Source organism: Xenorhabdus budapestensis, from assembly GCF_017743015.1.
Taxonomy (GTDB): domain Bacteria; phylum Pseudomonadota; class Gammaproteobacteria; order Enterobacterales; family Enterobacteriaceae; genus Xenorhabdus; species Xenorhabdus budapestensis.
In genome coordinates, this window is sequence record NZ_CP072455.1 from 1,009,916 (window position 1) to 1,471,288 (window position 461,373).

The 461,373-nt window shown below is 43.0% G+C and carries 463 protein-coding genes, 2 tRNA genes, 1 other RNA gene and 37 pseudogenes (2 of these 503 only partly in view); 293 read left to right on the forward strand and 210 right to left on the reverse strand.

The annotated features are described in order from the left end of the window. The 5 genes and pseudogenes from HGO23_RS04575 to HGO23_RS04595 form a co-directional block, all read left to right on the forward strand. Positions 1–873 (forward strand): annotated as a pseudogene (locus HGO23_RS04575) (type VI secretion system Vgr family protein) (it extends 1,127 nt beyond the left edge of the window). Further along, entirely contained in the window at positions 870–1,700 is an 831-nt protein-coding gene (locus HGO23_RS04580; RefSeq protein ID WP_209028122.1) for a DUF4123 domain-containing protein, read from the forward strand. The pseudogene HGO23_RS04575 and the gene HGO23_RS04580 overlap by 4 nt, the downstream one beginning before the upstream one ends. Before the next feature lie 20 nt (positions 1,701–1,720). Beyond that, the gene (locus HGO23_RS04585) at positions 1,721–1,990 is read left to right on the forward strand and encodes a type VI secretion system PAAR protein (RefSeq protein WP_209028123.1); all 270 of its coding nucleotides are present in this window, start codon (positions 1,721–1,723) and stop codon (positions 1,988–1,990) included. Positions 1,991–2,001: 11 nt separating this feature from the next. Beyond that, positions 2,002–3,615 carry a hypothetical protein gene (locus tag HGO23_RS19595; RefSeq protein ID WP_244967888.1) on the forward strand — a complete coding sequence of 538 codons (1,614 nt, stop codon included), beginning with the start codon at positions 2,002–2,004 and terminating at the stop codon, positions 3,613–3,615. Between the two features lie 55 nt (positions 3,616–3,670). Then, positions 3,671–4,522 carry a hypothetical protein gene (locus HGO23_RS04595; RefSeq protein WP_209028124.1) on the forward strand — a complete coding sequence of 284 codons (852 nt, stop codon included), beginning with the start codon at positions 3,671–3,673 and terminating at the stop codon, positions 4,520–4,522. 871 nt (positions 4,523–5,393) lie between these two features. Here the strand turns inward: HGO23_RS04595 and HGO23_RS04600 are convergent. Then, a pseudogene (locus tag HGO23_RS04600) lies at positions 5,394–6,565 on the reverse strand (IS3 family transposase). A 190-nt stretch (positions 6,566–6,755) separates the two neighbouring features. On the opposite strand from HGO23_RS04600, the gene HGO23_RS04605 reads away from it, so the two are divergent. Beyond that, a complete protein-coding gene (locus tag HGO23_RS04605; RefSeq protein ID WP_244967889.1) occupies positions 6,756–7,205 on the forward strand; it encodes a tail fiber assembly protein in 450 nt (149 codons plus the stop codon). 265 nt (positions 7,206–7,470) lie between these two features. Here HGO23_RS04605 and HGO23_RS04610 read toward each other — a convergent pair whose 3' ends face one another. From HGO23_RS04610 to HGO23_RS04625, 4 genes are all read right to left on the reverse strand, one after another. Then, positions 7,471–7,833, reverse strand: coding sequence for a protein-export chaperone SecB (locus tag HGO23_RS04610; protein ID WP_209028126.1), 363 nt, complete (start codon positions 7,831–7,833; stop codon positions 7,471–7,473). 13 nt (positions 7,834–7,846) lie between these two features. Further along, positions 7,847–8,056 (reverse strand): hypothetical protein, encoded by a 210-nt coding sequence (locus HGO23_RS04615; RefSeq protein WP_209028127.1) that lies wholly within the window; start codon positions 8,054–8,056, stop codon positions 7,847–7,849. Then, the gene (locus HGO23_RS04620) at positions 8,053–8,613 is read right to left on the reverse strand and encodes a hypothetical protein (RefSeq protein WP_209028128.1); all 561 of its coding nucleotides are present in this window, start codon (positions 8,611–8,613) and stop codon (positions 8,053–8,055) included. Before HGO23_RS04620 ends, HGO23_RS04615 begins: the two co-directional genes overlap by 4 nt. A 768-nt stretch (positions 8,614–9,381) precedes the next feature. Beyond that, positions 9,382–10,473, reverse strand: coding sequence for a tyrosine-type recombinase/integrase (locus HGO23_RS04625; protein WP_209028129.1), 1,092 nt, complete (start codon positions 10,471–10,473; stop codon positions 9,382–9,384). Positions 10,474–10,560: 87 nt separating this feature from the next. On the opposite strand from HGO23_RS04625, the gene dusA reads away from it, so the two are divergent. Further along, complete coding sequence (gene dusA / locus HGO23_RS04630) at positions 10,561–11,598, forward strand: tRNA dihydrouridine(20/20a) synthase DusA (protein WP_209028130.1); 1,038 nt, start codon at positions 10,561–10,563, stop codon at positions 11,596–11,598. A 30-nt stretch (positions 11,599–11,628) separates the two neighbouring features. On the opposite strand, the gene HGO23_RS04635 is transcribed toward dusA, so the two are convergent. Next, positions 11,629–12,612 (reverse strand): quinone oxidoreductase, encoded by a 984-nt coding sequence (locus HGO23_RS04635; RefSeq protein WP_209028131.1) that lies wholly within the window; start codon positions 12,610–12,612, stop codon positions 11,629–11,631. 267 nt (positions 12,613–12,879) lie between these two features. Between HGO23_RS04635 and HGO23_RS04640 the strand changes: the two genes are divergently transcribed. Beyond that, positions 12,880–14,097, forward strand: a complete 1,218-nt coding sequence (locus tag HGO23_RS04640) for a tyrosine-type recombinase/integrase (RefSeq protein WP_209028132.1) — start codon at positions 12,880–12,882, stop codon at positions 14,095–14,097. A gap of 133 nt (positions 14,098–14,230) precedes the next feature. Continuing rightward, entirely contained in the window at positions 14,231–14,509 is a 279-nt protein-coding gene (locus HGO23_RS04645) for a helix-turn-helix transcriptional regulator (RefSeq protein WP_209028133.1), read from the forward strand. 177 nt (positions 14,510–14,686) lie between these two features. On the opposite strand, the gene HGO23_RS04650 is transcribed toward HGO23_RS04645, so the two are convergent. Beyond that, positions 14,687–14,866: a YlcI/YnfO family protein gene (locus HGO23_RS04650; RefSeq protein WP_209028134.1), complete on the reverse strand. Its 180-nt coding sequence runs from the start codon at positions 14,864–14,866 to the stop codon at positions 14,687–14,689. A 193-nt stretch (positions 14,867–15,059) separates the two neighbouring features. On the opposite strand from HGO23_RS04650, the gene HGO23_RS19900 reads away from it, so the two are divergent. From HGO23_RS19900 to HGO23_RS04750, 21 genes are all read left to right on the forward strand, one after another. Beyond that, positions 15,060–15,185 (forward strand): hypothetical protein, encoded by a 126-nt coding sequence (locus tag HGO23_RS19900; RefSeq protein ID WP_280176118.1) that lies wholly within the window; start codon positions 15,060–15,062, stop codon positions 15,183–15,185. After that, entirely contained in the window at positions 15,178–15,537 is a 360-nt protein-coding gene (locus tag HGO23_RS04655; RefSeq protein WP_099137147.1) for a hypothetical protein, read from the forward strand. Before HGO23_RS19900 ends, HGO23_RS04655 begins: the two co-directional genes overlap by 8 nt. 4 nt (positions 15,538–15,541) lie before the next feature. Beyond that, complete coding sequence (locus HGO23_RS04660; RefSeq protein WP_209028135.1) at positions 15,542–17,962, forward strand: primase-like DNA-binding domain-containing protein; 2,421 nt, start codon at positions 15,542–15,544, stop codon at positions 17,960–17,962. Between the two features lie 337 nt (positions 17,963–18,299). Beyond that, the gene (locus HGO23_RS04665; protein ID WP_209028136.1) at positions 18,300–19,223 is read left to right on the forward strand and encodes a hypothetical protein; all 924 of its coding nucleotides are present in this window, start codon (positions 18,300–18,302) and stop codon (positions 19,221–19,223) included. After that, positions 19,220–19,615: a DUF1240 domain-containing protein gene (locus HGO23_RS04670; RefSeq protein ID WP_209028137.1), complete on the forward strand. Its 396-nt coding sequence runs from the start codon at positions 19,220–19,222 to the stop codon at positions 19,613–19,615. The genes HGO23_RS04665 and HGO23_RS04670 overlap by 4 nt, the downstream gene beginning before the upstream one ends. A gap of 125 nt (positions 19,616–19,740) precedes the next feature. Then, entirely contained in the window at positions 19,741–20,895 is a 1,155-nt protein-coding gene (locus HGO23_RS04675; protein WP_209028138.1) for a phage major capsid protein, read from the forward strand. 38 nt (positions 20,896–20,933) lie between these two features. Beyond that, positions 20,934–21,482, forward strand: a complete 549-nt coding sequence (locus HGO23_RS04680; RefSeq protein ID WP_209028139.1) for an HK97 family phage prohead protease — start codon at positions 20,934–20,936, stop codon at positions 21,480–21,482. A 2-nt stretch (positions 21,483–21,484) separates the two neighbouring features. After that, a complete protein-coding gene (locus HGO23_RS04685; RefSeq protein WP_209028140.1) occupies positions 21,485–22,702 on the forward strand; it encodes a phage portal protein in 1,218 nt (405 codons plus the stop codon). Beyond that, on the forward strand, positions 22,699–23,031 hold the full coding sequence (locus HGO23_RS04690) for a phage head closure protein (RefSeq protein ID WP_209028141.1): 333 nt from the start codon (positions 22,699–22,701) through the stop codon (positions 23,029–23,031). The genes HGO23_RS04685 and HGO23_RS04690 overlap by 4 nt, the downstream gene beginning before the upstream one ends. Beyond that, positions 23,031–23,327, forward strand: a complete 297-nt coding sequence (locus tag HGO23_RS04695) for a head-tail connector protein (protein ID WP_209028142.1) — start codon at positions 23,031–23,033, stop codon at positions 23,325–23,327. Before HGO23_RS04690 ends, HGO23_RS04695 begins: the two co-directional genes overlap by 1 nt. Then, entirely contained in the window at positions 23,328–23,762 is a 435-nt protein-coding gene (locus tag HGO23_RS04700; protein WP_209028143.1) for an HNH endonuclease, read from the forward strand. A gap of 129 nt (positions 23,763–23,891) precedes the next feature. Next, the gene (locus HGO23_RS04705) at positions 23,892–24,245 is read left to right on the forward strand and encodes a phage terminase small subunit P27 family (protein WP_209028144.1); all 354 of its coding nucleotides are present in this window, start codon (positions 23,892–23,894) and stop codon (positions 24,243–24,245) included. Then, the gene (locus HGO23_RS04710) at positions 24,242–25,909 is read left to right on the forward strand and encodes a terminase large subunit (RefSeq protein WP_209028145.1); all 1,668 of its coding nucleotides are present in this window, start codon (positions 24,242–24,244) and stop codon (positions 25,907–25,909) included. Before HGO23_RS04705 ends, HGO23_RS04710 begins: the two co-directional genes overlap by 4 nt. 277 nt (positions 25,910–26,186) lie before the next feature. Further along, complete coding sequence (locus HGO23_RS04715; RefSeq protein WP_209028146.1) at positions 26,187–26,450, forward strand: helix-turn-helix domain-containing protein; 264 nt, start codon at positions 26,187–26,189, stop codon at positions 26,448–26,450. Between the two features lie 188 nt (positions 26,451–26,638). Then, positions 26,639–27,793: a hypothetical protein gene (locus tag HGO23_RS04720; RefSeq protein ID WP_209028147.1), complete on the forward strand. Its 1,155-nt coding sequence runs from the start codon at positions 26,639–26,641 to the stop codon at positions 27,791–27,793. Positions 27,794–27,805: 12 nt separating this feature from the next. Beyond that, the gene (locus HGO23_RS04725; RefSeq protein ID WP_244967890.1) at positions 27,806–28,027 is read left to right on the forward strand and encodes a helix-turn-helix domain-containing protein; all 222 of its coding nucleotides are present in this window, start codon (positions 27,806–27,808) and stop codon (positions 28,025–28,027) included. Between the two features lie 419 nt (positions 28,028–28,446). After that, on the forward strand, positions 28,447–29,856 hold the full coding sequence (gene dnaB / locus HGO23_RS04730) for a replicative DNA helicase (RefSeq protein WP_099137172.1): 1,410 nt from the start codon (positions 28,447–28,449) through the stop codon (positions 29,854–29,856). A 62-nt stretch (positions 29,857–29,918) separates the two neighbouring features. Further along, on the forward strand, positions 29,919–30,998 hold the full coding sequence (gene alr / locus HGO23_RS04735; protein WP_209028148.1) for an alanine racemase: 1,080 nt from the start codon (positions 29,919–29,921) through the stop codon (positions 30,996–30,998). 94 nt (positions 30,999–31,092) lie between these two features. Further along, positions 31,093–32,286, forward strand: coding sequence for an amino acid aminotransferase (locus HGO23_RS04740; protein WP_099137176.1), 1,194 nt, complete (start codon positions 31,093–31,095; stop codon positions 32,284–32,286). A 429-nt stretch (positions 32,287–32,715) separates the two neighbouring features. Then, positions 32,716–33,426 carry an RNA ligase family protein gene (locus tag HGO23_RS04745; protein ID WP_209028149.1) on the forward strand — a complete coding sequence of 237 codons (711 nt, stop codon included), beginning with the start codon at positions 32,716–32,718 and terminating at the stop codon, positions 33,424–33,426. Continuing rightward, entirely contained in the window at positions 33,423–34,553 is a 1,131-nt protein-coding gene (locus tag HGO23_RS04750; protein WP_209028150.1) for an AAA family ATPase, read from the forward strand. Before HGO23_RS04745 ends, HGO23_RS04750 begins: the two co-directional genes overlap by 4 nt. A 102-nt stretch (positions 34,554–34,655) precedes the next feature. Here HGO23_RS04750 and HGO23_RS04755 read toward each other — a convergent pair whose 3' ends face one another. The 3 genes from HGO23_RS04755 to uvrA all read right to left on the reverse strand — a co-directional run bounded on the left by HGO23_RS04755 (position 34,656) and on the right by uvrA (position 38,482). Continuing rightward, positions 34,656–35,219, reverse strand: coding sequence for a disulfide bond formation protein B (locus HGO23_RS04755; protein ID WP_209028151.1), 564 nt, complete (start codon positions 35,217–35,219; stop codon positions 34,656–34,658). A gap of 12 nt (positions 35,220–35,231) precedes the next feature. Next, positions 35,232–35,390, reverse strand: a complete 159-nt coding sequence (locus tag HGO23_RS04760) for a DUF5993 family protein (RefSeq protein ID WP_169923096.1) — start codon at positions 35,388–35,390, stop codon at positions 35,232–35,234. A gap of 260 nt (positions 35,391–35,650) precedes the next feature. Beyond that, on the reverse strand, positions 35,651–38,482 hold the full coding sequence (uvrA, locus tag HGO23_RS04765) for an excinuclease ABC subunit UvrA (RefSeq protein ID WP_209028152.1): 2,832 nt from the start codon (positions 38,480–38,482) through the stop codon (positions 35,651–35,653). A 313-nt stretch (positions 38,483–38,795) separates the two neighbouring features. On the opposite strand from uvrA, the gene HGO23_RS04770 reads away from it, so the two are divergent. Beyond that, positions 38,796–39,314 carry a single-stranded DNA-binding protein gene (locus HGO23_RS04770; RefSeq protein WP_099137186.1) on the forward strand — a complete coding sequence of 173 codons (519 nt, stop codon included), beginning with the start codon at positions 38,796–38,798 and terminating at the stop codon, positions 39,312–39,314. Between the two features lie 321 nt (positions 39,315–39,635). Continuing rightward, positions 39,636–40,348 (forward strand): IS1 family transposase gene (locus tag HGO23_RS04775; protein ID WP_209028153.1). Its coding sequence is split into 2 segments (ribosomal slippage): positions 39,636–39,882 and positions 39,882–40,348, totalling 714 coding nucleotides; the frame shifts between segments, so codons are not numbered across the junction. A 416-nt stretch (positions 40,349–40,764) separates the two neighbouring features. Here the strand turns inward: HGO23_RS04775 and HGO23_RS04780 are convergent. Beyond that, positions 40,765–41,478: a GNAT family N-acetyltransferase gene (locus HGO23_RS04780; RefSeq protein ID WP_209028154.1), complete on the reverse strand. Its 714-nt coding sequence runs from the start codon at positions 41,476–41,478 to the stop codon at positions 40,765–40,767. 111 nt (positions 41,479–41,589) lie between these two features. Between HGO23_RS04780 and HGO23_RS04785 the strand changes: the two genes are divergently transcribed. Beyond that, positions 41,590–42,474 carry an IS982 family transposase gene (locus HGO23_RS04785; protein ID WP_209028155.1) on the forward strand — a complete coding sequence of 295 codons (885 nt, stop codon included), beginning with the start codon at positions 41,590–41,592 and terminating at the stop codon, positions 42,472–42,474. Positions 42,475–42,535: 61 nt separating this feature from the next. On the opposite strand, the gene HGO23_RS04790 is transcribed toward HGO23_RS04785, so the two are convergent. Continuing rightward, positions 42,536–44,146 carry a cyclic peptide export ABC transporter gene (locus HGO23_RS04790; RefSeq protein ID WP_209028156.1) on the reverse strand — a complete coding sequence of 537 codons (1,611 nt, stop codon included), beginning with the start codon at positions 44,144–44,146 and terminating at the stop codon, positions 42,536–42,538. 547 nt (positions 44,147–44,693) lie between these two features. On the opposite strand from HGO23_RS04790, the gene budA reads away from it, so the two are divergent. Beyond that, positions 44,694–45,392: an acetolactate decarboxylase gene (budA, locus tag HGO23_RS04795; RefSeq protein ID WP_209028157.1), complete on the forward strand. Its 699-nt coding sequence runs from the start codon at positions 44,694–44,696 to the stop codon at positions 45,390–45,392. Positions 45,393–45,470: 78 nt separating this feature from the next. Here budA and HGO23_RS04800 read toward each other — a convergent pair whose 3' ends face one another. Together HGO23_RS04800 and HGO23_RS04805 are read right to left on the reverse strand one after the other, a co-directional pair. Continuing rightward, complete coding sequence (locus tag HGO23_RS04800) at positions 45,471–45,725, reverse strand: MBL fold metallo-hydrolase (RefSeq protein ID WP_099136120.1); 255 nt, start codon at positions 45,723–45,725, stop codon at positions 45,471–45,473. Positions 45,726–45,745: 20 nt separating this feature from the next. Beyond that, a complete protein-coding gene (locus HGO23_RS04805) occupies positions 45,746–46,174 on the reverse strand; it encodes an MBL fold metallo-hydrolase (protein ID WP_099136119.1) in 429 nt (142 codons plus the stop codon). Positions 46,175–46,556: 382 nt separating this feature from the next. Between HGO23_RS04805 and HGO23_RS04810 the strand changes: the two are divergent. The 3 genes and pseudogenes from HGO23_RS04810 to HGO23_RS04820 all read left to right on the forward strand — a co-directional run. Then, positions 46,557–47,252, forward strand: a pseudogene (locus HGO23_RS04810) (LLM class flavin-dependent oxidoreductase); the annotation flags it as partial. A gap of 96 nt (positions 47,253–47,348) precedes the next feature. After that, a complete protein-coding gene (sfnG, locus tag HGO23_RS04815) occupies positions 47,349–48,449 on the forward strand; it encodes a dimethylsulfone monooxygenase SfnG (RefSeq protein WP_209028158.1) in 1,101 nt (366 codons plus the stop codon). 50 nt (positions 48,450–48,499) lie between these two features. Continuing rightward, positions 48,500–48,685 (forward strand): annotated as a pseudogene (locus tag HGO23_RS04820) (hypothetical protein); the annotation flags it as partial. Positions 48,686–48,830: 145 nt separating this feature from the next. Here HGO23_RS04820 and panC read toward each other — a convergent pair. The 7 genes from panC to sfsA form a co-directional block, all read right to left on the reverse strand. Continuing rightward, on the reverse strand, positions 48,831–49,688 hold the full coding sequence (gene panC / locus HGO23_RS04825) for a pantoate--beta-alanine ligase (protein ID WP_099136116.1): 858 nt from the start codon (positions 49,686–49,688) through the stop codon (positions 48,831–48,833). Between the two features lie 74 nt (positions 49,689–49,762). Further along, positions 49,763–50,554 carry a 3-methyl-2-oxobutanoate hydroxymethyltransferase gene (gene panB / locus HGO23_RS04830; RefSeq protein ID WP_209028159.1) on the reverse strand — a complete coding sequence of 264 codons (792 nt, stop codon included), beginning with the start codon at positions 50,552–50,554 and terminating at the stop codon, positions 49,763–49,765. A 162-nt stretch (positions 50,555–50,716) separates the two neighbouring features. After that, on the reverse strand, positions 50,717–51,199 hold the full coding sequence (gene folK, locus HGO23_RS04835) for a 2-amino-4-hydroxy-6-hydroxymethyldihydropteridine diphosphokinase (protein ID WP_099136126.1): 483 nt from the start codon (positions 51,197–51,199) through the stop codon (positions 50,717–50,719). 20 nt (positions 51,200–51,219) lie between these two features. Then, positions 51,220–52,578, reverse strand: a complete 1,359-nt coding sequence (gene pcnB / locus HGO23_RS04840; protein WP_209028160.1) for a polynucleotide adenylyltransferase PcnB — start codon at positions 52,576–52,578, stop codon at positions 51,220–51,222. Positions 52,579–52,870: 292 nt separating this feature from the next. Beyond that, on the reverse strand, positions 52,871–53,791 hold the full coding sequence (gluQRS, locus tag HGO23_RS04845; RefSeq protein ID WP_099136113.1) for a tRNA glutamyl-Q(34) synthetase GluQRS: 921 nt from the start codon (positions 53,789–53,791) through the stop codon (positions 52,871–52,873). 57 nt (positions 53,792–53,848) lie between these two features. Continuing rightward, complete coding sequence (gene dksA / locus HGO23_RS04850; protein ID WP_099136112.1) at positions 53,849–54,304, reverse strand: RNA polymerase-binding protein DksA; 456 nt, start codon at positions 54,302–54,304, stop codon at positions 53,849–53,851. A gap of 193 nt (positions 54,305–54,497) precedes the next feature. Beyond that, positions 54,498–55,208 (reverse strand): DNA/RNA nuclease SfsA, encoded by a 711-nt coding sequence (gene sfsA, locus HGO23_RS04855; RefSeq protein WP_099136111.1) that lies wholly within the window; start codon positions 55,206–55,208, stop codon positions 54,498–54,500. Positions 55,209–55,347: 139 nt separating this feature from the next. Between sfsA and hrpB the strand changes: the two genes are divergently transcribed. Together hrpB and mrcB are read left to right on the forward strand one after the other, a co-directional pair. After that, complete coding sequence (gene hrpB / locus HGO23_RS04860) at positions 55,348–57,876, forward strand: ATP-dependent helicase HrpB (RefSeq protein ID WP_244967892.1); 2,529 nt, start codon at positions 55,348–55,350, stop codon at positions 57,874–57,876. 53 nt (positions 57,877–57,929) lie between these two features. Next, a complete protein-coding gene (gene mrcB, locus HGO23_RS04865) occupies positions 57,930–60,395 on the forward strand; it encodes a bifunctional glycosyl transferase/transpeptidase (protein WP_209028161.1) in 2,466 nt (821 codons plus the stop codon). A gap of 156 nt (positions 60,396–60,551) precedes the next feature. On the opposite strand, the gene hemL is transcribed toward mrcB, so the two are convergent. Continuing rightward, positions 60,552–61,835 carry a glutamate-1-semialdehyde 2,1-aminomutase gene (gene hemL, locus HGO23_RS04870; RefSeq protein WP_099136109.1) on the reverse strand — a complete coding sequence of 428 codons (1,284 nt, stop codon included), beginning with the start codon at positions 61,833–61,835 and terminating at the stop codon, positions 60,552–60,554. A gap of 280 nt (positions 61,836–62,115) precedes the next feature. Between hemL and erpA the strand changes: the two genes are divergently transcribed. Then, positions 62,116–62,460 (forward strand): iron-sulfur cluster insertion protein ErpA, encoded by a 345-nt coding sequence (gene erpA / locus HGO23_RS04875; RefSeq protein WP_047681311.1) that lies wholly within the window; start codon positions 62,116–62,118, stop codon positions 62,458–62,460. 93 nt (positions 62,461–62,553) lie between these two features. On the opposite strand, the gene btuF is transcribed toward erpA, so the two are convergent. The 4 genes from btuF to mtnN all read right to left on the reverse strand — a co-directional run bounded on the left by btuF (position 62,554) and on the right by mtnN (position 65,743). Further along, entirely contained in the window at positions 62,554–63,405 is an 852-nt protein-coding gene (btuF, locus tag HGO23_RS04880; RefSeq protein ID WP_209028162.1) for a vitamin B12 ABC transporter substrate-binding protein BtuF, read from the reverse strand. 332 nt (positions 63,406–63,737) lie between these two features. Then, positions 63,738–64,046 (reverse strand): hypothetical protein, encoded by a 309-nt coding sequence (locus tag HGO23_RS04885; protein WP_209028163.1) that lies wholly within the window; start codon positions 64,044–64,046, stop codon positions 63,738–63,740. A gap of 85 nt (positions 64,047–64,131) precedes the next feature. Further along, complete coding sequence (locus tag HGO23_RS04890; RefSeq protein WP_209028164.1) at positions 64,132–64,440, reverse strand: hypothetical protein; 309 nt, start codon at positions 64,438–64,440, stop codon at positions 64,132–64,134. A 604-nt stretch (positions 64,441–65,044) separates the two neighbouring features. Further along, positions 65,045–65,743 (reverse strand): 5'-methylthioadenosine/S-adenosylhomocysteine nucleosidase, encoded by a 699-nt coding sequence (gene mtnN, locus HGO23_RS04895; RefSeq protein WP_099136105.1) that lies wholly within the window; start codon positions 65,741–65,743, stop codon positions 65,045–65,047. A 137-nt stretch (positions 65,744–65,880) separates the two neighbouring features. Here mtnN and dgt point away from each other — a divergent pair, with 137 nt between their 5' ends. Continuing rightward, on the forward strand, positions 65,881–67,416 hold the full coding sequence (dgt, locus tag HGO23_RS04900) for a dGTPase (protein ID WP_209028165.1): 1,536 nt from the start codon (positions 65,881–65,883) through the stop codon (positions 67,414–67,416). Here the strand turns inward: dgt and HGO23_RS04905 are convergent. Further along, positions 67,409–69,757: an ATP-binding protein gene (locus tag HGO23_RS04905; RefSeq protein WP_209028166.1), complete on the reverse strand. Its 2,349-nt coding sequence runs from the start codon at positions 69,755–69,757 to the stop codon at positions 67,409–67,411. The two genes, dgt and HGO23_RS04905, sit on opposite strands and share 8 nt — an antisense overlap. 53 nt (positions 69,758–69,810) lie before the next feature. Between HGO23_RS04905 and rlmD the strand changes: the two genes are divergently transcribed. The 10 genes and pseudogenes from rlmD to HGO23_RS04955 all read left to right on the forward strand — a co-directional run bounded on the left by rlmD (position 69,811) and on the right by HGO23_RS04955 (position 82,854). After that, a complete protein-coding gene (gene rlmD, locus HGO23_RS04910) occupies positions 69,811–71,187 on the forward strand; it encodes a 23S rRNA (uracil(1939)-C(5))-methyltransferase RlmD (RefSeq protein ID WP_209028167.1) in 1,377 nt (458 codons plus the stop codon). Between the two features lie 23 nt (positions 71,188–71,210). After that, positions 71,211–73,448: a GTP diphosphokinase gene (gene relA / locus HGO23_RS04915; protein ID WP_099136101.1), complete on the forward strand. Its 2,238-nt coding sequence runs from the start codon at positions 71,211–71,213 to the stop codon at positions 73,446–73,448. 6 nt (positions 73,449–73,454) lie between these two features. Next, positions 73,455–74,255 (forward strand): nucleoside triphosphate pyrophosphohydrolase, encoded by an 801-nt coding sequence (gene mazG, locus HGO23_RS04920; RefSeq protein WP_209028168.1) that lies wholly within the window; start codon positions 73,455–73,457, stop codon positions 74,253–74,255. Between the two features lie 355 nt (positions 74,256–74,610). Beyond that, positions 74,611–75,552: a homoserine O-acetyltransferase MetA gene (gene metA, locus HGO23_RS04925; RefSeq protein WP_209028169.1), complete on the forward strand. Its 942-nt coding sequence runs from the start codon at positions 74,611–74,613 to the stop codon at positions 75,550–75,552. Positions 75,553–76,256: 704 nt separating this feature from the next. Next, a complete protein-coding gene (locus tag HGO23_RS04930) occupies positions 76,257–76,622 on the forward strand; it encodes a LecA/PA-IL family lectin (RefSeq protein WP_099136098.1) in 366 nt (121 codons plus the stop codon). Positions 76,623–76,837: 215 nt separating this feature from the next. After that, a pseudogene (locus HGO23_RS04935) lies at positions 76,838–76,954 on the forward strand (IS1 family transposase); the annotation flags it as partial. Positions 76,955–77,273: 319 nt separating this feature from the next. After that, a complete protein-coding gene (gene aceB / locus HGO23_RS04940) occupies positions 77,274–78,872 on the forward strand; it encodes a malate synthase A (protein WP_209028171.1) in 1,599 nt (532 codons plus the stop codon). A 64-nt stretch (positions 78,873–78,936) separates the two neighbouring features. Beyond that, positions 78,937–80,244 carry an isocitrate lyase gene (gene aceA, locus HGO23_RS04945; RefSeq protein WP_209028172.1) on the forward strand — a complete coding sequence of 436 codons (1,308 nt, stop codon included), beginning with the start codon at positions 78,937–78,939 and terminating at the stop codon, positions 80,242–80,244. A gap of 78 nt (positions 80,245–80,322) precedes the next feature. Next, complete coding sequence (aceK, locus tag HGO23_RS04950) at positions 80,323–82,056, forward strand: bifunctional isocitrate dehydrogenase kinase/phosphatase (protein ID WP_209028173.1); 1,734 nt, start codon at positions 80,323–80,325, stop codon at positions 82,054–82,056. A gap of 237 nt (positions 82,057–82,293) precedes the next feature. Beyond that, complete coding sequence (locus HGO23_RS04955) at positions 82,294–82,854, forward strand: hypothetical protein (protein WP_099136093.1); 561 nt, start codon at positions 82,294–82,296, stop codon at positions 82,852–82,854. A gap of 207 nt (positions 82,855–83,061) precedes the next feature. On the opposite strand, the gene HGO23_RS04960 is transcribed toward HGO23_RS04955, so the two are convergent. Continuing rightward, a complete protein-coding gene (locus tag HGO23_RS04960) occupies positions 83,062–83,703 on the reverse strand; it encodes a bifunctional 4-hydroxy-2-oxoglutarate aldolase/2-dehydro-3-deoxy-phosphogluconate aldolase (RefSeq protein ID WP_099136091.1) in 642 nt (213 codons plus the stop codon). A gap of 212 nt (positions 83,704–83,915) precedes the next feature. Then, a complete protein-coding gene (gene iclR / locus HGO23_RS04965) occupies positions 83,916–84,746 on the reverse strand; it encodes a glyoxylate bypass operon transcriptional repressor IclR (RefSeq protein WP_099136090.1) in 831 nt (276 codons plus the stop codon). A 327-nt stretch (positions 84,747–85,073) separates the two neighbouring features. Here iclR and HGO23_RS04970 point away from each other — a divergent pair, with 327 nt between their 5' ends. Both HGO23_RS04970 and HGO23_RS04975 read left to right on the forward strand, forming a co-directional pair. After that, a complete protein-coding gene (locus HGO23_RS04970) occupies positions 85,074–85,280 on the forward strand; it encodes a reverse transcriptase domain-containing protein (RefSeq protein WP_209028174.1) in 207 nt (68 codons plus the stop codon). A 108-nt stretch (positions 85,281–85,388) separates the two neighbouring features. Continuing rightward, a complete protein-coding gene (locus HGO23_RS04975; RefSeq protein WP_209027134.1) occupies positions 85,389–86,429 on the forward strand; it encodes an IS481 family transposase in 1,041 nt (346 codons plus the stop codon). Positions 86,430–86,496: 67 nt separating this feature from the next. On the opposite strand, the gene HGO23_RS04980 is transcribed toward HGO23_RS04975, so the two are convergent. Then, positions 86,497–87,194, reverse strand: a protein-coding gene (locus tag HGO23_RS04980; RefSeq protein ID WP_209028708.1) for an IS1 family transposase whose coding sequence is annotated in 2 segments (ribosomal slippage) — positions 86,497–86,945 and positions 86,945–87,194 — 699 coding nt in all. Because the reading frame shifts where the segments join, the coding sequence is not laid out codon by codon here. 55 nt (positions 87,195–87,249) lie between these two features. Here HGO23_RS04980 and HGO23_RS04985 point away from each other — a divergent pair. Together HGO23_RS04985 and HGO23_RS04990 are read left to right on the forward strand one after the other, a co-directional pair. Next, positions 87,250–87,486 (forward strand): hypothetical protein, encoded by a 237-nt coding sequence (locus HGO23_RS04985; protein WP_209028175.1) that lies wholly within the window; start codon positions 87,250–87,252, stop codon positions 87,484–87,486. A 96-nt stretch (positions 87,487–87,582) separates the two neighbouring features. Beyond that, positions 87,583–88,254, forward strand: coding sequence for an HAD family hydrolase (locus HGO23_RS04990; protein WP_209028176.1), 672 nt, complete (start codon positions 87,583–87,585; stop codon positions 88,252–88,254). 58 nt (positions 88,255–88,312) lie between these two features. On the opposite strand, the gene HGO23_RS04995 is transcribed toward HGO23_RS04990, so the two are convergent. Beyond that, positions 88,313–89,281: an IS30 family transposase gene (locus HGO23_RS04995; protein WP_209027116.1), complete on the reverse strand. Its 969-nt coding sequence runs from the start codon at positions 89,279–89,281 to the stop codon at positions 88,313–88,315. A 240-nt stretch (positions 89,282–89,521) separates the two neighbouring features. On the opposite strand from HGO23_RS04995, the gene HGO23_RS05000 reads away from it, so the two are divergent. The 3 genes and pseudogenes from HGO23_RS05000 (at position 89,522) to HGO23_RS05010 (ending at position 92,623) form a co-directional block, all read left to right on the forward strand. Further along, on the forward strand, positions 89,522–90,781 hold the full coding sequence (locus HGO23_RS05000) for an adenylosuccinate synthetase (RefSeq protein ID WP_209028177.1): 1,260 nt from the start codon (positions 89,522–89,524) through the stop codon (positions 90,779–90,781). A 16-nt stretch (positions 90,782–90,797) separates the two neighbouring features. Beyond that, complete coding sequence (locus HGO23_RS05005) at positions 90,798–91,232, forward strand: NUDIX domain-containing protein (RefSeq protein ID WP_209028178.1); 435 nt, start codon at positions 90,798–90,800, stop codon at positions 91,230–91,232. Positions 91,233–91,450: 218 nt separating this feature from the next. Further along, a pseudogene (locus HGO23_RS05010) lies at positions 91,451–92,623 on the forward strand (IS256 family transposase). Here HGO23_RS05010 and HGO23_RS05015 read toward each other — a convergent pair. From HGO23_RS05015 to HGO23_RS05025, 3 pseudogenes are all read right to left on the reverse strand, one after another. Further along, a pseudogene (locus HGO23_RS05015) lies at positions 92,589–93,515 on the reverse strand (integrase domain-containing protein); the annotation flags it as partial. The pseudogenes HGO23_RS05010 and HGO23_RS05015 overlap by 35 nt on opposite strands. A 337-nt stretch (positions 93,516–93,852) precedes the next feature. Continuing rightward, positions 93,853–94,260, reverse strand: a pseudogene (locus HGO23_RS05020) (site-specific integrase); the annotation flags it as partial. Positions 94,261–94,286: 26 nt separating this feature from the next. Further along, a pseudogene (locus HGO23_RS05025) lies at positions 94,287–95,686 on the reverse strand (IS3 family transposase). Positions 95,687–96,001: 315 nt separating this feature from the next. Between HGO23_RS05025 and HGO23_RS05030 the strand changes: the two are divergent. The 3 genes from HGO23_RS05030 to HGO23_RS05040 all read left to right on the forward strand — a co-directional run bounded on the left by HGO23_RS05030 (position 96,002) and on the right by HGO23_RS05040 (position 98,983). Continuing rightward, positions 96,002–96,667 (forward strand): BstA C-terminal domain-containing protein, encoded by a 666-nt coding sequence (locus HGO23_RS05030; RefSeq protein ID WP_244967893.1) that lies wholly within the window; start codon positions 96,002–96,004, stop codon positions 96,665–96,667. Positions 96,668–97,420: 753 nt separating this feature from the next. Beyond that, on the forward strand, positions 97,421–98,443 hold the full coding sequence (locus HGO23_RS05035) for an IS110 family RNA-guided transposase (RefSeq protein WP_209028180.1): 1,023 nt from the start codon (positions 97,421–97,423) through the stop codon (positions 98,441–98,443). Positions 98,444–98,662: 219 nt separating this feature from the next. After that, positions 98,663–98,983, forward strand: a complete 321-nt coding sequence (locus HGO23_RS05040; protein ID WP_209028709.1) for an IS630 transposase-related protein — start codon at positions 98,663–98,665, stop codon at positions 98,981–98,983. A gap of 354 nt (positions 98,984–99,337) precedes the next feature. Here HGO23_RS05040 and HGO23_RS05045 read toward each other — a convergent pair whose 3' ends face one another. After that, positions 99,338–102,940, reverse strand: a complete 3,603-nt coding sequence (locus HGO23_RS05045) for an AAA domain-containing protein (RefSeq protein ID WP_209028181.1) — start codon at positions 102,938–102,940, stop codon at positions 99,338–99,340. Positions 102,941–103,235: 295 nt separating this feature from the next. Here HGO23_RS05045 and HGO23_RS05050 point away from each other — a divergent pair, with 295 nt between their 5' ends. From HGO23_RS05050 to HGO23_RS05075, 6 genes and pseudogenes are all read left to right on the forward strand, one after another. After that, positions 103,236–103,565: an integrative conjugative element protein, RAQPRD family gene (locus tag HGO23_RS05050; RefSeq protein WP_038258125.1), complete on the forward strand. Its 330-nt coding sequence runs from the start codon at positions 103,236–103,238 to the stop codon at positions 103,563–103,565. Continuing rightward, entirely contained in the window at positions 103,562–103,798 is a 237-nt protein-coding gene (locus HGO23_RS05055) for a TIGR03758 family integrating conjugative element protein (protein WP_010849051.1), read from the forward strand. Before HGO23_RS05050 ends, HGO23_RS05055 begins: the two co-directional genes overlap by 4 nt. Before the next feature lie 35 nt (positions 103,799–103,833). Further along, a complete protein-coding gene (locus HGO23_RS05060) occupies positions 103,834–104,211 on the forward strand; it encodes a TIGR03745 family integrating conjugative element membrane protein (RefSeq protein ID WP_038194290.1) in 378 nt (125 codons plus the stop codon). A 10-nt stretch (positions 104,212–104,221) separates the two neighbouring features. Next, positions 104,222–104,578, forward strand: coding sequence for a TIGR03750 family conjugal transfer protein (locus tag HGO23_RS05065; RefSeq protein WP_010846386.1), 357 nt, complete (start codon positions 104,222–104,224; stop codon positions 104,576–104,578). Next, positions 104,575–105,159: pseudogene (locus HGO23_RS05070) on the forward strand (PFL_4703 family integrating conjugative element protein); the annotation flags it as partial. The gene HGO23_RS05065 and the pseudogene HGO23_RS05070, both read left to right, overlap by 4 nt. A 50-nt stretch (positions 105,160–105,209) precedes the next feature. Then, positions 105,210–105,542 (forward strand): annotated as a pseudogene (locus HGO23_RS05075) (TIGR03749 family integrating conjugative element protein); the annotation flags it as partial. Positions 105,543–105,571: 29 nt separating this feature from the next. Here the strand turns inward: HGO23_RS05075 and HGO23_RS05080 are convergent. Further along, complete coding sequence (locus HGO23_RS05080; protein ID WP_209028183.1) at positions 105,572–106,540, reverse strand: IS110 family RNA-guided transposase; 969 nt, start codon at positions 106,538–106,540, stop codon at positions 105,572–105,574. Between the two features lie 195 nt (positions 106,541–106,735). Here HGO23_RS05080 and HGO23_RS05085 point away from each other — a divergent pair. The 3 genes and pseudogenes from HGO23_RS05085 to HGO23_RS20035 all read left to right on the forward strand — a co-directional run. Next, positions 106,736–108,334: pseudogene (locus tag HGO23_RS05085) on the forward strand (conjugative transfer ATPase); the annotation flags it as partial. A 58-nt stretch (positions 108,335–108,392) separates the two neighbouring features. Continuing rightward, positions 108,393–109,090 (forward strand): IS1 family transposase gene (locus HGO23_RS05090; RefSeq protein ID WP_209028708.1). Its coding sequence is split into 2 segments (ribosomal slippage): positions 108,393–108,642 and positions 108,642–109,090, totalling 699 coding nucleotides; the frame shifts between segments, so codons are not numbered across the junction. Between the two features lie 33 nt (positions 109,091–109,123). Continuing rightward, the gene (locus HGO23_RS20035) at positions 109,124–109,249 is read left to right on the forward strand and encodes an AraC family transcriptional regulator (RefSeq protein WP_209028184.1); all 126 of its coding nucleotides are present in this window, start codon (positions 109,124–109,126) and stop codon (positions 109,247–109,249) included. A gap of 32 nt (positions 109,250–109,281) precedes the next feature. Here the strand turns inward: HGO23_RS20035 and HGO23_RS05100 are convergent, their stop codons facing one another. Both HGO23_RS05100 and HGO23_RS05105 read right to left on the reverse strand, forming a co-directional pair. Then, positions 109,282–110,550 carry a DUF1479 domain-containing protein gene (locus tag HGO23_RS05100; RefSeq protein WP_209028185.1) on the reverse strand — a complete coding sequence of 423 codons (1,269 nt, stop codon included), beginning with the start codon at positions 110,548–110,550 and terminating at the stop codon, positions 109,282–109,284. 234 nt (positions 110,551–110,784) lie between these two features. Further along, positions 110,785–112,356 (reverse strand): AbgT family transporter, encoded by a 1,572-nt coding sequence (locus HGO23_RS05105; RefSeq protein WP_209028186.1) that lies wholly within the window; start codon positions 112,354–112,356, stop codon positions 110,785–110,787. A 318-nt stretch (positions 112,357–112,674) separates the two neighbouring features. On the opposite strand from HGO23_RS05105, the pseudogene HGO23_RS05110 reads away from it, so the two are divergent. The 7 genes and pseudogenes from HGO23_RS05110 to HGO23_RS05140 all read left to right on the forward strand — a co-directional run. Next, positions 112,675–113,381: pseudogene (locus HGO23_RS05110) on the forward strand (IS30 family transposase); the annotation flags it as partial. A 461-nt stretch (positions 113,382–113,842) separates the two neighbouring features. Continuing rightward, entirely contained in the window at positions 113,843–113,998 is a 156-nt protein-coding gene (locus tag HGO23_RS05115; protein ID WP_169923091.1) for a hypothetical protein, read from the forward strand. 75 nt (positions 113,999–114,073) lie between these two features. After that, positions 114,074–115,333, forward strand: coding sequence for a cupin domain-containing protein (locus tag HGO23_RS05120; protein WP_145956654.1), 1,260 nt, complete (start codon positions 114,074–114,076; stop codon positions 115,331–115,333). 20 nt (positions 115,334–115,353) lie between these two features. Next, positions 115,354–116,205: a DUF3865 domain-containing protein gene (locus tag HGO23_RS05125; RefSeq protein WP_099136980.1), complete on the forward strand. Its 852-nt coding sequence runs from the start codon at positions 115,354–115,356 to the stop codon at positions 116,203–116,205. A gap of 18 nt (positions 116,206–116,223) precedes the next feature. Continuing rightward, complete coding sequence (locus HGO23_RS05130) at positions 116,224–116,610, forward strand: GFA family protein (RefSeq protein ID WP_099136981.1); 387 nt, start codon at positions 116,224–116,226, stop codon at positions 116,608–116,610. 17 nt (positions 116,611–116,627) lie between these two features. After that, complete coding sequence (locus tag HGO23_RS05135; RefSeq protein ID WP_099136982.1) at positions 116,628–117,515, forward strand: amino acid--tRNA ligase-related protein; 888 nt, start codon at positions 116,628–116,630, stop codon at positions 117,513–117,515. A gap of 34 nt (positions 117,516–117,549) precedes the next feature. Then, positions 117,550–119,151 carry an extracellular solute-binding protein gene (locus HGO23_RS05140; protein WP_099136983.1) on the forward strand — a complete coding sequence of 534 codons (1,602 nt, stop codon included), beginning with the start codon at positions 117,550–117,552 and terminating at the stop codon, positions 119,149–119,151. Between the two features lie 11 nt (positions 119,152–119,162). On the opposite strand, the pseudogene speD reads toward HGO23_RS05140, so the two are convergent. The 3 genes and pseudogenes from speD to HGO23_RS05155 form a co-directional block, all read right to left on the reverse strand. Then, positions 119,163–119,962, reverse strand: a pseudogene (speD, locus tag HGO23_RS05145) (adenosylmethionine decarboxylase). A gap of 26 nt (positions 119,963–119,988) precedes the next feature. Next, positions 119,989–120,843, reverse strand: a pseudogene (speE, locus tag HGO23_RS05150) (polyamine aminopropyltransferase). Positions 120,844–120,920: 77 nt separating this feature from the next. Beyond that, entirely contained in the window at positions 120,921–121,268 is a 348-nt protein-coding gene (locus HGO23_RS05155; RefSeq protein WP_209028187.1) for a YacC family pilotin-like protein, read from the reverse strand. Between the two features lie 474 nt (positions 121,269–121,742). Here HGO23_RS05155 and HGO23_RS05160 point away from each other — a divergent pair, with 474 nt between their 5' ends. The 4 genes from HGO23_RS05160 (at position 121,743) to HGO23_RS05175 (ending at position 125,361) form a co-directional block, all read left to right on the forward strand. Further along, the gene (locus tag HGO23_RS05160; protein WP_099136985.1) at positions 121,743–122,960 is read left to right on the forward strand and encodes a tyrosine-type recombinase/integrase; all 1,218 of its coding nucleotides are present in this window, start codon (positions 121,743–121,745) and stop codon (positions 122,958–122,960) included. A gap of 12 nt (positions 122,961–122,972) precedes the next feature. Further along, positions 122,973–123,956: a hypothetical protein gene (locus tag HGO23_RS05165; RefSeq protein WP_099136986.1), complete on the forward strand. Its 984-nt coding sequence runs from the start codon at positions 122,973–122,975 to the stop codon at positions 123,954–123,956. Between the two features lie 144 nt (positions 123,957–124,100). After that, on the forward strand, positions 124,101–124,382 hold the full coding sequence (locus tag HGO23_RS05170; RefSeq protein ID WP_099136987.1) for a helix-turn-helix transcriptional regulator: 282 nt from the start codon (positions 124,101–124,103) through the stop codon (positions 124,380–124,382). A gap of 154 nt (positions 124,383–124,536) precedes the next feature. Next, a complete protein-coding gene (locus HGO23_RS05175; RefSeq protein WP_099136988.1) occupies positions 124,537–125,361 on the forward strand; it encodes an antA/AntB antirepressor family protein in 825 nt (274 codons plus the stop codon). Between the two features lie 131 nt (positions 125,362–125,492). Here HGO23_RS05175 and HGO23_RS05180 read toward each other — a convergent pair whose 3' ends face one another. Beyond that, positions 125,493–125,675, reverse strand: a complete 183-nt coding sequence (locus HGO23_RS05180; protein ID WP_099136989.1) for a YlcI/YnfO family protein — start codon at positions 125,673–125,675, stop codon at positions 125,493–125,495. A 239-nt stretch (positions 125,676–125,914) separates the two neighbouring features. Here HGO23_RS05180 and HGO23_RS05185 point away from each other — a divergent pair, with 239 nt between their 5' ends. The 5 genes from HGO23_RS05185 to HGO23_RS05205 all read left to right on the forward strand — a co-directional run bounded on the left by HGO23_RS05185 (position 125,915) and on the right by HGO23_RS05205 (position 132,034). Beyond that, complete coding sequence (locus HGO23_RS05185) at positions 125,915–126,109, forward strand: hypothetical protein (RefSeq protein WP_099136991.1); 195 nt, start codon at positions 125,915–125,917, stop codon at positions 126,107–126,109. Continuing rightward, positions 126,106–128,517, forward strand: a complete 2,412-nt coding sequence (locus HGO23_RS05190; protein WP_244967894.1) for a DUF5906 domain-containing protein — start codon at positions 126,106–126,108, stop codon at positions 128,515–128,517. Before HGO23_RS05185 ends, HGO23_RS05190 begins: the two co-directional genes overlap by 4 nt. A gap of 554 nt (positions 128,518–129,071) precedes the next feature. Further along, complete coding sequence (locus HGO23_RS05195) at positions 129,072–129,497, forward strand: DcrB-related protein (protein WP_099136992.1); 426 nt, start codon at positions 129,072–129,074, stop codon at positions 129,495–129,497. 12 nt (positions 129,498–129,509) lie between these two features. Continuing rightward, complete coding sequence (locus HGO23_RS05200) at positions 129,510–130,280, forward strand: PAAR domain-containing protein (protein WP_244967895.1); 771 nt, start codon at positions 129,510–129,512, stop codon at positions 130,278–130,280. Positions 130,281–130,600: 320 nt separating this feature from the next. Next, on the forward strand, positions 130,601–132,034 hold the full coding sequence (locus HGO23_RS05205; protein WP_209028188.1) for an IS1182 family transposase: 1,434 nt from the start codon (positions 130,601–130,603) through the stop codon (positions 132,032–132,034). A gap of 349 nt (positions 132,035–132,383) precedes the next feature. Here the strand turns inward: HGO23_RS05205 and HGO23_RS05210 are convergent, their stop codons facing one another. The 3 genes from HGO23_RS05210 to HGO23_RS05220 form a co-directional block, all read right to left on the reverse strand. Further along, complete coding sequence (locus HGO23_RS05210) at positions 132,384–135,587, reverse strand: Eco57I restriction-modification methylase domain-containing protein (RefSeq protein ID WP_099136993.1); 3,204 nt, start codon at positions 135,585–135,587, stop codon at positions 132,384–132,386. 534 nt (positions 135,588–136,121) lie between these two features. Continuing rightward, positions 136,122–138,050 (reverse strand): ATP-dependent helicase, encoded by a 1,929-nt coding sequence (locus HGO23_RS05215; RefSeq protein WP_209028189.1) that lies wholly within the window; start codon positions 138,048–138,050, stop codon positions 136,122–136,124. A 9-nt stretch (positions 138,051–138,059) separates the two neighbouring features. Further along, the gene (locus tag HGO23_RS05220) at positions 138,060–140,198 is read right to left on the reverse strand and encodes an ATP-dependent nuclease (RefSeq protein WP_209028190.1); all 2,139 of its coding nucleotides are present in this window, start codon (positions 140,196–140,198) and stop codon (positions 138,060–138,062) included. Between the two features lie 1,363 nt (positions 140,199–141,561). On the opposite strand from HGO23_RS05220, the pseudogene HGO23_RS05225 reads away from it, so the two are divergent. The 4 genes and pseudogenes from HGO23_RS05225 (at position 141,562) to hpt (ending at position 144,115) form a co-directional block, all read left to right on the forward strand. Beyond that, positions 141,562–142,443 (forward strand): annotated as a pseudogene (locus HGO23_RS05225) (integrase domain-containing protein). Then, the gene (locus HGO23_RS05230; protein WP_209028191.1) at positions 142,440–142,631 is read left to right on the forward strand and encodes an AlpA family phage regulatory protein; all 192 of its coding nucleotides are present in this window, start codon (positions 142,440–142,442) and stop codon (positions 142,629–142,631) included. The pseudogene HGO23_RS05225 and the gene HGO23_RS05230 overlap by 4 nt, the downstream one beginning before the upstream one ends. A gap of 290 nt (positions 142,632–142,921) precedes the next feature. Then, positions 142,922–143,185, forward strand: a complete 264-nt coding sequence (locus HGO23_RS05235) for a helix-turn-helix domain-containing protein (protein ID WP_209028192.1) — start codon at positions 142,922–142,924, stop codon at positions 143,183–143,185. 384 nt (positions 143,186–143,569) lie between these two features. Further along, the gene (hpt, locus tag HGO23_RS05240) at positions 143,570–144,115 is read left to right on the forward strand and encodes a hypoxanthine phosphoribosyltransferase (protein WP_209028193.1); all 546 of its coding nucleotides are present in this window, start codon (positions 143,570–143,572) and stop codon (positions 144,113–144,115) included. Positions 144,116–144,195: 80 nt separating this feature from the next. Here hpt and can read toward each other — a convergent pair whose 3' ends face one another. Then, the gene (gene can / locus HGO23_RS05245) at positions 144,196–144,849 is read right to left on the reverse strand and encodes a carbonate dehydratase (RefSeq protein WP_099136069.1); all 654 of its coding nucleotides are present in this window, start codon (positions 144,847–144,849) and stop codon (positions 144,196–144,198) included. Between the two features lie 181 nt (positions 144,850–145,030). Between can and HGO23_RS05250 the strand changes: the two genes are divergently transcribed. Both HGO23_RS05250 and HGO23_RS05255 read left to right on the forward strand, forming a co-directional pair. Continuing rightward, entirely contained in the window at positions 145,031–145,957 is a 927-nt protein-coding gene (locus HGO23_RS05250) for an ABC transporter ATP-binding protein (RefSeq protein ID WP_099136068.1), read from the forward strand. Next, entirely contained in the window at positions 145,954–146,724 is a 771-nt protein-coding gene (locus HGO23_RS05255) for an ABC transporter permease (protein WP_099136067.1), read from the forward strand. The genes HGO23_RS05250 and HGO23_RS05255 overlap by 4 nt, the downstream gene beginning before the upstream one ends. 619 nt (positions 146,725–147,343) lie before the next feature. On the opposite strand, the gene HGO23_RS05260 is transcribed toward HGO23_RS05255, so the two are convergent. From HGO23_RS05260 to gloB, 3 genes are all read right to left on the reverse strand, one after another. Beyond that, complete coding sequence (locus tag HGO23_RS05260; protein ID WP_099136066.1) at positions 147,344–147,874, reverse strand: MepB family protein; 531 nt, start codon at positions 147,872–147,874, stop codon at positions 147,344–147,346. 140 nt (positions 147,875–148,014) lie between these two features. Beyond that, positions 148,015–149,346 (reverse strand): murein transglycosylase D, encoded by a 1,332-nt coding sequence (gene mltD / locus HGO23_RS05265; RefSeq protein WP_099136065.1) that lies wholly within the window; start codon positions 149,344–149,346, stop codon positions 148,015–148,017. Positions 149,347–149,418: 72 nt separating this feature from the next. Next, on the reverse strand, positions 149,419–150,174 hold the full coding sequence (gloB, locus tag HGO23_RS05270; RefSeq protein WP_209028194.1) for a hydroxyacylglutathione hydrolase: 756 nt from the start codon (positions 150,172–150,174) through the stop codon (positions 149,419–149,421). 48 nt (positions 150,175–150,222) lie between these two features. On the opposite strand from gloB, the gene HGO23_RS05275 reads away from it, so the two are divergent. Continuing rightward, positions 150,223–150,939 carry a class I SAM-dependent methyltransferase gene (locus HGO23_RS05275; RefSeq protein ID WP_099136063.1) on the forward strand — a complete coding sequence of 239 codons (717 nt, stop codon included), beginning with the start codon at positions 150,223–150,225 and terminating at the stop codon, positions 150,937–150,939. A gap of 11 nt (positions 150,940–150,950) precedes the next feature. Here HGO23_RS05275 and rnhA read toward each other — a convergent pair whose 3' ends face one another. Beyond that, positions 150,951–151,421, reverse strand: coding sequence for a ribonuclease HI (gene rnhA / locus HGO23_RS05280; protein WP_099136062.1), 471 nt, complete (start codon positions 151,419–151,421; stop codon positions 150,951–150,953). Between the two features lie 63 nt (positions 151,422–151,484). On the opposite strand from rnhA, the gene dnaQ reads away from it, so the two are divergent. The 7 genes from dnaQ (at position 151,485) to fbaA (ending at position 158,605) form a co-directional block, all read left to right on the forward strand. Beyond that, positions 151,485–152,234, forward strand: coding sequence for a DNA polymerase III subunit epsilon (gene dnaQ / locus HGO23_RS05285; protein ID WP_099136061.1), 750 nt, complete (start codon positions 151,485–151,487; stop codon positions 152,232–152,234). A gap of 138 nt (positions 152,235–152,372) precedes the next feature. Then, positions 152,373–152,449 (forward strand) — tRNA-Asp (locus HGO23_RS05290). A 106-nt stretch (positions 152,450–152,555) separates the two neighbouring features. Beyond that, the gene (locus HGO23_RS05295; protein ID WP_342355498.1) at positions 152,556–152,807 is read left to right on the forward strand and encodes a macro domain-containing protein; all 252 of its coding nucleotides are present in this window, start codon (positions 152,556–152,558) and stop codon (positions 152,805–152,807) included. A 95-nt stretch (positions 152,808–152,902) separates the two neighbouring features. Next, complete coding sequence (tkt, locus tag HGO23_RS05300; protein ID WP_209028195.1) at positions 152,903–154,897, forward strand: transketolase; 1,995 nt, start codon at positions 152,903–152,905, stop codon at positions 154,895–154,897. Between the two features lie 336 nt (positions 154,898–155,233). Further along, positions 155,234–156,253, forward strand: a complete 1,020-nt coding sequence (gene epd, locus HGO23_RS05305) for an erythrose-4-phosphate dehydrogenase (RefSeq protein ID WP_099136058.1) — start codon at positions 155,234–155,236, stop codon at positions 156,251–156,253. Between the two features lie 51 nt (positions 156,254–156,304). Continuing rightward, positions 156,305–157,471 (forward strand): phosphoglycerate kinase, encoded by a 1,167-nt coding sequence (pgk, locus tag HGO23_RS05310; protein ID WP_099136057.1) that lies wholly within the window; start codon positions 156,305–156,307, stop codon positions 157,469–157,471. A 57-nt stretch (positions 157,472–157,528) separates the two neighbouring features. Next, on the forward strand, positions 157,529–158,605 hold the full coding sequence (fbaA, locus tag HGO23_RS05315) for a class II fructose-bisphosphate aldolase (protein WP_099136056.1): 1,077 nt from the start codon (positions 157,529–157,531) through the stop codon (positions 158,603–158,605). Positions 158,606–158,710: 105 nt separating this feature from the next. On the opposite strand, the gene dtpB is transcribed toward fbaA, so the two are convergent. The 13 genes from dtpB to HGO23_RS05380 all read right to left on the reverse strand — a co-directional run bounded on the left by dtpB (position 158,711) and on the right by HGO23_RS05380 (position 173,208). Further along, complete coding sequence (gene dtpB / locus HGO23_RS05320) at positions 158,711–160,177, reverse strand: dipeptide/tripeptide permease DtpB (protein WP_209028196.1); 1,467 nt, start codon at positions 160,175–160,177, stop codon at positions 158,711–158,713. 649 nt (positions 160,178–160,826) lie between these two features. Next, positions 160,827–161,345 (reverse strand): 4-hydroxyphenylacetate 3-monooxygenase, reductase component, encoded by a 519-nt coding sequence (gene hpaC / locus HGO23_RS05325; protein ID WP_209028197.1) that lies wholly within the window; start codon positions 161,343–161,345, stop codon positions 160,827–160,829. Positions 161,346–161,366: 21 nt separating this feature from the next. Continuing rightward, on the reverse strand, positions 161,367–162,929 hold the full coding sequence (gene hpaB, locus HGO23_RS05330; protein WP_209028198.1) for a 4-hydroxyphenylacetate 3-monooxygenase, oxygenase component: 1,563 nt from the start codon (positions 162,927–162,929) through the stop codon (positions 161,367–161,369). Between the two features lie 261 nt (positions 162,930–163,190). After that, positions 163,191–164,099 (reverse strand): 4-hydroxyphenylacetate catabolism regulatory protein HpaA, encoded by a 909-nt coding sequence (hpaA, locus tag HGO23_RS05335; RefSeq protein WP_209028199.1) that lies wholly within the window; start codon positions 164,097–164,099, stop codon positions 163,191–163,193. A 50-nt stretch (positions 164,100–164,149) separates the two neighbouring features. Then, complete coding sequence (gene hpaX / locus HGO23_RS05340) at positions 164,150–165,511, reverse strand: 4-hydroxyphenylacetate permease (protein WP_209028200.1); 1,362 nt, start codon at positions 165,509–165,511, stop codon at positions 164,150–164,152. A 241-nt stretch (positions 165,512–165,752) separates the two neighbouring features. After that, complete coding sequence (hpaI, locus tag HGO23_RS05345; RefSeq protein ID WP_209028201.1) at positions 165,753–166,559, reverse strand: 4-hydroxy-2-oxoheptanedioate aldolase; 807 nt, start codon at positions 166,557–166,559, stop codon at positions 165,753–165,755. A 17-nt stretch (positions 166,560–166,576) separates the two neighbouring features. Further along, complete coding sequence (gene hpaH, locus HGO23_RS05350; RefSeq protein ID WP_099136049.1) at positions 166,577–167,380, reverse strand: 2-oxo-hept-4-ene-1,7-dioate hydratase; 804 nt, start codon at positions 167,378–167,380, stop codon at positions 166,577–166,579. A 21-nt stretch (positions 167,381–167,401) separates the two neighbouring features. Beyond that, complete coding sequence (locus HGO23_RS05355; RefSeq protein ID WP_209028202.1) at positions 167,402–168,874, reverse strand: NAD-dependent succinate-semialdehyde dehydrogenase; 1,473 nt, start codon at positions 168,872–168,874, stop codon at positions 167,402–167,404. A 69-nt stretch (positions 168,875–168,943) separates the two neighbouring features. Next, positions 168,944–169,342, reverse strand: a complete 399-nt coding sequence (locus HGO23_RS05360) for a 5-carboxymethyl-2-hydroxymuconate Delta-isomerase (protein ID WP_099136047.1) — start codon at positions 169,340–169,342, stop codon at positions 168,944–168,946. Positions 169,343–169,354: 12 nt separating this feature from the next. Next, positions 169,355–170,230, reverse strand: coding sequence for a 3,4-dihydroxyphenylacetate 2,3-dioxygenase (hpaD, locus tag HGO23_RS05365; RefSeq protein ID WP_209028203.1), 876 nt, complete (start codon positions 170,228–170,230; stop codon positions 169,355–169,357). Between the two features lie 106 nt (positions 170,231–170,336). After that, a complete protein-coding gene (gene hpaE / locus HGO23_RS05370) occupies positions 170,337–171,803 on the reverse strand; it encodes a 5-carboxymethyl-2-hydroxymuconate semialdehyde dehydrogenase (RefSeq protein WP_209028204.1) in 1,467 nt (488 codons plus the stop codon). Further along, on the reverse strand, positions 171,800–172,564 hold the full coding sequence (locus HGO23_RS05375; protein WP_209028205.1) for a fumarylacetoacetate hydrolase family protein: 765 nt from the start codon (positions 172,562–172,564) through the stop codon (positions 171,800–171,802). The genes hpaE and HGO23_RS05375 overlap by 4 nt, the downstream gene beginning before the upstream one ends. Then, positions 172,561–173,208: a fumarylacetoacetate hydrolase family protein gene (locus tag HGO23_RS05380; protein WP_209028206.1), complete on the reverse strand. Its 648-nt coding sequence runs from the start codon at positions 173,206–173,208 to the stop codon at positions 172,561–172,563. The genes HGO23_RS05375 and HGO23_RS05380 overlap by 4 nt, the downstream gene beginning before the upstream one ends. A 394-nt stretch (positions 173,209–173,602) precedes the next feature. Here HGO23_RS05380 and hpaR point away from each other — a divergent pair, with 394 nt between their 5' ends. Continuing rightward, positions 173,603–174,052: a homoprotocatechuate degradation operon regulator HpaR gene (gene hpaR / locus HGO23_RS05385; protein ID WP_099136042.1), complete on the forward strand. Its 450-nt coding sequence runs from the start codon at positions 173,603–173,605 to the stop codon at positions 174,050–174,052. A 335-nt stretch (positions 174,053–174,387) separates the two neighbouring features. Here the strand turns inward: hpaR and HGO23_RS05390 are convergent, their stop codons facing one another. Then, positions 174,388–175,563, reverse strand: a complete 1,176-nt coding sequence (locus HGO23_RS05390) for an MFS transporter (RefSeq protein WP_209028207.1) — start codon at positions 175,561–175,563, stop codon at positions 174,388–174,390. A 208-nt stretch (positions 175,564–175,771) separates the two neighbouring features. Continuing rightward, complete coding sequence (locus HGO23_RS05395) at positions 175,772–176,605, reverse strand: MurR/RpiR family transcriptional regulator (protein ID WP_209028208.1); 834 nt, start codon at positions 176,603–176,605, stop codon at positions 175,772–175,774. A gap of 271 nt (positions 176,606–176,876) precedes the next feature. On the opposite strand from HGO23_RS05395, the gene HGO23_RS05400 reads away from it, so the two are divergent. The 8 genes from HGO23_RS05400 (at position 176,877) to iolB (ending at position 188,704) form a co-directional block, all read left to right on the forward strand. Beyond that, complete coding sequence (locus HGO23_RS05400; RefSeq protein WP_099136039.1) at positions 176,877–178,388, forward strand: CoA-acylating methylmalonate-semialdehyde dehydrogenase; 1,512 nt, start codon at positions 176,877–176,879, stop codon at positions 178,386–178,388. Positions 178,389–178,392: 4 nt separating this feature from the next. Continuing rightward, entirely contained in the window at positions 178,393–180,357 is a 1,965-nt protein-coding gene (gene iolD, locus HGO23_RS05405; RefSeq protein WP_209028209.1) for a 3D-(3,5/4)-trihydroxycyclohexane-1,2-dione acylhydrolase (decyclizing), read from the forward strand. 403 nt (positions 180,358–180,760) lie between these two features. Next, complete coding sequence (iolG, locus tag HGO23_RS05410; RefSeq protein ID WP_209028210.1) at positions 180,761–181,747, forward strand: inositol 2-dehydrogenase; 987 nt, start codon at positions 180,761–180,763, stop codon at positions 181,745–181,747. Positions 181,748–181,849: 102 nt separating this feature from the next. Continuing rightward, complete coding sequence (locus tag HGO23_RS05415) at positions 181,850–183,538, forward strand: solute:sodium symporter family transporter (RefSeq protein WP_099136036.1); 1,689 nt, start codon at positions 181,850–181,852, stop codon at positions 183,536–183,538. A 35-nt stretch (positions 183,539–183,573) separates the two neighbouring features. Further along, positions 183,574–184,707: a Gfo/Idh/MocA family protein gene (locus HGO23_RS05420; protein ID WP_099136035.1), complete on the forward strand. Its 1,134-nt coding sequence runs from the start codon at positions 183,574–183,576 to the stop codon at positions 184,705–184,707. Between the two features lie 253 nt (positions 184,708–184,960). Beyond that, positions 184,961–186,919 carry a bifunctional 5-dehydro-2-deoxygluconokinase/5-dehydro-2-deoxyphosphogluconate aldolase gene (locus HGO23_RS05425; protein WP_209028711.1) on the forward strand — a complete coding sequence of 653 codons (1,959 nt, stop codon included), beginning with the start codon at positions 184,961–184,963 and terminating at the stop codon, positions 186,917–186,919. A gap of 28 nt (positions 186,920–186,947) precedes the next feature. After that, on the forward strand, positions 186,948–187,838 hold the full coding sequence (gene iolE, locus HGO23_RS05430; RefSeq protein ID WP_209028211.1) for a myo-inosose-2 dehydratase: 891 nt from the start codon (positions 186,948–186,950) through the stop codon (positions 187,836–187,838). 35 nt (positions 187,839–187,873) lie between these two features. Beyond that, positions 187,874–188,704, forward strand: coding sequence for a 5-deoxy-glucuronate isomerase (iolB, locus tag HGO23_RS05435; RefSeq protein WP_209028212.1), 831 nt, complete (start codon positions 187,874–187,876; stop codon positions 188,702–188,704). Between the two features lie 55 nt (positions 188,705–188,759). Here the strand turns inward: iolB and HGO23_RS05440 are convergent, their stop codons facing one another. Next, complete coding sequence (locus HGO23_RS05440) at positions 188,760–190,043, reverse strand: cytosine permease (RefSeq protein WP_209028213.1); 1,284 nt, start codon at positions 190,041–190,043, stop codon at positions 188,760–188,762. A 20-nt stretch (positions 190,044–190,063) separates the two neighbouring features. Continuing rightward, a complete protein-coding gene (locus tag HGO23_RS05445; protein WP_209028214.1) occupies positions 190,064–190,759 on the reverse strand; it encodes a helix-turn-helix transcriptional regulator in 696 nt (231 codons plus the stop codon). Between the two features lie 410 nt (positions 190,760–191,169). On the opposite strand from HGO23_RS05445, the gene HGO23_RS05450 reads away from it, so the two are divergent. Together HGO23_RS05450 and HGO23_RS05455 are read left to right on the forward strand one after the other, a co-directional pair. After that, the gene (locus HGO23_RS05450; RefSeq protein WP_209028215.1) at positions 191,170–191,784 is read left to right on the forward strand and encodes a helix-turn-helix domain-containing protein; all 615 of its coding nucleotides are present in this window, start codon (positions 191,170–191,172) and stop codon (positions 191,782–191,784) included. A gap of 173 nt (positions 191,785–191,957) precedes the next feature. Beyond that, entirely contained in the window at positions 191,958–192,560 is a 603-nt protein-coding gene (locus HGO23_RS05455) for a queuosine precursor transporter (RefSeq protein ID WP_244967897.1), read from the forward strand. 628 nt (positions 192,561–193,188) lie between these two features. On the opposite strand, the gene HGO23_RS05460 is transcribed toward HGO23_RS05455, so the two are convergent. Next, positions 193,189–193,725 carry a TetR/AcrR family transcriptional regulator gene (locus HGO23_RS05460; protein WP_209028216.1) on the reverse strand — a complete coding sequence of 179 codons (537 nt, stop codon included), beginning with the start codon at positions 193,723–193,725 and terminating at the stop codon, positions 193,189–193,191. A gap of 255 nt (positions 193,726–193,980) precedes the next feature. Here HGO23_RS05460 and HGO23_RS05465 point away from each other — a divergent pair, with 255 nt between their 5' ends. Further along, positions 193,981–194,460 carry a nuclear transport factor 2 family protein gene (locus HGO23_RS05465; RefSeq protein WP_099136026.1) on the forward strand — a complete coding sequence of 160 codons (480 nt, stop codon included), beginning with the start codon at positions 193,981–193,983 and terminating at the stop codon, positions 194,458–194,460. A gap of 186 nt (positions 194,461–194,646) precedes the next feature. Here the strand turns inward: HGO23_RS05465 and HGO23_RS19600 are convergent, their stop codons facing one another. From HGO23_RS19600 to HGO23_RS05505, 9 genes are all read right to left on the reverse strand, one after another. Next, positions 194,647–195,045: an IS1 family transposase gene (locus HGO23_RS19600; protein WP_244967898.1), complete on the reverse strand. Its 399-nt coding sequence runs from the start codon at positions 195,043–195,045 to the stop codon at positions 194,647–194,649. A 113-nt stretch (positions 195,046–195,158) separates the two neighbouring features. Further along, positions 195,159–195,341, reverse strand: a complete 183-nt coding sequence (locus HGO23_RS19605) for an IS1 family transposase (RefSeq protein ID WP_342355497.1) — start codon at positions 195,339–195,341, stop codon at positions 195,159–195,161. Between the two features lie 106 nt (positions 195,342–195,447). Continuing rightward, entirely contained in the window at positions 195,448–196,800 is a 1,353-nt protein-coding gene (yegD, locus tag HGO23_RS05475) for a molecular chaperone (protein WP_209028217.1), read from the reverse strand. 230 nt (positions 196,801–197,030) lie between these two features. Beyond that, complete coding sequence (fghA, locus tag HGO23_RS05480) at positions 197,031–197,882, reverse strand: S-formylglutathione hydrolase (protein ID WP_099136025.1); 852 nt, start codon at positions 197,880–197,882, stop codon at positions 197,031–197,033. A 96-nt stretch (positions 197,883–197,978) separates the two neighbouring features. After that, positions 197,979–199,088 carry an S-(hydroxymethyl)glutathione dehydrogenase/class III alcohol dehydrogenase gene (locus tag HGO23_RS05485; RefSeq protein WP_209028218.1) on the reverse strand — a complete coding sequence of 370 codons (1,110 nt, stop codon included), beginning with the start codon at positions 199,086–199,088 and terminating at the stop codon, positions 197,979–197,981. Between the two features lie 661 nt (positions 199,089–199,749). Continuing rightward, positions 199,750–200,462 (reverse strand): IS1 family transposase gene (locus HGO23_RS05490; protein WP_209027487.1). Its coding sequence is split into 2 segments (ribosomal slippage): positions 199,750–200,216 and positions 200,216–200,462, totalling 714 coding nucleotides; the frame shifts between segments, so codons are not numbered across the junction. A gap of 50 nt (positions 200,463–200,512) precedes the next feature. After that, complete coding sequence (locus tag HGO23_RS05495) at positions 200,513–200,698, reverse strand: hypothetical protein (protein ID WP_209028219.1); 186 nt, start codon at positions 200,696–200,698, stop codon at positions 200,513–200,515. Between the two features lie 503 nt (positions 200,699–201,201). Next, positions 201,202–202,038 (reverse strand): phosphoenolpyruvate hydrolase family protein, encoded by an 837-nt coding sequence (locus HGO23_RS05500; RefSeq protein ID WP_099136017.1) that lies wholly within the window; start codon positions 202,036–202,038, stop codon positions 201,202–201,204. A gap of 16 nt (positions 202,039–202,054) precedes the next feature. Next, positions 202,055–203,266 carry a Tm-1-like ATP-binding domain-containing protein gene (locus HGO23_RS05505; RefSeq protein WP_209028220.1) on the reverse strand — a complete coding sequence of 404 codons (1,212 nt, stop codon included), beginning with the start codon at positions 203,264–203,266 and terminating at the stop codon, positions 202,055–202,057. 167 nt (positions 203,267–203,433) lie between these two features. Here HGO23_RS05505 and HGO23_RS05510 point away from each other — a divergent pair, with 167 nt between their 5' ends. Continuing rightward, positions 203,434–204,060, forward strand: coding sequence for a TetR/AcrR family transcriptional regulator (locus HGO23_RS05510; RefSeq protein WP_209028221.1), 627 nt, complete (start codon positions 203,434–203,436; stop codon positions 204,058–204,060). 516 nt (positions 204,061–204,576) lie between these two features. Here HGO23_RS05510 and HGO23_RS05515 read toward each other — a convergent pair. Then, positions 204,577–205,112: pseudogene (locus HGO23_RS05515) on the reverse strand (conjugative transfer ATPase); the annotation flags it as partial. Between the two features lie 27 nt (positions 205,113–205,139). After that, positions 205,140–205,837, reverse strand: a protein-coding gene (locus HGO23_RS05520) for an IS1 family transposase (RefSeq protein WP_209028708.1) whose coding sequence is annotated in 2 segments (ribosomal slippage) — positions 205,140–205,588 and positions 205,588–205,837 — 699 coding nt in all. Because the reading frame shifts where the segments join, the coding sequence is not laid out codon by codon here. Positions 205,838–205,923: 86 nt separating this feature from the next. Here HGO23_RS05520 and HGO23_RS05525 point away from each other — a divergent pair. Then, a complete protein-coding gene (locus HGO23_RS05525) occupies positions 205,924–206,115 on the forward strand; it encodes a hypothetical protein (protein ID WP_209028222.1) in 192 nt (63 codons plus the stop codon). 57 nt (positions 206,116–206,172) lie between these two features. On the opposite strand, the pseudogene HGO23_RS05530 reads toward HGO23_RS05525, so the two are convergent. Next, positions 206,173–207,573: pseudogene (locus HGO23_RS05530) on the reverse strand (ISKra4 family transposase). Positions 207,574–207,597: 24 nt separating this feature from the next. Beyond that, the gene (locus HGO23_RS05535) at positions 207,598–208,179 is read right to left on the reverse strand and encodes a recombinase family protein (RefSeq protein WP_209028223.1); all 582 of its coding nucleotides are present in this window, start codon (positions 208,177–208,179) and stop codon (positions 207,598–207,600) included. 195 nt (positions 208,180–208,374) lie between these two features. On the opposite strand from HGO23_RS05535, the gene ccdA reads away from it, so the two are divergent. Continuing rightward, complete coding sequence (gene ccdA / locus HGO23_RS05540; protein ID WP_209028224.1) at positions 208,375–208,593, forward strand: type II toxin-antitoxin system antitoxin CcdA; 219 nt, start codon at positions 208,375–208,377, stop codon at positions 208,591–208,593. Then, the gene (gene ccdB, locus HGO23_RS05545; RefSeq protein ID WP_209028225.1) at positions 208,594–208,902 is read left to right on the forward strand and encodes a type II toxin-antitoxin system toxin CcdB; all 309 of its coding nucleotides are present in this window, start codon (positions 208,594–208,596) and stop codon (positions 208,900–208,902) included. A 258-nt stretch (positions 208,903–209,160) separates the two neighbouring features. On the opposite strand, the gene HGO23_RS05550 is transcribed toward ccdB, so the two are convergent. Further along, a complete protein-coding gene (locus HGO23_RS05550; RefSeq protein WP_209028226.1) occupies positions 209,161–210,663 on the reverse strand; it encodes a Tn3 family transposase in 1,503 nt (500 codons plus the stop codon). A gap of 78 nt (positions 210,664–210,741) precedes the next feature. Between HGO23_RS05550 and HGO23_RS05555 the strand changes: the two genes are divergently transcribed. Together HGO23_RS05555 and HGO23_RS20040 are read left to right on the forward strand one after the other, a co-directional pair. Beyond that, positions 210,742–210,993, forward strand: coding sequence for a recombinase family protein (locus HGO23_RS05555; protein ID WP_425330513.1), 252 nt, complete (start codon positions 210,742–210,744; stop codon positions 210,991–210,993). Beyond that, entirely contained in the window at positions 210,968–211,069 is a 102-nt protein-coding gene (locus tag HGO23_RS20040; protein ID WP_425330514.1) for a hypothetical protein, read from the forward strand. Before HGO23_RS05555 ends, HGO23_RS20040 begins: the two co-directional genes overlap by 26 nt. 148 nt (positions 211,070–211,217) lie before the next feature. On the opposite strand, the gene HGO23_RS05560 is transcribed toward HGO23_RS20040, so the two are convergent. Then, a complete protein-coding gene (locus tag HGO23_RS05560) occupies positions 211,218–211,835 on the reverse strand; it encodes a DJ-1/PfpI family protein (RefSeq protein WP_209028227.1) in 618 nt (205 codons plus the stop codon). A gap of 225 nt (positions 211,836–212,060) precedes the next feature. Here HGO23_RS05560 and HGO23_RS05565 point away from each other — a divergent pair, with 225 nt between their 5' ends. Next, positions 212,061–213,806 (forward strand): beta-ketoacyl synthase, encoded by a 1,746-nt coding sequence (locus HGO23_RS05565; RefSeq protein ID WP_209028228.1) that lies wholly within the window; start codon positions 212,061–212,063, stop codon positions 213,804–213,806. A gap of 113 nt (positions 213,807–213,919) precedes the next feature. Here the strand turns inward: HGO23_RS05565 and HGO23_RS05570 are convergent, their stop codons facing one another. The 3 genes from HGO23_RS05570 to HGO23_RS05580 all read right to left on the reverse strand — a co-directional run bounded on the left by HGO23_RS05570 (position 213,920) and on the right by HGO23_RS05580 (position 218,661). Beyond that, the gene (locus HGO23_RS05570) at positions 213,920–215,632 is read right to left on the reverse strand and encodes an ABC-F family ATP-binding cassette domain-containing protein (RefSeq protein ID WP_099136078.1); all 1,713 of its coding nucleotides are present in this window, start codon (positions 215,630–215,632) and stop codon (positions 213,920–213,922) included. Positions 215,633–215,977: 345 nt separating this feature from the next. After that, a complete protein-coding gene (locus HGO23_RS05575) occupies positions 215,978–217,174 on the reverse strand; it encodes an MFS transporter (protein ID WP_099136079.1) in 1,197 nt (398 codons plus the stop codon). A 245-nt stretch (positions 217,175–217,419) separates the two neighbouring features. Then, complete coding sequence (locus HGO23_RS05580; protein WP_099136080.1) at positions 217,420–218,661, reverse strand: L-tyrosine/L-tryptophan isonitrile synthase family protein; 1,242 nt, start codon at positions 218,659–218,661, stop codon at positions 217,420–217,422. 873 nt (positions 218,662–219,534) lie between these two features. Here HGO23_RS05580 and HGO23_RS05585 point away from each other — a divergent pair. Then, positions 219,535–220,695, forward strand: a complete 1,161-nt coding sequence (locus tag HGO23_RS05585) for an NACHT domain-containing protein (RefSeq protein ID WP_209028229.1) — start codon at positions 219,535–219,537, stop codon at positions 220,693–220,695. Here HGO23_RS05585 and HGO23_RS05590 read toward each other — a convergent pair. Next, positions 220,667–221,454: pseudogene (locus HGO23_RS05590) on the reverse strand (IS5 family transposase). The gene HGO23_RS05585 and the pseudogene HGO23_RS05590 overlap by 29 nt on opposite strands. Before the next feature lie 152 nt (positions 221,455–221,606). Here HGO23_RS05590 and HGO23_RS05595 point away from each other — a divergent pair. Beyond that, positions 221,607–221,744 carry a hypothetical protein gene (locus HGO23_RS05595; RefSeq protein WP_169923057.1) on the forward strand — a complete coding sequence of 46 codons (138 nt, stop codon included), beginning with the start codon at positions 221,607–221,609 and terminating at the stop codon, positions 221,742–221,744. 206 nt (positions 221,745–221,950) lie between these two features. Next, entirely contained in the window at positions 221,951–222,415 is a 465-nt protein-coding gene (zur, locus tag HGO23_RS05600) for a zinc uptake transcriptional repressor Zur (RefSeq protein ID WP_099136124.1), read from the forward strand. A 132-nt stretch (positions 222,416–222,547) separates the two neighbouring features. On the opposite strand, the gene lexA is transcribed toward zur, so the two are convergent. Together lexA and HGO23_RS05610 are read right to left on the reverse strand one after the other, a co-directional pair. Next, positions 222,548–223,165: a transcriptional repressor LexA gene (gene lexA, locus HGO23_RS05605; protein WP_099136083.1), complete on the reverse strand. Its 618-nt coding sequence runs from the start codon at positions 223,163–223,165 to the stop codon at positions 222,548–222,550. Positions 223,166–223,283: 118 nt separating this feature from the next. Beyond that, positions 223,284–223,655: a diacylglycerol kinase gene (locus HGO23_RS05610; protein WP_099136084.1), complete on the reverse strand. Its 372-nt coding sequence runs from the start codon at positions 223,653–223,655 to the stop codon at positions 223,284–223,286. Between the two features lie 137 nt (positions 223,656–223,792). Between HGO23_RS05610 and plsB the strand changes: the two genes are divergently transcribed. Next, positions 223,793–226,261, forward strand: a complete 2,469-nt coding sequence (gene plsB / locus HGO23_RS05615; protein WP_099136085.1) for a glycerol-3-phosphate 1-O-acyltransferase PlsB — start codon at positions 223,793–223,795, stop codon at positions 226,259–226,261. A gap of 85 nt (positions 226,262–226,346) precedes the next feature. On the opposite strand, the gene ubiA is transcribed toward plsB, so the two are convergent. The 3 genes from ubiA to pgi all read right to left on the reverse strand — a co-directional run bounded on the left by ubiA (position 226,347) and on the right by pgi (position 229,575). Further along, a complete protein-coding gene (gene ubiA / locus HGO23_RS05620; RefSeq protein WP_169923058.1) occupies positions 226,347–227,204 on the reverse strand; it encodes a 4-hydroxybenzoate octaprenyltransferase in 858 nt (285 codons plus the stop codon). A 13-nt stretch (positions 227,205–227,217) separates the two neighbouring features. Continuing rightward, entirely contained in the window at positions 227,218–227,745 is a 528-nt protein-coding gene (ubiC, locus tag HGO23_RS05625; RefSeq protein ID WP_099136087.1) for a chorismate lyase, read from the reverse strand. 183 nt (positions 227,746–227,928) lie between these two features. After that, the gene (gene pgi, locus HGO23_RS05630; RefSeq protein ID WP_209028230.1) at positions 227,929–229,575 is read right to left on the reverse strand and encodes a glucose-6-phosphate isomerase; all 1,647 of its coding nucleotides are present in this window, start codon (positions 229,573–229,575) and stop codon (positions 227,929–227,931) included. A gap of 314 nt (positions 229,576–229,889) precedes the next feature. Here pgi and lysC point away from each other — a divergent pair, with 314 nt between their 5' ends. Then, on the forward strand, positions 229,890–231,263 hold the full coding sequence (gene lysC / locus HGO23_RS05635; RefSeq protein WP_099136089.1) for a lysine-sensitive aspartokinase 3: 1,374 nt from the start codon (positions 229,890–229,892) through the stop codon (positions 231,261–231,263). 42 nt (positions 231,264–231,305) lie between these two features. On the opposite strand, the pseudogene HGO23_RS05640 reads toward lysC, so the two are convergent. From HGO23_RS05640 to HGO23_RS05650, 3 pseudogenes are all read right to left on the reverse strand, one after another. Further along, positions 231,306–232,190, reverse strand: a pseudogene (locus HGO23_RS05640) (IS982 family transposase). Between the two features lie 156 nt (positions 232,191–232,346). Continuing rightward, positions 232,347–232,733: pseudogene (locus HGO23_RS05645) on the reverse strand (IS110 family transposase); the annotation flags it as partial. A 288-nt stretch (positions 232,734–233,021) separates the two neighbouring features. Further along, a pseudogene (locus tag HGO23_RS05650) lies at positions 233,022–233,287 on the reverse strand (DDE-type integrase/transposase/recombinase); the annotation flags it as partial. A gap of 393 nt (positions 233,288–233,680) precedes the next feature. Here HGO23_RS05650 and HGO23_RS05655 point away from each other — a divergent pair. Beyond that, positions 233,681–234,586, forward strand: coding sequence for an SAM hydrolase/SAM-dependent halogenase family protein (locus HGO23_RS05655; protein ID WP_416778636.1), 906 nt, complete (start codon positions 233,681–233,683; stop codon positions 234,584–234,586). Between the two features lie 464 nt (positions 234,587–235,050). Here HGO23_RS05655 and HGO23_RS05660 read toward each other — a convergent pair whose 3' ends face one another. The 3 genes from HGO23_RS05660 to HGO23_RS05670 form a co-directional block, all read right to left on the reverse strand. Continuing rightward, a complete protein-coding gene (locus HGO23_RS05660) occupies positions 235,051–235,512 on the reverse strand; it encodes a group II intron maturase-specific domain-containing protein (RefSeq protein WP_244967900.1) in 462 nt (153 codons plus the stop codon). Between the two features lie 17 nt (positions 235,513–235,529). Further along, complete coding sequence (locus tag HGO23_RS05665; protein ID WP_209028233.1) at positions 235,530–236,513, reverse strand: reverse transcriptase domain-containing protein; 984 nt, start codon at positions 236,511–236,513, stop codon at positions 235,530–235,532. Positions 236,514–237,601: 1,088 nt separating this feature from the next. Then, positions 237,602–238,795, reverse strand: coding sequence for an MFS transporter (locus HGO23_RS05670; RefSeq protein ID WP_209028234.1), 1,194 nt, complete (start codon positions 238,793–238,795; stop codon positions 237,602–237,604). Between the two features lie 132 nt (positions 238,796–238,927). Here HGO23_RS05670 and HGO23_RS05675 point away from each other — a divergent pair, with 132 nt between their 5' ends. Beyond that, positions 238,928–239,836: a LysR family transcriptional regulator gene (locus HGO23_RS05675; RefSeq protein ID WP_209028235.1), complete on the forward strand. Its 909-nt coding sequence runs from the start codon at positions 238,928–238,930 to the stop codon at positions 239,834–239,836. Positions 239,837–239,947: 111 nt separating this feature from the next. Here HGO23_RS05675 and HGO23_RS05680 read toward each other — a convergent pair whose 3' ends face one another. From HGO23_RS05680 to HGO23_RS05715, 7 genes and pseudogenes are all read right to left on the reverse strand, one after another. Next, entirely contained in the window at positions 239,948–240,664 is a 717-nt protein-coding gene (locus HGO23_RS05680) for an SDR family NAD(P)-dependent oxidoreductase (protein WP_244967901.1), read from the reverse strand. 53 nt (positions 240,665–240,717) lie between these two features. Further along, positions 240,718–241,506, reverse strand: coding sequence for an SDR family NAD(P)-dependent oxidoreductase (locus tag HGO23_RS05685; protein WP_209028236.1), 789 nt, complete (start codon positions 241,504–241,506; stop codon positions 240,718–240,720). Beyond that, positions 241,496–242,773, reverse strand: a complete 1,278-nt coding sequence (locus HGO23_RS05690; RefSeq protein ID WP_209028237.1) for a hypothetical protein — start codon at positions 242,771–242,773, stop codon at positions 241,496–241,498. Before HGO23_RS05690 ends, HGO23_RS05685 begins: the two co-directional genes overlap by 11 nt. 4 nt (positions 242,774–242,777) lie before the next feature. Next, positions 242,778–243,509: a hypothetical protein gene (locus HGO23_RS05695; protein WP_209028238.1), complete on the reverse strand. Its 732-nt coding sequence runs from the start codon at positions 243,507–243,509 to the stop codon at positions 242,778–242,780. Positions 243,510–243,593: 84 nt separating this feature from the next. Then, positions 243,594–244,712: pseudogene (gene wecB / locus HGO23_RS05700) on the reverse strand (non-hydrolyzing UDP-N-acetylglucosamine 2-epimerase). Between the two features lie 528 nt (positions 244,713–245,240). Beyond that, the gene (locus tag HGO23_RS05710) at positions 245,241–245,354 is read right to left on the reverse strand and encodes a group II intron maturase-specific domain-containing protein (protein ID WP_244967902.1); all 114 of its coding nucleotides are present in this window, start codon (positions 245,352–245,354) and stop codon (positions 245,241–245,243) included. 17 nt (positions 245,355–245,371) lie between these two features. Next, positions 245,372–246,364: a reverse transcriptase domain-containing protein gene (locus HGO23_RS05715; RefSeq protein WP_209028241.1), complete on the reverse strand. Its 993-nt coding sequence runs from the start codon at positions 246,362–246,364 to the stop codon at positions 245,372–245,374. 842 nt (positions 246,365–247,206) lie between these two features. On the opposite strand from HGO23_RS05715, the gene HGO23_RS05720 reads away from it, so the two are divergent. The 9 genes and pseudogenes from HGO23_RS05720 to HGO23_RS05760 all read left to right on the forward strand — a co-directional run bounded on the left by HGO23_RS05720 (position 247,207) and on the right by HGO23_RS05760 (position 253,114). Further along, a complete protein-coding gene (locus HGO23_RS05720) occupies positions 247,207–247,413 on the forward strand; it encodes a hypothetical protein (protein ID WP_209028242.1) in 207 nt (68 codons plus the stop codon). Then, on the forward strand, positions 247,364–247,810 hold the full coding sequence (locus tag HGO23_RS05725) for an antirestriction protein (RefSeq protein WP_209028243.1): 447 nt from the start codon (positions 247,364–247,366) through the stop codon (positions 247,808–247,810). Before HGO23_RS05720 ends, HGO23_RS05725 begins: the two co-directional genes overlap by 50 nt. Next, positions 247,800–248,261, forward strand: coding sequence for an antirestriction protein (locus tag HGO23_RS05730; protein ID WP_209028244.1), 462 nt, complete (start codon positions 247,800–247,802; stop codon positions 248,259–248,261). Before HGO23_RS05725 ends, HGO23_RS05730 begins: the two co-directional genes overlap by 11 nt. A gap of 121 nt (positions 248,262–248,382) precedes the next feature. After that, entirely contained in the window at positions 248,383–248,913 is a 531-nt protein-coding gene (locus tag HGO23_RS05735; protein ID WP_209028245.1) for a hypothetical protein, read from the forward strand. A gap of 15 nt (positions 248,914–248,928) precedes the next feature. After that, the gene (locus HGO23_RS05740) at positions 248,929–249,225 is read left to right on the forward strand and encodes a TA system toxin CbtA family protein (protein WP_209028246.1); all 297 of its coding nucleotides are present in this window, start codon (positions 248,929–248,931) and stop codon (positions 249,223–249,225) included. 91 nt (positions 249,226–249,316) lie between these two features. Further along, on the forward strand, positions 249,317–250,240 hold the full coding sequence (locus HGO23_RS05745; RefSeq protein ID WP_209028247.1) for a DUF1281 domain-containing protein: 924 nt from the start codon (positions 249,317–249,319) through the stop codon (positions 250,238–250,240). Positions 250,241–250,342: 102 nt separating this feature from the next. Further along, entirely contained in the window at positions 250,343–251,026 is a 684-nt protein-coding gene (locus HGO23_RS05750; RefSeq protein ID WP_209027864.1) for an N-6 DNA methylase, read from the forward strand. 163 nt (positions 251,027–251,189) lie between these two features. Beyond that, entirely contained in the window at positions 251,190–252,011 is an 822-nt protein-coding gene (locus tag HGO23_RS05755) for a TraI domain-containing protein (RefSeq protein WP_209028248.1), read from the forward strand. A 79-nt stretch (positions 252,012–252,090) separates the two neighbouring features. Then, positions 252,091–253,114, forward strand: a pseudogene (locus tag HGO23_RS05760) (tyrosine-type recombinase/integrase). A gap of 618 nt (positions 253,115–253,732) precedes the next feature. On the opposite strand, the gene HGO23_RS05765 reads toward HGO23_RS05760, so the two are convergent. After that, positions 253,733–254,002, reverse strand: coding sequence for a helix-turn-helix domain-containing protein (locus tag HGO23_RS05765; RefSeq protein ID WP_145956648.1), 270 nt, complete (start codon positions 254,000–254,002; stop codon positions 253,733–253,735). 500 nt (positions 254,003–254,502) lie between these two features. On the opposite strand from HGO23_RS05765, the gene HGO23_RS05770 reads away from it, so the two are divergent. Next, positions 254,503–254,715, forward strand: coding sequence for a hypothetical protein (locus HGO23_RS05770; RefSeq protein WP_209028249.1), 213 nt, complete (start codon positions 254,503–254,505; stop codon positions 254,713–254,715). Positions 254,716–255,254: 539 nt separating this feature from the next. Next, positions 255,255–255,848: an ATP-dependent Clp protease proteolytic subunit gene (locus HGO23_RS05775; protein ID WP_209028250.1), complete on the forward strand. Its 594-nt coding sequence runs from the start codon at positions 255,255–255,257 to the stop codon at positions 255,846–255,848. A gap of 24 nt (positions 255,849–255,872) precedes the next feature. On the opposite strand, the gene HGO23_RS05780 is transcribed toward HGO23_RS05775, so the two are convergent. From HGO23_RS05780 to HGO23_RS05795, 4 genes are read right to left on the reverse strand one after another with little or no spacing between them, the layout of a single operon-like run. Continuing rightward, positions 255,873–256,463, reverse strand: coding sequence for a GNAT family N-acetyltransferase (locus tag HGO23_RS05780; RefSeq protein ID WP_209028251.1), 591 nt, complete (start codon positions 256,461–256,463; stop codon positions 255,873–255,875). 14 nt (positions 256,464–256,477) lie between these two features. Next, the gene (locus tag HGO23_RS05785; RefSeq protein ID WP_209028252.1) at positions 256,478–257,905 is read right to left on the reverse strand and encodes an MFS transporter; all 1,428 of its coding nucleotides are present in this window, start codon (positions 257,903–257,905) and stop codon (positions 256,478–256,480) included. 23 nt (positions 257,906–257,928) lie between these two features. Next, on the reverse strand, positions 257,929–258,846 hold the full coding sequence (locus HGO23_RS05790; protein ID WP_209028253.1) for an FkbM family methyltransferase: 918 nt from the start codon (positions 258,844–258,846) through the stop codon (positions 257,929–257,931). Positions 258,847–258,868: 22 nt separating this feature from the next. After that, positions 258,869–259,864, reverse strand: coding sequence for an aKG-HExxH-type peptide beta-hydroxylase (locus tag HGO23_RS05795; RefSeq protein ID WP_209028254.1), 996 nt, complete (start codon positions 259,862–259,864; stop codon positions 258,869–258,871). A gap of 1,274 nt (positions 259,865–261,138) precedes the next feature. On the opposite strand from HGO23_RS05795, the pseudogene HGO23_RS05800 reads away from it, so the two are divergent. From HGO23_RS05800 to HGO23_RS05810, 3 genes and pseudogenes are all read left to right on the forward strand, one after another. Beyond that, positions 261,139–262,248 (forward strand): annotated as a pseudogene (locus HGO23_RS05800) (STY4528 family pathogenicity island replication protein); the annotation flags it as partial. Positions 262,249–262,440: 192 nt separating this feature from the next. Beyond that, positions 262,441–263,153 (forward strand): IS1 family transposase gene (locus HGO23_RS05805; RefSeq protein ID WP_209027487.1). Its coding sequence is split into 2 segments (ribosomal slippage): positions 262,441–262,687 and positions 262,687–263,153, totalling 714 coding nucleotides; the frame shifts between segments, so codons are not numbered across the junction. Beyond that, positions 263,150–264,220 carry an AIPR family protein gene (locus tag HGO23_RS05810; protein WP_209028256.1) on the forward strand — a complete coding sequence of 357 codons (1,071 nt, stop codon included), beginning with the start codon at positions 263,150–263,152 and terminating at the stop codon, positions 264,218–264,220. The genes HGO23_RS05805 and HGO23_RS05810 overlap by 4 nt, the downstream gene beginning before the upstream one ends. 181 nt (positions 264,221–264,401) lie before the next feature. Here the strand turns inward: HGO23_RS05810 and HGO23_RS05815 are convergent, their stop codons facing one another. Together HGO23_RS05815 and HGO23_RS05820 are read right to left on the reverse strand one after the other, a co-directional pair. Beyond that, positions 264,402–265,055, reverse strand: coding sequence for a DUF4276 family protein (locus HGO23_RS05815; protein WP_209028257.1), 654 nt, complete (start codon positions 265,053–265,055; stop codon positions 264,402–264,404). After that, complete coding sequence (locus tag HGO23_RS05820) at positions 265,052–266,143, reverse strand: AAA family ATPase (RefSeq protein WP_209028258.1); 1,092 nt, start codon at positions 266,141–266,143, stop codon at positions 265,052–265,054. The genes HGO23_RS05815 and HGO23_RS05820 overlap by 4 nt, the downstream gene beginning before the upstream one ends. A gap of 452 nt (positions 266,144–266,595) precedes the next feature. Here HGO23_RS05820 and HGO23_RS05825 point away from each other — a divergent pair, with 452 nt between their 5' ends. From HGO23_RS05825 to HGO23_RS05850, 6 genes and pseudogenes are all read left to right on the forward strand, one after another. Then, complete coding sequence (locus HGO23_RS05825; protein WP_209028259.1) at positions 266,596–266,931, forward strand: helix-turn-helix domain-containing protein; 336 nt, start codon at positions 266,596–266,598, stop codon at positions 266,929–266,931. Positions 266,932–267,105: 174 nt separating this feature from the next. Beyond that, the gene (gene pilL2 / locus HGO23_RS05830) at positions 267,106–267,651 is read left to right on the forward strand and encodes a PFGI-1 class ICE element type IV pilus protein PilL2 (protein ID WP_209028260.1); all 546 of its coding nucleotides are present in this window, start codon (positions 267,106–267,108) and stop codon (positions 267,649–267,651) included. Continuing rightward, positions 267,651–268,352 carry a TIGR03759 family integrating conjugative element protein gene (locus HGO23_RS05835; protein ID WP_209028261.1) on the forward strand — a complete coding sequence of 234 codons (702 nt, stop codon included), beginning with the start codon at positions 267,651–267,653 and terminating at the stop codon, positions 268,350–268,352. The genes pilL2 and HGO23_RS05835 overlap by 1 nt, the downstream gene beginning before the upstream one ends. Beyond that, positions 268,328–268,813: an integrating conjugative element protein gene (locus HGO23_RS05840; protein ID WP_209028262.1), complete on the forward strand. Its 486-nt coding sequence runs from the start codon at positions 268,328–268,330 to the stop codon at positions 268,811–268,813. Before HGO23_RS05835 ends, HGO23_RS05840 begins: the two co-directional genes overlap by 25 nt. A gap of 50 nt (positions 268,814–268,863) precedes the next feature. Beyond that, positions 268,864–270,722: pseudogene (gene traD / locus HGO23_RS05845) on the forward strand (type IV conjugative transfer system coupling protein TraD). Between the two features lie 9 nt (positions 270,723–270,731). Next, on the forward strand, positions 270,732–271,457 hold the full coding sequence (locus HGO23_RS05850; RefSeq protein WP_209028263.1) for a TIGR03747 family integrating conjugative element membrane protein: 726 nt from the start codon (positions 270,732–270,734) through the stop codon (positions 271,455–271,457). A gap of 255 nt (positions 271,458–271,712) precedes the next feature. On the opposite strand, the gene HGO23_RS05855 is transcribed toward HGO23_RS05850, so the two are convergent. Then, positions 271,713–272,426 (reverse strand): hypothetical protein, encoded by a 714-nt coding sequence (locus HGO23_RS05855; RefSeq protein ID WP_209028264.1) that lies wholly within the window; start codon positions 272,424–272,426, stop codon positions 271,713–271,715. Between the two features lie 289 nt (positions 272,427–272,715). Here HGO23_RS05855 and HGO23_RS05860 point away from each other — a divergent pair, with 289 nt between their 5' ends. The 10 genes and pseudogenes from HGO23_RS05860 to HGO23_RS05905 all read left to right on the forward strand — a co-directional run. Continuing rightward, positions 272,716–273,069 carry an integrative conjugative element protein, RAQPRD family gene (locus HGO23_RS05860; protein WP_209028265.1) on the forward strand — a complete coding sequence of 118 codons (354 nt, stop codon included), beginning with the start codon at positions 272,716–272,718 and terminating at the stop codon, positions 273,067–273,069. Then, entirely contained in the window at positions 273,020–273,277 is a 258-nt protein-coding gene (locus HGO23_RS05865) for a TIGR03758 family integrating conjugative element protein (RefSeq protein ID WP_209028713.1), read from the forward strand. Before HGO23_RS05860 ends, HGO23_RS05865 begins: the two co-directional genes overlap by 50 nt. A 35-nt stretch (positions 273,278–273,312) precedes the next feature. Continuing rightward, on the forward strand, positions 273,313–273,690 hold the full coding sequence (locus tag HGO23_RS05870) for a TIGR03745 family integrating conjugative element membrane protein (RefSeq protein ID WP_209028266.1): 378 nt from the start codon (positions 273,313–273,315) through the stop codon (positions 273,688–273,690). Positions 273,691–273,699: 9 nt separating this feature from the next. Next, on the forward strand, positions 273,700–274,053 hold the full coding sequence (locus HGO23_RS05875) for a TIGR03750 family conjugal transfer protein (RefSeq protein WP_209028267.1): 354 nt from the start codon (positions 273,700–273,702) through the stop codon (positions 274,051–274,053). Further along, a pseudogene (locus tag HGO23_RS05880) lies at positions 274,053–274,698 on the forward strand (PFL_4703 family integrating conjugative element protein). Before HGO23_RS05875 ends, HGO23_RS05880 begins: the two are co-directional and overlap by 1 nt. Then, a complete protein-coding gene (locus HGO23_RS05885; RefSeq protein ID WP_209028268.1) occupies positions 274,695–275,528 on the forward strand; it encodes a TIGR03749 family integrating conjugative element protein in 834 nt (277 codons plus the stop codon). Before HGO23_RS05880 ends, HGO23_RS05885 begins: the two are co-directional and overlap by 4 nt. Then, a complete protein-coding gene (locus HGO23_RS05890; RefSeq protein ID WP_209028269.1) occupies positions 275,518–276,894 on the forward strand; it encodes a TIGR03752 family integrating conjugative element protein in 1,377 nt (458 codons plus the stop codon). The genes HGO23_RS05885 and HGO23_RS05890 overlap by 11 nt, the downstream gene beginning before the upstream one ends. Before the next feature lie 36 nt (positions 276,895–276,930). After that, a complete protein-coding gene (locus HGO23_RS05895) occupies positions 276,931–277,287 on the forward strand; it encodes a hypothetical protein (RefSeq protein WP_209028270.1) in 357 nt (118 codons plus the stop codon). Continuing rightward, entirely contained in the window at positions 277,275–277,676 is a 402-nt protein-coding gene (locus tag HGO23_RS05900; RefSeq protein ID WP_209028271.1) for a TIGR03751 family conjugal transfer lipoprotein, read from the forward strand. The genes HGO23_RS05895 and HGO23_RS05900 overlap by 13 nt, the downstream gene beginning before the upstream one ends. Next, positions 277,676–278,005, forward strand: a pseudogene (locus HGO23_RS05905) (TraC family protein); the annotation flags it as partial. The gene HGO23_RS05900 and the pseudogene HGO23_RS05905, both read left to right, overlap by 1 nt. A gap of 8 nt (positions 278,006–278,013) precedes the next feature. On the opposite strand, the gene HGO23_RS05910 reads toward HGO23_RS05905, so the two are convergent. After that, positions 278,014–279,188 (reverse strand): IS3 family transposase gene (locus HGO23_RS05910; RefSeq protein ID WP_209028272.1). Its coding sequence is split into 2 segments (ribosomal slippage): positions 278,014–278,945 and positions 278,945–279,188, totalling 1,176 coding nucleotides; the frame shifts between segments, so codons are not numbered across the junction. A gap of 65 nt (positions 279,189–279,253) precedes the next feature. Here HGO23_RS05910 and HGO23_RS05915 point away from each other — a divergent pair. The 3 genes and pseudogenes from HGO23_RS05915 to HGO23_RS05925 form a co-directional block, all read left to right on the forward strand. After that, positions 279,254–280,297: pseudogene (locus HGO23_RS05915) on the forward strand (hypothetical protein); the annotation flags it as partial. Positions 280,298–280,429: 132 nt separating this feature from the next. Then, a complete protein-coding gene (locus HGO23_RS05920) occupies positions 280,430–280,603 on the forward strand; it encodes a type II toxin-antitoxin system HicA family toxin (RefSeq protein WP_038186411.1) in 174 nt (57 codons plus the stop codon). Positions 280,604–280,657: 54 nt separating this feature from the next. After that, positions 280,658–281,074 (forward strand): type II toxin-antitoxin system HicB family antitoxin, encoded by a 417-nt coding sequence (locus tag HGO23_RS05925; RefSeq protein WP_209028274.1) that lies wholly within the window; start codon positions 280,658–280,660, stop codon positions 281,072–281,074. Positions 281,075–281,728: 654 nt separating this feature from the next. Here HGO23_RS05925 and HGO23_RS05930 read toward each other — a convergent pair. The 3 genes from HGO23_RS05930 to smpB all read right to left on the reverse strand — a co-directional run bounded on the left by HGO23_RS05930 (position 281,729) and on the right by smpB (position 283,288). Beyond that, complete coding sequence (locus tag HGO23_RS05930; protein WP_209028275.1) at positions 281,729–282,235, reverse strand: zinc ribbon domain-containing protein; 507 nt, start codon at positions 282,233–282,235, stop codon at positions 281,729–281,731. A gap of 156 nt (positions 282,236–282,391) precedes the next feature. Next, positions 282,392–282,755, reverse strand: a transfer-messenger RNA (tmRNA) gene (gene ssrA / locus HGO23_RS05935). A 50-nt stretch (positions 282,756–282,805) separates the two neighbouring features. Continuing rightward, positions 282,806–283,288, reverse strand: a complete 483-nt coding sequence (smpB, locus tag HGO23_RS05940) for an SsrA-binding protein SmpB (RefSeq protein ID WP_099137227.1) — start codon at positions 283,286–283,288, stop codon at positions 282,806–282,808. A gap of 156 nt (positions 283,289–283,444) precedes the next feature. Between smpB and HGO23_RS05945 the strand changes: the two genes are divergently transcribed. Both HGO23_RS05945 and HGO23_RS05950 read left to right on the forward strand, forming a co-directional pair. Then, positions 283,445–283,879, forward strand: coding sequence for a type II toxin-antitoxin system RatA family toxin (locus tag HGO23_RS05945; protein WP_099137228.1), 435 nt, complete (start codon positions 283,445–283,447; stop codon positions 283,877–283,879). Further along, positions 283,872–284,165, forward strand: coding sequence for an RnfH family protein (locus HGO23_RS05950; protein ID WP_099137229.1), 294 nt, complete (start codon positions 283,872–283,874; stop codon positions 284,163–284,165). The genes HGO23_RS05945 and HGO23_RS05950 overlap by 8 nt, the downstream gene beginning before the upstream one ends. 60 nt (positions 284,166–284,225) lie before the next feature. On the opposite strand, the gene bamE is transcribed toward HGO23_RS05950, so the two are convergent. From bamE to nadK, 3 genes are all read right to left on the reverse strand, one after another. Further along, on the reverse strand, positions 284,226–284,570 hold the full coding sequence (bamE, locus tag HGO23_RS05955) for an outer membrane protein assembly factor BamE (RefSeq protein WP_209028276.1): 345 nt from the start codon (positions 284,568–284,570) through the stop codon (positions 284,226–284,228). Positions 284,571–284,771: 201 nt separating this feature from the next. Beyond that, on the reverse strand, positions 284,772–286,445 hold the full coding sequence (recN, locus tag HGO23_RS05960) for a DNA repair protein RecN (RefSeq protein ID WP_209028277.1): 1,674 nt from the start codon (positions 286,443–286,445) through the stop codon (positions 284,772–284,774). A gap of 150 nt (positions 286,446–286,595) precedes the next feature. Further along, the gene (gene nadK / locus HGO23_RS05965) at positions 286,596–287,474 is read right to left on the reverse strand and encodes an NAD(+) kinase (RefSeq protein ID WP_209028714.1); all 879 of its coding nucleotides are present in this window, start codon (positions 287,472–287,474) and stop codon (positions 286,596–286,598) included. 124 nt (positions 287,475–287,598) lie between these two features. Here nadK and grpE point away from each other — a divergent pair, with 124 nt between their 5' ends. Next, positions 287,599–288,180: a nucleotide exchange factor GrpE gene (gene grpE / locus HGO23_RS05970; protein ID WP_209028278.1), complete on the forward strand. Its 582-nt coding sequence runs from the start codon at positions 287,599–287,601 to the stop codon at positions 288,178–288,180. Between the two features lie 64 nt (positions 288,181–288,244). Here the strand turns inward: grpE and ung are convergent, their stop codons facing one another. Beyond that, complete coding sequence (gene ung / locus HGO23_RS05975; protein WP_099137234.1) at positions 288,245–288,925, reverse strand: uracil-DNA glycosylase; 681 nt, start codon at positions 288,923–288,925, stop codon at positions 288,245–288,247. A 349-nt stretch (positions 288,926–289,274) separates the two neighbouring features. Between ung and HGO23_RS05980 the strand changes: the two genes are divergently transcribed. Next, positions 289,275–290,477: a Tle-like phospholipase domain-containing protein gene (locus HGO23_RS05980; protein WP_209028279.1), complete on the forward strand. Its 1,203-nt coding sequence runs from the start codon at positions 289,275–289,277 to the stop codon at positions 290,475–290,477. An 81-nt stretch (positions 290,478–290,558) separates the two neighbouring features. Here HGO23_RS05980 and srmB read toward each other — a convergent pair whose 3' ends face one another. Then, complete coding sequence (gene srmB, locus HGO23_RS05985; protein WP_209028715.1) at positions 290,559–291,899, reverse strand: ATP-dependent RNA helicase SrmB; 1,341 nt, start codon at positions 291,897–291,899, stop codon at positions 290,559–290,561. Between the two features lie 231 nt (positions 291,900–292,130). Between srmB and HGO23_RS05990 the strand changes: the two genes are divergently transcribed. Both HGO23_RS05990 and HGO23_RS05995 read left to right on the forward strand, forming a co-directional pair. Further along, positions 292,131–293,225 carry a tyrosine-type recombinase/integrase gene (locus tag HGO23_RS05990; protein ID WP_209028280.1) on the forward strand — a complete coding sequence of 365 codons (1,095 nt, stop codon included), beginning with the start codon at positions 292,131–292,133 and terminating at the stop codon, positions 293,223–293,225. 1,077 nt (positions 293,226–294,302) lie between these two features. Continuing rightward, positions 294,303–295,334 carry a hypothetical protein gene (locus HGO23_RS05995; RefSeq protein WP_209028281.1) on the forward strand — a complete coding sequence of 344 codons (1,032 nt, stop codon included), beginning with the start codon at positions 294,303–294,305 and terminating at the stop codon, positions 295,332–295,334. A gap of 48 nt (positions 295,335–295,382) precedes the next feature. On the opposite strand, the gene HGO23_RS06000 is transcribed toward HGO23_RS05995, so the two are convergent. The 32 genes from HGO23_RS06000 to HGO23_RS06155 form a co-directional block, all read right to left on the reverse strand. Beyond that, positions 295,383–295,832, reverse strand: a complete 450-nt coding sequence (locus HGO23_RS06000; protein ID WP_244967904.1) for a tail fiber assembly protein — start codon at positions 295,830–295,832, stop codon at positions 295,383–295,385. A gap of 2 nt (positions 295,833–295,834) precedes the next feature. Beyond that, on the reverse strand, positions 295,835–297,016 hold the full coding sequence (locus tag HGO23_RS06005) for a gp53-like domain-containing protein (RefSeq protein WP_244967905.1): 1,182 nt from the start codon (positions 297,014–297,016) through the stop codon (positions 295,835–295,837). Positions 297,017–297,023: 7 nt separating this feature from the next. Continuing rightward, positions 297,024–297,674: a DUF2612 domain-containing protein gene (locus HGO23_RS06010; protein WP_209028283.1), complete on the reverse strand. Its 651-nt coding sequence runs from the start codon at positions 297,672–297,674 to the stop codon at positions 297,024–297,026. After that, positions 297,671–298,858 carry a baseplate J/gp47 family protein gene (locus HGO23_RS06015; RefSeq protein ID WP_209028284.1) on the reverse strand — a complete coding sequence of 396 codons (1,188 nt, stop codon included), beginning with the start codon at positions 298,856–298,858 and terminating at the stop codon, positions 297,671–297,673. The genes HGO23_RS06010 and HGO23_RS06015 overlap by 4 nt, the downstream gene beginning before the upstream one ends. Positions 298,859–298,861: 3 nt before the next feature. Further along, complete coding sequence (locus tag HGO23_RS06020; protein WP_209028285.1) at positions 298,862–299,209, reverse strand: contractile injection system sheath initiator; 348 nt, start codon at positions 299,207–299,209, stop codon at positions 298,862–298,864. Further along, positions 299,209–299,964 carry a Gp138 family membrane-puncturing spike protein gene (locus tag HGO23_RS06025; RefSeq protein WP_209028286.1) on the reverse strand — a complete coding sequence of 252 codons (756 nt, stop codon included), beginning with the start codon at positions 299,962–299,964 and terminating at the stop codon, positions 299,209–299,211. The genes HGO23_RS06020 and HGO23_RS06025 overlap by 1 nt, the downstream gene beginning before the upstream one ends. Further along, complete coding sequence (locus tag HGO23_RS06030; protein WP_209028287.1) at positions 299,961–300,911, reverse strand: phage protein; 951 nt, start codon at positions 300,909–300,911, stop codon at positions 299,961–299,963. The genes HGO23_RS06025 and HGO23_RS06030 overlap by 4 nt, the downstream gene beginning before the upstream one ends. Positions 300,912–301,025: 114 nt before the next feature. Further along, positions 301,026–301,469 (reverse strand): hypothetical protein, encoded by a 444-nt coding sequence (locus tag HGO23_RS06035; RefSeq protein WP_209028288.1) that lies wholly within the window; start codon positions 301,467–301,469, stop codon positions 301,026–301,028. A 14-nt stretch (positions 301,470–301,483) separates the two neighbouring features. Beyond that, positions 301,484–301,786, reverse strand: coding sequence for a phage baseplate plug family protein (locus HGO23_RS06040; RefSeq protein ID WP_209028289.1), 303 nt, complete (start codon positions 301,784–301,786; stop codon positions 301,484–301,486). Beyond that, positions 301,783–302,424, reverse strand: coding sequence for a phage baseplate protein (locus HGO23_RS06045; protein WP_209028290.1), 642 nt, complete (start codon positions 302,422–302,424; stop codon positions 301,783–301,785). The genes HGO23_RS06040 and HGO23_RS06045 overlap by 4 nt, the downstream gene beginning before the upstream one ends. After that, positions 302,424–304,640 (reverse strand): lytic transglycosylase catalytic, encoded by a 2,217-nt coding sequence (locus HGO23_RS06050; protein WP_209028291.1) that lies wholly within the window; start codon positions 304,638–304,640, stop codon positions 302,424–302,426. The genes HGO23_RS06045 and HGO23_RS06050 overlap by 1 nt, the downstream gene beginning before the upstream one ends. Then, positions 304,627–304,776, reverse strand: coding sequence for a DUF6889 family protein (locus tag HGO23_RS06055; RefSeq protein ID WP_209028292.1), 150 nt, complete (start codon positions 304,774–304,776; stop codon positions 304,627–304,629). The genes HGO23_RS06050 and HGO23_RS06055 overlap by 14 nt, the downstream gene beginning before the upstream one ends. Positions 304,777–304,805: 29 nt before the next feature. Beyond that, a complete protein-coding gene (locus HGO23_RS06060) occupies positions 304,806–305,255 on the reverse strand; it encodes a phage tail assembly chaperone (protein WP_209028293.1) in 450 nt (149 codons plus the stop codon). Between the two features lie 12 nt (positions 305,256–305,267). Beyond that, on the reverse strand, positions 305,268–305,711 hold the full coding sequence (locus tag HGO23_RS06065; RefSeq protein WP_209028294.1) for a phage structural protein: 444 nt from the start codon (positions 305,709–305,711) through the stop codon (positions 305,268–305,270). 6 nt (positions 305,712–305,717) lie between these two features. Beyond that, on the reverse strand, positions 305,718–307,184 hold the full coding sequence (locus tag HGO23_RS06070; protein ID WP_209028295.1) for a DUF3383 domain-containing protein: 1,467 nt from the start codon (positions 307,182–307,184) through the stop codon (positions 305,718–305,720). 4 nt (positions 307,185–307,188) lie between these two features. Further along, the gene (locus HGO23_RS06075; protein WP_425330515.1) at positions 307,189–307,734 is read right to left on the reverse strand and encodes a phage neck terminator protein; all 546 of its coding nucleotides are present in this window, start codon (positions 307,732–307,734) and stop codon (positions 307,189–307,191) included. Next, positions 307,727–308,113, reverse strand: a complete 387-nt coding sequence (locus tag HGO23_RS06080) for a head-tail adaptor (RefSeq protein WP_209028297.1) — start codon at positions 308,111–308,113, stop codon at positions 307,727–307,729. The genes HGO23_RS06075 and HGO23_RS06080 overlap by 8 nt, the downstream gene beginning before the upstream one ends. After that, positions 308,113–308,625 carry a phage virion morphogenesis protein gene (locus HGO23_RS06085; protein ID WP_209028717.1) on the reverse strand — a complete coding sequence of 171 codons (513 nt, stop codon included), beginning with the start codon at positions 308,623–308,625 and terminating at the stop codon, positions 308,113–308,115. Before HGO23_RS06085 ends, HGO23_RS06080 begins: the two co-directional genes overlap by 1 nt. Further along, the gene (locus HGO23_RS06090; protein ID WP_209028298.1) at positions 308,616–309,026 is read right to left on the reverse strand and encodes a DUF4054 domain-containing protein; all 411 of its coding nucleotides are present in this window, start codon (positions 309,024–309,026) and stop codon (positions 308,616–308,618) included. The genes HGO23_RS06085 and HGO23_RS06090 overlap by 10 nt, the downstream gene beginning before the upstream one ends. Further along, positions 308,995–309,237 (reverse strand): STY1053 family phage-associated protein, encoded by a 243-nt coding sequence (locus HGO23_RS06095; protein ID WP_209028299.1) that lies wholly within the window; start codon positions 309,235–309,237, stop codon positions 308,995–308,997. The genes HGO23_RS06090 and HGO23_RS06095 overlap by 32 nt, the downstream gene beginning before the upstream one ends. A gap of 3 nt (positions 309,238–309,240) precedes the next feature. Beyond that, positions 309,241–310,188, reverse strand: coding sequence for a DUF2184 domain-containing protein (locus HGO23_RS06100; RefSeq protein ID WP_209028300.1), 948 nt, complete (start codon positions 310,186–310,188; stop codon positions 309,241–309,243). 8 nt (positions 310,189–310,196) lie between these two features. Further along, complete coding sequence (locus tag HGO23_RS06105) at positions 310,197–310,697, reverse strand: structural cement protein Gp24 (protein ID WP_209028301.1); 501 nt, start codon at positions 310,695–310,697, stop codon at positions 310,197–310,199. Positions 310,698–310,710: 13 nt separating this feature from the next. Next, positions 310,711–311,961: a DUF2213 domain-containing protein gene (locus tag HGO23_RS06110; RefSeq protein ID WP_209028302.1), complete on the reverse strand. Its 1,251-nt coding sequence runs from the start codon at positions 311,959–311,961 to the stop codon at positions 310,711–310,713. 46 nt (positions 311,962–312,007) lie between these two features. Beyond that, on the reverse strand, positions 312,008–312,211 hold the full coding sequence (locus tag HGO23_RS06115; protein WP_209028303.1) for a hypothetical protein: 204 nt from the start codon (positions 312,209–312,211) through the stop codon (positions 312,008–312,010). Between the two features lie 2 nt (positions 312,212–312,213). After that, entirely contained in the window at positions 312,214–312,747 is a 534-nt protein-coding gene (locus HGO23_RS06120; protein ID WP_209028718.1) for a phage head morphogenesis protein, read from the reverse strand. A 70-nt stretch (positions 312,748–312,817) separates the two neighbouring features. Then, positions 312,818–314,287 (reverse strand): DUF1073 domain-containing protein, encoded by a 1,470-nt coding sequence (locus HGO23_RS06125; RefSeq protein WP_209028304.1) that lies wholly within the window; start codon positions 314,285–314,287, stop codon positions 312,818–312,820. Positions 314,288–314,509: 222 nt separating this feature from the next. After that, on the reverse strand, positions 314,510–316,036 hold the full coding sequence (gene terL, locus HGO23_RS06130; RefSeq protein ID WP_209028305.1) for a phage terminase large subunit: 1,527 nt from the start codon (positions 316,034–316,036) through the stop codon (positions 314,510–314,512). Continuing rightward, complete coding sequence (locus HGO23_RS06135; protein WP_209028306.1) at positions 315,990–316,652, reverse strand: terminase small subunit; 663 nt, start codon at positions 316,650–316,652, stop codon at positions 315,990–315,992. The genes terL and HGO23_RS06135 overlap by 47 nt, the downstream gene beginning before the upstream one ends. 206 nt (positions 316,653–316,858) lie before the next feature. Further along, positions 316,859–317,206: a hypothetical protein gene (locus tag HGO23_RS06140; protein ID WP_209028307.1), complete on the reverse strand. Its 348-nt coding sequence runs from the start codon at positions 317,204–317,206 to the stop codon at positions 316,859–316,861. After that, positions 317,206–317,376 (reverse strand): hypothetical protein, encoded by a 171-nt coding sequence (locus HGO23_RS06145; protein WP_209028308.1) that lies wholly within the window; start codon positions 317,374–317,376, stop codon positions 317,206–317,208. Before HGO23_RS06145 ends, HGO23_RS06140 begins: the two co-directional genes overlap by 1 nt. Positions 317,377–317,621: 245 nt before the next feature. Beyond that, on the reverse strand, positions 317,622–317,999 hold the full coding sequence (locus tag HGO23_RS06150; protein ID WP_209028309.1) for a hypothetical protein: 378 nt from the start codon (positions 317,997–317,999) through the stop codon (positions 317,622–317,624). 40 nt (positions 318,000–318,039) lie between these two features. Then, complete coding sequence (locus HGO23_RS06155) at positions 318,040–318,699, reverse strand: hypothetical protein (RefSeq protein ID WP_209026919.1); 660 nt, start codon at positions 318,697–318,699, stop codon at positions 318,040–318,042. A gap of 82 nt (positions 318,700–318,781) precedes the next feature. Here HGO23_RS06155 and HGO23_RS06160 point away from each other — a divergent pair, with 82 nt between their 5' ends. Next, positions 318,782–319,087, forward strand: coding sequence for a 7(1) septoil knot domain-containing protein (locus HGO23_RS06160; RefSeq protein ID WP_209028310.1), 306 nt, complete (start codon positions 318,782–318,784; stop codon positions 319,085–319,087). A gap of 4 nt (positions 319,088–319,091) precedes the next feature. On the opposite strand, the gene HGO23_RS06165 is transcribed toward HGO23_RS06160, so the two are convergent. From HGO23_RS06165 to HGO23_RS06175, 3 genes are all read right to left on the reverse strand, one after another. Further along, the gene (locus HGO23_RS06165; protein WP_209028311.1) at positions 319,092–319,340 is read right to left on the reverse strand and encodes a hypothetical protein; all 249 of its coding nucleotides are present in this window, start codon (positions 319,338–319,340) and stop codon (positions 319,092–319,094) included. Positions 319,341–319,407: 67 nt separating this feature from the next. Beyond that, entirely contained in the window at positions 319,408–319,623 is a 216-nt protein-coding gene (locus HGO23_RS06170) for a hypothetical protein (RefSeq protein WP_209026916.1), read from the reverse strand. After that, positions 319,620–320,204: a BRO-N domain-containing protein gene (locus tag HGO23_RS06175; protein WP_209028312.1), complete on the reverse strand. Its 585-nt coding sequence runs from the start codon at positions 320,202–320,204 to the stop codon at positions 319,620–319,622. The genes HGO23_RS06170 and HGO23_RS06175 overlap by 4 nt, the downstream gene beginning before the upstream one ends. A 310-nt stretch (positions 320,205–320,514) precedes the next feature. On the opposite strand from HGO23_RS06175, the gene ghoS reads away from it, so the two are divergent. Further along, the gene (gene ghoS / locus HGO23_RS06180) at positions 320,515–320,799 is read left to right on the forward strand and encodes a type V toxin-antitoxin system endoribonuclease antitoxin GhoS (protein WP_209028313.1); all 285 of its coding nucleotides are present in this window, start codon (positions 320,515–320,517) and stop codon (positions 320,797–320,799) included. Here ghoS and HGO23_RS06185 read toward each other — a convergent pair. The 14 genes and pseudogenes from HGO23_RS06185 to HGO23_RS06250 form a co-directional block, all read right to left on the reverse strand. Then, on the reverse strand, positions 320,796–321,005 hold the full coding sequence (locus HGO23_RS06185; RefSeq protein WP_209026913.1) for a thioredoxin domain-containing protein: 210 nt from the start codon (positions 321,003–321,005) through the stop codon (positions 320,796–320,798). The two genes, ghoS and HGO23_RS06185, sit on opposite strands and share 4 nt — an antisense overlap. 52 nt (positions 321,006–321,057) lie before the next feature. Next, entirely contained in the window at positions 321,058–321,387 is a 330-nt protein-coding gene (locus HGO23_RS06190) for a hypothetical protein (RefSeq protein ID WP_209028314.1), read from the reverse strand. Beyond that, positions 321,384–321,845, reverse strand: a complete 462-nt coding sequence (locus HGO23_RS06195) for a lysis protein (protein ID WP_209028315.1) — start codon at positions 321,843–321,845, stop codon at positions 321,384–321,386. The genes HGO23_RS06190 and HGO23_RS06195 overlap by 4 nt, the downstream gene beginning before the upstream one ends. Next, on the reverse strand, positions 321,842–322,252 hold the full coding sequence (locus HGO23_RS06200) for a structural protein (protein ID WP_209028316.1): 411 nt from the start codon (positions 322,250–322,252) through the stop codon (positions 321,842–321,844). The genes HGO23_RS06195 and HGO23_RS06200 overlap by 4 nt, the downstream gene beginning before the upstream one ends. Beyond that, positions 322,249–322,572: a phage holin, lambda family gene (locus HGO23_RS06205; RefSeq protein ID WP_244590026.1), complete on the reverse strand. Its 324-nt coding sequence runs from the start codon at positions 322,570–322,572 to the stop codon at positions 322,249–322,251. Before HGO23_RS06205 ends, HGO23_RS06200 begins: the two co-directional genes overlap by 4 nt. A 44-nt stretch (positions 322,573–322,616) precedes the next feature. Further along, positions 322,617–323,906, reverse strand: a pseudogene (locus HGO23_RS06210) (site-specific DNA-methyltransferase); the annotation flags it as partial. 387 nt (positions 323,907–324,293) lie between these two features. Then, positions 324,294–324,369 (reverse strand) — tRNA-Phe (locus HGO23_RS06215). Between the two features lie 133 nt (positions 324,370–324,502). Then, positions 324,503–324,898 (reverse strand): antiterminator Q family protein, encoded by a 396-nt coding sequence (locus HGO23_RS06220; protein WP_209028318.1) that lies wholly within the window; start codon positions 324,896–324,898, stop codon positions 324,503–324,505. Beyond that, positions 324,898–325,875: a DUF7146 domain-containing protein gene (locus HGO23_RS06225; RefSeq protein ID WP_244967906.1), complete on the reverse strand. Its 978-nt coding sequence runs from the start codon at positions 325,873–325,875 to the stop codon at positions 324,898–324,900. The genes HGO23_RS06220 and HGO23_RS06225 overlap by 1 nt, the downstream gene beginning before the upstream one ends. Beyond that, positions 325,872–327,491 (reverse strand): DEAD/DEAH box helicase, encoded by a 1,620-nt coding sequence (locus HGO23_RS06230; RefSeq protein ID WP_209028319.1) that lies wholly within the window; start codon positions 327,489–327,491, stop codon positions 325,872–325,874. Before HGO23_RS06230 ends, HGO23_RS06225 begins: the two co-directional genes overlap by 4 nt. Further along, positions 327,485–327,649 (reverse strand): hypothetical protein, encoded by a 165-nt coding sequence (locus HGO23_RS06235; RefSeq protein ID WP_209028320.1) that lies wholly within the window; start codon positions 327,647–327,649, stop codon positions 327,485–327,487. The genes HGO23_RS06230 and HGO23_RS06235 overlap by 7 nt, the downstream gene beginning before the upstream one ends. Before the next feature lie 66 nt (positions 327,650–327,715). After that, positions 327,716–328,090, reverse strand: coding sequence for a hypothetical protein (locus HGO23_RS06240; RefSeq protein ID WP_209028321.1), 375 nt, complete (start codon positions 328,088–328,090; stop codon positions 327,716–327,718). Between the two features lie 250 nt (positions 328,091–328,340). Further along, the gene (locus HGO23_RS06245) at positions 328,341–328,625 is read right to left on the reverse strand and encodes a hypothetical protein (RefSeq protein ID WP_209028322.1); all 285 of its coding nucleotides are present in this window, start codon (positions 328,623–328,625) and stop codon (positions 328,341–328,343) included. 8 nt (positions 328,626–328,633) lie between these two features. Continuing rightward, a complete protein-coding gene (locus HGO23_RS06250; RefSeq protein WP_099137276.1) occupies positions 328,634–328,849 on the reverse strand; it encodes a helix-turn-helix transcriptional regulator in 216 nt (71 codons plus the stop codon). 98 nt (positions 328,850–328,947) lie between these two features. Here HGO23_RS06250 and HGO23_RS06255 point away from each other — a divergent pair, with 98 nt between their 5' ends. The 15 genes from HGO23_RS06255 to HGO23_RS06325 all read left to right on the forward strand — a co-directional run bounded on the left by HGO23_RS06255 (position 328,948) and on the right by HGO23_RS06325 (position 334,502). Next, entirely contained in the window at positions 328,948–329,928 is a 981-nt protein-coding gene (locus HGO23_RS06255; RefSeq protein WP_099137277.1) for a LexA family transcriptional regulator, read from the forward strand. Positions 329,929–330,152: 224 nt separating this feature from the next. Next, entirely contained in the window at positions 330,153–330,347 is a 195-nt protein-coding gene (locus HGO23_RS06260; RefSeq protein ID WP_209028323.1) for a hypothetical protein, read from the forward strand. 14 nt (positions 330,348–330,361) lie between these two features. Beyond that, a complete protein-coding gene (locus HGO23_RS06265; protein WP_209028324.1) occupies positions 330,362–330,538 on the forward strand; it encodes a hypothetical protein in 177 nt (58 codons plus the stop codon). Positions 330,539–330,556: 18 nt separating this feature from the next. Continuing rightward, entirely contained in the window at positions 330,557–330,730 is a 174-nt protein-coding gene (locus tag HGO23_RS06270; RefSeq protein WP_209028325.1) for a hypothetical protein, read from the forward strand. A 50-nt stretch (positions 330,731–330,780) separates the two neighbouring features. Continuing rightward, positions 330,781–330,942: a hypothetical protein gene (locus HGO23_RS06275; protein ID WP_209028326.1), complete on the forward strand. Its 162-nt coding sequence runs from the start codon at positions 330,781–330,783 to the stop codon at positions 330,940–330,942. 111 nt (positions 330,943–331,053) lie between these two features. Further along, positions 331,054–331,278, forward strand: coding sequence for a hypothetical protein (locus HGO23_RS06280; protein WP_209028327.1), 225 nt, complete (start codon positions 331,054–331,056; stop codon positions 331,276–331,278). A 17-nt stretch (positions 331,279–331,295) separates the two neighbouring features. After that, positions 331,296–331,496 carry a hypothetical protein gene (locus tag HGO23_RS06285; RefSeq protein ID WP_209028328.1) on the forward strand — a complete coding sequence of 67 codons (201 nt, stop codon included), beginning with the start codon at positions 331,296–331,298 and terminating at the stop codon, positions 331,494–331,496. Further along, positions 331,477–331,653, forward strand: a complete 177-nt coding sequence (locus tag HGO23_RS06290) for a hypothetical protein (RefSeq protein ID WP_209028329.1) — start codon at positions 331,477–331,479, stop codon at positions 331,651–331,653. Before HGO23_RS06285 ends, HGO23_RS06290 begins: the two co-directional genes overlap by 20 nt. 125 nt (positions 331,654–331,778) lie before the next feature. After that, on the forward strand, positions 331,779–332,060 hold the full coding sequence (locus HGO23_RS06295) for a hypothetical protein (protein ID WP_209028330.1): 282 nt from the start codon (positions 331,779–331,781) through the stop codon (positions 332,058–332,060). Next, the gene (locus tag HGO23_RS06300; RefSeq protein WP_244967907.1) at positions 332,044–332,235 is read left to right on the forward strand and encodes a PerC family transcriptional regulator; all 192 of its coding nucleotides are present in this window, start codon (positions 332,044–332,046) and stop codon (positions 332,233–332,235) included. The genes HGO23_RS06295 and HGO23_RS06300 overlap by 17 nt, the downstream gene beginning before the upstream one ends. After that, positions 332,235–332,453 carry a hypothetical protein gene (locus tag HGO23_RS06305; protein WP_209028331.1) on the forward strand — a complete coding sequence of 73 codons (219 nt, stop codon included), beginning with the start codon at positions 332,235–332,237 and terminating at the stop codon, positions 332,451–332,453. Before HGO23_RS06300 ends, HGO23_RS06305 begins: the two co-directional genes overlap by 1 nt. Beyond that, the gene (locus HGO23_RS06310; protein ID WP_209028332.1) at positions 332,453–333,322 is read left to right on the forward strand and encodes an ORF6N domain-containing protein; all 870 of its coding nucleotides are present in this window, start codon (positions 332,453–332,455) and stop codon (positions 333,320–333,322) included. Before HGO23_RS06305 ends, HGO23_RS06310 begins: the two co-directional genes overlap by 1 nt. Further along, positions 333,322–333,924 (forward strand): hypothetical protein, encoded by a 603-nt coding sequence (locus HGO23_RS06315; protein ID WP_209028333.1) that lies wholly within the window; start codon positions 333,322–333,324, stop codon positions 333,922–333,924. The genes HGO23_RS06310 and HGO23_RS06315 overlap by 1 nt, the downstream gene beginning before the upstream one ends. Before the next feature lie 12 nt (positions 333,925–333,936). Beyond that, entirely contained in the window at positions 333,937–334,281 is a 345-nt protein-coding gene (locus HGO23_RS06320; RefSeq protein WP_209028334.1) for a hypothetical protein, read from the forward strand. Beyond that, entirely contained in the window at positions 334,278–334,502 is a 225-nt protein-coding gene (locus HGO23_RS06325; RefSeq protein ID WP_209028335.1) for a hypothetical protein, read from the forward strand. The genes HGO23_RS06320 and HGO23_RS06325 overlap by 4 nt, the downstream gene beginning before the upstream one ends. On the opposite strand, the gene HGO23_RS06330 is transcribed toward HGO23_RS06325, so the two are convergent. Next, entirely contained in the window at positions 334,474–334,641 is a 168-nt protein-coding gene (locus HGO23_RS06330) for a hypothetical protein (RefSeq protein WP_209028845.1), read from the reverse strand. The two genes, HGO23_RS06325 and HGO23_RS06330, sit on opposite strands and share 29 nt — an antisense overlap. Before the next feature lie 80 nt (positions 334,642–334,721). Between HGO23_RS06330 and HGO23_RS06335 the strand changes: the two genes are divergently transcribed. The 15 genes from HGO23_RS06335 (at position 334,722) to acpS (ending at position 346,621) form a co-directional block, all read left to right on the forward strand. Next, entirely contained in the window at positions 334,722–335,354 is a 633-nt protein-coding gene (locus tag HGO23_RS06335) for a KilA-N domain-containing protein (RefSeq protein WP_209028336.1), read from the forward strand. Beyond that, the gene (locus tag HGO23_RS06340; protein ID WP_209028337.1) at positions 335,344–335,664 is read left to right on the forward strand and encodes a hypothetical protein; all 321 of its coding nucleotides are present in this window, start codon (positions 335,344–335,346) and stop codon (positions 335,662–335,664) included. The genes HGO23_RS06335 and HGO23_RS06340 overlap by 11 nt, the downstream gene beginning before the upstream one ends. A gap of 2 nt (positions 335,665–335,666) precedes the next feature. Then, positions 335,667–335,930, forward strand: a complete 264-nt coding sequence (locus HGO23_RS06345; RefSeq protein WP_209028721.1) for a pyocin activator PrtN family protein — start codon at positions 335,667–335,669, stop codon at positions 335,928–335,930. Between the two features lie 239 nt (positions 335,931–336,169). Beyond that, positions 336,170–336,910: a tRNA(1)(Val) (adenine(37)-N(6))-methyltransferase TrmN gene (gene trmN / locus HGO23_RS06350; RefSeq protein WP_099137237.1), complete on the forward strand. Its 741-nt coding sequence runs from the start codon at positions 336,170–336,172 to the stop codon at positions 336,908–336,910. 289 nt (positions 336,911–337,199) lie between these two features. After that, the gene (rpoE, locus tag HGO23_RS06355; protein WP_047684045.1) at positions 337,200–337,775 is read left to right on the forward strand and encodes an RNA polymerase sigma factor RpoE; all 576 of its coding nucleotides are present in this window, start codon (positions 337,200–337,202) and stop codon (positions 337,773–337,775) included. A gap of 42 nt (positions 337,776–337,817) precedes the next feature. Next, on the forward strand, positions 337,818–338,468 hold the full coding sequence (rseA, locus tag HGO23_RS06360; protein WP_209028338.1) for an anti-sigma-E factor RseA: 651 nt from the start codon (positions 337,818–337,820) through the stop codon (positions 338,466–338,468). 5 nt (positions 338,469–338,473) lie between these two features. Beyond that, the gene (gene rseB / locus HGO23_RS06365; protein ID WP_099137240.1) at positions 338,474–339,433 is read left to right on the forward strand and encodes a sigma-E factor regulatory protein RseB; all 960 of its coding nucleotides are present in this window, start codon (positions 338,474–338,476) and stop codon (positions 339,431–339,433) included. Beyond that, a complete protein-coding gene (gene rseC, locus HGO23_RS06370; protein ID WP_099137241.1) occupies positions 339,433–339,897 on the forward strand; it encodes a SoxR-reducing system protein RseC in 465 nt (154 codons plus the stop codon). The genes rseB and rseC overlap by 1 nt, the downstream gene beginning before the upstream one ends. A gap of 227 nt (positions 339,898–340,124) precedes the next feature. Then, positions 340,125–341,918 (forward strand): translation elongation factor 4, encoded by a 1,794-nt coding sequence (gene lepA / locus HGO23_RS06375; RefSeq protein ID WP_099137242.1) that lies wholly within the window; start codon positions 340,125–340,127, stop codon positions 341,916–341,918. Between the two features lie 24 nt (positions 341,919–341,942). Then, entirely contained in the window at positions 341,943–342,911 is a 969-nt protein-coding gene (lepB, locus tag HGO23_RS06380; RefSeq protein ID WP_209028339.1) for a signal peptidase I, read from the forward strand. Positions 342,912–343,117: 206 nt separating this feature from the next. Beyond that, positions 343,118–343,798 carry a ribonuclease III gene (gene rnc / locus HGO23_RS06385; RefSeq protein ID WP_099137244.1) on the forward strand — a complete coding sequence of 227 codons (681 nt, stop codon included), beginning with the start codon at positions 343,118–343,120 and terminating at the stop codon, positions 343,796–343,798. Beyond that, positions 343,795–344,700 (forward strand): GTPase Era, encoded by a 906-nt coding sequence (gene era, locus HGO23_RS06390; RefSeq protein WP_099137245.1) that lies wholly within the window; start codon positions 343,795–343,797, stop codon positions 344,698–344,700. The genes rnc and era overlap by 4 nt, the downstream gene beginning before the upstream one ends. Before the next feature lie 9 nt (positions 344,701–344,709). Further along, the gene (gene recO / locus HGO23_RS06395) at positions 344,710–345,441 is read left to right on the forward strand and encodes a DNA repair protein RecO (RefSeq protein WP_209028340.1); all 732 of its coding nucleotides are present in this window, start codon (positions 344,710–344,712) and stop codon (positions 345,439–345,441) included. A gap of 68 nt (positions 345,442–345,509) precedes the next feature. Next, on the forward strand, positions 345,510–346,241 hold the full coding sequence (gene pdxJ / locus HGO23_RS06400; RefSeq protein ID WP_099137247.1) for a pyridoxine 5'-phosphate synthase: 732 nt from the start codon (positions 345,510–345,512) through the stop codon (positions 346,239–346,241). Then, positions 346,241–346,621 carry a holo-ACP synthase gene (gene acpS, locus HGO23_RS06405; protein ID WP_099137248.1) on the forward strand — a complete coding sequence of 127 codons (381 nt, stop codon included), beginning with the start codon at positions 346,241–346,243 and terminating at the stop codon, positions 346,619–346,621. The genes pdxJ and acpS overlap by 1 nt, the downstream gene beginning before the upstream one ends. 198 nt (positions 346,622–346,819) lie before the next feature. Here the strand turns inward: acpS and HGO23_RS06410 are convergent, their stop codons facing one another. Further along, a complete protein-coding gene (locus HGO23_RS06410) occupies positions 346,820–347,080 on the reverse strand; it encodes a YfhL family 4Fe-4S dicluster ferredoxin (RefSeq protein WP_209028341.1) in 261 nt (86 codons plus the stop codon). Between the two features lie 215 nt (positions 347,081–347,295). On the opposite strand from HGO23_RS06410, the gene HGO23_RS06415 reads away from it, so the two are divergent. Next, a complete protein-coding gene (locus tag HGO23_RS06415; RefSeq protein ID WP_209028342.1) occupies positions 347,296–348,693 on the forward strand; it encodes a tyrosine-type recombinase/integrase in 1,398 nt (465 codons plus the stop codon). A gap of 202 nt (positions 348,694–348,895) precedes the next feature. Here the strand turns inward: HGO23_RS06415 and HGO23_RS06420 are convergent, their stop codons facing one another. The 3 genes and pseudogenes from HGO23_RS06420 to HGO23_RS20045 all read right to left on the reverse strand — a co-directional run. Then, entirely contained in the window at positions 348,896–349,216 is a 321-nt protein-coding gene (locus HGO23_RS06420) for a hypothetical protein (RefSeq protein ID WP_209028343.1), read from the reverse strand. Then, positions 349,213–349,563: a hypothetical protein gene (locus tag HGO23_RS06425; protein ID WP_209028344.1), complete on the reverse strand. Its 351-nt coding sequence runs from the start codon at positions 349,561–349,563 to the stop codon at positions 349,213–349,215. The genes HGO23_RS06420 and HGO23_RS06425 overlap by 4 nt, the downstream gene beginning before the upstream one ends. A 241-nt stretch (positions 349,564–349,804) precedes the next feature. Further along, positions 349,805–350,153, reverse strand: a pseudogene (locus tag HGO23_RS20045) (KilA-N domain-containing protein); the annotation flags it as partial. A 98-nt stretch (positions 350,154–350,251) separates the two neighbouring features. Between HGO23_RS20045 and HGO23_RS06435 the strand changes: the two are divergent. Continuing rightward, positions 350,252–350,401 carry a hypothetical protein gene (locus HGO23_RS06435; RefSeq protein ID WP_209028346.1) on the forward strand — a complete coding sequence of 50 codons (150 nt, stop codon included), beginning with the start codon at positions 350,252–350,254 and terminating at the stop codon, positions 350,399–350,401. On the opposite strand, the gene HGO23_RS06440 is transcribed toward HGO23_RS06435, so the two are convergent. The 16 genes from HGO23_RS06440 to HGO23_RS06515 all read right to left on the reverse strand — a co-directional run bounded on the left by HGO23_RS06440 (position 350,373) and on the right by HGO23_RS06515 (position 356,455). After that, positions 350,373–350,597, reverse strand: coding sequence for a hypothetical protein (locus HGO23_RS06440; RefSeq protein WP_209028335.1), 225 nt, complete (start codon positions 350,595–350,597; stop codon positions 350,373–350,375). The two genes, HGO23_RS06435 and HGO23_RS06440, sit on opposite strands and share 29 nt — an antisense overlap. After that, positions 350,594–350,938: a hypothetical protein gene (locus HGO23_RS06445; RefSeq protein ID WP_209028334.1), complete on the reverse strand. Its 345-nt coding sequence runs from the start codon at positions 350,936–350,938 to the stop codon at positions 350,594–350,596. The genes HGO23_RS06440 and HGO23_RS06445 overlap by 4 nt, the downstream gene beginning before the upstream one ends. A gap of 12 nt (positions 350,939–350,950) precedes the next feature. Beyond that, positions 350,951–351,553 (reverse strand): hypothetical protein, encoded by a 603-nt coding sequence (locus HGO23_RS06450; RefSeq protein WP_209028333.1) that lies wholly within the window; start codon positions 351,551–351,553, stop codon positions 350,951–350,953. Continuing rightward, the gene (locus tag HGO23_RS06455; RefSeq protein ID WP_209028332.1) at positions 351,553–352,422 is read right to left on the reverse strand and encodes an ORF6N domain-containing protein; all 870 of its coding nucleotides are present in this window, start codon (positions 352,420–352,422) and stop codon (positions 351,553–351,555) included. Before HGO23_RS06455 ends, HGO23_RS06450 begins: the two co-directional genes overlap by 1 nt. Then, positions 352,422–352,640 carry a hypothetical protein gene (locus HGO23_RS06460; RefSeq protein ID WP_209028347.1) on the reverse strand — a complete coding sequence of 73 codons (219 nt, stop codon included), beginning with the start codon at positions 352,638–352,640 and terminating at the stop codon, positions 352,422–352,424. The genes HGO23_RS06455 and HGO23_RS06460 overlap by 1 nt, the downstream gene beginning before the upstream one ends. After that, positions 352,640–352,831, reverse strand: coding sequence for a PerC family transcriptional regulator (locus tag HGO23_RS06465; RefSeq protein ID WP_244967908.1), 192 nt, complete (start codon positions 352,829–352,831; stop codon positions 352,640–352,642). The genes HGO23_RS06460 and HGO23_RS06465 overlap by 1 nt, the downstream gene beginning before the upstream one ends. Continuing rightward, a complete protein-coding gene (locus HGO23_RS06470; protein ID WP_209028330.1) occupies positions 352,815–353,096 on the reverse strand; it encodes a hypothetical protein in 282 nt (93 codons plus the stop codon). Before HGO23_RS06470 ends, HGO23_RS06465 begins: the two co-directional genes overlap by 17 nt. 125 nt (positions 353,097–353,221) lie before the next feature. Then, positions 353,222–353,398, reverse strand: a complete 177-nt coding sequence (locus tag HGO23_RS06475) for a hypothetical protein (protein ID WP_209028329.1) — start codon at positions 353,396–353,398, stop codon at positions 353,222–353,224. Then, positions 353,379–353,579: a hypothetical protein gene (locus tag HGO23_RS06480; RefSeq protein WP_209028348.1), complete on the reverse strand. Its 201-nt coding sequence runs from the start codon at positions 353,577–353,579 to the stop codon at positions 353,379–353,381. Before HGO23_RS06480 ends, HGO23_RS06475 begins: the two co-directional genes overlap by 20 nt. A 17-nt stretch (positions 353,580–353,596) precedes the next feature. Beyond that, positions 353,597–353,821, reverse strand: a complete 225-nt coding sequence (locus tag HGO23_RS06485) for a hypothetical protein (protein WP_209028327.1) — start codon at positions 353,819–353,821, stop codon at positions 353,597–353,599. A gap of 116 nt (positions 353,822–353,937) precedes the next feature. Beyond that, positions 353,938–354,150, reverse strand: coding sequence for a hypothetical protein (locus tag HGO23_RS06490; protein WP_209028349.1), 213 nt, complete (start codon positions 354,148–354,150; stop codon positions 353,938–353,940). A 50-nt stretch (positions 354,151–354,200) separates the two neighbouring features. Next, a complete protein-coding gene (locus HGO23_RS06495; protein ID WP_209028350.1) occupies positions 354,201–354,374 on the reverse strand; it encodes a hypothetical protein in 174 nt (57 codons plus the stop codon). Positions 354,375–354,443: 69 nt separating this feature from the next. After that, on the reverse strand, positions 354,444–354,608 hold the full coding sequence (locus HGO23_RS06500) for a hypothetical protein (RefSeq protein ID WP_209028351.1): 165 nt from the start codon (positions 354,606–354,608) through the stop codon (positions 354,444–354,446). A 331-nt stretch (positions 354,609–354,939) separates the two neighbouring features. Continuing rightward, positions 354,940–355,446, reverse strand: coding sequence for a hypothetical protein (locus tag HGO23_RS06505; protein WP_209028352.1), 507 nt, complete (start codon positions 355,444–355,446; stop codon positions 354,940–354,942). Then, positions 355,443–355,874 (reverse strand): hypothetical protein, encoded by a 432-nt coding sequence (locus HGO23_RS06510; protein WP_209028353.1) that lies wholly within the window; start codon positions 355,872–355,874, stop codon positions 355,443–355,445. The genes HGO23_RS06505 and HGO23_RS06510 overlap by 4 nt, the downstream gene beginning before the upstream one ends. Before the next feature lie 188 nt (positions 355,875–356,062). After that, on the reverse strand, positions 356,063–356,455 hold the full coding sequence (locus tag HGO23_RS06515; RefSeq protein ID WP_244967909.1) for a helix-turn-helix domain-containing protein: 393 nt from the start codon (positions 356,453–356,455) through the stop codon (positions 356,063–356,065). A gap of 122 nt (positions 356,456–356,577) precedes the next feature. Here HGO23_RS06515 and HGO23_RS06520 point away from each other — a divergent pair, with 122 nt between their 5' ends. From HGO23_RS06520 to HGO23_RS06565, 10 genes and pseudogenes are all read left to right on the forward strand, one after another. Continuing rightward, on the forward strand, positions 356,578–356,799 hold the full coding sequence (locus tag HGO23_RS06520; protein ID WP_209028354.1) for a helix-turn-helix transcriptional regulator: 222 nt from the start codon (positions 356,578–356,580) through the stop codon (positions 356,797–356,799). Next, complete coding sequence (locus HGO23_RS06525) at positions 356,789–357,073, forward strand: hypothetical protein (RefSeq protein WP_099137275.1); 285 nt, start codon at positions 356,789–356,791, stop codon at positions 357,071–357,073. The genes HGO23_RS06520 and HGO23_RS06525 overlap by 11 nt, the downstream gene beginning before the upstream one ends. A 250-nt stretch (positions 357,074–357,323) precedes the next feature. After that, positions 357,324–357,698 carry a hypothetical protein gene (locus tag HGO23_RS06530; RefSeq protein ID WP_209028355.1) on the forward strand — a complete coding sequence of 125 codons (375 nt, stop codon included), beginning with the start codon at positions 357,324–357,326 and terminating at the stop codon, positions 357,696–357,698. A 66-nt stretch (positions 357,699–357,764) separates the two neighbouring features. After that, complete coding sequence (locus tag HGO23_RS06535) at positions 357,765–357,929, forward strand: hypothetical protein (protein WP_209028356.1); 165 nt, start codon at positions 357,765–357,767, stop codon at positions 357,927–357,929. Then, a pseudogene (locus tag HGO23_RS06540) lies at positions 357,923–358,903 on the forward strand (DEAD/DEAH box helicase); the annotation flags it as partial. The gene HGO23_RS06535 and the pseudogene HGO23_RS06540, both read left to right, overlap by 7 nt. An 88-nt stretch (positions 358,904–358,991) precedes the next feature. After that, a complete protein-coding gene (locus HGO23_RS06545) occupies positions 358,992–359,582 on the forward strand; it encodes an HNH endonuclease signature motif containing protein (RefSeq protein WP_099137273.1) in 591 nt (196 codons plus the stop codon). After that, complete coding sequence (locus HGO23_RS06550) at positions 359,575–360,366, forward strand: eL43 family ribosomal protein (protein WP_209028357.1); 792 nt, start codon at positions 359,575–359,577, stop codon at positions 360,364–360,366. Before HGO23_RS06545 ends, HGO23_RS06550 begins: the two co-directional genes overlap by 8 nt. Then, on the forward strand, positions 360,363–361,340 hold the full coding sequence (locus HGO23_RS06555; protein ID WP_209028358.1) for a DUF7146 domain-containing protein: 978 nt from the start codon (positions 360,363–360,365) through the stop codon (positions 361,338–361,340). Before HGO23_RS06550 ends, HGO23_RS06555 begins: the two co-directional genes overlap by 4 nt. Next, positions 361,340–361,759: an antiterminator Q family protein gene (locus tag HGO23_RS06560; protein WP_209028359.1), complete on the forward strand. Its 420-nt coding sequence runs from the start codon at positions 361,340–361,342 to the stop codon at positions 361,757–361,759. The genes HGO23_RS06555 and HGO23_RS06560 overlap by 1 nt, the downstream gene beginning before the upstream one ends. 411 nt (positions 361,760–362,170) lie before the next feature. Next, the gene (locus tag HGO23_RS06565) at positions 362,171–362,683 is read left to right on the forward strand and encodes an AidA/PixA family protein (protein WP_209028360.1); all 513 of its coding nucleotides are present in this window, start codon (positions 362,171–362,173) and stop codon (positions 362,681–362,683) included. Between the two features lie 186 nt (positions 362,684–362,869). Here the strand turns inward: HGO23_RS06565 and HGO23_RS06570 are convergent, their stop codons facing one another. After that, positions 362,870–363,145 carry a zinc ribbon domain-containing protein gene (locus HGO23_RS06570; RefSeq protein ID WP_209028361.1) on the reverse strand — a complete coding sequence of 92 codons (276 nt, stop codon included), beginning with the start codon at positions 363,143–363,145 and terminating at the stop codon, positions 362,870–362,872. A 390-nt stretch (positions 363,146–363,535) separates the two neighbouring features. Between HGO23_RS06570 and HGO23_RS06575 the strand changes: the two genes are divergently transcribed. The 8 genes from HGO23_RS06575 (at position 363,536) to HGO23_RS06610 (ending at position 368,679) form a co-directional block, all read left to right on the forward strand. After that, positions 363,536–364,669, forward strand: a complete 1,134-nt coding sequence (locus HGO23_RS06575; RefSeq protein WP_209028362.1) for a hypothetical protein — start codon at positions 363,536–363,538, stop codon at positions 364,667–364,669. Between the two features lie 15 nt (positions 364,670–364,684). Next, on the forward strand, positions 364,685–365,194 hold the full coding sequence (locus HGO23_RS06580; RefSeq protein ID WP_209028363.1) for a hypothetical protein: 510 nt from the start codon (positions 364,685–364,687) through the stop codon (positions 365,192–365,194). 161 nt (positions 365,195–365,355) lie between these two features. Then, positions 365,356–365,679, forward strand: coding sequence for a phage holin, lambda family (locus HGO23_RS06585; RefSeq protein ID WP_244590026.1), 324 nt, complete (start codon positions 365,356–365,358; stop codon positions 365,677–365,679). Next, entirely contained in the window at positions 365,676–366,077 is a 402-nt protein-coding gene (locus tag HGO23_RS06590) for a structural protein (protein WP_209028364.1), read from the forward strand. Before HGO23_RS06585 ends, HGO23_RS06590 begins: the two co-directional genes overlap by 4 nt. An 80-nt stretch (positions 366,078–366,157) precedes the next feature. After that, entirely contained in the window at positions 366,158–366,376 is a 219-nt protein-coding gene (locus HGO23_RS06595) for a phage antirepressor N-terminal domain-containing protein (RefSeq protein WP_244590034.1), read from the forward strand. A 1-nt stretch (position 366,377) separates the two neighbouring features. Further along, positions 366,378–366,857, forward strand: a complete 480-nt coding sequence (locus tag HGO23_RS06600; protein WP_209028365.1) for a lysis protein — start codon at positions 366,378–366,380, stop codon at positions 366,855–366,857. Between the two features lie 98 nt (positions 366,858–366,955). Further along, entirely contained in the window at positions 366,956–368,308 is a 1,353-nt protein-coding gene (locus HGO23_RS06605; protein ID WP_209028366.1) for an SIR2 family protein, read from the forward strand. 122 nt (positions 368,309–368,430) lie between these two features. After that, positions 368,431–368,679: a hypothetical protein gene (locus tag HGO23_RS06610; RefSeq protein WP_209028367.1), complete on the forward strand. Its 249-nt coding sequence runs from the start codon at positions 368,431–368,433 to the stop codon at positions 368,677–368,679. A gap of 4 nt (positions 368,680–368,683) precedes the next feature. On the opposite strand, the gene HGO23_RS06615 is transcribed toward HGO23_RS06610, so the two are convergent. Beyond that, a complete protein-coding gene (locus HGO23_RS06615) occupies positions 368,684–368,989 on the reverse strand; it encodes a 7(1) septoil knot domain-containing protein (RefSeq protein WP_209028310.1) in 306 nt (101 codons plus the stop codon). 82 nt (positions 368,990–369,071) lie between these two features. Between HGO23_RS06615 and HGO23_RS06620 the strand changes: the two genes are divergently transcribed. The 30 genes from HGO23_RS06620 (at position 369,072) to HGO23_RS19615 (ending at position 391,829) form a co-directional block, all read left to right on the forward strand. Next, entirely contained in the window at positions 369,072–369,731 is a 660-nt protein-coding gene (locus HGO23_RS06620; RefSeq protein ID WP_209026919.1) for a hypothetical protein, read from the forward strand. A 40-nt stretch (positions 369,732–369,771) separates the two neighbouring features. Next, positions 369,772–370,149, forward strand: a complete 378-nt coding sequence (locus tag HGO23_RS06625; protein WP_209028309.1) for a hypothetical protein — start codon at positions 369,772–369,774, stop codon at positions 370,147–370,149. A gap of 245 nt (positions 370,150–370,394) precedes the next feature. After that, a complete protein-coding gene (locus HGO23_RS06630; protein ID WP_209026921.1) occupies positions 370,395–370,556 on the forward strand; it encodes a hypothetical protein in 162 nt (53 codons plus the stop codon). A 142-nt stretch (positions 370,557–370,698) separates the two neighbouring features. After that, positions 370,699–371,280, forward strand: a complete 582-nt coding sequence (locus tag HGO23_RS06635; RefSeq protein ID WP_209026922.1) for an RNA polymerase subunit sigma-70 — start codon at positions 370,699–370,701, stop codon at positions 371,278–371,280. Further along, positions 371,255–373,231, forward strand: a complete 1,977-nt coding sequence (locus tag HGO23_RS06640; RefSeq protein WP_209028368.1) for a phage terminase large subunit family protein — start codon at positions 371,255–371,257, stop codon at positions 373,229–373,231. The genes HGO23_RS06635 and HGO23_RS06640 overlap by 26 nt, the downstream gene beginning before the upstream one ends. A gap of 9 nt (positions 373,232–373,240) precedes the next feature. Further along, positions 373,241–373,489: a gpW family head-tail joining protein gene (gpW, locus tag HGO23_RS06645; RefSeq protein ID WP_209028369.1), complete on the forward strand. Its 249-nt coding sequence runs from the start codon at positions 373,241–373,243 to the stop codon at positions 373,487–373,489. After that, entirely contained in the window at positions 373,489–375,141 is a 1,653-nt protein-coding gene (locus HGO23_RS06650) for a phage portal protein (RefSeq protein WP_209028370.1), read from the forward strand. Before gpW ends, HGO23_RS06650 begins: the two co-directional genes overlap by 1 nt. Beyond that, positions 375,141–375,971: a S49 family peptidase gene (locus HGO23_RS06655; RefSeq protein WP_209028724.1), complete on the forward strand. Its 831-nt coding sequence runs from the start codon at positions 375,141–375,143 to the stop codon at positions 375,969–375,971. Before HGO23_RS06650 ends, HGO23_RS06655 begins: the two co-directional genes overlap by 1 nt. 25 nt (positions 375,972–375,996) lie before the next feature. Then, the gene (locus tag HGO23_RS06660; protein ID WP_209028371.1) at positions 375,997–376,440 is read left to right on the forward strand and encodes a hypothetical protein; all 444 of its coding nucleotides are present in this window, start codon (positions 375,997–375,999) and stop codon (positions 376,438–376,440) included. Further along, positions 376,440–376,832, forward strand: coding sequence for a head decoration protein (locus HGO23_RS06665; protein WP_099137477.1), 393 nt, complete (start codon positions 376,440–376,442; stop codon positions 376,830–376,832). Before HGO23_RS06660 ends, HGO23_RS06665 begins: the two co-directional genes overlap by 1 nt. A gap of 114 nt (positions 376,833–376,946) precedes the next feature. Continuing rightward, positions 376,947–377,993 carry a major capsid protein gene (locus HGO23_RS06670; RefSeq protein ID WP_209028372.1) on the forward strand — a complete coding sequence of 349 codons (1,047 nt, stop codon included), beginning with the start codon at positions 376,947–376,949 and terminating at the stop codon, positions 377,991–377,993. 1 nt (position 377,994) lies between these two features. After that, entirely contained in the window at positions 377,995–378,324 is a 330-nt protein-coding gene (locus HGO23_RS06675) for a DUF7210 family protein (RefSeq protein ID WP_209028373.1), read from the forward strand. After that, a complete protein-coding gene (locus HGO23_RS06680) occupies positions 378,314–378,643 on the forward strand; it encodes a head-tail joining protein (protein ID WP_099137475.1) in 330 nt (109 codons plus the stop codon). The genes HGO23_RS06675 and HGO23_RS06680 overlap by 11 nt, the downstream gene beginning before the upstream one ends. Then, a complete protein-coding gene (locus tag HGO23_RS06685; RefSeq protein ID WP_099137474.1) occupies positions 378,640–379,179 on the forward strand; it encodes an ATP-binding protein in 540 nt (179 codons plus the stop codon). The genes HGO23_RS06680 and HGO23_RS06685 overlap by 4 nt, the downstream gene beginning before the upstream one ends. Before the next feature lie 4 nt (positions 379,180–379,183). Continuing rightward, on the forward strand, positions 379,184–379,369 hold the full coding sequence (locus HGO23_RS06690; RefSeq protein ID WP_099137473.1) for a DUF2635 domain-containing protein: 186 nt from the start codon (positions 379,184–379,186) through the stop codon (positions 379,367–379,369). Further along, entirely contained in the window at positions 379,369–380,859 is a 1,491-nt protein-coding gene (locus tag HGO23_RS06695) for a phage tail sheath subtilisin-like domain-containing protein (RefSeq protein WP_099137472.1), read from the forward strand. Before HGO23_RS06690 ends, HGO23_RS06695 begins: the two co-directional genes overlap by 1 nt. A 9-nt stretch (positions 380,860–380,868) precedes the next feature. Continuing rightward, entirely contained in the window at positions 380,869–381,237 is a 369-nt protein-coding gene (locus tag HGO23_RS06700) for a phage tail tube protein (RefSeq protein ID WP_209026930.1), read from the forward strand. Positions 381,238–381,246: 9 nt separating this feature from the next. Further along, positions 381,247–381,543: a phage tail assembly protein gene (locus HGO23_RS06705; protein WP_209028374.1), complete on the forward strand. Its 297-nt coding sequence runs from the start codon at positions 381,247–381,249 to the stop codon at positions 381,541–381,543. A 117-nt stretch (positions 381,544–381,660) separates the two neighbouring features. After that, positions 381,661–383,571: a hypothetical protein gene (locus HGO23_RS06710; RefSeq protein ID WP_209028375.1), complete on the forward strand. Its 1,911-nt coding sequence runs from the start codon at positions 381,661–381,663 to the stop codon at positions 383,569–383,571. A gap of 330 nt (positions 383,572–383,901) precedes the next feature. Then, positions 383,902–384,387 (forward strand): hypothetical protein, encoded by a 486-nt coding sequence (locus HGO23_RS06715; protein ID WP_099137483.1) that lies wholly within the window; start codon positions 383,902–383,904, stop codon positions 384,385–384,387. Between the two features lie 140 nt (positions 384,388–384,527). Further along, on the forward strand, positions 384,528–384,791 hold the full coding sequence (locus HGO23_RS06720) for a type II toxin-antitoxin system RelB/DinJ family antitoxin (RefSeq protein WP_099137431.1): 264 nt from the start codon (positions 384,528–384,530) through the stop codon (positions 384,789–384,791). Then, positions 384,778–385,059, forward strand: coding sequence for a type II toxin-antitoxin system YafQ family toxin (locus tag HGO23_RS06725; protein WP_099137432.1), 282 nt, complete (start codon positions 384,778–384,780; stop codon positions 385,057–385,059). Before HGO23_RS06720 ends, HGO23_RS06725 begins: the two co-directional genes overlap by 14 nt. 102 nt (positions 385,060–385,161) lie before the next feature. Next, the gene (locus tag HGO23_RS06730) at positions 385,162–386,571 is read left to right on the forward strand and encodes a DNA circularization protein (RefSeq protein WP_209028376.1); all 1,410 of its coding nucleotides are present in this window, start codon (positions 385,162–385,164) and stop codon (positions 386,569–386,571) included. Continuing rightward, entirely contained in the window at positions 386,568–387,674 is a 1,107-nt protein-coding gene (locus tag HGO23_RS06735; RefSeq protein WP_209026933.1) for a phage baseplate assembly protein, read from the forward strand. The genes HGO23_RS06730 and HGO23_RS06735 overlap by 4 nt, the downstream gene beginning before the upstream one ends. Further along, entirely contained in the window at positions 387,658–388,245 is a 588-nt protein-coding gene (locus HGO23_RS06740) for a phage baseplate assembly protein domain-containing protein (protein ID WP_209026934.1), read from the forward strand. The genes HGO23_RS06735 and HGO23_RS06740 overlap by 17 nt, the downstream gene beginning before the upstream one ends. Then, entirely contained in the window at positions 388,242–388,688 is a 447-nt protein-coding gene (locus HGO23_RS06745; RefSeq protein WP_099137534.1) for a phage GP46 family protein, read from the forward strand. The genes HGO23_RS06740 and HGO23_RS06745 overlap by 4 nt, the downstream gene beginning before the upstream one ends. Next, on the forward strand, positions 388,678–389,817 hold the full coding sequence (locus HGO23_RS06750; protein ID WP_209026935.1) for a baseplate J/gp47 family protein: 1,140 nt from the start codon (positions 388,678–388,680) through the stop codon (positions 389,815–389,817). The genes HGO23_RS06745 and HGO23_RS06750 overlap by 11 nt, the downstream gene beginning before the upstream one ends. Then, positions 389,814–390,410 (forward strand): YmfQ family protein, encoded by a 597-nt coding sequence (locus tag HGO23_RS06755; protein ID WP_209026936.1) that lies wholly within the window; start codon positions 389,814–389,816, stop codon positions 390,408–390,410. The genes HGO23_RS06750 and HGO23_RS06755 overlap by 4 nt, the downstream gene beginning before the upstream one ends. Positions 390,411–390,468: 58 nt before the next feature. Next, on the forward strand, positions 390,469–391,377 hold the full coding sequence (locus HGO23_RS06760) for a gp53-like domain-containing protein (RefSeq protein ID WP_209026937.1): 909 nt from the start codon (positions 390,469–390,471) through the stop codon (positions 391,375–391,377). 2 nt (positions 391,378–391,379) lie between these two features. After that, a complete protein-coding gene (locus HGO23_RS19615; protein WP_280529521.1) occupies positions 391,380–391,829 on the forward strand; it encodes a tail fiber assembly protein in 450 nt (149 codons plus the stop codon). A gap of 176 nt (positions 391,830–392,005) precedes the next feature. Here HGO23_RS19615 and HGO23_RS06770 read toward each other — a convergent pair whose 3' ends face one another. After that, positions 392,006–393,208 (reverse strand): hypothetical protein, encoded by a 1,203-nt coding sequence (locus HGO23_RS06770; RefSeq protein ID WP_209028377.1) that lies wholly within the window; start codon positions 393,206–393,208, stop codon positions 392,006–392,008. Continuing rightward, the gene (locus HGO23_RS06775; RefSeq protein WP_209028725.1) at positions 393,192–393,485 is read right to left on the reverse strand and encodes a nucleoid-associated protein; all 294 of its coding nucleotides are present in this window, start codon (positions 393,483–393,485) and stop codon (positions 393,192–393,194) included. Before HGO23_RS06775 ends, HGO23_RS06770 begins: the two co-directional genes overlap by 17 nt. A 63-nt stretch (positions 393,486–393,548) precedes the next feature. On the opposite strand from HGO23_RS06775, the pseudogene HGO23_RS06780 reads away from it, so the two are divergent. Beyond that, a pseudogene (locus HGO23_RS06780) lies at positions 393,549–394,260 on the forward strand (IS1 family transposase). Here HGO23_RS06780 and HGO23_RS06785 read toward each other — a convergent pair. Both HGO23_RS06785 and HGO23_RS06790 read right to left on the reverse strand, forming a co-directional pair. Beyond that, on the reverse strand, positions 394,255–394,998 hold the full coding sequence (locus HGO23_RS06785) for a nucleoid-associated protein (protein WP_209028378.1): 744 nt from the start codon (positions 394,996–394,998) through the stop codon (positions 394,255–394,257). The pseudogene HGO23_RS06780 and the gene HGO23_RS06785 sit on opposite strands and share 6 nt — an antisense overlap. 310 nt (positions 394,999–395,308) lie before the next feature. Beyond that, the gene (locus tag HGO23_RS06790; protein ID WP_209028379.1) at positions 395,309–395,692 is read right to left on the reverse strand and encodes a LecA/PA-IL family lectin; all 384 of its coding nucleotides are present in this window, start codon (positions 395,690–395,692) and stop codon (positions 395,309–395,311) included. A 935-nt stretch (positions 395,693–396,627) separates the two neighbouring features. Here HGO23_RS06790 and HGO23_RS06795 point away from each other — a divergent pair. Continuing rightward, positions 396,628–397,530, forward strand: coding sequence for a DNA-3-methyladenine glycosylase 2 (locus HGO23_RS06795; protein WP_099137250.1), 903 nt, complete (start codon positions 396,628–396,630; stop codon positions 397,528–397,530). A 1,054-nt stretch (positions 397,531–398,584) separates the two neighbouring features. Beyond that, positions 398,585–399,712: pseudogene (locus HGO23_RS06800) on the forward strand (ISAs1 family transposase). A gap of 212 nt (positions 399,713–399,924) precedes the next feature. On the opposite strand, the gene HGO23_RS06805 reads toward HGO23_RS06800, so the two are convergent. Beyond that, a protein-coding gene (locus tag HGO23_RS06805; protein WP_209027487.1) for an IS1 family transposase occupies positions 399,925–400,637 on the reverse strand; the annotation gives its coding sequence in 2 pieces (ribosomal slippage) (positions 399,925–400,391 and positions 400,391–400,637; 714 coding nt in all). A 728-nt stretch (positions 400,638–401,365) separates the two neighbouring features. Here HGO23_RS06805 and yefM point away from each other — a divergent pair. The 3 genes from yefM to HGO23_RS06820 all read left to right on the forward strand — a co-directional run bounded on the left by yefM (position 401,366) and on the right by HGO23_RS06820 (position 403,000). Beyond that, positions 401,366–401,611: a YoeB-YefM toxin-antitoxin system antitoxin YefM gene (yefM, locus tag HGO23_RS06810; protein ID WP_209028380.1), complete on the forward strand. Its 246-nt coding sequence runs from the start codon at positions 401,366–401,368 to the stop codon at positions 401,609–401,611. Positions 401,612–401,613: 2 nt separating this feature from the next. Then, positions 401,614–401,868, forward strand: a complete 255-nt coding sequence (locus HGO23_RS06815) for a Txe/YoeB family addiction module toxin (protein WP_209028381.1) — start codon at positions 401,614–401,616, stop codon at positions 401,866–401,868. A 109-nt stretch (positions 401,869–401,977) separates the two neighbouring features. Further along, positions 401,978–403,000: an IS110 family RNA-guided transposase gene (locus HGO23_RS06820; protein ID WP_209027922.1), complete on the forward strand. Its 1,023-nt coding sequence runs from the start codon at positions 401,978–401,980 to the stop codon at positions 402,998–403,000. A gap of 227 nt (positions 403,001–403,227) precedes the next feature. Here HGO23_RS06820 and HGO23_RS06825 read toward each other — a convergent pair. From HGO23_RS06825 to HGO23_RS06835, 3 pseudogenes are all read right to left on the reverse strand, one after another. Further along, positions 403,228–404,112 (reverse strand): annotated as a pseudogene (locus HGO23_RS06825) (IS982 family transposase). 443 nt (positions 404,113–404,555) lie between these two features. Then, positions 404,556–404,882, reverse strand: a pseudogene (locus HGO23_RS06830) (ISAs1 family transposase); the annotation flags it as partial. Positions 404,883–404,905: 23 nt separating this feature from the next. Continuing rightward, positions 404,906–405,616, reverse strand: a pseudogene (locus tag HGO23_RS06835) (IS110 family RNA-guided transposase); the annotation flags it as partial. A gap of 245 nt (positions 405,617–405,861) precedes the next feature. Between HGO23_RS06835 and HGO23_RS06840 the strand changes: the two are divergent. The 3 genes from HGO23_RS06840 to tadA all read left to right on the forward strand — a co-directional run bounded on the left by HGO23_RS06840 (position 405,862) and on the right by tadA (position 408,163). Then, positions 405,862–406,821, forward strand: coding sequence for an IS110 family RNA-guided transposase (locus tag HGO23_RS06840; RefSeq protein WP_209028382.1), 960 nt, complete (start codon positions 405,862–405,864; stop codon positions 406,819–406,821). Between the two features lie 145 nt (positions 406,822–406,966). Further along, complete coding sequence (locus HGO23_RS06845) at positions 406,967–407,611, forward strand: HD domain-containing protein (RefSeq protein WP_244967911.1); 645 nt, start codon at positions 406,967–406,969, stop codon at positions 407,609–407,611. Positions 407,612–407,671: 60 nt separating this feature from the next. Next, entirely contained in the window at positions 407,672–408,163 is a 492-nt protein-coding gene (gene tadA / locus HGO23_RS06850) for a tRNA adenosine(34) deaminase TadA (RefSeq protein ID WP_209028384.1), read from the forward strand. 22 nt (positions 408,164–408,185) lie between these two features. On the opposite strand, the gene mltF is transcribed toward tadA, so the two are convergent. Beyond that, positions 408,186–409,646 carry a membrane-bound lytic murein transglycosylase MltF gene (gene mltF / locus HGO23_RS06855; RefSeq protein ID WP_209028385.1) on the reverse strand — a complete coding sequence of 487 codons (1,461 nt, stop codon included), beginning with the start codon at positions 409,644–409,646 and terminating at the stop codon, positions 408,186–408,188. A gap of 265 nt (positions 409,647–409,911) precedes the next feature. Between mltF and purL the strand changes: the two genes are divergently transcribed. The 6 genes from purL to glnB all read left to right on the forward strand — a co-directional run bounded on the left by purL (position 409,912) and on the right by glnB (position 420,474). Next, positions 409,912–413,826 carry a phosphoribosylformylglycinamidine synthase gene (gene purL / locus HGO23_RS06860; protein ID WP_209028726.1) on the forward strand — a complete coding sequence of 1,305 codons (3,915 nt, stop codon included), beginning with the start codon at positions 409,912–409,914 and terminating at the stop codon, positions 413,824–413,826. 854 nt (positions 413,827–414,680) lie between these two features. Beyond that, on the forward strand, positions 414,681–416,120 hold the full coding sequence (locus tag HGO23_RS06865; protein WP_169923065.1) for a sensor histidine kinase: 1,440 nt from the start codon (positions 414,681–414,683) through the stop codon (positions 416,118–416,120). 4 nt (positions 416,121–416,124) lie between these two features. Then, the gene (gene qseG, locus HGO23_RS06870; RefSeq protein WP_244967912.1) at positions 416,125–417,054 is read left to right on the forward strand and encodes a two-component system QseEF-associated lipoprotein QseG; all 930 of its coding nucleotides are present in this window, start codon (positions 416,125–416,127) and stop codon (positions 417,052–417,054) included. Beyond that, positions 417,051–418,388, forward strand: coding sequence for a two-component system response regulator GlrR (gene glrR / locus HGO23_RS06875; RefSeq protein WP_209028386.1), 1,338 nt, complete (start codon positions 417,051–417,053; stop codon positions 418,386–418,388). The genes qseG and glrR overlap by 4 nt, the downstream gene beginning before the upstream one ends. 109 nt (positions 418,389–418,497) lie before the next feature. Next, a complete protein-coding gene (locus tag HGO23_RS06880; protein ID WP_209028387.1) occupies positions 418,498–420,120 on the forward strand; it encodes an NAD+ synthase in 1,623 nt (540 codons plus the stop codon). 15 nt (positions 420,121–420,135) lie between these two features. Continuing rightward, positions 420,136–420,474 carry a nitrogen regulatory protein P-II gene (gene glnB / locus HGO23_RS06885; RefSeq protein WP_038267821.1) on the forward strand — a complete coding sequence of 113 codons (339 nt, stop codon included), beginning with the start codon at positions 420,136–420,138 and terminating at the stop codon, positions 420,472–420,474. 212 nt (positions 420,475–420,686) lie between these two features. Here the strand turns inward: glnB and hmpA are convergent, their stop codons facing one another. Further along, entirely contained in the window at positions 420,687–421,892 is a 1,206-nt protein-coding gene (gene hmpA / locus HGO23_RS06890) for an NO-inducible flavohemoprotein (RefSeq protein WP_280529538.1), read from the reverse strand. A gap of 336 nt (positions 421,893–422,228) precedes the next feature. Between hmpA and glyA the strand changes: the two genes are divergently transcribed. Together glyA and HGO23_RS06900 are read left to right on the forward strand one after the other, a co-directional pair. Beyond that, positions 422,229–423,482, forward strand: a complete 1,254-nt coding sequence (gene glyA, locus HGO23_RS06895) for a serine hydroxymethyltransferase (protein ID WP_209028389.1) — start codon at positions 422,229–422,231, stop codon at positions 423,480–423,482. A 163-nt stretch (positions 423,483–423,645) separates the two neighbouring features. Next, positions 423,646–424,872, forward strand: coding sequence for a 3-phenylpropionate MFS transporter (locus HGO23_RS06900; protein WP_099136297.1), 1,227 nt, complete (start codon positions 423,646–423,648; stop codon positions 424,870–424,872). Positions 424,873–424,996: 124 nt separating this feature from the next. Here HGO23_RS06900 and suhB read toward each other — a convergent pair whose 3' ends face one another. Beyond that, on the reverse strand, positions 424,997–425,800 hold the full coding sequence (gene suhB, locus HGO23_RS06905; RefSeq protein WP_099136296.1) for an inositol-1-monophosphatase: 804 nt from the start codon (positions 425,798–425,800) through the stop codon (positions 424,997–424,999). Positions 425,801–425,925: 125 nt separating this feature from the next. Between suhB and trmJ the strand changes: the two genes are divergently transcribed. The 23 genes from trmJ (at position 425,926) to der (ending at position 453,014) form a co-directional block, all read left to right on the forward strand. Beyond that, a complete protein-coding gene (trmJ, locus tag HGO23_RS06910; protein ID WP_209028390.1) occupies positions 425,926–426,699 on the forward strand; it encodes a tRNA (cytosine(32)/uridine(32)-2'-O)-methyltransferase TrmJ in 774 nt (257 codons plus the stop codon). Positions 426,700–426,838: 139 nt separating this feature from the next. Continuing rightward, positions 426,839–427,333, forward strand: a complete 495-nt coding sequence (gene iscR, locus HGO23_RS06915; RefSeq protein ID WP_099136294.1) for a Fe-S cluster assembly transcriptional regulator IscR — start codon at positions 426,839–426,841, stop codon at positions 427,331–427,333. A gap of 49 nt (positions 427,334–427,382) precedes the next feature. Beyond that, entirely contained in the window at positions 427,383–428,597 is a 1,215-nt protein-coding gene (locus HGO23_RS06920) for an IscS subfamily cysteine desulfurase (protein ID WP_209028391.1), read from the forward strand. Positions 428,598–428,621: 24 nt separating this feature from the next. Continuing rightward, positions 428,622–429,008: a Fe-S cluster assembly scaffold IscU gene (gene iscU, locus HGO23_RS06925; RefSeq protein ID WP_209028392.1), complete on the forward strand. Its 387-nt coding sequence runs from the start codon at positions 428,622–428,624 to the stop codon at positions 429,006–429,008. Between the two features lie 124 nt (positions 429,009–429,132). Further along, complete coding sequence (gene iscA / locus HGO23_RS06930) at positions 429,133–429,456, forward strand: iron-sulfur cluster assembly protein IscA (protein WP_099136291.1); 324 nt, start codon at positions 429,133–429,135, stop codon at positions 429,454–429,456. Positions 429,457–429,488: 32 nt separating this feature from the next. Further along, on the forward strand, positions 429,489–430,010 hold the full coding sequence (gene hscB / locus HGO23_RS06935; RefSeq protein ID WP_209028393.1) for a co-chaperone HscB: 522 nt from the start codon (positions 429,489–429,491) through the stop codon (positions 430,008–430,010). A gap of 122 nt (positions 430,011–430,132) precedes the next feature. Further along, entirely contained in the window at positions 430,133–431,980 is a 1,848-nt protein-coding gene (hscA, locus tag HGO23_RS06940; RefSeq protein ID WP_209028394.1) for a Fe-S protein assembly chaperone HscA, read from the forward strand. Positions 431,981–431,982: 2 nt separating this feature from the next. After that, positions 431,983–432,318: an ISC system 2Fe-2S type ferredoxin gene (gene fdx, locus HGO23_RS06945; RefSeq protein WP_038267871.1), complete on the forward strand. Its 336-nt coding sequence runs from the start codon at positions 431,983–431,985 to the stop codon at positions 432,316–432,318. A gap of 27 nt (positions 432,319–432,345) precedes the next feature. After that, positions 432,346–432,540 carry a Fe-S cluster assembly protein IscX gene (gene iscX, locus HGO23_RS06950; RefSeq protein ID WP_099136288.1) on the forward strand — a complete coding sequence of 65 codons (195 nt, stop codon included), beginning with the start codon at positions 432,346–432,348 and terminating at the stop codon, positions 432,538–432,540. Positions 432,541–432,711: 171 nt separating this feature from the next. Further along, positions 432,712–434,037, forward strand: a complete 1,326-nt coding sequence (gene pepB, locus HGO23_RS06955) for an aminopeptidase PepB (protein WP_209028395.1) — start codon at positions 432,712–432,714, stop codon at positions 434,035–434,037. Between the two features lie 204 nt (positions 434,038–434,241). Continuing rightward, positions 434,242–434,670: an enhanced serine sensitivity protein SseB C-terminal domain-containing protein gene (locus tag HGO23_RS06960; protein ID WP_099136286.1), complete on the forward strand. Its 429-nt coding sequence runs from the start codon at positions 434,242–434,244 to the stop codon at positions 434,668–434,670. Positions 434,671–434,867: 197 nt separating this feature from the next. Continuing rightward, positions 434,868–439,919: an alpha-2-macroglobulin family protein gene (locus HGO23_RS06965; RefSeq protein WP_209028396.1), complete on the forward strand. Its 5,052-nt coding sequence runs from the start codon at positions 434,868–434,870 to the stop codon at positions 439,917–439,919. 134 nt (positions 439,920–440,053) lie between these two features. Next, on the forward strand, positions 440,054–442,375 hold the full coding sequence (gene pbpC, locus HGO23_RS06970) for a peptidoglycan glycosyltransferase PbpC (RefSeq protein ID WP_209028728.1): 2,322 nt from the start codon (positions 440,054–440,056) through the stop codon (positions 442,373–442,375). Positions 442,376–442,562: 187 nt separating this feature from the next. Continuing rightward, positions 442,563–442,841, forward strand: a complete 279-nt coding sequence (locus tag HGO23_RS06975; protein WP_209028846.1) for a hypothetical protein — start codon at positions 442,563–442,565, stop codon at positions 442,839–442,841. A 315-nt stretch (positions 442,842–443,156) separates the two neighbouring features. After that, positions 443,157–443,585, forward strand: coding sequence for a nucleoside-diphosphate kinase (gene ndk / locus HGO23_RS06980; RefSeq protein WP_099136284.1), 429 nt, complete (start codon positions 443,157–443,159; stop codon positions 443,583–443,585). A 395-nt stretch (positions 443,586–443,980) separates the two neighbouring features. Beyond that, on the forward strand, positions 443,981–445,159 hold the full coding sequence (gene rlmN / locus HGO23_RS06985) for a dual-specificity RNA methyltransferase RlmN (RefSeq protein WP_099136283.1): 1,179 nt from the start codon (positions 443,981–443,983) through the stop codon (positions 445,157–445,159). Between the two features lie 71 nt (positions 445,160–445,230). Further along, positions 445,231–445,644, forward strand: a complete 414-nt coding sequence (locus HGO23_RS06990; RefSeq protein ID WP_209028397.1) for a fimbrial assembly protein — start codon at positions 445,231–445,233, stop codon at positions 445,642–445,644. 157 nt (positions 445,645–445,801) lie between these two features. Further along, positions 445,802–446,833: a cytoskeleton protein RodZ gene (gene rodZ, locus HGO23_RS06995; protein WP_209028398.1), complete on the forward strand. Its 1,032-nt coding sequence runs from the start codon at positions 445,802–445,804 to the stop codon at positions 446,831–446,833. Positions 446,834–446,968: 135 nt separating this feature from the next. Next, entirely contained in the window at positions 446,969–448,090 is a 1,122-nt protein-coding gene (gene ispG / locus HGO23_RS07000) for a flavodoxin-dependent (E)-4-hydroxy-3-methylbut-2-enyl-diphosphate synthase (RefSeq protein ID WP_209028399.1), read from the forward strand. 82 nt (positions 448,091–448,172) lie between these two features. After that, positions 448,173–449,450 carry a histidine--tRNA ligase gene (gene hisS / locus HGO23_RS07005; protein WP_209028400.1) on the forward strand — a complete coding sequence of 426 codons (1,278 nt, stop codon included), beginning with the start codon at positions 448,173–448,175 and terminating at the stop codon, positions 449,448–449,450. An 11-nt stretch (positions 449,451–449,461) separates the two neighbouring features. After that, entirely contained in the window at positions 449,462–450,082 is a 621-nt protein-coding gene (locus tag HGO23_RS07010) for a YfgM family protein (RefSeq protein WP_209028401.1), read from the forward strand. A gap of 14 nt (positions 450,083–450,096) precedes the next feature. After that, a complete protein-coding gene (bamB, locus tag HGO23_RS07015) occupies positions 450,097–451,269 on the forward strand; it encodes an outer membrane protein assembly factor BamB (protein WP_209028402.1) in 1,173 nt (390 codons plus the stop codon). A 251-nt stretch (positions 451,270–451,520) separates the two neighbouring features. Then, on the forward strand, positions 451,521–453,014 hold the full coding sequence (der, locus tag HGO23_RS07020; protein WP_099136276.1) for a ribosome biogenesis GTPase Der: 1,494 nt from the start codon (positions 451,521–451,523) through the stop codon (positions 453,012–453,014). Between the two features lie 121 nt (positions 453,015–453,135). On the opposite strand, the gene HGO23_RS19910 is transcribed toward der, so the two are convergent. From HGO23_RS19910 to hemF, 4 genes are all read right to left on the reverse strand, one after another. Beyond that, positions 453,136–453,333 (reverse strand): protealysin propeptide domain-containing protein, encoded by a 198-nt coding sequence (locus HGO23_RS19910; protein ID WP_099136275.1) that lies wholly within the window; start codon positions 453,331–453,333, stop codon positions 453,136–453,138. A 212-nt stretch (positions 453,334–453,545) separates the two neighbouring features. Beyond that, positions 453,546–454,592 carry a M4 family metallopeptidase gene (locus tag HGO23_RS07030; RefSeq protein ID WP_099136274.1) on the reverse strand — a complete coding sequence of 349 codons (1,047 nt, stop codon included), beginning with the start codon at positions 454,590–454,592 and terminating at the stop codon, positions 453,546–453,548. A 223-nt stretch (positions 454,593–454,815) separates the two neighbouring features. Then, entirely contained in the window at positions 454,816–455,889 is a 1,074-nt protein-coding gene (locus tag HGO23_RS07035) for a M4 family metallopeptidase (protein ID WP_209028403.1), read from the reverse strand. 263 nt (positions 455,890–456,152) lie between these two features. Next, positions 456,153–457,061 (reverse strand): oxygen-dependent coproporphyrinogen oxidase, encoded by a 909-nt coding sequence (hemF, locus tag HGO23_RS07040; RefSeq protein ID WP_209028404.1) that lies wholly within the window; start codon positions 457,059–457,061, stop codon positions 456,153–456,155. 140 nt (positions 457,062–457,201) lie between these two features. Between hemF and HGO23_RS07045 the strand changes: the two genes are divergently transcribed. Next, complete coding sequence (locus HGO23_RS07045) at positions 457,202–457,624, forward strand: GNAT family acetyltransferase (RefSeq protein WP_099136272.1); 423 nt, start codon at positions 457,202–457,204, stop codon at positions 457,622–457,624. 32 nt (positions 457,625–457,656) lie between these two features. Here HGO23_RS07045 and HGO23_RS07050 read toward each other — a convergent pair whose 3' ends face one another. Next, the gene (locus HGO23_RS07050) at positions 457,657–458,112 is read right to left on the reverse strand and encodes an LOG family protein (RefSeq protein ID WP_209028405.1); all 456 of its coding nucleotides are present in this window, start codon (positions 458,110–458,112) and stop codon (positions 457,657–457,659) included. A gap of 204 nt (positions 458,113–458,316) precedes the next feature. Between HGO23_RS07050 and HGO23_RS07055 the strand changes: the two genes are divergently transcribed. The 5 genes from HGO23_RS07055 to cysA all read left to right on the forward strand — a co-directional run. Further along, a complete protein-coding gene (locus HGO23_RS07055) occupies positions 458,317–458,895 on the forward strand; it encodes an RpoE-regulated lipoprotein (RefSeq protein WP_244589935.1) in 579 nt (192 codons plus the stop codon). A gap of 229 nt (positions 458,896–459,124) precedes the next feature. Next, positions 459,125–459,313, forward strand: coding sequence for a hypothetical protein (locus HGO23_RS07060; RefSeq protein ID WP_099136269.1), 189 nt, complete (start codon positions 459,125–459,127; stop codon positions 459,311–459,313). Between the two features lie 3 nt (positions 459,314–459,316). Then, the gene (gene cysT, locus HGO23_RS07065) at positions 459,317–460,150 is read left to right on the forward strand and encodes a sulfate/thiosulfate ABC transporter permease CysT (RefSeq protein ID WP_209028406.1); all 834 of its coding nucleotides are present in this window, start codon (positions 459,317–459,319) and stop codon (positions 460,148–460,150) included. Further along, the gene (gene cysW, locus HGO23_RS07070) at positions 460,150–460,989 is read left to right on the forward strand and encodes a sulfate/thiosulfate ABC transporter permease CysW (RefSeq protein ID WP_099136267.1); all 840 of its coding nucleotides are present in this window, start codon (positions 460,150–460,152) and stop codon (positions 460,987–460,989) included. Before cysT ends, cysW begins: the two co-directional genes overlap by 1 nt. 33 nt (positions 460,990–461,022) lie before the next feature. After that, positions 461,023–461,373, forward strand: the 5' end (the start) of a protein-coding gene (gene cysA, locus HGO23_RS07075) for a sulfate/thiosulfate ABC transporter ATP-binding protein CysA (RefSeq protein WP_209028407.1). 738 nt of this gene lie beyond the right edge of the window; only the first 351 of its 1,089 coding nucleotides appear in the window; the start codon lies at positions 461,023–461,025; the stop codon falls past the right edge of the window.

The following is a 461,373-nucleotide window of genomic DNA, read 5'->3' on the forward strand; positions in this document are numbered from 1 at the left end:
GGCCCACATATTGCCACAGTTGTTGGGCCGGAGGGCGAAGAAATCTTCTGTGACGAATACGGGCGAGTCCGTATCCAGTTTGACTGGGACAGATACGGTGAATTTAATGACCGCAGTTCTTGCTGGGTACGAGTCAGTCAGGCGTGGGCAGGGCAATTAATGGGCATGATTGCCATTCCCCGTATTGGTCATGAAGTATTAGTCGATTTTGTCCACGGCGACCCCGATCAACCAATTATTGTCGGGCGGGCTTACCATGCCAATAACATCCCGCCAAACCGCCTGCCGATGGCGAAAACCCAGATGTCTATCCGCTCGAAAACCCATAAAGGTGAAGGGGTTAATGAACTGCGCTTTGAAGATGAGAAAGATCGCGAAGAGGTCTTTATCCACGCTCAGAAAAACCTCGCCATTCAGGTGCGCAATTCACGAGGAGAACGCATTAACTATGACCGCACAACCAGCATTGGTCATGACGATGAACTGGTGATAACCAATAACCGCAAGGTGACCGTCGAAGGTCAGCAGGATCATAAAACCACGGGCAATTATATTGAGCAGATTGACGGTGATCGCTCATTACAGCTCAAAGGCGATCTGGCTGAAAAAATTCAGGGGGTAGTCAGTGTGGATGCACAGGGCGATCTCACTCTGCAAAGTGGCAGCAAAATCACTCTGAGTGTAGGTGGAAATTTTGTTGTGCTTCACGCGGGCGGTATTGATATTAAAGGTGCGGCGATTAACCTGAATTCCGGTGGCAGCCCCGGCGATTTACTGGCACCCGCTAACCCCGCCATCCTGCTGGCCGCAGCAAGCGAAGGCTCAATGTTTGTTGCCCACTGCCCAATGAAAGAGAAGGAGAAGCAGGAATGAGTCGGGAAAAGTTCTACGCCATTATTGATGGTGCGGCGGAATCTGATCTGTTTTTGATGCTGGAGCGCGATGACCCGCCTTCCGCCTGTCTTTATGGTGAACCCCTCCAGCCAGAACTGGTGGAAATTGCCCCTTATCTGGTACAGGTTACTGAAGAGGTCAAAATCTGGCTGGAATGCCGCAAAACCCCGTGGGGAATTTTCGTTCACAGTGCGGCGGACATGAAAACCGTGCGTCAGCATTTACGAAAATACCTGCAAGTATTGCTTCCCCAACAGGAAAAACCGGTCTTTTTCCGTTTTTATGATCCGCGCAATATCTGGAATTTTCTGGGAGTATTGAGTGACTGGGAAGTACATTGTTTTTTGGGGCCAATCACGCGGATCACAACACTTTACCTCGAAGAAGAACGCACAGATAACTTTGTAAAAATCAGAGAACCTTTTCCTGCTGGTGCAACCAGTAAGCGCAAAATGTTAGCTATCACAGAAATTCAGCTAGAGAAAATACAGGCCATTTTCACCGAGCGGTACATTGAAAAATTAGCTCACTTAATCCCTGAATGGCTGGAAAAAGCCCCCTTTGATTTTATTCCCCATATCGACACGGTGGAATGTGCACGGCAATTTTTTGACTGGTTCGGTCAAAACGGTATTACGGACGATCGTAATGTTCGTGGGCTGCTCCAGCTTTTTATCATCCGACATTATCTCACCATCGATGATCTACCAGCGGCTATATATGCCCAATTAACCGAATACAGTCAGCCGGGGTATATGCGAGCAGAAAGTGTATTAATTCAAGAAATGGGTCAGGTGCCTCTTTAACCAAAATAGGGAACAACAAGATGGGTAATGCAGTTAAAGTGGGCGATATTGGTACAAAGCACGGTGATTGTCCTGCAACCCCCGTTATTGCAGGCGCCAGTACCGTTAAAGTTGATGGCGTCTATCTCGCACGGCAAGGTGATGCACTGGCTTCTCATTCGTCACACTCACGGGCGATAGCGGGAGGTTCCGGTTCCGTATTTATTGAGGGAAAACCTGCCGCTAGAACGGGAGATGCTGTTGATTGTGGCGGTGTCGTGATTGGCGGTGGCAGTGTGAATATTGGTTAAGGAAATAAAAAATGACGTCAACAAAGGCAGGTTCAGCAATATGTGGTTGTGACAATCCGGATGATTGTACGCATAAGATTGATGTTACATTGGGGGATAAAACGTTTAGTTATGAACAACTGCTTCCTTTCCCTGCTGTATTGTATTATGTGGTTCCTAAACCCGAAAATGAAACAGATAAGCCTAAACTTCCTATAAAGTTAAGTGCCTTTAGTAAGGGATGTATTTCTCACAATCTAAATTGTCCAATTGGAAATTTATCTGGTGAAAATGGGTTGCCTATAGCACAATTTTCACCTACAAAACCATATACTGGGGAGTTGGTATACTCAAAAAAAATTAATGATTTTTCTCTTGCAGAAAACAGTCCGATCACTATTTTACAACGTTTTTTGAGCAGAGACTTTGACTCACATATAGAAGAACGTTTTTATATTAGAGCAGATGAATGCTCAGGAAAACCATTAATAGATAAAAAATACAAACTGGCGGATAAAATTCTAACCGCCACAATAGGCAATAAAGCTATCCTTGGCTCAAACATTCATCTTGTCCTGAATGAAAGGCAGGAATTTAACGTTGCTATTGGTGCCGCAGAGGAAATTGAAAAATATACCGATGAGCAAAGAAGACAACAACAAAAAGAAACCAACAGAAAAAATGGAATGCGACATAAAGGATCACAAGGGTGGCGCAGAAATACAAAACCTTATGAAGTTCGTAATTCACTAACAATTGAAGGAAAAATTACAGCTGAAAAAGGTACTGAAACACGTAGTTGGTCAAAAGAACTTGAATTCGAGTTCAAGAAAGGGAAAAAGAAATTAGGACCAATCGATACCGCCATCAATAGTATCGGTAAATTCAATGATATTCTTGCATTTGGGCATGATCAAGATAAATTCCGGGTCATAAATTTAGATCTCATCTATCCTTCAATTAATATTAGTGGCGGTTATGAACTTGCACACAGTGATGAATATAACCTTTTCTATAAATATAATGCTGATATTACGGCTACACCTTTAGTCGGTTTAGAATTACGCGCTGATGTTATTCAAATATTTTCTGCCTATTTTAAAGTCAATAAACTTGTGACTAAAATACGTGAAAAGGGAGAAGAACTCGAACAAGAAGTCAAACAAGGTAAAAATGGCGCATTTTATGGTGCACAATTAGATTTAATTCTCAGTGGTGACTTAAGCGTTATGTTTGGCTGGGAGTCTGATGATAAAGGAGAGTGGTCTTTTAAAAAAGACACCGTATTAGAAACTGGATTTGGAATCAGAGCTGAAACGAATATTCGCGGCGGTGTCCGTTATTATGCTGTTAATGGCTATTTTGATGCTTCGGCACAAATTGCAGCTAAAGTATTAGTGGCATTAGAATCTACAGAAAAAAGTATGGAGCTTGTGCTTTATCATGATGGCATAACAGCGTCAGCAAGCGTGGGCTATGGAATGGGGTTGGGAGACGATGTGAAAGGATCTAATGAAGATATCTTAAAAGAAGAATCAAAACAAGGCCAAGAAGAAACAGACATAGAAGGAGTAGAAGAACGTGATTGGATATTTCAAAAACCTCTTAGCAAAGAAGAATCAAAGTACAGAATTTCTTTGGGTTAGTTTTTTATTATGTGTGCTAATGATATTTGCTAATTCAGCATCAGGAAAAACAAGTATGGAATACAAGTATTTATTAACAATGAATACACACCGGAGTGTCTGTGTTATTCGCCTTAATGATATAATGGCAATGCACAATGTGCGTTCACGTAGTGGGACAGAATCTAGTGGTCAGAATATAACTTCTTTTTTAGAAAATAGTAATAATACTCTCTCTGCCTCAATGGGTAAAAAATCTATTGATAAAAGTTTTGAAAAATTTAATCCTGATTCATGGTGCGAAGCAATTATCAGAAAAGCATCCGCACATGATCAAGGCCAAATTATTAGTTATATTAAATTATCTGTAGATAAAAATGGTGATATCGTTACTCATACTTCACCAAATAATATTTCTAATAATTCTTCGGATTTTGATTCTTCAGGTATGTCAAAAGGTCATGGCGAAAAGGGCTTATATCAAGCTAAAAGAACTTTTTCTATTAATGGATTACCTGATTGGATATGGACAAAAGCCCGTCCAGTGTCAGAAAAAGATTTACCAGAAATAAAAGCATTCTATCAAGAAGTGATTAATGATTTTGCACGAAAAGATCTGGATAAAATATGGACTATTACGAAACCTGCTTGGGAAGAATGGGCTATTGCAGATAATAGTAGCTCTAGAGTATTTTTTGACTCAATGGGCTTTAAGGAAAAGTTCGATAGTGGAAATTATGTAACTAGGATAACGCCTGAATGGAAAAATTTCAGATTAGTCAGTTATAAAGGAGGACGAATATTCCGCCTTGAAGAGGGATCTTTCGGTAATTCTCCAATACAACTAGATAATAAAGTAACAGGTAAGACTGCTGTTTATAACCCTTACTTATCTATTATTAATGGCAAAGTTGTCATCTCAAGATAATTAATTTATTAGGCTAATTAGTTATTATTAATACTAGTTAGCCTAATATATAACAATAAAAAGTTTGTCATTCAAAAAATAAATGAATTAGATTAAATTATCAAAGCTGGTTAAATCACAAAGTTAGATTTTGATTAACTCATATATTAGTAGTTGATCCTGTTTACGACAACCGCTAGTATTCTATTTACACCAATGATCCATCGCCTGTCAGGATCGCCTTCGGGTGGCGAAATAAAACTCCCGTAGCCTGCGAGGGAGAGCAAGATTGCGGTACATCTGCGCACTTTTGGAAGCAGATATCGTCAAACATAAACCCCTTGTTTGACGATGAAAGTCCCTTAAACTAAAAAAGACCTCAGAAGGATGTTTTTATCTTGTCACCCAAGTGTATTGAACGTTGAGTCATGCACTTATTTTTCATACCAACATCAGACTCTGCCTCCGTTTGGCTTTGGCCTTGTGAGCGATGTTTCGATCCCATTTCATGTCATAAACACCGCGTGGATTTCACGCATCTGGTTCATATTCTTACTGCCTCCGCTTGAATGATTCAGAGGACAGATTTTCTACACACAAACAATTAACCCATCGCTACCGTTTGACATCGAACTTTGCGGAGTTTTTCAACGCTCGCACGATTTTTGCTGGCTGTTTGCTGAATTTAAGGCGTCACTTTTGGCAGGTTTACCGCTGAAAGTGACGCCGCAACCAAAGGACAACACAACCCTGACAGGCTCACGCCTGCTTCACCATACAGTGAATCTGACACTGCATTTTTAGATTGAAAAAGGAGAACTTGACGATATCGAGGCTGGCTTTTTGCCAGTGGGGATGACCTGTTTATGCAGGCGGCAGTACAGTGTTGTGGTCAAGAAGTTTCGGACACATTTCTAGCCTCTTCCCACAGTCTTTCGTATTCAGCGGGAGAAATTCCCCCATTAAAGCGATGAGGACGAATGTCGTTGTAATACCTGCCAAAATAGTCTGTGATATCCCGCATTGCCTCATGAATGTCCCGATAGCCTTCAGGCGGGCTCCATTCACTTTTTAAACTCCGGAATACCCGTTCCATGGGGGAATTATTGTAACAGTTACCCTTGCGGCTCATGCTTTGAATAATTTTATTTTGCCAAAGTAAGCGACGAAACTTTTTACTCCTGTATTGGCTACCTTGGTCGGAGTGAAAAACCAGCCGTCCTTCAATATGACGTGTTTCCAGTGCGTTATTCAAGGCCCGGCAGACCAGCTCAGCATCCGGCGAAGAAGCGATGGCCATTCCCACTACCCGACGGGAAAATAAATCCGTCACCACGGCCAGATAGCTCCAGCCCGCTTTTATACGAACGGATGTGATATCTCCGCACCACTGGCTATTTGGGCAAGCCGGCGCAAAATGTTGCCGCAAGAGATTAGGGGAAACGAGGGACGCTTCTCCGACCTGATGATAACGGTGCCCTCCAGGTTGACGGCTTTGCAGACCGCATTCCTGCATTAAGCGTCTGGCCTTCCAGCGTCCCACCGGCCAGCCTTCATTGGTCAGCAGGTGGCTCAAGGTACGGCTGCCTATCGCCCCCCGGCTTTAGTTATACAGTTCACGAACCCGGATGCGCAACTGCAGACGTTCCGTGTCAACCGGCCGTTGCCGCCAGTCATAATAGGCACTGCGTGACACCTGGAGCATTTGACATAATTCGGTCACCGGACATCGGGGGCTCAGCCGTGTGATCAACGCATAGCGCCACTGCGCATCTCGCTCATCAACACGGCCGCCTGCTTTAGGATTTCTTTTTCCATTTCCAGGCGTTTCACCTGTTTTTCTAAGGCTTGTATCTGGCGTTGTTCGGGCGTCATCGCCTTACCCACAGGCGTGATCCCCTGAATTTCGGCTTTGTACTGGTGAACCCATTTTCCCAGCGTGCTGTTATTGATCCCCAATGAATGGGCGACATCGACAACTCGTTGTTGATGGAGAACAACCTGTTGAACCGCTTCCAGCTTAAATTCAGCGGAATACTGGCGTTTGGTGAGTTTCAATTTCATGGTCACACCTCATTGTCATGTGAATAACATTAGCAGGCTTTTGAGGTGTCCGAGATCCTTATACCACTACAAATATAGATAACGCATTTGGGTATCCGGTGAATAATCATCAATTTTATGCATCAACAAAAACTGTAGATGGGAATAACAGCGGGCATCCAGTGGCATGGTGGGCAATTGGGAGGTAATAATGGGTATTGAAAAAATAAAACCCGAATTCAACAGAGATTATGATTATTTTTACAGTGCCTCAGCATCGGGCTTTGTTTACCGGCCGTATTCAGAACCCGGTGACTATCCTGATGACCTCAAACCTGTCAGTGATGAGTTGCACAACCAGCTGTTTAAAGGACAGGCAAACGGGAAGCAGATTGTGGCTGATGAGAATGGTTTACCCATGTTGGCAGACCCGCCTCCACCGACACCGGAGGAACTACAGCAACAGGCCGAATCAGAGAAGCGTTATCGTATGTCACAGGCTACCAATGCGATAGCCCCGTTACAGGATGCGGTTGATCTTGATATGGCCACAAGCGAAGAGAAAGCTGCCTTAACCGAATGGCGCAAATACCGTGTGTTGCTCAACCGGGTAGACTGTTCCACCGCCCCCGATATCGCATGGCCGGAACCGCCGAAGTGAGGATGGGGTGACAGGTACAAAAAAGCCCTCGTGGGGAGGGCTAGTTAGTTTTTTAATCGCACATAACTTTCCCTGTTTTTTAATGCCTCATTAAATTGTTTCATTCTCATGTCTCTCGCTTCACTAGAAAGAGCTTTAGCTACTCCTTTGCAATTAGATGCTGACGCTAGCTCATGTCTGCGAGGGAACGTTGTTATATCCTCGCGATTTTTCATAGGATTACCTTATTGATGATTTATCATAAAAGCCCTCGCGGGGAGGGCTGCTAGAATGTCACGATTGGTAGATTGAATGCTTTATAGCCGGAAAGACTTGTTAAATTAGAAATAAATGCTCTAATATATGGATATATTACCGAGTCAACAGTATTCGTGTCTAAAAAGTCGCTTTCTTGCTCTGTGCTGACTTCATTTTCAAATTGAAAGGTGAATAGATAATCAAATTCGATATAGAAGCTGGACTCCGTTATTATTTTTACGGTGGTTGTTAAGGTTGCCCGACTTCTATCGTTCTCATCAAATGAGAGGCTATTTTTCAGGTTAAGGTTATTTTTCTTAGGATTATCAAGATAACCCGTTTCATCCAATTTTATATGAGTCACCCTCATATTCACGATATTAAAATTCATAATCTATCCATACTTAGAATGACAAGCACAATTTATGTTCTTTGCTGGAACGGCTTACAATACTAGTTTTGACATCAGTAAAAGCCATGAATTCAGTAAAGGCAAAGGGAGAAGCCGCTTCGGCAACTCCTGCTTCAACAAGAGCATTCAAAAAATCATCATCACTCATAGCATTGATCTTATCTATAGCTTCTTGCATGATTTGCATTTGAGTCTTTTTCATACAAGCCCCCTAATCACACTCTTTATCTTACCTTTATTTATTGATTTTGTAGGATTTTTCACACTAACAATCCTACAATTTGGAATTCTAGATTGATACTTTATGATTCTCGTAAACTTATCAAGTTTTATGTACTCATTTCTGATGATAGCATCAAAATCAGTCTGAGCCATTATGAGATTGCATATTGTACAATCATTTTCTAACAAACTTTTGCTTTTTTGGATACCTTGCTTTCTCATTCGAGTTAAGATAACAGTTCTAAATATTTCAAACGCTTGCAGACCTTCATTGGTATCTAACTCTAAAGCCTTTTGAACAATAATTTCAACACTAAGTACAACAAACTCACTGTAGTTATTGAGTTTCTTTTTATTATTCCATGCTTGCAAACGAGCCCAATCTTCCGCATTTTTCTGAGGATCGCCGAGTCCCTCAACAAAAAAATAGGCTCCAGTTCCAAGCCACTCATCATCTTTAGCACTTACTCTAAAATTTCCGCCTAATATCGATGCTTCATTATTTGCATCAGTACCGTGAAATCCTATTAATTTCATTTTTAGACCAGTTAGTTATACCATTTGCAAACACAATTAGACATGCAATTGAGGCACTCTGTTATTCTATCTTGCCTATCTATTTAGAGCTCTCACGCCAAAACGTATCTCTCGCTATACTAAATCACCTCCACTAATAATTTGATCAGAAATTGCTTAATCTGTGACATGGGGTGAGAGCTAATTTATAGGGCCGCAACAAAAAGCGCATTCGTTAATTTAATGTTAATAAAATGTTATCATCTGGCGACTCGGAGCCGCTGCTTCCCAATCCCTTGATCCCCTTAATTTCCGGCTCTGTGACATAATCACGTAAAATCAATGCATTACATAAAGGTGAGAATTATCCAATTTTTAACTATTTGATATTATTGGATTTATTTCATTGTCGAGAATTAATAAAAATAAATCACTTAGATAAAGGTGAGAAATCTCACCTTTTGGCCCGCTTCCGTTTCAAGCGGAGGTGTGGGATTAACTACAGGGATTCTTTGAGATCAAGGAGTCCTATTGCCGTGGTCCTCACTTTGGCTGAGTGACCAGCCAAATTTTCGTCCGATGAACCCGCCGAAAGTTGCGGGTTAAAATCTAATCAATATTGCAATGGCTCAAATCTGAGTCATGGTTAATCATATGATTTTATTCATGATTCAAAAACGTGATTATCTCAAAGTGGGATATCACACTTTGGGTATTGTGATTTCCGCAATACCTTTTATTTGTGCAGGTATCCCATAGGTTAAAGGGCAGATTTCTGCCCTATAGTGATTATTCTTCTTTCTGCTGCATTAGCTTGTTGAATTTTTCATGCAGAGATTGTGGGTACAGTTCCGTATACACCTGCCATAATACATTCAGTGAACGATGGCTTGTCACCTGCGCGACTTCTTCAATTGAGAAACCAGCTTCAAACAAACGACTCGCTCCCTCTCTACGCAGGTCGTGATAGCGGAGGTCTTCAATTCCCAGCGCATTACGGACTCGCTGAAAACCAGCAGTTACACTTTTAGAGTTATAAGGGAATATCAAATCGCTCGTTCTTGGTTGACTTTGAACAATACCCCAAGCCTCACCCAACAGTGGCACAGACATATGATTACCAACTTTCTTCCTTGGATCTTTTCTGTCTCTTACAATGACAGATCTTTGCTTTTCATCTATATCATCCCACCTAATTTTGCATACCTCTCCTATACGCATGCAGCTCAAAATTGAGAAATTGAGAATATCTTCATAGGGTATTTTCCCTTCTCTGTGGCTGCTACGTTTACGCAAGCCATCAATAAGTTTATCTATCTCATCTTGCACCGGCCTTCTGCTACGGCGCTGAGACTTCCCTATAAGCCCCATTTGAATTAACAAAGGACGTGCTTCATATGCGGGATTTGAGACATAATCTATGTTATAGATTGGCTTGGCTGATTTTAACACTGACGTTAAGTAGCTAACATCATGATTAATGGTTGAGGGAGTGATGCCAGTAGAGCGCCTTTGCTTGCAATACTCGATAATATGACTAACCGATAATTCAGAAAGTGTTAATTTTGCTAAATCACTATCTAGGAGCATATTTAATACGTATTTTTTAGTTCTTCCTGTTTTCATACCTAGATTTGGGTCATTGATGTATTTGTACAGCAGTTCACCAACTGTCAACTCTTCGGTATCATTCTGCGTGGGGACCCCGTTTTGCTCCAGTTCAGCAACCCGCATAGCACCCCATGTTTTGGCGTGGGACTGCTTTTCAAATGTGCGGTTTTCTCTGTAAATATATTTACCACCAGATTTAACGCCAACGGTGCAACGATAACGGGTGGTGCCGTCTGCGCGTGGGCGCTTTTCTATGCTATAGTAGGCCATCTTTGATACTCTCCTATTCAGGTCCCCATATTAATGGGGTGCTGTATGGGGTGCTAATAATCCAAAAATAGCCTAAAACAATCTGAAATGCACGAAAATATACAGACAAAAAAATCTAGTGAATTCACCGAAATATCAACGGATGCGAGAAAATTCAAACTCTCCCGTTTCTCCGTTGCCCCGATGTTGGACTGGACTGACCGCCATTGCCGTTATTTCCATCGCCTGTTAAGTAAAGAAGCACTGCTTTACACAGAAATGGTCACCACAGGCGCAATTATTCATGGCAAAGGGGACTATTTAGCTTATAACGAGCAAGAACATCCACTGGCATTGCAATTGGGGGGCAGCGAACCCCAAGCATTGGCACACTGTGCCAAGATAGCGCAAAAGCGTGGTTACGATGAAATTAATTTGAATGTCGGTTGTCCGTCTGATCGTGTGCAGAATGGTCGTTTTGGTGCGTGTTTGATGGGAGAGGCTGCGCTGGTAGCCGATTGTGTCAAGGCGATGCAGGATGTGGTAGATATTCCTGTCACAGTTAAAACCCGTATCGGTATTGATGAGCAGGATAGCTATGAGTTTTTGTGTGATTTCATTGATACTGTCGTGAAAAACAGTGAGTGCGATCATTTTGTCATCCATGCACGTAAAGCGTGGTTGTCTGGCCTGAGCCCGAAAGAAAACCGCGAAATTCCACCGTTGGATTATCCACGGGTTTATCAATTGAAGAAAGATTTTCCACAACTGACACTTTCCATTAATGGTGGGATTAAATCATTGGAAGAAGCGAAGCACCATTTGCAGTATGTAGATGGTGTAATGATTGGGCGGGAGGCTTACCAAAATCCATCTATTCTGGCGAAGGCCGACCGTGAACTATTTGACCAAGCCGCTCCCGTGACAGATACCGTTGAGGTAGTTAAGGCGCTTTATCCATATATCGAACAAGAATTGTCAAAAGGCACTTATTTAGGGCACATTACCCGCCATATTTTGGGTGTTTTTCAGGGTATTCCTGGTGCACGTCAATGGCGTCGTCATTTGAGTGAGAATGCGCATAAACCCGGTGCTGACATTATGGTTGTTGAAAAAGCATTGGAAATGGTAACAGAGCGGATGTAATCCGCTCAGGTGCTTTGTTCAAAATGGGAATCATGGTATCAACAAACTGGAACCGTGGGTTGCACGGCTTTCCAGTGTCCGGTGTGCTCTTACCGCTTCGCTTAGTGGAAACTTCTGATTTTCTCGGACATCTACATTGATTTTACCGCTGGCAATAAAATCAAACAGGGTTTTGCTGGCTTCAGCCAACTCTTCATGTGTCGTGATATAACCATTAAGAGAAGGCCGGGTAAGAAATAGTGAACCTTTCTGATTAAGAAGTCCGACATTCACCCCTGTCACTGGTCCTGAAGCGTTACCGAAACTGACCATCAATCCTCTGGGAGCTAAGGAATCAAGTGAGTCCAGCCAAGTAGCCTGACCAACGGAATCATAAACCACATCAACTTTTTTCCCGTCAGTAAGTTCCAAAACGCGTTCCACAATATTTTCACGGTTATAATTGATGGTCTGCCATGCACCCGCAGCTTTGGCAAGGTTGGCTTTTTCGTCTGAACCGACTGTTCCAATCAATTTTGCACCTAATGCCTTTGCCCACTGGCAGGCAATCAAACCGACACCACCGGCTGCGGCATGAAACAGGAAAGTTTCACCTGCTTGAACCTTGTGTGTCTGATAGAACAGATAATAAACCGTTAATCCTTTCAAAAGAGAAGCTGCTGCCTGTTCAAATGAAATTGCATCCGGCAGGATAGCCAATTTGTTGGCCGGAACATTATGTACTTCACTGTATGCGCCCAAACCGGATTGAGCATATGCCACACGCTCTCCAATTTTGATGTATGACACATTTGAGCCAACTTTTGTGACAACTCCAGCGGCTTCCGTCCCTAATCTACTAGGAAGGCCTGCTGGTGGGTAGAGGCCGCTACGTACATAGGTATCAATGTAATTGATTCCGATAGCTTTATTCTCAATCTGTACTTCATCAGGTGCAGGATCAGTCGGTGTAAATTCACAATATCGGAGTACTTCTGGGCCGCCAGTGGCGGAAAATTCGATGTGTTTTGCCATGGTAACTCTCTCATTCTTTAAGAAATATTGGGAACAACCTCGCACGTTTGTAATGGAATCGCTGTAAACGGCGATAATGTCTCCGAAATCATTGCAGACTATATATATTTACTTTGTGTTTTGAAGTTTGTCCATGATTATTATTTTTATATAAATATCAAATAATTAATTAATCATTAAACTGTATGTTGTTACAGTGTTTATTGACGTTTTACCCTTCTTGCAGCACACTGCGTATAAACAATTGTATAAATACCTTTAGCGATCATGGCTGCCGAACTAAACAAGCTCAGTGACAAAAAACTTAGAACCCTGCACGGAAAAGAAAGGGGGAATATTGAATTTTTTGCCGATGGTGCTGGATTGAGCGCCAAAGCATCTAAAGTTGGTGGCATTAGTTGGGTTTTTACCTACCGGCTTGATGGAAAAAAGTTAAACCGCCTTACCATTGGGCGCTATCCTGATGTGAGCCTCAAACAGGCTAGAGAAACGAGGGATAAATGTCGTAGTTGGCTAGCATCTGGTAAAGATCCAAAGCTGCAATTTAACTTAGTGATGCAGGAATCATTAAAACCAGTTACTGCAAAAGACGCTATCGAATATTGGATAGCGCACTACGGCAGAGAAAATCGAGTCAATATTGATACCCTCATTCTGCAATTAGAAAAACATATTTATCCTTATATTGGTGAAATGGCATTATCTGACTGCGAAACAATATATTGGCTACAATGCTTTGATAGAATGAAAAAGAAAGCGCCGGTGGCTGCTGGTTCTGTATTTCAATTGTGCAAACAAGCTCTAAAATTTTGCCGGGTAAGAAGGTATGCAGTCAGCCATGTATTGGATGATTTAACTATTCAGGATGTTGGAAAAAAACAAAATAAAGGCCAGCGATATTTAGAAGATAATGAACTTGGTCAATTATGGGACTCTATAAATACAGGTATTTACCTACCTTATTATAATAATTTATTGAAAATTTTGGTTGTATTTGGTTGTCGGACACGAGAGATCAGGTTATCTAAATGTTCAGAATGGAATTTGAATTCTATGTTATGGACTGTCCCAAAAGAAAATAGCAAGACAGGTGAGAAAATCATTCGTCCAATACCGGAATATATGAAGCCATTTTTAATGAATATTATTCATCAAAACCATAAAAGTGGTTATTTCTTAGGAGAAATTAAAAAACTTGAAGCAGTCGCACAATATGGCAGAAAAATATGGAAAAAATTAGAGCATGACGAAGAATGGTCTTTGCATGATTTAAGGCGAACGTTTGCAACTAAATTAAATGACATAGGCATCGCACCTCATGTCGTTGAGCAACTGTTAGGCCATGCACTGCCGGGCATTATGGCGATATACAACAAGAGCCAATATTTACCAGAGAAGCTGGATGCTTTAAACAAGTGGTGCGAGCGACTGGATGTATTAGCGGGTAATTATGAGAATGTGGTTATATTAAAATCAGCTCAATAATAGGAATTAATGAGTTTGGTGATGAGCATGATAATTGTGATATATACGTAACAAATGTGGCTTTCTTTCGTAATAATTTCTATTAAGTAAAATACCCTCACAAAAACAATTAAACAGTGAGGGTAACATAATCATGCAATACAGTACTCCTACACCGGAAGAACGCCGCTCTATCCTTTCCGAATATGGTGAACCTTATGATCGTCTTATACGTGAAAAAGAACGCCAGCACATCACCTCTATTTCCAGAACGTCAGCATGGAAGCTGGAAAATGAAGGCCGTTTCCCTGCTCGTAAGCCATTAGGCCGCAATTCCTGTGCTTGGTTGCTTAGTGATCTGCTGCATTGGGTACGTAATCCGCCAACAGTAGAAAATGTAAATAACCCGTATAGCCGTAAACCTACTAACTAAAAAATAATGCTATGAAAAATTAACTGTCTTGATTGGCAGTGGTCAAATTCACCCTAAAAGCAGCTTAATTTCGGGAATAGTTAGTGTGATGGCAGATATTCACTATAGAAATTCTTTGATATTAAATAACCATCAATTTGAGAGAGAACCCTCTTTAAGAGGGTTAGTTGATGATTCTTACTCAGATGATGCTTTGGCTTTGCGCTGGCGGCGTTTGATTTCGCCCGACATAGCCGAAATTATGAATTGCGCAGTGCTTTCGCCTTCTTCTTTAAGTTTTTCCATTGAATCAACAAGCTCATGTGGTACACGGGCTTCTAATTTTTTTGACTTTGCGTTTACTGCTTTCGTTGCCATATCTGCATCCATTAGTAGTCGGTGGCTGACAGTATACGCGAAAAAATTTTATAAAAAAGAATTGACGTGGCTGACACTTGAAAATACGATGGTGGCTGACACTAAAAGTTATTCAGGTGATACAAATAGCAACGCCCCGAAGTGCGCTAACACTGTCGAGGCGTTTAACCACAACGTAAAGGAGACTTACGCAATGGCTGGTACACAGCATACCCAAACTCGCCTTAAATTTGTATTCCTAATTGCATCAGGCAATCAACAACTGACAGATATTGATTCAACATCGTTTATCTCCGTTCAGGAGGTAAGCCATGTTTAAACTCATTGTTACTACCACAAATCACCATACTGGCGAGACAAAAAAAGAAACGGTTCGTTACCGATATAAAACGTTACGTGGTGCAGAAAACGCCGCTAATAATATTCGTCGTGCTTCTATACCGGATAGTAAATCCGTTGATGTTGAAATCATCAGAGAGCATGAACATAAGCAGCCTGTTTCACTGGAACAAGCAATGTTTCGGGCAGGTCTGGCAACCTCTTTATTCTACGTCATTCTTGAAAAAGCCAGCACCGAATGCTCTGTCGATTTAAATAATCTGATTGCATTGGCCTGTGATATCAATCAGGAAGTCTATCACTCACTATTGGCTGTTGTTTACAAGGAGTGAACTCATGAGCAAAACACCTTCATATAGAAATAGCGATAAGATCCGCCCGATAAACTTTATCCATAATGTAAAAAAATCTGCCATCAATCACTGGCAAAGCCTGTTGCCTGCTTGTGGTGTGGAGGTTCCGGCAAAAGGTAAACACGGCGCTTGCCCGATATGTGGCGGCACTGACCGCTTTCATTTTATCGATGATAATCATCATGGCGATTGGCATTGTCGCCAGTGTGATGAGCCGAATCACGGTGATGGTCTGGATTTGGTCGCAAGAACCAAAGGGATCACGGTCTTTGCCGCCGCTAAGTTGGTAGCTGATGCGCTGGCACTTCCCTTGCCTGAACCCAAACCCGCTAAAGAGCAGCCCCGAACAGTAAAACCAATTGCTGAACGCATAGCAACAATACTCGCTACAGCTATTACGGGCGAATCTCAATATCTGATGAAAAAGGGGCTGCAATGCCCCAATCAGCGGTTATTGAAAGATGGTGCTTTATTGCTGGTGGTTCAGACGCTGGACGGCACAATCACAGGCGGGCAAATCATCAAGCCGAACGGTGAAAAACGCCTTGTTACTGGTACTCAAAAAAAGGGAGGTTTTATCCCTGTATCCGAGATTACCGGAACGCCCGATACCTTCATTATTACCGAGGGTTACGCCACGGCGTTAACAGTCAGCCAATTGCATGAAAGCGCGGTATTGGCTGCAATTGATGAAAGTAATTTACTCACGGTTGCCGAACAGGTCAGAACCCAGTGGCCAGATGCAAAAATTATTCTTGCTGCTGATAACGATTGGCACGAACCGGAAGAACGGGACAAAAACGGTAGATTAAAAAAGAATGTCGGCAAGATAGCGGCAGAAAAGGCCGCTATAGCGATTAATGGTTGGGTGGCGTTACCGCCTACGGCATTGAAAGCTGACTGGGATGATTATCGTCAATGCCACGGCATTGAAGCAGCAAAGCAGGCATTCAGTAACGGGTTATATCAGGTTGGGGAGAAAATTTCAGTGAAAGCAGAAACGGCGATGATCCACGAAAATAAGAAAAAAAGTGCTAATTTGGCACAAATGGCAGCAAGTCAACGTGGAGTGCTTCTGGCTGAATATTACGGCCAAGTGGTGGTAAATCCTGAAAGCGAAATGACCTATCATTATAACGGTGCAATTTGGGAGACACTGCCTGATAGTGAACTTCGTCGTTCAATGGCTGCAATTTTCAATCAACATGAAACTCCTTATAGCCCTAATGGAATTAACAATGCTATTGATGCCATGAAATTACAAATTCCTGTCATTGGTGAACAACGGCAGGATTTAATCGGGTTCCGTAATGGCGTGTATGATTTATCGGTTCAACAGTTTACCCCGCACCAGTCAGAACACTGGCTAATGAACCATAACGGCATCGAATTCACTCCGCCTGCTATTGGTGAAAATTTGCCGGATCATGCTCCAGATTTTTATCGCTGGCTGTCCCATGCAGCGGGAAGCAATGAAAACAAAATGAACCGTATTAAAGCCGCTTTGTTCATGATCTTGGCAAACCGTTACGACTGGCAGTTATTTATTGAAGTGACAGGTGAAGGCGGTAGCGGTAAAAGTGTGTTTACTTATATTGCGACTTTATTGGCAGGTGAACACAATACCGCCAGTGGCAATATGAAAGCGCTGGACGAAGCCAGAGGACGTTATCAGTTTGTCGGGAAAAGCCTGATTACGTTACCCGATCAGGTTAAATATGTTGGTGAAGGCGCTGGCATTAAGGCAATTACTGGCGGTGACTTAATCGAAGTTGACGGGAAATATGAGAAGCAATTTTCTACGGTCATTAAGGCTGTTGTATTAGCCACCAATAACGAACCGATGAGCTTTACCGAACGTAATGGCGGTATTGCACGGCGGCGGGTGATATTCCCGTTTAACATTCCGGTCAAAGAGTCAGAAAAAGATCCACACTTGCCGGAGAAAATCAGTCGGGAACTGCCCGTTATTATCCGCCATTTATTAAACGAATTTGCCGACCAGAACAAAGCTAAAAAGCTACTACAGGCACAACGCGATTCTAACGAAGCATTAACGGTGAAAAGCAATTCCGATCCGTTGTATCGCTTTTGTGGTTATCTGGTAACCGTCAATGATGCAACTGGGATGAAGATGGGCACTAAGAACATTAGCCCACGAGTGCCGAGGTTGTATCTGTATCATGCTTATCTTTCTTTTATGGAAGCGCACGGCTTTGAACGCCCGCTGACATTGACTAAATTTGGCGAATCTATTCCTAAGATTATGCAGGAGTACCGGAAAGATTATCGAAAGACGAGAACAACGAGAGGGTATTCTTATAATGTTGAGTTGTCGGAAGAAGCAGAAGAATGGCTTCCATCGTTACCTGAGCATAAAGATCCCAACATTATACCATTATAGTTTTTAGGTTTAACTATACACTCTATACATTAACTAGCTTATTTTTCTGATTTTAAATATAAAAATAGGATGTATAGTTATTCTTCTTCTGTACGCTAAGTATACATGTCATACATAATCTAAAAAGGTTTTAGTTAACAGATGAATAGTTAATGAATACCATATTAATGGTCACAAACCCAGATATGACAGGCCTCTTAAAAATCATGCATAGTGTGTACAGTGGATGGCTTCAAAAAGATTTCTAAGGGAGTCACTGGATATAAGTCAGTTATTTTTTATTAGTATTATGGTGACATTTGGAATTATTCAATATGAAATAGTATGGAGAGCTTAAATGACTAGGCGTAAAGATTATAATCCCACTTGGCACGGTTATTTGGGGGATTACTTAAATGGAAAAGTGGGAATTAACCAGTTAATACCTCAGCATGAATTTTTTGATAGTATAGGATTGGAAAAGGAATTAAATAAGAATACTCAATATCACTACGTTCTTACATTAGCTCAAGCCCAGAGCATTATTGAAGATATCAATCCTAGTCGTCCACAAAATCCAAGTCACGGTGAATCACTGGCAAGGGGTATTGAAGAGGACGACCAGACAAAAGGCCCTATGTCACATCTATTTTCTGTCACAGATCCTATTTCTCCTTATGCCGGAAATATCTATGATTCGCGAGGATTTTATGATGTTTGCCGGGAGTTTCAGAGGTTAAATATCACTGCTAGAACACATGTGGCAGAAAATGGCCGCACGTATATTCATGTGTCGGGGCATGCAGGTCTTAGGAGACTTGTCAGGGGAACACGATACGGTGCTAATCATCCTCAAATGATAGGGATGGGGATAGGGCAGCAGGGTCTTAATAACAGCATTGTAAGAGGGGTCAGATTCTGCATCATCTTTTCTATTGGATATCGGGTCGTAGAAAGTATTTTTAAGGATGAGTATACTTTAGCTGATTTTCTCGGAAACATAACAATTGATATGGCTAAAACAGCAATTACTGCGGCTGCGTCTTGGATTGTCGGTACAGTTTTAACTGCAACAGCCATTGTAGGTGGGAGTATTATTGCTGCTGCTGGAATAGTTTTGGTAACGGGTTTTTTGGTTGCTTATGGTTTGGACGTTCTTGATAAACAATATGGAATAAGTGAAAAATTAATAGCATTTTTAAAAGAACAAAGGGACAGAAAACCAAGAGCGCCAGAAGCGGATTTACGACATTTTTTTAATGGATTAGGAAGGATGAGGTGAATAATAAATATGTTAAAGCATTAGGTGTGCTAATACTGTTGTTAGGACTGACATTTATGATGAGCTTAGTTGTTGATTCTGCTATTTCATTAATACTTATGAGAGATGAGATAACATTTTCTAGCGCCGTTATCATATGTTTTATGTCTTTTCCTCTATTGTTTTATTCTTTATCAGGTTCTATTTTTTTCTTTCTATTTGATAGGCTGCCTAAATTTAACAAGGTTATTGTTAAGTACTTAAGTATGCTGATGATTACATCATTCATCGTTAGTTTACCTATATCTTTTTATGTGAGCTATAAGTTAAAAAATGATGGTTATTTAACATGTGATAAAATATCGTGGATGTCGCCAACTACTTACGTCAAAAATTTATCGCTGTGTAAATGAAATTTTTTGTAAATATTCTGTCCTTATGTTTTGTCCTGTTTAGCCTCTAAAATTTAGAGGCTTTTTAATTATTTTAGATAGTATTAAATAGTGTCTTTGAGGAAAATAAATAACCATAAGACACAATGAAAAAACTACTCGAATTACGCCAGCAAAAATCCGATTTAACCCAACAAATGCGTTCTCTGCTTACCAAAGCCGAAGATGAAAAACGCTCACTCAATACGGATGAAGCCAAACAGTTCGACGAGCTGCGCATGCAGTCTGAGGCACTCAATACCGAAATAGCCCGTTATGAGGCTTTATCTAATGAAGAACGCAATCAGGCAAGTAAACCCCAACCGACCCGCGAAAACCTCAGCAATGACGAGTTGCGCCACTATGTTCTGACTGGCGAAACCCGCTCCCTGTCTACGGGAATTTCATCAGACGGGGGCTATACCGTTATCCCTGAGCTGAACAAACAGATCATGCAACAACTGAGTTATGAGTCAGTGATGCGCCGGATCTGTACGGTGAAAACCACACACAGCAACGAATACAAGCAGTTGGTTTCTGCTGGGGGTGCAGCCGTAGCCCACGGGGAAGAAGGCAAGGCACGCGGTGAAACTGCCACACCGAAAATGGAAGAAGTCAGCATCAAGCTATTTCCTATCTACGCTTATCCCAAAACCACCCAAGAAATTATCGATTTTAGCGATGTGGATATTTTGAGTTGGTTGACTTCTGAAATTGCCGACACGTTTGTCGATACCGAAGAAACGGATCTGGTCAGCGGAGACGGCAGTAAAAAAGCGAAAGGCTTTCTGTCTTATCCTCGCGACATCCAAGGCGACAAGGTACGTGATTTTGGCACGCTGCAAAAACTGGAAGCTACCACGCTTGAGGCTGATAGCCTGATTGATCTTAAGTTCCTGCTTAAGAATAAATACCGCAAGAATTCTGTATGGGTGATGAACTCCAATACTGCCGCCAAAGTGCAAAAACTGAAAAATGATAATGGTGATTATATCTGGCGGGAACGCTTACAAGCGGGTGATCCCGATATGTTGCTGGGCTTACCTGTCCATTATCTAGAATTTATGCCCGATGGTGTGATTGGTCTGGGTGACTTCAAACGTGGTTATTTCATTGTTGACCATGAAACAGGCATCCGCACCCGCCCCGACAATATCACCGAGCCAGGATTTTATAAGGTACACACCGATAAATATCTGGGTGGCGGTCTGGTGGACTCCAACGCAATCAAGATCCTTGAAGTTAAAACCGCGTCGAAATAAGCGAAAGGGGCGAAAGTCCCTTGTTGGGAGTCCATAGGATGAATAACGATTTTGAAATTCGCACCGCGTCTCTGTCTGCTGCTGATAAAAAGCTGGTGGGCTATGTGATTAAGTGGAACAGTCGATCCCAAATTCTGTGGGATGAGTTTGTCGAGCAGTTCGCCCCGAATGCCTTTCGTACCAGTTTAACAGCGGGTACAGATGTCAGGGCACTGTATGAACATGACCACATGAACCTGTTAGGCCGTACCACGTCCGGTACGTTACAGCTTGCCGAAGATACTACCGGACTACGCTTCGAACTAACCCCGCCTGATACCCAATTGGGGCGCGATGTGCTGACTCTGGTTGAACGGGGTGATATTTCCGGTATGTCCTTTGGATTCAGGGCGCTAAAAGATCAGTGGGATATTGGTCAAGAGCCGTATCTGAGAACCGTTTTAGAAGCGGAACTGAGGGAAATCACCATCACCAGCTTGCCCGCCTACCCTGAAAGCGGTGTTGAGATTGCCAGACGTTCCCTGAATGCCGCCAAGCCTAATCATGTTGATTTGCGTCATTACTGGCTGCAACTGTCCGAGGTGTAACCATGTGGCCTTTTAAGCGAAAAGACACGGAAACCCGCAGCATGAGCATTGATGAATTTCTTTCTCTGGCGGGCGTGTCTAACACCAAATCGGGCGAGCATGTTTCACCGTCTACAGCGGAAGGTTTACCTGCGGTGATGAATGCTGTCACCGTGATTAGTGAAGCGGTCGCTACCATGCCCTGTTACCTTTATCGGGTTCAGCACCAGAACGGGACAGAATCCCGCGAATGGCTCAGTGATCATCCTGTCGATTATTTGCTGAATGAGTGTCCGAATGACTTCCAGACCCCATTTCAGTTTAAGCGAACCCTGATGCGTCATTGCTTATTAAATGGCAATGCTTATGCGGTGATTGTCTGGGGACGGGACGGTCAGCCACAATCGTTGCACCCTTACTTACCGTCAGCGGTTGTACCACAACGATTATCGGATCACCGGTTCGCGTATACCATCACCGAACCTTATAGCGGCAAGGTAAAAACCTACTTACAGGAAGAAATCCTGCATCTGCGCTATGCCACCGAAGACGGTTTTCTTGGACGCTCGCCTGTCACCATTTGCCGCGAAACCTTGGGCTTGGGACTGGCACAACAACGCCACGGCGCCAGTATCATGAAAGACGGTATGATGGCGGCAGGGGTGATTAAATCCGCTGACTGGCTGGACGGGACAAAGGGGGCTAAAGCACTGGAAGCCCTTGAACGTTACAAGGGCGCTCGCAATGCAGGGAAAACGCCGATCCTTGAAGGTGGCATGGACTACCAGCAATTAGGCATGAGTAACCAAGATGCTGAATGGCTGGCTTCCCGCCGTTTCACGATTGACGATATCGCCCGTATGTTCAACGTCAGCCCGATCTTTCTGCAAGAGTATTCAAACAGCACTTACAGTAACTTTAGCGAAGCGTCCCGCGCTTTTCTGACTATCACCATGCGCCCGTGGCTTGCCAACTTTGAGCAACAAATCAAAGCCGCCTTGCTGATGACATCACCGAAACGCGGCATTCGTTACCAAGTGGAATTTGATACAGCCGATTTGCTTCGTGCCAATCCGAAAGAACGCTTCCAAAGCTACGAGACGGCGATTAAATCCGGTGTCATGTGCCCGAATGAAGCCCGTGAACGTGAGGGACTCTCTCCCCGTGAAGGGGGTGATGAATTCAGTCAGGCATGGAAGCAAACGGTAGAAATCAAGAAACAACCGGAGGGTAAGGAATGAGAGCAGGCAGATTGAGGCATCGGGTGACTATCCAGAAATCCGAGCAGTCACGCGCCCCGTCAGGGCAGGTTATTGACAAGTGGGTGGATGCCGCCACCGTCTGGGCAGAAGTGAGGGCGATTAGCGGGCGTGAGCGTTTGGCATCCGGTGCCGTGTTCTCTGAGGCCACTGTGCGTATCTGGATGCGTCACCGTGATGACGTGACCACCGCCAATATTATTCTCTATGACGGGGCTAACACCAGAGGAACCGCTTTTGACATTGTGGCGGTTATCCCTGATGCGAAACACACCCGCTTAGAGTTGCTTTGTAAAGGCGGTGTTTTCTAATGGCTGAAATCCCTTTAAATGAAATCAAACAGCATTGCCGGCTGGATGAAAGCGACACGCTTGATGATGCCTTGTTAATGGGCTATGCCGAAGCCGCGCTGGAAGTCTGCCAGCAACATATCGGCAAGCGGTTTGATAACGGGTTGGCTTTTACCCCTGCTATTAAGGTGGGCTGTCTGCTTTATATTGGCTTTCTGTATGAAAATCGGGAGATGGTGACAGAAGCAGAACTTAAAGAAGTCCCTTTTACCATCAAGTCATTGTGGTCTGTCTATCGTGATGTGGGAGTGTATTAGATGCCGTGGCAACCTTTAAAGCGCTGTAGTTACCCGAGTTGCCGTGAACGGGTGAAGTCAGGTCGCTGTGAACAACACCAACGGGAAGCCAGACGGCAGCAGGACAAACAACGGGGAACCCGAACCCAACGAGGCTACAGTAACCGATGGGGGCGCTACCGGCTGCAATACCTGAAAGCCAATCCGTTGTGTGTCCACTGCCTACAGCAAGATATCTATGCCTCTGCAACGATTGTGGATCACATTATCCCGATACAGGGTGAAGCTGATGTGTTGTTCTGGCCTGAATCCAATCATCAATCGTTATGCCCGCCCTGCCATAACCGCAAGACCGTACAGACAGACCCTATCACCAAAGCGAAGCGTAAACAGGGTATCTATCAGGAACGGGAAACCGAAGCGGCAAAGCGTCGCGGTTGGTTAGTCGCAGAATAATAACAAATGAAATAGTGGGTGGGGGTATCAAAAATGACAAACGCGTTTCTCAGCGGAACCGACCCCTTCCTGCGATTTTTACGCCCGGCACTTTTTTTGAAAATAAACTCACAAGGAAGACAGAAAATTATGGCAAGAGCACCCAAACCCCCGACTTATCTTAATGACATTGCCGCCAGTCAGTGGAAATCCAAGGCAAAAATCTTAGGCGAACGGGAAGATCTGACCGCCGCTGACTGGAACAACTTAGAACTGTACTGCGTCAACTATGCCATTTACCGAAAAGCGGTGGCAGACCTTGATATTCGGGGCTTTAGCATCGTAAACAGTCAGGGCAGCGAAAGCCGCAATCCGTCACTGAGTGCCAAATCCGATGCAGAAAAAATCATGATAAAAATGTCGTCATTGCTCGGCTTTGATCCGGTGTCACGGCGTAAAAATCCGATAGAAACTGAGGAAGAAGACGAGTTAGACCGCCTATGAATACATGGGAGCAGTATGCTTTTGATATCCAAAACGGTAAGATTTCGGCCTGTAAGCGACTGAAACAGGCCGTGAAACGCTACTATAACGACCTGAATAACCCACGTTATACGTTTGATTCTGAGGTTGTGGTGCGTTTTATTGCCTTCTCCCGTCTCTGTCCGCACGTCAAAGGCCATTTACGCGGTAAACCGATAATCCTTGAGCCGTGGCAGCAATTCGCTTTTGCTAACCTGTTTGGCTTCAAGGTAAAGGCTACTGGCCGCAGAAAGTACCGTAGCGCCTATATTCAGGTGCCACGCAAAAATGCGAAATCCACGGTTGCCGCGATATTGGCTAATTGGTTCTTGGTGATGGAGTCAGGCCAGCAGGATATTTACACCGCCGCCGTGAGCCGCGATCAGGCGCGTATCGTGTTTGATGATGCCCGCCAGATGAGTTTGTTATCAAAGCCGCTGAAAAAGCGGGTATCCATCCAGCAACATAAACTGACCTATTCGAAAACCAATAGCCTGTTAAAGCCACTGGCAGCCAAAGCTTCCACGATTGAGGGCACAAACCCCAGTCTGGCCATTGTCGATGAGTACCATTTGCACCCTGATAACGCGGTGTATTCTGCCCTTGAATTAGGCATGGGCGCACGTCCCGAAGGTGTCCTGTTTGCCATTACCACGGCGGGCAGTAACGTGATATCCGCCTGTAAACAGCACTATGATTATTGCTGTCAGATACTGGATGGCGAAGAACACAACGCATCGCTGTTTGCCCTGATTTACGAGCTGGGCGACGAGAACGAGATTGATGATGAAGCGCTTTGGATCAAGGCCAACCCCAATCTGAATGTCTCGGTAGACAGTGACGCACTGCACGACACGATACAGAAAGCCCGTAATATTCCTTCACAATGGACGGAGATGTTAACCAAACGCTTTAATATCTGGTGTCAGGGGGAAACGCCGTGGATGGGTGAAGGCGCATGGAAAGCTTGTCAGATGGAGTATAACGAGCGCGATCTTAAGGGGCTGGAGTGTTACGCCGGACTGGATTTATCCTCAACAGGCGATATTACCAGTATCTGTTCCACCTTTCCCGTAGATAACGAACTATTATTACTGACCCGCCATTACCTGCCCGAAGCCCAGTTACAGAACCCTGCCAATAAGAATCGGGCTGTGTATCGACAGTGGGTACAAATGGGCTGGATACGTACTACTACTACTACAGGCGATTGCATTGATTATGACCGTATTCGTGATGATATTCTCAAAGACAGTCAGCACTTTGATATCAGGCTGGTGGGCTTTGACACATGGAACGCCACCCACCTAAGAACTCAGTTACAAGGTGCGGGGCTGGATGTTGAGCCATTCCCACAAACCTATATGCGCTTTAGCCCCGTTGCCAAATCCGCCGAGGTGTTCGTTAACCGCAAGGTCATTCGTCACAACGGTGATCCAGTGCTCGCGTGGGCAATGTCCAATGTGGTGATGGAGACTGACGCTAACGCTAATATCAAGCCGAACAAGAAGAAATCAGCGAACAAAATCGATCCCGCTATCGCGTTCCTGATGAGTTTTGGTACATGGCAAGCAGAGCATGAAGAGTTTGCGTTTAACTTAAGTGAAGAACAGCAGCAGCGACTGGATAGTTTTGATGGGATATAACGTAAAAAGGTAAGTACTTTTACTGATTCGCTTATTGAAGCAGATAAACCAATCAGTTAAAGTAGCTCCGCCACTGGCAAAATTCAGTGGTCAAGGATTATCACCCTTGCTAAGAGTAACCCACTGGTAGGAATTTTCTGCCAGTGTGCCTGCATTCGCCCATTCAATGGTGGTTCAGGCAGGGGAGGCTTCGGCCTCGCCGGATGGTTACTCCCGGTTGTGATAACCCTGTCTGAATCGCCACCATCAATGTTAATTAATGGAAGGGGTAGCAGGAATGAATAATGTTAAAAATGATTGGCATCAAGCCGATATTATTGCCGCATTACGTAAACGTGGTACAACCTTAGCGGCTGTTTCTCGTGAAGCAGGACTCAGTTCATCTACACTGGCAAATACTCTCAGCCGCCCGTGGCCTAAAGGCGAATGGATTATTGCTAACTATCTCGAAATACACCCCTCTGAAATCTGGCCTAGCCGTTATTTTAGTATGGCTGGTGAACTTTTTGACCGGAAGGCCAGAAATACACCAGAGCAATAATTGATCTTTTATTGTTTTATATTATCCATAATGTATTCTATACAAAAGTAAAGCGCAAAATTTATATCATTTGCGCTTTTATAGTATTTTATAGAGTTTAAATACTTGATTCTACTTCAAGGCTGAATTTTTGAAAATCAGCCTAAAAATCATGATGATACATGACTTTGATTTTTTTGGGGGGATATATGAATGCGATACTTTCTACTTTCTGGATATTTATCATAGTATGTGTTTTTTTAGGCGCCTTTTTTAGTTTATTAAACGATAAGAAATTAAATCTAGACGAAAAAAGTTTAGATAAACAAGGTGTTTTTTGGTTTGCTGTAATTTCACCAATTGTTCTTTTCTTAGTGTTTGGTACTTTTATTTGGAAGGATTACATTCCACGTTTAGATAGAAAAGGATTAGATACTTTTTTTGAGATCAGCAAATTTCCTTTATCTATTTTAGCTTTGTCTCCTGTGCTAGGAGTTATTGTTTCCAATATCCATAGAACAATACAAACACATGCACAGATTGAAAAAACCGAAATACAGATTAAAAATACTGAAAAACAAATAGAGCTAGCCTTAACTAAAAATAACATGGATGCCTTTTACGCTCATAATAAATACCTTATTGAAGGCTTGGGAGAGATAAAGGAACATAACCATTACAATGCTAATGATACTAGTTTATTAAAAGATATTATCAGTGTCGAAAATGATTTAAATAAATATAACTTTGATGAAACTATAGTGATTTCACATGGAAGAAAATTATTTTCTGAAATTTATTCAAGACATGAAAATTTGAAATATAACTTCAACCCAAAGTTAAGTGATGATTTTTTAAGAGAATTAAATAATAATATAGAAGATATGACTAAAATTCTAAAATCTTTTAATCTATCATTTTCTACAGAAAATAAAAAAATTACACTTGTTAAAAGTAAAGAAAACGATTACAGTAGTCTTTTTATTGAATTGAAGTCTCAGATTAATAAAATAAAGGGCATTCTCCATTTAAATAATTATCTATCTTTAGATTATTTTGATGATTATATTGCAAGTACCGATTTCTATTTTATTTTTTATAAAAAAAATAATGATATTGATACGGTTAACTATGAGCAATCACTAATAAAGTTTATTGTTTTTTGTGAGATGACTTATAAATATCTAACATCTATTTCTAATATAATAGGAAAAATAGTAGATTTGCTCTTTAACGATCCTGTGTACAATGTATATGATGATTTTGAACTATCAAATATATTTTTTGATAATAGTTTTTATTGGCATGATACAAATCTATGCAATATTCCTATAGATTTTTTAGAAGCATTTCTCGAATGTTAGTTATATCAGTAGGTGAATAATTTCACTAGTCCCGCTCCAACAACCTTAGCGGATGTTTCTCGTGAATCTGGCCTCAGTTCATCTACACTGGCAAATACTCTCAGCAGACCGTGGCCGAAAGGCGAATGGATTATTGCTAACTATCTCGAAATACATCCCTCAGAAATCTGGCCTAGTCGCTATTTTGATTCGTATGGTGAATTGATTGAACGCAAGGTTCGGGATAAATCATAAAAATAATCAGTTCCATTTGAAAATCATCGGGAAGATAGCCGTAACGGGGTATCTTCTCACTAGCAGTAACATTCGTAGTTGTTACTTTAATAGTTTTCAACTGAATACACGCAACCCTCATAGCTTGGAACGTTAAACGTACTGACCACGTTTTATTGATCACGCATTCACTCTCATTCTTTCTTTTCTTTTGTATTGTTTTTATCTTATGCTTTGTTTATAGATTTGTTCAGTGTTCTATGTATAAACAATTATATAAATAAACAAGAGCAAACTCGTCAAAAAATGAGGATTATTTATTCAATATCAATCAGTTGTCTTTTAATTACGAGTATAGACTATATATAATTACTCAAGGTTGTTTTCATGGCGTATACTGGTACGCTATTTCGTTTTTGTTTAGTGGATTGATGTGGTACATGGCTGGAAAAAAACCAACTAACAACAGTATGGCTGAACCAAAAGATCGCCAAGTGGAAGGGCTGAAACTTCCACCACACTCTTTGGAAGCAGAGCAATCCGTGTTGGGCGGTTTGATGCTGGATAATGAACGTTGGGATAACGTATCCGAACGTGTCACCAGCAATGATTTTTTCAGTCGTCCACATCGGCGTATTTTTGCTGAAATGCAGCGTTTGCTTGAAATGGGCAAACCTATCGACCTGATTACATTATCAGAATCCTTGGAGCAAAATGGGGAGCTGGATAATGTCGGCGGCTTTGCTTATCTGGCCGAATTGTCCAAAAATACCCCAAGTGCGGCGAACATTAATGCTTATGCGGATATTGTCCGTGAACGTGCTGTTGTTCGCGATATGATCGCCGTTGCTAATGAAATTGCAGATGCGGGGTATGATCCACAAGGCCGCACCAGTGAAGAATTATTAGATCTGGCGGAATCAAGGGTATTCCAAATCGCAGAAAATAGGGCGAATAAAAACGAAGGCCCGAAAGGCATTGAGCAGATCCTGGAAGAAACGGTTGAACGAATTGAACAACTGTATCAACGTCCGCATGACGGTGTGACAGGAGTTTCTACCGGTTATCAAGATTTGGATAAAAAAACCGCTGGCTTACAAAAATCTGACTTAATCATTGTCGCAGCACGTCCTTCAATGGGTAAAACCACTTTTGCGATGAACTTATGTGAAAACGCAGCGATGATGCAGGATAAACCCGTTTTGATTTTTAGTCTGGAGATGCCCGGCAATCAGATCATGATGCGTATGTTGGCGTCTCTTTCCCGTGTAGATCAAACACGTATTCGTACTGGTCAGCTTGATGACGAGGACTGGGCGCGTATTTCCAGCACCATGGGGATTTTGCTGGAAAAACGCAATATGTATATTGATGATTCATCCGGTTTAACCCCTACTGAAGTGCGCTCCCGAGCAAGAAGAGTTTTCCGTGAAAATGGTGGGCTTAGCCTGATCATGATCGACTACCTGCAATTAATGCGGGTGCCTTCCCTATCTGATAACCGTACCTTGGAAATTGCTGAAATATCCCGATCACTCAAGGCATTGGCGAAAGAACTCCAAGTACCCGTTGTTGCATTATCCCAGCTTAACCGTAGTCTGGAGCAGCGAGCTGATAAAAAGCCCGTTAACTCAGACCTGCGTGAATCAGGCTCTATCGAACAGGATGCTGACTTAATCATGTTTATTTATCGTGATGAGGTATATCACGATAATAGTGAACAGAAAGGTGTGGCAGAAATTATCATTGGTAAACAGCGTAATGGCCCTATCGGTACAGTGAGGCTAACGTTTAATGGTCAATGGTCACGGTTTGATAATTATGCAGGGCCAAGCTACAGCGATGAATAAACAATAATGAATAACGTATTATTGAAAACCTACTGACCGGAAAAGAATAAAAAGGGGACAAAATGAAAGCGGCAACTGCTGTTATCAACCGCCGTGCTCTGCGACATAATCTGCAACAGGTCAGGGCGAAAGCTCCGAACAGTAAATTGCTTGCAGTTGTGAAAGCAAACGCCTATGGACATGGTTTATTGGAAACTGCGTATACAATGGAAGACGCTGATTGTTTTGGCGTTGCACGAATAGGGGAAGCATTGGATCTGCGCAGTAACGGGATTATCAAGCCAATCCTGCTTCTGGAGGGTTTTTTAGGGGCGTCAGATCTCCCTGTTTTGGTTGCCAATCATATTGAAACCGTGGTGCACAACATCGAACAACTTGAAGCTCTGGAACAGGCTAATTTACCTCATCCAATTAAGGTGTGGATGAAGTTGGATACGGGGATGCATCGTCTTGGCGTTCGTCTGGATGAAGCAGAAGATTTTTATCAACGCTTGAGTCGTTGCCGTAACGTCGAACAGCCCGTTAATATGATCACCCACTTTAGTCGTGCCGATGAACCACTGATGGATACAACTTCCCTGCAAATTGAACGTTTTATGTCATTTATTGCGAGTAAAGCTGGTGAAAAATCTATTTCAGCATCTGGGGGAGTTTTGTTGTGGCCACAGGCACATCTGGATTGGGTTCGTCCTGGCATCATGATGTATGGTGTATCGCCAATGGCAGATAAAACTGCGGCTGATTTTAACTTAATGCCAGCGATGACATTGAAATCTAGCTTAATTGCTGTACGCAAGCACAACTCGGGTGAAGCGGTAGGTTATGGCGGTACTTGGGTTAGTGAACGTGACACATATTTAGGTGTTGTGGCAATCGGATATGGTGATGGCTATCCCCGCAGTGCACCATCAGGCACACCCATCTTTATTAATGGACGTGAAGTTCCTCTTGTTGGCCGGGTTTCCATGGATATGATTACGGTGGATTTGGGGCCAGATTGTCAGGACAAAGTGGGTGATGAAGTTATTCTCTGGAGTACAGTCTTACCTGCTGAAAGAATTGCGGAATATACGGGGATTAGTGCCTATGAGCTGATCACGAAACTAACCTCACGTGTTGCAATGGAATATCTGGACGAATAATCGGGTTAAGTTATATTGTCTGTTATTGTGTTTTTATATCACTATTTTTATACAACAGTTTTTATGCTAACTAAGTAGCAGGGAGTATAATGTCGTGTTCCAGAATGTTGATGCTTACGCAGGTGATCCTATACTTTCGTTGTTGGAAGTGTTTAAAAAAGACCCCCGTGTAGAAAAAATTAATCTGAGCGTTGGGTTGTATTACGACGAGCAGGGTATAACACCTCAATTGCAGGCTGTTGCAATCGCAGAAGAACAAATGAAAGCTTTGCCACAGTCTGCGTCTCTTTATCTCCCCATGGAAGGTTTGCTTGGTTACCGGCTGGCAATTCAAGAATTATTGTTCGGTGAAGATCATCCGTTGTTGCAGCAAAATCGTATTGCAACGATTCAAACTGTTGGAGGTTCAGGCGCACTAAAAGTTGGTGCTGACTTTTTGCATCGTTATTTCCCTGATTCTGAAGTGTGGTGTAGTGATCCGACATGGGAAAACCATTCTTCAATTTTCTCTGGAGCAGGGCTTAAAGTAAATTATTACCCTTACTTTGATGATAAAACCAAAGGGGTAAGATTTGATGAAATGCTGGCAACTTTCCGGCAATTGCCAGCAAAAAGCATTATTCTGATGCACCCTTGCTGTCATAACCCAACCGGCTCTGATCTCACCAATGAACAATGGGATCAGGTAGCTCAGGTTGCCAAAGAACAGGCGTTGATCCCATTCCTTGATATCGCTTATCAGGGATTTGCTGATGGAATGGAAGAAGATACTTACGCGATTCGGGCAATGGCAAAAGCAGAATTACCTTGTTTGATCAGCAATTCGTTTTCAAAAATCTTCTCCCTGTATGGTGAGCGTGTTGGTGGATTGTCCGTTATTTGCGATGATGCCAAAACAAGTGAATGTGTTCTGGGACAATTGAAAGCCAGTGTACGTCGGATTTATTCCAGCCCACCGAATTTTGGTGCTCAGGTTGTAACAAGAGTCTTAGTTGATCCGTTACTAAAAGCGCAATGGTTGAAAGAAGTCGAGCAGATGCGTTTACGCATTCTGGAAATGCGAACTGTGTTGGTTAGCGCACTGAAACATGTGTTGCCAGAGAAAAACTTTGATCACTTGCTGAAACAACGCGGTATGTTTAGTTATACCGGCTTTAGTCCTGAACAGGTTAATCGCCTGCGTGAAGAATTTGGTGTTTATTTGATTGGTTCTGGCCGGGTTTGTATGGCCGGAGTGAACTATCATAACGTACAGCGTGTTGCAGAAGCATTTGCGGCAGTGAGTTAGTGATTTTTATTCCCTGAATATTTGGGGAATTGGTGAAGATAATTACTACAGCCCTTTGTTCTGGTATTAGGCAAAGGGTTTCTTATATTCTACAGATATCTCTATTTAATATAAAAATAAAAGATTTTTATCGGTTATTTCATGACAGTAAATTGCTCGCTATGTTAATTTATAACCGTTTTCTATGATAGTAAGCACCGATATATATCAAGTCCTGATATGTAAAATCTCGCTTCTCCCACCTTTATATTAAATAGCAAAAATGCTTAAACTAATCTTTTAATTTCAAAAGATTAATCAAATAGGAATAAAAAAATGCAACACCAACTCTTGAATTCTTGAACTCTTTCATCAATTATTGAGGTGAATATTAGTCTGTAAAGGTGTAACACGCTTTTATTGGGATAATTTTAAAAGAGCTAAAGCATTATGGATATGCAATCAAGAAAGTATGGTAGAACTTTTCATTATCCATTCTCACCAGGAACAACCAGTGATGATCGTATTAATCATGTTTGGTGGCAGGATATACAGAACATTAATCAATTTATTCACACAGAAAAATTAGACGGTGAAAATAACTGCCTGAACCAATATGGTGTATTTGCCCGTTCTCATGCTGCACCGACACAATCAGCATGGACGCAGCAGATCCGCCAACGTTGGCAATTAATTAAGGGTGATTTGGGTGATATAGAGATTTTTGGTGAGAATCTGTATGCTATTCACTCCATCGAATATCGTCATCTTGAAGAATATTTCTTTGTCTTTGCTATACGTATTAAAGATATATGGCTTAGTTGGGAAGAGGTAAAGTTTTATGCTGCCTTATTTGATTTTCCTACTACGCCAGAAATTGCCATTCCTGAAACACGAGATGAATCAGCGTTCATTAAAAATATTATTCAAACCGCAAAGCAGGAAAGTTGCTTTTCTTCATGGGATACACAAACAAAACAACGTTGTTCAATGGAAGGTATTGTCAGCCGTGATGCAGGTGAGTATTCAATTATTGATTTCCCACATCATGTTTTTAAGTTTGTGCGCAAAAACCATGTTAAAACGGATATTCATTGGAAGCATCATTGGCAACGAGCGCCTCTTTACTTTGAATACTATTCGGATGGAAAGAGAAAATGAGTTGGATATTCAGTAAAAATAAGTCATGGGATTATTTATCTAAAACGTTTTCTTTCATTGCAGATATGGGGGGAGTTCAGCAAGATCCCATTCACCACGCTGAAGGTGATGTTGCCATTCATACTCAAATGGTACTGGCAGCATTGGAACAGTTGCCTGAGTATCAAACACTGGAGAAAGAAGAACAGGAAATACTCTGGACGTCTGCTTTGTTGCATGACGTGGAAAAGCGAAGTACTACACGGATGGATTTAGATGAACGAATCGTTTCTCCCGGTCATGCCCGTAAAGGTGAGTTGACTGTCAGGCAGATTTTTTTTCAGCAAATTCCTATACCATTTGCGATACGTGAACAAATTGCTGCTCTGGTGCGTTTTCACGGATTACCACTATGGTTGATGGAAAAACCTGAACCACAGAAAACTCTGTTGGCGGCGTCATTACGTGTTGACACCTATCTATTGGCTTTATTAGCGAGAGCCGATGTCTTAGGGCGCAAATGTCATGATGCACAGGAATTACTGGAACGCATCGAATTGTTCGAACTTTATTGCCGTGAACAAAATTGTTGGAGTAATGCACGAAAATTCTCTTCTCCAGAAGCTCGTTTTTATTATTTTTCCACGGAAAGTAAACAGCCGGATTATCAACCTTATGATGATTATGGTAGTCAGGTGATTTTATTATGTGGATTACCTGGCATGGGAAAAGATCATTTTATCCAGCAGTATTATCCAGATTGGTTTGTTATTGGTTTGGATTCGATTCGACGTCGTTACCAGATAAGCCCGGAAGACAAGAATGCCAATGGCTGGGTTGTACAACAGGCAAAACAGCAGGCCAGAGAGAAATTGCGTAACCGACAGGATTTTGTCTGGAATGCTATTAATCTTACCGGTCAAATGCGTCAGCAACTTATTCAGCTATTTGTCAGTTATGACGCTAAAGTTAAGATTATTTATATCGAACAGGACTATAAACGATGGCGACAACAAAACAGTAATCGCGAATATGTTGTACCGGATAAAGTGATGGATCGAATGCTGTCTAAGCTAGAAGTTCCGACGCCTGAAGAAGCACATGAGGTGTGTTATTTCATCAATAATTCAATGAATTATGAATATTGAATTTCCTTCTGAATGGCCTTTCAGGGAAAATGGCCTTGCAGGAAAAGAGAAGGCTGTGGAGTGTATCAGCCTTCTTTCTTCTACCAAGATAACGAAATGTTATTACTGCAATAGCTGATAAAATGTTGGGTTATCATCACACTGCCCACTGCCACACTCCAGCACAGTAGAGACCAGATTAGCGGTGATCAAGATCGCGAACAATCCCATAGCAAGTTTGCCGAGTATGTGTGGTGAATATTTTGCTGGATCATGATTACCTGCTTTCAGGGGCATGATGGCAGCAATAGCAATAATGGTAAGAATAGATAAGATTGCAGCCCACGTATAGAAGTGCAAACCAAAGAAAGTGGAGCCATACCCTGCATCTCCAGGCAGGATATGTAAAGAAACCTGCCGCATAGCAACAAAGCCAGTTACGATACAACCCAGTAAGGAAAAGCTGTAGTGAGCGTTTTTAACACCAAAATAGATATTAAACAGGAAACCAAAGCCAATCATCATGATGCCTGCACGTTGCAACAGACATAGTGGGCAGGGAAGTTCAAAATGTGCCAGTTGATAATAAAATGCCACGATTAGAATGGCACAAATACCAAATAAACCAAGTATATTCAATGTAATGGCAGGATTAAGATTGCGAGATGCTGACATAGAATTATTCATTATGGCCTCCGGTTAGAAAGAAAGATTCAGTGCATCAGTAGCATGATATTTAAACCAAAATACCGTAATGATTAATAAGACAAACCAAAGCGTATAGGTCAGTTTCTTCTTGCCGGTAACAACAGTAGCAATCATAACTAACGCAATTAAAAACGGTAAAAACATATACATATTTAATCTCCAATATAAGTTAACAAAATATATAATATCATTATGAAATAAATTTACCTATAATGTGAACACAGCATCTTTAAAGGTCCAGCAATAATATTAGAACAACAATATCAGACTGATCTAAATAGGATTATTTCGTTGATTATTACAGCCAGAAAGGTGTTTGTTGCATTAAAAAATATTAGAATAATTTAATAAATAAAAAAAGCCTCTCCAGACGGAGAGGCTTTTTGTTGATTATTATTGATGAGATAGTATTAATTTTTATTGAGTATCTGCTTAAGGAAACGTGCTGTATGAGATTTTTCACATTTTGCCACATCTTCTGGCGTTCCTGCCACTAATATATCTCCGCCACCACTACCACCTTCTGGGCCAAGATCGACAATCCAGTCCGCAGTCTTGATAACATCCAGATTGTGTTCAATCACTACAATGGTATTTCCCTGATCCCGTAATTGATGTAGAACTGACAACAGTTGTTGGATATCAGCAAAGTGTAATCCAGTTGTTGGTTCATCAAGAATATAGAGTGTTTGACCTGTACCACGTTTAGATAACTCGCGCGCCAGTTTGACCCGTTGTGCTTCTCCACCGGAGAGTGTGGTGGCAGACTGTCCAAGACGAATATAGGAAAGGCCAACATCCATTAACGTTTGCAATTTACGGGCAAGGGCAGGTACTGCATCAAAAAAGCTACGGGCTTCTTCAATAGTCATATTTAGCACTTCATTGATATTCTTGCCTTTATATTTGATCTCCAACGTTTCACGGTTATAGCGCTTTCCTTTACACTGATCACAGGGAACATAAATATCAGGCAGGAAGTGCATTTCCACCTTAATTACCCCGTCCCCCTGACAGGCTTCACAGCGTCCGCCCTTAACATTGAAACTAAAACGACCTGGTGTATAACCACGTGTTCGGGATTCAGGTACGCCAGCAAACAGTTCTCTCACTGGTGTAAATACACCGGTATAAGTGGCGGGATTTGAGCGAGGAGTTCTGCCGATCGGGCTTTGGTCAATATCAATGACCTTATCAAAATGCTCCAGGCCTTGAATATCCACATAAGGCGCAGGATTAATATTGGTTGCGCCATTTAACTGACGTTGTGCGATTGGGAATAAAGTATCGTTGATTAACGTCGATTTACCGGAGCCTGAAACCCCCGTGATACACGTGAACAAGCCGACAGGTAGTTTTAATGTCACTTTTTTCAGGTTATTGCCCTTCGCACCAATTAACTTCAACATCTTGCTAGGATCAGCAGCGATTCGTTGTCCCGGGATAGTAATCTCACGTTCGCCACTCAGAAATTTCCCTGTGAGAGACGTTTGGCTTGCCATGATGTCATCAATAGTTCCTTCGGCAACGACTTTACCGCCATGAACACCCGCTCCCGGCCCAATATCAATAATATGATCAGCGGCGCGAATAGCATCCTCATCATGTTCAACAACAATAACAGTATTACCTAAATTACGCAGATGCAGTAAGGTTTCCAGCAAACGTTCATTATCACGCTGGTGGAGACCAATGGAAGGTTCATCCAGAACATACATCACGCCAACCAGACCTGCACCAATTTGGCTTGCTAACCGGATACGCTGGGCTTCACCACCGGAAAGGGTTTCTGCTGAACGGGAAAGTGTCAGGTAATTTAAACCAACATTGACCAGAAACTTCAGACGATCACGGATCTCTTTCAGAACTTTTTCAGCAATTTTGGCTCGTTGCCCGTTCAATTTGATGTTTTGGAAAAACTCCATCGCATGACCGATGCTGAAATCAGAAATCTGTGGCAGTGTGGTATTTTCGATAAAAACAAAACGCGCTTCTTTGCGCAGACGGGTTCCTTCACACGAAATACAGGAACGATTACTAATATATTTGGCTAATTCTTCCCGTACAGCGGAAGATTCTGTTTCTTTATAGCGGCGTTCCATATTATGCAGAACACCTTCGAATGGGTGATTACGGACAGTTGCATCCCCACGATCATTGGTATATTTGAATTCGATAGATTCCTTACCTGAGCCATACAAAATTGCTTTTTTAATGGCAGGACTTAATTCATCGAATGGTGTTTCTATATCGAATTTATAATGGTCTGCCAGAGATTTCAGTATCTGGAAGTAATAGAAATTACGGCGATCCCATCCACGAATAGCGCCACCTGCGAGAGAAATACTGCTATTTTGCACCACCCGGTCAGGATCGAAAAACTGTTGAACCCCTAAACCATCACAAGTAGAACAGGCACCTGCCGGGTTGTTGAAGGAAAATAAGCGTGGTTCCAACTCGCTCATACTGTAACCACACATTGGACAAGCGAAATTGGCAGAGAAGATCAACTCTTCAGCCTGAACATCATCCATATTGGCAATGACAGCCGTACCACCGGAAAGCTCTAAAGCGGTTTCGAAAGATTCGGCCAGACGCTGAGCCAGATCCGGGCGTACTTTGAAGCGGTCAATGACAACTTCAATCGTATGTTTTTTCTGCAATTCTAATTTGGGTGGATCGGAAAGATCACACACTTCACCATCAATACGGGCGCGGATATAACCTTGCGTAGCCAGATTTTCCAATAGCTTGGAATGTTCTCCTTTACGCTCCTTGACTACCGGAGCTAATAACATCAAACGTTGCCCTTCCGGTAATGTGAGAACATTATCTACCATCTGACTAATGGTTTGTGCGGCCAGTGGAATATCATGTTCGGAACAACGAGGCTCGCCGACACGGGCAAACAGCAGACGGAGATAATCGTGAATTTCTGTGATTGTACCGACGGTTGAACGCGGGTTATGAGAAGTTGATTTCTGTTCAATGGAAATGGCGGGAGACAGGCCTTCAATATGGTCGACATCCGGTTTTTCCATCAGTGATAAAAACTGGCGGGCATATGCAGAGAGTGACTCTACATAGCGACGCTGGCCTTCTGCGTACAGTGTATCGAAAGCCAGAGAAGACTTACCGGAGCCAGACAACCCCGTAATGACTATCAGTTTGTCACGGGGAATTATCAGGTTGATATTTTTGAGATTATGGGTGCGGGCGCCCCGAACTTCGATGTTATCCATTTACCATTACCCAGATTATTTATCGTGCTCAACTAAAAAACGCATTATTATTGCACAAACTATCCTGAATGGATATACAGTAATAACAGAGATTCATGCTGTAATAGTTACAGTGTATATCAAGCACTTTCAGTTGTTGTGTAGCCGATAAGGGTAGAACAACATGAAAGAGAAAGGATATAAAGTACGATGCGCTTCGCAAAGTATAATATAACGGGTTTTAGTTTAAAGTTAGCCCTCGCATGATAAACTACTTTGCTTATAATTATAGAAGTCCGTTTTTAGCAGAAATCATTTCATCAGGAGTATTCCAATGGCCAGCAGAGGCGTAAACAAAGTTATTTTAGTGGGTAATTTGGGGCAGGATCCGGAAATTCGCTATATGCCGAATGGCGGTGCCGTTGCCAATATTACTCTGGCAACGTCCGATAGCTGGCGTGATAAGCAAACCGGTGAGATGAGAGAGAAAACCGAGTGGCACCGTGTGGTGATTTTCGGCAAATTGGCAGAAGTCGCAGGTGAATATCTGCGCAAAGGCTCTCAGGTTTATATTGAAGGCGCTTTGCAGACCCGTAAATGGCAAGATCAGAATGGGCAAGACCGTTACACCACTGAAGTCGTGGTCAATCCTATCGGTGGAGTAATGCAGATGTTGGGCAGCCGTGGTGCAGCACAGGATGCACCAGCACAAGGCGGCTGGGGACAGCCACAACAGCCACAAGCTTCCCAGCAATTTAGTGGTGGCGGTATGCCATCGTCTCGTCCGGTACAGTCTCCTGCTCCGCAGAGCAATGAGCCACCAATGGATTTTGATGATGATATTCCGTTCTAGGATCTACCTTAGACAATAAGTGTAAAAAATATTACGTAATACCCTTATTTATAAGGGTATTATTGTTTTTATAGTATAAATTTTATGTAAAAAAATAATTGACGTATTCTGGGATATTGTATGCCTTGAAAAAGTGTAAATATTTGGTGTGCGTATGAATATAGATTATAGAATAACAACATTTTTAATGGATAGTGGTGAGCGATACTGTTTGATCATAGATCGCTTAAGTAAGCTCCCGTTATATTACCCAAACTTATTTTGGTCGTGACTCTAAAGCGTTAATTTGATATTCTTGTGTTTTTTTAGTGGAACCCACATGTGACTGTCAAGATAGAAGTTGTTTGCCGATATTGCGGTCAAACCGAACCTGTACGTAAACACGGGACAGGTAAAGCAGGCTTCCCGCGCTATTATTGCAAGGATTGCCGGAAAACCTTTCAACTTAACTATCGTTACAATGGCCATAAACCTGACATGAAAGAGAAAATTGTTGATATGGCAATGAATGGCTCTGGTGTGAGAGACACTGGCTGCGTTTTAGGTGTCGGTATCAATACGGTAATACGCACTTTAAAAAACTCTCGCCAAAACAAGTAACAACGAGACAGGCCGTTTACGAAGATGTGACTCTCATCTGTGAATTAGATGAACAATGGTCTTTTGTGGGCAACAAAAAACAACGCCATTGGCTTTGGTATGCGTTTGATACAAAAAGAAAACAGGTCATAGCCCATGTATTCGGTCCGCGAACCGATGCAACCTGCCGAAAATTGCTCGACTTACTGACCCCTTTTAGCATTCGTTTCATCACGACGGATGACTGGGGGAGTTACACCCGAGAAATTGAGTCTGAAAAGCATTTAGTGGGAAAAATTTTTACTCAACGCATTGAGCGGCATAATCTCAATCTGCGTATTCATATCAAACGATTGGCAAGAAAAACAATTTGTTATTCACGTTCGATAGAAGTCCACGAAAAGCTGATTGGTGCATATATTGAAAAACATCATTACAACGCTTTGGAGTCATGACCCAGATATTAATACACATGAAATAGAAACTTCTGAAATTGATGCGCTTGAAACCCAATTCCTTCGTGATGAAATCATAGTGGGTATCGGAGGAGTAGCGTTTTTTCCATAAGCTCCCCCGCATTCCTGCCATCCGGTTTGGTATCATTCCGCTATTATAGCCGCGTTTATCTCATTCTACGCCTGACACTCAATTCCAGGGCGCAAGCACACTATTTTAGGTGCTTTTCGAGGATTATTATTTCTTAAATATCAACTTTAATAGTGTTTTTATCGAGTGAAATTTAATCATAAAAGCAATTCATTACACTCTTTTAGCAAACAAAAGAGTTAAAAAACAATATTGATATTTTAAGTTCAAATATTAATCAAAGTATGCTCGCGCCCTGCACTCAATTCTGGTAGTGAAGCGTGAATTACTTCTTTTTTGTATCTAACGAGGCAATTTGCTTCCCATCTGGGTAAAAGTTTTCAACTGACAACCAAGCTTCAAAATTAGGTTTAATCTTCATAAACTCATGATCTAACATTGAAAACCATGCAGTATCTCTATTGTGCCCTTTAATTACTGCTGCTTGTCTAAAAACACCTTCAAATGTAAAACCGAATCGTAGTGCACTTCTTTTTGATGCCTCATTTAGATTATTGCACTTCCACTCAACTCGACGATAACCGAGATCTTCAAATGCATATTTAATTAATAAATATACAGACTCTGTAGCCATTCTTGTTTTTTTCAAAAAATTAGAAAATATCACATAGCCAATCTCTATAACGCCGTTATCTTTATCAATCCACATCATCGCAATAGAGCCAACCGCCTTGCCAGAACGGATATCAATGATAGAAAATTGATACGGATCAACACCATTAGATATGTTTCTCAAATAAGAAATAAACTCCATTTTGTCTTTGAAAGGCTTTGCTGGCTGAGGCAAATAAGTCCAGTCGCTAAAGTTAAATGGCTCACAGAAACACTTATAAAGTTCATCCCCATGATTATTTATATCCATTGGTATTAGCTGGCAATACTCACCAGTCAGAGTATTACCATCGGGGAGATCAGCTCCATGCCAATCAGAAACAGGGAAACCTATTAACTGACCAAATTCATTCTTAAATAATTCCATAATTTTCACTCTTCCTATTTAACCCGAATTCTGGATAAAGAATTGACGAGGGGCCTGTTCCAGGAGCAGTGTTTTGGTGTGCGCCGAAACAGCTCCGGGGAGGAACAGGCCATGGATAACTTAGTTGAAGTTTTCTGTAATGTCGATGATTTTTGCCACTTTTTTATCCCACAGTGGACACAATTTTGTCTTGATAATGGATACCGCCTGCGCCGCAGGAAAGGCCATATGTATCCCAGTGAAATCATGACCATTTTGATCCTCTTTCACATGTCGCATTACCGTCACTTTAAAGCCTTCTACTTGGAATTTCTCTGGAAATATCATCACCCTGATTTCCCCACCTTGCTCAGTTATACCCGTTTCGTCAGTGTCGCGCCTTCCGTTTTGGTTCCTCTGTGCAGTTATCTGACTAAATTAAAAGGAAAACCCACAGGCATTGCTTTTATTGATTCCACCAGTTTGAAAGTTTGCCATAACATCCGCATTCCCCGCCATAAGGTCTTTCAGGGGATAGCCCAACGCGGAAAAACTTCAATGGGTTGGTTTTACGGTTTTAAGTTACATTTGGTCGTCAATCATCAGGGGGAAATTCTGGCGCTTAAAGTGACTGCCGGTAATGTGGATGATCGGGAGCCCGTTCGCGAATTAACAACAGAATTAACGGGATCTCTTTACGGTGATAAAGGTTACCTCAGTCAAGAGCTCGCGGACGATTTAGGCAAAACCGGTGTCACTTTCATCACCCAAAAGCGCCGAAACATGAAAGCCCGTCTGCAAGCTGCATGGGATAACATAATGTTATCAAGGCGTTTTATCATTGAAACGATTAATGGACAATTAAAAATAATTTCTCAAATAGAACACTCGCGCCACCGAAGTGTAAACGGATTTTTGCTGACTGTTTTAGGTGGGCTGATTGCTTACTGCCTTAAATGGAAAAAGCCATCACTGAACATTTTCTATTCGGAAAACGATTTTTCAATGACAGCTTAAACAGAATTCGGGTTAATTAAAAAACAATAAAATAATAAGTTTTATCGAATCCTGTAGGGATTTAGATATCCTTTATATATCCATCTTCTATCTTCACTACTCTATCTGCCACTCCAAAATAAGAGTCATCATGAGTAATAACAATAACGGTTTTGCCACGCGCCTTCAATTCAGGTAATAATTCTGTATAAAACACCTTTTTAAAAACCGGGTCTTGATCTGCCGCCCATTCATCAAAGATATAAACAGGACGATCCCCTAAATAAGCAGATACTAAAGCTAATCTTTTACGCTGACCAGTAGATATATTTATGGTAGAGAATTTTCCATCTACTACTTTTACTTTATGATCCATGCCCAATTTCTGAATGTAGTGAGTGGCTTTATCAGTAATATGTGAATCTACAGTGAGTAATTCTTCAAACAAGTGAAAATCAGAAAAAACAGCAGAGAAAAATTGTCGATAATACTCATTGTTAGAAGAGTTCATTGATACACCATTTAATACAACAGAGCCTGAATCACATTGAAACAAACCAACCAACAACATTGCCAAAGTGGTTTTACCGCTGCCATTACCTCCTATGATAAAAACAATCTCTTCATGGTGTATTTTAAGATTTAATGGCCCAAGAGTGAATTGGCTATCGTCCTTATCACTCGAATAGTGATGAACAACATCTTGTAATTCAAGTAATACCTTATTTTCATTTACTTCTAAGAAAGGATTAGGCTTATCAGAATATACAATCTGAGATTCCTGCAAATATTTATCTAGCTGCCTCATTCTTTTCAAGGATACTTCTGCCATACGTAACTCGGGTATAGCTCCCATAACTTCACCAATAGGGCCAACTAAAAAGAGCATAACCAAGACTACCGTGACAAGAACACTTGGTTCAGATGGCCACCAAATGGGTACCACAAAAACCATAAAACCAATTATTACGTAAAACATAGTATCTGCTGAATTTATTAACCATGCCCATCTGGTATGACCCTTTATAAATATTTTTCTTAAATTCTCAGCGCCATGCATAATAACTTGATTAACAAATAATTTACCACGATGAGTATTTAACTGAAGCTCCTTACCTCCACTTATAAAATTCTGAAAATTAAGATAAATACCATCAACCTGCTCTCTGACCTTGTCCAGCATTTGAGAGGGTTTTTTCTCTAAAATGTGAAATCCATACATCAGTGTGCCGAAACACACTGTCAGCACCAAAAATAGCACCCAAGAGACCCAGGCCAAATAACTAAGACAAGCCACAATAAGAATGGTATTACCCAATACTATTGGCGCAGACCTACATGAATCTGAAAACACATCAACATCTTTGGTTAAAACAGCTAACAGACCATGGTGTCCAAGCTCTTGCTGCTTTTTAAATGGTGTTCGCAGTAGTTTATTACTAAGACTGATACGTAGTGATAATATTGCAGATTGGGTCAAATGTAGCAACGCAATCTCTGCAGCAGCTTTACTAAAAAAATAGACTAAACATAATATAAAAAAAACATATGAAATAGAGTAACCAGGAGACTCAATTGCTTTGCTCACCAGACCAACCAGTGAGGCTGCAGCACCTCCAGCGACTAATGCGCTTACCATAGAAAAGCACAGTAATTTCAAAGAGTAAGCACAAAGATACCTAATTAAATTCATAATAATCCATTCTCATTATTAGTGCACTATTAATAGTAATATCAATATAAAGAATCAAGTTTTTCCTAATTAGATTTCATTCCACAGCTGAACACAACTTAAAGTGCAGAATACCAAAACCATTTAATAAACAATGTACATTCCGACGAAATATTATTTTTTTATTTTTCTAAATTTAAATGTTAATTTTTATTAATTATTTAAGTGGCTATTCAAGATGAATAAGATTAAAAATGAGTTGATGTGTCATCAAGAATTATTAGTTAAATTGATAAGATATATCTCCTTTAAAGTAGAATGTGATTTAAATTTCATTAATTAATAAATATAAAGTATGAAGATAAAATACACTTATTTGATATATTAATGATTGGTGTGGGAAGGAATTAAAATTGCTAGTAGAAAATATAATTGTCTTGACAATGACTAATGGCTAGCGATATTAATTCATTATGCAGTAAAAAATCTGAAATATTCATTTGATATATCTAATCTATCCAATAGATTTAAAATTTCAGCATATACAGCAAGTAGTAAGAGAGGGCATATGAATAGCCGAATAATAAATCAGTATTCCACCATACATGCTTTGATGTCGGGCGTTTTTGATGGAATGTTTACAGTATCGGAAATCAGTCAAGGTGGCTCATTTGGTATTGGCTACTTACATGCACTCGCAGGTGAAATGATTGCACTGGATGATACTTTTTTTGAAATTCAGGGGGTGGGTAATGTGCGTCGGTTCTGTGATCACGAGCAGTTGCCATTCGCACAGTTGACATATTTCAATCCTAATGAACAGTTTCCCGTTTCGAATATCAACAAAAAATCTCTTTATTCCGAATTATCCACTCAGGTAAATATTGATAATATTTTTGCTGCGATAAAGATTGAAGGGAATTTTAAAAATATCTGGTTTCGCCGTATGAATTACCAGGAAAAACCCTTTATTGAAGCAGTTACAGAGCAATCCGAAGAGACATTGCATGATATCTGCGGTGTGATGGTTGGGTTTTGGACACCAGATATCTTTCACGGTGTTTCTGTTGCAGGGTTTCATATTCATTTTATTGATGAAACCCGGACAAATGGCGGGCACGTTCTTGATTTTGAGTTACATAATGGTCTTTTAAGTTATGAGTTAAAACAAGATATAAATATCCATCTGCCAGATAATAGTGAATATCTTAATGCTGACCTAAAAATCAATAACCTGGATGATGTTATTAAAAAATCTGAAGGATGATAATGAACTGTAGAAAAATGATATTTTTTATTCTCACTTAAGGCAGGGAAAGAGCAACTTCAATCCCCGCACTGGACATCAGTTACTTGTTTTTAAGAGGCTTGAATATTCCACCGGAACCCAATTATATCCCTGTTCCTCTTTACGAATATGTCCGATACCAGGGAAGGGTAAATGGGCACCGTCAATTACCCATTGATGATGTGAGGCTTTTTCGAAAATAGATTTACGTGCTTCAATGGCTTTATTGTTATCCACATCAAATTCAATAGAAATTTTTGGATGTGCCAGTTGTACCGCATAAAAATGTACGATATCACCCAAAATCAGCATGTGACTTTTGCCTGAATGTATCAAGTATGACCGGGTGTATGACCAAAAGTGGATATTGCTTTGATGCCGGAAATAATCTCTTCTCCACTTTTAAAAATACGAAATGCCTTTGCAGCAATATACGGTGCAACAGCTTTCTGAACCATGTTAGCGAATGACTGATTTTTTTCTGAAATTGAAGCTACAAGCTGAGGGTTCAACCTGAAATTATTTTCTGCCTCAGAAATATATACGGTCGCATTTGGGAATATGGCTTTACCTTCCAGTGAAGTAATGCCACAAGTATGGTCTGGGTGCATATGTGTCAGTAATGTGGCTTTTACTTCTTCTGGTTGATAACCCGCAGCATGGATATTATTAATGATATTTCCCGCGGTGGGACCAAAGCAGTGGACATTGTAGAAGTTGCTATAATACCTGCGAGTGTCAATGTAATAGCAAGATATGATTTCTTAAAAATATTTTTCATTAAATATTCCAGAAAGTTAAGGAAATAAAATAACTATAATTTATCAGTGTTATTAAAAATAAATTAATTGATGAAAAATAGGCCGAACACAGATTTAAATGTTGATAAATTAATAATAGGCTGAATGATATAAGATAAAAAACAGATAACACGATATTATAGTGTCAAAAAATATCTGCCTCCCTTAAAAAGGATTAAATTAATTTTAATAAGTGATTTTCAGAAGCAACCCTGATTTATTTTTTTGTAGTCTCATAAAATGAAATTGCCAGATTAATTTGAATTGGTGTCGAAATAGTGGATTATTCTTATTACAATAAAATCCTCGGTCCTGCTCCTTTTTCTCCTAATATACATTTGGGTTGCGTAGCGGGTACTCTGTCAGTGAAAGGCATCCACATGGTGAAGGACGTTATTTAGGTACAACCAAAGGTGGACGAGCCGTCGATCTTCCCTACCTGCAACAAATTGCACTGGCTGCTGACAGCCTTGGTTATCACGGTGTTTTGATCCCGACGGGAAGAGGCTGTGAAGATCCGTAGCTGGTTGCTTCTGCTTTGGTATCAGTCACCCGTAATTTGCGCTTTCTGGTAGCGGTGCGGCCAGGCTTGCAACCACCGTCACTGGCGGCAAGAATGACAACGACGCTGGACAGACTTTCGGAAAGAAGGTTGCTCATTAACATAGTGACTGGTGGAGATCCGGTGGAAAATAAAGGTGATGGTATTTTTCTCAGCCATGCTGAACGTTATCAGCTTACCAGTGAATTTCTTGATATTTATTCGCGTCTATTGGCGGGTGAAAAAGTGAATTATCAAGGTAAATATTTACAGGTGGAAGGGTCTGAGTTATTGTTTCCATCGGTTCAGAAAAATGGCCCTCCACTCTATTTTGGCGGTTCTTCTGAAGATGCTCTTGATGTGGCTGCTCGTCAGGTAGATACCTATCTGACTTGGGGAGAGCCACCAGCACAAGTTGCCGAAAAACTGCAACAAGTGCGTGAACGTGCCCAACAACAAGGCCGGACGCTGGAATATGGTATTCGCCTGCATATTATGTTCGTGAAACTAAGGCTGAAAGGTTGCTGAGGCAATGGTATTGTTTGTATAAGTGACGGCATTGTTTTGCAAACGGGACGCTTCATAGAACCAATCATGACAACAGCACATTATCCCTCTCCATTACAATTTGCTTATTGGGTGCCCAATGTTTCTGGCGGCTTGGTAGTCAGTAAAATTCCTCAGCGCACTCAGTGGGATGCACTATATAATCGGCGGTTAGCACAGATCGCCGAACACGCCGGATTTGATTATGCTTTGACACAAATTCGTTTTACTGCCGGATATGGCGCCGAAAATCAGCACGAATCCGTGACTTTTTCTCAGGATTTGCTGGCGGCAACTGAAAAGTTGAAAGTCATTGCGGCGTTATTGCCCGGTCCTTGGAATCCTGCACTGGCTGCCAAGCAGATAGCTACTATCAGCCACCTTTCCGATGCACGTATTGCCGTGAACATTGTCAGTGGTTGGTTTCGTGGTGAGTTTAAAGCCATTGGTGAACCCTGGCTCGATCATGAAGAGCGCTATTTACGCTCTGAGGAATTTATTCGCTGTCTGCGGGGGATCTGGCAGAAAGAACAGTTCACTTTTGCCGGAGATTTTTATCGTTTTCGGAATTACAGCTTAAAACCGAAACCTCTTCATCCACAGCCGGAAATTTTTCAGGGAGGTAGCTCACGTGCCGCACGGGACATGGCTGCACGGGTTTCTGACTGGTACTTCACTAACGGTAATAGCGTAGAAGGCGTGAGTCAGCAGATCGAAGATATTCAGGTTAAATCCCGGCAAAATGATCGCTCAGTAAAAATTGGTATGAATGCGTTTGTGATTGCCAGAGACAGTGAGCAACAGGCACAGCAGGTGCTGCAAGAGATCATTGATCACGCTGATGTGGAAGCAGTGAAAGGTTTTCAGCATGAGACACAGAATGCGGGCTTGGCTTCACCAGAAAAAGAAGGGAACTGGGCGAAATCCAGCTTTGATGATTTGGTACAGTACAATGATGGCTTTAAACCGAAGCTGATTGGTACACCGCAACAAATAGCTGAACGGATTATCGACTATAAGAGAGTGGGTGTGGATCTATTGTTGCTGGGATTTCTCCATTGTCAGGAGGAGGTTGAATTCTTTGGACGGGAGATTATCCCTCGTGTCCGGGTACTTGAACAACAGTTAATATCGGAGTTAAGAGCATGAAGTGCAGCTCAGTGATATGGAAGAAGGAGATTTTGATAACTGGTATCGTCAGTAACCCAACGCTGTTGGTGGTTGGCCCTGCTGCACGTGGCCGTTTCGGTGAGTTGATGAGGTTGCCGCAGGTGGCAGAACATGCAGTGACTGTTGTCGGTGAAATACTGCATACTCTGCACCTTTCTGAATTTACCCAATCTTCTGCTTTATCAAGCAGTAAGGCTCTGAGTTACCCTGATTAATTAACATGGATTGAGGAGGTTTTAAGGCGAAGTTGTTGAGGTATTATCAAGAGACCAAGTGGCGCTGCGAACATTTACCTGCACAGGCAATATGTTTTTTCACGGGGATGTGGATCATGTAGTGGTTCACATCCCCAGGATAAAATCACGCAGTTAAGTCAACCTGCTGATTATCAATCAGGCGTGTTTTCCCTAACCATGCCGCCATCAGGATCACAGCCTTTTTGCTCTGTGATGTTAAAGGTTTCAGATTTTCTGCATCACGAATAAATATCTCATCCGGCATAAAACCTTCTTCGCGTAGATGAGTGGATATTATTTCAAGCAACTGTTCAATATCCCGTTCACCATTTCTCAACCTTTCAGCCGCATATTGCATAACTTGGTTTAATCGTGGCGCTAATTTTTTCTCTTCTGGAGACAGGAGATTGTTGCGTGAACTGAGTGCCAGCCCATTTTTATCACGGACGATAGGTACGGAAACCAAAGTGATATCATAAGCCATATCAGCAATCATTTTTCGGATAACCTGCAACTGTTGAAAATCTTTTTCACCGAAATAAACCAGATCAGGCTGGATCAGGTTGAACAGTTTGCTGACAACCGTGGTGACTCCGCGGAAATGCCCCGGCCGACTTGTACCTTCAAGCATATAAGAGAGTTCAGGTACTTCAACAAAAGTCTGTTTGCCGTTTAAGCCGTTCGGGTACATTTCGTTGGCATTAGGAGCAAAAACTATCTCAACATTGTGGCGACTCAGTTTTTCGCAATCTTCCTGTAGAGTTCGCGGGTAGTTGATTAAGTCATCTTCGCGATCAAATTGCATTGGATTGACAAAAATGCTCACAATCACTACGTCAGCCTGAGCTTTGGCGGTATCAACCAGAGCCATATGACCATCATGCAGATTGCCCATCGTAGGCACAAAGGCAATTCGTTTTCCGGCCTGGCGCCAACGACGGAGTTCACGGCGTAAAATGGGGATTGTTTCTGTAATCAGCATTGCTCTACTCCTTTATAATTGGCCGTCATGCTGGGTATACCCGTCGTCTTTCTTGAAATCCATAGGGTATATAATTAGTTGAATGAATGTGCTTGATCGGGGTAAGTGCCGTTTTCCACCTGTTTGATGTACAGGTTGATGGCATCCCTTATGTTGCCAGTCTCTTTGAGAAAATCTTTGGCAAATTTCGGTGGTTTCGCGGTAATGCCTAAAGCATCATGCATGACGAGGATCTGACCATCAGTTTGATTGCCCGCACCAATGCCAATAACCGGGATTTCCAGCGCTTTGGTCACTTTCCGCGCCAGTTCTGTTGGTACACATTCCAGCACCAATAACTGCATTCCCGCTTTTTCTAAGGCAATAGCATCGTTAATTAATTGTTGAGCTGTGGGCTCATCACGTCCCTGTACTTTGTAGCCCCCTAATATGTTAACGGCTTGTGGTGTCAGCCCCAGATGCCCACAAACGGGAACAGAACGGTCAGTCAGCATTTTTACTGTCTCGCACAGCCAGCTTCCACCTTCAATTTTAACCATATTAGCGCCTGAACGCATTAAAACAGCGGCATTATTGCAGGCTTGCTCTGGAGTGGCATAACTCATGAAAGGCATATCGGCGATCAGAAAAGCATGGGGAGCACCAGAGCGGACGCTTCGGGTATGGTAGGCAATATCTTCAACTGTAACCGGTAAGGTAGAATCAAACCCTTGCACGGTCATGCCGAGTGAATCGCCAATAAGCATGACATTGATGCCTTGGGCAGCAAACAGGTGAGCGAAGCTAGCATCGTAAGCCGTAATTGTAGCAAACTTACGTTTCTCTTTTTTTAACTGGCTCAGGTCAGCCAGAGATATTGGTTTCATTAATTATCTCCTGAATAGTTATACCCTTTGTCTTTTTTGGGTATAGAGCTTGGTTCATTCGGGTATCAAAGGCGATACCTGATGAAACAGGCTCAGATTATCCAGAAATCGGCCACGGCTGTATGAGATGTTGTGTTACTTTTCCTTCATAAAACTACTGCGCTACAACCAAAACGTCAGGCCATTTTCTGGAACATGTTTTAATCGTTCTGCCAATGTTTCTTTATCAGGAAACACGAGATCCGGTGCAATTTCTGCAAGCGGATAAAGCATAAATTCGCGTTGTTTTAAACCGTAGTGGGGAATAGTCAGGCGTTCAGTATTAATCACTTGATCACCGAATAACATGATATCCAAATCAAGTGTTCTCGGCCCCCAACGTTCGTCTTTGCGGATACGGCCTTGAGCCAGCTCTATCGCCTGAGTGTGATCAAGTAATGTTTCTGGTGGTAAGTGAGTATCCAATGCAACAGCCAGATTGAGATAATCTGGCTGATCCTGTGGCCCCATCGGTTTAGTTCGATAAAATGAGGAGCGTGCAATAAAAGTCGTGTCAGGGATGGTTTCCAGGGCAGTAAGTGCATTATCAACTTGCTGCAAAGGATCCGCCTGATTACTGCCAATAGCGATATAAACCCGGGTCATGATATTAAACATGATTCCTGTTAATTCCTGTTATAGCGAGGACGATTAATACCACCACGGTGCTGGCGCGTTCTGCGACGAACAGGCTCACTGCCAAGCTCAGAGATCATGCCCCGCTGTTGTGAAGGTGTCGATTGTTGGAATTCTATCCACCAGTGCACCAGTTCTTTCAGTTCATGACGTGGTTCAATGCTGGCGCGTAATTCCAATAAATCAAAAGCAGCACGGAATTTTGGATGCTCCATCAATTTATTTGCTCGTTTCCCCTGACGGCGCGGTAGGCGAAGCTGCAATAGCCAAATATCACGCATAGTTGTGGTATGGCGTTTTGGAATGGCAATTGAACGGCACTGTTCATCAAGAATATCATTCATCGCCAGAGCAAAGGCATCGTAATACTGTAATCCCCCTTCCTGCGTCAGTTTTTCCGCATGTTCAATCAGTGGATACCATAATATTGCCGCAAATAAGAAAGCAGGATTGACCCGTTTGTCATTCTGGAGGCGATAATCGGTATTTTTTAATACCTGCTCCAACAATTTTTCCATTGCTGAGTCACCGCGTTGGGTGAATCCACGTTGGATTAGCGGGAATAATGGTTCAAATAGCTGGTATTCACGCAGTAGCTTATAAGTACTGTGACCGTGTCCTGCCTGTAGTAGTTTCAGAGATTCATCAAATAGACGGGCTGGTGGGATCTCTTTCAACAGAAATGCAAGATGTAGGATAGGTTCGGCAGTGGTCTCTTCGATAGTCATGTTTAGCTTGCTGGCGAAACGGACGGCACGCAGCATCCGTACCGGATCTTCGCGATAGCGGGTTTCCGGATCACCAATCAGGCGAATGATACCTTCTTCCAGATCGGCCATTCCACCGACATAATCCCGCAGTGCGAAATCTTCAATACCGTAATAGAGGCTATTGATAGTGAAATCGCGGCGAGCGGCGTCTTCTTCCACTGAACCAAAGATATTGTCACGCAGTAACATTCCACTTTGCGCTTTGTGTGACTGATTGCGGTCATTGCATTCAGTTTGTTCATGTGACCCACGGAATGTGGCAACTTCAATCACATCTGGCCCAAACATAATGTGGGCAAGGCGAAAACGGCGACCAACAAGGCGGCAGTTACGGAATAACTTACGTACTTGCTCTGGTGTTGCGTTGGTGGCAATATCGAAATCTTTCGGTTTTTTGTGCAGTAATAAGTCACGTACACCGCCGCCTACCAAATAAGCCTCAAAACCAGATTTATTCAGGCGGTATAGAACCTTCAATGCATTTTCACTGATATCTTTGCGTGAAATAGGGTGCTGTTCCCGTGGGATCACGGTGATTAGGGGGGCAGAAGGTTTTGCCTTTCCAGATGTTTTCTTCATTTTGATGTTTTCGGCATTTGATGAAGATATGCGATTCACTCTGCGACGTTTAGGCAGAGTGCTGCTCTCTGTTTGAGCAGAATGGTCAGATACGGTGACTGGCCTTTCACTGGCTGCCTGTGCTTCGCGTTTTATCTTGGTTTCGCGGATCAGTAAATTACGGCAGAAAGTTGCTACTCGGTTAAAAATGGTACACCTCGATAGTGACGAATCAAATTAAAACAAAAAACAGCCGCTAATCATAACTTACTGAACATTCTTTGAGAATGCTTGTCGTGCCAATAGCAACACTTTATTTAAATTGTCTATTGATTATATTTTGGGGCAGAACATGATTTATATTCCAACCAACGATAGCCTGTTTTAATAATTGATCTGTGGTGAGATCTTGCCAGCCTGTGATGGTTGGCTGGTTTAAAAATGATAACGCATCAATAAGCAATGGACGTGGATCATCAAGAGGGATCGGTTTTGCATGATTTTGTTTGGAAAGTTTATTTCCCTCTTTATTTAATACAAGAGGTAAATGTACATAATCTGGCGTTTTAAAATTCAGATACCGATATAAAGATATTTGACGAACTGTAGGTTCGATCAAATCTGCTCCTCTGACAATTTCAGTGATGTCTTGATAGTTATCGTCAATAACAACGACAAGATTATAGGCAAATAGACCATCTTTGCGATAAATAATGAAATCTTCTTCAGCCATTTTTGCAGATACGGTGATATTTCCCTGCAATTTGTCGTAAAAACTATAAACAGGAGACTGTTGTTGCAGGCGAATGGCGGCATTATGGGCTGGCAGGTGCAAATGCTGGCAGTAGCCATCATAAAATCCGCCCAAATGCTGAATGCGCTGGCGGGTACAGGTACAGTAATAACTATTTCCCTGTTGTAGTAGCTGCTCAAGTATCGCTCGGTAAGCTTCGTGGCGTTGGGATTGGTACAATACTTCTCCGTCCCAGTAAAGGCCGTAGTGCTCTAATGCTTGCAATATCCGACTTGCTGAGCCGGGAACTTCCCGTGGAGGATCGATGTCATCAATACGCATCAGCCATTTTCCTTGGTAAGCACGTGCCTGTAAGTAACTGCCCAGTGCTGTCACCAGAGAACCAAAATGGAGATCGCCAGATGGGGATGGCGCAAAACGCCCAATATACAACGGAGAATGTTTATACAATAGAAAATGTTCGGATTCGGATTGAGTCATGTCAGGATCAGTTAAGGGAGCATACGGCGCCTTTCAGCGCCGTACTCAACCCATCGGTTAGCCAGCCATTTGCTTTTCGCGAATTTCAGCTAACGTTTTACAGTCAATACATAAATCAGCTGTAGGGCGAGCTTCTAAACGACGAATGCCGATTTCAACCCCACAGGATTCACAGTAGCCGAAATCATCATCTTCGACTTTCTTCAGCGTTTTCTCGATCTTCTTGATCAACTTACGTTCACGATCCCGATTACGTAATTCAAGACTGAATTCTTCTTCTTGCGCCGCACGGTCAACCGGATCAGGGAAGTTCGCTGCCTCATCTTGCATATGAGATACAGTACGGTCTACTTCATCCCTGAGTTGATTGCGCCATGCTTCCAGAATCAGCTTGAAATGCGTTAACTGGGCATCGTTCATGTATTCTTCGCCTGGCTTTTCCTGGTAAGGTTCTACCCCAGCGATGGCGAGAATGCTCAAGGACGAGGTTTTACGTTTTTGCCCTTTTTGCATAATGCTTCTCCTTACACACGCACTATCAAACGACCCCCAACAGTAGGGGGAAAAAATAGGCCGCTATAAATAGCAGATGACTGCGAGGTTGGCAATTATTCCTACCATTAGTTTTGCAATGGTGTGAAGGCAGCCGTGTTTACTGCCTAAATATGCTGCAAAACTTACCTCATCAGCATGATCTGTTTACAAATTATCCCATTGATACAAAAGGTAATTTGTGACTTAGAACCATCCTGTTTTCTGTCATGCTGGCCCCGTAACAAATTACTTCGACCCCTAAATTGCATGCTTGTTCCAAAAGAAAAGCATAATCGTGGTCAATATGTTTTGCTGCTGTCACTTGACTGATACCGGAATGTAAAACAGCAAAGCACAGGACAGCACGCTGTCCCTGTTGCGTTATCAATGATAGTTCACGTAAATGTTTTTGCCCACGAATTGTCACTGCATCAGGGAAATATCCTATATTGCCTTGTAATAAGGTGACCGATTTTACTTCAATATAGCAATTAACTTTTTGTTTTGACTCTAACAATAAATCTATCCTGCTTTTCTCTTTTCCATATCTCACTTCGCGGCTGATTTTTTCGTAGCCGGATAATTCTGAAATTAGATTTTTTCCAATAGACTGATAAATCAGATCATTAGCCCGCAGTGTATTCACACAAATCCAATGCCCGTTTTGGGTTTGTGTCAGCTCCCAGCTATTGGGATATTTACGCTTGGGATTGTCTGATGTGGAATACCAAACAGTATCTCCGGGTGTTGCGCAGCCTGTCATCGCGCCGGTATTGGCACAGTGTATAGTGAGCGTTTCACCTTCTGGAGTGAGAACATCAGCCAGAAAACGTTTATAGCGACGAATTAATGTAGCAGGCTTCAATGGTGGCGAAAATTCCATAAACTTTCCTTTATAACTAACAGGTTCACTATCATTAAGTCATTTGCATGAAGTAACTTGAGCATGAACTAAAATTAAACATGAAGATGAAATTAAACGTGAACTGAAATTAAAATCGCCAATGCTACAATGACAGCCCTTGAAAGTTAATCGCTATGGTGAACCTTTGTTATTACCTATTTATGACGTTGTAGACTCTGTCATAACTCAGTTGGAAACCTCGAAACAGGTTTTATTACATGCTCCGACAGGCGCAGGAAAATCAACAGGATTACCGCTGGCAATCCTGAATAATACCCGGTTTAGCGGACGTATCATTATGTTGGAACCACGGCGTATTGCTGCACGTAGTGTTGCTGAACGTCTGGCAGAGCAATTGAATGAACCAGTAGGTATGACGGTAGGTTACCGAATGCGTTCGGAGACTAAAGTTAGTGTCTCCACACGCCTTGAAGTGGTGACTGAAGGCATTTTGACCCGGATGCTGCAACAAGATCCTGAATTGAGTGATGTCTCTCTCGTCATTCTTGATGAATTTCACGAACGCAGCTTACAGGCCGATCTTGCGCTGGCTCTGTTGCTGGATGTGCAGGAAGGGTTGCGCGATGATTTGCGTATTTTGGTCATGTCAGCCACGCTGGATAATCAGCGCCTTTCTTCTCTGTTACCTGAAGCACCTGTGGTTGTATCAGAAGGCCGCAGTTATCCAGTGGTGAGAAGTTACCAGCCACTCCCTGCCCATCTGCCTTTTGAACAAGCAGTAGTTTCCGTAGTATTACGTTTATTGCAGCAGGAGACAGGCTCCTTACTGCTATTTTTACCCGGAATGGGTGAAATTCAGCGTGTATTGGCTCAGTTGGAGGGCAAGGTTAATAACGATATATTATTGTGCCCACTATACGGAGCTTTATCACTAGCAGAACAGCGCAAAGCAATAGCGCCCGCTCCGGCAGGAATGCGTAAGGTGGTACTGGCGACTAACATTGCAGAAACCAGTCTGACGATTGAGGGAATTCGTCTGGTGGTGGACAGTGGTCTGGAACGTACCAGCCGATTTGAACCGAAGAGCGGCTTAACCCGTTTGATTACCCAACGCATTAGTCAGGCATCAATGATTCAACGGGCTGGTCGAGCAGGCAGGTTGGAAGCTGGCGTGTGTTGGCATTTATTTAGTCAAGAGCAGGCTGAGCGTGCTACAGAGCACAGTGAACCGGAAATTCTGCACTCAGATTTGAGCAATTTGCTGCTTTCTTTATTGCAGTGGGGGTGTCGTGATAGTAGCCAGTTACATTGGTTAGACAATCCACCACAAGCCGTCCTGACTGTTGCCCAATCTCTACTTACTCGATTGGGAGCACTGGATGACAAGCAACAATTAACTGCCCGTGGTTGGCGAATGACCGAATCCGGTTGCGAGCCTCGTTTGGCCGCTATTTTATGTCTGGCAAGAGAATGGTGTTTAGGTAAAGGATCATGTGCGGAGAAAGAATCGACAGGGGAAGTACTGGCAACAGCAGCAAAACTGGTCGCGATCCTTGAGGAGCCGCCACGATGGGGGCAACCGGATCTCACCCATTGTCTTACTTCCAATCAGTCTCATTGGCAGCAACGGGCAAAACAACTATTTAGAAATCTGGTCAGGAGCCTGGCAGATTATACTGTTGCGGATTCTAACAGTATTAATCTGGAGTATGTGCCTGAGTTATTGGTGCAGGGGTTTCCTGATAGAATTGCGAAAAATCGTGACAACCTTGGGCGTTTTCAACTTGCTACCGGCTTGGGTGCTGTACTGGCGCGGGAAGAGTCGCTTTCAGGTGAAACATGGCTGGTAGCACCGACATTGCAGCAAGGTAGCAAAACACCGGATGCACGCATTCTGCTTGCCTGTCCGTTGAATATTGAACAAATAATCAGGCAATATCCTGCTTTGTTTACAGAACAGACAGCTATTGAATGGGATGATAATAAGGGAACGCTGCGTGCATGGAAACGGCTGAAATGTGGACGTTTGACGGTTAAGGCACAGCCTTTGGCAAAACCTTCTGTGACTGAATTGCAGGAAGCCCTGCTAAATTGGGTCCGGCAGGAGGGACTGGCGGCTCTGACTTGGTCACAGGAAGCATCGCAGTTGCGAATTCGTTTGCAACGGGCAGCAGAATGGCTGCCGGAAATTGAATGGCCTGCTGTTGATGATGATGCTTTACTGGATTCTCTTGACCAGTGGCTGCAATCTGCACTGGAAATGGAACATGTGCAAGATTTGAAGAGATTGCGACAAGTTGAGCTGTCATCAGCTCTTGTGACTCTTCTTGATTGGCAGCAGCGGCAAATACTGGATAATGAATTGCCTACTAATTACACTGTGCCAACTGGAAGCCGGATCAGCGTTGAATATTTCTACGATAAGCCACCCGTATTGTCAGTCAGAATGCAGGAAATGTACGGCGAGCAGCAAAATCCGGTTTTGGCGAAAGGGCGAATTCCTGTCGTTGTTGAGTTGTTGTCTCCGGCTCATCGTCCATTACAGATCACCCAAGATCTCGCGGCATTTTGGCGGGGAGCTTATCGAGAGGTACAAAAAGAGATGAAAGGGCGTTATCCCAAGCATTTATGGCCAGATGATCCTGCTAATGCAGCGCCGACGAGGCGCGTGAAAAAATATATGTAATCATTTGAATAAATTCATATTTATACGTTTCATGAACAATTGGAGAATTCGGTATGTCTGATGATGATCGTCAGCCAATCGGACGTAAGGGTAAAAAATCGGGACATCGTCGTGGGCATCAGGCGAATAAACGTCATCGACGGGATGATTATGACTATGATGATTTTGAAGGCGAAAATGATAACGACGATGAGGATGAAGTCATGACGAAAAAAGGGAACAAATCCTCGCAGGTAAAAAGGCGGGGAAAATGGGTCTGGCTGCTGCTATTGAAAATCTTTATTGTGTTGACAGTACTCATTGTTATATATGGTTTTTATCTGGATAAAAAAATTCGCCATCGCATTGATGGCAAAGTTTGGGATCTTCCTGCTGCGGTATATGGCCGTATGGTAAACCTTGAGCCGGGCATGAATTACAGTAAGGCTGAAATGGTTCGGTTATTGGAAGGTATGCAGTATCGGCAGGTGACTAAAATAACCCGCGCAGGTGAGTTTGTGGTCAGGGGCAATGGTATTGAAATGTTGCGTCGGCCTTTTGATTTTCCTGATGGTAAAGAGGGGCAAATTCAGGCTCGTTTAACTTTCAATGACAATCATTTGGCCAGCATTGAAAACATGGAAAACCACCGTCAGTTTGGTTTCTTCCGCCTAGACCCAAAATTGATCACAATGATGCAATCCGCGAATGGGGAACAAAGGCTGTTTGTCCCACGTTCCGGTTTTCCTGATTTGTTGATTCAGACTCTGTTAGAAACGGAAGACCGCTATTTTTATGAACATGATGGGGTACGGCCACTTTCGATTATCCGTGCAGCATTAGCAAACCTGCTGGCAGGCCGTGCAGTTCAGGGAGGCAGTACTTTAACCCAGCAATTGGTGAAAAACTTATTCCTTTCTAGTGAACGTACCCTGAGCCGTAAAATAAATGAAGCGTACATGGCATTATTGTTGGATGCGCGCTACAGCAAGGATCGCATTCTTGAACTCTATCTGAACGAAGTCTATCTGGGACAAAGTGGTGATGAACAGATCCGTGGCTTCCCATTGGCGAGTCTTTACTATTTTGGGCGACCGATTGATGAACTGAGTCTGGATCAGCAAGCGTTGTTGGTGGGTATGGTCAAAGGGGCTTCTAAGTATAACCCGTGGCGTAATCCTAAAGATGCTCTGGAACGTCGCAACATCGTATTGAAAATCCTCCAGAACCGAAAAGTTATCGATCAGGAACTGTATGATCTGCTGAGTGCTCGTCCACTTGGCGTAAAACCGAAAAGCGGGGTGATAACGCCACAACCGGCATTTATGCAGATGGTGCGTCAGGAATTACAGGAAAAGCTGGGTGATAAAGTTAATGATTTATCCGGTGTAAAAATCTTTACTACGTTAGATCCGGTTGCACAAGATGCTGCGGAGAAAGCAATAGAACAAGGTGTTGCTGATCTACGCAAATCGCGCAAGGTGCCTGATTTAGAAGGTGCTATGGTCGTTGTTGATCGTTTCAGTGGTGAAGTCCGGGCGATGGTTGGTGGTTCGCAGCCACAATATGCGGGTTTTAACCGTGCGATGGATGCTCGTCGCTTAATTGGTTCGCTTGCTAAGCCTGCAACTTACCTGACCGCATTGAGTGAACCTGATAAATATCGTTTGAATACCTGGCTGGCGGATGAACCTATCTCAATACCTCAGGCTGGTGGGAAACCGTGGGAGCCGAGAAACTTTAGCCGCACTTTCAGTGGACGAGCTATGTTAATAGATGCGTTGGCACGTTCAATAAATATCCCGACTATCAATTTGGGGATGGATGTGGGGTTAGATCATATTGCCAATACTTTGGTTTCACTTGGTATTCCGGCTAAAGAGATCCAGAAGGTGCCAGCTATGCTGCTAGGGGCTATCAACTTGACACCAATGGAAATGGCCCAGGAGTTTCAAACCATTGCCAGTGGAGGAAATCGTGCCAAACTTTCTGCATTACGCTCTATCATTGCTGAGGGTGGCACCGTGGTTTACCAAAGCTATCCTCAGGCGGAAAGGGCTGTACCTGCCCAAGCAGCTTATTTAACGTTATATGGTATGCAGCAGGTTATTGCGCGGGGAACGGGCCGTTCACTGATCGGAAAATATGGCAAATATAATCTGGCGGGGAAAACGGGAACGACCAATGATTTGCGTGATACATGGTTTGCCGGAATCGATGGTAAAGAAGTCGCGATTGTCTGGGCTGGTCGTGATAACAACGGCCCGACCAATCTGACAGGAGCAACAGGAGCGCTGAAGATTTACGATCGTTATCTGGCGAATGAGGCTCCCCTGATACTGAATAACCAGCCACCAGAAGGTATTGTGGATATATCAGTCAACGAAGATGGCTCTTTTAATTGTGCCGGAGGTGGCATCAGGATCTTACCAGTTTGGACAGATGATCCACAGGCTTTATGTTTACAATCTGTGCAGCAGCCAATTGAGGAAGGTAAAGAAGAGGCTCCGGGCTGGTTGCGTGAGATGTTTGGGCAGTAACCTGTAAGTAAGCAGTTTTAAAATGCAATTCCCCACTCTTGAGAAGTCCTGCTGGGCGTATTGGCGATAATGTCTGCAATTTAAGCGGTATGGGTTTTGGTGTAAGCAGTAATCCATAACACCACAATATTATTGTAGTGTTATGGAGGAAATAGATTATTTCAATTTAACAAAACAACGAGCTGCTGCATCAACGGTACGCTGAATGTCCTCATCTGAGTGAGCGATGGACATAAAGCCCGCTTCAAATGCGGATGGAGCCAGATAGACGCCTTCATCCAGCATTAAATGGAAGAAGGTCTTAAAGCGTTCAACATCACATTTCATTACATCCTGATAGCAGGTAACGCTTTTTGCGTCAGTAAAGAAAATACCAAACATGCCGCCGACGTGGTTAATAACCAGAGGAATACCCGCGTCTGATGCTGCGTTTTTCAATCCCGTCGCCAATTTGTCAGTCAGTTCACTCAGACGCTGATGAACACCAACCTGGGCAACTTCTTTCAGACATGCCAGACCGGCTGCCATCGCGATAGGATTACCGGAAAGCGTTCCGGCTTGATAAATCGGGCCGGTTGGTGCCAGTTTTTCCATAATTTCCTGACGGCCGCCGAACGCACCTACAGGCATGCCGCCACCGATAATTTTTCCAAGAGAGGTGAGGTCAGGCTCAACACTGTAATATTCTTGTGCTCCACCCAAAGCAACACGGAAACCTGTCATAACTTCATCAATAATCAGTAAAGCACCGAATTCATCACACAGTTTACGTAGTCCCGGTAAAAATTCCGGCTGTGGAGGAATACAGTTCATATTCCCGGCGACAGGTTCGACGATAATACAGGCAATTTCTTCCGGGTATTTTTTGAAGGCTGTGCGTACTGAATTCAGATCATTGTAGATACAGGTCAGAGTATGTTTGGCAAAGTCGGCAGGAACTCCCGGTGAATTTGGTTGCCCGATGGTCAGAGCGCCAGAGCCGGCTTTTACCAGCAAACAGTCTGCGTGACCGTGATAGCAACCTTCGAATTTGATGATCTTATCGCGCTGAGTATAGCCTCGTGCCAGACGAATGGCGCTCATGGTCGCTTCTGTACCTGAGTTCACCATGCGAACCATATCCATGGAGGGAACGAGTTCTGTCACTAGTTTGGCCATTTCTACTTCGGCAGCCGTTGGGGCACCAAAGCTTAGACCACGTTCAGCGGCTTCAATGACAGCATTACGAATGGCTGAGTGGTTATGTCCGAGAACCATCGGCCCCCATGAACCGACATAATCGATATAGGCGTTACCATCGACATCATAAAGATAGGCACCATCGGCACGTTGGATAAAAACAGGTGTACCGCCAACGCCGTTAAAAGCACGTACCGGAGAGTTAACACCACCGGGGATGACATGTTTTGCCTGAGAGTAAAGTGTTTCGGACTGGCTCATTAATAAATGCTCCTGAAAGACGACGGGTATATGAAGCCGCCATTTTAAATGACCCTAATAGGTAAGCCAAATCATAAGACCAACTCATAAGAATAGAGTGGGGGTACATCGTGTATACCCGTCATCTTGAAATCCATAGGGTATATATGGCAAAAACTTGAACGAATCAGTCAGGTATTAGATAATCACCGTTAACTGATCAGAAGGTTTATACCCTTTCTATTGGGTATACAACAACTTTCCGAGAACTTTTACCGGAAAACCGGACTGGAGTAAAAATATGAGCGATGATGCTGCACTACCTTTGCAGTTTACTGATGCCGCAGCCAACAAAGTTAAGGTATTGGTTGCAGATGAAGATAACCCGAACCTGCGTTTGCGGGTCTATATTACAGGTGGTGGTTGTAGCGGTTTCCAGTATGGTTTCACTTTCGATGACCAAATCAACGAAGGTGATTTAACAATTCAGAAACAAGGTGTTGAGCTGGTAGTTGATCCGATGAGCCTGCAATATCTGGTAGGTGGTAGTGTCGATTATACCGAAGGGTTGGAAGGTTCTCGCTTTATTGTCACCAACCCGAATGCAAAAACCACTTGCGGTTGTGGTTCTTCTTTTAGCATCTGATTTCACTATTTATTCATCAAATCCAGAATATGAGGGCAATGAAAATATTGTCCTCATATTTATTGTCATTAGCCTTGTCCCGTTGTTTATCGCTCAACTCCGTTCAACATCGTTTAACTGTTGACACAATTGCTCTGCCGCTAAAATAATCCTCGGCCCGGCGCGGCTGAACCAATCATCGTTAAGAATAATAATTCTGGTGTTTAATTGTGGCTGCCAAAATTCTGCGACTTTCTGCTTTTGTTCTTCAGTTCCACCCATTACAATGACTTCTGGTTTACGGACAAGAACTTGTTCACGATTAACTTGAGGCCACGGAACAGGGCTATCGGCAAATATATTTCTTCCTCCGCATACGGAAACAATTTCACTCTGAATAGTATGGCGTGATGAGGTAAAAATCGGATTCATGCCAAATTGGATAAATACGGATTTAGGATTTGAACTGGTATAAGTTTGCTTTAATCGACTGAATTTCTGTCGAATCTCCGCAGCAGATTTTTGGGCAACGTCAGGATGTGGGCTGTAAGTTGCCAAACGTTCCAACTCCGTTGCAACATCCTCTACTTTTTTCACATCAGAATAAAAAATCGGAATGCCTAAAGCAGCGAGTTGCTCTAATGGCCGTTGGGGGTTACCTCCTCGCCATGCCAGAATTAAATCAGGTTTCAGGGCTATGATCCTTTCAACATTGATGCCTTGCCAGTCTGCGACTTGCTCGAGTTTTTTCGCAGCTTCAGGATAATCGGAGTAAGCACTGACTGCGACAAGCTGGTCGCCCATTCCCGCCGCATATGCAAGCTCAGTTGTGGAAGGAGCAAGGCTGATAACACGGGATGCAGCCGCATAAAGTGGAGTACTGAAAATGCATAAAAAATTATATAGAAGAAATGAAAATGCTATCAAGGTAGAGCGATGAGAGGCATTTTTCCAAAATGATTTCATTATTAATGCTCCATGTTAGTATTACAGCTCTAATTGCTCTGTAAGCAGATTTTCTCGTCGGTGGCAATAGTGACATTGCTGTAATCAATGTTACAAATAAAGAAGATGACTATAGATTTCGTGGTGCAACCACTGAATTTTGAGATTCATAGGATATAGAGGGTTTCATCAGGCATAAATACTATTTTTAATAAGTAATCTAACTATCTAACACAGAACCTATTTTTAGGGTAATTAGGTATTAAATTAAAAAATATATATGATCACCTCCCGTTTACTGGTTTTAAAAATAATCCCCGTGACTCAGAGGATTACTTTAGTAGGTGTTTTTATTAACTTAAATCTCTGATCAACGCTATATGATCTATAAAAATTGTTCCTTCATGAATATGTTTAGTTACCTTCACTATTTTATTATGTACTAATGCTAATTCTAAAACTTTTAATAATTGATCACCAGGACTTGACTCTATTCCATAGGTTAGTAGACCATCCTCAAGTAATATATCGCCATATTCATCAACTATTCTAACAGATATATTACTTGCAACAGGAGATGCAACATGAAGGGCAGCAACATACCCAGTAACTGAACTCTTCTGCTCTTCAAAATTATTAGAATATTTTTCATTTTTATTCATTTTTAATTCCTCTATATATTATATCTTTTAACAAGATTAAAATTTATTTTTTATGTAAAAAAAGCAGTTAGTTAACTCTACTTTATCATTTAAATATAATTACCGATTCTATAAAGAGTCCTCTCTTATCTGCATACCCCATCACTCTCACTTTCTTATCATATACAAAAGCCATTTTTAAAACTGAAAGTAATTTAGATCCAACTACCCCATTTATACCGTCGGTTAATTGAGCATCATGAATAGTTTTTCTTGTATCTAGATTTTCTATAGTAACATATATATTATCTATATTAGGTGCTGCAACATCTAGATAAATAACATTTCCATCTACTGTAAATGGGCCATAATATGGTTCATCAGTGTCATTATAATCCATTGTATCTTTATTCATATTGAACCTCTATCAATATCATATATATTAGAGAAATAAAACGAGTTTTATCATGAAAAAAATGATAGAAACACTAATGTATAGAAACTTCATTCAAATAGCATGAACTTATCACCTTAATATTTATTACATAAGTAATATATCGATACCTCTCTCCCCTATTCAGGCAAACTTAACAGGTAGCAATAAAAGCAATCAGACAGGCTAATATATACAATAGTAACAATATAACAATAGTAATGGATTGAACAGTATTAAATAATGAATATCAAAAATAAAATGCTTTCAGCAAAGGCGTCAGATGCTATAAATTTATTATTGTCGAGTAATGTTAATACGTTGCTCTATCCCTATATAAAGTTAATAAAGAATTCAGTAAATAATATGAAGTTAAGTGCAAATAAGATGGAATAAAATATTTGGAAAGAGAACTGTCAAATATTCATCATAAGTCTAATATTGGGGGGAGTAGATGAATGATAGAAATGATATCAACATCTTATAGTTCTTAATTACTATTAATTCCGATGATAAATCGGGATTTCAGGTGGATAGAAAAAAACAGAGGGAGATATTAGAGCCTATTCCATTAGGCTCTAATCGGTTATTGTTTACTGAGTTCAGTCAGCATTGCATTGATCATCCGGGTGGATTCCTGTGCCGCAACAACTAGAAACTCATCAAAGCTAATGTGAGATTCCTGATCCGCAACGTCAGAGATAGCGCGAACCACAACGAAAGGCACTTTATATTGGTGACAAACGTGACCAATGGCTGCTGCTTCCATTTCAACCGCAGCGACTTTCGGGAAAGTAGCCCGGATACGCGCTAATGGCTCAGAGCCATTGATAAAGGCATCGCCGCTACATACCAGACCACGAACTGCGTTCAGATTAAGGGACTGGATACATTTTTCGGCTAAAGAAATTAATTGATCATCAGCAATAAAAGCGGGAGGGCATTGTGCCATTTGACCCGGCTCATAACCAAAGGCGGTGAGATCCGCATCGTGGTAACGTACTTCTTCAGACACTACGATATCTCCCACTTTCAGTTTAGGATCAAGGCCGCCTGAGGAACCGGTATTAATCACAATATCCGGCTGGCAGTGTTCAATCAACAAGGTGGTTCCCAGTGCGGCAGAGACTTTACCGATACCGGATTTCAGCAAAGCGATGTCAACACCATTCAGCTTACCGGTATAGATCTCACAGCCACCCCGTGACAATGTTTGCAGACCGTCAATTTGGTCACGTAACAAAGTCACTTCTTGTTCCATTGCACCTATTACACCTACTTTCATTGTGTCATACTCACTTTTGTTATTAATGGGTTGCGCCTACCAGAATAGGCCTGATTTAAACCGAAGTGTATCATTGAATAACTGTTTGCCGGATATTCCGGCCATAAATAATCGTATTATTCGGTATGGGGGGATTGATGCCTAAGATTGATTTCAAGCAAAAATTGAATTTCCAGCGTAAATATAGACACTCTTCCATACATTCTGCCGATGAAGATCAGGTAAATCGTCAGTTTGAAAGTGATCGCGGGCGGATCATCAATTCAGCAGCCATTCGGCGCTTGCAGCAGAAAACCCAAGTGTTTCCATTGGAACGTAATGCAGCCGTGCGCAGTCGATTAACCCATTCATTGGAAGTCCAGCAGATTGGCCGTTATATCTCAAAAACTATTATTGCAGAATTGGCAAAACAGAATTTATTGGAAAAATATGGCCTGAATGAGCGTTTAATTGCTTTTGAAAGCCTGATTGAGATGGCCTGTTTGATGCACGATATCGGCAATCCCCCATTTGGTCATTTTGGTGAAGCGGCAATTAAGGATTGGTTTTCCCGTCGGCTCGATCCTGAATATTTGCCTGAGTCCGCTGAACATGCCAATCGACAAGATAAATGTCAGGTCGCAGCGTTACGTTTATGTGGTGAAGAGGAAAAAGATCTGTTCCGTCGCCAATTACGTATGGATCTATGCCAGTTTGAAGGTAATGCCCAGGCTATCCGGCTGGCGCATAGTCTGCTTAAACTGAATCTGACTTATGCCCAAATCGGCTGTATTCTGAAATACACCTGCCCGGCCTACCGCCTTGAAGAATCTCCGGCAGAATTCAGTTATCTGATGAAGAAAAAAGGTTATTACTGGTCAGAAGACAGTTTTATCGGTGAATTAAAAGAAGAGCTGCAATTAGAGGAATTCTGCCGTTTTCCACTGACATATATTATGGAGGCCGCAGATGATATCTCTTATTGTATTGCAGATCTGGATGATGCTGTTGAAAAGGGTATTTTCAATGTTGAGCAATTGGTGGGATATTTGAAACAGGAGTGGGAGGAAAATGGAGGTCACAGAAAAGGTGATCTGTTTGAATTCACAGTTACTCAGGCTTATAAAAAAACAACCAATAATGAAGCCCGCCGTAATATTCATGAACAGTTTTTTATGTATCTGCGTGTGTTTATTACAGGGCGGCTAGTTCCCTATACAGCTCAACGTTTTATTGATCATCTGCCTGAAATTTACGCAGGAACTTTCAATCAGGCTTTGCTGGAAGCTAACGGCGAAGAGCACCGTTTGTTAAGCACATTAAAAAGCGTTACGCGGAAGCGGGTATTTAATCACCCGGAAGTGGAAGAGCTGGAGTTGCAGGGCTACCGAATTATTACTGGCTTGTTGAATGTATATAGCCCATTGCTGGAATTATCACGACAGGATTTTCTGGAGTTACACCGAAATAATTTCCACAAAAAATATTTTATTGAAACGCGCTTGTTGCACAAACTTTCTAACAAACATCGGCTGGCTTATAACGAGGCAGTGGAGGGGATCACCGCCATTGATGAAGCTGAGAAAGATGTGCTCGAATTTTACTATCGTGCTCGTCTTATTCAGGATTACATCAGTGGTATGACAGACCATTATGCTTACGAGGAATATCGTAAGTTTATGGTATCTAAGTAAGTATCTTGGCAGTTCTTAATATATCAGGAGCTGCCGCAATAATGTGGTTGATCTCGTCAATGAACTCCAGCAATTCTGGCTCTAAATCGGCCAGTGGAGTCTCCTGTTTCAACTGCTTTTCAATAAGTTCACAAATCGCTTTTAGCTTGGGGACACCGTTGTAGCAACAGCTACCATGTAATTTATGAACGTGATGAGCAAATTGTTTGCGATGGGATTCACCCTCTGAAGTTAAAACCTGCTCAATCATAGTCTTCATTTCTGGCAGAGATTGCACGAACATCTCCAACATTTCCCTCGCTAATGATTCTTTTCCGGCCGTTTGCTGTAAGGCCAGCCGCCAATCGATAGCTTGTGGCTTTTTTGTCAGGCTGTATTGATTCAGCAGGGCTTTTAAGCGAACTTCATCCAATGGTTTAGACAGACAGTCGGTAAAAGGTGAATGGACTCTGTTGCGAGTTTCATCACAGGGAAAAGCAGTGACAGCAATAATCGGTGTCTGTTTATGCTCAGGTAGTTGATGGATCTGTTCTGAAGTTTGAATGCCATCCATATCTGCCATTTGAATATCCATCAGAATGAGGTCTAATGGGTGTTTCTCCGCCATTTGCAGGGCTTCCATACCACTACTGCATAAAATGGTGTTTTCCACTTGCTCATTTAAGAGTGTGCCAATTAATTTCAAATTGGCCGGGTTATCATCTACTGCCATTACTGTCATGGACAAACGGGGGAGCACAGGAGGCTGAGGCAAACGTTCTGGCAAAAAGCCCGACAGGATATCTTCTTTTTCCAGCCAGATATCAAAATAAAATACCGTCCCTTTAGTTGGCTCGCTGGTAAAATCGATTTCTCCGTTCATTTCATTCACCAGTTTTTTGGTGATACTCAATCCTAACCCAGTACCACCATAATGGCGGGTGATACTCGCATCAGCCTGATTGAACGCCTGAAACAGAATAGGGCGATATTCTGATTTAATACCGATGCCGGTATCGGTCACGGTAAAATCAATGTGTACCATATGGTGTCTCTGCTGACGCAGTTTGATTTCCAGCGTAATACTGCCTTTATCCGTGAATTTTATGGCATTGCCAATTAAGTTAGTGAGTATTTGCTGCAAGCGCATGGGATCACCAATCATCAGATTTGGCAACTTGTCATCAATGTAATGATACAGAGGAAGATTTTTCACATTGGCAGAAGGTGCCAGCAATTCGATAACTTCGTTGACGGTGTCACGCAGCAGAAAAGGAACCTGATCCAATACCAGTTTATTGGACTCCAGACGTGAAAAATCCAGAATGTCATTGATAATTTTCAGCAGATTATTAGCTGAACGTTCAATGACATAAAGATATTCAGCCTGTTGGGATGTTATTGATGTTTTCAACATCTGGCGGGTAAATCCAATAACGCCGTTGAGTGGCGTGCGTAATTCGTGGGACATATTCGCCAGAAATTCTGTTTTGATCCTGACCGCTTCTTGTGCCCGTTTCTTGGCAATAGTCAGCTCAACATTTTGGATTTCCAACTGCTCCATCGTAATTTGCAGGTCAGAAGTGGCTTGATCGATATGCAGCTGCATTTCATCTTTATACTTTAACAGGGATTTTGCCACCGTATTGATCCCGTTCTGGAGTGCAGACAATTCTCCCGGCATGGCACCCGTGATTCGCGTGTCTAACTGCCCCTGACGGATACGGTTAACCGCTTTCACCATACAATCCAGGGGTTCTGTCACCTTACGTACCAAAATGTGGGCAAACAGCGCAGTGCCTCCAAGGCAAAGGATCAGCAGAATGATAGATGTTGCGATTTCTTTGTATTGCTGAAGCTGGGCAGCCCGTAAATCCAGATCAATGGCAATATAACCGATAGGAGTTGCATTGTTGATAGCATTGCGCTCCTCCTGAGAAGAGCTGGTTTCCGAGATAATCGGCATTTTCAGGACAATACTGTTACTATCTTCCTCTTTAGTCAGTGTTGTCGGTATAGGGTCATTTGGCCTGAGGCGCAGCAGATCGACATCATATTTATCATTGGAAATTTCGAATAATTTATGATGTTCATCGAAAATTGCAATAGCCATAACGATTTCGGAATTGCGGTGATGAAGGCTATTTATCAATGATTTTACGCGCTTACTGTTATCCAGATTTATCCCTACCTCACTGGCAATGGATAAAGGTTCAATAATGCTGATCCCACTACGGACTATCAGGCTCTTCAACTCATAATAGCGGTATGAGATAAATGATATACTCACAAGCGTTCCGACCAGTAGAACAGGAACCAAAATCAGGCTCATCATACGGGTGCGTAGGCTATATTTGGTCATAAGCGTCCATTGTGGGAAAATCAAAACTCAATTTTTCAAAGTCAGTCAGAATCATGGTGCAATTTTACTCCCCAAACCGCCGCTCCGTAAACCTAGGTATTATTTCAGTTACCGCAGATAATCTTGATGCTCAAGGGCAGGGTATTGCCCGTCATCATCAAGGAAAAACGATTTTTATCCCGGGGCTATTGCCCGGTGAGCAGGCACAAATCCAATTGACAGAAGAAAAACGCCAGTTTGCTAAAGCTAAGGTAGTAAAACGGTTATCAGACAGCCCATTTCGTGTGGATCCGCGCTGCCCGCATTTCAAGGTGTGTGGAGGTTGTCAACAGCAACATGTTGCTGTTGAATTACAAGCTAAAACTAAAGCCGATGTGCTTGAACATCTGATCCAGCGGGAAACAGGGGTCAGTATCAGTGCTCAGCCCATTATCCACAGCCCGGAATACGGGTATCGGCGTCGGGCAAGGCTCGGTCTGCAATATCAAGTCAAACAACGTAAGTTATTGATGGGCTTTCGTCAGAGCCAGTCCAACGATTTGGTGGATGTTAAACATTGTCCGGTAATGCACTCTGAGCTGGAAAAATTGTTACAGCCATTGTCTCAATGTTTAAACAGCCTGAAAGCAGTTAAGCGACTGGGGCATGTTGAATTAGTTTTGGCGAATAATGGCCCATTAGTTGTTTTGCGTCATCTTGACCTCATAAAGCATGAAGACAGAGACACACTGCGCATTTTTTCTGAGCAGTATAAGGTAGCGATTTATCTGGCTGGCGATGAAAAATCCCTTGAGCGGTTGTTTCTTGGAGCATGGTCTCCAGAATCTCTCTCTCCTGAACATTTAGCGGAAGGACAATCTGAGCCGTGGTATCAGGTGGGTGGTTTGAAGTTGGTTTTCAGTCCGCGGGATTTTATTCAGGTTAATGATGAAGTTAACCAAAAAATGGTGGCTCAGGCTCTGTCATGGCTGGATTTACAGCCAGACGACCGGGTATTAGATCTTTTCTGCGGAATGGGGAACTTTACACTGCCGATAGCTACTAAAGTACAGGCAGTTGTCGGTGTGGAAGGAGTTGCGGCATTAGTTGCAAGTGGGCAGTATAATGCTCGGCTAAATGGACTTAATAACGTCAGTTTTTTCCACGAAAATCTGGAATCAGATATTCACCAGCAGCCTTGGGCTGCGCAGGGGTTCAATAAAGTATTGTTGGATCCTGCCCGCACCGGTGCTGCGGGCGTCATGTCACATATAGTAAAACTGGCCCCTGAAAAAGTGGTTTACGTTTCTTGTAATCCCACAACTTTGGCGCGGGACAGCAAAGTTTTGCTAGAGGCCGGTTATCATCTTGTTAGTGTGCGGATGCTGGATATGTTTCCGCACACTGGTCATCTAGAGTCCATGGCACTGTTCTGCTCTGCCGTGAGCTGATGACCATCGAGTAGGGAGAAATTATGGTTGCGGTAAGAAGTGCTCATATCACACCAGCAGGTGAATTTGCTGTCGATAATTGGATCGCGAGTTTAAACATTGTTAATCCACAATCCAGTGAAAAATTAGCTGAAACATGGCATTACTGTTACGAGAGGGTTCAGGATTATCCCAATGCAGAGCTACTGTTGTGGCGCGGTGTTGAAATGGTAGAAATCCTGTCTACATTGAGTATGGATAATGACAGTATGCGTGCAGCACTGCTTTTTCCCTTTCTTGATGCCAAGATACTCAGCAATGAAATAGTGACAGAAACCTTTGGCAAATCCATCACAGATCTGGTGCATGGTGTGCTGGAAATGGATGCTATTCGCCAGTTAAAAGCCACTCATACGGATTCCACTTGCTCGACACAAGTGGATAATGTACGTCGTATGTTGCTGGCTATGGTGGAAGATTTTCGTTGTGTGGTTATTAAATTGGCAGAGCGGATTGCCTACTTGCGGGAAGTAAAAGATGCCAGTGAAGATGAACGGGTATTGGTCGCAAAAGAGTGTTCCAATATCTATGCACCTCTTGCCAACCGGCTAGGTATTGGTCAGTTAAAATGGGAGCTGGAAGATTTTTGCTTCCGTTACCTGCATCCTGATGAATATAAAAAAATAGCTAATCTTTTACATGAACGCAGAATTGATCGTGAGCAATATATAAAAAAATTTGTCACGACTTTACGCCGGTATATGCTCAAAGAAGGGATCTCCGCAGATATTTACGGGCGTCCTAAACATATTTATAGCATCTGGCGTAAGATGCAGAAAAAATCCCTCTCTTTTGATGAACTGTTTGATGTGCGTGCAGTCCGTATTGTCGTTGAACGGTTGCAGGATTGCTATGCAGCATTGGGGATAGTACATACTCACTATCGTCATCTGCCGGATGAATTTGATGATTATGTTGCTAACCCGAAACCAAACGGTTATCAATCAATCCATACCGTGGTACTGGGGCCAAACGGTAAAACACTTGAAATCCAAATCCGCACCCGTCAGATGCATGATGATTCTGAGCTTGGAGTAGCCGCCCACTGGAAATATAAAGAAGGTACAGCGATTGGTGTTGGTAAATCAGGCAGTTATGAAAGCCGGATTGCATGGTTGCGGAAACTAATCGCATGGCAGGAGGAAATGGCAGATACCGGCGAGATGCTGGATGAAGTCCGCAGTCAGGTATTTGATGATCGTGTTTATGTTTTCACACCAAAAGGGGATGTGATTGATTTACCGACTGGTTCAACCCCGCTGGATTTTGCTTATCATATTCACAGCGATGTCGGTCATCGCTGCATTGGGGCGAAAATTGGCGGGAGGATTGTGCCGTTTAGTTATCAGCTCCAGATGGGGGATCAGATTGAAATCATCACCCAGAAACATCCCAATCCAAGCCGTGACTGGCTGAATCCGAACCTTGGCTATGTCACTACCAGCCGTGGACGGGCGAAGATCCATAACTGGTTCCGTAAGCAAGATCGTGATAAGAACATTATTGCCGGACGCCAGATGTTGGACAATGAACTGACACATTTAGGCGTCACGCTTAAAGAGGCCGAAAAAGAACTTATTGCCCGCTATAACGTGAATTCGTTGGAAGAAGTTCTGGCTAGTATCGGTGTGGGGGATATCCGTATTCACCAATTGGCGAATTTCCTGCAAAGCAAATTCAATAAAACCACGGCAGAAGAAGCAGATCGTGAGGCACTCCGTAGTCTGGAGAACAAAACATACTCTCCGCGCAATATGCAAAAAGACAATGGCCGGGTTGTCGTAGAGGGTGTTGGCAATCTGATGCACCATATTGCCCGTTGCTGCCAGCCGATCCCTGGAGATGATATTGTTGGGTTTATTACACGTGGACGCGGAATTTCCATCCACAGAGCAAGCTGTGATCAATTGGCTGAGCTGGAAATCAGTGCACCAGAACGGGTGGTGGATGCCGTGTGGGGAGAGAGTTACTCCAGTGGTTATTCTCTTGTAGTGCGGGTAATTGCTAATGACCGTAGCGGATTACTACGTGATATCACTACGATACTCGCCAATGAGAAAGTCAATGTGCTCGGTGTCAGTAGCCGCAGCGATGTGAAGCAGCAACTGGCTACGATTGATATGAACATTGAGATTTATAATTTACAGGTGTTGGGGCGAGTGCTGGCAAAACTCAACCAACTGTCTGATGTAATTGAAGCCAGACGCCTGCACGGTGATTAAAAAAATATGGATAAGATAAATTTAACTTCGATTGAACGTCTTAAAGGAATTATGGCGCAACTGCGCCATCCCCAACATGGTTGCCCATGGGATAAGGTACAAACTTCTTCTACTATTGCCCCGTACACGCTGGAAGAAACCTATGAAGTCATTGATGCCATTGAGCGCAATGATACCAATGCTCTGAAAGAAGAGTTGGGTGATTTGTTGTTTCACATTGTCTTTTATGCCCAGATGGGAAAAGAGCAGCAATTGTTTGATTTCGACGATATTTGCGAGGCGGTTTGCGACAAGCTAGAACGCAGGCATCCTCATATCTTCAATCAACAATCAGGTATCAACAGTGAAGAGGCCATTGGTAGCTGGGAACAGCGCAAGACTGCGGAAAGAGCGGAAAAAGATCAACATTCCGTACTGGATGATATTCCTGCCAGTCTGCCCGCATTGATGAAAGCCTATAAAATCCAAAAACGCTGTGCTTCCGTTGGTTTTGATTGGGACACCGTCGGGCCCGTTCTGGATAAAGTTTATGAAGAGATCGACGAGGTTATGGATGAAGTGAAACAGGCTGTTGTGGATAAAGCGCGCGTAGAGGAAGAACTTGGCGATTTATTGTTTGCAGTCGTCAATTTCTCCCGTCATTTAGGGCATAAACCTGAAATGGTGTTACAAAAAGCTTGTCAGAAATTTGACAGCCGTTTTCGCAATGTTGAAAAATTGATTCATGATAAAGGATTGTCATTGGAAACTGCCACATTGGATCAAATGGAAGCGATGTGGCAGAGGGTAAAAAAACAGCAAATTTAGGGATAGATTACATGTTTGTTATAACACTGAAACCGCTTTAAAGGCGGTTTCAGATTATTGACAAAATGTGGTTTTTTTATTCGGCACTTTGATTTAATCAAGTTCTGTTCACCAAACGGCGCTTGCCACCATGTTAAGAATATCCCCTCTCCAGACTTTTCCGCCAGAAACCCTCTCGCTTGACGAACTCGTGAACCGGATGGCTTTTTTGCGTTTGGTTTTTTATTACTATTTCTTATTTCATAGAATGAAATAATTTCAATTTGCGCACAAGAACTCGACATTATCCCCATACTTAGGTTAGATTTGGCTATCTAGAAGGCTGGATATATGTGGAATAATTGAGGTTTAGACAATGCCAATTCGTGTACCAGATGAACTGCCAGCAGTTAATTTTCTTCGCAATGAAAATATCTTTGTCATGACATCAACAAGGGCGAATATTCAAGATATTCGTCCCTTAAAGGTATTGTTGTTGAATCTTATGCCAAAGAAGATAGAAACGGAGAATCAATTTATCAGGCTATTGTCCAATTCACCGTTACAGATTGATATTCAGTTGCTGCGAATAAACAATCACCAATGTAAAAATACGCCAGCAGAACATTTGGATAATTTTTATTGTGATTTTGAATCCATAAAAGACCAAAATTTTGATGGTTTGATCGTAACAGGTGCTCCTTTGGGATTAGTAAAATTTGAAGATGTTACTTATTGGCAAGAAATTGAAAAAATTATCAATTGGGCTAAGTGTCATGTGACTTCAACACTTTTCGTTTGTTGGGCCGTTCAGGCCGCGTTAAACATTCTTTATAACCTCCCTAAATATACACGAACAATTAAACTATCAGGTGTTTATTCTCATACAATTCTGGATCCTTTTGCACTATTGACCAGAGGGTTTGATGAATCATTTTGGGCTCCTCATTCACGTTTTGCTGATTTTCCGGAGTCAGCTATTCGTGAGCATACAGATCTAGATATTTTGGCTAGTTCAGAGGAAGCTGGTGTTTATTTGTTTGCTAGTAAAGATAAAAGGTTGGTATTTGTCACGGGGCATCCAGAATATGATGTTGGAACATTAGCAGCAGAATATCAGCGTGATCAAATTGCTGGGTTAGCACCTGTGTTACCGGCCAATTATTTTCCGAATAATGATCCAGAAAATAAGCCTGTTGCAACATGGCGTAGTCACGGACATTTATTATTTTCAAATTGGCTTAATTACTATGTATACCAGATCACACCGTATGATCTAAGCATAAAGGATTTAATTTTAATGAATTCAGATAATTAAATTTTATGTTTATTTAATTTTTCTTTGGTATTTATATAATTATTTATACACAGATAGTTGCATAACTATATAAACACAGCACAAGATGAGAACATCAACAGAGTGCTGCTAACGAGTATTGTCGGTAGTGAGCTGGTCAGTACGCCAAACGTTCCGACCTTGTGAAGAGGTTGCGACGCTATTCGTCGGAACCTATTAAGCGATTGAGGTAGCAGCCAACTGGTAGCCCTGCCAGTAAGAAGATTTTCCCGTAACCGTGATCTCCTGATCTTTTCGCAATAACATCACCGACAGTGCCATCTCATCAAACCAACGACACGCAGCGGGTAATCACTGCGCTTCTCACTGTTTTAGATCATCTTGTTTTTAAAGAGCTTTTTAATTCTAACGATTTGCTATAATTAAGTTTAATCAAAGATTTATAGTGTTTCCTAAAAGTTACGCGAAAGTTTTCACTCGTCTTACTTAATTCTGTCAGAGAGACGGAAGTTAATTAAATCAAAGGGTTAAAAGACGAAGAGGAAGCATCTTTGCCAAATTTTATCACCAATGGGAATGGATTTTATTGATGTCCTCTCAGCCATTCTGTGCCACCCTAACCCAAGAAACATTCTCCAGTATTGATGAACCAGTTTATTGATGTTCACAGGCGGAGAAGTATCCCGCCTTCATGAAGTTATAAAAACATAATTGGAGGTAATACTATGTATGATTGGTCTGGAACTGTTCCCGGCAAACTAGCGCAAGGTCAACCGACAGGGCTTGTACTCCAAAAAGGAGATGTAATATCTATCATTGCTTCAGGATGGGTGAAAATTGCCAATGACAACCGTCCGAATCTGTGGTCTGCTCCTCAAGGGCGTCCTCCTAATCTTTCAGGTGGTGCTTTAGTTGCAAAAATTGGTGATAAGACCTATGAAATTGGCAATGGTGTACTCCACAAGACAGTTCCCATAGATGGCGAATTAACTCTTTTATTTTTAGATACTCATCATAAAGATAATTCCGGTGACTTTTATGTTAACGTTAAAATAGAGTCACGTTATTCTCCTCTTGAAGAAAGAAAATAAATAATCTCAATATTTAACCCGCAGCTTTCTGCGGGTTTATCATATAACTCACCCATCAATAACATTCCGTTAATATCATATTAACCCGAATATTCTTTTTTGTTGCGTCCTGTGTGAATTAGATACGGCTGTTATTTAAAACGTTAGATAATACCTGTTCAGAATATCGAAAAAAGTAATGCAGTGGAGTGAAAACTTTCATAATGTATTGTTTTTTAATTCTCCGTCAGCATTTGGCAGGACTGGCTCGCAAAACTCTGTTTTTTTCAAAATCCATAGAAATGTATGACAGAATCATTGGATATTATCTGAATATTCCTCATTATCAATAAATTGGAATCATTACCAATCAGTTTAAAACTGTGAGAAATGAGAACTGACTGAAGCGAGTCATTTCTCATTTTTTTAATTTTCTGTTTTTCTGCCAGCAGATCCCCATTTTTTCCATTTCTTATATATAACAAAAGCTTAACAATGTCATGTGGATTATTTTGGAATTCAATTCCCTGTTTTTGTTTTCTTTTATTTTATATAAGATAATGATTTTAATATTATTTTTTTATTTATTTAAAATAATGGAAATGGTTTTTGATTTATTTTTTATATTGATTACTCTTATATGGATGAGTATTTTAAAGCGAGGAACCGGGGATGGCACAGCAAGTGTTAGCAACTGAATTAACTTTTATAAAACCTTTCTCTGAAGCTGAAAAACAGGTACTAACAACTGAATCTGTTCAATTTTTAGAGGATCTGGTTGTCAAATTTTCTGACAGACGTAGAGAATTACTAGAAGATCGTGTGAATTGGCAGAAGAGAATAGATGATGGCGAGCTTCCGAATTTTATTTCGGAAACTATTTCCATTAGAAATGGCGACTGGAAGATTCAGGGTATTCCTGACGATCTTAAAGATCGCCGAGTGGAGATCACAGGTCCTGTAGAACGAAAAATGGTCATCAATGCATTAAATGCCAATGTTAAGGTGTTTATGGCAGATTTTGAAGATTCTCTGGCACCAACATGGGATAAGGTCATTGATGGGCAAATTAACTTACGGGATGCGGTTAATGGGACAATCTCATATGCTAATGAACAGGGTAAACGTTATGAACTGAAATCTGATCCCGCTGTTTTAATTGCTCGTGTCCGGGGATTACATCTGTCAGAAAAACACGTCATTTATAAGAATGAGTCAGTCTCTGGCGGATTATTTGATTTTGCACTTTATTTTTACTTGAATCATAAGCAGTTGCTGGCAAAAGGGAGTGGCCCTTATTTCTATTTGCCTAAAATTCAGAGCTACCATGAAGCGCAGTGGTGGAGTGATATTTTCAGTTTTACGGAAGAGCGTTTCAATCTGCCAAAAGGGACGATAAAAGCTACCGTCTTAATTGAGACACTGCCAGCCGTTTTCCAAATGGACGAAATTCTCTATCACTTACGTCACCACATTGTTGGTCTGAACTGTGGACGGTGGGATTATATTTTCAGTTATATCAAGACATTAAAGAATCATGCTGATCGCGTTTTACCTGATCGTCAGTCTGTCACCATGACACAGCCTTTCTTGAGTGCTTATTCCCGTTTATTAATTAAAACTTGTCATAAGCGCGGCGCATTCGCTATGGGGGGAATGTCGGCATTTATACCGAGTAAAGATCCTGAGCAGAATCAGAAAGTATTAGACAAAGTCAGGGCTGATAAAGATCTGGAGGCTAATAATGGTCATGATGGTACATGGATCGCACACCCCGGCCTCGCTGATGTTGCTATGGATGTATTCAATTCCAAACTAGGTGATAGATCAAATCAACTGATGGTTTTCCGTGAAGAAGATGAAACGATTACTGTGGAACAACTGCTTGCACCGAGCTTGGGAGAGAGAACAGAAGAAGGGATGCGGGCAAATATTCGGGTTGCCGTCCAGTACATAGAGGCATGGATTTCAGGTAATGGTTGTGTACCGATATACGGTTTGATGGAAGATGCAGCTACTGCGGAAATTTCTCGTACCTCTATTTGGCAATGGATCCACCATGAAAAGTCACTTGCCAACGGTAAAAAGGTAACAAAAGAATTGTTCAGCCAGATGCTGAAAGAAGAATTGGTAGTCATTAAACAAGAAGTTGGGGAGGAGCGTTTTAACCAAGGGAGATTTATGGAGGCTTCAGACCTGATGGAACGGATCACCACACAAGATGATTTAGTCGATTTTCTAACCCTACCGGGCTATCAATTACTTGATTAATGCAAAAACAATATCCGATGAATAAATTAATATCTAATTAATTAAGAATAGGAAATAAAACATCATGACCGTTTATCGAGCACAACAAGTCACTCAATTAGAACAAGAATGGAAAAAACCACGCTGGAAAGGTATTAACCGTCCATATAAAGCTGAAGATGTCATTAAATTACGCGGCTCAGTCAACCCTGAACATACTTTGGCGCAAATGGGAGCGAACAAGTTATGGGAACTGCTGCATGGAAAATCAAAAAAAGGTTATGTAAACGCACTCGGAGCACTGACAGGTGGTCAGGCGCTTCAGCAGGCTAAAGCTGGCCTTGAGGCGGTTTATCTTTCTGGCTGGCAGGTTGCTGCTGATGCTAATACAGCCGCCAGTATGTATCCCGATCAATCACTCTATCCGGTTGATTCTGTCCCGAATGTCATTAAGCGTATCAATAACAGCTTTCGCCGTGCCGATCAGATCCAATGGGCAAATGAAATTGGCCCTGAGAGCATGGAATACATTGATTATTTTCTGCCGATTGTGGCGGATGCAGAAGCTGGATTTGGTGGTGTCCTGAATGCGTTTGAATTAATGAAATCAATGATTGAAGCTGGTGCTGCCGCAGTTCATTTCGAAGATCAGTTGGCTGCTGTGAAGAAATGCGGGCATATGGGCGGCAAGGTATTGGTGCCGACTCAAGAAGCCATTCAGAAATTAGTAGCCGCTCGTTTAGCGGCCGATGTATTAGGCGTTCCAACTCTTCTTATTGCCCGTACTGATGCTGATGCTGCTGACTTACTGACATCTGACTGTGATCCTTATGACCGTGAATTCATCACTGGCGAACGGACTTGCGAAGGCTTCTTCTGTACCCGCGCTGGCATTGATCAGGCTATCAGTCGTGGATTGGCCTATGCACCGTACGCAGATGTTGTTTGGTGTGAAACTTCTACCCCGGATATTGAGGCTGCCCGTCGTTTCGCAGAAGCGATTCATACAGAATATCCGGAGAAATTACTGGCATATAACTGTTCCCCATCTTTTAACTGGAAAAAGAACCTAGACGATAAAACTATTGCCAGTTTCCAGGAACAACTTTCTGAGATGGGATATAAATTTCAGTTTATTACTTTGGCTGGTATTCATAGCATGTGGTTCAACATGTTTGATTTGGCATATGACTATGCTCGCGGCGAAGGAATGAAACACTATGTTGAGAAAGTTCAAGAGCGGGAGTTTGCAGCACTTGATCGAGGCTATACTTTCTCTTCGCATCAACAGGAAGTGGGTACAGGGTATTTTGATAAAGTAACCACGATTATTCAGGGAGGAGCATCTTCTGTTACAGCTCTGACTGGATCAACAGAAGAACAGCAATTCTAAGTTTACATATCTATTGATATCACTTTTGGGGGATTCCGTAAGGAATTCCCCTTTACGCGTCGGATTAAGGTGGTAAATATGGAAACAGATTTCGCACACTTAGTTGCACAAACTATTTTACAGGGATTTGATGCGCAATATGGCCGATTTCTGGAAGTCACTTCTGGCGCACAACAGCGTTTTGAACAGGCAGATTGGCATGCAGTACAGCAGGCAATGAAGAAACGTATCAACCTGTATGACCACCATGTTGGTTTAGTGGTTGAACAATTGAAATGTATCAGTGGTTCATTGCAATTGCAGTATGACGAAGAATACATTGCTAGAGTCAAAGCTGTTTATACCCGTTTACTGCCGGATTATCCCCGTTTTGAGATTGCAGAAAGTTTTTTTAACTCAGTTTATTGCCGCTTGTTTCAGCACAGAAATTTGCAGCAAGAAAATTTATTTATCTTCTCTTCCCAACCACTGCGGCGTTTTCGTCATATTTCGCGGCCATTATCACGGGATTTTTTTCCTGATGGCAACTTAGAATCCATGTTGCAAACAATCTTAAATGACTTACCGTTGCGTCTGAAATGGGAAAATTTAGAGCGGGATATTGGTTACATCACGCAGTACTTACTGAATACATTTTCTCGACACGACTTATTGCAGGCAACATTTCAGATTGCTAACGAACTATTTTATCGTAATAAGGCTGCCTGGTTGGTAGGAAAAATCAGACTGGATGCAATGACTTATCCATTTTTATTACCTATTCACCATGATGAATCAGGCAGAATTTTTATTGATACTTGTTTGACTCATCATGATGATGCCAGCATTGTTTTTGGTTTTGCCCGCTCTTACTTTATGGTTTATGCCCCTTTGCCGGCAGCAATGGTGGAGTGGTTGCGTGAAATTTTACCAACCAAATCAACGGCTGAACTCTATATGGCTATTGGTTGCCAAAAACACGGTAAAACAGAATATTATCGTGAATATCTGACGTTTATTAACTCATCTCAAGAGCAATTTACCATTGCCCCGGGGGTGAAAGGTATGGTTATGCTGGTCTTCACTTCTCCTTCCTTTGACCGTGTATTTAAGGTTATAAAGGATAAATTTGCTCCACAGAAAGAGGTATCTCAGGAGCGGGTTCAGGAGTGTTATCGGCTGGTAAAAGAGCATGATCGCGTCGGAAGAATGGCAGATACACAGGAGTTTGAGAATTTTATCATCGATAAACGCCATATCAGCCCGGAATTAATGGAGGAACTGCAAAAAGAGATCCCTGCAAAACTTGAAGATCTGGGTGACAAAATCTTGATAAAACACCTTTATATGGAACGGAAAATGATCCCACTGAACATATACATGGAACAAGTGGATGAAATTCATATGAAAGATGTCGTAGAGGAATATGGGAATGCGATTAAGCAGTTGGCAGCGGCGAATATTTTTCCGGGTGACATGTTATTTAAGAATTTTGGTGTTACACGTCATGGACGGGTAATTTTCTACGATTATGACGAAATCTGCTATATGACCGAAGTGAATTTTAGAGATATACCTCCGTCGCGTTATCCAGAAGATGAACTTGCTAGCGAACCGTGGTACAGCGTTGCTCCCAACGATGTTTTTCCTGAGGAGTTCCGGTATTTTTTATGTAGTGACAAGCGTATTCGTAAGTATTTTGAGGAAAGCCACAGTGACCTATTTAAAGCAGATTACTGGCGGGCATTGCAGGAGCGTATTAAAAGAGGACATGTAGAGGATGTTTTTGCTTATCGTAGTAGACAAAGGTTTTGCCAGCGTAATGAAAACTGAGAAAAAAATATAGCGTAAGACGGTATTTACCATAAATAAAATAATTTCTTCTATATATGATATAGAGTAAGTATTAAAGAGTATTTTAAAATAGATATCTATTCACTTATTAATTTTCAATGATATGATTCTGTCAATGGTCATTAAATTTTTAATAAAAATAGTTTTGTAATTTAATCATAATAACCATTAATAAAATAGTCCTATCAATTTTAAATAGTATTTAGGGAGAAAATAATGGCAGATATTATTTTATACGGTGATATTCTTCATATTAAAAACAGATATGCTAATGGCAGCTATCTTGATACTAATGGATATGCAACGTCATTGGGAGAAAAATATAATGTTTTAACATCAGCTTTACCAAACCGGGATACAGGCTCTGGTTCATGGCAAATATTATCAGCAGAAGGTAAGAGTTTGGGAACGGAAGTTTATAGTGGTGATACTGTTTTTCTAGTGAACTTTTACCGCAATGATGGAGGATATCTGAGAGTAAGTGGCAATGCACCATATCCAGAGCTCTACAATGTATACACGGCGGATAGACCGGTGCATTCTCTCGATACAGCGGTCTGGTATATTTTTGCCGATAGTACGAATGTGTTTGATGGAAAAATCCGTACAGGAGATATTATTCGCTTACTTAATGGTTTTAATAACACACATGGCGGATTTCTTGATACTGCTTGGTTAGCAGAACAACCTGATGCTGTGTATAAAGTATATACTTCACTATTGTCCAATAGAGATAGTGGTTCGGGTATGTGGGCTCTATTAAAAGCAATTAGTTGATAGTGATATTGGGAATAGATTTTATCATTTCATTCATAAATAGTGATGGAGCTCTCAGTTTAAAAAAACAATATCTAAGAATAAAAGTAATTTTTTTAAAAAACACTTGGCTAAGAAACTATACTAGATTTTGTAATGCGGGAATTCTAATAAGTAAAAATATTGAAATAATAGAATTTCCGCATTTGGTAAAATTAATCTTCTAAATTATGCTTTAGCTCCCGCAATTGCACTACGCGCTAATTCCGTAATATGAGCATAATCACCTTTTTTCAACGCATCATTTGGTACTAACCATGAACCGCCTATGCACAGGACACTATTCAGTGCCAGATAATCGCAGTAATTATCTGGAGAAATGCCACCTGTCGGGCAGAAGCGTACCTGTGGGAATGGGCCAGTGATGGCTTTCAGGGCTTTTACACCACCATTTGCTTCTGCTGGGAAGAATTTGAAGCAGTTTAAACCATAGCTCATACCTAGCATTAATTCAGAGACTGTAGAGATCCCCGGAATAAGAGGAATTGAACCAGTAGCCGCTGCTTTTAACAACTCATCAGTCAACCCCGGACTAATGGCAAACTGAGCCCCAGCCTCAGTGACGGCTGCCAGTTGTTCTGGATTAATGACCGTTCCAGCACCGATAATCGCTTCAGGAACTTCCTTGGCGATAAGGCGAATGGCTTCCAGTGCGCATTCAGTTCTCAGGGTGATTTCCAACACGCGTATTCCACCGGCAACCAGCGCTTTTGCTAATGGTACAGCATGTTCAATTTCATTGATTACAATGACAGGGACGACAGGGCCATCAGTCAGGATGTTTTCTGCGGTTGTTTTCCAGTTATTCATTAGCAGTTTCTCTCGTCAAATCAGACATGCGGGATTTAAAATCCCTGATTATAAAAATGTCATTGAGCCATGGCTCTTGATTCAAGGCATTATGTAATAGCATATTGGGATGGACAAAAGAAGAATCCGGTGAATACAACCCCATGATTTCAATGACCATCTCATCTGGTTGATATTAGCTGTGCCGTAAAAAAGTGAAATTAACCGGAATTTCACTTAATTCCTCCATATTCCCGACTAACCTCTTTTGCCGCCCGCATAACAAGGGCACCAAGTTCAGTTACCCGATCATCAGAGATACGCGATATTGGGCCGGAGATAGAAATAGCGGCAAAAGCCTCGTGATGCTCATCATAAATGCAGGCAGCGATACAGCGTAACCCAAGGGCGTGTTCTTCATCATCGAGTGAAAAACCTTGCTTACGGATTTGTTCAAGATTTTCTTTCAACGCGGCTGCGGTGGTATGAGTATGTTGTGTATAGGCGTGTAATCCTTTTTTATGCAGTAATTGTAGGCACTTTTGTTCGGACAACGTGGAAAGGAGCGCTTTACCTGCGCCGGAAGCGTGCATCGGCAATTGGCCGCCAATTGGAGCGGACATCCGCATCAGTGCATTACATTGCACCTGATCGACAATGACTGCTTCATACTCATCAATATTGAAAATAGCAAGATTGACGGTTTCACCGGAATCTTCCATTAGCTGGCGTAGAATCGGGTGAACCAATACCATCAGATTGCGGCTTTGCAGAAAGCTGCTGCCGACAACAAAAGCATGTGATGCAATTACCCACAAACCCAGATCGCCAATCTGACGAACAAACCCATGCTGCTGCAATGTGGTCAAAAGACGGTGGGTGGTGGAATTGGGAAGGCCAGCCTGAATAGCAAGGTCAGTCAATGCGACTCCACTTTGTGAATCAGAAATATATTCCAAAAGGGATAAGCCTCGGCTTAAGGACTGAACCTGACCGCTTGCAGCGGCACTACCGGCTGTCATTTTAGTTTTCTTGGTACGTTTGCTGGCAATGGCGGAGCTCATAAGATTCCCTCTAAATTATCCTCTACTTATAGTATGACTGCGGTAGAGAAAAAATGGAATTTGTTTTCGTTTTCTTATTATGGATGATAAAGAGGGAAAAAACACATCCGATGAGTAGAGGTAAAAATTGCTTTTAGTGAGAAGAAATATGAGATTACATCACGTCACATCACATAGTTAACCCGAATTCTTTATCCAGAATTCGGGTTATTTAAGGAGAAACGCAAATGATGGCTTCTACAGAAGTGAGTGCCTCTCCTAACGGCACACAGTGGCAATCCATTGACTGGAAAGCGATTGAGTCGCATGTGTTAAAGCTTCAAATGCTTGTGTCAAAAACGTTCTGCCCGATGGGTTTTGGAAGGGGATATCAAAGCCTGCTTCGATAAGATTGGACATCAATGGCTAATTGAAAATATTCAAATAGACAAACGGATGCTGAAGCAGTGGCTTGGATCGGGTTTTATTGATAATGGATTGTTTTATCGAACAGCGGAAGGAACACCGCAAGGCGGTCATGAACCCAATAGTTAGATGTATTAGTTCAGACTAGATCTGACACTTCGATTTGAAAAGAAGAGAGTTACCCGCTTTGATTAAAGGTGCTGAATCTTAAATCAAAGAAACTAAGAGGTAACTCTCATGCTACATACTAGCAATCCAATTATTAAACACAAAGCGGGTCTTCTCAATCTTGCAGAGGAACTTGGCAATGTATCCAGAGCCTGCAAAGTGATGGGCGTATCACGAGACACTTTTTATCGTTATCAAGAACTCGTTGAAACTGGTGGCATTGATGCGCTTATCAACCAAAGCAGAAGGGCACCCAATCTCAAAAACAGGGTTGATTCTGAAACGGAACAAACGGTTGTCAAATACGCCATTGATTATCCGGCATACGGACAAGTGAGAACCAGTAACGAGCTGCGTAAATTAGGTGTATTTGTCTCACCGAGTGGAGTGCGTTCTATTTGGCTAAGGCATGACCTTGAAAACTTTAAAAAGCGCTTACTGGCGCTCGAAAAACACGTTGCTGAGAATGGAATCATCCTGACGGAAGCACAAGTTGTCGCACTTGAGAGAAAAAAACAGGATGATGAGGCCTGGGGTGAAATCGAAACCGCTCACCCCGGTTATCTAGGTTCACAAGATACGTTCTATGTGGGCAACTTGAAAGGTGTTGGTCGGATTTACCAGCAGACTTTTGTCGATACCTACAGCAAGGTGGCGTTTGCCAAACTCTATACCACCAAGACACCGATTACCGCGGCTGATATTCTTAATGACAAAGTGCTCCCTTTCTTTGAGTCGCATAAATTACCGATACTGAGGATTTTAACAGACCGGGGGACAGAATATTGTGGTCGTGTCGAACACCACGATTATCAGCTTTATTTAGCGATAAATGATATAGACCACACGAAAACGAAAGCGATGTCGCCCCAAACAAATGGTATCTGTGAACGCTTTCATAAGACTATGTTGAACGAGTTTTACCAAGTCACATTCAGAAAGAAATTGTATAGCTCACTCAATGAACTGCAAAAGGATCTGGATGAATGGATAGATGACTACAACCATCATCGTACTCATCAAGGAAAAATGTGTTGTGGTCGTACGCCAATAGAAACCTTATTGGAAGGCAAATTAATCTGGGCTGAAAAAAATCTCACCCAGATTTAATCTGACAGGCACTGCATCAAAGTGGGTGACTGTCAGATCAGGTTTGAACTACTACAAGTTAGATCACTCAAAAAAAGTAGTACTCCCTTTCAATGAACGCTCCTATTACTTTATCGTGCATCTCTTCGGATTTAGAATACCCTATCGTTTTTCGATTGAGTCTTTTTATGCGGATACGCAAAGTGAGATTGGTTCTCTCGATACGCTGGGTAAATTTCTTTCCTGTAAGGTGTTTTTCTTCAGGAAGGCAATCGTAAACAGCATAATTATCCGTACAGTAGAATTGGATATTGAAAGGAGATAGAAGCGCAAGCAGTTTTTCCAACGTTTTCCTGCTGCGATCACCAAATACATGCGCTACTATCCGCTTCATATTCGGCTCCCAGGCATACCAGAGCCAGCGCTGATTTTTCTTGTTACCGACAAATGACCATTGTTCGTCTATTTCACAGATAATCTGGACGGCACTTCCTGACAGAGGCAGTGTAGTTACCTGTCTTGGCGTGAGTTTTTTAACGTACGGATGACGGTATTAATGCCAACCTTCAAGACACGTGCTGTGTCTCTGACACCGGCGTTATTCAGCGACATATCAACGAGTTGTTCTTTCATACCGGGCTTACAGGCTTGATAGGTGTAGTTCAGTTGAAAGGTTTTACGGCAGGCATAGCAATGATAATGAGGATGCCCACTACTTCCTTTTCCATGCCCTTTAACCTCTTTTGTTTTGTGACAATAACGACAAACCACATCAACTTTAGCCATATCTGACCAATAATAAAAAGCAAGGAGTTTATCACGATATCTAATTATTGGGAGCATGACCTTGACACTTTGGTGTTTCAGACATCATAAGGTACTGAATCAATTAGCTAATCAGTACTTAAGTAATGGTAAATATGCTCATACAACTATTGCGGATTGGGTTAGCTATTCATACAGTTTACTGTCTGTTCTGCATGACACCTTAACAGATTCAACATGGGCACCAGAATTATTGGGTTTTTTTATCGAGTCTCATGCCACAAAAAATGGTGAATTGTGGGCAACCTATTGACGCATTTAAAGATATAGCACATCAATGTCCTGAATGTTCAGATCATGCCAGTTAGTTTTGGAATAAGTCAGTTTGGAATATGGGAGTTAATTAATTATGGCGACAGCACATATTATTTGGGACTGGAATGGCACATTACTGAATGATGTCAGTGTTTCAGTGAAAGCAACAAATTTAGCACTTGCAGAGATTGGTATTGAGCCGCTGACTTTGGAACAATATCGTGAATATTATTGTGTTCCGGTGCAGGTTTTCTATAAGCAAGTAATTGGGCGTGAACCATCATCTTCTGAATGGTCAATAATAGGAAAAACGTTTAATGCCCATTATCGTCCTGGTATTCAAAAAGCAGATTTAGCAGAAGGGGTAAGTGAGTTATTGGCTATCCGTTATCAATCCGGTGCAACACAATCATTATGCTCACTCATGCAGCATGAAGAATTAGTGCCTATGATTGATAACCACGGTATTGCAAAATTCTTTACCCATATAGATGGCAGAAATACACCGTTATTGACAACCGGAAAATCGGAACAATTAGCGAACCATATTAAAAAACTCCATATCTCTCCTGAAAAAAGCGTGGTAATCGGTGATGCAACTGATGATGCTATTGCAGCATTAGCAGCGGGTACTCATGCCATTCTTTATACAGGTGGAACTCATAGCCGTGTAAGCCTTGAAACAGTAGGTGTTCCTGTTGTTGATACCTTAAGTAAGGCTTTATCAATGGCAGATTATTTAGTGAGTGAATTATTTAGTGAGTAAATAACAAAAAACACTTCACCAAAATAAATCTTGCATTCACATAATAAGTGCAACATCGTTACAAACGAAGTAAATGAGTGGGTATTCCTTTAAATAACTCATTTGGTGTTTTGTAATCTCGTGTTTTACGAGGGCGATTATTTAATCGGTTTGCCACAAGGTTAACCTCTCGCTCTGATACCTTATTAAAATCGGTTCCTTTGGGAAAGTAATTTCTGATTAATCCATTCGTATTCTCATTTATCCCTCTTTCCCAAGGGGAATACGGGTGAGCAAAATAAATTTTTGTCTCTAAATTTTTACTGATAAATTCGTGTTCGGCAAATTCGAGGCCGTTATCAAAAGTAATTGTTTTAACTTTATGTTTTATCAATGATAAGTATCTTGTTACCGCTTTTGCGACACCTTCTGCTGTTTTATCTTCAAGTTTAATGATGATAGTAAATAACGATTTTCGTTCAACTAAGGTCAATAATGCACTTTTATGATCTTTGCCAACGAGAGTATCTCCTTCCCAATCACCAATACGCTGCTTTTTATCAACCCATTTTGGGCGCTTTTCAATGCTGACTCTGTTTTTGATTTTTCCTCTTCGTTCATAACTTCCATAGCGTTTACGATACGGTTTTTTAGCAATCCTGAAATGCTGCCATAAATCACCACCATTAAGCTTATCCTTATAAATCAATCTATAAACTGTTTCATGATGCAAAGATATTATATTTTCCCTTTTGAGATAACCGACTGTTTGTTCAGGGCTTAAATCTTGCCAAATTAGCTGTTTAATCAACTTTGTGATCTCTGGTGTAACTTTGACTGCTTTTACAGCAGCATAGCGGCGCTCTGAGGCTTTAAGCTGAGCCTGTTTAGGACAGTATTTCTGTGCTTCCCGGTTTCGTCTCAATTCCCGGCTAATCGTTGATGGGGCTCGATTGAGCGACGTGGCAATAAAGCGTTGTGTAAAACCGGCTTCTTTTAAACTGAAAATCTGATATCTTTCTATTTCGGTCAGTTGTGTATAGGCCATAGTGCATTTTCCTTTGGCGAGAAAGATGCCTACTATAGCAACTGACCGCCTTTCTCAGAAATTGCACTTATTAGTCGAATCCAAGATCCTTTTAAAAGGCATATTCTTATTATGACTTTAAAAGGAGGGGGTTATATTGTGAAATACATGGGTGTTTAATATGATAATTAAATCACTCAAGTAATTATTTAAAAATAAAATATCATTTTAAATGAATTCGTAATTAGAAGAGATTTATCTATGCTAATATCCGTAGTTGGACTTCAATTTGGAGATGAAGGAAAGGGTAAATTTGTTGACTATTTATCTGGTAATGTAAATAACATTGCTCGATTTAATGGAGGGGCAAATGCAGGTCATTGTGTGCAACATGGCAATGTAAGAGGCTCATTCTCACAATTACCTGCATCACTTAGTAAAAATAATCTTTATATCTGTCAGGGAGCCTTGATTAGTCTTCCTGTACTTGTTAAAGAGATTGATTTTATAAAAAGAGAAAATATTCACTCTACTATTTCTATTGATCCACGTTGCCATATTGTATTACCATTACATGCTGAGCTAAATAAAGCATCGGAGAAATATAAAGGTAAAAATAAGATAGGATCGGTAGGAGTGGGTGTAGGTGCTTGTGTTGAAGATAAATCTAACCGGCATGGCATCAGGCTTATTGATACTCTGGATAAAGAAAATCTGAGGAGTAAATTAGAATTTCTTTGGAATATTAGAGAAAAACAAATTAACCATGTTTTTAATGAAAGTGCTGCATTAGATTTTGAAGAAATGCTGGAACTGATTCATCAATATGGAAAAGAAATCGAGCCTTATTTCACATTTACTAATGAAGCAATCGGTGACTTACTCAATATTGGAGAAGATGTTTTACTTGAAACCTCACAAGCAACTTTCTTAGATAACAGCTTTGGTACTTATCCTTATACCGTAGCGTATCAAACATTAGTTCAAACCTGTTTTGCTATGATAGGCATACCAGCGCAGAAAATGCACATTGTTGGTGTAATGAAAGCCTATATGATCCATGTAGGCAACGGCCCATTCCCGACTGAACTGCTGACAGAACAGTCTGATTACATTCGTGAGCGTGGAAATGAATATGGTACTGTTTCCAAAAGGCCGAGGTGGTGTGGTTGGTTGGATTTGTGTTTAATTAAACATGCAGTAAAACTTAACGGGGTAACAGAACTGGCAATAACCAATGTTGATGTTTTAGCTGGTTTGCATGAAATAAAAGTTGCTATTGCATATGAAATTGGGGGTAAACCTGTTTGTTGTGATGAAGCATTATTACAGCTCGATAAAGTGAAACCGATTTATAAGACATTTAAATGTTGGGGAGAACTTAACTCATCATATACACACTTAACAGAGCTGCCTGCTGAATTGATTGATTTTCTCACATTTATCCGGAATTATGCTGGTGTTCCGATTAAATATATTTCACATGGGCCAGACAGAGATCAAACTTTAATAGTTCAGTAATGAAATGAGGAAGATAATGATTCATTATGTAACCGGATTTATGTTTTCTAAAGATAAGAAACACGTTGCCCTTATCTCAAAGTTACAACCCAGTTGGCAAGCAGGGAAACTTAATGGAATTGGTGGGAAAGTAGAAACAGGCGAAACTCCTCAACAGGCGATGGCAAGAGAATTTGCTGAAGAAGCAGGAATTGAGACAAACCCTGATGAGTGGAAGTTATTTACTATTTTAACTCGTCCTGATGTTTATCAGGTTAATTTTCTCTATACGCATGATGACAGAATTTATTCTGCCAAATCTATTGAAAAAGAAGTTGTTGATATATATGAAACAGATGCATTACCGGGTAGTGTTATCTACAATTTACGTTGGTTAATCCCGCTGGCGCTTGATGAACATTTACGGTTTGACAAGCAAATAGAAATTAGAGAAATCAGGGAAGGTTTCTAATCTATTTTGGGTTACGGTGGGCCTTGTGGCCCGCTCTTTTAATGAACCTAATGCCACCTGACCTTTTTATTATGAATTTCATCTTGTATCGCCATATCTGCTAATTTCCTCTGATACTTATTTTCTCTGAAAGTGACGTTGTTCTAGACCCTGTTTCTAAATTTGTGTAATTGCCTGTTTTTGGTATGTTTAATTTATCAACTAAAACAGGTGACAAGATGGACGAGAAACAGTTACACGCCTTGGCTACTGAGCTGACTAAAAACCTCAAAACCCCGGAAGATTTAAGCCAGCTCTCCCGTTTCCTCAAAAAACTGACCGTTGAAACCGCGCTTAACGCTGAGTTGGTCGCTCATCTGGGCCATGAAAAGCACCCGCCAAAATTGGGCTCCAATACCCGTAATGGCTATTCCTCTAAAACGTTGCTGACTGAAGAAGGTGAGCTACCTCTGCAAATTCCCCGTGATCGTGAAAGCATCTTTGAACCTCAAATTGTCAGAAAAAATCAAACGCGGATTACCGGTATGGACAGCCAGATACTGGCCTTGTACGCCAGAGGGATGACCACCCGAGATATCGCGGGTGCTTTCAAAGAACTCTATGATGCAGATGTTTCACCGTCACTGATAGCCAAGGTCACTGATGCAGTCAAAGAGCAGGTCATTGAGTGGCAGAATCGCCCCTTAGATAGCCTGTATCCGATTGTTTATCTGGACTGCTTGGTGGTCAAAGTACGTCAGGATAACCGAATTATCAATAAATCGGTCTTCATCGCGTTAGGCATTAATACCGAAGGTCACAAGGAATTGCTGGGCTTATGGCTGGCCGAGAATGAAGGAGCGAAGTTCTGGCTTGGCGTGCTGACAAACCTTCACAACCGGGGACTGAAAGATATTTTTATCGCGTGTGTGGATGGACTGAAAGGGTTTCCTGAGGCGGTTAATACGGTTTATCCGCAAACTCGGGTTCAGTTGTGTATTGTCCCTATGATACGCAATAACCTGCGCTATGTATCCTGGAAAGACGCCAAAGCGGTCGTCAAAGATCTCAAATAGATTTATCAGGCCCCGACAGAAGAAATGGCTCTGCAAGCCTTGGAAGCCTTTGCTGAACAGTGGGACGAGCGCTATCCCCAAATCAGCCGTAGCTGGCGAGAAAACTGGGGCAATCTGTCCACGTTCTTTGCCTATCCGGCTGAAATCCGGAAAGTGATTTATACGACGAATACCATCTAATCGCTAAACAGTGTCATTCGGCATGCCATCAAAAAACGTAAAATATTTCCCTCGGATGATTCAGTGAAAAAAGTGATTTGGCTGGCGATTCAGGCGGCCTCTAAAAAATTGTTGTGGCGGATCTATGAGGAAAGACCAATTCTCTATGCCTGCTGATAGGCTTCATGATTTCAAGAATGTCTAAAGCCAGTTGGCATAAAGGTATTGTGTGAGGGCGATCCATCTTCATCGTTTCCGCAGGCACATTCCAGAGCCTGTTATCCAAGTCTATTTCAGACCAACGGGCTTTTACCGCTTCCCTAGGGCGCATAGCGGTTAATAGCTGCCACTCAATAACTAAGCGGGTCTGCCGTTCTACTCTTGCAACGGAGAGGGCTTGTATTAATCCGTGGAGTTCTTCGGGTCGAATGGTAGGGTTATGTTTTTTCTTTGGCTTAGGAAATGCCTTGCTCGCGGTAGTAAAGGGGTTGGCATCAATAACGCTTAAATTCATGGCGTAGTCGATGATCTCTACTGTTCTTTGAGTAAGACGTTTAATCGTTTCCAGATTACCCCGTGCTTCAATAGGATTGAGTACTTCCACCAGCATGGGGGCTTTCAGATTTGTTATTGGTGTTGCGCCGAGTTTGGGGAAAATATCCTTTTCCAGTGAGCGCCAGATATCTTTAGCATAATCCTCACTGACAGTGGTTTTCTTCACATTCCACCAACGTTCGGCTACGAGTTTGAAAATATTAGTTTTTGCTTCAAGAGTGCTTCGTAGTTGCTCTTGCTGATGCTCCTGCGGATCGATTTGCTTCGCCAGAAGGGCACGTGACTCGGCCCGATAATTCCGGACATCAGCAAGAGTGACCGAGGGGTAAGAACCAATACTTTTTTTCGCACGCTTTTTAGTGACAGGGAGAATGTAGCGAAACTGCCAAATTTTACTCCCGCTGGATTTGATTAGTAGCTCAAGGCCGTCGCCATCATAGAGAACGTAGTCCGCTTCCTTGGGTTTGGCGGACTCGATTTCCTTAACGGAAAGAGGTTTTGTTTGTCTTGCCATTGCCGGGTTTCCATAGTCTTAGGCACTTCCAAAACAATAATGTTTTAGGAGGTGCCTAACAAGGTGCCTAAAAGGTTTGGATTTAATTAGGAGAGCTCAGACTTCGCAGGACAAATTGAAGATACAAAAAAGCCCGCAGGGCTTGCGCCATGCGGGCTCTTAGGACTTCATCGGATGACTCTGGTAATCACCGATGGAGAATTTTGGTGGAGCTGGAGGGAGTTGAACCCGCGATATTGATATTTTAACTATTTGTTTTTAATATATATTTGTTTTTATTTTGGTGATTGCGTGCATTTTAAGTGCATTTTGAAGTCTTTGTACTGTCATGCTGAATTCAGTTTAAATTTTGGGAACTGAATTGGCGTTCGGTATTTCCGTTATAGGCTTCTAAATATGAACCGTAATGCCGGAATAACATCTCAGGCCCCTTATGCCCCATTTGCGCAGCCAGCCAAAACAAATTCACTCCTTGACTAATGTGTTTGGTAGCGAATGTATGTCTTGTCTGATACGGATTACGGTAACGTATACCAGCCTTTGTCAGTGTTGGTACCCAGGCTTTTTTACGAATGGCATCAGCGCCAGCCCACGGCTCACCCGTTTTGGGATCTTCAAATACTTCTCTACCCTTAAGAAAAGTGAAAGTCTTTTGGTTGGATAAGGCAATCATGGCTTGATCGTTCAGTTCAACTTTACGTTTTCCTGCTTTGGTTTTTGTTCCTTTGATGACCCCGGTAATTGTCAACATAGTTGGCACCATTAATGAATTTAAGCAGCCCGTTTTTCTCGCTCGGGATTCAACGTCACTGTTTCTACCCACTGCCAGTTTCTTGTGCTGCGCGACCAGCGTTCCGGGTGTGTGAGCTTAGCTTGACGATAAACGGCATCCCGCTGTTTTAAAATCACTTTGTCTTCACCTCTGTGCCGTTGACCCGGTGTCACATAATTTATCCCGCTATGATGGTGCTCTTTGTTATACCAGTCGGTAAAATATCCCCCCAGACACGCGCTTGTGTCAAAGCATTGAAGCCGCTCTCCGGCCACGCCGGCACATATTTCAGCGTCCGGAACAGCGATTCTGCATAGGCATTATCATTACTGACCCGTGGGCGGCTGTGTGATGGCGTAATAGCCAGTTCCTGAAGTTTGACCTGCAGTGTTTGTGATTTCATCACGGCACCATTGTCAGCATGCAGTATCAGTGGTTCACGCCAGCATTTCTCCTGCACAGACTGTGCGCTGCACCAGCTCCGCCGCTAACTCACCACTCTCGGCTTCATGGACTTCATAACCGACAATTTTCCGGCTGAAAATATCGAGTATCTTATACAGATAAAACCAGCGGCCTTTTACCGTTGACGGGATCCAGGTAATATCCCACGCCCAGAGCTGATTTGGCGTGGTCGGTTTCCCTCTTTTGTGTGCCGTGCGCTTCCGCCCACGCTGGTGAACCTCACTATGACGTCGTAATACTCGATAAAAAGTGGATTCACTCGCCAGATAGATGCCGTTATCGGCTAATCGTGGCACGATTTGGGACGGCGGTAAGTTGGCATATTCCGGCTGGTGACAAACAGCCAATATCTGTTGCTCTTCTTCTGGGGTTAATCGGTTTGCCGACTTAGGCCGGACAGCCAACGGCCGCCTTGCTCACCGCATCCCTAATCACCTGGCGATCCGCAACACCGGTCAGTCTTCCTCGTTGTCCGTCCAGAAGTGTGCCTGCAACGTCTTTCGCAAAACCCGTATCGCTGCCGCCTCCGCTAGGGCTTTTTCCTTACGGGCCAGTTCACGTTTCAGTTGTTTTCTTTCTGGCTCTGTTTTAATGCCGCCTTATCGTCACGGGCAGGCACTTGTAAGAACGCCTGTTTCCACTGCTGAATTTGCTCAGGATAAAGCCCTTTTTTACGGCAATATTCGGCTAATTCAGTGGCACTGAGTGTGGCAGTTTCAATAATGACCGCCAGCCGGGCTTCTGCGGGCCATTGTTCTGGAGTTTTGTCTGCGCCGGGCACGGGTTTTCCTTCTGCTTTTGCCTGATTACGCCAATTATACAGGGTGGCTTCCGATATGCCTTTCATCTGTGCAACTGCGGCGACAGTCATGTTGTACGGCGGTAACAATTTAGCCAGCGCGGCAGATTTACGCTCGGGTGAAATACGTGTCATTTTTTTCTCTATCAGCGTTGTTAATGGGGTGACAACTATGCTGACAGAAAGGGGCACCACAAAAGCAGCAGCTCCAAGTCTCCAGATGATAACAGTTAATTAACATTAAATTAACGAATGCACTTTTTGTTGCGGCCCTATAAATTAGCTCTCACCCCATGTCACAGATTAAGCCATTTCTGATAAGCATATTAGCGGGGGTGATTTAGTGTGCCATTATTTACTATATAATTGTCTATACGAAAGAGTAATGCAGTATCAATCCCATCCCTCTTAATAGTACTTGAGCAGCACCAATAATCATATTATTATCAAATGGATAAATCGTTTTTACCCACCTATGGGCAGCAGCAGGAATTGGAACTTTTCCCTGTAAAAGAAATAGAAGTCGATGGTATCCAAATGGGGGTTTTAAATAACGGAACTCCTTACCTAACTGTGCGAGAATTGTCTAGATTGTGTGGAGTTGATTCAGGTGTTTTAGTAAGACTTACCACTAATTGGTTGGAAGAAAGAAATAAACCTCGTGGTAAAAAAATTGACTCCATATTCCAGTCCAAAGGATTAAGCTTTACCAAGCTATACACTACGATCACGAATCAAAGAATTGAAACTCATGCTTATCCTGACAATGTATGCATGGCAATACTTGAATATTATGCCTTTGAAGCACATAAAACTGGCTCATTCGATAACACAAAAGCCCTTAATAATTATCGTGCTTTAGCGGAGCATATTCTTCGTAGATTTATTTATTTAAGTGTTGGGATTAACCCTGAAAACCCCCAACGGGGGGCTTGGCAGTGTTTCCATGAGCGGCTTCAATTAAATTCACAAATGCCATTTGGTTATTTTTCTGTATTCAGTGAAATGGCCGATTTGACTCTGAGAATGATTAATACAGGGTTTAATTTTGGCCCCGCATCAATCCCTGATATCAGCGTCGGTGTAACTTGGGGGGAAACATTGGATCAGCAATAATCTTGATGACAAATATGGAAAAAGAACAAGGCACCCCCACGTTTATCCAGAATGGTTTCCTCAGCATAAAGCAGGCCTATAGATGCTTGGGTTTATCCCGATGATGCTCTGGGTGAATTTCGCAGATGGATATAAAAATCCTATCTTCCAACTAAATTTCCAGCATATATAGAAAGTAAAGTTAGAGAGGGTACTATACCTGTAGTTAATGTGGCTAAGCTATTAACTCGGGTCAAAAAAACAGAATTACCAAATAAGCACTAACCATTTTACAGCCCTCCCTCACGAGGGCTTTTACTTATCACACCAACCATCAGTCCATCAGTCCATCACCCCATCCTCACTTCGGCGGTTCCGGCCATGCGATATCGGGGGCGGTTGAGCAATCTATACATATTCTCAGTATCCTATTGCAATCCAAAAAACATACACAGAAGCGTCAGAGCCTTTTTCCAGATCCATTGTTACCCATGCCCCTCTTTATTTGGATCACCAAAATAAGCGGACATATTGCCACCTATACGATTATTCGCGACCGGTGTTGCCAAGCCGCCGAAACATTCCGTTGGAAACTTTATCGGAAATTGAACCCATTCGCGCACCTCATATATAGTAGAATCATATTAATATGGCATAATATCTGGATTCAAATAGCAAGGGATAAAGTAAGATGGGCTAATGAAATGGACACCTCCCCAAATCGGCTTCAGTGAGCCATGCTGAATACATCAGCAAAATACGAAGAGGTGTCCCATGGAACAAATTATCGGAATTGACCTGGCAAAGCGAGTTTTTCAGTTAAATATCGTGTCTTCCTCCGGGAAACCCATTCAGAACAAAATGGTATCTCGTGAAAAACTGACGGCTTTCATTGCCCAACAGCCCCCATCAAGGATAGTGATGGAAGCCTCTGGCAGTGCCAATTATTGGAGCCGACAATTCAGACAGTTTGGCCATGAAGTTAAACAAATTAGCCCTCAATACGTCGCACCTTTCAGAATGGGCAGTAAGAATGATAAAAATGACGCGATTGCTATTGTGGAGGCTGACAGCCGGCCGGGTATGCGGTATGTGCCGGAAAAAACGATAGAACAACAAGATATTCAATGCTTGCATAGGGTTCGTCAGCGTCTAATGAAAAACCGAACTGCGCTGATTAACCAGATACGCGGATTAGGGCTGGAATATGGCATTGCCCTGCCTGAAAGTGCTCACAAGGTAGAACAATGTTTACCTGAACATCTGGAAAATGCTGAAAATGAATTGACCGTATTGAGCCGTCAGTTGTTTCAGGAATTGTTGTTTGAGCTGAAAGGCCTTCAGCAACGTCTGAACGAACTGGATAAGCGTCTTGCCCATCTGAATACCCAGCATGAAGATACCCGCAGACTGTTAACATTACCGGGCGTTGGGCCATTGGGGGCTTCAGCCCTGATGATAACACTGGGTGACGGTAAGGATTTTAAAAATGGCCGCCACTTTGCCAGCTACTTGGGGCTGGTTCCCAAAGAACATAGCAGTGGGGGAAAAGTCAGGCAACTCGGTATCAGTAAACGGGGAGATGCCTACTTGCGAGGAATACTGATACATGGAGCCCGTTCTATTGTGTATCGAGTCAGCAAGCGGCCCGATGAACAATGCGATGAATTACAGCGCTGGATAAAAGGGCTCATAGAGCGTAATGGAGTGAATAAAGCGGTGGTTGCATTAGCGAATAAAAATGCCCGGGTTGCTTGGGCATTAGTTAATCAGCAGTCTGTTTATATTCCTCGATGAAAAGTGAATAGTGTGATCGAAAAAGTCTATAAGTTGATGTCACTGACAGGTAGTACCGACTCTCTGTGAACCTGATAAACTGTTTGGTCTGCCACGACTGTTGGGCTAATGAGGGCAGAGAGTGCGGATTTTCATCAGGGCTCCTGGAAGCCGAATATATGCTTGCGACTACTTTTGTCAGAAAATTGATTTACTTGCTTGAATTAAATCGGTGTCCATATATACAGTTTGGATTTTCGAAAGAGAGTACTGGCGTACAAAGACAAGCATTCGTTGACTTTCGAACAAACGAGGGCCCATTTTGACATTTCTATGCGTACCTTATTTCGCTGGAGTCATAAAATAGCGCCTGGTATGACTCGTGATAAACCGCCCACAAAGATCAGTGATGAGGCACTTATCGCGGATGTTCAACATTTCCCTGATGACTATCAATGGGAAAGAGCAAAACGCTTAGGTGTCTCACAGTCTGCTATTCATGACGCGTTGAAACGGCTTAAGATCACCTTCAAAAAAAACACTCAACCATCCCAAAGATGACCCTCGGGTTCGTGAGGCATTTATTGAGCGTATCAACGGCTATGAGCAGGCGGGCAAACAGATTGTTTATCTGGATGAAAGTGGTTTTGCCCCGTCTGCACGGGTATTCAAAGAAAGGGTTACGGTGTTTCGGAACACACGATTGGCACGCGAAAGGCCGTCTTAATGTCATTGGCGCGATCATAAAAAATATATATGAGCACGACGCTGCACGATAGCATGCAAAACGGTTTTTTGTTTTGTATGCCATCGTCAGCAGACAAGCCGCATAGCGGCGCGCCAGTGATTGTTATCCGTCTTTGAGGCTTCTTTTTGTCAGTTTAGATGCTGAACACAATATGGAGTATGTGATAGTTATTCCAGTCCCAGACGATCCCTCATTTCCTTAATCAACGAAGTATCATCAAGCTCAGCACTTATTTCATGACGAATAGCATGACTTAACTTCTCGCTACGCTGGCAGCTATAGTGGTAGCCATGAGATAGCCAATTCCAGCTACCTAGAACTATATAGCGACCATCAATCATGACTACTTTTTCATGGGTACCTTCTATCAGGCGTATAACATTTTCTTTTCCAAGCTTGTCACGATACTCGGCAACCAAAGACGCATCATTATCATCAGCTTGCTCGAAACGTTGATGGTAATAACCATAATAAACTTTTACTTTAACACCACGTTGCTGTGTTGCCACAAGCTGTGCCAATTCAGGTCTCTGATATTCTTTACCGCTTCGTCTTATCCACGGTGTGATCACAATCATTTCCTTTTCACTCCGTGAAGCCAGCGCACTGAATGCAGCAATATGTTCACAATCGCGATAATAACGCTGTAGACATGGTGTTTTGCTCACGCTTGTAAATTGAGGAGGCTGGCTCCCTTGCTCTAGAAGGAAATCTTCCGCAACGCTATCGGCAAGCACCTTGAGATATCCACCCGCTTTCCGCAGACGGTGATAGTTGCCTACAACGATAAATTGTTGTTTGGCACGTGAGACTGCCACGTTGAGCATATTGGGGGCATCATTTTGAAAACTCGCGGTGTCAAGAGGATGAAAAATCACCGGACTGTAAATAATAACCTCAAATCCGACACCCTGGAACTGATGCACAGTACCGATACAGTTCTTCTGTTCGTGATTCATACGCTGAGCGAGGCGCTTAATCAACAATGTCTTTTGGTTGGTATAAGGAGTGACAATACCTATATCCGCAGTCAGATCATAACCCGCCTCTTCCAGCTTATCCAATAACTCTTCAATAGCGTTAACTTCATCAATGTTAGTATTAACGAGATCTCCTTTCTGGCCTTCTATGCTATAGAACATCAAATGGTGACCGCCTGATTTTTCAAAGGCACTATTGATACGTTCTGTGGGGAGGGCAGTTTCCACCGTGACACCACGGTAACCCGCCAGCCGGATAAAGAGGTCGGCAATAGGCTTCTGGCATCGACGATGCTCATCAAGGATAATACCGCGGCCAATATCTTCCACCCGACCTGAAAGAGAGCCAGCAGCTCGATGCCAGCCTGTGACGGTTGCAGGCGAAACCTGCTCATACAGCGTGTTATTCTCTGTAAAGTGACGTTCACGCAGTTGTGTCTTCAAACTTTCAGAGAGATTACGAATCGGTTCAATCTGCAACGGATCGCCGACGATCATTGCTTTCTCACTGCGGCTTAGTAGTGGCACCAGCGATTCAACTGAAACCATGCCTGCTTCATCGCAAAGTGCCAAATGCCAAGGTTTATGGCCCTTTAAGTTGTCAAGCTTACGATATCCAGCCATCTTCCAAGCGGATGTCAGTGTCGTCGCCATGACCGGATATACTAGCGACAATGCACAGTAGAATTCATCCAACTTATCCAACCAGTGATAAAAGCCTGGGTGGGTGTATCTACTGATCATAGCCTGCCAGAGTGTTAGCACCTCTTCCAGCTCGGTTTTTCGCTTCAATTGTTCCTGCCAAAGATAGCCAATAGCCGCTTCAAACATTTCCCGATGCTGACGGATAAAGCGCTTGCGCAGGATGTCATTCCAGTTACCTTCAGGATAATGCTGCTGATACTGAGTCATCATTTGTTGCGCACATACGACTTTATTCCATTGAGTCTGGAGATCTGCCACTTCGACACTCAGGCTTAGCAAATCCTCTTCTTGCTGCACATCTGGCTCAGGTTGCAGGAGCAGTTTCAAAAGCTGGAGATTTTCCATCTGTTGAGACAGAGATTCGCTCGCATCTGCCAATGCGGCTAACTGTTGGTGGGAAAGCTCAGTAAGATTGAAATATTGAAAATCCTCCGGCGCAGCAGTGTACATTTGTTGTAATCGTGACCGATATTTTCCTTTAAACAGACGAGCCAAATGCCGCCAGATACCTCTGCGTGGATAGTCACGGTAATGTAGCTCAAGCGCTGGGCGTAGTGGTGAGTCCATCCAGCGGAGAATTTGTTTTACATTATAGGGTTGAGGCCAAGTCGCTTGTAGGATTTGATAAATTTTTCCTGCCTGCTGATACAATGTCTTTTTCTGTCGTAATACCTGAAGACGTTGAACCAGCTGACAGGAAAAATCGTTAAGATCATCAGGGTGACTAAACGAAACATCAATGCCCTGATGTTGTGCATGGGCAGCAAATGCAGTGAGTTTTTCCGAGAAACGTAGAGGAAGCTCCTGTACGTTTGTTGTATTCAGCTTACAGTCGATAACAGATTGTAGAGCGGCGGCTTTATCGTTCAAGTATTCTCGATAGCAGATATTCAGCTCATCGCAATGTCGATGCAAAATAGCTAAATAGTCACGCTGAATGTGTTCCTCGTAACGTTCCTGCCGCCAGCGGCTAATAAGTTTCTCTAACCGAGCAAGCTCATTTTGTATCTGCTCCTTAGAGCCACCGTGAAACCAGAGCCAGTCAAGCTGTTGAGTCAGCGGGTCACTGCGAAGATCATCAATAATATTTTCTACCGCTTTTATTGCGATAGATGTCACCAGCATACCTAAATTGCGGTCATTTCCATCAGCAATGAGTAATGCTCGGGCTACCAGTTGCTGGGCAATCAGCGATTTAAACAGCGTGGTTTTGCCTGTTCCAGGGGCACCCTGTACGGCAATCAGGCGCTCATCTTGATTAATCGCTTGTATCGCTGCCATCTGCCCATGTCCAAGCGGATAGTGTGTTTCAAACAATCCTCCGGTTACTCGCTCATATATCTCTGGAGGTTCATCCTCACTGTGAGCATGATTGAGGTACTGTTCCAGCAGAGGAAACTCATCTTTGGCATTATCACATAACCAACTGAAATCTTCTGTATCACGTTTCAGGTTGTAATCTTCATTATGTAGCGGAGCAATGAGGGCGTTGAATGCGGTTTCTAGTCCTCTATTTTTACCGTTAGACTGCGTGGTGACCCAGCACTGAAGCGCCTCAAACGCCTCAAGGAAAGTGTTATATTTGCAACCAGTCAGAGCACTGACCATACTCATCATATGGCGATTTTCACCCAACTCAGTCAGTTGAATGCCAAATGTGTCACGGAAAGCGGATGGTAACGCGCTTACCTGCTGTCCGTCTTTAACAGGTAGTAATAGATAATGGTTATTTTGTTCAAACAACGATTTTGGCAAAGGAAAAGAGAATAGTGGCAGATACTTAACGTTAGTTTTGCCACGCTCATACTCGATACAGCGCAACACTGGAAACAGTAGATTGACCGGCTCAATATGGGTAATCTCACCCTTGTTGCCATATTTAACAAAATGCCTGCGCCAGTTTTCATACATTTCAGGTGTTATATGGAGGAGCACACCGTTTGGAGTTTCCTCACAATTGTCTTTATTTAATACGAATTGGTGATCTTCATGCACTAAACTGGCGGATATTTTACTCTTCTCTGCGCCACTGCATTTTAGATAATCTTGCCATGCTGTAAGGATAACTTTCGAAGAATTTTTCATTATTCCGGATATGCCTTGTCAATCCATTTATCGTTAAATTTATGTAAATAGAATAACATAGAAGGGATAAGGCTGGTCTGTGATTCTTGTCAACTTAACCAAAGCGTATAGATGAAACGTTCAAATCAATCCGCAGCATGTCTATTCCTTCATTATTCATTATGAAATCATTAATCCAATAAATTAGTCAGACTATTTAGCTAATTTTCACCAAAGCATAAAGAGTTTATTGCTGATCAGCAGTAAAAAACACCGCATCCTCGGCATCCTGAAATCCGTAACGAGGTGAGTATTTATGCGCGGTTGCTTTTCGATATCCGGTTATGCCTGTCTGCTGGGGCTGATTGTATTGTGTATGCCACTGGCTCATGCGGCTGAGAAAGATGAGCTGGCCAGTGTCAGGCGTTTAATTGATCAGGTACAGATGGCACTGGAACGCGCAAACATCGCCGAAAAGCAATCTGACACCTCAACACTGTCTCGTTATGACTTTGATTACTCCCGTATCAGGGCTGATCTCAACACCATCAAAGCGGGTATCGATCACTACCTGATGCCTTCCCGCGATCAACCCCGTGATCCCGTACCCATCTCCGGCGATTACCGTCAGGAGCACCCGCAATGACCCCGGCACAACGTAATGCCTTTGAAGTGGCATCAGGGCATTTTGATATCACTTTTTTGTATCTGGTGTGTGTCGGCTTTTTTTTGTCCACGCTATTTCTGTGGGCCGCCTGGGCGGCGGTGGATGTCTGGAACGGCTGGGCGAATGAAAAAATACGCAATCAGACGATAAGTCAGTTTGCCATTCGCATGGCGGTATTACTGGTTGTGGCTGTCTGGATGTTTGCCAGTTAATGCAACGAACACAATAAAAAAGGAATGGATTGAACATGAAGCAAATTTTTACAGACTGCCGTCGTATCAGTACAAACCTGATAACCAGAATAAGTGTCTTTCTGTTGCTGTCCGGTCTTTCCTGTCAGTCTGCCCGGGCGGACTTGCCCGCTATCGAACCACCCAAAAGTGGCGGCGGCGGGGGATTACTGGGACAGGTGAAAGGCTATGCGCAGGATGGCATTGTGATTGGCGGATTGATCCTCTCGGCGGTGGCGTTCTTTAAAGTGGCTTCGGCAGCAGTGGAAACTTTCTCCGAAGTGCGCGATGGCAAAGCCACGTGGACCCAGTTTGGCTCCATCATTGTTGTCGGCATTGTGCTGTTGGTTGCGGTGATCTGGCTGTTGGCGAAATCGGCCAGCATTATCTTTTAAGGTAGCGAATATGCAAACGATCCCTTTTTTACCCGATCGCTTAAACGCCGAACCCGTCGTCTTTCGGGGATTCACCACACCGGAAATGGGACTGGCGGCAATCGCGGGGGTAGCACTTGGGCTGATTGTTAGCCTTCCTCTGATCCCGTTAGTCGGTTGGGTGATGCTGCCGACAGGGATGCTAATGATGCCCTTATTGCTGGTTAGTTTTGGCGGGCGCTGGCTCGTCCAACTTAAGAGGGGTAAGCCGGAAAATTATCTCTGGCTGAAACTGGCCGAGAAAAAACGCCGGCTGTGCATCGGTGATCCGGCGTTGATTATTACGGCTCAGGGCTGGTCGTTACGCCGTAGTAGGAGAACGCGATGAGTCGCTTTCGTCATGCAGTAAAAAACCGGGATCAGCATATTCTGACACTTAGGATCGCCTGTGGCATTCTGGTGTTGGTTCTGCTGATGAGCCTGATGGGCTGGATGGATTCTCCGCGTAACCTTACCATTCATAACCCGCCGGATTTACGCAGCGGCAGCACTCGCCCGTGGTGGGAAGTACCCGCACCGAGTGTCTACAGTTTTGCTTTCTATATCTTCCAGCAACTGAATGCCTGGCCGAAAAACGGAGCACAGGATTACCCGGCCAAAATTTATGCTTTATCCCCTTATCTGACGCCTGCCTGTCAGGATTTTCTGCGTGAAGATGCTAAAAGCCGTGCCGATAGTGGTGAGCTGCTCGACCGGGTGAGGGTGGTGTATGAAATTCCCGGCCGGGGTTATGAGACGAGCAGTGTGACGGTGCGTAACCGTGATAATTGGGTGGTACGACTGGATTTGGTGGCAGATGAATATTATCACGCCGAACCGGTTAAACGGGCACTGGGTTGTTACGACGGGGTGCCACAGCGTCTGGAAGCAATACCGCTACCATCGGAAGAGAAAAAGGGTGTATTTCAATGTGAGGATATCCATCTTTCCTGTGTTGTGTCTGGCTGGGGCTGGTCAGTATGTTGCTGTTCAGCGTGGGCGCAAAGGCTGATGAGCTGCTGAAATGGGAGCGTATTCCGTTATCGATTACGCTTAAGGTTGGTCAAGAGCGGATTATTTTTACTGACCGGAATGTGCGTGTTGGTCTGCCCCCGGCACTGAGTGAGAAATTGCGGGTACAGAGCACAGGCGGGGCGGTTTACTTGAAAGCTAGCAGCGCGTTCTCATCAACCCGGCTGCAATTGCAGGACAGCGAAAACGGTGAAATTATCTTACTGGATATCACTGCCGCCAAAACCGGGCCAACAGAGCCGGTGCGTATTATTTACCCGAATGAAAAATCAACCGATTCAACTAAAGCAACTGTCTTCAACCGTATTTTTTAAGAAGTCAACTGATGGTAAGACTCATCCCATATCTGGCTATTTCTAACCATTGCGTTAATGATGGTCAGAAGCTTACGCATACAGGCAACCAGAGCCACTTTTTTGGGCTTACCTGCTGCTACCAGACGGGTGTAAAAATGCCTGATAACCGCGTTAAACCGAGTTGCCACAAGTGTGGCCATATACAGCGTTGCACGAACGCTGGCTCTTCCACCAAAGATTGTGCGTCGTCCGCGCATTTTCCCCGAGTCGCGATTAATCGGGGCGACACCAATAAGCGCGCTGATTTCGCGACGCGAAAGTTTACCCAGTTCAGGAACCTCAGCCAGCAAAGTCGCAATGGTAGCCGCGCCAATCCCCTTTACACTGCTGAACAAATCAGACAACGCCTTGAAATGTTCTCTGACGTGTTTATCCATATTCCGGTCAATAAGAGCCAGTTCTTTTTCCAGCGCATCAATGATTGCCTTAATGCTCTTACGACTCTGTGGATGAGAAGGATACAATCGGTTACGTTCTGCAACCAGCATAGAAATCAACTGGCGTCTGCGCACAACCATTGCCGCGAGAACTTGCCGTTCAATGTCAGGCAGGGGGCGAATAAATCGTTCTCTGTCTGGATGGCGATTAATAACTTCGCCCATCTGGGCCAGCATTCTGGCGTCAATGCTGTCTGTCTTAGCCAGATAACCCATAGACCGGGCAAAATCACGAGCCTGCCTGGGATTAATGACGGCGATGTCAAAACCTTCAGACTGGAGAAAGCACGCTACAGCACTCTCCAACCCTCCGGTCGCCTCCATAAGGATCAGGGAGATAGTTTGTTGTTCCCGGAGTTTTGCCAGGATGACATCAAAACCGTCAGTATCGTTACTGACCGTAAACGATGTTACTGTTCCAGCAGAAACATCCAGAGAAGATTTAGATACATCAATACCAACACACAGCGGATCCAGCAAACTCATATTGACCCACCCTTGCATATACGAAATGTTATCAGGCAACTGTTCGGGTTTCAGATGAGCAGCTCAGTTCATGCGTCATTTGCTCCAGTGCGGGCTTCAAAGCCCAGGGATCCATCGGACTACATGAACCTTGCTAAACCCAGTCATTATTTATTCTATACGGGTTTCAAGATACAAGGAACCTTACCAGATTGCATTGAACCCATCTCCACCGAAGGACGCCCTGCTGAGCAGTTGCTTGAAATCCGGGATCAACTGGAAGATGCCATTCAGGACAGTCTGGACGAGGACGATATTTCACCGTGGGTGGTGCAGTTTTTTTGTCAGGATGAGGATGACCCTTCCGGTTATCTCAATACCTTGCGGGATTATGTGAAACCGTGGGCACAGGGCACGGCCTTTACTGATGCCTTTTTGGCAGAATCGGAACGTCATCTGAACAGCATCGCCCGGCCTGACGGGATATTTCAGGATTCTCTTATTACTGGGCAGCCGTGGCGGGGGCAGCAGCGCCAGACCCGCATGGTAGTCTACCGATGGCAACCCTCCAACAACAAATCCCGTACTGACAATCTTTTACTGTCATCTGTCGCAGCGCTCAATCAGATCTGTGAACGACTGGTCTCCTCACTGGCATCGGCCGGTATTGTGGCGACCCGGCAAGATGGCGAACAAATTCACCGCTGGTTACTGCGCCATTTTAATCCGGCACCGGACTGGGGCATGGCAAAAGCCGATTTTTACCGGGCGGTGCGTTATGAATCCCCGACACAGTCCGATCTCCCGGTGAATAATGATTTTGCCGAAAGCCTGTGGTTTACTCCGCCGGTGTCGGATCCCGATAAGGGTGTCTGGTGGATTGACGGTCTGCCGCATAAAGCGGTTCCAGTTGAGCGTCTGCGCCGCCCACTTGAACCGGGCACCCTGACAGGGGACGTGAAATGGAGGGATAATATCAACGCGCTAATGGATATGATGTCGGAAGGCACCGTGGTAACGCTGACCATCGTGGCGCAGGACCGGCTTGAAGAGAGTTTTACCCGGTTGGCGAGAAACGCCGTGGGAGAAAATACCGAATCAGTACGTGTCCGGTAGAATGTGCAGGAAGTAAAGGAATTACTGGGGCGACGCCATAAACTGTATCGCAGTGCACTGACCTTTCTGGTGCGCGGTAAGGGTTTGGACAATCTGAATCATCGGGTACATCAGTTATCCTCAACGTTACTGGTGGCAGGATTACAGTCTGTGCTGAATGCCTATTTGCGTGCCCTGCCGATGGGCTTTAACCCGCAGAAGGACAAAAAACACTGGCTTACCCGTCTGAGCTGGGTGCAACATCTGGCGGGACTCTTGCCGGTGACCAGCCGTTCGACAGGCACCGGGCAGCCGGGGTCCAGCTTTTTTTACCGGGGCGGGGCGCCGCTGACCTTTGATCCGATGAACAAACAGGATCGTACCCAGAATGCCCATTTATTGCTGTTTGGCCCGACTGGAGCAGGCAAATCCGCCACCCTGTGTGCTTCCTTCGTGCAACTGATGGCCATCCACCGCCCGCGCCTGTTTATTGTGGAAGCGGGAAACAGTTTTGGTTTACTGGCCGATTATTACGCCAGCCTGGGGCTGACAGTTAATAAAATCGGCATCAAACCGGGCTGCGGCGTCAGTCTGGCACTGTTTGCGGATGCGTATCAACTGCTGCAACTCAGCCCGAAACAACTGCGCATTAATGAAGCTGATATTCCGGATACCGATGAATCGCAGGATGAAGGGGATGAACAGAGTAATATTCTGGGTCATGCTCCCAATAATTAGATATCGTGATAAACTCCTTGCTTTTTATTATTGGTCAGATATGGCTAAAGTTGATGTGGTTTGTCGTTATTGTCACAAAACAAAAGAGGTTAAAGGGCATGGAAAAGGAAGTAGTGGGCATCCTCATTATCATTGCTATGCCTGCCGTAAAACCTTTCAACTGAACTACACCTATCAAGCCTGTAAGCCCGGTATGAAAGAACAACTCGTTGATATGTCGCTGAATAACGCCGGTGTCAGAGACACAGCACGTGTCTTGAAGGTTGGCATTAATACCGTCATCCGTACGTTAAAAAACTCACGCCAAGACAGGTAACTACACTGCCTCTGTCAGGAAGTGCCGTCCAGATTATCTGTGAAATAGACGAACAATGGTCATTTGTCGGTAACAAGAAAAATCAGCGCTGGCTCTGGTATGCCTGGGAGCCGAATATGAAGCGGATAGTAGCGCATGTATTTGGTGATCGCAGCAGGAAAACGTTGGAAAAACTGCTTGCGCTTCTATCTCCTTTCAATATCCAATTCTACTGTACGGATAATTATGCTGTTTACGATTGCCTTCCTGAAGAAAAACACCTTACAGGAAAGAAATTTACCCAGCGTATCGAGAGAACCAATCTCACTTTGCGTATCCGCATAAAAAGACTCAATCGAAAAACGATAGGGTATTCTAAATCCGAAGAGATGCACGATAAAGTAATAGGAGCGTTCATTGAAAGGGAGTACTACTTTTTTTGAGTGATCTAACTATTGGGTTCATGACCTAATTTATTGCATATCGCACAATTAGTGGGATTTAAGGATCCTCACTATTTTAGTAAGGTGTTTGAACAACATTTTGAGCTGACTCCAATAGCCTACCGTAATCTGGTAAAAGCAAAGGCGTTCCATGCCTGATAATCCCATGTTTGATAATTTAAATCTATGTCTCAATATTCCCGATTTTCTAACCCAAGTCCCCGTAAGCCAATTGCATTTAACTCAGCAACGGTGAAACGGTTTTTCCAATTCTTTTCATAATGTTCCTGAGCGAAGTCTGGTGGAGATGTGCCATGTTCAAGGGCTTCAGTCACTTGACGGGCATAGGCCAGATTTCTGTTACACAATGGCGCGGCAGGAATATACATGACATTTCCCCAGCCTTGTTGATTTTCTACAGGGGCAACTGAGTGGATTAGATCACAGTGCCACCAGACAGAATCTCCAGCCTGTAATGCCGGGATACTGCTTAACCCACGAATAAGATGAGGATGCCATCGTTCTGAGATAGGAAGTGCTTTGCCGGGAGCCACACCACATAGTTCATCTTCGGGCACATCATTCAGTAGTGGGCGTAGCAGAATATAGGCCATTGCTTCAGGAACGGGCACAACATGCAGAAGTCCCTGACCGATCAACATATCCGACAGCGCAGTCCAGCCTTGAAATGTTCTAAATACAGAACACCTTGTTGTGTTATTGAATTCATGTACATTGGGGCGATAGGCAGCATCCCAGGGATCGTATTCTGCAAACTGGTTGGTGAATATTTTTCTGAACACGTTTTGATAGTCTGGTTGTAACCAGCGTTCCAAAGCTCCTGAATCGGTGTGAGCTCCCAGACCCTTGGATGTCGTACCCGGTGGTCTGCGACGAATACGATCGGGATAAATCATACTGACATCAGGATCAAACCATCTCACTCCATCCGATTCAAATTTCCATAAGTGATTCAGAAAAGACTGTACCAGCGCAATTTCTTCACTTTGTCTGGCTTGCATCTGTGCATGGGACCAGTAAATGGGATAAATTTTTGGCCGGGATGCTTTAAGACTACCGAAATAATTATTCTTTGGTCCCTGATAGAAGTGTTCAAACTCATTGGTATTGAGGTAATCAAGCATAGACTGATCCCATGCGATTGCCTGATCCTGTGGGAAGTTTTGCCTGACGACCAAACAGCCACGGCGCTTAATCTTTTGTATGATTTCCTCTGTTATTCTACCTTCTGCCATATCACGCCAATGTATTTCAGGCCAGGCGCTACCCATATTTTTTTCATCTTCTTTGGCTGCGGTTAATTCTTTTTCTATTTTGTCACATACCTGGGAGAAGAGCGTTTCAACGTCACCGATTTGCTCACGCAGAATTTGTTTCATCTGGCGAATTCTTTTACAGTAATCATCAGGAAAGTCGGTGGTGGTAAAAGATGTATCCATAGTAATCTCTGTTTATGAATGGGTTTTATATTTGGACAAAAGTTAATCTACCTCCGATTCATAATATATCAACAATGTTTTAGTCAATTTGCGGCAAAACATTTTGAAATGACAAACAAAAATTGTTTTTAATTGATATTAATGGAGTAGTATTTTGATATTGAGAATGATAACCAGAAGAAAATGCTTGCTCTGTCAATATATAGGGCAAGCATTAACCTAACTTACAGAATATTAACTAGCAGGATTATAGTAAATTGGTGAACCAGGACCGACGGGTAAACCAAGGACAAAGACCCAGACATAGAAGAATAGTGACCAACCCACCATAAATACCAGGGAGTAAGGTAACATCATAGAGATCATAGTACCGATACCGGCATCCTTTTTGTATTTCACCGTTATCGCCATAATCAGCCCGAAGTAGGTCATCATCGGAGTGATGATATTGGTTACAGAATCACCGATACGATAAGCTGCTTGAATAGTCTCCGGGGCGTAGCCTGCCAGCATCAGCATGGGGACAAATATTGGTGCAGTAACCGCCCATTGTGCAGACGCTGATCCAATCATCAAATTGATAAAAGCACAAATCAGAATAAAGCCTATAAATAACAGACCGCCGTGCAGATTAATTTCATTCAGGAAGTTAGCGCCTTTTACAGCAATAATTTGACCGATATTAGTCCAGCCAAAGAAAGCGACAAATTGAGAGGCAAAGAAAATAATAACCAGATATAAGCCCAGGTTGCTCATTGCCTGTGCCATAGCATCGACCACATCTTTATTGGATTTCATCGACTTGGCGACGTAACCATAGACAATGCCCGGTATAGAAAAAAAGAGAAAAATGAAGACTACTATGGATTTCAGGAATGGCGAATTGCTGATTAATCCGGTTTCCTGATTACGCAACATACTATTTTCTGGTATAACGCCCAGTGCCAAAATTACCCCGAGTGCAGTGAAAGTCACTGATGCTGCTATCAGCGCTTTCTTTTCCAGTCTGGTGAGTTTCGCAGAGTTTTTTAGCGTATTTTCATCTTCATCCAGTGTAGTATTTGTATATGGCCCTAATTGAGGTTCAACAATTTTTTCAGTCACAAAGTAGCCGAGAATGGAAATCAGGAAGGTACTGGCAAACATGAAATACCAATTAGCTTCAGCACCGACAATATAGGATGGGTCAATGATTTGTGCTGCCTGTTGAGTGATCCCCGAAAGCAGAGGGTCGATAGTACCCAATAATAAATTGGCTGAATAACCACCAGATACCCCGGCAAATGCTGCCGCCAGTCCTGCAAGTGGATGACGACCGAGAGAATGGAAGATAATGGCGGCCAATGGAATAAGTACTACATAGCCTAATTCTGCGGCAGTATTTGACATAATACCGGCAAACACAATTGCCAATGTAGTTAATTTTCTGGGAGCCCTCATTACTACCAGACGCATTAACGCAGATAGCAACCCTGAACGTTCTGCAATGCCGACACCAAGCAGAGCAACCAGAACTGTTCCTAATGGTGCAAAACTGGTAAAGTTTGTCACTAAATGAGAGAGAATTTTACGAATTCCATCTGCATCAAGCAGACTGACGATATGGATCACTCCATCTTCAGCCCGGCTTTTTGCTCCTTCTGGGCGGGGATCAATAACTGTAATGTCAAAATATTGTCCGATTGCTGAAGAGACCAACAAAACAGCAATCAGGATCATAAAAAGAATAACAGGATGGGGTAAAGCGTTTCCCAGCCATTCAATTGTTCGCAGAAAGCGATTTCCGTTTTGTTTTCTAGTTAACATAGTTTCTCCTTCTGATACAGAGCAACGGAAGTTACATAATGTTTTGAGTTTTTACCATATCGTAAATAATGAAGTAATAAATGGATTATGAGACAGTTTTTTATTCTGTTTTTTTTATGTTTTTCTTTTTCCATCAATTAATTGATGTTATTGATTTTTATTTCTCTACGGGAAAATCATTAGAGGTAAGAGTAATAATATATTTTAAAAATGTGTGCTATGTGGCATTTGTTATGAAAAGTGATCAACTTGGATTCGCATGATAAGTGTAATTTCTGAAAAAGGTGGTCAGTTGCTATAGTAGGCATCTTAATTTAGCAAGATTTAAGTCCTGAACAAACCGTCGGTTATCTCAAGAGAGAAGAGATAATATCTTTACACCATGAAACGGTTTATCGATTGATTTATAAAGATAAAAATAATGGTGGTGATTTATGGCAACATTTTAGGATTGCGAGAAAGCCCTATCGCAAACGGTATGGAAGTTATGAGCGTAGAGGAAAAATAAAAAACAGAATCAGTATTGATAAGCGCCCCAAAATTGTTGATAGCAAGCAACGTATTGGTGATTGGGAAGGCGATACTATCGTTGGAAAAGATCATAAAAGCGCATTATTAACATTGGTTGAACGAAAATCGCTATTCACTATCATAATTAAACTGGAAGATAAAACAGCGGAAGGTGTTGCAAAAGCGGCGATAAGGAATTTATCAAATATAAAAAAAAGATTAAAACCATTACTTTTGATAACGGATTGGAATTTGCCGAACACGAATTTATCAGTAAAAATTTAGAGACAAAGATTTACTCCCCCCCTTATTCACCTTGGGAAAGAGGAATAAATGAGAGTACCAATGGATTAATCAGAGATTACTTCCCAAAAGGGACCGATTTTAATAAGGTATCAGAGCGGGAGATAAACCTCGTAGTAAATAGATTAAATAAACGCCCTCGTAAGACACGAGATTACAAAACACCGAATGAGTTATTCAAAGGAATACCCACTCGTTTACTTCGTGCATAACGATGTTGCACTTATTATGTTAATGCAAGAAGAATATTTAACTTAAGAAAAAAATAAAATAAAACCACTAGCCTTAACTTAGATCCAATATCTTTTATATAAATCAATATCTGAGTATAAAAAAAATTTTATAAAAAAAACACACATAAAATTTTGAAGTTGTAGCGTATGATAATTTTTATCAACAAAAAATATTTTTCCTTTATCAAAAGTTTTTTCAGATAAACTTCGTTCAGAAAAAATTAAATTCTAATGTTATTCAACCTTTTAAAAACAAAGCCATTAAATTAATTTAAAATCATCACGTAAATACTTATTACTTTATGTGTAATTTTCAAATTGGAATATAAATGTTGCTAAATTGACATGTTTTTAATGAATGTGTAAAAAAGTTTTCGCGAACATGTTATCGCTGAATAGACAACATTTATTTTAAATAATATAGATATTATGGAGATTATATGAGTAATTATATCAAATCTGGTGTTCGTCCTGATGCAATGAAATCCGGTGTTCGTCCCGATGCAATGAAGACGGGTGTTCGTCCCGATGCAATGAAGGCTGGTGCTCGTCCTGATGCAATGAAGACGGGTGTTCGTCCTGATTCAAATATTTAAAATAGCAGTAGTGTAAGCCAGCAATTATGCTGGCTTATTCTGAAATCTTAATCTTAATAATAAAAAGGTAAAACAATGAAAAATAATTTTCACAAAAAAATGTGGGAAGGATTTGACGAAAAAACAAATTATGGAAAATCTCCTTTTCTCTTTAAATCAATACTACCTTTAAATGAAGGATTTTCTAATCATGAAACTGTTCAACAAGCATTTTATAATTTACGTATAAAATCAAATTTACAAAAAACTGATTGTCGTTTACGTATTTATGATGGTGAAAAACGTCGTGATGATCTTGTGGAGAAATTATTTTCCGAGGGAGTATTGCCAAATGAAACAATTGTGAATTTTATGCAACGTTTAACAGGAAAAGAACGTTTCAGTTTAGTTATTAACAATCTTGAACAATCTAATTCAAAGTTAGCTGCCGATTTCGGATTATTTGCACAATCTTTTTTTGCATATAAGGGTTTTCCTATTGGAGGAATTGAACAGGCAGCATTTTGTGGTAATTATTCAGGGACAGCTTTTGGGATACATGAAGGTTTTGAACATGCCTTTTTGTGTCATTTAGGACCAGGTGTTAAGTATTTTTACTGTTGGCCAAGAGAGCTATATTTAGAAATAACAAATTCACGTGAACCAACATTCTCCGACTCAGAAATTTATGATAAATTAATGGAAAAAGGTACTCTTTATATCCTTGAGCCAGGAGATGCCCTATATCTACCTGCATCTGTCTATCATGTTGGTCGTCAAGATGAATATTCTGTATCTATTGCGTTACCATTCTATACTTATCCATTATCTCGCTTTATGGCTATAAAAATTCTTCCAACTCTTATAGAAAAATCATTATCGTTTGATCAAGAAGGAATGTCAGAATTAATTTCATGTAATAATAATCAATTTATAGCTAAACCATTTGTTAATCTTTTAACAGAAACAATGATTAAATGGACTCAGCAAGATTTACCTAAATATGTGAATTATTATTGGCACAGACTGCGTAGTAATGGTGGTTGGGAGTTACCTTCCAATATAAACGCTAATCCATTACAAGAACCTGAGCAAAAAAATAAATTAACTATTCCTGTTAATTCTCAAATTTTACTACAACCGCCATTTGTTATTAGCTATGAGTATGGATTAGATTGTGAATGCAATGACATTCGCGTATTTATTGCAACAAGAAGTTTAGTATTGCCTGCAAATAAAGAAATTTTAGATATTTTATCAAATCTTAATAATTATCATGCTGTTACAGCAAGTCCAGGGTTAATTCATAATATACTTGAAAAATTATCTTGTACTGGTGGATTAACTTTATATTAAAATTTTTAGGAGTAATAAATATGTATAGGAATTTTCCAGCATTGGTAGATGACTACCTAACAAAAAATACATCTACTGGAAAGCTACTTAACTGCATTATTAGCGAAGGAAAAGAAAAGATTGATGGAAATGAACTCATCGATAAACATTTTGATCCTATGATTATAACTCTTTACAATCAAATTAAGGCGCTAATAAATCCTTCAAACCTTGATGAGAATGAAGCGAAATTATATATAGGCGAACTTTCTATTTTTGCTCGCTACAATTCCACAATGCTTTTAAGAGCAGCTGATAATGTTCGTGGTTTTTGCCCCGAACTAGCACAAGAATTGACACGTAACTTTTTAGAAGAAGGTGGCGAACGAGGAAAACTACCAGCACACTACGTTGTTTTTAGTGGGGCATTACTGGCAGATTTAGATTTTCGAATCAATGGTTGGATGCCACGAGTTTCTTCAACACGCACTCTTATCTCTTTAATTGACATACTCACTTGGTCCCATTGCCCTTCAACATTGCTGGGAATGTATTATGCAACTGAAGCTGTTGCAATTTCAGAAACTTTACTTTTACAGGATATCACCAATCGCCTGGGACAAATTACGGGTCGAGGAACAGGAGACTTATTAACAAAACTTGACTTTTATTATCGTATGCACTTGGATGAAACACATAATGCAGCAACTAACAATGTAGCTGTAGAACGTGGGCATCAAGATGGAATTGCCAAGTTTATCAGGGATGCGAATTTATTCCACTTTCAGCAACCTCAGATTGTGGATGGCTTTCTTCAGATGCTCACCCCTTTCGTTGATCAATGGGTTGAAATTCATCATTTGATTTTAAAAAATCGTTTTAACAATCAGTAACTTTACTAGGTGAATGTAATGAAAAAAAATGAATACTCTGGTGGTTGTCTTTGCGGACATATTCGATTTGTAGCAGCAGGTGAAGCTGGTAATCCACACACTTGTTCCTGTACTATGTGCCAACAACATTCTGGTTCATTGACTCTATGCTGGGTTGAATTTCCTAAAGATGCTGTGCAGTGGGGTGGACCTGGAGGAGTACCCTCATTATTTCGCTCCTCTGACTATTCTAGCCGTGCATTTTGTCCACAATGTGGAAGCTCTCTAGGGGCCATAGACGATGGTCCTACTATCGGCTTATTGCTTGGTAATTTTGATAGCAAAAGCAAGAAAAATCTTCGTCCTACTGCTCATTCATTTAAATCATCTCGCCCGCGTTGGTGGTCTATAACCATCGAACATTAATAGAGAGAATCAGTCAAATGTTGAATTCACCCATTTTGTATAAAGCGGCGTTAGTTCGCCGCATACGTACGTTCCTTGATTCCCAAAATTTTATTGAAATTATGACGCCGGTCATGCGTCGTTACGCTGGTGATGATTCTCGCCCACGACTCTCTCTTCACAATGGAAGCTGGTTAAGAGAATCCTCTGCGTATGCTCTTCGTTTTAATATTCAATTCCATGACAGCATCTACGAGATAGGTCCTAGCTTTAGACCCGACGTAGTAGATAATACACATTTGCCAGAATTCACAATGCTTGACTTATATAAAAAAGACTCAACCCTTGATGAAATGCTTCAGCTTGCTAAATTAATAATAGAAATGTTTTATAAAGGTAAAATTAGTGTATTTTCATTTGCAGATCACCTTAATCAAAAACTTTCTGTTGATTTTTTTGAAGACCCTAAAGCTTCTTTAAAACTCATTAATTGTTTAAGGGAAATATACTGTGATACAGCCAGTCCACCTTTAACTTTAGTTGACCGTTATATTGTTGAGAATATTGAACCATTATCTCAGCGATGTTGCATGATAGTAACAGATTTTCCTTTACTTACTGAAATACGCGCAAAAAAAAGAACAGAAACAACAGGAATTGTGGAGCGCTTTGAAATTCTGATAGATGGAATAGAAATTGTTCATGGTTATACCGACGAAGATAATGTAGGACTTTTTGAAAGTCAGGCTAGAGAACTTAATATGTTTGGAGCTGAAGATTCAATAATATGCTCGATGATAAAAGATAATAAATTATCTTCTTTTAGTTCTGGATTTGCAATTGGCATAGAAAGGTTATGTCAAGTAGCACAAGGGGAAAAACAAATATCTATATATTCACCCTCTCGTCCGTTTTCTCCTTTTTAAATTATAATTAACGAAACGCTTATCGGACAAAATTATGGTCACGCTCAATGAATGGTTAATTATGGCCTTTTATATCGCTTTGGTTTTAATTACTCCTGGGCCAACAAATACATTGTTATTGTCAGCCGGAATGCAAAGAGGATTAAATAAATCATTCCATTTTATTTTTGCAGAAGCAATAGGATATACAATAGCTATTTCAATATGGGGTTTTTTCTTATTATCTCTGGCGAAAACATTCCCTTCTATATATCAGATTGCTAAATTATTATCTTCTATCTATGTATTTTGGTTAGCTTTTAAATTATGGATGCTAAGTTTAACAATGGGTTACTTAACTTCCAATGGCTCTAACTTAGTAAAGACACCTTCGGGGGAATACACAAACTTCGTTGATGTGACAATAGCAACATTGTTAAATCCTAAAGCGATATTATTCGTAAGCACCATTATTCCGATAAGCGCATTTAACTCTGTAAATGTTTTTTTATCTTCAATTATTATTTTTTTGATAGTTTTAATACCAATAGGGGCATTATGGGTATTTTTAGGGAATATGATTCATTCTAATAAACACTTGCGTAAGTATATTGGGGGTTTTCTCCGAATAGCATCGACTATACTCATTTTATTTTCTTTTTTGCTAGTTTATTCAGGGGTGGCAAAAGCCAAAAATTCATTAATTTTATACAATTGGCAGAGTTATACTAGCCCAGAGTTGCTTAAAAAATTTAAAAAAGAATATAATATAGATATTCTATTACTGGAGTATAAATCAAATGAGGAGGCGTTAGACAACATTCAAAAAGGGAAAATTGATGCAGATATTGTCGTTATTTCTGATAATTTCTTACCTCATTGGATAACAGCCGGGCTATTAAATCCTATTAATGTACATACATTAAGAAACTTTAATAATATTTCCTCCTCCTGGCAAAAATCTCCCTCTGATATTAAAAGAAATTATGGTATTCCTTGGTCTTGGGGTATTGTTGGTATTGCCGTACATACTGATACTTATGATGGTGATGCTAATACATGGAAAATTATATTAGAGCCACCAAAAGAACTATCTGGAACTATTAACGTAGGTTCAGATATGAATGAACTAATTTATGCAGCCATTCGTTATCATGGTGGTAAAATATGTGATTCAAACCCTGAATTACTAGAAAAAGTTAGAAACACTTTATTTGAAGCAAAAAAACATTGGGCAGCAATGGATTATGGCAGTGTGTATATGATGGCTTCAGGGAAGTTTAAAGCGAGTATAGACTGGAATGGTGCAGCAATGCGACAACGTACAATTAATCCTCATATTCAGTTTAGTTTTCCTCGTGAGGGAACATTGATCTTTCGTGATAATCTAGTTGTTCTCAAAAAATCAAAAAATTATGAAAATGCCAAATTATTTATGGATTTCATCATGCAACCTGAGAATGCAGCTCTAAACTCTGCTTTTCATGGATATGATAGTGCAATAGAAGGAGCTAATACTTATTTACCTTCATGGATGCAAAATGCTCCCGAGTTTAACATTCCTGAGCAGGTCTTAAAAAATTCAGATTATTCAATAGATTGTCCTTTTTTTGCTCGTGAAAAATATACTGATATTTGGCAACAACTTTTAAAATAAAAGAATAGTCTTTAGATATTCGGTAAGTTGCGACCGTAATAAATTTCCTGAATCTCTTTTTTAAGCAAACGGATAATTTCGTTTTTTTCTGTTTCGCTTAATTCTTCGGCTGTGGTATTAAATAAATATTCATTCAGAGTAAATTCTTTTAGCATCATTTTGGTATGGAAAAGATTTTCCTGAAAAATATTCACATCCATCATATGGTATTGAGATTGGATTTCTTCGGTCACATAATTTTGAATGGAATTAATCTCGTGATCGATATACAGCTTTACTCCGTTTATATCCTGGGTAAAACCACGAACACGGTAGTCCATCGTTACAATGTCAGATTCCAATTCATAGATCAGATAATTGAGGGCTTTAAGTGGTGAAATGACGCCACAAGTGGAAACTTCAATATCTGCCCTGAATGTACATATACCGCCATCAGGGTAGCTTTCTGGATAGGTATGTAACAGAATGGCTTTTATCCAAATGGGCGACGACAGAGTCAGGCAGAGGGCCTGGATTTTCCGTATTATCCACAAGTCTGGGATCTATGGATTCTTCACTAATCAGCATGGTTACACTTGCCCCTTGAGGATCATAATTTTGGCGGGCAATATTAAGAATGTTTGCACCAATGATTGAACAGGTTTCACTGAGAATTTCAGTTAAGCGATTTGCATTATACTGTTCATCAATGTACGCGGTACGCGATATAACTGTCGCGATCGGCGTTCGTTTTTGCATAACAAATGTCGTAGATACAAAAACTCAAGCTTTTTGTGAGATTGTTAAAGCCGTGCAATTTCAGTTTACGCAATTTATTTCACCTCCTGGTATGGGTGACTATGGGTTTCCAGATAGAGAATCCAGCAAGTATTGTGGAAGAGCAAAACTGCCTGCATGTACTGCTGGGGTGTAGTAACGGCAGGTTATAGCCGCATTGTCGAAACGTTGTTGCAGAGTTTTTAGAGATACTTGGCGCAAAGTAAGATTTTGGGTTGCCTATGCAAATGTCATGATCCCGCCGTAATAAGTAGGAATAGCAGCCTGATAAAAACCGCTGTCAGCAAAACAATGAGTTAATTTTTTATGGCTGGTGATGGCTTCATCCTGTTGCAAAAAACAAACGCCATTTTGGGCGACAAAAATGCCACCGTCATTCAGGCAGCGAGCATAGCCTTCATAAAATTCAGATGTGAATAAACTTTCTCCGGGCCCTTCTGGGTCAGTACAATCAGAGATAATGACATCAAATTTGTCAGAAGTTGTATTAACGAAGCTGACACCATCGTCAATGACGAGTTTGAAACGGGGATCGTCATAAGCCCCTGCATTATGGTTTGGTAAATATTGGCGGCAGAATTCAACAACTCCTGCATCAATTTCTACCATAGTGATATTGTCGAGATAATTATGACGGCAAACTTCACGCAACATTCCGCCATCACCCCCACCAATAATCAAAACGTTTTTGGCCTGCCCATGGGCAAATAGTGGAACATGCGCCATCATTTCATGATAAATAAATTCATCCCGCTCAGTAATTTGTACTACACCATCAAGAGCCATAATGCGACCCATCTCTGCATTTTCGAAGATAATAAGATCTTGATGTTCGGTTTTATTGTGATAGAGCACGTTTTCAACTGTGAAATACTGACCAAAATTGGCATGTATGGCATTCCTCCATTGTGGCACTCATGATTATGAGGCGCACATAATAGCCAACTCAAAAATTAGTTGCACTGTGATAGTTACCTGAGAGTGATTAAAAGTTATTTGACATAAGCAAGTAGGCTGAGGGAGTGTCGGGCAAGAGAATGACATTTTACCTCATGAGGCAGGTTGATTCCCTTCAGATCGTTATAGCCCAACTGATTTAGTTTCTCCATTAACTGACCATTATAGTTACTAAGGTCCCATTTATTACGTTGGGCAAAATAAACAATTGTACGTCTGATTTCTCTTTCCGGGATCTGACTATAACCGCAATCATATTTTAGGTAGATGTAGACTGCGGTGAGATCAGCAAGATCTTCAGCTTCATTTTCAGACAAAGCCCTTGCAGGTTGTGTGAAACCAAATAGAACCAGAATGTAAGTCAATAAGGCAAATTTTTGCATAGTTCCTATTATATTGATTTTTTACTATTTTGCTAAGTTAACATATTAATATCTTTATTAGCCAAACTTTATTTACCTGAATTTGGAAAAATTACCATTTTTAATTACCAGTAAAAAATTAACCGTGTGTTAATGAATGGGGTTTGTTCTGATATCAGAGAGTGTTATTTTATGCGCTCGATGAGCTTATGGTGTTGATCGGTGTGTAAATAATCACGCTTATTATTGATGGTTATTGTGGTTATTTAAAATAAAATCAACTGGTTATATTTATAATGAAACATATTGTAGAAGCATAAAATATTGTGTTTTTATGCTATTAGATGCTTTCAATTTTCTCCTTTTTTATCCTGTTATATCAAAAAGATAGCCTCATTTTGTGTTTTAGTGTTAATGTCTCTTTTTTGATTGTTACAATGAATGGTGTATCACTCGGTGTATCACTCAGACAGAGACACTATGTTGAGGTAACGAATGGCAGGGACAAACAAACTCAGTGACAAAAAACTAAAAGCATTGTTGGGAGTTAAAAGGGATTCTCCGGCTATGATTGCTGATGGTGAAGGATTGAGCATTAAGGCTTTCAAAAGTGGACGGTTAAGTTGGGTGTTTGTATATCGCCGAGGTGGGCGTGGTAGTCGCTTAGAGCGTCTCACTCTAGGCCGTTACCCTGATATGTCACTAAAAGTGGCAAGAGAAAAACGTGAACAGTGCAGAAGGTGGCTAGCTGAAGGTTTTGATCCAAGGATGGAGTTGGAATTGAGTATAGAAGAAACATTAAAACCTGTGACTGTTAAAGATGCTCTGGAATATTGGTTAGTGCACTATGCGCGCGCAAAAAGAACAGACGAAGAACTCGCAAGAGCGCAGCTAAGAAAACATATTTATCCCCGATTGGGTCATTATCCTCTCACACGGTGTGAAACCCGCCACTGGGTAGCCTGTTTTGATGAAATAAATAAAACACAACCCATAACAGCCGGGCGGATGTTTCAGGTTTCAAAGCAAGCACTCAGATTTTGTAAGGTACGTCGTTATGCCACCAGTGATGCTTTAGCTATTCTTACTATTCAGGATGTGGGACAGCCAGCAGGACAACGCGACCGCGTTTTGTCTGATTCTGAATTAGCGGATGTTTGGCGCTGTACCTATAGCAATGATCAACAGCCTTATTATTCAAGGTTATTAAAAATATTGGTTTTGTTTGGTGCTCGCACGATTGAAGCGAGACTTTCTCGCTGGTCTGAATGGGATTTTGCATCATGGGTATGGACAGTACCTAAAGAACACAGCAAAACCCGTGAAAAAATAGTGCGCTCAATTCCTGAAGGAATTCGTTCTTGGTTGATTGAGTTAAAAAAAGAAACGGGTAAATCAGGATTGTTGTTGGGAGAAGATCGAACTCGTGCGTCAGTATCATTAAAAGGGCGCAGGCTGTACAAAGATTTTAATCACTCAAAACCTTGGACATTGCACGATTTGCGTCGAACATTTTCGACGGGGCTAAATAACATTGGTATAGCGCCTCACATTGTTGAGTTACTATTGGGGCACGCCTTGCCGGGAGTAATGGCTATTTACAATAAAAGCCAATACCTACCAGAGAAGTTAGACGCTTTGAATAAATGGTACGATCGATTGGATGTATTGACGGGTAATTATGAGAATGTGGTTATATTAAAAGCAAAATAATAAAGGTATCTTATGGCTGAGATAAAAATACCATTTAAATATTGCAGGATTGAACGGGCGGCTAAATTCCTGAACTGCGAAGTATCAGATCTTATTAACGGTGGTGTTAATGGCAAATTATCTCTTTGTCTTAAATTGAATAATGTACAGGGTATGTTATTAGCATCATCTCCATATGAAAGTATGAATAAGTGGGTTGATTCATTACCTTATGGTGGAGCAATTGCCAATAGTCTTGTAAAAAACTTAACACCTTACTCTTTTTATAAATTTGATAATATTGATATCCAAGATAATGGTGAAACTGTTGTTTATCCGTACTTTAGTGGTGATGAAGGTAACAATAATGAAATAAAAAACTACTCATGTGCAATAGGACGGGCTTTTGGTTTATGGAGAATAAACAGATCATTAGAGGATATTGAGAATAATGGCATTGCTTATATTGATGGCACTGAATTCACACCTTGCTCACCTACGAAAGATATGTCTAATATGCAATTCATCATAGATGAAAGTTTCTCTACAAAGGTTTATACATTAGAATATGACAATGATTATCATAGAGTTATAGATCGTGATTCTTTTGAAAATATCGCAATTACTCATGAAGATTTGTGGATTACTGATATTGATATAAAACGTATTGTGGAAAATGAATATGATTTTAATTCTCTCGATATAGTACAACATTATGATGTGCTCATTGATAAAAAAGAAAATAATAAAATTAAAGAACCACATCCAACAGCAGAAAGACATGCTAAAAATAGAGAACAAGTATTAATGGCTGCAATGCGATTTAGGGAAGAATTTCCAACTGTATTTGATGAAGAATGCCGAAAAGCCGATCGCTCAATAAATTTTTCTGCGTGGGCGAGAGAAATTATCAGCCGACCTTTTTTATTTCCCAATCATGAATTGACAATTAAAACTGAAGATAAAATTGCGGAAATACTGAGTAACGCACATAAAGCGCCTAATGACAGGAAGTAACCTGCTGTAACTCATACAAAGGGTTGTGTAACCATACAACCCCCTTTCTGTATTAACTCATCCCGCTTTAAGCCTTACAACGGGATGAATGTATCTGATTGAAACTCTAGAATACTTCTGACAACACAAGAAAGGAGAGTCTGGATGTCAAATCAATATCATACACCTACACCAGAAGAACGCCGTACCATCTTGATGGAATATGGGGAACAATACGATCGCCTTGTTCGGGAAAAAGAACGTCAACATATTACATCTATCTCTCGAACTACTGCATGGTGTTTGGAAAAAGAAGGGCGTTTTCCTGCCCGTAAACCTTTGGGACGTAATTCTTGTGCCTGGCTTTTGAGTGATTTGTTGTATTGGGTTCGTAATCTGCCAGCAGTCGATAATGTAAATAATCCATATAGCAGGAAATCGATTTAACATGATTAATCTGCAAATACACGCAAATTATCTTGTTTTGTAAATAGAATTTCGGTGAATTCAGTTTTGCGTGTGTTTGCGTGAAATGTTTTGCAGACTAATAACGCTGTCGCGACGGCTTACCATTAAATTTAAATAAACAGGAAAAAGAATAATGAAATCAAACATGGTTAATAACCGTGGCAGGCATTCTTACGTCAAAAATCAGGAAATTAAACAATTCTCAGAAATGCTTCCGGTATCGATTAATAATATTGGTGGCAAGGAAATCCAAGCGATTAGTGCAAAAAAACTATATGAATACTTGAAAGTGAGACGAGATTTTACAACGTGGCTTAAAGATAGAATTAAGAAATATGGCTTTGTAGAAAACAGTGATTATATCGTTCTTGAAGGATTGAACACACCAAAACAAGGAAGTGTAAATAATACACAGTTTTCCCCGAAACAGGGGAAAACCTCCAAAGGTGGTCGCCCTGGCTCAGATTATATTATCAGCTTGAATATGGCTAAAGAGCTGTCGATGGTTGAGCGCAATGAACAGGGTAAAGCTGCGCGGCTCTATTTTATTGAGTGCGAAGAAGCCTTACAGCGTATCGCTCCCAAAGTAACGCAACAACTTAGGAACAAATTACAAGCACGTATCAAGGCAGCCAATTATCACAAACCAATGTGTGCCGCATTAGAGCTGGCAAGGGCTGAACAGGGAAAGAAAACAGATAACCACCATTACAGCACAGAAAGCAATATGTTGAATCGTATGGTGTTAGGAGGGTTGACGGCTAAGCAGTGGGCTAAGGTAAATCATATTGCTGGTCAACCGCGTGACAGCATGAATCAGTTGCAACTTGAACATCTTTCCTATTTGGAACAATCAAATATCACTTTGATTGAGTTAGGGCTTGGTTATCACGAACGGAAAGCCAAATTAACGGGGTTCTCTCAACGTTGGTTGGCTAAACGTATGGACGCTAAGTAACGGTTTGAACAATGCGAATTGCTGATGGGGGCAATTCGCTTTCTGACATAAAGTAGGTAGTACAAAGATACTGCCTTTTGTGATGACTCATATCTTATTTTTATTATGAATCAAACAATTAATGGAATAACTCAACCTTTTGGCTCAATACCTAACTTACGCAATCTTTCTCGGCAGGCATCTTTAACCCAAGCACTGAAATTACCACTGCCAGCAATAGATTCGATTTGTACAAGTAGCTCATCTTCAAAACGAATGTTCTTTTTTGTGCTGCCTGATCTCTCGAATGGTTTTTTAGTCTTATTGTCTTGCATTGGTATGTACCAGTGTGTTAGGGTGAATTATATCGGTACGTACCAATATAAAGTAATTAAGTGCGTATATCTACAAAAAGCAACGCCCCGAAGTGCGGCAAACACTGTCGAGGCGTCTAACCAACGACCGTTAATAGAGGTAACGATAATGGCTGACATACAGCATACCCCAGCTTGCCCTAAATTTACATGCCTTGATGTACTTGCTACCCCTGAGATTATCTTTCAGGAGGTACATCATGCGTAAACAGCCTATTTCACTGGCTCAAGCTATGCATCAAGCTGGTCTGGCAACCTCTTTGTTTTATGTCATTCTCGAAAAGGCCAAAGACGAGTGTTCAATTGACTTAAATAACCTGATTGCACTGGCATGTGATATCAATCAGGAAGTTTATCATGCGCTTCAGGCAGCGGTTTATGGGGATGAATCATGAGTCATACATCTTCATATGGACATCATGTCTACCAAAAACCGCTCGACCTTATCCAGACCGTGAAAAAATCTGCGATGTATTATTGGGAAAGTCTGCTGCCTGCTTGTGGCATTGCTATTCCGGCAAAGGGGAAACATGGTGCCTGCCCTATCTGCGGAGGTACTGACCGTTTCCACTTTATTGATGATCATCATAATGGCAATTGGCATTGTCGCCAGTGTGACGAGCCAAAATATGGTGATGGGCTGGATTTAGTGGCAAGAACCAAAGGGATCTCCATCACTGAGGCGGCAAAAGTCGTTACTGATGCGCTGTCGTTGCCTTTGCCAGAACCCAAGCCAGCCAGTGAAACCACTTATACAACACAGCCGATTGCCGAAAAAATAGCGGCACTGATGGCAAAATCAATTAGCGGACATTCCCAATATCTGACTACAAAGGGGCTGCAATGCCCCAATCAGCGATTGCTTGAAGATGGCTCTTTATTGCTGGTACTACAAGCACTGGATGGAACAGTAACAGGAGTGCAGCTCATCAAGCCGGATGGTGAGAAAAAATTACTGTTTGGTAGCAAAAAGAAAGGTTCGTTTATCTCCCTGTCAGGACTGAAAGAACAACCTGACACCGTACTCATTACGGAAGGTTATGCCACGGCACTGACTGTCAGTCAGTTATATAAAGGTATGGTTCTGGCCGCATTGGATGAGGGTAATTTATTTTCTGTTGCAAAGACCGTTCGGGAACGCTGGCCGGACACGAAAATCATTATGGCAGCGGATAATGACTGGCACTCTTCCGATGAACTGGATAAGAACGGTAAACCGAAAGTTAATATTGGCAAGCTCTCGGCAGAAAAGGCAGCTCTTGCGTTTAAAGGATGGGTCACGTTGCCGCCTGATGATGTTAAAGCGGATTGGGATGATTACCGCCAAAAAAATGGTATAGAAATGGCAAAACAGGCTTTTTATCAGGGACTTTATCAGCCGGAAGTAGTGAAAGAAAAACCTGCAAATAAACCGCAAAATGAAAAGTCAGTTAAACCGACATTATGCCAGATGGGAGCCAGTCAACGCGGGGAGATCTTACTGGAGCGTTATGATGGTGAGTTAGCGCTGGATGGCGCTTCGGAGATTGTTCATCGCTATGACGGTATCATCTGGCGTCCAATCAGTGACCGCGATTTAATGCGGGAAATGGTGTCTGCTTTCCTTGAAGTAAAAGCACCATATTCACCTAATGGAATTCGTTCGGCTGTGGATGCCCTGAAATTACAGCTTCCTATGATGCTGCCGCCAGAACGCCATTTAATCGGGTTCAGTAATGGCGTGTTTGACCTGAAAACGTGCCAATTCCGGCCTCATAATAAAAACGACTGGTTGCTGCTTGCCAGTGATGTAGAGTTTAAAACCTCTGTTTCGGGGGGAAACATGGAAGACCATGCTCCGCATTTTTGGCATTGGCTCAATCGGGCAACGGCTAATTGTGATAACAAATCTGATCGGATACTGGCGGCACTGTTTATGGTATTGGCGAACCGTTACGATTGGCAGCTTTTTCTGGAAGTCACCGGAGCCGGAGGTAGTGGTAAAAGCATTTTTGCTGAAATCTGTTCTATGCTGGCAGGTAAAAGGAATGCCGTTTCAGCAAGTATGGCCGCACTGGAAAACCCAAGGGAGAGAGCGCTGATTGTGGGGTATTCGTTGATTGTCCTGCCAGACCAGACTCGTTATGTGGGCGATGGCTCAGGCATCAAGGCCATTACAGGCGGGGATGAGGTTTCCATTGACCCGAAACATAAGCAGCCCTATTCAACCCGCATTCCTGCTGTCGTGCTGGCGGTGAACAATAACGCCATGAGTTTCAGTGATCGCAGTGGTGGTGTGTCACGGCGTCGGGTGATTTTCAATTTTTCCGAAGTTGTACCGGAAAATGAACGTGATCCATTTCTTCGGGACAAAATAGCTGCTGAATTGCCTGTGATTATTCAGCACTTACTTCATCGATTTGCTGATCCGAAAGAAGCAAGGCGTTTACTGGCAGAGCAACAGAAATCTGAAGAGGCATTAGATATCAAACGTGGTACAGATTCACTGGTGGATTTCTGCGGTTATCTGATTGCTTCCAATGAAGCCGATGGCATGCTAATCGGTAATGCGGAAATTATGCCATTCAATCCCTGTAAGTATCTCTATCACGCCTATCTTGCCTATATGAAAGGCAACAATTTGAATAAACCCGTTTCTGTTACCCGCTTTGGTATGGATATGCCGGGCGCACTGGCAGAGTATGGTTTGCATTACCTGCGCAAGAAAAGCAAATACGGCATTCGCAGCAATATGAGTCTGAATATTGAAACGGCCAATGAATGGATGCCAAAACTGACAAGGAATGACCAGCCAGAAGAATAATTCTTCTACATTTTCTCTTATTTAAATAAAGCTGAAAAAGTATTCATAACTGTTCATCCTTTGATTGAAGCTAGATATATCAAGACTTCTCTGGGTGAATAGTTATTTTTTTAGTGTTCATAACTCTTCATTCTATTCACCTTTTTACGATTTTGGATGGAGGCTTGCGTGAAAAGTGATGATGAGTTTGATTTGAAGTTATAACAATATAATTTGTTGAATTTAAATAGAAATAAACAATAGTGAATAGGGTGAACAGTTTTATTCCTAATTCTTTAATAGGGTAGACTGTGAAAATAGCTTTTCTGGCTGGCATAGTATTTTCAGGTTCTCTGGTTTGTCTGGTTAATGTATTAGCCAGACAAACCAGAGAAGACAAGCGCAGCGCGTCAGTGCAGTTTTAATTGGTTGTACTATGTGAAATTTAAATAAGGTAATTATCTAATTTAATATAAGAAGAGAGATTTATCACAATTTCCCTCATGTGCTTTTATTCATCCTGGAATACATAAGCGGTGACGTTATATTCTGCTTCATTAATGAGGCAAAGAAATATGGATACACGCCCGCGTTGTCAGTTCACTGAAGGCAGCATCACCATACCGGAAGGTTATCAGGAACAGACTGTTAACATTATCATCGCGCCAAATGTTCCCGCATTGAATATTGGTCGGGATCAATTGCATGAAGGAGAAGATTTAGCCGATTACTTAACCCGTCAAAAAGTCTTGCTGAAAAAGAGTCTGCGTGATTGGCAGCTCATTGAAGAGCAAACCGTCCTATTAGGAGACAACCTGCTACAAGGCAGCTTACTCCTTTCCCGCTACCGACCTAAAAAAGGGCAACAACTTTATCAGTATCAGGCTGTTTTTCTGAGGGATGAGAAAAAGGTGCTGATTTTTACAATGTCATCACAGCAGGCTTTTACTGAATCACAGCGGCAGTGGTTGGATGATTGCCTGAAAAGTTTCCAGTTCTAGGGAGAGAACATCATGCCAGAAGCGGCAAGGCTTGGGGATACAATAGGCTATTCCAGTGCAATGGCCGGGTTAGTTGCAGGTATGATCATTGGTTCATTGATTTCGGCCGCAGGGGGTATCCTTGCGGGTGCACTCTTTGTGGCAGGTGTGGCCGCTTCCTGTGTCGGGGTCGGTGTTTTGTTGATTGGTGCTTCTATTGCGGTAGGTATGGCGGCGGGGGCATTGGGCGATATGGCGCGGGATGCCTGCGTCTCGGCAGGTGCCTCATCACGAAGTCCCAGTGGAACCATCGAAAGTGGTTCCGCGAATGTTTTTATCAATAATAAAAAAGCAGCGATTGCAAAACGCAGTACCGTGGTATGCAGTAAAGAAGACGGTATCCGCCAGATGGCGCAAGGCTCCGATTCTGTCTTTATCAATGGATTACCTGCCTCACGGGTAGGGGATAAAACAACCTGTGATGCGGCCGTGATGACAGGTTCTTCAAATGTCCTGATTGGCGGCGGGACGAAGACAGAAGTCCCTATTACGCCGGAAATCCCCAAATGGGCGTATATCGTTTCCGATTTGACCATGTTTGCAGCGGGATTGATTAGCTTTGGCGGTGCGGCATCCAGAGGCCCCGGGGCATTACAAAAGTTGTTCAGCAAGATACCGGGGGCCGATAAAATCCGTAAGGTTGCCTGCCGTTTGGGTTGGCTTGGGGTGGCGCTGCCAGTGGTGGGTATTTTGACCCGTCCTGTTGAGGTCATTGCCGGGCAGAAATTGATGTTTTTGAAATAATAGTTTGAAAGAAATGAGTGAATGGTATCTCACTCAGTACTTATAAAAAGAAAATTGGAAGATTAAACAGATGGTTGAGAACAGTTTTGTTCTGTAATCACCAATGAGTTGTACCAACTAAGACTCGATCTGACACTATTGATGACCTGAGCGGAACCTAATCAGACTGTCGGCTTTGCGCCCAGACTGTGTAAAAACCCTTGATCACCTTTTGGTCTAAGTACGATGTACTTATGATCAATGGGTCTTAGCTACCGATCCAATTTCAAAGCCAAGTCCAGTATCATCAGATTGGTAAGCATAATCATGGAGATTCTGGCATGTCTCACCATATTACTGGTCAATCAAGGCATCAATCCACGCTCTTTCCAGAACTCATGGACGACTTTGTTAGCGAAGATAACCCAGTGCGAGTTATTGATGTCTTTGTTGAACATCTCGATTTACTCGACTTAGGTTTTGAAAGCGTGAATCCCAAGTCAACTGGCCGTCCTGGATATCACCCTGCCACGATGCTCAAGCTCTACATTTACGGTTATTTAAATCGAATTCAATCATCGCGACGGCTGGAGAAGGAATGCAACCGCAATGTCGAGTTAATGTGGCTGCTTGAACGTTTATCTCCCGACTTCAAAACGATTGCAAACTTCAGAAAGGATAATGGTAAGGGAATTAAAAACGTTTGCCGTCAATTCGTCGAGTTATGCCGACAACTCAACATGTTTGAAGATGCCGTGTTCGCTATTGATGGTAGTAAATTCAAAGCCGTCAATAATAAATCCAAAAATTACACCCCCAGTAAAGTGCAGTTTCATATCGAGCGAGTTGAAAAAAGTATCGAGAAATATTTAAGCCAGATGGATGCCAAAGATGAGAACGAAAAAGAGTCTGATCTGATTGTCGCAGCATCGAAATTAGCATGGCTAAAGCAGCGCTTAGTTGAGCTAAAAGCACTCGAAAAACAAGTTAATGAGCATCCGGACAAACAGATATCACAGACGGATCCTGATGCCCGCTTGATGAAAACACACCACATGGAAAGACAAGTCTGCTACAACGTGCAAACGGCGGTCGATACAAAGCACCATCTCATCGTTTGCCACGACATCGTCATGACAACAGACCGAGGTCAACTGACATTAGTTGCCGGGCAAGTCCGAAAGGTTTTGGGGAAGGAATCGATTACCGTGTTAGCCGACAAAGGCTACTTCAGTCGAAATGATATCAAAGACGCGCATGATCAAGGCATCACGGCGAATGTGCCACAAATTGACACGTCAGGTTCGGAGAGCAAAGGCATTTTTAACAAGTCTCTCTTCAAGTACGACAACGACAGTGATGTATACATTTGTCCGGCGGGTCAAAGTTTACAAAAGCGAATGAGAGTAGTGGAGAAAGGTGTAGAACTGGATATTTACTTTAACAATTTAGCGTGCAATAAATGTCCAATCCGATCTCAATGCACAAAATCAAAGAAAGAGCCCCGTCGCATAAGACGATGGATACATGAATCGATTATTGATGACATGCAAAAACGGTTGGACGAGCATCCGGAATTCCCGGTGATAAGGAAACAGAGTGTTGAGCATCCGTTTGGCACGATAAAAATGTGGATGGGAGCGACTCACTTTTTGACTAAACGCCTCAAAAATGTGAGCACTGAAATCAGCCTCAGTGTTCTTGCTTACAACCTGAAACGTATGATGACCATACTGGGAACTGTCGGTTTGATGGCAGCCATCAGTCTGAGCTGAGTGATAAAGTCAGCTTAGTTTCACCAAAAATCTGCCCCAAACGCTCAAGGCACACTGCTTTTAAATGACTTCATATTACAAGCCACCAATCTGCATCAGAACATTGTGAATGTGATAAGCGCTAATCGGATGCTTAAATGCAACCCAACTCGATGTTTGTTGGATGAAATCACGGTTTTTACACAGTCTGCGCCAGGAGCAGACATTACTAATATCACGTTGAGTTAATCAACTAGGTACATGCTGCGTTAGCGTAACTTATAAACCGCCTGTGGGAGGTGGAAGGCGGTTTATATGGGGTGGCTCCTAGTGATTAAGATTCCACTAGCGCCAGACGCTTGTAGCTGATTTAACTAAGAAGCTGTTCACTCCATTTAGTGAGAACCTTTTCGGCCAGTATTTTTATTTCATCCACTATAATCTGGCGCTCATCTCGGTCATGTTCCACGTGAGCAGCCATTACCCTTTTGGCCAGAAGAGTATGATGTATGTCCTTCTTATTGAATTCAGGCAAGTCTAAGTGTTTGAAAACGTCTGCAACCTGTATGGAAACATTGTGTGCATCAATCCACTCCTGAACGGTTTTTGAGTTAAGAAGTCCACATAAATAATAGGCAGTTTCTTTATCATCAAAGGCTGAAAAATAGACTTTATGATCAGGAACGTAAGGGCGTGAGCCGACAAGCGGAACGTTTGCACTTCCAGCTACTGCTGCATAGAACGATGAAGACATCTCAGGCCAGATTACTTTCCATGGTTTAAACGTATAGTCTCCTACGTTATAAACGGCATGGAAAGGTGCACCTTTCATTTGCCGACGGTAAGTCGATCGAGCCTGAAGAACAGATTCAAACGATTCGAACCAGGCAGCAGTTTTTCTCAGCTCATGCTTTTCAAGCCGTTCTTCTGCTTCAGCATAATCCGCATTTGAGATCCCCGTATTCGGAACAAATGTAAAAAGACGTTCTTCGTTGTTGACTTCTGGCGCACTAATTTTAAGATAGCATTCTTCAAAATTACTTGCTCCTTTAATCAAAGGGTACAAATCCTCTGGTTCTACCCATGCCTGTTTCATCGGGCCTATGTCTTTTTTACCCGCTTCAGGTCGACTCCGGATCTGGACATGTTTTTCATTCACCTTAAGGATAGGAACGAAGTAAACTCCATTGAGGTCAGTCGTGATCCCCTTACGCCCTTTGGTCCATGAGCACTGACGAGATAAGTATTTAATGGTTTCAAATCGGCCTGGCTCCAATATGGCCCAAGGTGAACCCGCTTCGCTAACCGGAAAGGCCTCTTTTTCTTTGTACTGGATGGTATCGGAGACAGCTTTAAGCGTCTGAGACGATTTAACGGCTCGTTTTTCACCGATATTAGGCCCCCATACGCGATATGAAACCGGGTACTCTGGTTCTTTTTCTGATTTTCTGAATACGGCTATCGTCGTATGGTTACTCGCATCCTCAAAAGGTTTAAGACCTTTCATATCATCCACTGATACCGGCTGAAGGTACAATGAGTCCTCTTGCGAAGGTTCGAGTTTAAATGTTCTGAAGCCCGCTGATGAAGGGTTTTTGAACAGAGTGCCCGTGATGACAAATGCCAGATGGCCACCAACATTAAGCCATTTATCAGCGACGGTATATGTGATCATTGCTGAAATATCGAGTTCGTTGCCACCATGCATGCGGGTCTTAGAAAAAATCCCATAGTGTTCGCAGGTGGGTTTTACACGCTCACGATACAGAGCAGGTAATTTTGACCATCTAACCCATGGGGGATTGCCAATGACAAGGTCGAATTGCCCTGCAGTAGCAGACCAGAAAAAATTTCTGACAATCCTGAACCATATACCATTCCAGTTTTGGCGATGTAGATTCAGAATTTGGTTATATGTGTAACGCAGAGGTGTGTCCCATTCCCCAAGTAGCTGTTCAGTGAAGTAATTTCCTTTTCGAACTTTATCCATGGACTCATCAAAATCGAGCCCCATTTCGACATCTTTACCCATGCGATTAAACATTACATCAAGGCTGACACGATCGAGCGCCAGCGCTACTGGCAAATGAATATCGAGCTTTGCAAACTGACTGCCAATACGATACTGAATTATGGGTTCAGAAGTCTCAGGTGAAGCCGCAGGAGAGTAAATTGCATCAGCCATTAGTACAGGAACTTCAAACTCGTGGCCTGGGCATTGTGCCAGTAAATCTGCGACTTCTATAATGAAATTCACCCTGGCTGTTTGTACAGCCAGAGGATTAAGATCAAAGCCCCATACGCTGTCGCACAGAAGATTCAGAGTTTCCTGAGCACTGAGGTTCTGAAACTTTGCTAATTGACGTTTCTTTCGAATTATAGCAAGTAAAAATGCTCCGGAACCGCAAGTCGGATCAAGTACTCTCTGGTTGAGAATCTCAGGGGTACTCACTTTATTTAGTGTGAAATCAACTAGCCAGTCAGGTGTGTAGAATTCACCCAAGCTCTGACGCAATTTACCCGGCACCAGTCCTTGATAAAGGTCACGAAGTACATCACGTGTTTGGGATAGCTGGTCAAGGCGGTAGAGAGATAGAACCGACAGCAAGCGTCTTAATGTTGGAAGCAACTTAGGCACAGTATTCAGACTGGCAACATCGAGATACCAGCTAAAAATTGCTTCCTCAACAAAGCCGTTTATTCCCGCCCCCTGAAAAATAGCAGAGCGTTCGATAGCTGAGTCGAGAAATTCCAGCATCTGAGCATCGTTCTTTAATGCAGCCATGCTCTGAGCTGGCTGTGCTGTTGATGTAAGCCCATGCGCTGAAACTATTTCAGCAGCTAAGAGCTTAATGAGCATTGAATTATAAGTATGAAGGACGAATAGCCGTGCAGAAATAGAGTCTGATGTAGGTCCGGACCAAGTAAAGTGCAGTTCTTTTGCGATAGCTTCAGCTTGCAGAATGGAAAGGTCGGCAACTTGGCCGTACAAAGTTCGCCATTCTTCAAAGAGCATTTTTATTTTGTTATTACCACTAATGGCAAGCTGTTGAGAAAGTCCATCAGAAAGTTGTTGCATGAACGCTTGCGCATTTGCAGAACCATGCCCAAAATCAGCAAGTAAGTTTTCTGTTGTGAGTCCTTTACGTGTATCTGAACGAAGAGCATCAACTACCATCTCTACGGATTCAGGAGAAAATGGCATCAAGTGTTGGGTGTTAATATCACCATCAATTACCTGTGCAAAACAAATATGTTCCCCATCTATGGCTATACCGATGAAATCTGATTCTGGTATCTTTGTTTCAGCGGCTTTTTTAACTATATATGGTAATAGTCGTTTTTTGGTAGCGTTTTGGAAAGCAGAACTGTCTTTCCTGCCTTTAAAATATCCTGGTGCCTTGTATTCAATGATGACGTGATTGTAACTAGCATCATTGCGATCGCGTTCAGCAAAAAGATGTAACCCTGTAGCGTCTTCTAAGGCTTTGTTCCAAGCAAACCGGACTTCTTCTTCACCCTTCCAAGGCTGAAGACGTTTTTCTTGTATTGAGGCGTAAGCGGATTGCTTCATGTAGTAAGACCTAGTCTCTGGTGGAAAGTAAGCAACCGAACATTATGAATGCCATCCTTCCTTAATTCAAGACAGATCGATCAAGGAGATTTCTATGGGGACATTTAGAATGCATACGTAACCATTCAAATTCATATGGAGGTAGAGAAAGCTTTGAAAAATGTACAGGACTGATGGCCCCGAACTGACATACCAATGAAACGTACTTGTGACCAAAGATTTCATAGCTCAGTGGCTGCTGAACCGAGAGTGGCAAAGTCACTTATGACCGTATCTCTCTCATAGCCGACCGTCAGATTTAATTGTACCCTATCGTAGGATAGCGTCAGATCAAGTCGTAGCTAATACAAATGAGTTTGTATACCCTGCTAGGCAGGATTCAACCTATTCCGACAGACTGTTATGAGCGAAGCGAACATTAAGGCTAACTAATATTTGGATAAAAGTGAGCTAGATTTATCTTGCTAGCTAGCCAAGTTAGGATTTGTAAAAGTAAGTCGAAACATCAGAAGCAAAACGTAAGACTTAATTCCATTACTTGTACAACTCAATAATTTCACCTTCTCGCGCAAATTTTTTTTCAATAAGATTTTCCTTTACCTTAGCCACATTGGATGTATAAATCACATGGGCGAGGCTATTTTTCGCCCGTGTGGATGTGACATAGAACAATCGCCTAGTTCGCTCCAAACCAGTCTCTTCACCTGCATCCTGTTTTTTTTTGCTTGCACTCGAAAGTTCCTTCACTCCAAAATAGTTCTCGTAAGAAAATAAGAATCCGCCTGCTTCATCATCCATGACAACCATAACACGCTCGAATTCGTTGCCTTTCACGCCTTGATGGGTTCGATAAAATGAGTTCCCATTGATGTAGTCATTATAATTTCGAATTTGAAAGAAATTAGTTTCCAAAGCTTCAGTCCAAGCAGTTATCTCGCTATCATCCCGTTCTTCAGCTTCTGATTCAATCTCCAATATAGCTCCCATTTGTTTTGGCTCTGTTCCAGCTTCACTCTCTTTGGAAGCCACTACAAGCGCCTGTAATTTCGCTGGAATTCTCAGCAGATTATGCTCAGCCAAAACTTCCAGGACTGCACGAAAACTGACCTTTTCATTTGAAATCACATCCCTAAACGCATGTTCAGCATTTCGAGCAAGTACTAGCGGATCATTCTTGTTAGCGTCAAGCACACTGGCTTCCAAAAGCGGCGAATTCCTTTCTCTCAGGATAGACATCAATTCAGCTCGTCTTTCATCACGACTCGCCTCAGCCATAGGAAAAACAATTTCAGAGAAAAAATTTAGTTCGGAATTTTCACCTTTAGAAATCCGATCTTTAATTTTGTCTGATTTTTCAAGTTTGTTCCAAAGATCACTAAAGCCAAGACGACGTCCAGCCATTTTATGTTCCAAAAGCAAGATAGCTGTATCTTTGGATTGAATATCTGTCCAGTTCGTGTCACCTGTAACTTCTGCCATAACCTCACGAATTCTGGCTTCAATTTCATTTTTGTTTGAAACATTGTTCGATAATAAGAAATATCGAACGTAACCGTCTGCAGCTCCATCTCGGGCAAACTGTTTTCGTTTATCATCTTCACTACGGATTTGATTACCCAAAGCAACAATGCGCCGCGCTGAGCGATGGTTCATTTCTTTGTTGAAGGTAGTCCAATCACTTGGCTTGGTGTTACCCAGCTCAGATTCGCCCCCACCGAAGATACGTTGCATCGTATCTCCAAACAAGCCGATGACAACTTTATTTGATTTAGCATGTTGCAGCTCAAAGAATGCTCGGACTACATCTTTGTTGGTATCCTGACTTTCGTCGATAAATATGAAAGGGAACTTGTTTACAATGACTTCTGCCATTATCGACTTAGTAGTCAAAAAACTTGAGAAAAGCTTTAAAACATCCGCATGGGACAACGCATTCTTTGCAGAGTTGACGCCATTTGGGTCGTAAATGAATGAGCAAGGTTCAGCTAGCCAATCCATTTTTTCCTTTAGCCGGGTAATTGTTCTCTTTCGAGCTTCTGATGCTTTACCTTCGCGACCACGACTTTCCAAATTTTCTATTTCGGCAAGCTTCGCAGGAATTTTCTCCAGATACCACTTGCGAATGTCTTCATTTAAACCAGCAATAGCAGACCAACAAAAGCTATGAATCGTTGAAACCGCAAAGATGGGATTTTGCTCAATCCGATCCACGATTTCATCGGCTGCGTTATTTGTAAAGGTTACAACAGCAATTTGCTTACCCTGACGAATAAAATTACCAGAATGCTCTTTTTTCAGAAAATCTAGAGCTTCTTTTAGAGAATAAGTTTTACCCGATCCTGCTCCCGCAAAGGTGATAAAACTTTTCCCTGAACCTATACGAAGGCACTCTAGGATCCCTTTATCAATTCCATTGTCATGATCAATAGATTTGGTTTCCGCCAAGTAAAATTCTTCTGGCATAATCTCCTCCTACATTTTGTATTGAAGCTTATCTTGTAGCCATTCAAGACCTTCACTCATATATTCTGGGGGATTGAAACAATCTTCTTTCTTATTTGCGATATGGAAAAGGCAATCGAAAGCAAAGTCTCCTTTCTTTAAAGCTTGCACATAGCAGTAGAGTGACTCTGATAGGGAGTTACTATCATTTTTAAAGGCGTCTTTAATTTTCTGAAAATATTTATTTTCAAAATTCGCCAAAATCAATGCATCTTCAAAAGTACGGGATAAAACTTCCTTCCCAGTAATCTGAGTTGTCTTTTGGTAGGCAACGTAAAGTGGTGCACCTTGATTATTTGTAGCATGTTCCTCTTTTGGTAAGGTCACCAAGTCATCCAAAACTTCTTTTTTTGGATGCCATTCCTTCAAGGTAACATTACTAGTTTTTTGATCTGAATTCTTTTGCGGGAAGCATGATTTCCCTTCGTTATCAACTGAATCAAGATCTGTCAGCACCAGAGTCGCAACCCCAAGTTTTTCGACTAAATCTCTGTATTTGTGAGTGTGTGCACCGCTTACCTCCAGTATAGAGATGTATCGTTTCGATAAGCCCGGAAAGCTATTGGAAATGAACTCAGGCACCAGAAGACGTTCGGCTTGCCCTTCAACGAATATAACCCCATCGGCAAAGAAAATGTCACAGTGAGTGAGCTTTAAGTGTTTTCTGACAAACTGAAGTTCATCTTTTGGGTTCACGAATAACTCTGACATATTTGCAATTGACGTATGATCCATTGCAATTGAAGTGTCAGTATTATTTCTCCGGAAGTACCGTAACTCTTTGAAGTCAATATCGTTGATAATATGGCTAGAGTGTGTACTAATCACAAGCTGTGTTTGGTATTCAGATTCCTCTTGTTTGCTACACAAGTCGGAATGATTCCGTAAAGTATCATAAGCTTTCGATACGAATACTCGTTGGACTTGAGCATGCAGATTGACTTCCGGTTCTTCGAGTAAAACTAAATGGATTGGTTCTATCTGATCCTCCATTTTATCCTCAAAGGCAGATGACTTTCCAACGCGCATCCATTTGTCGCGAAATTCCAGAAGTCTGAAGGTCAAATATATAAGATTTTGGTAACCAAGCCCCAGGTAACTTTCTGGAACAAACTCTTCTTCCTCTTTGTCAAAACGGTATCGGATCGATGACGATTTTTGCAAGGCATCCATACCACTAATTTTTGCGGCAATTTCAACAGTCGGGTTGCCACCGATACCGGGATACCCCATATTCTTCAGCTCATTAAAGGGGGCATTAAACTGCTTATTCAATCTGTCGGTAAACTCTTTTTCTAGCGCTTGCTGTTGCCCCAAAACTTCAAGGTCTTGTATCTCAGGAAAATCTTCTGGGTTCAAAATATGATCGTAATATTCTCGAAGTAACTTATTGAGACGTTGCTTTTCTGAATATGGCCCCTTTTGATCTGTGTTATCTTCGGCACCTAAGCCGCGTTGTTCGGATATAGTGTCTACTCGAATTAACTTTTTCAAAGCTTCAGATTTAAGAGGCTGCAAAACTTCGCTCAGCGTAGAAGACTTTTCCTCTTTGCTTAAAATGTAGTGCTTTTGTTTTATGAACTTACTGAAGGTCCGGCCTTTCTCCAGAAAATCACATAAATCTTTGGGCCACAGGCTTACCTTACCTTTGTGTTCGGACACTACACTTCTCTTATCAACAAACTCACGACATAATTTAGAAATATCGATTGGTTCATAAGTTATGCGAACGAATAGGGCACCACCACACCATTCCAAGTCCGGGAGGATGTCACGAACCTTGTATGCCTCACTTGTTTTCGCGGTGATCTCGATGTCTAAACTCGGTAACAAACTGGTTAAATCATCCGATAGATCCTGCATTTTCTCGCTAGTGGGAAATTTTTGTTCGACTTGTTCGCCCAACTTTTTTATTTTCTTCCAATTTTTCTTGGATATATCTCGAATTTTTAGATTATCCGGACTTTTCAGGAAGGTGTGTAGCGCACTAATACAGGATGTTTTTCCACTATTATTAGCGCCAACAAGAACAGTTGTTTTATCATCAAGTACCAGGGTTACGTTGACTAGTCGTCGATAGTTTTTCAAAGCGAACGAGGAAATTTTCATTTAATAACACCTTAAAAAAACGGAATCGGATATTTCAAAAAAAGAGTTCTATTATTCTGATCGAACACACTTCTAGCACTGTGATACTTTATTCAATGTTGATCTGTATTCTTTTCTATTGCTCAATCTTCTATCTATCTTGTTCACTTTTAATAAGCAACTCAATGAATATCATCAAGTTGTGTGACTTTCCTACGTTTATCAAGGATGAAGAAGGGGCAAAAACAAGCCGGTCACCACTCAAACCAACCCGTCAAATTTGGCTACACACTACAATTGATTATGTACCTTTATAAGGAAAGGAACTTCCTTTGATTAAAATAATAGGATAATTGTGTGGATCGCAGAGATAAAAGATTTATTCGTGCGCCTATAAAAACACCCCTCTCACTTGCCACTATTAAAAAGATTCGTTAATCTAAACTCGTTCAATCACCATCTCCGATGGTCACCAATGCTTCCATAGTCTGAGAGGAAGCGCTTTCGAGCGACTAAAAAACTCCCGTAGCCTGAAAGGGAGAGCAAGAATTGTGGTACATCTGCGCACCTTTGGAAGCAGATATCGTCAATATGAACAATCCTAGCTAGTTCGGCGGTGAAGGTTTTTTTAACTAATAGAGTACAACGGTACTTAGGCGCGTTAGGTTATGGTTTCCATTTCCTTTCGTAGCTGACGTTGAGGTGGGGAAGATCCACTTCGGTTTTATCTTAACTTCAAGTGAGCTGAAACACGTGCTCGCTTACTTTTCACATTAGCGTTAGGTGATAGCCTTTCGCCCAATGGGATTGAGCTACGTCTTGATCTCATTTCACTTCAATGAGCAGGATTGCTTTCACGCATCCAGTTCATGTCTAGCTGTGTTTGCTTGAAATATTCAGCGGACAGCTTTTCTACACCTAAACAATTAGCTCATTGCTACCGTTTGACACTTAACTTTGCGGCGTTTTGCTGTGCCTATTGGCATTTCAACGACCGCACGACTTTTGCTGACCGTTTGCGGGGTTTAAGGCGTCACTTTTTGCAGATTTACCGCTGAAAGTGACGCCGCAGCAAAAGGACAACATGACGATTACAGGCTCGTGCCTGCTTAACAGCGCAGTGAATCTGACACTGCATTTTATAGATCGAAAAAGCATCAAAAGGAGAACTTGACGATATCGAGGCTGGCTTTTTGCCAGTGGGGATGACCTGTTTATGCAGGCGGCAGTACAGCGTACTTAACCGATACCCCGCAATACCTCAACCCGCGTTCACTCTGGCGCACAGATATCCGTCAAGGACAAAGCAGGCATTTCCTGTTTTGTCAGCATTGTCGCGCGCCAGAGATTGCATGTTGTCAGGTATAAGTAGGGAGATAAGCTAATGAGCCGATTGATTAAAGAATTGAAGTTTTTTGCCCGGCAGGGTGGTGGCAGCCATAAGACCTGTCATGACCGTACTCGGATTGCAGGGCGTTTGGGCGCGTTGTTATTGAGCCTGAATATTCAGGTTAAAAGTCTCAGCCATTTGAAAGCCAAACATGTAGAACATTACGTTGGTGTCCGTTTATCTCAGGGGATTGCAAAACGAACAGTGCAAAATGAAATGTCTGCGCTACGCAATATTTTCCGTATGGCAGGCAGGGAGAAACTGGAAATCTCGCCTCGTTTGAGCAATCAGGCATTGGGATTAAGTGGAACTAGCCGTGCCGGAACGAAGCAGGCGATCCCTGATGCCACATTTCAGGATGTTTATCAGAAGGCGCTTGAACGTGATGCCGGATTTGCCGTCACACTGAAACTTGCTCGTTTGATGGGGTTACGTTCTCAGGAAGCGGTGTAATGCAGTGCTTCATTGAAAAGCTGGCGGAAACAATTAGAGCAGCCAGAGCCAAAACTTCATGTTGTTTTCGGCACAAAAGGCGGCAGACCAAGACAAACCTGCGTATTGAATGTTGTTGCTGTAAAAGAGGCTGTCGAGCAGGCTATCGTCATTGCAGGACAACGGGGCGGTAGGCTGATTGATAAACCAGATCTTAAACAAGCTATGAACTACTGGCGGACACATACTACAAGAATTGGTTTAAAGGGGTGCCATTCACCCCACAGTTTGCGGTATGCCTGGGCGCAGGATGCACTGAGTTTTTACCAGCAGAATGGTTTTAGTCGTCAGGAAGCAAGGGCACTGGTTTCAATGGATTTGGGGCATGGTGATGGTCGCGGGCGTTACGTCGAAAGAGTTTATAGTCAGGGAGGTTTGGAATGATGGAAACTCTGACTTTTATTCGTCTGGACTATGTAATGCAGAAGACCGGACTAGAAAAATCACAAATCGACCATTTGATTAGGCTGGGAAATTTCCCCAAACCGCGCAGATTGGGTATCCGTTCTATGTTATGGATAGCAAAAGAAGTTGATGAATGGACAGTTAATAAAGCCAGAAAATCCACTTAATTTTTTGAATTGGCGCTGAATTAATGGTTGGTGTTAGTTATTCAGTTATTGAGTCAGATAAACCAATCAGTTAAAGTAACAGCGCCATTGGCAAAATCCAATGGTCAGGGATTTGCAACCCTGTAGAGCTATCCACTGGTAGGATGTTTCTACCAGTGTGCCTGCGTTCGCCTTTTCTATGGCGGTTCAGGCGGGGGAGGCTTCGGCCTCGCCGGACGATAGCTCCCGGTATTGCAAACCCTGTCTGAATCGCCACCATCAATGATTAATTAATGGAAGGGGTAGCAGGAATGAATAATGTTAGAAATGACTGGCATCAAGCTGATATTATTGCTGCATTACGCAAACGTGGTACAACATTAGCAGCGGTATCCCGTGAAGCAGGACTGAGTTCTTCCACATTAGCCAACACGCTGTCACGTCCTTGGCCTAAAGGCGAATGGATTATTGCTAATTATCTCGACATTCACCCGTCTGAAATCTGGCCGAGCCGTTATTTTGATATGAACGGTAATCTTATCGAACGCAAAATTCGCGATAAATCATCAAAATAATTACCCTAATACCGGAAAATATCAGGGAAATAGTCACCTCATCTAATTACCTACTGTGTTATTTGCTTCGATGAGGTGGCACAATTGGTTAGCCGTCACCGCAATTTTTAATACCTTCCGACGAAATGCATTGTAACCTCCTATCACAAGGTCAGAACGTTTAGTGTACTGTTCTACTCACTGGCAACGATATTTGTAGGTAGTCATAGATTCAACCCTCCTTTTACTGTAGGCGGTGAATTCTGATATGCTTTGCAAAATATTTTGTTCTCATGTTTTTTTGTGTGTGCGTCTTTGTGTGGTGAACGGTATATCAATCGGTGTATCACTTTTCGTAAAAAGACACATGATTTTATTTTAATTTTTGTTTAAAAATATATAGTTATGAGTAAACCAAAACATATTGTAGAAATAATGATCTCCGAGCAGGAGGTTAAGCAACGTATTGCTGAACTGGGGCAACAGATCACAGAGCATTACCGCAATAGCGATCGTGAACTGGTATTGGTTGGTCTGTTAAGAGGATCGTTTATTTTCATGGCGGATTTGTGCCGTGAAATTCAGGTTCCTCACGAAGTGGATTTTATGACAGCGTCCAGCTATGGTAATGGAATGAACTCTACCCGCGATGTGAAAATTCTGAAGGATCTGGATGAAGATATTCGTGATAAAGATGTATTGATCGTTGAAGATATTATCGATTCAGGCAATACACTAAATAAAATTCGGGAAATCCTGGCTCTGCGTGAACCAAACTCGCTGGCAATTTGTACATTGTTGAACAAGCCATCCCGTCGTGAAGTTGATGTGCCAGTAGAATGGATTGGTTACTCGATTGAAGATAAATTCGTGGTTGGCTATGGCATTGACTATGCTCAACGTTATCGTCATCTGCCTTATATTGGCCATGTTACTCTGCTGGAAGAGTAAATTCTTGCGCTAGTGTACAAGGGCATTGGTGCAGTAAATAAATGGCAGTTTTAGCTGCCATTTATTTTTACAGAAATTTGTTACTTTTTATTAGCCAGCTTAGAGATAGTCTGGCGGTAATTTAGTTCCAATTTTTCCCGGCTGTCTGCGGTAATATCCAGATCATGTAGTTCACCATCCTTCAAACCGTATACCCAACCGTGGATCATTACTTTTTGCCCACGTTTCCATGCTGATTGCATAATGGTTGAATGACCAAGGTTATAAACTTGTTCAATAACATTCAGTTCGCATAAACGATTCAGTCGATCATTAGGCGGCAACTCGCCAAGCATTGAGCTGTGTTTGTACCACAAATCACGAATGTGAAGCAGCCAGTTATTGATTAAGCCTAATTCAGTGCCGTCTACTGCCGCTTCAATACCACCGCATCCGTAGTGACCACAGATGATAATATGCTCAACCTGTAAAACATCGACAGCATATTGTACAACGGATAAACAATTTAAATCGGTATGTATAACAAGGTTCGCAACATTCCGGTGGACGAAAAGATCACCCGGTGCGGCATCGATAAGCTTTTCAGCAGGTACACGGCTATCAGAACAGCCTATCCATAGAAAGTGGGGCTTTTGTGCTTTTGATAATTCATTGAAGAAATGCGGGTTTTCTTCATTTACGGATTTAGACCACTGTTTGTTCCTGGCAAACAGCTCTTCAATTTTTCTCATCATGACTAATAGCCTGGCAACATTTTTGAGATAGAATCATATACAACATTAATTGAGAATTTAATATTTAATTGAGTAATGTTTTTGATTTGATCTCTATCATTGAAAAGAAGCATAGGGAAAATAATGGCATAATCTCTATCTTGCACTCAAAAATAGCAAATAATAAAGGTGTTGTTTACTTATGGCTTATGCATTGGAGTTAACACAGCTCACGAAGACCTATAAAGGTGGAGTAAAAGCATTGCGTGGGATTGATCTACGTGTAGAAGCTGGCGATTTCTACGCGCTTTTGGGGCCAAATGGTGCAGGAAAATCGACCACCATCGGCATCATCAGTTCTTTGGTTAATAAAAGTAGCGGTAAGGTCAACGTATTTGGTTACGATATTGATACGGACCTGGTCAATGCTAAACGTCAGTTGGGTTTAGTGCCGCAGGAATTTAATTTCAATCCATTTGAAACAGTGATTCAGATTGTATTAAATCAGGCGGGATATTACGGCGTACCACGCGATGTGGCGCAAAGCAGAGCGGAAACCTATCTGTCACAACTGGACCTATGGGGCAAACGCAATGAACGGGCAATCCGTTTGTCAGGAGGCATGAAACGCCGTCTAATGATTGCCCGTGCTTTGATACACGAACCCAATTTATTAATTTTAGATGAACCTACTGCTGGGGTGGATATTGAACTGCGTCGCTCCATGTGGGAGTTTTTGAAAACTTTGAATGCACAGGGAACGACTATCATCCTGACAACTCACTATCTGGAAGAGGCTGAAATGCTGTGCCGTAATATTGGTATTATTCAGAATGGTGAGTTGGTGGAAAATACCAGCATGAAGGATTTACTCAGCCAACTGGAACTGGAAACGTTTTTATTCGATTTAGCACCGAAAGGAAATATGCCGATTCTGCAAGGTTATAGCTATCGTTTGGTAGACACCATCATATTAGAAGTGGATGTGAAACGCGGGCAGGGATTAAATGATATTTTTTCCCAATTGAGTATGCAGGGCATCCAAATTAACAGTATGCGCAACAAAGCGAATCGCCTGGAAGAGCTGTTTGTTGGGTTGACAAATAATAACCAAGGAGCCCGTCAATGATCCAACTATACTGGGTGGCATTAAAAACTATCTGGATTAAAGAAGTTACTCGTTTTGGCCGTATTTGGGTACAGACTTTGCTACCGCCTGTGATTACTATGTCTCTCTATTTTGTCATTTTTGGCAATCTAGTGGGTTCCCGCATTGGGGAAATGGGGGGCGTAGCATATATGCAGTTTATTGTTCCCGGCCTGATTATGATGTCTGTGATCACTAACTCATATTCGAACGTCTCCTCTTCCTTCTTTGGTGCTAAGTTCCAGCGTAGTATTGAAGAAGTACTGGTTGCACCTGTGCCAACACATGTCATCATTGCCGGGTTTGTCGGCGGTGGAGTGGCTCGTGGTGTATGTGTGGGCATTTTAGTTACACTGGTTTCTTTGCTTTTTGTGCCATTACAGCTCCACTCATGGGGAATGGTTGTAATAACCCTACTGGCAACATCGATCTTATTTTCATTAGCTGGCTTATTGAATGCCATTTTTGCGAAAACTTTCGATGATATCAGCATCATTCCGACTTTTGTGCTGACGCCATTAACCTATTTAGGCGGTGTGTTTTATTCCCTGACTTTACTGCCTGAATTTTGGCAGATAGTATCGAAGCTGAATCCAATCGTTTATATGGTCAGTGGATTTCGCTATGGCTTCCTCGGTATTGCTGATGTGTCTCTGGTAATGACATTAGGTATGCTGAGTATGTTTATTCTCGGTTTTTACTTACTAGCTTGGTATTTGATCGAGTCGGGCAGAGGGCTGAGAACTTAAGCAGGATTGTCTGAACATAAACATCTGTAAATATGCGGTTCTGCTATGTTGTTCGGCAGAGCCGCATATTTTGGTTAAAAAATTCCTCAATTTTAGAGGTGGTGGAACTTTTGCTACTGAACACGATTGGAGGTTAAAGCGATGTGAACCACACAATAAATGCGCATAACCTTGCCGAATGAGAGATGGTGGAGATTGTGAAATCCCGCGTTCGAAAACTGGTTGCATAATCAAGTTGGCCCTGCCTATGACGCCCTAAAATCTGACCCATTACGAGCCGTTAGCATTGATCAGGTTTGTTTTCATCTGGCGGAACGGCACGATCAGTCGAAATGAATCATACCGTTATATTTTCACTCGAGACTGAAACGCATATAGTCGAATTATACGATTATATTGCGTTCATATAGTAGAATCGGAATCTGTGTCTATTCTTGGTGTATTCAATGGTGGGCAGGATTATAAAACGTTGTTGCATGGCGACGATAATCATTGAATAAAGTGGAACTATGGTTCCACAGTATCTTGTTTTAGATCATTTATAAAATCAAGTTGAAATGATATTTAAAGTTATTTTATTAAGATTATATTTTTTTAATAGCATTGGAATATTACTATTTTAGTTAGAAAATATTTTATTAAACATTTCAATGGAAAATAATTGATTCTCTAAATTTATAAAATATGAAGACTGCCATTTTTGTGTTTTAATTGATTGTTTTGAATCAGGAAATACCCAAGAGGGATATACTCGGATAGCTCTTTTTCCCTCTTTATTTCCAGTGGAAAATATGCCTTGCGTGGTCAGAATATCTGAATCAAACAGGAAGAAACCTTTCTGATTCTCTGAATAGGTTACTACCATGCAAAAATCAATATTATCTTTTTGTTCAAATGGCATTATTTCTGTATCAGGGAAAGGCCTTTTCCACAATGTGACAAAGTGACCTATTTTGCGTGGAGTAATTTTGGCTTGGCGAAAAAGGATTGATTTATTATTAAGCCCGAATCGTATTGCTTCATACTCATGGCTTTCATTTTCCCGATAGGGAATAACACTAAAGTGATATCCGGCAGGAAGTAGCAGGTATTTATATATTTCATTGAAGCTGTCAGGGAAATTATCTGTATCACTGGCAAATGATGACAAAGTGAGATTCCTTTATTGAACTTGAAATATATTGAGTATATTCGAATTACTATATGTTGTGTACAAGGTTATAAGATCTGGCACAGCAAAAACTCCCTGCCTGAAAGGCAGGAAGTTATATGCTGGTGGAATAAAATAAATTAGTTAATATAAAGCGTCAGAGCGATACCGGGTTTAATGTCTTTGAGCTTGATGTTTTTATTCCAATTCATCAGATCATTAAGATTTACGCCATGCCGTTTGGCGATGCTGGCAAAGGAATCACCTTTGCGAACCTGATACATAACAGGATCATTAGTATTAACTTTCAAAACCTGTCCAACCCTGAGTCTATCAACCGTCTTCAAGCTATTTAGCCTTTGTAGCTGCTGGTGAGATGTCTTAAAACGTTTTGCAATCGCTGATAACGTATCACCAGAACGAACAGTGTAATGACTCTGTTGCTGTAGCTGACGAATATTTCTGGCGACAGCCAGACGGATATTTTTCAAAACATTTTCATCTGTCAGCGAGTGTTTAAGCTGGCTGGCATTCTCTTTCGGCAACATAATGTAATGTGGCCCATAGGGAGATGTCATACCTTGCTTATAGCCAGGGTTATAGGTTTTGATGGAAGTCAGTGATAACCCAGATAACTCAGCAGCTTGTGACAATGTGATTTGTTGCCCTACTTCAACTTTGGCGAGAGCCTGTTGATTGTTGGGTTTTGGCAATTTAAGGTCAAATTTCTCGTTGTGACGAATGACATTACTGAGCGCCAGTACTTTGGGGACGTAATGCATGGTTTCATGAGGTAATGCTAATGACCAAAAATCTGTCGGTTTTCCCCGCGACTGATTTTCTTTAATTGCACGTACAATCCGGCCTTCGCCACTGTTGTAAGCTGCGATAGTTAATAACCAATCCCCATTAAAGCGCACATTCAAACGCTCAAGAATATCTAAAGCTGCGGTAGTAGATGCAGCGACATCACGACGAGCATCGTACCATTTATCCTGTGTCAGACCATAATGGCGGCCTGTACTAGGGATAATCTGCCACAAACCTGCTGCTTTGGCGTAAGACGTAGCATGGGGATTAAAAGCACTCTCCACTATGGGAAGTAAGACTACTTCCATGGGCATATTTTGCTGATCAATCTGCTCAACGATCCAATATATATATGGTTCTGCTCGCAACGCCACATTTTGGAGATGGCTCTTGTGTTTCAGATAATAGTTTTGTTGTTCACGCACCCTGTTATTGTCAGGAATTTCCATCTTCAACTCATCACGGATATGTCCCCACAAATCTTGTTGGGCTGTCGGACTCACCTTCCAGTTTGCAGTATCGTTTGGCTCTGCAATACCTGCTACTTTTTGATTAGTCGAAGACATTTTCTGTACATGCTGCTGGGAGGGAGACTTTGGTTGAAGACCCGACTGACACCCGGCAAGCAAGACAGACGCGAACAAGATCGCTTTTGTCTTCATATTTTCTTTTGATGTATGCCTAAAAGGTGAGCAATCATACTGACCTATTACGCAGAAGACAACCCAACAAAATCAAAATCGATCTTTATAAGCCCTTAATTGCTGAAAAACAGAAGAAAGTGGCATTGAATTAGGTTTGATACCGATATTTTTTTGTAAATCAAGATCGTGACAATTTAGGAAGACGTTAATTTTTCTCTCTGTTTGTAAAGTAGTGGGCACTGTTGCTTGATGTTTTTCGCGTAACTCAATAATTTTTTTATAATAATCGTTAATTGTTTGATTTTCAGGTAATACTGCCTGTGCAAATCTCAAATTTGTGGCTGTATATTCATGAGCACAGCAAATTAATGTGTCATCGGGTAGCGATGCGATTTTTCTAAGAGAAGAAAACATTTGTTCAGCAGTACCCTCGAATAGTCTGCCACAACCTCCTGAAAATAGGGTATCTCCACAAAACAGGTAAGGTGCCTGATAGAAAGCGATGTGGCCAAGTGTATGACCCGGTAATGCTATAATCTGGAAAGAGAAATGATCAATATCAATGACATTATGTTCATGGATAATATGGGTTGCCCCTTTACTTCGGGTCTCTTCTGGACCATACACAGGTAATTCAGGGTATTGTTTGCACAAGCCAGCGACACCACCAACATGGTCGTAGTGATGGTGTGTTAGCAGGATAGCAGCGGGAATAAGTTGGTTAGCTGCTAAAATTTCCATGACGGGGCGTGATTCAGCAGGATCGATAACAACACAACGTTTGTCTTCATCACAAAGTAACCAAATATAGTTATCTGAAAGGGCGGGGAGCCTGATAAGCTTCATTATATGCCTCATTTTAACAATAGCTTTGTAGGTTGGAAGGAAAATGACATGCAATCAGTACATGCAATCAAACAAATAACTCCTCCTGAATCTTGGGCTGAGTTACCTTGGGGAGAATATTACCGTGTCGCTTTGGAACGTCAATTGGAACCGTGGTGGCCAAAAATTTTTGGCTTTCATTTAGCTAAAGTCGGTAATTTAAGTGTAGAGATTGATAGTCGCTCTTGTCTAATCAGTCACCAGGTCAACGTAGGATTGGCAGGTGAAGGTATGGATGTAATTGCTGATCCTCATTATCTTCCTTTCGAGGCAAAATCCGTTGATGCCTGTTTATTGGCTCATATGCTGACTTATAGCGTTGATCCTCATTGGCTGCTTCGGGAAGTGGATCGGATTATGATTGATGATGGCTGGTTGATCATTTCTGGTTTTAATCCAATAAGTTTATTAGGGCTGAGAAAAGTGATTTCACCTGTATGTTTCAGACGATCTTACCGTGCCCAAATGTTTTCCAGATTGCGTCAATTGGACTGGCTTCGCTTGCTTAACTATGAAGTTCTTTACCATGCTAATTTTCATGTCTTACCGTGGAAGAGTGGAAATAGTTTCTATGAGCATACGACATCAATGCTTGGTTGTCTGAATGTGATTATTGCCCGCAAGCGGACAATACCTTTAACTCTCAATCCTATGCGGGCCAGATTGTTGAAACCTAAATTCAGTAATGCGTTAGGGATAGTGAAAAATTTTCACCAACGTAATTAATTTCGTGTAGGTTAGTTTGCATTTTCGATATAGCCACCATCATCTTGGGTCGGGGAGTTGGCTGCTGTGCGAGCCAATTCATCACATAATTCATTTTCCCGATGGCCTGTATGCCCTTTAACCCAACGCCAGTCAATATCATGGGGTGAAATGGCTTTATCCAGTCGTTGCCATAAATCAACATTGATCACGGGAGATTTATCTGCTTTTTTCCAGCCACGTTTTTTCCAGTTGTGGATCCATTGAGTAATACCCTGGCGAACATATTGACTGTCGGTGGTCAGAATCACTTTGCAGGATTCTTTGAGCGCCTCTAGCCCGATAATGGCGGCCATAAGTTCCATACGGTTGTTGGTCGTGCGGAAGTAGCCTTTACTTAGGGTTTTTTCCTTTTGTTTATAACGAAGTAAAACACCATATCCACCGGGACCGGGATTACCGAGACAAGAACCATCGGTGAAAATTTCTACCTGTTTGCTCATATTTGGTAGACTCTTCCTATATCATCTTCAATCAAAACTCTAAGTCTGACACAAAAAAACACTATGAGCACTGCAATTACCCGTCAAATCGTCCTCGATACCGAAACAACTGGTATGAATAAACTGGGAATTCACTACGAGGGGCATAACATCATTGAAATCGGAGCGGTGGAAGTCATCAACCGTCGCCTGACAGGGCGTCATTTCCACATTTATATTAAACCTGAACGCTTGGTTGATCCGGAAGCGTTTGAGGTTCATGGTATCAGTGATGAGTTTTTGCTGGATAAACCCAAATTTGCTGATATTGCTGAGGAATTTATTGAATTTATCCGTGGGGCTGAGCTGATCATCCATAACGCGACGTTCGATATCGGCTTTATGGATTATGAATTCAGCAAGCTTAATCGTGATATTCCGCCAACCGCAGAATTCTGTACGATTACGGATAGTTTGATACTGGCAAGGCAACTTTTCCCCGGTAAACGTAATAACCTTGATGCGTTGTGCGATCGTTACCATATTGATAACTCGAAGCGTACTCTCCACGGGGCATTACTCGATGCCGAAATTCTGGCTGATGTCTATCTGGCAATGACTGGCGGTCAGACATCACTGGCTTTTTCGATGGAAGGAGAAGTATCCAACAATGCTCAGGTTGCAGAAATTCAAAAAATAACTCGCCCTCAAGCGGGGCTGAAAGTTATTTATGCTTCTGATGAGGAATTGATTCAGCATGAGTCCCGTTTGGATCTGGTGCAAAAGAAAGGGGGAAGTTGCCTGTGGCGAACAGAACCTGAACAATTACATTGATTGAGATTGCGATAAGTGGGGATTAATTTGCCATTAAGGTGAAAAACTGTGCAAGCGCACTATTTTATTATAAAATGCGATTGACGGATTGTGCGGAGGCCCGTATCATCCACTGCGTTCTCAACCAGAACACCATGCGGTGCGGTAGTTCAGTTGGTTAGAATACCGGCCTGTCACGCCGGGGGTCGCGGGTTCGAGTCCCGTCCGCACCGCCAGAATTTATAAGCCCTGAGTTTTTAACTCGGGGCTTTTTTATTTGATTACCAAAGATTTCAAATCAATTTATATCTGAACTGTTTTGAGATTATTAAATAATACAATATTGCGACTGTCTCTTTTCCCAATATCAGCACAGGCATTTACCGTTTCCCGCAGAAAATGGCAGCAAAAATCGCTTTGGAAACAATTCATTCAAGCCTTTCTATCAATCAAAATATATTACAAGTGAATCTTGTTTATTTTGATGATGAAAATTACGACATTTATCGTTCTTTAACTCAGCCTCCTCTTTTGAATCAGGCTGTTAACAGCGGGGTAAATCAAAGAATTGATGCCGAGCGGAAATTAAGATAGTTTTCGTTTATTGGCATTAATGATTGCGGTTTGTATGCTGCGCTGCGAAAATTAGTTCTAGTTCACTAACGCTTTTATCCGACTTGGAGTAAAGAATGACCACTCGTAAAACCCTTGCGAATGCTATCCGCTTCTTGAGCATGGATGCTGTGCAGAAAGCAAAATCAGGGCATCCTGGTGCACCGATGGGAATGGCTGACATTGCTGAAGTGCTGTGGTGCGACTATTTGAACCATAACCCTGTCAATCCTGACTGGGCTGATCGTGACCGCTTCGTATTATCCAATGGTCACGGCTCTATGCTGATTTATAGCTTGTTGCACCTGACTGGTTACGATGTTTCTATCGACGATCTGAAAAATTTCCGTCAACTGCATTCTAAAACCCCTGGTCATCCAGAATATGGTTATACTCCGGGCGTAGAAACGACAACCGGTCCATTGGGACAAGGTATTGCCAACGCAGTTGGTTTTGCTATTGCGGAACGCACATTGGCAGCGCAGTTTAACCGTCCGGGCCACGATATTGTCGATCACTACACTTATGTATTCATGGGTGATGGTTGCATGATGGAAGGGATCTCCCATGAAGTTTGTTCTCTGGCGGGTACACTGAAGCTAGGTAAACTGATCGCTTTCTATGATGACAACGGCATCTCCATTGATGGTGAAGTTGAAGGTTGGTTCACTGATGACACCGCTGCACGTTTTGAATCCTATGGCTGGCATGTTATCCGTGGCGTAGATGGCCATGACTCTGCTGCAATTCAGGCTGCTATCGAAGAAGCTCGTAAAGAAACCGGCAAACCATCTCTATTAATGTGCAAAACTATTATTGGTTTTGGTTCGCCAAACAAAGCAGGTAAAGAAGAGTGTCACGGTGCTCCACTGGGTGACGCTGAAATTGAAGCGACCCGTAAGGCTCTTGGTTGGGAGTATCCTGCTTTTGAAATTCCTCAGGATATTTATGCAGAATGGGATGCAAAAGAAGCCGGTAAAGCTAAAGAAAGCGCTTGGGATGCAAAATTCACCGTTTATGCTGAAGTTTATCCAGAACTAGCTACAGAATTCCGCCGCCGTACCAGTGGTGAATTACCTGCAAACTGGGAAACTGAATCCAAAGCATTTATTGAAAATCTGCAACAGAATCCCGCTTCTATTGCCAGCCGTAAAGCATCACAAAATGCTCTGGAAGCATTTGGTAAAATTCTGCCTGAATTCATGGGCGGCTCTGCTGATCTGGCACCAAGTAACCTGACGATGTGGTCTGGCTCCAAGCCTCTGAACGAAGTTCAGGATGGTAACTACATTCATTACGGTGTACGTGAGTTTGGTATGTCTGCCATCATGAATGGTATTGCTCTGCATGGTGGTTTTGTGCCTTATGGTGCGACATTCCTGATGTTTGTTGAATACGCCCGTAACGCAGTACGCATGGCTGCACTGATGAAGATCCGTAACATCTTCGTTTATACCCACGATTCTATCGGCTTGGGTGAAGATGGCCCGACTCATCAGCCAGTTGAGCAAATTGCCAGCCTGCGTGTAACACCGAATATGAGCACCTGGCGCCCATGTGATCAAGTAGAGTCTGCGGTAGCGTGGAAATATGCTATAGAGCGTAAAAATGGCCCAACTTCTCTGATCTTCTCCCGTCAGAATCTGGCACAGCAGGAGCGTATTGCTGAGCAACTGGCGAATATCGAGAAAGGCGCTTATATCCTGAAAGATTGCGCAGGTCAGCCTGAATTAATCCTGATTGCGACGGGTTCTGAAGTTGAGCTGGCAGTGAAAGCTGCTGAGCAACTGAGTGCAAAGGGCCGTAAAGTTCGCGTAGTTTCTATGCCATCTACTGATGTATTTGACAAACAAGATGCGGCATACCGTGAAGCGGTTCTCCCTGCTGCGGTTTCTGCCCGTGTTGCGATTGAAGCAGGTATTTCTGATTACTGGTTTAAATACGTTGGTATTAATGGTGCTATCGTGGGAATGGATACATTTGGTGAATCTGCTCCTGCTGATGCGCTGTTCAAAGAATTTGGCTTCACTGTTGAAAATGTCGTTGCCAAAGCAACCGCACTACTGAAATAACAAGCAAACTATACCCTGAATAGGTTTTAGAAAGCAGCAAATAAAAACTGCTTGCTGAAAGATGAAAGGGGAAGAAGCGCATTAGCATCAAACTTTGTTGGGCTAATGCGCTCTTTTTTTCATCAAAATTTTTTCATTATGCTATTAATGATCCTTGCCATTGCTCTCTTTTTCTCGTAGTCTTCCCTTATAAATAGCTGAACCGTTTCAGTTATCGCAGGCAAAATGTCTTGTCTGTCACAATCTGATTAATTTTATGATGAATCATCCGTACAATTTGCAGTTGCTCAGTTATTCTAAGCCGTTGCGTGACCATAGAAAAATTCAGGGAGTAACATGACAATCAGGGTAGCGATTAACGGTTTTGGGAGAATAGGGCGCAGTGTTCTGCGTGCTCTCTACGAAACCGGGCGTCGGGCTGAAATTGCGGTTATTGCTATCAATGAGCTGGCTGATGCAGAAGGTATCGCTCACTTATTGAAATATGATTCCAGTCATGGGCGTTTTGCATGGGATATACGCCTGAACAATAAAGTATTGCACGTAGGAGATGACAGTATACGGCTGTTTCATCAACCAGATATCTCGGATTTGCCGTGGAAAGAACTGGGTATTGATATTGTACTCGATTGTACGGGGAAGTATGGTGAACGAGTGGATGGAGAAGCTCATCTCACTAGTGGCGCCAAAAAGGTTCTGTTTTCCCATCCGGGAGGCAATGATCTGGATGCAACGGTGGTATATGGTGTAAATCATGATTTATTGGTTGCCGAAGATCGCATTGTTTCTAATGCATCTTGTACAACAAATTGTATTATCCCGATCATTAAAGTGCTGGATGATGCGTTTAACATTGAATCGGGCACGGTGACAACAATTCACGCATCCATGAATGATCAACCAGTAATTGATGCTTATCACTGTGATTTACGTCGAACCCGTGCGGCCAGCCAGTCGATCATTCCAGTCGACACAAAACTAGCTGTGGGGATCACACGTATCTTTCCCAAATTCAGTGATCGGTTTGAAGCTATTTCTGTACGAGTACCTACCATCAATGTAACAGCGATTGATTTAAGTGTGACAGTCAGTGCTGCCGTTAATGTCAGTGAGGTAAACCAGCTACTGCAAAAATCAGCGGTAAATTCGTTTCGTGGTATAGTGGATTTCACTGATCTACCGTTGGTCTCAACGGATTTTAACCATGATCCTCACAGTGCTATTGTGGATGGTACACAAACCAGAGTGAGTGGAAATCATCTGATCAAAACGCTTGTGTGGTGTGATAATGAGTGGGGCTTTGCCAATCGTATGCTCGATACAACGCTGGTAATGGCTTCTAAAGGTTTCATGTAATCACAACAGAAGATTGAGTAATTTTATAGAGAATCAATGAGAGGATTCACCATGTCTGTAATTAAGATGACTGATTTAGATCTAGCGGGTAAACGTGTTCTGATCCGTGCTGATCTGAATGTGCCTGTAAAAGATGGCAAAGTTACTTCTGATGCACGTATCCGTGCGTCTTTGCCGACGATTGAGGCTGCGTTGAATCAGGGAGCCAAAGTCATGGTTACTTCTCACCTGGGACGCCCGACTGAGGGAGAATACAACGAAGAGTTCTCACTGCAACCCGTCGTTGATTACCTGAAAGGTGCACTTTCTTCTCCTGTTCGTCTGGAAAAAAATTATCTGAATGGCGTTGAAGTGGCGGAAGGTGAATTGGTTGTTCTGGAAAACGTTCGCTTCAACAAAGGTGAGAAAAAAGACGACGAAACGTTATCGAAACAGTATGCAGCGTTGTGTGATGTATATGTAATGGATGCCTTTGGTACAGCACATCGTGCTCAGGCGTCAACTCACGGTGTCGCTAAATTTGCGCCGATTGCCTGTGCTGGTCCATTATTGTCTGGTGAACTGGAAGCCCTGGGAAAAGCACTGCACAGCCCAGCTCGTCCAATGGTGGCGATTGTCGGTGGCTCTAAAGTTTCAACTAAACTGACTGTTCTTGATTCACTGTCCAAAATTGCTGATCAGCTTATCGTTGGTGGTGGAATTGCTAATACCTTTGTTGCCGCAGAAGGCCACAATGTAGGTCGCTCTCTGTATGAAGATGATTTGATCCCTGAAGCGAAAAAACTGCTGGAAAGCTGTGATATTCCAGTACCTACTGATGTTCGTGTTGCGACAGAATTCTCTGAAACTGCCGAAGCCATGCTGAAATCCACCAGTGAAATTAAAGATGACGAGCAAATCCTTGATTTGGGCGACGCATCTGCTGAGCGTCTGGCTGAAATCCTGAAAAACGCTAAGACTATTCTGTGGAATGGCCCGGTTGGTGTTTTTGAGTTCCCTAATTTCCGTAAAGGAACCGAAATTGTTGCCCGTGCAATTGCAGAGAGCGATGCTTTCTCGATTGCAGGTGGTGGTGATACTTTGGCAGCAATAGATCTGTTTGAAATTGCTGATAAAATATCTTACATCTCTACAGGTGGTGGTGCTTTCCTTGAGTTTGTTGAAGGCAAAAAACTACCAGCCGTTGTGATGCTGGAAGAACGTGCTAATAGTAAATAAGTTGTGATAACAGGCAGTGAATACTGCCTGTTCAATGTCAATACAGGACCACGTAACATGTCTAAAATTTTTGATTTCGTAAAACCGGGTGTCATCACTGGTGATGATGTTCAAAAAGTCTTTGCCATCGCAAAAGAACATAACTTTGCTCTGCCGGCAGTTAACTGTGTCGGTACTGACTCTATCAACGCAGTGCTGGAAACAGCGGCAAAAGTACGTGCTCCGGTAATCATCCAGTTTTCCAATGGTGGTGCATCATTTGTAGCGGGTAAGAGCTTGAAGCTTGAAGGGCAGCAAGCAGCAATTCTGGGGGCAATTTCTGGTGCTCACCATGTACATCAGATGGCAGAGCATTATGATGTGCCAGTGATCCTGCATACCGACCACTGCGCGCGTAAATTACTGCCGTGGATTGATGGTCTGTTGGACGCTGGTGAAAAGCACTATGCTCAGACTGGCAAACCATTATTTTCTTCTCACATGATTGATCTGTCAGAAGAATCTCTGGAAGAAAATATCGAAATTTGTAGCCAATATCTGGCACGCATGGCGAAAATCGACATGACGCTGGAAATTGAACTGGGTTGTACTGGTGGTGAAGAAGATGGCGTTGATAACACTCATCTGGACAGCTCTTCTCTATATACTCAACCAGAAGATGTGGCTTACGCTTATGAGAAACTGAGTGCTATCAGCCCACGTTTTACCATCGCGGCATCTTTCGGTAACGTTCACGGTGTATATAAACCAGGTAACGTTAAACTGACACCAAAAATCCTGCACAATTCTCAAGACTACGTTTCTGAGAAATTCAACCTGCCACACAACAGCCTGGATTTCGTCTTCCATGGTGGTTCCGGCTCTACCGCAGAAGAGATTCAGGAAGCCGTCAGCTATGGTGTGGTGAAAATGAATATTGATACCGATACTCAATGGGCTACCTGGGAAGGTATTCTGAACTATTACAAGAAGAATGAAGGTTATCTGCAAGGCCAACTGGGTAACCCGGAAGGTGCGGATAAACCGAATAAGAAATTCTATGATCCACGCGTCTGGCTGCGTGCTGGTCAGGTTTCTATGACAGTTCGTCTGGAGCAGGCTTTCAAAGAATTGAACGCGGTTGACGTGCTATAATTTCCATACTGATTGGCATGGATTAAAGTAGTTTTTTTAGTTCCCGCTCGTTATTTTAATTATCAACGAGCGGGAATTTTGTTTAATTAAATCGAATCAGATTGGTTATGCTTTCGCTCCATCCTTCATAATGCGGTTCAGCCACGGCACCATGAAAGCCATAATCACGGCAACAATAAGAGTGGCAATGCCTATTTTTCCAAATACACCTGTATAAAGTGGCAGAGTTTGCAGAGGGTCGGTCACGCCTTCTGGTGCAGCGGTGAATGTTGCAACATAACTTCCTAATACTGATGCTGCTGCCTGAGATAAGAACCACATGCCCAGAATAAACCCTGTCAGGTAGCTAGGAACAAACGTTGCTACCATTGCCAGCCCCAGTGCACTGATCATCAATTCCCCGACGCTCTGGAACAGGTAAACCAGCACAATAAACCATGGGGAAGTCATGCCTTGTTCATCGGCAAATAAACCCGAAGCGGCTGCTGTCATGAAGCCGAGAGAACATAGGAACATGCCGAAGGTAAACTTTGTTGGCATGGAAAAGTCTTTTCCCTTCGCACCCAAGCGGGTGTAAACCACAGCCAGGATAGGACTGACCACAATGATCCAGAATGGATTCAGTGCCTGGAAACTGATGGGGTTAACATTAAAGCCGAGGATCTGGGGGTGGACGTTGTTGATAGCGAAGAAATTGAGGGAAGTCGGCATCTGGTTATACAGGATGTAGAACACAATCGCCTGAAGCATCAAAATAAATGCCACTAACATCTTATTGCGGCCGATCCTGTCCTGTTTGAATGCCTGCCAGAAGAAAATCATTACAACAACAGCTGAAATCGCCATGAGGGCAATATTGGCAATGTCGATATTGTGCAATAACCATGCACAGACCCCAATCATAGCCACTGTACCAAGCAAAACGAAAAACAGAGTTACATAGTTCAGAGGGGTATGATCTGGTTCAGAGCCGATGTTATCTACCATGCGGCGGCAGGCGACATAAACCAGCAAGGCGATAATCAGGCCAATACCACAGATATTATAAGTGACGGCGTAGCCATATTTGTCGGCAATGACAGGGGCAAGAGCAAGAGAAAATAGAGAGCCAAGATTGATAGACATATAGAATAACGTAAATGCACCATCCAGGCGTGGATCTTGGGGCTGGTAACATTTTGCCAGCAAGCTGGCGGGGTTGGCTTTGAAAAGGCCATTACCAACAGCCACGGTTCCCAGAGCATAAAAAATCAGCTCAGGTTCCATGATGGAAAGACCAATCATGAAATAGCCTATTGCCAGTACAATGGCACCCAGAACGATAGTTCGCTTTGTTCCCAATAAATGGTCACCAACATAACCGCCGATGGAAATCAGGCCGTAAACCAGTGCAGTAAACGCACCGAAGGTGATAAATGATTGTGCTTCTGAAAAGCCAAGTTGTTTAACAAAGTAAACAGCAAGAATGCTTTGAACGCCGTAGTAGCCAAATCTTTCCCATAATTCCACAAAAAAGATCATGAAAAAGGGTTTCGGTTGATCCCATAAACCGATTGGAACGGTTTTATTCATAGTAACTGCCTCTGTTAGTTGTCATACCGGTGGACAATACATCCAGAGTTCATACTGCTGTTAACATATGGATAACATAATGTATTGCACGGGTTGTGATTTTGTTTATTTATTCAGAGTGACCGGAAGCGCAGGAGGTTAATATACTAGTACAATATCTTCTCAGTAGTTGATCACACTAATGTAAAAATTAATACCAGATTTGGCAAAATATTCACTAAATTAATAACAAGAATCGTGCATGAATGGTTTAAATGTTCGCAAATGAATCAATTTGATGACTGTTTAATCTTTTTTGTTTGTTTTTTATCGAAGAATGACTACCTAAAAATTGGTATTAATAAATGAGATCATAAATATCAATATATTAAATTTTTGTTATGTGATTAATATTTTTACAGGGATGAAATCTACATAAAGATCATATAATTTTATATAATCTTTCATATTTATTAAATAATAAATCAAGTTACCGGCTGATTTTCAATATTGGAATAAGATGGTTTTTTAATCAATGCAGCGGAGGCTTAACTAGCGGGATATTATTTCAAAATTAAATTCGAGATAAATAACTGTATCCTAATGGATTTCAAGTTACAGCCAACAAAGCTGCAACTTGAAGTATGACAAGGAGTATAAGCTGATATTCTTAAACAGCGGTAGCCAAAGTCTTATTCATCACCTGATGAAAACTACGCTTAAAATAAATTAATCCATGTCCCTCTTCACGAACAATAATCTGTTTTATTTCCACCAGATAAACATTATGAGTACCAATTTCCTGTACTTGTTCAATACTTCCTTCCAGATTGGCGAGTGTTCCTCTCAACATGGGTTGCTCCAGTATCCCTGTTTGCCAGATATCCCAACTAAAGCGCTCTTCCATACTGGATTCGGTCATGCCAGCAAAATGGCGGGCCATTAATTCTTGTTCATGATTCAGGATATTGACACACAGCCGGCCGTTTCCCTGAAATACCGGGTTCATGGTGCTGTTGCGATTCATACACACCATCAGAGTCGGAGGCGTATCTGTCACAGAGCAGACCGCCGTTGCTGTTATACCGCAGCGCCCTGCTGGGCCATCCGTAGTGATGATATTCACCGCAGCGGAAAGGCTTGCCATCGCATCCCTGAAACGCAAGCGATGCTCATTTTTTAAAGACATAATAAGCCTCCTGCTACTGATTTATTTCAGCAGCTTATCTAATAAATTAATATCGTGGTTATTATGTAAATGGGGTTTTGTCCAGCCATTCACATCGTAGTCAGAGAGACAGCGATCCACCAACTCCGTCATTTTCTTCATATTGCCGGAACCATACGCATGGCGCAGACATTGCAGGCGAATTTCATCCTGACTGCCGGCATAATTGATTTCGTACAATTCATGACGTCCGCCGAATTCACTACCGATAGCATCCCACATTAATTTCAAAATCTTAATTCGCTCCACATGATCAATACCATTGGAGCCACGTACATATTTTTCCAGGTACTTATTGATTTCAGGATTGTTCATATCCCGCACGCTGGATGGTAAATAAATTAATCCGCTAGTGACATTACTTTCAATGATGTTCTTAATTTTCGTATAAGCCATCGGTGCCATAATACGGTAAGTTTGTATTGCTTGTGTATCCGGCAGGTAGGCATTACCTTCCCACGGTTTGGCTTCTGCCCACATTGCATCGGTCAGAGACCAGAACAGATTGCGCCATGCCACGACTTCACCAAGATCTGCCTGAACACCACGAAAATCCACCACTCCAGTACATTCAAGACTCTTTTGCAGCAATCCGGTGATAAAGTCCAGTTTTACCGCCAGTCGTACACAAGCCTGTATTGGAAACAGGCGGGCAAATCCACTCTGGACAGCCCAATTACGAGCACGATCAAAATCGCGATAAATTAACACGTTTTCCCATGGAATTAATACTTTATCCATTATCAGAATGGCGTCATTTTCATCAAACCGGCTGGAAAGGGGATAATCGAAAGGTGAACCTGTGGCTCCCGCCACTAATTCATAGGAAGCCCGGGAAATTAATTTAACGCCTTCAGAATCCATCGGAGCGACGAACATCAAGGCAAAATCAGGGTTATCGCCGATGACTTGTGCTGAGCCAAAACCGATAAAATTATAGTGAGTCAATGCCGAATTAGTTGCGACTACTTTGGCACCACTGACAATAATGCCTGCATCTGTCTCTTTTTCTATTTGGATAAAAACATCTTTAACCTGATCAGCAGGTTTGTGACGATCAATCGGGGGATTAACTATCGCATGGTTGAAATAGAGCGCGTTTTCCTGAATGCGCTTATACCATATACGGGCGTTATCGGCGAATTGTCCGTAAAATTCAGGATAAGCACCTAACGCACAGCAAAATGCCGCTTTATAGTCAGGAGTACGGCCCATCCAGCCATAACTCTGGCGTGACCATTCAGCAATGGCATCGCGTTGTTGGCGGATATCATCGGGGCTGGTCGCGAAACGGAAGAACTTATGGGTATAACCGCCACTGCCAGTATCCGTATCCCAACAGAGTACATCATGGGTTTCTGGGGCATGCAGGGCATCATACAGTTGACCGATAGAGGTTGCCGCATTGCGAAAAGCGGGATGTGTAGTGACATCCTTAACTCGTTCACCATAGATATAAATTTCCCGTCCATCCTGAAGGGAATTCAGGTACTCTTTGCTGGTTAATGGGCGTTTATGATCGGCTCGCAAATCTTCTGGTCTCATGGCTACCTCATCATTCCGAAACCTCCTGTTTTGATTTGTTATCCTAATAGGAGGTTAAGTGTTAATTTTATGTTTCTTTATAGGGTTGATTGAAGCGATTGAGAGGAAAAACTTGAAGAGACTTTCAGAAGATCCGCTGGTACTTTTCGGTAAAATCGGATAATTTGTTGCGTAAATGTGATCGACTTTATGTTTTGATAATAATTTTTTGCACAGTTGCCAACGTGATATTCTGTTGCATGAGCACTGAGGATGGGGCAATTATTGAGGTGGCTGTACATTCTTTTCCCGCCAAACGCTCGGAGAGCATCCCACCAACCGATTAAAAAATCGGGCAAAATAAGCCGGGTCTTTGAAACCGAGTTGATATGTCACGTCAAATACAGGACTGTCACTGAACAACAATAACCGTTTAGCTTCCCGTAATAGCCGGTCAAATATTAATCTTTTTGGTGGTCGGTTGGCAAACCGACGACACATATCTTTCAGACGTGACTCAGTGACGCCCAGTTTTTGGGCGTATTCCGGTACAGTAAGATGTTCACGGTAATGTTGATCAATCAATTGGTTAAAACGCTGGAATAGTTTTAATTCTCCTCTGACTCCACCGGAATGGTGATCATCAAGGGGGATGCTGCGTAACAGGAAGGTAAACAGTGATTGCGCTAAAAAGGCCAATGATTGCTCGCGGCCAGCAAATTGGTTGGCAGACTCACGCCCGATCAGTGCCCAATAGTGGTTGAATGTCTCCAATTCATCAGGTTTATCCACGATAGAAAGGCAAATAGCGGGAATATCGATAAACTCCCGATGGAGAGGGTAGAGAGAATTAAGCAGGGGTGTAATCAACTCCTGGCGTACTGTCAGGACATAACCGTCGGTATCTTCTTGCGTAAAAAATGCGTGAGGAACGGAAGGAGGAGTCAGGATAAACAGAGGAGCCTGTACGGAGTAGCGAAGATCATCTAATTGTAATTCTATCCGGCCTGTTACCAGATAATGAAGCTGAAAAAAACCGTCATGGCGATGCGCCTGCATATCACGACCAAAAAAAGCGGCCATGCGTCCAAAAGTTTGATAGTGCACATCATCTGATCCCTGTGTTTCATCATAATCTTTGCTGATATCAATATTAGCAATGGTGGTTTTGCTCATATGAGTGTCTGACATCAATTTCTTCCCTTATTGAGATTTGTAATTAGGAGTATGGTTGATCGGGGCTATGATATTGCCTGTAGTTTTGACTTTTTCATTGGGATCAGCAAGACCATCAGTGCGCCGATAATGAGTAACCCAGCTACAAAATAGAGACCAAGGTCAAAACTACCCGTCTGATCTTTCAGCCATCCGATCAACAATGGACTAACAGCAGAACCTACATTTCCGGTGGCATTGATCACGGCAATCCCGATAGCACGTGCACGCAGGCTGATGGATTGATCAGGGGTTGTCCAGAATACCGCCATGGCAGTAAAGGAGCCGGTTGATGCCATGATGATCCCCAAAAGCTGCACCAGACTGTTGTTTGTCAGTGAAGTCAGGAGCCAACCGAAGGCGGCAAACAGATAGGGAAGTACCGTGTGCATTTTACGTTCTTGCAGGCGATCGGAACGGCGACTCCAATAAATCATACCCAAAATGGTACAGAACTGCGGAATAGCCGTTAGCAGGCCAATAACAACATGGCTGCTTTCCTGATTAAAACTCTGCATAATTTGTGGCGTCCAGATATTAATGGCGCTCAGGGTATTGGTCAGGCAGAAATAAGCGAAGGTGTACATCAGGACAATCGGGGTAAAAACTTCACGCCACAGGCTGGTTTTTGTTTGTGGGTTGTCAGCCTGAGCCCAAAAAATTCTATCGTTCTCTATCATCTCCTGAAGGCATTTTTTATCCTCGTTTGTCAGCCAGTTGGCCTTTTCCGGTGAATCATCCAGATAAAACCAGACAACAATGCCGAGTAAAACAGAGGGAAATCCTTCCAGAAAAAATAGCCACTGCCAGCCACGCAGATCCCAAATTCCATCCATTTCCAGAATATAACCGGAAGCCAGTGATCCAAACGCCATAGTGACAGGCATTGCGATCATAAACAGGGCATTAGCGCGGGCACGATAATAGGCTGGGAACCAATAGGTCAGATAGACCAGTATACCCGGCAGGAAGCCAGCTTCCGCAATACCTACCAGCATACGCAGGATATACAAACTGGTGGAGCCGGTGGCAAACATCGTAGCAGTAGAGGCAATACCCCACAGAACCATAATTGTGGCAATCCAGCGTCTGGCTCCTACAATACTCAGTATGATATTGCTGGGAATACCGAAAGCCACGTAAGTAACGTAAAACAGTGTAGCAGCCAGCCCGAACATGGTAGATGTGAGGCCAAGATCTTTTCCCATCGTTAAACCGGCAAAGCCAATATTAATGCGATCCAGAAAGGAAAATATAAACAGGACAAATAAAAACAGGATCAGGCGGCGAAACAATTTATTGATAACGTTTTGTTGTTGGGCAGTGAGTTGTTTATGTGGGTAAGCCGGATTATCGGATTTTTGTATGGCTTGAGGTGAACTGCTCATTGTTGTTACCTTTTTTATAATTAGTTATTTTTATGAATCGAGCTTTATTATGGATATTTAACTTGTTATGAACACTCTGTTTTTCTAGAAATAGAAGGAACGACAACTGCGATGGCAGATGCTGCGATTGGCATCTGCCCGATATACCCTGCATATTGAAATTTATTGAGTATAGAAAACATTTGGGTATAGCAAACACAATTCTGGCTCGGCAGAAGTACCCAGAATTCAATACCAGAATTTAATAAATACTGTTTGCAGGTGGGGTGATATTTTCCTGTTTCTTGCCAAAGCGGGCCGCTAATGAACTGACTGCTCCTGTCAGCAGTGTGATATCGACACCGACAGCAATAAACTGCACCCCAAGCTTCAGATAATGCTCCGCAGCTTCAATATTGGTCATCAGAATTCCCGCAGCTTTGCCTGTGGCTGTGATTTGGGTAATAGTCTGTTCAATCGCTGCCTTAACGTCAGGATGTTGAGGATTGCCAGGATATCCCATATCTGCACTGAGATCGGCCGGGCCGATAAATACGCCATCGACACCATCGACTGCCAGGATCTCTGCTAAATTATTCAAAGCTTCACGAGTTTCCACCTGAACCAAGACACACATTTCTTCATTGGCACGAGCCAGATAATTGGGAATGCGATTCCAGCGTGAAGCTCTTGCCAGCGCACTGCCTACACCACGAATGCCTTCAGGAGGATAGCGGGTTGCCCGTACTGCTTCGCGTGCTTGCTCAGCATCCTGAATCATTGGCACCAGCAATGTTTGAGTACCGATATCCAGTAATTGTTTGATAATGACGGGATCGTTCCACGGTGGACGGACAATGGGCTGGCTTGGATAAGGAGCTATTGCTTGTAGCTGGCTCAGAATTGAAGGAATATCATTAGGGGCGTGTTCTCCATCAATCAGTAACCAATCAAAACCTGCATTCGCCAGAATTTCGGCGCTGTATGAACTGCAAAGCCCAAGCCATAAACCAATTTGTGGTTGCCCCGATTGCAGGGCTTGTTTAAATCTATTTGTTAGCTGATCCATAAGTACACCCTAAATTCTTAAACAAAGTGGCAGCTGACTGAACCCAATACGCCGTAATCTACATGAAATGTATCGCCCTTACGGGCAGGGACGGGACGGGTGAAAGAGCCGCTAAGAATGATCTGACCAGCTTCAAGTTGAACACCATGCGAAGCTAATTTATTAGCCAGCCATGCGACTCCATTGGCAGGATGATCAAGAACCGCCGCAGCAACACCTGATTCCTCAACGATACCATTACGATAGAGTAGGGCGCTGACCCATCGCAAATCTAATTCATTGGGTTTGATGGGGCGCCCACCCATAATGACACCACCATTGGCTGCATTATCAGAAATCGTATCCAGCACTTTGCGCGGACGCTGGGTTTCAGGATCAATGTTATGACAGCGTGCATCGATCAGTTCTAATGTCGGAATAACGTAATCTGTCGCATTGTAAACATCAAACAACGTACAGTTTGGGCCGTACAGCGGTTTTGCCAGCACAAATGCCAGTTCGACCTCAATACGCGGCACAATAAAACGTTCGCAGGGAATATCGCTGCTTGCCTGAAAAAACATATCATCCAGCAATGAGCCATAATCCGGTTCATCAATTTGAGAACTAGCCTGCATGGCTTTGGAAGTCAGACCGATTTTATGCCCCTTCAACACCCGACCTTCTGCGATTTTCATACCGACCCATTCACGTTGAATGGCATACGCATCTTCAATGGTTATTTCCGGATAATCCAATGAGATTTGGCGGATCTGTTTACGGTCTTTTTCTGCCTGGTGTAAACGGCGCGCAACCTGTGATACGACTTCTTGTTGTAGCATAGTATGTTAAGCTCCTTTGGTTTATAACCCTCCGAAACAGAGGTATTTCACTTCCAGATAGTCTTCTATACCGTAACGTGAACCTTCACGTCCCAAGCCAGACTGTTTTATGCCTCCGAATGGCACAACTTCGTTAGAAATAAAACCTTCGTTAATACCGACCATGCCGCTTTCCAGAGCTTCAGCCACCCGGTAAATCCTGCCAAGATCGCGGGAGTAAAAGTAAGCGGCCAGGCCAAATTCCGTATTATTGGCAAGGCGGATAGCTTCTTCTTCATTACGGAATTTGAATAGGGCGGCCAAAGGGCCGAATGTTTCTTCATGAGTGATTAGCATTGTTTCGTCAACATCAGCCAGCACGGTTGGTTCGAAGAACAGTCCACCCAGTTTGTGTGATTCACCACCAGTAAGGAGCCGTGCACCACGGGAAACTGCATCACTAACATGAGCTTGTACTTTATCTACCGCCGCCTGATTAATCAGAGGCCCTTGTTGTGATGTGCTGTCATTAGCTGGCCCGACCCGTAGTTGTTTAACCGCCTGAGTCAGACGTTCAGCAAATGCCTCATAAATATTTTCCTGCACTAAAATCCGGTTGGCACAGATACAGGTCTGCCCGCTATTACGGAATTTTGTAGTCATGGCACCTTCTACCGCAGCATCCAAATCGGCATCATCAAAGACGATGAAAGGTGCATTGCCACCTAATTCAAGAGAGAGTTTTTTCACCGTATCGGCACTTTGCGCCATCAGTAACTTACCTACGCGAGTTGAGCCAGTGAAAGAGAGTTTGCGCACGATAGGGCTAGAAGTCAGAACTTCGCCAATGGCTTTGGCATCCATCCCCGTGACAATGTTAAAAACACCAGCCGGAACTCCCGCTTGCTCTGCCAATGCAGCCAGTGCCAGTGCAGAAAGTGGAGTTTCTGCGGCAGGTTTCAATACAATAGTACAACCTGCTGCCAGTGCCGGGCCGGCTTTACGGGTGATCATGGCATTAGGGAAATTCCACGGCGTGATAGCCGCGACGACCCCGATAGGTTGTTTGATGGTAGAAAGACGACGTCCTGGCATCGGGGAGGGGATAGTCTCCCCATAAATCCGCTTACCTTCTTCTGCAAACCATTCGATAAAACTGGCTCCATAGGCTATTTCTCCCATCGCTTCTGCATGAGTTTTTCCTTGCTCCATACTCAACAACTCGGCCAGAATTTTCTGGTTATCCATAATCAGATTGAACCACTGCCTGAGTATCTGACTACGCTGTTTAGCTGTTAAAGCTCGCCATGCAGGAAGCGCATTTTTAGCCGCCTTAATAGCGCGATGAGTTTCTGTTGCTCCCATGTCACTGACATTGGCGATGATGTCACCATTGGCAGGGTTGGTAACTGTAAAGGTTGCCTGATTATCCGCATCAACCCATTGCCCGTTAATATAAGCCTGCTGGCGCAGTAATAAGGTATCAAGTATTAAAGTATCGAAATGGTTTGTCATGGTTCTCTCTCCATTTAACAAAAAGGTGAACTTGGTTTTTCTGAATTAAATAACCTTAAATTACGCTGTTCATAATGTCTGATCGCTTGCCTTAAACAACTTATGAACGTTATTGGATTTATAATTCAGTATCGGATCAAGTTCTTCTATTGTGAAAGAGAGGCCAAGATAACGCTGTGCCATTAAATCAGCAAAATGGATTTTGATGAGCGAAAAAAGCATCTCCCCGACTTTCTGGCGATCTTCAAAGCTGCGTCCTGCACCGATTTTCAGTGTCATGTGAACAAAGGCATAGTCCTGTTTGCCATCCGCCATCTGCCATGTATCCAACCAAATCGCCCGGCTGCGGATACCACCCAGAGGGAAAATGCCTGAATCTGCAAGCGCCTGATTCACTTTGGCAAACAGTTCCGGTAAGTTGGCTTCTTTGCGAATATTTTCGGTACATTCAGCGTAAAAATGTGGCATGGTTAACTCCTGTCAGACGGTAGTTGTCTGATGAACAGAATCTGGTAACGGGAAAACGGCATTCACTTGTCCTGTCCCTGAGCTGGCAAATAATTCGGTAAGAAACTCGACGTTACCGTCGTATTTATCCCAACCAAGCAGCCCAAGTAACATTACGGTATCATGCATATTGCCTTCACCGTGGCAGTAGTGGGCATATTCAGGCAGCATTTTGCAGAATTCTTTGAACTTGCCTTCCTTCCAGAGTTCCACGACCCGGCGATCCATTTGTTCATCAAACTCACGGGTATAACTGTTCATTCCTTCTTCAGCACGTTGATCATCAATGAAACTGTGAGACAGCGAGCCACTTGCCAAAACTGCAACTGTACCATCATATTTTTCAATCGCTCGTAAAATAGCCGCTCCTAATTTACGGCTGTCTGCAAAAGCATGAACGGTGCAAAAGGCAGAAATCGAAATCACTTTGAAATGGCGGTCACTATTCATATAGCGCATTGGAACTAATGTGCCATATTCCAGTTTCAGACTTGGGATTTCATGTGATTGCGCGCGAACACCCATCTTACAGGCTTCTTCTGCAATAATTCGTCCCAGTTCGGGATTGCCGTCATACTCGTAACTCATATCACGAATAAAATGCGGCAATTCGTTACTGGTATAAATACCGGAGAAATGCTCTGCACAGTTAATATGATAGGCGCTGTTTACCAGCCAATGGGTATCGAACACAATGATGGTATCAACATCTAACTCTCGGCAACGTCGGCTGATCTCTTTATGCCCGTCAATGGCACTCTGTCTGCAACCGTGATGTTTGCCCGGTAATTCGGACAAGTACATAGAAGGTACATGTGTAATTTTTGCTGCTAACGCTAACTTGCCCATAAATCCTCACTTAATATCAGGATGGTGAAACGTGGTTAACGCTGGAATTGATTACACTTTTCCCGTGTCAAAAACCTCAGTCCGGGTTAAAGCTTCCAATTCTGAATCAAAGCCCCCAGCGAGGAATCGAATGATTTCCCATTGAAATACAAACATTTTTTACTTCAGCAAAAACTTCAAAACTGTATTCGCCACCTTCGCGTCCTACACCTGAGGCTTTCACGCCACCAAATGGCTGGCGCAGATCGCGTACGTTCTGACAATTGACGAATACCATGCCAGCTTCAATACCATGGGCCAATCGCAGGACTTTGCTCACATCCTGTGTCCAGATATAAGATGCCAAACCGTATTCCACGTCATTGGCCATGCGCAGCCCGTCTTCTTCGCTCTTGAATGGCAGCAAGCAAGCAACAGGACCGAAGATCTCTTCTTGCGCTATACGCATCCGGTTATCTACATCTGCTAATACAGTCGGACGCAGGAAATGACCATTTTTCAGGTGTTCAGGCAGATCGGTGGGTTTATCCGGGCCGCCTGCCAGCAGGGTTGCCCCTTCTTCAATGCCAAGGCGGATATAACCGGAAACCTTTTCCCAATGTTGTTGACTAATCAGGCTGCCGACTTGTGTATTCAGATCCTGCGGATCACCGATACGCAGCCGATTGGCGCGTTCAGCAAAGCGCTTAACAAATTCAGGATAGATACTTTCCTGAATAAAAATACGGGAACCTGCGGTGCAACGTTCACCATTAAGCGAAAAAATCGTGAATAGAGCAGCATCTAATGCACGTTCAATATCGGCATCTTCAAAGATCAGCACCGGAGATTTTCCGCCCAGCTCCATCGAATATTTTTTCAGCCCTGAATTTTGCATAATCAGGCGGCCAGTCGCTGTTCCGCCAGTAAAAGAGACAGCACGAACATCATGATGTTTTACCAGAGCATCCCCTGCCGTATTACCGTAGCCCTGTACCACATTCAGCACTCCTGCTGGAATACCCGCTTCCAGAGCCAGTTCGCCTAATCGGTCGGCTGTGAGTGGCGAAAGTTCGGACATTTTCAAAACTGCGGTGTTTCCCAGCGCCAGACAAGGAGCAACTTTCCATGTAGCGGTCATAAAAGGCACATTCCACGGGGAAATCAGTGCACAAACGCCCACAGGTTGGAGCAATGTATAATTGAGCATCTTGTCATCAACGGGATAAGTTCGCCCGTTCATCTGCTGACAGATTTCAGCAAAGAAATCAAAATTATGGGAAGCGCGTGGGATAAGTACATTTTGTGTTTGGTGGATTGGCAGACCAGTATCCTTGGTTTCCATTGCGGCAATATCAGGAACATTCTGATCGATTAACTCACCTAAACGGCGCATCAGGCGTGCGCGTTCTTTCATTGGAGTATTTGCCCATTTGGGAAAGGCTTCTTTGGCGGCGGCAACTGCCTGATCAATCTCCTCTTTTCCTCCTGAAGCAACTTCTGCCAACACCTCTCCGGTTGCAGGATTTGTCGTTTCAAAATAAGTTTTGCTGCTAATGTTCTTGCCGTTGATCCAGTGGTTAATGGTGGTCATGACAAACTTTCCTCATATTCTTGCTGGCTGACAATATGATTTACCAAACGTCCGATGCCTTCGATTTCCACAATGACTTCATCACCGGGAACGACATCGGATAGCCCTTTAGGGGTGCCTGTAGCAATCATGTCCCCTGGTTGTAACGTCATAAAGTCACTTAAGTAGGCGAGCAGGAAGGGAATATCGAAGATCAAATCTGCGGTTGTTCCACGCTGGCGTAGCTCACCATTGACCCAAGTGCTCAAGGTTAGGTTATGAGGATCGGCGATCTCATTTTTGTCAACAATCCACGGGCCGATTGGCGTTAATGTATCGCGACTTTTTACGCGCAGATTAGGGCGATAATAATTTTCCAGATAATCCCGGATAGCGTAATCGTTACAGAGGGTATAGCCTGCAACGTAATCCATCGCATCTGCTCTGGAAACCTGATGAGCAGGTTTACCAATCACGACAACTAACTCTGCCTCATAATGCATATATTCCACATTGTCAGGGCGGACAGAAACCTGACGATGGCCTGTGAAGCTATTGGCTGCCTTGATAAATACCAGAGGCTCTTCTGGCGGTTTAAATTCCAGCTCGGTTGCATGATCGGCGTAATTTAGACCTAATGCGAATAGTGTTCCATTGGCGGGGGGAAGCCACAAAACATCAAGTTTGCTGACTTTGCTACCATCGGGGAGCAACACATTTTCCTGTTCATCAACAGTGACATGAAGATCCTGGCCTTGATAATGAACTCTGGCGTGTCTCATGCTTGACCTCCTGCCAATACAACTGAGTTTTGTAAAGCTGGGAAGCCATCAGCGTTGATCGTGACGGTATCATTGGGATGGAGAGTAACGCGCTGGTGTGGGGTTCCCAGCAGAATGACATCACCTTCTTTTAAGGTGGCAAAATCACTTAATGCGGACAAAAGTTCTGACGAAGAGCGTACCAGATCTTTTGTTGACCAACGGTCAACTTCCTGACCGTTGATTTCGGTTGTGATCTCAAGTGAATCCACGTTTCTTGTACTGATCATCTGGCCGATTGGGCAAAAGCCATCCCGGCATTTAGCTTTTATGGCGGGACGATAAAATGACGTTTCTGGCAAGCTGACTTCATTTGCCAGTGCATAACCGGCAATGTATTGCTCAGCGTCTTTAACGGAAACTCTGCGGGCGGGTTTGCCTGCCTTGTCTGTGCCGATAAACAGCGCCAACGTTGCGCCACTTTGTACAGTTTCTCCAATAGGATGAGGAATGATATCACCGGAAGCAATAACGGTATTGTGCGGTTTGATAAACCAAATTGGAGTTTGAGGTGGTGTGTTATAAGGTGCTTCGTGAAATGCCTTGCGCCAAAAATCAAGCTGGCTATTGTGGTTGAGAGCGACGGCAAAAACGGTGCCTTTCATTAACAACTCCTTAAAAGCTGAGCGACGTAAAGACGTGTCGCAAGAACAGTTATTAATGTATTAATAAATCAAGTTCTGATGATGTTCAATATGTTAAGCTAATTGTTAATTTTAATTGTGATCTCTGTAACAACATCCTGTCTATGATTGTTTTTAACACATAAAGATCAAGCCATTATATTATCTACCAGGTCATTTGGTATTTCATTTAACTCTTTGTTAACTTTCTATGGCAAAATAATTTTATTTATTTGTTAATATTGAATTCTTTTCCCTTTGTGGATAGTTATGAGCATGTTAGTCTCTTTGCCGTTAATGTTGTCTATAATCGGTAGCGTGCGCGTTCAACTTATAGAGAATTACCCGTGGTTAACTTTAAGAGTCACCTTTAATTATGCATGAATCCTTGACAATAGCATTGCTTCAAGCTCGGGAAACCGCGATGAGTTTTTTCCGTCCGATATTGAAGAGTTATAATCTAACTGAGCAGCAATGGCGCATTATTCGTGTACTTGCGAGTAGTCGTTCGATTGATTTTCATGATTTGGCCAATCTCACCTGTATCTTACGTCCTAGCTTGACGGGTATTCTGACTCGCATGGAGCGTGATGGTCTGATCTTTCGTTTAAAACCTATGAATGATCAACGAAAATTATACGTTTCTCTGACTCCGGCGGGTCAGGAACTGTATGAAGAAGCAAAAGGAAAAGTTGATGAAGGTTATGAGGCAATTGAAGCTGCTTTCTCTCCAGAAAAATTAGCTCAACTTTTAGGATTATTGGATGAGTTTATTTCTATCGGAAATCGTTCTCAGGACGATATAGATGAAAATGAAGAACAGTAGCGATAGATGTGTATTAATATATTAATTAATTGATACTTTAATGATAAGAGAAAGAGCACCGGAATAAACTGGCCGTGATTTTCTGAGCAGTTTATTCCGGTGGTTTCTCTGTTATTTGGTAAATTGAACTAATTGTTAGAACTTATTGATTTTATTTATGGTTCATAAAATATATTTATGCCAAAGCTTTCCTATCTATATGCTATACGGAATAACTCATATTCAATATTGGAGTTGAATATGTCGGAGCAAAAATAATACACGAGTGATATTCCAAACTTTTTTATTTATGATATTTATTTTAATTTAAACATTTTTTATCACATATTGTGAAATTATTTTCTCAATATCCTTGTGTACGTTTTCTTATGGGCGAGGAAACCTGAAATGACGGCCAGTAACAATGCCATAGAAGCTAGTAAACCACCAGTCAAATTGAGGATAGAATAACTATAATTAGCTGCGATAATGACCCCGCCTAACCATGCTCCTATGGCATTACCCAAATTAAAAAATCCAATATTGACAGAAGAAACGAGATTAGGTGCACCGGCTTCCTGGGCTTTATCCATCACCAGGCGCTGAATTGGTGATACTGTGGCAAAACCAAGTGCGGCCATAAGGAATATACTCAAACAGGCAATAAATGGATTGTCACCGGAGATCCAGAACATAAACAAAACTAAAGCTTGTGACCCCAGAGTCCAATATAGCAATGGCATCATGGCTTTATCTGCCAGTTTTCCACCAACAATATTGCCAAAAAAGAATCCCAGCCCTAGTATTACAAGGACCCATGTGATTGCACTTTCAGGTAATCCTGCAACATTGGTCATTAATGGTGCAATATAAGTAATAGAAGTAAAGAAAGCAGCAGGCCCCAGAACAGTGATCCCCATAGCCAGCAGGACGTGAACATTGGAAAAAGCTAACAACTCCTTTTTGATACTGGCAGGGGCTTGTTGATTGAATTTAGGCAGTAATTTTAAGATTCCAAGTAATGCGATAACGCCGATAACTGTAATGATGGCAAACGTGACCCGCCAGGAAACCACTTTTCCTATCCATGTGCCAAGAGGTATCCCAACCAAATTAGCAAGCGTCATGCCACTGAACATAAATGCAATAGCGGTTGTCTTTTTATCTTTCGGCACCAGTTCTGCCGCAATAATCGCCCCTATCCCCATAAAAGCGCCGTGAGTCAGCGAGGCAACAATACGACCAATAATAGCCAGATAAAATGTAGGGGATAAAGTCGTCAGCATATTTCCGATAATGAATAATACCATTAACATAGCGAGCATCTTTTTTCTCTCTATGCGCCCACCCAGAATAATCAAAACGGGTGCCCCAATAAATACACCGAGTGCATAACTGGTGACCATATATCCTGCTGTGGGTATTGATATACTAAAGTCAATGGCAATTTCCGGAAGCAAACCAGCGATAATAAATTCAGTTGTGGCGATTCCAAATGTTGCTAAAGCTAGAACCCAAATAGCTGCTGGCATAGAGTGCTCCTGATCAGAGAATGAATAATAGGGGTGTAATAAAACCTGTTATTATTATCACAGAGTGTGTTTATTTCTGAATGCGAAGAATGATATATCAATATATTCATATAGCATTCAATTTGGAAGTAGCTGAAAAATTTTCTGTTCCATCAATCACTATATTTCAAGTTGCCACCAATTAAAGTGGCAACTTGAAAGAAATCACTTATCCTGCATTTTCTTTCCTGTAAGCCAAAGCAACAGCCAATGATTGCGTCAGACATAACGTGGCTGATTGAGAACGGAATGCATCAACTTTTGCCTCCTTCACCACAAAGCAAATGTCACTGAAACTTGCCAGTGGGCTGATCTGGCTGTCAGTAATCACAATCTGCTTTGCTCCGGCCTGTGCTGCTCTTTCACTGACCATTACCGTTTCTTCGGCATACGGTGTAAAACTGATAGATACCACAACATCATCAGCGCCAATCATATTCATCTGTTCGCGAAACATTCCGCCCAAGCCATCCACCAGCAAGGGACGGCACTCCAGATGGCTCAGAGCATAAGCAAAGTATGACGCGATGCTGAAAGATCGGCGTAGCCCGATAATGTAAATATTGTGAGCATTTGCCAATAAATCTACGGCCTTATTTAAATCCTCCACAGGGATGCGGGCGGCAAGTTGCTGAATGGCCTGTGCATTAGAATAGGCAAACTCCTGCAAAATATATTGTGGATCTTCCGGTTTCTGTTTATCGCCGTCCAACGCCTTGAACAGGCGGGCTCTATCTGTATAACTGGCTGTTTCTTCTACCAGATTCATACGAAATAGTTGTTTCATTTCATTGAATCCGCTGAAATCAAAAGCATTGGCAAAGCGAATAAGCGTGGAAGGTGGAACATTGGCCTTTTTTGCGATAACCGCAACAGTATCAAATGCTACGCTATTGGTATTATCCAAAACATATCTTGCAACTTGTTGTAACCGTTTACTTAACTCATCATAACGCGAGCGAACTTGTTCTTGCAGTTCATGCAGATTCGACGCAGCAGACATAATGCCTCCCTAAGAAATTGTAATGAAATTGATAAGTTATTCATCGTCAGGCAAGCCTGTTAAATGCAGGCGAAGATGTTCGCAAGTTGCCACTGTCTAATGAATGTAATTGCACAAAAATAGCGTGTTGATCACATTAATAAAATGGTATTTCAATTCTTATTGAAAATGAAATATATATTTCATATATCTGTAGCATCGTGATTCAATTCATAATGATTCAACTCATCTTAAATGGTTAACCTTATAATTGTATTGAGAGAGGCTCAGAATGGAACAGATTAAAAATTTTATTGGCGGGCAACTCATTGGTAGTCAAAGTGATCGTATTTCATTCGTGTCTAACCCGGCGACAGGACAGTCAATTCGTCAAGTTGCCATGAGTACAGTCCATGAGACTAAATCAGCTATTAGATCTGCTCATCAGGCCTTTAAAGAGTGGTCTAAAACCCCTCCATTGAAAAGAGCCAGGATCATGTTCAAATTTAAGTCACTACTCGAAGAAAATCAGGATCGGCTGGCTTGTCTGATTTCCGAAGAACATGGAAAAATCTATTCTGATGCTACGGGGGAATTGACTCGTGGCCTTGAAGTTGTCGAATTTGCCTGTGGTATTCCCCACTTACAGAAAGGAGAACATTCTGCCAATGTGGGTACAGGAGTTGATAGTCATTCCCTGATGCAGCCACTGGGCGTTTGTGCAGGGATTACTCCATTTAATTTTCCGGCAATGGTCTCTATGTGGATGTTCCCGATTGCGTTAGCGACGGGAAATACTTTTGTCCTGAAACCTTCTGAAAAAGATCCTTCTCTCTCAATCGAACTGGCTAAATTATTGCAGCAGGCCGGTTTGCCGGATGGGGTATTTAATGTTGTACAAGGAGATAAGGAAGCCGTAGATGTATTGCTGACCGATCCTCATGTTGAGGCGGTGAGTTTTGTTGGTTCTACACCGATTGCAGAATATGTTTATACCACGGCATCCGCACATGGTAAGCGTTGTCAGGCATTGGGTGGAGCGAAAAATCACAGCATTCTTATGCCGGATGCCGATATGGATATGGCTGCAAATGCCATTATCGGGGCAGCCTTTGGCGCAGCAGGAGAGCGTTGTATGGCATTGTCTGTTGTTTTGGCGATCGGGGATGAAATTGCAGATGAATTAGTAGCAAAACTCCGAAATCAAATTGACAAAATGGCAGTCGGTGCTGGGATCACTGAAGGCAGGGAAAACGACATGGGGCCAGTCATCTCTGAGCAACACAAAGCTAAAATCTGTAATTACATTAACAGTGGTATAGCTCAGGGAGCGAAATTGCTGGTGGACGGGCGTGAATATCAGGTTCCTGGTTATGAAAACGGCTATTTCGTTGGGCCGACCCTGTTTGATTATGTCACGCCAGATATGGAAATCTATCAGGAAGAGATATTCGGGCCAGTATTATCCATTGTTCGCGTACCGGATTATGCAACAGCCTTGAAACTGATTAATCAGCATGAATACGGTAATGGGGCTGCTATCTTTACCCGTGATGGGGAAACTGCTCGTCAATTCAGTGAAGATGTATTGGCTGGCATGGTTGGCGTCAATATTCCTATTCCTGTGCCAATGGCATTCCATAGTTTCGGGGGGTGGAAGCGTTCCATTTTTGGCCCGTTGAATGTACATGGCAATGATGGTGTACGTTTCTATACCAGAATGAAAACAGTAACCAGTCGCTGGCCAGCCAGTGTGCGTCTGGAGCACCATGACGGCAACTTCAACATGCCAACGATGGAGTAATCCTATGAATACATCAATAACGCATGTGCAGGCAACGAATACACAAAAGATGACAATGGCTCAGGCTCTGGTCAAATTTCTCAATCAGCAATACATCAACGTTGACGGGGAGGAGTTCCCCTTTATTTGCGGCATCTTCACCATATTTGGCCACGGTAATGTGGTGGGATTGGGGCAGGCGTTAGAACAAGAATCGGGGCACCTCAGAATTTATCAGGGGTGTAATGAACAAGGCATGGCGCATATTGCCACCGGTTTTGCCAAGCAGAAAAAACGCCGACAGGTTTTTGCTGTAACCTCTTCTGTCGGACCGGGGGCAGCCAATATGGTTACAGCCGCTGCTACAGCAACTGCGAACCGTATCCCGTTACTATTATTACCGGGAGATACTTTTGCATGTCGTCAGCCCGATCCGGTTTTACAGCAGGTTGAACAGTATAATGACGGCACCATCAGCACTAACGATTGTTTTCGCCCTGTGTCACGTTATTGGGATCGTATTGCCAGACCTGAACAATTGATGAGTGCAATGATCCACGCCATGCGAGTATTAACTGATCCGGCAGATACTGGCGCAGTTACCATCTGCTTACCGCAGGATGTGCAGGGGGAAGTATGGAATTACCCTGATTACTTTTTCCAGAAACGAGTGCATCGTCTTGAACGCCGGCCTGCTTCTTTGCCCCGTATTCAGGATGCCGTAGAGCTCATCCAGCGTAAGAAAAAACCGTTGCTGGTTTGCGGGGGCGGAGTCCGTTATTCCGATGCTCATGCAGTTTTCCGTCAATTCGCTGAAACTTTCAATATCCCATTTGCTGAAACACAGGCAGGCAAAAGTGCTATTGTCGCAGCACATCCCTTGAATTGTGGCGGGCTCGGTACAACGGGTTGCCTGGCGGCAAATTTGCTGGCTAAAGAAGCTGATCTAATCATAGGTGTTGGTACACGTTTTACTGACTTTACTACTGCATCAAAATCTTTGTTCCAAAATCCGGAAGCTGAATTTATTACGATTAATGTAGCGGAATTTGATGCCTGCAAGCTGGATGCCGTCGCAGTTATTGCTGATGCCAGGGAAGGACTGAATGCGATTACTCAGGCACTGATGAAAACAGCATGGCGTTCTGACTGGCAGCAGGAGATTATTCAGGCGAAAGCAACCTGGCAACAAGAACTGTCACGACTGTTTTCCATACAGTATCAGGTCGGGGACAAACCGGAAATTGCGGGGCATCTGGATGATAAATTAAATGAATACAGTGAAACATTACAGACCAACCTGACTCAGACACGGGTACTAGGCCTGATGGATCATCACCTAGAACCTAATGCCATTATTGTTGGTGCAGCAGGTTCCTTGCCGGGAGATTTACAGCGATTGTGGCAGCCTAAAGAGCCTGATACTTATCACCTTGAATACGGTTATTCCTGCATGGGATATGAAATAGCAGCAGCACTGGGGGCAAAACTTGCCTGTCCGAACCAACCTGTTTATGCAATGGTTGGGGATGGATCTTATATGATGTTACACAGTGAATTACAAACGGCGATTCAGGAAAACATCAAGATTACCGTGTTGTTATTTGATAATGCTGGTTTTGGTTGCATTAATAACTTGCAGATGAGTCAGGGTATGGGGAGTTTTGCGACAGAAAATCGCTATCGTAATCAACAAAGTGGTCAATTAGATGGTGCACTTGTACAGGTAGATTTTGCTAAGAACGCAGAAAGTTATGGCTGCAAAAGTTACCAGGTACATAACGAACAGCAACTGATTGCTGCTTTACAGGATGCCAGAACACAACCCCGCGCAACTCTAATCGATATTAAAGTGCTGCCAAAAACCATGACCCATGATTATGAATCATGGTGGAGAACAGGAACAGCACAGGTTGCAGACAACCCTGCTGTTACAACGGTGGCTGAAAACATCAGGCAATATGTGGAGAAATACACTCGTCAATATTAATCTTCTTGCGATGTAGCCCCTGCAATATGGTTTGATGCTGCCTGCCTAGTGGTGAAACGAACCATTCTATGTTGGATATGGAAATTTTATTTCATATCCAATCATGTCGCTGTCATTGTTTGTTGATCACGGTTTATTGATCACATTGTATTCTTTTAACCATGCCTTAGTGGAATGATTATTTTATATTATTCTATGATTTTAAATAAAATTTATATTGAATATCCAATGAAATAACGCTTTTTTCGTGATAGATATAACACTAATTGCAGCTTTTTCATCACAAAATGCTAACCACTTCTAAAAAACAAAATTTTCAAATTTATGCAAATTGAAATAAATATTTTACTTGATATATTTTTATCCACCCCAAAAGCAGATACAGAGGTATCAAGGAGAATTTATGTTCAATATTGTATTATTTGGCGCAGGTAGGATTGGGCGGGTTCATGCAGCTAATATTGCCAACCATAAAGAAACTTGCCTTTACTCCGTGATTGACCCTGATCAGGCAAATGCAGAAATACTGGCACAGAAATATCAGGCTAAAATACAAACGACTGAAGAAGTGATGGCTGATCCCAATGTGCACGGTGTTCTTATTGCATCAGCAACAGATACACATGCTGATTTGATCGAACTGGCGGCTCGGCACAATAAAATGATTTTCTGCGAAAAACCGGTTCACCTTGACCTTGAACGGGTTCGACAGTGCCTTGCTATAGTCAAGCAGTTTCAGGTTCCTCTGTTTGTCGGTTTCAACCGTCGTTATGATCCTCAGTTTCGTCGGCTGAAAAATTTATTCCATTCCGGCAAAATTGGTAAAGCAGAATCTCTGCTTATCACATCCCGTGACCCTTCTCCTCCACCTGCTGAATATATCCGGGTTTCTGGTGGTATGTTCAGGGACATGACTATCCATGATTTTGACATGGCTCGTTTTATTATCGGTGAAGAACCCTGTGCTATTTATACACAAGGCAGTAATTTGGTCGATCCTGCCATTGGCTTGGCTGGTGATATTGATACTGCGTTTATTGTTATGAAGTTTCCTTCAGGAGCTATGGTAACCATCTCCAACAGCCGTCGTTCAGGGTATGGCTATGACCAACGCCTTGAACTACATGGTGAAAAAGGCTTACTGACGGCGGGTAATATTAAGGAAAACAGCGTGGAATTTTGGGGAGAAGATGGATGCCTTTCTGCCAAACCTGAACACTTTTTCCTGCAACGTTACCATGAGGCGTATATCGCGGAATGGAGCCATTTTGTCGATGTTATGGCAGGCAGGGCCACTCCCGAAACCACGGGTTTTGATGGTGTACAAGCATTGTACCTTGCTGATAAGGCACTTGAATCCTTACTGACTGGTAAGGAAATTAAATTATAAGCAACAAAATATTATAAAAATAAGAAAGATCATTTTTTCAGGAAAACCATTTTCTTGTCGGCCTGTTGCTGCCTTTGGGCAGAAAATCAGGGGGAGGAATATATGTCAGCTTTTCTTTCTTTTATTGGTTTTACCCTGCTGGTTGCTGGGATTGCTTATTATAAAACAAGGAACAAACATTTAATTGATTCCACCGAAGGGTATTTTCTAGGTGGACGCTCTCTGACCGGAATTTATATCGGCAGTTCCATGTTATTAATGAACCTATCCACAGAACATCTGGTTGGTTTGAATGGATTGGCATTCAGAACAGGGTTTATTGTTATGGCATGGGAAGTTATAGCAGCGTTAACTATTGTGCTGTTTGCCATTTATTTTTTGCCAAAATATTTAAAATTGGGTATCTCAACAATTCCTGAATATCTGGAGCGGCGATTTGATAAAAACACATTGCTGATTACCTCAATTTTATTTCTGGCAATGTACGTTATTTCGTTACTGCCTATTGTTTTATATACCGGCGCTATTGCACTGGAAAGTTTATTTCAGGTTTCTCAGATATTTCAGGTCGATAAAACCACTGCATTATGGATTATGGTCTGGGGTGTTGGTGGGCTTGGCGCTATTTACGCTATTTTCGGCGGAATTAAAGCAATTGCAGTTGCTGATACTCTTAATGGTATCGGATTAATTGTCGGTGGCGGGATTGTTACTATTTTCGCTTTATTGTATGTAGGCGATGGTAGTGCATGGAAAGGCCTGACCGACGTTTATCAGGCACACCCTGATAAATTTAACTCCATTGGCAGTGAAGATTCACTTGTCCCATTTTCAACTTTGTTCACAGGATTGATCATTTCTAACATGTTTTTCTGGTGTACCAACCAATCCATCGTACAAAAATCACTGGGAGCAAAGAATCTGGCAGAAGGGCAAAAAGGAGTGATGTTATGTGCCGTGTTGAAGCTTATTATCCCGTCTATCATTATTTTACCCGGCGTTATCGCATTTCATATCTTCAATGGGCAAATAGATAATCCGGATAATGCCTATCCTGCATTAGTGCAATTAGTTTTGCCTAAAATACTGGTTGGCTTTTTTGCCGCGGTTGTTGTCGGGGCTGTATTCTCAACATTCAGTGGTGGACTGAACTCTTCCGTTACTCTGTTTACTGTCAATATTTACAAACAACGAATTAATCCAAATGCCAGCGAAGCACGGACAGTCGCAGTGGGTAAATATCTGGGCATTGGACTGGCATTGCTAACCATGTTTATTGCACCACTTGTTGCTAATGCACCGGATGGTTTGTTTTACCTTATTCAGCAATTACAAGGTATTTTCAATGCTCCAATTCTCAGTGTAGTACTTGTCGGGTTAATGACAAAACGTGTTCCCCCGATTGCCGCAAAACTGGGGCTGTTGTTTGGTATGTCGGCTTATATCATCTCTAACTTTATCCTGCACATCAATATCCATTTCTTCCATTTGGTCGGTATCCTGTTTGTACTGAACGTTATTTTCATGCTGACGATTGGTTATTTCTTCCCTGCTGAAACTTATCAAGAAGTGTATACAAAACAAGTGGATATTACGCCGTGGGCAATGGTGAAACCAATGGGATGGCTGATTACTCTAGTGGCAATATCAATGTATGTTTTTCTGGCACAGAACGTGCCGCTATATGTAATAACACTCTACTATGTGTTTGCTGCCGGGATCTTGGGTTATGTCTTTTATCAAATCAGTAAAGCACTGTTTAAACGCTCTATTCACAGGAAAAGTGCATAGAAAAAACCAGACAGATGAACCGGAGAATAAATGACATGAAAGAGATTCGGATTGGGTTAATTGGCGCGGGTTATATCGGACGTTCCCATGCTATTGCTTATGCACAAGCTCCTACGGTATTTCCACTAAAAGGGAAACTGATACGTGAAATGATTGCAGGAATAACCCCTGAACTTGCCCAGATCCATGCAAAAGAACTTGGTTTTCTGCGTTCAACCGGAGATTGGCGGGAACTGGTTGCTGATCCAAACATTGATGTGGTTGATATATGCACGCCTAATTTCTTGCATAAAGAAATGGTATTAGAAGCTATCAAACATGGCAAACATATCTATTGTGAAAAACCACTGGCCCTGAACTCCCAGGATGCTAAAGAAATGATGGCAGCAGCGACAGATGCGGGAGTGAAAACGTTGGTAGGTTTTAACTATATGAAAAACCCTACAGCGCAGTTAGCAAAAGAAATTATCTCGAAGGGTGAAATTGGTGAGGTTGTGCACTTTTACGGTACACATAATGAGGATTATATGGCAGATCTTCTGAGTCCGATTCATTGGCACTGCCTTAAAGATAAAGCAGGTTTGGGAGCACTTGGTGATCTCGCCGCTCATATTATCAATATGGCGCAATATCTGGTGGGAGACATTATGACTGTTTGCGGTGATCTGGAAACAGTAGTGAAAGCACGCCCTAAAAAATCCGGTTCTCCAGTGTTAGTTCCCGTTGAAAATGAAGATCAGGCACATGCGATGGTACGTTTTGATACAGGAGCAATGGGCGTGATTGAAACTTCCCGTATTGCCTGTGGCCGCAAAATGGGACTGAGTTATATCGTGACAGGTACTAAAGGAACTCTGAGCTTTACTCAGGAACGAATGGCTGAGTTGAAACTATATCGACATAATGAACCGGCAAATCGTCAGGGTTTCAAAACCATTCTGCTTGGGCCGGAACATCCGGATTACGCCCCTTTCTGTAATGGTGCCGGGCATGGCATTGGTTTCAATGACCAGAAGACGGTGGAAGTCAGGGATTTGATTGATGGTATCGCTCAGGATAAGGCTATTTGGCCTGATTTTACTGAAGGCTGGAAAGTCTCCCGTATTTTAGATGCGATTGTACGCTCTCATGATCAAAAACGCTGGGTTAATGTTTCTGAAATTAATTAAATCTCGCGGTTATATCCTATGGATTTTAAGATGCAGCGCGACGGCAAGGGAGCGACAAATTCGTTCCTGACGAATTTGCCCAGCCAAAGGCTGGCCTCCGGTGAGAAGCAGGAGCCTCTCATTAATTCCCAGGAGCATAGATAACTATGTGACTGGGGGGAGTGAGCGCCGCCAACAAAGCTGCAACTTGGAAGATGACGGCTATCGCAAAATTGGTTAGCAAAATGCGTATTTGTTAAGAGGCTGAGTAGTGATGGAGCAACATAAAGAGTTTGATGTTATCTGCATGGGGCGTATTGCAGTTGATTTATATGGTCAGCAAATAGGCGCCCGTCTGGAAGACATGAGCAGTTTCTCTAAATACCTTGGTGGTTCTTCCGGGAATGTAGCCTACGGCACTGCGCTTCAGGGATTGAGATCATCCATGTTGGCCAGAGTTGGTGATGAACATATGGGGCGTTTTTTACGTGAAGAACTGGAGAGAGTGGGATGTGATACCAGCCATTTAATCACAGATAAAGAGAGGCTCACGGCTTTAGTGTTACTCGGTATTAAAGATAATGAAACTTTCCCGCTGATTTTCTACCGTGATAACTGTGCTGACATGGCTATTACCCGCGATGATTTCAGTGAAGACTATATTGCATCCGCCCGTTGTTTGGCAATTACGGGAACACATCTTTCCCATCCGCAAACCCGGGATGCAGTATTGACAGCATTACAATATGCCCGTCGCAGTGGGGTAAAAACGGTACTTGATATTGACTACCGCCCTGTATTATGGGGGTTGACGTCACTTGGTGACGGCGAAATCCGTTATATCGCTTCAGAGCAGGTCACAGCACAATTACAGAAAGTGCTTTCTCAATTTGATCTGATTGTAGGAACTGAAGAGGAATTTCATATCGCGGGCGGCTCTAAAAATACTGTTGACGCTTTGCGTTGTGTAAGGGAGTTAAGTAAAGCAACACTAGTCTGCAAACGTGGGTCATTAGGCTGTTCCGTGTTTACCGAAAATATTCCTGATATCCTTGAAGAAGGTATTACAGTACAGGGAGTTAAAGTAGACATACTGAACGTCTTAGGGGCTGGTGATGCCTTTATGTCTGGCTTGCTACGGGGATACCTTAATAACGAAAGTTGGGAGCAGAGCTGTACTTATGCGAATGCTTGTGGTGCATTAGTGGTTTCCCGCCATGGTTGCGCGCCAGCGATGCCAGATAAAACTGAATTGGATAATTACCTTGTACGATCTGCGGAAGTTCATCGTCCTGATTTAGACATTCATCTAAACCATCTCCATCGTATTAATAGTCGTCATAAAATTAGTGGTCGTAATAAACAGTGGCAAGAGTTGTGTGTCATGGCGTTTGATCACCGTATCCAGTTTGTTGAAATGGCACGTAAGGTTAATGCTAATCCTGATCGCATTCCACAACTGAAAAAACTGTTATTCCGCGCCAGTCAGGAAGTGAGTACAGAAGCCTGTCTGGAAGGTCATTCCGGAATATTGTGTGACAGCACTTTCGGGCAGGATATTCTTAATGCAGCGACTGGAAAAGGGCTATGGATTGGGCGTCCGATTGAATTGCCGGGTTCCCGTCCACTGCGCTTAGAGCATGGTGATATTGGTTCCCAGCTTATCAGTTGGCCGCGGGAACATATCGTGAAATGCCTGCTATTTTTCCATCCTGAAGATGTTCATTCTTTGCGTTTGGAGCAGGAAAGAACAGTTCAGGAAATTTATGCAGCCTGTTGCCAGTCTGGTCATGAACTATTATTGGAAGTGATCTTACCATCGGGTATGACGCATTCTGATGAGCTTTACCTGCGTGCACTCCAACGTTTTTACAATCTCGGCATTAAGCCGGATTGGTGGAAATTACCCCCTATGCAGCCCACGACCTGGGATCAAATTGAAGAATTAATTACTCAGCGAGACCCTCATTGTCATGGCGTCGTGCTCCTTGGTCTGAATGCTTCCGAAGAGATATTAAAGGCAGGTTTTAACGCTGCGGCGGGTAAATCCATTGTCAAAGGTTTTGCTGTTGGGCGCACGCTGTTTGCTAGACCATCCCTGAAATGGCTGGCTGATGAAATTGATGATCAAACACTCATCCTGCAAGTAAAAACGAATTACAACAACCTGATTAGCTACTGGCGTCAACGTGGTAGTGAAGAAAAAAGCTGGAGCATAACTTACTCTCACTGATTTACTCTCACCTTACAGGAGAACCATCATGACTGTTCAACTTGGCATCAATCCTCTGACATGGACCAATGATGATCTGCCTTCTCTGGGCGCAGAAACCCCGTTGGAAACTTGTTTGGCAGAAGGGCGTCAGGCAGGATTTGCGGGTTTTGAACTCGGTAATAAATTTCCCCGTCAGTCACATATACTAGGGCCAATTCTGGCTTCCCATGATTTGCAATTGGTGTCTGGCTGGTATTCAGGGAATTTATTGACGCGCAGTGTTACAGAAGAAATTATGGCTGTTCAGCCACATTTAACCTTGTTACGTGAACTGGGTGCAAAGGTGATGGTCTTTGCAGAAGTGACCAATTGTATACATGGCGAACAGGATAAACCGGTGCATTTAAGGCCTCTTTTCCCGGCAGAATGCTGGCAGGAGTATGGCGAAAAGTTGACAGAATTTGCCCATTATTCTCAATCTCAAGGTGTTCAGATTGCCTATCACCATCATATGGGCACAGTGATTGAAAGTGCAGAGGACATTGATAATTTGATGAAAAACACAGGTGAAGAAGTGGGACTATTACTGGATACCGGGCATTTAACCTTTGCCGGAGATGACCCACTAGCCGTAGCAAAACGTTGGAGTAAACGAATCAATCACGTACATTGCAAAGATATACGCCTGGATGTGCTGAAAGATGTCAAAAATCGTAAAACGAATTTCCTCAATGCAGTATTAAGTGGCGTCTTTACTGTACCTGGTGATGGTTGTGTGAATTACCCGGACATTTTTAATGTATTAAAAGTTAATGACTATCATGGTTGGCTGGTTGTTGAAGCAGAACAGGATCCTGCTGTTGCTCATCCACTGACTTACGCCACACTGGGGTATAACAATTTGTCACGCTTCGCCAGAGAAGCCGGGTTGATTTAAGACGCTGACATTAAAAATGACCTTGAGGTAATCACATGTCTAATTTGCTATCAAAGTATCATAAGCCTGATCAGCACAAGCGGACGCAACATATCACGCCGGAAATAGCGAACTGGGGTTATGTTCATTTTGATGTTTATGAATTGAATACGGGAGAGTCAATATCATTAGCGGCTTCGGAAAATGAAACTTGTTTAGTATTGGTTGTAGGAAAAGCGACTGTGGTTACTGCCCAACAAAGATTCGAGCAGATTGGTGATCGTATGAGTCCATTTGAGCGTAAAAAACCTTATGCTGTTTATGTTGCGCCGCATGAAACAATGGAAATTGTCGCCCAAACTCATCTTGAACTGGCTGTTTGTCAGGCAAAAAGTAAAGGGAATTATTCCACCCGATTGATTACACCACAGGATATCGGTGCTGAACAACGTGGTAACGGTAACAACCGTCGTTATGTTCATAACATCCTACCGGATAATCAGCCTGCTGATAGTTTATTGGTGGTTGAAGTTTATACTGATGAAGGCTGTACTAGCTCTTACCCTAGCCATAAACATGATACTGATAATGAACCACAGGAAACCTATTTAGAAGAAACTTATTATCATCGATTAAATCCACCACAAGGTTTTTGTTTACAGCGTGTCTATACTAATGATCGTTCACTAGATGAAACGATGGCGGTATATGACAAAGATGTTGTTATGGTGCCGGAAGGGTATCACCCGGTAGCGACTATTGCTGGGTATGACAGCTACTATCTGAATGTGATGGCAGGGCCAACTCGTAAATGGTTATTTACTTGGGAAACAGACCATCAGTGGGTTAATGATGAAGCTTATGCCGAAAAGCATGCCAGACGTTAGGGGCTGTGCTCCAATTATTGCTCCCAAACGGGGAGCAATACATCAAGGATTATCATTATGAGAGGCGTTTAAAGGCACATTTAATTAACCAATAAACCACACTTGCCATCAGTAATGAATTAATTGTTGGTACTCCCCATTCAATAGTTAATCCAATAACACTACCTACAACACTGGCGATTATTGCTGCCCAGCCGATAGTCGGAGTTTCGTCTGGAAGATTACCTTTTTGTTTACTTTCATCTAATACTTTGCGATAAGAGCGCAAGATATAATAATCAACTAACATTACGCCCAATATTGGTGGGAAAACAACACCAAGTACAGTAAGAAAATCTACAAATCGGTCTAAAATGCCGAGAATGGAAAACAAAGTTCCTAATATTCCAATTATGATTGTTGTAGGAGGATAGCGTAATTTTTTACCGGTGATACCTTCGACAGCATTAATAATTCCCAATGATGAAGAGTATAAGTTCAGATCATTAACTCTTAATGTTGAGCATACGACAACGAACAAACCTGCACCACCTGCGACTTGTGACATAATAGTAACGACATCAGCAGTATTTAATGCTTTCGCGATTAAAATTGCCAGACCATTGATGACAAATTCACCAGCAATAATTGTCAGCAAAGTGATCCCAAAAACATGTTTTCCTGATTTGGTATAGCGTGTCAGATCCGGGGTCATCAGACTGGCAACAATCGCACCCCCAACAACTATCGTAATACCTGCACTGATGGACAGAGTTTCATCTGAATGAGGCAGATTTAAAATCTCATACCAATATTGACCTGAACCGCCTGATAATACGATGGTAGAGATATAAACAACCAGAAGAATAAACATGGGGACAGTAATTCTGGCAGTAAACCGTAATGCCTTAAAACCAAAAGCGACTAATGTCGTCAATAAAGTACCGGATATTGCCGCAGCTAAACCAAATCCGAGTTTATTCCCGGAGGCAAAGTTAAAAGATTTAGCAAAAATAGCATTTTGGATGCCAAACCAGCCTAATAAGCTGACAGCAATAACAAGGCCAATTAACACCGAACCGATTCGACCAAAACCACACCACCGTGCCAGTAAACTGCCAGATAACCCCTCTCGCATACCTGCAAAGCCAAGCCCAAAAGTTACAATACTAAAGATCAGGCTGCCAATAAAAATAACAATAAACGCATTTGTCAGTGTCATGGAGCTGCCGAGGACAGCTCCAAGCATAAACTGATCTAATGCTGTTAACATGCCCATATGAACGATAGCCACGCTCAGCAGAGATAAGCGCTGTTGTTGTGGCATTCGGTCTAATGGACAGTGTTCAATTTTGAGCACTATCATCGTTCCTTGATTTTTTAGAGAAAGAGGACACCTTTTTCAATTAGACGTTCGGGAATATAGCTGTCTAATTGCAAATTCCTGCAAAATTCTTCAAATTGCTGGAGTGAGTGAACATTGGCTTTTTGATAGACGTTGTATATCCGATTTTCTATTGTTTTAGGACTGACATCATAAATTTGAGCTATTTCCTTATTTGAACGTCTTTGCAGCATTAAAAAGATAATATCCAGTTCTCCTTTAGTGAACAGATCTGTTTCAGTATCGGTTGTCAGAACACTGGGTTTTTGTCGATTAATATACTTGAGAGGAGAGAGGCCACTTAGTGGTTTGGCATTCCAAACAATCCCGATACACTCTTTTTCATCGTTATACACAGGAAACTTTTCGCTGATAAAAGGAGCAAGGTTATTCTTTCCATACCAATAATGTGTTTCGATAATGGAAACTCTGTCTTTTGACTCTTCAGTCCTCCGGTCATGCTCTTTCAGATCTTGGGAGAATTGATCTTCAGACCAATGAGCAGGAAACTCGCAATCAAGCTTACCCTCTACGTCAAAACTTTTAGGTGTATTGGTGTATAGATAAGCTGCTTTGTTCATATAAATATGGCGGGACTCCAGATCCTTAATGCCCCAAGGATCGCTCAGATGCTCCATCATGGCGATCAACCCCTTTAGATAAGGTTCATTATTTTTATAGGTTGAACTCATTTCTATCCCATATAGTTTACACATGGTAAATGTAATAAAGTAAATAGTAACTTATGCATCTATATGTTATTCCTTGTTAACCTTTAAGTAGGAATAATAATTTTGGGTAAAATTTAGGTGATTTAAGCTAAAAAATATCAACATAAGTCATATTTCCTCTATTTTATATTATTTCATATTTTTATTTTTTGTTTATTAATGATGTAAATCAAAATATAACCTATTGAATTAATATTTTCTATAAAAAACAATTTAGTTGTATGATTAAATAATCAGGTTGAAAATTAAATTGCTATCATCTTTTCTGTTTTATGGCAAGGGTGTTTTTCACTCTTTTTAAGTTTGATAAAACATGTTTATTCTGAAAGCCCATAAAAATTAGATGGTTACATATTTTTTTAGGCATTGCTATGTATAAAAAACAAAAAATGGAATACCTGAGAAAAAATCTACAATATTTACTTGATTCCAGAGGGGAAAGCAGAGTATCACTTTGTGATCGGACCGGGCTTAATCGTACAACTATCTACAATATCTTAGATGGTCGAGTACAAAGTGTTCACTCTTCAACTATCCAGAAAGTATCCAACTTTTTTGGTGTTTCGTATAGTGAAATAGAGACAACTGATATAGCAGAAAAAGAACGTATTGATGCGATTGTTTCTTATGAAGGTAATATGAATCCCAGCGCTGTGCCGTTGTTTAGGCAATCTGAATGTGTCACTGTCGAATTCTTTGAAAGTAAAATTGGTTCCCTGATCGTTGGAAGAGAGCTGACTTATTATTTTGGTTTTGGCCCTAATATCGTCGCCATTTTACTTGAGAATGATTTTTCAGGTAAATATAATGCTGGTGATTTATTAATAGTTAGGAGAGGTAATTATCAAAGCGATAATCCTAAGTTATGTTTCGAACCAAAACAGAAAAAGTTTCATATCAGCGAGTTTTATATTGAAAATGCAGATGATTTGATAGTGATTGGGGATATAATGGAAGAGAGGTTTGGGTATGGGAAAAAAATATAAATTACTAGGATTCAATAGTCAGAATAATACAGCGAATGTATTGATTTCATCAACCGTAAAAGTTTTAAGGATTAATATAAAGGAGCTAGACCAGCTTTCCAAATTCTCCCTCAATATATGAAATTGAAGAACGAAATGAAAAGTTTTGGGTTGTTTATTCACTTCTCGCCTTATTGCTGGCAATTTTCTATACTTTCAGTAATATAGCAGCAGCCAAGCCTGTTTATATCGAATATTTTGATATCATCGTTACTCCGGGTACTTTCATTTATCCTTTTTCTTTTTTAGTCATTGATTTACCCAGTGAACTTTATGGGTTCAGATTAGCAAGAAAAGCAATATATATGTCGCTGGCTTCTAACCTGATCATAGTCTCATTATTGAGTTTATCGACGAGCTTACCAGCTATTCCAAATTGGAGTTTGAATGATCAATACAATGATTTGATGAACCATATCCTATCAGCGATTTTTGCTTCCTCGTTGTCATTTTTAGTATCTGAACTAGTCAATTCATATGTCTTGTGTAAGTTAAAAGCCATGACAAATTCCCGATTCTTAGCACTAAGAGTATTTTTCAGTACTTTCATCGCGTCGATTCTTGATAGTTTTGTTTTCTGTTTTGTTGCGTTATACAGAAAACTTCCATTAAATCAAATTATTGCAATGATGATTATTCAGATATTAATTAAAATTTTCTTTGCACTATTTAATGTCTTCCCCGCTTACGGTTCGCGTTATTTATTCAATCGTTGGGTTGTTAACACCACACATTAATGAGCAGCATGGAGAGTTTTTCTCCATGCTATTTCCTCGATTGAATCCTATTTTATGTTGTATAACATCTTGCGATGCGAATGAAGCTAGTTGCTGGCTGGTACGTTTTTGAAACCAGATCGTGACTAGAAGGCTGCTACAATTTCCGTACAGTTATACAGTAGTTCTTTTCATATTCACATCATCTATGTAAGAAATTTTATCAGATGCGTTTGTTTTTTTATATTTAATAGTTAGTGCAACGAATTTTTATTTTATTTATTAAAATCAATTGAATATGAGATTTTGTGCTATGTTTTATTTTTTATGTATCAAATAATGACGCCGAGATTGAGTATAAAAATCAACATTTGAACTTTTATTTGTTGATTTTATCGTGCGTCTGGTGTATTAATTTGTCTGTAAAAATATAAGTTATAATTAAGGTTTTGTCTGAGTATCAGGTAGTGCATCTTCACTGCCTTTTATGTAGACAAATATTTTCATTATTTTGAATAGTTAGTTTTGACTCGCCCAACACCAGGGTAATCTTAGAACACTTTTTGTTCTTATATGGTAATCAGTCTCTTAGTCAGCTCTGCTGGTTAAGAGACTGAATAACCTTAATTTTATGAACAAGTTTCACATCTTAAATCAAGCGGTAAGCCATCGTGCGATAGCATTCTTCATGACCGACAACTTCCCCGAACTCAGCTCTAACTATCATTCCCTCAATAAATGTTATCAACGCTTCTGCTTTGGATTCCGTATCTTTTGAGACTGTTAAGAAAACTGATAATAGCAGTGACTTTAACCATGTTTTGTGTTGTTGAGCTTGTTTAACGATAGCTTCATCGTGTCCTTTGAATTCAGCCAAAGCATGCATAAACAGGCACCCTTGAAAATCTTTTGTAGAAAACCATGAAAAATGCCAATCCAGAATAGCATTGAGTTTGTTTTCGATTCCTTCTGTTGAAGACACAGCAATAGTGAGTTCTTTTTTAAACCTCTGATGGCGTCTGAATAGCATTCCTTCGATCAGCTTATTTTTGGAACCAAAGTAACGGTACATGGAGGTTTTTGATACATTCGCCTGATCTCTTATCAAATCGACGCCAACAACGTTGTAGCCAAATTTATTAAATAGTGACTCGGCAATATCTAGGATGTGTTCTTTTTTACTCATAATATTTTCTTGTTAGTTATTCGATCTAGTTCTATAAAAGATAGCTTTTAGGGTAAATCTAAGGTTGTTTTTGTGTGTACAGATCTGTACATTTATCTGGGTGTACAAGTTTGTACACATGGTATCATACCTATTGGACTTTATTGCAGATTGTTAATCTGAAAGTGAAATAATCTATTTACTGCGGATGACGTAAGAGAGATTGGTGAAGTTATCAATTTCTTTCCATAACATGTTAAATATTTTGGAGAAAGTATGTCTGAATCCTTTGAAAAAAGAATCCCTATCCCTCCATTTACTTATGAAACTGCAATGCAGAAAGTCCGTATTGCTGAAGATAGTTGGAATACTCGTGATACAGCTAAAGTTGCTCTGGCATATAGCAAAGATACCAAATGGCGAAATAGAACAGAGTTCGTAAATGGCCGGAATGAAGCAAAAGATTTACTAATCCGAAAATGGAGAAAAGAGCAGGATTATCGTTTGATTAAAGAGCTATGGGCAGTGGAGGGAAACAGAATTGCTGTAAGATATGCTTATGAATGGCATGATGATTCAGGAAATTGGTTTCGTTCATATGGTAACGAGAATTGGGAATTTGATGAAAACGGCATGATGGTCAACCGTTTTGCAAGTATCAATGATATGCCTATTAATGAGGATGAACGTAAATTCCATTGGCCTTTGGGACGTCGTCCAGATAATCACCCTGGACTCAGTGAATTAGGTCTATAAATTGCAGTCGCATAATTGCCAAAGGAAACTGGTGGGCAAGTTTGGAAGAATGCAAGCCAAAATTTATTGCTACTGTAAGTAGTTATGACGAATAAGCGTGACAAATCTCGCCCTTTTAGGGCGAGGTAAAATAGCACAAGCGGGAATTAGCAGATTTGGGTCATGCATTCAACGTGTCGATTGGTTCTAAATATAATATTCTCTTTCGATAAAAGTGCCGATGACTTTGTCGTGCATTTCCGGCGATTTTGAATAACCGAGTGTTTTTCGATTCAATTGTTTAATTCTATTCCGTAGGGTAAGATTTTCGCGTTCGATACGTTGCGTAAAGGTTTTTCCAACCAGATGTTTATTCGTCGGTAATATGTTGTAAGCTTTTAAATTGTCTGTACACCAGAAGGCGACATTGAATCGAGAGAGCTTTTTCAAGCGTTTCTTGAGTGTTTGCTTGCTTCGTTTGCCGAAAGTATGTGCAATGATACGCTTTAGTCGAGGGTTCCCAAGCATACCATAGCCAACGTTGTTGCTTTTTATTTTCAACAAAAGACCACATTCGTCAACTTCGCAAGTAAGCTGAATTTCCATATTATCCAGAGGGCGTGTTGTTACACATCGCGGGCAGAGTTTTTTAAAGTGTGAACAACCGCATTAATGCTGATATGTAATGCCCGTGCGGGTATCACGAATACCTGCATTATTCATCGCGAGATCAACGACTTTTTTTTAATTCCGGCTTCGCAGGCACGATAGGAATAGTCAAGTTGGAAAGTGCGATTACAAGACAAACAACGATAACGTTGATGACCACCTCTACCCGTACCATGCTTTTTGACATCTTTTGTCTGATCGCAAAAGCGACACTTCACTTCAACCGTTGCCACAAAAATTCTCCCTCATCAAAAAATGGCTATTATATCTAAAGAACAACACGTTGAATTCGTGACCAAAATTCCTTGTCAGATTAACTCTGAACTGCACACATCAAATTCAAGAAAAACAAATTTTCGCCCAGCGTGCTAAACCCGTTGTGACAGAACCAAAGTGGTTACCACTGACCAATGGAACATTTGGCAACACTTGTTCAACTGCCCGTTGCAGAATAGGAGAGCTTGCTGAACCTCCGGTCATAAAAATAACGTCCGGTTTAACTCCTCCCTGAACTACGGCCTCACTAACAAGTCTGGTCATTTTCGTTTTGGTGGATTCGATAGCTGCAATCATCTGTTCACGTTGAATCCCAACTTCAATTACCTCTGATAATAAGTTTAATTTAACGCGATATTCACTGTCTTTTGACAGTGCAATCTTAGCTTCTTCGGCACTGCGTACCAGACTATACCCCAGTGTCTCATGATAAACTTTCAATAACCGCGCTAATTTTTCTGGCTCTTGCGCATCTTTATGCAGAGATTTTAACGTGGTTAAGTTCTGCGGAGAGTAGAATTCTTTTTGTGCCTGTACGTCATTGATAGCAATTGGATTCCAAAACTGGATGAGTGGCATCTCAATACCCGATGTAAATTTGCTGCCTAACCCGAAAGGGTGCATCAATTGCTTAAACGTCAGGTTAATATCCAGATCATTGCCGCCAACACGTTGACCAGTATGTGCCAATAGGCTGTCGTTGCGTTCAGATTTTCCACTCCAGTCTGGCCCCATTTGAATAAGAGAACAGTCTGTTGTTCCGCCACCAATATCAACAACCAGAACAATTTTATTCTCTGTCAGTGTGGCTTCATATTCCAATCCTGCTGCCACAGGCTCAAATTGAAATTCTATGCTACGGAATCCCGCCCGTTTTGCTGCTTGCAGTAGAATTAATTCAGCTTGTTGGTTCGACTTTTCACCACCACGCCCGTGGAAATTGATTGGCCGCCCAATGACTACCTCTTCAACACATTGTTGTGTCTTGGTTTCTACCTGTTGTTTAATGTTTGCCATCATGGCGCAAACCAGATCTTCAAAAGAACTGATTTGCGCCTCTCTCAGTCCCATAGCACCAAGGAAGGATTTCGGTGATTTCACATAGTAAATATCTTGAGGATCTTCTAAATATCGAGTCAATGCAGCTTGCCCGAATACAATATCTTCAGGCAGAAGCTCTATACCTTCCTCACGATTTGTATTAATTGAACTACGGAGCAATTGTTCTCCGGCTGGAGAACTCGGGCTGATTTTTCTGTGACGAAATAGGTGCTCAGAAACTGATTCTCGGGTTGGTGCTGCCAGAGCAGAAGGCATATAGAAGTTGTCATTTTCGATAGCAATCAATTGTGGCGTATTTCCGATCATTTCCGCTACTGCGCAATTTGATGTGCCATAGTCAAAACCGATGAACATATGTTGCCTCGTCTTCAATCGTGGAAAAATCGTCAAAAAGGCGCAGATGCTATCGCAAATCAGATTTAAACGCGAGCAACTTTCAATAACATAATCCGGGGTATTTCTTATATGATTGGTCTCCAGTTCATTGAACAATAAATTAAGAATAATGCTCTGGAAACCAATTCATAATTAGCAAAAAAGTAATTTACAGTTTTTGCTAGTGACATAGGATATTAGTTTAAAAATTACTGCTTTTTAGCATATTCTTGCATTGCTTTTGCATGATAAGCGATATGCTCACCGATAAAACTAGCAATAAAATAGTAGCTATGATCATAATCAGGACGAAAATTTATTGTCACAGGGTAATTTGTTTCATCACAAATATTCTGTAATAAATAGGTACATAATTGGTTATTCAGAAACTCATCATCAGTTCCTTGATCAATAAAAATTGGAAGCTGTTCTGTCGCTTTTGCATTTTTGATCAATTCTACTGTGTCATACTGTTTCCATAGCGACCTGTCTTCTCCCAGATAGGCGGAAAATGCCTTTTCCCCCCAAGGAACCTGACTTGGTGCCACAATAGGAGAAAACGCTGATACACTGCAATAACATTGCGGGTTTCTCAGCGCAATGACTATCGCACCATGTCCACCCATAGAGTGCCCACTGATTGCCCGCACACCAGTGACAGCAAAGTATGCCTCAACCAATTCAGGCAGCTCTGAAACCACATAATCGTACATGCGGTAATGTGGCTCCCAGGGTTGTTTTAATGCATTGAGATAAAACCCTGCCCCTTTTCCAATATTATAAGAAGGGGCATCAGCGATATCATGCCCTCTAGGGCTGGTATCCGGAGCGACAATGACAACACCATGTTCAGTTGCGTAGCGTTGAGCTCCGGCTTTTGTAATGAAATTCTGCTCAGTACAGGTTAAGCCAGAGAGCCAGTACAATACAGGTAATTTCTTTTCTTTAATCTGAGGTGGCAGAAAAATTGAAAATTTCATCTGACAATTCAGGGAATTGGATTCATGTTGATAGATATCCTGCCATCCGCCAAAACAGGCACGATGTTCAATTCTTTCCATGGCTTTTCTCTCTAAGATTGTAGGTTCAGGTTCTTCAACTATATGGTTTATATCTTTTATGGTTTATATCTGGTTGTTCCTGTAACAGTTATTCAATTAATAATGAATAACTGTCCGAATAGATTTACTTTCGTGCATCAGATCAAAGGCTTCATTAATGCTTTCCAATGGCATTTTATGGGTTACGAAAGGTTCAAGTTCAATTTTCCCTTTCATTACATCTTCCACCATTCCCGGTAATTGACTACGGCCTTTAACTCCGCCGAAAGCCGTTCCTTTCCATGTTCGCCCGGTAACAAGCTGGAATGGACGAGTAGAAATTTCTTGTCCGGCGCCAGCAACACCGATAATGACTGATTGTCCCCAACCACGATGGGCACTTTCGAGAGCTGCGCGCATCACATTGACGTTACCAATACATTCGAAAGAGTGGTCAACTCCCCACTTTGTCATATCCAGAATAACCTGTTGAATCGGTTTGTCGTGATCATTGGGATTAATGCAGTCAGTGGCACCGAATTGCTTGGCTAGCTCGAACTTAGCTGGATTGGTATCAATAGCAATAATACGTCCGGCCTTAGCCTGACGAGCTCCTTGGATCACGGCAAGCCCAATTCCACCCAGACCGAAAACTGCTACAGAGTCTCCCGGTTGAACTTTGGCAGTATTATGCACAGCTCCGATCCCCGTCGTGACGCCACAACCTAACAGGCAAACATGTTCATGATTGGCTTCTGGATTGATTTTTGCCAGTGAGACTTCAGCAACTACCGTGTATTCACTGAATGTAGAACATCCCATGTAGTGATAAACAGGTTGTCCATTGTAAGAAAAACGCGTTGTACCATCGGGCATCAGGCCTTTTCCTTGTGTGTCGCGAACGGCAATACAAAGGTTAGTTTTACTGGATTGGCAAAATTCACATTTGCCACATTCAGCCGTATATAACGGGATGACATGATCACCGGGTTTTACGCTGGTTACACCTTCACCGACCTCAATCACTACACCAGCTCCTTCATGCCCGAGAACAACAGGGAATATCCCTTCAGGGTCATCACCTGAAAGAGTGAAAGCATCAGTATGGCAAACACCTGTGTGGCTGATTTTTATCATTACTTCACCGGCCTTCGGTGGTGCTACGTCAATTTCAACAAGTTCGAGAGGTCTGTTTGGGCCAAAAGCAACGGCAGCACGCGATTTCATAGAATTCCTCTTTTTTCTGACATAAAAGTGAATTTGAATTGTCCGGCATATGGCGAACATGGAAAGAATACGCATTCACGTATTATAGTTGTATCGTAAATTTGATCATCAATTGATTGTACTTAATGGTAACGGTGATCGGTATAATTTAGTCCAGAAGATAACAGGTGAAGATACAGGCTATAATCAGAGGCAGTGATTATATTGTCACGAATATCCAGATAATAAATAAGATAGGTAATATGTATATAAAAAATAATTGAATTATATTTTTTGTTACCCTCGCTTTTAACTTGATAATATTTTCTTGAAGAAGAAGGTTACTGTTTGTGAAGAGATGTTTTGCATAAATAACATGTTTGATAATTATCTAATTTTAATTAAATAAAAAGTTATTATCACTATGATGATAAATTTGTTTGGTTACTATAAAAATATAGACATGTAACAAAATAACTTTGCTAAAAAGTAATTTCATTTAGTTATTATGGATTTGAGAAACGGTTAACTGAAATCATTAAAATAAACTAATGAAACCATGTTTAGTGAATCAAAATAACTCTCTATTTATTAAGTGATCAGTGATAGTGTTAACCATACTTTCTATCAATTAAAAATATAGAACTGTAATTAATTAGGTGTGTAAATGATAAATACGGGGTCATGACTCCAAAGCGTTGTAATGATGTTTTTCAATATATGCACCAATCAGCTTTTCGTGGACTTCTATCGAACGTGAATAACAAATTGTTTTTCTTGCCAATCGTTTGATATGAATACGCAGATTGAGATTATGCCGCTCAATGCGTTGAGTAAAAATTTTTCCCACTAAATGCTTTTCAGACTCAATTTCTCGGGTGTAACTCCCCCAGTCATCCGTCGTGATGAAACGAATGCTAAAAGGGGTCAGTAAGTCGAGCAATTTGCGGCAGGTTGCATCGGTTCGCGGACCGAATACATGGGCTATGACCTGTTTTCTTTTTGTATCAAACGCATACCAAAGCCAGTGGCGTTGTTTTTTGTTGCCCACAAAAGACCATTGTTCATCTAATTCACAGATGAGAGTCACATCTTCGTAAACGGCCTGTCTCGTTGTTACTTGTTTTGGCGAGAGTTTTTTAAAGTGCGTATTACCGTATTGATACCGACACCTAAAACGCGGCCAGTGTCTCTCACACCAGAGCCATTCATTGCCATATCAACAATTTTCTCTTTCATGTCAGGTTTATGGCCATTGTAACGATAGTTAAGTTGAAAGGTTTTCCGGCAATCCTTGCAATAATAGCGCGGGAAGCCTGCTTTACCTGTCCCGTGTTTACGTACAGGTTCGGTTTGACCGCAATATCGGCAAACAACTTCTATCTTGACAGTCACATGTGGGTTCCACTAAAAAAACACAAGAATATCAAATTAACGCTTTAGAGTCACGACCCCTTTACTTTTACGGAGGACTCAGTAAAACCAACTTTTTCGAGAGCTTCCACAACACGATCGGTAATCCAGCTTTCTAATAACTCACTGGTTATTTTATTAGGTGATACGTCAATTGTTAACCCTTTTAACTCAAGTTTAAGTGCTTCGTCTCTTTTTATTTTGATTGATGTATCCATTATTTCACCTTTTAAACTTTATGGTATAAATGCAAAAATGCCATAGATAACTTTACGTGAGTTGCTCTTGCAAATACTTCTATTAATAAACTAATTTATTTTCTATTCTTATTGCTTGAATATTTTAAGCTTAACAAGCTAGCCAAGCAGTTGTTAATGCTTTTAAATATCTATTTATAAAATTTCGTGAAATTTATTAAATAACCTGATTGAAATTTATTATTAACTCCACACAAGAAATAATTAACCACCGCAATCATTACATTGCGGAAATTAATAACCTTTAAAAATTAGAACAAAAATAAAACATTATCTATGTTATAGAAACAAAAAGCCATATCTACAATGTCGTGACTGTTAAATTTTAGTAGGAAAATCATACAGACTTAAAAACCCCCATATTACATGAGTTTTATTTAATAATGATGTTCTTCATAAACATCATTATTATTTTCGCTACAAAATAGTTAACACTAACATCAATACAATTAATTATATTGACACTAAATTTTATTATTCTTGCTTAACCCTTTTAAAGTTTGAACCGTGTTTTTGATGGCTGTTTCTGTTGGTAACCGTTCTATAGAGCTGGCACCGAAAAAACCGTGACAATCAGGGCAAGAAGCTATAACATAAGCGACATCTTCAGGTTCTGCAATCGGCCCACCGTGGCACAGAATAATGATATCATCACGGACCGTCTTAGCCGCCAAAACGCATTCATTAATCAGCGATACACAAGAATCCAAATCATGTGATGTATGAGCACCAACATCACCGCCAGTAGTTAACCCCATATGCACAACGATAATATCAGCTCCAGCTTCTGCCATCGCCACCGCCTCTTCTGTGTTAAAAACATAAGGCGTGGTCAGCATTCCCTTTTTATGTGCCAGACGGATCAATTCGACTTCCAGTTCATAACCCATACCGGTTTCTTCCAGATTTTGTCTGAACTTTCCATCAATAAGCCCGACTGTTGGAAAATTTTGAACTCCAGCAAATCCCTGAGCTTTCAGTTCATCCAGAAAAAGGGAAATATTACAGAACGGATCAGTGCCACAAACTCCTGCCAATACCGGGGTTTTTTTAACTATCGGCAGTACTTCATTTCCCATTTCTCTGACGATTTGGTTTGCATTACCATATGGCATTAATCCGGCTAATGATCCTCTACCAGCCATTCTGTAACGACCTGAGTTATATACAATAATGAGGTCTACCCCTCCCATTTCTTCACAACGGGCTGAGAGTCCAGTGCCTGCACCTGCGCCAATAATGGGTTCGTTACGCTCAACTTTTTGTTTAATTATTCTAATTATCTGATCATATTGCTTCATAAAAAATTCCCTGGTGTTACATAATTTCTTCAAGCTGTTGTTTAGCAAGAGAACAAAACTGAGGTGAATTAATATGGAAAGGTGTTTTTATAATTTTCCTTTGTTCTGTCTGAACCATCGTTTTTTCCAGTCCATCACAAAAAGCCTGCGTTGCCGTCGGTAAGTAGAAAGGTTTTCCTGGGCAGTCCAGTGCAGAAAACCCACCTTCAGGAATAATGAAACGAATGGAACCGTGACACTTGTTCAGCTTGTTTCCTATCCAAACACCAAGCTGATAGTTTTCTTCAGGTGTGGTTCTCATTAACGTGACCTGAGCATTGTGTTCGACAAATAATCTATCTCTATAGCGTTCAGGGATCGTCTCTTTTGAACCAAAATTAACCATGTCTAAAGCACCAGCACTACCCACCCAAGGAATGTTCTTTTCAGCAATAACATCCAGACGAGTACCAGGGCAGCTCAGCACGCCTCCAAATAACAGATCAGCAATTTCTGTTAATGTAATGTCAAGAAAACCTGATAGTTCTCCATTATTAGCTAATTTTTCCATGCTTGCTCCACCGTTACCGGTTGCATGAAAAGTCAAACAGTCATATTGGGTATCTAATTTAGCTATGAGCTGGTTAACGCAAGGCGTTGTGACACCAAACATGGTCAACCCTAAAGCCGGTTTATTTGTTCTGACTTGTGGCACTGTATAACTGACAGAACCTGCCATCATATTTGCAGCATTCGTTAATATTGAGCGGGAAACGCGGTTCAATCCACAGAGATCGGTGACGGTATAGAGCATAGCAATATCACTGGCACCCACGTAACCTGAAACGTTTCCTGATGCCATCGTTGATACCATTATTTTAGGTAATCCGATTGATAGATCCTGCATAGCGGGGGTGATCAGTGCTGTACCACCTGAACCACCAATACCAATTATGCCTGCTATATCATCAATTGAATTACGTAGAAAATTCGTAAGCGCAATAGACATTGCAGTGATCGCTTTGCCCCTCTCACCACAGAAAACAAAATCAACACCTTCTGGGTGATATTCTGCGACTTGTAACGGAGATATATCTATCTCCTCGTTCTGTTTATTTTCTACAGCTAGTGATGTCGATACATCAATAATCGTTGAATCAACGCCTGCGTGATGTAAACAAGATTTCAGCCAGACAAGCTCTTCTAATTTTGTATCTGCTGTTCCTATTATCCCTACAAACCGATTCATATCGCTGACTCCGTGGACATGAAAAAAGATTTTATAAAAACTGAATATAAAGTTATGCTAATATTTTATACCATGCAAGATATTTTTTATCTCATGTGATATTTTTAATCGCTAAAAATATTTGTTAATTTTGGACCATCACCAGCTAACCCTTTTAAGGTATTTGAATGATATTATTTGATGAAAAGAATCTATCACCAATCCGACGCCGTACTCTTGAGAGGATGACTAAAGCCGCCCTAAAGTTATATGATAAAAAAACGTTTCCGTCTCCCAAAGAAATTGCTGAAGAGGCCGAATATGCCAAAATAACTTTACGTAGTTACTTTCAAACTCATAATGAATTTGTGGAGTATGTTGTTAAGCAGGTTATTGGGTCTTTTGTAGCGCCCAAAACGGGATCTGATGCAGAAGAGAATGTCGAAAGGTTATTCAAATGGGGTTATGGTCAAATAGAAAAAAATGAAGCATTAATGAGAGATGCTCTGCGTATTTCTCAATTGCGTTGGCAAGAAGCAGTATCCGATGAAAAGAATGGTGGTCAGTCTTCTATTTTAAAGAAAAGTAACCGTAGGGAATCACTTACACTTGCCTTAGAGCCGCTCAAAAATCAGCTTAACGATGATACAATACACAAAATTATTATGTTACTTTCAGTATTATACGGTACAGAAGCCATGGTTGTGCTGAAAGATAGTTTTTGCTTAGAAAATGATGAAATTGTCAATTTAATGACCTGGTCGGCAAAATTAATTATTAGACAAGCAATTATTGAAAATTTAGATAATGAGTAATCTATTTGGGTAAACTTACTTCATTCAGTTCTGAGTTAATCTATTTCATCAGTAACAGCAGGTCTAGGAAATGCCAACCTAGCAGAAGTTAAGTTGGCATTTTTGGTGATTTAAATATCCAAATGTAGTTCTAGATAAATATATGGTATGTGCGGTTACCTTTTTGAGTGCCCACTTCAACTTCCGATAACACTCAACAATGAAATGTATTAATAAATTAAAGAACTCAATATTGCTATTCCTGCCGTTTTATTTTGTGATTATTATCACGGTTATTATGATTTTTTTCTCTTTGTATTATTTCAATATAATACTTTGGAGTTATCCAGCATAAAATATTGAATAACGATCAATACAGCCAGCAGACACCTATTTTTTTACTTAATATAAACATGTAATTCAATAATATACATGAGATAAGTACAATTTATATTGGTGTGGGGAGAGAATAGAATCGTAAAAACATTTTTTGAATCCTTACTCGTACTATGGCTTATGGTCAGGAGACTGGGTGCTTTAATCGCAACTTTCGGTGAAAAAACCCCGTGCAACGTCCATCCTTCTTGCCACCCAAACAGCCGCCTCCAGTTCACTGCACTTGTGCTCCCGCATTAACGTCCATCGCTCATCCTTTTCTTCTTTTTCCGTCATACCCAGTGCCAGATAGAAGCTTGACGGCACGACCCGAAACAAGGCTTCGATTTTTTTTACCAACACCACGCCTTCGGTATAACAACGAGGGAGTTTACTGGCAAAGAGCAATACGGCTTTCTGCTCTTCGGTCAGTTTTTTGAACCGGGCAATTTGCTCCACTTCATCCGGTGGCATCGTGAGACACAGCCACCATTCCGCCATATTCAGCATCTTTCAGCCGTATCCGGGTAGTCGGAGAGGTTTTGGGTTGCGAGCCACAACCAAGCCCCCAGTTTACGCCACATCTTGACGACTTTGGTCATATAGGGAGAGAGCAGCGGGTTGGTGGTGGTGATATGTCCTTCGTCTATCACCAATTGCAGTTCTCTGTCCTGATATTGGTCACGTTCCGCCAAATTAGGTCATGAACCCAATAGTTAGATCACTCAAAAAAAGTAGTACTCCCTTTCAATGAACGCTCCTATTACTTTATCGTGCATCTCTTCGGATTTAGAATACCCTATCGTTTTTCGATTGAGTCTTTTTATGCGGATACGCAAAGTGAGATTGGTTCTCTCGATACGCTGGGTAAATTTCTTTCCTGTAAGGTGTTTTTCTTCAGGAAGGCAATCGTAAACAGCATAATTATCCGTACAGTAGAATTGGATATTGAAAGGAGATAGAAGCGCAAGCAGTTTTTCCAACGTTTTCCTGCTGCGATCACCAAATACATGCGCTACTATCCGCTTCATATTCGGCTCCCAGGCATACCAGAGCCAGCGCTGATTTTTCTTGTTACCGACAAATGACCATTGTTCGTCTATTTCACAGATAATCTGGACGGCACTTCCTGACAGAGGCAGTGTAGTTACCTGTCTTGGCGTGAGTTTTTTAACGTACGGATGACGGTATTAATGCCAACCTTCAAGACACGTGCTGTGTCTCTGACACCGGCGTTATTCAGCGACATATCAACGAGTTGTTCTTTCATACCGGGCTTACAGGCTTGATAGGTGTAGTTCAGTTGAAAGGTTTTACGGCAGGCATAGCAATGATAATGAGGATGCCCACTACTTCCTTTTCCATGCCCTTTAACCTCTTTTGTTTTGTGACAATAACGACAAACCACATCAACTTTAGCCATATCTGACCAATAATAAAAAGCAAGGAGTTTATCACGATATCTAATTATTGGGAGCATGACCAGATCATTTACCCAATTCCAATTTGATGTTCACTCCTGATCTACTTTCATACTTACATCCCCGCGCCATAATTATGCATCCTCTTCCGCGAGGCTATGAGCTTCCTTATGAGTTAGATAATTCAGTACATTGTGCTTATTTTTCTCAGGCTGAGAACGGAGTTTTTGTTAGAATGGCAATTCTCCAAGGTTACTTCAACGTTATTGGCGGACGGTAAGGATCCGTGTGTAAACAGGAAGGGGTTTGGGGGAGAGCATAAAAATCTGTGGGGCATTCATGCAGCAACTGTTTCTATTAAATAGTGCTCCGTTTCGTCACCTAATTTTATGCCCGGATACCAATGCTCAAATTGGGTTTTCAAATCATCATTCAATACGGCTGTGCGTGTCTGGATTAAATAATGCGCACCTTGTTGACTCTATTGCATCTGCTGCTTTTTCACCATCCGTTTAGCGATGACTTCATTGATCGTCGATTCAACAAATACAGAGGAAATGGGTTCACCATATCGGTACATTTCACCGTAATTCGGGATCATCATGTGGTTATTTTCAATATAGGTGTACATTTCATCGATATGTTTTGACAATGATTTCTTATTTTCATAATGCGATATGTCCTCATCACACATCGCCGCACAATCACCCAGGTGTTCTAATGCCTTAATCACATTTCCATGCCAGAGATACCATTTTGTACGGGTTAAAGCGTTCAATAATTCTGCACCGAGTTCAGGAACGTTTTTCGATACCCCTTTGGCATATTGTTTTAGTACTGTCAGACGCATTGTGATATGAAACCAATCCAGTACGTGCTGCGATTCGGGGTACAAGTTAAATTGTAGCTCCCTGAGGTTATCGGCACCATCCGATAAGAACGTAATTTGTTGATTTTCCTGCATTCCCTGTGAAGATAACTGGGCAATGAGTTTTCTTCTGGGATGATTCTCCAGACATTGCACAAAACCAAAACATTTGGTCGGAACATTAGCCGCGAATGATTTTCCGGCGATGACTTCGAAATGATGTTTTCTGTCGTCCCGATTTCTGACGTAGCCTCCATCAATGCCAACCGTCATCGGTTTTCCCGGTTTGGGTAATTTTTCCCATTCTCTGGGATCGTCGGGGAGAAAATCCGGCAATCCGTCTAATCCAGCCTCTTGTCTTTGGGCGATCTGACAGAGATGATTTCTGACTGTGGTGGCATTACAGCGTTCCCCCATAGGCAGAATATCTTTGAGCAGATTGGCGGTCAATCCATAAGACATCAGTGACGCCCATCGGGTTTCTATGTACCTGAGTTCCGGGTGAGTATGCGAATCACACCAATTATTAAGCAAGCTAACGGTTTGGTTTGAATGTTTCTCACACGCACACCGGTAAACCCGAAATCCCTCTACCGGGATAATGCCAAACAAGGTTTGATACTGGATTGTCTGTTTGCCTTTTATTCGCCGGTTTCGCTGACAGTAAGGACAAGTGCGATGTTTATCCAAATATTCAGCTGCCTGTTTCTGGATCACTGATTGCTGGATAGCGTTCAAAAGTAATTTAGATTCAGACAGGGAAAGTCCAATGTCATTGGGGGCGTCGGACTGTTTTTCTATCGTGAATAACTTCTCAGTATGGCGATGCCCCGATTTATCGACCATCGCGATTTGGATTGTGAATTGCATGATGCTGTCCTCCCGGGGTTGTGGCTACTGTATTCCCCCGTTTTTTAGCTGGTGACGCAATTTATAATACGTAGAAACACCTAATCCTACGTTATCGCAGGCCAGCTTTAACTTGATACCTTTTGCTCTTAACGCGTCTATTTGGGGTAATTTACTGATATCCGCAGGCGGCCTGCCCGTTCGTTCCCCGCGCTGTTTTTTTACTGCGATCCCTTCGGTTTGCCTCTCTCGAATGAGTGCCCGTTCAAACTGACTGAAGGCCGACATCATATGCAGTTGCAGCTCTTGCATGGGCGTGCACTCATTAGCATTAAAAGAAAGCTGTTCCTTCAGGAATATCAGTGTAATACCTTGCTGGCGTAAACGCAGGGTCAGGCTACACATATCCATCATATTGCGGCATAACCGATCGATGGAGTGAACAACAATCGTGTCGCCGGTTCTGACCTGTTGAAGCATATCCTGAAGTTGTGGCCGGTTGATATTTTTCGCACTGGCCTGTTCGACATACATTTTGTCAATTTCAATACCGGACGCAAACAGCGCCTCTTTCTGGCGCTCAACATGTTGGTCAACCGAACTGACCCGAATGTAGGCATAATGCATGTCACCCTCAGGGCGAAGTGCGCCTAGTGAATAAGGTTTTTGGTCTTTGAGCCCCTTTTTGAAGGATAAAGCTCAACTTAGTATCCTATTTGCAACAGAGCCCGATTAAACGTGTTGATAAGAATTAAGTTGTCTTTTGTACTTATCAGATACATACTTTAAGTGTGTATTTTAAGTATGTATCTGAGGTGTGCTATGAAACATAGAGTTAATGTAACCGTTGATAAAGCAAACTATCTGACTTTGAGTGCCGCAGGTGTCAACATTTCAGGTTTTATTAATGAAGTTATGACTAAAGAAGTTCAACGGATCAAAGCTGAAAACTGGAAAGAAGAGAATCGAAAAGGAATGGAAGAAGTGGCTCAATTTATCGCGCAGTATGGCTCATTTGCTGATGAAAATAGGAACTGGTAAATGCAATTTTTTGTTTATCAATACAAACGGAGTGGCAGCAAATACAGCATGTTTGTCGATGTGCAAAGCGATATCATTGAGACATTAGGCAGGCGAATGGTTATTCCTTTGGTTGAAGCGCACCACTTCTCAAACAAGGTAAGTAATCATCTATTCCCTATTGTGCAAATCAAAGATGGCAATTACCGACTTTTAACGACAGAACTTTCAAGTGTACCAGAAAGCGTAATTGGTGAAGAAATTACTGATCTAAGCCAATGGTCATCGGATATCAAGGATGCGATTAATCTATTGTTTTGGGGGATTTAAATATATTTTGAGCTAAATAGCTATATGGACACCGACCTAACTCAAGTCGATGAAAATATTTTTCTGACAAAAGTAGTCGCAAACATATATTCGGCTTCAAAGAGCCCTGATGAAAATCCGCACTCTCTGCCCTCATTATCTCAACAGTCTTGACAGACTGAGCTATTTGTCAGGTTCACAGAGAGTCGGTACTACCTGTCAGTACATCTACTTGGGGTTTTCCGACCATAGCCCCCATTTGTTCCCTCGCTCCCCTTGCTACGACAGGTTTTCAAGGTAAATATCGTTTTCTGCACTCATCAATAGTAATTCAATAACTTTTTGAATATTAATGCTTTTGTCTTTGTTGCAAAATTCATATTTTCCTAAGAAGCTTAAATGCCGCCAAGCAACGGGGGACATTTGAGCTATCGCTTTCGCTTTTTGTTGATCTTTCTTAAAAAAATACTCATAGAGTCGACATAGCAACTGTGCATTGTAAAAAATAACTATTGTTGCAATAAGGCGAATGGATTCTGCATTGATACCCAAGTCTATTTCATCTTTTCCATTTAACACTTTACCGCCACTAATCTTTGCTATTGCTGATGTTAATTGATGGTAAGATTCACCACGACAAAGGCTGGACTGCACAATTTCACGTATTTCTTTCGAATCTATGTAGTCTAATATATAATCACTCATGATGATCCGATCAAATTCTATCAGTGCTTTCAATGTAGGATTCTTTTTATAAACCGATAACTTACGAACAACTTGGCTTTGTGTTGTTTGTTTTAATGCTAAGGAGGCTAAGATCCTTAAAACATTATCCCATTCATTAATAATCAACCCAATATCTGCTTTATCACTCGGTTTTATCACATATCTAGCATATTTTTTGGGTTCCTGAAATCCCACTAAGTTATTATTAGCTTTATTGTTTAGCTGTTTAAATCTCGGCATAAAACGGTATCCAAATAAATGGAGTAATGCAAAGTTCACCCGATTAATGCTGTGCATATCACCGGAAATGGAAGCTATTTCAACGTCGGACTGATTACTTTCAATGATATCTAAAAGATAATGTGATTCATGTTCATTAGCTCCAATCACTTTAAGATAGAGAGGCAGATGATTTGCATTAAGCGAATATAAAACGACTCCTTTCAATAATCTGAAATACTTTTTTGAATACCGAGATTTTATTGTACTGTATTTTGTACCGAATTTTTGTCCATCAACACTGGCATGAACTCCATAGTCTGCAAGATTATATTCACTGAAAATAGGGAGTTTTTTCATTTCATTAATAATCAGATCACTTGCGTGGCTGAGTGTTTGCTTTCGGATAAAATTGTTCTGCATATTTTCGAAATTGTTAGCTTCAACATCGCTGATTTCTTGCATTTTAGCCGGTTCTATACCTGTAGCACTTGCAACTATGACCGCATGAAGCGCCTCTTGGTTTGGTTCTGTTTTTGCGTGACGAGGCTGAATATGAGTAAAAGATTTGATATAACGTGTTTCTTCGGCAACAAAACGCATAAGATCACCAATGCTTGATACGGGTAACTTCTTAAACAAGCGGTTATGTACATCATTATCTGTCTTAATATAAGGGATATTCCACTTAATTAATTCTCCATTCTTTTTGTATTTGGCTTTAAAGCCAGTATTTTCACCTTTAAGGATACGGGTATTAACGACATGGTATTTATTTTCTAAGGATATTTCTAATATTTCCAATAAATTAGAGATATCGTGTTTTAACAATGGCATATTTAACTGTGAAAGAATTTTTTCTTTATCTCTTTTCCATACAAAGCTTCCGGGGCAAAAGATGATCGTCCTGGGTTAATTAAAGCCCTCGATTTTGTTCAGCCTGGCGATATTTTGATTGTTTGGAAACTCGACCGACTTGGTCGCTCTTTACCCCATTTGCTAAGCATTATAAATCAACTGCAAAGTCAAAATGTCCAGTTCCGGTCTTTGACGGAAGCGATGGACACAACCATTCCATCCGGTGAATTATTGTTTCATGTGTTTGGTGCTCTGGCACAATCTTACCGCATTGGAAGACGGTATGTCCAAAGCTGCTATTTGCCGTAATTTTGGTGTAAAAAGAACAACCCTCATTGACACATTGAATCGTATAGGTCAAGACAGAAAGAATAAACAGGAATGATGCCAAAGGTAGCCAAACGGATTACATGAATTTTTTAAAAAAATAAAAAACCTATATTCAACAGGTTATCACGTTTTATCAAGTGCTATTCAAAATCGATTTTTCCGTTGAAAGCCAGACGTAGCAAGGGAACAAATCGGGGCTATGGTCAGAAAACCTCTGATTGGAAGTCGGACACTTCATGCATGAAATGTTTCTCAATAATTTTAGCTATAGGTGGCCCAAAAAACTGGGAGATAAGGTAAACCAATAGCTCCGTTTGGGAATTAATACTTCTTACACAGTAAATATTGTCATTATAGGTAATACTTGCCTTACGGTTTATATTCACAGTTGGAAATTGACGTGCAAATTTGTCATAAAAAGCCCAATGGGTTGTTACTGTATTTTTATCAAGTAAACCCGCTTGCGCTAACCAAAATACCCCTGTTCCGGTTGCAACAATGACAGCATTATTTTCTTTTTGTCTGCGCAGCCATGAAAGGATATCTTTCCTGCCAACCATCGCAGGATATGGATTTCCCCACATCGGGGGCAAAAACACTAAATCAAAATCGACAAACTCTGAAAATGTATGGTGAGTATGCAGCATAATTTGCGGTATCTGTTGGTCGTTTTTCTTCATATTCCCTACAACAGACATGACAAGCGGCTGTTCTCTCTGCTCTATATGGTTTCTTAAACTGCTGGCGCTGTTTAACATATCCGATGCTAACGTAATCCCACTTTGTAACGCTTTATCATATAAGACAAACGCTATATTCATACTCAGTCTCCAGACATCATGTACGCTTCTTACCTATATTCTATGGAATTTCAGGATATTGCCAACAAGCTGTAACCTGAAAAACAACGGGTATATAACATTTGATATTTCAGTTTCGATAGAAATAGATCAGATGACAACATTCTCAGTTTTAATGACCAATATATCAGAGTATTAAATTACACCAATTGCTAAACTTCAGAAAAAGCCTTTTTGGAGTTCATAATGAGTAAATTACCCGTAATTGTTGGTTTAGGTGGTATCAATACGGCTGGAAGAAGTTCTGGATTCCACGGATATAAACGCATCGTATCAAATAGTCTTAATGACAAAATAATGAAAGATACATGGAGCGATTTATGTCATCGAATGAATATTATTAATGGAACAGAATCTGTAACAGATACCAAAATTGAACAAGCAAAAAATGGCACACTAATTAGAAAAATAACTCTTTTCGATACACAGAAAGTGCCAGTTAATAAAATTATAACCGATTCTGACAAAGACACAGTTCAACTATTACAATCGACTTATATTCCACTTTCTATGTCCAGCGCAGGACAATTACCGGAAGGGTTTGAAATAGGAAATTTATATAATGCCCATCACCATCCTCGCGGTTTACGTCTTGCAGTATATGGTGCCTCAGATTTACTCAACTCAATCGGAATTTCATGGTCAGATATATCTGCATTAGTAGAGCCTGATCAGGTTTCTGTTTACGCCAGCAGTGCATTAGGCCAGGTAGATCAGTTTTCACTATCAGGATTGATCGGTAATCCACTGAATGGCTTGCGCATTAGCTCCAAAATGTTGCCACTCTCCTTACCGGATATGCCAGCAGATTTTATTAATAGTTATATTATCAATAACATAGGAAGTACGTCTGCCAATATCGGTGCCTGTGCCAGCTTTCTATACAATCTTAAACAAGGCGTTAATGACATAAGGCAAGGTAAGGCAAAAGTCTGTTTAGTAGGATGTGCCGAAGCACCTATTACTCCTGAAATTATTGAAGGATTCCGTGCCATGGGAGCTCTCGCAGAAGACCACCTATTATGTAAATTGGACGGAACCAACACTGTCGACCATCGCCGTGCCTGCCGCCCATTTTCAACGAATGTCGGGATCACTCTTTCCGAATCATCACAGTTTGTGCTGCTTATGAGTGACGACCTCGCCCTGCAATGTGGTGCTAATATTCTTGGATCGGTGCCTGATGTTTTCGTGAATGCCGATGCGAACAAAAAATCTATCTCTTCCCCCGGAATCGGTAACTATATCACGATGATGAAAGCCGCTTCCCTTACAGACAGCCTTCTGGATGGAAAATTACAGCATTCTTACGTTCAGGCACACGGTACAGGGACACCACAAAATAGGGTTACAGAAAGCCACATTATTAATGAAATCGCGAAAGTCTTTGGCCTCAGCCGCTGGAATGTTACCGCCATTAAGGCATATGTCGGGCACTCTTTTTCTGCCTCTGCCGGTGATCAGTTAGCCAACACGCTAGGCGTTTGGCAATATGGATGGATACCCGGCATTAAGACAATTGATCACATTGCTGAAGATGTACATTCTTCCAATCTGAACATTTTAATGCAGGATAAGTTTACTGGTGAACAGGGTAAAGATATGCGTGCCACAATCATTAACTCAAAAGGATTTGGTGGCAATAATGCGAGCGCTGTTATTTTATCTCCACAGCAAACAATGCGAATGCTGACTAAAAAACATGGTAATACGGCCATTAGTAACTATCATAAATGTAATCAGATAGTTAAAGACAAAAGTGAAAAACAGGATCAAGCTATTTGCCGTGGCGAGGAATCTATTATTTACGATTTCGGCAGCTCTGTGATGCAACCCTCAGATATCGAACTTTCACGTCAGGAAGTGAAATTAGCAGGATTCAAACATACTATAAAACTGCCGAATGCAGATGAATTCAGCGAATTTCTGTGAATTTCCAATATAATACATCCAGATAATCCGAAAATTACTTAAAATAATCTGACCGCCATTAAAACAAAACCAATGGCGGTCAGATACAGTTAACACAACTTACAGATTACGCGTTAAAGCTGTCTGCTTATAATTTCAATCTCCTGTCGCCATTCCTCTTGCAAGGCGGGCTTTTGATGTTTTGGTCTTCTGCTCAAATCCTCCTGCAACAGCTTCTCCAACTCTATCAGACGTTGCAGTAAAACCTCTTCATCCCACACCATTGCCGATTCTTGTTTATTGCAATCAGTAAGATGCTGCCGATTTGGTTTCTCTAAATTATCACCCTGTTCGAGCAAAGAATAGATTTCTTCAACATTATGATATTCAGTTAACTTACCTTTATTGATCAACCAAAAGCGGTTACAGCTTTGCTCAATAAGACTTCGATCATGGCTGACAATCAAGGCTCCACCTTTATATTCCTTCAGAGTATCAAAGAGCTCTTCCTTACCCTCCAGATCAAGGTGGTTAGTGGGTTCATCAAGAAACAGCAAATGGTAACGCGCTAATGTTAACCCTATGAACAATAAACGCGCCCGTTCACCGCCACTCAGTGATGCCACTTTCTGCTGATGCCTTTGATATTCAAAACCTGCGCTGATAAGCGCCCGTTTACGCTGATCATCACTGGTTGGTGCAAAACGAATTAACGCATCACTCAGTGATTCATCACCCTGAATTTGCTCCAGCGATTGATCGTAGTAACCGAGCTGACATTGAGGATGATAATCCACATTCTGCAATGTCTTTTCCAGATATTCTTTATACAACACTTTCAACAAAGTAGACTTACCACAACCGTTGTTACCCAGAACAGCGACTCTATCGCCACTCTTGATCTGTTTCGACAGCACATTGAACAAAAGCACATTAGTACCCAAAGGCATAACAGCCATATGTTCAATATCCAGCAATCGGTTAGCTGGTAATGCATCCCCCTGAAGAGTCAGCTTCCATGGAGTGCCTTGAGTGAGTTTAGTTTGTTGCTCAGCCAGACGCTGTTTACGTGCCAGCATCGTCTTCGCTTTACGAGAAAGATCAGGGCTGTCATAAACCTTACCCCATGTTGCTAACCGTTCAGCACTCTGCTCTAGCCTGTCTATCTCTTTTTGCTCACTGGCATGACGTTGTAGATCCGTCTGATCACGTTCGAGCAATGCCTGCCTTGCCTGAGAGCAAGCCATACCGAAGTGATATAAGGTTTTATCCCGCATAATCCAGGTAATATTAGTCACCCTATCCAATAAAGTCTGATCATGCGATACCAATACAAACGAGCCTTTCCACTGAGACAAAAAAGATTCCAACCATAGCAGAGAAGTCAGATCCAGATGGTTACTCGGCTCATCCAATAAAAGTAAATCAGGTTGCTGGATCACCGCACGACCAAGTAACAGGCGCATATGTTGCCCACCACTAAGATTCCCGATAGGTGTTTGCCAATCCTGTTCGGGGAATCCCAGTTCAGACAACAGAAGCTCGGCTCGCCAAATTTCGTCAACTTTAACTTTCTCGCTAATAGCCTCTATTAACGTGGCATCATGCAGAGATAAGGGTAAATGCTGTTCGACATACGCCAGAACACAATGATTCGCAATTGTGATCTTACCGCTGTAATCTTCCAAATTACCGCTAAGTAATTTCATCAGGGTGCTTTTACCACAGCCGTTATGACCGATAAGTCCAATTTTGTCGCCTTTGTTCAGGGTAAATGTTATATCCTCAAACAAAGGAGCCGAAGAGAAAGCAATAGAAAGTGATTGTGCAGATAAATAAGTGCTCATAGATAACTCAAGAATTTTGGGTGCAAAACACCGTTGTCAGATGCTGACAATAATTCTTCGAGCTTGAGTGAAGAGAATTCTAATTTGTGAAGTTACTACTTTATGTTAGTAACTAAATATTTTTTCGCTCAAGCTAAGATTATCGCAGCGTATGCCACAAACCCTTGAGCGAGCTTCTAATACCAAAGAAGCGAGCGAATAAACGCTGCATAGACATATAGGACCTCCTTTTTTATCTGGAAAAGTAATGATACTTTCTGGTTATTCGGTGGACTAATCATATAGAAAGTCTGCCAGAAAAAGCAAATAAATCAGATGAATTATTTGAAAAATGCGTTCTGTTTCTCATCTATTTTTCGCAGGAGATTCATTCCGATTTATCAAAAGCGCACGAATAAAAAATAACGTTATAGTTAGTAACGTCATTATTGTTACAGCCCAAATCAGCCCTTTCCAACCAAGTGCCTCGTAAATTCCCCCAGATGCAAGTGCGAATATCGTTGACACAGTAGCCAGAAGAGTTTCACTCACACCCTGAACACGGACTTTACTGATTCCATCAGGCATGCTGTTGATAATATGAGTTCCCCCTAAGAACATCAGGTTCCATCCTAATCCGGCAAAAATCAGCGGAACTCCGAGAATAACAATTTCTCTTTCATTGGTAAGCCCTATCAGAAAACCGACAAGGTTAAAGAGAGCACCCAACAGAATAATACGATTTGCCCCCATTCTTGATATCAGCATACCCGTGATAACACCGGGAGCGAACATAGCTACAAGATGAGCACCAATTAATATGCCCGTTTCTGAATTTCCCAAACCATAACCGACAGAAGCAATTGAGGCGGCTGACATAACTATCATCATAATTGCATGGCCTAACACCATTGACACAACTCCAAAAAACAAATAGTGGCTTGTGACAATAGATGAGAACCCAGTTGCCTGACTAACATCAGCTTCTGCTCGATTAACCGAATATCCGATTTCACGATTAAGTGGAACAAAGGCAAGCACAGCACATCCTCCAATAACGGACACCAGCGTGTATACCCCAATAAATGGAAGATCGAACCCCAGACTATCTCCTTTTCCATAGAGTTTGCTGCCAATAATGACCCCAATTATTCCAGAGGCCAGCAATAAAGAGCTTGCTGTTGCTGCCCGGTGCTTTGGAACGCTTTCAGCAGCAGCATACCGTAAAAAATTAATACCGATCATGGCGATACCAATTAAAAAATGCCCACCGAGTAAAAGCATGAAACTGTCTAAATAAATAGCTGCCGCTGAAGCAAATCCACCAAATATCATCGCCATACTGGCCAGAATAAATCCTGTTCTCCGATCGTAACGTGCCATTAAATTCGACAATGGAATTGAGCAAACACTTCCAGCAACCATTTGTATCGCTATTGGCAATGTTGCAAGCCAGGCCAATGGGGCAAGATACAGGCCGGCCAAACCTCCAACGGTAAAAAGTAACGGTACCGCACTTTCTAATGCGATATTCCCTAAGATAATTAAAATAAAGTTACGCATCTATTCTCCTCTGATAAGAGATATGTACGAATATTTATACTGTTAGTTTATTAAATTTTAAACTACCGATAACTTTATTTTTTGACACTATTACCAATAAAAATTTTATTGCCACTAACGCTTTGTTTAATATACCCAATAAGTTTAAAGTTGTAATGAATCTGCAACTTGAAAAATAAAGGGTATAAATCAATTCTGAGATATTACTCAGTATTAACTAAAACTCTTAGATATTTATTATCAAGTTATAAGGAAAAAATATTATTCTGACTACCATTAAAATTCGATTTACTTAACAAATCCTCCATATCTTCCAGAGTATCAGTATCTACATAAAAATCACTGACTCCCCGACTATTAATAATTCTTAATCTCTTACCATGTTGTTGAATTTCTTGTTCAATACTCATTCTCCAGACATTATTTCTGTGTTCAATAACAGCAATACCATGGTAGGGAAGATGCGGTGAATAATTCTTGTAACCAGGATATATCCTGATACCAATTACAGGTATTGTCTTATGATGAATAGTTGCCCGGATTGCATTAGGAAATAGCCTCTTTTCCCATTGGATACTCGCCATTGCTTCTTTCATAGCTCTGTACTGAATAAAGGCAGAGTGAACTCTATTCATGATCTCATGCTTTATCGCCAGATCAGGAAAAATAGAGTCACAGAATATCGATTTTTTTTGATTATATGTCAGAGAGAGATCTGAAATGTTAACTGTGCTCCCGACACTGGCATTGAAACGAATAGCTTCCTCATGACTAATTCCAAAAGATGGATCCAGTGTGAAAGTTTTCAGATGCTTTGATAAAGCACGGTCATAATCACCCTGAAATAATGCAACTATCTCAGATATATCAAGGATATTCACTATTTCATCGATTTTTCTTACATGAGTGAAGTCTTTCAGATCTTCTATATATTGTTCTGCCGCATCCATGGGATCACCAAAAATACCAGCATAAAATGTAGCGTCTGACAGAATATTGAAACGTATTCTGACTCCTGTATTTTTCTCAAGATATATTGAAATATTCGCGAGATGCAACAAAGATACCTCTTCTGCCATCGTCAGAGACGTAATATCATGTCTTTTCTGCCAATTGCTAATAACACAGAAAACAGGAAGTAGTATATCAATTTTCCCCTTTTCATTTATATTAGACTTAATTTTTTCTAACGTCTCTAAGCAGGATAAAAAAATACTCCTGGAATTAAACTGGATAGAGGGATGATTGAGATAATCTCTAACTAAAAGATGCAGAGGCGAGTTTTTTTTCCATTTCTCTTTCCACCACTGTTCAGATGGCAATGTTTTAGAAATGGAACATTTCTCAAGTAATACTTCTCTTAAGGCTGATGAAATTAAATTACCGTTGAATGTCATATCAGGTTCATATTCTGGCCATCCAAATTGACCAAATAAAATAGAATCTTCAATGATTGAACCGTTTGTGCTAACAGATATATTTTTCAATTTATCCTCCTAAATAAACATAGGCACATCCCGTAATTGAAATGTATGGATTTTTGAATAACTCTGTATTTAGCTTCTGGCTCTTTTTTATCATCTGAAAAAGAGTTTTACTCTCAATACGGATTGAGTCAGTTGCTGGCTACATATTCAAATATACTTATAAAATATCTCCTTTAGTTTTTTCTTTTCTTAAAAGTATTGGCAATTTTAAAGTCGCATATTGCCATAAAGGAGAATAGCTAATAATAATCAAAGGAAGCTATATCATTATCCGACAAGCAATGGTTATTATTTGTACATATTTTTTATCTCTTATAACATTATAAAAATGCTTTCTTCTTGGATACGTACTTCCTTATGATTTGAATCATCGTCAGCTTTTCCTTCATTGGTATAACAATGGATTGACACCAAATGAATCAGAAAGACTATTTTGGAAGAACGTTAAGGTAGTAACCAATTTTTATCGGCCATATCAATTGATGCAGGCAGGCTGGATGGCCGCCCTTATCCTAATCTATACGTCGCAATCACAAATCAAGAACATGGCATCATTATATTATCCGCTGAATCCAATATGACACCGGAAGATTTCTCCGTTAGTCCCGGTTACGGATCATGCCTAACCATTCCTGTGCAACAGCCTCTAGGTTCTGAAGAAAAGTTCGTTTGAACGAGAAACGTGGCATCGTATTACGGTTGGTAATAATAACTTAGCCCGAGCTTCTTCCCTTAAGAGTGCTTGAAGCATCAGCACAAAGCCAGATTTGCCTGAAGAACTATAATAAAAGATAGAAGGAATTGCCATCTAGAGATTTTTAGACTAATACTACATATTCAATCCTATAATAGGATAAAAGTTAAGTTTCGTTTATGAACCCAGAGTTTTATCTTCCACGCACATTATACAGCGACAACATTTTTTACAATGAGTCAGAACTTCTTGCTTCTTCTAATTTTATTGTTGTTTTAGCTGAACCTAGTGGAGGTAAAACACGACTACTTAATAGCCTAGCAATCCAACTGCAAACGGGGAATATTTCTGCGAATAAATTCTTTCATATAGGCTCTAGCAGTTTTAACAAACACATCGTTATTGATGCTTTTGATGAATTGGCAAAGATTGACTCATCAGGCATTTACCGGCTATTAGGTAAAGTAAGCGACTTACAACCGTCTGTCGTATTTCTATCTAGTCGATCTAGTGAATGGGATGACGCCTGTACAAAGAGCTTTACAGATTTTTTTGGCTGTAAGCCTCTAGTTGTACGTATGGAGCCATTTAACAGTATTGAGCAACAGCAACTTTTCAAAAACTACGTCCCTAAAAAGGATTTCAAAACCTTTCAAGATGAAGTTGCCCGCTTTGATTTAGAACCACTGTTGCCAAACCCCCAGTTTTTGCAATTATTTGCTGTTGCATATATTGCAAGTGAGGGAAAATTCACTAATAAGCATTCTATTTTTGAGCATACAATTGAATACTTAGCAAAAGAATACAATCCAAATATATCTCCAAAGGGAGAACTCCCCTTTGAGGGCAAAATTAAATTCGCTGAGGATGTTTTCGCAAAATTATTATTATCTGGCTCTGAAGGAGTTAGCTTAAGTGATATAAACTCTGAACGCTTATATCCTCGGCTAGACTCCCTTATTTTTGGTGAAAGTCAAATTGAAAACATATTGTCGACTCGGCTTTTTAAACCCGGTGACAAAGCAGACCAGCACCAACCTGTGCATAAGATCATTTCAGAGTATTGTGCTGCTAAATATCTAACAAAACGATTAACCTCAGATAATAACCGATTATCACTTTCACAGTGCTTATCCATAATCGCCCCTAATTCGACAGTCAGAGACGAACTTAGAGGCCTTCTTAGTTGGATGGCAGCTCTTGGAAGCAAACCAATACAAGAAGCAGTTATTGATCTAGATCCTTATGCAGTACTTGCTAACGGTGACCCGTCTCAATTGCCAGGGCGTGTTAACGTTTTGTATTCATCATTTATTCGCCCCACATGGGTAGCCAGATAATGACAAATGACAAATGACAAATGACAAATGACAAATGCCAGTGCCAATGTGCTGGCGTAATTTCGTGCCAATTTATCGTATCTTGTTGCGATTGCACGAAAATGTTTGATTCTGGCAAACGCATTTTCGACTAAATGACGATAACGAGATAAACCCTTATCCCTCTTTTTATCCGAGTTTCGGTTATTTTTTCGGTAGGGAATAACCGCCGTTGCCCCTTGTTCTTCGATATCATTTCTGAATGCCTGACTATCATACCCCTTGTCAGCGATGACAAAGTCCGGGGGCGGTGATTGCACCACCAAACTTTTTGCATGCACAATGTCGTGAGTTTACCCCTCGGATAATTCAAAATGAACAGGCAAACCATAACTGTCTACGGCCAAATGGATTTTAGTCGAGTCCTCCCCGGCTTTTCCCAATCGCTTCATTCTCCTTTGAAACCGCGCCTGAACTGTGCTGATGAGCACGGAAAATACTGCCATCAATGAACAACCATTCAGTATCAGAATCTTTAGCTAATTCCTTGAATAATGAATCAAAAACACCTTTGTTTGACCCCGCATTAAAACGCTTAAAAACGGTATTCCATTTCCCATATTCAACAGGCAGTTCCCGCCAAGGGCTCCCGGTTCTCATTTGAAAAAGGATACCTGCCAGCATTAGGCGATGCGTTTTTTTATGGTAGACAAGCCGATTTTGTTGCATGAATACAAATAGCTTATCCCACACAGGGTCTGATAACATGGGTCTTGGCATGATAGTTCTGGTTACGAGTTTTTTGGCAAAAATAAAGATACCAAATTATCATGCCATTCAAATCCCCTCGTTCAAACGTCAACACGCCCTAATCTAATTATTTATTAATTTCAGGAGTTATTTCATTGGATTTAGCTACACAGGGGTTAAATATGATTAACCAAAGCACCATTTATAGAGTATTGCCAGAAGCAAGAAACAGGCTGATCGCAGCTTATATGACAAGATGTTATTCGGGGAGTGCAATAGGCTCTGTTGTTGCTATTTATGCTTATAAGATCAATGGCTAGATTGGTGTTGTTATTGCTGGCTTAGCTATTTGGTAAATAACCCAATTTAACAGTCATAGTATCTACCGCAAAAGATAAGAAAACTAATTTATTAATTGATAATAAAGAAGAATGATAGGGTCATGACCATTAAGTAGATTTCAGCTACGAATTGAAAAACATGATAACATTACAACCATTGGCATATGCTGGGTGTGAAAGATGTAATGAAAACTATCAACCAAAAAAAGTTACTGACACAGGCTGAGGCAATCTGCCTGTCACGAGGGGTTCGTTTAACACCTCAACGCCTTGAAATTCTGCGTTTAATTTCAGCCCAACCAGGTGCAATAAGTGCCTATGATTTGCTGGATCTGCTCCGTGAAGTTGAGCCACAGGCAAAGCCACCAACGGTCTATCGTGGGTTGGAGTTTTTACTGGAACAAGGCTTTGTCCACAAAATAGAATCTACGAATAGCTATGTGATTTGTCACCACTTTGAAGAACCTTGCCATACATCAGCTATGTTTCTTTGTGATAGTTGTGGTTCTGTTACCGAACGGGATGCTAAAAATATTGAATCAGCTATACAAAATTTAGCGCAATATGCAGGATTTCATCTGCGGCACAGTGTGATAGAAGTTCACGGCTTGTGCTCTTCCTGCCATGAAATGAATTCTTGTACGGAATAAGTTTTAAACTCCGTTTTATTAGGCGGTCATCACTGATAAGTTTATTAATTTCCAAGTTCCCATATAAACGTTTGATTCGCGGGAACAATGACAAATGACCGCCCAAAATGACAAAGTGTAACGCTTTTACAATCAGAACCAATCCCCATTACGAATAACGCCAACTGCCAATCCTTCAATGGTAAAATTCTGTTCGCGTAAATCCACAACGATAGGCTCAAATTCAGGATTCTCAGCAATCAGTTCAATTCTGTTTCCTGTTTGTTTAAAGCGTTTTACTGTGACTTCATCTTCAATCCGTGCCACGATAACCTGCCCGTTAAGAACATCCTGAGTTTTATGCACAGCAAGCAAATCACCATCCATAATACCAATATCTTTCATAGACATACCGCGAACACGCAATAGAAAATCAGCATTTGGTTTAAATAATTCCGGATCCACCTTGTAATGACTTTCGATGTGTTCCTGAGCCAATAGTGGTTCACCAGCAGCAACACGACCGATTAGTGGTAATCCCGTACCTTCATCTTCCTCTTCAAGCAGCAAACGGATACCTCTGGAAGCACCAGCGACAATTTTTATCACCCCTTTACGCGCCAGTGCCTTTAAATGCTCTTCTGCTGCGTTAGGTGAACGAAAACCAAGGCGTGCTGCAATTTCAGCACGTGTCGGTGGCATACCCGTTTGCGAAATATGATCACGCACCAAGTCATAAACCTGTTGCTGCCTGGCAGTTAATGCTTTCATTTCGCCCCCTGTTTGTTTATACAGTCTGACTGTGAGTATATACAGCTAAAATTGAATTGGGAACCTGTCAGAATGTAAAAGCTGCTAAATAACGAATTTTGACGAAAAATAAATCACCTTAGCGTATAAAATGCGACCCTATGATTGTTACCCAGATGAACAGTGCCAAAATAACAGCTAAAAATACGGCAGCAGAACCCATATCTTTTGCTCGCCCCGACAATTCGTGATATTCATTGCCGATTCGATCAACCACAGCCTCAATTGCACTGTTTAGCACTTCAACAATAACCACCAATATGACAGAGCTAATGAGAAAAAGTCTCTCAAGCATGCCAAAATCAAAGGAAAATGCCACAATAATCGCTAAGACAGCTAAAATTACCTCTTGTCGAAATGCAGCCTCATTCTGCCACGCAGCTTTAATCCCTTTTGCTGAATATCCCGCCGCTTTAATAATACGGTTCAAGCCTGTTGATTGATTCGCCATAAAAATTTTCTTCAATAATCATAATAGTTTTAAGATCATATAACTTTTAGCTCTTATTATTATCTTATTTCCACAGATCTCAAAATTTGTTTCTGGTATGCTTGCGACGCATTGCTAATAAGAGGCTTAAAGCAGTTATGTCAGCTTGGCGTAAAATATATTATAAATTATTGAATTTTCCGATAAAACTTTTAGTAAAAAGTAAACTTATTCCAACGGCTCCCATTCAAGAGTTGAGTCTTGATACGACCCGGCCTATTTTGTATGTGCTTCCGTATCATTCAAAAGCCGACTTATTGACTTTACGTCAACAATGTCTGGCTCAAGATCTACCAGATCCGTTAAACCCTTTAGATATTGATGATGCACAGCTTCCAAGTTGTGTTTTTATTGATGACGGCCCACGAGTGTTCCGCTGCTATGCGCCTAAGCATGAATCCGTAAAGATTTTTCATTCTTATCTGGACTTACATCGCAATAACCCTAATCTGGATATTCAGATGGTGCCCGTTTCCGTGATGTTTGGACGTTCCCCGGGGCGTGAAGGACAAGAAACAAATACAGCACCACAATTGCGCCTTCTTAATGGGATCCAGAAGTTTTTTGCAATCCTGTGGCTCGGTCGGGATAGCTTTGTACGTTTCTCCACGCCTGTTTCATTACGCAGTATAGCCGATGACCATGGTACGGATACGATTATTGCCAATAAACTTGCCCGTGTTGCACGTATCCACTATTCCCGTCAACGTCTGGCAGCAGTCGGGCCACGTTTACCTGCCCGACAGGATCTGTTCAGAAAGTTACTGGCATCCAAGGCCATTGAAAAAGCCATTGCCGATGAAGCCCGTAGTAAGAAAATCTCGCCAGAGAAAGCAAAACAGAACGCTATCAATATGCTGGAAGAGATTGCAGCGGATTTCTCCTATGAAACTGTACGCATAACAGACCGTGTTTTAAGCTGGACGTGGAACCGGCTCTATCAGGGCATCAATGTCCATAATGCCGAACGGATCCGCCAATTGGCTCAAGATGGTCATGAGCTGGTCTATGTTCCATGCCATCGCAGCCATATGGATTATCTGCTGCTCTCTTACGTGCTTTATCATCAGGGGCTAGTTCCACCACATATTGCAGCCGGTATTAATCTGAATTTCTGGCCAGCAGGGCCGATATTCCGCCGCCTTGGTGCGTTCTTTATCCGCCGCACTTTTAAAGGCAACAAACTTTATTCGACAATTTTCCGCGAATATCTGGGAGAACTGTTTTCCCGTGGTTATTCTGTTGAATATTTTGTTGAAGGAGGACGCTCCCGGACAGGCCGCCTGCTCGATCCGAAAACCGGTACACTTTCGATGACATTACAGACAATGCTGCGCGGAGAATCACGCCCTATTACCATTGTGCCAATCTATATCGGTTATGAACATGTGATGGAGGTTACGACTTATGCCAAAGAGCTACGGGGCGCAACCAAAGAAAAAGAAGGGTTTTTCCAGATGGTTCGTGGGTTACGTAAACTACGTAATCTGGGGCAAGGCTATGTGAACTTTGGTGAACCAATCCCATTAGTACAATATCTGAACCAACATGTTCCAGAATGGCGTGATTCTATCGATCCAATAGAAGCGCAGCGCCCGGCATGGTTGACACCAACAGTCAGTAAGCTGGCTGGTAATATTATGGTTAACATCAATAACGCCGCAGCCGCAAACGCAATTAATTTATGTAGCACAGCCTTATTGTCATCACGTCAGCGAGCACTTACTCGCGAACAGCTGATTGAACAATTAGATTGCTATATACAATTGTTGCGTAATACTTCTTACGCGAATGATGTCACAGTACCGAAAAAAACAGCAGAAGAACTGTTGGATCATGCTTTACGGATGAATAAGTTTGAGGTCGAAAAAGATGGTCTTGGGGATATTATTATCCTGCCTCGCGAAAACGCGGTACTGATGACCTACTATCGCAACAATATCCAACATCTGTTGATTCTGCCATCTTTGATTTCCAGCATTGTGATGCATCACCGTCGTATCAGCCGCAGTGAGTTGCTTAGGCAGGTACAACTGATTTATCCTCTGCTTAAGCAAGAACTTTTCATGCGTTATAGCAAGAAAGAGTTGCCTGATGTGGTTAATACATTGATTGATGAACTGGCACGTCAATACCTGATTTGTAATAAAGAGCAGGAAATACTGGTACTCAATCCTGCGCGTATTCGTCCATTGCAATTGCTGGCAGCAGGTATCCGGGAAACGTTACAACGCTATGCCATCACGCTTTCTCTATTGAATGCAACTCCCGATATCAGCCGAGGTACATTGGAGAAAGAGAGCCGGATGCTGGCACAACGTTTATCAGTGCTACATGGAATCAATGCGCCGGAATTCTTTGATAAAGCGGTTTTCGCTTGCTCAGTGAATACATTGCGTGAAGAAGGTTATATCCACGATAACGGTAACATGGTTACCATAAGTGCCCATGCACTTTATCAGGTATTGAGTAAGTTAATGTCTCCAGAGATCCGTCTGACCATCGAGAGTGTCAGCATGCCTCCTGAGCATAATGACCAAAAACCAGCAGATGAAAATCAGGAATAACACATTGATATTCTGAAAAGAATTATTCTTAAGCTGATCGTGCTGAAAAAGAAAAGATTAACGGGCGGTGCTACCGCCCGTTCCCTTAAAAAACATAACTGAAAAGAATACCGAGGAACAAAATAAAACCAACGTAGTTATTGTTCATAAATGCCTGAAAACAAGACTCCCGCTGACGGTCAGAAATCAGTTTTTGTTGATAGATGAAGAGCGCTCCTGCCAATAATACTGTCCAGTAATACATTCCACCTAAATTCACTATACAACCAACCGATACGAGAATTGCCAGCATAACGAATTGTAAAGTACCAATAATTAACTTATCAAAGTGCCCGAACAGCACTGCCGTTGATTTCACACCGATTTTCAGATCATCATCACGATCCACCATTGCATACTGAGTATCATAGATTACAGACCAGATTATGTTCGCCAAAAATAATAACCAACACTGTAATGGTAAGGACTCACTTACTGCTGCGAAAGCCATAGGAATTGACCAGCCATAAGCTGCACCCAACACAACTTGTGGCAAGTTACTGATCCGTTTAACGAAAGGATAAAACCATGCCAACCCTAACGCGACAAAGGATAAAGCAATCGTCATTTTATTCAGTGTCAATACAAGCGCAAAAGAGATCAACACAAGTGTAGCAAACAAAATTTTGCATGCTTTTTCGCTGATATCACCACTGGGAAGCGGACGAAATTTTGTCCGTTCAACGTGCCCGTCAAATTTCCTATCAGCGAAATCATTAATACAACATCCTGCCGCCCGCATGAAAAAGACGCCCAGAGTGAAAACCAGCAAGATATGTAAGTTCGGCATACCTTTTGCTGCTATCCATAATGCCCAATAGGTTGGCCATAATAACAATAATACGCCAATGGGTTTATCGATACGCATTAAACGGCAATAGGCGCGCCATTTATTTTGCGTCATACTGACCTCCAATCTATTTCTCCTTTTTCATATTATTTATTTTATATACAGGTGATCCCGGCAAAAAAACTTCTGTAAGTAGTAAAGGCTTCTCTGATAACCGCAGCAAAGAGCGCCGCGCCCAACGCTGTCCTTGTTGACCTATTTGAATATAATCCCGCGTCAGATTATTGCCACTAAACAGGTAACGCCCAAGTGGAACGGTTCCCACATCCACCAGCTTTTTGTCTGGTCCTGTTAATGTTTCCTCAGGGATTACTGTACGCCCCAATAGCCACGGAATACTATCCCCATATAAGACAATTTCACGTAACCAATATTTTTCACTTATAGGTAAGTGCTCACTTTCATCGCCAATATCTGCTGCTGTAATGAAACATTCCCGAAATGGTGCAACTGTTACATGATGGCAATGTTGTTCAAAACGATGTGTCATTGAACCGACTTCCATCAGCCAATCTAAAATATTTTTCGGAGTATTAACCTCACCAGCCGAAAGCCAGTGAATAGGTGTAGAAGTTAATATTGTGTCATTTGCCATATCATTTTCCAATTGCGGAGAACATCAATTTCTCCGACAGCACAACGAATGGAATCTGAGGATATCATGTTGCAGGCCAATAAAATAAAAAGTTGATAACAAGTTATGGAAATTACAAAAAATATCCCCCCAACAAATGGTGTTATTGGGGGGATATAAAATTAAATAAAATAGAAAATCAGATTAACGCCACTCTTTAAAGCGGTTAATGAGGCTATTTGTAGAACTGTCATGGCTATTCACGGCTTCTACCCCCTGCAATTCAGGCAGAATACGGTTCGCCAATTGTTTGCCCAGTTCCACTCCCCATTGATCGAATGAGAATATATTCAGTATTGCTCCCTGAACAAAGATCTTATGTTCATACATGGCAATTAATGCGCCTAGACTGAATGGTGTAATTTCGCGCAACAGAATTGAGTTGGTTGGGCGGTTACCTTCAAACACTTTAAATGGCACAACATTTGCCACATCCTGTGCATTTTTTCCGGCGGCAGCAAATTCAGCTTCCACCTGCACCTGAGTTTTACCAAAGGCCAGCGCTTCAGTTTGTGCGAAAAAGTTAGATAGTAGTTTGCTGTGATGATCAGCAGCCGGGTTATGACTAATTGCAGGTGCTATAAAATCACATGGAATCAGTTTCGTTCCCTGATGGATAAGCTGGTAGAAGGCATGTTGACCATTTGTACCCGGCTCACCCCAGATAATCGGCCCGGTCTGATAATTTACCGGATTGCCATTACGGTCAATATATTTACCGTTTGATTCCATATTTCCCTGCTGGAAGTATGCAGCAAAACGGTGCATATATTGATCATAAGGCAGAATCGCTTCAGTTTCTGCACCAAAGAAATTGTTATACCAGATGCCAATCAGCGCTAACAGAACAGGAATGTTTTGTTCAGGTGCGGTTTGCTCAAAGTGTTTATCCATAGCATGAGCACCACTCAGCAACTGCTCGAAGTTATTATAACCAATGGAAAGTGCAATGGATAAGCCTATCGCAGACCAGAGGGAATAACGACCACCGACCCAATCCCAGAATTCAAACATATTTTGTGGATCAATGCCGAATTTGCTGACTTCCTTCTCATTAGTTGAAAGCGCAGCAAAATGTTTAGCGACATATGCTTCATCACCTGCACTTTGTAGGAACCAGTGACGGGCAGAATGAGCATTAGTCATCGTTTCCTGTGTGGTAAAGGTCTTGGACGCAATCAGGAATAGTGTGGTTTCTGGATCCAGAAATTTCAATGTCTCCACAATATGGGTTCCATCTACATTGGAAACAAAGTGCATATTGAGGTGGTTTTTATAGGCTTTCAGCGCCTCAGTCACCATATATGGGCCGAGATCAGAGCCACCAATACCAATGTTTACCACATCAGTAATAGCCTTACCGGTATAGCCTTTCCACTCTCCACCAATGATACGCTCACTGAACGATTTCATTTTTGCCAGCACCGTATTCACTTGCGGCATAACATCTTCCCCATCTACGTGAATTGGAGAATTACTGCGGTTACGCAGAGCAATGTGCAACACAGCACGATCTTCAGTACGGTTAATCTTTTCACCGGAAAACATACTATGGATAGCACCGGATAAATCCGTTTCTTTCGCTAATGCTTGTAATTTTTTCAATGTTTCCGCGGTAATACGGTTTTTGGAGTAATCAACCAGAATCTGATCGTCAAACGTTGCAGAGAATGCTGCAAAACGCGCCTTATCCTGTTCAAACAGATCTCGTAAGTGAACATTCTTCATCTGTTCAAAATGTTGTTGCAATACTTTCCAAGCTTCGGTCTGGCTAGGGTTGATGTTTTTCATGAATGATGCTCTCTGTCAACTGTAGATAAACAATAGGAATGCACAGAATTGTAACAAGTTAATGCTGTGATGGATCTCTTTTTCCTTTTACTGACTGATATTGGTCAAAATAAGTCATTATTTCCAGCTCTAATTGCTTATATCTTTCAAATTTGGCATCCATTGGATATATAGGAAAAAACGATAATTTCATTCTGATCATGAAAGATATTGATGCTTAATTCTCAAGCATTGACTCAACAAAGCTAACCCGATATTTCTAACTCTCTATTTCTAAACTAACTCTTTACTCCTAAAACAGAAGGCTATCATCCATGAGTGCAGTATCTTCTCCCTACTCGCAGTATGTTGTTGCAAAATTCGGTGGTACCAGTGTGGCGGACTTTGATGCCATGAATAGCTGTGCTGATATTATTTTGGCAAACAGAGATGTTCGCGTAGTTGTTTTATCAGCTTCCGCTGGTGTCACTAATCTATTAGTCACATTAGCATCTGGTTGCGATAAAGATAAACGGGAGAAGTGCCTGAAGCAGATCCGTGATATTCAATATGCAATGATCAAGCGGTTAAATGAAACGGATGTGCTTAAAGAAGAGATTGAGCACTTACTAGATAATATCGCAACGTTGTCAGAAACTGCCTCACTGGCAACATCTGAGGCGTTGACTGACGAGTTAGTCAGCCATGGGGAAGTCATGTCTACACTGCTGTTTGCCGAATTGTTACGTCAGCGCAACACGGATGTCGAATGGTTTGATATCCGCCGGATAATGCGCACCAATGATCAATTTGGGCAAGCAGAGCCTGACACAAACCAGCTCAATATATTAGTGGCAGAGCATCTCCAACCTCGTCTGAATAACACGATTGTCATCACACAAGGTTTTATCGGCAGAGAAGAAAAAGGCCGCACAACAACATTAGGACGTGGCGGCAGTGATTATACCGCCGCCCTGCTTGGCGAAGCACTGAGCTTGCGGCGTGTCGATATTTGGACGGATGTCCCGGGGATCTACACAACCGATCCCAGGGTTGCCCCAACCGCCAAACGTATTGATAAGATTGCTTTTGATGAAGCGGCCGAGATGGCAACATTTGGTGCCAAAATTCTCCATCCAGCTACCCTACTGCCAGCCGTCCGCAGCGGTATTCCTGTTTTCGTTGGTTCGAGTAAAGAGCCGCAGGCTAGCGGTACACTGGTTTGCAACAGAACAGAAAATCCACCTCGTTTTCGGGCATTAGCATTGCGGCGTAAACAGACTTTATTAACTCTGCATAGCCTGAAAATGTTGCATGCAAGAGGCTTTCTGGCAGAAGTTTTTACCCTGCTTTCACGTCATAATATTTCGGTGGATTTGATTACTACTTCAGAAGTAAGTGTTGCTTTGACACTGGATACCACAGGCTCCACCAGCACGAACGGCAGTTTGCTGACCAATGCCCTGCTGACTGAACTTTCAACATTGTGTCGTGTGGAAGTTGAAGAAGATTTGGCACTGGTGGCAATTATCGGCAATAAACTTTCACAGGCCAAAGGATTAGGAAAAGAGATTTTTGGTCCCCTAGAATCCTTTAATATCCGTATGATCAGCTATGGAGCAAGTAGCCATAATGTTTGTTTACTCGTGCCAGGCAGAGATGCAGAACAGATAGTTCAGGCACTTCATCGTAATCTGTTTGAAAACTGACGTTCAAAAGCTAATCAACATATTAACTAACCCGAATTCTGTTTAAGCTGTCATTGAAAAATCGTTTTCCGAATAGAAAATGTTCAGTGATGGCTTTTTCCATTTAAGGCAGTAAGCAATCAGCCCACCTAAAACAGTCAGCAAAAATCCGTTTACACTTCGGTGGCGCGAGTGTTCTATTTGAGAAATTATTTTTCATTGTCCATTAATCGTTTCAATGATAAAACGCCTTGATAACATTATGTTATCCCATGCAGCTTGCAGACGGGCTTTCATGTTTCGGCGCTTTTGGGTGATGAAAGTGACACCGGTTTTGCCTAAATCGTCCGCGAGCTCTTGACTGAGGTAACCTTTATCACCGTAAAGAGATCCCGTTAATTCTGTTGTTAATTCGCGAACGGGCTCCCGAGCATCCACATTACCGGCAGTCACTTTAAGCGCCAGAATTTCCCCCTGATGATTGACGACCAAATGTAACTTAAAACCGTAAAACCAACCCATTGAAGTTTTTCCGCGTTGGGCTATCCCCTGAAAGACCTTATGGCGGGGAATGCGGATGTTATGGCAAACTTTCAAACTGGTGGAATCAATAAAAGCAATGCCCGTGGGTTTTCCGTTTAATTTAGTCAGATAACTGCACAGAGGAACCAAAACGGAAGGCGCGACACTGATGAAACGGGTATAACTGAGCAAGGTGGGGAAATCAGGGTGATGATATTTCCAGAGAAATTCCAAGTAGAAGGCTTTAAAGTGACGGTAATGCGACATGTGAAAGAGGATCAAAATGGTCATGATTTCACTGGGATACATATGGCCTTTCCTACGGCGCAGGCGGTATCCATTATCAAGACAAAATTGTGTCCACTGTGGGATAAAAAAGTGGCAAAAATCATCGACATTACAGAAAACTTCAACTAAGTTATCCATGGCCTGTTCCTCCCCGGAGCTGTTTCGGCGCACACCAAAACACTGCTCCTGGAACAGGCCCCTCGTCAATTCTTTATCCAGAATTCGGGTTATTTAACAAGCGGAGCTATTAGTAAAACCTTCATTGTGATCTGGCAGTAGGATGCCGGTATCCGCATTGTCGGGTTCAATAGCTTTTATCTTTTGGGGATAGCGTAGCATTAGCTCTAACGCTAACTCGGCATCCTGCGGGTCATCCTTAGCGCCACTGGGCCAAAAGGCCTGCCGATAGCGGGCCAGTGACAAAGTGTGTACTGGAAAAACGGTGATAAATGGGTATTTCTGAAGAGCATACACTACTGGACCTTTTTTCAGTTCAAGGGCGATCGCTATCTTGCCTTTCACCTGTTTATGTAACTCTTTAACCCAGGTATCAAGTGTTTCTGGTGTATGTTCAATCACATGGAATACGCGTTCACCGTTTTTAAATTGAACACAGGCATCATGCTTTTTATCTGCCCAATCCAGACCAATATGAGCAGCAAACTGATTTATCGTCGTCATCACCATCTCCTTTTCATCGGGGGATTGGTATGCATTCCACGCTCTTCGAAAGAAATATAGTCAGCAGTTTGTTGCATGCCCTGAGTATTCGTTAGCGAGCCTGTAAGCGCTCCATGCTCATATGATTCATGGCGATATACTACCTTCTGTAGCTCATTAAAAGCCGGTTGAAGTTATTCAATCAACAGTTCAATGCTCAATTTTTCGCAACCCCTAATAAGTGCTTCTGAACGAAGTTCTACCACAACAGCAAAATGGTAAGTGGCTAAGTGGTGCCGTTCTATCTCAGCGGCTTTCATTACCTAAATCCACTGCCGTTTTATTGACACCACTTTTATCCATCGTCACCATGTCAGGTTGACCATGCTGACGCATCGCTTTTTTGAAGAAACGTAAGGCCGTCGCTTTGTCTCGGGGAGCAGTCAACAGAAAATCAACTGTATTGCCGTCTGAATCGACAGTCCGATAGAGATATCTCTATTGCCCTTTGATTGTTATGTTGTTTTATCCATTCGGCACCGATTTCTGACCACGGGCTTGTTCCGGCGGTAACGTGTTTTAATTGATTAGTTAAACATAATCGAAACAGGCAATTACACAAATTTATGGAAAGGGTTAAATATGTTAGTGTGGTATGAAGGGGTTTGCGGGGCAACGGATCCATAAGAACAGTTAATAGGTCAAATAAAGTAGCCAATATCATTAAAAACAGAGTGTTATAATCTTGATTATGATTTCGCCGCAAGCTTGGCCAAAATGAGTATAGGTAATTTGGCTATCGTAGATGAGCCGACTAAAAATGACAATTCACGATGTAAGTTGGCTACCTGATTTTTAGCTATTTAAATTGAACGCTTAAAGGTGTTTACTGTTTCATTGCTCCCGAAATCCCTATGAACTGTATATTTCGTCTCCTGCTATTAAATGAAAAGGATTCAGTTATGGATATTCGAACTACTCTCCGGGCTGCGAGTCTTTCTCTCGCTCTTGTAAGTACGGTTACTGTTGCCAATGAAGCCCTGGTGTTTCAGACAGATTTCGGCCTAAAAGATGGGGCAGTATCGGCTATGAAAGGGATATCTTTCAAGGTGAATCCTAGCCAGCCTATTTATGATCTAACACATGAAATTCCACCTTATAATATTTGGGAAGCTTCATATCGCCTTTACCAGACTCTACCATACTGGCCCAAAGGGACTGTCTTTGTAAGCGTGGTGGATCCGGGAGTGGGCACTGACAGGCGCTCAGTGGTTCTCAAGACACAGAGTGGTCATTACATAGTCTCACCGGATAACGGAACATTGACCTTGGTAGCTGAACACTTTGGTATTGAATCTGTACGTCAGATTGACGAGAAGTTCAACCGTGTACCTGGCTCTGAAAAATCATATACTTTTCATGGACGTGATGTATACGCATATACCGGGGCACGACTTGCCTCAGGTATTATTAGCTATGAACAGGTGGGGCCGCTGTTACCAAATAAAGTAGTAAAGATCCCTTATCAGACTGGTGTAGCTGAAAGGGATGGAACTCTTAAAGGTACTATTCCAGTTCTAGATGTACGGTTTGGTAACGTCTGGAGTAATATCAATGACAGCCAGGTCAGTAAGGTGGGTATCCACAAAGGGGATAAGGTCTGCATTAAAATAAGTGAAGGGGATAAGATTCGGTATGAAGGCAAAGCCCCATATGTCAGCAGTTTTGGTGAAGTTCCCGAAGGTCAACCTTTGGTGTATCTCAACAGCCTGCTACAGGTATCGGTAGCACTCAATATGGATAACTTCGCTGCCAGACACCAAGTGCAGTCTGGTGATAACTGGCGCATCAGCCTAAAAAAGTGCTCAGATTAAAGGGAACTGGCAACTACACAAAATGCTAAATAAGGTCTGGGTTTTCCACTATATTTACATGCACCTTTGATTACTTAACCCATTACTGGTCTGGCGCAGCAGGTATTCCCGTGGCGAACGGTCAGTGCACTGTGCAGATGCTGCCCGCTCAAAGAATCTCGGGCAGTTTTGAGCGAATAGCCGACTTAACTTAACGCATTACTATGGTGCAAACTTACGTTGTGTTTCGGTTATGCACCATAAAGCCAATTAGTTGAGTCTTTCTTATTAACTCTTTTAATTAGTCATTAGATTTTCTAGGTGACCCCATCCAGTTTAACTTTTTTAACAGGAGTAGTGTGCAACACATTTTGGTCGGATAGACGACACCTGTTACCAAGTGCCGTCCTCCTAAGAACCGTACGTGCAACTTTCACTGCATACGGCTCAAGCCTCCACTAAGGCGTATTACGTTATCCAGCAACCTACATTGCAGTCAGAGCAGGATCGTGCCAAGAGTGACGACTTTCCTTTTTCGATTTCCTCTTAGCCAAATAGGTTTGGTATTGAGGATCGAATGGCGTAGCTACACTCCTAATCTTCACATGCCTTTTTATCGGCGTTTGAGCTATTTGAACCAGATTAAAATGGCAGTCCATATTGGCTATTTTCTGCCAGCCATGAAATTGCCATTCTCCTTGACGGTTCATGTAGTATTTTCGACGTACCCAATCTTTGGATTTAGTTGGATGACGTCTGACCGCCCACCGCCATAACAACCAGAAGAGTTGATGACCTAGGTAGCCGAAGGTTCGCTTTGCCACGCAATGGCGATAGTAATTCGCCCATCCTCTCAGTTTGGGATTCAACATGTTGATGAGATCGTTTACTGGCGTCGTTGCGTGTCTCTTAATGAGTTCGCGCAGGTGACTCAAAAATGATAGCACATTACTTTTACTCGGTTTTATGAGTAGCTTGCCTCTGTACTTTCTAAGATTAAACCCAAGAAAATCAAAGCTATCATTGATATGCGTTTCTCTTCGGAGAGTGTCAAACTTCTTTCTCTGAGAAAATCAATGAGCTGTGGCTTGACTTCATTCAACAAGACATCTTCTGATGTCCCTGTAATCACGAAGTCATCAGCATATCCGATGAAGTTTATTCTATCACTAGTTTTACGTGCCACTTCTTTAACAAGTTTTTCCAAGCCAGCCAACGTCAGTAGCATGAGCGTCGGAGAGATAATACCGCCTTGCGGTGTTCCTTCCGCTGTTCGATAAAACAATCCATTATCAATAAAACCCGATCCAAGCCACTGCTTCAGCATCCGTTTGTCTATTTGAATATTTTCAATTAGCCATTGATGCCCGATCTTATTGAAGCAGGCTTTGATATCCCCTTCCAAAACCCATCGGGCAGAACGTTTTTGACACAAACATTTGAAGCATTGTGCAATCGCGTCTGCCGTGCTGCGGTTAGGTCGAAAACCTTCACTGTTCGGATCAGCTATCGTCTCAGAGATGGGCTCCAAAGCAAGAAGATGCAACGCTTGCTGCGCTCTATCTATCATGCAAGGGATGCCTAAGGGCCTGAGTTTGCCGTTTTTCTTGGGGATATAGATACGCCTGAGTGGTTTAGCTTGATAGCCTTTCCGACTCAATTGATTTGCCGCAGCCATGCGACGAGCATCGGTGTTCCAAATGATGCCGTCAACTCCTGGTGTGTGACTGCCTTTGTTTTGAGACACTCGCTTAACAGCAAGAAGTTTTGCTGATCTTGAGTGCGTGAGTATCCACTGCAACGTTTTCGCCTTGCCGTGTTTACCCTCTCGGGTTGCTTTTGCCATGTGCATTTGAAGCTTTAACACATGCGACTCAATCGCTTTCCAGTCAATGGATTGCCACTGTGTGCCGTTAGGAGAGGCACTCACTTCTGTAGAAGTCATCATTTGCGTTTCTCCTTAAATAAAGTTCTTCAAATCATCTTGCAATGGGAGACCAGCCAGAAGTCGGCTCGCTTTCGCGCCAGATATCAATCTGTATCCGCCTCATTACAAAGCGGCCTTTGCTTTTTCTAGCCTCCTTTACCTGCACACCTATCGGCTCTCTTCACAGACAACTTTCCCAACGGGAGATATACAGGCTTGCCCTGTTCCGTATGTCGCGCAAAATATCAGGTTAGATGCCCACTCTAGTACGGAGAGCTTATCGATCACGAAAGAGTACTACCCAACTTCTTTCCAACTCTCGTTGCCATTTTGGTCACAGCGTATTAACCACTTCCGCTGTTTCTCATATAACGTACCTTACATGGATTCACATATGTTCATCATACTGACACCCTGGCACTTACCCGATCTGTGGTTATCAGGAAGAATCTCCTCTCACGATTCGATTCCCATTCAGCCTTGTGGCCGAATTTCGTTACATTGTCGGATCCGCTGCTTTATTCAGAATCCCAGGGTCACCTGGTGATACAGGTGGTTCACTCTTCTCGTGGTGAACAACGCTTCATACGACTTCAGGTCGCACGGGCATAAATGATTTAGACCAAACGGCCAGAACGGATCACCTCGTGAAATGAGAATTGACAGGCTGACTCCTGACTCACCCAGAGGTGTCCGGATTCAATATACTCCTACATTTTGCGGTCAACCAACTGATTGTAGACACACCCGCCCGCGCCCTGCGCTCTCGGACAGAACAGGAATTGGATCAGCACCCGCGAATATCAGGATTTGGTAACACGCTGCAAAGATACATTACGACAGTTTGAGCCGTTGGCAGAGATAGAACTGGAGCGCAAACGGATGGTATTTAGTGATGATTTTGTACCGAAAAATCAGTTGTGAAACCGATCATACTGCTCGCAGGCTGCCAGTATTATTCAAATTCGCGTTCGTTTGGCAGAACGGCACGGCCATTTGAAATAGGCCATACCGTAATATTTTCGTCTGAGGCAGGAATGCAGAGAATCGAACTATACGATTACATCACAGTCCATACCTCTTCAGATATCGCAGTATGATACACTGAATTATAGTGAGTTAGAGGTTGCGCGTTGCTCACGCATGGATGGAATAACCATTTGCCATACAAGGGATACTATAGCCAGCACACCAATGCCTACACTAACCCATGTTAGTGTATCTAATCCCCACTCTCGTACTGTAGTACCACCAATCACTGATCCCAAAACAACCCCAGCATTAAAAGCGGCAATATTCATGCCAGAAGCTATATCCATTGCGTATGGTGTGTGCCGTTCCGCTAGCATGAGTATCCTTGATTGCAACGGTGGAATCGCTCCATAAGTTGTCAACCCCAGTAAAGCCGTTAAACCAGTCATCAGTACAGAATTGGTAAGACTGAAACTCATCGCAGCCAGCGCAATCACAATACCAACGAGAAAAATAAGTGAGGCAAGATCCATTCCTTGTCGATCTGTTAGTTTCCCTCCCCAAATTGTGCCAATAGCAGCCCCAATACCGTAAGCAAGCAATACTCCGCTGGCTGTTTCAACACTTACTCCTGTAATCGTCAATAGTATAGGGGTAATGAAAGTGTACAGGGTAAATGAAGCAGTATAAGAGAGCATTGGAACGCTTGCTCCTGCCAATAAACGTCGATCAAAAAGGATAATAAGATGGTGCCAGCCAGTAGTTGCCTTCATAGATTGCTTGCCAGAATTTTTTGGCATTTTGAACCCGATACCAATCGTTCCAACTAACCCACAAACAGCGATAATTAAAAATATGACACGCCAATTTAGTATACTGCCTAGCCAAGTTCCCACGGGAACGCCTAAGGACATGGCAATAGTAACACCACCGAATACCCAAGCAAGGGCAGCTCCGGCACGTTCAGTTGGAACCAGCCGAGTTGCAACGCCAGAAGCTACAGCAAAAAAAACGCCATGTGCTAGGCCAGATAATAAACGAGCCATTAAAAGAAGGGTCAGGTTTGCTGATGCAGCGGCTATCAAGTTTCCTAGCGTAAATACCAACATTGCAGTAAAAAGTAAGCGTTTTCTCGACCAACTAGATGCCAGTGCTGTCAAAATGGGTGCTCCAATTACAACACCTAAAGCATAAGCTGTAACAGTTAACCCAATACTGGTTACATCTACGCCAAGATCTACAGACATCACGGATATCAGCCCAATAGTAATGAACTCTGTAAACCCTATCGCAAATGCACAAAGCGAGAATATATATATCACTAATGGCATTGAAGATTCTCCTTATACTTATACGCAAAAAAATTGCATCAATCTGATTTCGGAATGAGTAATAAGTATCATGCTTCCATTTAGTTCAATAAATATCCATAATGGAGAAAAACTTATGATAGAGGGTCACTAATGGTTTTGCGTAACCTTGAAGATTTAAGCGTGTTTATCAGAATCATTGACACAGGTAGCTTTACCGCTGCTGCTCGAACTTTGGGATTATCACCGACCACTGTCAGTAAACAAATTGCACGCTTGGAGAAAAACCTTGGAATCGTTCTTTTTGTACGAAGTACCCGCTCATTACGCATCACACCTGAAGGCAAATTAATCGCTGAAAAAGTAAGGGCTGCATTAACACTAGTGGAAGAAGTGGCAGAAATTGCCAAAGATGGAAATGAATCTCTCACAGGTTTGATTAGACTTACCGCGCCAGTACCGCTTGGTCGGACTTATTTAACAGAATCAATTGCAAAGTTTAGAAAGAAGTATCCATCTGTAGGATTCATCTTACATTTGACAGACAACATTGTTGATCTTTATAAGGCTGAAATGGATTTAGCTATCAGAGTGGCAAATTTAACTGATTCACGTTTAATTGCCAGACGATTAGCAGAAAACAAACGAATTTTAGTAGCTTCACCTAATTACCTAAAACTACATGGTGAACCTCAGGCTCCAGAAGAGCTGGTTAACCATAATTGCCTGCTTTTTTCCGCTTCTGGAAATAAGAGTACAATATGGTCACTTCACAACAGAAAAAACACGAAAGTCATTTCACTCTCAAGTGATTTAATCGCCAATAATGGTGATGTCTTACGAGCGTGGTGTACATCTGGTCTAGGTATAGCACTGCGAGAAACTTGGGATATAGCAAGTTTAATTCGCTCAAACAAGCTCATTCAAATATTGCCGGAATGGCAGGAAGAAACATCCCCAATCAATGTAGTGAGGGCAGGGAAACGACCAGTTCCACAACGTATCAAAAGTTTTATTGAGTTCCTCACTGAAGAATGGAGAATTCCTCCTTGGGAGCGTTAACTGAACAAGCCAGTAAAATTATCATCAACCCGATTTGTTCCCCCTCATCTTACAAAATACTTTGAATTACTCCACCATCAACACGTAAAGCAGTACCAGTTATTGCAGAAGCTAATGGAAAAAGAGAACAGCATTAGCAACTTCTCCAGCAGTTGCTAACCGCCCCAGTAACGATGCAGGACGTGCTGTCTCAATAAAACGTTTTCCCGCCTCCTCAATTGAAAGTGTAGGGTCTGTGATAAGCTCTCTAACAAATCGTTCAACCCCTTCACTCTCGGTTGGTCCAGGTAAAACACTATTGACGGTGACTCCTGTTCCGGTAGCAGCCTGTGCGAACCCTCTTGCTGCCGCGACTTGGGCTGTCTTGGTTAGGCCATAATGTGGCATTTCTACCGGAATCTGTAAGGCTGATTCACTGGAAATAAATACCACACGGCCCCATTTTTTTTCTATCATGAGTGGAATATATGAACGAGCCAGACGAATTCCACTTAGAACATTGATATTAAAGTAGTTAAGCCATTCCTCATCCCTGATTTCAAAAATTGGCTTAGGAGAAAAAATTCCAGCGTTATTAATAAGAATATCAATATCCGGAAATTTCTTATTAATTAATTCGCATCCTTCTCTGGTTCCAACATCAGCGGCTATAGTAAAAACGCGATCCGAACCATTAAATTGATTAACTGCCTGAATTAAACGCTCGTCACCTCTTCCATTCAAAATGACGGAGGCGCCAGCTTTATACAGACTGTGCGCAATAGCCAATCCAATTCCTGCTGTAGACCCTGTGACTAATGCCATTTTCCCTTCTAAATTGATATTCATAAAAACCTCTATTCACCTTCATTAGACAAAATGAGTTTTAAACTATTTTATAATTAGATAAAAGGAGTCACTCCTCCATCTACTAAATAATTTGCTCCAGTGATAAATGCAGCAGATTCTGAGGCCAAAAATGCGAGTAAAACCGCCACTTCTTCAGGGCGCCCTAGCCTACCAACAGCAATATCAACTTCTTTGATGTAACGTTGTAATGCCTCTTCGCGTCCAATTTTATATTTCTGTTCAAGCTGGTCTATTAACCCTTTAGGTTTATCGTAGATGGGAGTATGAATAAAAGCAGGAGAGATAACATTGGAGCGAACTCCATATTTTCCAAACTCCCGTGATATCACTTTAGACAGCGTTAGAATTGAAGATTTCAAAATACTGTAATCAGGGAGATTCAAATTTGGCATTAATGCAGCTTCAGAAGCTATATGGAGTAAAACCCCCTTTCTTTGATTACGCATATAAGGTAATACGCTCCGAACCATTCTAATGTAGCCAAGCAGATTGATTTCGATTGTAGAATGCCAATCATCTTCTGTTACATCAAGAAAACTCTTCCTTGGTTCTATTAATGCAGCATTATTAATCAGGATATCTATTCTCCCAAATTTATTGATGACTGTATTGATAAGATTATCAATATCTGAAGGGTTTCTAACATCAAACTGATAAGGAAATAGATATTCTTCTTCCTGCAATTCATAGAGTTGCTTCAGATTAATATCTCCCCCTATAACATATGCCCCCTCCTTTAAAAATTCAGAGGTAGCAGCAAGCCCAATTCCTGAACCTGCTCCAGTGATTATGACTATTTCACCAACTAAATTACTCTTCATCAGTATCTCCAGAAGTAATATCCTGCTTAATCTGGTTGAGATGTACAATGATTCGTGCTTGTTTTGCGACAAAATAATTTGGCACCGAATAAGCAATGGTTGCGAAGTCAAGTTTTCCATTTTGATTGAAGTCTGCTACCGCTATACGGGCAACTGATTCATTGGAAACACGCCAACGTGTAAAAATACCTCTCGATAAATCGATGGCTTTGTAATAAAAAACACCTTGCCAAGGCCATGGGCCTCTTAAGGCAACAAGGAATTCATCATCGCCATCACTATCGAAATCTGCGCAAAGTACTTGATGTCCGGGGCCTTCCCCATTTTCATTTGGATCACCAAAAACATCTAATATGAAACGATTCCAAGTCGCAGCTTCAACAGGAGTACTAGGTGTATCTTTCACATAGACAGCTACTGTATTACCGTGGAATGGCTCAACTGCTGCCACATAAGCGAAAGAGTCTCCGCCTACTTGCCCTACATCAAGATCACCACTACCACGAAAACCCGTACTCTCAAATTGAGTTACTTCACCTACTCCAATCAACACTTTGATCCATTGAGCTTTTTGGTCATCGTAATAGAGCCATGTAACGCCTTCATCTGACGCCAATAATAATGAATCCCTATTTGATCCGGGAATTAACCCACATTTCTTCTCTGTACCGTGAATCAAACGAAAAAATGCGTTATCAATCATCTCCATTGGCCATTCATTAGCTATTTTCACATCATCAGGTTTTGTGAATAAAACCACAGGGAGTAACGAATGAATATTTCCATGAGGAACAATAGGAAGCCCTAAAATCTCAAGGCGATCAGTTTGAGTAAAGAAACCTGCTCGTAAGCGATGCATTCCTGTTGTTCGGCCAACATAATGACGTTGCCAGCGCCCAGATTCGGCAAATTCAGGTCCTGGATTCTCAATCCAATCTATTTTACCTCCGGAGGGATTTGCATCGTAAAGTGTACCTTTAGGACCATATAAATCATAACAGACTATGATGTCCGGATAGCCATTGCCTGATACATCTGCATAATCCCCACCGACAGGCATTCTTATATTATCTACGACAAGATGCCGCTTCCAATCAGGATTGCGATACCAGTATATCTCCCCCAGAGAGAGGCCATATCCAAAAAGATCATATAAACCATCTTTATTTATATCTGGTGCTTCAAGCCAATATCCATCTCGTAATTGATCAGCCACAAGGATTTGCTCAAACATAGGAACTGGTAATTTATAATCGACATTACTCATATTATTATTCTCCAATAATTGGGTGATATTCTACTGCCAGCCAGATACAATCGGTTTCTGCATAATATTGATGCCATGGGTATTCAAATTCTGTTAAACTAGAAATAGAACAAAATGGGTGATTTGTCGTAAATCCAGGATACATCCCAATATCTTCATACAGTGTGTTAAAGCCTTTTTCTCTGAATTTTTGCATATGTCCAAGGCCAAATATTTGAGTGTGAATTTCAATAAAAGGATGTTCTCGATGTATTTGGCAATGTGTGCCAGCGGAAGCAAACCAAAGATTGGTCTTAACAAAAAATCGTGGGTTATGTTCTACTTTATTTAATGTTGATTTTTTTGAAATATAAGGCGATAAAAAATCAACACTTATTTCAGATGTGAAATCTTGTGGTGAGCACCATAAATTTATATCATTATTTTTCTTTGTCTTTTTAAAAAAGTTAGACCATCGTGCTTTTTTACATAATTCTTCTGCTGATACTAATTTTTCTGTATCAAAAAATAACAATAAACCACTACCAAAAACATCAACATTACTTAGCTTTTTTGATGTCATTGGTAGAATATGTTCTTTTTCGAAACCATCAATGAATGCAGTTTTAGGTCCCAAGTTAACAACAATAGCAGAACCATCAAGAGACAAACGATCCTCATCAAAAATAACTATAGATGGTAATAAATCATTTGAAAACTCTAATGTTCTTTGATAATTAGCACCTGTTATTTTCATCTGATTTATCCATCATGTAATATTTGATATTAAAGGCGATATTTTTGTCAAAGAAGGCTGGTTCAATATGTTTATCTCCTTGCTTTATAAGTATTTTTTATTAAAAAATTGCTCAATTGCGTCAAGAATTCTATGTGTCGATTTTCCATCTCCATATGGACAACCACCAGTGGCAAAACGTGCATATACTTCTTTATTCGAAAGTACTTCTTGTACAGCATTAACAATTTCAATTCGCTCATTACCAACTAATTTTGCTGAATTAGAGAAAATTGCTTCTGGGCGTTCTGTAATTTCACGAAGTATCAGCGTAGGTTTACCTAAAGCCGGACCTTCTTCTTCAGCACCGCTACTGTCGGAAAGAATCACATCAGCCCGTAACATTAACCGGACAAACCCCAGATAAGGCAAAGGTTCCAACAATGTTATGTTAGGGTGTTTCTGTAATAGGGGGAGCAAAGTATCTCTGATAATAGGATTCTTATGCAGCGGAACCACCACACGTACATTGGGCAACGATGCCACATCGGTCAAAGCTTCGGCTATTTGAGTTAATTTAGTCCAGCTTTCACGGCGGTGTGTAGAAGCCAAAATAATACGCGATTTATCGCGTTCAATATCGTCAAGAACAGTATTATTAAATTCTCTTGCTTTAGGAAGACTCCAATTCAATGCATCTACCACTGTATTTCCAGTGATAGAAATAGAATTAGCAGGAATTCCCTCTTGCAGAAGATTTAAATAATTTCCTACAGTAGGTGCAAGATGCAATGAACTTATTTGTGCTACCAGACGCCGATTACCTTCTTCAGGAAAAGGAGAATAAAGATTTCTACTACGTAATCCAGCCTAAATATGAATTACAGGAATTCTATTTTGGAAACCAAACAATGCTCCCGCAACAGTAGAAGCAGTATCTCCATGCACAACAATAGCATCAATTTCTTTCATCATTGGAGTTTCTGATAATCCAGCTAATATTCTATGTGTTACACCAGAAATATTTTGTCTTTCACGCATAACTTTTAAATCTATATCTGCTTTTATTCCAAATACAGAAAGAGTAGAATGTAGCATCTCATCATGTTGTCCAGTAGATATAATAATTGGTTCAAATCGCTCATCTCTTCTCATTTCTATAATTGGGATGGCGCATTTAATTGCTTCAGGTCTCGTCCCTATGATGAATCCAAGTTTTAACATTATAATTCCCCTTTGTGATTTTTATATCTTTTAATATTTCCGGTTTATGTAAAAACGATATAGTTATATTTTTCATGTGAGTTTATATGAAAGTATATAAAGTTGATGATTAGGAAACTAATTTATTTTTCATTAAATTTTTTCTCTAAATAAATATGTGAATGTAAAATATGATAATCCCATTGTTATTTAATGACTACAAATTAAATAATTTTACAAGATAGTATCATGCTTTACATTTTTCCTTATAAAAGTAACTGTATCGGTAATATCATCACTCTGTAAAAAACAGCCATAATATTAACTTACCACATAAATTTTAAGAATTAAAAAATAAGAAATTCTATTATGCTTTTTCGTCATAAATGTAAATACACGCTCATGCTGGATTAATTCAATAAATGTAACAGACAGGCAGGGTGCGAGCATACTTTTGAGCTTATCTATTGAATCAGTGTAGGATTCCACTTTATATTTAATTTAATCAAAGAGAAGCTGGCTGTGGAATTCCACTGACCGCGTTGCTCTTCAGTAATTCGCCCATCCTCTCAGTTTGGGATTCAACATTTTGATGAGATCATTTACTGGCGTCGTTGCGTGTCTCTTAATGAGTTCGCGCAGGTGACTCAAAAATGATAGCACATTACTTTTACTCGGTTTTATGAGTAGCTTGCCTCTGTACTTTCTAAGATTAAACCCAAGAAAATCAAAGCTATCATTGATATGAGTGATATGCGTTTCTCTTCGGAGAGTGTCAAACTTCTTTCTCTGAGAAAATCAATGAGCTGTGGCTTGACTTCATTCAACAAGACATCTTCTGATGTCCCTGTAATCACGAAGTCATCAGCATATCCGATGAAGTTTATTCTATCACTAGTTTTACGTGCCACTTCTTTAACAAGTTTTTCCAAGCCAGCCAACGTCAGTAGCATGAGCGTCGGAGAGATAATACCGCCTTGCGGTGTTCCTTCCGCTGTTCGATAAAACAATCCATTATCAATAAAACCCGATCCAAGCCACTGCTTCAGCATCCGTTTGTCTATCTGAATATTTTCAATTAGCCATTGATGTCCAATCTTATCGAAGCAGGCTTTGATATCCCCTTCCAAAACCCATCGGGCAGAACGTTTTTGACACAAGCATTTGAAGCATTGTGCAATCGCGTCTGCCGTGCTGCGGTTAGGTCGAAAACCGTCATTGTTCGGATCAGCTATCGTCTCAGAGATTGGCTCCAAAGCAAGAAGATGCAACGCTTGCTGCGCTCTATCTATCATGCAAGGGATGCCTAAGGGCCTGAGTTTGCCGTTTTTCTTGGGGATATAGATACGCCAGAGTGGTTTAGCTTGATAGCCTTTCCGACTCAATTGATTTGCCGCAGCCATGCGACGAGCATCGGTGTTCCAAATGATGCCATCAACTCCTGGTGTGTGACTGCCTTTGTTTTGAGGCACTCGCTTAACAGCAAGAAGTTTTGCTGATCTTGAGTGCGTGAGTATCCACTGCAACGTTTTCGCCTTGCCGTGTTTACCCTCTCGGGTTGCTTTTGCCATGCGCATTTGAAGCTTTAACACATGCGACTCAATCGCTTTCCAGTCAATGGATTGCCACTGTGTGCCGTTAGGAGAGGCACTCACTTCTGTAGAAGTCATCATTTGCGTTTCTCCTTAAATAAAGTTCTTCAAATCATCTTGCAATGGGAGACCAGCCAGAAGTCGTCTCGCTTTCGCGCCAGATATCAATCTGTATCCGCCTCATTACAAAGCGGCCTTCGCTTTTTCTAGCCTCGTTTACCTGCACACCTATCGGCTCTCTTCACAGACAACTTTCCCAACGGGAGATATACAGGCTTACCCTGTTACGTATGTCGCGCAAAATATCAGGTTAGATGCCCACTTTAGTACGGAGAGTTTATCGATCACGAAAGAGTACTGCCCAACTTCTTTCCAACTCTCGTTGCCATTTTGGCCACAGCGTATTAACCACTTCCGCTGTTTCTCATATAACGTACCTTACATGGATTCACCTATGTTCATCATACTGACACCCTGGCACTTACCCGATCTGTGGTTATCAGGAAGAATCTCCTCTCACGATTCGATTCCCATTCAGCCTTGTGGCCGAATTTCGTTACATTGTCGGATCCGCTGCTTTATTCAGAATCCCAGGGTCACCTGGTGATACAGGTGGTTCACTCTTCTCGTGGTGAACAACGCTTCATACGACTTCAGGTCGCACGGGCATAAATGAGTTATAGACCAAGTGGCCAGAACGGGTCACCTCGTGAAATGAGGATTGACAGCCTGCCCCCCGATTAACCCAAAAGGCCATCGTGTTTCTGACATTATTTTTTGTCCCGGGAAATGAATTACCCATTGACCTTATGATTTCCGTTTATTAGCGTAGTCAGACTTATCGATGATCCGGTCGCTTGTAAGGATCACCTTCGGGCAGCGACAGCAACACTCCTGTAGCCTGTAAGGGAGTACACCACGGTGTGGTACATCTGCGCACCTTTGGAAGCAGATATCGTCAGTCTGATGACGATGAAGGTTTCTTAATCTCATCCATCATGGTCAAAAGGCCAGTCACCCAACGGGGAACACATTTCCCATTGGGTCAGGTGTTCCCCGTTGTTTTATCAGGAGAATACCATGCAACAAAATACAACCCCGGCCACGGTGCACACTGTGTCCTCGGCTGAATTATCCCCTTTTGCTGAAATTTTTCCGCACACCGGTTCACTGGAACTGATGCTGCTGGAGCACACGTTCATTAAAGCCGCCGCCGTGCTTTGTGACGATGACCGGTGTGATCAGTGGCAGTACCGGAAAGTGTCAGACCGCATCGCCTATATCGTGCCGGTACTGTTGGATACGTCGGTGGTCAATGTGAGTACGACGGACTTTAAAGGTGAAGTCTCCGCCGATGCCTTTGGGCTGATGGTGACCCTGAGCGTATTGGGTTATCTGACTGACCTGATGAAGCTGGACGAATATGCTGAGCGGTTTTGCGCCCTGCGTGAATATGTGCGGCAACATCCTCAGGCTCAGTGTATCCGGACGGCTCTGGGCTTAAAGGGAGAACGTGATGCCAGATAATGAACTGATGATGCTGGACAGTCTGGCCCTGTCGGTCGTGTTTCCCGACAAAACCCCGCTGGAACGGTTGTTTCTGGGTTTCCTGCTGGCGAATACCGCCTCACAGTTGTGTGGTGAATATCGTCCTGAGCAGTGGCGCAGCCGGAACGTGTCTGGATCCCTGACGTATATGATACCCACCGCGGCAAAAACCTATTCGGTTTATCTGCCGGAGACGACATTGACGGCCACGCTGTCTGCGGATGCGTTTGGTCTGGCCGTCACCGCGATTGTGTTTGCCCGTATCGCTGAGTTGGATAAACCGAATGCGGATGCGTTCCGGTTCTGCGAACTGCGGGAATACGCGCTGCACCACCCGGAAACCGGGCTGCTACGTGCGGTACTGGCGATGCAGCCCAAAGAAGACATCATCAGTTCGTCACTTATCCATAACAACCATAATCACCACTGACGTTATCAGCCCATGAGGTTGTTAACCCTTTTCTGAAGCGCCTGACCGGGGAGCCGACAACACCTTCCCGTATTGGGTGGGTGTTGTCTTTTATTGACGTCAAATCAAGGAGAGCCACACCATGAACCCGATTTTTTTACCCGTGCCGGATAATACGGAACCGGCCTTACGGGAAGACATTTTTACCTTACAGGTCACCGGCCTGATGCAACACCCGCAAACACCACAAACGCGGCGGGAGAGCACCCTGACCGTGTGCGAAGCCGCTTCCATCACGGAAGCGGTGCAGCGGCTGAAGGTGATCCACCTGTTGGGCGACTGGCCGCTGCCGACACCGTCCACGGACATTTTTTTTCCGCTGACCGTGATGATTTATGACGCGCAGGATAACAACGTGCTCGGCGGCCGGATTGATGATGAGATTATCTGGGCGCAGCCGGTCACCGTGACATCAGAGCGTTTATCACTGGCGCAGAAACAACAGCGCTTGTGTCAGTCGGCCACGTTTGAGCTGAGCTGGCAGAATGCAGAGGCGGCCCGCGCCTTGTGGCATCAGGCGAATTTACTCTCGCTGCATGTGGTTGCGCCGCGTTATCAGCACCATCATGAAGTGCAGGATATTCTCCGGCACAGCACAACCCTCAGCGTTTAAAGGTGAGGTATCACCATGAAACCCTTACGTTTAACCGTCTGGCAGGTGATAGCGGACACGTTGCTGCAACACCATTTTGGCCTGCGCCTGACAGACACCGCGTTGTGTGAACTTGACACGCTGGCGGAATGCATTGCCAACAGCATTCCGCCCTCTGAGGCCATTAATGACCTGATAGACAAATACGACTTAATCCGGCTGGATACGCAGGGGATACCGCGCACAACACCCTATCTGGGTATCCATGATGAACTGAAAGTGATTTTTGACAGCGGTCTGGCTGGCCTGCTTTCTGAGCAAAATAAGCCGTAATCCTTTTTTCAATCTACCCACCGGGGGAACTGTATTCCCTGATGGGGCAGTTCCGCCTTTTTTAACGTTATCAATCAAGAGGAACTGAACTATGGCAGACTGGGTCACTAATCAACTGGACGTTACCGGCAAATCCGTGTGTCTCGATGTGATGCAACAGTGGGTCTGCGGGGAAGAAGCCCCCCGTTACCGTCAGGCGGTATTGCAAAGCCTGCGCCTGTTTCTGGCGGGCTGTGCCGGGATACTGAAAACCCCCAAACCCCAGACCTATACTCCTTACCCGGAACTGGTGCGGGGCACGGCAGCGCTGACGGCGCAGAATCTGGCCTTTGAGCAATGGTTGGTGTTGTTACAGGACAATGTGCCGTTAAACAGCGACAACATTAAACGTATCGATAACCTGTACCGTCAGTCGGGTCTCAGCCTGCTGCGCTGGGAGCATGTCCCGGTGCCGGCACGTGACATCATTGCCCGCCTGCTGACCCGCCAGTATACCGACTGGTTTGGCATGGTGAGCTGGTCTGAGACACCGGATATCAGCGTGTGCTGGGATAAACTGAATACGTACCCGGCAACGGCACAACCCTGCGATATGTTGATGATGATGCCGCCCCGGCTGGCCTGTGAGATTAATGGTCACAGTGGCTTGCTGAAAGGCATCGCCAGTACCGTGCAGTTTTACGGCGAGCAATACGGTCTGGAGTGGCCGTTCGGTCATCATGTCCGCTGGGAACGGCGCCATGTCAGCAGTCTGACGGTGCGGTTTGATACCCCGTGGGCAGCGCCGTCAGCCGAACTGATGGGGGCGCTGTCCTCGGTGTTTGACTGTGAAATCCGCCACTGGTACAGCGAACCGTCAGGCCAGCTTAAAGGCTATGATTGTTATGATCAGGGTGAGCACGTAGACAGTGGCCACGGGCAGTCAGGACGGGAGAACCGTCCGGCCCTGTATCTGGTTGACGGTGACAAAACCGACATGCCACGGGCATTACCGGCGATCGCCGTCGGGCAGTAATCCGTTGTTTAACGCAGCATCAGCTTATTTTGACTTTAACCGAAGGGGAAAGCACGTTCCCCTGTCGGGGCGTGTTTTCCTTTTTTATCAGGAAAACACGCTATGGCTTCTCGCCCTGACTACCAGAAAGAATTTATTTCATTGTTTAAACAAACCGCCCGTTCCCGTAACCGCCATCAGGTTTTCCGGGATTTTTGTAATTGCACGATGGCGGCGATCCACAATAAATACTGTTTCAGTGAGGAGCTGGAGCAGTTCTATCTGAAAACCATCAACAAGTACGAACGGGAGGATGTGAACCGGATCGTGCAGCTTTTTTCGACTACTGTGCTGGCACTGGCAGAAGAGCCCTGCGATTTTCTCGGCAGTGTCTTTATGCAACTGGAGCTGGGTGATAAAGATCTCCAGCAGTTCTTTACGCCTTGGGGCGTGGCCAGAATGATGGCGGAAATACAGTTGCAGGATGTGTCTGAATTGTTGCAGACCCAACCGTTTGTTACCTTCCACGAACCGTGCTGCGGTGCGGCCTGTATGATGCTGGCGGCCGCAGAGGTATTGAGAGAGCAGGGACATGATCCGTTATCCAGTATGTGGGTGTCTGCGATTGATATCGACCCGCTGGCGGCAGTGATGGCCTATATCCAGCTTTCCCTGACCGGTATTCCGGCGGCGGTCACTATCGGTGATGCTCTGTATGATGGTGGCAGCAAACGAACACGCTACACACCGGCCCATTATCTGGGCAACTGGTCACAGCGTTTGCAGGCATATGAACAAGCAGCCTGATTTCTGTTTTCACCCTCTTTGTTTCACTACTGCGCCTTTCGGGGCGCTTTTTTACGTTTAATTGTAAGTCATACAAACAATTTTCATTTTCGCAAAAAGAGTTTCTCCTTGTTTCCGATTGGGATTGACCGACACTGAGCCAAATTTGAAAAGGAGAAAAGTGATGTTTACTCGTTTTAAATCGCATTTTACCCGCTCACTAGCATTACAGAAAAAATCATCAGGGCAAAAAACGAGCGAGGCTTGTGATAACGGGGGCTATTTCCGGCCACAATCAGTGGATGCGTTGCTGGCAACGCCCTTGCGCTGTCAGTGCCTGCAACAATTATGGCAAAACAGTACGCTGCCTGAAGGGTTGTATCAGCGTTTTTATCTCGCCCCGATTAAACAACTGCTGGGCAGTGTTCAGCAGATACCCGCCGCCCCGGAAGGGAAGTGGTCAGGCAGTGGTGGATTTGCTGACCTGACACTGCAATTTACCACCTGTGCCGTGCGGCTGGCCAAAGGGCATTTGTTGCCGCCGGGTGTGGCACCGGAAACGCAGGCAGCACAGGGTGTCTTATGGCAGGCGGTGGTGTTCTGGGCGGCGTTGTTTTACCACCTGCCGTTGTTGCGGCAGCTCGAAGGGGAACTGGAAGACGGGCGTATCTGGCAACCGGGCATCGGTATCCCCGACAAACCGTTTCGTTTCCGTTTTCGCGCACCGGAGAACATACCGTCGGCTCCGCAGGAAGTGTTGCTGGCTGCCTGTCTGTTACCGGAAACGACATTCATGCCTCCTGTCAGTGAAATCACAACCCCACCGCCATCTGTGTCTGACGATACCCTGACATTATTATCATTATTTCAGTCAACTGATGGAGCTTCGCAGCAAAATAAGGGAAAAAATCACCATCACGACCTGAAAATGACCAAACGGCCGGGGCGGGAGAAAGAAAGTATTGCCACTGACAGTCACCGGCATTCATCATTTAAAGATAAATAATTCAAATGGTTATTTGTATTTTATTGCCGCGAATTGTTTTTGGACAGGAAACGGCAGGATGAGCCGAGGAAAAAATAACATGTTGCACACAGTAGACACCCTCAGTTGGGAAGAATTATTAGAAGAGTACTTTTTTTCACATATCCTGCGACCGGATACCGAATGGAGTTATCGCAAGGTCACACGGGGTTTTATCCGGTTTATGGGAGAAGCCGCATCACCGGCACAGGTTATTCACCGGGATGTGCTGCGATGGCGGCGTTCTGGTGGAGAAAAAGCAGTCGAGCCATACCTGGAATAATAAGGTGGCTCATCTGCGGACGATTTTTAATTTCGGTATGGAGCGAGAACTGCTGCCTCACACCGAAAACCCGTTTAACAACGCCGTGGCTAAAAAAGAGAAGAAAAAGAAGAAGATTTTGAGTCAATCGCAGATAAACCACATTAATCTGTTGATGGGCAAGTTTGCTGAGGAAGAAAGAATCGAGATGACTCCACGGGGAGGGCGTTGTGCCCTGTATCCGACCTGGTATTGGTCAACAGTGCTGGCGACATTGCGCTTTACGGGGATGCGTCAGAACCAGTTACTGCACCTGCGGCTGCGGGATATCAATCTGGACAGCAATTATATTGAACTGGGGCTGGAAGGCAGTAAAAACCACAGTGAATGGGAAATACCGATTATTCCGCCGCTTAAACGCCGGCTGGCAAAATTAGTGGAAAGGGCAATCGCTGCCGGTGCGAAAGCCAACGATCCGATTTTCGATCTCAGTCGGTTGAGTGTCCCGCACCCAAGCCGGCTTTCCCGTTACAAATACGATATCGACCGGGAAAAACAACAGCTCCGTTCTTTCTTTCGCCGGCTGTCCAAAGAGTGTGATTTTGCGGTCTCGCCTCACCGTTTTCGTCATACGTTGGCGACGACCCTGATGAAATCTCCGGATCGTAATCTGCCGCTGGTGAAACGATTACTGGGGCACCGTAATGTGGCGACCACGATGGAATACATTGATCTTGATATGGAAGTGACAGGGAAAGCGCTGGAGCGGGAACTGGGGTTGTATACTGATTTTGTTGATGAGCATGCCGATGAGAATGAATAAAATGGCGTAAAAAAAGACAGGGCAGGTCTCAGACAGGATTGAGGTGGAGGTGTGAGTGAACTGCCCTGCATCAATAGGGATGGTATGAAAAAAATGGCTAATTCCGATCCCCTGTCCCGTAAAGTTTTTCCCTTACTTGACATCAGAATCAATTACTGAAATCATTACCTTAAACGAGAAAAGGGTAACTGTTATCTTGTCTTAAATGTTCTTTTAAACTAAACAGTACAAATTGAGCTGATTAGGATTTAACATTTAATTAACGATTGATTCTTTTTTGCGCTTTTGTCAGTAAATTTAACAACCTAGGACAAACTCGCATGGAAACTTGGTGCCGGAGGCGGTAATCGAAAATTATTATAACTTGTTGAATTTATAAAGTCTATTATCTTGCATTCCATTTATGCCCCTTTTAATGCCCCCGGATTTTTTTGCTTACTTTTTCTTTTATATCTGACTGATTTTGCTTATTTATATCATTCATTGTGTGATTTTCAATCATCTTAAGGCAAAAAAGCCGTGAGGGTTAAAAATGGTCAAATTGGGCTGCCATTTTACGCTCAGGGCTTGATATAAAAAATTCTCATTTTTACGACATCGATCACAAATTGAAGCGGGTTATTCCTGTGGTTTATTACGAGCTTTGCGTTCAACTAATCGACCATAACTATCGAAATAACGACTCGGCCAGATTTCAGAAGGATGGATGCCAAGATAATCTGCAATGATCCATTCGCCTTTCGGCCACGGTCTGCTGAAAGCATTTGCCAGTGTCGATGAACTGAGTCCTGCCTCACGAGAAACAGCCGCTAAAGTTGTACCACGTTTGCGTAATGCTGCGATGATATCGGCCTGATGCCAGTCATTTTGAACATTGTTGTTATTCATTCCTGCTACCCCTTCCATTAATTAATATTGATGGTGGCGATTCAGACAGGGTTCGCGGACTGGCACTCATAACCAGCGAGACTTACGTCTCCCCCACCTGAATCACCATTGAAAGGGCAATAACAGGCACGCTGGCAAAATTTCTGCCAGTGTCTATGAGTGACAAGGCCGCGACGCCTTGACCATTGGATTGTGCCAATGGCAGGAATACTTTAACTGATTGTTTTATCTAACTCAATAACCGAATCACTAAGTTTAACGGTTATAAATCCCCTCAAGAGCGCACAAACTCAGGGGAGAATACGGACGGCTAAATCAATCTTTGTTGTTTATTCTCGTTCGTGATTGCTTCGTTGTCCGTATTTCCCCTGTGATTTTCAGACTACTTTTATTCATTTCGAAACATTCTCTGCGTGTCGGTTAGGTTCACCGTTCCGTGGTGCGTCAGATAATGTGTAGCAGAGAGAGCATTGTGTTGAGTTTTTGCAGGAGTTCGCTACGTGCATGCCAGGCACGGCGATGGTTTACTCCCCGTTCAGCGTCTGATATCAGTCAGGATGAACGCCTCATTAATCGTGATGTGGTGTGATTTCTCCTTTATTTACTGCATCAGCCTATTACAAGGCAGTGGGTTGAAAACCAGATCTGATAATCGTTCACAAATCAAACAGAAAGTCAGTCAATGGCCTATTTTGCGAGGTTACACTGAGTAATTCATGGTTAAAATCGGTCGTAAAAGCAGACCGAACGTGCTCTGGACGTTTACCGCCCGGCGGCGCCACTTGGTAATCGCTTCGCTTCAACGCAAGTGACGCCGCGAAGTTTTCGGGACGTTTATCGTGCGTAAATCAAAACATGGGTGAAAACCGTGCAAGATAAAATGGTTATGCTGAACGTGGCAGAGAACTGCCTAACGTGTGTGATAAACCGGTATTTAATTACCCGGATAACTTTCATCGTCAACGGTGGGTTACGTGTCTGACGATATCTGCTTCCAAAAGTGCGCAGATGTACCGCAATCTTGCTCTCCCTTTCAGGCTACGGGAGTTTTTATAACCGTTTTTAGCGGCTATGTACCATCTATAATGGTGAATAAACAGGTTTAGGTTAGCGCTTTTTTCAATCTATAGCAATTGAATACTAATAATTTGAAAATTTTATTGGTGAATTTTTCACATAAGAAATATAGTTCACATTCGGAACATCAAGTTAAATATGCTTTTACTCAATTCAAGTATAAGAGGTCTGTATTATGTTAGAAGAATCATCAAAAGAGTCCCCTGAGATTTCTAAAGAGATCCCCTATGAGCAAAGTAATTTATTAAAGTCTAGATGTATTATTATTTCTGGCGAAATTAATCAAAAACTAGCTGAAAGGGTAACAACACAGCTACTAATTTTACAAGAAATAAGTAACGAGCCAATCAAGATTTTTATTAATAGTCAGGGTGGACATGTTGAAGCTGGTGATACTATTCATGACTTGATTAAATTTATAAAACCAGAAGTATTTATAATAGGAACCGGTTGGGTTGCAAGTGCAGGTATTACTATTTTTCTTGCTGCCAAAAAAGAAAATCGCTACTCACTTCCAAATACTCGTTTTATGATACACCAACCTTTAGGAGGATACGAAGGAAGAGCATCTGATATTGAAATTGAAGCTAGAGAATTCTTGTTGATACGTGGTCGGATAAATCAGCTTATCAGTGATGCCACAGGACAACCGGTAGAGAAGGTAGAAAAAGATACTGATAGAAATTATTGGATGCGTCCTAAACAGGCTACTGAATATGGAATTGTAGGGAAAATAATAACCAAGTGGGAAGATATCAATTATAAATGAATAATAACAAGGGTGGGCAAAAGCTCACCCATTATATCCTGTTTTTTTTAAAAACATAGGCGCTTTCCACTCATCTCTCAGAATTGCATATATATACATATCACTCCATATTCCATTAACACACTCGTTTTGTAATAAATGTGCTTCTTGACGCATTCCTAGCTTTTCAACTAATTTTTTAGAGCCTACATTTAAAACATCTAATCTTGCATAGATTCTGTGATATTTAAAATATTCAAAACTAATATCTATCAATGCACCTAAAGATTCTGTTCCTATAGATTTTTTTTGATATAATGGGTGGAATATACAACCTATTTCTCCTTGTTGCGATTTTTTATTAGTTAATCTTAGCATTATTTCTCCAGCTAACTCATTAGTCTCTCGTGAAATTACAGCAAGTCTTATTTCATCACCATTATCATCAAATGCAGGATTAAGGATTTTATTAAATTGATCCCTGATTTCTCTATCTGTGGGAGTTGGGATATATAAAAATTTATAAACTTCTGGTAATGAATGATAGTTCTTATATTTGATGAAATCTTTTTTTTCAAATTTACGTAGAATTAAATTTGATGTGAAATACAAAAGAGGGAAATTATTTATTAGCATAAAGAACTCCTAGGTTATTTATTTGTTGTATTATTAATACGATCACTTTCTTTTAGAAAGATAAGGCAAAACAATCCAGCCAGCAAACTTAAGATAAATATAATTATGAAAAAGACTTGAAATGTTTCTATGTAGGAATAAGCAATTACCTGATCATTACCGATAATTGAATTGGAATTGATATATTTCGAAGTAAGTATGTTTATCAATGATCCTACAAGTGTGATAGCAATAGCTTCACCTGCTACCCGCATAGTATTAAACAACCCAGATGCTAATCCTGCTTTTTCTTGAGGAACAATACTGACTGATAAAGCATCCATTAACCCCCAAGGTAAGGCATTACCAATTCCTATCAATGCCATAGCAAAAGATATTAACCAAATTTTTTCATATGTGGAATTTATTAGCATATATACTCCAACGGAAGCTATAAAAAAACCAATACCAGAAATATTATTAATTGGGTAATTCTTAGCAAGATAACCAGAGAGAAGCGGAATAACAAGCATCGGCAGGGTTAAAGGCAAAATAATTACTCCTGTTTGAGATGCACTAAAACCCCCCCCAATCATAAGCCATATTGGTAAATACACAAAAAGAGATATATAACTAAAAGCAGTTAATAAAGGTAGTAATTGCACCCCAAAAAACAAAGGAATCTTAAACAAAGATATATCGAGTAATGGATTATTTATACGTTTTTCTACAATATAAAACACAATTATAAGAAGAATTACAAAAGATATTATTGTATATACTCTTATATCACTGAACCCAACTTTCCCACTTAAAATAAGTGCATATGTGAAAAGTATTAAAGCTAAAGTGAAAATAATAATACCAATCCAATCTAGACGTTCGGCATTATTATTTTTTGATTCTTTAATTCTCCACTTTCCTAATGAAAAAATGAGGATGGAAAAAATAGATATGCCCCAATAGAGTGATCGCCAACCCAGATAATCAATCATAAAACCAGCAATAATAGGGCCAAATGCAAGTCCAGCTCCAAAAGATGTACCTAATAATGAAAATGCAATAGTTTTATTTTTCCCATAAAATTCTTGAGCTAATAACGATGTAGCTGAGGTAGATACTAATGCACCACCTATACCTTCAAGCATTCTCATTGTAATAATGATGGATAAATTATGGCTGAAAGCAATACATGTAGATGAAAGGGTAAATAGCATCAAACCAGTTATAAAACATAGTTTTCTTCCGATATAATCTCCTGCAACACCAGCAGCCATAACAAATCCACCGAATGCAATGATATAAGAATTTATTATCCATTCTAGTGAAAATCTATCTCCTCCTATATCATTTTTCACTGCATGAAGGGAAATTGCAGGGCCAGTAAAAACCAAAGGTATCACAAATGCAGCGCAGCAGATAATTATAAGGATATCATGTCTTTTTTTTACAAATTTTGTCATAATATTATATCAACACTCTAATCTTATATCTTATTGAAAATTAACTTAAAATAATCAGTTGAGTCAATTTCGAATTCGTCTTCAAGGTTTTCATTTAGCCATTTCAAAAATCCATCAGAATATTTTGTGTTATTTCTTTTATCTATTATTGATATAGCTTTGTATGCAAAATCATACAGTTCATAGGATTCAGCAAGAATTATAGCAAGAACACAAAGTTTTTCACTAGACATGCTATCCCAATCATTTATACTCCTAATAAACAAGGCGTCACTCCATATCCATTGATTTCCATAAATAAAAGGATTATTATTTATCGTTATTGGTTCCAACGTTCTTGTGCCATACCCCATAAATTTAACAAAATTAAAACGTTGTGAACGTAGCAAAATTTCTATTTCAGAAAATCTAGGTTGCCCTATATATTGTTCTACAAATTCAACTTCACATTCAATTACAAGAGTGCTTTTAAGTTTCTCCAGAGAGTTATATAGGGCAAGATATTCACAGCCTTGAATATCAATTTTATATAAATCTATATATTTTATGTCATCTATATCGTCAAGTCGTTTTGTTTGAACCATTCTTTCATCCACAACCAACATCCATTCAGAAAAGGATTTGTATTTTTTCATTTCTTCTAAGTTAGGTATTAGAAGGGATGAGCATCCAGGAACCTGGCAAATAGACAGTTTATGTGTACCTCCATCTCCAATAGCATATGGAAAATATTTAACCCTTGCATCCCTGTTTGTTTTTAATTTTTCGAATTCATCAGGGTTAGGCTCAAAACCATAAATATTGAATGGATATGATTCAGTTATTCCATTGTAATTATTCTTTGTTGTATCAAAATTGGCTGCACCTATATCTACTATGTTTATATTTCTATTTTCCTTTATGATTTTTTTATATAAATCCATGAGGGGTTTTATAGCCATATTTTATACACCTAATTAAAATTTATTCAAAAGCCATTTCTCTTGTACTATTCATCAATTTTTTTCCTAGTTCAGTTAATTTTGCATTTTCTAAAATTATACTCCAACAATCATTAAATTTCTCTTCAAATGAAGCTGGATTATTGGCATTATTATATGCAGTATCAACTCTCTCTAGAATTGGATCATAATCACGATGAGTAGTTAATTTCTTTAAAATTCGCATTGTTCTAGCAAGAACAAACATTGCGTGATATATCCCACTCAATGGTCTCGCTTCTCGACGTAATGGAGACTTATATGTTCCACTGTCTTCATTTATAATTATTGGATCAATAAAAAAAAGCATGTTTAAATGATTATGTCCAGCCTCATGAGCTAAGTTTTCTAAATACCGAGTCCAAATTTGATTTTCTCTTAATTGGCTCATTCTTATAATTCCAAATGTATTTAATGATGACCCAGCGTTCATAGTAGGAGAGTTAACAATGATAATGTCTGTAATTAAAGAGTTAAGCTCATCAAATAAATCAAAATCAACTTCTTCCATCCTATTCAATGCTTTTTTCATAGAGTGTGTTGAATGCTCTAATTCTTTTTTTGACGGGGTATTTCCATCAAAGTGATAACCATAAGTATTTATCATTCCATAGTCACATGTATCATAATAAAGTTGATGTAATGATTGTGTATACCCACTAGTAAATAGCCCTATAGTGCGTGGTGACTGTTCAATATAATCTAACTCATTAAAACAATTTAATATGTGTTTAATTAAAAAATCATTGTCATCTTCAATAGCTTTCAATAGTCTATTATGTAATACATGTATCATTCCACTAATTTTGCTTTTCTTATTTAAATTGTTTGTTTTTTCTTCTGCTAACTTACAATTAAAATTGGAAGCATTACATTGTTCGAAAATATATGAAAGACTATTAATAATACGTTCATTTATCTGTTCCCGAATTTCAATGTCTCTTTTTGCATCTGGGCGAGCATCATATATATCAAGCATAAATACCCCTATCAATAAAAAGTGTTTTTATATCAACATTGGTATGATGACAATTTGCAATTGACTCTTTCAAAAGAAATACTGCCGCAAAATTTTCGTTTGCGGCAATAACTATAGATTAGTTTACTTGATCCATAATAGGAACCACTCGATTTGCTGAGGCGGAAAAAATCTTCTTGCTATCGAGTTTTACTTTGCTATTTTTCTTATCTTTTTTTTCAGTGCTCATAGTGTATCTCCTAGATTTAATATAGTTGATTTACTAATGAAACTCACCAGATTATACTGATTAATGACACGATCAGATAGATTAGTGTATCTGGTAAAAGAGATGCTACCAGATAAAAATTGAAACTCAATATTTAGGCAATAATATTATGCGTGTTTTTTTGATTATATAATAAAAATGCGTAACATGTTAATTTTTAATTTAACTTTATATCTATTTTGTTATTGGCAATAGTGAATTTCGAATATTACATATTTATTTTATTTTATTTTATTTCTATTGAATTGTTAGTTATATTTTAATTAATTAAATTTAAGATAAAACAACCGTTTAACGTTTTATTTTACACCTATTTTTTGATTTGTTTTTCGTGATAAGCTTCACAAGTTTATTTTATACTTCATCAGTAAGTGAACTCAGATACATCTAAAAAACAGAAACTATTGCTTTGGGGTAAAGAGATCTTCCTTATCAGAATAGACAAAGTAATCCTAAAAGATATAACCTCATGGAAATGATGTCAACTGATACGTTCATATAGAGGCCTACCCAAAATAACGTCTAAAATTGGTGTGGAATAACGGTCTAAAATCGCACTGACGCGCTGCGCTTGTCTTCTCAGGGTTATCGGGGTAATGTATTAGCCCGATAACCCTGAGAGCTGAAAAAACACCTGCCAGAAAAAACTTTTTACTTACCCCCACCGCCTAAAGAATTAGGGATAAAACTGTTCACCCTGTTCACCTTTAAATATTTATATTTAAATTCAATTTGTTAAGTGGTGATAACTTAATATCAAACTCACCACCACTCTTCACCTAACCGTTCACCTCAAATCTGAAAAAGGTGAACAGAGTTGAATAGTTGTGAACAGTTTAAAAATAACTATTCACCCCATAATATATTGATATATATGGTTTAAATTATAGAGCGAACAGTAGTGAACACTTTTTTATATTTCTTTGAAAATTATCATCAATAAAGAAAAAAATTATTCTTCTGGCAGGTTATCCCTTGTCAGTTTTGGCAGCCACTCGATGGCTGTAGTGGTCTGTTGTTTATGGGCAATATTCAGGATGCGTATCCCCGCCGCCTGTTACTGGATGATCGCCTGTCGCCATTGGATAAAACCGGATGGATGATGATCCGTCTGTATGCCCAACAAAATGAAGGCGCGGTTTTTCCCAGTTATGACGAATTGCAGGTCCTGCTGGCATCACCCTATAAAGGCAGGGCATCGCGTGAAACTGTCAGCCGGGTATTACTGATGCTGCGAATAACCGGCTGGCTGAGTTTATGCAAGCGTATCCGAGATAAACACGGGCGGGTACGGGGCAATATCTATGCCCAACACGATGAGCCGCTGACCTGCCGTGATGCCGAAATGCTCGATCCGCACTGGCTGGATACCGTGGCGGAAGCCTGTCGCAGCAAAAACCGCACTATCGGCCAGACGGCCCGGGATGTTCTGACTGACATCAAAGAAGACCCGCTGATGCGCCATCGCCACAGTCATATTCGCTTGCTGGAAGAAAGACTGAATGCGGTGCAAACACCGCAGCAAAGAGTGATGCGCCAGTCGCTTCAACAAGGCAAACATCAAACCGAACTCAGGGAAATTAAGCCGGGTTCGGAAACCGAACTGAGTCTTCCAAAGGGACAGAATGAGCTGAATTCGGATGCCGAACTCAGTCTGAAATCAACGTTTTATCGTGGTTCCACTAAACCGAACTGTTATGTACGTTCTTTCACACAGAGTGTGAATAAAAAAACATACGTCGATCCGCAATCCGCGGTTTTTCTGCCGGAAGGGCTGTGCCGACAACTGGAGCCGGACGATGTGACAATGCTGATCAGTCAGTTGCAGGCGCTGCCCGCTGAACAGGCACAGACCGTACTGAGTTGTCTGGACAAAGCGCTACGGGCAGGAAAAATCGGTAATCCGGTCGGCTGGCTGCTGACGATGATGAAACGGGCACGGGACGGAAAATTATACGGGCAGGCTGAAACTGCGGCTACCACGCCAGCCCCTGCGAAGACATCGGTTGAATTCATCCGAGAAACGGAACGTACTGTAACACCATCCTCACAAGCCCATGTCCGTGATATGGTGAAAGATATTCGTCAACGATTGACGTTAGCGAAGTATCAATAAAATCATAGTTGCTTAAAAAGCGAACTTTGTTGGCAGTGCCAACAAAGTATGAAAAATATACAGTTATGACAATCCCAATACCGTGTGAAAAAGAGCTACCACAGCCAGTGAAATATAAAAACTCTAAATATTTCGGTCGTGACTCTAAAGCGTTAATTTGATATTCTTGTGTTTTTTTAGTGGAACCCACATGTGACTGTCAAGATAGAAGTTGTTTGCCGATATTGCGGTCAAACCGAACCTGTACGTAAACACGGGACAGGTAAAGCAGGCTTCCCGCGCTATTATTGCAAGGATTGCCGGAAAACCTTTCAACTTAACTATCGTTACAATGGCCATAAACCTGACATGAAAGAGAAAATTGTTGATATGGCAATGAATGGCTCTGGTGTGAGAGACACTGGCCGCGTTTTAGGTGTCGGTATCAATACGGTAATACGCACTTTAAAAAACTCTCGCCAAAACAAGTAACAACGAGACAGGCCGTTTACGAAGATGTGACTCTCATCTGTGAATTAGATGAACAATGGTCTTTTGTGGGCAACAAAAAACAACGCCACTGGCTTTGGTATGCGTTTGATACAAAAAGAAAACAGGTCATAGCCCATGTATTCGGTCCGCGAACCGATGCAACCTGCCGCAAATTGCTCGACTTACTGACCCCTTTTAGCATTCGTTTCATCACGACGGATGACTGGGGGAGTTACACCCGAGAAATTGAGTCTGAAAAGCATTTAGTGGGAAAAATTTTTACTCAACGCATTGAGCGGCATAATCTCAATCTGCGTATTCATATCAAACGATTGGCAAGAAAAACAATTTGTTATTCACGTTCGATAGAAGTCCACGAAAAGCTGATTGGTGCATATATTGAAAAACATCATTACAACGCTTTGGAGTCATGACCATTATTGATAATGATGCTTTAATGTCATACTCGGAAAGTACAATTTCAACATCAAAATCATATATAGTACGTTTAAGCGCTGTAGATATCATTCGAATTACATGTAAGGATCCTACGCTTCGCAATGATTATAATTGTGAGCGTATTGAGGTGCTAGCGAAAGAAAAAATAGATTATGGTGTGCTATTTGATAATGTACGAGGATTTGTGCAACGATCAAAGTACAATGAAACCATTGCAAAGTCACTTAAAGATGAGCCTAGTAAATTTTTCATGTACAATAATGGAATGACTATTGTTTCTAAAAATATTCGAGCAAATGAAGTAAACGGTGGTAAAAAAGTCCGTATTTCTATTAGTGATTTCCAAGTCTTGAATGGAGGTCAGACTTTGAGAACATTACATAACTTTAATAGTCAAAATGAAGCAAATATTACAGATTATTTGTCTAAGAGTGAGACCCTTGTTAGGATTTTCAATGCATCAGATAGCGAATCTGCTAACAAAATAGCAGAGTATACAAATAGTCAAAATTCCATTTCAAATATAGATCTGAAATCTTTAAGTACATTACAGATACAGATTGAACAGTTATTGGATGAACATGGTATAATTTATGCCCGTAAGAATGGTGATACTGGTATGGATGATACAAAAGATTACCGTTATAAAGTTAGCATGGAACAGTTTGGTCAAATATTGTTTGCTAGACAAGGAAATCCTGAGAAGTCATCAAACCAGAAACAACATATTTTCGGTAAATATTACGAAGATATTTTTTCAGAGCAAAATTTCAATATTAATGAGGCGCCAGAAATTATAGAGAATTATTTTGAAGTTAAAAAGGAATATAGCAAAACAGGTGATGACATCCAGAAAATAGAACAGAAGGTTTTTTACATATTGTACATGAAAAAAGAGAAGCCAGAGCTTAGTTACCAACAATGTATTAAAGAATTAGAAAACACATTGTTTGATTTTGAACCGAAAAAAAATATAACCGATGCGCGTAAATTAATACAAGTTAGTTTTAAGAACTTCCTAAATAGCCGATTAAATATATAAAAATAATTAAATTGGTATTGTTAATGTAAGGGAGAAGGTGACTTTAATCTCCTTTATATTAAACTTACTATACTAATGTTTTTTAGAAATGGTTGTTATAGAAAATAAATGACCCTGCGATAAACAGGGTGTTCGTGCTTATTTGAAAATGCAAAAATAAAGCTATTTTGATTTTTAGTATTCAATCTCTTATTTTTAGAGAAATTATTTTATTTATCCACTGACTGAAATGTGGGCACTGGGAACGAATGGTATCTAAACCAATATCACCGACGATTAGTGGGCCATGTAAGGTTTTATGATAATTGGGAATAATTGCCAAAATGCGTTTAGATGGCGCTGTCTGTGGGCTGTTGTTGATATCTTCAGGCGTATCAAATTCATCTTTGATAGCCTGTAGTGCGGCAATCGGTGCATTGTCATCAAGCCAGTCAGCAAATTTTTCGGGTTGGCAGAATAGTAAGGCTTCAAATTCATGCAATAACAGATTGGGAATAAAATTAGCCTGCCCTATATCATTTGAAAAAGCCTGCTCCAGCTGTACTACCCGTTCGTTGGCGGCATTATCCCGTTGGATGTTATAGTCAGGGAAATCGGTCGGCAAACCGTAGTAGTCGATAAGTGTGGTGACGAATGCACTAGGATCTTGTCGGCATAAACGGGTAATTTGGTGTTTTACTTTGCCATAACTCGTGATCCCACCTTTCTGGCTGGAACTTGTCTGAGCTAATATGGGGGTCAGATAGATCTGTTGTGCAAAAAAATAAGGGGTCAGCACATCCCGCACGAAAGTTTCTTCCGTCTGTCCTTCTACAAAAACGTTGATACGGATCATCGCTGTGGTCTCCCGCCGAGTAAGTTTTTCTTCCATAATTCACCCAAACTATAGTCTTCAAGCCATTCGGACAGAGTTTCATTATCCAGTCGCTTAAAAGTAGAAGCGCCTTGTTGTTTGTCGACCACAATCAGGTCATCAACATCAAACTGATTGACCAGCTCAACGGACTGAGTAGAAATAATCAGTTGATGTTGATTACTGGCGTTTTTAATCAGCCCGGCCAGTACGTTGATTGCATAAGGATGGAGTCCCAGCTCTGGCTCATCAATAATAATCGAGTCGGGCATGTAATCTTCGGGTTGTAGCAGCACCGTTGTTAATAAAATAAAACGCAACGTGCCGTCAGATAATTCACTGGCTTTAAAAGGAATGTCCTGCTCTTTTTCTGTCCATTCAAGCTGAATATAGTCGGCATTATCCGGCGTGGGCCGTAAGTAAAAATCACCAAAAAAAGGTGCAACCATCTGAATAGTTTTGATAATACGGGTGTAATGTTGCTGGTGATGTTTTTGCAGGCGATACAGAAACGCCGCTAAATTAGCCCCATCTTCCCGCAGATAATCATTGTCATTAATACGGTGGGTTTGTTTAACTTTCGCACTGTCACTCGTGTCATGAAAATGGTACACACGCCAGCGAAGTGTGGTCGGCAAGGTGTAATTTTCAAGGTTCGCATGATGTTGATTAACCTGAGATTCAAAATGTCCGGCACCAATATCATACTCTCTCTCACTGTCGCAAAAGAGTGATTCATGGTGGAACATCATGCGGTTATCATTAGTCGGTTCCAGTTCAAATTTATAACCATTGTGACCAAAAGAAAGTTCAGCACTCATAAACTCGGTTTTTTTACGACCAAAGTGTAATAGGGTGTCGGGGCCCCCCATTTTGCCAACAAGAAATTGTAAACGCTGATCAAGTAGTATGGAGGACAAACGAAAGAAACTGATGAAATTGGATTTTCCGGCGCCATTGGCCCCAATAAGGACATTCAGGCTTCCTATTTGTAAATCACATTCTGCGATAGATTTGTAGCCGGTTATCTTAATTCTGCTTAAGTGGTCATTATTCGTTATTGGTTTCATAATTTTGCCTTTTCAGCATCATGTGACTCAATTGTGCCTTATTATACACTTTTCTGACGGCGGCCTGATGGATATAATCTTGGTCAAGTACACCTGCCACGCTGAGTCTCTTATTTAGAGAATGCGCAAATAGGCAGGTTTTTTTGTTCTCCAAATCTGAACAGAAGGCATCATTCTGTAATTTTACTTACTTGTTAAACTTATATATTCGATTATTGAATTAGATAACTCAATCAGTTAAAGTAAAAATGCTATCGGCAAAATCTGATAGTCAAGGAATCTCACCCTTGCTAAGAGTAACCCACTGGTAGGAATTTTCTGCCAGTGTGCCTGTTATCGCCCTTTCAATGGCGGTTCAGGCAGGGGAGGCTTCGGCCTCGCCGGAAGGTTACTCCCGGTAGTGAGATCCCTGTCTGAACCACCACCAATAATCAACAGAAGGGGAAGCAGGTATGACTCACACTCAACAAGACTGGCACCCAGCCGAAATTATTTGTGCATTACGCAAGCGTGGTACCACACTCGCCGCTTTATCCCGTGAATCGGGACTCAGTTCTTCCACACTGGCAAATACACTATCCCGCCCATGGCCGAAAGGGGAATGGATTATCGCCACCCGTTTGGAAATGGACCCCGCTGAAATCTGGCCCAGCCGTTATTTTGACCCGCGTGGTAATCTGATTGAGCGCAGAGTACGTCAGCCGGTTACAGAATGTCAGTCGGTTGATGAATGCCAACTGTCTGATGAGTGTCAGTCGGTCGATGAAGATCAGCCAGTTGCTGAATAATACTCTGATATAAACCATAAAGTTTAGTGCGATAATATTTTTCAGGGTTTATTCATTATTGTTTGTTTCAGCATTTTTATTTTCAGCAAACACAGTTGAGTTGTTCATTGAATACATCACAGGGTTCCTTGCATAGTCAGGATTATTTTACGACTGAGCAGGAACCTATTTGGCATGAAAATAACTGTGTTAATCGGCTTAATCGCGGTCACACTGGCGGGATGTACCGTTCCAGTAAAGCAACCGCTACCTCAGCCTTCTCAAAATAGCTTTTCTTCCGTTACGCTGACACGAAACATCCAATCGGTTTCACCGGATATTTATCAGCAAATGCCTGAAATCGTTCGCTACGGGCGTTATTTACTGGTGAGTACTGACCCGACAGAGGCCCAGCGTGACCCACTTTCCCAACTGATGGATATTCAGCTTCCCGCTTCCCAGAATCCCTCTGTTGCTGATGCGATGCGTTATGCATTACGTCAGTCCGGCTATGCACTCTGTGCGCCTGATAAGAGGAACGAAATCTTATATCGTCAACCGCTGCCGTCAGTGCAATATCAGTTAGGCCCCGTCAGGTTACGTACTGCGTTGCAGGTGATGGCAGGTCCGGCCTGGCAACTGGAAGTGGATGAGGTGCAGCGTGTCGTTTGTCACCATTTGCGACAGGGCTACCAACTCCCGGCTCTGGCTAAACAATCTCAGCAGGGAGGCGGGCATTGATGAAATCACACCGATCCAGTCTATTGATGTGGTTGCTGCTAAGCAATTCTGTATGGGCTGCAACACCCGCACCGTTAGCTTCGCAGCAGACACAAACGACAGAAAGCCAGCAGCAATCACTGAAAAGTCAGGCTGAACAGTGGAAGTTAAGTGCCGATGAATATCAGCGTTATCAGCACCTGATGAGTGGGCCACGGGGTATCCAGTCGCCAGGGCTTGATCCGTTAACGACATTAGGTATTGAAGCCGAAAACGATACCGAGCGCCGCCGTTATGCTGAACAGTGGGTTAAGTCAGAGTTTGCCCGTACCGAAAAAGAGCTGCGTTTCCAGCGGGAAGTGGATGCCGCCTGGCAGCGGCTGTTTCCTGATGTCTTGCCGGTCAATATGGAAAAATCGCGTGCGACCAATGGTCGGCTGGCATTGTTTGTCAGAGCCAAAGATTGCCAGCAATGTGAAACCCGTTTGGCCGAAATCTTGGCTGCAAAGCAACCCGTTGATATCTATCTGGTAGACAGCCAAAGTAATGATGACACTTTACGGCAATGGGCCAAAAATCATCATATTCCTGTTGAGCGGGTACGTAACCGACAAATTACGCTGAATCATGATGCGGGATACTGGTTCCGGTTTGGTAAAGGATTGATGCCGGTATTATTACGACAGGGGGAACAAGGATGGCAGGTCACGTCATTACAATGAAGCGGGTGAGTGTATTCCCCATTATCGGCCTGTTATGGATGACTACCTGCCATGCCGAACTGAACGTGATTGCCGATTTAGGCGGCAAAGATGCCTCACCCTTTTATGAAAGCATTAATGCCCAGCCGAATTATCGTTCTGCACAGCCACACCATTTCTTGCCAGAAGTGACGGGGGAAGCAGCCATACTGCCGGTTAACACACCGGAACTGACACCGGGAAAAGTGGTAAACCGATCACTGCAACTGTCGGGCATTGGGGCATTGTTTCTGATTGGCGATGATCCTGACTCTCGTCAGTGGCTAAGTCAGCATACAGGCCGCCTTGCACAATTGCACGCGGTGGGACTGGTCGTTAATGTCAGTACAATGATTGGATTACAGTCACTGCGCGCCTTAGCACCGGATATCCTGTTATCACCGGCTTCCGGCACAGAGCTGGCGCGTCGTTTGCAGTTATAGCATTATCCGGTGTTGATCACTGAAAATACACTTACGCAGCAGCCCTCACTATGAGCCATCGTTATGTGGTTGAAGCCTTGCTGCGTCCGGCTGTCGAGCTGAATACCGCTGTGGTTTCAGCGGTTGCCGCATTTATTTGCATTCGGGCACCATGGGCGATTGCACTGGCACCCTCCGTCAGCTATGTGATGGCAGGGGGTTTTACTGTATTAGCGATAATACGCACATGGCAGGGCATTCAGGTTATCCGCTATCGCCGAAATCTGAGTCGTTTACCGCGTTACCAGATGAGCACAAAACACATTTCCGTCAGTCATCAGCGCTTGTTTCTGGGCCGGGGTTTTCGCTGGCAGCAGAAGCATACCCAGCGTTTGCAGGATACGCGGCGACCGGAAGTAGAACGATTTGTGCAGCCCTCTAAGGTTTATCAGCTTGCCCGTTTACTGGAGCATCGAACCGAATACCGTTGGCCGGCATTGTCAACTTTGTTGCGCAAAGATTCCCCGTTAAATCCGGTGCGACCATTGCCTCCGGTTGGGGGCAATCCTATGATCCACGGTATTGAACCGCAGGAAGCCGAAGTGTTTATGGATCTGCGCGAGCGGGTCGGGCATACGCTGGTAATGGGGACGACTCGCGTGGGAAAAACCCGGCTGGCTGAATTGCTGATAACCCAGGATATCCGGCGCGGTGAAGTGGTGATTGTCTTTGATCCCAAAGGTGACGCTGACCTGTTAAGACGCATCTGGGCAGAAGCCCACCGGGCAGGCCGTGGCAGTGAACTTTCCCTCTTTCATCTGGGCTGGCCGGAAATCTCAGCCCGTTATAATGCGGTCGGACGGTTTGGTCGGGTATCGGAAGTCGCTTCCCGTCTGGCGGGGCAATTGAGTGGCGAAGGCAACAGTGCGGCGTTCCGGGAATTTGCCTGGCGGTTTGTCAATATTGTCGCCCGTGCGTTGGTGGCACTGGGGCATCGGCCGGATTACATGCTTATCACGCGTTACGTCAATAATATCAGCGAACTGTATCAGCTCTATGCCACTAAAGTGATGGCAGACAGGCAGCCTGTGCTGCTGGAACAAATCAATCAAACCCTCGGCAAGCTGAAAGAAAAAGATATTCCGCGCAATATGCAGGCGCAGCCGGATGCGCTCAGACTCTGGGCGATGGAAGTCAAGCTAAGTTCAGAAGCGGGTAAGCAGCTCTACGATCCGATTCTGGACGAGTTACGCTCTGCCGTGCGTTATGATCGTACCTATTTTGATAAAATTGTCGCTTCCTTATTGCCGCTATTGGAAAAATTGACCACGGGCAAAATCGCTGAGCTGTTATCACCGGATTATCTCAATATGACGGATCTGCGCCCCATCTTCGACTGGGAACAGGTGATCCGTAAGAACGGCATTGTTTATATCGGGTTGGATGCATTGTCTGACAGTGATGTGGCCTCGGCGGTGGGAAACAGTATGTTTGCCGATTTGGTCAGTGTGGCCGGGCAGATTTATAAATACGGCATGAATGCGGGTTTGCCGGTTCGCCATGACGGCAAGCTGGCGATGAATTTATTCCGCTGATTAATAAAGACGGGGGAGCCGGCATGCAGGTCACCGCCTATACCCAGACCTCCTCGGATATCGCCGATGTCGAACAGGGGCAGGATTTTACTTCTTCCACACAGGACCGGGTAGGTACGGTCAAAACGCCGCTGGTCACGCCTGCTGAGATGATTAATCTACCGAAAGGGCAGGCGTTTGCTTTATTGTAGGGCGGGCAGTTGTGGAAAATTCGTATGCCCTTGCCAATCGGCGATAATGACGATGCCCTGATGCCAGCGAGTTTGCAGAAATTCGCCGAACAGATGCGACGGCATTACCGTACCAGTGAAGCCTGGTGGGAAGAGAGGGTGTAATTTCAGGTCATGGCACAATCAGAAAATCAATCCCGCCAATCTTCCCAACCGCCTCGCCAGCATGGTCTGCTGTATCGTGTGTTATGGGCATGGCCGTGGCAGCTCATTGGGTTTATTGTCATGTCCTGGTTATTTAGCTTGTTACTGGAATATCTTGGTATGACTTTTTTATGGCCAGAACAAGGTGCCTCTCATAGCCAGACTATGATGAAAACCGAGCTGCAATTTTTATCCACGGAATTTATCCAGAGCCTGTTGTTGTCAAATCCCACACAAACAGTCTCTGACTGGCTGTTTGTGGACAGTGGTTTTATGCACTGGATACAGGATCAGCGGCAATATCTACTCAATAGCCGCAATGATTTTATGCGTGAATTCAATGCGGTATCGGGTTATTTGCGGGAATACTGGCTGGCAACGGTGTTTATCACGATGGTGACACTGACCCGGCTGGTCATTCTGGTGCTGTCCGTTCCGCTGTTTGTGATGGTGGTTTTGGTCGCGCTGGTTGACGGACTGGGACGGCGGGATTTACGCCGTTATGGCGCGGGATATGAATCGAGTTTTGTTTACCATCATGCCAAGCGGGGCATTAAACCCGCCTGTACCATTCCCTGTGTGCTGTATTTATCGTGGCCGGATGTGGTGTATCCCACGGTGATATTGCTGCCTGCGGCACTTTTGCTGGGGATGGCGGTAGTGATCACGACATCGATGTTTAAGAAATACATTTAAATTGCTGGACGATGGCATGCAAAACGGTTGTTGGTTTTGTATGCCATCGTCAGCAGACAAGCCGCATGGCGGCGCGTCAGTTTGTGACAAAGGAGCTATTGGCATAAAAGAAAAAAATTTAAATATTATTGGTTATTTTTAATAGAAATATTTCTTTAATATATTCTCTGTCTGTATGTCAAATTAAATAACGCCTATTTATTAATTAAGGTCTGATTGTTGATGAGATAAAACTCAGACTTTACCTTACCGGTGTTAACGGAAATCATTTATATTTCTACTGGATTTTCCATTACAAAAGAAGACTCGACCATTCAATATATCACCTATAAAAACGGGGTCACAGGTTTCATAATTTTTTTGATTCGAATCTCTCGATGATTCAAAACACTTCTTAGCATTAAGTATGATTGCCTGACGTAAATTTTGATCACTTATATCGTTTGTATACTCCTCTATCTGCTGTAAAGGTCTAAATATCATTCCCCATGCTCTACGGGGCTCATAATCAGACGCTAATACCTTTTTAGAACTTGTAGCTTTAACTTTGCCATTGTCTGAATGCTGGTAAATTATGGGGTAATTAGCATTTGGATGTGAACGAACTTTAGCTTTATCATCTCCTGTTAAGTAATCTATTGGAGGCACAGAAATTTTTCCATGATAAGCCTCAACAATCACCCGATCAGAGTTAGGTAACGATTTTGAGAATGTGGCGGCAAAAGAATCCGCGAGCCATCCTTTATCTGCTGAATGGCAAAATAACAAACGTATATGACGGTATATAGATATATCAAAATTTTCACATAAAATAGATATCAGTCTGTCGGGGAGTATTGTGTTGTCAAAAGGACTCATGCCACCAACTTGGCCGTGGGATGATATAGTCAGCCGTAGCTCATGAGGTGGGGCCGCTCGCTTATCTTCAAATACATGAAAACCATCAGGGAAAAATCTACGATATTTCATAAAATACCTCCTCATAAGTTAGATAGGTACTCAGAGCTTCCAACGTGGTATTTGTTGGAAAATACCTTGGCCAGAATCAATAATTTTTTTCAATATTATAATGATGAGATAATTTGGCGCAAAATGACGCCAGTGCATTGGTACTGGTATTTGCCATTATCTCGCTACTCATGTGGGTCGAGTAAATAATATTTAGCTAATTTTCACCAAAGCATAAAGAGTTTATTGCTGACTGGCAGTAAAAAACACCGCATCCTCGCATCCTGAGTCTATGATGAGGCGAGTTTTTATGCGTGGTGGCTTTTCGATATCCGGTTCGGCCTGTTTGCTGGGATTGACCATCTTGTGTATGCCAATAGCGCAGGCGGCGGAGAAAGATGAACTGGCGAGTGCCAAACGTCTGATTGATCAGGTGCAGATGGCACTGGAGCGTGCCAGTCTCGCAGAAAAACAATCAGACCCGTCAGAACATCCTCGTTATCACTTTGATTATTCACGCATCAGGGCGGATCTCAATACCCTCAAAGCCGGTATCGACCACTACCTGAGTCCTTCCCGCGAGCAACCCCGTGTTCCCGCGACCATCTCCGGGGATTACAGTCAGGAACACCCACAAGACCCCTGCCCAGCGCCATGCCTTTGAAGCGGCCTCAGGGCACTTTGATGTCACTTTTTTGTACCTGGTGTGTGTCGGTTTTTTTCTGGCCACGTTGTTTCTGTGGGCAGCCTGGGCGGCGGTGGATGTCTGGAACGGCTGGGCGAATGAAAAAATCCGCAATCAGACATTAAATCAGTTTGCCATTCGTACCGCTATCCTGCTGGTCGTGGCAGTCTGGATGTTTGCCAGTTGAGTCAATGAACACCATAAAAAAGGAGCTGAATCAATATGAAACACATTTTTACAGCCTGCCGTCAGTTCAGCACAAACCTGATAACCCGGGTCAGCACTTTTCTGTTGCTGCTCGGTCTTTCCTGTGAATCGGCCCGGGCTGATTTGCCTGCGATTGAACTCCCTAAAAGTGGCGGCGGCAGTGGTTTAATGGGGCAAGTGAAAGGGTATGCGCAGGATGGCATCGTGATTGGCGGATTGATCCTCTCGGCAGTCGCCTTCTTCAAAGTGGCTTCGGCGGCGGTGGAAACCTTCTCCGAAGTGCGCGACGGCAAAGCCACGTGGACTCAGTTTGGCTCGATTATTGTGGTTGGCATTGTGCTGCTGGTTGCGGTGATCTGGTTGCTGGCAAAATCGGCCAGCATTATTTTTTAAGGTGCGGCTATGCAGACGATCCCCTTTTTACCCGATCGCTTAAACGCCGAATCCATCGTATTCCGCGGCTTCACCACGCCGGAGATGGGGCTGGTAGCCATCGCGGGGGTGGCACTCGGGCTGATGGTCAGCCTTCCCTTCATTCCGTTTGCCGGTTGGGTGATGCTGCCGACCGGGATGCTGGTGATGCCGTTGTTAATGATGAGCGTTGGCGGGCGTTGGCTCGCCACCTTAAAACGTGGCAAACCGGAAAATTATCTCTGGCTGAAACTGGCCGAGAAAAAACGCCGGTTAGGGCTTGGTGACCCAACATTGATTATTGCGGCGCAGGGCTGGTCATTACGCCGCAGCAGGAGAAGATGATGAGTCGTTTTCGTCATGCGGTCAAAAACCGGGATCAACATATTCTGACCCTGCGAGTAGCGTGCGGCATTCTGGTGGGGGTTCTGTTGATGAGTCTGATAGGCTGGATGGCTTCCCCGCGCAATCTCACCATTCATAACCCGCCGGATTTACGCAGTGGCAGCACCCGTGCGTGGTGGGAAGTGCCTGCACCGAGTGTTTACAGCTTTGCCTTTTATATTTTCCAGCAACTGCATGCCTGGCCGAAAAACGGGGCACAGGACTATCCAGCGAAAATTGAAGCCTTATCGCCTTATCTGACTCCGGCCTGTCAGGATTTTCTGCGCGAGGATGCCAGAACCCGGGCTGACAGTGGTGAACTGCTCGACCGGGTGCGGGTGGTGTATGAAATTCCCGGCCGGGGTTATGGGACGCGCAGTGTGACAGTGCATGACAGGGATAACTGGGTAGTCCGGCTGGATTTGGTGGCCGATGAATATTATCACGCCGAACCAGTCGGTGCGTTATCCGCTGAAAGTGGTGCGCTGGGAGGGGGATGCCGAACGTAATCCCTTCGGGCTGGCACTGGACTGTTACGACGGCATGCCACAGCGGCTGGAAGCCATGCCGCAACCTTTGGAACAGAAAAAGGGCGTATTTCAATGAGCAGAGTGCCATTTGGCTGTCGCTGTTTTTGGCTGGGATTGGTCAGCATATTGCTGTTCAGCGTCGGTGCAAAGGCCGATGAACTGATGAAATGGGAACGTATGCCGTTATCCATTGCGCTCAAGGTCGGTCAGGAGCGGATTATTTTTGCTGACCGGAATGTCCGTGTCGGTTTTCCGTCATCGCTTCGCGATACATTGCGGGTACAGAGCGCAGGCGGGGCGATTTACCTGAAAGCCAACAATGCTTTCCCGCCAACCCGCCTGCAATTGCAGGACAGTGAAAATGGCGAAATCATTTTACTGGATATCACCGCCGTCAAAGCGGGGCCAACAGAGCCGGTACGGATTATTTATTCGGATGAAAAACAACCTGATTCAACTAAAGGATCACAATCCCAGCGCAAATCCCAATTATCCGCGCCCGTGCCGGTAATGCTAACCCGTTATGCTGCTCAGCAGCTGTATGCGCCGTTACGTACCGTTGAGCCGGTCACGGGAATTCAGCCGGTGAACCTGCATTTATTGGAGTTTATCACCACTCTCTATCCGTCAGAGCCGATTGAAATTACGCCGCTGGCAGGCTGGAGACTGAATCATCATACGGTGATTGCCCTGAAGCTGCGCAATACGGCCAAACGCACTATCACCCTCGACCCGCGAGGATTACAGGGGCAATTTGTGGCCGCCACGTTCCAGCATCGTTGGCTGGGTGAAACGGGGACGCCGGAGGATACGACGGTATTGTACCTCGTCACAAAAGAACAGCCGGATGATGCCTTTATCCCTGAGCCGGCATCGGTGAAACCGGGAGGCTGCCATGGAGATTAAGTCCAATGCGTTGGTGAAAATACTGGTGCCGACGGTATTGCTGATCGGCGGGTTTATTGGCATTAAAAGTTGCAGTTCAACGGAAAGTGCCGCGCCCGGCACGACGGCGAATAATGTACTGGCCACGCTGTCACCGGAGGAGTTACAGGCGCTGGGTGTCGGGGGCGATACGCCGGAAGATACCCTGCGTACCCTGACAGGCGCCCTCAATAAAGTGCGCGCAGAGCAGAAACGTTTAAGCCAGCAGAATACCGATATCCTGAAAGAAAATGACCAGCTAAAAAATCAGAATCAGGATGTCGCCGGCCAGATAGATGCAGCGGTTGCTGCCATCCGTCAGGAAGATGAACAGCGCCGGCGCGAGTTACAGGATGAGCAGCAGGGATTGCTGGCGCAGATTGATTTGCTGACGGAACGATTAAATTCAGCGCCGTTGCCTGCTCAGAACAACCAGATGCCACTTGGGTTGGGACTGGCAGAGAGTCAGTATGCGGCTAATCCAGTCAGGGGGCAGGACGAATTCATTTGGGTGACGCCTGCCGATGAAAAACCGGTTGATACCCAAAACGTGGCTTACGGCAAACCGGCCGCGAAATTCCCGACCTCTTTTTTAAGTGAGCAACTGGCAACTGAGCAAAATACCCCACCGAATCCCTCGCTTAAGGAAGAAAACGAAACCCCTGTCTATACCCTGCCGGAAAATGCCACGCTGGCAGGCAGTCAGGCGATGACCGCGTTATTAGGCCGTGTGCCTGTCAATGGCACAGTGACTGACCCTTATCCTTTTAAAATTCTTATTGGTAAAGACAACCTGACTGCCAACGGTATCGAACTGCCAGAGGTGGAAGGTGCTGTTGTCTCCGGCTCGGCCAGTGGCGACTGGACCCTCTCTTGCGTGCGCGGGCAGGTCAATTCCATCACCTTTGTTTTTAATGACGGTACGGTGCGTACCCTGTCGGGCAAAGGGCAAAACCCACAGGGTATCGGCTGGCTGTCCGATGAAAACGGCATTCCCTGTATCAGCGGTGAGCGTAAATCCAACGCCAGCACCTATCTGCCAACATTGTTTGCCCTCTCGGCCATGAATTCAGCAGGGGACGCATTGAACGAAAGTCAGCGAACCGCGCAAACCAACGGTGCTGGCGGCATCACGTCAGCCTTAACGGGCAATGCCGGACAGTCTGCATTAGGAAAAGCCATGGCCGGTGGCATGAATGACATAACCGAATGGCTCAAACAACGTTACAGCCAGACTTTCGATGCGGTTTATGTTCCACCCGGTGCCCGGTTAGTGGTGCATATCACACAACCGCTGGCGATTGATTACGAAGCGAAAGGACGTAAGGTGCGTTACGGCTTTGAGTGAGTCAACCCAATATAATCATCAGGATGTATTAGATTAATGGAAAAGCCTGTCTTTCAATGGCTGTTTAGTGCCAGCCAGCCTTATTGCCTGCAAGTGCCCGTTACGTGTCTGTCTGAACCCGCGCGGGTTCAGCTTGACTGGCGTTTTGTCGATAAAGAAGAGTATCGGTTATATCTCTCAGCTGGCAGGGAATACCGGTTGCTTGGTGATGGCGATGTTACCGTCTTTCGTCTGACGGACATGCAATGGCAGGCGATTGTTGAGGGCAACGCAGAGGCTCAGCCTGAGCAGTGGGAACGCCAGCCTTTTACCTTATCCGAGCTGGCAGTGCACCCCGAATTTGCCACGTTTACGGCCATTGGCACCACGGAGTCTGGATCATGCAGAAAATAAAATATGGTTGGGTAGTGTGTCTGGCGGGGTTGTTGGCAGGCTGTTCGACGTCGAAAGAGGCCTTACTCCCTGCCGGCGAACAGACCGTGCTGGCGATGTGGCAGGGGAATAAGGCGGGTCATAGCGCAATATCGGCAAGGCAAACCTTGCGCTGCGTGTTAACTCCTGCCGAACGAAACCGGGCACTGGAAGAACCTTACCATTACAGTCGTTCGGTTGAGCATGAAATCAGCCAGCAGTTTCCCCGCTTACCCAATCCCGATATGGTGATGTATGTCTATCCGCATCTGGTTGCTGGCAAGACACCGATACCAGGCTACAGCACGGTGTTCCCGTTTTATCAGCAGGTGCAGTATGCCCTGCCGGGTGAACGCACGGAGGTACTGTAATGCAAAACATTAAAGCATTGAATCGCCCCAGCCAACTGTGTGAGGCAGATGAGACTGCGGTTTACCGGGCTAACCCTTCCATTATCGATTACCTCCCTTGGGTGGAATATCTGGAAGACGGGCAATGTTTGTTGCTGGACGACGGTATTTCCGTGGGGGCGGTTTACCGCATTGAACCCGTGGCAACGGAAGGTCGTCCCCTTGAACGATTGATTGAGATTCGGGATCAGCTGGAAGATGCGATTCAGGACAGTCTGGAAGAAGACGATATTTCACCGTGGGTGGTGCAGTTTTTTTGTCAGGATGAAGATGAGCCGGCCAGTTATCTCTGTTCTGCTCAAGAAAAATCGGACACTTTTACGAAGGCCATTTCAGATTCCACGGGTGTTAAATCATTATTGGCCGTGTGCAGTCGTGTTAAATTGTAATAATGCAGATAATCCAATACATCTTCTTTCATCTCTGCCTGGTTTTCATGATGGATTTTGAAGAGCCAATCCTGTTTCAAACTGCCAAAGAAACGTTCGACAACAGCGTTATCCCAACACGCCCCGACATCCCCCTGGCTTGCCCTCATGTCATAACTGCTGAGCAAGTCCCGGTATTGCTGGCTTGTATATTGGCTCCCTCTATCACTATGAAAAACACAGCCTTGTGACGGCTGACGTAAGTGATACGCTTTTATTAAGGCCTGGCTGATCAAGGTCGTATCTATTTCCGTTGAGATCTGCCATCCCACTATCCGGCGTGAGGACAAATCCATCACAATAGCCAGATATAACCAACCTTCGGGCGTCTTCAAATAGGTGATATCTCCTGCCCAAACTTCATTCGGCGCCAACGGATTAAAGTTCCGGTTAAGTAGATGACAGGCTGTTGATATCGCTTTACCTTTGCGCGGAGCCCGGTAGCGCTGCCGCTGTCTGACGGATAATCCGAGCTGATTCATGAGCTTTCGGGGCCGATAGTCACTGATGGTAAAGCCTTCTTTGCGTAATTGTTTCGCCAACATCCGATAGCCGAAACTTTCCCGGCTTTCTTTAAAGAGCGTCGTCACTTTTCGCTGTAATGCTTGTTGCTCATCAGAAAGTAACCGAACGGGTTTTGCCTGCCAGGCATAAAACGTGGAACGACTGACTTTCATCACGCGACATAACTGGCAAATGGGAAATGGGAAATGGGAAATGGGAAATGGCTCAGTATGCTCTTTGATGAACCAACATCTTACAGCAGTTCTCTCCCAAAGAAGGCGCTCGCCTTCTTTCAGATCTCCTTCTCCATTTTCAGCTGTTTATTTTCTTTACGAAGCTGCAACAACTCCTGTCGCTCATCAGGGGTTAAAGCACCGGGTTTAGATTGCTCAACATAATGTTTCCGCCACGTATACAGGAGTTTTGCTGGAATACCTAAGGTTTCAGCTGCCTGTGGCACTGTATAGCCCTGTTCAACAACCAGATTGACCGCTTCTCTTTTAAAGTTATCGGTAAATTTTTGGGGTGATTTTCGTTTCATAAAGACACCTTAATTAAAGTCATTCTATTCCTTTACCAAAGTGTCCGAATTTATTAAAGCACAACAAATCCCTGCGCCCCAGCTTTGTGGTCAATCAGCAGCGGCTGACCAAGGTCAACCTGTTGAATGAAAACATGAGTATCACATGGCAACCGAAAAGCCAGACGGCGAACAAAACCCCCGCCCAGTGTCAGATTGATGCTGCCTACCCTGAATTATCCGCTGGGCTGCATCTGCCCAAACTGGCCCGCATTGAAGCCCATACCGAAAACACCGTCAGGGGTGATATTTCCGACCTGTTCCGCCCGCGCTATGCCGTCGATGTGCAATTGCTGGATGATAACGGCAAAGATGCTGCCGCCCCGGTTTACCGTGCCGTGCCGCTGCCTCTGCCGATGGCGGGCAGTGAATCGGGCATGTTCCAGTATCCGCCTGTCGGCACGGTGGTTGAGATTGCTTTCGAGGGTGGGCGACCCGATAAGCCCTTTATCCGCCAGACCTTAAGTCAGGGCAATACCCTGCCGGATATCAAGCCCGGTGAGCAATTGCAGCAGCAGCGGGCGGAAGTCTCACAGCGGGTGACACAGGAGGGGAGCTGGATACGTCAGACTGACCAGACCATTAATGAATCGTCCATGCACCGTGAAGTCAGGGCTGATACGGAAACGTGCATGGTGGTAGCACGGGACACCACGGTACAGGCCACGGATAAAGCGACGGTGTTGGGAACGTCTATACTATTGGCAGGCGCTATTCAGCAGGTGACAGACGGTGACTACAGTCTGGCCTCATCGAACTTTCTCGCCAGTGTGGGGAAAGACGCCAATATTGAAGTCGGCCAAAAGCTGATTGAGAAAATTGGCCTGCTTAGGCAGAGCATCGCGGGAGCCAAGCAAGAGATTATTGCACCCGTGGTTTGGTTAGGCAGCCAGCAAATTAACGTCATGGCATTAATGTTAGAGACGCTGGATGTGGTTAAGGAGCTGGCCGAACTGACCGCCGCCCATACTCATCACAACACAGGTACACCGGAGAACGCCAGCGCGATAAAGAACACGGCTGATAAATCGGATGGACTAAAACAGAAGTATTCGCCTGTGATTGGGTGAATCTTTATTCGATTAATTAACCTCGCGTCGGCGGGGTTTATTTTTATCTGCACTTCCCTTAGTAAACAAAAAAGTTGACTAGGTAAGCATAAATGTTTACTATGTTTGCATGTTCAACAGAATGGAGGAGTGGTGAAGCAAAGCGAGTTTAGACGGTGGCTGGAAGCTCAAGGCGTCGAAGTTTCAAACGGGACAAACCATTTGAAGCTGAAATATCAGGGGAAACGAAGCATTATGCCAAGGCACCCCAGCCAAGAGATCAAAGAACCACTGAGGAAAGCAATCATTAAGCAATTAGGATTGTAATAAAAACCAGCCTCGTAAGGGGCTGGTTCTCGCAATGGGTTCACCATTAAAAATATGCGATATCCAGTCACACTAGAGCCAGTAGAAGAGGGCGGTTATTTTGTCTCGTTCCCAGATATCCCCGAAGCCTTAACGCAAGGGGATACACGGGAAGAAGCGCTAGAGATGGCACTTGATGCGCTAATAACGTCCTTTGAATTTTATTTCGAAGACAATGAGAAAATCCCGCTTCCTAGCTCCGTAGGGCAAGATGATGATTATGTCGATGTGCCCTTAAGCGTGGCCTCTAAGGTACTCATGCTCAATGCGTTTGTTGATTCTAAGTTAACGCAAACTGAGCTAGCCAGCCGTATGGGGGTGAAAAAGCAGGAAGTGACACGCATCTTTGACTTACGGCATTCAACCAAGATTGATACGGTGGGTAAGGTTGCATCGGCTATCGGGCATCAGTTAACTTTGTCCATTGAATAAAAATCACCATTAATTAACAGGCTGCGTTAATACGTGGCCTTGTTGATGTTTTCTGCCGGAAGTATTAGAGTAACTCTGTTAGTTGAAGAGTATCGCGCTACCATTGAGGCGACCAACCTCAAATGTAGTTCAGGCCGTCGGGTTAATTCTCCGATGGCCTTTAATATTTATGGCGCTTGGCTAATCTTCTCGACCTTCAATTTATGCCCCTCTATAAAACGCAGCTAGATGTACACAGCGCTATTATCAATAAAATCGACTCATACCCGTGGTTAATTTGGATCACGTCTCTGTATCGTGCTCACGCTGCACAATCCCCACTAAATAAACGTAAACCCGACGTAAAACGCACTACACCGCACCCGCCTGCACGTTTTGGATCAAAAAATTTTTTCAGTTTTAAAATTCTGCAAGACGAACTGCCGGAGTACGTCAGTACTGGCGGTATGGGAAAAATTGCAAACTGAAAGGATTGAAAAGATTTTCAGGAAATTTCAGTTTTTGGATCAAAAGAGGATCACGGAGAAAATCATAATGCAATGATAATAAAAGGAAAATTATATTTTACGTGGGAAGTAAGATCACGGGGATAAGCCGCGCTAAATCATGGAACTCAGACAGAACGCGGCTTGAGACTAACTATTGATCTGAAATTTATAGTCTTCCTTGCTCAACACTTACATCCAGTACTGTTTGTGTTTTTAAGTTCATTGTACAATGATAAATCATTGGGACTTTCGCATTAAAGCCATTAGTGAATTTAACTTTATCCCCGATGAAGGTCATTTGGTTGTTTTTTGCATCGAGTCGAGCGTGTGAGAACATTGGCGTTAAGATTCCGTCCGCCCATTTATAATCATATTTAGATAGCTTCTGTATTGGAGTTCTGCACTGCATTGCAGCTTCTGGCCAATTTTGATCAAAGAGGCACTGAGTATCAGTTGGTGCGCAAGTTTTAGTAGCTGATACTGTTTTAGTGTCATTGGTTTCATCATCTCCTGAAAAGTAAAACCAAATCCCTCCTATGATAAGAAATAGGACAATAAAGCCACCCAATTTTTCTTTGGCTCCCACTCCGGGATCTTTAACCCCACAGTGTGGACATGTTTTCGCTGATGTAGAAACCTCTTTCCCACACTCTTTACATTTTTTTAGTGCCATAGATTAATCATCCTTAAATATTAAAAAAGCGCGGTAAGGATAACGGATTCAGGTTTAAAGAAAAGTAGTATGGACATTGATTTATTTTGAGTGGACGCAAAATGGACATTGGCCAAACAAAAAGGGTTACACTTGCGTGTAACCCCTTGTTTTATTTGGTGGAGCTGGCGGGAGTTGAACCCGCGTCCGAAATTCCTACATCCTCGGTACTACATGCTTAGTCTAATCTTTACATTCGCTTGCCAGCTGCGGACAGACACGCCACTAACAAACTAGCCTGATTGAGTTTAACGCTTCAACCCCAGGCAAGGCATCCACGCGATCTCTTTTGGGTTTGACCTCTCTTGATCCCCGTCCTAAGAGCGGAGGCTAGGGAGAGAGGGCTCTGCGCAGGTTATTAAGCTGCCAGTGCGTAGTTTTCGTCGTTTGCGACTATTGTTTTGCGGCTTTTTACGAGGCCAACCGCCCCTCGGCATGCACCTTGGGTTTCGCGAATCCCGTCGAATCCAGAATCAGCCCCAAGTATGTTAAGCGCAAGTATATCAGAATATTGGGGAATAATGCTAGTGATTAACGCCCTGCATTCTTCATAATTCGTGCTTTGTCTAATTTCCACTCACGTTCTTTAATGTCTGAACGTTTATCGTGCGCTTTTTTACCTTTTGCAACGCCAATTTTGATTTTGCACCAAGCGTTTTTCCAATAAAGGGAAAGGGCAACGATGGTATAACCTTCACGATTAATTCGGCCATACAAGGAATCAAGTTCGCGTTTGTTAAGTAATAGTCTACGTGACCGTGTAGGATCACAGACCACATGGGAAGAGGCGACATTCAATGGCGTGATCGTGGCTCCAAAAAGATAAGCATCACCATCTTTGAGCAAAACATAACTCTCACTGATGTTTGCTTTACCAGCGCGCAGCGATTTAACTTCCCAACCTTGTAGCGATAAACCGGCTTCGAATTCTTCTTCAATGAAGTATTCGTGGCGGGCTCGCTTATTCATGGCAATAGTTGCCGAACCGGGTTTGTGTGCTTTTTTCTTTGTCATAATGCGTTGTATTATACTGTAAGCGTTAATGAAAGAAATCTATTCTGCATGATATTTAGCGATAAGTGCACATTATTGCTCTAGATGTTGTCAGGTTTTTATTTAACCACATTAAAATGATACTATTCGGCGCTGTTACGTTTTACAGGAAATGATATGCCACAGATTAGTCGCTCTGCGTTAGTTCCTTACAGCGTGGAACAAATGTATAAATTGGTCAATGATGTGAAATCTTATCCGGCTTTTTTGCCGGGATGCGTGGGTAGCCGTGTCATAAGTAGCAGTGATAATGAGATGACGGCTTCTGTCGATGTCTCCAAAGCGGGGATTAGTAAGACGTTTGTGACGCGGAATACGTTATTTGACAATAAAAGTATCAGTATGCAGTTGGTTGATGGCCCCTTTCGCAAATTAATGGGCGGATGGCATTTTACACCACTTAGTGAGGATGCCTGCAAGATTGAGTTACATCTCGATTTTGAATTTACCAATAAGTTGATTGAATTGGCTTTCGGTAAGGTTTTTAAAGAACTAACCGGTAATATGGTTCAGGCTTTTACCCAACGTGCACGAGAGGTTTATAGTGCCTGATATCAATATCGAAGTCGTTTATGCTTTACCCGAACGACAATATCTGCGTAAGGTAAAACTACCTGAAGGAGCAACTGTCGAACAGGCAATTGTGGAATCGGGTCTTTTGGCCTTTCGGAGTGATATCGATTTGGCTAAGAATAAAATCGGTATTTATAGCCGTCCAGCTAAATTAACAGATACGTTGGAAGAAGGGGATCGTGTAGAAATTTATCGTCCCCTTATTGCTGATCCAAAAGAAATGCGTCGTAAACGAGCAGAACGAGCTAAAAATAGTGCTCAGTAAATATCTATTTGATATTTATGCGCCAAATAACTATCTGGCGCATAAATAAAATCTCACATTTTACCCATTTTGAGGCAAAGTTTTTTCATTTTTGATACCAGTTAAAACACCATTGCTATCAAAAATGAGTGTCAGTGTCTCTTGTTTTACTTTCGTGTGGCCGGGCTGCTGACGGAAGACATAGTACCAGGTTTGGTTCCCAAATGGGTCTGTCAGCATTGGTGTTCCCAAAGTGAAAGTAACTTGCTGTTGGGTCATCCCTTTATGAATTTTTGATACCGCAGCCGGTGTCAGATAATTCCCTTGATTAATATCAGGACGATAAACAACTCGCTCAAACATAGAGCAACCCGCAGTTAGCATAACCAACGATACAGTAGCGGCAGTCAACAATTTACAGCGCATAGTAATTACATTCCTTTAGGAGTCAGGCCGTTGATGATAATAAACATTATAGAGTTTGAAAACCTCTATGCCATTTACCTATATCTTTAATTTTAAAATCTGTAAAATATATGACTTCAAGTATACAAAAAAGTTGTATACAGGTTGTCATTCAAGTTGCAGCTTTGTTGACTGTATCTTGAAGTCCATAGAGTATTTAATTTATGCTTCTAATAGTTCTTTTGCATTAGCCAACGTGTTTTTTGTTACTGCACTACCTGCCAAGAGACGGGCAAGTTCTTGAAGCCGGGATTTTTTATCCAATAGCTGCATTCGGGTTTCTGTTTCTTCTCCATCAGTTTGTTTGCTGACGTAAAAGTGTTGATGACCACATCCTGCAACTTGCGGTAAATGTGTAACACACATAACTTGGGTTGATTCGCCTAATTCACGGAGAAGCCTGCCTACAATCATTGCTGTTGGGCCACTGATACCAACATCAACTTCGTCGAAGATTAATGCAGGAGTTTCCGTTTTTTTAGCGGTAATAACCTGAATAGCCAGAGCAATACGAGAAAGTTCACCACCTGAAGCTACTTTGGCCAGTGCTTGATGGGGCTGCCCGGGGTTAGTTGTAACGTTAAACTCCACCTTGCTGGCTCCATCAATATTTAAATGTTCAGGCTCGAACATAACATCAATGGTGAAACGTCCATGAGGCATGGAAAGCTGGTGCATACTGTTGGTGATAAGCTGGCTTAATTCAAGGGCATACTGTTGGCGGACCTGATGCAGTTTTTCTGCAACGTTGAGTGCTTGTTGATAGTGTAAGCTAACAAGTTCACTGAGATGAGCACAATCATCTTCTTGCTGTGAAAGTTGGTGTTGTTCTTCCAGAAGCTGCTGGTGTAGAGTCGGTAGTTCTTCTGGGGAAACATAATGTTTACGCGCGATACTGATTTGTTGCGATATTTTTTGTTCTAATTCAAATAGGCGGTTAGGATCTAATTCCAGTTGATCACTGTAATGACGCAGTTCATCACTGACTTCGCTGATTTGGATAGCAGCTTCTTCCAGCATGTTGAGTAATCCACTGAGTTTGTGATCCATACTGGCAAGATCAGTCAGTTCATTTCGTGCGTAACTGAGAAGACTAACGATATTTTGTTCATCATTGTCACTTAATATCTGGAGAGTATTTTGGCTGGCGGACAAAAACTGACCGCAATTTGCCAGGCGTTTATATTCGCTGTCCTGCTCTTGATATTCACCAGCTTGAGGCGCAAGTTCATTCAGCTCTTTCAGGTGATATTCCAGCAATTGTTGTCGAGAGCGACGCTCAAGTGCTTGTTGTTGGAATTGGGCAAGTGCCTGACAGCTTTGTCTCCATTGCTGATATGCCTGCTTCATTTCATTTTGCAACACAAATTCGCCGGCATAGGTGTCCAGTAAATGTCTTTGGTGACGATTTTCTAAAAGCAACTGATGAGCATGTTGCCCGTGGATTTGAATCAGGTGTGAACCTAATTCACGTAGTTGGGAAAGGGGAACCGCAGTACCATTGATAAAACCACGGGAACGTCCGTCTGCCGTGATAGTACGCCGTAGCAGGCACTCATTATCATCATCAAAACTACCATCGAGTTGATAAGTTTCCAGCCACTTACGGGCAGAAGGAGCATCAGACAGCAAAAAGCGGGCACAAATGTCAGTACGTGGAACACCAGCACGAACCATATTCGCTTCGCCACGATTACCGAGGCATAAACCCAGTGCATCAATTGCAATTGATTTACCTGCCCCGGTTTCTCCTGTGATAGTTGTCATTCCTGAACGAAAATCAATTTCAAGTTCGCGAACAATGGCAAAATTACTGATGGTCAATTGAGACAACATCGTGCTCCTCCTACCTTTTCCTATATTTAAAACCATGTTTCTATGTATAAATTCATGATATAAATCCATGTTCCTGTGTATAAAAACATGTCTGTTTTTTCATACAGTATAAACTGGTTTTTTATACAGTAAAGTAGGAAAACTACGTTTTTAGAACATTTTTTTCGACCAGCCTAATTTAGTGCTTAATGTGTTGAAGTAGTTGTAATCTTTCGGGTGGATTAAATGCAGGTTATATTCGCTGCGTTTAATAATAACTTCTTCACCATCTTGGATTGGTAAGACAATCTGGCTATCGCAACTGACTTCGTAATCACTGCTGTTTTGGGTAAATTTCAGACGAATTCTACTTCCGCTACTGATGACAAGAGGACGAGCAGAAAGTGTGTGTGGAAACATGGGAACCAACACAATAGCATCCAGATTCGGCGTCAGAATTGGCCCACCGGCTGACAGAGAGTAGGCTGTAGAGCCGGTAGGTGTTGCTATGATTAAGCCATCTGAACGTTGAGAAAATGCAAATCGCTCATCAATATAAACTTCGAAATCAATCATATGGGCAACTTTTCCGGGATGCAGGACGACTTCATTTAGTGCTGTACTGTGCCGTGGTTTCTGGCCTTTTTTCGTGACTTGTGCTTCCAGTAGAAAGCGTTTTTCATCCCGATATTCTCCATTGAGGACTTCAGAAAGTTGTTGCAGGGCATTATCAGGATCTAGATCCGTCAGAAAGCCTAAATTACCACGGTTAATACCAATGACTTTTATATCATAACGTGCCAATACTCTGGCCGCTCCCAGCATATTGCCATCACCACCAACAACAATCACCAAATCGGCCATTTTGCCAATTTCGGTCAGTCCTCCGGTTTGAGCGCCTTGTAAGTTAATATCTTTTGCAACTTGCCTGTCCACAATTACACAGTAACCTTTAGATACCAGCCAGTGATACAGTATTTCATGGGTAGCTAGTGCTTCAGGATGACGTGGCCGACCGACAATACCGATGCATTTGAATTCATTATTTATTGCTGTTATTTCCTGCAGCATATGGTTTTGCCCTCACAATATGATGTGTTCCCTTGAATCCCTCGTTTTGATCCCCATAATAAGCGGGAGTAGCGAAAATAATACAAAATACGCGGAGATATTCATGAGTAGTAAAGACCAAAAAGTACCTGACGAGCAAGTCTCAGAAAATACAGAGAATGTATTTGAGCAACAAAAAGATGCAGAAAAGGCAGACGCGACAGAGACTGAAAATGTTGTTGACCCGCGTGTTGCCGAGTTGGAAGAGGAACTGAAACAGGCTCAGTCTCGTGAACGTGATGCGATTTTGCGCGCTCGTGCTGAAGTGGATAATATTCGCCGTCGTGCTGAGCAGGATGTAGAAAAGGCGCATAAATTCGCATTGGAAAGATTTGCCAATGAGCTTCTGCCGGTGATAGATAATCTGGAACGTGCTTTGGAAGTGGCAGATCGTACCAATGAGACTTTGGTACCAATGATTGAAGGTATTGAACTGACACTGAAATCATTTATTGATGCAGTGGGTAAATTTGGCATTGAAGTTGTCAGTGATATTAATGTTCCTTTCAATCCAGAAGTACATCAGGCGATGACTATGATGGAATCTGATCAACATGTACCCAATCAGGTAATGTTGGTAATGCAGAAAGGTTATACCCTGAATGGACGTCTGCTGCGTCCTGCTATGGTTGCCGTTTCTAAGTAAGAGATACGGATTCCATGATTGCAATGCCGCCGACAGAGGCGGCATTTTTGTAGGCATGAGACGGTTATTCAGGCAATACTGGATTCCAATCAATTGAAGTCAATCCTTGAGCTTCAAGCAACTGGTTAGCTTGGGAAAAGTGTTTGCAACCTAAGAAACCACGGTGTGCTGATAAAGGGGAAGGATGTGGTGCTTTCAGGACATGGTGGCATCGGGTATCAATAATACGGCCTTTTTTCTGAGCGTGAGAACCCCAAAGCAGGAAAATAACACCGCTTCGGTGTTCATTGATTGCTGCAATTACCTTATCAGTAAATGTTTCCCAACCCAGATTAGCATGGGAGTGGGCATTGCCTCGTTCAACCGTCAGCACGGTATTAAGCAGTAATACCCCCTGTTTTGCCCAACTAAGCAGGCAGCCATGATTGGGATGGTGAAACCCTGCAATGTCAGATTCCAGTTCTTTGTACATATTGACGAGAGAAGGTGGTGCAGGAATACCCGGCTGTACTGAAAAAGCCAGTCCATGCGCTTGATTCGGGCCATGATAAGGGTCTTGCCCCAAAATCACCACTTTTACATCAGCCAGTTCGGTATAGCGAAATGCATTAAAAACATCCTGCTGTGGTGGATAGATGGTTTTGCCTGCTTTACGTTCATTGGCGACATAAGCCAATGTATCAACGAAATAGGACTGTGTCTTTTCATTGCCGATGACATCGTGCCATGTAAGAGGTGCGGACATAGCGGATCCCGTTTTATATGATTATCAGATGGGCTTAAGCTTACCGATTCCCTTAGCGCAGGGGAACCCTCTGTGGTTAAACTTAAGCGAATTGATAGAAGAAAATGCTGTTTTATGGATTTATTGTAAGCTTACGAGCGAGTAAATTGTAGTTCTTGTCTGTTCAACTTTTTTAGATCTCATTAATCTGGCATTGAATTATTACTTCTGTTTACTAAGTGCCATATAGGGTAATTACTTTATATTGTTAATCAAAGATTAAATTTGATATAAAACTGTTAAAAATTCTGCCGATAAGAAGATTTAGGTCAGTCTGTTATGTCTAACTTAAAATAGGTAGGGGTATCTTATGACTTTGACAATAAATACTAATTTTTTTAGTCAGTTAGGGCTCTCTCCTGTACTGGGAAATCAGGAAACTCTTCAGTCACCATCTTCCGGCAGAAAACTTCCAGACAAAAGTGAACACCTTTCCTTACCAATAACTTCATTTTCAGAAAATACGAAACAAACTGATTCACTTTACCAATCATTGGTCAGTGCTTCTCAAACTAAAGTTATGGCAACGCCTGAATTAAAGGCTAATGATATTGCAGGAAAAGATTCAAAATTTATCGACTATTCGTTGGTGCAGGTTACCCGTGATGCATACCGCAGAAATAGTCTCGGCATTGGTGACTATGTGCGCGTGCCGGATGATGAGCTCATAAAGGCGGGTATTGATCCTGATATTCTGGATGACAGTTCAACGGGATTTCAGGCAGGGATCTATCGTAATAAGGGACTATATATTGTGTCATTTGCAGGCTCGAACGAAATAAAGGATTTTATGGCAAGTATTCGTCAGGGGCTTGGGTACAATGAAGAACAATATAATCAGGCGGCAGAGTTGGCACAGGCAGCATTAAAGGCATTTGGTGAGAATGTAATTTTTACCGGTCATTCAATGGGAGGTGGGCTGGCATCAATGGCTGCTCTGACAACAGGAAAGCCTGCTGTTATCTTTAATTCTGCCGGTGTTTCAGATTGGACTTTGAAACGAATGGGATGGTCACCAGAAGTAGCTCGTGAAATGGCAGAGAAGGGGTTAATCCGGAATTATGTTGTTGAGAATGATTGGTTGCATAATTTACAAAAAAGGTTGCCACTTCCTCAGCCAATGGGAAACCAGATTTTGCTTGAGAATGAATACGAACCAGAAGACAATATAATCGATTCAATTGTGAACTACAGTTATGCGTTACATTCATTCAAAGCTCATTTTTTGGAAGCTATACAGGAATTACTGGTTATTCATAAGCCCTGGCAGGGTAAAGGGGATAGCAAGGAAAGTGTGATGATGGCTGCCAGGAGTGATGATATAAATGATAATGTCGTTCATTATCACGAAAAGTTGTCATTGCAAACATGGGCAGTGGATATGAATGAAAACGAACTCAATGCTTTGTTTGATGAACCTTGTTGTCAATTTGATTCGCAGCAGGAATTAAATGCACAAAAGGTTAAGCAATATTATTCAACTCATACTCATTCAAGTATGTATCTAACATGATATGCTGCCATTTTCTTGTCTGTTATCAATGAAAAAGCGGGCAATTAGCCCGCTTATTACCATGATCAATCGTGAAAACATTTAATCTTGAGTAGATTCTGTCGATTCTGGTCTGGGGTTACCTGAAGGAGCGCGGCGTTTTCCGATGTTTTTGCTGTCACGATGGCGTACTTTCCCCTGTTTTTTCTTCGCTTCTTCTGCTTTTTTCTTTTCTTTACGTTTTTCCAGCACTTTTTTGGATGGCTTATGGCTTTTCTTTTCACTCGGTGCTTTGGTTTGCGGACGAAGTTCATCTACAACCCGCATTTTCAGAGGCTCGTTGAGATAGCGACTGATTTTTCCAAGCAATAAATGATCATGAGACTCAATCAGCGCAATTGCGGTTCCTTTACGACCTGCGCGGGCTGTACGGCCAATCCGGTGCAGGTAAACATCAGCAGTACGCGGCAGGTCAAAGTTAAAAACGTGACTGATGTTTTCAATATCTAATCCACGGGAAGCAACGTCAGTTGCGACCAACACCTTGACTCTGCCATCATTCAGACGTTTTACTGCTTCGGTTCGTTTGGCCTGTACCATTTCACCTTCAAGGAAGCAGGACTGAATACCTGCCTGATGCAGCCAATCCACTAATTCGCGAACACGCTCCCGTTTGCGTACAAAGACAATCGACTTTGTAACATCAGATTGTTTCAGGAGATGACATAATAAGGCTATTTTATGTTCCAGATTATCAGCACGATAATAGAATTGCTGGATTTTCTTACGTTCACGGCGGGAAGGTTCTGCGTCAATTTCGATAGGATCTGTCAGCAGGCGTTTCGCAAAATCACGAATAGCTTCACCTTCAAGTGTTGCGGAGAATAACAGTGTTTGTTTGCGCCAGCGCGTTTCTCCGGCAATAGTTTCAACATCATTGGCAAATCCCATATCCAGCATGCGATCCGCTTCATCAAGAATTAGGGTTTCTACCGCACGGCAGTCAAAGTTCTCTTCTTTGATATATTGCAGCAGGCGTCCAGTGGTTGCGACAACGATGTCCTGATTCTCACTGAACACTTCTGCATGGTTCATATAGGCAACACCACCAGTAATAGTGGCAACATCCAAATTAGTGTGGGCAGCCAGCTCTTTAGCCTGTTCTGCAACCTGCATGGCTAATTCACGGGTTGGTGTTAGGATCAAAATACGTGGTGGCCCTGACTTTTTACGTGGAAAGTCCAGTAAATGTTGTAGAGTTGGCAGCAGATAGGCCGCTGTTTTGCCTGTACCTGTCGGCGCAGAGCCTAGTACATCACGCCCATCCATAGCCGCAGGAATAGCAGCTACCTGAATTGCTGTCGGAATTTCATAGCCTTTATCATTCAACGCATCAAGCAGGCATTCATCAAGTTCGAATTCGGAAAAGTTTGTCGCAGTCATCATATACCTCTGTTTGGGTCGCCGATTATAAATCGGTAAAACGGAAAAAGAAAATACCCAAATAACGCACCAGACTCCCGCCATAGCTCGCTATTATGCTGAATTTCCTGAGTTACTATTTTTGTTGATTTTTGTGCATTTTGGGTTGTTTTAGGCTATTTTTGAATTATCGGCACCCCTCATAGCACCCCTTTAATGTTATGGGAACCTTAACAGGAGAGAGCACCAAAGATGGCCTACTATAGCATAGAAAAGCGCCCTCGCGCAGATGGCACTATCCGTTACCGCTGCACCGTTGGTGTTAAATCTGGCGGTAAATATATTTACAGGGAAAATCGTACATTCGGAAAACAATCCCACGCCAAAACATGGGGTGCTACGCGGGTGGCTGAGCTAGAACAAAAAGGAGTCCCCACACGGAATGATACCGAAGATTTAACAGTCGGTGATCTGCTGTATAAATATATCAATGACCCAAATCTAGGGGGCAAGGCAGGAAGGGATAAGAAAAATGTATTAAATGCATTATTAAATACTAAATTGGCAAAATTAACTCTGATAGAGCTTTCAGTTAGTCACATTATTGAGCACTGTAAGCAACGACATTCTACAGGAACGACTCCTGCTACGATCAATCATGATGTCGTCTATTTGTCATCAGTCCTAAAATCAGCCAAGCCTGTCTATGATATAGACTACACTTTAAACCCCGCACATGAATCCCGTTCAGTCTTAACCCGGATGGGTCTAATCAGCAAAAGCCAACGGCGCAGCAGAAGACCGGATCGCGAGGAGCTAGAGAGAGTAATGGAAGTACTACGCAGAAAAGGGAGTCACTGGACAAGCAATATTCCTTACGAGGATTTATTGAACTTCTCGATACTTTCCTGCATGCGCATTGGGGAGGTGTGCAGAATCAGATGGGATGATATTGATGAAAAGCAGAGGGCAGTGCTTGTGAGGGACAGGAAAGACCCTAGGAAGAAAACAGGTAATCACATGCTTGTCCCTTTACTAGGGGAAGCGTGGGATATTGTTCAAAGACAACCTAAATCTGATAGTGGGCTGATATTTCCCTACAATACAAGAAGTATATCCAAGGCTTTTCATAAGGCATGCGTTGAGCTAGGCATTGAAGACCTCCGCTATCACGACTTACGCAGAGAGGGAGCGAGTCGTTTGTTTGAAGCTGGTTTCTCAATTGAAGAAGTCGCGCAGGTGACAGGCCATCGTTCACTGAATGTATTATGGCAGGTGTATACGGAACTGTACCCACAATCTCTGCATGAAAAATTCAACAAGCTAATGCAGCAGAAAGAAGAATAATCACTATAGGGCAGAAATCTACCCTTTAACCTATGGGATACCTGCACAAATAAAAGGTATTGCGGAAATCACAATACCCTAGATGGGATATCACACCTTGCGGCAACTATAACGATTTCCGTTACAGTTGATTAACCCATTGATTTATCCGAGGCCGTCACTTTGGCTCACAGAGGATATCGATATTCCTTTCAATATTGTCGGTACTCAAACTGAACCTCTTAAAGAGGGGCAGTTCTTGCTCTATGCAACGAGGTAACCAACCGACAATAAGTCTGGTGGTTAAAATACAAGCAGACTGCATATTTGCAGCTTGATTTAATATCAATGAGTTATCGTCAAAGTAGGCATTCCCACTTAAAAGGGCTTTCAAATCCCAATTGGCGTGATCAACCCAAAATTTGTCCGATTGGAACTGAGCGAAAAGTTTCGCTGAGTGACCAGCCAAAGTGAGGACCACGGTATTCTTCGAGGTCACTGAGATAATGACCTCGACAATAGGACTCCTTAAACTGGAGGAATCCCTATAGTTAATTTCCCCAGAATAAAGTTAAACAAGTACACTGCTGCGATTTCAAATGACGGCAGTGAACGGTATCTAATCGCTCCGCTTGAAACAGAAGCGTGCCTGCACCATGCAGAAGTTAAAAGGTGAAAAATCCCACCTTTATCTAAGTGATTTATTTTTATTAATTCTCGACAATGAAATTAATCCAATAATATCAAATAGTTAAAAATGGGATAATTCTCACCTTTATGTAATGCATTGATTTTACGTGATTATGTCACAGAGCCGGAAATTAAGGGGATCAAGGGATTGGGAAGCAGCGGCTCCGAGTCGCCAGATGATAACATTTTATTAACATTAAATTAACGAATGCGCTTTTTGTTGCGGCCCTATAAATTAGCTCTCACCCCATGTCACAGATTAAGCAATTTCTGATCAAATTATTAGCGGAAGTGATGTAGTGTGGTGCGCCACATGGTAACAAATGAACGATATAAACCACGAGAAATAATATATCGATGTTATTAAATTAACACGAAAGTATAGTGAATTTTAAAATCGGAAATTTAATGGAAACAAGCGAGAAAATAATTATTTCATCTGAATCTGACTTCATTTCTTTCGTCAGAAATATGTTATCTGTTGAAAATATAGAATCAGATGAATTTGTATTCCCAGATATCGAATTTATAGGTTGGCCTACATTAAATATTGTTGTTCAAGGCGAGCCTCAACGATACAAATCGTCGCTGACAGCGTCCATGTTATTTGGAATGGCTGATTTAACTGAAGAGATTTATAGAGCCTTTGCAGTATTCAGGTATAGCACATCCAATCTGACAAATTTAACTGAATCTGATAAAAAAGCTCTAGATATAGTTTACTATGTAGCCGAGGGTTCAAGTCGAGCCAGAGGACAAGCAGATCGAATAATCAATGGAGCCATAAGATTCTTAAACAATGCGGTGAAAAAAATGAATGGTATACAAGCTCTTGGCATGGTTGTGGCCTTGACCACTTGTGCCAGCACCGTAGGCTGGCATTGGTTAAGTGAGTATTACGAAACTCAACGACATGATAATACAACAAAAGTAGATTTGGTTAATGCAGCCACTCAATCTGTTGTTAATGGGCAAAAAGTTATCGTTGATGCTCTAATTCATGGACAAACAAAAGAAAGCAAAGAGATCTTACTTCGCGGCGAAGAAGGAAAGGCTAGATTAGTTAAAAAACTATCCGCAGATGACTCCGTTCAACAAGTGGAGCTCGGCTCTCGCATAATCAACAGAGCAGAGTTAAACGCGATGAACATTCGACAAAGGATAGACAGGGTGAGAGATGATAAGACTGCGGCTTTCTTTATAAATGGATTAAACTGGAGTGGTGCCGCTAATCAGGATTTGAGTATATCAGCAATAAATTCATCAACTGGGGAAACATTAACCCTTAAGACAACCGAGGCTACTATTTTACCTAATGAGTTGTTAGCTTTATCTTCATCCCTGACAACGAGAGATGAGGTGAAAATAAGATATCTTGAAGTAAAAGAAAACGGAAAGATAACAGTCAGTCAATTCACGTCTATTGAACTAAGCAATTAAATTTCCAGCCCTCCTCGCGAGGGCTTTTTTGTACCTGTCACTCCCTCCTCACTTCGGCGGTTCCGGCCATGCGATATCGGGGGCAGTGGAACAGTCGACCCGGTTGAGCAGGACGCGGTATTTTTTCCAGGCAAGGAGTGCGCTTTTTTCTTCGTCGGTCGCCATGTCAAGTTCAACAGCGTCCTGTAACGGGGCTATCGCATTGGTAGCCTGTGACATACGATAACGCTTCTCTGATTCGGCCTGTTGCTGTAGTTCCTCCGGTGTCGGTGGAGGCGGGTCTGCCAACATGGGTAAACCATTATCATCAGCCACAATCTGCTTCCCGTTTGCCTGTCCTTTAAACAGATGGTTGTGCAACTCATCACTGACAGGTTTGAGGTCATCAGGATAGTCACCGGGTTCTGAATACGGCCGGTAAACAAAGCCCGATGCTGAGGCGCTGTAAAAATAATCATAATCTCTGTTGAATTCGGGTTTTATTTTTTCAATACCCATTATTACCTCCCAATTGCCCACCATGCCACTGGATGTCCGCTGTCATTCCCATCTACAGATTTTGTTGATGCATAAAATTGATGATTATTCACCGGATACCCAAATGCGTTATCTATACTAGACCCCTGCGAGGTATTATTTGTTACAAATACGTGAAAACATTCAACAGGAAACGCCCGTGGAAAATTAAAATTCCTGCCACTCGGAGCAAGCTTTCCCCATTGAAGAATGATACCTGTTGTAGGGTCCAGCCACCAACCCTGACTGTCCTCCATAAATTTAGCTGACGGTTTTTCGGCAAGCCTGTCATTCAACCAGTGACTCAGCCACCCATTCCCCCACTGGGTTCCACGAATATCTCCCCACGGAGTCAGTGTCGCAGTCCCTGCCAAAAAACCGTCATCAGCACTCATTTTCCCCTTTGCTGAAATATCCTTCTGAACTGAAAGATTTCCCTGAGATGAAATATCACCATTCACTTCTCCTCCGGTACGGCGATCCAGTGAATGATGCGCCCTGTCCACCGTATCCCGCAGCCCAAGATTGTTAATGAACGTATTCTTGTCCGGGATATCCGCGCCATTTGCTTGCTTGGACAAGGCGTTTTGTGCCAGTTCGACGGTTTTCGCTAAACCGAGGTTGTTAATGAACGCTGCTTTATCCTTGATATCCGCCCCGTTCTGCGCTTTGTCGAGGCGGCGGTTGGCGTTGTCGTTGGCATGGGTGGCATTTTGATTTGCTGTGTTTGCATTGGTGAGCGCATTTCCGGCTTCTTTCAGTGCCTGATTTGCAGCAGTAGAGACTTGTTGTACCGCTTTGGGTGTCGCCGCCATATTCTCGGCGTGGCTATCTGTGGCATTACTCAACTTCGTAATGCCGGCTGTGGTGATCGAAGCAGCGGGTACATTGGCGCTGACTGTAGTTCTTAATGCATTGAGCAATCCGGCCTGTAATGTCTGTAAATTGCCATCATCCAATACATCCTTGCCTGTCGTTTCCGCGATAAACTGCGCCACCACGGTAGCGATGACGGCGCTTTGCCGCCAGACCTTATTCAGTTCTTGTGATTTTGCTACACCAGAACTGAATCCGTTAGTACGGGCAGCCAGTTTGCTGTATTCGTCGTTGGTTAAGACGTTTGCCCCGTCTGCAATGCCAAAAGGCAGAAATTCATTTTTTGCCATAATCCCCTCATAGTCTGACCGCCCAGCCACCGGTATCAAAACCGGCAACCACGTCATGTTGAATGTCAAAACCAAACAGCCCGCAATGGGCTGAATTAATGTAATTGTTTACGCGTACCGCTTCCGGCTTGATATTCAGATAACCCTGCCGGATAACGGCTTTAATGACTTCCGGGATAACACCCCCGGTCATAAACACATCCATCGTCATGTTCTGGTTATCCACGAAAAACAGCGTGGTTTTGCTGTCCGGTAATATCCGCTGATAAATCTGTTCCAGTATTTCACTGGAGCCGTCCCAGTGATTGGCTTCAATTTTCACCCGTAGCAAGGTGCGGTAAGTTTCGTCATCCAGTTCAGTAAAACCGCTGTCACTGTCATATTTCCGTTTCCAGCTTCCCTGGTCTAATCCCACGGCCTCGGTATCCAGTGCAAAATACACGCCGACAATCGGGATCTTCACATAGCGCGACAGGCCTATCCATTCCCCGACCGCATCCAGTTGTACACCGATAGCCTTGTCCAGCGAGAACGCTTCATTAAGTTGCAGGGTAGCCTGGGCAACGTCTGACAACAGGCGGGTGATGAGATCAACGTGGGCGACGAATTTAGGCGAATCGCGGTGTTGCGGGGTGATGAGTTTTACGTAATCTCTCATGTGACCACCAGTTTGATACTTTCCGGCTGACAGGTCACGGCCTCATTAAACCGGGTTTTCAGGTTACCAGTGACCGCGCTTTCCGCCGTGCGCCCGATTTTGATGTCCGTAATGTCATAGGTCTTACCTTCTTCATCACCGGGTAAGTTAGCAGGCGTAAACAGCTTGGTCAGATAAACACTGTCCCCTATGTGTATGGCGTTAACGTGATCGGCTACGGCCGTTTTAATCCGGTCACCTACCAGTGTGGTATAACCGTCAAAAGGTGTGAGATGAATTTCAATAAAAATAGCCACATCTACCGGACGGGAAAAGCGTATCGGGTGAGGGATTTGGTGACGGTCAGCCACTTTAATCACCGTGTCCCCGAATGTGCCACCGCCTGGCGTTTTCTTCAAGGCCATAGTCTTAGCAATCGTCGTTGCATCCCCGCCATCCACAATAATAGCGATAGAGTGACCGGGTATGCCGTACTCATTAGTCTGCCCGGTGTCATTTTCAAAGCCCCTTAAGCGGGAAACACCGGGTATCAGGCCAATCGCCCCTAACATGCCATCCAATACTGTACGTGAGGGCAGCGCCACCGATTTACGCTGGCGTATCCGCAGCGCTGTATCCGTCTCAATGGTACGGCCGGGTGTCGCCACGGAATGATTGATCACGCTTTGCCAGCCCCGTGTGGGTGTCCCTATCTCAGCAATGTCCCCAATGGCGGCGGTAATCGATCCCTGCGTTTGGCAGGTCGCGGTGACCGTGACTGTGCCGTGAGTACCCACAGTGACCATATCGGGTAATCGCCATGAATAGCCCTGCACGTCACGCACCATACCATTTTTAATGACCGTACCGACCTGACCGACAAGTTCCACATCACAGGTCGATTGGGTTGAACTGTGCCGCGACATGCCATTAATCGCGACATTGTTTGAGAGTGCCGCGCCTGTCGCTGTTGCGGGACTGAATGAATTATAAATGGCAATAAATGTATTGTTCGCGTCGTGTATCCCCATCGCGTAAATAACAATCTGTTGCCCGTCCTTACTGTCTGGCTCAAGATACGCGTCTTCGCCGTAAATCTGGCGAAAATAGTCTGTCAGACGCGCCAGTATGGTTGGGTAATCGGGCGCAACAACGCCGCTCGCGGTAATTCTGGCCGCAAGCCCTAACGTATCGAAATTAAGCATAAGTTACCGCTCGCTGGTTACTGTGGTTCTGCCGTAACGGGTGTTAAGCGTGGCTGTAATGGTGATTTTCCGGGTAGCGGGGTGACGTATGGCATCCAGGGTAATAATTTCCGTCACGCCCTCAGTGTCCAGAATGCGTTCACGCAGTGCCATCACACTGGTGTAGTTTTTCTCCAGCACGGCTTCCCGGTAAGGTGTACCTTCTTCCATATCTAAAAACCAGTCCCCGCGCCATAAATTCAGCCGGGTCTTAACAGCCTGTGCGACGGCGTCCGGGGAATCAATCAGAAACGTGTTATCGCCCTGCCCGAAGCTGTAATCACCGTCAATATCTTCTCGCCGGTATCGCATTACTGCGGCCCTCCTGTGGAACCCCCGCCTGTCTTAACCCCGCCGTGTGTGTGATTCATCAGGCTGATACCGCCTGCGGTAACATCGTTCCTGACTCTCACCGGGCCGTTCATCGTCGCTTCACCGCCATTTGACCCCATGCCCTGTGACAGATTGCCGTTAATGATCACATGACCATTCAACACAATTGTCGGGGACGTGATCTCCGTGTCTTTATCTGCTGTAGCAGTCAGTTTCCCCGGAGTCTTGACAGTGATGTTATGGTTACCGGGGTTCAGCTCAATAAACGCCGCGCCATCATCGGTACGCAGTTGAGCATTTTGGGTGCTGATACCGCCAATCTTCCGCGCCTGTGACTGCGGGCCAACGATGGCAAAACCATCAGACAGGTGATGCTGACGTGGGTCTACCGGCTCTTGTACGCCGCCGTTCTGCCACCAGTAATCAATGCAGCGGTCAGCAAACACCACCAGACATTCATCCCCCGGCTGAACGGGAAACGTCAGTGTGACTCCGCCACCACGGGGGAATATTACCGGGATATCCACCAGCAACGGTAAAGCCACGGATTCGGTTCTCCCTTCACTGTCGGTCACTTTCCAGCGTATCGCGGGTTGTGCGGTAACGGTCACTGCGTCGGCATTAAACGACTGGATAATACACGGCATGGAAACATAAAGACCTGAACTGATTGACTCCTGCATCATCAGGAACGGTGTTTCAGGCTGGTTAAGACGTTCAAAGTTAGTGATCATTGTCGGGTATCCGTTGCTAGTGCAGCCTGGGACATAAGGGTCTGGTCAGATTTCGCCACGCAAATCAGCTCCATGTAGTACATCTTCTCACGGGTATCACCGAAATAGCTGACGTTAATCACTACGTAATCCCCTTCGGGATCTATCGGTGCGGGCTGTTCTAGCGAACCCTTATAGCTCTCTTGTTGGGCGATAGCGCCGGTCGATAACCCCGTTTCATTAATCGAGCCTTTTTCCAACCGGATTAAAGTGCCGGGGCGGATCTTCGGATTAATCAGGCATTTCACATTGATACCTGCGCCTATCGTCTGTTCCGGCATGCCAATTAATCCGGTACTGGAGGACAAGACCACTGCCTCCGTGAGATAGACTTTCTTCGGGATAATGTGACACTGACCGTCTTCATAACGCCATTCGGCATTATTCTGTTTGGCGAAAATATTCATTTCGTCGCGGTGCATACCGAAAAAGACCTTACCCCGTGGCGCTACGTTCAACTGAAATTCCGGGCGTATCCCAAAAGTTATGCCGTACTTTTCAATATCCCGCATCAGTAGCCTGTCCACATCTTGCTGTGTGTAGCCCGCCGATATCGTGATATTGACCTTGGCATCGTTATACGCCTGGTCACCGTCCCCCGCCTGTATCACCACATAGGTATCAGTCGGGCTGTCGCGCCCCGTGTAGGTGTACTGGATTTGCCCGGAAAATATCTGGCCTGAGTTGTTTTTATACCCGGCTGAGAACTGAATAATCTTGTACTCGTTCTTGCGGATCTTGCTCCGTGTCTCGTCGTTCAGGTTATAGATTTTGAAGATACCGGTTGCCGGGTATGCAAAAGAAGGCCGGGTGATATTGAACTTGATTTTCAGCTCAGAGAGGTTAATGCCTTCCCCTTGCTCATCCGCTACAATCAGCTTGCACTCGCGAAGCCATTGTTTTGACATGTTGACCTCGTATAAAAGAAAAAACCGCACTAGGCGGCATATAAAGAAGATATTTTCATATCACTACAATCTTTTGTTGGTGCGTTGCAAAATAAGCCCGTTATAGGGTTTTTATTAATATTTTCTTACTAAGGTGCAATCTGTAAGTGCTAGGGCACCTTCTGTGACGTCCTGTTCCTCAATGTGAGTAATAGTCCCGTAATCACTAACAATAAAATATGTATATATGCTATTTTTCGACATACCTAGATACATAGTACTAGCAGATCCCTTCTCGAATGCGTATGTTTCAACTCTTGATATCTCCTTGCCGTTGCCTAAGTTTATATATAAAAACTTAGTGTCACCGTTAGTTTCAGTGACAAGCCTTGCTTCACCTATAGGGGAAAAAATATCCGGGTTCCAGCCTGTTAATTTTTTAGGTGCGGGACGAATTTTGCATAAATAAGAACCATCATAGGCAAGAATGTTAAAATTGTCATCTCGATACACTCCGCTAAACTCAGGAATAGCTACGCTGACAAAAGGGATTAATAACAAAGTAATCAGTTTTTTCATAATCCACCACAACTTCAATTTGAGATAAAGTATAGCCTATTATTTTTACCTAACTCTTCCCTGTTTGTCTCACTTTCTGGATCAGAACAATAAAAAACCAACTTTCCGTTAAACCCTAAGTACCGATGCTGCTCCAGAATATCCACGCCGAAAACTAAGGGAATACCTGATACTATCGGTTCGCTATTTGGGTGCATAACATCTAACACCCATCCGGCGCAATCCCGCCACTGTAACCGCATCCGGTAATTGATACTGCCTAGCTGGATATCAAATTGTTGATTTTCAGCGCGTAAAGGTATCTCAACAAGATTCATTTATTCCCTCCCAGCCAGTCGCCCAGTTTTTCGAACTTATCTTTAAACCATTGCCCGCCACCGCCTGTACTTTTATCAAGTTTAACTGCCATGCTCTCTTTCTGTTTCGGTACGACTGGCGTCTTAGTCCCTTTGTCAGCAACAGGGCCTGTAGAAAGCGGGTCTTTCATTCGTTCCGGTGGTACGGTAACCCCGTATTCCTTTTTCGTTTCAACAATAATTACTTCACGCAAGGTCAACGTGACCATCAAGACGTTTTCAGAGGTTTTGTCCGTAGTCACTTCTATTGCGCGGATCAGCATATTCTTATACTGGCGCTTCCCTGTGGTGACATTGAATGGTTGCTTTGAGGCTTTCAGTGCCAGCAACTGTTGATAGACGGCTTTGGGGCTTGACCCTAACGATGCCGCCGACCCCAGATCAAAGATATCAATCAGTGAACCGCCACCAGCAAAGCCTAATTCCATTGTGACCTCTGACGGCTTGTCATACGCATGGTCACTGATAGCCGCCCCACGTTGTACCGGGTGCTCAGTAATTTCAGAAGTATCCTGATGCTTTTCCGATATCACCACATTCGGCACTATCATTCCGATTTTTCTCGTCCCCTGAGAAAATAACATTGATAAAATATCCATCAGCCCACCTTCGTTTGCAGATTGCGTACCAGTATGGCGTTGCTGCGTTGTACCGTTTCGCCAGTTAACGCTGCCGCTTCATACGGTGACTGAACTCCGGTGACATGAATATTGTAAACGGGGGCAATCGTCGTTTGGTTCTGTGCCAGTGATTCTGCTGCTCGCAGATATTCCGGTGTGTAACTGCTGTAACTCAGCATGTTTTGGATATTCGGCATGGCGTTCTCAAACATTCGGGGATCAAGGTTAAAACCACTGTTCTTGGCTAAGGCTTGTGTTGGATCTGGTGCACCGGTGATTGCCGCCATAACCAGTTGTTTAGAATAAGGAAGCGATTTTCCTATCTCTTCTTTGCTCATGGCGTTCATCAGTGTATACATGACATGATGATTTTTTAGATTCAGCCTATCTGAACGACCAACTCCTAATGCTTTAGCAACACGAGTGATATAGCCTTCGGTGTCGTTGCCATCTTCTCTTGGCGCCCACTTCTTCACAATCGCTTCAACAGTCTGGCGTTTAACACCGTCTGTCATCCCGTCAAAATATCGCCGCAATTGCCACGCCGTGCGCTCCAGTCCATTGTATACCGTGTCAAATTTAGCGAACCGGGCACCTTTGCCGCCTTCAAGAGTGGCATTTTTTTGTTTAGCAAAGTTCATATTTAAGGGGTTATTGTTACGTTCGCCCCGCGTGAGGGTTTTTCCGCTTGCCTGTTTGTCCCCACCAGAAAATAAATCTGAAAACCATCCGCCAACATCACCCCACGTTAGAAAAGGCTTTTCATTTGCCTTGCGTTCTTCCATTTTTTGCATGAACAACGTTTTCGGATCGACGCCTTTTTCTGCGGCCTCTTGATTGAGTTTCTTCAGAAACTCATCACGATCTGCGGCTATGTTCAGCCCAAAAAACGAGGCTTTTCCTGCGAGGCTCAATCCATCCATTGCGGATAATGCATTAGATGTGGCAGGCGATGGTAACTTCACTTTACCCGCAGCATCAGAGAACGCACCCAATGCCCCTAAAATCTTCTTCAACCACTTCCCACCAAGAAACAACGCAAATCCCCAGAAGACTTTCTCCCAACCGCCGACCGCATCCTTGATTTGCAGCACCCAGTCTTTGATTTGCTTAATGCCTTCGCCAATTTGCTTTAGTGTGCCTTCCCATTTGCTCCAGTCAATCAGGCTTTTGCCGCCTTCCTGCCAGGTCTTGTAATCGTCATACAACAGGAACAGGGCCGCCAGCAGGGCTGTGATAATACCAATCGGTGAGGTCAGGAATCCCTTGTTAAGCGCCCACCAGGCGACAGCTATTGCCCCGAATGCTTTAATCAGTGTTTTACTTTCATCGTCCAGCCGTTGCCACCAGCCGATTAAGTCCTGTATACCTTGCGCCCCACGATAAACCATTTGCCCCAGAATATCAGACATGGTGAGAATGGCATCCACCACCGACATAATGACTTTTTCAATGGCGGGCCACTTGTCCAGTATGAGTTTGGTGAACTTCTCCACACTCGGTGTCAGTGTCCGGGCAAGTTCACCGCCGATTTTATTCTTACCCATCCCCATGACTGATTTCAGCCGATAAAACTGAGTCATAAAATCGTTGGCATGTTTCGCTGCCGCCGCCGGGTCGAACCCCATCTTGCGCATGATTTGACGGTAATCCGCCACATAGCCGCCCATCCCCCGGCGCATGGCGAGCAGGGTATTCTCATCAATACCCAGCATACTGGCGTATTGATTGGCCCGGTACGACGGCATCCCGGACAGCCGTTCACCGACCAACGCAACCAAAGAGGCGGTGTCCCTGAGCTGTCCGTTAGTGTCACGGGTCTGGATCCCCATATTACGCAGGAAGCCTTCCCCGCCGGGATTGTTCCTTAAAAATCGGGCCACATTCTCCAGTGACGAATTCAGCCCCTCGACACTGCCGCCCGCCTGTGTAACAGCATACCCAAACGCCTTGATTTGTTCAGCCGCACCCCCTGTGCGTTGGGCCTGCCAGTAGAGTTTATCCAGATCACTGGCCACCTGAGCCGTAAAGCCCGCCACCGCCAGTGCCGCGCCTTCCACCACTGCGCCGAATTTTAAAACGTTGGCGGTGACACCGGCGATCACCGCACTGAATTTTTTCTCACCGGCTTTATCTATCTTGAAGCCCAGCGATATCAAAAACTCTTTAATTACTTCTGCGTTAGTGTTGCTCATCTCTCCACCGTGCTATCAGGGCCTCGTTTTCTGCGTCTACATCCAGCGCATCATTCATCAGGGCGATATCGGCCAGATCGATATCCCCGTTCTTTAATGACTGAAAAGTACACATGCCGTGGCGAACCGGACGCATCAGATAATAGCGCCCGTCAGGAAGGGTTTCTAAATCGAGGCTGGGTTGACCGGGGATAACCCGTCGTTCTCTGGCAGGGCGGGAAAAAAATTACCCAGTGCATCCTTAATCACCTGACCGGCGATTTTCAGTAAATCCAGCCCGTTGATATCGTCAAACATCAATTGCCCACTGACATAGACTTCTGACCAGACACCGCTGTTCTCCCGGCTGACCACGGACAGGCAGATATCATTAATTTCATAGCGTGATTCTTTGCCCAATGAGCGTATCGCTTCGGCTAACGGGGTGATCAGGTCTGCCATATCATCCATTGCAAAGACCGGCTTACCGTCTATGCCAACCATGGAAGGTTTCAGGTTTTCCCAGACGCTCTTCAAGGCCGGAACAACAGGGATTAATGCTACCGCTAAGTCCTGTTGCTGAAACGCATTCAGTTTACCTGCGCGGTATTTTTTACCACTGATTTCAAATTCCATTGTGATCCCCCGTTAAAATGTGCCAAGAATGGTATCGATTTTGCCGCAGTCAAATACCCAGCTATGGGTGTTACCGACTTTGGCGTTAGAAATATCCGGGATTTTCTGGAACGCCACAGAGCGTGCCGCGATGGTATCGCCGGAAACTTTGTTACGTATAAGTATCGCGTTATTGCCCCACGTGGCTGACGAGAACTGCTGGGCGTTGTACATCATCATCAGTTTGGCATTCGCCGGTGACGTTTTCAGGAGTGTCACGGTAATCGTACCGCCTTTGCCTGCATGCAAAGAGTGCATGACTTCGCCATCAGCCCCAATAGTCATGGTGTTTTTAGCTTCAATCATCGCCACCACGATCCCTTCTTCCGACGTTGCCGCGCCATTGCCCAGATCGACCGCCCCCCCAACCCCGGTTATCGTGGCGGACACGTCGATAAATGAATAAGTATTCGCCATGTTCAATTACCTGTTTACGTTAATAATGACATCAGCAAAGTGCACCGCACCCGCCAGTTTAATGGCGCACTGAATGACCGGTGCTTTACGTTTCTCGCGTTCGGCCTGCACCTGCTCCACAATCGGCTGCGCGTAGGTGTAATAGCCTTTAGTCAGCATCTCGCCGCGGTTCAGTGCCCCGAAGCTGTCACCGCCCCAAAGCCCCGGTGCAATCAGACCGTTAGTCACCCCCTGTGACAACGATTGTTCGACATTGGCTAACAACTGGGTCACACCCTCATCGGTCTGGGGAATTTTGGTGGTACTGGTATACAGCAGGTTATAAAGGTTGGTCTGCACATAGTTCTGTAACCAGTCCAGCCCGTGGCGCTCATCAATGAAGGTGCCATTAGCCATTACCCCTTCCTGCACAATCGCGGTGTCGTTGTTGTAATGGACAAAGACGTTGCCATTTTTGGTTTTCAGTGCGTTAGCCTGTGTTGCTGTCAGCAATTCAGCCCTGATCGCCGGCTCCTGTTTAAATTTCAGGGTAATAGTCGTGTTATTGCCCTGGAAGTTGACCGTAAACATGCGGCCAAACAGAGACGCAATAGCATAAGGCTGTGCAGAGTATTGCCAGAGAGTACGGCCCAGAAAGGCACCCTTAAGTTGTGAGCCAATATCTGTGTCCACGTCGGCGTCAAGGACATCGGTTTTGGTGACCGTGTGACCGTAAATCCGGGCAACAGAGGCCGATTCAATGTAGCGCGCCACACTCAGGACATCGCGGTCAGACAGGGTATTATCGGCAACCACCAGCCCGTACCATGCCCCTGAGACTTCACCCAATGCTTTGACCGCTTCGGCTATGGTTTCCGGTTCAGTCGGGTCAATGGTTGTTGCGCCAGAATCCGCATCCAATTTCAACAGATCGCCGATATAAGCGCCACTGTCTGCGCGGGTGACATAGCCCAGCTTGCCGGAGGCTTGCAGCGAGACCGTAAAGCGGGAAGAAATACTGTCCCAGCGAACAGAGGCATTTTTCAGTTTTTCGGCCACACGTTCAGCCACGCCATTGAGGTTGGTTTCTTTACTGAAATCGATACCGGTGATGATGGTGTCTTTACCGTCAATGGGCAGTTTAAAAGAGCCATCGGTAATAACGGTAAAGCGACTCACTGCCTGTTCTGCCCGACTCAGGACAGCGCCCCGTAAAGCCGCATAAACCTGAGTTTTCGCCCAACGACCGATATACAAATCAATCGGCTGGGGTGACTGGGAATAATACAGCGCAGCGGCCTGATACTCCGGGGTATCCATGCCAAAATCTGCGCCTACGCCTTCAATGTCGGTGTAGTAACGGAGCCGTTCGTGTGTGTTGATCACATCACTCCCCCCGACAATCAGCAATGAGCCAAAATTCCGACTCGATGCGGCACGGGGGGCCATGTTAATTTTGACATTAACAATACTGGTAATGGGTAAGCCCTGCATAGGGTTAATCTCCAAAGAATTTCACTGGCGCGTCCACCAGCGACTTGATGCCATAGTAGCGTACGATTTTGCGGCGTAACGTCACGGTTACGTCATAACGGCGCTGCCATTGGTTGTTAATCAGTTCAGGGGCAGGCTGTATTCGTCCGCATTGCTGAAAGGTCAGTCCCGCGCGGGACAGTTCATCATTGTTCTGGGTGATGAACAATCCATCGCGAAACTGGGTCGCGGTACGCTGTCCCGAGGGGCCATAAAAGCAACACAGGATATCGAGGGTTTCGTGTGAACCCTGTTCATGAAGCTGATCGCTGAGTTGGGTTGCTGCCGGGTTAGCGTCTTCCCGAATAGCCATGATGCCAAACGCGCCCCAGTTAGTGCCTGCCGGGGGGATTTTCGGCTGCGGGTCTGTCCAGCGCGGAAACACTGTTTTTGGCTCTAATCCCGCGACCGCCCGTATCCAGCGGCTCAATTCCCGCTCCAGCGCCTCATCATAATTCGGTGAGACACTGACAGGGGTTAAGTAGCCGGGTAAGTTACTGACGTTACTCAATCGGCGTCCCTCCATCGAAGTTCATCAACTCACAATGTGCCTGCACAAATCCCGCTCCGTAAGCGGTATAAGGGTCAACAAAGGTCACACGATACTGCCGCCCCTGATAGGTGACGATATCGGCATCCAGTCCGGGTTGGCCCTGAGTCAGTCGAAACTGGGTGACAATCAGGATAGCTCCGCTGATGGTCTGTCCGGCTTCCATGCGTCGCGCCTCTAACGCCCGGTCTACTGTTACGACTCCGGTAAAGGGAATGGACTGCGCGGTATTGGTCGTAAAGCCATCCTCATCAGTGGTCTGGGTATTGCGATGACACACCAGCGAGGTATCGACAAAATCCGGGTCAAGCAGGATATCGCTCATATCAAGGAATGGCATTATTCCCCCTTATTTCTGACTAGATAGGTGATGGATTTCAGTAAGCTGCCCGTGTCATAGAGTGGCTTCTCGCCGGGCATATCTTTTGCCTTTCGACGCTGCAAGGTGGCATCAGAGAGAGGATGCAGCCGATCACCGTCGCTGATAACCTTCTTCGCCCCATTGGAGGCTACCATGCCCGCCCGTTCCAGCTCCCTGTGTGCCGCCTCAAACTTCCCGGCAATGCCATGTTCTGCCGCCGCTTTAAGGTGCTCGGCAGTGACAGGCCGGGTATCCTCAATACCCATGTCCAGAAAGGGCCTCGGCGGTAAGGTCACGGTCTTGCCGCCTAACTTAACTGTGCCACCTGTCGATTGCAGATAACCGATTTCGGCGTTATTCAGTCTTTCGCCCTCTGACCGGTGGGCTTTGCTCGCGGGGATACCTACCAGTACGTCCATCTTGGTCAGACGGTTTAAGGCAGATAGTATCGACGCCGCATTGTCCTGCGTGATTTTGACACTCATAGCAATTGCCTCCCGCCAGCACCGAACATTGACCACCACCAGTAGAACTCACGCCCGTAAGCGGTGTTATTCCAGAATCCGGCATCGGGATTTATCACCCCGGAGGTGTCATAACTGGCGCTGATTTTATCTACCGATTTGGACGACAGCACACCGCCGTTCGCACTGTTAACACTGCCTCTGACAGCGGCGCTTGCTATGGCCTTACCTCTCAGTTCGACGTGATGTGCCGTGAAGAGCTCGGTCAGGTAGACAAACTGATCACCGTGTTTATCCTGATTCAGCAGGGTATCCGCCTGTCCAAGATAGAACTGAATGGTTGCATCAGAGTAACGGGCGGGGTTAGTAAACTCAGGGAAGTCGGTACGGAATTGCTCAACTGTCGGCAGAAGACTGTTTTTTGCCATTGGTTTTTCCCTTCTTATCATCCGGTTGTCCGGTGTCATCCAGCGGAGTGGCATAACAAGAAAAGGCCCAATGCTGAATCACATCATCGTCAAACGTATGAATGCCCGGCGATAACTGCACATCCTGACCACTTGGAAAACTCAGTGTGGCATGTTGTGTCACCATATATCGTTTCATAGGAACCTCAGTAAAGGCGGGTATTCCCGCCATTTATTACGCCACAGGGATATCCAGATATGCGATGGTATTCGCATAAGGCACTTCGACCTGACCCAGCTTGCCGTAGTACGTGGTTAACTGGTGCAGTCCGCGATACTCCAGCGGTGTATTCAGCAACGGCACCATCGGGAAGCGGATATATTTCTCTTCCTGTGTATAGGCCACCATGCGGTTCGCACCACCAGCCCCGCGCTTGGAAGCCCACTTCATGGAAACAATCTCCAAAGGTGTGCCATTTTCCTGAAACGCGATACAGTTGATTTTCACGTATTCCAGTACGGAAATATTACCGGCTTCTGAGATTTTCATGCTTGCCAGCAGCCCAAACAGCTCAGGGGCTAGCCCTACTTTGCTGGGACATAAGGCATAACCCGAAGCGATCCACGCATCTGTCAACAGCACGTTGAAGTCAGCCACGATATCATCGGGTTTGCTGTTCTTTGTCCATGCCGCCGCCGCTGCCCGGGGCTTAACCTGTGCCAGGTTCAATAAACCGGTCATGTCCAAATCAGCATCCCCGATATAAACCTGCTCATCCACGTCCATATGCCACTTGAGTAGCATGGCTTCGTATTTCTGTGAATCAATCGGGCGACCCACCTGTTGTGCGGCTGCCAGCTCTGGTAATGTCCAGCCAAGCTCCATTCCCCACAGGGTGAGAGGCTGCGGGGTTTTCTCGATGTTCAGACTGATACCGGGTATAGCCGTGGAGTTCTTACCAATCCAGTTTTTGCCGTTCGGATTAATCCCCCCGGTCGCGGCAAGGTCAGAGTTTGTGAAGGAGCTGACTTCATCAGCAATAGACACATCGCTGCGCAGTGGCATATCCCGTGACCACTTATAGGATACCAAAGGCAGATTCAGTGTCAGGTCAAGGCGCTCCAGCTCCCCAGCCAGAAAGATACCCGCAGAATCTACGGTAGCTTTATCAATAGTAAACATAGTAATCCTTATATGTTGTAGGCGATTTCAATCGTGCCAGTGGTATCACCCGGCCCCATAATCTGAGCCTGGGGTAATTCGGGAGTGTTGGTTGCGGTGGTATCCGGTGTTAAGACAAATGACCCCAGTGGGCTGTCTTTTTGTTCACCCGCGACTCGGACGTATACCTTACCGCCTTTCTTGGCGCTCTCTGCCGATCCTTTAACGGTAACAGTCATGTAACCACGTTTCAGAATATCCCCTGTAATACCGGCTTTGACGCCTAAATGCGCCATATCGGCCTGTGATTGCACGGGATAAGGGCGCACCAGAATACCTGCTATATGCTCCACGCTGTCACCATCCTCAAGCGGAACGAACTTATCACCGTGGTATTTTCCCACCAGCCCGTACTGAGCAAATACTTTTGCTGTGTCGAGCAAAGCGGGTTCAGTGGTCAGATCGCGCAAACGGGTGATCGCCCCGGGGATGCCCATTGGCATCCGGGTTAAATATGCTGTTGTTGCCATTATTGTTACCTTATCAGTTGCGTTTCCAGAATTCGGCGTACTTTTTATTCAGTTCTGCCGGCGTGCTGTAACGAGCGGCGTTATCACGCGTTGGGGTTGGGGGTTGTATGTGATTCTTTGCCTTATTTAGCGCTACCGCTGCCGTAAAGATGGCATCTACTGTCGCTTTGGGTGCTTTAGCGAAATCACTCACACCAAAGGTTTTCAGGCTGTCGCCCGTACGGATAGCGTGATTCAGTACCTGACGTTTCAGGCCTTTATCGCCCGTCGGTTTGAAGCCCGGACAAATGATTTCCGCATCCGCAATAATGTTGCGACGGTAGGCGGCATCACCAGTGACCTTCCGATCTTCCTCTTCATCTTCATCCCCTGTTTTTTTATCAGGGTCACCAGGATTGTTATCGCCCGTTTTGTTGCTCAGGGCCTCAACCTTAGCGATCAGTACCTTGCCCCACTCTGGGATACCGTCATCGCCAGTGGGATTTTCCTTTTTTAGTGTGTCATCTGTGGTTGTCCGCTCGGCTGTCGGTAATGCGGTTGCCTGTGCGGGGGTATTCATGTTGATGGTCACGCCCGGAATCGACGACATGCCATCAGAGGGTAATTCCGGGGCGTTGTCAGCCAGTTTTGCCAAGGTGTTATCATCCTTAGTTTTCAGGGCATTCGCGACTTGCTTGAGCCAGTCTTTCATACTTGTTTTACCTTTCTTAGTGGTGGGGGCTGCATCCCCGATAGAACAACGGGAACCCGCACGCCCTTTATCAACAATAGCGAGGTGGTTTCCGGTGATTTGATATTGTTTCCCCTTGCCGGGGCTGATTTGTTTGTACTGGGCGTCATAGCCGCAACTGACTTCGGTAATGCCTGCCTTGACCGCATCAATGGCTTCCTGACGTTTAATCAGGGCATCCGCTATCAGCAAATCCGCCTTATCGCCTGTACCGCGCCGGACGTTCTGAATATGGCCGTGAGCCAGTTCTGAGAAGTTGGATGGGTTGACAAAGACAATATTGCCGTCTGCATCTTCGGGATGCCCCAGCGTGACCGCAACACCTTCAAATGACGCCATTGTTGCCGTTGAGAACACCTCGTCTTCCATGCGGTGGACTGTAACTAATCCATCAGAGCCACCCTCAAGGCCGATCTCTTCCGGCAAATAGGTTTGTGTTCCGGTTCGGGCTATCGGCACGTCTTTACAGAGCAGTGAGCCATCCGCCATCTCATAGCGGGTTTCGCCCAGTTGCGTGGTGAAAAAGTATTTCATGGGTTACCTGCCGAATGACGGACAGTGAAACCGCCTAAAGGGCGGCTTATAGTCTGGTGATATGTTTTATTACAACTCGGACAACTTCGTTATTTTTGTCCTTGGCATCTTTGAGTAACCAGTCGACATGCTCGTCAATATTATTTTGATTTGCCGGAACTGACTTAGTAACGAAACCGCTATTGCCATTAAAAATGGCATTGCCATTACAGTCATACCCTTCGTAGTAGGCGTAGTAGGTATAATTCATTTTTATCTCCTCGGCGCTGGCACATGCACTTCCGGCCAGCATTTGCAATTAGGAAGACATCCCGCATGGCCTGTCATTCCATCCAGTGTGGGCGGATCTTCCCATCGCACAAACTTATCGCGCATCTTCTTGTGTGACGGTCGCGTGCCTGCCCCTTCAATACGCCACCAGTACCCTTCGGAACCGATGGATAAGGCCCTTGCTTGTGTTAATGCGCCTGTGGCTCGGCCTATCTCAGTGCGGGCAATCATGCGTGCCCGTCCGGCTGCTACCACGCCAGATTCCATAATCATCTGATAGAGGGCTTCGGGACGCTCACCGTTGATCATGGCCTGAATGGCGCGAGTCTGAATATCCCTGACCCGCTCAGCCGCTTCCAACGGTAACGACTTCATGAGCTGAATCTGACGATAGATAATATCCTGTGCCACCTGTCCGACCGGGGTATTGCCGACTACATCGCGCAACCCCTCAGAAATAGCCTCAGAGACGGAACGCCATTGATGCCACTCTTCGCGCTCGACCTGTGAGAACATCTTGCGCCCGACTAAGTCCGCCCAGTCACTAAGGGCCTGTGAATACTCAATCAGACGCCCGATTATCTGGTCAGCGCTGGCCTGTGAACCATCGTAAGAACCTGTGACCAGATTGTTTATCTGGCTGACTATCGCCAACAGGCTGTTGTGATACTGAATTTCCGATCGCCGGCGCTGGGCCGGTTTCAGATTCAAACTCCGCATACTGCGTTTTTGCTTCCTCAATATCCTCATCGGTGATTGCTCCTCCTATACCGATGGCATCCGCCAGATTGCGTAAATCTGACATGGCGGCATGTATCGGCAGTATTTGCCTGTCTACTAGCGTACTGAGGGCATTAGCAACGTTGTTCGCCATTGTGGATCGGTCGGTGTCGGACATCTCCCACAGCTTGTTAAACTCGAAGGTGAAGTCATCCGGCAGTGTCTCGCCGAACAATGAACGGTGGGAAATGTCCAGCAGCCAGCGAAGAGGGCGCCGCAATCGCCGCTCCTGTAACGTATTCACCCGGCTGTAGTAGTTCTCCAGGTCGCCATCACCGGTACTGAACCCGGACGGGGATTGACCAAACAAACGGACTAACGGAATACCCGTTGCCCCAGAGACCTGTTCCGCAAAGCGCAGAATGACATCCGCAATCCCCGCGAATGAATAGCTGTGCGTCTGGAACGTATCCGATGCATCCATGATGGTCATGCCTTCGATGGTCTGGAACTCACGGATCATGTCCATGTGCCGCATTATCCCGCGCTCCATATCGCCACCCGTTGCCAAGGCTTGACGCAGCCCCAAGATACTGTAAGTTCGCAGATGCGCCTTGTGTATTAGTTGAGAAGTGCCTACCGTGGCAGTGTCAAAGGCTTGTACACGCTCGTAGATACGCTCAACCACTGACATTCCCCAGCCATTCTCGGTTCTGGCTTGCTGCCGGGGTAAGTTTTCCCCCTCCATACGAATGACGCGGGAATAGTGGATTTTCCACTGGGGTAATCCTTGCTGGTCACCGGCCACGGTATAAAACTTGGGCTTACCGAAGTAAGGGCCGTATTCATCAACTAAATCATTGTGTGAGGGCTTAACTATCCAGCGGTCGAGGCACATCACGCCTTTGAACTGGCCTTCTTTGATGGTTTCCGGGTTGAGCGGTGTCGCCATGTCCTGACCGTCAATCATCAGCACCAGCAATGCCCCACCATAAAGGCGAGACCATTTCAGGGTGTTATTGAGTTCATCCCACAGGCCGATATCTTCCCACAGGGTTTCAAGCTGGCCTTTGGCGTCCGGCTTCATGCGGGAACTGATCGTGATGCCTTTGCGGGTCATATCATCTGCCATTGCATCCACCGCAGCCCCCACCAGAAATGAACTGCGATAGGCAAACTCAATTTGTGTGCGGTTGCGGGAAACGTAGCCGGGTAAATAGGTTCCCCCAGTCTGAATGTTGGGGGTATAGCTCCCCAGTTTGGCAGTAAAGTTATTGTACCCGTCAGCAGTCCTAACGGGCTTTTGTGCGCCGTTACGGCGTTTGTTACGGGCCATCTCTTGCCTCACAGATAATTTGTTAAAAATCGGCCTTATTTAACATAATGGTTCTTAGGCGAATCGCGACTTTTCAACTCAATTAAAAAGTCACCCCAGACGGGCAAAAACCTCACTTTTCTGCCTGATTTCAGGGTGATTTTTTGTTACTGAGTTGTTAACAAAATCCCGAAAATCATTTCGAGGGGATTTGGGGTTGAAGGCGGGATTTCTGACACTTTTCTAAAGTTGTCTGCCCAATATTCCCCAGAACCCTAAATCGCCGGCTTTCATATCCGAAATCGCATCCATCATCGGGTCTAACTGGTCATCGTGGGTGTTGAAATCGGGGGTAATGGCTTCCATCTCGGTCAGGAAATCATTTATCCACTCGGCTTCTTCCGGCAGATAGACATAACCGGACTCGATATAACCCTGTATATCCATTAACCGGGTGAACTTATCTTTATCTCGTTGGATGGGTACGATAGGACAAAGGGCCTCTGACTGAATTTCCTGAATCAAGCCTGTGCCGGAAGCCTTATCCTCGACCTTCATGGACACTAACGCGCCGATATCTTTTCTTGCGCGGCATTTCACCCAGAACGCAACAGCCCGGCGTTTGAGTTCCTTTGATTCCCACTTACCGCGGATCAGGTCAATCAGATATACCTTGCCATCTTCACCTAATCCCCATAGTTCAAAGACCGAGAAATCATTGGCCTCTTTAGTTTTTTGCGCCGTATCACCATAGACGGCACTCCAGCGGATAGGAGGCAATACCTTATATTCTTTGAACCATTCGGATTTGATAAGACCACCCCCTTTAGCCGTCGGTCGTTGCTGATACAGGGCATTCCAGACCAATGAACCACGTTGCTTAGCTTTCTCCACGAAATCACGCGGCATACGTTCAGGAAAGAGGATTTCACCGGGCTTTCTCAGGTGATATGTTTTGCCATTCAGTACGTGTATCTCTTCCTTTTCGGCTTCCATTGGAAAACTGACCACGCGCCATTGCTCACCGCCTTCCTCCGTCAGCTTAAGTAACTGTCCGGCTAAATCATTTTGATGCCAGCGCGTCAGAATAATGATAATGCCGTTTATCTTGGGGTCGGCACGGGTAAAGAATGTGGTGTCGTACCAGTCAATCACCGACTCCTGATAAACAGGGGAAGAAGCGGTTTTGTAGTCTTTTGCCGGGTCGTCAATAATGCCGATATTCATTCCTTGACCAGTGATGCCGCCATTCACCCCCGCTGCCCGATAGGAACCACCATGCAATCCCCCTTTGGTGTTTATGGTTTCCCATAACTCGACGGTGCGAATAGCGCCGCCTGCTACTGTCCGGATATTAGTTCCGTTCAGTTTGACATCAGGGAAAACCTCTCCATATCGCTCTGAGTCGATAATGCGCTGAGTATCCCGTGACATTCTGTTAGCTAAATCAGAGGAGTAAGAACATGCAATGACGTTCCAGTTCGGGTGCTTACCCAGCACATATGCCGGGAAGCGTCTTGAGGCTGCCTCACTTTTACCTGAACGTGGCGGGGCGAATATCATCAGCCGGGGCATTAACCCGTTTTCAGCTTCAATAAGGAACTGATCTAGCTCAGCAAACAGTAACTCATTAAACCAACCTGTTTCATAGAGGTGATGGGTATATAACGTGAAATCAAGAAGACTATTGCGCGCCCTTTGGATAGCAAATTGCTTATAGGCCTCAAGTGTCTGTAAGTTTCGTGTCGAGCTGCGATCTATTCCTGCCATGACCTAGCTCCTTTAATCGCTCTTCAAGCTCTTCTTGGGTTAAATCGGCATATTGGATAGGTCCACCATCTTTGCCGGTGACTTCCGTTTTCTTCGCTGACTCCCATCCCATCAGTTCCGCCAGTTGCTTGATGGCGGTTTTCGGGTCATGGAGTTTTAACTTGATGCCATCTTTGCCCGTGGTCAGTTCTGAAATGGCACTGAGTGCAGCGGGGTTCTGTAATGCACTGTCTTTAAATTGCCATGTTGCTTGGAACACAGGCTTACCCTCGTCGTCTTCCCCTACCTGACTGTTACGGAAGTTGGCAATATCGTGAATAGAAACACGTCCCATCGCAGAAAGACGCTCTAAGGCTTCCTGACGGCTCATGACCGCATCGGAAATGGCTTCTTGGTTCATGGCGTCGAGAAAAGTTTTAACGTTAAGATTTGTTAAGATTTCAGATGCAGATGCTCTGGCTGACTCGTCTGTTTTTGCCTTATACCCTGCCTGTTTGTAGGCATCTATCTGACTCAGTCCTTTCAGGATGCCTAATACGAATTTCTGTTGAAGTTTCGTTAAGGCATCAAAGAGAACCTTCTGCTCTTTTGTGAGCGGGATTTTCTTTTGTGCCATTGTCCTGTTCCTTACTCATTAACATGGAATAGCCCTCGGGGTGAGAAGGCTATGCGAGGGAAACAAAAACCACCTTAGTGATTCAGCATAAAAAACTGGTTCGGTTGATATAGCGCCTTATTTTGGCGAGACCACATCAGCCCAAAACTTACACAAACCTCTATCAAGCACCCGTTTCTGGATGCTTTGCAGAATTTTGTAAATTGCTATCCTTGCTCTCTCAATCGTTCTTCTTGCTTGCTTTGGAACTCGGCTTTCGCCATAACCCCTATTGCATAGATAGCACCCAAAACGAACCATCCCTGATACACAACAAAAATGACAAACACCGTATCTGTTAGCAGGTCGTAATACCGGTATGCCGTTGGAACATGCTTGTAATCCTTGGCTAATGAGTCCCTGCCAAATAAGTACGCCAAGAACTTAACCGTGCCAAAGAGCCAGCCAGCGAAGTAACCCACATTCACAAAGCCGTCTATATCTTGCGTGATCCCAATAAATAAAAAGGACGCGATAATTGCGTCCAGAATGATTGAGCATATGTATTTCATCATCAGACTCTCTTGTTCTTTGACTTCTCAGTCGAATACTTGCTCGCCCTTTCTGCTGGCTGACGCTGATCGGCAACTCCTGCTTTAATAAGAGCAGACAAGAAGTCATCATCGCTCATAGCGTTCAGCTTATTGATAGCTTCTTGCATGATTTGCATTTGAGTCTTTTTCATATCACCCCTTTAGGTACTGTAGGTGCTGGTTGTCGCCCATGTCGATTTTTTATCCCGCTAATGGCTGTATATTCTCTTTTTCCATTACATAAACAGGAGTGAATGAATGCCGAGTAAAGAGGTTATCTATAGCCACACAATCGAACTTTGGGAACTATTAGACCAGATTAAAGATTTGCCTCGCGACACCCGTGTTTCATTTGGTGGGCTGGACTTCTACAGGGTAAAACCGCGAGGTGATAATCTTATTCAGATTGAGTTTGCACAGTCGGTTTATCGGACTTCTGAAGATGTCTTGGTGGTTCAAGATCATTCAGAATAGCTGACGCATAAACATTAGCCTTTTGTCTGTTAACGGGTGCATAACCTTCATCAATGCACCCGTTTACTACTCGGCTGAATAAAACATCCTTTTCACCCAGTTGGATAATCCAGGTGACCGGATATTTTTCAGAACCGCGTGCTCGTTTCAGAATTAACTTCTCCATAACGGTGCTAATGTCCTGACCAGCCGAAATTGTATTAGCCTCGATTTTACTGAATTCTGATTTCAATTGATTGATGATATTTCCAACCTCTGCCGATGTAGGCAGTATTACAGTTGGGATTAGTTCATATTTCATGATCTCTCTTCTTGTTCAGGCGGGACCACGGTCCCAGTTTTTATTTAGCTGTCCGTATCGCCTCATCCAGTGCCTGACTGATAGCAGCAGGCATCAGCGATTGAGCCATTTGTTGCGCCCGTTCCTGATAGCCGAGTACAGGCTCAACAGGTAGCGCATCACCGAACCGAATAAGCAATTCTGGGGGGCTTTGTTTCTCTCTCGGTCTGCGTGTTCCATTAGGTGAGCGTTTTAACCGCTGCTTGTTCTTTTTCACCTTCTTGGCTTTCTTACGCTGCCATACGCCATTAACATCACTTCCGTATCGCGTTGAGACTTCACCAATGAAGGTATCGTCTTTGCCTTTCAGCTGTTTCAGCTTGTTGCGGGGTAAGTTGCCATACTTGTTCAGTTTGACGTTCTTGGGGTTGAGTAAAGCAGCGCCATTCAGTTTATGAACACCCCCAACCTCAAACGGTTCCAGATAACTAGCAGCCGTTGGCAATACGAAAACTTTTGCGGTTAGATCGTTCTTACGTGCGCCTTTGCTTCTGACCGCTTTAACCGTGAAAGGGGTCGGGCTTTCCAGCTTGCGTTCGAATGCCACTTTCTGGGCTTTTTCTATCTTACGTGCGACTTCGGTAAGCGCCTGAGCCGTTGCAAAGGGGATTTGCTTTCGTATCTTTGCTAATTGGTTGATAAGATCATTCAGTGTAGCCATTTGTACTCTCCAGCATATCGGATAAACTGAATTAAACAGTCCTATTATCGAAATGATGAATTTGCCAAGCACAGGAGTTCATATGAAAAAATTAGCAGTCCTGTTAGTCGCCGCATTATTACTTCCGTTTGGTGCTTACGCTAAAACCAAAGTTGATGTTGCTAAAATTTACGGAAACATCAAAGTGGTCAATTCCGGTGCAGACTATAAGGTGAAGGTTGTTAACTCATTCCCCGATCTGAAAGTCAAAGTTGTCACCAGCTCCGCGAATTCTCCGGGCAAATGGCGAATGGTGACTGCATCACCTGATTACAAGATTCAGTTCGTCAACGCATTCCCGGACTTTACTATCAAATACGTAGATTCATTCCCCGGATCAACCCAATGATTCCTTACTTCAATAATTCGCAAGCCATTTTCATAACCTGCTCCCATTCTTCATTGTTGAGTCCGTGGTATCGTTTTAGTTTTACAATACCCAGTAGCATCTTGGCTTTTCTTTCTTCCCTTAGTGCTGCACTTAACATTAATCCAGGGGGGCGCTTATGTGGTGGTATCTGGTGCTCAAGCATATTTACCTCTCTATTCAGCATAAAAAACTGGTTCGGTTGATATAGCGCCTTATTTTGGCGAGACCACATCAGCCCAAAACTTACACAAACCTCTATCAAGCACCCGTTTCTGGATGCTTTGCAGAATTTTGTAAAATCATTTCTTTTTGGACTTCTCAGTCGAATACTTGCTCGCCCATGCCTTGGCTAGATTCAAGCAATCATCAAACAGCTTGCCCTTTCTGCTGGCTGATCCAGAACGGCGATAATGTTCAACTGCCCGGTCACTTGCCATCCCTGCGATAGATGAAGAAAAGCCGAGCTTAATTAACTCGGCCTGTACGTTCTTTTCGATAAATTGTTCAGGGTTCATACGGGTTCCCCCTCGTCGGGGAAGTCACCAAGATCAGGAATAGAAAACTGGGTAAGCTCCAAGGCTAATTTTGTGGCATCCTTAATGCGTTTAATATCCCTTTTGCGCTGAGCCATCAAACCGCTACCCTTTTGGCCTCGATGTTGGAAAGAAGCTTTATCAAAAGCAGCTATTAAGTCATGCATCTTTTGTCCAGTAAGCTGATCCATAGCAGTAACATCAAGCGTACCGATATCAATGTTTGATTCTTTCTCTGCAAGATCTAGCAACCAGATACGTAGTTCTTTTGCTACTTTTGTCCGAGAAAACATACCAATTAGATATGCGCCACGAAGAGAGTACAGTCTAATATCAGACATGAGATGCTCGTAACCTATTGATTCTTCCGAGGTCCTCACTTTGGCAATGATACTCATGCTCTCAGTAAATTCATCTTTATGTCTACTATAAAGGTTGGCAACTTTCTTACTATCCTTGTAACCCAGCAATTCAGCCAGGTGTTCTCCGGTAAACCAAATCTTCCCATCGCCATTATCAAAAGGGATCACTTCTTTTTCTTTGAAAGTTAATGCTGTACTCATCGGGTATTTTCCTTATAGAAAATCGAACCTGCTCACACAGAAAAGCCGCCCGCAGAAATACCCATTAACGGTTTTCTCAGGTTCGACTTTCTGTAAGGCTGCGTTTTATTGATGTGCGCGGTGAGTGCGCGTTAGATACAAAAAAGCCCCTGATCACTCAGAGGCTCACTGACACTGTGTTTTGATAGGTTGCTAATACTGAAATCATTGCCTGCTTTTAACCACATCAGGCGAGGTGGTTCCTCACTTACCGTAATTAAGGGAAAGTGATAAGTTGGCTATTCCATAGTCAAAATAAGGAATAAGAAGAATGCCAAATTTTACAGTTCGCGTTGAGTTACATAATGCAAACTCTAAGGATTACGATAAATTACATGAAAAAATGGAAAATGCTGGATTTAAACGAACGATTACCACCGAAGCCGGCAAGATCTATCATTTGCCAGATGCGGAGTATTCAATCAATAGTGATAAATCCACAGAAGAAATTTGTGATTTAGCTCGTGATACAGCAAAAAAAGTAAAAACTAATCCAGCTATTCTTGTCACTAAATCAAATGGAACCAGAAAATGGTATGGTTTGGATGAAGACTAATCTTCAACTTCATCTTCATCATCACCATTTCCTCGTTTTGGGTCTTCTGTTTCAAGAGCAATAAAGCTATCTCTAATATTTCGGGCGATGTATTTCGCCCTGTCGTTGTCAATATAGCCACGAGATTCCATTTCTATACTAATTACATTCAACAGAGCTTCCCGCGCTGCTTGTTGTGATTCTAGTGTTAATTCTTCAAATTTCATGATGACCTCAATCATTTGTGTTGTGTTTTGATATAGTCCCACAACCCCAGTATCATTTGTTCTGGGGTGGTAATGCGTTCCATTGTTCAGCAAGAGAAGCTGGCTCTGGATACTGCTTCTTGTCCTGCCAGTGATTTTCTATCGCTTCACTCATACGGCGCATCCAGTCAGCCAGTTTTAATGCGGCCTCCTTCTCTGAATACAGCTTAGGAAAATCAGCAAACTCCATGCTCGCGATATATTTTCCGAACTCGTCTCTACTAATGATAAGCGTCTGGACAAGAACTGTGTTTAAATTGTTGTGTGATATATAGTATTTACTGAGCTGCGTTCGCTCTTCTCTGTCTTTCTCAAAGTAGACCAGATCAACTTCCGTTCTCATTTCTTCCCCTTATAACATTCAGTATTAACGTAATCCTGCAAATATTTCAGTTTTGCCCGGTCGTTGATGATGCCTTCTCGGATATCGAGAACAGTTGATCCAGTTTCTCCAGTGAGTTCGACGGGGGTTCCATTGACCACGTCGCCGGAGGAAGTGGTTTCAGGCACAGGACAGGTGGCCTTGATGCGCAGCTTGCGACGACCAGCGGCAACATCAGCCCGAAGAGTGTTAATTTCAGTCTTGGCATGGGCGAGTTCCTGAGTGTGAGTCTTGTCCAGTTCGTGGAGTTGTTGGATTCTCTCTTGCTGTGTGGCGTTGATGGTAAGCTGCTCTGATAACTGGGTTTCTAGTTTGAATTTATCTGACGTCAGGTTTGTAATCTCACTAGCCTGATAACGTGTCATGATATAGAGCACCACCAACATTACCGCAGCACCTAAAGCCACTAATCTGCTCATAAAAGTTCAAATGCCCGTGTGAATATATCGTCGGAATACGGCTGTAGGTTGCTGTTCTCCATCTTGATAATCCCCTCTGCCAGAGCAAACAGGACTTTCTTATCCTGAGTTGATATCTTCTCATCAGCAGAAACACCGACCTTTTCAGCTGCAAACTGGATGTAGCTTTCCGTATTGTTCTCAACAGGTGGCGCATAACGATTGATGATTTTTCTAATCGAATGCAATTGATGCCTGAGTTGGTAATTCCGCAGTAATTTGAACAATGCCCGAATGCCATACTCTGGTGACTCGAAACGACAGAACCGCTTTTCAATCTTTTCATCATGAGGCAACTGACCCTGCCACTTATTCGCGGGGTTGTGATCAATATTGCCGGGGTTGTTATTGCGAATACCTCTGCTCACTGTTTATCTCCCAACCGTTTATTGATGGTGCGGATAGCAAACTCGCGTATCTTCTCAACGCCAATAAAGCCCACCAGCCCACCGACAAAAGGGGCGGCATTACTGGGTATACCGAACAGCTCTAAGCCGCTCGAAATCCCCCATGACAACGCCCCGCACAGAATGCCTTCTATCCATTTGTTTTTACGGTCTACGCCGTCATACACCAGACGCCCATAGCAAATGACGATGGCTAAAGCAGAGCCGGATATCTGCGGCCACGAGTTTTTAAGGCCGTTCAGCAGTTCGGCCCACAAATCAGGATTTTCTTTCATCTTCATAATCCACCCCATTGAGCAATGGGCGTCCGTGGGGTGAACGAGGGTTACCCCAGTGAGTTGTAGTGAGTATTTGTCTGGTCTAATTTGAAAAACCTAACACCTTGAGTTTTATCTTCTTCTGCAATGGCTTTTTTTATTCTTTTTAGGGAAATTCTGGAAATCAATTCGGGTATTGACTCCTTGATACAATACGCTGTTGCGCCCGCATTTTTTGAGACAGGCTCAGGCAATTGAACCAATATAAACTTTCTTCTGCCGCCATCTTTCTTGTTTTGTTTTAATACCGCATGGCCTGTAGAACCACTTCCCGCAAAAAAATCAAGAATGATATCTTCGCTATTCGTGACCTTCATTAAGTGTTCAATTAACCCTGTCGGCTTTGGGTAATCAAAAACAGATGAACCGAGAAGGGCTTCAACCTCTTTACTTCCTTGCTTCGTGGTAAAGCCGGTTATTATTGTTTTTGGATGTTCGGTGCCTCGCTTTTTAACATACTGAAGAACACCGTTAGGCTTGAAGAAGAACTCAATAACCTGTTGTCCCTTAGAGTCAAAAGTATCATTTCCTGACAGCCAGTTTTCGATTTGGCTCTTCATTGTCCAACCCGCTTTTAGCGTGACTTCGCGGGCTAAAAATCCGTTCTTACATTCAAATATACCGGCAGTCACTTCAACGACTTCTTTGTTTCCAAAGACAGGGGGAAACGTTTTATTTTCACCCAAGAACTTAATCCCGGCAGGGAAGGTTATTTCTGACGCCGGATTTTTAACGCTAACCCTTTTTATTGCGCGATCAGAAACTGAGTTATCATCTCCCTTATAAACAATATGGGGTAACTGAGATATGTCTTTTGCATAGGCCAAGATATACTCGTGTTCTCGGGTAAAAATTGATGCTGAGGTTCTTCCACTCTTCCAGATAAATCTTTCAACGAAATTATCTTCACCGAATATTTCATTGCACAAATAAGACAAGTTAACCACTTCATGATCATCTATCGATATAAATATAATTCCATCGTCAGACAATAAATCTCTGGCTAATTTCAATCTGGGGTACATCATATTTAGCCAATTGTCATGGAAGCTATCTTTATAAATAAAATCCTTACCTGTGTTATAGGGCGGATCGATATAAATCATCTTCACTTTCTTATGATAGGACTTTTGCAATAACTTAAGCACTTCAAGGTTGTCGCCTTCAATAAAAAGGTTCTCTGTGGTATCCCAATTCACACTGTCTGCTTTACAAGGGCGTAAGGTTCCTGTCGAAGGCGTTTGGGCAATTTGATGTGCACGAGCCTTACCCTGCCATGTGAAGCTGTAGCGCTCTTCAATTGCCATCAGTGGAATTCCTGTAATAAAAAAGGCCACGCCATGCGCAGCCTTGGGATCAATTGTTAGATATTCCCTAACCTATTGAGTTAGTTATGATATCGTATAGTTTTATCTGGATAATATTTCGGAAAAAGATAAGCATTGCTCTGTAGATAATTTAAATGTCACTATTTTATTTCCCATATGTGACACCTGTATTTCCTTACCTTCACTACCGTCAGATATGATATTCAGTTCATAAATCGATGGCTTACAAAGTGTAATTCCATCTTCTTTTAAAATCGTCTTATTCACGAGGTTACTCATGGGAATACTCTCCGAGTTAAATAATCTGTTATTAGTAATCACAAAAAAAAGGCCACCTGAGCGACCTTCGATATAATTTGGTGGAACCTCTCGGAATCGAACCGAGTCCTGATGCTCTTCAGGCATCCGCGCGAACCCTCTACGCCAAAGTTCCAGATATGAAAAAGCCCCGCGAGTGCGAGGCTTTTTTAATTCGATAAGCTGTGTGACATTGCTATCACTCTTATCACAATAGCACCATTTTTACGATCGTAAAGCTGTTTTCAAAAATTACTGCATAATTGGTTTTAGTTGATATCCACTGGCTCCAATTGGACATATTTGTCCATTTCCAATGTGACATCCAGCATCATTAGCATCCCCTCAATGACTCCCTCTGCTTTTTGTAATCTCTTCCCGATATGAGTATCAGAACAGTGATGATCATACGCCAATTGCATAAAGGTCTTACCGAATACGTAATAATCAAACAGTAAATCATGCGCCTCGCTATTTTGCTGGTTCAGCTTTGCCATACAGTTTGAAATAATTATTCCGTCATCCTCACAGCATTGAGGGCGGGATTTGATTCTGTTCGGGATTAGCCCTTTGAAGCCTGCCGCAATAGATGACCAATATACCCCATCGCTATTATCAGCCGCCCACGCCCCCCAGCGTTCCATGACTAATTGAATATCACGCATTATGCTACCTCCCGCTGTTTCTTTATAAATGCTCTTTCTCTGGCTTGACAGCCTTGCTGTAATAGGTCGTTAAAATCACCCAGATCGGGGTATCTGACGCTCACCTTTTCAATATCGTTATTGGCCAGTAAATTTTTATTGGCACATATATATGCAGCCGCTTCCCCGGTGGCGCTCCAGTCGTTATCTGCGAAGATGATTAAATGCTTAACCCCCTTGGGAACCAGAAAGCGCTCCATGAACCCCGCATGCACCACTGACCAGGTATTCACCCCGTAAATCTGTTTGCAGGACAGTGCGGTCTCGATGCCCTCGGCAATCCCCAGTGTCGAATCGACAGGAAAAAGGCGAATGGCCAGTGACTGAGCATGGAGGCGGTAACTGTCCTCCTGTGTCGCATCCAGTTTCTTCTGCGGGGTGATATCCGCCTTCCTGTCCCCGTCAAGGTAGGTACGGTGCAGATAGCACAGCGTCCCTTTCGCATCCGTGACCAATGACCAGAGGGCTTGCAGTTTTCCCTGATAAACAGGCTGGTCAGGGCAATATTTCACGTTGTCGGCAGGCAAAACATGAATGCCCCGGCTGCGCAGATAGGCCTCCCCCTGCGTGCCTTTCAGATGAGATAAATTAGGGTAACAGGCAGTGACTTTGTTTCTGAATTTGGTGATATTGGTCTCTTTTTTCACTACGCTGCGCTTGTCTGACTGGATACCCAGCAACAGATCAATCGCGTCCGCTAATGTCTTGTAGTCTTTCCCCTGCGTCAGGGTGAGTAACTTCCAGCCATCCCCCGCATTGCAGGTACAGATGAATGTTCCGCGCCCGTCACGGTCATCAATGCGGAATTTGCCTTTCTGCCCGCATATCGGGCACTTCCCTTTAAAGTGATTTTTCCCTGTCACAGGCGGCAATTTGTAGTAAGCAAAGATTTCAGGCCAGCGGCCTATCACGGCATCCGCCGTTTTTATTCTGTTCACAGTGCTTCTCCCTGATATAACGGTGTATCTAACTGCTTACGAATTTCACGCACCTTGCCCCGGGCAACTTCAAGGCGCATTTCCTGTTGTTCGTTGCTGGACGGCTGCACCTGTTCGGTTTTCTTACGGGATTTCGCCCAGGCAATTTGTTTGTGCTTGATGAAATTGTTCACTTCGGGTGTCAGTTCCTGCGGGGTGTCATGCAGCCCACGCGGATAGACACCGAACTTGTCTTTAAACGTATTTCCTACCCAGCCATCACTGAGGATCTTCCCTTGTGACGCCCGCTGGTTCTGGTAGTACTTCAACTGCGAGTAGAAACTCTGCTTTTCAGCCTGGGTGTAGATGCGCTCTTTCTTACTGAGCTTTTTGATGGTGCGGCTGGTGTCTACTTCAATATCCTCACCCGCCAGTGGCTTAAATCCACACTTCGGGCAGATGTAAACACCCGCTGGCTTCATGTAATGGCAAGACGGGCACTCTTTCGGTAGCTTCTCCCGCTTCTCCTGTTCCCGGTCACTGTCACGGGTTTTCATGCCGTCGTTTTTACTGGGCAACTCGTCATATTCGATATCATCCGGGTAGCCGAGGCGATGGACAGAACCGGAGTGATCGAAGATAAGGCAGGCTTCTTTACCCGGTGCAGTACGCAAGCCTCTGCCAAGACACTGAGTCCAGCGAATTTCTGATTTTGTCGGCCGGGCGTAGATGATGCACCGCACATCGCTATCAAAACCCGCGATCAAGGTGCCAACATTCACAATGACTTTGGTTGCGCCCTGTTCGAAGCGGTGAATAATAATCTGGCGTTCTTCGGGGGGTGTCTGAGCTGTAATGATCTCGGCGTTGATCCCCGCCCGGTTGAATTCGACAGTGACGAAGTTGGCGTGACTGACAGTGACACAAAAACAGATAGTCGGCTGGTTATTACCATTCGCTAACCAATTGCTGACAATATCGCCCACCAAATCTGCGCCGCACATGATTTCGGCTATCTCATCTTCCTTGTAGTCACTGCCGTATTCAGCACTTTGATTGCTTTTCACACCGCTTAAGTCGGGCTTGGTTGGCGCATAGAATTCATACTTGCTCAGATCCCCGCGTTGAATCAGTTCTTTCATCGTGGTGGGCTTAATCAGTTTTTCGTAGTAAGCCCCAAGGAACGGCGCAAAGGGTGTACCGGATAACCCAATCACCGGAATGTCACTGTCACGGATAATTTCCAGCATCCGCTTACGGCGTAAGTGCGCCTCGTCAATAATCAGCAAATCAATATTGTCCGGGAATTCACGGCGGATAATGGTATCGGCCGACGCAATCTGGATTAGCCGGGTCGGGTCATAGTTTGGATGGTCACGCCAGACGTAACTGATTTCGTGCGCTGGCAGGCCATACTCTGTAAACTTTGCCGCCGTCTGGTCTACGAGGATTGTATAAGGTACACAGAACATGACACGCATATTGCGGGAAACGTAGCCGTCAGTGATGAACGCCGCCAGTCCGGTTTTACCTGATCCCGTTGGGCTGTACACCATGAAAGTACGGTGTTGCTTCCAGCTCTGACGCAACAGACTCAAGCCGCGCTCTTGGGCAAAGTTGAGGGTAATGTTCAGCATTCTTCCGCCCCCTGTTTATTTTTCTGCGTTACCGTGCGATACTTTGTGTCGGTAACCGCATCTGTATTACCGACTGCAAGAACCGAATTAGCTATCCCTGTCAAAGTTTCGCTGTTCGGTTTCTTGCTTCCTCTTACATTCCCATTCTGACTTAACATTGATACCCCCATTTGAATGATGTCCACTGCCAGAGGAAAAGCCCTTTTCTGTCTGGTGCCTGTTTGCTAGTCCCTGAACTGGGTGGCACGGATCACATCGACGCCGTTCACGCTATAGCGCAAAGGTTGCTTACCATTCTTGAGCAGCACAAAACCGGACATTCCCGCAGGTAACTCACTTAATTTCAGCAGCGAACGTTTACGCGGTGATCGGTTGTCAGCCTCGATGGCGCATTTCGCCCCTGCGTGAGTGGTCACCATGTAATCGACGCGACCATTTCGGCCATCGCTTAATCCGGTCACGGTGAAATTCTTTTGCAGGAACCAGCCTTGCTCACGGATCTTTGCGGTGAGTACCGCTTCAAATTTCTGCATGTCGGCGACAGTGAGAAATTGCTCTTCCAGCAAGGTGATTAATTTTTCTTTCAGCTCTGTGCTCATGTTGATTTCCTCAATTGTTATTTTTGTATCACTTGGGTAGTACGGCGATTTTTGATATCCCATTAAGTGCACTTATCTAACTTAGGTATTCCCTACTGAGATCTATTTAAGTCATGTGTTCTTACTTGGCTGTGCTTTACCTTTCTGAACTCTCCAGCTCCCCCTTACCCCCTCGGTTCTCTTCCCTATTGATGTACTAGTAAAGTGATACATGGATAGACCTCCTAACAACTCCAGTTTTAACGCTTAATCAATTGCCCGATACGGCTATCGGCTGTTCTGTGTAACCCTTCATCGATCTGTAATTTTTCTTGAAGAACAACCGGAGCCATGTGTTAGCAGCTCTGGCGCCGGTGTTATCCCGTCGATGCGGCACAGGATCTTCATCCCGCCGAAGTTTGTAGACGTAGGCGTATTTATCCCTCGCGTATTCCCTTGTGGTTGAGTTCATCGCGGCAAGCATCTTTTGAATCCATTCCGCATCGCTCGGGTGATAAACATCGGGCATTGCTACGCGGGTAAAATCAGGAAACATGATCTTTCTCAGGGACCTTGTGTATCATCTGCAAAAAGTTGATCTAAGCTACACTTAACGCCTTGAATGGTTAGTACTTCCACCAGCTTTTTAGATATTGCTATGTCAGGAACTCTAATGCCTGTCTCATAGTGACTGATAGCTGAGGGTGTTAAACCAACCAATGCAGCCAAATCTTTTTGTTTTAGCTTTGCCATTTTTCTGTATTTTTTTATTGAGTTCATGATTATTCCTCCACAACACAGATAATATATTCCTTTTTGTGTATAATCAATACAAATTGTACATTGAAATACTCATTGTTTGAGAAGAGAATTAATACATGAAAGAAATATGGTATGAACTGGTTAAATCCAGAATGAGAGAGCTTGATATTTCTCAAGAAAAATTAGCCGAATCCCTGGGAGTTACACAGGGGGCGGTAGGGCATTGGCTGAACGGGAGAAGGGTTCCTTCTATCGAAATAACTATGGAAATAATGAAAGCCGTAGGACTTAATAATATCAGCTTTGATTCGGAGGGGACGATAAATCATGCAGAAAAAAAGATATCCACACTAAGCACTTATCATAAAACTAACTCCTTAAAAGACCGACTAAAAACCGTCTTAGTTAATGAAAGGATGAAACAAAGACAACTGGCAGATGCGTTGAATGTTAGCGCCCAGACCGTTAATAACTGGCTGAGTAGAAATGCTATAAGCAGAGAAGCCGCACAGAGCATTAGCGAGCAGTTTGGGTATTCACTAGATTGGCTGTTAAATGGGGTGGGCGATCAAAAACTGGAAAATTCGGTAAAACACCACTACGCTAAATCTGATATTCCTCCAGAGAGTGAATGGGTCGGAGCTTCCTCATGGGATAGCCTCACTCCATTAGATGATAACGAAGTGGAAGTACCGTTTTTGAAAGATATTGAATTTGCATGCGGCAATGGCAATGTGATTGATGTTGATTATAATGGATATAAATTGCGATTTTCCAAATCAACATTACGGCGGATAGGAGCTCCGACAGACGGTTCAACAATCATCTGTTTCCCTGCAAAGGGGAATAGCATGGAACCGGTTATACCAGATGGCGCAGCAGTCGCTATTGATATATCCCACAAACATATTACTGATGGTAAAATTTACGCTATAGAACAGGACGGATTAAAACGTATTAAGTGCCTGTATCGCAAGCCAGGTGGAAAGTTACTTATCCGTAGTTACAATCGTGATGAATATGAGGATGAGATTGCCGATGAATCCAGCGTGAAAATTATCGGCAAATTATTCTGGCATTCTGTATTGCACTATTAACCACACCTTATTAGCCCCAACCAAAACCCCGATAAGGGGTTTTTTTATGCCTATATAGTGATATATATCACACTTATAACACATCAAAAAAATAAAATTCATTATTAATCAATGCATTGAAAAATACCTGTATTTTTAATGCAAATTTGTGTTGATAATGCAAAATACGGTATGTATTATTTATACACACAAAGAATATATAACATCAATGCTTGGGGATATTTATGTTTAATGTAATTAGTAATATTGAGAAAAAAGCAGCTCAATCCAGCACCATACTTTCTATGCTATCCAAGCACAGCGAAAAAATGGAGCCATCGGATGTGGCTGTACTAATAGAACTTGCCAGTGAACTTAGTGCCGAAATCTCAAGTTGGTTTTTAGACATAGAGTCTAAAAATACCTCATCCATCAAATAAAGAACATTTTTACCATGAAAACCTTTATCTTCGCAGCCATTGAGCGTTCCAATATGAAACAAACACGCCCTGCATGTGTTAGGACTCAAGCAAGTGACAGGGAAGAAGCAAAAAGGTTATTAGCTCCTGTATATGTCATTTATGGCTGGATGGGACAAATAGTTAATTATAACCAAAATAAACAATATTAATTCTGAAAGGAAATAAAAATGAATAAGCAACAATTCAAAAAGGGTTTTAGTGAATTTCGTAAAGCAACACGTGCAGCCGTTAGAAGTGACAATAAATCTGCATTCTTTGATTTATGCTCTAGCTTTTTTAATCAGTTTAAACCCAGTGATAGACCAGTTTCTATTTCTATCTGGTTATATAAAAGAGGTTAACTAACTCCAGCTCATTATAAATAAACAATATTAATTCTGAGGGTATAAATATGACTACACCAATGAAATTTGCGGTTGAACATAAAGAAAAATTTGAACTTTATCGTCAGTGGGCTATATCCGAAGCGCCGCGTTCTGAAATTCGTCGTCGTTTGGCAAAACTGTGTTGGGTCGAACGTAAGTACTATCGTGAATGGGCGGCGCTCAGTTGACTAACTCCAGCTCATTTCCAAGTGGGCTGTGGTGAGTTAATAAATTAATTTGACTGTATAGTGAAGAAATATATCAACGAATCCAGCAAGAACAGAATAAGGTTGAATAACATGAAAATAAAATTACCGACTAGTGATAAATGTCGCTTAAAGAATGCAATAAATATTAATGCAGAAATGAATGTTTTATTAATATCATCATTGAAAGAATTAGAAGAAGAATTTGAATCTAAACAAGAAGTTGAACCTGATTATTACTATATGTTACGTGCAGTAAAACGATTATCAGTCTGTCAGTTTGAGGATCTTACTAAATTAAACGAAATCTTCGAATAAAAATATCGGGGTGGAATATGATAGATAAATTACAAACAGCCGTCGAAATTGCAGAGGAAGTTGAAGTTCAATTAACTCCATTAATGTTTGAAATTGATTGCGGAAACACAGTAGACGCATATTTAATGTGCAGAGGTATTTATCGTCAATGCAAGGTATTAGCTGAAAAATTAAGGGAAGCTGCTGAGGAATATAATCATGAAAAACAAACATCTTGAATTAGAAAAAGTTCAGGAACTGGCAGAGAAATTGCAAGCACTTCTAGTTCTCTGGATGTACGGTCGATTAAGTGAGAATGATGCTTGTATTTTAAGTATCGCAACTGAAATTAACCATAATGTATTACTAGAAATAGGACGAATTCGCGGAGAGTAAAATATATATAAATAGCATCATCATTTTTTTAGTTTCAATAATAAAAATAATTATATTAATTACAGCGCCATCGCTGGGGAATTGCTCACGCTAAATTCAGACTGATTACAAATAAGGAGTTAGGAATGAAAAATAAAACCTATTTAGATTTTTCTGATGCAGCCATCCAGGAAGAGAAAAAAGAAAGGTACGACCTTGCAGCCAGATATTGGGGAAGAGCCAAATATTTAGCCACTGATCTTAAGCATCGAATATGGGCTCAATATCACCAAGAGAATAACGAAAAAAGACATTCATTGCATCATAGCCATAGTCAAGCATTAAGAACCCCAAAAGACAACCAGCGAATAGCCTCAGAATTGAAAAGGTATATGAATAAACAGGCGGCAAATGATGACAGCATATGAATCAGCAATACAAAGCGCCAAAGAACTTCAAAGCAAAGGTTTATTTCGCCGTGCTGCCAATAAATGGGGTGAAGCACTTTCATTAACTCAGAATAAAAAACAAGAACAGGAATGCACGAAGAATAATCTGCGCTGCGTTCGGAAAGCACAAATAAAAATACAGGAGGGGTGGTAATGGCAAAAAGAAAAAGAAGTAGAACGCAACAAGGTTATATGGGAATGACTCTGGCGCAAGGTATGCGATTAGAAATAGATAAAAAGCAAGATTATTTAAATTCGAAAAAATACCTCTCTAATTTCCCGGCAGAAGATGAAGAAATGAGAATGCCACTTAATAGAGCTATGCGCCGTTTAGCAAACAGAATGAAGATTGAACTTAAGGAAGCAAAATAATGACCAAGAAAAATGAATTAGTTCCAGTGTCAGCCAAAGAATTACAGATTGTTGAATATCGCGGCCAGCGTGTAGTGACTACTGAGCAGTTAGCTGCGGGGTATGGAACTGACAAGGATAACATCCAAAAAAACTATAAACGTAATGAAATCCGCTTTCAGGAAGGAAAACATTACTTCCTCCTTGATGGTGATGAACTCAGAGAATTTAGGTTAATAACCAACCAACCGACAATAAGTCCGGTGGTTAATAAACACACAACAAAGCTTTACCTCTGGACAGAACGCGGTGCAGCCAACCACTCCAAGATGCTGGAAACCGATCAGGCATGGAACTATTTCGATGATTTAACCGAGTTCTACTTCACACGCCGCGACAGCATCACAACAGAAGCTGAGTTGTTAAGCAATCCCGCGAAGTTGCGTTCAATGCTGTCTGTGTATGCCGAGAACGTCGAGCGCCTTGAAGGGGAAAACAAAACCCTGAGTGCAACGGTAGGCAGTCTGGAAAAGCACTTTACCAAAGGTATGACCCTGCCTGCTTTCTGCAAAGGTCTGAACGGGGTGAATACCACCAAAATCATGTGGTGGGCGATGGAGCGGAACTGGCTCTACAACGAACAGAAAGACCCGGAGAAAAAACCGCGCTGGCGTGTCGCTTCCTATGCCCGTGATCGTTATCTCACCGAAGACGAAAACGAGATAAAGCCGCATGGACAGGATCCCTTTATCACCCGCACCGCCGTGTTATTGGAAAAAGGCTGTCATCGCCTCTATGCCCTGTACATGAAAGGTGAGCTTCCCATGAAGAAGAGCTGGAACGGTGAATACCAACATGACAAAGCAGTTTATACCCCGGAGGTCAAATAATGAAAAAACCTCATAACACTGAAACAGGATTTGATTACGGCAAGTATGGCGTAATTGTCATCACTGAGGCGGCCAACACTGAAATCGTAGGTTATGTAGAGGCGCTGAAATCATTGGACGCGGGTCAGTATGACCGCGATTTATTGCTGGGCTTTGAGTTAGTGGCGGCTATTTCTCATGGTTGGAAAGCGGGCTTTTATGCGCCAACCAAGGAACAGTGGTTGATGTTGTGGCGGTGGGTTGTGTCAGCCTCATTTGTGCAAGAGCAAATAGACAGAAACGGCACTCGCGAGGTTGATAACGGCAAGGGCGGTACTGATACCGCGGCTATTTACGTTAATGGTGCATCTGCAATCACGGTATACCCACTAGCAGAGCGCCTAATGTTGGCAACCCATGTTGAGGGGATCGCGTTTGAGCAATGCGGTAGCGAAGAAGGCGCAGATATGGCGGTAAGAATGTATATGGATTTTATCAATATGCAACCAGAGAACGGTAACCGGCTATCTGAGAAAGGGCGTGAGGGGCTTTCTATCCTGCACGATGACTTAATTAAATCGGTCGAGTCTGGTGAGTTTGACTCTATGCCGATCGTTCATTGACAAGAGGCTCAGATGATAACAAAAAACTTTCGCCTCAATGCCCTGGCGAACAGCTATTCAGCCGCTATCTATCACGATGTAAAGACCCGTAACGGCGGCGCTCACTTCACGATGCAAGTCGGCAAAACAGAAATCAATATCGCTATTGTCGAAGGTGCAAAAGGCATTCGTGAACTGGTGGACAGTTACGCACTGGAAGCATTACAGCAGAGTTATCCAGCATGGGAAGTTATCGCCATTGCCCTGATGGAGAAATGTGTCGTCAATGGCTGCCTGACGGACTATGGGCGTGAGATATGGCAGAGCATGATCAATGACATGGGTGACACACTGGCAGCCAAGGGGGCGTTTCAATGAAAATCGACTATCAGGATAAAGGCAGCACGGCACAAATTATCATTGCCAGTTTCATCACTGAACGCCGACTGCATAACCGTTGTGTTGATGCTGTCCTGTTAACTACGCCTGTTCATGTGTCTTCTGCCGGCTTCTTCTTCAGAAGAACCTTTCTCACAGGCAGGGTGAATCACGTGATGCGTGCTTACAAAATCATTTGCATGGAGGCAGACCGTGACTGAGGGACATCACCAGAGGGTGGACATTAACGACGAGCTGGTCAGAACGGTAGTCCACATTGACGACGGCAGGGATTACACCAAGCAGCATATCCACCGCATGAGACAAAACTTTTACATTCACGAGGGCGTCTGCCCTCATCTGCCACCCGCCCCCAAAGTGGCAGGCGTGAAGATAACACCCGTGAAGAATAACAAAAGCGTAAAGTGAGGTAAAAAGTAATGAAAGGCAAACTATTACCTATGGTTGTCGGCGTAGAAATCACTACCGATTCAGAAGGGCGCTTTAACCTGAATGCCTTGCATAAGGCGAGTGGTGAGAACGAGAACAAAGCGCCCAACCAATGGCTGAGAACCAAGTATGCAAAAGAACTTATCGCAGAATTAGAGGCTAAGTTATTGAAAAACAATCAGACGGCATATTTGCAGTCTGGTCAAAAAGCCATCGATGTAAACAATGGAGGTACATCACCGGGCACTTATGCTCATGAACTGATAGCGGTTTCCTATGCAGGGTGGATTCGTCCAGATTTTCAGCTTGACGTGAATCAGGCATTTATCGATTTCAAATCGGGAAAATCAGGTATCAGCATTAATGCCTTGCCATCACTTGATCACATGGTTGGCAAATTTGACGAGTTACGCCACCAGCTCACACGGGATGAAAAGAAAGAAGCTGAACTGCTTTCTGTGTGCAGCCAAATCATGAACGCCCGCAAAAAGACCAAAGGAAAACGCCAGAAAATGATTAGTGCACTGAAAGAAGCAGGTCAGATGTCCGTAGGTTTGATGGGAACAGTGAAGAAGAACAATGATCAAGATAAACACCTGGAGGAAAGCAGTCATGATCAATAACTCATTCCACCTGACACAAATCATCGCCTCGGTCTGGGGCGATCCTGCTGATATCACCCATGCAGTCTGGCAGGCTGGATACCGTAAGCCAGAACGGAAGGAAGAAGAAATTGCTGCACTGGTTATCGACGTAATGAATGGAGTGCCTGATCAGATACCCTACAACGAAAGGCCAAAGAATTTGGAGGATATTCTCACTACAGAGCTGAACAGCATTATTTTTGATGCGACATGGGAAGGAAAAGCAACACCAGCTAAAGTGGCCAAGGTGATTTTGGGGAAAGGGTATCGGAAAGGGGAAGAACGATGAAAATGAATACAGCACTTCTGCTAATGGCAGAATTCGGGACTTCGCAAATTCCCCTGTCAGACATGGCAGAAAGGTATCTCAAGATGAGTCCGGGAACAGCAGAACGCAAGGCAAACGAAGGAAAGCTCGGTATCCCTACATATAAGCTAAACGACAGCCAGAAATCACCGAGAATCGTTCATGTAAATGATCTTGCGGCACATATTGATAAGCAAAGAGAGCAAGCTTCAAAAGAACTGGAGAGGATACAATTCAAAAGAAAATGAACTAACAGCCCCTACCAAAAAGTCACCTCGGGTGCTGAGATAACAGCACCCCAATAGCACTCCTTTATAATTTATAGTATTGATTTATAATTGTATTTTACCGATTATAAACAGGTTAGGCACATTCTTCACCCTATAACATGCGTCAGCAATAAAAGTATCCGGTGTGTAAGTGGCTTTTATCCACGAGTTATAAGATTTATGCTATGACGAACGTTTGATTTCAACAGATATAATTTATGGTGTTAATAGATAAACCTGCTTTTCGTCGTGGTGGTTTCACATTTAAACAGTTCTTCGTTGGGCATGATAAGTGTGCAATGAAAGTTGGAACGGATGGTGTGTTATTGGGAGCATGGGCACCTGTAGATAATAGACAGTATTGTTTGGATATTGGGTGTGGCAGTGGTTTGATCGCATTGATGGTAGCTCAAAGGGGTGGCAATGATACGGTGATTGATGCGGTGGAGTTGGATGCAGATGCAGCAATGCAGGCGACTGAAAATGTTCAGCAATCTCCGTGGACTTCCCGCATTACCGTATATCAGCAGGATATTTATGAATTTGCCCGGCAAAATGGTTGCCGATATGATCTCATTGTGAGCAACCCTCCCTATTTCGAACCTGCAATTGATTGTCGTGATGAAGCTCGTAATCAGGCACGTTATACAAAATCATTGACTCACCAGGGGTTATTGGATTGTGTTGAGCATATGATTACCCACGAAGGGCTTTTTTGTGTTGTACTTCCACATCAGATTGGCGAAATTTTTGAAAAAATGGCCACAGAATGTGGCTGGTTTACCCATTATTGGGTCAATATTCGTGATAGGGTGGATAAACCGTTACATCGTTTGTTGTTGGGATTTTCCCGCCAAGAGAAAGAGATTCAAATCAGTGAACTGACCATCCGCGCGGCTGATGGTACATATTCAAACGAATTCCAGTACATGGTGAAAGATTTTTATCTTTATTATTGATAGGGTTATCGTTAATAAGCCAATTCAATTTCTTTGTAAAATATTAGGATAAATCTTTTTGTTTTTCGTCACTTGAAATCAGATGTTCCTCTGAATAGAGGCTATGATTTGTACTATAAATTAAGAATGCAATACAGAATAACAGGTGATTGTAAGATAAAATTACAATCAAAGTTGAACTTCACGCGTAATTAACACTCAAAGGTGATGCTTGTTCGGGTAGCAAGATATCATAACTGGTGTAATTAAGTATAAATGTGGAGTTTTACCTCAGGAGAGTGAGTCTCGGATGAGCGAGCAGTTAACGGATCAAATGCTGGTCGAGCGAGTACAGAAAGGCGACCAAAAAGCATTTAATTTGCTGGTAGTCAGATACCAGCATAAAGTGGCGAGCTTAATTGCCCGTTACGTACCTCAGGGCGATGTTCCTGATGTTGCTCAAGAGGTATTTATTAAAACTTATCGCGCGCTGTCTTCTTTCCGCGGTGATAGTGCTTTTTACACGTGGTTGTACCGTATTGCCGTTAATACTGCGAAAAATTATTTAGTTGCTCAGGGACGTCGTCCACCATCTAATGATTTGGATGCTAATGATGCAGAAAATTATGATACGTCAAGTTCTTTAAAAGAAATTTCGAACCCTGAGAATTTAATGTTGTCAGAAGAATTAAAGGAAGTGGTATTCCGTACCATTGAATCGCTTCCGGAGGATTTGCGGATAGCAATTACACTTCGGGAGTTGGATGGGCTGAGCTATGAAGAAATAGCCGTCATTATGGATTGTCCTGTAGGCACTGTTCGTTCACGAATATTTCGGGCAAGAGAAGCCATTGATAATAAAGTTCAACCTCTGATCCAACAGTAGTGGAAACAGTGGTGGAACAAAACAATATTGAAGGTACTTGGCATGCAAAGAGAGAAACTTTCCGCATTAATGGATGGAGAAGCTCTTGATAGTGAAATCGTTCGTTTGATCTCTGAAGATGCTTTAATGCAGAAACAGTGGGAAAGATATCACCTCATCCGCGATACATTACGTGGTGATGTCGGTGAGGTATTGCATTTGGATATCGCTAGTCAAGTGGCTCAGGTGCTTGAAAAAGAGCCTGTTCATATTAATCCAGCAGTTGTTCCGGAATCTCAGCCAAAACCTGAAACATGGCAGCAAATGCCGTTCTGGCATAAGCTTCACCCTTGGGTAAGCCAGATGACACAAGTGGGTGTAGCAGCTTGTGTATCTCTGGCCGTGATTATTGGTGTTCAGCAATACAATAGCAGTGGTAATGAGGCTGAAACTGATATTCAATTTGATAACCCAGTCTTCAATACGTTGCCGGTAATGGGTTCCGCTTCGCCTGTTGGTTTATCTGTTCCTGCCGAGAATGATGCTTTTGGTGGTGACTTGAGTATGCAGATACGGGAAAGTAATAAACGCATTGACGCGATGTTGCAGCAGTATGAACTTTCCCGGCGTATCAATGCAGAAAGGGAGCAAGTATTATCGGAAGCTGGGAATACACAACCCGGAGAACAAAGACAGCAAACTCAGAATAAGTAATAAGAATGAAATATATCGGTTCTTTCATTTTATTATTCGGAAGTTTGTTGAGTCCCTCGAAAGCCTCGGCCCAACAAAGCAGTGCCGGGGCTTTGTTGCAGGATATGCGGCACTCTGTACAAACTTTCGCTTATGAACTTGCTTTTATTAATTTGAGCCAGCAATTTTTGATACCGCTGCGATATCGTCATGCCATCATTGACAATCAATCCATTGCGCAAATTATTCAGATGGACAGCACTCGCCGTGAAATTGTTCAGCGTGGTAATCAGATCAGTTATTACGAATCAGGCCTGGATTCATTCAGTTTACGTGGCAACCATATTGTGGATTATCTTCCACCGATTATCTTTGCTGATTTTTTTCGATTACAGAAATTTTATAATCTCATTGATGCGGGTTCTACTCACGTTGGTGACCACCCTGTACACTTTGTACGTATAATACCCAAAGATAGCGACCGTTATAATTATAATTTATTGATAGATAAAAAAAGTTATCTTCCTTTGTTTATTGAGCTATTTGATCAGGAAGAAATGATGGTTGTTGAACAATTCCGGGTGGTATCGTCAAGGGTGAATGACGAGATAAAACAGGAATTGAGAGCCATTGTTGATTTGAAATTACCGCCAATGTTGGTTATTCCAGAGTCCGCAGGGAAAATGAAGTTTGATTGGAAGGTTGGTAAATTACCCGAAGGCTTTAAGGAAATTTCCCGTAACAGGAATTGGCTATCAAAGACAGAATTATTGGAATCCATTATGTATAGTGATGGATTGTTTAGTTTTTCTGTAAATGTAGTAAATACTGGTGCAAAGGTAGCCGATGAACCGCTGTATCGACAAGGCAGGCGAACAGTCTATACTGTGTCCAAAGGGAAAAACAGCATCGCTGTGATCGGCGAATTACCTCTTGCAACAATTAAACAAATTGCCGCCAGCGTTACGTTTGTGGGGAATAACTGATGGTTAAAGAATGGGCAACTGTTGTCCGTTGGCAGCAGGGTCGAGCGTTATTACGTTATGGCTCATCTTCAGGTTGTGGCAGTTGTCAGGCTAAAACGGCTTGTGGTTCTTACTTGTTAGAAAAATTAGGGCCAGAGAGTATCCATCAATTGGAACTGGAAATCGCGCAACCGCTTCAACCGGGGCAAAAAGTAGAAGTCGGCATTCCTGAAAGTAGTTTGTTACGTTCAGCCATGCTGGTTTATCTAACTCCGTTATTAGGTCTGTTTTTAGGTGGTCTGCTTTGCCAATATTGGACTGCTGACCAGTTATGGGTATGTATGGGGGGAATTATCGGTGGTATTGCCGGTTTTGCTCTTGCCCGTAAGATCGCCGCATACTGGGATATTCAACAAGCATACCAACCAATTGTATTACAAATTGGTTTACCTCCCGATACGATTAAGGTTCTGCATCAGGAATAATTTGTTTTACCATACTTATTTTCACGATTTTTTTACGAATGTTTTTACTTTCTGGTCATACTGAATGGGTTAGATTGAAAACCACAGGCATGACTAGGTTTTCACAGGTTTGGCATGTAGAATACGGCTCCTCAGGCCAGTGGCCGAACCTATAAATGTCGCTTTATGTCCATCTGTGTGTCCATAGGCGAATGATCCAGAAATATTAAGGCAAAAAAGATTTAATAATGAAGCAAATAAGAAATTTCTCCATTATCGCCCACATTGACCACGGTAAATCCACGCTATCTGACCGGATTATTCAAATCTGTGGGGGGCTGTCAGACAGAGAAATGGCAGCGCAAGTATTGGATTCAATGGATCTTGAACGTGAGCGTGGTATCACTATCAAGGCGCAAAGCGTCACCCTTGATTACAAGGCAACTGACGGAAACGTTTATCAATTAAACTTTATCGATACTCCGGGGCATGTTGACTTCTCTTATGAAGTTTCCCGCTCTTTGGCTGCCTGCGAAGGCGCATTGCTGGTTGTTGATGCAGGGCAGGGGGTTGAAGCTCAAACGCTGGCTAACTGCTATACAGCCATTGAAATGGATCTGGAAGTTGTCCCGGTTCTGAACAAAATTGACCTGCCAGCCGCAGAGCCAGAACGCGTTGCAGAAGAAATTGAAGACATCGTTGGTATTGATGCAACAGATGCTGTTCGTTGCTCTGCAAAAACCGGCTTGGGTGTACAGGATGTTATTGAACGTCTGGTTAAAGAGATCCCACCACCAGAAGGTGATCCTGAAGCACCATTACAGGCTTTGATTATTGATTCATGGTTTGATAATTACCTCGGCGTTGTTTCACTTGTTCGTATTAAGAACGGTACTTTGCGTAAAGGCGACAAAATCAAGGTAATGAGTACTGGTCAGGTATATAACGCTGACCGTTTGGGTATCTTTACACCGAAACGTGTTGACCGTGATGTACTGCACTGTGGTGAAGTAGGTTGGTTGGTTTGTGCGATTAAAGATATCCTTGGTGCGCCGGTTGGGGACACTTTGACAACAGCACGTCAGCCAGCAGATAAGCCTCTACCGGGCTTCAAAAAAGTGAAACCTCAGGTTTATGCAGGCTTATTCCCAATCAGCTCTGATGACTATGAAGCATTCCGTGATGCTTTGGGTAAATTGAGTCTGAACGATGCGTCCCTGTTCTATGAGCCAGAAAGTTCCACAGCATTGGGCTTTGGTTTCCGTTGTGGTTTCCTGGGTTTACTGCATATGGAGATCATTCAGGAGCGTTTGGAACGTGAATATGACCTTGACTTAATCACCACCGCACCAACCGTTGTTTATCAAGTTGAGACAACCACTGGTGACATCATTTATGTGGATAGTCCATCCAAATTACCGCCATTAAACAATATTAAAGAGCTGCGTGAACCTATTGCAGAATGTCACATGCTGTTGCCGCAGGAATATCTCGGTAATGTCATTACACTCTGTGTAGAGAAACGTGGTGTTCAGACTAATATGGTTTATCACGGTAATCAGGTTGCGCTGACATACCAAATACCAATGGCAGAAGTGGTTCTGGATTTCTTTGACCGTCTGAAATCTACGTCTCGCGGCTATGCATCGCTGGACTATAACTTTGTCCGCTTCCAGCATTCAGACATGGTACGTGTGGATGTCTTGATTAACGGCGAACGAGTTGATGCACTGGCATTGATCACCCATCGTGATAACTCGCAATACCGCGGACGTGAGTTGGTGGAGAAAATGAAAGATCTGATCCCGCGCCAACAATTTGATATTGCAATTCAGGCAGCTATCGGGACTCATATCATCGCACGTTCTACCGTTAAGCAGTTGCGTAAAAACGTATTGGCGAAATGTTATGGTGGTGACGTTAGCCGTAAGAAAAAGCTATTGCAGAAGCAGAAAGAAGGTAAAAAACGCATGAAGCAGGTCGGTAACGTTGAGCTGCCGCAAGAAGCCTTCTTAGCGATTCTGCATGTTGGAAAAGATTAATTAACAAGGTCGTAAGGAGTCTAAATGGCTAACACTTTTGCCTTGATCTTAACGTTAGCAACGTTAATCACCGGTATCATATGGTGTATAGATCGTTTCAAATTCGCCCCTGAGCGCAAGAGAAAACTTACTCAGGTTCAGGAACAGTCAGCAGGTAAGGAATCTCAGGAAGCTGCGATTAAAGAAATAAACAAGCCTACATGGTTTGAGACATTTGCATCTGTTTTTCCGGTGTTAGCCATTGTTTGGATCCTGCGTTCTTTTGTGTATGAACCTTTCCAGATCCCTTCCGGTTCAATGATGCCTACCTTATTGACCGGGGATTTCATTCTGGTGGAAAAGTTCGCCTATGGTTTGAAAGACCCGATCACGCAGACAACTCTGATTAAAACCGGTAAGCCTAAACGTGGGGATGTTGCAGTTTTTAAATACCCACTTAACCCAAGTATAGACTTTGTAAAACGGGTAATTGGTTTACCCGGAGATAAAATTGTTTACGATTACATGAACAAAGAACTTCATGTTTACCCTGGCTGTGGTCGAAATCCAGTCTGTAAAGACATTTTTCCTATCATTTATAAAACCATGTACCCAAGTGAATGGACTATCACAGATCAAGTTAAAAAAGACGGAACGATTGCCAGAGAAGTACATCAAGTTCCTCTTATGGATGTATTAGGGCCATATAGTATTCGTCAAGGGGAGCGAATTGAAACTTTGGGCAAGGTTTCCCATCATATCCTGACACTTCCACGCTGGAATATACCAGAATACACTCAGCCTGGTTTGCCGTTAGGGACTTGGGTTGTGCCTGAAGGTGAATATTTCATGATGGGTGATAATCGTGACAATAGTTCTGATAGTCGTGTTTGGGGATTTGTACCGGAGAAAAATCTGGTAGGACGTGCAACGGCTATCTGGATCAGCTTTGAAAAACAGGAAGGTGAGTGGCCGACAGGCGTACGTCTGAGCCGAATTGGTGGAATTCACTAATATTTATATATTAGCGAAGCATTAATTTATCTCCCAGTGTAGAATATTCTTTCAAACAAGATGACTGGCTTTCTAGATGATGAATATCTTAGGGAGCCAGTGCAAACGCAACAGTTTTGTAGGGCATATTGGATGTGTAATCAGGTAGCCTCACAGGTCTGTTGCGTGTGCTTTTATTTGACGGATTCTAACTGAATTGGTAGCACATGAACCCCATAATAATGAACAGGTTACAGCTTAAGCTGGGATATACCTTTACACAGAATGACTTCTTGCTTCAGGCATTAACTCACCGCAGCGCCAGCAGTAGGCATAATGAACGTTTGGAATTTCTTGGTGACTCAATCCTGAGCTTTGTCATTGCTAATGCGCTTTATCACCGTTTTCCCCGTGTTGATGAAGGGGATATGAGCCGTATGCGTGCCACATTGGTGCGGGGCAATACATTGGCAGAACTTGCCAGAGAATTTGAATTGGGAGAATGTTTACGTTTGGGGCCGGGCGAATTAAAAAGTGGTGGCCACCGTCGTGAATCCATTTTAGCTGATAGTGTTGAAGCCTTAATTGGTGCCATTTTTTTGGATAGCGATATTCAGACAGTCGAAAAGATTATTTTGAATTGGTATGAAAATCGCCTGAATGAAATTAGTCCGGGTGATAAACAAAAAGATCCCAAAACACGTTTACAAGAATATCTGCAAGGGCGCCATCTGCCGTTGCCATTATATCTGGTTGTTCAGGTTCGTGGAGAAGCACACGATCAGGAATTTACAATTCACTGTCAGGTCAGTGGATTTGAACAGCCTGTTAGAGGAGTCGGTTCCAGCCGTCGCAAGGCAGAACAGGCGGCTGCAGAACAAGCATTAAAACAACTGGAGCTTGAATGAGCAAAGAAAAAAACTATTGCGGGCTCGTTGCAATAGTCGGACGGCCCAATGTCGGTAAATCGACTTTATTGAATCAGTTACTGGGCCAAAAAGTATCAATCACTTCCCGTAAACCCCAAACGACAAGACATCGTATCATGGGCATTCATACGGAAGGCGCTTATCAGACGATTTATGTAGATACACCGGGTCTTCATATTGAAGAAAAGCGTGCGATTAACCGCCTGATGAACCGTGCTGCGAGTAGTTCAATCGGAGATGTGGAACTGGTCATTTTTGTTGTGGAAGGTACTCACTGGACACCAGATGACGAGATGGTTGTGAATAAGCTGCGTAACCTGCGTTGTCCGGTCATATTGGCTATCAATAAAGTCGACAATGTCACCGATAAAACCATTCTTCTGCCACATATTGGTTTTCTCAGTAAAAAGATGAACTTCATTGATGTTGTGCCGATCAGTGCAGAAAAAAGCATGAACATTGATACGATTGCCAAAGTTGTGCGTGATCATATTCCAGAAGCAGAACACCATTTCCCTGAAGATTACATTACTGATCGTTCACAGCGCTTCATGGCATCTGAAATTATCCGTGAAAAACTGATGCGTTTTTTGGGTGATGAACTACCCTATTCGGTAACAGTCGAAATTGAGCAATTCGCTGTTAACGAACGTGGTGGTTATACTATTCATGGTCTGATTCTGGTAGAGCGTGAAGGCCAGAAAAAAATGGTTATTGGTAACAAAGGCAGCAAGATCAAAACCATTGGAACAGAAGCTCGTCAGGATATGGAAAAACTGTTCGATGTTAAAGTTCATCTGGAACTATGGGTAAAAGTGAAAGCTGGCTGGGCTGATGATGAACGAGCTCTGCGCAGCCTCGGTTATATTGACGATTTATAAGGTTAATTTGTGGACGGCTGGCAGAGAGCCTTTGTGCTTCATGGGCGCCCTTACAGTGAAACCAGTTTATTGCTGGATTTTTTTACTGAAAATGAAGGTCGGATACGTGTTTTAGCAAAAGGTGTACGTAGTCGCCGTTCTAACCTTAAAGGTTGTCTTCAACCTTTCACCCCGTTGCTGATCCGTTGGAGTGGGCGGGGTGAAATCAAAACATTGAGGGATGCTGAACCTGTCTCTCTGGCTCTGCCTTTAACAGGTAGTGTGTTGTACAGTGGTTTGTATATGAATGAACTCTTATCAAGAGTTCTTGAGCAAGGCACTGCATATCCGGTTCTTTTTTTCGATTACCTCCAATGTTTGCAAATCCTTGCTGCAAGCGAACACACACCTGAACATGCCTTACGTCGTTTTGAATTATCTGTGTTAACTAATATGGGATACGGTGTAGACTACCTTCATTGTGCCGGTAGTGGTGAGCCTGTCACAGATACAATGACTTACCGCTATCGTGAAGAAAAAGGGTTTATTGCCAGTCTGGTTGTTGACCACTACAGCTTTACTGGCAATGAACTAAAAGCGCTGGCAGCGCGTGAATTTCCTGATACAACTACTCTGAAAGCGGCCAAACGTTTTATCCGTATTGCATTGAAGCCTTACTTAGGTGGAAAACCATTAAAAAGCCGTGAATTATTTCGCCAATTCGTGCGCAAAAAGACTGATAATTCTAATCAGAAAAATTAATATGAGATCACTCTTATTAATGGGAAATGTAAACTTTATTTTATCTAATATTATTGCAGGAGCTAAAAATGGCTGAGGTATTGTTAGGAATCAATATTGACCATATTGCAACAGTGCGCAATGCGCGTGGAACGCAATATCCTGATCCTGTGCAAGCTGCATTTGTTGCTGAACAAGCAGGCGCAGATGGGATAACAGTTCACTTACGTGAAGATCGCCGCCATATTACGGACCGAGATGTTCAGTTATTAGCAAAAACCATTCAAACACGCATGAATCTCGAAATGGCGGTTACAGATGAGATGGTAGAAATAGCCTGCCAAATCAAACCTGCTTTTTGTTGTTTAGTCCCTGAAAAGCGCGAGGAAGTCACAACAGAAGGTGGGCTGGACGTATTCGGGCAAAAAGCACATATTGCTGCTGCTGTTAAGCGCTTATCAGAAGAAGGGATACTTGTTTCCCTGTTCATTGATGCGGATCACCAACAAATTGATGCTGCTGTAGAAGTTGGGGCACCATTTATTGAGATCCACACAGGTGCATACGCAGATGCAGAAAATGATGTGCAACAGGAGAAAGAGTTCCAGCGTATTAAAGAAGCAGCGACTTATGCGGCAAGTAAAGGTATTAAAGTTAATGCAGGCCATGGATTAACGTACCACAATGCACAACGCATCGCGGCATTACCGGAGATCCATGAACTGAATATTGGTCATGCCATCATTGGTCGTGCTGTATTCAGTGGCTTGTCTGCTGCTGTTGCTGATATGAAAACATTGTTGCGTGAAGCTCGCCGTTAATGGCTATCGTCGGATTAGGCACAGATATTGTTGAAATTTTCCGTATTGAGGAAATTGTTGGGCGTTCTGGCGAACGTCTGGCAAAACGTGTCCTGAGTGATAACGAGTGGCAACAATATCAGCAACATAATCAGCCGGTTCGTTTTCTGGCAAGACGCTTTGCTGTCAAAGAAGCTGCAGCTAAAGCGCTTGGAACAGGTATCCGTAATGGCTTGGCTTTTAATCAGTTTGAAGTGGTTAATGATATTTTAGGAAAACCGACATTAAAACTTCATGGTGAAGCAGAAGCTCTGGCTGACCAACTGAATGTAAAGTCCATGCATGTCACACTGGCGGATGAACGGCGCTATGCTTGTGCGACAGTGATATTAGAAAACTAGTGAAAAATACCGTAAACCCTCGTCCAGCGTGGGCGGGGGATATAAAGAGAAAAGCCTTGTCCGATAGGATGTGAAGTAGTCACTATTGATGACACTTAAGAAACTATAAGGTCATTAGGATTATTCAGCATTACTATACTATTCAGTGAAAATAATGACCTATTTTATTGGTTTCTTTGTTATCGCCAAAAATTGTTATCAGATTTTATCTGCATAGTGCAAGAGTACAAATTTGTCCCATAGTTGTTCTTCTGTTTCTTTATGATTTGGATCGAGAATAATGGTATTTGTTATCGGACAAACAGACTGGCAGGTTGGTTTTTCGTAATGTCCCACGCATTCGGTACAGCGTTCTGGATTAATCTCATAAATCTTAGCTCCCATCGTGATAGCCTGATTCGGGCATTCAGGTTCACACATATCACAATTGATACAGCGTTTGGTAATTAGTAGTGCCATTTCAGTATTTTATGTATATAGATTTTTTAAAACAAGTGGTTAAGTGAATTCCGTATTCGTTACATTTACACGGTTCTTGTGCTTTTATACAGTATGTTTTACATTTAAAATCGATGTTCCGTAACACAAAACCGCAACACATGACTGTTTTAGGTGTCTAAAATATAGTGATGTGTGAGCTAATATATCAATATCATGATATTACGGAGTTTTTAATGAAAAGCATAGTAACACAAACGACAATCACCCCACAAAATGATGTATATTTAAGCGCCTTAGCTAGCTGGGAGTCGTGTAAGCCCCCATATACTGGCTCACACATGAAAATCTGTGTTACGGCTGCTAAGACCATATTAAAACATTTAGGTAAGCCCCGTCGATCTAAGTATGAAAAGGAAAATTACCTAAGAATAGATTTCAGCAAAGCGGGGAAGGTTACTATTTATGCCGAGTACCCTAAAAGCATGGGGTTAAAAGGCCGGAAATTAGGCGAATGGCCTGAATTGACCTTACCTATAGCCCGTGAGAAAGCTCAAGATCTGGCTAAAGAAGGCCTAACCGCTGAGTCAGTACATCAAATTTTGGATTCATACGAGAATGATTTACGAGCAAAGGTCGAACGTAAAAAACTCGGTGAACATAGTTTTTATACGTACAGTTGCAGGATAAAACAGTTACGTGAATCGTTCGAACCTCGAGAGATATATAGCGATGTTACATATCAACGTTTGATTGACGCTCTGGATGCGTGGATTGAAACAAAATCCAACAATCAGGCATTCGAACTATTTGGGGAGCTGCGCAGATTTTGGAAATTTGCCGCCCCACTGCATTGTGGAGGGAAAAACATAGCTGCCAGTATTCCCGATGATTACATTTCGTCTCGCGTGCAGCGACCTACCCCTACCCGTCGCTTTACAGATATAGAGTCTATTGCTCAATTATGGATTAATGTCGCAGCGTGCACGTCCGTTCATCAAAAAAATGCAATGCGCTACATGATATTAACTGGTGTTAGACCAATCAACGTATCAAATTTGCGTTGGGAGTATGTGAATGCTGCTGCGGGGGAAATTGTTTATCCTGCGGGGCTAATGGGTATGCGTGGGGCAATGAAAACGCAGAAAGAGTTTAGGTTACCAATCACGCCGATGTTGAAGATCATCCTTGATGAACAAAAATCGTGGAGTGATTCTGTAGATGGATGTAATCGGGACTATGTGTTTTTACAGCCCAAGAACATACAAAATCCTTTTTCTAAACGTTCTCTGGATAAAATAATTAAAACCTATAGTCCTGAAAATGCTCTGAAAGGGGTTGTCCATGAAGGAACTATCAAAGGGAAATCGAGCGCATTTAATACAATGTGTAGAAAATTCCTAAAAAGTAACATCATTGCCCAAATGCGCGCACGGGGATATTCTCGTTCGGATACCCGAGAAATTAGCCAATTATGCATGCACCATTCTGATAATCGTCCTGATCCTATGGGTGAGCATTACGATTTCTCCGACGAGATATTACAAGAAGAAATCGCGTTAAAACGTCAGGCGTTCGAAGCGCATGAAAATAGCATAATGACCCAAGTAGCGCTACTACGGCGAAAGAGTTAATACACGCTACGGCATTTTTCCTTAAATGCCATAACGTTTTTATATTCGTAGCGAACAAGTTTGGACGTAAATCTTATAGGCGCCAATGTTTTTTTATGCCTATGGTTGTTATTCCAATAGGCTAGTGTTTTTTGTGTAATGCCACCTAACAATTTACACACCTGTTCGGGGGTTAGTAAATCATCGTCTCTATATTGTGTGTTCATTTCCCTTCCCCTTTCCGATACCCTTTCCCCAAAATCACCTTGGCCACTTTCGCCGGTGTTGCTTTTCCTTCCCATGTCGCATCAAAAATAATGCTGTTCAGCTCTGTAGTGAGAATATCCTCCAAATTCTTTGGTCTTTCGTTGTAGGGTATCTGATCAGGCACTCCATTCATTACGTCGATAACCAGTGCAGCAATTTCTTCTTCCTTCCGTTCTGGCTTACGGTATCCAGCCTGCCAGACTGCATGGGTGATATCAGCAGGATCGCCCCAGACCGAGGCGATGATTTGTGTCAGGTGGAATGAGTTATTGATCATGACTGCTTTCCTCCTGTTACTGGAGCAGGGATATCATCCATATAGCACCAGTGGGTTATTTCAGAATTATCATGTTCCATCCATTCATCTTTGTCAGAATCCCACCAGTCATAGCCTATGCCAGTTATGGGTTGACCATATCCTCCGGTGTAGGTGTAATAAACAAGGCATAGGGGGCTAAAGCCGTCATCATCAACGGGCATTCCGTTTTGAACACTTACCCAAGGAATTACTTGAGTTTTCTTGCTTTCATCTGCCTTCTTCAATAACCACTCTGTCCACTCACGCCCATCATCAATGTGACCGGTCAACCCAATTTCATTCTGTGCGTTATCGATGCTGATCATTGTTGTTCTCCGCTATTTTCATCATCAAAGATAGCCATTTGGCCTGCTTCTTTCAGTGCGCTAATCATTTTCTGGCGTTTTCCTTTGGTCTTTTTGCGGGCGTTCATGATCTGGCTGCACACAGAAAGCAACTCAGCTTCGTTCTTCTCATCCTTTGCTAGCTGGTGGCGTAGTTCATCAAATCTTCCAACCATGTGATCGAGAGACGGTAGAGCATTAATCCCGATACATGAATTTCCCGATTTGAAATCGATAAATGCCTGGTTCACATCAAGCTGAAAATCCGGTCGAATCCATCCCGCATAAGAAACTGCAATTAATTCATGTGCGAATGTGCCGGGTGACATTCCCCCATTGATAACATTGATTACTTTCTGAGCAGACCCCGAATTCGGGGTCTGGAACGTTTTCAATAACTTAGCTTCGAGTTGCCTAATAAGTTCTTTGGCTTGCTTGGTTTCCAACCATTTGTTAGGCGTTTTGCTCTTACCTTCGCCACTGGCCTTGTGCAATGTGTTCAGGTTGTAGCGCCCGAGTTCATCCAGTGGAATTTCAACGCCGACAACCACGGGTAATAGTTTGCCTTTCATTACTTTTTACCTCGCTTTACGCTTTTGTTATTCTTTATTGGTGTTATCTTCACGTCTGCCACTTTGGGTGCGGGTGGCAGATGAGGGCAGACGCCCTCGTGAATGTAAAAGTTTTGTCTCATGCGGTGGATATGCTGCTTGGTGTAATCCCTGCCGTCGTCAATGTGGACTACCGTTCTGACCAGCTCGTCGTTAATGTCCACCCTCTGGTGATGTCCCTCAGTCACGGTCTGCCTCCATGCAAATGATTTTGTAAGCACGCATCACGTGATTCACCCTGCCTGTGAGAAAGGTTCTTCTGAAGAAGAAGCCGGCAGAAGACACATGAACAGGCGTAGTTAACAGGACAGCATCAACACAACGGTTATGCAGTCGGCGTTCAGTGATGAAACTGGCAATGATAATTTGTGCCGTGCTGCCTTTATCCTGATAGTCGATTTTCATTGAAACGCCCCCTTGGCTGCCAGTGTGTCACCCATGTCATTGATCATGCTCTGCCATATCTCACGCCCATAGTCCGTCAGGCAGCCATTGACGACACATTTCTCCATCAGGGCAATGGCGATAACTTCCCATGCTGGATAACTCTGCTGTAATGCTTCCAGTGCGTAACTGTCCACCAGTTCACGAATGCCTTTTGCACCTTCGACAATAGCGATATTGATTTCTGTTTTGCCGACTTGCATCGTGAAGTGAGCGCCGCCGTTACGGGTCTTTACATCGTGATAGATAGCGGCTGAATAGCTGTTCGCCAGGGCATTGAGGCGAAAGTTTTTTGTTATCATCTGAGCCTCTTGTCAATGAACGATCGGCATAGAGTCAAACTCACCAGACTCGACCGATTTAATTAAGTCATCGTGCAGGATAGAAAGCCCCTCACGCCCTTTCTCAGATAGCCGGTTACCGTTCTCTGGTTGCATATTGATAAAATCCATATACATTCTTACCGCCATATCTGCGCCTTCTTCGCTACCGCATTGCTCAAACGCGATCCCCTCAACATGGGTTGCCAACATTAGGCGCTCTGCTAGTGGGTATACCGTGATTGCAGATGCACCATTAACGTAAATAGCCGCGGTATCAGTACCGCCCTTGCCGTTATCAACCTCGCGAGTGCCGTTTCTGTCTATTTGCTCTTGCACAAATGAGGCTGACACAACCCACCGCCACAACATCAACCACTGTTCCTTGGTTGGCGCATAAAAGCCCGCTTTCCAACCATGAGAAATAGCCGCCACTAACTCAAAGCCCAGCAATAAATCGCGGTCATACTGACCCGCGTCCAATGATTTCAGCGCCTCTACATAACCTACGATTTCAGTGTTGGCCGCCTCAGTGATGACAATGACGCCATACTTGCCGTAATCAAATCCTGTTTCAGTGTTATGAGGTTTTTTCATTATTTGACCTCCGGGGTATAAACTGCTTTGTCATGTTGGTATTCACCGTTCCAGCTCTTCTTCATGGGAAGCTCACCTTTCATGTACAGGGCATAGAGGCGATGACAGCCTTTTTCCAATAACACGGCGGTGCGGGTGATAAAGGGATCCTGTCCATGCGGCTTTATCTCGTTTTCGTCTTCGGTGAGATAACGATCACGGGCATAGGAAGCGACACGCCAGCGCGGTTTTTTCTCCGGGTCTTTCTGTTCGTTGTAGAGCCAGTTCCGCTCCATCGCCCACCACATGATTTTGGTGGTATTCACCCCGTTCAGACCTTTGCAGAAAGCAGGCAGGGTCATACCTTTGGTAAAGTGCTTTTCCAGACTGCCTACCGTTGCACTCAGGGTTTTGTTTTCCCCTTCAAGGCGCTCGACGTTCTCGGCATACACAGACAGCATTGAACGCAACTTCGCGGGATTGCTTAACAACTCAGCTTCTGTTGTGATGCTGTCGCGGCGTGTGAAGTAGAACTCGGTTAAATCATCGAAATAGTTCCATGCCTGATCGGTTTCCAGCATCTTGGAGTGGTTGGCTGCACCGCGTTCTGTCCAGAGGTAAAGCTTTGTTGTGTGTTTATTAACCACCGGACTTATTGTCGGTTGGTTGGTTATTAACCTAAATTCTCTGAGTTCATCACCATCAAGGAGGAAGTAATGTTTTCCTTCCTGAAAGCGGATTTCATTACGTTTATAGTTTTTTTGGATGTTATCCTTGTCAGTTCCATACCCCGCAGCTAACTGCTCAGTAGTCACTACACGCTGGCCGCGATATTCAACAATCTGTAATTCTTTGGCTGACACTGGAACTAATTCATTTTTCTTGGTCATTATTTTGCTTCCTTAAGTTCAATCTTCATTCTGTTTGCTAAACGGCGCATAGCTCTATTAAGTGGCATTCTCATTTCTTCATCTTCTGCCGAGAAATTAGAGAGGTATTTTTTCGAATTTAAATAATCTTGCTTTTTATCTATTTCTAATCGCATACCTTGCGCCAGAGTCATTCCCATATAACCTTGTTGCGTTCTACTTCTTTTTCTTTTTGCCATTACCACCCCTCTTGAATTTTGATTTTCGCTTTTCGGATGCAGCGCAGATTATTCTTGGTGCATTCCTGTTCTTGCTTGTACTCTTGAGTTAATGAAAGTGCTTCACCCCATTTATTGGCAGCACGGCGAAATAAACCTTTGCTTTGAAGTTCTTTGGCGCTTTGTATTGCTGATTCATATGCTGTCATCATTTGCCGCCTGTTTATTCATATACCTTTTCAATTCTGAGGCTATTCGCTGGTTGTCTTTTGGGGTTCTTAATGCTTGACTATGGCTATGATGCAATGAATGTCTTTTTTCGTTATTCTCTTGGTGATATTGAGCCCATATTCGATGCTTAAGATCAGTGGCTAAATATTTGGCTCTTCCCCAATATCTGGCTGCAAGGTCGTACCTTTCTTTTTTCTCTTCCTGGATGGCTGCATCAGAAAAATCTAAATAGGTTTTATTTTTCATTCCTAACTCCTTATTTGTAATCAGTCTGAATTTAGCGTGAGCAATTCCCCAGCGATGGCGCTGTAATTAATATAATTATTTTTATTATTGAAACTAAAAAAATGATGATGCTATTTATATATATATTACTCTCCGCGAATTCGTCCTATTTCTAGTAATACATTATGGTTAATTTCAGTTGCGATACTTAAAATACAAGCATCATTCTCACTTAATCGACCGTACATCCAGAGAACTAGAAGTGCTTGCAATTTCTCTGCCAGTTCCTGAACTTTTTCTAATTCAAGATGTTTGTTTTTCATGATTATATTCCTCAGCAGCTTCCCTTAATTTTTCAGCTAATACCTTGCATTGACGATAAATACCTCTGCACATTAAATATGCGTCTACCGTGTTTCCGCTATCAATTCCACACATTAATGGAACTAATTGAACTTCAACTTCCTCTGCAATTTCGACGGCTGTTTGTAATTTATCTATCATATTCCACCCCGAGATTTTTATTCGAAGATTTCGTTTAATTTAGTAAGATCCTCAAACTGACAGACTGATAATCGTTTTACTGCACGTAACATATAGTAATAATCAGGTTCAACTTCTTGTTTAGATTCAAATTCTTCTTCTAATTCTTTCAATGATGATATTAATAAAACATTCATTTCTGCATTAATATTTATTGCATTCTTTAAGCGACATTTATCACTAGTCGGTAATTTTATTTTCATGTTATTCAACCTTATTCTGTTCTTGCTGGATTCGTTGATATATTTCTTCACTATACAGTCAAATTAATTTATTAACTCACCACAGCTCACTCGGAAATGAGCTGGAGTTAGTTGTATTAAGAAATAATCTTACTTATAAAATCATTTAAATGATGAACACAATCATAACTATCCCACACTCTATTAGTGTGTTTATCATAGAAAGCAGTGGCAATAAATTTATTACCCTTGAAAATATCATACTCAGTATCTTTTACTTCCACTAAATCAAAACCATATTTATTACAAGCAGAAACTAATTTGTTTTGAGTATTTGTTAATGTGTTCATATTTTTACCCTCAGAATTAATATTATTTATTTATAATGAGCTGGAGTTAGTTAACCTCTTTTATATAACCAGATAGAAATAGAAACTGGTCTATCACTGGGTTTAAACTGATTAAAAAAGCTAGAGCATAAATCAAAGAATGCAGATTTATTGTCACTTCTAACTGCTGCACGTGCTGTTTTACGAAATTCACTAAAACCCTTTTTGAATTGTTGCTTATTCATTTTTATTTCCTTTCAGAATTAATATTGTTTATTTTGGTTACAATTAACTATTTGTCCTATCAATTGTGATTATTTATTTGATGATGCTTCTTTAGCTTTGGCGCTTAGTAACTCAATAATTTGCTTAGCTATATCATTTGCTCTACTGCTTTTCATACTTTCTAAAATCATTACCGCTTCCAGCATTGTGTGTAAGTCGGCGCAGACTTCATTGATTGTAGTATTACTAAACATAACGTACTCCATTATTAATAATCTGACCCTGATAACTCATAATTCTCTTAACTTTAAGTTGTAATTATTAATAGATTCTTAGTAAGCATTGTTTGCTATGTATCACTCCCTCTTCCGTGTAATTTTCATTATGCATACAAGATACATTACGTACCAATGACAATCAATACAAAATGTACCCATCAATTAACTCCAAAACGCTTACCTTTGATTTAAAAGAGAATAAATTTTATAATTAGTTAAATATTGTGATATATATCACTAAATCACCGGGGAAAAAGGTACAAAAAAGCCCTCGCGGGGAGGGCTGGGGGAGGGCTGGGGGAGGGCTTTACGGCTTCCTCATGTAGAGGTTTAGCAAAAACATAATGACTGGCATTGCTATTGAAAATAGCAGTATGGTCAAAAACCATATCTTAAGGCCGCTGATTTTTGTTTCTACTTTTGAAACTTTCAATTCCACTTGTTCTTCGGTTGGCCTTTTGGAAACTTTGCTATCAATCTCTGCCACTTGGTCTGAGTTCGATTTCTTCTCTATAGATGAAGATATGTCACCCATCTTCTGTAGTATCAAAGCAACGTCGGTCTTTATTGTACCAACATAGCTTGTAACTGCTTTTAAATCAGACTTCATATCGTTCATGGTAGTTTTGATATGTTCAACATCTGACTCAAGTTTTGCTACTCGTGATTCCATATTTCCACCTCCTCCACCTCCATCATTACCACTCTTTAATGATGAATGATTTTCTGGATTATGTCTATCGGTTGGTGAGGCATTAGACATCAAATTTACTCCGCTAGAAAAAGAATAAACATTAGAGCGTTCGGGATTCATTTATTCTCTCCTTTGAGGATAACTCTAAAGCGAGCTTCCGTTTCATGAAGTATCTTACTTAGCTCGCTAGCACTAGTGATAGAAATTTTAATGGTATGAACACCGACACTCACCATTCTGACTAAAAGGTCAGCACGAAGAAATCCCGGAACATCTGCGGGGTCTGCATCATCATCATTTGCTGTTACAGGCACCTCCACTGGCAATTTATCAGGGGATTCTTTTAAGATTGTTGCTCCATCTTTATCAACGATATCTAATGAAATCAGATACTCTTTTGACTGTTTAAGTCCAACAAAGGCAGCAGCAACAGTCACCCTTGTATCAACAGGTAATTTTTCACACTGAAAGTTAAGAATAGGGCCTTCATTACCATTCGCATCTTTAGCTGCTGGGAAGATGAAAGCTATTTTTTCTTTACGTTCCATTTTGGTTCCTGTATCAAATAATCTGTTAAAAGATACTACATCACTCTTTCTGATGCTTGCTCGGGAATTATCCAAATTGTGATAGAGGCGAAAAATTAGACAGGAGGCCGCACCTCGCGGCCTATATTAAATTTTATGACGTAGTTAACATTTAGTATTGTTATTGTTTGCTAGATGTATATATTTTGTTAACTTGCTTTAATGCCTCGTTTCGCCATCATTTCGGCAAAAATTGCATTAAAATGAGTTGATCTTGCTTTCATTTCACGCAAAAATCGCTCTGCTTCTTCGGAAGGCAGGCTATCAAATAGCTCCAGCAATTCTGCTTGCTGTTTTGTCAGCTTTGATCCAGATTCGACATTCACAGAATTTAGAGATAAATCTGTGATACCAGAAACTGTACCATCTGAATTCAAAACAACGTGTTTAATTCCTATAAAATCTAGTATTGCCGCGATTTCCTTTAGAGACGGTTCCCGCCTTCCATTCAACCAATGACCTACTGCACCCCGTGTTACTCCGAGATGTTCAGCTAATTTATCGTATGTAATGCCTAAGACCTTCATTTGGTCTTTAGCCATGTCAAACCAGTTCATGTTCATATTTGAATTATACAAACCGTATCCGTTTTATCAATAAACATATTGTATCTTACTATTGCCTTATTGGGTACAATATGTATTATTTAAAAAGGAGGAACACGATGAACAAGATAAAAAAACTCAGATCTGATTTAGGGATTACCCGGAAAAGATTAGCTGAATGCGCAGGTTGTACTCCTGGTGCAATAGGGCATTACGAGAATGGGCGGCGTACCCCAAATATCACTGTGTGTAGAACGATAGTTTCAGCTTTTAGCGCGTTAGGTGCTGAATTCACACTTGATGATATTTTCCCCCCACCTAGGGAAGAGCATGTTTCCTGATTTTACCAGCGTAGCAATGCCCGATGTTTATCACCCGAGCGATGCGGAATGGATTCAAAAGATGCTTGCCGCGATGAACTCAACCACAAGGGAATACGCGAGGGATAAATACGCCTACGTCTACAAACTTCGGCGGGATGAAGATCCTGTGCCGCATCGACGGGATAACACCGGCGCCAGAGCTGCTAACACATGGCTCCGGTTGTTCTTCAAGAAAAATTACAGATCGATGAAGGGTTACACAGAACAGCCGATAGCCGTATCGGGTAATTGATTAAGCGTTAAAACTGGAGTTGTTAGGAGGTCTATTCATGTATCACTTTACTAGTACACCAATAGGGAAGAGAACCGAGGGGGTAAGGGGGAGCTGGAGAGTTCAGAAAGGTAAAGCACAGCCAAGTAAGAACACATGACTTAAATAGATCTCAGTAGGGAATACCTAAGTTAGATAAGTGCACTTAATGGGATATCAAAAATCGCCGTACTACCCAAGTGATACAAAAATAACAATTGAGGAAATCAACATGAGCACAGAGCTGAAAGAAAAATTAATCACCTTGCTGGAAGAGCAATTTCTCACTGTCGCCGACATGCAGAAATTTGAAGCGGTACTCACTGCAAAAATCCGTGAGCAAGGCTGGTTCCTGCAAAAGAATTTCACCGTAACCGGGTTGAGTGATGGCCGTAATGGGCGAGTGGATTACATGGTGACCACACGAACTGGTGAGAAATGCGCCATCGAGGCTGACAACCGATCACCGCGTAAACGTTCGCTGCTGAAATTAAGTGAGTTACCTGCGGGAATGTCCGGTTTTGTGCTGCTCAAGAATGGTAAGCAACCTTTGCGCTATAGCGTGAACGGCGTCGATGTGATCCGTGCCACCCAGTTCAGGGACTAGCAAACAGGCACTAGACAGAAAAGAGCTTTTCCTCTGGCAGTGGACATCATTCAAATGGGGGTATCAATGTTAAGTCAGAATGGGAATGTAAGAGGAAGCAAGAAACCGAACAGCGAAACTTTGAAAGGGATAGCTAATTCGGTTCTTGCAGTCGGTAATACAGATGCGGTTACCGACATAAAGTATCGCACGGTCACGCAGAAAAATAAACAGGGAGTGAAGCCATGCTGAATATTACGCCGAACTTTGCACAGGAACGTGCTTTAAATCTGCTGCGTCAGAACTGGAAGGGCTTTAATTCTTTCATGGTGTACGCCCCGACAGGCGCAGGCAAAACCGGGTTATCTGCCTTTATCACAAGTGGTTTTGTCTCAAAAGGGATGAAGGTCATGATGATCTGCCCATACCTTGTCTTGATAAATCAGACTGCCCAGCGCTTTATCGAGTACGGCTTGCCGGAGGATGAAATCGCGTATATCTGGCGTGATCACCCCAATCAAGACTCATCAAAGCTGATTCAGATTGCGTCGGCTGACACACTAATCCGCCGTGATTTTCCCGAAGACATTAATCTGCTGGTAATTGATGAAGCGCACCTGAAACGCAAAAAGATACTGGAAGAAATCACGCGGCTGACCTCAGAAACGGATTGTAAGGTGGTGGGATTGTCAGGTACACCGTTCTCGCCCTTCCTCGGTCACTACTATCAGAAGCTGATTAAACCCACCACGATGAAAGAACTGATTCAATGCGGGGATCTGAGTGCGTATGAGTTTTACGCCCCGACCAAGCCCGATTTAAGCAAGGTGAAGTCTGCCCGCAATGACGACTACGGCAGCGATTACAAGGAAGATGAAATAGCCGAAATCATGTGCGGGGCTGATTTGGTCGGTGACATCGTAAGTAGCTGGCTGAAATTGGGCGAAAACCAGCCCACGATTTGCTTTTGTGTCAATGTCAGTCACGCCAACTTTATCACTATCGAATTCAACCGTGCCGGGGTCAATGCTGAGGTGATGACAGCCAGCACCCCTCATGATGAACGGGATTTGATTATCCATCGGTTTGAGCAGGGTGCAACGAAAATTATCGTCAATGTGGGCGTACTCGTGGCGGGTTTTGACAGTGATGTCCGCTGCATTATCTATGCCCGGCCTACCAAGTCAGAGATCCGTTGGTTGCAATCAATCGGCAGATCACTACGTCCAGTCGATAACTTTTCAAAATTATATACCGAATACCTTTCCAAAAGAAGCGGCTTACTTGCAGACAGGGAAATCAAGGAGGTTGATCATGAAATTTAAAAAAGCCTTCTCATGGCGTTCTGATGATATGCCCGAAACCACTGAGGCCGTTGTGTATGTATCCAGATGCGGCTCGGTGGTTAAAGCTGGCAGTTATCGCCTTTGGAACAAAAAGAATCAGTCCTATTCAGTTCGGAAGGAGCGGATATACCGACAATCAACCAACAGAGGCAAGGATGCGAAATCAGAAAACACCCGTTACGGTAAATATCAGCATGTTTGCATTAGGGATCGTTCGTATCAGGTACATCGCTTGGTTGCATTGGCTTGGATACCGAACCCCGACAATAAACCTCAGGTTAATCATATCAATGGAATGAAGTCGGACAATCGTGTCGAAAATCTTGAGTGGGTCACTAATTTAGAAAACAGGCGTCACTCAGGAGAGAAGTTATTCAGAAATATACCTCATGGTGAGCAGGTAGGAACAGCCAAGTTAACTGCTAAAGACGTCATTGAAATAAGAGAAAGATTAAAAACTCCCTATAAGGGACTTTGCCGTGACTTAGCCGCTGAGTTTGGTGTTGTCGCATCAACTATTACATGGATTAAACAAGGTGAGGTCTGGAAACATGTTTAGAGTCTTATTCAAAACGGCCTGTAAAGATGATATCGAGCATGTACGCGACATCATCATGAACCTTCACCAAGAGAATGGTGACACTATTATTGTTTCTGACAATGACTTACCAGCAGACATTGTTATCAATGTACCCAGGGTTCAGAAGAAAGCAGCCATCATTCTTGATCACTCCGGTTCTGTCCACCGCCTCGGTTATCCCGACGATATCGAATATGACGAACTGCCCAGTAAAAACGACGGCATGAAAACCCGTGACAGTGACCGGGAACGGGAAAAGCGGGAAAAATTACCGAAAGAGTGCCCGTCTTGCCATTACATGAAACCTGCCGGTGTTTACATCTGCCCGAAGTGTGACTTTAAGCCGCTGGCGGGTGAGGATATTGAAGTAGACACCAGCCGCACCATTCAGAAACTCAGCAAGAAAGAGCGCATCTATACCCAGGCTGAAAAGCAAAGTTTCTACTCGCAGTTGAAGTACTACCAGAACCAGCGGGCGTCACAAGGGAAGATCCTCAGTGATGGCTGGGTAGGAAATACGTTTAAAGACAAGTTCGGCGTCTATCCGCGTGGGCTGCATGACACCCCACAGGAACTGACACCCGAAGTGAACAATTTCATCAAGCACAAACAAATTGCCTGGGCGAAATCCCGTAAGAAAACCGAACAGGTGCAGCCGTCCAGCAACAAACAACAGGAAATGCGCCTTGAAGTTGCCCGAGGCAAGGTGCGTGAAATTCGTAAGCAGTTAGATACACCGTTATATCAGGGAGAAGCACTGTGAACAGAATAAAAACGGCGGATGCCGTGATAGGCCGCTGGCCTGAAATCTTTGCTTACTACAAATTGCCGCCTGTGACAGGGAAAAATCACTTTAAAGGGAAGTGCCCGATATGCGGGCAGAAAGGCAAATTCCGCATTGATGACCGTGACGGGCGCGGAACATTCATCTGTACCTGCAATGCGGGGGATGGCTGGAAGTTACTCACCCTGACGCAGGGGAAAGACTACAAGACATTAGCGGACGCGATTGATCTGTTGCTGGGTATCCAGTCAGACAAGCGCAGCGTAGTGAAAAAAGAGACCAATATCACCAAATTCAGAAACAAAGTCACTGCCTGTTACCCTAATTTATCTCATCTGAAAGGCACGCAGGGGGAGGCCTATCTGCGCAGCCGGGGCATTCATGTTTTGCCTGCCGACAACGTGAAATATTGCCCTGACCAGCCTGTTTATCAGGGAAAACTGCAAGCCCTCTGGTCATTGGTCACGGATGCGAAAGGGACGCTGTGCTATCTGCACCGTACCTACCTTGACGGGGACAGGAAGGCGGATATCACCCCGCAGAAGAAACTGGATGCGACACAGGAGGACAGTTACCGCCTCCATGCTCAGTCACTGGCCATTCGCCTTTTTCCTGTCGATTCGACACTGGGGATTGCCGAGGGCATCGAGACCGCACTGTCCTGCAAACAGATTTACGGGGTGAATACCTGGTCAGTGGTGCATGCGGGGTTCATGGAGCGCTTTCTGGTTCCCAAGGGGGTTAAGCATTTAATCATCTTCGCAGATAACGACTGGAGCGCCACCGGGGAAGCGGCTGCATATATATGTGCCAATAAAAATTTACTGGCCAATAACGATATTGAAAAGGTGAGCGTCAGATACCCCGATCTGGGTGATTTTAACGACCTATTACAGCAAGGCTGTCAAGCCAGAGAAAGAGAATTTATAAAGAAACAGCGGGAGGTAGCATAATGCGTGATATTCAATTAGTCATGGAACGCTGGGGGGCGTGGGCGGCTGATAATAGCGATGGGGTATATTGGTCATCTATTGCGGCAGGCTTCAAAGGACTAATCCCGAACAGAATCAAATCCCGCCCTCAATGCTGTGAGGATGACGGAATAATTATTTCAAACTGTATGGCAAAGCTGAACCAGCAAAATAGCGAGGCGCATGATTTACTGTTTGATTATTACGTATTCGGTAAGACCTTTATGCAATTGGCGTATGATCATCACTGTTCTGATGGGCACATAGGGAAGAAACTACAGAAAGCCGAAGGTGTTATTGAAGGCATGTTAATGATGCTGGATGTCACATTGGAAATGGACAAATACGTCCAGATAGAGCCAGCTGATATTAACTCGCGCCAATTATGCAGTAATTTTTAAAATGACTTTACGTACGTAAAAATGGTGCTATTGTGATAAGAGTGATAGCAATGTCACACAGCTTATCGAATTAAAAAAGCCTCGCACTCGCGGGGTTTTTTATGCCATCAACATCAAGACTAGAAATGTATAATTGTTTGTAAGTGGCGTGATTCTGATTGATATCATTACAGAAGAGTAATATTAAATTATTAGTCTCAATATGATTGTTAATAAATACTATATGAATATAATTCAGATATATTTTATTGTGGTAAATTTGATTTCATAAGCACTAATTTTTAATGTTTTTATTTTATTTTTCTTTGGTATGGTGGTGTTGTAAGCAGCTTACTAATTAAATATGGTCCCATTGTTATTTTGGTTTTTGTATAAAAGATAATAATACCATTAACTAATGAGGGTACGGTAATGAGTGATATTAACCTGTCAATTGCCTTGGATTTGAAAGCACTCCAATATTCACCTAAGCTTACTGATTCAATTGATGATGCAGAAGAAAAAATAATTAGTAGTGAATATATTCATATGTTGGATTTAAGAGGAAAGTCTTTTAAAGATGATGGTGGAGGTCCTGCAGAGATTAACAATATTAAAATAGGTGATACTATTAATTGGCATCTGGCTGATTATTCAGCGTATAATTCTACACTATCTGCAATGATGATTAGTTATAAGGCGATGTCTAATAATGATGCCGAGCAATTTATTAGTTCCCCTAAAATAGTGAGAGCTAATCTTTTTAGACCGTATTATACAGAGAATCTTGATGTAGATTTCAGTATGGTTAATCTTTATTATTGGACTTCTAAAGTTTTAAGAATAAACGTTACTGTAAGTTACAAGGGACTAATTAGAATATATGAAGGAAATCAACCATTAGGATATTTATCTATTCAACGATCAATAAACCTAAGACCATGATTTTTTTAAAACTAATTAGTTTAGAATGTAGCTCATGTTTTAGTTAATTATTCCAAGCCTCGCACTCGTGGGGCTTTTTGCTATCTACCCGTAGTCAACTCAGCGTTGACAACTCATTCAAGGCTGCGCTCCGGCGTGGCCTTTGTGTGATGACTAAAATCCCCCTAAATAAGGGAGATTTCTAATTTAGCGTTGCTTGAATGTTTCATAACCACATTTTGAACACGAATACACATCCCTTTGGACGCCTAAATCGTGGAAGGTAGGATCGAGTTCCGTTCTATCAAGGCCATAGCTCATCATTCCACATTTAGGACATTTATCACCAGGTTTCGCCTGTATGTAGATTTCAAGTTCAGCAACACGTTGTTTTAGCTGCTCTACTTCATCGGGTACGGATTTGAGTCTTTTCCATAAGGGGATCGTATCTAACAGATTATTTAACTCGGAGAGTATTCCCATGAGTAACCTCGTGAATAAGACGATTTTAAAAGAAGATGGAATTACACTTTGTAAGCCATCGATTTATGAACTGAATATCATATCTGACGGTAGTGAAGGTAAGGAAATACAGGTGTCACATATGGGAAATAAAATAGTGACATTTAAATTATCTACAGAGCAATGCTTATCTTTTTCCGAAATATTATCCAGATAAAACTATCTGATATCATAACTAACTCAATAGGTTAGGGAATACCTAACAATTGATCCCAAGGCTGCGCATGGCGTAGCTTTTTTGTTGAGTATCTGCGCAACCTTGAAATTATGACTGTATAAAAGAACACTTAGAAACCTAAAAGGCATTGTATAGAATAAAGCTACATAATTTACCGATGGAGTTAATTCTAAATGTCAGAAGAAACAGGTCATGTAACATTTTTTGAGGTGAAAAAGCTGGGCTTTTATCCATGCAATAACTCAGAGGAACTTCAAGGACCTTCTGCTGAGGATATGTTTAATAATTTAGTTACATGGGTAAATAGTAATATTTTTGAGAATACCCTTCCGGTAACCGATGATAACCGTTTACGCAAGAAAGTATATTGTCGTAGTGTTTATAAATGCCCCCAGACAGGAGATTATTTCTTTGTATTCTGGAAATCAGAAGAAGATGGCAATGGGAATATACAAGGAGTAGAGTCCGATGCTAGCGTTACAGAATCAGCTGATAATGTAATTATGCTTTCTTCTGAGAGGAGGAATGGAAAAAAATACATTTGGGGGAAACCATGTTATTACTGGTTTATCCCGAAATTGAATAAATTTGCATCAATAAAATTTCCTCACTCAAGTACGGATACTTATTTATTTGTAAGGTACGTAAGAGATTATGTTAATTTCAGAATGGATTATACCGGAAGAAAACTTACTGATATCCAAAAGAAAAATAGTTTAGGTAAACCCTTTTCTTATCAGACGGCGACATTTGAAAGTGAAGATGGAAAAAATAGAGTCAACTTCCTATTTGAATGCCAGCAGTTTATGAAAAATGCCGGAAGAGAGGGTGTTAAGCTGCTAAAAGATAGCATCACACATTTAGTAATAAGGGATACGATAGGAGCAGTGGTATCAGATAAGAGAGCTTGGTGGGCAAAATTACCGGATTGTCTGCCGGGCTATCAGAATGAAAAGCCGAAACAACGAGGCGAAAAACAAATAGAATTAATGATAGAAGATAAGCCTTCGGATGCTCAAATTGATGAGTTATTCGATTATTATGATGAAGGTTATTCAGTTGGCTCTAATTGGAATAATATTGGTTTTAAGCTAAATGGAAAACATAGCCCTACTAAATGGTTAGATGAATATGTTTTACGGGAAACCATCTTGGCTTCATACTCTGTGGCAGATAAAAAGCATATATCGGCATCTATGCTTGCTAACATAATTAGCACTAAAAGAAATAATTTGCTTACAGGGCTTGTAGCTGAACGAGCGGATGATATCAATGATGATGAGGACAACAGAATTACGGCGATATAGCGATAGGAGGATAAAATGAGTGTTTGGAAGTTCTTATCGCAGCTTCTATTGATGGCTATATGCGCATTATTAGCATATATGGCTTTATCTCATGTCAGGTACAGCAATGTAACTGATGCTATCTCTGTTCTTCAAAATATATCAGCAGTTGTTTTTGCTATAGGTGGAGTCTGGATAGGGTATTTATACCCTAATGCCATCGCTGGATTAATGAAGAGTGAAAAGGTAGATTTTTTTACCAGTAAAAACGATGCTAAGAGAGTCGAGGGGATGATTTTTATCATCATTGTATCTGCTCTTGTATTAGTTGGTATAACCTTATTCTACCTGATGGTTATTTTATTAAAAGACAGTGGATTTTATAGAGAACACTATTTTCTAATTAAATTTCTAGGGCTGTCTTTTGTTTTATATCTAATATTTACACAAATATTATGTATATTTTTAGTAATACTCAAAAATATATCATTTATCAATAGATTGCATAATTTTCTTAATGAAAAAGAATTAGACAATAAACTCTAACTAAAAAGGTTGAAAATAACTGTTCAGCCTTTTTCATATCTGCCACCGCAATCACTCCAGAACTTCAGTATCTTCTATTGCGGCTGGCACCCTACTCACTACAACTCACCGGGGTAACCCTCGTTCACCCCACGGACGCCCATTGCTCAATGGGGTGGAATATGAAGATGAAAGAAAATCCTGATTTGTGGGCCGAACTGCTGAACGGCCTTAAAAACTCGTGGCCGCAGATATCCGGCTCTGCTTTAGCCATCGTCATTTGCTATGGGCGTCTGGTGTATGACGGCGTAGACCGTAAAAACAAATGGATAGAAGGCATTCTGTGCGGGGCGTTGTCATGGGGGATTTCGAGCGGCTTAGAGCTGTTCGGTATACCCAGTAATGCCGCCCCTTTTGTCGGTGGGCTGGTGGGCTTTATTGGCGTTGAGAAGATACGCGAGTTTGCTATCCGCACCATCAATAAACGGTTGGGAGATAAACAGTGACCAGAGGCATTCGTAATAACAACCCCGGCAATATTGATCACAACCCTGCCAATAAATGGCAAGGTCAGTTGCCTCATGATGAAAAGATTGAAAAGCGGTTCTGTCGTTTCGAGTCACCAGAGTATGGCATTCGGGCACTGATGAAGCTGCTGTGCAATTACCATAAAGGCGGACACAACAGCGTCTCTAAAATCATCAACCGCTATGCCCCAAACTCGGAAAACAACACCACTGCCTATATTAACAGTGTTGCTAAGACACTCAATGTTGACCAGTTTGAGAAAATTACACTCGATAAATCCACGCTGATTGCACTGACCAGATCAATCATTCAGCACGAGAACGGCAAGCAACCGTATGCCGATGAAATATTCGAAAAAGCATTCAACTTACTCTGAGTTATGAGCCTCTGAAATCGGAGGCTCCTCCACATATGCGTACTGACGTGCGCGCAACCCAATCATGAGTTTATAGAAATATGCATACAATTACAGTCCCTTTTTATAACGATGAACTTTATGTTGTGGAATACAACAATGAACCTTATGTGCCAATGAGACCTATTGTCGAAGGTATGGGAATGGATTGGGCTTCACAATACACCAAAATAAAACAAAGATTTAATACCTGTGTTGTGAATATCACAATGCAGCTTCCCGGAGATAAACAGCATAGAGATGATGAGGTTTTGATTTGATATGAAACTCAACAGCCAATACTTCACTCTTGGTGCGATGGTGATTGTCTCTGGCCTGCTCTGGTTCTACTACAGTGAATATCAGGACAAGGCTGAAGAATACGCCAGGTTAAAGCGACAGTATGATGCGCAGATCCTCGCGATAAATAAGCAGCAAGAACGCATCAAGCAACTCGCAGAACTGGACAAGACTCACACTCAGGAACTCGCCCATGCCAAGACTGAAATTAACACTCTTCGGGCTGATGTTGCCGCTGGTCGTCGCAAGCTGCGCATCAAGGCCACCTGTCCTGTGCCTGAAACCACTTCCTCCGGCGACGTGGTCAATGGAACCCCCGTCGAACTCACTGGAGAAACTGGATCAACTGTTCTCGATATCCGAGAAGGCATCATCAACGACCGGGCAAAACTGAAATATTTGCAGGATTACGTTAATACCGAGTGTCAATTTCAAACAGGTAGGGTTAGGGTTGAGAGGTAACTCTGTGTGATACTTAACAAAAATTGCTAATCTTAATAGACAGGCTAAATATTTATAGAGAGGATTATCTTATGTATTCGTTATCAATGATAAATCCTATGAACAGAGATTATAAACAATATCAATTAGATGTAACGGATGATATTCAAGCATGTCTAGAAAGTCTTGAGTGTCAGCCAATTCTATTTATTGGTTCAGGCCTGACAAGAAGGTACGCGAACGGACCAGATTGGGAGAGTTTGCTTAAAAATTTAATGGAGCAATGCCCAGAAATTAAGCGTCCATTCGCGTATTACACACAAAAAAATGAGTCACTAATAGACATTGGAACTATCCTATCAGATGCTTATAGGGATTGGGCTTGGGCAGAAGGGAAGTCTAATTTTCCTGAAGAATTATTCAGTGAACGTTATGATGGAGATATATACCTGAAGTATAAAATAGCCGATTTTTTTAATCATCTAGAAATAATTGATGGAAATGAGTTTGCTGATGAAATAAAATCATTAAAATCCATTCATCCACACTCCATTGTAACAACTAATTACGACAATATAGTTGATAGAATTTTTCCTGACCATGAAATTATAGTTGGACAAAAAATAATAAGGTTGGTTAATAGTAGCACTGGAGAAATATTTAAAATACATGGCTCTTGTAATGAGCCAGCATCAATTGTTATCAATAGAAATGATTACGATGATTTTTTGAGTAAGAAAAAATACCTTAGCGCTAAATTATTAACTTTTTTTGCTGAACATCCTTTGATATTTATTGGTTATAGTATTGAGGATGAAAATATAAAAGGTATTTTATCTGATATAGATGAAATCCTATCGGAAGAGGGGGAGTTGATTCCTAACATCTATATACTAAATAGAGATAAAGAAATAGATGAAAACTCTTATCCTGCCAGAGAAGCGATGATTAATATTGATAATAATAAGCATGTAAGAATAAAAAGAATAGTATCTAATAATTTTAAATGGGTGTTTGAAGCCTTTGCTGCTCATCCAGCAATGGATAATGTTAATCCTAAGGTATTGAGAGCATTATTAGCAAGAAACTATAAGTTGATTAACTCTGACATACCCATGAATACAGTTTCTATTGATTATACTAGATTGACTGAGTTAGCTTTAGATGATGGTAAGTTAGAAAGAGTTTATGGAATTACCGATGGCGATGCGTTAGATTTATTTAATGCTAATTATTGTTTTACAATGACGTCTTTAGCTGAGTCCCTTGGATATCGTAATTGGAATTACGTAAATCAATTAATACAAAAAATCAAAGAGGCTACAGGGAAAGATATAAAGGAAACAGATAATATATATCATCAAAAGGTAAGAACAGGCCGGGCAAGCTTTACTCGTAAATATTCAAGAGAAGCATTAAGGTTATTAGAATTAGCTAGAGATAATAAACCTTTTGATGTTCATTTTGACTAAATAAACCACTCACTCCTCACCAGTTCAAATATTTCAGGGCTGCAGGAGTATGTTATAACACAGTGTCAGTGAGCCTCTGAGTGATCAGGGGCTTGATAGAGGTTTGTGTAAGTTTTGGGCTGATGTGGTCTCGCCAAAATAAGGCGCTATATCAACCGAACCAGTTTTTTATGCTGAATAGAGAGGTAAATATGCTTGAGCACCAGATACCACCACATAAGCGTCCCCCTGGATTAATGTTAAGTGCAGGACTAAGGGAAGAAAGAAAAGCCAAGATGCTACTGGGTATTGTAAAACTAAAACGATACCACGGACTCAACAATGAAGAATGGGAGCAGGTTATGAAAATGGCTTGCGAATTATTGAAGTAAGGAATCATTGGGTTGATCCGGGGAATGAATCTACGTATTTGATAGTAAAGTCCGGGAATGCGTTGACGAACTGAATCTTGTAATCAGGTGATGCAGTCACCATTCGCCATTTGCCCGGAGAATTCGCGGAGCTGGTGACAACTTTGACTTTCAGATCGGGGAATGAGTTAACAACCTTCACCTTATAGTCTGCACCGGAATTGACCACTTTGATGTTTCCGTAAATTTTAGCAACATCAACTTTGGTTTTAGCGTAAGCACCAAACGGAAGTAATAATGCGGCGACTAACAGGACTGCTAATTTTTTCATATGAACTCCTGTGCTTGGCAAATTCATCATTTCGATAATAGGACTGTTTAATTCAGTTTATCCGATATGCTGGAGAGTACAAATGGCTACACTGAATGATCTTATCAACCAATTAGCAAAGATACGAAAGCAAATCCCCTTTGCAACGGCTCAGGCGCTTACCGAAGTCGCACGTAAGATAGAAAAAGCCCAGAAAGTGGCATTCGAACGCAAGCTGGAAAGCCCGACCCCTTTCACGGTTAAAGCGGTCAGAAGCAAAGGCGCACGTAAGAACGATCTAACCGCAAAAGTTTTCGTATTGCCAACGGCTGCTAGTTATCTGGAACCGTTTGAGGTTGGTGGTGTTCATAAACTGAATGGCGCTGCTTTACTCAACCCCAAGAACGTCAAACTGAACAAGTATGGCAACTTACCCCGCAACAAGCTGAAACAGCTGAAAGGCAAAGACGATACCTTCATTGGTGAAGTCTCAACGCGATACGGAAGTGATGTTAATGGCGTATGGCAGCGTAAGAAAGCCAAGAAGGTGAAAAAGAACAAGCAGCGGTTAAAACGCTCACCTAATGGAACACGCAGACCGAGAGAGAAACAAAGCCCCCCAGAATTGCTTATTCGGTTCGGTGATGCGCTACCTGTTGAGCCTGTACTCGGCTATCAGGAACGGGCGCAACAAATGGCTCAATCGCTGATGCCTGCTGCTATCAGTCAGGCACTGGATGAGGCGATACGGACAGCTAAATAAAAACTGGGACCGTGGTCCCGCCTGAACAAGAAGAGAGATCATGAAATATGAACTAATCCCAACTGTAATACTGCCTACATCGGCAGAGGTTGGAAATATCATCAATCAATTGAAATCAGAATTCAGTAAAATCGAGGCTAATACAATTTCGGCTGGTCAGGACATTAGCACCGTTATGGAGAAGTTAATTCTGAAACGAGCACGCGGTTCTGAAAAATATCCGGTCACCTGGATTATCCAACTGGGTGAAAAGGATGTTTTATTCAGCCGAGTAGTAAACGGGTGCATTGATGAAGGTTATGCACCCGTTAACAGACAAAAGGCTAATGTTTATGCGTCAGCTATTCTGAATGATCTTGAACCACCAAGACATCTTCAGAAGTCCGATAAACCGACTGTGCAAACTCAATCTGAATAAGATTATCACCTCGCGGTTTTACCCTGTAGAAGTCCAGCCCACCAAATGAAACACGGGTGTCGCGAGGCAAATCTTTAATCTGGTCTAATAGTTCCCAAAGTTCGATTGTGTGGCTATAGATAACCTCTTTACTCGGCATTCATTCACTCCTGTTTATGTAATGGAAAAAGAGAATATACAGCCATTAGCGGGATAAAAAATCGACATGGGCGACAACCAGCACCTACAGTACCTAAAGGGGTGATATGAAAAAGACTCAAATGCAAATCATGCAAGAAGCTATCAATAAGCTGAACGCTATGAGCGATGATGACTTCTTGTCTGCTCTTATTAAAGCAGGAGTTGCCGACGCTGGCGATGCAGCGCCTTCTATCGACGAAAGTGAAGGAGGCAAAAGAGGGCGGTAACGCGAGGTAACAGAGAGGGTAACGCCGTGTAATTTTTTGGGTCCTTCCTAAGCCTTTGATATTTCAGGGGCATTGCGCGCCGCGTTTTTTCACTAGTTATGAACTTTTGAAATTTGGGTAACAGATAACACTGAGGTAACAGATGAACCAGTCAGAATTTGCCAAATTGCATGGGGTCAGCCGCAAGACCGTTACCCAGTGGAAAGCCCGTGGCTGGCTGGTTATGGCGGGTGACGATATCAATGTTGAAGCATCAAATGCCAATATCGAACGTTACCGGAAAACTGTTACCCGGAGTGAAAAAAAGCCCAAAGGTAACAAGCAAGGTAACAGTCAGGGTAACAAACCGGGTAACACATTAGGTAACACGCCTAAACCCGATACTCCGGCACAAGTTGTCGAGCGCATCCTCACCGAACGCGGGGCAACAATGTCACTGGATGAAGCCAAGACTATGAAAGAAAACTATCTGGCGCTGCTAACCCAGCATGAGTATGACCTGAAATCCGGTAAGGTGTTGCCGTGGCAGGACATGATCGATGCGGTCAGGCAGGAGTATTCGCGGATGCGCACTCGGTTAATTGCCATCGCTCCTGAACATGGTCCCCGATTACGGGCGATGGCTGGCACGGACACGGACACAGAATTTGTAGTGGCGCTGCAAGAAATCATCTACGAGGCAATGGAGGAATTGAGCCTTGATCACAGTGAACAAGGGGGATAATACGGCATGGCAAAACTTTACCCTTGTGCTGAATCAATGCCGGTCTGATATTCACCCCCCAGAACCTTTATCCTTAAGTGAGTGGGCCAATAAATACGCGGTACTGTCCAAAGAAAACAGCGCTCAAACGGGTAAATTCCGGTCGTTTAAATATCAGGATGGCATCATGGATGCGATTACCGATCCGTCAGTTACCCAAGTGTCCGTAATGAAATCCGCCCGCGTAGGTTACACTAAGATACTGGATCATGTGATTGGTTATTACCTGTCGCATGACCCGTCACCAATACTGGTCGTTCAACCCCGGGTGGAAGATGCAGAAGACTACAGTAAAACCGAAATTGCGCCAATGTTGCGCGATACCCCGGTATTGAAAGATATAGCCGGCGAAGCCAAAGCGAAAGATTCCAGCCAGACTATCCTGAAAAAGACCTTTTCCAACGGGGCGAACCTGACGCTGGTCGGGGCGACCTCGCCCGGCGGATTCCGTCGTATCACCTGTCGCATCATCCTGTTTGATGAAGTGGACGGTTACCCTTCGGGTGGCGCAGGGGCGGAAGGTGACCAAATAGCATTGGGTATCAAACGCTCTGAGACATTCTGGAACCGTAAGATCGTGTTGGGGTCAACTCCTACTGTCAAAGAGACCAGCCGGATAGAAAAAGCCTTTAAGGACAGTGACCAGCGTTACTACTACGTGCCCTGTCCGCATTGTAATGAATATCAGGTGCTGGAATGGGGCGGACCTGATACCCCCTACGGCATTAAGTGGGAAAAAGACGAATACGGCAACGGATTACCAGAGACCGCCTATTACGTCTGCCGTCATCACGGCTGTGTGATTCAGGCCAGCGATAAGCCCGGCCTGATTAAGCGGGGCGAATGGCGGCCCAGTCAGCCGTTTCGGGGGCATGCCGGATTCCATCTCTGGGCCGGTTACAGCCTGTTTCCGAATGCGGCATGGAAATATCTTGTGGCGGAATGGCTCCGGGTGAAAGATGACCCCCTGATGCGCCAGACCTTTATTAACCTCGTCCTCGGTGAGCCTTATGAAGACCGGGGTGAAAAGGCACTCAGTGAACGTAAACTGCTGGAGCGCTGCGAAGTCTGGGCGGCCGAAGTGCCGGACGGGGTTGCCGTTCTGACGGCGGGTATTGATACCCAAGATGATCGCTTTGAAATTGAGGTGGTCGGCTGGGGGCGAAGTGAAGAAAGCTGGTCGATTGCCCATGATGTGATTGAAGGGGATTTAGAAACGGATGAGCCGTGGCTGCGTCTGGATGCTTATCTTAAACAAATATGGCGTCGGGCTGATGGTCGTGGTTTTGCGATTACAGCAGCCTGTATGGATTCCGGCGGTCATCATACACAAAAAGTGTATCACTTTTGCCGTGCCCGTTTAGCTCGTCGTCTCTGGGCGATCAAAGGGGAATCCGCTCGCGGCGGTAAACGTTCACCTGTATGGCCAACCAAGCGTATTACTTCACGCTCTAAATCCAGTTTTAAACCGATTATTATCGGCGTGAATGCCGCTAAAGACACTATCCGTGGTCGGTTACACATTGAGCCGCCAGAGAATACAGATCCGGCCCCCTCTTACATGCATTTCCCCATTGATCGTGATTTGCATTATTTCAGCCAGTTATTGGCCGAGCGGTCGGTGATTAAAGACTCAGGGGGTCAGCGATATCGCGTTTGGGAGCAAATTCCCGGTCGCGCCAACGAAGCGCTGGACTGCCGCGTCTACAGCTACGCTGCGTTATGCGGCCTGATGTACATGGGACTGAAGCTTAATGCGCTGGCAGACAACATTGTCGGTAATCCTGATCGGTTAATCGCCCCCCCGGCACAACCGGAAATAAAAACCAATCTGCGTTTCCCCGGAGCAATCATTCCTGAATCAACGGAGGATAAGCCCAAACGGAAGCGTATGTCACAGCTTCTGCCCTAAGGAGAACAAATGCGAAGAACCAGTCTGCTTACCGGCATGAGCCGTGAACAGCTCCACACCGCACTCAATGCCGCTCAACTAGCCTATATCGAACTGTCAACCGGAACGAAAGGCGTCTCATTTTCGTATACACAAGGGGATGGGACCCGCACTGTGTCGTATCAACAAACCAGCCTGGGTGACTTGTTAGCGCTTATTCAGGCAATACAAACCGAACTGGGGATCACGACAAGACGACCAATCAGGGTGAGGTACTAATGAGCGTTAAAATCTTGGGACCCAATGGCGAGCCGTTACCCCCCTCGAATGCGAAATTGAAATTTAACGCATTATCGGGAAGCGGGCGCATTCCTTATGATGCCGCAGACTCATCCAGCGACCAGCTGGCAAACTGGCAGCCGGCGCTGGGGTCACCGGATAATGAAATCAATATTTACCGTAACCGTATCGTGTCACGCATGCGCGATTTGGCGCGTAATGACGGCTGGGCGTCCGGCACCATCACCCGCGTATTGGATAGTGCCATCGGTGCGAACTACCGACCGATATTTAAACCGGATTACCGGATGCTGAAATTACTCACCGGTAACAATGCGTTTGATGCGACCTGGGCCAATGAATACGGCAAAGTGATTGAAGCCCACTGGCGTTCGTGGGCGAATGATCCGGGGCGTTACTGTGATGTCGAACGCAAACAGACAGTGTCCCAAATGCTGCGCCTTGGCTTTCGTCACAAGTTACTTGACGGCGATGCTTTGGCGGTACTGCAATACCGGACTGACCGGTTAGGCAAAGGCCGCGGACGTTATGCGACCACCATCCAGATAGTGGATCCCGACCGCCTCAGTAATCCACAGGAACGTTTCGATTTAGAATATGTTCGCGGTGGCGTCGAGATAGACAGTGATGGCACCCCGGTTGCTTACTATATCCGGGAAGCCCATATCGGCGACTGGTACAGCGGCAAAAAAACCATGACGTGGGATCGCATTCCCCGTGAAACCGCGTGGGGCCGTCCGCATGTGGTGCATGACTTTGACCATGAGCGCGGCGCACAACATCGCGGGATTGGCATCTTGGCGCCTATAGTTCAGCGGCTGAAAATGCTGATTAAATATGACGAATCAGAACTTGAGGCGGCGATCCTGAATGCGATTTTCGGGGCGTATATTGAGTCACCCTATGATTCACAGATGGTGGCGTCAGCCCTTGGTGACAACGGCGATTTCAGTGGTAACGAACTCAGCGCGTATCAAACACAGCGTGTGGAATATTATGAAGACAAGCGCCTTAACTTACAAAATGGCGCCCGTATTCCTCATTTATTCCCGAATGAGAAAATTGTCACGATTTCGGCCACGCGCCCAACCAGTAATTTCGACGGATTTGAAAGCGCAGTACTGCGAAATATCGCCGCCGCGACCGGACTTTCCACGCAACAGGTCACGCAGGACTGGTCAGATGTGAACTATTCCTCTGCCCGTGCTGCGATGCTGGAAGCGTGGAAGACTCTGACGCGCCGTCGTGATGATTTTGCTATCGGATTTGCTCAACCTATTGCCTCTGCGTTTGTGGAAGAAATCCATAACATTGAGGATTTACCCTTACCCAGTAATGCCCCTGACTTTCTGGATGCGAAAGCGGCTTATTGCCGTGCGCGCTGGATGGGACCCGGTCGCGGCTGGTTAGACCCGGTGGCGGAGAAGAAAGGCGCTATTCTGGGGATGAATGCAGGTCTTTCAACCCTTGAGATGGAGGCGGCAGAAAATGCCGGTGAAGACTGGGAAGAAATGCTGGATGAGCGTGCGCGTGAAATTGAAGCCTTTAAAGAGCGCGGTATTCCACTGCCTGAATGGGCTGAACCGGCACCGCAACAGCAAACCAACAGAGGATCAGGGGAATGGGAATGATGAACTTGCCCCACTTAGCCCAGCGGTTGTTTAATGTGCCGCTGGCAATCCATCCGCGCAAAGCCGAAGTCGTGATGGCAGCACTAACCGACCGCTTCGGCATTACCCGGATTCATGCCGGGATGGACTGGGATGATGAGGATGACTCCTTTACCCGGCGCGGGCGTGATACAGGCTATGACGTTTTAGAGGGAACTGCTGTCATTCCGGTGCAGGGAACGCTGGTGCAAAAACTCGGTTCCTTGCGTCCTTACAGTGGCATGACCGGTTATGACGGCATTCGGCAGGTGTTTCTGAGGGCACTGAATGACCCGGAGGTCAAAGGCATTTGTCTTGATATCGATTCCCCCGGCGGTGAAGTGGCCGGTTGCTTTGATTTGGTGGACCTGATTTACCAGTCACGGGGGGAGAAACCCATTCACGCTATTCTGAGTGAGAATGCCTATTCTGCCGCCTATGCAATTGCCAGTGCCGCCGACAAAATCACTGTGCCGCGCACCGGTGGCGTCGGTTCAGTGGGCGTGATTGTTATTCACTGTGACTGGTCGCAGCGCATTAAAGAGGACGGTCTGAAAGTGACTATCATCACTTACGGGGATCGTAAGGCAGAAAGCAACCCTTGTGTGCCGCTGAGCAATGAAGCGAAAGCCACTATCCAACACGATGTTGATGAAATGGGGCGTCTTTTTGTACGCACTGTTTCCCGTAACCGCGGACTCTCGGAAGAGAAAATCCGCAATACACAAGCTGCCTGTTATCTGGCAGATGAGGGCGTACAGATTGGGTTAGCGGATGAAGTCGCTTCCCCGGATGTCGCATTCAAACACTGATGAAAGAGTCTGGAGTGATTTAACGATGTATAAATTTGCACATTTGTTAGGGATCAAAGCCCGTGCCACTGATGAGCATGAGGAAGACGATGACGACGATCCGGATGCGGAAGACGATAAAGATGATGCTGACGCTGATGAAAATGAGGACGTCAAAAAAGGCCGCCGTGCCGAACGTAAACGTTGTGCCAAAATCTTTGGCAGCAAACATGCTGCGGGTCGTTCTGATATAGCGGCGCATTTAGCCTTTAACACCCGCTTGTCCGCGCATGAAGCGATTAACACGTTGTCAGTCATGGGCGCAGTCACCCCGCCATCTGCCAAATCCAGGCCGTCATTGGATGAACGGATGCGCAACGAAAAACAGGTACGGTTAGGCCCGGATGCACAGGTTCCGGTGGCAGGCAGTGCCGAAGCTGCGGTAGCCAAGGCGACCGCGTTGTATAACCGAGTAAAAGGTAAGCAATAATGGAAAATATAGGCCCTAACCCTTTCGCCCCCGGCATGACGTCGAGCATGTTTATTCCTGATCAGCTCATTGCCGGCCAGTTACAGTTAGTCACCGATAGCGTGACGATGGCCCAATTCGGCCTATTGAAGCGCGGTTCCGTACTCGGCATGAACAAGTCCGGGGAATATGTGTTGAGTGTGAAAACCGCGACAGACGGCAGTGAGAAACCCGCCGCTATTCTGGTCGATGCGGTGGATACCACCGTCAGCAGCCAGACCGCGGGCGTGTACCTGATGGGGGAATTTAACGCGCACCGGATTATCTTTGATAAAAGCTGGACGTTAGCCGAACTCAAAACTGCCCTGCGCCCCTTCAGTATTTTCCTGAAAGACAGTACGCCGGGATTTTAATTCCGACCACCTTTTTCTGATTACATCTGATGCCGTTATCTGGCAGGGCTGCGCTCGTTTTCATTTTCAAGCTGGCGGTAATGCTGCTGGCTTTACTATCTATAGAGAAACTGCATGAATATTTACAACACTAACGTGCTGGTTGGTTTAGTGCCTAACCTGATCACCAGCCAAAACTGGTTGCTGGACCGCTTCTTCCCCAACGTTATCACCGAAGACAAGGAAGAAGTGTCCATTGACGTAGATATCGGCAAACGCCGTATGTCGCCGTTCGTCTCACCGTTGGTAGAAGGTCAACTGGTCGAAAGCCGTACCTACCAGACCAATACTTTTAAACCGGCCTATATCAAGGACAAACGCGCGCCCGACTTGCTTAAACCGGTCCGTCGTCAGATTGGGGAACGTATCGGTGGCGAATTCAGCGCGGGCGAGCGTGAAATGTTAAACCTGCAGTTTGAGATGACCGACCAAATTGATTTAATTAACCGTCGTCTGGAGTGGATGGCCGCTAACGCGATGGTTTTTGCCAAAATCACCGTTGCAGGCGTGGGTTATCAAACGAAAGTGATTGATTTTGGCCGCTCTTCCGATCTCACTGTCACACTCAGTGGCAGTGACAAATGGCCACTGAAGGTGGACGCGGGGAAAACCAACACCAAACCCTCCGAAGACATTGAGGATTGGGGGCTGCGTATCCTCAAAACCACCGGCTCTGCGCCCACGGATATCGTTTTCACTAGTAAATCGTGGCAGGCCTTTTGTCGTGACACCTCGATTGAGAAAGGGGCGATAGTACTTCCCTTACTGAATCCGGCAGATCGGCAGGTGGATATTGCCCCTCGCGTAGCAACCGGTGCGGTTCATAAGGGGCGCTGGGGGAATTACGACCTGTGGTTGTATAACGACTGGTTTATTGACCCTGTCGATAATGTTGAAAAACCGATGATACCGGACGGTGCTGTACTGATGTCAGGCGCGGACTTGATGGGAACGCGCGTCTTTGGTGCGATTATGGACCCTGCGTTCAGTTATGGCCCGATGGCCTACGCGCCGAAATCGTGGTTGCAGGAAGATCCGGCTCAGCGTTTCCTGATGATGCAGTCTGCGCCGCTGGTTATTCCAAGCCGGGTGAACGCGGCATTGTGCGCGATGGTGGTGTGACATGACGAAAAAAACACAGGAACCGGGCGGATTACCGCCCGAATTGCAGGTCGGGCCAGCAGATGATGTTACCCCACAAGGCATTCAACCCACTTTACCCGATGAGCAGGGGCGTGCTGATGAGGAAGCCGCCCCTGAGCTGGTTGTTGTCAAAGGAAATACGGTGCGTCATAACGGTGTTGACTACCCTGAAAATACCGTGATTGAGGTCTTCGGTGACGATGCGGAACGCCTGATTCAGTTGGGCGTTATCCTGCGACTGGATGACCTGAGAGCGCAGTTATTATCCAGCAACCCAGTGACCGTTCAGCGGGGGGATCATGCCGATTGACTGGGATAAACATTTACTGGCCCCGCTGCATAAGCAGTTTGCAGAGCAGGTGAACTGGCGGCCTAAGTATGGTGAGCCTTACGACATCATGGGCGTGTTTGATCGCGCCTATACCCAGCAGGTGGGATCCCTTGACGGGGACAGCGACATTAATACCACTAAACCCCTGTTAGGCGTCCGTGATGCCGTATTCAAAGTGCCCCCCAAACAGGGCGACAAAGTCTTTGTGTATCGCGCCAATACCGAATTTATTGTGAGCGATGTGCAACCGGACAGTCACGGCGGCACGCACTTACAACTCAATAAGGTAAAATCATGAACGCATCAACCGTGCGTAACCTGGTGGTTCAGGCCCTGACAGGAAAGACGGATGCGCAATCCCGCGTTTATTCCCCGCGTGACTGGTCAACACGGGGTGATGATTATCCGTGCATACTGGTACAAACTACGTTTGATCATAAAAAGTCACATGGCCGTAATGCGCCGCAGTTTGACACCATTACAACGGTCAGAGTCACCGGACGCCTCGAGGCGTTTGACAGTGAGTTGGGAAATGGCGCAGAGCAGGCAGAACTCGCACTGGAGACCCTGCGGGCGCAAATCGAGCGTGCCGTGATAAACAGTTATGCGCTCACAAAGGAAATACAGCAATTTGCGGAGATCCGGTCACAGATTGATATTGATGCCAGCGGGGAAGGACATTTAGCTCAGCTTCTGATGGACATCGACATTGAATACTATCAGGGGCCGGAGGATTTTTACCCGATTGAAGCAAACCCGCTGGAGGGCATTGATGTGACGATTGCGATGCCGGAATACACCCCCGAACCCCATATCCGTATTAATCTGGAGTAACCCTATGTTTGTCAAACCCGTTGCCGGGCGCAGTGTACGCGATCCGGCCAAAGGTACTCATCTGCCTGAAGGTTGTACAGAAGTCCCCAACACGCTGTTTTGGCATCGTCGTGTAAGGGATGGCGACGTTGAACTCTGTCAGCCAGTAGCTGAAACCAAACTTACTAAAAAGGCGCAGGAGACTGAATAATGGCTATCCCTTTTTCCCGCATTCCCAATAACCTCAGAACCCCGCTGTTTTTCGTGGAATTTGATAATTCAATGGCAAACAGCGCCACGGCAACCCAGCGCTCGCTGATCCTCGGTCAGATGCTGGATAAGGCTATTGCTGCCCCCGATATTCCGGTGCGCATTTCTTCTGCTGAACAGGCGGCTTCCCAGTTCGGTCACGGTTCCCTGCTGCATGGCATGACCGCGGCGTATCTGGCGAATGATCCCGCGGCGGAATTGTGGGCGCTGCCCCTGAAAGACAGTGATAACCTGCTGACCGCTAAAGGATCGGTGGAGATGGTATCCCTGCCGGCCCGCGCGGGTGTGATTTCCCTGTATATTGGCGGACAGCGTGTGCAGGTGACCGTCATGGCGACCGATAAATTGACGCAGGTTGCGGAGTCACTGGCGGCAGCCATTAACCGCAAGATTGCGCTGCCTGTCACGGCAACAGCGACCAATCACACCGTCACGTTGACCGCGAAAAACAAAGGCGCTCACGGCAATGGCATTGATATCAGCCTCAATTACCGGGGACAAGCCGGGGGCGAAGAAACCCCGGCAGGCATGGACTTACGTATCATTCAGATGACAGGGGGCGCAGGTGCACCCGAACTGAAAAATGGCCTGGCTAATCTCAGTGACCGGGCATTTGATTTTATCGTCAATCCGTACACCGATACCGCTTCATTGGATGAACTCAAGGCCTTTTTATCCGATACCGGCGGGCGCTGGTCATGGGAACAGCAATTGTACGGTCATGCATTCAGTGTGGTCAGTGGCATTTACGGAGAGCTGGCAGATATTGGCGAGCGCCGGAACAATCAACATGAAACCCTGTTGGGGTTGACGAAATCCCCGACACCTGACTACATTTGGGCGGCGGCCATCACCGGGGCGGCGGCACCGAGTCTGAGAAATGATCCGGGCAGGCCGCTGCAAACCTTGCCTGTCGCGGGCGTTTTATCCCCGGATGCTGAGAACCAGCTCGGCCTGATTGATCGCAATAACCTGTTGCACAGTGGCATTTCCACGTTTACGGTGGCCGATGACGGCACGGTACAGATAGAGAACCTGATCAGTACCTACCAGAAAAACCCGTACGGTGATAATGACGACAGCTACCTTCAGATAGAAACGCTGTTTTTGCTGATGTACGTCTCGCGGTATATCCGCACCCAAATCACCTCAAAATTAGGGCGAATGAAACTGGCGAAAGACGGCACCCGCTTTGCGCCCGGCTCGGCCATTGTTACCCCTAATATTGTCCGGGCAGAACTGATCGCCCAATACCGGACACTGGAATTCAACGGTTATGTGCAGGATTCTAAGGCTTTTGCCGCAGGCTTAAGGGTCGAGGTTAACGCCCATAATCCTAACCGGCTGGATGTCCTCTGGACTGGCACGCTGATCAATCAGTTGCGTGTCTTTGCGCTCTTGAACCAGTTCCGTCTGCAACCAACGTCATAAGGAAACCTCATGGGAAATACAACTCGAAGGCTGGCGGGGACAGCCTATCTCACGGTGGATGGTGTATCCATTATGGTAGTGGGGGACTTTACCTACGGCCCCTCGGCCGTCACCCGCGAGACCTTAACCGGGATGGACTACGTGCACGGGTACAAAGAAAAACCCAGTCCGTGCTTCATTTCCTGCCGGGTACGTGACAGCGGCGGCACGACCGTAGCGGATTTTAACAATCAGACCAACGTCACCATTGTGGCCGAACTGGCGAACGGCAAGACCATTATTGGTGAAGGCATGTGGACCGTAAACACGCAGGAAGTGCGCAGCGAAGATGCGGAGTTCGAAGTCCGTTGGGAAGGCATTTCGGTAACAGAAAACTAAGAGGCAATCATGGAAAAAACAAAAGTTATCACACTGAGCAAGCCGATTGAAAGTAACGGCGGCAAAGAGGTTTACACCGAAATTCATTTGCGCGAGCCGTGTTTGATAGAGGTCGAGCAGTTTTATGAGGCACAAGCGAAGAACCCTAACAGCTCTCTGCCTGCTATGCGACTGCTGATTGCGTTGGTATCAGCCGTACCTGAAACGGTATTGAAAAAAATGGCAATTAGCGATTTTAACCAGTGCAGGGAGTATCTTTTGGTTTTTTTATCGGGAAATCTGGACTCCAACAGTGGCAGCGACTAGCGGCTGATGTCACCTACTTTTATAAATGGGGGCCACAAGACGCGTGGCTCCTGAGTCGGTCACGCCTCAATTGGTGGGCTGAACAGGCAGAACGAATCAATCAAGCGAGGTCGGGTAATGGGTAATGCATTTGACTTTGAGTTACACGCGGATGATAACGCCACAAAAGCACTGGCAGAGATTGAAGCCAGAATTAAGCAACTGAACCCTTTGCTGGATTCGACACGTGAAGCATTGCGGTTCGGCGGCAGCGAAACGCTGGATAACGTCGGTTCCGTCAGTAATAAACTGCGTGATATGTCACGGTTTGCCAAAGACAACGTTCAGCACATCGGCGCTATTATTCCTCCGCTAAAAAATGTCGGTGAACTAACTGCAAAATACGGCGGTCTTGCCAAAAAATACGGGGGGATCGTTGGTGGGGTGGGCGCTATAGGATATGGCGCAACAAAACTGTATCAAGGTATGAGGGATGCAGGTAAAGACGCCATTGCTCGCAGTACACGAGCAAAAAACTCAGGGATGAGTGTGGCTGATTTTACCCGCATGTCTGGGGCGATGCAGCTATCTACAGGGGCTACAATGGATGATGCCGATCAGTCTGTCGAATCGCTCTATCCCGTTTTGCAGAATGCCCTTACGAACAGAAAAAGCACCACAAAAACCGAACTGAATAAAATTGGCGTAGAAATAGCAGAAAATAAAAACGGTAACGCAGATGTTTACCAGACAATGAAAAACCTCGCTGCACAATGGAACAATATAGTACCAGAAACGCAGGATACGCTACGTGAGCATTTGGGATTAGATCCTCGCACCTTATCATTTTTGAGAGATGGCGGACAAAAAGACGATGGCAAACTTAAAATTGATGAATTGCTTAATAAATCAGATAAATTTGGGCTAACCATACAAGATAAGGACAATGAGCAAATTGAAAAGGTCGGTGAGCGTATCAATGAAATCGAAGCCCGCGCCGCTGGCGCATTCAGGGATTTTAAAAACGATATGCTACTGACGGGTTTTGGTCAATGGGACAAGGCAAAAGCTGCTGCCAAAGACAAAAATCCGGTTCACGGTTTTTTTTCAGGGTTATCAACATACTTTAATCCATTTGATTTTAATAACGGCGGGGACCAGTTAGCGTTACTGAAAAAAGCACAAAAAGATGATGAATTCAGAAAAACCTTATCTTTTAAAGAGAAAACGGATCTTTTGCTGACATACGCTTCAGAAGATTTAATCAAAAAGTTGAATGCATACTATTTCCCCAATCATAAAAAACAAAGTCATGTCGGCGAAAAAGTGCCTGATATACCTATTGTACGGGAGTCCAACTACTCTAACCCGCTAAAAGAATCAGGAAAACAACCTCGCGGTATTCGCAATAATAACCCAGGTAATTTAACAGCAGCTCCTCATGCTGTGGGTAAAGATTATGGTAATAATCATACTTATGTGAAATTTGCTACAGCGCATGATGGTTTATCGGCTATGGCACGCCAATTAATGCTGGATGCAGAGAAAGATCTTAATACTATTGATCTCTTTCTTGAGAAATACGCTTCCAAAAAGGCCGGAAACAATACTGAGGCTTATGCGCGTTCAGTCTCTCAACGAACTGGATACACTCGTAACCAACGTTTAGATATGCATAATCCAGAGGTGTTGAATAACCTTATGGCTGCCATGATTAAGCATGAAAATGACAATATAAACCCATATAGCAAAAAACAGATTACAGATGGCATTAATGAAGCTATTCATAGTGATCTCTGGAAGGGGTTACGGAAGCCAGAAATACTTAGGGAACAGAGGTTGAAGTATTCTCTTACTGAACAAGAGCAGCAATTCCCTTCACTCTACAGCAAGAAAAAGAATGTTGAATCTGAGGCAGAAATAGCAAAAGGTATGGGCGATAAACCATTTCAAGTCGAGATCACCTTGGTTTATGATAAGACCGGAGAACGGCAAAAGTTCCAGTCGAATTCTGCCGGAAAAGTCACAACTTCTATGCAGCATCCTTGAAAATAGGTTATGTTTTATTCATTAATGTATTTTTTTTATACTATTAATGGGGTTGTAGATGCACAGATTCGGACGTTTTTTGATTCTAGTTGGTATTACATGGTTGTTTGTAGCTCTGAACATGGGCACCACTGTTTCTTCTTATGGTGAAACTGTTCAAAACATTGGGTTAGTATCAAGCAAACAAAATCACGTTATTATCGGATGCTTTATTATCCTTTATGGATTGTTAGTTACTTTGTTCTACAGTAAAAAATAATAGTACAGAGACTTGGAGAGATGCATTGTTCAGAGTTCAGCGAGTAATATTTAATTGACAAGGTGATTTTTATGAAGCGGTTATTATTATCTTTGTTCTTTGTATCATCTATGGCAAATGCAGCGTGGATTACGAATGTAGAAGAAAGCATTTTTGGTGATAATAGCGCCGTTCTTATAGGGGAGCTCAAAAACACTAAATCAGGCATTGTATTCAGATGCAATAGTAATGATCTATCAGTTTCTTATGTTGAGCTAATAGACGATAGCGATATTAAATCTATACCTGCGACTTTTTTAATGAGAGTTGACAGTAATCAAGTGGTCGAATTTAACACAATGCTACAAAGAAGAAACTCTGATGCAATAGAAGCCAAAGGCACTGATAGAGAAAAAATTTTGTCGTTATTAAAGCAGTTAAGTTCAGCAAAGCAAAAAATTTTAGCGGGAATTTCTGTTGATGAAGTTGATTATAAGCAATCTTTTTCAGGAAATGCATCCGGTTCAACTGTTGCCGTTAATAAATTCGCTAAGGCATGCAATTTGAATATCAAGTAGAAGTAAGATAGTGCGAAACAGCCCCTTATGGGGCTTTTATTGGTTATTAGTTGAGTTTTACAAAAGTTTCGTAAAACATCATTGCGATGTAGTCTTATTATGACTACAATTAGGACACTATATGACCGGGGGATTGACTAATGACCACTGAAACTTATGTCCGTGCACGTATTGATGCAGAGACTAAAGAGCGGGCCCGTGCCGCATTGGAAGCCATGGGGTTATCTGTGTCTGATGCGATTCGTTTACTGATGTTGCGCATCGCGGATGAGCAGCGTTTGCCTTTCGATGTCAGAGTGCCGAACGCAACCACTCAGAAAGCAATGGAAGAACTGGAAGCAGGAAAGGGAAAGCGATTCGATAGCGTGTCTGCGCTAATGGCGGATCTGCATGAGGACGATTGAGCGCTCAACGGCATTTAAGCGGGATTATAAACGTGAATCTAAGGGTCAGTATCGCGTTGGGCTTGATGATGCGTTAGTGCCTGTTCTCGTCGCTCTGGCGAATAATGAACCTCTCGAACGCCGTCATCGTGATCATGAGCTGGACGGCAATTGGTCAGGCTATAGAGAGTGTCACATCAAACCCGATTTGTTACTTATTTACCAAAAACCGGATAGTGAAACCCTGCAATTAGCAAGACTCGGTTCTCACAGTCAGCTATTTGGGTGAACACTGTCAGATAATTATCTTATTTAAGCCCGCTCCGTGCGGGTTTTTTTCATTCCTGATGCCGCCTGGTGCGGTTTTTTTGTCCAAAAAAGAGGTTATGTCATGGCCCTGATAAAAGATGCCCTTTCTTCTCTGCTGGGTGGCGGCAATGACTCATCATGGAAATGGTCAGAACATTTACACCCTGCCTCGTTTCGTGGTGTGCCGTTTGCGGTGGTATCCGGTGAAAGTGTCTTTGGCCGCCGTCAGGCTGTACATGAATACCCGTACCGTGATACTGCCTGGCTGGAAGATTTGGGCCGGGCGACCCGGAGGATAACGATCCGGGGGTTTATCATTCAGAACAGTGCGGTTTATGACGCCCCGGATGTCATCACACAGCGAAAGAATCTGGTGGCGGCCTGTGAAACCGGATCTGCGGGGACATTGGTGCATCCGACACTGGGTGAACTGACCGTCAGTGTGACAGAAAGTGGCCTGCGTATGACTGAGAGCGCGGAATCGGGCCGGGTGTTTGAGTTCACGTTAACGGTGATTGAGTCCGGCCTGAAAGTCTTTGCGGTCACCAACAGCACCAAATCCGCCACTGAGGTAAAGAAAAACTGGCTGAAAGTCTACACGACCACACTGGCGAAATATGTCTCAATGGTGAGGGGGGAAATCCGCTCGGTGGTACAGGGGATGCGGATCATCAAACAAACCGCCAATCAATGGGTGGGGATGGTGACCCGTTCGGTGGATGAGGTGACCAACCTCAGCGATATGCTGAAAACCACTTTCGGCAGTGAGCGTTATGGCCGTTATCAGCGCGGGACAATTGGCGGTACGGTATCAGGGGCAACCGGAATTCGGTCACGGGATGATAAATCGCGTAATGAGGCTGAGATAGTGAAGAAAACCACCGCTGAGGTGGTGATGGGCCGTAAAGCCATTGCCCGCAGCCTTGAAGCCCTGAATATTGCCCCGACCGTGGAAGTCTTTAGCGAGGCAGCCGGTGATGCGGTGATGGCGATTATCCAGTCGGCAGGCAGTACTGATGAGAAAGCCGCTATCTTTGAGCATCTTGCTGCCTTTCAGAATACCCGCTACCAGCAAGGCACGGTTGACCGGCATGTGACTGAAATGACCGTTCTGTTACTGGTGGTGTTGTCGGCGGGTGCAATGGCACAGGTCGCCAGTGAGTTTACCCCGGCAAACAATCAGGAAGCCCATGATTTACAGAAAAGGGTATGTCATGCGCTGGATACGGCCTTAGTGATGGCCGGTGATTTAAGTATGGATGAGATTTATCAGTCCCTGATGGCATTACGGGATGAGTTTATAACCAGTGCAGTACTGAAAGGCGCAGAAGCCGGACGGTTAGCCCAGTTCAGTCTGCCCGCGGTGTTACCGGCACTGACGGTAGCTAACCGGATTTATCAGGATGCCGGACGCAGTAATGAACTGATACAGGCGACTAATCCCCGTCATCCGGCGTTTATGCCTACCCGATTTAAGGCGCTGAGACAATGAAAAAAAACGATGAACTGTCATTAGTGATTGCCGGCAAGGCTATTTATGGCTGGGACAGTGTCCGTGTAACACGGGGCATTGAACGGTTGCCGTCTGATTTTGAACTGATGTTGATGGACTATTATCCCGGCAGCGATCAGAAGCAACAGGTGGAAGTGGGTCAGTCCTGTCAGGTATTACTGGGGAATGATCCAGTGATGACGGGATATATTGATATCTGGAATTCGTCCATTAACAAAAGCACTCACCAGATACGGGTGACCGGACGCGGTAAATGTCAGGATTTGGTTGATTGTTCGGCAAAATGGCCGAACAACGTGATTACCTCGGCGACGGCATTACAAATTGCTCAAAAACTGGCGCAATGGTACGGCATTGAAGTGAAATCGGATGTGACTGATATGAAAGCCGTACCGCAATTCACCCTGAACTGGGGGGAGTCTTCACAGGAAATCATTGACCGCATTACTCGCTGGTCTGCCCTGCTGTATTACGACACACCAGACGGCAATTTATTTCTGACCCGTGTCAGTGACAAAGTGGCTGCCAGTGGTGTAGCGCAGGGGAAAAACATTGAGCAGGCAGATTACCAGTCCGCCATGAATGAGCGGTTCTCAGAGTACATCGGCCTGTCGATGAATGTCAGCGGGTTAAGTGAACTGTCGGCAGGAAAAGGTTATGACGTGGTGACGATTGCGACAGCCAAAGATCCGGAAGCGGAAAAGATGCGCTACCGCAATTACGTCACTATTATCGAAAGTACTTTGCATACCTGGGGAAAACAGCAAGACGCGATTAACTGGGAAATGAACCGACGTTATGGCCGCTCTAAAGTACTCAAAGTCTTGGTTGATAGCTGGCGGGATGTCAGCGGGACACTGTGGACGCCCAATACCCTGATCCCGATCCATTTACCGGTATTCGGGCTGGAATCCGAACAATGGCTGTTATCTGAAGTGTCTTATGTTCGTAATAAAGATGACGGCACACGGGCAGAACTGACCCTGATGCCGCCGGCAGCGTTTGCCGTACAACCGTATGAATTTTACGATGCAATCATGGAAATGCGTGACGGAGGTTATTCACATGATGGAAGCCATTAGAAATTTAAATCGCCGCGCAATGATGATGCTCGGTTTAGGCAGGGTAACTACCTGTAATGATAAAGGGGTTATCCAGCAAGTACAGTATCAAACCGCGATGGAAGTTCGGGACAACACGCACCGGATCGCCGAGTTTGGTTTTTCATCCGGGTTACCTGCCGACACCGATGTCGTACTGGCGTTCTTAGGTGGTGACCGCTCTAATGCCGTGGTGATTGGCAGCAATCACCAACAATACCGGCATAAAGGGTTAAATCCCGGTGAAGTGGTGGTGTACAACCAGTGGGGGCTGCATATCCTGCTGACGGCATCGGGGATCACCATTGAAGCGAAAGGGCAGCCGGTCACCGTCAATAATGCGTCAAAAGTCACTGTCAATGCCTCCACCGAAGTATTGCTGAATACTCCGGTACTGAAAGTGACCGGCGATGTCATTGATAACTGCAACAGTAACACCACGACCATGAAACAGTTACGTGATGCCTATAACCGTCATACGCATCCCGTGTCTGGTGTGAAATCCGGCGATGCGACGGTCACCAGTCAGATAACCGGAGAAACCGTCAAATGAGTGATATCACTTCCTGGTGGGATATCAAAAATATTCATGCTGACTGGCTGGCAGGACGCGGGGATTTGGTGACCGGGAATGATCTGCAAACGGCCATCATTATCAGTTTATTTACGGATCGGCAGGCACGGCCTGACGATGATATAGAGAGTACTGACCGTCGCGGCTGGTGGGGTGACAATGGGGCTGATTATCAGATAGGTTCCCGGCTGTGGTTGTTACATCGGCAGAAACTAACCCCCCCTGTCGCGTTGGCGGCTGAGGATTATGCCCGTGAGGCGCTGCAATGGATGCTGGATGATGGCGTGGCCGCGGCGATTGATATCCGTACACAAATTGTCTGGCCCAATCGGCTGAATATGATAATCCGTTATCAGCGTCCGGGGCGGGATAACGAGGATCTACGCTTTTTTTGGGTCTGGGAGCAAGAAAATGCCCTTTAAACGAAAAACACTCACTGAACTCCGGGCACAGAACCGCAGTTATTTACAATCAGAATTACAGGAAACCGGCCCGTTATTGCGCTTTTCCAACATGGGCGTACTGGCAGATATGGATGCAGGTATGGCGCACTTGCATTACGGTTACCTTGACTATATCGCCAGGCAGACTACCCCGTTTACGGCCACGGATGAATGGTTGTCTGGATGGGCGGCGTTAAAGAAGATTTTTCGCAAACCGGCAACAGCGGCTCACTGTGAGCACTATCAGTTTACAGGGATGACAGGAACTATCATCCCTGCCGGGACAAGACTTAACCGGGGGGATGGGTATCAGTATCAAACTCTGACTGAGATCCGCATTGCTGCCAATGGACAGGGAAATGCCAGCCTGATTGCGTTATTACCGGAAAGTACCGAGGATGATTCGGGTGGCGGTGCGGCAGGGAATGCACCAGCGGGTGCGGTATTAACGCTGGATCAGAGTCTGGCAGGGGTTGATGTTGAAGGGACGGCGATTATGCCCATTACGGGCGGGGCAGACATTGAGAATGAAGCGGATTTTCGTTCCCGTATGTTACTCGCCTATCAGGGCACACCACAGGGCGGTTCTGATGACGATTATAAACAGTGGGCGCTGTCCGTGCCGGGCATTACCCGGGTCTGGGTCAGACCAAGAGCAGCCGGGGCCGGAACAGTCGGTGTCTATATTATGTGTGATAACAATACGCATGGCGGTTTTCCTATCGGCACAGATGGCGTGTCATCCCATGAACCGTATGCAGTGCATGCCACCGGAGATCAGATGAGGGTGGCTGATGCTCTTTTTACCTTACAACCGGTCACTGCCTTAGTCTGGGTGTTATCGCCGATAAAATTCCGGCTTGATTTTACCCTCCACGGCCTTTCTCATATCAGTACCGATGTGACGGAGCGTATTAATGAGGCGATTGATAACGTACTGTTTGAAAACGGTAACCCGGATGGCTCCGGGCGCATATTGATATCTGAACTGCAATATGCCATTGCGGGCGTACCGGGCACAGCAGGATTTGTGATCACATCACCGGCAGACAATATTGCCTTACCGGTTGGTCACTTACCCGTACGGGGCGAGGTGAAATACACATGAAACAGTATAGCGTGGCGGATTATACCGCGGCACTAAATGGCCTGTTACCTGCCGGGATGGCGTGGACGCGGCGCCCGGAGTCGGCTATCAGTAAGGTCATCCGGGCGCTTGCCCGGAGCTGTCACCGCAGTGACCAGGATGCGCATTCATTACTGGAAGGCAGCTTCCCGGCAACCGCAACAATCATGTTACCGGAGTGGGAAAAATCGCTAGGGTTGCCGGATGACTGCGCCATTGGGGAAATTGACAGTATCTCATTGCGGCAAAAATCGGTAGTCTCAAAGTTATTACGCACAGGCGGTCAGTCCAAATCCTATTTTATCGGACTGGCGGCAGAACTGGGATTTCACATTACCATTACGGAATTTCGGCAGGCCAGAGTAGGCATGTCTGCGTGTGGGGACGCATTAAATGGCGGTGACTGGCCGTTTGTCTGGCGCATTAATGCCCCGGCGACCACGATAAATTACGCTGTGGCAGGCGGCAGCTATTGTGGTGATCCGTTGCGTTCATGGGGCAATAAAAAGCTCGAATGCCAGTTTCAACGGATAAGCCCGTCTCACACAATCCTTCAGTTCGGTTACGTCCAGTAACCCTCATAAATTTCAATTTCATTTCATTTTTATCACTTTTATTGAGTGAGGATTAGCGATGCAAAAAATCGGTGATATTACGAACACCGCGGACAGTAACGGTGAATACACCAACGGGAATGTTGCAGCGGGTATACCGCCGACTATTTTAGAGTCAGGGTGGTTTAATACCGTGCAACGGGAAATGATTAACGTGTTGCTGAAAGCCGGAATGAAGCCGGATAAGACCAATGACGCCCAGTTGTCTGAGGCAATAGGAAAATTGGTATCTGATTCTCAGGTGGCATTGACTGACAGTTTCGGCCAATCCGGTTCACTGGCCGCCAGTCAGAAATTAGTGACCCATGCCAACGACAACGCCAACAGTCGGCTCGACAAAGCGCAGAACGGGGCAGATATCGAGGATAAAGCAGCGTTCATTAACAATCTTGGGCTGCGGGATACGGTGGACAGGGCGCATCATTCACTGGATCGCCGTACCGGAGGAGAAGTGAATGGTGATATTTCATCTCAGGGAAATCTTTCAGTTCAGAAGGATATTTCAGCAAAGGGGAAAATGAGTGCTGATGACGGTTTTTTGGCAGGGACTGCGACACTGACTCCGTGGGGAGATATTCGTGGAACCCAGTGGGGGAATGGGTGGCTGAGTCACTGGTTGAATGACAGGCTTGCCGAAAAACCGTCAGCTAAATTTATGGAGGACAGTCAGGGTTGGTGGCTGGACCCTACAACAGGCATCATTCTTCAATGGGGAAAGCTTGCTTCGAGTGGCGGGAATTTTAATTTTCCACGGGCGTTTCCTGTTGAATGTTTTCACGTATTCGTAACAAATAATACCTCGCAGGGGTCTAATATAGATAACGCATTTGGGTATCCAGTGAATAATCATCAATTTTATGCATCAACAAAAACTGTAGATGGGAATAACAGCGGACATCCAGTGGCATGGTGGGCAATTGGGAGGTAATAATGGGTATTGAAAAAATAAAACCCGAATTCAACAGAGATTATGATTATTTTTACAGCGCCTCAGCATCGGGCTTTGTTTACCGGCCGTATTCAGAACCCGGTGACTATCCTGATGACCTCAAACCTGTCAGTGATGAGTTGCACAACCAGATGTTTAAAGGACAGGCAAACGGGAAGCAGATTGTGGCTGATGAGAATGGTTTACCCATGTTGGCAGACCCGCCTCCACCGACACCGGAGGAACTACAGCAACAGGCCGAATCAGAGAAGCGTTATCGTATGTCACAGGCTACCAATGCGATAGCCCCGTTACAGGACGCTGTTGAACTTGACATGGCCACAAGCGAAGAGAAAGCTGCCTTAACCGAATGGCGCAAATACCGTGTGTTGCTCAACCGGGTCGACTGTTCCACTGCCCCCGATATCGCATGGCCGGAACCGCCGAAGTGAATACAGGGGCAAAATGCCCCTGATAGCCAATTGACATCCCCGCCGGTCGGTCTATTTCTGTCCGTGTCCAGATGCCGGAAGATTCGGTGTGGAATTTGGGGCAGGGGGAAGATGTAGGTTTGTGATAAGCAGAAAGCCCTCGTGGGGGAGGGTTTTATGAAAGCTTTGAAATTAAATCAATTTGTTATGTAATTTTCAGATAAAATGTGAATAATTGGATAAATATATTCCCATATAGGCCCGGTCAAGTAGCAATATACGAAGGAGGTTAGCATCAAACCAAACACTAAGATCATGAGTATTATGTAGAATGCAATACTTTGAATCAGAAGTCGATTACTAATACTTGAAAAAACACCAGATATATCTCCTTCTATGGACGAATATTCTTTTTTTATTTGTTTTTTTCTGTGGTCAATTTCTTCTTTTATTGTTTTTAATGTTTGAAGTTGATTGAATAACATTAGCATCACAAGGCAAACGAATATTAAGCAACCAAAAAGAACAGACGAATTAATTATTGCTTGATAATCCCATGATTTGGTTGGTTTCATTTGGGTGGAAATAATGATTGTTGCCACAGGAATCCCGAGGATCTGATTTTGTATATCTGAGAACACCTTATGTATTTTCCCCATCTCTTCAACTTTGGCTATTCGTAGTTGATCCATTACCTTATCATAAGAAAAGGCGGAAACAAAAACACGATACCCTTTATCAAACTGAAACCTTAACAATCTGATATTGTTTAGTATATATTCAAATATTGAAGCTGGTTGAACGTTTTCAGTAATAGTCTGCATGCTTTTTATTAAAATACTGAGTTTCTGCTCTCTGTGTGTGTCATCATCAAAACACAACATTAAACTATCCAAATCGTCTTTATTTAGTTCTTGAATGGTGCAGTAGCTGTAATTTATTGATATTTTGAATAACTCTGAATCAAAAAACACGATTTCATAAGAACTTTCATCAAAGTAAGCCGAACTTTCTTTGAGTAAAGAAAAAAATGATAATACGGCACGATAGTTAGCAATCAATTTAGGTATATCGTGATCTCCACTGAAGAATTTTACTTCTTTAATGTAATAATTAGGTGGCTCTTTATATAAGTTTTTTTGTGGATGAAACAATGCAGCATAATCATCATAAAGTGTCCCCATCCCTATTCTTGGAGGGTCTATATATAAGGTCACAATATCTTCTGGTAAAACAGAACCTTCTTTTAATTCAATTCCATATTCTTCCGGGTTACTAAGCAGTTCGTTAAGTAAATCACAATCTAATTGATTTTTAAGCAATAGAGAGCCGATATGTGGATCTTCTTTTAAGTCCATCCTTTTATACAATTCTGTCAATTGTTTAAAGTTCTTGCTCACTATTCACCTCGCTTAACAGATTTGTTCTCAGGTCATCAGGAATGTTCTTTAGAATGATCTCATTTTTTTCTTCATTAAAATCAATGGAACCATCAATTAATCCAGCCCTATCAAATTTAATCTCCCAATACTTGGTTTTGCCTTGAAATGATACCAGATTTCGTATAATACGTCCATCGGGAACAAATCCATCGGATAATTCCAGTTCATCATCCGCTAATTTTGCTACCAAAATAGCAGGTTCATCAGGCCAGATTGCATTGGCAAATGCCTCTATACTAAGGTCGTGACTCTAAAGCGTTAATTTGATATTCTTGTGTTTTTTTAGTGGAACCCACATGTGACTGTCAAGATAGAAGTTGTTTGCCGATATTGCGGTCAAACCGAACCTGTACGTAAACACGGGACAGGTAAAGCAGGCTTCCCGCGCTATTATTGCAAGGATTGCCGGAAAACCTTTCAACTTAACTATCGTTACAATGGCCATAAACCTGACATGAAAGAGAAAATTGTTGATATGGCAATGAATGGCTCTGGTGTGAGAGACACTGGCCGCGTTTTAGGTGTCGGTATCAATACGGTAATACGCACTTTAAAAAACTCTCGCCAAAACAAGTAACAACGAGACAGGCCGTTTACGAAGATGTGACTCTCATCTGTGAATTAGATGAACAATGGTCTTTTGTGGGCAACAAAAACAACGCCACTGGCTTTGGTATGCGTTTGATACAAAAAGAAAACAGGTCATAGCCCATGTATTCGGTCCGCGAACCGATGCAACCTGCCGCAAATTGCTCGACTTACTGACCCCTTTTAGCATTCGTTTCATCACGACGGATGACTGGGGGAGTTACACCCGAGAAATTGAGTCTGAAAAGCATTTAGTGGGAAAAATTTTTACTCAACGCATTGAGCGGCATAATCTCAATCTGCGTATTCATATCAAACGATTGGCAAGAAAAACAATTTGTTATTCACGTTCGATAGAAGTCCACGAAAAGCTGATTGGTGCATATATTGAAAAACATCATTACAACGCTTTGGAGTCATGACCCTATACTAATTGGTTTATTGTTCTTATTTAAATTTTTAAGATAATTAAGTGCCATATTAAAGAAATTATCCCTTTTTTCACCTGATAGATTTTGTTCGTCTGCAAACTGCTTTAGTGCATTATTTAACTTGTCTGTTTCTTTCTTTGCAATCATAATATCATTGCAACCAAGAAACTTCTTAAAATAATTTGAAATTGCATTTTTGGTTTTTAAGAAGTCAATATAGCGCTCAGCTTCATTTTTCAAAGATGTTAAGTTTATTCTTCCCGCAACCTTTAGTTTGGATATATCAAGATAAACACTGTCTTCAATAGAAAAATCAGCAGAAATAGATGAACCTGTTGTTGAATTGATCATTACTACCAAAATATATTCATTATCATTTATTTCAATATGCGAAAATAGAACATACCCACCAGTAGACATTTGTTCTTCTTCTGAGCGAACTTTTAAGTGGCGCATCATTGTACAACTGATGTCATAGAATGTAACTTTTCTATCATTATAATCTGTAATAAATGCTTCCATTGGATAGTTATCTGTGTCCCCTTCAAAAGAACCATACCCTTTATTTGCACTTTTAGCATGTTTAGTACAGATATCTACAATTAATCTCTGTGAGGCACTTGTAACATCGCTCTCGGATTGGCTTAAGGTAATTGTAGCAGCGTCACGTTGCTCTTTATGTAAAATGTGAACTACAACATGCTTAACATCAATTTCGGTATTGTTCATTATAGATTTCCATTTGCTATATAAAAATATAAAATGAGACGGCTAATATCACTCACACACCTATCCAGTCAGTTCAACAAAAACGTAACAATTTCCGGATATTGAGCAATTAGTTTAACCTTATACCAATCAGGCAAATCGGTAGATCAGAAATTGCTTAATCTGTGACATGGGGTGAGAGCTAATTTATAGGCATGTGATAGAAACTATATTTCAAGTTAATACTATGTTCGTGGGTGATATTATTGATGGGTTATTTTTATCATTGATATTAACCCGCAATTTCCTGCGGGTTAAAACGAATCAATATTTATTTTATTTCCTCAAGGTAATTTGGATTATATCGGGATTCTATTTTTATATCGACGTGAAATTCGCCCGAATTATCACCAAACGTACCAGGAGCATCATTGAATAAAAGTATTAACTCTCCGTCTACCGGAATTGTTTTATGGAGCACACCATTTTCAATCTTAAACTTCTTGTTGCTTATTTTAGCAACGAGCGTGGCTATTGATGGGGGTTGTGCGTTAATAGGCAAAGGACCGTCAGGTGATGCCCATTCAACATTAGAGCGGCCATACTGCACCCATCCTTTAGCAACAATAGATATAACATCCCCCTTTTTGAGAATAAGGCCTGTAGGTTGACCTTTTTCAGATTTGGCAGAAATAACTCCAGACCAGTCGTACATAGTATTTTCTCCAATCATTATATTTTGAAAGTGACTTTTATCAGTCTATGAAGGCGGCGGGCTACTTCTCCGCCTGTGAACTTCAATAAAATGGATTCATCAATACCGGATAGGACTTCTTGGATTAGAATGACATGGAATGATGGGTAGGACATTAATAAAATCTATTCCCCTATAGCTGATAATGGTTGTTATGACAAAGGCTAGATTTCTCCTCCCAACCCCTTGATCCCCTTAATTTCCGGCTCTGTGACATAATCACTTAAAATCAATGCATTACATAAAGATGAGATTTCTCACCTTTTAACTTCTGCATGGTGCAGGTATCGTTCTGTTTCAAACGGAGCGATTAGATACCGTTCACTGCCGTCATTTGAAATCGCAGCAGTGTACTTGTTTAACTTTATTCTGTGGAAATTAACTATAGGGATTCCTCCAAAGTGAGGACCACGGATAAATCAATGAGTTATCCAACTATGGTGAAGATCACCACACCTTTTATTTGTGCAGGTATCCCATAGGTTAAAGGGCAGATTTCTGCCCTATAGTGATGGTGGCTATTTTGTGTTGCGCTGCCAAGGGAGGGTGATTTAATAGGCTAAAAATTAATAACACAAAAAGTAACACACGAAATTAATTAATTGATTTAAATGGTTTTATTTTACTTGTTCACACATATCACAATTGATACAGCGTTTGGTAATTAGTAGTGCCATTTTAATCTCTTATAAAAATCATAACTAAAAATCAATAGGTTAAATCATTTCTGTATTCGTTGTGTTTGCCAGATTGTTGTGTTTTTATACAGTGTGCTTTATATTAAAAAAACAGCGTTCTTTAATATAAAACCGTAATACGTGCTTGTTTTTGATGTCTGAAAAATGGTCGTGTGTAAGTCAATATATCAGCGTAATAATATGCCGGAGTTTTCTGTAATGAAACCAAACTATTTCATGGAAATTATATTACCAGATAATTATCACATACGAGATTTTTTGGCTTTTCACCATCGGGATGAGAAAGGTGTTTCTGAAATTGTGCAGCAGAGTCAGGTTAAAAAGGGCATCGTTTGGCACGGAATTCCTGCATTACTGACTGTATCAATGGAGGAAAAACTGGCAAAAGTGCAGCTTGATATTGATGGTGACAGTACACTTCATTTAAGAAATTCTTTATCACTTCTGGCCTCACATATGCTTGGATTATTACAGCCCATAGAGATATTTGAATCCCAATACCAAAAAGACCCTGTGATTGGAAGATTAATCTCCCAACAGGCAGGTCTGAGAGTTTACCAGTCGGCAACACCTTTTGAAGCATTGAGCTGGGCGATCATGGGGCAGCAAATCAGTGTCAGTGCTGCGATCTCCATTCGCAGGCGATTTATTCAGGCTATCGGCGTTAAACATACTTCAGGGTTGATGTGTCATCCGACTTATAAGGAAGTTATACAGTGCACAGAGCAGGATCTATGTCAGTGTGGCTTTTCTATGAGTAAGGCTAAGGCACTATTGAATGTTTGTCGGTTGATTGATTTGGGGGAGTTGAATTTATCCATTGAGAATGCTGAGGATAAAATTAAATCGCTCACAGAAAATCTTTTGGCTATTAAAGGCATAGGTATCTGGACAGTGAACTATACTTTGTTAAGGGGTTTTAATTATTTGAATGGTTCTCTGCATAGTGATGTGGCAGTAAGGCGTAACCTTCAGCGTTTACTGAAACAGGAGAACAAAGTTAATGCTGAACAGGCTGAAAAATGGCTGGCAGATTTTTCACCCTGGAAAGCACTTGTTGCTGCTCATTTATGGCGACAGCAATCCAGTAGTGGATATTAGGGCTTGTTAACGTTTTATGTTCATTACTCACTTAATATAATTGGTAACTACATGGTATGGTGGGAACATTTTGTGCAATCGTATTTTCTATCAAATTGGGTTTTCAGCAATTTTTGAAGTAAGGAATGATCGCTGATACTACTTATTGTTCGATACAACTTATGTAAGCGTCACTATCATAACCTTTGTCAGCTATCATAAAATCTGACATGACGTTTTTACTCCATTTCATTATGAACACTGAATTGAATATGTTCAGCAGATAGCAGCATTCTCAATTTTTCAACATCTAAAAATACTTCACCGATACTGAAGATTGTCGGAACATTATTTTTTATATGTTCCGCTAATTACATCACTAAAGCAACAGCTCCTGTTGCTGTTAAATGTGTTTTCCCTTCTGGATCAATGACTTGAAAATATATGGATTTACTATATCCATTTTTATCAATTCCTTGTATATCAGTGCGAATTTGGTGTTTATATCCTTGGTCTGGATTATATAAAATTTTCTACGAAGGCCAGTAGTTCTTCTACTTGATAGTAGTTTCCAAATCCCCTTTTTAACTAAGAAAGATAACAATTGATTACTTTTAGGATTATCAAAACCAATTCTGGTAGCGATAGTTTGTGCATTTGTAATTAAGGTAATATAAATTGGTCAGGCATATCAACATGAAAAACTTTATGGTGGTTGCCATCATTAAATAAAACTACTCGTTCATCAGAAAAAGGACGAACTTTTAGTATTTCCCATTATTTTTTACTATAAAAGGAATTTTCAGTCTATCCATATAATCAATTGAGTTTGGTCCAGCTTTGTTATTTAAAGAATATAAAACACTCATATCAATACTTTTAAATGACTGGCTGATATCGTTGATGAATGTTGCTACAATTCCAGCCATCTATGATGATCAGGGCTAACGCATGAACGCTTTTTATTCATAAAATGACGAATTAATCACACAAAATAAGCCACTCTTTATTCTTGTTGCAATCGGCTCCATTTACCGTTATTTATCCACAAATTTCCGTAATCATGGCCTGACTTATGACTCAGAAAGCCCTGTTTGACTGCCTTGAAGCCTTACCTGACCCACGTCAACAAGCAAAATGTTCCCATATTCTATCCGAAGTCATTTTTATGACACTTTGTGCCATGATGTGTGGTTTTGATACCTGGTCTGAGATTGCCCTATTTGCTCAGGAACGCGAAAAATGGTTTAAGCGCTGGTTAACCCTGCCAAATGGCATCCCCTCACATGACACCTTTAACCGGATTTTTGCCATTCTGCCGGCCAGTACCCTGCAATCTTTGTTTCAGGAATGGGTGAGTCATATTTTGAAAAATACAGGGCTTTCAGGGCAACTGGCGGTTGACGGTAAAGCATTGAGAGCCACAGCAAAAGGTCGGGGAGCTCATCGTGTTCATACCGTCAATGTCTGGTCAACCGAACTGGGTCTTTGCCTTGGGCAGCAAAAAGTAGAGAAAAAGTCTAATGAAATAAAGGCCATCCCCGAACTTCTCCAATTGCTGGAGTTGGAGAGATGCCTTGTGAGCATTGATGCCGCAGGCACACAAACCAAAATCGCTGATATTATCTTAGAACAATCAGCAGATTATTTATTGGCAGTGAAAGATAATCAGCCGACACTGGCCACCGAAGTCAATGCGCCGTTTCACGCTTTTTGGATGAATACGCCAGAAGATATCGCTGGGCCGTCTTTCTGCGAGCAATTTGATAACCAGCATGGGCGCCGGGAACACCGCCGATGCTGACCACTTCCCGTTGATGAGCAAATGCCCGTTTGCCAAAAATGGAAAGCCCGAACAATCATAGCAGTTCAGTCCGAGCGCACAGAAAAAGGGCGCGGGCATGATTTAGTTCGATTTTATATCAGCAGTCAGCCAATGAATGCGGAGCAAGCCTTGCAAGCGACACGGCCTCACTGGTCGGTAGAGAATCAGTTGCACTGGTCACTTGATGTTGCTTTTCGAGAAGATAAGCTCTAGGCCCGAATGGGGTTTGCAGGTGAAAATTTAGCTTTACTGAGAAAATGGATCCTGAATATGCTGAAACAAAATAAATCCCGCCCTTTAAGCATGGAAAATAAACGCAGGCTCTGTTGCTTAAATGAGGATTATTTATTCGAGTCTTTTGGTTTGTTTATAAAGTGAACTTTTATGCGTTAGCCCTGTTCTCCACACACAGAAGAAATATAGTCTTTCATATAAGTATTTCCTAAATTAAATAATAAAATACCATAAGTAAGAGTAGCAATAAATTAAATTCATTTTATTATCTATTAGTAAATAAAATCTAGTGAAAAAACAATATTTATAACAAAATAAGTTTTATAAATAATAAATAATAAATAATAAATATTTGGTCATGACTCCAAAGCGTTGTAATGATGTTTTTCAATATATGCACCAATCAGCTTTTCGTGGACTTCTATCGAACGTGAATAACAAATTGTTTTTCTTGCCAATCGTTTGATATGAATACGCAGATTGAGATTATGCCGCTCAATGCGTTGAGTAAAAATTTTTCCCACTAAATGCTTTTCAGACTCAATTTCTCGGGTGTAACTCCCCCAGTCATCCGTCGTGATGAAACGAATGCTAAAAGGGGTCAGTAAGTCGAGCAATTTGCGGCAGGTTGCATCGGTTCGCGGACCGAATACATGGGCTATGACCTGTTTTCTTTTTGTATCAAACGCATACCAAAGCCAGTGGCGTTGTTTTTTGTTGCCCACAAAAGACCATTGTTCATCTAATTCACAGATGAGAGTCACATCTTCGTAAACGGCCTGTCTCGTTGTTACTTGTTTTGGCGAGAGTTTTTTAAAGTGCGTATTACCGTATTGATACCGACACCTAAAACGCGGCCAGTGTCTCTCACACCAGAGCCATTCATTGCCATATCAACAATTTTCTCTTTCATGTCAGGTTTATGGCCATTGTAACGATAGTTAAGTTGAAAGGTTTTCCGGCAATCCTTGCAATAATAGCGCGGGAAGCCTGCTTTACCTGTCCCGTGTTTACGTACAGGTTCGGTTTGACCGCAATATCGGCAAACAACTTCTATCTTGACAGTCACATGTGGGTTCCACTAAAAAAACACAAGAATATCAAATTAACGCTTTAGAGTCACGACCAAATATTTAATGGTAATAACTAACTAAGATTAATAAATTATACAATTATTTATCCAATATATTTATTCATGTTCATATACTGATGTGATGGACACTTTTTCAGTGGCACAATGATGAGAAAATGGCCCCATTCCTGTAAGAACTTGAGCTATGTTATGGTAAACATTAACTTGCTAATTTGATTATCAACAATAAAAACAAGGCGCTAATAGGCTAATACTGCTCGCTTAAGAGAGATGAGAGTGCCAACTACCATTTTCTCAATTTGAAGAAACCAATAATGACGGAAGCTTTAAATTTCCTTTTTCAGCATTTTGATGAATGGCTATTCAAAAAAGTGCTTAAGCGAGCAGTATTACGCTAATAGGCTCGCTTATTGGTGGAATAGGTACCATATCAATACCACTCTAAACCTGTGTAAGGCTCTTGTCGCAAGGCTTGCCAGAGAACCTAAGTGAATTTCAAATTGATGACCATCAGGATCCAGAAGATAAATCGATTCTCCTCATTTCGGTTCTCTTTCCATTGTTTTATTCTAGTAATAAGCAGTTTCTCTCTGAAAGCAGAAAAATACTCAGCCGCAATACTAGCTTTCAAATCTGTACTTGTATGTGTACATGTTTGGCTTTTATTGTATAATTAACCATATGTTAAAAATGAGGGTATGGATATGAAAACGGTTAACTACACCGATGCACGGCAAAACCTAACATCTATCATGAATGAAACGATTGATGATCGAGTGCCTATCTTGATTACTAGACAGAAAGGTGTTCCCTGCGTTCTCTTGTCATATGATGAATATCGATCATTAGAGGAAACGTCTTATCTCTTGCGTTCTCCTGCTAACGCCCGTCATTTGATGGATTCAATAGACTCTCTTAATAAGGGTAAAGGTATGATAAAGGAAATCTAGGAATGAATTTAATTTTCACAGATGAGTCATGGAGCGACTACCTTTATTGGCAACAAATAGATAAAAAAATAATTAAGCGTATTAATGAGCTAATTAAAGACATTAAGAGAACACCATTCATCGGAATAGGAAAACCTGAACCATTGAAGCATAACCTAACTGGTTTTTGGTCACGCAGAATTTCAGATGAACATCGCTTAATTTATCGTGTAACTGAAATGGGTTTGGAAATAGTATCTTGCCGTTATCACTATTGACAAGTTTCCTTGAAATGCTAAGTAACCCGAATTAATGAAATGGACACCTCCCCAAATCGGCTTCAGTGAGCCATGCTGAATACATCAGCAAAATACGAAGAGGTGTCCCATGGAACAAATTATCGGAATTGACCTGGCCAAGCGAGTTTTTCAGTTAAATATCGTGTCTTCCTCCGGGAAACCCATTCAGAACAAAATGGTATCTCGTGAAAAACTGACGGCTTTCATTGCCCAACAGCCCCCATCAAGGATAGTGATGGAAGCCTCTGGCAGTGCCAATTATTGGAGCCGACAATTCAGACAGTTTGGCCATGAAGTTAAACAAATTAGCCCTCAATACGTCGCACCTTTCAGAATGGGCAGTAAGAATGATAAAAATGACGCGATTGCTATTGTGGAGGCTGACAGCCGGCCGGGTATGCGGTATGTGCCGGAAAAAACGATAGAACAACAAGATATTCAATGCTTGCATAGGGTTCGTCAGCGTCTAATGAAAAACCGAACTGCGCTGATTAACCAGATACGCGGATTAGGGCTGGAATATGGCATTGCCCTGCCTGAAAGTGCTCACAAGGTAGAACAATGTTTACCTGAACATCTGGAAAATGCTGAAAATGAATTGACCGTATTGAGCCGTCAGTTGTTTCAGGAATTGTTGTTTGAGCTGAAAGGCCTTCAGCAACGTCTGAACGAACTGGATAAGCGTCTTGCCCATCTGAATACCCAGCATGAAGATACCCGCAGACTGTTAACATTACCGAGCGTTGGGCCATTGGGGGCTTCAGCCCTGATGATAACACTGGGTGACGGTAAGGATTTTAAAAATGGCCGCCACTTTGCCAGCTACTTGGGGCTGGTTCCCAAAGAACATAGCAGTGGGGGAAAAGTCAGGCAACTCGGTATCAGTAAACGGGGAGATGCCTACTTGCGAGGAATACTGATACATGGAGCCCGTTCTATTGTGTATCGAGTCAGCAAGCGGCCCGATGAACAATGCGATGAATTACAGCGCTGGATAAAAGGGCTCATAGAGCGTAATGGAGTGAATAAAGCGGTGGTTGCATTAGCGAATAAAAATGCCCGGGTTGCTTGGGCATTAGTTAATCAGCAGTCTGTTTATATTCCTCAATGAAAAGTGAATAGTGTGATCGAAAAAGTCTATAAGTTGATGTCACTGACAGGTAGTACCGACTCTCTGTGAACCTGATAAACTGTTTGGTCTGCCACGACTGTTGGGCTAATGAGGGCAGAGAGTGCGGATTTTCATCAGGGCTCCTGGAAGCCGAATATATGCTTGCGACTACTTTTGTCAGAAAATTGATTTACCTGCTTGAATTAAATCGGTGTCCATATATCTGTTTAAGCTGTCATTGAAAAATCGTTTTCCGAATAGAAAATGTTCAGTGATGGCTTTTTCCATTTAAGGCAGTAAGCAATCAGCCCACCTAAAACAGTCAGCAAAAATCCGTTTACACTTCGGTGGCGCGAGTGTTCTATTTGAGAAATTATTTTTCATTGTCCATTAATCGTTTCAATGATAAAACGCCTTGATAACATTATGTTATCCCATGCAGCTTGCAGACGGGCTTTCATGTTTCGGCGCTTTTGGGTGATGAAAGTGACACCGGTTTTGCCTAAATCGTCCGCGAGCTCTTGACTGAGGTAACCTTTATCACCGTAAAGAGATCCCGTTAATTCTGTTGTTAATTCGCGAACGGGCTCCCGAGCATCCACATTACCGGCAGTCACTTTAAGCGCCAGAATTTCCCCCTGATGATTGACGACCAAATGTAACTTAAAACCGTAAAACCAACCCATTGAAGTTTTTCCGCGTTGGGCTATCCCCTGAAAGACCTTATGGCGGGGAATGCGGATGTTATGGCAAACTTTCAAACTGGTGGAATCAATAAAAGCAATGCCCGTGGGTTTTCCTTTTAATTTAGTCAGATAACTGCACAGAGGAACCAAAACGGAAGGCGCGACACTGATGAAACGGGTATAACTGAGCAAGGTGGGGAAATCAGGGTGATGATATTTCCAGAGAAATTCCAAGTAGAAGGCTTTAAAGTGACGGTAATGCGACATGTGAAAGAGGATCAAAATGGTCATGATTTCACGGGGATACATATGGCCTTTCCTACGGCGCAGGCGGTATCCATTATCAAGACAAAATTGTGTCCACTGTGGGATAAAAAAGTGGCAAAAATCATCGACATTACAGAAAACTTCAACTAAGTTATCCATGGCCTGTTCCTCCCCGGCGCTGTTTCGGCGCGCACCAAAACACTGCTCCTGGAACAGGCCCCTCGTCAATTCTTTATCCAGAATTCGGGTTAAGTAAGAAGGGGTACAGCAAGTGAAGGATTTTACTGTTAGGTAGGAGTTATATTTGAAAATGTAATTTCCGATTTTCTTGTAATATTTATAATTTGTTGTTTTTTTTAAATTTTAAATTAAAAGAGCTGGCTAAAGCCTCTGTCAATATTTTGAGATTTTTAACCAGCTCAATTTCCAACTTTTTTAACTTTTTCTAAACGCTATTACTTATTTTTTTCTTATCCACTTCTTTATCATGAGGAGAAATAGATATAATATTTCTATCGTTTAGATTGTCTAAAATTATAACTACTTTGTTATTATTTAGATATTTGGATTCGCCTAATAAGTCAGGGCAAGAGCATGAATGTTCATTTCTTGCCCAACACCTGAAAACCTGCAATTAAAACTTTGTCCAAATACTCACTGCTCATATTGACCATGTTTGCTTTGCGTCGCATGCTGGCTTTTACACTGGTTTCTGCACGCAGCATATTAAACGAGAAGTGCCGCATACCCGCTAATATCTCAGCAGCATTGCCGCGACGAATGGCACACGCATCTTCATTCATTGATACGTCAAGCACCCAATGAACGCGATTTTCGATACCCCAATGACCCCGTACCGCCTCCCTAAAACGGTCTGATTCAAGTTCGGCAGAGCTGATATAATAATGATAATCCAGTGATTCTTTTTTTCCCGCTTTATCAAGGTGATATCGTATTGTTTTCCATCTCCCAATTGTGAGGAAAGCCCGCTCGCTGTGATGGGACCAATACCGGGAATAGTCATCAGCCGTTGTCCCGTATCATCCTGAGTGATCTCCTGTGACAGGGAGGTTTCAATCCCGGAGATTTGCTCAACCAGATAGTGATAATGTGCCTGTAGCCGCAGTAATACCTGTACCAGATAGGGTGGGAGTGTCTGTTCGACCAAAACAGTGGAGAGACGTTTTATAACGGCAATCCCCTTGGGCATGCTGATGCCAAACTCAAGCAGGAAAGCCTGCATCTGATTGGTGGTTTTGACTTTATCCCGGATCAGCGATCCCCGGACACGATGCAGGGCTCGCATAGCTTGTTGGGCTTCAGTTCTGGGCTGAACAAAACGCATTGAAGGCCGTGAGGCAGCTTCACAGAGGGCTTCGGCGTCAATAAAGTCATTTTTGTTACTTTTGACAAAGGGGCGGACAAACTGCGGCGAAATCAGCTTGGCTTCATGCCCCAAATCAGCAATCCGCCTTGCCATGAAATGAGCACCAGCACAGGCTTCCATCACAACGGTTGCAGAAGGGCTTCCGGCGAGAAACTCCATCAATTTATTTCGTGTAAACTTTTTACGTAAGAGTGCTTTTCCTGATTTATCCTGGCAATGGATGTGAAAGGAATGCTTGCCGAGATCGATACCAATGAGTGTGATGGTGTTCCTGATGATGGCCTCTTATCAAAGATAATCACCCTGTCAACTTACGCCTACAGGGTGAGGGTGACCATCTTGTATCTTTAATCTGGTTTATGATGGTTAAGTGAGATTGGCAACAATCATGCAGTCAGATAACCATCAAGGGATTAAGCCCGTTAATGAGCTTTCGACGCATGATTGTTACTTTTCTTCGAGAAACCCGAACAGTTGCTTGAAATAAAATTCGCATTTGCAAGAATGGGAGCCGAAGAACCATGACTGAAATAATTTGTGTTGGTATTGATGTTGCTAAAGCTTCACTTGAAATTGCACTTGGCGCACAGGGAACTGTCATGACATCCCCAAATACCCCTGAAGGTCATGATGAACTAGCAGCTACATTGGCTGACTATGAGATTGATTTAGTTGTATTAGAAGCAACAGGGGGTTATGAGATGCCCGTTGCTTGTGTTTTGCAATCCATAGGGCTGGCTGTTGCTATCGTCAATCCCCGACAAGCCCGTGACTTTGCTAAAGCAATGGGGTATTTAGCCAAAACCGATAAAATAGATGCTCAAATGCTGGCACAGTTAGCCCTGGTTTTATCTCAACGAACAGACCGGGATAAAATAGCCAGGATATTGCCCTCTGCTCAACAACAAGTGCTACAAGCCATGATCGCACGTCGCCGCCAATTGGTCGTCCTTTCCATCTCAGAACGCCAAAGGTTGGGGAGTTGTCATCCCGAAATTCGAGAAAGCATCACCTTAATGATCAGTTTCATACAAGAACAGCTTAAGGTCATTGAATCGGTGTTGTCTAAACACATCAAGGCCTACCATCGTTCCAAACTCGATTTATTGTCTACAGTAAAAGGCGTCGGCCCCGCCACAATAGCCACTTTGATCGCTGATGTACCGGAGTTGGGTAAGTTAACACGCCGAGAAATTAGTGCGTTGGTTGGCGTTGCACCGTTTAATCGTGATTCTGGATTCTTCCGGGGAAAACGAACAATCTTTGGAGGAAGAGCAATGGTGCGGCGAATGCTTTATATGGCTACGTTAACAGCCGTTAGATTTAATCCCGTTCTCTGCGCTTTCTACAAGAGATTGATCGAAGCAGGTAAGCCAAATAAAGTCGCCATCGTTGCCTGTATGCGTAAATTACTGGTCATTCTCAATGCAATGATAAAAACAAATACACCGCGGGATGAATCATTCCACGGTTTAACGTGAAAGACAGTTGCTCATTATGCGCTATGGCCTATATGCAATCGATCAGTTATGTTAGGAAAAGATCTCTTAATTATCAAACTTCATTTTGTTCTGATCGTTTTTTGTTAAAATGCTCTTTCCATTCATTTATTCAGAGATTTTAGCAATGTTATCTTTTTCACCGTTTGACGATTTAGCCCAACGGATTTTACCTGTCGCGATAGAAGGTGATGATGGTGCCCATGATATTGCTCATTTGTATCGGGTTTGGAAAAACGCTAAAAAAATTTGTGAAGCAGAATGCGGGAATTTGCAGTTAGTTTTTGCTGCGGTTTTATTACATGATTGCGTTAATGTTGAGAAAAACGATCCGAACCGACATTTAGCCTCTCGCATGGCCGCAGATAAAGCAGCCTTAATATTAAAAGATCTCGGATGGAGTGAAGAAGATATTGCTGCTGTTTGCCATGCCATTGAAGCGCATAGCTTCTCTGCTGGATTAATACCAACAACACTGGAAGCCCAAATTGTACAGGATGCTGATCGGCTGGATTCTATAGGAATGATGGGAGTTGCTCGCTGTTTTTATACAGCAGGGCGTATGCGTTCAGGGTTGTATGAAACTTATGATCCTTTGGCAAAGCAGCGTGAATATAATGATCGCGCTTATGCTGTTGATCATTTTTATACTAAATTATTTAAAATAGAAGCTGGTTTTCAGACGGCTACAGGCAAGCAAATGGCTTATGAAAGAACAAAACGCATGGAACAATTCCTGAACGATTTCTTTGACGAAATTCAGGCTGAATAAACCAACATTAATAATGAATAGGTATAATTAACAGGATTTATATTAGCAAGAGAACATGTAGTGGCAGAAATATATAGTGATGAATATTGGATGCGTCGGGCCATGGATTTGGCAATGCAGGCACAGGTACAAGGTGAGATCCCTGTAGGTGCGCTGTTGGTGGCGGATAATAAAATTATTGCAGAAGGCTATAACCTTCCGATTACAGGCCATGATCCGACAGCTCACGCAGAAATTGTTGCATTACGGCGTGGAGGGGCTCAATTAAAAAATTACCGTCTGTTGAACACAACACTATATGTTACTTTGGAACCGTGTGTTATGTGTGCGGGAGCGATGATCCACAGCCGGATACAGCGGTTAGTTTATGGTGCAAGTGATATGAAAACCGGTGCGGCAGGGTCATTAATTGATATTTTGCGTCATCCCGGTATGAATCACCAGATTGAGATTACTGGCGGAGTATTGGGACAAGAATGCTCCACTATGTTGAGTGCATTTTTCAAGCAACGTAGGGAGCAACATAAAGAATTAAAAAAGTTGAAAAAATAACAGCAGAAAGCATCATAAAGAGTTACAAAGCATTCTCATTTGTATTATCAGGGTTGCTGACGGTGGGTTTCTCAGTGGGCATATTAGGCTTTTCTGCCTTGTTGCGGTTGTTTTGTGCTCTCAGATACCCTTCTAAGCTTTGGTAATAACGACGAATATTTTCGACGTAGCGATAAGCCTCATAACCGCGTGCATAACCATATGTGGTATTGGCATAGTATTTTTTCTTACTTAATAGAGGAATGCGTGATTTAACGTCCATCCAGCGGTCAGGGTCACCTTTTTGCATGGTTGTTAATTTTCGAGCGTCAAGAATATGTCCATACCCCATATTATAAGCGGCTAATGCGAACCAAATTCTCTCATCTTCGGGAATAGTATCCGGCAAACGAGCCATCAGGTAATGCAGATAAGCCATTCCCCCTTTCACACTCTCGTCCGGATCAAGACGGTCTTTGACTCCCGCCCATTCTGCTGTTGGGCGGGTCAGCATCATCATGCCACGAACGCCTGTGGGAGAAGTTGCTTGTGGATCCCAATGTGATTCCTGCCATGCGATAGCTGCAACTAATTGCCAGTCGAGAGAATCCGAGTATTTCGCAAAAATAGGCTGATATGTTGGCAATAAGTTATTAATTGCACGAATGAATGAGATAGTGTCAAAGTAATCGAACGAGCCAATATGGCTGAAATATTTTTCTTCTAGTCGTGGCGTTATATGGTTTTCAGTCAGCATGTTGAAAAAATCCAGCATTGCTGAGTAGAGGCTATAGTCATCATTACGCTTCAAATACCAGGTTAATGGCTTATCTTCACTGACATCAAAAGCGATAGCCAGATTGGGATGGATACGCTGTTGCAAAGCAAGGCTGATTGAATCGCTGATCGTATAGTCAACTTTTCCTTCAGATACTTGTTCAAGCAAGTGCTGGGTATTGTGATGTGACGATTCTTCCCAGGTTAAATCAGGATAAGATTTTTCTTTCCACTGTTTTAGTTCACTGACATGGGCAGAGCCGGCGGTGACAACCAGTGAGCCTTTTAAATCAGTAAAAGAACGTGGGCGCGCTGTACCTTTGCGATAAACCAATTGTTGGGATACTGAATAATAGGCTGGGCCAGTCCGTGTTTGGTCGAGTCTTTCTCTGTTATAGATAAGACCGGCGGCTAAAAAATCGGCTTTATCAGTATTTAAGTCATCAAAAAGCTGGCTAATATTAGAACGAAACTTAATACTCAGTTTGACACCCAGATAGTCAGCAAATCGTTTGGCTAAGTCATAATCAAATCCTACTGGTTCATTTTTATCATTAAGTGAAATCAGAGGAGAACTGATGGTGCTCACCCGAAGTTCTCCCCGTGCCAAGATCCTGTTTATCTGCTCCTGCTGTTTATTAGGCCAACTAATGTTGAGACCAATGATTGTGGCAGAGAGGAGCGTGATAATGACGATGACAAAATAATTTATCTTGATATTGCTCAAACAGTTATCTCTCGTCAGTACGGTTAGGCTCCGTATGAAATGTCAGATAATAGCATGGTTAAATTTCCAGTAATCGGGAATTTTGCGCAACAAAATTGAGATCTGCAACCCTATTGAACCAATTTTAAAAATTCATTGAATGTGTTGTTAGATTAATTAACGCTCACGCAAACGGTTTCGTCAGAGAAGACATTCCTCTATAATGTCGGCGTTTCCCCTAAGGCATCAGTCAGGCTTTGCTTCTAAGATGAGAGAACCTATTACTATGGAAATTCTGCGTGGCTCGCCCGCTTTATCAGCGTTTCGTATTACTAAGCTCCTTTCCCAGTGTCAAGCTCAGCAGCTTCCTGTGGCAGCAATTTATGCAGAATATGTGCACTTTGCAGAAATAAATTCACCTCTTACAGTAGAAGAAAAGGAAAAATTAAGCAGACTACTAAAATATGGCCCTTCTTTAGCTGAACATGAACCTAAAGGTCAACTGTTTTTAGTCACTCCCCGGCCAGGGACAATATCGCCATGGTCATCAAAAGCGACAGAGATAATTCACAATTGCGGACTGAAACAGATTGTCCGTTTGGAAAGAGGGATTGCCTACTATATCCAATGTGATGTTACCCAGAATAACATCCACGGAAAGGCAATGGATGACAAACAGCGGCAGGCGCTGTCTGCATTATTGCACGATCGTATGATGGAAAGTGTGTTTACCCAGTTTGAACAGGCTGAGGCACTGTTTTCTCACCAGACGCCTGCGCCATTGAAGCAAATTGATATTTTGCAATCAGGGCGGACTGCATTGGAATCTGCCAATGTTGAGTTGGGATTAGCGCTGGCAGCGGATGAAATTGATTATCTGTTACAAGCTTTCCAGAAATTAGGACGTAATCCGACGGATGTTGAACTCTACATGTTCGCACAGGCGAATTCTGAACATTGTCGCCACAAAATTTTCAATGCAGATTGGGTGATTGATGGGCAGGAACAACCAAAGTCTCTGTTTAAAATGATTAAAAATACCTTTGAACAGACGCCGGATCATGTTTTCTCTGCTTATAAAGACAACGCCGCGGTAATGGAAGGTTCTCAGGTAGGGCGATTTTTCCCTGATCCTGAAAAGGGAATATATGGTTATCACCAGGAACCTGCCCATATTTTGATGAAAGTCGAAACACATAACCATCCGACAGCAATTTCTCCCTGGCCGGGAGCGGCGACAGGATCTGGCGGGGAAATCCGTGATGAAGGAGCAACTGGACGGGGAGCAAAACCTAAGGCCGGGTTGATTGGTTTTTCCGTCTCGAACCTGAAAATCCCCGGATTTGAACAACCGTGGGAAGAAGAGTTTGGTAAGCCTGAACGGATTGTCAGCGCACTGGATATCATGTTAGAAGGCCCTTTGGGCGGAGCGGCATTCAATAATGAATTTGGCCGCCCGGCATTGTTGGGGTATTTCAGAACATATGAAGAGAAAGTGGAATCCCATAACGGCGCAGAATTACGTGGCTACCATAAACCGATCATGCTGGCCGGGGGAATCGGAAATATTCGTGAAGAGCATATCCAGAAAGGGGAGATCCCTGTCGGAGCCAAATTGATTGTACTGGGTGGCCCAAGCATGAATATTGGTCTGGGTGGTGGAGCCGCTTCTTCAATGACATCGGGCCAATCTGATGCGGAGCTGGATTTTGCCTCTGTACAGCGCGATAACGCAGAAATGGAACGTCGTTGTCAGGAAGTTATCGACAGTTGTTGGCAGCTTGGCCGCAAGAACCCTATTTTGTTTATCCATGATGTTGGTGCGGGTGGCTTATCAAATGCGATGCCTGAATTAGTCAGTGATGGAGGACGAGGAGGCCGTTTTGAGCTGCGCAATATCCTCAATGATGAACCGGGTATGACTCCATTGCAGGTGTGGTGCAATGAATCTCAGGAGCGTTACGTATTAGCTGTCGCACCAGAACAGCTTACCCTGTTCGAGGATATTTGTCGGCGTGAGCGTGCTCCGTACGCAGTAATCGGTGAAGCGACGGAAGAACGTCACCTGCTATTGAACGACAATCATTTTGATAACCAGCCAATTGATATACCGTTGGATGTTCTGCTCGGCAACACACCAAAAATGCTGAAAAATGTAAATTCACTAAAAGCACAGGGTAAAGGGCTGGAGCGCGCAAGTATTGATTTGGCCGAAGCGGTAAAACGCGTTCTGCATTTACCCGCAGTGGCAGAGAAAACATTCTTGATTACCATAGGCGATCGTTCAATAACAGGCATGGTAGCGAGAGACCAGATGGTTGGGCCATGGCAGATCCCTGTTGCAGATTGCGCAGTCACAACAGCCAGTCTGGATAGCTATTATGGTGAAGCTATGTCGATGGGAGAACGTGCTCCTGTTGCTCTGTTGGACTTTGCTGCATCAGCACGTATGGCTGTCGGGGAAGCGTTGACTAATATTGCATCGGCTTATGTACAGGATTTGAAGCGGGTAAAACTGTCAGCGAACTGGATGTCAGCATCAGGTCATGCCGGAGAAGATGCCGGATTGTATGCGGCGGTGAAGGCGATAGGTGAGGAATTATGTCCTGCGTTGGGCCTGACTATACCTGTCGGTAAAGATTCCATGTCGATGAAAACTTGCTGGATTCAGGATGGTGAAGAGCGTGCAATGACAGCTCCGCTTTCATTAGTTATCAGTGCGTTTGCACGGGTGGAGGATGTTCGTTGTACTGTCACGCCAGAATTGTCTACCGATGATGATAATGCATTACTGCTGATTGATCTGGGACAGGGACAAAATGCACTGGGAGGGACGGCATTGGCTCAGGTTTATCGCCAGCTTGGTGATAAAACTGCAGATGTTCGCAGTACGGAACAACTTGCTAACTTCTTTAAGGCGATCCAACAGTTGATTGCAGAACAAAAACTGCTGGCTTATCACGACCGTTCTGATGGTGGTCTGCTGGTGACATTGGCAGAGATGGCATTTGCGGGACACTGTAGTCTGCATGCCGATATCAGCGCATTTGATGAAGATATCCTGGGGGCACTGTTTAGTGAAGAATTAGGGGCGGTGATTCAGGTTCGTGAAACAGACAGACAGCAGATTGAAGAGCTGTTAGCTGATTATGGCCTGAGTGAATGCTTACACTATTTAGGTAAGGCTAAGGCGGGAGATGATTTTGTGATCTCCAGCAACAATATGGAAGTTTATCGTCAAAATCGTAGTACATTGCGTTTATGGTGGGCAGAAACAACCTGGCAGATGCAACGTCTGCGTGATAATCCTGAATGCGCTGATCAAGAACATCAGGCAAAACAGAATGTGAGCGATCCCGGCCTGAATGTGAAATTATCCTTTGACCTGGCAGAGGACATTGCGGCTTGTTACATATCGAAACAAGTACGTCCGCGAGTTGCTGTATTGCGTGAACAGGGAGTTAACTCCCATGTTGAAATGGCGGCAGCATTCCATCGTGCAGGTTTTGAAGCCGTGGATGTCCATATGAGTGATTTGTTGAGTGGACGTATCACTCTGGCACAGTTCCAGACATTGGTAGCCTGTGGTGGCTTTTCATATGGGGATGTCCTTGGTGCAGGTGAAGGTTGGGCAAAATCCATTCTGTTTAATTCACGGGTACGTGACGATTTTGCGAACTTCTTTGCAAGACCGGATACGTTATCTCTTGGTGTATGTAATGGCTGCCAGATGATTTCTAACCTGCATGAGCTGATCCCAGGCACCGAACATTGGCCTCGTTTTGTACGTAACCGTTCAGAACGTTATGAAGCTCGTTTCAGTCTGGTTGAAGTTGTGGATAGCCCTTCATTATTCTTGCAGGGCATGGCCGGTTCCCGTTTGCCAATTGCGGTTGCCCATGGTGAAGGTCAGGTAGAGTTCAGAAACAGCCTGAGTTTGGCTGAATTGAAAAAACACCAGCAGGTTGCAATGCAATTTGTGGATAACTATGGTCAGGCGACAGAAAATTATCCTGCAAACCCCAATGGTTCCGCTGAAGGGATCACTTCTGTCACCAGCTTTGATGGTCGGGTTACTGTGATGATGCCACATCCTGAAAGGGTATTCCGTACTGTCAGTAACTCCTGGCATCCCAAAGAGTGGGGAGAAGATAGCCCGTGGATGCGTATTTTCCGCAATGCACGTAAACAGTTAGGTTAATATAAAGTACCTATTTCTCTATAAGGCTCGGCATATTTGTCAGAGCCTTTATTTTTTCGTTTCCTTATCACAGATAATATTTTTCTCTACATATGGTTTTTATATCTTATTAATTTACTGTGGTATTTTATTTTTCTGGTAGATTCTCATGATAAAGGAAATGTTTTTAAATGTTTCTTTTTGGTTAATGATTATGAACTTGTGAGTTAATGAAATTAATTGTTTTAAAAGAGTGTCTCTAAATTACGACAATGGTATGTTATGATGTCTCAAAAAGGAGACATTTAATTAATTGATTTAATTCAATAAATATATTCATGTGGTTTGGTGTCATCAATTGGCGACAAAAGTATATGACGTGAATAAAAGAACATGCATAAAAAAATGTAAACATTAAAGGGTTTTTTGTTTTTGTTTATTAAAATCAATGTATTATATGATATTTTTGAAAGTTGGCACGCAATGTGCTTAACAACGTGTAGTTGCTCATTCAATTTTTTATGTCGGTCCACAAAGTAGGGTGGAAATATGCCACATAAGCCAGGAATGACGCCAAAGTAAGGTGCCTACCGTCCAATTAATGATATTCGCTTTCTGGCCTTATCAAGCAACGGGCGACACGTGGAGTGAGGCACCACCTATATGTTTATCAATAACTATGTTTGATAACGAAAAAAATAGTATTGACAGCATTATAGGATCCTCACTGGCGGGGTAGTAGAAAAAATACTACCCCGCCGTCATTGTTGTAGACAATGTCTTCCCTCCGCGCCTTATGCACCAGTATCATCTTGACATACCACCCTTTATAGCTATTTATGTCGGTTAGCATCAATGTAATTACAGGTTATAAGATGATTTCTCTGAAAAAATGGCGTTTATTTCCCCGCTCATTGCGTCAATTGGTTGTAATGGCTTTCTGGCTGGTGCTATTGCCGTTGTTGGTACTGGCATATCAGGCATACCAAAGCCTTGATCAGCTCAGTACGCAAGCGGCAGAAATTAACCGCGCAACGATATCTGATGCCCGGCGCAGTGAAGCAATGATAGGTGTCGCTCTTGAGATGGAACGCAGCTACCGTCAGTATTGTGTATTGGGAGATATCAGGTTGGAAAAACTCTATCAACGCCAGTATCAACAATATACCAGTATGTTGAATAATCAGATGGCGATGCTGGCTAATAGAGAATATAAGGATAAATTTAATCAACTACTGTCGGGTCTTACTAATATCACTTGTGATAATGGTGTACCAGAGCCTGTGGTAGCTAAGCTACTTGAGCAGTTTTCAAACGCCAATAATCAGTTAGTACAGGAAACACGTAATATCATTTTCACCCGTGGTGAGCAATTGCAGAAAGACATTGCTGATAAGGGGCAGTTTTTTGGTTGGCAAAGTTTAATTCTGTTCCTGCTGAGTGCTTTCTTAATCGCACTTTTTACTCGGATGATCATTGGGCCGGTAAAAGGCATTGAACGAATGATTAATCGATTAGGTGCAGGACAAACACTGGAAAGCAAGATTGAATCCTTTAAAGGACCCAGAGAGTTACGTTCACTGGCGTTGCGGATTATTTGGTTGAGTGAGCGTCTATCCTGGCTTGAATCTCAACGGCATGAATTCTTGCGTCATATCTCCCATGAATTGAAAACACCACTCGCCAGTATGCGTGAAGGTACGGAATTGTTGGCGGATGAAATTGCCGGGCCATTGACAACAGACCAAAAAGAAGTGGTTAGTATTCTGGATAGCAGTAGTAAACACTTGCAACAGCTTATTGAACAATTGCTCGAATATAATCGTAAAATCGTGGATAACCCCGCCGAAAATCAAGTGGTGTCTTTAAAAGAGCTCGTTGATAGCGTTGTTCTGTCACATCAGTTGCCTGCACGAACAAAAAATATTTATACAACAATCCAATTAGATGCTGATAATTGTTGGGCTGAACCTAAACTATTGATGCGAGTCATTGATAATCTCTATTCCAATGCAGTGCACTATGGCGCTGAATCCGGTAACATTTGGATTTCCAGTCGGCAATTAGATGAAAATATTCAGATTGACATTGCCAATACAGGAACGCCTATCCCTGATTTAGAAAAAAGCATGATTTTTGAACCATTTTACCAAGGAAAGCTTCAACGCAAAGGTGCGGTCAAGGGAAGTGGCCTTGGTTTGAGTATTGCGCAGGACTGTATTAAACGGATGGGGGGGGGACTTCATCTGATAGAATCTGATTTTGCTGATGTATGCTTTCGGATTGAACTGCCATTAACCGCAGAGAATGACTAAATATATGCACAACAGGTTTACTCACCACTTTATGATGAAGACGGAGATGATAGAAACGGAGCAGCAAGTTATTGAGATCCAAACAATGAAAAGAATGGCTGTTATAGAGCGTTTGCTTAAACGGGCTTCACTCCTGCGTTTTCGTACCATGATTTTACTGTTTGTTCCCTATTTACTGACAGGGTGTGTCTCAAATTCCGGTTCTGATGATTTAGTAACGATTGCCGAATCTATTATACCAGAGCAACGTGTCACAGATTATCGCATCAAGGGGTGCGATGTGGTGTGGGATATTGCAAAACCAGCCGCAATGGAAAATGGCCTTTATTGGTTAAAATTGATGGACTGTACGAATAAACTGCCTCCAGTAAAAGCTCGCGATATGGCAAAACAGTTTACGCCGACAAATTGGTCACAAGTTTTCAAGCAGAGTATCCTTATTGACCAAGCTGCACCGTCATTAACTGAACGGCGTAAGATTATGGAAAGTTTGAATCGATATAGCCTGCAATTTCCGTCCTCGCTACTGTCATTGTTGCAGTTATGGAGTGAACAGCAATATTTAAAAATCAATCTGGCAGAACAAAAGTCAAAATATCAGCGATTGCAATTTGACAGTGATGCCAAAGTTGATCGATTGAAAGAGACACGGGCCCGTTTGGAGTATGAACTGCGTTCAATATCCCGCAAATTAGAAAATCTAACAGATATCGAGCGTCAGCTTTCTTCCCGCAAGCAAGTCCAGAACAGCTCTTCGGTTTCAGGGGAAACCGGGCAAGGTGAAATAGAACATGCAGTTGATACAGGCAACAAGGTGATTGACACTAAGCCGGAGATTAAGCCGGAAACTAAATCGGAAACAGGATCAGAGCTGACCCCGGAAACGAAAACAGAAGCTAATCCCTCAGAAGAAAAAGGAGCTGAATCACAATGACCGTACGCAATCCTGCTCATCTTCTTTTAGTTGATGATGATCCAAGCCTATTAAAATTATTGGGAATGCGTCTGACTAGTGAAGGATTTCGCGTCACAACAGTGGAAAGCGGGCATGAAGCATTACGCATGTTGCTGAAAGAAAAAGTGGATTTGGTCATCAGCGACTTACGCATGGATGAAATGGATGGCATGGCATTGTTTGCGGAAATCCAAAAACAGCATCCTGGCATGCCAGTGATTATTCTCACTGCACATGGTTCTATCCCGGATGCCGTTGCTGCAACACAGCAAGGGGTATTTAGTTTTCTGACTAAACCGGTTGACCGTGATGCACTTTATAAAGCCATTGATGATGCTTTGGAATTATCAACACCAGCTATAGATGGAAAGTGGAGCGAACAAATTGTCACACGCAGCCCGCTAATGTTGCGTCTGCTGGAACAGGCGAAAATGGTGGCTCAATCTGACGTTAGTGTCCTGATTAATGGGCAAAGCGGAACAGGTAAGGAAGTTCTGGCTCAGGCTATCCATCGTGCAAGCCCGCGTGCGAAGAAACCTTTTATTGCAATTAACTGCGGGGCTTTACCTGAACAACTGTTGGAGTCTGAGTTATTTGGTCATGCTAAGGGGGCATTCACTGGAGCAGTCAATAGCCGGGAAGGACTATTTCTGGCCGCACAAGGGGGAACTTTGTTCCTTGATGAAATCGGTGATATGCCATTAGCACTACAAGTCAAATTATTAAGGGTTTTGCAGGAGCGTAAAGTCCGTCCTCTGGGAAGTAACCGCGATTTAGATATTGATGTCAGGATCATTTCCGCAACTCACCGTGATTTGCCAAAAGCGATGCAACGTAATGAATTCAGGGAAGACCTCTATTATCGATTAAACGTAGTTAACCTGAAAATCCCGGCTTTGAATAAACGGACGGAAGACATTCCTTTATTGGCAAATCATTTGTTGCGTGAATCGGCCAAACGCCATAAACCTTTTGTACGCAGCTTTTCCACTAATGCTATGAAATGTCTGATGGCCGCAAGTTGGCCGGGTAATGTCCGCCAATTGGTCAATGTTATCGAGCAATGTGTGGCATTGACGACAGCCCCGGTGATTAGTGATGCTTTGGTTATGCAGGCATTAGAAGGCGAAAATACGGCATTGCCGACATTTGTGGAAGCACGTAATCAGTTTGAACTGAATTATTTACGCAAATTATTGCAAATGACAAAAGGGAATGTTACCCATGCCGCTCGTATGGCAGGACGTAACCGGACAGAGTTTTATAAATTGTTGGCTCGTCACGAGTTGGATGCCAACGATTTTAAAGAATAACCTTTCTGTTATTTAAATCCATAAAGTTGAAACGGTATTTAAGACCGTAAGAGATTAACTGTCTTCATCAGACAGAGAAGTGAATAATGGCCCAGGAGAGCCACATTCTATGAGTCGTACTCTTAATATCGCCCTTGCTCAATTAAACTGGTTAGTAGGGGATATCGAAGGCAACAGCGATCGTATGTTGCAGACAGTGCAAGAGCAGCAAGAAAAGGGCGCTGATCTTGTCGTGTTTTCTGAGTTAGCATTGTCGGGATATTTTCCTGAAGATCTACTGTTCCGTTCTGATTTTCATCAGCGCTGTCGTGAACAATTAGTACGTTTGCAGGAGGCAAGCTCTCAGGTTGGTATTTTAGTTGGCCATCCGTGGCAACAGGACGGAAAAATATATAATGCACTTTCTCTGTTCTGGAAAGGTGAAACCGTTGCCCGTTATTTCAAACAACAATTACCTAACTATGGTGTTTTTGATGAAGAACGTTATTTCAAAGCAGGCGAACAAATCTGTGTTGTACCATTTAAAGGCTATAATCTTGGTTTGTTGATTTGTGAAGATCTGTGGTTCGATGCGCCGATTGATGCCTTGAAAGAAGCAGGATCTGATATCATTCTGTCTATTAATGCATCTCCTTTTAATCGTGAAAAACCGAATATCCGTAGCGCATTGATTAAATCACACTGTCAGCGCATTCATTTGCCAATAATTTACCTGAATCAGATTGGCGGACAAGATCAACTGATCTTTGATGGCTGCTCAAAAGTTTTTGATGTAAAAGGTGAAATTACTCATCGCATGGCAGCCTTTGCAGAACAAGTTGAACAGTGTCGTTTCAATGACATGACAATTGAGCCGATGGCAAATCCGGCTCCTCAATTGCCGCCACTTGCACAAATCTACAAGGCATTGGTGCTCTCTGTACGCGATTATGTGCAGAAAAATGGTTTTAAGGGGGCATTACTCGGTTTATCCGGTGGTATTGATTCAGGTCTGACACTGGCGATTGCTGTTGATGCTTTGGGTAAAGAGCATGTACAGGCTGTGATGATGCCATTCCGCTATACCTCTGAAATGAGCATTCATGATGCCAGAGAACAAGCAGAACTACTCGGTGTTGAATTTGACATAGTGTCTATCGAGCCTATATTTGATGCGTTTATGGTTCAATTGGAGCCTATATTTGCGGGTACAGAGAAAGATACGACTGAAGAGAATTTACAGGCACGTAGCCGGGCAGTCATCTTAATGGCAATGTCAAACAAATGCCGTCGTCTGGTGTTGACGACCAGCAACAAAAGTGAATCGGCGGTGGGTTACTCGACTTTGTACGGTGATATGGCCGGTGGCTTTAATGCTTTGAAAGATGTCCCAAAAACTATGGTATTTGCATTAGCGAAATACCGTAATACAGTCTCTCCTGCTATTCCTCAGCGTGTAATTGATCGTCCACCATCCGCGGAACTGGCTCCTGATCAGCTCGATCAGGACAGCTTGCCACCGTATGACATGCTGGATGCCATCCTTGAGGGATATGTTGAAAAAGATAAATCTGTGGCTGACTTAGTGGCTGAAGGTTTTGATGAAGCGATTATTCGTAAGGTGATCCGGCTGGTGGACATCAATGAATATAAACGTCGTCAGGCACCGATTGGCCCACGTATTACACAGCGTGATTTTGGTAAAGACAGGCGCTATCCGATTACGTCTGGTTTCGGACGTAAAAACTGGTAATAACAGGAAAACTTCATGAAAAAGATTGATGCAATTATCAAACCTTTCAAGCTCGATGATGTGCGTGAAGCTCTGGCTGAAGTCGGTATCACTGGTATGACGGTGACAGAAGTAAAAGGATTTGGTCGTCAGAAAGGACACACTGAGCTGTATCGTGGTGCAGAATATATGGTGGACTTTCTGCCTAAAGTCAAAATAGAAATTGTCGTACCGGATGATATTGTTGATACCTGTGTCGATACTATTATGCAGACTGCACAAACTGGCAAAATCGGGGATGGCAAGATTTTTGTCTTTGATGTTGCTCGTGTTGTGCGCATTCGTACTGGTGAACAGGACGAAGAGGCGATTTAACCGTATTCCGTATCCTTTGAAAAGAGAAAAGAAAAGAGAATAGATTGAAAAGTTTAATTGCCTGAAAAAGTGATAACGGCAGTAACATGGGTATTTAGTCCACCTCTTATTGAGAGGTGGAATGTTGGCATACCGAGCTGTCTTAACCGTTATCACTTATCACCGAATTTACACTTTCACTGAATTTACAAAAAACTGTGCATAAATTCGTGTTAGATCACTTTATGTGGACCAAAACATTCATAATGGATATGTTGCTCGTTAATGCCCATTGTTATTAGCTGCTTTGCAGTATATTGCATGAAAGCCAACGGCCCACAGAAATAGAATTGCATCCCTTCAGCACTTATTGCATCTTTTACAAGAGACAGATCCATCAACCCGGCATGTTGATAATGTATGCTATGCTGATCTTTATCTCTGGGTTCACGATACCAAACCTGAGAATTCAGATTCGGCATGGATTGGGCAATTTCTTTTACCTTATCTGCAAAGGCATGATAGCTACCATGTTCTGTCGCGTGAAACCAATTGACCACACTTTGGTGCTGCTGACCGTGCAGATATTGCAGCATACTCATCATCGGAGTTAATCCGACTCCCGCTGAAATGAGCGTAACAGGGGTATCAGGCTGGACGTCAAGGAAAAAATCACCTTTTGGTGCAGATAGCGATATGATATCCCCTTCCTGTACTTTATCGTGCATATGATTGGAAATTTTGCCATAAGGTTCTCGTTTAATGGCAATTTGATAATTGCTGCCATTTGGAGTAGCAGTCAATGAATATTGACGAATTTCGCGGTTTTTAAAGGTTGGATCTTCCAGATAGATACTCAAATATTGTCCCGGTTTGTAATCCGCGACTTTGTCATCATCAACGGGTACAAACTCAAAGCTGGTAATGACATCACTTTGCGGTTGTTTACGACTGACACGAAATTGACGTAAACCACGCCAGCCTCCTGCCGAAGATTCGCTACCCTGATAAATTGCCTCTTCCCGATTGATAAAAACATCGGCCAATACATTGTAGGCTTTTTTCCAGGCGTCGAGAACTTCATCAGCCGGATGAAATAGTTCATCAATTGTTGCCAGCAGATGTGTACCGACAATTTTATAGTGTTCCGGTTGGATATTTAGGCTCGTATGTTTATGAGCGATCTTTTCTACAGCAGGTAGAAGAGCAGATAAGTTATCAATATTAGAGGCATAAGCACAAAGGGCATTAAAAAGAGCTTCACGCTGATCGCCGTTGGTTTGATGGCTCATGTTAAAAATATCTTTTAATTCAGGATTATGTTTGAACATGCGTTCATAAAAGTGAGCAGTCAACTTTGGCCCCGTGGAAACGATCAAGGGAATAGTGGACTTTATAGTTGCGATAATTTGGCTATCTAACATTATGGTCTCCTGAATTTTTCTCAAATAATGCTTAGGAATATAAGATGTATTTTAAATGCAACTTATTACGTTGAGGAATACATTAAAGTAAGAAAGAGACATTATCTTGACTTAAATCAAAAAATCAGAATTTATATCACAGCAAGAAGATTTGACTGGAATCACAAAGAACAACAATAAATTTAAAGCGTGTAATCAGGATCGCGGGACATCCTGCTACAGGCGCCGAAGCAATCGTTTGCGTAAAATCTCTTGTCAAGACTATCTCATTTGATAAAAAGAGTTTACACTGTGTCAAATTCTGTCCCTCAGGGGTATTTTTTAGAGATGTGGCTGAGTCAGGAGAACCTAATGTTAAAGCGTGAAATGAATATTGCGAATTACGATCCCGAACTGTGGCAAGCGATGGAACAGGAAGTTTGTCGTCAGGAAGAACATATTGAATTGATTGCTTCTGAAAACTACACCAGTCCAAGAGTTATGCAGGCTCAAGGATCTCAGCTCACTAACAAGTATGCGGAAGGTTATCCGGGTAAACGCTACTATGGTGGTTGTGAATATGTTGATATAATTGAACAATTGGCAATTGACCGAGCAAAAGAGTTGTTTGGTGCAGATTATGCTAACGTCCAACCACACTCAGGCTCTCAGGCAAATGCTGCGGTGTATATGACGCTGTTGCAACCAGGTGACACTGTTTTAGGGATGAATCTGGCACATGGTGGTCATCTGACTCACGGCTCTCCGGTTAACTTCTCAGGTAAACTGTATCACGTTGTTCCTTATGGTATTGATGAGAATGGCAAAATCGATTACGAGGATATTCGTAACCAAGCGCTGAAACATCAACCTAAAATGATCATTGGTGGTTTCTCTGCCTATTCTGGTGTGGTTGATTGGGCGAAAATGCGTGAAATTGCTGATGAAATCGGTACATATCTTTTTGTTGATATGGCTCATGTTGCTGGATTGGTTGCTGCGGGTGTTTATCCAAACCCTGTTCCTCATGCACATGTTGTTACAACCACCACTCACAAGACTCTGGCAGGCCCCCGCGGTGGTCTGATCCTGGCTAAAGGGGGTGATGAAGAGCTGTATAAGAAATTGAACTCTGCTGTTTTCCCTGGTGGTCAGGGTGGCCCGCTGATGCATGTCATTGCCGGGAAAGCCGTTGCACTGAAAGAAGCAATGGAGCCGGAGTTCAAAATTTATCAACAGCAGGTTGCGAAAAATGCCAAAGAAATGGTAGATGTGTTCCTGCAACGTGGTTACAAAGTTGTTTCCGGCGGTACTGATAACCATCTGTTCCTGCTGGATCTGGTGGATAAAGATATTACAGGTAAAGAAGCGGATGCAGCATTAGGGCGTGCCAATATCACTGTTAACAAAAACAGCGTACCTAACGATCCTCGCAGTCCGTTTGTCACTTCGGGTATTCGCATTGGTACTCCAGCAATTACCCGCCGTGGTTTCAAAGAAGCGGAAACCCGTGAATTAGCTGGCTGGATATGTGATGTGTTGGATAACATCAATGACGAAGTAGTTATTGAAAGTGTTAAACAGAATGTGTTGGATATCTGTGCAAAATATCCGGTTTACGCATAATTGAGAATAAAATACCGTCAATATTGAGCTTATACCCAAATAGATTTCAAGTTGCAGCCAATAAAGCTGTAGCTTGAAAGATGAAAGGTATATCAGGTATTAAGCCCGACTCATAACATTAGTTTTGAGCGGGTTTTTTGCATTAAAAAATGGGGGCATTTGGATGGTTGTTCCATCAACATTTTGGCTAGGGTTAGGTTATTTCACTTATTTTTTTGCTTTTGGAATATTCTTACCTTTCTGGTCAGTTTGGTTACAGGGAGAAGGTATTACTCCTTCTATGATCGGTATACTGTTAGCTATCGGGTTAGTTTCTCGTTTCCTCGGTAGTTTATTTATTTCGCCTACGGTTAAAGATCCTTCTAAATTAATTAACGCATTAAGATTTCTATCCTTATTGGCTTTGGTCTTTGCTGTTAGCTTTTCCTTTAGTAGCCATTGGGTATGGGTTTCCCTTGTTATGATAGGTTTTAACCTGTTTTTTTCACCTTTGGTTCCTTTATCAGATGCTTTAGCGGGAACATGGCAAAAACAGTTTACTTTTGATTATGGCAAGGTACGTGTGTGGGGATCGATTGCCTTTATTATCAGCTCTTCTTTAGCGGGGATATTGATGTCAGCCAATGGCATCGATTTAGGTTCAGATTTCAGCATTTCCTTTGAAAAGATCAATAATTGGATTGGCCTCAATTTATTTGGTCATCACAACATCATCCTTGTTTCCCTGATTTTCAGTGTTGCCGTTATGTTACTGGGAATGATGCTAAAACCTTCTATTATGCCTGAAGGCAAAATTAAGGTAGAAAATATCAATGCAGTATCATTCAAGAAATTATTGTCCGAAAAATCGGTATGGCAGTTTTTATTATGTGTGGCGTTGTTACAAGCTGCTCACGCTGGTTACTACAGCTTTGGTTCTATTTATTGGGAAAAAGCTGGCTATTCTGCATCAACTATCGGTTATCTCTGGTCATTGGGCGTTGTCGCAGAAGTTGTTGTTTTCACTTTTAGTAAACAGCTATTCCGACACTGGAGTGCCCGTAGTCTTCTATTGATTTCTGCGATTTGTGGAGTTATTCGCTGGGGGTTAATGGGAACATTCACTGAATTGCCAGTTCTGATTATTATTCAGATCCTACATTGCGGAACTTTTACAGTCTGTCATTTAGCTGCCATGCGCTTTATCGGTGCCAGAAAAGAAAATGAAGTTATCCGATTACAATCGGTTTATTCTGCATTAGCGATGGGCGGTGGTATTGCAGTTATGAGCGCAATAGGCGGTTTTTTGTATGAGTATATGGGAAGCGGTATCTATTGGGTTATGGCACTGGTTGCATTACCTGCAATTTTCTTACGGCCTAAAGTAGAAGCTAAAATACATTCGTTGTGAAGTGCATTCATTGTGAAATGTATTTATTGAGAAACACATTGATTGTAAATAAAGTCGTAAATAAAACAGGCACCAATAAGTTTGGTGCCCTGAAAATAACATTGCTCAAATGGTTATTTTATAATTAACGTTTCAGTGCTTCAGTTAATTCTTCGCGCATTTCAGACAGCATGTCTTTAACAATACGTGGGCTGCCTGCAACGATGTTACCAGAACTGATATAGTTGTGACCACCAACGAAGTCAGTAACAATACAGCCAGATTCACGTACCAGCAGTTCACCCCCCATAAAATCCCATGGTTTCAGGCCGATTTCGAAGAAACCGTCAACACGTCCGGCGGCGACATAAGCCATATCCAGAGCCGCAGAGCCAGTGCGACGAAAATCTGCACAGCGCTCAAATAATTTACCCAATACATTCATGTAAGGGATAGCGTGTTGTTTAGCTTTGAATGGGAAACCGGTGGCAATGATAGTACCATCCAGATCACGAGCATTGGTGCCACGCAGACGATAACCATTCAATTGAGCACCTTGACCACGGGTTGTGCTAAACAGTTCATTACGCATTGGGTCATAAACAACAGCCGCTTCGGTGCGGCCTTTGATGCGCACAGCAATGGAAACAGCGAAATGAGGGAGACGTTTAATAAAGTTAGTGGTGCCATCCAGTGGATCGATCACCCATTGGAAATCGTCTTCTTCACCTAAATGCTCACCAGTTTCTTCAGTGATGATAGTGTGTTTAGGATAAGATTTACGGATAATGTCAATGATCAGCTTTTCTGCTTCACGATCAATATTAGTGACGAAGTCATTACTGCCTTTTTGGCTTGCTTCGATAGCATCAGGAGTTTCATAACTTTTGGCAATGTAATTGCCGGCTTTACGCGCAGCACGTATAGCGATGTTTAGCATCGGATGCATGGGGTATCTTCCACCAGAATTTTAAAGAACGGGAAACAAATCGGCGCACATTATAGCAGTAGTTCGTCAAAATGACTAATGCTGTGTTAAGATATTCGGCTCTTATACTGAAATAAAAAGCTGTCATGTTAGAGAACATCCGCATTATTCTGGTAGAAACTTCCCACACGGGCAATATGGGTTCAACTGCCAGAGCTATGAAAACAATGGGGTTGACCAATCTTTATTTGGTCAACCCTCTCGTCCAGCCTGATTCTCACGCCATTGCACTTTCAGCCGGTGCCAGTGATGTCATCGGTAATGCCACTATTGTGGATTCGCTAGATGAAGCAGTGGCTGGGTGTGAATTGGTTATTGGAACCAGTGCTCGTTCCCGAACACTTTCCTGGCCAATGGTTGAACCGCGTGAGTGTGGTGAGCGCTGTGTCAAAGCAGCTAAAAATTCACCGGTGGCTATCGTGTTCGGTCGTGAGCGTGTGGGGCTGACTAACGAAGAACTTCAGAAGTGTAACTATCATCTTTATATTCCGACTAACCCAGAATATGGTTCATTGAATTTGGCTATGGCTGTTCAATTGGTCAGCTATGAGATTCGTATGGCGCACCTTGTTACTGAAGAAAAATCAGAAAAATCAGAAAAATCAGAAAAAGCGGATGCTGCCGATCATGAAGCTGAATACCCACCAGTTGAAGATATGGAACGTTTTTATCAGCATCTTGAACAGGTGTTAAATCACTCCGGTTTTATTCGTAAAGCGCATCCTGGGCAGATAATGAACAAATTAAGACGCCTCTATACCCGTGCACGTCCGGAAATTCAGGAACTGAATATCCTGCGGGGTATTTTAACGTCTATGGAAAAATGGGCTGGGAAATCACCGGAATCTGGCAGAAAATAGTCTCTGTAATAGAGAATATGGGTGATAACAGAATGAAAGAAAACCAAATAATAGTTGAGTAAATTACTAGGTTAAATAGTTGACTAAAATACTCAGGAATGTCACAATTTCTCCCATATTTCACCATGGAGTTTTTGTTATGAGACTGACATCAAAAGGACGTTATGCGGTAACTGCCATGTTAGATGTGGCATTGCATTCACAAGAAGGGCCAGTGCCACTAGCTGACATTTCTGAGCGTCAGGGAATTTCCCTTTCCTATCTTGAGCAGTTGTTTTCTCGCCTACGTAAGAATGGTTTGGTTTCTAGCGTCCGTGGTCCAGGCGGCGGTTATTTATTGGGCAGAGATGCCGGTGAGATTTTCGTTGCTGAAGTGATTTCTGCTGTTGATGAATCTGTTGATGCAACTCGCTGTCAGGGCAGGGAAGGCTGCCAGGGCGGTGATCGCTGTCTGACCCATGCGCTTTGGCGTGATCTCAGTGATCGCATCACGAGTTTCCTGAACAGCATCAGCTTAGAAGAATTAGTGAATAATCAAGAAGTATTAGACGTTGCTGATCGTCAAGACAGCGATAAGCGCCGTACAGCTAATGGCAGGGTTCAGGAGATGATTAACGTTAACCTGCGTGCTTAAAAAAGCGGCAAACATAAGTATTAAAAGAGTCTTACGGAGCATGTGAGCAATGAAATTACCCATTTATTTGGACTATTCAGCAACAACCCCAGTTGATCCGCGTATTGCTGAAAAGATGATGAACTACCTGACTATGGACGGGGTTTTCGGTAACCCTGCTTCTCGTTCACACCGTTTTGGCTGGCAAGCTGAAGAAGCGGTTGATATTGCGCGTAATCAAATCGCTGATTTGGTTGGTGCTGATCCGCGTGAAATTGTATTTACTTCAGGTGCAACAGAATCAGATAACCTTGGTATCAAAGGTGCAGCAAAATTCTATCAGAAAAAAGGCAAGCACATTATTACCAGTAAAACTGAACACAAAGCTGTTTTGGACACTTGCCGTCAGTTGGAACGCGAAGGTTTTGAGGTGACTTACCTTTCACCGATGAGCAATGGCATGATCGATCTGAAAGAGCTGGAAGCCACAATGCGTGATGATACGATTTTGGTTTCTATCATGCACGTTAACAACGAAATTGGCATTGTTCAGGACATCGTGACCATCGGTGAAATGTGCCGTAGCCGCGGTATTATTTTCCATGTTGACGCAACGCAAAGTGTCGGGAAATTGCCTATCGACCTCAGCAAACTGAAAGTTGATCTGATGTCTTTCTCTGCTCACAAACTATATGGCCCAATGGGTATTGGTGCTCTGTATGTTCGCCGTAAACCCCGTGTCCGCATTGAAGCACAGCAACATGGTGGCGGTCATGAGCGTGGTATGCGTTCCGGTACATTGCCTGTTCACCAAATCGTGGGAATGGGTGAAGCTTACCGCATTGCAAAAGAAGAATTGGAAACTGAGTCAGAGCGTCTGCGCGGTTTGCGCCTGCGTTTATGGAACGGCATTAAAGATATTGAAGAAGTTTACCTGAACGGTGACTTGGAACTGGGTGCGCCACACATTCTGAATGTCAGCTTCAACTATGTTGAAGGTGAATCATTGATGATGTCGCTGAAAGATCTGGCAGTTTCTTCTGGCTCGGCATGTACTTCTGCGAGTCTGGAGCCTTCTTATGTTTTGCGTGCACTGGGCATGAATGATGAGCTGGCACACAGTTCTATTCGTTTCTCTTTGGGGCGTTTTACCACAGAAGAAGAAATAGACTATGCAATTAAGTTGATTCATAACTCGATTGGTCGCCTGCGTGAACTTTCTCCATTGTGGGAAATGTTCAAACAGGGGGTGGATATTAACACCATCGAATGGTCTCATCATTAATCAGACGGTTTCAGGAGTAACAATATGGCTTACAGTAACAAAGTAATTGATCACTATGAGAATCCACGTAATGTTGGATCATTTGACAGTGGAGACCCTTCAGTAGGTAGTGGCATGGTTGGTGCGCCCGCTTGTGGTGACGTCATGCGGCTGCAAATCAAGGTCAACGATGACGGTATCATTGAAGACGCGCGTTTTAAAACTTATGGCTGCGGTTCTGCGATAGCTTCCAGTTCTCTCGTAACAGAGTGGATGAAAGGTAAATCACTGGAGCAGGCAGAAGCAATCAAAAATACAGAGATTGCCAATGAGCTGGAGCTGCCACCAGTGAAAATTCACTGTTCTATTCTGGCAGAAGATGCGATTAAAGCTGCAATTGCGGATTACAAGAGCAAACGCCAGGCTAATTAATTCTTTTGGCTAGAAAAAAATAATTTGGTGGATATTGTTTCAATATCCACCTTTACTGGTTTTGAAGGTGATAATTTCCTAGATCATAACTTCAAAGATCATAGTGTTAAAAGTGAGGTGTTGTATGTCAATTTCTTTGACAGAAAGTGCAGCCCAGCGTGTTTTAGCTTTTCTTGACAATCGTGGGAAAGGTGTCGGGTTGCGTCTGGGAGTGAGAACTTCCGGCTGCTCGGGTATGGCATATATAATTGAATTTGCTGATGCAATTAATGATGAAGATCAGGTTTTTGAAGACAAAGGCGTGAAAGTTATCGTTGATGGTAAAAGCATTGTTTATCTTGATGGTACCGAGTTGGATTTTGTCAAAGAGGGCCTGAACGAAGGTTTTAAATTCAACAACCCCAATGTTTCCAGCGAATGCGGCTGTGGAGAAAGTTTTAACGTTTAACCCTCCGCACTTTGCGAAACCAAGAGTAACTTATGGACTACTTTACTTTATTCGGGTTGCCTGCGCGTTATGCGATAGACCGCCAACAATTGGCGACCCGCTATCAGGAGTTGCAGCGTCAATTTCATCCTGATCGTTTTGCCAATCAGCCAGAGCGTGAGAAAACGTTGGCACTTCAACAAGCAGCAACCATCAATGATGGTTATCAGACCCTGAAACATCCCCTGAAACGTGCAGAATATATGCTGTCTCGGCAAGGGTTCGATTTATCCAACGAACAGCATACGATGCAGGATACTACGTTCCTGATGCAGCAATTAGAGTTGCGTGAAGAGCTTGACACTATTGAACGTAGCGCAGAACCAAACGTTACATTAGCAGATTTTTCATCTCGCCTTAACAAAATGATTAAAACTCGTACTGAGCAGATGGAACAGCAACTGGATGCTGAACAATGGTCAATTGCCGCCGATACTGTCCGTAAATTACGCTTTTTGGATAAATTGCAACAGCAGGTCGAGCAACTGGAAGAACGATTGCTGGATGATTTTTAGCTGAATCGCTTTTTGGTGAATAGCGCTTGCTGATTTAGCTATACCCTATGGATTTAAGGATGCAACCAACAAAGCTGCAACTTGAAAAACGACGGGTATAAAGAGTTTTTATAGGGGCACACATGGCTTTATTACAAATCAGTGAACCTGGTTTATCTGCCGCACCACACCAGCGTCGTCTGGCTGCGGGGATTGATCTTGGCACAACACACTCCCTGGTTGCGACAGTCCGCAGTGGTCAGGCTGAGACCTTAGCAGATAGTGAAAACCGTCACTTGCTTCCTTCTGTTGTACAATACCGTAAAGATGAAATTCAAGTTGGCTGGCAGGCACGCCAACAGGCGGTTTCCGATCCTGTTAACACCATAAGTTCCGTCAAACGTATGATGGGGCGTTCTCTGGCTGATATTCAACAACGTTATCCGAATCTCCCCTACCAGTTTCAGGCTAGTGAAAATGGGTTACCGTTAATTAATACTGTGGCAGGTCTGGTCGATCCTATTCAGGTTTCTTCTGAAATATTGAAATCGTTGGTTCAACGGGCAGAAGAAACCTTGAATAGTAAACTTGATGGCGTTGTCATCACTGTTCCTGCTTATTTTGATGATGCACAACGTCAGGGAACGAAAGACGCCGCACGTTTAGCGGGTTTACATGTCCTCCGTCTCTTAAATGAACCAACCGCAGCGGCTATTGCCTATGGACTTGATTCGGGTCAGGAAGGGGTTATTGCAGTTTATGACTTGGGTGGTGGAACATTTGATGTTTCTATCCTGCGTTTGAGTCGTGGCGTCTTTGAAGTGCTGGCAACAGGCGGAGATACAGCGCTTGGCGGCGATGATTTTGACCACCTGTTGGCAAACTGGATCCGTAAGCAGGCAGGTATCATCGATAATAGCCACGGCTTGCAACGTCAATTGCTGGATATTGCGACACAAACTAAAATTGCCTTGAGTGATGCAGATTCAATGACAATCAACATTGCTGGCTGGCAAGGCAGTATTACCCGTGATGAATTAAATGAATTGATCATACCATTGGTTAAACGCACCTTAATGGCTTGCCGTCGGGCATTGAGAGATGCGGGTGTTGCTGCCGATGAAGTATTACAGGTTGTGATGGTAGGCGGTTCGACGAGAGTACCACTCGTACGCAGCATGGTTGGTGAGTTCTTTGATCGCGAACCATTGACCTCTATCGATCCGGACAAAGTTGTCGCTGTTGGTGCGGCAATTCAGGCCGATATTTTGGTTGGTAATAAACCTGATAGCGAGATGTTGCTATTGGACGTTATTCCACTGTCACTGGGCCTTGAAACCATGGGTGGCTTGGTGGAAAAAGTGATCCCTCGTAATACCACTATTCCTGTCGCCAGAGCACAAGAGTTTACAACTTTTAAAGACGGGCAGAGTGCAATGAGCATCCATGTTGTTCAGGGGGAACGCGAGCTGGTGGCAGATTGCCGTTCACTGGCACGTTTCACATTGCGTGGCATTCCTCCACTGCCGGCAGGTGGTGCTCATATCCGTATTACTTTTCAGGTTGATGCCGATGGCCTGTTAAGTGTCAGTGCTCTGGAGAAATCGACGAGTGTTGAAGCTTCCATTCAGGTGAAACCTTCTTATGGCTTGTCCGATGAAGAAATTGCCCGAATGATCAAAGATTCAATGACCAATGCGCAGGAAGATATTCAGGTGCGTAAGCTGGCTGAACAAAAAGTAGAAGCAGCACGAGTGCTGGAAAGTTTAACCAGTGCACTGGAAAAAGATGCTGATTTACTCAGTCAGGAAGAACATGCGGCAATTGATGCTGCCGTACAAGTATTAATTGAGAGTGCTCAGGGAACATCTCCTGATGCGATTGAAAGTGCAATTAAACAATTGGACAAACAAACGCAGGAATTTGCTGCGCGTCGCATGGACACATCAATCCGCCGGGCTTTGGCGGGCCATTCTGTGGATGAGATTTAATTATGCCTAAAATTGTATTTTTACCTCATAACGAACTTTGCCCTGAAGGCGCAGTATTGGAAGCTAAGGAAGGCGAATCGATTCTGGATGTTGCACTGCGTAATGGCATTGAAATAGAACATGCTTGTGAAAAATCCTGCGCATGTACTACTTGTCATTGTATTGTCAGAGAAGGGTTTGACTCATTGGAAGAAAGCTCTGAAATGGAAGATGACATGCTGGACAAAGCATGGGGGCTGGAGCCTGAGAGTCGGTTAGGATGCCAGGCCAAAGTTGCTGATGAGGATTTGGTTGTTGAAATTCCTAAATACACGATTAACCATGCACGTGAGCACTGATCTGAGAACTAAACAGGAGAACAGAAAATGAAATGGTCTGATAGCCGTGATATTGGCGAAGCACTATACGATAAGTTCCCGGATTTAGATCCTAAGACAGTGCGTTTTACCGATATGCATCAATGGGTTTGCGATCTAGATGGTTTTGATGACGATCCGGAAAAGTCCAACGAAAAAATATTAGAAGCCATTTTGCTGGTTTGGTTGGATGAATTTGAGTAATGCAAATCAGTCACACAAACAATTAGTGCGAAAAAAAGTGCAAATTCACCAATTCTTGTTCAATCACTTGGCATAGTCTGCATTTAATGAAAAACTGGCAACTGCCAGTTTTTTTGCATTCATGGCCCTTGCTGTAAAAACAGTGAAAATAAAATAAGAAGAGAGAAGAAAATGACAAAGCACGTTATACCAGCGCAAATCATGCCGATAACTCTGTCTTATGAGCCAGCTAAAGCATGCTGGGGTGAAAAAGCGCTAATCAGTTCGAATGATCAGGGAATTACAATTCATTTATCAGACAGCCAGTCGGATATAAGTAGTAAATTGGCGACTATCCAACGCGCCGGACGAAAAATTAATGGACAAGGTATCTCCAATGTCGCTTTGGCTGGTGATGGTTGGGATTTGGAAAAAAGCTGGGCATTCTGGCTGGGATTCCGGGCACCAAAGGGGCGGCGTACTATTGAATGGCCGCAACTGAGCACAGTGGAAAAACAAGAGCTGGAGCACCGGATCAAATTCATTGATTGGGTGCGTGATACCATCAATATTCCAGCAGAAGAATTGGGACCGGAGCAGCTTGCTCAGCGTGTCATTGATTTATTTAACGGTGTAGCGAGAACTGCAATTAGTTACCGCATTATAAAAGGCGATGCGTTACGTGAGCAGGGCTATGTTGGTGTACATACTGTCGGTCGTGGTTCCTCCCGTATTCCTGTTTTTCTGGAATTGGATTTCAATCCATCGACAGATAAAAACGAACCTGTATTCGCTTGCTTAGTCGGTAAAGGTATTACCTTCGATTCAGGGGGATATAGTCTGAAACCTTCTAATTCCATGGATTCCATGAAATCTGATATGGGAGGTTCAGCACTCCTGTCAGGAGCATTGGCGCTGGCGATTGGTCGTGGCCTGAAACAGCGTGTAAAACTATTCTTGTGTATTGCTGATAATCTGGTCAGCGGCAATGCGTTCAAATTGGGTGATATCATTCGTTATCGTAATGGTAAAACTGTTGAAGTCATGAACACTGATGCAGAAGGGCGTCTGGTATTGGCTGATGGTTTGATTAATGCCAGTGCGGCAAATGCGTCACTAATCATTGACGCTGCAACATTGACTGGAGCAGCAAAAATTGCAGTAGGTAATGATTACCATTCTGTCCTCAGTTTTGATGATCAACTAGCGGCGGATTTATTGGCAGCAGCGGATGCAGAATATGAACTATTCTGGCGTTTGCCATTGGCTGAATTCCATCGTAGTCAATTGCCCTCCGATTTTGCTGATTTGAATAACATTGCTGCGCCTTCTCATTCAGCAGGCGCAAGTACTGCGGCTGCTTTCCTGTCTCATTTTGTAGAAAATTACAAAAAAGGTTGGGTACATATCGACTGTTCAGCGACCTACCGTAAATCTGCGGCTGAACAGTGGTCAGCAGGTGCGACAGGGTATGGAGTGCGCACCATCGCCAACTTATTGCTGACAAAAGCAAAATAAGGATACAGTGTTTTTGGCGAGGTAGCTTGTAAGCCATCAGATAATGTCAAGATTTTTATGTACAAAATGTTGTGACACCAAACTCATTTTAAAATTGCCTTTCTTATCTGGCCTCCCTTTTATGGGGAGGCTATGATTGAGCCTTTCAATGGTCGTTAACTTCAAGTTGTTAACTTCAGTACAAATATGTGTTCGGAGATTTTCATGAGCTTGTCAAACGGGGCTGTTGCCACTGAAATTGAGGTTCCGAGTGGAAGCCGTATTACTCTTAGCCAACCAGAAGAACAGCCTATTCATCTTATTGAGGCCTTGAGTAATTTATTGAAGCAACATAAGCCAGTACGACGGGCATTTCTGGTTATGGTGCACGATAAAAAACAGGATGAAAAACCCAATCTGCTTATTGGGTTAGAACTGAGTGGAGCATCCACAAATAATGACATTAGTACGCTTATTCAGGCCGCTGGTGAAATAGCTTGTCAGTATTTGAGTGAAGAGGAATCGGTGGATTTTTGTTTGCTTGATGAAAAGGATAGTGGGATTAGCCATTATCTGATCCAGCATACTCAGCCTTTTTATCAGCGAAAGTTAGGCAGTTGGCTGAGGGATACCATTCCTGTACTGAATCAGTAAATAAAAAGTTAAGTTCTGTACCAACTCAGGGATCGTGTGATGATGAGTTTTATCCGGCATCTTTTTGTCATTTTCCTGCAATAAGCTAAAAATATTGCGGAAGGCTTCGAAAATCTGAAATCACAGATTCCTAATTCGGATAAATATCTATAAAAATACTATCCCAAACCAGCCGGTAAACGATAAGGATTACGGTTATGCGTCAATATCAACTGAGGCAATGGGCAGCAAGGAGAAAGCGCTTCATCACATTAATAGTTGCTACATTGTTTGCATTCTTTGCGCTATGTACCCTATCTGGATGTGATCAATCCCAGGACGATGAAAATACGGGAAAATCAGAAAAACCGACAGTTTCAATGACACAAAAAACAACTGATACTGCAAAACGGAAACTTCAATCATCTGCACCTCAATTACCGCAACAACGTTATGCGGGTAAAGATGTCACTATCTTAGATGCCTCAGAGTTACAGTTGGATGGTGCCAGTGCAATGGTCGTGACGTTTTCTGTTCCTTTGCAGACTGACCAGAATTTCTCTCATAAAGTCCACTTGGTTGATGTGAAATCCGGAAAATTGGATGGTGCCTGGGAACTGTCTGATAACCAGATGGAGTTAAGGCTCCGTCATTTACCGCCTGATCGTGAATTACAACTAACTGTTGATGAAGGTTTAAAAGGCATTAATGGGCGTCAACTAGCAAGTCTCTATGAGAAAAAATTCCAGACTGCTCCCATTAAACCTACCGTTGGTTTTGCCAGCAAGGGAGTTCTTCTACCGAGTAAGACAGCAGAAGGTTTACCCGTTTTGGCACTCAATGTTGATCAGGTTGATGTCAACTTTTTCCGCATTAAAGAGACATCATTACCTGAATTCATCGCCGATTGGCAATACCGAAACAGTATGGAGTATTGGGATTCTGAAAATTTCCTGAAGCATGCTGACTTAGTTTATACCGGACGTTTTGACCTGAATCCGGCACCTAACACTCGTGAAAAACTATTATTGCCATTGAATGATATTAAGGTATTGCAAAAAAGTGGTGTTTATCTGGCTGTCATGCAGCAGGCCGGAAAATATACCTATAGTAACCCCAGTATGTTATTTACTCTGAGTGATATCGGTGTCTCAATGCACAGCTATCTAAATCGGATAGATGTTTTTGCACAATCATTGGAACAAGGTTCCAGCCTGAAAGGTGTTGAAATTCGTTTGCTGGATGCCAAGGGACAACGTCTGTCAAAGAATATGACAGACGATAATGGTCATGCCACGCTGGAAAAAAATGCTAAGGCAAAATTATTGTTGGCAATCCAGGGCGATCAAACCAGTATGATCGATTTGTCATATCCTGCGTTAGATCTGTCTGAATTTGATATCGGCGGCGCACAAGGGTATAGCAAGCAGTTTTTTGTGTTTGGCCCAAGGGATCTTTATCGCCCAGGAGAAACGCTGATTGTGAATGGCTTACTGCGTGATGCTGATGGTCGTTCGCTGAAGCCCCAACCTGTAAAAGTTGATGTATTGAAAGCGGATAATCAGGTTGTGCGCAGTTTTGTCTGGCAACCTGAAAATGGACTCTATCAGTATCGTTACCCAATCCCACAAACCGCAGAAACAGGCATGTGGTCACTGCGTTTTGATTTAGGTGACAATACTCCGCGTTTTTACAAATTTAATGTGGAAGACTTTATGCCTGAACGTATGGCATTGGAAATTGAGGGAAATGATGGTCGTAGACCAGTATTGAAAAATAAAAGTGTTAATTTTGCCGTAGCTGGTCGTTACCTATATGGAGCACCAGCAGTTAAGAATCGGCTGCAAGGCCAATTGTTTATGCGTCCAGCTCGTGATGCAGTGGCGAAATTATCAGGGTATGAGTTTGGTTCCTCGAAAGAAGAGGGATTGAGCAGAACTCTGGATGAGTTCGACTTGACGTTAAATAGTGAAGGAAAAACGGCCATTTCTGTCAGTGATGATAATTGGAAATATATAGCATCTCCGGTAAAAGTTATCGTACAGGCCAGTTTGCTCGAATCTGGTGGGCGTCCGGTGACACGTCGCGCTGAGCAAGCTGTTTGGCCTGCTGACAAGCTGGTTGGTATACGCCCACTCTTCAATAAAAAATCTATTTATAATTACCGTACAGGTCGTGATGAAAATCGCTATAACGTTGATGAAAACTCACTGGCAGAGTTTGATATCGTTTATGTGGATGCTGATGGTAAGAAATATGCCACAAATGATTTGAGAGCTCGCCTGATATATGAACGTCGGGATTATTACTGGCGTTGGTCAGACAGTAACGGTTGGGATTCGGGATATGACCAGAAAGATTTGGTGATGGCAGATGAGTCTGTCCAAATTGCGGAAAATGGTACAGCAAAAGTCAGTTTTCCGGTTGAATGGGGTTCTTACCGCATTGAAATAGTGGATCAGAAAAATCAGCTTGTAACCAGCCTGAATTTCTGGGCAGGTTATTCATGGCAGGATAATAAGGATGGAACAGGTGCAATCCGCCCGGACCAAGTCAAACTCTCATTGGATAAACCCGCGTATAAACCAGGTGATAAAGTAAAACTGCATATGCTCGCACCACAGACAGGTAAAGGTTACTTACTGCTGGAATCCAGTGATGGCCCGTTGTGGTGGCAGGAAATTGATGTTCCGGCAAAAGGTCTGGATATTGATGTACCCATTAATCCATCGTGGACTCGCCATGATTTGTATCTGACCGCGGTTGTTATACGGCCGGGAGATAAAAATCGTCAGGCAACATCGAAACGGGCAGTTGGCGTATTGCATCTGCCGTTGATGGACGAAGGGCGTAAGCTGAATCTGACACTGAGCGCGCCAGATAAAATACGCCCGAATCAGGATCTTAAAATCAAACTCAAGGCAACACTTCAGAAGGGTAAAGATCAGCCAGCAAGTAAGGAATTGCCAAAGCAAGTTTATGTTCTGCTTTCTGCTGCGGATTCAGGTGTACTCAGTATTACTAACTTCAAGACCCCAGATCCTTATGAAGCATTCTTCGGGCGTAAACGTTATAGCGTTGATCAGTATGATGTTTATGGTCATTTAATTGAAACTGAAGGACGTAAAGCGAACTTACGCTTTGGTGGTGATGGTGATGAAAATACTCTCGAAAGGGGGGGCAAAAAACCGCTAACAGAAGTTAATATCATTGCCGAGCAAGCTAAACCAATCACCTTGGATGCTAATGGAGAAGGTGAAATTACCTTACCTATCCCTGATTTTAATGGTGAACTCCGGTTGATGGCACAAGCATGGAGCGATAACGAATTCGGATACAGTGAGCGTAAAGTTATAGTCGCAGCCCCGGTTGTTAGCCAGATGTCATCACCTCGTTTCATGGCCGGCGGCGATCAATCTCAGTTGGCATTAGATCTCACCAATTTAACTGAACAACCGCAAGTACTGACACTCAATTTCACTGCAACTGGATTGATAAAGTTAGAAAACCCAGTAAGTAGAAAAATCATTTTGGAAACAGGAAAACGGACTACCATTCAAATTCCGGTCAAAGCGGATCATGGGTTTGGACAAGGGGAAATTTTCCTCACAATTGATGGATTGAATGTGCCCAACGAAAAACTGCAACAGTATACAAGTAACTGGAAAATTGCTGTTCGTCCGGCACATCCTGCTGCAACCATACAGTTTGATGATGTTATCCAACAAGGCGAAGAGTGGCAGTTACCACAAGAGACTATCGCTGATTTGATACCAGAAACACTGGAGGGACAGCTCTTACTGACCAGCAGACCGCCACTGCAAATCGCACGTTATATTCGCGAATTATATGCTTACCCATATGGCTGTTTGGAGCAGACTATCAGTGGGCTTTACCCATCACTCTACTCCAATGAAGCCGAACTGAAAAAATTGGGTATCAATACACAAAGTGACGAAAAACGGCGAGCAGCCATTGATGCCGGTATTACTCACTTGCTGAGTATGCAGCGTCATGATGGCAGTTTCTCGTTATGGGATCGTAATGGCGAGGAAGAGTTCTGGCTGACGGCTTATGCGGCAGATTTCTTATTCCGTGCCAATCAACAAGGTTACAGTATCCCGGCTGATGCTCTGAAGACTGCTAATAACCGGCTTCTGCGTTACTTGCAGGATAAAAATATTATCAACGATCGTTACAGCAGTTCACACAGTGAAACACAATTTTCTGTACAGGCATATGCGGGTTTGGTCTTGGCAAGCCAGCAAAAAGCGCCATTAAGTGGCTTAAGACAACTCTATGAACAACGAGGGCGGGCTGGTAACGGTTTGTCTCTGGTGCAATTGGGGATCGCACTGAAAATGATGGGGGATGATACCCGTGGTAATGAAGCGATTCGTTCAGGTGTGAATAAATCCCGTCAATCCGGTCATAGGTTGCATGATTATGGTAGCGCAATCCGTGACAATGTCTTGATTGTTGCTCTATTGACTGAAAATAAGATAATGTTGAACGAACGTGATGAAAAACTACTCAGTTTATCTAATGAGTTATCGGCGCATCGTTACTTCTCTACACAGGAAAGCAATGCCATCTATCTGGCTGGGCGCTATTTTATTGATACCGGCGAGCCGTTCTGGAAGGCGGTCATTAGTCAGCAAATACCACCGATTAACCGTGATAGCGCATTAAATGAAGCATTGACTGCGAAACAGATCCTGAAAGGTATTGAAATCAGTAACCGTGGTGAGAGTATGTTGTATTCACGTTTGAGTGTGGTGGGTTATCCATTGCATGCACCAAAACCTTATTCAAACATTCTGAATATCAAGCGTACCTATCTTGATTTGAATGGTGAAAATTATTCTCTGGATCGCCTGAAAAGCGGTGAGATGATGTTCGTGAAATTGGAAATCAGTGCGACAGAACCTGTATCGGATGCGCTGGTTGTCGATTTATTGCCTGCCGGGTTGGAAATTGAGAACCAAAATCTGGCGCATAGCAGTGCCAGCCTGAGTGAAAGCACTACTGCTCTGCAAAAGGTTATTAACGATATGCAGATGGCGAATATTCGTCATATTGAATACCGAGATGATCGCTTTGTTGCCGCTGTCTCCGTTGATCCTTATCGACCAGTTACCTTGCTCTATTTAGCCCGCGCAGTTGCAGCGGGGGTTTATCAGGTGCCAGCACCACAAGTTGAATCTATGTATGTGCCGGTTTGGCGAGCAGTAGGTGAAACAGAGGAAAGGTTGGAGGTTGTGCGTTAATTACGAATCAGCCCTTATTTCCGATGAAATCCATAGGGTATATACCCAATAGATTTCGAGTTGCTTTGCAGCCAACAAAGAGGTAACTCGAAAGATGAAGGATATAAGGGCTGAATTTTATGGATACAGCTTTAATGAGAAGATTCTTCCGCCGCATTTATCTGATCCCTCTGCTAATTTTATTGATTCTGCCTCCCTCCCTATGGCTGGCTGATAAAATTTGGTCACTGCCATTAAGAAACGTCAAAATGGCGCGCGTTGTCATCGGAGCAGATGGTTCACCACTATGGCGTTTTGCTGACAATGAAGGAGTCTGGCGTTATCCCGTTACTTTGTCGCAAGTTTCTCCTGAATATATTCAGGCTCTGTTAACCTATGAAGATCGTTGGTTTTACAAGCATCCTGGGATTAATCCCATCTCATTATTGCGGGCAGCCTGGCAGGATATACGTGCCGGAAAAATTGTATCAGGAGGCAGTACTATCTCTATGCAGGTTGCCCGTTTGATTGATCCCCATCCACGTACTGTTGCAGGGAAATTAAAACAGATTTGGCACACCCTGCAATTAGAGTGGCATTATTCCAAAGATGAAATTTTGCAGATGTATTTAAACAGAGCACCATTTGGTGGCACATTGCAAGGCGTTGGAGCAGCAAGTTGGGCATATCTGGGCAAGCCGCCATCAAATCTTTCATCTGGTGAAGCGGCATTACTGGCGGTATTGCCACAAGCCCCGAGTCGTTTAAGGCCGGATCGCTATCCGGAACGGGCTCAGGCTGCCCGTGATAAGGTATTGCAGCGATTGAAACGATATGGCGTTTGGTCAGCAGAAAAAGTAGCAGATATAGCAGAGGAAAATCTATGGCTTGCTCCCCGTCAGGTTCCTCAGCTTGCTCCATTGCTGGCAAGGAGAATGGTACAGGGAACTCAAAAGGAAGTGATCCAAACCACTATTGACACAGGATTGCAGCGTCAATTGGAAGATTTGGTGCTTAACTGGAAGTATCAACTGGCAGAAAAAACATCTGTTGGCGTACTGGTGGTTGATCATACGGATATGACAGTCAAGGCTTACATTGGCTCGGTGGATTTTCAGGATAACAGTCGTTTCGGCCATGTTGATATGGTCAGTGCATGGCGTTCTCCGGGGTCTACACTAAAGCCTTTTTTGTATGCAATGGCGTTGGATGACGGATTAGTTCATGCTGAATCTCTCTTGCAGGATGTTCCCCGACGTTTTGATGATTATCGGCCGGGAAACTTTGATAGTGGGTTTAATGGGCCGGTTAGTGCCAGCGAAGCACTGGTGCGTTCATTGAATTTACCCGCAGTACAGCTTCTTGAAGCATATGGTGCTAAAAAATTTACTGCTAATTTGCGCAATGTAGGTATGGTATTGCATTTTCCATTGGGCAGTGAACCGAATCTGGCACTGATACTCGGTGGAACATCAGTTCGTATGGAGCAACTGGTTTCTGTTTATAGTGCTTTTGCCCGTCAGGGGAAAGTCTCTCCGTTGCGTTTTACCCCGCAGCAGAAAATCCGGGACAGACAAATTTTTACGGCAGGTGCCGCCTGGATTGTCAGAAGGATTATGGCGGGAGAAAGTCGCCCATTGCCGGATAGTGTGCTGCCTGCTGAAGTACCATTAGCGTGGAAAACAGGCACTAGTTATGGTTATCGTGATGCGTGGGCTATTGGCCTGAATGCTCATTATACCATAGGTGTTTGGGTGGGAAGGCCGGATGGAACGCCAGTGGTGGGGCAATTTGGCTATGCTACAGCGATCCCTATCATGAACCAGATAAATGGATTACTCATGAGAAATTTGCATTATGGTTCGCAGTATATTCCTGTTGATCCGAGACCGGAAAGTGTTAGTCAGGCAGCTATCTGTTGGCCAGGTGGCACTGTACTTAAGAGAGAAGACAATAATTGCCGTCAGCGTCATTTGAGTTGGATTTTGGATAATACAATCCCCCCAACCTTGTTAGCGGAGGGGCAGGAATCGATTTCAGGTATCAACGAACGAATATGGATAGATAAAAATGGTTTGCGTGTTGCTTCTGATTGTCCTGATGCCAGATCTGAAACAATAGCTCTGTGGCCGATTGCATTGGAAGCATGGTTACCGGAAAAAGAGCGGCGTTTAAACCGGTTGCCAGTAATTAACCCTCAATGCCCTCCGATGAAAATAGATGAAGCACCATTACTGATTGTAGGTGTCCGTAAGGGCGATATTCTAAAACGTATTCCGGGAAAAAAGACGCTGGATTTGCGAATAGCAACACAAGGTGGTAGCGGGCAACAATGGTGGTTTTTGAATGGTGAGCAAGTCGCTGTGACTGAAAATAACCAGCAGTGGGTTAAAACCTTATCACGCCCAGGGAAATATCAACTGAGTGTTTTAGATTTGAGTGGACAAATCAGTGTAATTAATTTTGTGTTGCAGTGATTAGGTAATGACTTGTGAAATCGGATAAATATTCTTTTATAAACATGATATTAACAGTGTTTTTGGTTTTAAAATAATTTTACTACTATTTTTTGCGTTGAAAATATTGGAATTTAAAGATGGTTAATCAATAAGTTGCAATCTATCTATTAGGTGTTATGTCAATTTAACCAGTGAGAAAATAAAAATGAAAATATTTTCATATGCCGTACTTTTGGAGTTATTTTATGCTCCGCTCTCTTTGGCTGATAAGCTAGCCAAAGAGGTTGGTAATAAAATAGCAAATAAAGAATCAGTGAATCCTGGTGCATTGAAAAAATGTACATATTTATTGCCCGAAGGGCATAAATATACCTTTAGCATTATTGTTACATCTGATAAGACAACGAAAGACAGTAATGAACAATTTAAAGGGAAATTTGAAGTTTCTGATGAAACTAAGAAACCATTGGATGAGAAAAGGTAAGATCAGCTCAAACCTTTTATTCAATGCGTGAAAGATACCGTTTTGTAATTGAGTACTGAAAACAGGTTTATCCCACATTGTCTTAAACTGAGTTATACAGTGAAAATGTGATTTGTGCTAAAAAATTATAATTTTCGCTAAGAAGGTTTTAATAAAATGTTGTGTTTCTTGTAGGCAAGCAGAAAGTCTCCTCCTATAATCAACGCCTATTTTTATTCCTGTCAGGAAAACAGGGTAAATTCTGTCCTTCTGCTTTGTCAGAGGGAATTAAAAATTAAAATAAGTCATCGCTGAAAGTGCCAAAGAGGTTATCCAATGACGATTGAACGTACTTTTTCCATTATTAAGCCTAATGCTGTGAAGAAAGATGTTATCGGTTCCATCTATGCCCGTTTTGAAAGTGCTGGTTTTAAAATCATCGCGGCTAAAATGTTGCATTTAACACGTGAACAAGCAGAAGGTTTTTATGCTGAACACAACGGCCGCCCTTTCTTTGACGGCCTGGTAGAATTCATGACATCTGGCCCAATCATGGTGCAGGTTCTGGAAGGTGAAAATGCAGTTCAGCGTCACCGTGACCTGATGGGTGCAACCAACCCGGACAATGCCCTGGCGGGTACTCTGCGTGCAGATTATGCAGATAGCTTTACTGAAAATGCTGTTCACGGTTCAGATTCTATTGAATCTGCAAATCGTGAAATTGCTTATTTCTTCAGTGATGATGAAGTTTTTTTTCGCCACTGATATCACTGAATCTACCCAATAGATATCAAGTTACAGGAAAGGGGCAATGAATGCCGCCAATCCTAATAAAGCTTGAAAAGGGATACTTTCAGTTACTCGTAGCATCTGTACAGTAAAGTTTGTACAATACGGCGCTCCGCTGATTTGATTTAGCGGGGCGTTTACTATTTTTATACCTATACCCTATGGATTTCAAGATGCAACTTGAAAGACGACGGGTATATATGAAAGGTATATCTTATATATCAATTTACGCTGAATACATCTTTCTGAATACATTACTGGAATATATTCTTTAAAACAGTGTCTATTGAATTGGCAGTCACCGCATGAAAACTTAGTGCTGAAATAAAATCAGCACAGAGCCGAAAGTGTAACAACGAGGCGATGTAACAATGTCCCAACTTAACGCAACCGTACAATCTTCAACTCCCGCCATATCTTTCACACCCGATAAGAAAATCGGCAAAATTAATCTGCTTGACCTCAATCGTAAACAGATGCGTCAGTTTTTTGTTGAAATGGGGGAAAAACCTTTTCGTGCTGATCAGGTCATGAAATGGATTTACCACTATTGCTATGACGATTTTGAGCAAATGACAGACATCAACAAAGTGCTCAGAGCAAAACTACAACAAGTTGCTGAAATCAGAGCACCTGAAGTTGCGGAAGAACAGCGCTCTTCGGATGGTACTATCAAATGGGCGATTACTGTTGGTGACCAACAGGTTGAAACGGTTTATATCCCAGAAGATGATCGCGCAACACTGTGTGTCTCATCTCAGGTAGGATGTGCTTTAGAATGTAAATTTTGCTCCACTGCGCAGCAGGGATTTAACCGCAACCTGCGGGTTTCTGAAATTATTGGTCAAGTTTGGCGTGCTGCTAAAATTATTGGCTCGTTGAAATCCAGTGGTCGCCGTCCAATCACCAATGTGGTTATGATGGGGATGGGGGAACCGCTGCTCAACTTAAACAATGTTGTGCCAGCTATGGAAATTATGATGGATGATTTTGGTTTCGGTCTGTCAAAACGTCGTGTAACGCTATCAACATCAGGTGTAGTACCTGCATTGGACAAACTGGGTGATATGATTGACGTTGCATTGGCAATTTCTCTCCATGCACCGACTGATGATGTTCGTGATGAAATTGTCCCGATTAACCGCAAGTACAATATTGAAGAGTTTCTGGCAGGTGTGCGTCGTTATTTGACAAAATCTAATGCTAACCAGGGGCGGGTTACGGTGGAGTACGTGATGCTTGACCATGTCAATGACAGCGTAGAACAAGCACACCAATTGGCAGAATGCCTGAAAGATACGCCAAGTAAGATCAATTTGATCCCATGGAACCCATTTCCTGGCGCGCCTTATGGACGTAGTTCCAACAGCCGAATTGACCGTTTTGCGAAAGTCTTGATGGGATATGGTTTCACCACCATTGTGCGTAAAACAAGGGGAGATGATATTGACGCTGCCTGTGGGCAGCTTGCTGGTGATGTCATTGATAGAACAAAGCGAACATTGAAAAAACGTCTGGCAGGTGAACCTATTCAAGTAAAAACAGTCTAATTTTCTGTTTAACATTGGTAAATGGCTAAAAATCTGGCGAAGTTTGGCATATTCTGATAAATGAAAATAGTATGATACGGAAATCAATAATTTGGTCTATAGTTTGTTGTAGCTTGATGGTTGGCTGTGCGGAGTATTCTCAACGCCGTGTCCATCAAGTTGTTGCAGTAGATACTCGGTTACAGCTAGGAAAGGCGTATTTGGCAGAACGGAATTTACCGGCTGCCAAATTTCATTTTGAAAAAATTCTGCTGGTGGAACCTCGTCATCCAGAAGCGCATCTGGGGATGGCACTGCATGAACAATATGCAGGCCAGCCTGAATCTGCTGACCAGCATTTTAGAATGGCAATGCAGTATGCGACGGAAAATGATACTGTAGTACGCCATTATTCCGTTTTTCTCTGTGAACAAAAGCGGTACGAAGAAGCTAAAAAGTTGACCACGGAAAATAACACAAACTTATGTTATTGCAGTCAATGTTGATTGCAATAATACTGATTTTAATCAGTAGGTTGTGACAAATGATTTTCTGTGTTCGATGCAGTATGAAATGATTTCGCTACACAAATTAAGTTGGATGTTATATCAAATTAATTTGTGTAAATACTTTAAACCTGAACAGTACCAGTGTCCTTAGATAATGAAGACTGAAACTTACCCAGAAGAAGCCAATCTGACAGCAGGTCAGATCTTGCGTCAGGCTCGTGAAAAACTTGAGCTTTCTCAGCAAACTGTGGCAGATCGCTTGTGTCTTAAAGTATCCACTGTTCGTGATATCGAAGAAGATAATGTCCCCGCTAATATCGTACCGACATTCTTCCGCGGTTATATTCGTGCCTATGCGAAACTTGTCCAAGTACCTGAATCTGAGCTTTTAACCAAGCTGGATGCACAACTGCCGAATAAGGCAGTAAAAACTTCTCCGATGCAGAGCTTTTCTGCCCAAAAAATACGTAAAAAGCGTGATGGCTGGCTGATGAAGCTAACATGGTTTGTGATAATCATATTACTGGGCATGACCGGCCTGTGGTGGTGGCAAAATTATAAAGCACAACAAAAAGAACTGGCTTCCATGACAAAGCAAACTGAGGCACAGCTACAAACTGGTAATGCATTATCCGGTGCAAACTCTACGCCTGCCAATGTGTCGTCTTCTTCCAGCGCTTCTGCGCCTGTAGCAACTGAGTCTAAAATTGTTCCATTATCGGGCAATCAACCTGCTGTGAATAATGTCGCCAGTAATACTGTATTTGATAACATTACTTCCGATAATACTGCTTCCGATAACACTGTTGCCACGAACGTTGCTTCTACAAATCAGGGTATTTCTACAAACCAAGGTATAGAGAATGCCGCATCAGCAGCGGGTACAGTATCAAATTCTGCTGTTAGTTCTCCATCGACAAATGTGAGTCAGGTCAGTGCAATGAACAGCAATGAACTGGTCATTAACTTTACTGGTGAATGTTGGTTAGATATTAGAGATGCCAAAGGTAAGAAACTGTTTAGCGGCACCAAAAATAGGGGAGATAGCCTAAAATTGTCAGGCACTTTACCTTACTCGCTACATATTGGTGCACCAGCTCAGGTTAATATAGAATTTCAAGGGAACCACGTGAATCTGGATGAGTTTATTAAGAAAGGTTCCGCTGCCAGACTGACATTTCCATAAACTGACTCGCGGTTTGGGCAAATATTTTTGGGCGAATGTTGAACTGGGGTTCAGGTTCCCCTGCGTGTATTATTCATCACAGCATGTTGTAATTTTTATAAGCAAAATACAGGGATGTAGGGGAGTAATGTAAAAATGCATAATGAATCACCGATAAAAAGACGTAAATCCACACGCATCTATGTTGGTAGTGTACCCATCGGGGATAATGCACCAATTACGGTGCAGTCAATGACCAACACACGAACAACTGATATTGAGGCGACAGTCAATCAGATCAAATCGCTGGAGCGTGTAGGTGTTGATATTGTCCGTGTTTCGGTTCCCACTATGGATGCGGCGGAAGCCTTCAAATCCATCAAACAGCAAGTCAATGTTCCGCTGGTTGCCGATATCCATTTTGATTACCGTATTGCATTGAAAGTTGCGGAATATGGTGTTGATTGTCTGCGTATCAACCCCGGTAATATTGGTAACGAGGAACGTATTCGTCAGGTTGTGGATTGTGCCCGTCACAATAATATACCTATTCGTATTGGAGTGAATGGTGGCTCTTTAGAAAAAGATTTACAGGAAAAATATGGAGAGCCAACATCAGAAGCTCTGGTTGAATCTGCTATGCGCCATGTCGATATTCTTGACCGCCTGAACTTTGATCAGTTTAAAGTCAGTGTTAAGGCGTCTGATGTGTTTCTGGCAGTAGGAGCTTACCGCTTGCTGGCGCAAAAAATCGATCAACCTCTGCATTTGGGTATTACAGAAGCCGGAGGTGCTCGTGCAGGTGCAGTGAAATCTTCAATTGGGATGGGTATTCTGTTATCCAAAGGAATTGGTGATACTTTGCGCATCTCTCTGGCTGCTGACCCGGTGGAAGAGGTTAAAGTCGGCTTCGATATGCTAAAAGCATTACGCATTCGTTCAAGAGGCATCAACTTTATTGCCTGTCCGACGTGTTCCCGTCAGGAGTTCGATGTTATCGGTACAGTGAATGCGCTTGAACAACGTCTTGAGGATTTGATCACACCAATGGATGTTTCCATCATTGGTTGTGTTGTAAATGGCCCCGGAGAAGCTGAAGTCTCAACATTGGGTGTGACTGGCGCAAAAACAAAAAGCGGTTTTTATGAAGATGGTGTTCGCCAAAAAGAGCGTCTCGACAATAATAATTTGATTGACCAGCTTGAAGCGAAAATCCGAGCCAAGGCAACTATTCTTGATGCCAATAACCGGATTAGTATTAATCAGCTTGATAAATAAGATACCGATGCCGACTCATGTTATCAGAGTCGGTATTGTTTTGTTTGCTGATTGAACTTAGAAATATTAATAAGAGATAAACATGGCAAAAAATATTCCGGCGATTCGTGGCATGAACGATTGCCTTCCTGCTGAAACAGCTATCTGGCAACGTGTTGAGTCTACTATGAAACGTGTGTTGGCTGGTTATGGTTTTAGTGAAATTAGAACACCGATTGTAGAGCAGACCCCGTTATTCAAACGCGCAATTGGGGAAGTTACTGATGTTGTCGAAAAAGAGATGTACACATTCGATGACCGTAATGGAGAAAGTTTGACTTTGCGCCCGGAAAATACCGCAGGCTGCGTTCGTGCCGGTATTCAGCATGGTCTGCTGTACAATCAGGAACAACGTTTATGGTACATTGGTCCGATGTTTCGCTATGAACGTCCACAAAAGGGCCGTTATCGCCAATTCCATCAATTAGGTGCAGAAGTGTTTGGTCTGCAAGGGCCGGATATCGACGCCGAAATGATCCTGATGACTGCACGTTGGTGGCGTGAGTTGGGTATTGCTGAGCATGTGACACTCGAATTGAACTCAATTGGCTCTCTGGAAGCGCGTGCAAACTATCGTGAAGCACTGGTCGCATTCCTTGAGCAGCATAAAGAGAGACTGGACGAAGATTGTCTGCGTCGCATGTACACAAATCCATTGCGTGTACTGGATTCTAAAAATCCTGACATTCAGGCTCTTCTTAATGACGCACCTGCCCTGTTTGATTACCTTGATGCAGAGTCAAAAGAGCACTTTGATGGCCTGTGCCAAATTCTGGACGCTGTAGGTATTCAATATCGTATCAACCAGCGTTTGGTCCGTGGTCTTGACTATTACAACCGCACGGTCTTTGAATGGGTGACTTCTGCATTGGGCGCGCAAGGCACGGTTTGTGCGGGAGGGCGCTACGATGGATTGGTTGAACAACTGGGCGGAAAAGCAACACCAGCAGTAGGTTTTGCAATGGGGATGGAGCGTATGATCCTGTTGGTTCAGGAAGTGAACCCTGAATTTGTTGCAGATCTTACTGTTGCAGATGTTTATCTCTCTTCCTTTGGTGAGGGTAGCCAACAGGCAGCATTGATTCTGGCGGAGAAAATCCGTGATGAGTTGCCTGAATTACGCCTGATGACCAATCATGGTGGTGGTAACTTCAAGAAGCAATTGGGACGTGCAGGTAAGCATGGCGCCAAAGTTGCTTTACTCCTCGGAGAAGATGAAATGAGTACGGGTAATGTCACCGTAAAAGATTTACGTAATGGTGAGCAACAAACATTGCCACAACAAGCGATCGCAGCACGTTTGAGCGAACTGTTAGGCTAAGGAGAGACTCTGTGGAAGCCTATACCACTGAAACTGAACAAGTTGATGCAATAAAGCGTTTTTTTGTCGACAACGGTAAGTACATTGCTGTTGGCTTAGTATTGGGAATTGGGGCAATTGTTGGTTGGCGTTACTGGCAATCTCACCAAACAAACCAGCTACAGGATACCGCGGTACAATTCGAACAACTGAACAAATCACTGGCATCGGATTCGAAAGAAAGCATCACTGCCGTAGAGAAATTCGCTAATGAAACGAATAACATCTACGGTGTGATGATGGATATGGAATTAGCAAAACACGCTGCTGATAAAAATGATTTGGCACAGGCAGAAAAATATTTGCTGGTGGCTTCAGGTAAAGCGAAAGATCAGAATATGGTGGATTTGTCCAATATTCGTCTGGCCCGGGTTCAGTTAGCAGAAGATAAAACTGATGCTGCATTGAAAACACTGGAACAAGTCAAAAGTAAGGGATGGCGGTTAATAGCTGAGGATATCCGTGGTGATATTCTGGCGAAGAAAGGGAATATTAAAGGTGCGCGTGAGGCATACTCCAATGGGCTAAGCGCTCAGGGTTCTCAGGCTTTGAAATCAATGATTCAAATTAAACTAGATAACTTATCCAACTAAGGGAGCCAACTCTAATGCAACTGCGAAAAACACTCTTGGTTGGGCTGGTTGCTTCTGTTTTGCTGGCAGGTTGCTCAAGTGAACAGGATACGGTAACAATGTCCCCACTGCCAAAGGTTGAAAATCAATTCAACCCGCGTGTGGTTTGGGATAAGTCGGTTGGCAATGGTGTCGGGCACTATTACTCTCACTTGTCGCCGGCTTGGCAAGGTTCAACGGTTTATGTTGCCGATCGTCATGGCATCGTTAAAGCATTTGAGATAGACAGTGGTAAAGAATTATGGTCAACGGATCTGTCTGAGAAAACAGGGTTGTTATCATCTCGTCTGCCGGCACTATTGTCCGGTGGTCTGACTGTATCGGGTGATCGTCTGTATATTGGTACAGAAAAAGCAAAAGTTATCGCATTGGATTCCACAAATGGTAAGGTTGAGTGGGAATCTCAGGTTGCCGGTGAAGCATTATCTCATCCGGTCGTGAGTGATGACCTTGTTCTGATCCATACCGGCAATGGCATGTTGCAGGCTTTGAATGAAAATGATGGCTCTGTTGCCTGGTCAATCAATATGGACACACCTCCGCTATCTGTCCGTGGTGAATCGGCACCCGCTATAGCATACGGAGCAGCAATTGTCGGCGGTGATAATGGCCGTGTCAGTGCTGTCTTGCTTTCTCAGGGGCAGTTGATTTGGCAGCAGCGTATCTCTCAGGTGACAGGGGCAACTGAAATTGATCGTCTGAATGATGTTGATATGACCCCGGTCATTTCTGATAATGTCATTTATGCTATTGCTTATAATGGCAACTTAGTGGCGATGGATATGCGCTCCGGCCAGATTATTTGGAAGCGTGATCTGGGCTCTGTGAATGATATGGTTGTGACTGACAATAATATTTTCATTGTTGATCAGGACGATCGGATTTTATCCTTGCGCAAGAGTGATGGGGTAACAATCTGGTCTCAAAACGATCTGTTACACCGTAATCTCACTGCACCAGGAATGTATAATGGCTATCTGGTTGTAGGTGATGGAGAAGGTTACCTGCACTGGTTAAATATGGCTGATGGTCAATTTGTTGCTCAGCATAAAGTTGATAGTTCCGGCCTTTTGAGTCGTCCCTTGGTTGCCAGTGATAAGCTGATGGTGCAAGCGAAGGACGGAGCGGTTTACCTGTATACTCGCTGATATACAGAAAATAGAAATAGAATTTGTTTTAATGCTATATACCAATAGGTTTCAAGTTGCATCGAGATGGAAAGTAAAAGATGATTTGAAAAATGAAGGGAATAGCGAGATTTACACGGCTCCTGTGCTGACAGGGGCCGTGTCGTCTTTTTAGTACTTGCCGTTGTGAGAAGAAGATTTGGTAGTGACGAACTTCAAGTGGTTCTTTTTGCAGGATATCGATTTAAATTTAGTCATGAGGCATCAAAAAAATGATACCTGTCGTTGCGCTGGTTGGGCGTCCCAATGTCGGAAAATCTACCTTATTTAATCGTCTAACCCGAACCAGAGATGCGCTGGTAGCGGATTTCCCTGGTTTAACCCGTGACCGTAAATATGGACGGGCGGAAGTTGAAGGGCAAGAATTTATCATCGTTGATACAGGTGGTATAGATGGAACGGAAGAGGGCGTAGAAACACAAATGGCTGCGCAATCTCTGATGGCAATCGAAGAAGCAGATATCGTTCTGTTTATGGTCGATGCCAGATCCGGGCTGATGCCTGCTGATCACGCGATTGCAAAACATTTGCGCAGCCGTGAAAAATCGACTTTCTTAGTCGCAAATAAAACTGATGGTATTGATATTGATATATCTATTGCCGAATTCTACTCTTTGGGATTAGGGGATATATATTCTATCGCGGCAGCTCATGGGCGTGGTGTGACTCAACTGATTGAGCGTGTATTGTTGCCTTTTTCTGATAAAGAAGAAGGTGCAGAAGAAGTTGAGTTAACGGAAGAAGAAGCTAATGCTGCTTACTGGGCTGAAATGGAACAGGCTGAATTAGAGGCAGTGGTTGAAGCTGAACAGGAAGAGGATTTTGATCCGACGACATTGCCGCTGAAACTGGCTATTGTTGGGCGTCCAAATGTGGGCAAATCCACACTGACCAACCGAATTCTGGGTGAAGAGCGAGTCGTTGTCTTTGATATGCCGGGAACAACCCGTGATAGCATCTATATCCCAATGGAGCGTGATGGTCGTGAATATATCCTGATTGACACTGCGGGAGTTCGCAAACGTGGTAAAGTGACAGAAGTAGTGGAAAAGTTCTCTGTCATCAAAACACTTCAGGCTATTGAAGATGCAAACGTTGTGCTGCTAGTAGTTGATGCGCGCGAAGGCATTTCTGATCAGGATCTTTCCCTGCTTGGTTTTATTCTCAATAGCGGTCGCTCCTTAGTTATCGCGGTTAATAAATGGGATGGCATGAGTCAGGATGACAAAGATCACGTGAAAGACATGCTGGATCTGCGTCTAGGGTTTGTTGATTTTGCCCGTGTTCACTTTATTTCTGCATTACATGGCAGTGGCGTGGGTAATCTGTTTGATTCGATTCTGGAAGCTTATGAAAGTGCGACTCGTCGCGTTAATACTTCCATGCTTACACGCATTATGCGTATGGCAGAAGAAGATCATCAGCCACCGATGATACGTGGGCGCAGGGTAAAAATGAAATACGCCCATGCCGGTGGATACAACCCGCCTATTGTTGTGATTCATGGTAATCAGGTGAAAGATTTACCTGATTCATATAAGCGTTATTTAATGAATTATTTCCGTCGTTCTTTAAAAGTCATGGGAACCCCTATCCGTATTCAATTTAAAGAAGGGACTAACCCTTATGCTGATAAGAAAAATACTTTGACTGCGTCACAGCTTCGTAAGCGTAAGCGTTTGATGGAACATTTGAAAAAGCGGTAAATAATTAAATAAACATTAATAAAATAAAGAGCTAGAAAATAGCTCTTTATTTTAGAAAGTGACTAATAATAAATATCTGAGCTTATTATCTCTTGGTTTATGCCCTTTTAATGTTAGGTGATTAATTACTTTTCTCTTTATCAACTTGAAGTCTATCTTTCGTTCGTGATGAAAGATTTGTAGCTGATTGTTTCATTAAGCTCTTAACGTGATCTAAGGTTCTTAGCACGTGTTCTTTGTCACTCTCATCACAATTTTTCGCAATATGTTCCAGTAAGTGGGGAGGAATTATACTGGGTTGATTTGTTACATTACACATAATATACCCAACTTGTTAGTTTGTTAGCCTGGTGCCTGTGGTGTATTTTTACTAGCTTAAATAGTAGTCAAAATAACCGAGTCAGTCACTAACAAAAATGTAAATTTTTATCCTCTCATTTTATAAGTTGTATGCGCGACAAGTGGGTGAAATATATGGTGATAAAAACAGGGTTTTCCCTAACCCTCAGGTTAAAAATATTATTTTTGTTGTCAACGAATAACACCTACTTGATTCCATGCTTCAGTGACAAGATTTGAAATGCTTTTGCCAAAGAGTTTGTATGCATTATCAACGGTTAATTTGGCGAAATCATTAAAATTTGCTTTATTAGATAATCGCCTGTCTGTTAATGTCTCATACCAGATTTTACCTGCCCGCTCCCATGAATACCCTCCTAGCTCAACTGCCAGTAAGTAGAATGCTTTGTTTGGAATACCTGAATATTTATGAACACCACCATTATCATTTGACAGAGGAAGTTCCTGATATTGATTCATGTGCCCAATCTGATCATCGTGTGAATATGCACTTCCCGGATGCTTAAATGAACGTAAAGCAATATTGGGGTCATTATGAGGGTTCATTTTAGGTCCGAATATTCCCTGGCCTATCAGCCAATCAGATTTATCGGCTTTCTGATTATTGGCAAACTGTTTTACCATCACACCAAATACATCTGAAATAGACTCATTAAGTGCACCAGATTGATAGGCATAATCGAGATCTGCTTCATATTGAGTGATACCATGTGTTAATTCATGTGCTGTGATATCAATACAAGATGTAAAACGATTAAAATATAGTTTCATTCCATCACCAAAAAACATTTGGTTATTTGCCCAAAATGCATTTGCATAGCCTTCTAGATAATGTACTGTAGCAACTAATTTGAGTCCCTTATTATCAATTGAATTACGACCAAAAATTTCTTTATAAAAATTATAAGTGTTACCGAGATGTTCATAAGCTTCATTGACGGATACATCTTTGCTTTCGGAAGCACCTTCAACCCGAACTATTTTGGTGCTTAGGTATACATCTGTGTTTTCAGCATCGTATATTATTCTGTTTAACTTTTTATCAGAGCCTGGATTATATGTTAAAGATAAATGCCCCATTGCGGCGTAATTATTTATCAGATTGTAAGTATGATCTAATGTTTTTAAGAGAGATGGTTTATTCTGTTCATTACAAATTTTAAAAATATATTCAAATAAGTTTGGAGGAATAATGCTGTATGTTTTATTTTTGCACATAATAATACCCCGGTTTATTTTTTGAGTGTTGTATATTTTTTGGGATCCCATTTAAATTATTAGCCTAATTCATGGGATTTTCTACTAACTAAATGCTTTTTTATCTCTCCAAAATGCATTAAGTTATAAATATAAAAAAGGGCCAAAATAGGCCCTTTTTTTTAATTCTATGATTAATTTGATATTACTTCAGTGATACTTGTCTGATATTATATTAATATCTTTATTGATCATTTTCTGGCAGAAGTACACCTACTTTGTTCCAGCACTCATTGGTAATGAGAGAGACTCTTTTGCCAAATAACTTTTCTGCATTGTCAATCGTTAATGTGGCAAAATCATCGAACGTGGCATCTGAAGATAAACGGTTATCCAATAAAGTTTCATACCAGATTTTACCAGCCCGTTCCCATGAATAACCTCCCAGAGCAATTGCAAGCAGGTAAAATGCCTTGTTAGGGATACCCGAATATATGTGAATGCCTCCATTATCAACTGAAATCGGTAGTTCTTCATATTCATCCATATGACCAACCTGCTTATCTTTAGGAAATGCTGAGCCTGGTTTTATAAATGAACGTAAAGCGATATCGGGCTTATTATCTGGATTGAACTTGGGACCCAATAGCCCTTTTCCCAATAGCCAGTCGGATTCATCGGCTTTTTGGTTATTGGCATACTGTTTTACCATAATGCCAAACACATCTGAAATGGACTCATTCAGGGCACCAGATTGGTAAACATAATGGAGATTAACTTCATTCTGAATAATACCATGAGTTAATTCATGTGCTACAACATCAATCGCTGAGGTAAAGCGATTGAAATATTGACCATCACCATCCCCAAAAACGATTTGTTTTCTGGTCCAGAAGGCATTTAAGTAACGTTTACCATAATGCACCGTGGCGACTAACTTAAGCCCTTTGTTATCAAGTGAGTTTCGGCCAAAAATTTTGCTATAGAATTCATGAGTTTTTCCAAGGTAGTCATAAGCCTCATTGACAGCAATATCCTCACTTTCAGGCATTCCTTCACTGCGGGCTAATTTTCCTCCGGGGAATTCTTGTTCCTGTTCTGCATCATAGATAATTCTATGCAGTTTTGTTGTTTCATCAAATTTAATATCAGAGTCCTGCTGTGAAATATCTTCTACAGCGGTGATATTCATTAAATCGTAGATATGATCTAACGTTTTTAATACGTATTGATTAGTACACTCATCGCAATTATCAGAGATTTGCTCTAAGACAAATGGAGGGATTAAACTGTATCTATTAATTTCATAAGTATTCATAATCATTCCCCTGTTTTGTCAGTGCCATATTTGTTCTTTTGGGCGCCCATTTGCATACTATCTATAATTGAAGTGATAGTCATCAGGGGAAATATTGACGTTTTATAGTAGGATATTGCTAATGAAAAATGATAAATAAATTTATTAGTCTACTGATATGAAAATTAGATTTGAATATTTAACTAAAAATTTTGTTTGAATGGTGATGAATGCCCCAGTAACATAGTTATTTATGTTTCTGGGGATAATTCTGTATTGTATTATTATATCCAATCTTTTTTTATCAGAAATGACGAGTAGAGTTCTGCTTCTGGAGAATGTGGTTCAGGAGAATAATTATATTCCCAGCGAACCAGAGGAGGCATGGACATAAGTATAGACTCAGTTCGCCCACCACTTTGCAAACCGAATAATGTTCCTCTATCCCAAACTAAATTGAATTCAACGTAACGACCACGGCGATATAACTGAAACTGTCTTTCACGTTCTTCCCAACTGATATCCTTTCTTCTTTCGACAATAGGTAAATATGCAGTCAAGAAGCCATGACCTACAGCTTGTGTGAAATTAAAACAAGTATCAAAATCGGGAGTATTCAGGTCATCATAAAACAATCCACCCACACCACGTGGTTCATTACGATGTTTAATAAAGAAGTAGTCATCACACCATTTTTTATACGTAGGATAAATATCATCACCAAAAGGCTGACATAATGTTTTGGCGACAGTATGCCAGTGAATAACATCTTCTTTAAAACCATAATAAGGAGTGAGATCAAACCCGCCACCGAACCACCAGACAGGCGTTTCACCTTCCTTTTCTGCAATGAAAAAGCGTACATTAGCGTGGCTGGTCGGAACATAAGGGTTCAAAGGATGAATGACAAGAGAAACCCCCAGGGCCTGATAGCTACGGCCAGCCAATTCAGAGCGGTGAGCAGTCGCTGAAGGAGGCAGAGAATCTCCAGTCACATAGGAAAAATTCACACCTGCTTGTTCAAAAATTTTGCCTGATTTCAAGACGCGACTGCGACCTCCACCGCCTTCTTCCCGTTGCCAGCACTCTTCCATGAAATGGGAATGACCATCAAGGTGTTCAAGTTGCTTACAGATTTCATCCTGTAATGAGAGGAAAAAATTCTTAACTTGAGATATATTAGGTATATTCATTTCTGCTTTCATTCTGGTTAGTTTATGGCGATAGGCAGTATACCTGTTAGTATCAATGAACGCATTTTCATATTGATTCCAAAATGAAAGTAGTGATTATTATCATTGAACCAATTGCTTATTAAACGGGCTGATTAACTATGGAAATTAGGCTATTTCGGCAAGAAGATTTTGAAGCCGTTATCATACTTTGGGAGCGTTGTGATTTGATTAATTCTGGCGATGATCCAGAACTCGATATTGAGCGTAAATTAACTCATAATGCTGATTTATTTCTGGTTGCTGAAGTGGCAGGAGAAGTCGTTGGTACAGTGATGGGAGGGTATGACGGGCACCGTGGTCATGCCTATTATTTAGGCGTTCATCCTGAATTTAGAGGCAGAGGTATTGCCAACGCTTTGGTTTCCCGCCTTGAAAAAAAATTATTAGCGAGAGGGTGTCCCAGTATTTTAATCATGGTTCCAGAGGAAAATGATGCAACAATTTGTATGTGTGAAAAAATGGAATATGATTATTGGGGACAAGAGCACACCATTTTTAATAAACGTTTAATTATTGATTAAATGTTAAAGGTAAGTGGCTGAGGAATTTTATTTTATTCGGCCATGAGCCAAATTTTATTTAAACGAATCTCTTTTAAAAAATTTATTAGTTTTCTGGCCGCTTTTTTAATTAAGTAATGAAATTTCCTCTGGTATTTATTTTTTGTAATAAAGAGATCTTTTGACATTAAGAAAGAACGATATCCGGTTACAGGAATAATCTTAACATTAATGATGCCATTTTTGTCTTTTGAAAAATAATAGTGAGCATGAATCGGTGATTCAGTTTTACTTTCGAGTACCCTACAATTCTGTGTGGAATAAGAGTGGGGAGAGTTTATTTGTTTATTTTCTCGTACTGTATGGGGGGAGGGGGGCACGTATTTCTGTACATTGTTAAAATTAGCCTGGGAAGCTAACTGATAGCACGGTATTTTTGTAATAGTATCTATTACCATAACATCCGTTATAGTTGTAAAACTTAAAAAAATTAAAAATACCGTCATCATTGTGGCTACCATATATATTTGCCATTGATTTCAACGTTTTTTATAATCCAGTTGAATTTTGGTATGGGTATGATATCGACCTGTTTGTAAACAATTGCACAATGGTTTTTATAAAGTTGTGCTAAATAATCAGGCTGGAAAAATAAGGTAAAAAAAGTAATGAAAAGATGTTTTATATTTAGTTTATTGTTTAAAAAGAGAGTTATGACAATCAGTGGCTTAATGAGTGGTACATTGTTATTAACAGCTTGTGCAGGAACATCTGAATTTTCATGGTCTTCCATATCACCTTTAAACTGGTTTTCGAGTCACTTAGAGGTATCAGATCAAGGTGTAGGAGGGATCAACCAGCAGACAGATATGAATTTATCTGTGATTCAGCAGGGACTGAAAGGTAAGTATCGTCTGCGTAATGGTATGGAAATGCAGAATGGAAAACTAGTCAATATCGTACAGGGAATGGAAAGTGATCAGGTCAGAATTGAATTATCTGGTTTGAATAATGGCAAGGTGGATCATATTGATATCCTGGATGAAAATATTAAAACAGTCTGGGGAACAAAAATCGGAATGCCTTTTTCTGAACTGTATGACAAAGCCTATGGTGCTTGTCAGCGTACCGGCAGTTTAGCCATGCAACCGACAGTTGTTTGTGCTGCACCACAAAGCCAGCATATCAGCTATATATTTACAGGAGCATGGAATGGCCCAGAGGAGTTAATGCCTTCAGATGATGTGCTAAAAACGTGGAAAATCTCTCGTATTATCTGGAAAGCTGAATGATAAATACAAAATAGAAAGTTTGAGGAAGAATTTTGCTGCCGGTCATTTTTTAACACCATGTAACCGGGGAGAGCTGTAAAGAGTTGCGTTTTTTATAGCTTATCTCGTTTCATCATTTCTCATAAAAATTCGGTATATAAAACAGAGGGCAGTAACCTATCCTGTTATAAATATTCTGGATACAGTATGAAGCAATCGTTGTTAAATGGTGTGACAGATAAGGTGTTGAATGAAGATAGTAGTAAATAAAAAAATATGGAGCGGATTGTTTTCCGAATCACTATTTACTGTATCCCTTATAGGGAATTTCAACGCCTATATTTCCAGTACAGAAGCAGTCGCATTGCAGGAGTATTCCGGTGAAAACCCATGTCAACAAGGATGGTATGCCGGCTCAATCATTGATGGAAGGGCATGATCCATGTTTGTTGCATCCAGTAAACGTGTATTACCCGGATTTGGGTTGAGTTTGGGCTGTAGTCTCTTTTATACCTGTTTGATCCTGCTATTGCCATTAAGTGCTCTGGTCATACAACTTTCCAGTATGAGCTGGGCAGAATATTGGCAGGTGATTGTAAATCCTCAGGTTGTAGCAGCCTATCAGGTCACTTTGTTGGCTGCTGCAATTGCCAGTTTGTTCAATATGGTTTTTGGCATGTTAATGGCCTGGATACTAACCCGCTATCGTTTTCCCGGACGTAATCTGCTTGATGGATTGATAGATTTACCCTTTGCTTTACCGACCGCGGTTGCGGGGTTAACGTTGGCAACCCTATTTTCCGCAACCGGATGGTATGGCTCCTGGCTTGGTAATTTTGATATGAAGGTTGCGAATACCTGGTTGGGTATTGCTGTTGCAATGGCATTTACTAGTTTGCCTTTCGTTGTCCGTACCGTTCAACCGGTACTCGAAGAGTTAGGCCCGGAATATGAGGAAGCAGCCCAGACATTAGGGGCAAGTCGCTGGCAGACGTTTAGGCAGGTGATCTTGCCGGAACTCTCACCTGCATTGATAGCGGGCACGGTGCTTTCTTTCACGCGAAGTCTGGGGGAATTTGGTGCGGTCATTTTTATTGCAGGCAATATCGCGTGGCAAACTGAGGTGGTTTCCCTGATGATCTTTGTACGATTGCAAGAATTTGATTATCCGGCAGCCAGTGCGATTGCTTCAGTGATCCTGGTAGTATCACTGCTGTTGCTATTTAGCGTCAATTTATTGCAAAGCCGCTTTGGTAAGCGGATCGGAGGGCATTAATGGCTGAATTTTTCGGATATACACTGATGCAGCGCTCCTCAATAAATTGGGGCAAATGGGTATTGATTTGTGCGGGGATAATCGTTTCTGTCTTGTTATTGGTAATTCCGATAGTGTGGATTTTTCTGACTGCTTTTTCACAAGGGCTTGATATCCTCACACAGAATCTTATTGATCCCGATATGCTCCATGCTATCTGGTTAACTGTGCTGATTGCACTGATCACAGTACCCATCAATCTGGTTTTTGGTGTGGTAACAGCGTGGCTGGTAACCCGGTTCCAGTTTCCCGGCAGGCAATTATTACTGACATTAATAGATATTCCATTTGCAGTTTCCCCCGTTGTCGCGGGATTACTATATCTGCTGTTTTACGGTTCTAACGGCTGGATGGGTGAGTGGCTTGGGGCTTACGACATCCAGCTAATGTTTTCATGGACGGGCATGGTATTGGTTACGGTATTTGTGACGTGCCCGTTTGTTGTCCGTGAATTGGTGCCGGTGATGTTAAGTCAGGGTAATCAGGAAGATGAAGCCGCAATATTATTGGGGGCTTCTGGCTGGAAGATGTTCTGGCGTGTGACATTGCCGAATATTCGCTGGGCATTGCTGTATGGCATTGTTTTGACTAATGCGCGAGCAATTGGTGAGTTCGGGGCTGTGTCTGTGGTATCAGGCGCGATCAGAGGAGAAACTTACACATTGCCTTTGCAGGTTGAACTGCTGTATCAGGATTACAACACTGTTGGCGCATTTGTGGCGGCGGCTTTATTGGCAGTAATGGCGATTATTACGCTGATTGTCAAAAGTGCTTTGCAGTGGCGTTTAAGCCGTCAGTGAGTAGGAGTCATCTGTGGAGGTCAATGGCAGGATATGAGTATTGAAATCAGCAAAATCAGTAAATCTTTTGGTCGGGTTCAAATACTGAATAATATTTCTCTGGATATTGAATCCGGTGAAATGGTTGCTCTGCTTGGCCCGTCTGGCTCCGGCAAGACGACATTGTTGAGGATCATTGCAGGGCTTGAGCAGCAAAGTGCAGGGCAGTTGAAGTTTCATGGTCAGGATGTCAGCCAGATCCACGCAAAAGATCGGCGGGTGGGTTTTGTTTTTCAGCATTATGCCCTGTTTCGTCATATGAGAGTATTTGATAATGTTGCTTTTGGTCTGACGGTTCTGCCCCGTCGTCAGCGTCCCAGTGGAGAGACACTTCGCAGTAAAGTA

Bases quoted from the DNA above. Each gene is read 5' to 3' on its own strand.
- HGO23_RS06270 (WP_209028325.1), top strand. From the start codon at position 330,557: ATGAATAAGCAACAATTCAAAAAGGGTTTTAGTGAATTTCGTAAAGCA.
- HGO23_RS06330 (WP_209028845.1), bottom strand. From the start codon at position 334,641: ATGAGGGCAGACGCCCTCGTGAATGTAAAAGTTTTGTCTCATGCGGTG.
- HGO23_RS06700 (WP_209026930.1), top strand. From the start codon at position 380,869: ATGGGAAATACAACTCGAAGGCTGGCGGGGACAGCCTATCTCACGGTG.
- HGO23_RS06455 (WP_209028332.1), bottom strand. From the start codon at position 352,422: ATGACCAAGAAAAATGAATTAGTTCCAGTGTCAGCCAAAGAATTACAG.
- HGO23_RS04930 (WP_099136098.1), top strand. From the start codon at position 76,257: ATGTATGATTGGTCTGGAACTGTTCCCGGCAAACTAGCGCAAGGTCAA.
- HGO23_RS05745 (WP_209028247.1), top strand. From the start codon at position 249,317: ATGGCAGACTGGGTCACTAATCAACTGGACGTTACCGGCAAATCCGTG.
- HGO23_RS05175 (WP_099136988.1), top strand. From the start codon at position 124,537: ATGAAATCAAACATGGTTAATAACCGTGGCAGGCATTCTTACGTCAAA.
- HGO23_RS05030 (WP_244967893.1), top strand. From the start codon at position 96,002: ATGGATAAATCGTTTTTACCCACCTATGGGCAGCAGCAGGAATTGGAA.
- rnc (WP_099137244.1), top strand. From the start codon at position 343,118: ATGAACCCCATAATAATGAACAGGTTACAGCTTAAGCTGGGATATACC.
- HGO23_RS06035 (WP_209028288.1), bottom strand. From the start codon at position 301,469: ATGAAAAAACTGATTACTTTGTTATTAATCCCTTTTGTCAGCGTAGCT.
- HGO23_RS07055 (WP_244589935.1), top strand. From the start codon at position 458,317: ATGACAATCAGTGGCTTAATGAGTGGTACATTGTTATTAACAGCTTGT.
- HGO23_RS06845 (WP_244967911.1), top strand. From the start codon at position 406,967: ATGTTATCTTTTTCACCGTTTGACGATTTAGCCCAACGGATTTTACCT.
- era (WP_099137245.1), top strand. From the start codon at position 343,795: ATGAGCAAAGAAAAAAACTATTGCGGGCTCGTTGCAATAGTCGGACGG.
- hscB (WP_209028393.1), top strand. From the start codon at position 429,489: ATGGACTACTTTACTTTATTCGGGTTGCCTGCGCGTTATGCGATAGAC.
- HGO23_RS06515 (WP_244967909.1), bottom strand. From the start codon at position 356,455: ATGGCTAAAGACCAAATGAAGGTCTTAGGCATTACATACGATAAATTA.
- iolB (WP_209028212.1), top strand. From the start codon at position 187,874: ATGTCTAATTTGCTATCAAAGTATCATAAGCCTGATCAGCACAAGCGG.
- yegD (WP_209028217.1), bottom strand. From the start codon at position 196,800: ATGTTCATCGGTTTTGACTATGGCACATCAAATTGCGCAGTAGCGGAA.
- HGO23_RS05190 (WP_244967894.1), top strand. From the start codon at position 126,106: ATGAGTCATACATCTTCATATGGACATCATGTCTACCAAAAACCGCTC.
- HGO23_RS06440 (WP_209028335.1), bottom strand. From the start codon at position 350,597: ATGAAAATCGACTATCAGGATAAAGGCAGCACGGCACAAATTATCATT.
- metA (WP_209028169.1), top strand. From the start codon at position 74,611: ATGCCAATTCGTGTACCAGATGAACTGCCAGCAGTTAATTTTCTTCGC.
- HGO23_RS04710 (WP_209028145.1), top strand. From the start codon at position 24,242: ATGAATACATGGGAGCAGTATGCTTTTGATATCCAAAACGGTAAGATT.
- panB (WP_209028159.1), bottom strand. From the start codon at position 50,554: ATGAAACCAATATCTCTGGCTGACCTGAGCCAGTTAAAAAAAGAGAAA.
- rseC (WP_099137241.1), top strand. From the start codon at position 339,433: ATGGTTAAAGAATGGGCAACTGTTGTCCGTTGGCAGCAGGGTCGAGCG.
- HGO23_RS06190 (WP_209028314.1), bottom strand. From the start codon at position 321,387: ATGAGAACGGAAGTTGATCTGGTCTACTTTGAGAAAGACAGAGAAGAG.
- HGO23_RS06450 (WP_209028333.1), bottom strand. From the start codon at position 351,553: ATGAAAAAACCTCATAACACTGAAACAGGATTTGATTACGGCAAGTAT.
- HGO23_RS06040 (WP_209028289.1), bottom strand. From the start codon at position 301,786: ATGAATCTTGTTGAGATACCTTTACGCGCTGAAAATCAACAATTTGAT.
- yefM (WP_209028380.1), top strand. From the start codon at position 401,366: ATGAAAACGGTTAACTACACCGATGCACGGCAAAACCTAACATCTATC.
- hpaI (WP_209028201.1), bottom strand. From the start codon at position 166,559: ATGGATCAGCTAACAAATAGATTTAAACAAGCCCTGCAATCGGGGCAA.
- HGO23_RS06490 (WP_209028349.1), bottom strand. From the start codon at position 354,150: ATGAACACATTAACAAATACTCAAAACAAATTAGTTTCTGCTTGTAAT.
- HGO23_RS06125 (WP_209028304.1), bottom strand. From the start codon at position 314,287: ATGGCCCGTAACAAACGCCGTAACGGCGCACAAAAGCCCGTTAGGACT.
- HGO23_RS06280 (WP_209028327.1), top strand. From the start codon at position 331,054: ATGAAAATAAAATTACCGACTAGTGATAAATGTCGCTTAAAGAATGCA.
- HGO23_RS04620 (WP_209028128.1), bottom strand. From the start codon at position 8,613: ATGAAATTAATAGGATTTCACGGTACTGATGCAAATAATGAAGCATCG.
- HGO23_RS06090 (WP_209028298.1), bottom strand. From the start codon at position 309,026: ATGGCAAAAAACAGTCTTCTGCCGACAGTTGAGCAATTCCGTACCGAC.
- HGO23_RS04685 (WP_209028140.1), top strand. From the start codon at position 21,485: ATGTGGCCTTTTAAGCGAAAAGACACGGAAACCCGCAGCATGAGCATT.
- HGO23_RS06170 (WP_209026916.1), bottom strand. From the start codon at position 319,623: ATGAACCCTGAACAATTTATCGAAAAGAACGTACAGGCCGAGTTAATT.
- HGO23_RS06315 (WP_209028333.1), top strand. From the start codon at position 333,322: ATGAAAAAACCTCATAACACTGAAACAGGATTTGATTACGGCAAGTAT.
- HGO23_RS05195 (WP_099136992.1), top strand. From the start codon at position 129,072: ATGGATACACGCCCGCGTTGTCAGTTCACTGAAGGCAGCATCACCATA.
- ispG (WP_209028399.1), top strand. From the start codon at position 446,969: ATGCATAATGAATCACCGATAAAAAGACGTAAATCCACACGCATCTAT.
- HGO23_RS06150 (WP_209028309.1), bottom strand. From the start codon at position 317,999: ATGAAATATGAACTAATCCCAACTGTAATACTGCCTACATCGGCAGAG.
- HGO23_RS05675 (WP_209028235.1), top strand. From the start codon at position 238,928: ATGGTTTTGCGTAACCTTGAAGATTTAAGCGTGTTTATCAGAATCATT.
- HGO23_RS06605 (WP_209028366.1), top strand. From the start codon at position 366,956: ATGAACAGAGATTATAAACAATATCAATTAGATGTAACGGATGATATT.
- HGO23_RS19600 (WP_244967898.1), bottom strand. From the start codon at position 195,045: ATGGAAATTCAGCTTACTTGCGAAGTTGACGAATGTGGTCTTTTGTTG.
- HGO23_RS06630 (WP_209026921.1), top strand. From the start codon at position 370,395: ATGAAAAAGACTCAAATGCAAATCATGCAAGAAGCTATCAATAAGCTG.
- HGO23_RS06135 (WP_209028306.1), bottom strand. From the start codon at position 316,652: ATGGCACAAAAGAAAATCCCGCTCACAAAAGAGCAGAAGGTTCTCTTT.
- HGO23_RS05725 (WP_209028243.1), top strand. From the start codon at position 247,364: ATGCAACAAAATACAACCCCGGCCACGGTGCACACTGTGTCCTCGGCT.
- HGO23_RS04610 (WP_209028126.1), bottom strand. From the start codon at position 7,833: ATGAATTTTAATATCGTGAATATGAGGGTGACTCATATAAAATTGGAT.
- HGO23_RS05495 (WP_209028219.1), bottom strand. From the start codon at position 200,698: ATGGATACATCAATCAAAATAAAAAGAGACGAAGCACTTAAACTTGAG.
- HGO23_RS04995 (WP_209027116.1), bottom strand. From the start codon at position 89,281: ATGGCCTATACACAACTGACCGAAATAGAAAGATATCAGATTTTCAGT.
- HGO23_RS06145 (WP_209028308.1), bottom strand. From the start codon at position 317,376: ATGAAAAAGACTCAAATGCAAATCATGCAAGAAGCTATCAATAAGCTG.
- HGO23_RS05160 (WP_099136985.1), top strand. From the start codon at position 121,743: ATGGCAGGGACAAACAAACTCAGTGACAAAAAACTAAAAGCATTGTTG.
- rnhA (WP_099136062.1), bottom strand. From the start codon at position 151,421: ATGAGCAAACAGGTAGAAATTTTCACCGATGGTTCTTGTCTCGGTAAT.
- cysT (WP_209028406.1), top strand. From the start codon at position 459,317: ATGTTTGTTGCATCCAGTAAACGTGTATTACCCGGATTTGGGTTGAGT.
- HGO23_RS05380 (WP_209028206.1), bottom strand. From the start codon at position 173,208: ATGAAAGGCACCGTTTTTGCCGTCGCTCTCAACCACAATAGCCAGCTT.
- iclR (WP_099136090.1), bottom strand. From the start codon at position 84,746: ATGAGCTCCGCCATTGCCAGCAAACGTACCAAGAAAACTAAAATGACA.
- HGO23_RS06140 (WP_209028307.1), bottom strand. From the start codon at position 317,206: ATGATGAAATACATATGCTCAATCATTCTGGACGCAATTATCGCGTCC.
- HGO23_RS05560 (WP_209028227.1), bottom strand. From the start codon at position 211,835: ATGAATATAGCGTTTGTCTTATATGATAAAGCGTTACAAAGTGGGATT.
- HGO23_RS05980 (WP_209028279.1), top strand. From the start codon at position 289,275: ATGACTTTGACAATAAATACTAATTTTTTTAGTCAGTTAGGGCTCTCT.
- HGO23_RS06465 (WP_244967908.1), bottom strand. From the start codon at position 352,831: ATGATGACAGCATATGAATCAGCAATACAAAGCGCCAAAGAACTTCAA.
- HGO23_RS06025 (WP_209028286.1), bottom strand. From the start codon at position 299,964: ATGATCACTAACTTTGAACGTCTTAACCAGCCTGAAACACCGTTCCTG.
- glrR (WP_209028386.1), top strand. From the start codon at position 417,051: ATGACCGTACGCAATCCTGCTCATCTTCTTTTAGTTGATGATGATCCA.
- HGO23_RS05715 (WP_209028241.1), bottom strand. From the start codon at position 246,364: ATGATGACTTCTACAGAAGTGAGTGCCTCTCCTAACGGCACACAGTGG.
- HGO23_RS04800 (WP_099136120.1), bottom strand. From the start codon at position 45,725: ATGCTGATTTTGGGTGATATCGTACATTTTTATGCGGTACAACTGGCA.
- glyA (WP_209028389.1), top strand. From the start codon at position 422,229: ATGTTAAAGCGTGAAATGAATATTGCGAATTACGATCCCGAACTGTGG.
- HGO23_RS05140 (WP_099136983.1), top strand. From the start codon at position 117,550: ATGGTCACGCTCAATGAATGGTTAATTATGGCCTTTTATATCGCTTTG.
- HGO23_RS06610 (WP_209028367.1), top strand. From the start codon at position 368,431: ATGTGGTCTCGCCAAAATAAGGCGCTATATCAACCGAACCAGTTTTTT.
- HGO23_RS06565 (WP_209028360.1), top strand. From the start codon at position 362,171: ATGAGTGATATTAACCTGTCAATTGCCTTGGATTTGAAAGCACTCCAA.
- HGO23_RS05250 (WP_099136068.1), top strand. From the start codon at position 145,031: ATGGCTTATGCATTGGAGTTAACACAGCTCACGAAGACCTATAAAGGT.
- HGO23_RS04990 (WP_209028176.1), top strand. From the start codon at position 87,583: ATGGCGACAGCACATATTATTTGGGACTGGAATGGCACATTACTGAAT.
- HGO23_RS05445 (WP_209028214.1), bottom strand. From the start codon at position 190,759: ATGAGTTCAACCTATAAAAATAATGAACCTTATCTAAAGGGGTTGATC.
- pcnB (WP_209028160.1), bottom strand. From the start codon at position 52,578: ATGAAGAAAACATCTGGAAAGGCAAAACCTTCTGCCCCCCTAATCACC.
- HGO23_RS06235 (WP_209028320.1), bottom strand. From the start codon at position 327,649: ATGTTAAGTCAGAATGGGAATGTAAGAGGAAGCAAGAAACCGAACAGC.
- HGO23_RS06560 (WP_209028359.1), top strand. From the start codon at position 361,340: ATGCGTGATATTCAATTAGTCATGGAACGCTGGGGGGCGTGGGCGGCT.
- HGO23_RS06785 (WP_209028378.1), bottom strand. From the start codon at position 394,998: ATGAACAATACCGAAATTGATGTTAAGCATGTTGTAGTTCACATTTTA.
- HGO23_RS05005 (WP_209028178.1), top strand. From the start codon at position 90,798: ATGATTCATTATGTAACCGGATTTATGTTTTCTAAAGATAAGAAACAC.
- HGO23_RS07035 (WP_209028403.1), bottom strand. From the start codon at position 455,889: ATGAATACTTATGAAATTAATAGATACAGTTTAATCCCTCCATTTGTC.
- HGO23_RS06055 (WP_209028292.1), bottom strand. From the start codon at position 304,776: ATGCGTCCGGTTCGCCACGGCATGTGTACTTTTCAGTCATTAAAGAAC.
- HGO23_RS07045 (WP_099136272.1), top strand. From the start codon at position 457,202: ATGGAAATTAGGCTATTTCGGCAAGAAGATTTTGAAGCCGTTATCATA.
- HGO23_RS06445 (WP_209028334.1), bottom strand. From the start codon at position 350,938: ATGATAACAAAAAACTTTCGCCTCAATGCCCTGGCGAACAGCTATTCA.
- HGO23_RS05130 (WP_099136981.1), top strand. From the start codon at position 116,224: ATGAAAAAAAATGAATACTCTGGTGGTTGTCTTTGCGGACATATTCGA.
- HGO23_RS06755 (WP_209026936.1), top strand. From the start codon at position 389,814: ATGAAACAGTATAGCGTGGCGGATTATACCGCGGCACTAAATGGCCTG.
- HGO23_RS06575 (WP_209028362.1), top strand. From the start codon at position 363,536: ATGTCAGAAGAAACAGGTCATGTAACATTTTTTGAGGTGAAAAAGCTG.
- HGO23_RS06265 (WP_209028324.1), top strand. From the start codon at position 330,362: ATGAAAACCTTTATCTTCGCAGCCATTGAGCGTTCCAATATGAAACAA.
- HGO23_RS06570 (WP_209028361.1), bottom strand. From the start codon at position 363,145: ATGGGAATACTCTCCGAGTTAAATAATCTGTTAGATACGATCCCCTTA.
- HGO23_RS06750 (WP_209026935.1), top strand. From the start codon at position 388,678: ATGCCCTTTAAACGAAAAACACTCACTGAACTCCGGGCACAGAACCGC.
- HGO23_RS06005 (WP_244967905.1), bottom strand. From the start codon at position 297,016: ATGGCAAAAAATGAATTTCTGCCTTTTGGCATTGCAGACGGGGCAAAC.
- HGO23_RS06600 (WP_209028365.1), top strand. From the start codon at position 366,378: ATGAAACTCAACAGCCAATACTTCACTCTTGGTGCGATGGTGATTGTC.
- HGO23_RS06710 (WP_209028375.1), top strand. From the start codon at position 381,661: ATGGGTAATGCATTTGACTTTGAGTTACACGCGGATGATAACGCCACA.
- HGO23_RS05050 (WP_038258125.1), top strand. From the start codon at position 103,236: ATGCGCGGTTGCTTTTCGATATCCGGTTATGCCTGTCTGCTGGGGCTG.
- HGO23_RS04625 (WP_209028129.1), bottom strand. From the start codon at position 10,473: ATGGCCTACTATAGCATAGAAAAGCGCCCACGCGCAGACGGCACCACC.
- mrcB (WP_209028161.1), top strand. From the start codon at position 57,930: ATGTCTGATGATGATCGTCAGCCAATCGGACGTAAGGGTAAAAAATCG.
- recN (WP_209028277.1), bottom strand. From the start codon at position 286,445: ATGTTGTCTCAATTGACCATCAGTAATTTTGCCATTGTTCGCGAACTT.
- HGO23_RS06655 (WP_209028724.1), top strand. From the start codon at position 375,141: ATGAACTTGCCCCACTTAGCCCAGCGGTTGTTTAATGTGCCGCTGGCA.
- gpW (WP_209028369.1), top strand. From the start codon at position 373,241: ATGCGAAGAACCAGTCTGCTTACCGGCATGAGCCGTGAACAGCTCCAC.
- HGO23_RS04755 (WP_209028151.1), bottom strand. From the start codon at position 35,219: ATGAATAATTCTATGTCAGCATCTCGCAATCTTAATCCTGCCATTACA.
- HGO23_RS04615 (WP_209028127.1), bottom strand. From the start codon at position 8,056: ATGAAAAAGACTCAAATGCAAATCATGCAAGAAGCTATAGATAAGATC.
- HGO23_RS05230 (WP_209028191.1), top strand. From the start codon at position 142,440: ATGATGGAAACTCTGACTTTTATTCGTCTGGACTATGTAATGCAGAAG.
- HGO23_RS06595 (WP_244590034.1), top strand. From the start codon at position 366,158: ATGCATACAATTACAGTCCCTTTTTATAACGATGAACTTTATGTTGTG.
- HGO23_RS04715 (WP_209028146.1), top strand. From the start codon at position 26,187: ATGAATAATGTTAAAAATGATTGGCATCAAGCCGATATTATTGCCGCA.
- HGO23_RS06495 (WP_209028350.1), bottom strand. From the start codon at position 354,374: ATGAATAAGCAACAATTCAAAAAGGGTTTTAGTGAATTTCGTAAAACA.
- rseA (WP_209028338.1), top strand. From the start codon at position 337,818: ATGCAAAGAGAGAAACTTTCCGCATTAATGGATGGAGAAGCTCTTGAT.
- HGO23_RS05185 (WP_099136991.1), top strand. From the start codon at position 125,915: ATGCGTAAACAGCCTATTTCACTGGCTCAAGCTATGCATCAAGCTGGT.
- HGO23_RS05795 (WP_209028254.1), bottom strand. From the start codon at position 259,864: ATGCTTGATATATATGATGCTCGCCCAGATGCAAAAAGAGACATTGAA.
- btuF (WP_209028162.1), bottom strand. From the start codon at position 63,405: ATGAAATCATTTTGGAAAAATGCCTCTCATCGCTCTACCTTGATAGCA.
- HGO23_RS06480 (WP_209028348.1), bottom strand. From the start codon at position 353,579: ATGATAGATAAATTACAAACAGCCGTCGAAATTGCAGAGGAAGTTGAA.
- HGO23_RS06820 (WP_209027922.1), top strand. From the start codon at position 401,978: ATGGAACAAATTATCGGAATTGACCTGGCCAAGCGAGTTTTTCAGTTA.
- HGO23_RS06425 (WP_209028344.1), bottom strand. From the start codon at position 349,563: ATGATCAGCATCGATAACGCACAGAATGAAATTGGGTTGACCGGTCAC.
- HGO23_RS06530 (WP_209028355.1), top strand. From the start codon at position 357,324: ATGAGCACAGAGCTGAAAGAAAAATTAATCACCTTGCTGGAAGAGCAA.
- HGO23_RS05355 (WP_209028202.1), bottom strand. From the start codon at position 168,874: ATGACAAACCATTTCGATACTTTAATACTTGATACCTTATTACTGCGC.
- iolE (WP_209028211.1), top strand. From the start codon at position 186,948: ATGACTGTTCAACTTGGCATCAATCCTCTGACATGGACCAATGATGAT.
- zur (WP_099136124.1), top strand. From the start codon at position 221,951: ATGAAAACTATCAACCAAAAAAAGTTACTGACACAGGCTGAGGCAATC.
- alr (WP_209028148.1), top strand. From the start codon at position 29,919: ATGAAAGCGGCAACTGCTGTTATCAACCGCCGTGCTCTGCGACATAAT.
- HGO23_RS05665 (WP_209028233.1), bottom strand. From the start codon at position 236,513: ATGATGACTTCTACAGAAGTGAGTGCCTCTCCTAACGGCACACAGTGG.
- HGO23_RS05000 (WP_209028177.1), top strand. From the start codon at position 89,522: ATGCTAATATCCGTAGTTGGACTTCAATTTGGAGATGAAGGAAAGGGT.
- HGO23_RS05425 (WP_209028711.1), top strand. From the start codon at position 184,961: ATGGAGCAACATAAAGAGTTTGATGTTATCTGCATGGGGCGTATTGCA.
- plsB (WP_099136085.1), top strand. From the start codon at position 223,793: ATGTCAGCTTGGCGTAAAATATATTATAAATTATTGAATTTTCCGATA.
- HGO23_RS05415 (WP_099136036.1), top strand. From the start codon at position 181,850: ATGTCAGCTTTTCTTTCTTTTATTGGTTTTACCCTGCTGGTTGCTGGG.
- HGO23_RS06745 (WP_099137534.1), top strand. From the start codon at position 388,242: ATGAGTGATATCACTTCCTGGTGGGATATCAAAAATATTCATGCTGAC.
- HGO23_RS05500 (WP_099136017.1), bottom strand. From the start codon at position 202,038: ATGAAGCAATATGATCAGATAATTAGAATAATTAAACAAAAAGTTGAG.
- HGO23_RS05750 (WP_209027864.1), top strand. From the start codon at position 250,343: ATGGCTTCTCGCCCTGACTACCAGAAAGAATTTATTTCATTGTTTAAA.
- hisS (WP_209028400.1), top strand. From the start codon at position 448,173: ATGGCAAAAAATATTCCGGCGATTCGTGGCATGAACGATTGCCTTCCT.
- HGO23_RS06000 (WP_244967904.1), bottom strand. From the start codon at position 295,832: ATGGGTATTGAAAAAATAAAACCCGAATTCAACAGAGATTATGATTAT.
- trmN (WP_099137237.1), top strand. From the start codon at position 336,170: ATGGTGTTAATAGATAAACCTGCTTTTCGTCGTGGTGGTTTCACATTT.
- purL (WP_209028726.1), top strand. From the start codon at position 409,912: ATGGAAATTCTGCGTGGCTCGCCCGCTTTATCAGCGTTTCGTATTACT.
- HGO23_RS06650 (WP_209028370.1), top strand. From the start codon at position 373,489: ATGAGCGTTAAAATCTTGGGACCCAATGGCGAGCCGTTACCCCCCTCG.
- HGO23_RS06510 (WP_209028353.1), bottom strand. From the start codon at position 355,874: ATGGAACGTAAAGAAAAAATAGCTTTCATCTTCCCAGCAGCTAAAGAT.
- HGO23_RS05855 (WP_209028264.1), bottom strand. From the start codon at position 272,426: ATGAAATATCGTAGATTTTTCCCTGATGGTTTTCATGTATTTGAAGAT.
- dtpB (WP_209028196.1), bottom strand. From the start codon at position 160,177: ATGAATAAAACCGTTCCAATCGGTTTATGGGATCAACCGAAACCCTTT.
- HGO23_RS05235 (WP_209028192.1), top strand. From the start codon at position 142,922: ATGAATAATGTTAGAAATGACTGGCATCAAGCTGATATTATTGCTGCA.
- ung (WP_099137234.1), bottom strand. From the start codon at position 288,925: ATGTCCGCACCTCTTACATGGCACGATGTCATCGGCAATGAAAAGACA.
- HGO23_RS05875 (WP_209028267.1), top strand. From the start codon at position 273,700: ATGCAGACGATCCCCTTTTTACCCGATCGCTTAAACGCCGAATCCATC.
- HGO23_RS06580 (WP_209028363.1), top strand. From the start codon at position 364,685: ATGAGTGTTTGGAAGTTCTTATCGCAGCTTCTATTGATGGCTATATGC.
- HGO23_RS05200 (WP_244967895.1), top strand. From the start codon at position 129,510: ATGCCAGAAGCGGCAAGGCTTGGGGATACAATAGGCTATTCCAGTGCA.
- HGO23_RS06760 (WP_209026937.1), top strand. From the start codon at position 390,469: ATGCAAAAAATCGGTGATATTACGAACACCGCGGACAGTAACGGTGAA.
- HGO23_RS05525 (WP_209028222.1), top strand. From the start codon at position 205,924: ATGTTCACTCCTGATCTACTTTCATACTTACATCCCCGCGCCATAATT.
- HGO23_RS04645 (WP_209028133.1), top strand. From the start codon at position 14,231: ATGCAATACAGTACTCCTACACCGGAAGAACGCCGCTCTATCCTTTCC.
- HGO23_RS05165 (WP_099136986.1), top strand. From the start codon at position 122,973: ATGGCTGAGATAAAAATACCATTTAAATATTGCAGGATTGAACGGGCG.
- HGO23_RS04760 (WP_169923096.1), bottom strand. From the start codon at position 35,390: ATGTATATGTTTTTACCGTTTTTAATTGCGTTAGTTATGATTGCTACT.
- HGO23_RS05485 (WP_209028218.1), bottom strand. From the start codon at position 199,088: ATGAAATCGCGTGCTGCCGTTGCTTTTGGCCCAAACAGACCTCTCGAA.
- HGO23_RS06045 (WP_209028290.1), bottom strand. From the start codon at position 302,424: ATGGATATTTTATCAATGTTATTTTCTCAGGGGACGAGAAAAATCGGA.
- HGO23_RS06475 (WP_209028329.1), bottom strand. From the start codon at position 353,398: ATGAAAAACAAACATCTTGAATTAGAAAAAGTTCAGGAACTGGCAGAG.
- HGO23_RS04955 (WP_099136093.1), top strand. From the start codon at position 82,294: ATGGCAGATATTATTTTATACGGTGATATTCTTCATATTAAAAACAGA.
- HGO23_RS05390 (WP_209028207.1), bottom strand. From the start codon at position 175,563: ATGCCAGCAGCTATTTGGGTTCTAGCTTTAGCAACATTTGGAATCGCC.
- HGO23_RS05255 (WP_099136067.1), top strand. From the start codon at position 145,954: ATGATCCAACTATACTGGGTGGCATTAAAAACTATCTGGATTAAAGAA.
- HGO23_RS06665 (WP_099137477.1), top strand. From the start codon at position 376,440: ATGGAAAATATAGGCCCTAACCCTTTCGCCCCCGGCATGACGTCGAGC.
- HGO23_RS06240 (WP_209028321.1), bottom strand. From the start codon at position 328,090: ATGAGCACAGAGCTGAAAGAAAAATTAATCACCTTGCTGGAAGAGCAA.
- HGO23_RS06685 (WP_099137474.1), top strand. From the start codon at position 378,640: ATGAACGCATCAACCGTGCGTAACCTGGTGGTTCAGGCCCTGACAGGA.
- glnB (WP_038267821.1), top strand. From the start codon at position 420,136: ATGAAAAAGATTGATGCAATTATCAAACCTTTCAAGCTCGATGATGTG.
- pgk (WP_099136057.1), top strand. From the start codon at position 156,305: ATGTCTGTAATTAAGATGACTGATTTAGATCTAGCGGGTAAACGTGTT.
- HGO23_RS05785 (WP_209028252.1), bottom strand. From the start codon at position 257,905: ATGACAAAATTTGTAAAAAAAAGACATGATATCCTTATAATTATCTGC.
- HGO23_RS06415 (WP_209028342.1), top strand. From the start codon at position 347,296: ATGAAAAGCATAGTAACACAAACGACAATCACCCCACAAAATGATGTA.
- HGO23_RS05570 (WP_099136078.1), bottom strand. From the start codon at position 215,632: ATGAGCACTTATTTATCTGCACAATCACTTTCTATTGCTTTCTCTTCG.
- aceB (WP_209028171.1), top strand. From the start codon at position 77,274: ATGGCACAGCAAGTGTTAGCAACTGAATTAACTTTTATAAAACCTTTC.
- HGO23_RS04905 (WP_209028166.1), bottom strand. From the start codon at position 69,757: ATGACCAAATATAGCCTACGCACCCGTATGATGAGCCTGATTTTGGTT.
- HGO23_RS06185 (WP_209026913.1), bottom strand. From the start codon at position 321,005: ATGAAATTTGAAGAATTAACACTAGAATCACAACAAGCAGCGCGGGAA.
- trmJ (WP_209028390.1), top strand. From the start codon at position 425,926: ATGTTAGAGAACATCCGCATTATTCTGGTAGAAACTTCCCACACGGGC.
- HGO23_RS05835 (WP_209028261.1), top strand. From the start codon at position 267,651: ATGAAATCACACCGATCCAGTCTATTGATGTGGTTGCTGCTAAGCAAT.
- hpaD (WP_209028203.1), bottom strand. From the start codon at position 170,230: ATGGGCAAGTTAGCGTTAGCAGCAAAAATTACACATGTACCTTCTATG.
- HGO23_RS05685 (WP_209028236.1), bottom strand. From the start codon at position 241,506: ATGAAGAGTAATTTAGTTGGTGAAATAGTCATAATCACTGGAGCAGGT.
- rpoE (WP_047684045.1), top strand. From the start codon at position 337,200: ATGAGCGAGCAGTTAACGGATCAAATGCTGGTCGAGCGAGTACAGAAA.
- HGO23_RS05775 (WP_209028250.1), top strand. From the start codon at position 255,255: ATGTTAGAAGAATCATCAAAAGAGTCCCCTGAGATTTCTAAAGAGATC.
- HGO23_RS05080 (WP_209028183.1), bottom strand. From the start codon at position 106,540: ATGAGTTTGCTGGATCCGCTGTGTGTTGGTATTGATGTATCTAAATCT.
- HGO23_RS06165 (WP_209028311.1), bottom strand. From the start codon at position 319,340: ATGTGGTCTCGCCAAAATAAGGCGCTATATCAACCGAACCAGTTTTTT.
- HGO23_RS05900 (WP_209028271.1), top strand. From the start codon at position 277,275: ATGCAGAAAATAAAATATGGTTGGGTAGTGTGTCTGGCGGGGTTGTTG.
- dnaB (WP_099137172.1), top strand. From the start codon at position 28,447: ATGGCTGGAAAAAAACCAACTAACAACAGTATGGCTGAACCAAAAGAT.
- HGO23_RS06625 (WP_209028309.1), top strand. From the start codon at position 369,772: ATGAAATATGAACTAATCCCAACTGTAATACTGCCTACATCGGCAGAG.
- HGO23_RS05735 (WP_209028245.1), top strand. From the start codon at position 248,383: ATGAACCCGATTTTTTTACCCGTGCCGGATAATACGGAACCGGCCTTA.
- HGO23_RS05930 (WP_209028275.1), bottom strand. From the start codon at position 282,235: ATGGCACTAAAAAAATGTAAAGAGTGTGGGAAAGAGGTTTCTACATCA.
- HGO23_RS06080 (WP_209028297.1), bottom strand. From the start codon at position 308,113: ATGCCATTCCTTGATATGAGCGATATCCTGCTTGACCCGGATTTTGTC.
- HGO23_RS06175 (WP_209028312.1), bottom strand. From the start codon at position 320,204: ATGAGTACAGCATTAACTTTCAAAGAAAAAGAAGTGATCCCTTTTGAT.
- srmB (WP_209028715.1), bottom strand. From the start codon at position 291,899: ATGACTGCGACAAACTTTTCCGAATTCGAACTTGATGAATGCCTGCTT.
- HGO23_RS05105 (WP_209028186.1), bottom strand. From the start codon at position 112,356: ATGTTAACTAGAAAACAAAACGGAAATCGCTTTCTGCGAACAATTGAA.
- HGO23_RS05860 (WP_209028265.1), top strand. From the start codon at position 272,716: ATGCGTGGTGGCTTTTCGATATCCGGTTCGGCCTGTTTGCTGGGATTG.
- HGO23_RS04780 (WP_209028154.1), bottom strand. From the start codon at position 41,478: ATGGAATTATTTAAGAATGAATTTGGTCAGTTAATAGGTTTCCCTGTT.
- HGO23_RS04890 (WP_209028164.1), bottom strand. From the start codon at position 64,440: ATGAATAAAGATACAATGGATTATAATGACACTGATGAACCATATTAT.
- dgt (WP_209028165.1), top strand. From the start codon at position 65,881: ATGCCTAAGATTGATTTCAAGCAAAAATTGAATTTCCAGCGTAAATAT.
- HGO23_RS04650 (WP_209028134.1), bottom strand. From the start codon at position 14,866: ATGGCAACGAAAGCAGTAAACGCAAAGTCAAAAAAATTAGAAGCCCGT.
- HGO23_RS06585 (WP_244590026.1), top strand. From the start codon at position 365,356: ATGAAGATGAAAGAAAATCCTGATTTGTGGGCCGAACTGCTGAACGGC.
- HGO23_RS05815 (WP_209028257.1), bottom strand. From the start codon at position 265,055: ATGATCCGTATCAACGTTTTTGTAGAAGGACAGACGGAAGAAACTTTC.
- HGO23_RS06220 (WP_209028318.1), bottom strand. From the start codon at position 324,898: ATGCGTGATATTCAATTAGTCATGGAACGCTGGGGGGCGTGGGCGGCT.
- HGO23_RS05035 (WP_209028180.1), top strand. From the start codon at position 97,421: ATGGAACAAATTATCGGAATTGACCTGGCAAAGCGAGTTTTTCAGTTA.
- HGO23_RS05135 (WP_099136982.1), top strand. From the start codon at position 116,628: ATGTTGAATTCACCCATTTTGTATAAAGCGGCGTTAGTTCGCCGCATA.
- HGO23_RS06620 (WP_209026919.1), top strand. From the start codon at position 369,072: ATGGCTACACTGAATGATCTTATCAACCAATTAGCAAAGATACGAAAG.
- HGO23_RS06615 (WP_209028310.1), bottom strand. From the start codon at position 368,989: ATGAAAAAATTAGCAGTCCTGTTAGTCGCCGCATTATTACTTCCGTTT.
- HGO23_RS04585 (WP_209028123.1), top strand. From the start codon at position 1,721: ATGGGTAATGCAGTTAAAGTGGGCGATATTGGTACAAAGCACGGTGAT.
- smpB (WP_099137227.1), bottom strand. From the start codon at position 283,288: ATGACAAAGAAAAAAGCACACAAACCCGGTTCGGCAACTATTGCCATG.
- HGO23_RS06230 (WP_209028319.1), bottom strand. From the start codon at position 327,491: ATGCTGAACATTACCCTCAACTTTGCCCAAGAGCGCGGCTTGAGTCTG.
- hpaA (WP_209028199.1), bottom strand. From the start codon at position 164,099: ATGTCAGACACTCATATGAGCAAAACCACCATTGCTAATATTGATATC.
- HGO23_RS05210 (WP_099136993.1), bottom strand. From the start codon at position 135,587: ATGAAGCAATCCGCTTACGCCTCAATACAAGAAAAACGTCTTCAGCCT.
- HGO23_RS05100 (WP_209028185.1), bottom strand. From the start codon at position 110,550: ATGGATACATCTTTTACCACCACCGACTTTCCTGATGATTACTGTAAA.
- HGO23_RS05360 (WP_099136047.1), bottom strand. From the start codon at position 169,342: ATGCCACATTTTTACGCTGAATGTACCGAAAATATTCGCAAAGAAGCC.
- HGO23_RS05870 (WP_209028266.1), top strand. From the start codon at position 273,313: ATGAAACACATTTTTACAGCCTGCCGTCAGTTCAGCACAAACCTGATA.
- HGO23_RS05055 (WP_010849051.1), top strand. From the start codon at position 103,562: ATGACCCCGGCACAACGTAATGCCTTTGAAGTGGCATCAGGGCATTTT.
- rlmN (WP_099136283.1), top strand. From the start codon at position 443,981: ATGTCCCAACTTAACGCAACCGTACAATCTTCAACTCCCGCCATATCT.
- HGO23_RS06670 (WP_209028372.1), top strand. From the start codon at position 376,947: ATGAATATTTACAACACTAACGTGCTGGTTGGTTTAGTGCCTAACCTG.
- HGO23_RS04635 (WP_209028131.1), bottom strand. From the start codon at position 12,612: ATGGCAAAACACATCGAATTTTCCGCCACTGGCGGCCCAGAAGTACTC.
- mazG (WP_209028168.1), top strand. From the start codon at position 73,455: ATGGATAAGATAAATTTAACTTCGATTGAACGTCTTAAAGGAATTATG.
- HGO23_RS05450 (WP_209028215.1), top strand. From the start codon at position 191,170: ATGTATAAAAAACAAAAAATGGAATACCTGAGAAAAAATCTACAATAT.
- HGO23_RS06920 (WP_209028391.1), top strand. From the start codon at position 427,383: ATGAAATTACCCATTTATTTGGACTATTCAGCAACAACCCCAGTTGAT.
- aceA (WP_209028172.1), top strand. From the start codon at position 78,937: ATGACCGTTTATCGAGCACAACAAGTCACTCAATTAGAACAAGAATGG.
- lepB (WP_209028339.1), top strand. From the start codon at position 341,943: ATGGCTAACACTTTTGCCTTGATCTTAACGTTAGCAACGTTAATCACC.
- HGO23_RS05115 (WP_169923091.1), top strand. From the start codon at position 113,843: ATGAGTAATTATATCAAATCTGGTGTTCGTCCTGATGCAATGAAATCC.
- HGO23_RS06285 (WP_209028328.1), top strand. From the start codon at position 331,296: ATGATAGATAAATTACAAACAGCCGTCGAAATTGCAGAGGAAGTTGAA.
- HGO23_RS06010 (WP_209028283.1), bottom strand. From the start codon at position 297,674: ATGAGAGATTACGTAAAACTCATCACCCCGCAACACCGCGATTCGCCT.
- erpA (WP_047681311.1), top strand. From the start codon at position 62,116: ATGAGCGATGATGCTGCACTACCTTTGCAGTTTACTGATGCCGCAGCC.
- dnaQ (WP_099136061.1), top strand. From the start codon at position 151,485: ATGAGCACTGCAATTACCCGTCAAATCGTCCTCGATACCGAAACAACT.
- HGO23_RS06795 (WP_099137250.1), top strand. From the start codon at position 396,628: ATGAAACCAAACTATTTCATGGAAATTATATTACCAGATAATTATCAC.
- ubiC (WP_099136087.1), bottom strand. From the start codon at position 227,745: ATGGCAAATGACACAATATTAACTTCTACACCTATTCACTGGCTTTCG.
- HGO23_RS06155 (WP_209026919.1), bottom strand. From the start codon at position 318,699: ATGGCTACACTGAATGATCTTATCAACCAATTAGCAAAGATACGAAAG.
- HGO23_RS06675 (WP_209028373.1), top strand. From the start codon at position 377,995: ATGACGAAAAAAACACAGGAACCGGGCGGATTACCGCCCGAATTGCAG.
- ccdA (WP_209028224.1), top strand. From the start codon at position 208,375: ATGAAACATAGAGTTAATGTAACCGTTGATAAAGCAAACTATCTGACT.
- pgi (WP_209028230.1), bottom strand. From the start codon at position 229,575: ATGAAAAACATCAACCCTAGCCAGACCGAAGCTTGGAAAGTATTGCAA.
- ghoS (WP_209028313.1), top strand. From the start codon at position 320,515: ATGCCAAATTTTACAGTTCGCGTTGAGTTACATAATGCAAACTCTAAG.
- HGO23_RS06065 (WP_209028294.1), bottom strand. From the start codon at position 305,711: ATGGCGAATACTTATTCATTTATCGACGTGTCCGCCACGATAACCGGG.
- HGO23_RS06660 (WP_209028371.1), top strand. From the start codon at position 375,997: ATGTATAAATTTGCACATTTGTTAGGGATCAAAGCCCGTGCCACTGAT.
- HGO23_RS05275 (WP_099136063.1), top strand. From the start codon at position 150,223: ATGCAATCAGTACATGCAATCAAACAAATAACTCCTCCTGAATCTTGG.
- HGO23_RS06505 (WP_209028352.1), bottom strand. From the start codon at position 355,446: ATGAATCCCGAACGCTCTAATGTTTATTCTTTTTCTAGCGGAGTAAAT.
- HGO23_RS04975 (WP_209027134.1), top strand. From the start codon at position 85,389: ATGCTACATACTAGCAATCCAATTATTAAACACAAAGCGGGTCTTCTC.
- HGO23_RS06520 (WP_209028354.1), top strand. From the start codon at position 356,578: ATGAACAAGATAAAAAAACTCAGATCTGATTTAGGGATTACCCGGAAA.
- HGO23_RS05670 (WP_209028234.1), bottom strand. From the start codon at position 238,795: ATGCCATTAGTGATATATATATTCTCGCTTTGTGCATTTGCGATAGGG.
- HGO23_RS05220 (WP_209028190.1), bottom strand. From the start codon at position 140,198: ATGAAAATTTCCTCGTTCGCTTTGAAAAACTATCGACGACTAGTCAAC.
- HGO23_RS05890 (WP_209028269.1), top strand. From the start codon at position 275,518: ATGGAGATTAAGTCCAATGCGTTGGTGAAAATACTGGTGCCGACGGTA.
- HGO23_RS04675 (WP_209028138.1), top strand. From the start codon at position 19,741: ATGAAAAAACTACTCGAATTACGCCAGCAAAAATCCGATTTAACCCAA.
- HGO23_RS05550 (WP_209028226.1), bottom strand. From the start codon at position 210,663: ATGCCATTGTTAAAACACGATATCTCTAATTTATTGGAAATATTAGAA.
- bamB (WP_209028402.1), top strand. From the start codon at position 450,097: ATGCAACTGCGAAAAACACTCTTGGTTGGGCTGGTTGCTTCTGTTTTG.
- HGO23_RS04745 (WP_209028149.1), top strand. From the start codon at position 32,716: ATGGATATGCAATCAAGAAAGTATGGTAGAACTTTTCATTATCCATTC.
- HGO23_RS06680 (WP_099137475.1), top strand. From the start codon at position 378,314: ATGCCGATTGACTGGGATAAACATTTACTGGCCCCGCTGCATAAGCAG.
- HGO23_RS05395 (WP_209028208.1), bottom strand. From the start codon at position 176,605: ATGTCTGCTGCGTCGAATCTGCATGAACTGCAAGAACAAGTTCGCTCG.
- HGO23_RS05995 (WP_209028281.1), top strand. From the start codon at position 294,303: ATGGAAACAAGCGAGAAAATAATTATTTCATCTGAATCTGACTTCATT.
- HGO23_RS05535 (WP_209028223.1), bottom strand. From the start codon at position 208,179: ATGCATTATGCCTACATTCGGGTCAGTTCGGTTGACCAACATGTTGAG.
- HGO23_RS06545 (WP_099137273.1), top strand. From the start codon at position 358,992: ATGAAATTTAAAAAAGCCTTCTCATGGCGTTCTGATGATATGCCCGAA.
- bamE (WP_209028276.1), bottom strand. From the start codon at position 284,570: ATGCGCTGTAAATTGTTGACTGCCGCTACTGTATCGTTGGTTATGCTA.
- iscA (WP_099136291.1), top strand. From the start codon at position 429,133: ATGTCAATTTCTTTGACAGAAAGTGCAGCCCAGCGTGTTTTAGCTTTT.
- HGO23_RS19910 (WP_099136275.1), bottom strand. From the start codon at position 453,333: ATGTGTAATGTAACAAATCAACCCAGTATAATTCCTCCCCACTTACTG.
- uvrA (WP_209028152.1), bottom strand. From the start codon at position 38,482: ATGGATAACATCGAAGTTCGGGGCGCCCGCACCCATAATCTCAAAAAT.
- HGO23_RS06205 (WP_244590026.1), bottom strand. From the start codon at position 322,572: ATGAAGATGAAAGAAAATCCTGATTTGTGGGCCGAACTGCTGAACGGC.
- HGO23_RS05755 (WP_209028248.1), top strand. From the start codon at position 251,190: ATGTTTACTCGTTTTAAATCGCATTTTACCCGCTCACTAGCATTACAG.
- HGO23_RS06420 (WP_209028343.1), bottom strand. From the start codon at position 349,216: ATGATCAATAACTCATTCCACCTGACACAAATCATCGCCTCGGTCTGG.
- HGO23_RS05510 (WP_209028221.1), top strand. From the start codon at position 203,434: ATGATATTATTTGATGAAAAGAATCTATCACCAATCCGACGCCGTACT.
- HGO23_RS06735 (WP_209026933.1), top strand. From the start codon at position 386,568: ATGAAAAAAAACGATGAACTGTCATTAGTGATTGCCGGCAAGGCTATT.
- dusA (WP_209028130.1), top strand. From the start codon at position 10,561: ATGCACGAAAATATACAGACAAAAAAATCTAGTGAATTCACCGAAATA.
- HGO23_RS04790 (WP_209028156.1), bottom strand. From the start codon at position 44,146: ATGAATTTAATTAGGTATCTTTGTGCTTACTCTTTGAAATTACTGTGC.
- HGO23_RS05575 (WP_099136079.1), bottom strand. From the start codon at position 217,174: ATGCGTAACTTTATTTTAATTATCTTAGGGAATATCGCATTAGAAAGT.
- HGO23_RS06840 (WP_209028382.1), top strand. From the start codon at position 405,862: ATGACTGAAATAATTTGTGTTGGTATTGATGTTGCTAAAGCTTCACTT.
- HGO23_RS05740 (WP_209028246.1), top strand. From the start codon at position 248,929: ATGAAACCCTTACGTTTAACCGTCTGGCAGGTGATAGCGGACACGTTG.
- iolD (WP_209028209.1), top strand. From the start codon at position 178,393: ATGAATACATCAATAACGCATGTGCAGGCAACGAATACACAAAAGATG.
- budA (WP_209028157.1), top strand. From the start codon at position 44,694: ATGAATAGCCGAATAATAAATCAGTATTCCACCATACATGCTTTGATG.
- mtnN (WP_099136105.1), bottom strand. From the start codon at position 65,743: ATGAAAGTAGGTGTAATAGGTGCAATGGAACAAGAAGTGACTTTGTTA.
- HGO23_RS05895 (WP_209028270.1), top strand. From the start codon at position 276,931: ATGGAAAAGCCTGTCTTTCAATGGCTGTTTAGTGCCAGCCAGCCTTAT.
- der (WP_099136276.1), top strand. From the start codon at position 451,521: ATGATACCTGTCGTTGCGCTGGTTGGGCGTCCCAATGTCGGAAAATCT.
- HGO23_RS07030 (WP_099136274.1), bottom strand. From the start codon at position 454,592: ATGTGCAAAAATAAAACATACAGCATTATTCCTCCAAACTTATTTGAA.
- rodZ (WP_209028398.1), top strand. From the start codon at position 445,802: ATGAAGACTGAAACTTACCCAGAAGAAGCCAATCTGACAGCAGGTCAG.
- HGO23_RS07050 (WP_209028405.1), bottom strand. From the start codon at position 458,112: ATGATGACGGTATTTTTAATTTTTTTAAGTTTTACAACTATAACGGAT.
- hpaE (WP_209028204.1), bottom strand. From the start codon at position 171,803: ATGACCACCATTAACCACTGGATCAACGGCAAGAACATTAGCAGCAAA.
- iscX (WP_099136288.1), top strand. From the start codon at position 432,346: ATGAAATGGTCTGATAGCCGTGATATTGGCGAAGCACTATACGATAAG.
- HGO23_RS06060 (WP_209028293.1), bottom strand. From the start codon at position 305,255: ATGGAATTTGAAATCAGTGGTAAAAAATACCGCGCAGGTAAACTGAAT.
- HGO23_RS06720 (WP_099137431.1), top strand. From the start codon at position 384,528: ATGACCACTGAAACTTATGTCCGTGCACGTATTGATGCAGAGACTAAA.
- HGO23_RS06320 (WP_209028334.1), top strand. From the start codon at position 333,937: ATGATAACAAAAAACTTTCGCCTCAATGCCCTGGCGAACAGCTATTCA.
- HGO23_RS20040 (WP_425330514.1), top strand. From the start codon at position 210,968: ATGTCCAAAGCTGCTATTTGCCGTAATTTTGGTGTAAAAAGAACAACC.
- HGO23_RS04655 (WP_099137147.1), top strand. From the start codon at position 15,178: ATGTTTAAACTCATTGTTACTACCACAAATCACCATACTGGCGAGACA.
- HGO23_RS05465 (WP_099136026.1), top strand. From the start codon at position 193,981: ATGTCTGAATCCTTTGAAAAAAGAATCCCTATCCCTCCATTTACTTAT.
- fdx (WP_038267871.1), top strand. From the start codon at position 431,983: ATGCCTAAAATTGTATTTTTACCTCATAACGAACTTTGCCCTGAAGGC.
- HGO23_RS19595 (WP_244967888.1), top strand. From the start codon at position 2,002: ATGACGTCAACAAAGGCAGGTTCAGCAATATGTGGTTGTGACAATCCG.
- HGO23_RS05885 (WP_209028268.1), top strand. From the start codon at position 274,695: ATGAGCAGAGTGCCATTTGGCTGTCGCTGTTTTTGGCTGGGATTGGTC.
- HGO23_RS04595 (WP_209028124.1), top strand. From the start codon at position 3,671: ATGGAATACAAGTATTTATTAACAATGAATACACACCGGAGTGTCTGT.
- HGO23_RS04605 (WP_244967889.1), top strand. From the start codon at position 6,756: ATGGGTATTGAAAAAATAAAACCCGAATTCAACAGAGATTATGATTAT.
- iscU (WP_209028392.1), top strand. From the start codon at position 428,622: ATGGCTTACAGTAACAAAGTAATTGATCACTATGAGAATCCACGTAAT.
- epd (WP_099136058.1), top strand. From the start codon at position 155,234: ATGACAATCAGGGTAGCGATTAACGGTTTTGGGAGAATAGGGCGCAGT.
- HGO23_RS04690 (WP_209028141.1), top strand. From the start codon at position 22,699: ATGAGAGCAGGCAGATTGAGGCATCGGGTGACTATCCAGAAATCCGAG.
- HGO23_RS06290 (WP_209028329.1), top strand. From the start codon at position 331,477: ATGAAAAACAAACATCTTGAATTAGAAAAAGTTCAGGAACTGGCAGAG.
- hpaC (WP_209028197.1), bottom strand. From the start codon at position 161,345: ATGTCTTTAAAAAATGAGCATCGCTTGCGTTTCAGGGATGCGATGGCA.
- pepB (WP_209028395.1), top strand. From the start codon at position 432,712: ATGACAAAGCACGTTATACCAGCGCAAATCATGCCGATAACTCTGTCT.
- fbaA (WP_099136056.1), top strand. From the start codon at position 157,529: ATGTCTAAAATTTTTGATTTCGTAAAACCGGGTGTCATCACTGGTGAT.
- HGO23_RS04695 (WP_209028142.1), top strand. From the start codon at position 23,031: ATGGCTGAAATCCCTTTAAATGAAATCAAACAGCATTGCCGGCTGGAT.
- HGO23_RS06015 (WP_209028284.1), bottom strand. From the start codon at position 298,858: ATGCTTAATTTCGATACGTTAGGGCTTGCGGCCAGAATTACCGCGAGC.
- HGO23_RS06535 (WP_209028356.1), top strand. From the start codon at position 357,765: ATGTTAAGTCAGAATGGGAATGTAAGAGGAAGCAAGAAACCGAACAGC.
- HGO23_RS06865 (WP_169923065.1), top strand. From the start codon at position 414,681: ATGATTTCTCTGAAAAAATGGCGTTTATTTCCCCGCTCATTGCGTCAA.
- HGO23_RS06525 (WP_099137275.1), top strand. From the start codon at position 356,789: ATGTTTCCTGATTTTACCAGCGTAGCAATGCCCGATGTTTATCACCCG.
- HGO23_RS04785 (WP_209028155.1), top strand. From the start codon at position 41,590: ATGGATAACTTAGTTGAAGTTTTCTGTAATGTCGATGATTTTTGCCAC.
- rseB (WP_099137240.1), top strand. From the start codon at position 338,474: ATGAAATATATCGGTTCTTTCATTTTATTATTCGGAAGTTTGTTGAGT.
- HGO23_RS05155 (WP_209028187.1), bottom strand. From the start codon at position 121,268: ATGCAAAAATTTGCCTTATTGACTTACATTCTGGTTCTATTTGGTTTC.
- HGO23_RS06730 (WP_209028376.1), top strand. From the start codon at position 385,162: ATGGCCCTGATAAAAGATGCCCTTTCTTCTCTGCTGGGTGGCGGCAAT.
- HGO23_RS05690 (WP_209028237.1), bottom strand. From the start codon at position 242,773: ATGAGTAATGTCGATTATAAATTACCAGTTCCTATGTTTGAGCAAATC.
- HGO23_RS06050 (WP_209028291.1), bottom strand. From the start codon at position 304,640: ATGAGCAACACTAACGCAGAAGTAATTAAAGAGTTTTTGATATCGCTG.
- HGO23_RS06790 (WP_209028379.1), bottom strand. From the start codon at position 395,692: ATGTACGACTGGTCTGGAGTTATTTCTGCCAAATCTGAAAAAGGTCAA.
- HGO23_RS05825 (WP_209028259.1), top strand. From the start codon at position 266,596: ATGACTCACACTCAACAAGACTGGCACCCAGCCGAAATTATTTGTGCA.
- HGO23_RS06095 (WP_209028299.1), bottom strand. From the start codon at position 309,237: ATGGCGGGAATACCCGCCTTTACTGAGGTTCCTATGAAACGATATATG.
- HGO23_RS06725 (WP_099137432.1), top strand. From the start codon at position 384,778: ATGAGGACGATTGAGCGCTCAACGGCATTTAAGCGGGATTATAAACGT.
- HGO23_RS06255 (WP_099137277.1), top strand. From the start codon at position 328,948: ATGAAAGAAATATGGTATGAACTGGTTAAATCCAGAATGAGAGAGCTT.
- HGO23_RS05180 (WP_099136989.1), bottom strand. From the start codon at position 125,675: ATGCAAGACAATAAGACTAAAAAACCATTCGAGAGATCAGGCAGCACA.
- HGO23_RS06635 (WP_209026922.1), top strand. From the start codon at position 370,699: ATGAACCAGTCAGAATTTGCCAAATTGCATGGGGTCAGCCGCAAGACC.
- HGO23_RS04640 (WP_209028132.1), top strand. From the start codon at position 12,880: ATGGCTGCCGAACTAAACAAGCTCAGTGACAAAAAACTTAGAACCCTG.
- HGO23_RS06695 (WP_099137472.1), top strand. From the start codon at position 379,369: ATGGCTATCCCTTTTTCCCGCATTCCCAATAACCTCAGAACCCCGCTG.
- cysW (WP_099136267.1), top strand. From the start codon at position 460,150: ATGGCTGAATTTTTCGGATATACACTGATGCAGCGCTCCTCAATAAAT.
- HGO23_RS06335 (WP_209028336.1), top strand. From the start codon at position 334,722: ATGAAAGGCAAACTATTACCTATGGTTGTCGGCGTAGAAATCACTACC.
- HGO23_RS06550 (WP_209028357.1), top strand. From the start codon at position 359,575: ATGTTTAGAGTCTTATTCAAAACGGCCTGTAAAGATGATATCGAGCAT.
- grpE (WP_209028278.1), top strand. From the start codon at position 287,599: ATGAGTAGTAAAGACCAAAAAGTACCTGACGAGCAAGTCTCAGAAAAT.
- suhB (WP_099136296.1), bottom strand. From the start codon at position 425,800: ATGCATCCGATGCTAAACATCGCTATACGTGCTGCGCGTAAAGCCGGC.
- HGO23_RS05695 (WP_209028238.1), bottom strand. From the start codon at position 243,509: ATGAAAATAACAGGTGCTAATTATCAAAGAACATTAGAGTTTTCAAAT.
- hemF (WP_209028404.1), bottom strand. From the start codon at position 457,061: ATGAATATACCTAATATATCTCAAGTTAAGAATTTTTTCCTCTCATTA.
- HGO23_RS06740 (WP_209026934.1), top strand. From the start codon at position 387,658: ATGATGGAAGCCATTAGAAATTTAAATCGCCGCGCAATGATGATGCTC.
- hpaX (WP_209028200.1), bottom strand. From the start codon at position 165,511: ATGAGCAGTTCACCTCAAGCCATACAAAAATCCGATAATCCGGCTTAC.
- HGO23_RS06245 (WP_209028322.1), bottom strand. From the start codon at position 328,625: ATGTTTCCTGATTTTACCCGCGTAGCAATGCCCGATGTTTATCACCCG.
- hemL (WP_099136109.1), bottom strand. From the start codon at position 61,835: ATGAGCCAGTCCGAAACACTTTACTCTCAGGCAAAACATGTCATCCCC.
- dksA (WP_099136112.1), bottom strand. From the start codon at position 54,304: ATGCAAAAAGGGCAAAAACGTAAAACCTCGTCCTTGAGCATTCTCGCC.
- HGO23_RS06030 (WP_209028287.1), bottom strand. From the start codon at position 300,911: ATGTCAAAACAATGGCTTCGCGAGTGCAAGCTGATTGTAGCGGATGAG.
- lexA (WP_099136083.1), bottom strand. From the start codon at position 223,165: ATGAAAGCATTAACTGCCAGGCAGCAACAGGTTTATGACTTGGTGCGT.
- HGO23_RS05585 (WP_209028229.1), top strand. From the start codon at position 219,535: ATGAACCCAGAGTTTTATCTTCCACGCACATTATACAGCGACAACATT.
- pilL2 (WP_209028260.1), top strand. From the start codon at position 267,106: ATGAAAATAACTGTGTTAATCGGCTTAATCGCGGTCACACTGGCGGGA.
- tkt (WP_209028195.1), top strand. From the start codon at position 152,903: ATGACCACTCGTAAAACCCTTGCGAATGCTATCCGCTTCTTGAGCATG.
- qseG (WP_244967912.1), top strand. From the start codon at position 416,125: ATGCACAACAGGTTTACTCACCACTTTATGATGAAGACGGAGATGATA.
- folK (WP_099136126.1), bottom strand. From the start codon at position 51,199: ATGACCCGGGTTTATATCGCTATTGGCAGTAATCAGGCGGATCCTTTG.
- HGO23_RS05850 (WP_209028263.1), top strand. From the start codon at position 270,732: ATGGCACAATCAGAAAATCAATCCCGCCAATCTTCCCAACCGCCTCGC.
- HGO23_RS04705 (WP_209028144.1), top strand. From the start codon at position 23,892: ATGGCAAGAGCACCCAAACCCCCGACTTATCTTAATGACATTGCCGCC.
- HGO23_RS04580 (WP_209028122.1), top strand. From the start codon at position 870: ATGAGTCGGGAAAAGTTCTACGCCATTATTGATGGTGCGGCGGAATCT.
- HGO23_RS05680 (WP_244967901.1), bottom strand. From the start codon at position 240,664: ATGAATATCAATTTAGAAGGGAAAATGGCATTAGTCACAGGGTCTACA.
- HGO23_RS06900 (WP_099136297.1), top strand. From the start codon at position 423,646: ATGGTTGTTCCATCAACATTTTGGCTAGGGTTAGGTTATTTCACTTAT.
- lepA (WP_099137242.1), top strand. From the start codon at position 340,125: ATGAAGCAAATAAGAAATTTCTCCATTATCGCCCACATTGACCACGGT.
- ccdB (WP_209028225.1), top strand. From the start codon at position 208,594: ATGCAATTTTTTGTTTATCAATACAAACGGAGTGGCAGCAAATACAGC.
- HGO23_RS06340 (WP_209028337.1), top strand. From the start codon at position 335,344: ATGATCAATAACTCATTCCACCTGACACAAATCATCGCCTCGGTCTGG.
- HGO23_RS05125 (WP_099136980.1), top strand. From the start codon at position 115,354: ATGTATAGGAATTTTCCAGCATTGGTAGATGACTACCTAACAAAAAAT.
- HGO23_RS04770 (WP_099137186.1), top strand. From the start codon at position 38,796: ATGGCCAGCAGAGGCGTAAACAAAGTTATTTTAGTGGGTAATTTGGGG.
- HGO23_RS06815 (WP_209028381.1), top strand. From the start codon at position 401,614: ATGAATTTAATTTTCACAGATGAGTCATGGAGCGACTACCTTTATTGG.
- HGO23_RS05780 (WP_209028251.1), bottom strand. From the start codon at position 256,463: ATGCTAATAAATAATTTCCCTCTTTTGTATTTCACATCAAATTTAATT.
- HGO23_RS06345 (WP_209028721.1), top strand. From the start codon at position 335,667: ATGAATACAGCACTTCTGCTAATGGCAGAATTCGGGACTTCGCAAATT.
- ubiA (WP_169923058.1), bottom strand. From the start codon at position 227,204: ATGACGCAAAATAAATGGCGCGCCTATTGCCGTTTAATGCGTATCGAT.
- HGO23_RS06195 (WP_209028315.1), bottom strand. From the start codon at position 321,845: ATGAGCAGATTAGTGGCTTTAGGTGCTGCGGTAATGTTGGTGGTGCTC.
- relA (WP_099136101.1), top strand. From the start codon at position 71,211: ATGGTTGCGGTAAGAAGTGCTCATATCACACCAGCAGGTGAATTTGCT.
- HGO23_RS06110 (WP_209028302.1), bottom strand. From the start codon at position 311,961: ATGAAATACTTTTTCACCACGCAACTGGGCGAAACCCGCTATGAGATG.
- iscR (WP_099136294.1), top strand. From the start codon at position 426,839: ATGAGACTGACATCAAAAGGACGTTATGCGGTAACTGCCATGTTAGAT.
- HGO23_RS04985 (WP_209028175.1), top strand. From the start codon at position 87,250: ATGACCTTGACACTTTGGTGTTTCAGACATCATAAGGTACTGAATCAA.
- HGO23_RS06115 (WP_209028303.1), bottom strand. From the start codon at position 312,211: ATGAATTATACCTACTACGCCTACTACGAAGGGTATGACTGTAATGGC.
- HGO23_RS05840 (WP_209028262.1), top strand. From the start codon at position 268,328: ATGGCAGGTCACGTCATTACAATGAAGCGGGTGAGTGTATTCCCCATT.
- HGO23_RS05065 (WP_010846386.1), top strand. From the start codon at position 104,222: ATGCAAACGATCCCTTTTTTACCCGATCGCTTAAACGCCGAACCCGTC.
- HGO23_RS06470 (WP_209028330.1), bottom strand. From the start codon at position 353,096: ATGAAAAATAAAACCTATTTAGATTTTTCTGATGCAGCCATCCAGGAA.
- HGO23_RS06965 (WP_209028396.1), top strand. From the start codon at position 434,868: ATGCGTCAATATCAACTGAGGCAATGGGCAGCAAGGAGAAAGCGCTTC.
- HGO23_RS06275 (WP_209028326.1), top strand. From the start codon at position 330,781: ATGACTACACCAATGAAATTTGCGGTTGAACATAAAGAAAAATTTGAA.
- HGO23_RS05820 (WP_209028258.1), bottom strand. From the start codon at position 266,143: ATGAAACCAATAACGAATAATGACCACTTAAGCAGAATTAAGATAACC.
- HGO23_RS05790 (WP_209028253.1), bottom strand. From the start codon at position 258,846: ATGGCTATAAAACCCCTCATGGATTTATATAAAAAAATCATAAAGGAA.
- HGO23_RS04960 (WP_099136091.1), bottom strand. From the start codon at position 83,703: ATGAATAACTGGAAAACAACCGCAGAAAACATCCTGACTGATGGCCCT.
- HGO23_RS04700 (WP_209028143.1), top strand. From the start codon at position 23,328: ATGCCGTGGCAACCTTTAAAGCGCTGTAGTTACCCGAGTTGCCGTGAA.
- HGO23_RS04720 (WP_209028147.1), top strand. From the start codon at position 26,639: ATGAATGCGATACTTTCTACTTTCTGGATATTTATCATAGTATGTGTT.
- fghA (WP_099136025.1), bottom strand. From the start codon at position 197,882: ATGGAAAGAATTGAACATCGTGCCTGTTTTGGCGGATGGCAGGATATC.
- aceK (WP_209028173.1), top strand. From the start codon at position 80,323: ATGGAAACAGATTTCGCACACTTAGTTGCACAAACTATTTTACAGGGA.
- HGO23_RS05420 (WP_099136035.1), top strand. From the start codon at position 183,574: ATGAAAGAGATTCGGATTGGGTTAATTGGCGCGGGTTATATCGGACGT.
- lysC (WP_099136089.1), top strand. From the start codon at position 229,890: ATGAGTGCAGTATCTTCTCCCTACTCGCAGTATGTTGTTGCAAAATTC.
- HGO23_RS06975 (WP_209028846.1), top strand. From the start codon at position 442,563: ATGAAAATATTTTCATATGCCGTACTTTTGGAGTTATTTTATGCTCCG.
- HGO23_RS06250 (WP_099137276.1), bottom strand. From the start codon at position 328,849: ATGAACTCAATAAAAAAATACAGAAAAATGGCAAAGCTAAAACAAAAA.
- HGO23_RS19615 (WP_280529521.1), top strand. From the start codon at position 391,380: ATGGGTATTGAAAAAATAAAACCCGAATTCAACAGAGATTATGATTAT.
- HGO23_RS06160 (WP_209028310.1), top strand. From the start codon at position 318,782: ATGAAAAAATTAGCAGTCCTGTTAGTCGCCGCATTATTACTTCCGTTT.
- HGO23_RS05505 (WP_209028220.1), bottom strand. From the start codon at position 203,266: ATGAATCGGTTTGTAGGGATAATAGGAACAGCAGATACAAAATTAGAA.
- terL (WP_209028305.1), bottom strand. From the start codon at position 316,036: ATGGCAGGAATAGATCGCAGCTCGACACGAAACTTACAGACACTTGAG.
- ndk (WP_099136284.1), top strand. From the start codon at position 443,157: ATGACGATTGAACGTACTTTTTCCATTATTAAGCCTAATGCTGTGAAG.
- HGO23_RS06500 (WP_209028351.1), bottom strand. From the start codon at position 354,608: ATGTTTAGTAATACTACAATCAATGAAGTCTGCGCCGACTTACACACA.
- HGO23_RS04665 (WP_209028136.1), top strand. From the start codon at position 18,300: ATGACTAGGCGTAAAGATTATAATCCCACTTGGCACGGTTATTTGGGG.
- hscA (WP_209028394.1), top strand. From the start codon at position 430,133: ATGGCTTTATTACAAATCAGTGAACCTGGTTTATCTGCCGCACCACAC.
- HGO23_RS06305 (WP_209028331.1), top strand. From the start codon at position 332,235: ATGGCAAAAAGAAAAAGAAGTAGAACGCAACAAGGTTATATGGGAATG.
- hpaH (WP_099136049.1), bottom strand. From the start codon at position 167,380: ATGCTACAACAAGAAGTCGTATCACAGGTTGCGCGCCGTTTACACCAG.
- HGO23_RS05610 (WP_099136084.1), bottom strand. From the start codon at position 223,655: ATGGCGAATCAATCAACAGGCTTGAACCGTATTATTAAAGCGGCGGGA.
- HGO23_RS05730 (WP_209028244.1), top strand. From the start codon at position 247,800: ATGCCAGATAATGAACTGATGATGCTGGACAGTCTGGCCCTGTCGGTC.
- gluQRS (WP_099136113.1), bottom strand. From the start codon at position 53,791: ATGACTCAATCCGAATCCGAACATTTTCTATTGTATAAACATTCTCCG.
- HGO23_RS05045 (WP_209028181.1), bottom strand. From the start codon at position 102,940: ATGAAAAATTCTTCGAAAGTTATCCTTACAGCATGGCAAGATTATCTA.
- HGO23_RS04660 (WP_209028135.1), top strand. From the start codon at position 15,542: ATGAGCAAAACACCTTCATATAGAAATAGCGATAAGATCCGCCCGATA.
- can (WP_099136069.1), bottom strand. From the start codon at position 144,849: ATGATGAGAAAAATTGAAGAGCTGTTTGCCAGGAACAAACAGTGGTCT.
- HGO23_RS06690 (WP_099137473.1), top strand. From the start codon at position 379,184: ATGTTTGTCAAACCCGTTGCCGGGCGCAGTGTACGCGATCCGGCCAAA.
- HGO23_RS06990 (WP_209028397.1), top strand. From the start codon at position 445,231: ATGATACGGAAATCAATAATTTGGTCTATAGTTTGTTGTAGCTTGATG.
- HGO23_RS04680 (WP_209028139.1), top strand. From the start codon at position 20,934: ATGAATAACGATTTTGAAATTCGCACCGCGTCTCTGTCTGCTGCTGAT.
- HGO23_RS05375 (WP_209028205.1), bottom strand. From the start codon at position 172,564: ATGAGACACGCCAGAGTTCATTATCAAGGCCAGGATCTTCATGTCACT.
- gloB (WP_209028194.1), bottom strand. From the start codon at position 150,174: ATGAAGCTTATCAGGCTCCCCGCCCTTTCAGATAACTATATTTGGTTA.
- HGO23_RS06485 (WP_209028327.1), bottom strand. From the start codon at position 353,821: ATGAAAATAAAATTACCGACTAGTGATAAATGTCGCTTAAAGAATGCA.
- HGO23_RS05990 (WP_209028280.1), top strand. From the start codon at position 292,131: ATGGCCTACTATAGCATAGAAAAGCGCCCTCGCGCAGATGGCACTATC.
- HGO23_RS05810 (WP_209028256.1), top strand. From the start codon at position 263,150: ATGACCATTATTGATAATGATGCTTTAATGTCATACTCGGAAAGTACA.
- hpt (WP_209028193.1), top strand. From the start codon at position 143,570: ATGAGTAAACCAAAACATATTGTAGAAATAATGATCTCCGAGCAGGAG.
- HGO23_RS06715 (WP_099137483.1), top strand. From the start codon at position 383,902: ATGAAGCGGTTATTATTATCTTTGTTCTTTGTATCATCTATGGCAAAT.
- hpaR (WP_099136042.1), top strand. From the start codon at position 173,603: ATGCATGAATCCTTGACAATAGCATTGCTTCAAGCTCGGGAAACCGCG.
- HGO23_RS06120 (WP_209028718.1), bottom strand. From the start codon at position 312,747: ATGTTCTCACAGGTCGAGCGCGAAGAGTGGCATCAATGGCGTTCCGTC.
- panC (WP_099136116.1), bottom strand. From the start codon at position 49,688: ATGCTGATTACAGAAACAATCCCCATTTTACGCCGTGAACTCCGTCGT.
- HGO23_RS06880 (WP_209028387.1), top strand. From the start codon at position 418,498: ATGAGTCGTACTCTTAATATCGCCCTTGCTCAATTAAACTGGTTAGTA.
- pdxJ (WP_099137247.1), top strand. From the start codon at position 345,510: ATGGCTGAGGTATTGTTAGGAATCAATATTGACCATATTGCAACAGTG.
- HGO23_RS06300 (WP_244967907.1), top strand. From the start codon at position 332,044: ATGATGACAGCATATGAATCAGCAATACAAAGCGCCAAAGAACTTCAA.
- HGO23_RS05460 (WP_209028216.1), bottom strand. From the start codon at position 193,725: ATGAGTAAAAAAGAACACATCCTAGATATTGCCGAGTCACTATTTAAT.
- HGO23_RS05215 (WP_209028189.1), bottom strand. From the start codon at position 138,050: ATGCCAGAAGAATTTTACTTGGCGGAAACCAAATCTATTGATCATGAC.
- HGO23_RS04750 (WP_209028150.1), top strand. From the start codon at position 33,423: ATGAGTTGGATATTCAGTAAAAATAAGTCATGGGATTATTTATCTAAA.
- HGO23_RS05400 (WP_099136039.1), top strand. From the start codon at position 176,877: ATGGAACAGATTAAAAATTTTATTGGCGGGCAACTCATTGGTAGTCAA.
- HGO23_RS04885 (WP_209028163.1), bottom strand. From the start codon at position 64,046: ATGAATAAAAATGAAAAATATTCTAATAATTTTGAAGAGCAGAAGAGT.
- mltD (WP_099136065.1), bottom strand. From the start codon at position 149,346: ATGAAGACAAAAGCGATCTTGTTCGCGTCTGTCTTGCTTGCCGGGTGT.
- HGO23_RS07060 (WP_099136269.1), top strand. From the start codon at position 459,125: ATGAAGATAGTAGTAAATAAAAAAATATGGAGCGGATTGTTTTCCGAA.
- HGO23_RS05205 (WP_209028188.1), top strand. From the start codon at position 130,601: ATGTCTCACCATATTACTGGTCAATCAAGGCATCAATCCACGCTCTTT.
- sfsA (WP_099136111.1), bottom strand. From the start codon at position 55,208: ATGGAATTTTCGCCACCATTGAAGCCTGCTACATTAATTCGTCGCTAT.
- HGO23_RS06295 (WP_209028330.1), top strand. From the start codon at position 331,779: ATGAAAAATAAAACCTATTTAGATTTTTCTGATGCAGCCATCCAGGAA.
- HGO23_RS19900 (WP_280176118.1), top strand. From the start codon at position 15,060: ATGGCTGGTACACAGCATACCCAAACTCGCCTTAAATTTGTATTCCTA.
- HGO23_RS05765 (WP_145956648.1), bottom strand. From the start codon at position 254,002: ATGAATAACAACAATGTTCAAAATGACTGGCATCAGGCCGATATCATC.
- HGO23_RS06705 (WP_209028374.1), top strand. From the start codon at position 381,247: ATGGAAAAAACAAAAGTTATCACACTGAGCAAGCCGATTGAAAGTAAC.
- HGO23_RS06460 (WP_209028347.1), bottom strand. From the start codon at position 352,640: ATGGCAAAAAGAAAAAGAAGTAGAACGCAACAAGGTTATATGGGAATG.
- acpS (WP_099137248.1), top strand. From the start codon at position 346,241: ATGGCTATCGTCGGATTAGGCACAGATATTGTTGAAATTTTCCGTATT.
- HGO23_RS06105 (WP_209028301.1), bottom strand. From the start codon at position 310,697: ATGGCAACAACAGCATATTTAACCCGGATGCCAATGGGCATCCCCGGG.
- HGO23_RS06100 (WP_209028300.1), bottom strand. From the start codon at position 310,188: ATGTTTACTATTGATAAAGCTACCGTAGATTCTGCGGGTATCTTTCTG.
- HGO23_RS05945 (WP_099137228.1), top strand. From the start codon at position 283,445: ATGCCACAGATTAGTCGCTCTGCGTTAGTTCCTTACAGCGTGGAACAA.
- HGO23_RS05925 (WP_209028274.1), top strand. From the start codon at position 280,658: ATGCGATATCCAGTCACACTAGAGCCAGTAGAAGAGGGCGGTTATTTT.
- HGO23_RS06325 (WP_209028335.1), top strand. From the start codon at position 334,278: ATGAAAATCGACTATCAGGATAAAGGCAGCACGGCACAAATTATCATT.
- HGO23_RS06020 (WP_209028285.1), bottom strand. From the start codon at position 299,209: ATGCGATACCGGCGAGAAGATATTGACGGTGATTACAGCTTCGGGCAG.
- HGO23_RS05595 (WP_169923057.1), top strand. From the start codon at position 221,607: ATGATTAACCAAAGCACCATTTATAGAGTATTGCCAGAAGCAAGAAAC.
- iolG (WP_209028210.1), top strand. From the start codon at position 180,761: ATGTTCAATATTGTATTATTTGGCGCAGGTAGGATTGGGCGGGTTCAT.
- HGO23_RS05120 (WP_145956654.1), top strand. From the start codon at position 114,074: ATGAAAAATAATTTTCACAAAAAAATGTGGGAAGGATTTGACGAAAAA.
- HGO23_RS06960 (WP_099136286.1), top strand. From the start codon at position 434,242: ATGAGCTTGTCAAACGGGGCTGTTGCCACTGAAATTGAGGTTCCGAGT.
- HGO23_RS06070 (WP_209028295.1), bottom strand. From the start codon at position 307,184: ATGCAGGGCTTACCCATTACCAGTATTGTTAATGTCAAAATTAACATG.
- HGO23_RS06410 (WP_209028341.1), bottom strand. From the start codon at position 347,080: ATGGCACTACTAATTACCAAACGCTGTATCAATTGTGATATGTGTGAA.
- hpaB (WP_209028198.1), bottom strand. From the start codon at position 162,929: ATGAGACCAGAAGATTTGCGAGCCGATCATAAACGCCCATTAACCAGC.
- HGO23_RS06260 (WP_209028323.1), top strand. From the start codon at position 330,153: ATGTTTAATGTAATTAGTAATATTGAGAAAAAAGCAGCTCAATCCAGC.
- rlmD (WP_209028167.1), top strand. From the start codon at position 69,811: ATGGTGCAATTTTACTCCCCAAACCGCCGCTCCGTAAACCTAGGTATT.
- HGO23_RS05565 (WP_209028228.1), top strand. From the start codon at position 212,061: ATGAGTAAATTACCCGTAATTGTTGGTTTAGGTGGTATCAATACGGCT.
- pbpC (WP_209028728.1), top strand. From the start codon at position 440,054: ATGAGAAGATTCTTCCGCCGCATTTATCTGATCCCTCTGCTAATTTTA.
- HGO23_RS05060 (WP_038194290.1), top strand. From the start codon at position 103,834: ATGAAGCAAATTTTTACAGACTGCCGTCGTATCAGTACAAACCTGATA.
- sfnG (WP_209028158.1), top strand. From the start codon at position 47,349: ATGACAACAGCACATTATCCCTCTCCATTACAATTTGCTTATTGGGTG.
- HGO23_RS05170 (WP_099136987.1), top strand. From the start codon at position 124,101: ATGTCAAATCAATATCATACACCTACACCAGAAGAACGCCGTACCATC.
- HGO23_RS06310 (WP_209028332.1), top strand. From the start codon at position 332,453: ATGACCAAGAAAAATGAATTAGTTCCAGTGTCAGCCAAAGAATTACAG.